The 454237-nt window shown below is 63.2% G+C and carries 404 protein-coding genes, 5 tRNA genes, 3 rRNA genes, 1 other RNA gene and 5 pseudogenes (1 of these 418 only partly in view); 177 read left to right on the forward strand and 241 right to left on the reverse strand.

Annotated elements, in window-relative coordinates:
* Positions 1-210, reverse strand: partial view of an argininosuccinate synthase gene (locus HU763_RS19065; RefSeq protein WP_013973956.1) — the 5' portion only. Its footprint begins 1008 nt before the window's first position; only the first 210 of its 1218 coding nucleotides appear in the window; it begins with the start codon at positions 208-210; its stop codon lies off the left edge, out of view.
* 264 nt (positions 211-474) lie between these two features.
* Positions 475-1425 carry a flagellar protein MotY gene (locus HU763_RS19070; protein ID WP_186685115.1) on the reverse strand — a complete coding sequence of 317 codons (951 nt, stop codon included), beginning with the start codon at positions 1423-1425 and terminating at the stop codon, positions 475-477.
* Between the two features lie 130 nt (positions 1426-1555).
* Here HU763_RS19070 and pyrC point away from each other — a divergent pair, with 130 nt between their 5' ends.
* Together pyrC and rnt are read left to right on the forward strand one after the other, a co-directional pair.
* Complete coding sequence (gene pyrC / locus HU763_RS19075) at positions 1556-2602, forward strand: dihydroorotase (protein ID WP_186685117.1); 1047 nt, start codon at positions 1556-1558, stop codon at positions 2600-2602.
* 59 nt (positions 2603-2661) lie between these two features.
* Positions 2662-3273 carry a ribonuclease T gene (gene rnt, locus HU763_RS19080; RefSeq protein ID WP_225932836.1) on the forward strand — a complete coding sequence of 204 codons (612 nt, stop codon included), beginning with the start codon at positions 2662-2664 and terminating at the stop codon, positions 3271-3273.
* Positions 3274-3498: 225 nt separating this feature from the next.
* Here the strand turns inward: rnt and HU763_RS19085 are convergent, their stop codons facing one another.
* Positions 3499-4101: a peroxiredoxin gene (locus HU763_RS19085; protein WP_003254945.1), complete on the reverse strand. Its 603-nt coding sequence runs from the start codon at positions 4099-4101 to the stop codon at positions 3499-3501.
* Positions 4102-4324: 223 nt separating this feature from the next.
* Between HU763_RS19085 and HU763_RS19090 the strand changes: the two genes are divergently transcribed.
* Positions 4325-4543 (forward strand): bacterioferritin-associated ferredoxin, encoded by a 219-nt coding sequence (locus HU763_RS19090; RefSeq protein WP_003254947.1) that lies wholly within the window; start codon positions 4325-4327, stop codon positions 4541-4543.
* Positions 4544-4743: 200 nt separating this feature from the next.
* Positions 4744-5217, forward strand: a complete 474-nt coding sequence (bfr, locus tag HU763_RS19095; protein WP_170031926.1) for a bacterioferritin — start codon at positions 4744-4746, stop codon at positions 5215-5217.
* A 57-nt stretch (positions 5218-5274) separates the two neighbouring features.
* On the opposite strand, the gene grxD is transcribed toward bfr, so the two are convergent.
* Positions 5275-5610, reverse strand: coding sequence for a Grx4 family monothiol glutaredoxin (grxD, locus tag HU763_RS19100; protein ID WP_003254949.1), 336 nt, complete (start codon positions 5608-5610; stop codon positions 5275-5277).
* A 91-nt stretch (positions 5611-5701) separates the two neighbouring features.
* Positions 5702-7810 carry a molybdopterin-dependent oxidoreductase gene (locus tag HU763_RS19105; RefSeq protein WP_186685119.1) on the reverse strand — a complete coding sequence of 703 codons (2109 nt, stop codon included), beginning with the start codon at positions 7808-7810 and terminating at the stop codon, positions 5702-5704.
* Between the two features lie 377 nt (positions 7811-8187).
* Between HU763_RS19105 and argF the strand changes: the two genes are divergently transcribed.
* Positions 8188-9108, forward strand: coding sequence for an ornithine carbamoyltransferase (argF, locus tag HU763_RS19110; protein WP_186685121.1), 921 nt, complete (start codon positions 8188-8190; stop codon positions 9106-9108).
* Positions 9105-10214: an ABC transporter ATP-binding protein gene (locus HU763_RS19115; RefSeq protein WP_170031935.1), complete on the forward strand. Its 1110-nt coding sequence runs from the start codon at positions 9105-9107 to the stop codon at positions 10212-10214. The genes argF and HU763_RS19115 overlap by 4 nt, the downstream gene beginning before the upstream one ends.
* Positions 10215-10282: 68 nt before the next feature.
* Here the strand turns inward: HU763_RS19115 and ybaK are convergent, their stop codons facing one another.
* Complete coding sequence (ybaK, locus tag HU763_RS19120; protein ID WP_170031938.1) at positions 10283-10753, reverse strand: Cys-tRNA(Pro) deacylase; 471 nt, start codon at positions 10751-10753, stop codon at positions 10283-10285.
* Between the two features lie 294 nt (positions 10754-11047).
* Between ybaK and HU763_RS19125 the strand changes: the two genes are divergently transcribed.
* The 4 genes from HU763_RS19125 (at position 11048) to glpD (ending at position 16277) form a co-directional block, all read left to right on the forward strand.
* Entirely contained in the window at positions 11048-11899 is an 852-nt protein-coding gene (locus HU763_RS19125) for an MIP/aquaporin family protein (protein WP_186685123.1), read from the forward strand.
* Positions 11900-11950: 51 nt separating this feature from the next.
* Positions 11951-13450 (forward strand): glycerol kinase GlpK, encoded by a 1500-nt coding sequence (gene glpK / locus HU763_RS19130; RefSeq protein WP_186685125.1) that lies wholly within the window; start codon positions 11951-11953, stop codon positions 13448-13450.
* Positions 13451-13732: 282 nt separating this feature from the next.
* Complete coding sequence (gene glpR / locus HU763_RS19135) at positions 13733-14488, forward strand: DNA-binding transcriptional repressor GlpR (protein ID WP_186685127.1); 756 nt, start codon at positions 13733-13735, stop codon at positions 14486-14488.
* A 250-nt stretch (positions 14489-14738) separates the two neighbouring features.
* Positions 14739-16277, forward strand: a complete 1539-nt coding sequence (gene glpD, locus HU763_RS19140; RefSeq protein ID WP_186685129.1) for a glycerol-3-phosphate dehydrogenase — start codon at positions 14739-14741, stop codon at positions 16275-16277.
* Positions 16278-16400: 123 nt separating this feature from the next.
* Here the strand turns inward: glpD and HU763_RS24805 are convergent, their stop codons facing one another.
* Together HU763_RS24805 and HU763_RS24905 are read right to left on the reverse strand one after the other, a co-directional pair.
* A complete protein-coding gene (locus HU763_RS24805; RefSeq protein WP_264081891.1) occupies positions 16401-17714 on the reverse strand; it encodes an NEL-type E3 ubiquitin ligase domain-containing protein in 1314 nt (437 codons plus the stop codon).
* An 86-nt stretch (positions 17715-17800) separates the two neighbouring features.
* Positions 17801-18796 (reverse strand): annotated as a pseudogene (locus tag HU763_RS24905) (dermonecrotic toxin domain-containing protein).
* 244 nt (positions 18797-19040) lie between these two features.
* Between HU763_RS24905 and HU763_RS19150 the strand changes: the two are divergent.
* From HU763_RS19150 to aauR, 6 genes are all read left to right on the forward strand, one after another.
* Positions 19041-19958: a glutamate/aspartate ABC transporter substrate-binding protein gene (locus HU763_RS19150; RefSeq protein ID WP_186685131.1), complete on the forward strand. Its 918-nt coding sequence runs from the start codon at positions 19041-19043 to the stop codon at positions 19956-19958.
* A 142-nt stretch (positions 19959-20100) separates the two neighbouring features.
* Complete coding sequence (locus tag HU763_RS19155) at positions 20101-20847, forward strand: amino acid ABC transporter permease (protein WP_170031956.1); 747 nt, start codon at positions 20101-20103, stop codon at positions 20845-20847.
* A complete protein-coding gene (locus HU763_RS19160) occupies positions 20848-21519 on the forward strand; it encodes an amino acid ABC transporter permease (RefSeq protein ID WP_186685133.1) in 672 nt (223 codons plus the stop codon).
* On the forward strand, positions 21516-22250 hold the full coding sequence (locus HU763_RS19165) for an amino acid ABC transporter ATP-binding protein (protein ID WP_170031962.1): 735 nt from the start codon (positions 21516-21518) through the stop codon (positions 22248-22250). Before HU763_RS19160 ends, HU763_RS19165 begins: the two co-directional genes overlap by 4 nt.
* A 72-nt stretch (positions 22251-22322) precedes the next feature.
* Positions 22323-24227: a two-component sensor histidine kinase AauS gene (aauS, locus tag HU763_RS19170; RefSeq protein WP_186685135.1), complete on the forward strand. Its 1905-nt coding sequence runs from the start codon at positions 22323-22325 to the stop codon at positions 24225-24227.
* Positions 24224-25552 (forward strand): two-component response regulator AauR, encoded by a 1329-nt coding sequence (gene aauR, locus HU763_RS19175; RefSeq protein ID WP_170031968.1) that lies wholly within the window; start codon positions 24224-24226, stop codon positions 25550-25552. The genes aauS and aauR overlap by 4 nt, the downstream gene beginning before the upstream one ends.
* Before the next feature lie 249 nt (positions 25553-25801).
* On the opposite strand, the gene HU763_RS19180 is transcribed toward aauR, so the two are convergent.
* The gene (locus tag HU763_RS19180; protein ID WP_186685137.1) at positions 25802-26797 is read right to left on the reverse strand and encodes an alpha/beta fold hydrolase; all 996 of its coding nucleotides are present in this window, start codon (positions 26795-26797) and stop codon (positions 25802-25804) included.
* A gap of 196 nt (positions 26798-26993) precedes the next feature.
* Here HU763_RS19180 and metR point away from each other — a divergent pair, with 196 nt between their 5' ends.
* Positions 26994-27911: a transcriptional regulator MetR gene (gene metR / locus HU763_RS19185; RefSeq protein WP_170031974.1), complete on the forward strand. Its 918-nt coding sequence runs from the start codon at positions 26994-26996 to the stop codon at positions 27909-27911.
* Here metR and HU763_RS19190 read toward each other — a convergent pair.
* Positions 27895-28308 carry an NUDIX hydrolase gene (locus HU763_RS19190; protein WP_186685139.1) on the reverse strand — a complete coding sequence of 138 codons (414 nt, stop codon included), beginning with the start codon at positions 28306-28308 and terminating at the stop codon, positions 27895-27897. The two genes, metR and HU763_RS19190, sit on opposite strands and share 17 nt — an antisense overlap.
* A 132-nt stretch (positions 28309-28440) precedes the next feature.
* Between HU763_RS19190 and HU763_RS19195 the strand changes: the two genes are divergently transcribed.
* Positions 28441-32715 (forward strand): DEAD/DEAH box helicase, encoded by a 4275-nt coding sequence (locus HU763_RS19195; protein WP_186685141.1) that lies wholly within the window; start codon positions 28441-28443, stop codon positions 32713-32715.
* Between the two features lie 193 nt (positions 32716-32908).
* Here the strand turns inward: HU763_RS19195 and HU763_RS19200 are convergent.
* The 3 genes and pseudogenes from HU763_RS19200 to HU763_RS19210 all read right to left on the reverse strand — a co-directional run bounded on the left by HU763_RS19200 (position 32909) and on the right by HU763_RS19210 (position 35825).
* Positions 32909-33867: pseudogene (locus HU763_RS19200) on the reverse strand (glycosyltransferase family 2 protein).
* Positions 33852-34220, reverse strand: coding sequence for a GtrA family protein (locus HU763_RS19205; protein WP_186685143.1), 369 nt, complete (start codon positions 34218-34220; stop codon positions 33852-33854). The pseudogene HU763_RS19200 and the gene HU763_RS19205 overlap by 16 nt, the downstream one beginning before the upstream one ends.
* A 189-nt stretch (positions 34221-34409) precedes the next feature.
* Positions 34410-35825 carry an amino acid permease gene (locus HU763_RS19210; RefSeq protein ID WP_186685145.1) on the reverse strand — a complete coding sequence of 472 codons (1416 nt, stop codon included), beginning with the start codon at positions 35823-35825 and terminating at the stop codon, positions 34410-34412.
* 391 nt (positions 35826-36216) lie between these two features.
* Between HU763_RS19210 and HU763_RS19215 the strand changes: the two genes are divergently transcribed.
* The 3 genes from HU763_RS19215 to HU763_RS19225 all read left to right on the forward strand — a co-directional run bounded on the left by HU763_RS19215 (position 36217) and on the right by HU763_RS19225 (position 40751).
* Positions 36217-39366 (forward strand): transglycosylase domain-containing protein, encoded by a 3150-nt coding sequence (locus HU763_RS19215; RefSeq protein WP_186685147.1) that lies wholly within the window; start codon positions 36217-36219, stop codon positions 39364-39366.
* Positions 39367-39454: 88 nt separating this feature from the next.
* Positions 39455-40000, forward strand: coding sequence for a PadR family transcriptional regulator (locus tag HU763_RS19220; protein ID WP_186685148.1), 546 nt, complete (start codon positions 39455-39457; stop codon positions 39998-40000).
* Positions 39993-40751: a siderophore-interacting protein gene (locus HU763_RS19225; RefSeq protein WP_186685149.1), complete on the forward strand. Its 759-nt coding sequence runs from the start codon at positions 39993-39995 to the stop codon at positions 40749-40751. The genes HU763_RS19220 and HU763_RS19225 overlap by 8 nt, the downstream gene beginning before the upstream one ends.
* A 56-nt stretch (positions 40752-40807) precedes the next feature.
* On the opposite strand, the gene HU763_RS19230 is transcribed toward HU763_RS19225, so the two are convergent.
* Together HU763_RS19230 and HU763_RS19235 are read right to left on the reverse strand one after the other, a co-directional pair.
* Positions 40808-41449, reverse strand: coding sequence for a Pr6Pr family membrane protein (locus tag HU763_RS19230; protein ID WP_186685150.1), 642 nt, complete (start codon positions 41447-41449; stop codon positions 40808-40810).
* 1 nt (position 41450) lies between these two features.
* Positions 41451-41672, reverse strand: coding sequence for a VF530 family protein (locus HU763_RS19235; protein WP_133332077.1), 222 nt, complete (start codon positions 41670-41672; stop codon positions 41451-41453).
* A gap of 165 nt (positions 41673-41837) precedes the next feature.
* Between HU763_RS19235 and HU763_RS19240 the strand changes: the two genes are divergently transcribed.
* The 5 genes from HU763_RS19240 (at position 41838) to HU763_RS19260 (ending at position 50945) form a co-directional block, all read left to right on the forward strand.
* Positions 41838-43886: a TonB-dependent receptor gene (locus HU763_RS19240; protein ID WP_186685151.1), complete on the forward strand. Its 2049-nt coding sequence runs from the start codon at positions 41838-41840 to the stop codon at positions 43884-43886.
* Between the two features lie 219 nt (positions 43887-44105).
* A complete protein-coding gene (locus HU763_RS19245; protein WP_186685152.1) occupies positions 44106-45440 on the forward strand; it encodes a carbohydrate porin in 1335 nt (444 codons plus the stop codon).
* A 30-nt stretch (positions 45441-45470) separates the two neighbouring features.
* On the forward strand, positions 45471-47882 hold the full coding sequence (locus HU763_RS19250) for a glucose/quinate/shikimate family membrane-bound PQQ-dependent dehydrogenase (protein ID WP_186685153.1): 2412 nt from the start codon (positions 45471-45473) through the stop codon (positions 47880-47882).
* A 141-nt stretch (positions 47883-48023) separates the two neighbouring features.
* Positions 48024-50444, forward strand: a complete 2421-nt coding sequence (gene lon / locus HU763_RS19255) for an endopeptidase La (protein WP_186685154.1) — start codon at positions 48024-48026, stop codon at positions 50442-50444.
* A 108-nt stretch (positions 50445-50552) separates the two neighbouring features.
* On the forward strand, positions 50553-50945 hold the full coding sequence (locus tag HU763_RS19260) for a protease inhibitor I42 family protein (RefSeq protein ID WP_186685156.1): 393 nt from the start codon (positions 50553-50555) through the stop codon (positions 50943-50945).
* Between the two features lie 4 nt (positions 50946-50949).
* Here the strand turns inward: HU763_RS19260 and HU763_RS19265 are convergent, their stop codons facing one another.
* Positions 50950-51885, reverse strand: coding sequence for an alpha-xenorhabdolysin family binary toxin subunit B (locus HU763_RS19265; RefSeq protein ID WP_186685158.1), 936 nt, complete (start codon positions 51883-51885; stop codon positions 50950-50952).
* Position 51886: 1 nt separating this feature from the next.
* Positions 51887-53077, reverse strand: a complete 1191-nt coding sequence (locus tag HU763_RS19270; RefSeq protein ID WP_186685160.1) for an alpha-xenorhabdolysin family binary toxin subunit A — start codon at positions 53075-53077, stop codon at positions 51887-51889.
* A gap of 213 nt (positions 53078-53290) precedes the next feature.
* Here HU763_RS19270 and cmoA point away from each other — a divergent pair, with 213 nt between their 5' ends.
* Together cmoA and cmoB are read left to right on the forward strand one after the other, a co-directional pair.
* On the forward strand, positions 53291-54034 hold the full coding sequence (cmoA, locus tag HU763_RS19275; protein WP_186685162.1) for a carboxy-S-adenosyl-L-methionine synthase CmoA: 744 nt from the start codon (positions 53291-53293) through the stop codon (positions 54032-54034).
* Positions 54031-54987 (forward strand): tRNA 5-methoxyuridine(34)/uridine 5-oxyacetic acid(34) synthase CmoB, encoded by a 957-nt coding sequence (cmoB, locus tag HU763_RS19280; protein WP_186685164.1) that lies wholly within the window; start codon positions 54031-54033, stop codon positions 54985-54987. Before cmoA ends, cmoB begins: the two co-directional genes overlap by 4 nt.
* A 69-nt stretch (positions 54988-55056) precedes the next feature.
* On the opposite strand, the gene HU763_RS19285 is transcribed toward cmoB, so the two are convergent.
* Complete coding sequence (locus HU763_RS19285; RefSeq protein WP_186685166.1) at positions 55057-55260, reverse strand: hypothetical protein; 204 nt, start codon at positions 55258-55260, stop codon at positions 55057-55059.
* Between the two features lie 314 nt (positions 55261-55574).
* Between HU763_RS19285 and HU763_RS19290 the strand changes: the two genes are divergently transcribed.
* Together HU763_RS19290 and HU763_RS19295 are read left to right on the forward strand one after the other, a co-directional pair.
* Positions 55575-56249 (forward strand): heavy metal response regulator transcription factor, encoded by a 675-nt coding sequence (locus tag HU763_RS19290; RefSeq protein WP_186685168.1) that lies wholly within the window; start codon positions 55575-55577, stop codon positions 56247-56249.
* Positions 56246-57628 carry a heavy metal sensor histidine kinase gene (locus tag HU763_RS19295; RefSeq protein WP_186685170.1) on the forward strand — a complete coding sequence of 461 codons (1383 nt, stop codon included), beginning with the start codon at positions 56246-56248 and terminating at the stop codon, positions 57626-57628. The genes HU763_RS19290 and HU763_RS19295 overlap by 4 nt, the downstream gene beginning before the upstream one ends.
* 66 nt (positions 57629-57694) lie before the next feature.
* On the opposite strand, the gene pdxJ is transcribed toward HU763_RS19295, so the two are convergent.
* From pdxJ to rpoE, 10 genes are all read right to left on the reverse strand, one after another.
* Positions 57695-58417 carry a pyridoxine 5'-phosphate synthase gene (gene pdxJ / locus HU763_RS19300; protein WP_189665722.1) on the reverse strand — a complete coding sequence of 241 codons (723 nt, stop codon included), beginning with the start codon at positions 58415-58417 and terminating at the stop codon, positions 57695-57697.
* A 61-nt stretch (positions 58418-58478) separates the two neighbouring features.
* Positions 58479-59162, reverse strand: coding sequence for a DNA repair protein RecO (gene recO / locus HU763_RS19305; protein WP_015271594.1), 684 nt, complete (start codon positions 59160-59162; stop codon positions 58479-58481).
* A 167-nt stretch (positions 59163-59329) separates the two neighbouring features.
* On the reverse strand, positions 59330-60232 hold the full coding sequence (gene era, locus HU763_RS19310) for a GTPase Era (protein WP_015271595.1): 903 nt from the start codon (positions 60230-60232) through the stop codon (positions 59330-59332).
* Positions 60225-60914, reverse strand: a complete 690-nt coding sequence (rnc, locus tag HU763_RS19315; protein ID WP_003258487.1) for a ribonuclease III — start codon at positions 60912-60914, stop codon at positions 60225-60227. Before rnc ends, era begins: the two co-directional genes overlap by 8 nt.
* A 161-nt stretch (positions 60915-61075) precedes the next feature.
* A complete protein-coding gene (gene lepB, locus HU763_RS19320; protein ID WP_003258486.1) occupies positions 61076-61930 on the reverse strand; it encodes a signal peptidase I in 855 nt (284 codons plus the stop codon).
* Between the two features lie 5 nt (positions 61931-61935).
* On the reverse strand, positions 61936-63735 hold the full coding sequence (gene lepA, locus HU763_RS19325; protein WP_186685174.1) for a translation elongation factor 4: 1800 nt from the start codon (positions 63733-63735) through the stop codon (positions 61936-61938).
* A gap of 182 nt (positions 63736-63917) precedes the next feature.
* Entirely contained in the window at positions 63918-65318 is a 1401-nt protein-coding gene (locus HU763_RS19330) for a DegQ family serine endoprotease (protein WP_420831060.1), read from the reverse strand.
* Positions 65319-65538: 220 nt separating this feature from the next.
* Positions 65539-66501, reverse strand: a complete 963-nt coding sequence (locus HU763_RS19335; RefSeq protein ID WP_186685178.1) for a MucB/RseB C-terminal domain-containing protein — start codon at positions 66499-66501, stop codon at positions 65539-65541.
* A 12-nt stretch (positions 66502-66513) separates the two neighbouring features.
* Positions 66514-67104, reverse strand: coding sequence for a sigma-E factor negative regulatory protein (locus HU763_RS19340; protein WP_186685180.1), 591 nt, complete (start codon positions 67102-67104; stop codon positions 66514-66516).
* A 31-nt stretch (positions 67105-67135) separates the two neighbouring features.
* Positions 67136-67717 carry an RNA polymerase sigma factor RpoE/AlgU gene (gene rpoE / locus HU763_RS19345; RefSeq protein WP_003252049.1) on the reverse strand — a complete coding sequence of 194 codons (582 nt, stop codon included), beginning with the start codon at positions 67715-67717 and terminating at the stop codon, positions 67136-67138.
* A 433-nt stretch (positions 67718-68150) separates the two neighbouring features.
* Here rpoE and nadB point away from each other — a divergent pair, with 433 nt between their 5' ends.
* Positions 68151-69755 carry an L-aspartate oxidase gene (gene nadB, locus HU763_RS19350; RefSeq protein WP_170032065.1) on the forward strand — a complete coding sequence of 535 codons (1605 nt, stop codon included), beginning with the start codon at positions 68151-68153 and terminating at the stop codon, positions 69753-69755.
* A gap of 117 nt (positions 69756-69872) precedes the next feature.
* On the opposite strand, the gene HU763_RS19355 is transcribed toward nadB, so the two are convergent.
* Both HU763_RS19355 and HU763_RS19360 read right to left on the reverse strand, forming a co-directional pair.
* A complete protein-coding gene (locus HU763_RS19355) occupies positions 69873-70331 on the reverse strand; it encodes a protein YgfX (RefSeq protein ID WP_186685182.1) in 459 nt (152 codons plus the stop codon).
* The gene (locus HU763_RS19360; RefSeq protein ID WP_170032071.1) at positions 70315-70569 is read right to left on the reverse strand and encodes an FAD assembly factor SdhE; all 255 of its coding nucleotides are present in this window, start codon (positions 70567-70569) and stop codon (positions 70315-70317) included. Before HU763_RS19360 ends, HU763_RS19355 begins: the two co-directional genes overlap by 17 nt.
* A gap of 134 nt (positions 70570-70703) precedes the next feature.
* Between HU763_RS19360 and ygfZ the strand changes: the two genes are divergently transcribed.
* Positions 70704-71645: a CAF17-like 4Fe-4S cluster assembly/insertion protein YgfZ gene (gene ygfZ, locus HU763_RS19365; RefSeq protein ID WP_186685184.1), complete on the forward strand. Its 942-nt coding sequence runs from the start codon at positions 70704-70706 to the stop codon at positions 71643-71645.
* A gap of 55 nt (positions 71646-71700) precedes the next feature.
* On the forward strand, positions 71701-72507 hold the full coding sequence (locus HU763_RS19370; RefSeq protein WP_170032077.1) for an HDOD domain-containing protein: 807 nt from the start codon (positions 71701-71703) through the stop codon (positions 72505-72507).
* 65 nt (positions 72508-72572) lie between these two features.
* Here HU763_RS19370 and HU763_RS19375 read toward each other — a convergent pair whose 3' ends face one another.
* Complete coding sequence (locus tag HU763_RS19375; RefSeq protein ID WP_186685186.1) at positions 72573-73952, reverse strand: sensor histidine kinase; 1380 nt, start codon at positions 73950-73952, stop codon at positions 72573-72575.
* Complete coding sequence (locus tag HU763_RS19380) at positions 73945-74616, reverse strand: response regulator (RefSeq protein WP_170032083.1); 672 nt, start codon at positions 74614-74616, stop codon at positions 73945-73947. Before HU763_RS19380 ends, HU763_RS19375 begins: the two co-directional genes overlap by 8 nt.
* 199 nt (positions 74617-74815) lie before the next feature.
* Here HU763_RS19380 and HU763_RS19385 point away from each other — a divergent pair, with 199 nt between their 5' ends.
* From HU763_RS19385 to HU763_RS19405, 5 genes are all read left to right on the forward strand, one after another.
* Positions 74816-76105: an OprD family porin gene (locus tag HU763_RS19385; RefSeq protein WP_186685187.1), complete on the forward strand. Its 1290-nt coding sequence runs from the start codon at positions 74816-74818 to the stop codon at positions 76103-76105.
* 60 nt (positions 76106-76165) lie between these two features.
* Positions 76166-77146, forward strand: a complete 981-nt coding sequence (locus tag HU763_RS19390; RefSeq protein WP_170032089.1) for a Bug family tripartite tricarboxylate transporter substrate binding protein — start codon at positions 76166-76168, stop codon at positions 77144-77146.
* Positions 77147-77321: 175 nt separating this feature from the next.
* A complete protein-coding gene (locus tag HU763_RS19395) occupies positions 77322-77780 on the forward strand; it encodes a tripartite tricarboxylate transporter TctB family protein (protein WP_170032092.1) in 459 nt (152 codons plus the stop codon).
* Positions 77781-77783: 3 nt separating this feature from the next.
* Positions 77784-79298 (forward strand): tripartite tricarboxylate transporter permease, encoded by a 1515-nt coding sequence (locus tag HU763_RS19400; protein WP_186685188.1) that lies wholly within the window; start codon positions 77784-77786, stop codon positions 79296-79298.
* Complete coding sequence (locus HU763_RS19405) at positions 79291-80322, forward strand: AbrB family transcriptional regulator (RefSeq protein ID WP_186685189.1); 1032 nt, start codon at positions 79291-79293, stop codon at positions 80320-80322. Before HU763_RS19400 ends, HU763_RS19405 begins: the two co-directional genes overlap by 8 nt.
* Positions 80323-80376: 54 nt before the next feature.
* Here HU763_RS19405 and ung read toward each other — a convergent pair whose 3' ends face one another.
* Positions 80377-81069 carry a uracil-DNA glycosylase gene (ung, locus tag HU763_RS19410; RefSeq protein WP_186685190.1) on the reverse strand — a complete coding sequence of 231 codons (693 nt, stop codon included), beginning with the start codon at positions 81067-81069 and terminating at the stop codon, positions 80377-80379.
* A 126-nt stretch (positions 81070-81195) separates the two neighbouring features.
* On the opposite strand from ung, the gene HU763_RS19415 reads away from it, so the two are divergent.
* Positions 81196-82302, forward strand: a complete 1107-nt coding sequence (locus HU763_RS19415; protein WP_170032104.1) for an enoyl-CoA hydratase/isomerase family protein — start codon at positions 81196-81198, stop codon at positions 82300-82302.
* 40 nt (positions 82303-82342) lie between these two features.
* Here HU763_RS19415 and HU763_RS19420 read toward each other — a convergent pair whose 3' ends face one another.
* Positions 82343-82786 carry a hypothetical protein gene (locus HU763_RS19420; protein ID WP_186685191.1) on the reverse strand — a complete coding sequence of 148 codons (444 nt, stop codon included), beginning with the start codon at positions 82784-82786 and terminating at the stop codon, positions 82343-82345.
* Between the two features lie 143 nt (positions 82787-82929).
* On the opposite strand from HU763_RS19420, the gene HU763_RS19425 reads away from it, so the two are divergent.
* From HU763_RS19425 to HU763_RS19450, 6 genes are all read left to right on the forward strand, one after another.
* Positions 82930-83142: a cysteine-rich CWC family protein gene (locus HU763_RS19425; protein WP_170032110.1), complete on the forward strand. Its 213-nt coding sequence runs from the start codon at positions 82930-82932 to the stop codon at positions 83140-83142.
* A gap of 9 nt (positions 83143-83151) precedes the next feature.
* On the forward strand, positions 83152-83844 hold the full coding sequence (locus HU763_RS19430) for a pseudouridine synthase (RefSeq protein WP_186685193.1): 693 nt from the start codon (positions 83152-83154) through the stop codon (positions 83842-83844).
* Positions 83845-84289: 445 nt separating this feature from the next.
* Entirely contained in the window at positions 84290-85177 is an 888-nt protein-coding gene (locus tag HU763_RS19435; RefSeq protein ID WP_186685195.1) for an alpha/beta fold hydrolase, read from the forward strand.
* 110 nt (positions 85178-85287) lie between these two features.
* Positions 85288-85361 (forward strand) — tRNA-Gly (locus tag HU763_RS19440).
* 162 nt (positions 85362-85523) lie between these two features.
* Positions 85524-87230, forward strand: a complete 1707-nt coding sequence (locus HU763_RS19445; protein ID WP_186685197.1) for a SulP family inorganic anion transporter — start codon at positions 85524-85526, stop codon at positions 87228-87230.
* Positions 87231-87356: 126 nt separating this feature from the next.
* A complete protein-coding gene (locus HU763_RS19450) occupies positions 87357-88364 on the forward strand; it encodes a DUF4917 family protein (protein ID WP_186685199.1) in 1008 nt (335 codons plus the stop codon).
* A gap of 12 nt (positions 88365-88376) precedes the next feature.
* On the opposite strand, the gene HU763_RS19455 is transcribed toward HU763_RS19450, so the two are convergent.
* The 16 genes from HU763_RS19455 to HU763_RS19530 all read right to left on the reverse strand — a co-directional run bounded on the left by HU763_RS19455 (position 88377) and on the right by HU763_RS19530 (position 101684).
* Positions 88377-89429, reverse strand: a complete 1053-nt coding sequence (locus HU763_RS19455) for a tetratricopeptide repeat protein (RefSeq protein ID WP_186685200.1) — start codon at positions 89427-89429, stop codon at positions 88377-88379.
* Position 89430: 1 nt separating this feature from the next.
* The gene (locus HU763_RS19460) at positions 89431-90399 is read right to left on the reverse strand and encodes a type II secretion system F family protein (protein WP_186685201.1); all 969 of its coding nucleotides are present in this window, start codon (positions 90397-90399) and stop codon (positions 89431-89433) included.
* A 27-nt stretch (positions 90400-90426) separates the two neighbouring features.
* Positions 90427-91413, reverse strand: coding sequence for a type II secretion system F family protein (locus HU763_RS19465; RefSeq protein WP_186685202.1), 987 nt, complete (start codon positions 91411-91413; stop codon positions 90427-90429).
* On the reverse strand, positions 91410-92852 hold the full coding sequence (locus HU763_RS19470) for a TadA family conjugal transfer-associated ATPase (protein ID WP_186685203.1): 1443 nt from the start codon (positions 92850-92852) through the stop codon (positions 91410-91412). Before HU763_RS19470 ends, HU763_RS19465 begins: the two co-directional genes overlap by 4 nt.
* A 3-nt stretch (positions 92853-92855) precedes the next feature.
* A complete protein-coding gene (locus HU763_RS19475) occupies positions 92856-94073 on the reverse strand; it encodes an AAA family ATPase (protein WP_186685204.1) in 1218 nt (405 codons plus the stop codon).
* On the reverse strand, positions 94067-94570 hold the full coding sequence (locus tag HU763_RS19480; protein WP_186685205.1) for a TadE/TadG family type IV pilus assembly protein: 504 nt from the start codon (positions 94568-94570) through the stop codon (positions 94067-94069). The genes HU763_RS19475 and HU763_RS19480 overlap by 7 nt, the downstream gene beginning before the upstream one ends.
* A complete protein-coding gene (locus HU763_RS19485; protein WP_186685207.1) occupies positions 94567-95037 on the reverse strand; it encodes a TadE/TadG family type IV pilus assembly protein in 471 nt (156 codons plus the stop codon). Before HU763_RS19485 ends, HU763_RS19480 begins: the two co-directional genes overlap by 4 nt.
* A gap of 9 nt (positions 95038-95046) precedes the next feature.
* On the reverse strand, positions 95047-96393 hold the full coding sequence (locus tag HU763_RS19490; RefSeq protein WP_186685511.1) for a TadE/TadG family type IV pilus assembly protein: 1347 nt from the start codon (positions 96391-96393) through the stop codon (positions 95047-95049).
* Positions 96394-96400: 7 nt separating this feature from the next.
* Positions 96401-96676, reverse strand: coding sequence for a hypothetical protein (locus HU763_RS19495; protein ID WP_186685210.1), 276 nt, complete (start codon positions 96674-96676; stop codon positions 96401-96403).
* A gap of 14 nt (positions 96677-96690) precedes the next feature.
* Entirely contained in the window at positions 96691-98202 is a 1512-nt protein-coding gene (locus tag HU763_RS19500; protein WP_225931899.1) for a type II and III secretion system protein family protein, read from the reverse strand.
* Between the two features lie 63 nt (positions 98203-98265).
* Positions 98266-99078, reverse strand: a complete 813-nt coding sequence (cpaB, locus tag HU763_RS19505) for a Flp pilus assembly protein CpaB (protein ID WP_186685212.1) — start codon at positions 99076-99078, stop codon at positions 98266-98268.
* 12 nt (positions 99079-99090) lie between these two features.
* Positions 99091-100425 (reverse strand): P-loop NTPase family protein, encoded by a 1335-nt coding sequence (locus HU763_RS19510; RefSeq protein ID WP_186685214.1) that lies wholly within the window; start codon positions 100423-100425, stop codon positions 99091-99093.
* Positions 100426-100440: 15 nt separating this feature from the next.
* A complete protein-coding gene (locus HU763_RS19515; protein ID WP_186677542.1) occupies positions 100441-100959 on the reverse strand; it encodes an A24 family peptidase in 519 nt (172 codons plus the stop codon).
* A 36-nt stretch (positions 100960-100995) separates the two neighbouring features.
* Complete coding sequence (locus HU763_RS19520) at positions 100996-101190, reverse strand: Flp family type IVb pilin (protein WP_186685216.1); 195 nt, start codon at positions 101188-101190, stop codon at positions 100996-100998.
* A 52-nt stretch (positions 101191-101242) separates the two neighbouring features.
* On the reverse strand, positions 101243-101437 hold the full coding sequence (locus HU763_RS19525; RefSeq protein ID WP_186685217.1) for a Flp family type IVb pilin: 195 nt from the start codon (positions 101435-101437) through the stop codon (positions 101243-101245).
* A 52-nt stretch (positions 101438-101489) separates the two neighbouring features.
* Positions 101490-101684, reverse strand: coding sequence for a Flp family type IVb pilin (locus tag HU763_RS19530; RefSeq protein ID WP_186685218.1), 195 nt, complete (start codon positions 101682-101684; stop codon positions 101490-101492).
* Between the two features lie 431 nt (positions 101685-102115).
* On the opposite strand from HU763_RS19530, the gene HU763_RS19535 reads away from it, so the two are divergent.
* The gene (locus HU763_RS19535; protein ID WP_186685219.1) at positions 102116-103000 is read left to right on the forward strand and encodes a response regulator transcription factor; all 885 of its coding nucleotides are present in this window, start codon (positions 102116-102118) and stop codon (positions 102998-103000) included.
* Positions 103001-103004: 4 nt separating this feature from the next.
* Here HU763_RS19535 and HU763_RS19540 read toward each other — a convergent pair whose 3' ends face one another.
* Together HU763_RS19540 and HU763_RS19545 are read right to left on the reverse strand one after the other, a co-directional pair.
* Positions 103005-104228 (reverse strand): class I SAM-dependent methyltransferase, encoded by a 1224-nt coding sequence (locus HU763_RS19540; RefSeq protein WP_186685220.1) that lies wholly within the window; start codon positions 104226-104228, stop codon positions 103005-103007.
* Between the two features lie 186 nt (positions 104229-104414).
* Positions 104415-105032: a TPM domain-containing protein gene (locus HU763_RS19545; RefSeq protein WP_186685221.1), complete on the reverse strand. Its 618-nt coding sequence runs from the start codon at positions 105030-105032 to the stop codon at positions 104415-104417.
* A 187-nt stretch (positions 105033-105219) separates the two neighbouring features.
* On the opposite strand from HU763_RS19545, the gene bglX reads away from it, so the two are divergent.
* From bglX to HU763_RS19565, 4 genes are all read left to right on the forward strand, one after another.
* The gene (bglX, locus tag HU763_RS19550; protein ID WP_186685222.1) at positions 105220-107511 is read left to right on the forward strand and encodes a beta-glucosidase BglX; all 2292 of its coding nucleotides are present in this window, start codon (positions 105220-105222) and stop codon (positions 107509-107511) included.
* A gap of 145 nt (positions 107512-107656) precedes the next feature.
* Positions 107657-109414, forward strand: coding sequence for an ATP-binding protein (locus HU763_RS19555; protein ID WP_186685223.1), 1758 nt, complete (start codon positions 107657-107659; stop codon positions 109412-109414).
* On the forward strand, positions 109408-110742 hold the full coding sequence (locus HU763_RS19560; protein ID WP_186685225.1) for a sigma-54-dependent transcriptional regulator: 1335 nt from the start codon (positions 109408-109410) through the stop codon (positions 110740-110742). Before HU763_RS19555 ends, HU763_RS19560 begins: the two co-directional genes overlap by 7 nt.
* Before the next feature lie 277 nt (positions 110743-111019).
* Entirely contained in the window at positions 111020-112339 is a 1320-nt protein-coding gene (locus HU763_RS19565) for an MFS transporter (RefSeq protein WP_170032166.1), read from the forward strand.
* A 93-nt stretch (positions 112340-112432) separates the two neighbouring features.
* Here HU763_RS19565 and HU763_RS19570 read toward each other — a convergent pair whose 3' ends face one another.
* Positions 112433-113185 carry a COG4705 family protein gene (locus HU763_RS19570; RefSeq protein WP_186685227.1) on the reverse strand — a complete coding sequence of 251 codons (753 nt, stop codon included), beginning with the start codon at positions 113183-113185 and terminating at the stop codon, positions 112433-112435.
* A 343-nt stretch (positions 113186-113528) separates the two neighbouring features.
* On the opposite strand from HU763_RS19570, the gene HU763_RS19575 reads away from it, so the two are divergent.
* Both HU763_RS19575 and HU763_RS19580 read left to right on the forward strand, forming a co-directional pair.
* On the forward strand, positions 113529-113933 hold the full coding sequence (locus HU763_RS19575) for a heme utilization protein (protein ID WP_186685229.1): 405 nt from the start codon (positions 113529-113531) through the stop codon (positions 113931-113933).
* 119 nt (positions 113934-114052) lie between these two features.
* Positions 114053-114658, forward strand: a complete 606-nt coding sequence (locus HU763_RS19580) for a flavin reductase family protein (RefSeq protein ID WP_186685231.1) — start codon at positions 114053-114055, stop codon at positions 114656-114658.
* Here the strand turns inward: HU763_RS19580 and HU763_RS19585 are convergent, their stop codons facing one another.
* On the reverse strand, positions 114659-114892 hold the full coding sequence (locus tag HU763_RS19585; protein WP_186685232.1) for a hypothetical protein: 234 nt from the start codon (positions 114890-114892) through the stop codon (positions 114659-114661).
* Between the two features lie 101 nt (positions 114893-114993).
* Positions 114994-115287 carry a putative quinol monooxygenase gene (locus HU763_RS19590; RefSeq protein ID WP_186685233.1) on the reverse strand — a complete coding sequence of 98 codons (294 nt, stop codon included), beginning with the start codon at positions 115285-115287 and terminating at the stop codon, positions 114994-114996.
* 202 nt (positions 115288-115489) lie between these two features.
* Between HU763_RS19590 and HU763_RS19595 the strand changes: the two genes are divergently transcribed.
* On the forward strand, positions 115490-116410 hold the full coding sequence (locus HU763_RS19595; protein WP_170032184.1) for an AraC family transcriptional regulator: 921 nt from the start codon (positions 115490-115492) through the stop codon (positions 116408-116410).
* Between the two features lie 45 nt (positions 116411-116455).
* Here HU763_RS19595 and HU763_RS19600 read toward each other — a convergent pair whose 3' ends face one another.
* Positions 116456-118093 (reverse strand): 5-guanidino-2-oxopentanoate decarboxylase, encoded by a 1638-nt coding sequence (locus HU763_RS19600; RefSeq protein ID WP_186685234.1) that lies wholly within the window; start codon positions 118091-118093, stop codon positions 116456-116458.
* A 114-nt stretch (positions 118094-118207) separates the two neighbouring features.
* On the opposite strand from HU763_RS19600, the gene HU763_RS19605 reads away from it, so the two are divergent.
* The gene (locus HU763_RS19605; protein ID WP_186685235.1) at positions 118208-119083 is read left to right on the forward strand and encodes a LysR substrate-binding domain-containing protein; all 876 of its coding nucleotides are present in this window, start codon (positions 118208-118210) and stop codon (positions 119081-119083) included.
* Between the two features lie 95 nt (positions 119084-119178).
* On the opposite strand, the gene HU763_RS19610 is transcribed toward HU763_RS19605, so the two are convergent.
* Positions 119179-119790 carry an NAD(P)-dependent oxidoreductase gene (locus HU763_RS19610; RefSeq protein ID WP_186685236.1) on the reverse strand — a complete coding sequence of 204 codons (612 nt, stop codon included), beginning with the start codon at positions 119788-119790 and terminating at the stop codon, positions 119179-119181.
* A 25-nt stretch (positions 119791-119815) separates the two neighbouring features.
* Positions 119816-120691 (reverse strand): MBL fold metallo-hydrolase, encoded by an 876-nt coding sequence (locus tag HU763_RS19615; protein WP_186685238.1) that lies wholly within the window; start codon positions 120689-120691, stop codon positions 119816-119818.
* Between the two features lie 103 nt (positions 120692-120794).
* Between HU763_RS19615 and HU763_RS19620 the strand changes: the two genes are divergently transcribed.
* Positions 120795-121700: a LysR family transcriptional regulator gene (locus HU763_RS19620; protein WP_186685240.1), complete on the forward strand. Its 906-nt coding sequence runs from the start codon at positions 120795-120797 to the stop codon at positions 121698-121700.
* A gap of 135 nt (positions 121701-121835) precedes the next feature.
* Here HU763_RS19620 and HU763_RS19625 read toward each other — a convergent pair whose 3' ends face one another.
* Positions 121836-122705, reverse strand: a complete 870-nt coding sequence (locus tag HU763_RS19625; protein ID WP_170032202.1) for an isocitrate lyase/PEP mutase family protein — start codon at positions 122703-122705, stop codon at positions 121836-121838.
* Positions 122706-123125: 420 nt separating this feature from the next.
* On the opposite strand from HU763_RS19625, the gene HU763_RS19630 reads away from it, so the two are divergent.
* Positions 123126-124577, forward strand: a complete 1452-nt coding sequence (locus HU763_RS19630; protein WP_186685242.1) for an MDR family MFS transporter — start codon at positions 123126-123128, stop codon at positions 124575-124577.
* A gap of 66 nt (positions 124578-124643) precedes the next feature.
* Here HU763_RS19630 and ttgR read toward each other — a convergent pair whose 3' ends face one another.
* Entirely contained in the window at positions 124644-125276 is a 633-nt protein-coding gene (gene ttgR / locus HU763_RS19635) for an efflux transport transcriptional regulator TtgR (protein WP_170032208.1), read from the reverse strand.
* Between the two features lie 257 nt (positions 125277-125533).
* Here ttgR and ttgA point away from each other — a divergent pair, with 257 nt between their 5' ends.
* From ttgA to HU763_RS19660, 5 genes are all read left to right on the forward strand, one after another.
* The gene (gene ttgA, locus HU763_RS19640; protein ID WP_186685244.1) at positions 125534-126688 is read left to right on the forward strand and encodes a toluene efflux RND transporter periplasmic adaptor subunit TtgA; all 1155 of its coding nucleotides are present in this window, start codon (positions 125534-125536) and stop codon (positions 126686-126688) included.
* A 3-nt stretch (positions 126689-126691) separates the two neighbouring features.
* Positions 126692-129844: a multidrug efflux RND transporter permease subunit TtgB gene (gene ttgB / locus HU763_RS19645; RefSeq protein WP_186685246.1), complete on the forward strand. Its 3153-nt coding sequence runs from the start codon at positions 126692-126694 to the stop codon at positions 129842-129844.
* On the forward strand, positions 129841-131295 hold the full coding sequence (locus tag HU763_RS19650) for an AdeC/AdeK/OprM family multidrug efflux complex outer membrane factor (protein WP_170032216.1): 1455 nt from the start codon (positions 129841-129843) through the stop codon (positions 131293-131295). The genes ttgB and HU763_RS19650 overlap by 4 nt, the downstream gene beginning before the upstream one ends.
* A gap of 358 nt (positions 131296-131653) precedes the next feature.
* Positions 131654-132907: an OprD family porin gene (locus tag HU763_RS19655; RefSeq protein WP_186685248.1), complete on the forward strand. Its 1254-nt coding sequence runs from the start codon at positions 131654-131656 to the stop codon at positions 132905-132907.
* Between the two features lie 200 nt (positions 132908-133107).
* On the forward strand, positions 133108-133620 hold the full coding sequence (locus HU763_RS19660; RefSeq protein ID WP_186685249.1) for an Mpo1 family 2-hydroxy fatty acid dioxygenase: 513 nt from the start codon (positions 133108-133110) through the stop codon (positions 133618-133620).
* Between the two features lie 60 nt (positions 133621-133680).
* On the opposite strand, the gene pcaC is transcribed toward HU763_RS19660, so the two are convergent.
* From pcaC to pcaR, 9 genes are all read right to left on the reverse strand, one after another.
* Positions 133681-134073, reverse strand: coding sequence for a 4-carboxymuconolactone decarboxylase (gene pcaC, locus HU763_RS19665; RefSeq protein ID WP_170032225.1), 393 nt, complete (start codon positions 134071-134073; stop codon positions 133681-133683).
* Between the two features lie 10 nt (positions 134074-134083).
* Positions 134084-134875 carry a 3-oxoadipate enol-lactonase gene (gene pcaD, locus HU763_RS19670; protein WP_186685250.1) on the reverse strand — a complete coding sequence of 264 codons (792 nt, stop codon included), beginning with the start codon at positions 134873-134875 and terminating at the stop codon, positions 134084-134086.
* Between the two features lie 11 nt (positions 134876-134886).
* Entirely contained in the window at positions 134887-136239 is a 1353-nt protein-coding gene (locus HU763_RS19675; protein ID WP_186685251.1) for a 3-carboxy-cis,cis-muconate cycloisomerase, read from the reverse strand.
* Between the two features lie 9 nt (positions 136240-136248).
* Complete coding sequence (locus tag HU763_RS19680; protein ID WP_186685252.1) at positions 136249-137538, reverse strand: MFS family transporter; 1290 nt, start codon at positions 137536-137538, stop codon at positions 136249-136251.
* 173 nt (positions 137539-137711) lie between these two features.
* Positions 137712-138917: a 3-oxoadipyl-CoA thiolase gene (gene pcaF / locus HU763_RS19685; protein ID WP_186685515.1), complete on the reverse strand. Its 1206-nt coding sequence runs from the start codon at positions 138915-138917 to the stop codon at positions 137712-137714.
* Positions 138914-139693 (reverse strand): CoA-transferase subunit beta, encoded by a 780-nt coding sequence (locus HU763_RS19690; RefSeq protein WP_186685253.1) that lies wholly within the window; start codon positions 139691-139693, stop codon positions 138914-138916. The genes pcaF and HU763_RS19690 overlap by 4 nt, the downstream gene beginning before the upstream one ends.
* Positions 139690-140550 (reverse strand): CoA transferase subunit A, encoded by an 861-nt coding sequence (locus tag HU763_RS19695; RefSeq protein ID WP_170032241.1) that lies wholly within the window; start codon positions 140548-140550, stop codon positions 139690-139692. The genes HU763_RS19690 and HU763_RS19695 overlap by 4 nt, the downstream gene beginning before the upstream one ends.
* A 228-nt stretch (positions 140551-140778) precedes the next feature.
* Positions 140779-142125, reverse strand: coding sequence for a 4-hydroxybenzoate transporter PcaK (gene pcaK, locus HU763_RS19700; RefSeq protein WP_186685255.1), 1347 nt, complete (start codon positions 142123-142125; stop codon positions 140779-140781).
* 420 nt (positions 142126-142545) lie between these two features.
* A complete protein-coding gene (pcaR, locus tag HU763_RS19705) occupies positions 142546-143436 on the reverse strand; it encodes a pca regulon transcriptional regulator PcaR (RefSeq protein ID WP_225931900.1) in 891 nt (296 codons plus the stop codon).
* A 485-nt stretch (positions 143437-143921) separates the two neighbouring features.
* Here pcaR and HU763_RS19710 point away from each other — a divergent pair, with 485 nt between their 5' ends.
* Both HU763_RS19710 and HU763_RS19715 read left to right on the forward strand, forming a co-directional pair.
* Complete coding sequence (locus tag HU763_RS19710; protein ID WP_063913241.1) at positions 143922-144122, forward strand: hypothetical protein; 201 nt, start codon at positions 143922-143924, stop codon at positions 144120-144122.
* A gap of 314 nt (positions 144123-144436) precedes the next feature.
* Positions 144437-145909, forward strand: coding sequence for an inorganic phosphate transporter (locus tag HU763_RS19715; protein ID WP_186685257.1), 1473 nt, complete (start codon positions 144437-144439; stop codon positions 145907-145909).
* 242 nt (positions 145910-146151) lie between these two features.
* Here HU763_RS19715 and HU763_RS19720 read toward each other — a convergent pair whose 3' ends face one another.
* Positions 146152-147627 carry a helicase HerA-like domain-containing protein gene (locus tag HU763_RS19720; RefSeq protein ID WP_186685259.1) on the reverse strand — a complete coding sequence of 492 codons (1476 nt, stop codon included), beginning with the start codon at positions 147625-147627 and terminating at the stop codon, positions 146152-146154.
* Between the two features lie 167 nt (positions 147628-147794).
* Here HU763_RS19720 and HU763_RS25145 point away from each other — a divergent pair.
* The 5 genes and pseudogenes from HU763_RS25145 to HU763_RS19740 all read left to right on the forward strand — a co-directional run.
* Positions 147795-148811 (forward strand): annotated as a pseudogene (locus HU763_RS25145) (HAMP domain-containing protein); the annotation flags it as partial.
* 93 nt (positions 148812-148904) lie between these two features.
* Entirely contained in the window at positions 148905-149669 is a 765-nt protein-coding gene (locus HU763_RS25150; protein ID WP_372241584.1) for a methyl-accepting chemotaxis protein, read from the forward strand.
* A gap of 175 nt (positions 149670-149844) precedes the next feature.
* A complete protein-coding gene (locus HU763_RS19730; RefSeq protein ID WP_170032256.1) occupies positions 149845-150966 on the forward strand; it encodes an N-acetylglucosaminyl phosphatidylglycerol synthase in 1122 nt (373 codons plus the stop codon).
* Complete coding sequence (locus HU763_RS19735) at positions 150959-151723, forward strand: N-acetylglucosaminyl phosphatidylglycerol deacetylase (protein WP_170032260.1); 765 nt, start codon at positions 150959-150961, stop codon at positions 151721-151723. Before HU763_RS19730 ends, HU763_RS19735 begins: the two co-directional genes overlap by 8 nt.
* On the forward strand, positions 151720-152715 hold the full coding sequence (locus tag HU763_RS19740; protein ID WP_186685261.1) for a glucosaminyl phosphatidylglycerol flippase: 996 nt from the start codon (positions 151720-151722) through the stop codon (positions 152713-152715). The genes HU763_RS19735 and HU763_RS19740 overlap by 4 nt, the downstream gene beginning before the upstream one ends.
* 307 nt (positions 152716-153022) lie before the next feature.
* Here the strand turns inward: HU763_RS19740 and purU are convergent, their stop codons facing one another.
* Positions 153023-153874, reverse strand: a complete 852-nt coding sequence (purU, locus tag HU763_RS19745) for a formyltetrahydrofolate deformylase (protein WP_023662871.1) — start codon at positions 153872-153874, stop codon at positions 153023-153025.
* 283 nt (positions 153875-154157) lie between these two features.
* Here purU and mvaT point away from each other — a divergent pair, with 283 nt between their 5' ends.
* Positions 154158-154535, forward strand: a complete 378-nt coding sequence (gene mvaT / locus HU763_RS19750; protein ID WP_170032265.1) for a histone-like nucleoid-structuring protein MvaT — start codon at positions 154158-154160, stop codon at positions 154533-154535.
* An 84-nt stretch (positions 154536-154619) separates the two neighbouring features.
* Here the strand turns inward: mvaT and sbcB are convergent, their stop codons facing one another.
* The 3 genes from sbcB to HU763_RS19765 form a co-directional block, all read right to left on the reverse strand.
* Positions 154620-156053, reverse strand: a complete 1434-nt coding sequence (sbcB, locus tag HU763_RS19755) for an exodeoxyribonuclease I (protein ID WP_186685263.1) — start codon at positions 156051-156053, stop codon at positions 154620-154622.
* Between the two features lie 41 nt (positions 156054-156094).
* Positions 156095-156454, reverse strand: coding sequence for a PilZ domain-containing protein (locus HU763_RS19760; RefSeq protein WP_186685267.1), 360 nt, complete (start codon positions 156452-156454; stop codon positions 156095-156097).
* Positions 156455-156577: 123 nt separating this feature from the next.
* Positions 156578-156961 (reverse strand): tetratricopeptide repeat protein, encoded by a 384-nt coding sequence (locus HU763_RS19765; protein ID WP_170032275.1) that lies wholly within the window; start codon positions 156959-156961, stop codon positions 156578-156580.
* Positions 156962-157176: 215 nt separating this feature from the next.
* Here HU763_RS19765 and pyk point away from each other — a divergent pair, with 215 nt between their 5' ends.
* A complete protein-coding gene (gene pyk, locus HU763_RS19770; protein WP_170032278.1) occupies positions 157177-158631 on the forward strand; it encodes a pyruvate kinase in 1455 nt (484 codons plus the stop codon).
* A gap of 138 nt (positions 158632-158769) precedes the next feature.
* On the opposite strand, the gene HU763_RS19775 is transcribed toward pyk, so the two are convergent.
* A complete protein-coding gene (locus tag HU763_RS19775; protein ID WP_186685268.1) occupies positions 158770-159690 on the reverse strand; it encodes an iron-sulfur-binding ferredoxin reductase in 921 nt (306 codons plus the stop codon).
* A 251-nt stretch (positions 159691-159941) separates the two neighbouring features.
* Here HU763_RS19775 and HU763_RS19780 point away from each other — a divergent pair, with 251 nt between their 5' ends.
* A complete protein-coding gene (locus tag HU763_RS19780; protein WP_186685269.1) occupies positions 159942-161465 on the forward strand; it encodes a fumarate hydratase in 1524 nt (507 codons plus the stop codon).
* Positions 161466-161586: 121 nt separating this feature from the next.
* Here HU763_RS19780 and HU763_RS19785 read toward each other — a convergent pair whose 3' ends face one another.
* The gene (locus HU763_RS19785) at positions 161587-162459 is read right to left on the reverse strand and encodes a carbon-nitrogen hydrolase family protein (protein ID WP_186685270.1); all 873 of its coding nucleotides are present in this window, start codon (positions 162457-162459) and stop codon (positions 161587-161589) included.
* Positions 162456-163046, reverse strand: coding sequence for a GNAT family N-acetyltransferase (locus tag HU763_RS19790; RefSeq protein ID WP_186685272.1), 591 nt, complete (start codon positions 163044-163046; stop codon positions 162456-162458). Before HU763_RS19790 ends, HU763_RS19785 begins: the two co-directional genes overlap by 4 nt.
* Before the next feature lie 115 nt (positions 163047-163161).
* Here HU763_RS19790 and HU763_RS19795 point away from each other — a divergent pair, with 115 nt between their 5' ends.
* Entirely contained in the window at positions 163162-163560 is a 399-nt protein-coding gene (locus tag HU763_RS19795) for a nuclear transport factor 2 family protein (protein ID WP_186685274.1), read from the forward strand.
* 191 nt (positions 163561-163751) lie between these two features.
* Here the strand turns inward: HU763_RS19795 and HU763_RS19800 are convergent, their stop codons facing one another.
* From HU763_RS19800 to HU763_RS19825, 6 genes are all read right to left on the reverse strand, one after another.
* Positions 163752-164330, reverse strand: coding sequence for a DJ-1/PfpI family protein (locus HU763_RS19800; protein WP_186685276.1), 579 nt, complete (start codon positions 164328-164330; stop codon positions 163752-163754).
* A gap of 52 nt (positions 164331-164382) precedes the next feature.
* Positions 164383-165540, reverse strand: a complete 1158-nt coding sequence (locus HU763_RS19805) for a phospholipase D-like domain-containing protein (RefSeq protein WP_186685278.1) — start codon at positions 165538-165540, stop codon at positions 164383-164385.
* A 1-nt stretch (position 165541) separates the two neighbouring features.
* Entirely contained in the window at positions 165542-166123 is a 582-nt protein-coding gene (locus HU763_RS19810) for a YceI family protein (protein WP_170032296.1), read from the reverse strand.
* Between the two features lie 44 nt (positions 166124-166167).
* Positions 166168-166464, reverse strand: coding sequence for an amidase (locus HU763_RS19815; RefSeq protein ID WP_186685280.1), 297 nt, complete (start codon positions 166462-166464; stop codon positions 166168-166170).
* Entirely contained in the window at positions 166461-167540 is a 1080-nt protein-coding gene (locus tag HU763_RS19820) for a serine hydrolase domain-containing protein (RefSeq protein ID WP_186685282.1), read from the reverse strand. Before HU763_RS19820 ends, HU763_RS19815 begins: the two co-directional genes overlap by 4 nt.
* 71 nt (positions 167541-167611) lie before the next feature.
* Positions 167612-168499 carry an acyl-CoA dehydrogenase middle domain-containing protein gene (locus HU763_RS19825; RefSeq protein ID WP_186685283.1) on the reverse strand — a complete coding sequence of 296 codons (888 nt, stop codon included), beginning with the start codon at positions 168497-168499 and terminating at the stop codon, positions 167612-167614.
* Between the two features lie 157 nt (positions 168500-168656).
* Here HU763_RS19825 and olsB point away from each other — a divergent pair, with 157 nt between their 5' ends.
* Both olsB and HU763_RS19835 read left to right on the forward strand, forming a co-directional pair.
* Complete coding sequence (olsB, locus tag HU763_RS19830; protein ID WP_170032306.1) at positions 168657-169412, forward strand: L-ornithine N(alpha)-acyltransferase; 756 nt, start codon at positions 168657-168659, stop codon at positions 169410-169412.
* On the forward strand, positions 169412-170200 hold the full coding sequence (locus HU763_RS19835) for a lysophospholipid acyltransferase family protein (protein ID WP_186685284.1): 789 nt from the start codon (positions 169412-169414) through the stop codon (positions 170198-170200). The genes olsB and HU763_RS19835 overlap by 1 nt, the downstream gene beginning before the upstream one ends.
* A 22-nt stretch (positions 170201-170222) precedes the next feature.
* Here HU763_RS19835 and HU763_RS19840 read toward each other — a convergent pair whose 3' ends face one another.
* Positions 170223-170807 (reverse strand): acyl carrier protein phosphodiesterase, encoded by a 585-nt coding sequence (locus HU763_RS19840; RefSeq protein WP_186685285.1) that lies wholly within the window; start codon positions 170805-170807, stop codon positions 170223-170225.
* A gap of 150 nt (positions 170808-170957) precedes the next feature.
* On the opposite strand from HU763_RS19840, the gene HU763_RS19845 reads away from it, so the two are divergent.
* Positions 170958-171260, forward strand: coding sequence for an ArsR/SmtB family transcription factor (locus HU763_RS19845; RefSeq protein ID WP_170032314.1), 303 nt, complete (start codon positions 170958-170960; stop codon positions 171258-171260).
* A gap of 17 nt (positions 171261-171277) precedes the next feature.
* The gene (locus HU763_RS19850) at positions 171278-172327 is read left to right on the forward strand and encodes an alkene reductase (RefSeq protein ID WP_186685286.1); all 1050 of its coding nucleotides are present in this window, start codon (positions 171278-171280) and stop codon (positions 172325-172327) included.
* A 101-nt stretch (positions 172328-172428) separates the two neighbouring features.
* On the opposite strand, the gene HU763_RS19855 is transcribed toward HU763_RS19850, so the two are convergent.
* The 3 genes from HU763_RS19855 to HU763_RS19865 all read right to left on the reverse strand — a co-directional run bounded on the left by HU763_RS19855 (position 172429) and on the right by HU763_RS19865 (position 175320).
* Positions 172429-173298, reverse strand: a complete 870-nt coding sequence (locus HU763_RS19855) for an ATPase (protein WP_186685287.1) — start codon at positions 173296-173298, stop codon at positions 172429-172431.
* Between the two features lie 86 nt (positions 173299-173384).
* The gene (locus HU763_RS19860) at positions 173385-174380 is read right to left on the reverse strand and encodes an NAD-dependent epimerase/dehydratase family protein (protein ID WP_186685289.1); all 996 of its coding nucleotides are present in this window, start codon (positions 174378-174380) and stop codon (positions 173385-173387) included.
* Positions 174381-174429: 49 nt separating this feature from the next.
* Positions 174430-175320, reverse strand: a complete 891-nt coding sequence (locus HU763_RS19865) for a LysR family transcriptional regulator ArgP (RefSeq protein WP_186685291.1) — start codon at positions 175318-175320, stop codon at positions 174430-174432.
* 100 nt (positions 175321-175420) lie between these two features.
* On the opposite strand from HU763_RS19865, the gene HU763_RS19870 reads away from it, so the two are divergent.
* Both HU763_RS19870 and HU763_RS19875 read left to right on the forward strand, forming a co-directional pair.
* Positions 175421-176020 carry a LysE/ArgO family amino acid transporter gene (locus HU763_RS19870; protein ID WP_186685293.1) on the forward strand — a complete coding sequence of 200 codons (600 nt, stop codon included), beginning with the start codon at positions 175421-175423 and terminating at the stop codon, positions 176018-176020.
* A gap of 469 nt (positions 176021-176489) precedes the next feature.
* Entirely contained in the window at positions 176490-177086 is a 597-nt protein-coding gene (locus HU763_RS19875) for a superoxide dismutase (RefSeq protein ID WP_186685295.1), read from the forward strand.
* A gap of 122 nt (positions 177087-177208) precedes the next feature.
* Here the strand turns inward: HU763_RS19875 and HU763_RS19880 are convergent, their stop codons facing one another.
* The gene (locus HU763_RS19880) at positions 177209-177958 is read right to left on the reverse strand and encodes a hydroxypyruvate isomerase family protein (protein ID WP_186685297.1); all 750 of its coding nucleotides are present in this window, start codon (positions 177956-177958) and stop codon (positions 177209-177211) included.
* A gap of 232 nt (positions 177959-178190) precedes the next feature.
* Between HU763_RS19880 and HU763_RS19885 the strand changes: the two genes are divergently transcribed.
* The 7 genes from HU763_RS19885 to HU763_RS19915 all read left to right on the forward strand — a co-directional run bounded on the left by HU763_RS19885 (position 178191) and on the right by HU763_RS19915 (position 190038).
* On the forward strand, positions 178191-180245 hold the full coding sequence (locus HU763_RS19885) for a putative bifunctional diguanylate cyclase/phosphodiesterase (protein WP_186685299.1): 2055 nt from the start codon (positions 178191-178193) through the stop codon (positions 180243-180245).
* A 159-nt stretch (positions 180246-180404) separates the two neighbouring features.
* Positions 180405-181742, forward strand: a complete 1338-nt coding sequence (locus HU763_RS19890) for an imelysin family protein (protein ID WP_186685301.1) — start codon at positions 180405-180407, stop codon at positions 181740-181742.
* Positions 181743-181986: 244 nt separating this feature from the next.
* Entirely contained in the window at positions 181987-183414 is a 1428-nt protein-coding gene (locus HU763_RS19895) for a di-heme oxidoreductase family protein (protein ID WP_186685303.1), read from the forward strand.
* Between the two features lie 20 nt (positions 183415-183434).
* A complete protein-coding gene (locus HU763_RS19900; RefSeq protein ID WP_186685305.1) occupies positions 183435-184499 on the forward strand; it encodes an imelysin family protein in 1065 nt (354 codons plus the stop codon).
* 2 nt (positions 184500-184501) lie between these two features.
* Positions 184502-185599, forward strand: coding sequence for a DUF1513 domain-containing protein (locus HU763_RS19905; protein WP_186685307.1), 1098 nt, complete (start codon positions 184502-184504; stop codon positions 185597-185599).
* A gap of 233 nt (positions 185600-185832) precedes the next feature.
* Entirely contained in the window at positions 185833-186981 is a 1149-nt protein-coding gene (locus HU763_RS19910; protein WP_186685309.1) for an efflux RND transporter periplasmic adaptor subunit, read from the forward strand.
* A 12-nt stretch (positions 186982-186993) separates the two neighbouring features.
* A complete protein-coding gene (locus HU763_RS19915; RefSeq protein WP_186685310.1) occupies positions 186994-190038 on the forward strand; it encodes a multidrug efflux RND transporter permease subunit in 3045 nt (1014 codons plus the stop codon).
* A gap of 68 nt (positions 190039-190106) precedes the next feature.
* Here the strand turns inward: HU763_RS19915 and HU763_RS19920 are convergent, their stop codons facing one another.
* The 5 genes from HU763_RS19920 to colR form a co-directional block, all read right to left on the reverse strand.
* Entirely contained in the window at positions 190107-190340 is a 234-nt protein-coding gene (locus HU763_RS19920) for a hypothetical protein (protein WP_170032362.1), read from the reverse strand.
* The gene (locus HU763_RS19925) at positions 190337-191038 is read right to left on the reverse strand and encodes a lipopolysaccharide kinase InaA family protein (RefSeq protein WP_186685311.1); all 702 of its coding nucleotides are present in this window, start codon (positions 191036-191038) and stop codon (positions 190337-190339) included. Before HU763_RS19925 ends, HU763_RS19920 begins: the two co-directional genes overlap by 4 nt.
* Before the next feature lie 6 nt (positions 191039-191044).
* Positions 191045-191728 carry a class I SAM-dependent methyltransferase gene (locus tag HU763_RS19930; RefSeq protein ID WP_186685312.1) on the reverse strand — a complete coding sequence of 228 codons (684 nt, stop codon included), beginning with the start codon at positions 191726-191728 and terminating at the stop codon, positions 191045-191047.
* Between the two features lie 107 nt (positions 191729-191835).
* The gene (locus tag HU763_RS19935; protein ID WP_186685313.1) at positions 191836-193140 is read right to left on the reverse strand and encodes a sensor histidine kinase; all 1305 of its coding nucleotides are present in this window, start codon (positions 193138-193140) and stop codon (positions 191836-191838) included.
* A complete protein-coding gene (gene colR / locus HU763_RS19940) occupies positions 193130-193813 on the reverse strand; it encodes a two-component system response regulator ColR (RefSeq protein ID WP_186675124.1) in 684 nt (227 codons plus the stop codon). The genes HU763_RS19935 and colR overlap by 11 nt, the downstream gene beginning before the upstream one ends.
* 181 nt (positions 193814-193994) lie before the next feature.
* Here colR and HU763_RS19945 point away from each other — a divergent pair, with 181 nt between their 5' ends.
* A complete protein-coding gene (locus HU763_RS19945) occupies positions 193995-194723 on the forward strand; it encodes a phosphatase PAP2 family protein (RefSeq protein WP_186685314.1) in 729 nt (242 codons plus the stop codon).
* A 242-nt stretch (positions 194724-194965) separates the two neighbouring features.
* On the opposite strand, the gene groL is transcribed toward HU763_RS19945, so the two are convergent.
* From groL to HU763_RS19970, 5 genes are all read right to left on the reverse strand, one after another.
* The gene (gene groL, locus HU763_RS19950; protein WP_186685315.1) at positions 194966-196606 is read right to left on the reverse strand and encodes a chaperonin GroEL; all 1641 of its coding nucleotides are present in this window, start codon (positions 196604-196606) and stop codon (positions 194966-194968) included.
* 49 nt (positions 196607-196655) lie between these two features.
* Entirely contained in the window at positions 196656-196949 is a 294-nt protein-coding gene (locus tag HU763_RS19955; protein WP_003260750.1) for a co-chaperone GroES, read from the reverse strand.
* 324 nt (positions 196950-197273) lie between these two features.
* The gene (locus HU763_RS19960; protein WP_170032379.1) at positions 197274-197735 is read right to left on the reverse strand and encodes an FxsA family protein; all 462 of its coding nucleotides are present in this window, start codon (positions 197733-197735) and stop codon (positions 197274-197276) included.
* A gap of 67 nt (positions 197736-197802) precedes the next feature.
* A complete protein-coding gene (locus tag HU763_RS19965) occupies positions 197803-198534 on the reverse strand; it encodes a HugZ family pyridoxamine 5'-phosphate oxidase (protein ID WP_170032382.1) in 732 nt (243 codons plus the stop codon).
* Positions 198535-198690: 156 nt separating this feature from the next.
* Entirely contained in the window at positions 198691-199701 is a 1011-nt protein-coding gene (locus HU763_RS19970) for a DUF481 domain-containing protein (protein ID WP_186685317.1), read from the reverse strand.
* 151 nt (positions 199702-199852) lie between these two features.
* On the opposite strand from HU763_RS19970, the gene HU763_RS19975 reads away from it, so the two are divergent.
* On the forward strand, positions 199853-200206 hold the full coding sequence (locus tag HU763_RS19975; RefSeq protein WP_186685319.1) for an MGMT family protein: 354 nt from the start codon (positions 199853-199855) through the stop codon (positions 200204-200206).
* Positions 200207-200249: 43 nt separating this feature from the next.
* Entirely contained in the window at positions 200250-201797 is a 1548-nt protein-coding gene (locus HU763_RS19980; RefSeq protein WP_170032388.1) for an AmpG family muropeptide MFS transporter, read from the forward strand.
* 70 nt (positions 201798-201867) lie between these two features.
* Here HU763_RS19980 and HU763_RS19985 read toward each other — a convergent pair whose 3' ends face one another.
* The 3 genes from HU763_RS19985 to HU763_RS19995 all read right to left on the reverse strand — a co-directional run bounded on the left by HU763_RS19985 (position 201868) and on the right by HU763_RS19995 (position 204769).
* Positions 201868-203112 carry an MFS transporter gene (locus HU763_RS19985; protein WP_186685321.1) on the reverse strand — a complete coding sequence of 415 codons (1245 nt, stop codon included), beginning with the start codon at positions 203110-203112 and terminating at the stop codon, positions 201868-201870.
* 215 nt (positions 203113-203327) lie between these two features.
* A complete protein-coding gene (locus HU763_RS19990; RefSeq protein ID WP_170032392.1) occupies positions 203328-204170 on the reverse strand; it encodes a mechanosensitive ion channel family protein in 843 nt (280 codons plus the stop codon).
* Positions 204171-204283: 113 nt separating this feature from the next.
* A complete protein-coding gene (locus tag HU763_RS19995) occupies positions 204284-204769 on the reverse strand; it encodes a YajQ family cyclic di-GMP-binding protein (protein WP_170032394.1) in 486 nt (161 codons plus the stop codon).
* Between the two features lie 100 nt (positions 204770-204869).
* On the opposite strand from HU763_RS19995, the gene HU763_RS20000 reads away from it, so the two are divergent.
* From HU763_RS20000 to HU763_RS20010, 3 genes are read left to right on the forward strand one after another with little or no spacing between them, the layout of a single operon-like run.
* Positions 204870-205787 carry a putative 2-dehydropantoate 2-reductase gene (locus HU763_RS20000; RefSeq protein WP_186685323.1) on the forward strand — a complete coding sequence of 306 codons (918 nt, stop codon included), beginning with the start codon at positions 204870-204872 and terminating at the stop codon, positions 205785-205787.
* Positions 205788-205825: 38 nt separating this feature from the next.
* Positions 205826-207856, forward strand: coding sequence for a sensor histidine kinase (locus HU763_RS20005; protein WP_186685325.1), 2031 nt, complete (start codon positions 205826-205828; stop codon positions 207854-207856).
* 1 nt (position 207857) lies between these two features.
* Positions 207858-208424 (forward strand): cob(I)yrinic acid a,c-diamide adenosyltransferase, encoded by a 567-nt coding sequence (locus tag HU763_RS20010; protein ID WP_186685327.1) that lies wholly within the window; start codon positions 207858-207860, stop codon positions 208422-208424.
* Between the two features lie 179 nt (positions 208425-208603).
* Here the strand turns inward: HU763_RS20010 and HU763_RS20015 are convergent, their stop codons facing one another.
* From HU763_RS20015 to secA, 4 genes are all read right to left on the reverse strand, one after another.
* Positions 208604-209548, reverse strand: a complete 945-nt coding sequence (locus tag HU763_RS20015) for a Nudix family hydrolase (protein WP_186685329.1) — start codon at positions 209546-209548, stop codon at positions 208604-208606.
* Positions 209545-210177, reverse strand: coding sequence for a glutathione S-transferase family protein (locus tag HU763_RS20020; protein WP_186685331.1), 633 nt, complete (start codon positions 210175-210177; stop codon positions 209545-209547). The genes HU763_RS20015 and HU763_RS20020 overlap by 4 nt, the downstream gene beginning before the upstream one ends.
* A 140-nt stretch (positions 210178-210317) precedes the next feature.
* Positions 210318-211535 carry a bifunctional glutamate N-acetyltransferase/amino-acid acetyltransferase ArgJ gene (gene argJ / locus HU763_RS20025; RefSeq protein ID WP_186685333.1) on the reverse strand — a complete coding sequence of 406 codons (1218 nt, stop codon included), beginning with the start codon at positions 211533-211535 and terminating at the stop codon, positions 210318-210320.
* Positions 211536-211712: 177 nt separating this feature from the next.
* Positions 211713-214448 (reverse strand): preprotein translocase subunit SecA, encoded by a 2736-nt coding sequence (gene secA / locus HU763_RS20030; protein WP_170032410.1) that lies wholly within the window; start codon positions 214446-214448, stop codon positions 211713-211715.
* Positions 214449-214836: 388 nt separating this feature from the next.
* Here secA and HU763_RS20035 point away from each other — a divergent pair, with 388 nt between their 5' ends.
* Complete coding sequence (locus tag HU763_RS20035; protein ID WP_186685335.1) at positions 214837-215292, forward strand: DUF721 domain-containing protein; 456 nt, start codon at positions 214837-214839, stop codon at positions 215290-215292.
* Positions 215293-215482: 190 nt separating this feature from the next.
* Here the strand turns inward: HU763_RS20035 and lpxC are convergent, their stop codons facing one another.
* The 18 genes from lpxC to rsmI all read right to left on the reverse strand — a co-directional run bounded on the left by lpxC (position 215483) and on the right by rsmI (position 234902).
* Positions 215483-216394, reverse strand: coding sequence for a UDP-3-O-acyl-N-acetylglucosamine deacetylase (gene lpxC, locus HU763_RS20040; RefSeq protein WP_003260771.1), 912 nt, complete (start codon positions 216392-216394; stop codon positions 215483-215485).
* Positions 216395-216506: 112 nt separating this feature from the next.
* Entirely contained in the window at positions 216507-217703 is a 1197-nt protein-coding gene (ftsZ, locus tag HU763_RS20045) for a cell division protein FtsZ (protein WP_003251871.1), read from the reverse strand.
* 55 nt (positions 217704-217758) lie between these two features.
* On the reverse strand, positions 217759-219015 hold the full coding sequence (gene ftsA / locus HU763_RS20050; protein ID WP_015271706.1) for a cell division protein FtsA: 1257 nt from the start codon (positions 219013-219015) through the stop codon (positions 217759-217761).
* A 14-nt stretch (positions 219016-219029) separates the two neighbouring features.
* Positions 219030-219899, reverse strand: a complete 870-nt coding sequence (locus tag HU763_RS20055) for a cell division protein FtsQ/DivIB (protein ID WP_186675142.1) — start codon at positions 219897-219899, stop codon at positions 219030-219032.
* Positions 219900-219904: 5 nt separating this feature from the next.
* Positions 219905-220861, reverse strand: coding sequence for a D-alanine--D-alanine ligase (locus tag HU763_RS20060; RefSeq protein WP_186685337.1), 957 nt, complete (start codon positions 220859-220861; stop codon positions 219905-219907).
* Entirely contained in the window at positions 220858-222306 is a 1449-nt protein-coding gene (gene murC, locus HU763_RS20065) for a UDP-N-acetylmuramate--L-alanine ligase (protein ID WP_186685340.1), read from the reverse strand. Before murC ends, HU763_RS20060 begins: the two co-directional genes overlap by 4 nt.
* Positions 222299-223378, reverse strand: a complete 1080-nt coding sequence (gene murG / locus HU763_RS20070; RefSeq protein WP_170032416.1) for an undecaprenyldiphospho-muramoylpentapeptide beta-N-acetylglucosaminyltransferase — start codon at positions 223376-223378, stop codon at positions 222299-222301. The genes murC and murG overlap by 8 nt, the downstream gene beginning before the upstream one ends.
* Positions 223368-224582 carry a putative lipid II flippase FtsW gene (ftsW, locus tag HU763_RS20075; protein ID WP_189665715.1) on the reverse strand — a complete coding sequence of 405 codons (1215 nt, stop codon included), beginning with the start codon at positions 224580-224582 and terminating at the stop codon, positions 223368-223370. The genes murG and ftsW overlap by 11 nt, the downstream gene beginning before the upstream one ends.
* Positions 224579-225925 (reverse strand): UDP-N-acetylmuramoyl-L-alanine--D-glutamate ligase, encoded by a 1347-nt coding sequence (gene murD / locus HU763_RS20080; RefSeq protein ID WP_186685517.1) that lies wholly within the window; start codon positions 225923-225925, stop codon positions 224579-224581. The genes ftsW and murD overlap by 4 nt, the downstream gene beginning before the upstream one ends.
* Positions 225926-225931: 6 nt before the next feature.
* Entirely contained in the window at positions 225932-227014 is a 1083-nt protein-coding gene (gene mraY / locus HU763_RS20085) for a phospho-N-acetylmuramoyl-pentapeptide-transferase (RefSeq protein WP_186685342.1), read from the reverse strand.
* Complete coding sequence (locus HU763_RS20090) at positions 227014-228381, reverse strand: UDP-N-acetylmuramoyl-tripeptide--D-alanyl-D-alanine ligase (protein ID WP_186685344.1); 1368 nt, start codon at positions 228379-228381, stop codon at positions 227014-227016. The genes mraY and HU763_RS20090 overlap by 1 nt, the downstream gene beginning before the upstream one ends.
* Complete coding sequence (locus HU763_RS20095; RefSeq protein ID WP_186685346.1) at positions 228374-229864, reverse strand: UDP-N-acetylmuramoyl-L-alanyl-D-glutamate--2,6-diaminopimelate ligase; 1491 nt, start codon at positions 229862-229864, stop codon at positions 228374-228376. Before HU763_RS20095 ends, HU763_RS20090 begins: the two co-directional genes overlap by 8 nt.
* A complete protein-coding gene (locus HU763_RS20100) occupies positions 229861-231603 on the reverse strand; it encodes a peptidoglycan D,D-transpeptidase FtsI family protein (RefSeq protein WP_186685518.1) in 1743 nt (580 codons plus the stop codon). The genes HU763_RS20095 and HU763_RS20100 overlap by 4 nt, the downstream gene beginning before the upstream one ends.
* Positions 231603-231896 carry a cell division protein FtsL gene (gene ftsL / locus HU763_RS20105; RefSeq protein ID WP_056801817.1) on the reverse strand — a complete coding sequence of 98 codons (294 nt, stop codon included), beginning with the start codon at positions 231894-231896 and terminating at the stop codon, positions 231603-231605. Before ftsL ends, HU763_RS20100 begins: the two co-directional genes overlap by 1 nt.
* Positions 231893-232840 (reverse strand): 16S rRNA (cytosine(1402)-N(4))-methyltransferase RsmH, encoded by a 948-nt coding sequence (rsmH, locus tag HU763_RS20110; protein WP_420831023.1) that lies wholly within the window; start codon positions 232838-232840, stop codon positions 231893-231895. Before rsmH ends, ftsL begins: the two co-directional genes overlap by 4 nt.
* Positions 232837-233292 carry a division/cell wall cluster transcriptional repressor MraZ gene (gene mraZ / locus HU763_RS20115; RefSeq protein WP_004575120.1) on the reverse strand — a complete coding sequence of 152 codons (456 nt, stop codon included), beginning with the start codon at positions 233290-233292 and terminating at the stop codon, positions 232837-232839. The genes rsmH and mraZ overlap by 4 nt, the downstream gene beginning before the upstream one ends.
* A 307-nt stretch (positions 233293-233599) precedes the next feature.
* Positions 233600-233959: RNase P RNA component class A (rnpB, locus tag HU763_RS20120), an RNA gene on the reverse strand.
* Between the two features lie 67 nt (positions 233960-234026).
* A complete protein-coding gene (gene rsmI / locus HU763_RS20125) occupies positions 234027-234902 on the reverse strand; it encodes a 16S rRNA (cytidine(1402)-2'-O)-methyltransferase (RefSeq protein WP_170032424.1) in 876 nt (291 codons plus the stop codon).
* A 186-nt stretch (positions 234903-235088) separates the two neighbouring features.
* Between rsmI and HU763_RS20130 the strand changes: the two genes are divergently transcribed.
* The 5 genes from HU763_RS20130 (at position 235089) to HU763_RS20150 (ending at position 238913) form a co-directional block, all read left to right on the forward strand.
* Entirely contained in the window at positions 235089-236906 is a 1818-nt protein-coding gene (locus HU763_RS20130; RefSeq protein WP_186685348.1) for a penicillin-binding protein activator, read from the forward strand.
* Positions 236906-237277, forward strand: a complete 372-nt coding sequence (locus HU763_RS20135) for a YraN family protein (RefSeq protein ID WP_186685350.1) — start codon at positions 236906-236908, stop codon at positions 237275-237277. Before HU763_RS20130 ends, HU763_RS20135 begins: the two co-directional genes overlap by 1 nt.
* Before the next feature lie 86 nt (positions 237278-237363).
* Complete coding sequence (locus HU763_RS20140; protein WP_170032430.1) at positions 237364-237957, forward strand: phosphoheptose isomerase; 594 nt, start codon at positions 237364-237366, stop codon at positions 237955-237957.
* Positions 237954-238532: a BON domain-containing protein gene (locus HU763_RS20145; RefSeq protein ID WP_170032432.1), complete on the forward strand. Its 579-nt coding sequence runs from the start codon at positions 237954-237956 to the stop codon at positions 238530-238532. The genes HU763_RS20140 and HU763_RS20145 overlap by 4 nt, the downstream gene beginning before the upstream one ends.
* A gap of 162 nt (positions 238533-238694) precedes the next feature.
* Positions 238695-238913: a YgdI/YgdR family lipoprotein gene (locus HU763_RS20150; protein WP_025340556.1), complete on the forward strand. Its 219-nt coding sequence runs from the start codon at positions 238695-238697 to the stop codon at positions 238911-238913.
* Positions 238914-238963: 50 nt separating this feature from the next.
* On the opposite strand, the gene HU763_RS20155 is transcribed toward HU763_RS20150, so the two are convergent.
* From HU763_RS20155 to rplM, 7 genes are all read right to left on the reverse strand, one after another.
* A complete protein-coding gene (locus tag HU763_RS20155) occupies positions 238964-239392 on the reverse strand; it encodes a ClpXP protease specificity-enhancing factor (protein ID WP_170032436.1) in 429 nt (142 codons plus the stop codon).
* Positions 239393-239402: 10 nt separating this feature from the next.
* Complete coding sequence (locus tag HU763_RS20160; RefSeq protein ID WP_170032438.1) at positions 239403-240026, reverse strand: glutathione S-transferase N-terminal domain-containing protein; 624 nt, start codon at positions 240024-240026, stop codon at positions 239403-239405.
* Positions 240027-240143: 117 nt separating this feature from the next.
* Positions 240144-240923 carry a cytochrome c1 gene (locus HU763_RS20165; RefSeq protein WP_170032440.1) on the reverse strand — a complete coding sequence of 260 codons (780 nt, stop codon included), beginning with the start codon at positions 240921-240923 and terminating at the stop codon, positions 240144-240146.
* Entirely contained in the window at positions 240923-242134 is a 1212-nt protein-coding gene (locus tag HU763_RS20170) for a cytochrome b (protein ID WP_170032442.1), read from the reverse strand. Before HU763_RS20170 ends, HU763_RS20165 begins: the two co-directional genes overlap by 1 nt.
* Positions 242134-242727, reverse strand: coding sequence for a ubiquinol-cytochrome c reductase iron-sulfur subunit (gene petA / locus HU763_RS20175; RefSeq protein WP_170032444.1), 594 nt, complete (start codon positions 242725-242727; stop codon positions 242134-242136). The genes HU763_RS20170 and petA overlap by 1 nt, the downstream gene beginning before the upstream one ends.
* A gap of 263 nt (positions 242728-242990) precedes the next feature.
* On the reverse strand, positions 242991-243383 hold the full coding sequence (rpsI, locus tag HU763_RS20180; RefSeq protein ID WP_003260797.1) for a 30S ribosomal protein S9: 393 nt from the start codon (positions 243381-243383) through the stop codon (positions 242991-242993).
* Between the two features lie 14 nt (positions 243384-243397).
* Positions 243398-243826: a 50S ribosomal protein L13 gene (rplM, locus tag HU763_RS20185; protein WP_003260798.1), complete on the reverse strand. Its 429-nt coding sequence runs from the start codon at positions 243824-243826 to the stop codon at positions 243398-243400.
* Between the two features lie 258 nt (positions 243827-244084).
* Here rplM and HU763_RS20190 point away from each other — a divergent pair, with 258 nt between their 5' ends.
* Both HU763_RS20190 and HU763_RS20195 read left to right on the forward strand, forming a co-directional pair.
* The gene (locus tag HU763_RS20190) at positions 244085-245125 is read left to right on the forward strand and encodes an NADP(H)-dependent aldo-keto reductase (protein ID WP_170032446.1); all 1041 of its coding nucleotides are present in this window, start codon (positions 244085-244087) and stop codon (positions 245123-245125) included.
* 188 nt (positions 245126-245313) lie between these two features.
* Positions 245314-246234, forward strand: coding sequence for a GlxA family transcriptional regulator (locus HU763_RS20195; protein ID WP_170034281.1), 921 nt, complete (start codon positions 245314-245316; stop codon positions 246232-246234).
* Between the two features lie 49 nt (positions 246235-246283).
* Here HU763_RS20195 and zapE read toward each other — a convergent pair whose 3' ends face one another.
* The 3 genes from zapE to HU763_RS20210 all read right to left on the reverse strand — a co-directional run bounded on the left by zapE (position 246284) and on the right by HU763_RS20210 (position 249544).
* Positions 246284-247378 carry a cell division protein ZapE gene (zapE, locus tag HU763_RS20200; protein ID WP_186685352.1) on the reverse strand — a complete coding sequence of 365 codons (1095 nt, stop codon included), beginning with the start codon at positions 247376-247378 and terminating at the stop codon, positions 246284-246286.
* 155 nt (positions 247379-247533) lie between these two features.
* Positions 247534-248883 (reverse strand): tryptophan--tRNA ligase, encoded by a 1350-nt coding sequence (locus tag HU763_RS20205; RefSeq protein ID WP_170032450.1) that lies wholly within the window; start codon positions 248881-248883, stop codon positions 247534-247536.
* Between the two features lie 25 nt (positions 248884-248908).
* Positions 248909-249544: an alpha/beta hydrolase gene (locus tag HU763_RS20210; RefSeq protein WP_186685354.1), complete on the reverse strand. Its 636-nt coding sequence runs from the start codon at positions 249542-249544 to the stop codon at positions 248909-248911.
* Positions 249545-249679: 135 nt separating this feature from the next.
* Between HU763_RS20210 and HU763_RS20215 the strand changes: the two genes are divergently transcribed.
* Entirely contained in the window at positions 249680-250114 is a 435-nt protein-coding gene (locus HU763_RS20215) for a Z-ring associated ZapG family protein (RefSeq protein ID WP_186685356.1), read from the forward strand.
* Positions 250115-250276: 162 nt separating this feature from the next.
* On the opposite strand, the gene HU763_RS20220 is transcribed toward HU763_RS20215, so the two are convergent.
* Complete coding sequence (locus tag HU763_RS20220; RefSeq protein WP_186685358.1) at positions 250277-251473, reverse strand: methionine gamma-lyase; 1197 nt, start codon at positions 251471-251473, stop codon at positions 250277-250279.
* 127 nt (positions 251474-251600) lie between these two features.
* On the opposite strand from HU763_RS20220, the gene HU763_RS20225 reads away from it, so the two are divergent.
* Positions 251601-252080: an Lrp/AsnC family transcriptional regulator gene (locus HU763_RS20225; protein WP_186685360.1), complete on the forward strand. Its 480-nt coding sequence runs from the start codon at positions 251601-251603 to the stop codon at positions 252078-252080.
* 1272 nt (positions 252081-253352) lie between these two features.
* Here the strand turns inward: HU763_RS20225 and cysN are convergent.
* The 3 genes from cysN to HU763_RS20240 all read right to left on the reverse strand — a co-directional run bounded on the left by cysN (position 253353) and on the right by HU763_RS20240 (position 257119).
* Entirely contained in the window at positions 253353-255254 is a 1902-nt protein-coding gene (gene cysN, locus HU763_RS20230; protein ID WP_170032458.1) for a sulfate adenylyltransferase subunit CysN, read from the reverse strand.
* A 15-nt stretch (positions 255255-255269) separates the two neighbouring features.
* The gene (gene cysD, locus HU763_RS20235; protein WP_186685362.1) at positions 255270-256187 is read right to left on the reverse strand and encodes a sulfate adenylyltransferase subunit CysD; all 918 of its coding nucleotides are present in this window, start codon (positions 256185-256187) and stop codon (positions 255270-255272) included.
* A gap of 173 nt (positions 256188-256360) precedes the next feature.
* Positions 256361-257119, reverse strand: coding sequence for a Nif3-like dinuclear metal center hexameric protein (locus tag HU763_RS20240; RefSeq protein ID WP_170032462.1), 759 nt, complete (start codon positions 257117-257119; stop codon positions 256361-256363).
* A 168-nt stretch (positions 257120-257287) separates the two neighbouring features.
* Here HU763_RS20240 and algW point away from each other — a divergent pair, with 168 nt between their 5' ends.
* A complete protein-coding gene (algW, locus tag HU763_RS20245) occupies positions 257288-258448 on the forward strand; it encodes a Do family serine endopeptidase AlgW (RefSeq protein WP_186685363.1) in 1161 nt (386 codons plus the stop codon).
* A 163-nt stretch (positions 258449-258611) separates the two neighbouring features.
* Here algW and HU763_RS20250 read toward each other — a convergent pair whose 3' ends face one another.
* From HU763_RS20250 to HU763_RS20265, 4 genes are all read right to left on the reverse strand, one after another.
* Positions 258612-259376 (reverse strand): amino acid ABC transporter ATP-binding protein, encoded by a 765-nt coding sequence (locus tag HU763_RS20250; RefSeq protein WP_170032466.1) that lies wholly within the window; start codon positions 259374-259376, stop codon positions 258612-258614.
* A gap of 10 nt (positions 259377-259386) precedes the next feature.
* A complete protein-coding gene (locus HU763_RS20255; RefSeq protein ID WP_170032468.1) occupies positions 259387-260484 on the reverse strand; it encodes an amino acid ABC transporter permease in 1098 nt (365 codons plus the stop codon).
* A gap of 10 nt (positions 260485-260494) precedes the next feature.
* Positions 260495-261673, reverse strand: coding sequence for an amino acid ABC transporter permease (locus HU763_RS20260; protein ID WP_186685364.1), 1179 nt, complete (start codon positions 261671-261673; stop codon positions 260495-260497).
* 67 nt (positions 261674-261740) lie between these two features.
* Positions 261741-262769: an amino acid ABC transporter substrate-binding protein gene (locus HU763_RS20265; protein ID WP_186685365.1), complete on the reverse strand. Its 1029-nt coding sequence runs from the start codon at positions 262767-262769 to the stop codon at positions 261741-261743.
* A gap of 332 nt (positions 262770-263101) precedes the next feature.
* Between HU763_RS20265 and HU763_RS20270 the strand changes: the two genes are divergently transcribed.
* Positions 263102-263758, forward strand: coding sequence for an alpha/beta hydrolase (locus HU763_RS20270; protein WP_170032474.1), 657 nt, complete (start codon positions 263102-263104; stop codon positions 263756-263758).
* A 100-nt stretch (positions 263759-263858) separates the two neighbouring features.
* Entirely contained in the window at positions 263859-265316 is a 1458-nt protein-coding gene (gene rhlB / locus HU763_RS20275; RefSeq protein WP_186685366.1) for an ATP-dependent RNA helicase RhlB, read from the forward strand.
* Between the two features lie 161 nt (positions 265317-265477).
* Here rhlB and moaE read toward each other — a convergent pair whose 3' ends face one another.
* The 5 genes from moaE to HU763_RS20300 all read right to left on the reverse strand — a co-directional run bounded on the left by moaE (position 265478) and on the right by HU763_RS20300 (position 269537).
* Positions 265478-265924, reverse strand: coding sequence for a molybdopterin synthase catalytic subunit MoaE (moaE, locus tag HU763_RS20280; RefSeq protein ID WP_186685367.1), 447 nt, complete (start codon positions 265922-265924; stop codon positions 265478-265480).
* A 2-nt stretch (positions 265925-265926) separates the two neighbouring features.
* Positions 265927-266172: a MoaD/ThiS family protein gene (locus HU763_RS20285; protein WP_186685520.1), complete on the reverse strand. Its 246-nt coding sequence runs from the start codon at positions 266170-266172 to the stop codon at positions 265927-265929.
* Positions 266172-266642, reverse strand: a complete 471-nt coding sequence (gene moaC / locus HU763_RS20290) for a cyclic pyranopterin monophosphate synthase MoaC (protein WP_186685369.1) — start codon at positions 266640-266642, stop codon at positions 266172-266174. The genes HU763_RS20285 and moaC overlap by 1 nt, the downstream gene beginning before the upstream one ends.
* A gap of 91 nt (positions 266643-266733) precedes the next feature.
* Positions 266734-268128, reverse strand: a complete 1395-nt coding sequence (locus HU763_RS20295) for a PhoH family protein (RefSeq protein ID WP_170032482.1) — start codon at positions 268126-268128, stop codon at positions 266734-266736.
* Positions 268129-268400: 272 nt separating this feature from the next.
* Positions 268401-269537 carry a polysaccharide deacetylase family protein gene (locus HU763_RS20300; protein ID WP_170032484.1) on the reverse strand — a complete coding sequence of 379 codons (1137 nt, stop codon included), beginning with the start codon at positions 269535-269537 and terminating at the stop codon, positions 268401-268403.
* A gap of 137 nt (positions 269538-269674) precedes the next feature.
* On the opposite strand from HU763_RS20300, the gene yaaA reads away from it, so the two are divergent.
* On the forward strand, positions 269675-270454 hold the full coding sequence (gene yaaA, locus HU763_RS20305; protein ID WP_170032486.1) for a peroxide stress protein YaaA: 780 nt from the start codon (positions 269675-269677) through the stop codon (positions 270452-270454).
* A 49-nt stretch (positions 270455-270503) separates the two neighbouring features.
* On the opposite strand, the pseudogene HU763_RS20310 reads toward yaaA, so the two are convergent.
* The 4 genes and pseudogenes from HU763_RS20310 to HU763_RS20325 form a co-directional block, all read right to left on the reverse strand.
* A pseudogene (locus HU763_RS20310) lies at positions 270504-270854 on the reverse strand (ATP-binding cassette domain-containing protein); the annotation flags it as partial.
* Positions 270835-271038, reverse strand: coding sequence for a hypothetical protein (locus HU763_RS20315; RefSeq protein ID WP_186685373.1), 204 nt, complete (start codon positions 271036-271038; stop codon positions 270835-270837). The pseudogene HU763_RS20310 and the gene HU763_RS20315, both read right to left, overlap by 20 nt.
* A gap of 149 nt (positions 271039-271187) precedes the next feature.
* A complete protein-coding gene (locus tag HU763_RS20320; protein WP_186685375.1) occupies positions 271188-271592 on the reverse strand; it encodes a hypothetical protein in 405 nt (134 codons plus the stop codon).
* A gap of 93 nt (positions 271593-271685) precedes the next feature.
* Positions 271686-272126: a hypothetical protein gene (locus HU763_RS20325; protein ID WP_186685377.1), complete on the reverse strand. Its 441-nt coding sequence runs from the start codon at positions 272124-272126 to the stop codon at positions 271686-271688.
* Positions 272127-273055: 929 nt separating this feature from the next.
* Between HU763_RS20325 and HU763_RS20330 the strand changes: the two genes are divergently transcribed.
* The 14 genes from HU763_RS20330 (at position 273056) to HU763_RS20395 (ending at position 290746) form a co-directional block, all read left to right on the forward strand.
* Positions 273056-274372, forward strand: coding sequence for a nucleotide sugar dehydrogenase (locus HU763_RS20330; RefSeq protein ID WP_170032492.1), 1317 nt, complete (start codon positions 273056-273058; stop codon positions 274370-274372).
* An 85-nt stretch (positions 274373-274457) separates the two neighbouring features.
* Complete coding sequence (locus HU763_RS20335; RefSeq protein ID WP_170032494.1) at positions 274458-275939, forward strand: glycosyltransferase family 2 protein; 1482 nt, start codon at positions 274458-274460, stop codon at positions 275937-275939.
* Between the two features lie 36 nt (positions 275940-275975).
* On the forward strand, positions 275976-277142 hold the full coding sequence (locus tag HU763_RS20340) for an alginate biosynthesis protein Alg44 (RefSeq protein WP_170032496.1): 1167 nt from the start codon (positions 275976-275978) through the stop codon (positions 277140-277142).
* 12 nt (positions 277143-277154) lie between these two features.
* Entirely contained in the window at positions 277155-278582 is a 1428-nt protein-coding gene (gene algK / locus HU763_RS20345; protein ID WP_186685379.1) for an alginate biosynthesis TPR repeat lipoprotein AlgK, read from the forward strand.
* Entirely contained in the window at positions 278579-280057 is a 1479-nt protein-coding gene (locus tag HU763_RS20350; protein WP_186685381.1) for an alginate export family protein, read from the forward strand. The genes algK and HU763_RS20350 overlap by 4 nt, the downstream gene beginning before the upstream one ends.
* A gap of 22 nt (positions 280058-280079) precedes the next feature.
* Positions 280080-281639 (forward strand): mannuronan 5-epimerase AlgG, encoded by a 1560-nt coding sequence (algG, locus tag HU763_RS20355; RefSeq protein ID WP_186685383.1) that lies wholly within the window; start codon positions 280080-280082, stop codon positions 281637-281639.
* A 13-nt stretch (positions 281640-281652) separates the two neighbouring features.
* Positions 281653-283095 (forward strand): alginate O-acetyltransferase, encoded by a 1443-nt coding sequence (locus tag HU763_RS20360; protein ID WP_170032503.1) that lies wholly within the window; start codon positions 281653-281655, stop codon positions 283093-283095.
* Positions 283096-283102: 7 nt separating this feature from the next.
* A complete protein-coding gene (locus HU763_RS20365) occupies positions 283103-284206 on the forward strand; it encodes a mannuronate-specific alginate lyase (protein ID WP_170032505.1) in 1104 nt (367 codons plus the stop codon).
* 182 nt (positions 284207-284388) lie between these two features.
* On the forward strand, positions 284389-285846 hold the full coding sequence (locus tag HU763_RS20370) for an MBOAT family O-acyltransferase (protein WP_186685385.1): 1458 nt from the start codon (positions 284389-284391) through the stop codon (positions 285844-285846).
* Between the two features lie 10 nt (positions 285847-285856).
* Entirely contained in the window at positions 285857-287014 is a 1158-nt protein-coding gene (locus HU763_RS20375; RefSeq protein ID WP_170032509.1) for an alginate O-acetyltransferase, read from the forward strand.
* Positions 287015-287031: 17 nt separating this feature from the next.
* Positions 287032-287679 (forward strand): alginate O-acetyltransferase AlgF, encoded by a 648-nt coding sequence (locus HU763_RS20380; protein ID WP_170032511.1) that lies wholly within the window; start codon positions 287032-287034, stop codon positions 287677-287679.
* A gap of 35 nt (positions 287680-287714) precedes the next feature.
* On the forward strand, positions 287715-289169 hold the full coding sequence (locus tag HU763_RS20385) for a mannose-1-phosphate guanylyltransferase/mannose-6-phosphate isomerase (protein ID WP_170034287.1): 1455 nt from the start codon (positions 287715-287717) through the stop codon (positions 289167-289169).
* 148 nt (positions 289170-289317) lie between these two features.
* Positions 289318-289782: a multidrug transporter gene (locus HU763_RS20390; protein ID WP_170032513.1), complete on the forward strand. Its 465-nt coding sequence runs from the start codon at positions 289318-289320 to the stop codon at positions 289780-289782.
* 151 nt (positions 289783-289933) lie between these two features.
* Complete coding sequence (locus HU763_RS20395; RefSeq protein WP_186685387.1) at positions 289934-290746, forward strand: SDR family oxidoreductase; 813 nt, start codon at positions 289934-289936, stop codon at positions 290744-290746.
* A 129-nt stretch (positions 290747-290875) separates the two neighbouring features.
* Here HU763_RS20395 and HU763_RS20400 read toward each other — a convergent pair whose 3' ends face one another.
* The 5 genes from HU763_RS20400 to HU763_RS20420 all read right to left on the reverse strand — a co-directional run bounded on the left by HU763_RS20400 (position 290876) and on the right by HU763_RS20420 (position 296950).
* Entirely contained in the window at positions 290876-291670 is a 795-nt protein-coding gene (locus HU763_RS20400) for an SDR family NAD(P)-dependent oxidoreductase (protein WP_186685389.1), read from the reverse strand.
* A gap of 139 nt (positions 291671-291809) precedes the next feature.
* Positions 291810-293261, reverse strand: coding sequence for an efflux transporter outer membrane subunit (locus HU763_RS20405; RefSeq protein ID WP_186685391.1), 1452 nt, complete (start codon positions 293259-293261; stop codon positions 291810-291812).
* Positions 293258-294319, reverse strand: coding sequence for an HlyD family secretion protein (locus HU763_RS20410; protein WP_170032521.1), 1062 nt, complete (start codon positions 294317-294319; stop codon positions 293258-293260). Before HU763_RS20410 ends, HU763_RS20405 begins: the two co-directional genes overlap by 4 nt.
* A 28-nt stretch (positions 294320-294347) precedes the next feature.
* Complete coding sequence (locus tag HU763_RS20415; protein WP_186685393.1) at positions 294348-295886, reverse strand: MFS transporter; 1539 nt, start codon at positions 295884-295886, stop codon at positions 294348-294350.
* A 155-nt stretch (positions 295887-296041) separates the two neighbouring features.
* A complete protein-coding gene (locus HU763_RS20420; RefSeq protein WP_186685395.1) occupies positions 296042-296950 on the reverse strand; it encodes a LysR family transcriptional regulator in 909 nt (302 codons plus the stop codon).
* Positions 296951-297109: 159 nt separating this feature from the next.
* Between HU763_RS20420 and HU763_RS20425 the strand changes: the two genes are divergently transcribed.
* Entirely contained in the window at positions 297110-297562 is a 453-nt protein-coding gene (locus tag HU763_RS20425) for a universal stress protein (protein ID WP_186685397.1), read from the forward strand.
* Between the two features lie 71 nt (positions 297563-297633).
* Here the strand turns inward: HU763_RS20425 and HU763_RS20430 are convergent, their stop codons facing one another.
* Genes HU763_RS20430 through HU763_RS20445 form a run of 4 tightly spaced genes read right to left on the reverse strand, consistent with a single transcriptional unit; the run spans position 297634 to position 302413 of the window.
* Positions 297634-298494, reverse strand: a complete 861-nt coding sequence (locus HU763_RS20430) for an efflux RND transporter periplasmic adaptor subunit (protein ID WP_186685399.1) — start codon at positions 298492-298494, stop codon at positions 297634-297636.
* Between the two features lie 10 nt (positions 298495-298504).
* Positions 298505-298705, reverse strand: a complete 201-nt coding sequence (locus HU763_RS20435) for a DUF1656 domain-containing protein (RefSeq protein ID WP_008097766.1) — start codon at positions 298703-298705, stop codon at positions 298505-298507.
* A 4-nt stretch (positions 298706-298709) separates the two neighbouring features.
* On the reverse strand, positions 298710-300887 hold the full coding sequence (locus HU763_RS20440; RefSeq protein WP_186685401.1) for an FUSC family protein: 2178 nt from the start codon (positions 300885-300887) through the stop codon (positions 298710-298712).
* Positions 300884-302413, reverse strand: a complete 1530-nt coding sequence (locus tag HU763_RS20445) for an efflux transporter outer membrane subunit (RefSeq protein ID WP_186685403.1) — start codon at positions 302411-302413, stop codon at positions 300884-300886. Before HU763_RS20445 ends, HU763_RS20440 begins: the two co-directional genes overlap by 4 nt.
* A 191-nt stretch (positions 302414-302604) precedes the next feature.
* Between HU763_RS20445 and HU763_RS20450 the strand changes: the two genes are divergently transcribed.
* Both HU763_RS20450 and HU763_RS20455 read left to right on the forward strand, forming a co-directional pair.
* Positions 302605-303552 carry a LysR family transcriptional regulator gene (locus tag HU763_RS20450; protein ID WP_170032535.1) on the forward strand — a complete coding sequence of 316 codons (948 nt, stop codon included), beginning with the start codon at positions 302605-302607 and terminating at the stop codon, positions 303550-303552.
* A 176-nt stretch (positions 303553-303728) separates the two neighbouring features.
* Positions 303729-304703: a 2-hydroxyacid dehydrogenase gene (locus HU763_RS20455; RefSeq protein WP_186685405.1), complete on the forward strand. Its 975-nt coding sequence runs from the start codon at positions 303729-303731 to the stop codon at positions 304701-304703.
* A 132-nt stretch (positions 304704-304835) separates the two neighbouring features.
* On the opposite strand, the gene HU763_RS20460 is transcribed toward HU763_RS20455, so the two are convergent.
* Positions 304836-305738, reverse strand: coding sequence for a DMT family transporter (locus tag HU763_RS20460; protein ID WP_186685407.1), 903 nt, complete (start codon positions 305736-305738; stop codon positions 304836-304838).
* 202 nt (positions 305739-305940) lie between these two features.
* On the opposite strand from HU763_RS20460, the gene HU763_RS20465 reads away from it, so the two are divergent.
* Positions 305941-306816: a helix-turn-helix transcriptional regulator gene (locus HU763_RS20465; RefSeq protein ID WP_186685409.1), complete on the forward strand. Its 876-nt coding sequence runs from the start codon at positions 305941-305943 to the stop codon at positions 306814-306816.
* Between the two features lie 89 nt (positions 306817-306905).
* On the opposite strand, the gene HU763_RS20470 is transcribed toward HU763_RS20465, so the two are convergent.
* From HU763_RS20470 to HU763_RS20495, 6 genes are all read right to left on the reverse strand, one after another.
* The gene (locus HU763_RS20470) at positions 306906-309296 is read right to left on the reverse strand and encodes a TonB-dependent siderophore receptor (protein WP_186685411.1); all 2391 of its coding nucleotides are present in this window, start codon (positions 309294-309296) and stop codon (positions 306906-306908) included.
* A gap of 119 nt (positions 309297-309415) precedes the next feature.
* Positions 309416-310399: a FecR family protein gene (locus tag HU763_RS20475; protein ID WP_186685413.1), complete on the reverse strand. Its 984-nt coding sequence runs from the start codon at positions 310397-310399 to the stop codon at positions 309416-309418.
* Positions 310396-310944, reverse strand: a complete 549-nt coding sequence (locus HU763_RS20480) for an RNA polymerase sigma factor (RefSeq protein WP_420831061.1) — start codon at positions 310942-310944, stop codon at positions 310396-310398. The genes HU763_RS20475 and HU763_RS20480 overlap by 4 nt, the downstream gene beginning before the upstream one ends.
* 22 nt (positions 310945-310966) lie before the next feature.
* A complete protein-coding gene (locus HU763_RS20485; RefSeq protein WP_186685417.1) occupies positions 310967-311293 on the reverse strand; it encodes a DUF3325 domain-containing protein in 327 nt (108 codons plus the stop codon).
* On the reverse strand, positions 311293-312870 hold the full coding sequence (locus HU763_RS20490) for a PepSY-associated TM helix domain-containing protein (protein ID WP_186685419.1): 1578 nt from the start codon (positions 312868-312870) through the stop codon (positions 311293-311295). The genes HU763_RS20485 and HU763_RS20490 overlap by 1 nt, the downstream gene beginning before the upstream one ends.
* A complete protein-coding gene (locus HU763_RS20495; protein ID WP_186685421.1) occupies positions 312867-313172 on the reverse strand; it encodes a DUF3649 domain-containing protein in 306 nt (101 codons plus the stop codon). The genes HU763_RS20490 and HU763_RS20495 overlap by 4 nt, the downstream gene beginning before the upstream one ends.
* A gap of 235 nt (positions 313173-313407) precedes the next feature.
* Here HU763_RS20495 and HU763_RS20500 point away from each other — a divergent pair, with 235 nt between their 5' ends.
* Positions 313408-313755: an HPF/RaiA family ribosome-associated protein gene (locus HU763_RS20500; RefSeq protein WP_170032556.1), complete on the forward strand. Its 348-nt coding sequence runs from the start codon at positions 313408-313410 to the stop codon at positions 313753-313755.
* A 123-nt stretch (positions 313756-313878) separates the two neighbouring features.
* The gene (locus HU763_RS20505; RefSeq protein ID WP_186685423.1) at positions 313879-314169 is read left to right on the forward strand and encodes a DUF3509 domain-containing protein; all 291 of its coding nucleotides are present in this window, start codon (positions 313879-313881) and stop codon (positions 314167-314169) included.
* Between the two features lie 3 nt (positions 314170-314172).
* Here the strand turns inward: HU763_RS20505 and HU763_RS20510 are convergent, their stop codons facing one another.
* Complete coding sequence (locus HU763_RS20510; protein WP_170032560.1) at positions 314173-314643, reverse strand: phosphate-starvation-inducible protein PsiE; 471 nt, start codon at positions 314641-314643, stop codon at positions 314173-314175.
* A 223-nt stretch (positions 314644-314866) separates the two neighbouring features.
* Between HU763_RS20510 and HU763_RS20515 the strand changes: the two genes are divergently transcribed.
* On the forward strand, positions 314867-315133 hold the full coding sequence (locus HU763_RS20515; protein WP_186685425.1) for a YebG family protein: 267 nt from the start codon (positions 314867-314869) through the stop codon (positions 315131-315133).
* A gap of 27 nt (positions 315134-315160) precedes the next feature.
* Here the strand turns inward: HU763_RS20515 and HU763_RS20520 are convergent, their stop codons facing one another.
* Positions 315161-316180, reverse strand: a complete 1020-nt coding sequence (locus tag HU763_RS20520) for a Leu/Phe/Val dehydrogenase (protein WP_186685427.1) — start codon at positions 316178-316180, stop codon at positions 315161-315163.
* 124 nt (positions 316181-316304) lie between these two features.
* Here HU763_RS20520 and HU763_RS20525 point away from each other — a divergent pair, with 124 nt between their 5' ends.
* On the forward strand, positions 316305-317111 hold the full coding sequence (locus HU763_RS20525) for a SirB1 family protein (protein WP_186685429.1): 807 nt from the start codon (positions 316305-316307) through the stop codon (positions 317109-317111).
* Here the strand turns inward: HU763_RS20525 and maiA are convergent.
* Genes maiA through hmgA form a run of 3 tightly spaced genes read right to left on the reverse strand, consistent with a single transcriptional unit; the run spans position 317105 to position 320346 of the window.
* Positions 317105-317737 carry a maleylacetoacetate isomerase gene (maiA, locus tag HU763_RS20530; RefSeq protein WP_186685431.1) on the reverse strand — a complete coding sequence of 211 codons (633 nt, stop codon included), beginning with the start codon at positions 317735-317737 and terminating at the stop codon, positions 317105-317107. The two genes, HU763_RS20525 and maiA, sit on opposite strands and share 7 nt — an antisense overlap.
* Before the next feature lie 11 nt (positions 317738-317748).
* Positions 317749-319041: a fumarylacetoacetase gene (fahA, locus tag HU763_RS20535; RefSeq protein ID WP_186685433.1), complete on the reverse strand. Its 1293-nt coding sequence runs from the start codon at positions 319039-319041 to the stop codon at positions 317749-317751.
* Positions 319042-319044: 3 nt separating this feature from the next.
* Complete coding sequence (gene hmgA / locus HU763_RS20540) at positions 319045-320346, reverse strand: homogentisate 1,2-dioxygenase (protein ID WP_186685435.1); 1302 nt, start codon at positions 320344-320346, stop codon at positions 319045-319047.
* 174 nt (positions 320347-320520) lie between these two features.
* Between hmgA and HU763_RS20545 the strand changes: the two genes are divergently transcribed.
* Complete coding sequence (locus HU763_RS20545; protein ID WP_186685437.1) at positions 320521-321318, forward strand: IclR family transcriptional regulator; 798 nt, start codon at positions 320521-320523, stop codon at positions 321316-321318.
* 242 nt (positions 321319-321560) lie between these two features.
* On the opposite strand, the gene HU763_RS20550 is transcribed toward HU763_RS20545, so the two are convergent.
* From HU763_RS20550 to HU763_RS20565, 4 genes are all read right to left on the reverse strand, one after another.
* Positions 321561-322475: an SDR family oxidoreductase gene (locus HU763_RS20550; RefSeq protein WP_186685439.1), complete on the reverse strand. Its 915-nt coding sequence runs from the start codon at positions 322473-322475 to the stop codon at positions 321561-321563.
* A 120-nt stretch (positions 322476-322595) separates the two neighbouring features.
* A complete protein-coding gene (locus tag HU763_RS20555) occupies positions 322596-323501 on the reverse strand; it encodes an alpha/beta fold hydrolase (RefSeq protein WP_186685441.1) in 906 nt (301 codons plus the stop codon).
* Positions 323502-323677: 176 nt separating this feature from the next.
* Positions 323678-324364: an LrgB family protein gene (locus HU763_RS20560; protein ID WP_186685443.1), complete on the reverse strand. Its 687-nt coding sequence runs from the start codon at positions 324362-324364 to the stop codon at positions 323678-323680.
* Positions 324354-324740 carry a CidA/LrgA family protein gene (locus HU763_RS20565; RefSeq protein ID WP_186685445.1) on the reverse strand — a complete coding sequence of 129 codons (387 nt, stop codon included), beginning with the start codon at positions 324738-324740 and terminating at the stop codon, positions 324354-324356. Before HU763_RS20565 ends, HU763_RS20560 begins: the two co-directional genes overlap by 11 nt.
* A gap of 97 nt (positions 324741-324837) precedes the next feature.
* On the opposite strand from HU763_RS20565, the gene HU763_RS20570 reads away from it, so the two are divergent.
* On the forward strand, positions 324838-325734 hold the full coding sequence (locus tag HU763_RS20570; protein WP_186685446.1) for a LysR family transcriptional regulator: 897 nt from the start codon (positions 324838-324840) through the stop codon (positions 325732-325734).
* Positions 325735-325860: 126 nt separating this feature from the next.
* On the opposite strand, the gene HU763_RS20575 is transcribed toward HU763_RS20570, so the two are convergent.
* Positions 325861-326316 (reverse strand): flavodoxin, encoded by a 456-nt coding sequence (locus tag HU763_RS20575; protein WP_170032586.1) that lies wholly within the window; start codon positions 326314-326316, stop codon positions 325861-325863.
* Between the two features lie 115 nt (positions 326317-326431).
* On the opposite strand from HU763_RS20575, the gene HU763_RS20580 reads away from it, so the two are divergent.
* Together HU763_RS20580 and HU763_RS20585 are read left to right on the forward strand one after the other, a co-directional pair.
* Positions 326432-326860, forward strand: coding sequence for a PAS domain S-box protein (locus tag HU763_RS20580; protein WP_186685447.1), 429 nt, complete (start codon positions 326432-326434; stop codon positions 326858-326860).
* Positions 326861-326919: 59 nt separating this feature from the next.
* Complete coding sequence (locus tag HU763_RS20585) at positions 326920-327537, forward strand: hypothetical protein (RefSeq protein ID WP_170032590.1); 618 nt, start codon at positions 326920-326922, stop codon at positions 327535-327537.
* Here the strand turns inward: HU763_RS20585 and HU763_RS20590 are convergent.
* Positions 327522-328457, reverse strand: coding sequence for a MerR family transcriptional regulator (locus HU763_RS20590; protein WP_186685448.1), 936 nt, complete (start codon positions 328455-328457; stop codon positions 327522-327524). The genes HU763_RS20585 and HU763_RS20590 overlap by 16 nt on opposite strands.
* A gap of 217 nt (positions 328458-328674) precedes the next feature.
* Here HU763_RS20590 and HU763_RS20595 point away from each other — a divergent pair, with 217 nt between their 5' ends.
* From HU763_RS20595 to HU763_RS20610, 4 genes are all read left to right on the forward strand, one after another.
* The gene (locus HU763_RS20595; protein ID WP_186685449.1) at positions 328675-329235 is read left to right on the forward strand and encodes a putative antibiotic biosynthesis monooxygenase; all 561 of its coding nucleotides are present in this window, start codon (positions 328675-328677) and stop codon (positions 329233-329235) included.
* Positions 329236-329311: 76 nt separating this feature from the next.
* On the forward strand, positions 329312-330004 hold the full coding sequence (gene folM / locus HU763_RS20600; RefSeq protein ID WP_170032596.1) for a dihydromonapterin reductase: 693 nt from the start codon (positions 329312-329314) through the stop codon (positions 330002-330004).
* A gap of 9 nt (positions 330005-330013) precedes the next feature.
* The gene (locus HU763_RS20605; RefSeq protein WP_170032598.1) at positions 330014-330310 is read left to right on the forward strand and encodes a DUF1244 domain-containing protein; all 297 of its coding nucleotides are present in this window, start codon (positions 330014-330016) and stop codon (positions 330308-330310) included.
* Positions 330303-330644 carry a HopJ type III effector protein gene (locus HU763_RS20610; RefSeq protein ID WP_186685450.1) on the forward strand — a complete coding sequence of 114 codons (342 nt, stop codon included), beginning with the start codon at positions 330303-330305 and terminating at the stop codon, positions 330642-330644. Before HU763_RS20605 ends, HU763_RS20610 begins: the two co-directional genes overlap by 8 nt.
* Positions 330645-330772: 128 nt before the next feature.
* On the opposite strand, the gene HU763_RS20615 is transcribed toward HU763_RS20610, so the two are convergent.
* Together HU763_RS20615 and fabV are read right to left on the reverse strand one after the other, a co-directional pair.
* Entirely contained in the window at positions 330773-331681 is a 909-nt protein-coding gene (locus HU763_RS20615) for an alpha/beta hydrolase family protein (RefSeq protein ID WP_186685451.1), read from the reverse strand.
* 159 nt (positions 331682-331840) lie between these two features.
* The gene (gene fabV / locus HU763_RS20620; RefSeq protein WP_200626876.1) at positions 331841-333052 is read right to left on the reverse strand and encodes an enoyl-ACP reductase FabV; all 1212 of its coding nucleotides are present in this window, start codon (positions 333050-333052) and stop codon (positions 331841-331843) included.
* A gap of 329 nt (positions 333053-333381) precedes the next feature.
* On the opposite strand from fabV, the gene HU763_RS20625 reads away from it, so the two are divergent.
* On the forward strand, positions 333382-334560 hold the full coding sequence (locus HU763_RS20625; protein WP_186685452.1) for an acetyl-CoA C-acetyltransferase: 1179 nt from the start codon (positions 333382-333384) through the stop codon (positions 334558-334560).
* Positions 334561-334869: 309 nt separating this feature from the next.
* On the opposite strand, the gene metE is transcribed toward HU763_RS20625, so the two are convergent.
* On the reverse strand, positions 334870-337161 hold the full coding sequence (metE, locus tag HU763_RS20630; protein WP_186685453.1) for a 5-methyltetrahydropteroyltriglutamate--homocysteine S-methyltransferase: 2292 nt from the start codon (positions 337159-337161) through the stop codon (positions 334870-334872).
* A 301-nt stretch (positions 337162-337462) separates the two neighbouring features.
* Here metE and HU763_RS20635 point away from each other — a divergent pair, with 301 nt between their 5' ends.
* Positions 337463-338950, forward strand: coding sequence for a methylenetetrahydrofolate reductase C-terminal domain-containing protein (locus HU763_RS20635; RefSeq protein WP_186685454.1), 1488 nt, complete (start codon positions 337463-337465; stop codon positions 338948-338950).
* Here the strand turns inward: HU763_RS20635 and yjiA are convergent.
* From yjiA to HU763_RS20650, 3 genes are all read right to left on the reverse strand, one after another.
* On the reverse strand, positions 338910-339887 hold the full coding sequence (yjiA, locus tag HU763_RS20640) for a GTPase (RefSeq protein WP_186685455.1): 978 nt from the start codon (positions 339885-339887) through the stop codon (positions 338910-338912). The genes HU763_RS20635 and yjiA overlap by 41 nt on opposite strands.
* Positions 339888-340024: 137 nt before the next feature.
* Positions 340025-340222 carry a YbdD/YjiX family protein gene (locus HU763_RS20645; RefSeq protein ID WP_029614786.1) on the reverse strand — a complete coding sequence of 66 codons (198 nt, stop codon included), beginning with the start codon at positions 340220-340222 and terminating at the stop codon, positions 340025-340027.
* 13 nt (positions 340223-340235) lie between these two features.
* Positions 340236-342302 (reverse strand): carbon starvation CstA family protein, encoded by a 2067-nt coding sequence (locus HU763_RS20650; protein ID WP_186685456.1) that lies wholly within the window; start codon positions 342300-342302, stop codon positions 340236-340238.
* A gap of 165 nt (positions 342303-342467) precedes the next feature.
* On the opposite strand from HU763_RS20650, the gene HU763_RS20655 reads away from it, so the two are divergent.
* Together HU763_RS20655 and HU763_RS20660 are read left to right on the forward strand one after the other, a co-directional pair.
* Positions 342468-342830, forward strand: coding sequence for a PilZ domain-containing protein (locus HU763_RS20655; RefSeq protein ID WP_170032616.1), 363 nt, complete (start codon positions 342468-342470; stop codon positions 342828-342830).
* A gap of 263 nt (positions 342831-343093) precedes the next feature.
* A complete protein-coding gene (locus HU763_RS20660; protein WP_186685457.1) occupies positions 343094-344611 on the forward strand; it encodes a nucleobase:cation symporter-2 family protein in 1518 nt (505 codons plus the stop codon).
* A 94-nt stretch (positions 344612-344705) separates the two neighbouring features.
* Here the strand turns inward: HU763_RS20660 and radA are convergent, their stop codons facing one another.
* Positions 344706-346076, reverse strand: coding sequence for a DNA repair protein RadA (gene radA, locus HU763_RS20665; protein ID WP_186675249.1), 1371 nt, complete (start codon positions 346074-346076; stop codon positions 344706-344708).
* Between the two features lie 176 nt (positions 346077-346252).
* On the opposite strand from radA, the gene mscL reads away from it, so the two are divergent.
* On the forward strand, positions 346253-346672 hold the full coding sequence (gene mscL, locus HU763_RS20670; RefSeq protein ID WP_186675251.1) for a large-conductance mechanosensitive channel protein MscL: 420 nt from the start codon (positions 346253-346255) through the stop codon (positions 346670-346672).
* Between the two features lie 34 nt (positions 346673-346706).
* On the opposite strand, the gene HU763_RS20675 is transcribed toward mscL, so the two are convergent.
* A complete protein-coding gene (locus HU763_RS20675; RefSeq protein WP_186675253.1) occupies positions 346707-347483 on the reverse strand; it encodes a ferredoxin--NADP reductase in 777 nt (258 codons plus the stop codon).
* A gap of 216 nt (positions 347484-347699) precedes the next feature.
* Here HU763_RS20675 and HU763_RS20680 point away from each other — a divergent pair, with 216 nt between their 5' ends.
* Positions 347700-348407 carry an autoinducer binding domain-containing protein gene (locus tag HU763_RS20680; protein ID WP_186685458.1) on the forward strand — a complete coding sequence of 236 codons (708 nt, stop codon included), beginning with the start codon at positions 347700-347702 and terminating at the stop codon, positions 348405-348407.
* A 95-nt stretch (positions 348408-348502) separates the two neighbouring features.
* Positions 348503-349627 carry a methyltransferase gene (locus tag HU763_RS20685; protein WP_186685459.1) on the forward strand — a complete coding sequence of 375 codons (1125 nt, stop codon included), beginning with the start codon at positions 348503-348505 and terminating at the stop codon, positions 349625-349627.
* Positions 349628-349748: 121 nt separating this feature from the next.
* Here the strand turns inward: HU763_RS20685 and HU763_RS20690 are convergent, their stop codons facing one another.
* Genes HU763_RS20690 through HU763_RS20700 form a run of 3 tightly spaced genes read right to left on the reverse strand, consistent with a single transcriptional unit; the run spans position 349749 to position 352361 of the window.
* Positions 349749-349904, reverse strand: coding sequence for a DUF2474 domain-containing protein (locus HU763_RS20690; RefSeq protein WP_186685460.1), 156 nt, complete (start codon positions 349902-349904; stop codon positions 349749-349751).
* 9 nt (positions 349905-349913) lie between these two features.
* Complete coding sequence (gene cydB / locus HU763_RS20695; protein ID WP_186685461.1) at positions 349914-350921, reverse strand: cytochrome d ubiquinol oxidase subunit II; 1008 nt, start codon at positions 350919-350921, stop codon at positions 349914-349916.
* Positions 350922-350924: 3 nt separating this feature from the next.
* The gene (locus tag HU763_RS20700) at positions 350925-352361 is read right to left on the reverse strand and encodes a cytochrome ubiquinol oxidase subunit I (protein WP_186685463.1); all 1437 of its coding nucleotides are present in this window, start codon (positions 352359-352361) and stop codon (positions 350925-350927) included.
* 357 nt (positions 352362-352718) lie between these two features.
* Here HU763_RS20700 and HU763_RS20705 point away from each other — a divergent pair, with 357 nt between their 5' ends.
* The 3 genes from HU763_RS20705 (at position 352719) to trmA (ending at position 356516) form a co-directional block, all read left to right on the forward strand.
* On the forward strand, positions 352719-353939 hold the full coding sequence (locus HU763_RS20705; protein ID WP_186685465.1) for an MFS transporter: 1221 nt from the start codon (positions 352719-352721) through the stop codon (positions 353937-353939).
* 199 nt (positions 353940-354138) lie between these two features.
* Complete coding sequence (locus HU763_RS20710; RefSeq protein ID WP_186685467.1) at positions 354139-355434, forward strand: NCS2 family permease; 1296 nt, start codon at positions 354139-354141, stop codon at positions 355432-355434.
* Positions 355431-356516, forward strand: coding sequence for a tRNA (uridine(54)-C5)-methyltransferase TrmA (gene trmA / locus HU763_RS20715; protein ID WP_186685469.1), 1086 nt, complete (start codon positions 355431-355433; stop codon positions 356514-356516). Before HU763_RS20710 ends, trmA begins: the two co-directional genes overlap by 4 nt.
* 126 nt (positions 356517-356642) lie before the next feature.
* On the opposite strand, the gene pcaG is transcribed toward trmA, so the two are convergent.
* A complete protein-coding gene (pcaG, locus tag HU763_RS20720) occupies positions 356643-357248 on the reverse strand; it encodes a protocatechuate 3,4-dioxygenase subunit alpha (protein ID WP_170032638.1) in 606 nt (201 codons plus the stop codon).
* Positions 357249-357258: 10 nt separating this feature from the next.
* Positions 357259-357978, reverse strand: a complete 720-nt coding sequence (gene pcaH / locus HU763_RS20725; RefSeq protein WP_186685470.1) for a protocatechuate 3,4-dioxygenase subunit beta — start codon at positions 357976-357978, stop codon at positions 357259-357261.
* A gap of 201 nt (positions 357979-358179) precedes the next feature.
* On the opposite strand from pcaH, the gene ypfJ reads away from it, so the two are divergent.
* The 3 genes and pseudogenes from ypfJ to HU763_RS25160 all read left to right on the forward strand — a co-directional run bounded on the left by ypfJ (position 358180) and on the right by HU763_RS25160 (position 361284).
* Positions 358180-359070: a KPN_02809 family neutral zinc metallopeptidase gene (ypfJ, locus tag HU763_RS20730; RefSeq protein WP_186685472.1), complete on the forward strand. Its 891-nt coding sequence runs from the start codon at positions 358180-358182 to the stop codon at positions 359068-359070.
* Between the two features lie 429 nt (positions 359071-359499).
* Positions 359500-360429: pseudogene (locus tag HU763_RS25155) on the forward strand (methyl-accepting chemotaxis protein); the annotation flags it as partial.
* On the forward strand, positions 360421-361284 hold the full coding sequence (locus HU763_RS25160) for a methyl-accepting chemotaxis protein (RefSeq protein ID WP_420831062.1): 864 nt from the start codon (positions 360421-360423) through the stop codon (positions 361282-361284). The pseudogene HU763_RS25155 and the gene HU763_RS25160, both read left to right, overlap by 9 nt.
* 120 nt (positions 361285-361404) lie before the next feature.
* On the opposite strand, the gene ggt is transcribed toward HU763_RS25160, so the two are convergent.
* The 3 genes from ggt to mdaB form a co-directional block, all read right to left on the reverse strand.
* Positions 361405-363072, reverse strand: coding sequence for a gamma-glutamyltransferase (gene ggt / locus HU763_RS20740; RefSeq protein ID WP_186685476.1), 1668 nt, complete (start codon positions 363070-363072; stop codon positions 361405-361407).
* 117 nt (positions 363073-363189) lie between these two features.
* Positions 363190-364086, reverse strand: coding sequence for a LysR family transcriptional regulator (locus tag HU763_RS20745; RefSeq protein WP_186685478.1), 897 nt, complete (start codon positions 364084-364086; stop codon positions 363190-363192).
* Between the two features lie 182 nt (positions 364087-364268).
* Positions 364269-364859, reverse strand: coding sequence for an NADPH:quinone oxidoreductase MdaB (mdaB, locus tag HU763_RS20750; RefSeq protein WP_186685480.1), 591 nt, complete (start codon positions 364857-364859; stop codon positions 364269-364271).
* A gap of 154 nt (positions 364860-365013) precedes the next feature.
* Here mdaB and HU763_RS20755 point away from each other — a divergent pair, with 154 nt between their 5' ends.
* Positions 365014-365328, forward strand: a complete 315-nt coding sequence (locus HU763_RS20755; protein WP_170032652.1) for a putative quinol monooxygenase — start codon at positions 365014-365016, stop codon at positions 365326-365328.
* On the opposite strand, the gene HU763_RS20760 is transcribed toward HU763_RS20755, so the two are convergent.
* Positions 365318-366082 (reverse strand): sulfite exporter TauE/SafE family protein, encoded by a 765-nt coding sequence (locus HU763_RS20760; protein WP_186685482.1) that lies wholly within the window; start codon positions 366080-366082, stop codon positions 365318-365320. The genes HU763_RS20755 and HU763_RS20760 overlap by 11 nt on opposite strands.
* Positions 366083-366159: 77 nt before the next feature.
* Here HU763_RS20760 and HU763_RS20765 point away from each other — a divergent pair, with 77 nt between their 5' ends.
* The 7 genes from HU763_RS20765 to HU763_RS20795 all read left to right on the forward strand — a co-directional run bounded on the left by HU763_RS20765 (position 366160) and on the right by HU763_RS20795 (position 373220).
* On the forward strand, positions 366160-367044 hold the full coding sequence (locus HU763_RS20765) for a LysR family transcriptional regulator (RefSeq protein WP_186685484.1): 885 nt from the start codon (positions 366160-366162) through the stop codon (positions 367042-367044).
* Between the two features lie 340 nt (positions 367045-367384).
* On the forward strand, positions 367385-367990 hold the full coding sequence (locus tag HU763_RS20770; protein ID WP_186685521.1) for a CDP-alcohol phosphatidyltransferase family protein: 606 nt from the start codon (positions 367385-367387) through the stop codon (positions 367988-367990).
* Positions 367991-368020: 30 nt separating this feature from the next.
* Positions 368021-369775, forward strand: coding sequence for a bifunctional alpha/beta hydrolase/class I SAM-dependent methyltransferase (locus HU763_RS20775; protein ID WP_186685486.1), 1755 nt, complete (start codon positions 368021-368023; stop codon positions 369773-369775).
* Positions 369776-371224: a phosphatase PAP2/dual specificity phosphatase family protein gene (locus HU763_RS20780; protein ID WP_186685488.1), complete on the forward strand. Its 1449-nt coding sequence runs from the start codon at positions 369776-369778 to the stop codon at positions 371222-371224. It abuts the gene before it with no gap.
* Complete coding sequence (locus HU763_RS20785) at positions 371221-371652, forward strand: hypothetical protein (RefSeq protein WP_186685490.1); 432 nt, start codon at positions 371221-371223, stop codon at positions 371650-371652. Before HU763_RS20780 ends, HU763_RS20785 begins: the two co-directional genes overlap by 4 nt.
* A 10-nt stretch (positions 371653-371662) precedes the next feature.
* Positions 371663-372286, forward strand: a complete 624-nt coding sequence (locus HU763_RS20790) for a lysophospholipid acyltransferase family protein (protein WP_170032661.1) — start codon at positions 371663-371665, stop codon at positions 372284-372286.
* Position 372287: 1 nt separating this feature from the next.
* Entirely contained in the window at positions 372288-373220 is a 933-nt protein-coding gene (locus HU763_RS20795) for a phosphatidate cytidylyltransferase (protein ID WP_170032663.1), read from the forward strand.
* Positions 373221-373387: 167 nt separating this feature from the next.
* Here HU763_RS20795 and HU763_RS20800 read toward each other — a convergent pair whose 3' ends face one another.
* Positions 373388-373663: a metal/formaldehyde-sensitive transcriptional repressor gene (locus tag HU763_RS20800; RefSeq protein ID WP_170032665.1), complete on the reverse strand. Its 276-nt coding sequence runs from the start codon at positions 373661-373663 to the stop codon at positions 373388-373390.
* A gap of 70 nt (positions 373664-373733) precedes the next feature.
* Here HU763_RS20800 and dmeF point away from each other — a divergent pair, with 70 nt between their 5' ends.
* Both dmeF and HU763_RS20810 read left to right on the forward strand, forming a co-directional pair.
* Positions 373734-374681: a CDF family Co(II)/Ni(II) efflux transporter DmeF gene (gene dmeF / locus HU763_RS20805; protein ID WP_186685496.1), complete on the forward strand. Its 948-nt coding sequence runs from the start codon at positions 373734-373736 to the stop codon at positions 374679-374681.
* Between the two features lie 96 nt (positions 374682-374777).
* Positions 374778-375122 carry a cupin domain-containing protein gene (locus HU763_RS20810; protein ID WP_003258412.1) on the forward strand — a complete coding sequence of 115 codons (345 nt, stop codon included), beginning with the start codon at positions 374778-374780 and terminating at the stop codon, positions 375120-375122.
* Between the two features lie 144 nt (positions 375123-375266).
* Here the strand turns inward: HU763_RS20810 and mmsB are convergent, their stop codons facing one another.
* A complete protein-coding gene (gene mmsB, locus HU763_RS20815) occupies positions 375267-376154 on the reverse strand; it encodes a 3-hydroxyisobutyrate dehydrogenase (protein ID WP_186685497.1) in 888 nt (295 codons plus the stop codon).
* A 10-nt stretch (positions 376155-376164) separates the two neighbouring features.
* A complete protein-coding gene (locus HU763_RS20820) occupies positions 376165-377691 on the reverse strand; it encodes a CoA-acylating methylmalonate-semialdehyde dehydrogenase (RefSeq protein ID WP_186685498.1) in 1527 nt (508 codons plus the stop codon).
* Between the two features lie 132 nt (positions 377692-377823).
* Here HU763_RS20820 and HU763_RS20825 point away from each other — a divergent pair, with 132 nt between their 5' ends.
* Complete coding sequence (locus HU763_RS20825; RefSeq protein ID WP_170032673.1) at positions 377824-378774, forward strand: LysR family transcriptional regulator; 951 nt, start codon at positions 377824-377826, stop codon at positions 378772-378774.
* A gap of 120 nt (positions 378775-378894) precedes the next feature.
* Here HU763_RS20825 and yfiB read toward each other — a convergent pair whose 3' ends face one another.
* The 20 genes from yfiB to mrcB all read right to left on the reverse strand — a co-directional run bounded on the left by yfiB (position 378895) and on the right by mrcB (position 406488).
* The gene (gene yfiB / locus HU763_RS20830) at positions 378895-379386 is read right to left on the reverse strand and encodes an outer membrane lipoprotein YfiB (RefSeq protein WP_186685499.1); all 492 of its coding nucleotides are present in this window, start codon (positions 379384-379386) and stop codon (positions 378895-378897) included.
* A 4-nt stretch (positions 379387-379390) separates the two neighbouring features.
* Positions 379391-380647 carry a diguanylate cyclase DgcN/YfiN gene (gene dgcN, locus HU763_RS20835; protein ID WP_186685503.1) on the reverse strand — a complete coding sequence of 419 codons (1257 nt, stop codon included), beginning with the start codon at positions 380645-380647 and terminating at the stop codon, positions 379391-379393.
* Positions 380644-381210, reverse strand: coding sequence for a regulatory sequestration protein YfiR (yfiR, locus tag HU763_RS20840; protein ID WP_186685504.1), 567 nt, complete (start codon positions 381208-381210; stop codon positions 380644-380646). Before yfiR ends, dgcN begins: the two co-directional genes overlap by 4 nt.
* A 194-nt stretch (positions 381211-381404) precedes the next feature.
* Positions 381405-383480, reverse strand: coding sequence for an exodeoxyribonuclease V subunit alpha (gene recD / locus HU763_RS20845; protein WP_186685505.1), 2076 nt, complete (start codon positions 383478-383480; stop codon positions 381405-381407).
* On the reverse strand, positions 383477-387154 hold the full coding sequence (recB, locus tag HU763_RS20850; RefSeq protein ID WP_186685507.1) for an exodeoxyribonuclease V subunit beta: 3678 nt from the start codon (positions 387152-387154) through the stop codon (positions 383477-383479). The genes recD and recB overlap by 4 nt, the downstream gene beginning before the upstream one ends.
* Positions 387151-390633 carry an exodeoxyribonuclease V subunit gamma gene (gene recC, locus HU763_RS20855; protein WP_186685509.1) on the reverse strand — a complete coding sequence of 1161 codons (3483 nt, stop codon included), beginning with the start codon at positions 390631-390633 and terminating at the stop codon, positions 387151-387153. Before recC ends, recB begins: the two co-directional genes overlap by 4 nt.
* A gap of 239 nt (positions 390634-390872) precedes the next feature.
* Positions 390873-390988, reverse strand: a 5S ribosomal RNA gene (rrf, locus tag HU763_RS20860).
* Positions 390989-391122: 134 nt separating this feature from the next.
* Positions 391123-394014: ribosomal RNA gene (locus tag HU763_RS20865) — 23S ribosomal RNA — on the reverse strand.
* Positions 394015-394263: 249 nt separating this feature from the next.
* A tRNA-Ala gene (locus tag HU763_RS20870) sits at positions 394264-394339 on the reverse strand.
* 6 nt (positions 394340-394345) lie between these two features.
* A tRNA-Ile gene (locus HU763_RS20875) sits at positions 394346-394422 on the reverse strand.
* Between the two features lie 77 nt (positions 394423-394499).
* Positions 394500-396036, reverse strand: a 16S ribosomal RNA gene (locus HU763_RS20880).
* Together the 16S, 23S and 5S rRNA genes with 2 tRNA genes alongside form the textbook arrangement of a ribosomal RNA operon.
* Before the next feature lie 578 nt (positions 396037-396614).
* Complete coding sequence (gene msrQ / locus HU763_RS20885; RefSeq protein ID WP_186686752.1) at positions 396615-397226, reverse strand: protein-methionine-sulfoxide reductase heme-binding subunit MsrQ; 612 nt, start codon at positions 397224-397226, stop codon at positions 396615-396617.
* Positions 397226-398239 (reverse strand): protein-methionine-sulfoxide reductase catalytic subunit MsrP, encoded by a 1014-nt coding sequence (gene msrP, locus HU763_RS20890; RefSeq protein ID WP_170032688.1) that lies wholly within the window; start codon positions 398237-398239, stop codon positions 397226-397228. The genes msrQ and msrP overlap by 1 nt, the downstream gene beginning before the upstream one ends.
* Positions 398240-398318: 79 nt before the next feature.
* Positions 398319-399170, reverse strand: coding sequence for a CDP-diacylglycerol--serine O-phosphatidyltransferase (gene pssA / locus HU763_RS20895; RefSeq protein WP_170032690.1), 852 nt, complete (start codon positions 399168-399170; stop codon positions 398319-398321).
* Positions 399171-399319: 149 nt separating this feature from the next.
* Positions 399320-400336 (reverse strand): ketol-acid reductoisomerase, encoded by a 1017-nt coding sequence (ilvC, locus tag HU763_RS20900; RefSeq protein WP_013974255.1) that lies wholly within the window; start codon positions 400334-400336, stop codon positions 399320-399322.
* Positions 400337-400392: 56 nt separating this feature from the next.
* Complete coding sequence (gene ilvN, locus HU763_RS20905) at positions 400393-400884, reverse strand: acetolactate synthase small subunit (RefSeq protein ID WP_003250040.1); 492 nt, start codon at positions 400882-400884, stop codon at positions 400393-400395.
* Between the two features lies 1 nt (position 400885).
* Positions 400886-402610, reverse strand: a complete 1725-nt coding sequence (locus tag HU763_RS20910) for an acetolactate synthase 3 large subunit (protein WP_170032692.1) — start codon at positions 402608-402610, stop codon at positions 400886-400888.
* Positions 402611-403018: 408 nt separating this feature from the next.
* Complete coding sequence (locus tag HU763_RS20915; protein WP_170032694.1) at positions 403019-403351, reverse strand: YqcC family protein; 333 nt, start codon at positions 403349-403351, stop codon at positions 403019-403021.
* Positions 403351-404151: a tetratricopeptide repeat protein gene (locus HU763_RS20920; protein WP_186686750.1), complete on the reverse strand. Its 801-nt coding sequence runs from the start codon at positions 404149-404151 to the stop codon at positions 403351-403353. Before HU763_RS20920 ends, HU763_RS20915 begins: the two co-directional genes overlap by 1 nt.
* Positions 404152-404166: 15 nt before the next feature.
* Complete coding sequence (mrcB, locus tag HU763_RS20925) at positions 404167-406488, reverse strand: penicillin-binding protein 1B (protein ID WP_186686747.1); 2322 nt, start codon at positions 406486-406488, stop codon at positions 404167-404169.
* A 114-nt stretch (positions 406489-406602) separates the two neighbouring features.
* Between mrcB and HU763_RS20930 the strand changes: the two genes are divergently transcribed.
* Positions 406603-408165 (forward strand): bifunctional aminoglycoside phosphotransferase/ATP-binding protein, encoded by a 1563-nt coding sequence (locus HU763_RS20930; RefSeq protein WP_186686745.1) that lies wholly within the window; start codon positions 406603-406605, stop codon positions 408163-408165.
* Between the two features lie 240 nt (positions 408166-408405).
* On the forward strand, positions 408406-408684 hold the full coding sequence (locus HU763_RS20935; protein WP_170032702.1) for a TfoX/Sxy family protein: 279 nt from the start codon (positions 408406-408408) through the stop codon (positions 408682-408684).
* A gap of 183 nt (positions 408685-408867) precedes the next feature.
* On the opposite strand, the gene HU763_RS20940 is transcribed toward HU763_RS20935, so the two are convergent.
* Positions 408868-409752 carry a ChaN family lipoprotein gene (locus HU763_RS20940; protein ID WP_186686743.1) on the reverse strand — a complete coding sequence of 295 codons (885 nt, stop codon included), beginning with the start codon at positions 409750-409752 and terminating at the stop codon, positions 408868-408870.
* A gap of 230 nt (positions 409753-409982) precedes the next feature.
* Here HU763_RS20940 and HU763_RS20945 point away from each other — a divergent pair, with 230 nt between their 5' ends.
* Positions 409983-410327 (forward strand): Rieske (2Fe-2S) protein, encoded by a 345-nt coding sequence (locus HU763_RS20945; RefSeq protein ID WP_186686738.1) that lies wholly within the window; start codon positions 409983-409985, stop codon positions 410325-410327.
* On the opposite strand, the gene sfsA is transcribed toward HU763_RS20945, so the two are convergent.
* Positions 410290-411003, reverse strand: coding sequence for a DNA/RNA nuclease SfsA (gene sfsA / locus HU763_RS20950; protein WP_186686735.1), 714 nt, complete (start codon positions 411001-411003; stop codon positions 410290-410292). The genes HU763_RS20945 and sfsA overlap by 38 nt on opposite strands.
* On the reverse strand, positions 411003-412175 hold the full coding sequence (locus HU763_RS20955; protein WP_170032711.1) for a pyridoxal phosphate-dependent aminotransferase: 1173 nt from the start codon (positions 412173-412175) through the stop codon (positions 411003-411005). The genes sfsA and HU763_RS20955 overlap by 1 nt, the downstream gene beginning before the upstream one ends.
* Before the next feature lie 210 nt (positions 412176-412385).
* On the opposite strand from HU763_RS20955, the gene dksA reads away from it, so the two are divergent.
* From dksA to HU763_RS21020, 13 genes are all read left to right on the forward strand, one after another.
* Positions 412386-412829: an RNA polymerase-binding protein DksA gene (gene dksA / locus HU763_RS20960; protein WP_046613112.1), complete on the forward strand. Its 444-nt coding sequence runs from the start codon at positions 412386-412388 to the stop codon at positions 412827-412829.
* A gap of 62 nt (positions 412830-412891) precedes the next feature.
* Complete coding sequence (gene gluQRS, locus HU763_RS20965; RefSeq protein WP_186686762.1) at positions 412892-413779, forward strand: tRNA glutamyl-Q(34) synthetase GluQRS; 888 nt, start codon at positions 412892-412894, stop codon at positions 413777-413779.
* 245 nt (positions 413780-414024) lie between these two features.
* A complete protein-coding gene (locus HU763_RS20970) occupies positions 414025-414201 on the forward strand; it encodes a hypothetical protein (RefSeq protein WP_003250005.1) in 177 nt (58 codons plus the stop codon).
* Positions 414185-417160 (forward strand): sensor histidine kinase, encoded by a 2976-nt coding sequence (locus HU763_RS20975; protein WP_186686733.1) that lies wholly within the window; start codon positions 414185-414187, stop codon positions 417158-417160. Before HU763_RS20970 ends, HU763_RS20975 begins: the two co-directional genes overlap by 17 nt.
* A gap of 4 nt (positions 417161-417164) precedes the next feature.
* Positions 417165-418604: a sigma-54-dependent transcriptional regulator gene (locus HU763_RS20980; protein WP_186686731.1), complete on the forward strand. Its 1440-nt coding sequence runs from the start codon at positions 417165-417167 to the stop codon at positions 418602-418604.
* A gap of 838 nt (positions 418605-419442) precedes the next feature.
* Positions 419443-420831, forward strand: coding sequence for a polynucleotide adenylyltransferase PcnB (locus HU763_RS20985; protein ID WP_186686729.1), 1389 nt, complete (start codon positions 419443-419445; stop codon positions 420829-420831).
* Positions 420828-421307, forward strand: coding sequence for a 2-amino-4-hydroxy-6-hydroxymethyldihydropteridine diphosphokinase (gene folK / locus HU763_RS20990; protein ID WP_186686727.1), 480 nt, complete (start codon positions 420828-420830; stop codon positions 421305-421307). Before HU763_RS20985 ends, folK begins: the two co-directional genes overlap by 4 nt.
* A 259-nt stretch (positions 421308-421566) precedes the next feature.
* Entirely contained in the window at positions 421567-422367 is an 801-nt protein-coding gene (panB, locus tag HU763_RS20995) for a 3-methyl-2-oxobutanoate hydroxymethyltransferase (RefSeq protein ID WP_170032721.1), read from the forward strand.
* Positions 422364-423227 (forward strand): pantoate--beta-alanine ligase, encoded by an 864-nt coding sequence (gene panC, locus HU763_RS21000; protein WP_170032723.1) that lies wholly within the window; start codon positions 422364-422366, stop codon positions 423225-423227. The genes panB and panC overlap by 4 nt, the downstream gene beginning before the upstream one ends.
* 184 nt (positions 423228-423411) lie before the next feature.
* Positions 423412-425076: a glucose-6-phosphate isomerase gene (gene pgi, locus HU763_RS21005; RefSeq protein WP_186686725.1), complete on the forward strand. Its 1665-nt coding sequence runs from the start codon at positions 423412-423414 to the stop codon at positions 425074-425076.
* Between the two features lie 228 nt (positions 425077-425304).
* Positions 425305-427239 carry an acetate--CoA ligase gene (gene acs, locus HU763_RS21010; RefSeq protein WP_186686723.1) on the forward strand — a complete coding sequence of 645 codons (1935 nt, stop codon included), beginning with the start codon at positions 425305-425307 and terminating at the stop codon, positions 427237-427239.
* Between the two features lie 42 nt (positions 427240-427281).
* Positions 427282-428151, forward strand: coding sequence for an oxygenase MpaB family protein (locus tag HU763_RS21015; RefSeq protein ID WP_170032728.1), 870 nt, complete (start codon positions 427282-427284; stop codon positions 428149-428151).
* A 78-nt stretch (positions 428152-428229) separates the two neighbouring features.
* Complete coding sequence (locus HU763_RS21020; protein WP_186686720.1) at positions 428230-431172, forward strand: DUF748 domain-containing protein; 2943 nt, start codon at positions 428230-428232, stop codon at positions 431170-431172.
* A 77-nt stretch (positions 431173-431249) separates the two neighbouring features.
* Here the strand turns inward: HU763_RS21020 and HU763_RS21025 are convergent, their stop codons facing one another.
* Complete coding sequence (locus HU763_RS21025) at positions 431250-431666, reverse strand: VOC family protein (protein ID WP_170032732.1); 417 nt, start codon at positions 431664-431666, stop codon at positions 431250-431252.
* A gap of 60 nt (positions 431667-431726) precedes the next feature.
* Between HU763_RS21025 and HU763_RS21030 the strand changes: the two genes are divergently transcribed.
* Positions 431727-432029: a heme-binding protein gene (locus HU763_RS21030; RefSeq protein WP_186686717.1), complete on the forward strand. Its 303-nt coding sequence runs from the start codon at positions 431727-431729 to the stop codon at positions 432027-432029.
* A 70-nt stretch (positions 432030-432099) separates the two neighbouring features.
* Here the strand turns inward: HU763_RS21030 and HU763_RS21035 are convergent, their stop codons facing one another.
* The 16 genes from HU763_RS21035 to rlmE all read right to left on the reverse strand — a co-directional run bounded on the left by HU763_RS21035 (position 432100) and on the right by rlmE (position 448080).
* On the reverse strand, positions 432100-432450 hold the full coding sequence (locus HU763_RS21035) for a BON domain-containing protein (RefSeq protein ID WP_170032736.1): 351 nt from the start codon (positions 432448-432450) through the stop codon (positions 432100-432102).
* A gap of 262 nt (positions 432451-432712) precedes the next feature.
* On the reverse strand, positions 432713-434818 hold the full coding sequence (pnp, locus tag HU763_RS21040; protein WP_170032738.1) for a polyribonucleotide nucleotidyltransferase: 2106 nt from the start codon (positions 434816-434818) through the stop codon (positions 432713-432715).
* Between the two features lie 250 nt (positions 434819-435068).
* Positions 435069-435338, reverse strand: coding sequence for a 30S ribosomal protein S15 (rpsO, locus tag HU763_RS21045; protein ID WP_003249971.1), 270 nt, complete (start codon positions 435336-435338; stop codon positions 435069-435071).
* Positions 435339-435485: 147 nt separating this feature from the next.
* The gene (gene truB / locus HU763_RS21050) at positions 435486-436403 is read right to left on the reverse strand and encodes a tRNA pseudouridine(55) synthase TruB (protein WP_170032740.1); all 918 of its coding nucleotides are present in this window, start codon (positions 436401-436403) and stop codon (positions 435486-435488) included.
* Between the two features lie 3 nt (positions 436404-436406).
* The gene (gene rbfA / locus HU763_RS21055) at positions 436407-436805 is read right to left on the reverse strand and encodes a 30S ribosome-binding factor RbfA (RefSeq protein WP_170032742.1); all 399 of its coding nucleotides are present in this window, start codon (positions 436803-436805) and stop codon (positions 436407-436409) included.
* Between the two features lie 116 nt (positions 436806-436921).
* Positions 436922-439462 carry a translation initiation factor IF-2 gene (infB, locus tag HU763_RS21060; protein WP_170032744.1) on the reverse strand — a complete coding sequence of 847 codons (2541 nt, stop codon included), beginning with the start codon at positions 439460-439462 and terminating at the stop codon, positions 436922-436924.
* Positions 439463-439489: 27 nt separating this feature from the next.
* The gene (nusA, locus tag HU763_RS21065) at positions 439490-440971 is read right to left on the reverse strand and encodes a transcription termination factor NusA (RefSeq protein WP_170032746.1); all 1482 of its coding nucleotides are present in this window, start codon (positions 440969-440971) and stop codon (positions 439490-439492) included.
* A gap of 59 nt (positions 440972-441030) precedes the next feature.
* Positions 441031-441489 (reverse strand): ribosome maturation factor RimP, encoded by a 459-nt coding sequence (gene rimP / locus HU763_RS21070; protein ID WP_003249960.1) that lies wholly within the window; start codon positions 441487-441489, stop codon positions 441031-441033.
* A gap of 130 nt (positions 441490-441619) precedes the next feature.
* Positions 441620-441696 (reverse strand) — tRNA-Met (locus tag HU763_RS21075).
* A 100-nt stretch (positions 441697-441796) separates the two neighbouring features.
* Positions 441797-441882: transfer RNA gene (locus HU763_RS21080), tRNA-Leu, on the reverse strand.
* A 21-nt stretch (positions 441883-441903) separates the two neighbouring features.
* The gene (gene secG / locus HU763_RS21085) at positions 441904-442302 is read right to left on the reverse strand and encodes a preprotein translocase subunit SecG (protein WP_170032748.1); all 399 of its coding nucleotides are present in this window, start codon (positions 442300-442302) and stop codon (positions 441904-441906) included.
* Between the two features lie 4 nt (positions 442303-442306).
* Complete coding sequence (gene tpiA, locus HU763_RS21090) at positions 442307-443062, reverse strand: triose-phosphate isomerase (RefSeq protein WP_186686714.1); 756 nt, start codon at positions 443060-443062, stop codon at positions 442307-442309.
* Between the two features lie 65 nt (positions 443063-443127).
* Positions 443128-444468, reverse strand: a complete 1341-nt coding sequence (glmM, locus tag HU763_RS21095) for a phosphoglucosamine mutase (protein WP_186686711.1) — start codon at positions 444466-444468, stop codon at positions 443128-443130.
* Between the two features lie 16 nt (positions 444469-444484).
* A complete protein-coding gene (folP, locus tag HU763_RS21100; protein WP_170032754.1) occupies positions 444485-445336 on the reverse strand; it encodes a dihydropteroate synthase in 852 nt (283 codons plus the stop codon).
* Positions 445337-445344: 8 nt separating this feature from the next.
* Positions 445345-447249: an ATP-dependent zinc metalloprotease FtsH gene (ftsH, locus tag HU763_RS21105; protein WP_170032756.1), complete on the reverse strand. Its 1905-nt coding sequence runs from the start codon at positions 447247-447249 to the stop codon at positions 445345-445347.
* A gap of 204 nt (positions 447250-447453) precedes the next feature.
* Positions 447454-448080, reverse strand: coding sequence for a 23S rRNA (uridine(2552)-2'-O)-methyltransferase RlmE (rlmE, locus tag HU763_RS21110; protein WP_015271862.1), 627 nt, complete (start codon positions 448078-448080; stop codon positions 447454-447456).
* A 102-nt stretch (positions 448081-448182) separates the two neighbouring features.
* On the opposite strand from rlmE, the gene yhbY reads away from it, so the two are divergent.
* The gene (yhbY, locus tag HU763_RS21115) at positions 448183-448491 is read left to right on the forward strand and encodes a ribosome assembly RNA-binding protein YhbY (RefSeq protein WP_186686708.1); all 309 of its coding nucleotides are present in this window, start codon (positions 448183-448185) and stop codon (positions 448489-448491) included.
* A gap of 165 nt (positions 448492-448656) precedes the next feature.
* Here yhbY and HU763_RS21120 read toward each other — a convergent pair whose 3' ends face one another.
* From HU763_RS21120 to carA, 4 genes are all read right to left on the reverse strand, one after another.
* The gene (locus HU763_RS21120; RefSeq protein ID WP_170032758.1) at positions 448657-449097 is read right to left on the reverse strand and encodes an MFS transporter; all 441 of its coding nucleotides are present in this window, start codon (positions 449095-449097) and stop codon (positions 448657-448659) included.
* On the reverse strand, positions 449075-449557 hold the full coding sequence (gene greA, locus HU763_RS21125; protein ID WP_046613135.1) for a transcription elongation factor GreA: 483 nt from the start codon (positions 449555-449557) through the stop codon (positions 449075-449077). Before greA ends, HU763_RS21120 begins: the two co-directional genes overlap by 23 nt.
* On the reverse strand, positions 449554-452775 hold the full coding sequence (carB, locus tag HU763_RS21130; RefSeq protein ID WP_015271865.1) for a carbamoyl-phosphate synthase large subunit: 3222 nt from the start codon (positions 452773-452775) through the stop codon (positions 449554-449556). The genes greA and carB overlap by 4 nt, the downstream gene beginning before the upstream one ends.
* A 105-nt stretch (positions 452776-452880) precedes the next feature.
* Positions 452881-454017: a glutamine-hydrolyzing carbamoyl-phosphate synthase small subunit gene (gene carA, locus HU763_RS21135; protein WP_013974294.1), complete on the reverse strand. Its 1137-nt coding sequence runs from the start codon at positions 454015-454017 to the stop codon at positions 452881-452883.
* Positions 454018-454237: the final 220 nt, after the last annotated feature.

The following is a 454237-nucleotide window of genomic DNA, read 5'->3' on the forward strand; positions in this document are numbered from 1 at the left end:
CACGAACTCTTCGCGCAGGTCGTCGATGTAGATCTCTTTAACGCCCATTGCCTGGGCCTTGGCGCGGGCCGGCTCGACCTCTTCGCCCTGCCCGAGGTCAGCGGTGAAGGTCACCACTTCGCAGTTGTAGGTATCCTGCAGCCACTTGAGAATCACCGAAGTATCAAGGCCGCCGGAATACGCCAGTACGACCTTTTTTACGTCCGCCATGCCATCACTCCACGGGGTTGTACGGAAAGGCGTCGATTCTAACGGCGTTGCAAATAAATTTACAGTGGGGCGACAGCTTCTGACGACAAAGCGACAGGAACTGTCGGAAGGGCGACGGCGATTGCCAAAGGGCACGCCCTGGCATCTTTGGTGCCTATGAGATCGAGCGCCGCCGGCGCGGCGCTCGATCTGACAGGCGCTGAAGGCGTTGTGACGAACAGCGGGTGGCCCTGACGCAATCCCCTGCCATGCGCCCCTCTGGATTCAGGGTGTTTTCGCCCCCGGCGCAGCAGCAGCCGGACCGGCTGGAGCGGGCGCAGGAGCAACAGCAGGCGCCGGCTGTTCAACCGCCTTCTCCACCACTGCTACCCGGTCCAGCTCGATATTCACCCGGCGATTCCGCGCCCGATTGGCAGCACTATTGTTCTTCGCCAGCGGGTAACGCTCGCCATGGAAGCGCACCACGATCTGCTCTTCCGGCACGCCATGAGCCTTCAGATAGTCAGCCACGGCCAGTGCGCGGCGGCGCGACATATCGCGGTTGGTCAGGCGGTTGCCGCTGTTGTCCGAGTGGCCGTTGAGTTCGACATGGTTCACTGTCGGGTCGGCCTTCATGTAGTCGAGGATGACATCCAGCCGCGCCTTGGCCGACTGATCCAGTTCGAAACCGCCGCCAGGGAAGCCTACCTGGGTCTGGCGCACCTGGTCATAGTTCATCGGCAGCAGCTTGCCGGCACAGGCCTGGTAGTCGCTGTAGGCCTTGGCAAAGCTGACCGGCAGCACCCGCACTTCCATCGGCCTGCCCGCCTCGCCGGCATAATTGCGCACTACGGTGCTGCGGCCGTCGAGCAGGCCATTGATCAGCCGGCTGGCCTGGCCCTGCGACGAGCTGAACAACACGCCAGTGCGGGCCATGCGCACGCTGCCCAGGTTGATGTCGCTGCGCCCGGGTTGCCACGGCGCAGCGGCGGCCAGCAAGGTCGCGGTGCCGGCACCCAGCGCGTTGCTGTCCGAACGCAGCTGGAACACCGGCTGTTCGCCCGCACGGCGCACGAACTCACCACTGCCAAAGCCGTCGATCGGCTGCACCAGCCGGCATTCGAACTGGTCACCCTCGACCTTCCAGGCAATGTTCTCCATGCGTGTCTGGAAGGTCAGCGCGCCGGCCGGCAGACTGGCGAACAGGGTCATTAGGGCTAGGTAACGCTGGCGCACGGGCGGCTCCACAAATTCTGACGGCTTACCTGCAGGCTATCGGACGTCAGGCGGAAAACTTGATAGCCGTGCTCGCCCCAGGGTTTTCCGGTAGCATTGGGGCTTGAGTTCGACCCGCCTGGAATCCCCAATGTCCGATCGCCTGACCCTCCTGCGTCCCGACGACTGGCACATCCATCTGCGCGATGGTGCCGTCCTGCCCCACACCGTTGGCGACGTGGCGCGTACCTTCGCCCGTGCCATCATCATGCCCAACCTGGTTCCACCGGTTCGCAATGCTGCCGAGGCCGGCGCCTACCGTGAGCGCATCCTCGCCGCCCGGCCGGCCGGCAGCCGCTTCGAGCCGCTGATGGTGCTGTACCTCACCGACCGCACCAGCCCCGAGGACATCCGCGCGGCCAAGGCCAGCGGCTTCGTGCATGCCGCCAAGCTGTACCCAGCCGGTGCTACCACCAACTCCGACTCGGGCGTGACCAGCATCGACAATATCTTCCCGGCCATCGAGGCGCTGGCAGAAGTCGGCATGCCACTGTTGGTGCACGGCGAAGTGACGCGCAGCGAGATCGACGTGTTCGACCGCGAGAAGCGTTTCATCGATGAGCACATGCGCCGTGTGGTCGAACGCTTCCCGACGCTGAAAGTGGTGTTCGAGCACATCACCACCAGCGATGCCGCCCAGTTCGTCAGCGAGGCCCCGGCCAACGTCGGCGCGACCATTACCGCCCAGCATTTGCTGTACAACCGCAACCACATGCTGGTGGGCGGCATTCGTCCGCACTTCTACTGCCTGCCGATCCTCAAGCGCAACACCCACCAGGTGGCACTGCTGGACGCCGCCACCAGCGGCAACCCGAAGTTCTTCCTGGGCACCGACTCGGCCCCGCACGCCCGCCACGCCAAGGAAGCTGCCTGCGGCTGCGCCGGGTGCTACACCGCCTACGCAGCCATCGAGATGTACGCCGAAGCGTTCGAGCAGCGTAACGCGCTGGACAAGCTGGAAGGCTTCGCCAGCCTGCACGGCCCGGCCTTCTATGGCCTGCCGGCGAACACCGACACCATTACCCTGGTTCGCGAAGAATGGACCGCCCCGGACAGCCTGCCGTTTGGCGAGCAGACCGTAGTCCCGCTGCGCGCCGGCGAAAAACTGCGCTGGCGCCTGCTGGAGGAAAACGCGTGAGCGAAGACCTCTACGAAGACGACCTCGACACCCAGGGCAGCAGCGGTTCGCGTCACCCGATGGCCGAACGCTTCCGTGGCTACCTGCCAGTTGTGGTGGACGTTGAAACCGGTGGCTTCAACAGCGCCACCGACGCCCTGCTGGAAATTGCCGCAGTTACCATCGGCATGGACGAAAAGGGTTTTCTATTCCCCGAGCACACCTACTTCCACCGGGTTGAGCCCTTCGAAGGCGCCAACATCGAGCCGGCCGCACTGGAGTTCACCGGCATCAAGCTGGATCACCCGCTGCGCATGGCGGTGAGTGAGGAAAGCGCGCTGACCGACATCTTCCGTGGCGTACGCAAGGCGCTCAAGGCCAATGGCTGCAAGCGGGCGATTCTGGTAGGCCACAACAGCAGTTTCGACCTTGGCTTCCTCAATGCAGCGGTGATGCGCAACGACCTCAAGCGCAACCCGTTCCACCCGTTCTCCAGCTTCGACACCGCTACCCTGGCGGGCCTGGCCTACGGCCAGACCGTACTGGCGCGGGCCTGCCAGAGCGCCGACATCGACTTTGACGGGCGGGAAGCGCACTCGGCCCGTTACGACACCGAGAAGACTGCCGAGCTGTTCTGCGGCATCGTCAACCGCTGGAAAGAGATGGGCGGCTGGCGCGATTTCAACGACTGATCTGACATCCGGGGCCGCTTTGCGGCCCATCGCGACACAAGGCCGCTCCTAAGGAGTTTGAGCTGCGCTCCAGATGCTGGATACCTGCCCACCACCTTGGGCGCAGCTCGGTTCGCATAAAACCTGCAGGAGCGGCCTTGTGTCGCGATAGGCGCGTAAAGCGCTCGCAGAAGCCAGACACAAAAAAACCGGCCGAAAGGGCCGGTTTTTTCATGCGCGCGGCAATTACAGCTTGCCAGCGTTCTCGCTCAGGTAGGCAGCAACGCCTTCTGGCGAAGCGTTCATGCCTTTGTCGCCTTTCTTCCAGTTGGCAGGGCAGACTTCGCCGTGCTCTTCGTGGAACTGCAGGGCGTCGACCAGGCGCAGCAGCTCGTCCATGTTACGGCCCAGTGGCAGGTCGTTGACGATCTGCGAACGAACCACACCGTTGGTGTCGATCAGGAAGGCACCACGGAAAGCCACGCCGCCTTCGGACTCGACGTCGTAGGCCTTGCAGATTTCGTGGGTCATGTCGGCAGCCAGGGTGTACTTGACCTGGCCGATACCGCCGTTGTTGACCGGGGTGTTACGCCAGGCGTTGTGGGTGAAGTGCGAGTCGATCGACACACCGATCACTTCAACGTTGCGGGCCTGGAAGTCAGGGATGCGGTTGTCCAGGGCGATCAGCTCGGACGGGCAGACGAAGGTGAAGTCCAGCGGGTAGAAGAACACCAGGCCGTACTTGCCCTTGATGGCCGAAGCCAGGTTGAAGCTGTCGACGATCTCGCCATTGCCCAGCACGGCTGGAACGGTGAAATCGGGGGCTTTCTTACCAACGAGTACGCTCATTGTAATCTCCTGATGAGGGTGAAGAACCGTTTGCCGGGCCAGACAGGCTGCCCGACATCCAACAAAGGCCAACCATCATACACGGCTTCTGGTGACAGGCCGACTCCAACGACGAAGCAACCGCCGGTCGCTCAAGCACGGCCCTTCCAGAAAGTCCTTTGACAAGCATTCTCATTAACATTAAGCTCCACCCCATCGAGCCTAGCAACGATGGTCAGCCTCTATGTATGTGTGTCTTTGTGTCGGCGTTACCGACGGACAGATCCGCGATGCGATCTATGAAGGATGCTGCAGTTACAAGGAAGTGCGCGCCGCGACCAACGTCGCCAGCCAGTGTGGCAAATGCGCCTGCGTGGCCAAGCAGGTGGTCCGCGAGACCCTGACCGAGCTTCAGGTCAGCCAGGCAGCCCTGCCCTACCCGGTAGAATTTACCGCCGCCTGAAAGCCAGAATTCCAAGAACCGGACCTTGCGTCCGGTTTTTTTATGCCCAGAATTCAATAAGTTAGCGTTCCAACGCGGTTCACAAACATTCTTATTCCTATTAATTTTCATTTATTATTCAATAACTTAGGTTTGACACACCTAGGTATCGGGCTCAAACTTCGGGGTATTGGCACACTTCTACAGGGCAGGAACCCGACATGAAAGGCGACGTAAGCGTCATCCAGCATCTCAACAAGATCCTCGGAAACGAGCTGGTCGCAATCAACCAGTACTTCCTGCACGCGCGCATGTACGAAGATTGGGGCCTGAACAAGCTCGGCAAGCACGAGTACAAGGAATCCATCGATGAGATGAAGCACGCTGACAAACTGATCAAGCGTATTCTGTTCCTCGAAGGCATCCCCAACGTCCAGGACCTGGGCAAGCTGCTGATCGGCGAGCACACCAAAGAAATGCTCGAATGCGACCTGAAGATCGAACAGAAAGGCCTGGTCGACCTCAAGGCAGCCATCGCCCACTGCGAGACCGCTGGCGACTTCGGCTCGCGCGACATCCTCGAAGACATCCTCGAAGCCGAGGAAGAACACATCGACTGGCTGGAAACCCAGCTGGGGCTCATCGACAAGGTCGGTATCGAAAACTACCTGCAGTCGCAGATGGGCGAAGAGTAAATATCCGGCGCATGAAAAAACCCGCTCTCAGCGGGTTTTTTCATGCTTGCCGGAAAATCAGGCTTCGGAAGCCTTGGCCTTGGCAGCCGCTTCCTTGATCAGGGTCTGCAGCTCACCCTTCTCGAACATTTCCAACATGATGTCGCTACCGCCAACCAGCTCACCGGCTACCCACAGCTGCGGGAAAGTCGGCCAGTTGGCATATTTTGGCAGGTTGGCGCGAATTTCCGGGTTCTGCAGGATGTCGACGTAGGCGAACTTCTCGCCACAACCCATCACGGCCTGCGATGCACGCGCAGAGAAGCCACACTGCGGGGCATTCGGCGAGCCTTTCATGTAAAGCAGAATGGTGTTGTTGGCAATCTGCTCTTTGATCGTTTCGATGATATCCATGTAGCACCTCGGCTGAACTTTCCGACGCGATCGTCGGCACGGTGAGGCATTGTAACGGAAAGCCGAGCAGCATGCTCGGCCTTACCGTTCCCTACACGGCCTCGATCTGCACGGGTACGCCATTGAGCACTGCATTGCCGGAAACAGGGTCACGCAGGCGCTCGTCGGTGAGGTCGTTGGCACTTACGCCTGGTTGCGCCCGGGCTACCTGCAGGCGTACCCCATGCCGCGCATGGCCAAAACCATGGGGCAGGCTGACTACACCCGGCATGATGTCATCACATGCCTGCACTTCGACCTCCAGCGTGCCGGTGCGCGAACGTATGCGCACGCGCTGGCCGTCCTGCAGTTGCCGCTGCTGCAGGTCTTGTGGATGCATCAGCAACTGATGGCGCGGCTTGCCCTTTACCAGGCGGTGGAAGTTGTGCATCCACGAGTTGTTGCTGCGCACGTGGCGGCGGCCGATGAGCAACAGTTCGCCCGCTGCTGGTGCAGGCTGTTGCGCCAGCCGACGCAGGTCATCCAGCAGCACTGGTGGCGCGGCCTCGACCGCCTTGCTGGCGGTCGCCAGGCGCGCGGCGAGGTTGGCACGCAACGGCCCGAGGTCAAGGCCATGCGGGTGCTGCTCAAGTGTTGCCAGCGAAAGCTGCCAGGGCGTCGCTTCGCCATAAGGCCCCTTGCGCAACGCCAGGTCAATCATCTGTGCCGGCGCCAGGGTCGGTTTCAATTCAAGCGCGGCGCGCCTGGCAAACGCCTGGGCCAGGCCGACGAAGATCTCCCAGTCGTGCAGCGCCCCCTCCGGTTTGGCCAGGATCGCCCGGTTGAAACGGGTCACGTTGCGCACTGCCAGCAGATTGAACGTGGTGTCGTAATGGTCGTTTTCCAGCGCCGAGGTGGAGGGCAGGATCAGGTCGGCATGGCGGGTTGTCTCATTGATGTACAAGTCGATGCAGAGCATGAATTCCAGCCCTTCAAGCGCGGCGTCCAGCTGGCGGCCGTTAGGCGTGGACAGCACCGGGTTGCCGGCTACCGTCACCAGTGCCCGTACCTGCCCGTCGCCGGGGGTCAGTATCTCTTCGGCCAGGGCCGCCACGGGCAGCTCGCCCCCATATTCGGGCAAGCCCGACACGCGGCTTTGCCAGGCATTGAAATGGCCACCGGAGGTGGTCGCCACCAGGTCGACGGCAGGTACGGTGCACAACGCGCCGCCTTCCCGATCGAGGTTGCCAGTCACCAGGTTGATCAGTTGCACCAGCCAATGGCAGAGGGTGCCGAACGCCTGGGTCGAGACGCCCATACGGCCGTAGCACACCGCTTTGTCGGCCGCCGCGAAATCCCGCGCCAGCTGGCGAATGTCTGCTGCGGCAATGCCACAGTGGGCACTCATCGCCTCGGCATTGAACGGCGCGATCGCTTCGCGCACCTGCTGCAGGCCTGCAACCGACAAGTGCGAGCCGCGCCCCAGGCCTTCTTCGAACAGGGTGTTGAGCAAGCCGCACAACAGCGCCGCATCTGTGCCAGGGCGGATGAACAAGTGGCTGTCGGCAATTGCCGCTGTTTCGCTGCGGCGCGGGTCCACCACCACCAGGCGCCCGCCCCGGGCTCGCAGCGCCTTCAGGCGCTTTTCCACGTCCGGCACCGTCATGATGCTGCCATTCGAGGCCAGCGGGTTGCCGCCGAGGATCAGCATGAAGCCGGTGTGGTCGATGTCCGGGATCGGCAACAGCAGGCCATGGCCATACAGCAGATGGCTGACCAGGTGTTGCAGCAACTGGTCAACCGAGGTGGCAGAAAAGCGGTTGCGGGTTTTCAGCAAGCCGAGGAAGTAGTTGCTGTGGGTCATCAAACCGTAGTTGTGCACGCTGGGGTTGCCCTGGTAGACCGCAACGGCATTGCGCCCATGGGCCTGCTGGATCGCCCACAGCCGGTCGGCGGCCAGGGCGAAGGCTTCGTCCCAACCAATGGCCTGCCAACGCTCACCTACCCGCTTGTGCGGCTGGCGCAGGCGATCGGGGTCGTTCTGGATATCCTGCAGGGCAACTGCCTTGGGGCAGACATGCCCGCGGCTGAACGGGTCCTGCGGGTCGCCCTTGATCGAATGGATCAGCGCCCGTCCGCCTTGTTCATGGCTGACTTCGATGTTCAGCCCGCAGATCGCCTCGCATAGGTGACAGGCACGGTGGTGCAGGGTCTTGGTCATGGCCGCCTCTGCCTCGTGGTAATGGACCAATGCGACTATGCGCCTGGGCGCAGCCCCTCGACCAGCGCACTTCGCGGCATGAATCCACCGACATCAGGCACACGATTTGCGACAGCCATTTGCCAACTTGCCAGCAAGCCGTGTACAACCCTCTGTAGCAAATAAAAAACAGCACTGCCGGTCGCTCGATACACCCCTTGCAACACCCTTTGGCACCGAGCTGCTGTTTCTCCTCTTGGCTTCAGGCGACATTTACTTATAGTATTGCGCCTTTCCTATTTCGTCCGCCTCCGTGCGGCTTACGCCGCAGGTCACTCCCGTTGTCAAAAAAAACCATACGGTCGACCTGCATACCGTTGCAGATAAGGTAGTCAATCATGAGCGCTAGGCACTTTCTCTCCCTGCTGGACTTCACCACCGACGAATTGCTCGGGGTGATCCGCCGCGGCATCGAGCTGAAGGACCTGCGCAAGCGAGGCGTGCTGTTCGAGCCCCTGAAGAACCGCGTACTGGGCATGATCTTCGAGAAATCCTCGACGCGTACCCGGGTGTCGTTCGAGGCCGGCATGATCCAGCTCGGCGGCCAGGCCATCTTCCTGTCACCACGTGACACCCAGCTGGGCCGGGGCGAGCCGATCGCCGACAGCGCCATCGTGCTGTCGAGCATGCTCGACGTGGTGATGATCCGTACCCATGCCCACAGCACCCTCACCGAATTCGCCGCCCATTCGCGCGTGCCGGTGATCAATGCGCTGTCCGACGAATCGCACCCGTGCCAACTGCTGGCCGACATGCAGACGTTCCTCGAACAGCGCGGGTCGATCCAGGGCAAGACCGTGGCCTGGATCGGCGACGGCTTCAACATGTGCAACTCGTATATCGAGGCAGCCAGGCAGTTCGACTTCCAGCTGCGTATCGCCTGCCCGCAAGGCTACGAACCGGACCCACGCTTCATGGCCATCGGCGGCGACCACGTGCAGATCGTCCGCGACCCGAAGGAAGCCGTGCGCGGCGCCCACCTGGTGACCACGGACGTCTGGACTTCGATGGGCCAGGAGGAGGAAACTGCACGGCGCCTGGCGCATTTCGCGCCTTACCAGGTCACCCGCGAACTGCTCGACCTGGCGGCACCCGACGCCCTGTTCATGCACTGCTTGCCAGCCCACCGTGGTGAGGAAATCAGCCATGACCTGCTCGACGACCCACGTTCGGTCGCCTGGGACCAGGCTGAAAACCGCCTGCATGCACAGAAGGCCCTTCTCGAATTCCTTGTCGAACCGGCTTACCACCACGCATGAGTCAACCCTTACTGCTCAACCTGCGCAACCTCGCCTGCGGCTATGGCGACCAGCGCATCGTCCAGAACCTCAACCTGCACCTCAACGCAGGCGACATCGGTTGCCTGCTGGGTTCCTCCGGTTGTGGCAAGACCACCACCCTGCGCGCGATCGCCGGCTTCGAGCCGGTGCACGAAGGCGAGATCCAGCTGGCCGGCGAGGTCATTTCCCGGGCCGGGTTCACCCTGGCCCCGGAAAAACGCCGCATCGGCATGGTGTTCCAGGACTACGCGCTGTTCCCGCACCTGACCGTGGCGCAGAACATTGCCTTCGGCATCGCCAAGCACCCGCGCCAGGCCGAAGTCATCGAAGAGATGCTCGAACTGGTCAAGCTGGGCGGCCTGGGCGGGCGCTATCCGCATGAACTGTCCGGGGGGCAACAGCAACGGGTCGCACTGGCCCGTGCACTGGCGCCCGAGCCACAGTTGCTACTGCTCGACGAGCCGTTCTCCAACCTCGATGTGGAATTGCGTCGGCGCCTGAGCCATGAAGTTCGCGACATCCTCAAGAGCCGTGGCACCAGCGCCATCCTGGTTACCCATGACCAGGAGGAAGCCTTTGCCGTCAGCGACCAGGTGGGCGTATTCAAGGAAGGCCGCCTGGAGCAATGGGATACCCCCTACAACCTTTACCACGAGCCGCAGACGCCGTTCGTCGCCAGTTTCATCGGCCAGGGGTATTTCATCCGTGGGCAGATGAGCAGCCACGAGGCGGTCAACACCGAACTGGGTGAACTGCGCGGCAACCGAGCCTACATCATGGCCCCAGGCAGCTCGGTGGATGTTCTGCTGCGCCCCGACGATATCGTGCATGCACCGGGCAGCCCGCTGCAGGCCAATATCGTCGGCAAGAGTTTCCTCGGGGCATCGACGCTCTACCGCCTGCAACTGCCCACCGGCAGCCAACTGGAAGCGATATTCCCCAGCCACAGTGACCATCAGGTCGGTGACGATGTGGGGATCGCAGTGAAAGCCGACCACCTGGTGCTGTTCCCGGTGCCGGGCAGTGTGGCGGCGCAGTTGCCGCAGCTGGAGAATGGTGTTCGTCGCTACAGTTCGGCGACCTGATACAGAGTGTGGGGCCGCCTTGCGGCCCATCGCGACGCAAGGCCGCTCCTACAGGCTATTGCGTCCGCTCAGCCCCGACCAATACCGGCAAACTTGCCCTGGGTATATTCGGCCAATACCGCCGCCGCCAACTCTACCTCCAATCCACGTCGTCCAGCACTGACATGAATGGTCGCGAACTGCTGCGCCGAGTCGTCGATAAAGGTGCGCAGGCGCTTCTTCTGCCCCAGCGGGCTGATGCCGCCCACCAGGTACCCGGTGGCACGCTGTGCCACCGCCGGGTCGGCCATCTCGCACTTCTTCACCCCGGCGGCATGGGCCAGGGCCTTGAGGTCCAGCGTGCCGACCACGGGCACCACCGCCACCAGCAACTCGCCCTTCTCGCTGCTCGCCAGCAAGGTCTTGAACACCTGCTGCGGGTCGAGCCCGAGCTTTTCCGCTGCCTCCAGGCCGTAGGACGCGGACTTGGGGTCATGTTCGTAACTGTGCACACGGTGTTCCGCGCGGTGTTTCTTCAACAGGTCTAGGGCGGGGGTCATGCAGGGGCTCCGGTCGAGACGGCTCTCGGCGGCTACTTTAGGGCAATTCCCGCATCGCAGCCAGCGCGCCGCTCTAGCGCGGCAGTCGCACCGCAAGCGAGCGCTCAAATCGTGACTGACCGTTCACTTTCGACCTTTGACATCAGCGTTTCTTGTCTATATTTTTTCGTTTCTGAATAAATGATGCCCTTTTAAGGTGCGTTTCCTACATCAGCCCGGGATCAATGGGGATCGATTCCAGGCTTTGCTGTCGAGCGCCAAGCGCCTCACAACAAAACAAAAACGAGGTCATACATGACGACTGCTCTACGCCAACCCACGCTGTCCAGCCAATGCCTGGCCGAATTTCTCGGCACCGCCCTGCTCATCTTCTTCGGTACCGGCTGCGTCGCCGCGCTCAAGGTCGCGGGTGCCAGCTTCGGCCTGTGGGAAATCAGTATCATCTGGGGCGTAGGCGTCAGCATGGCGATCTACCTCACCGCCGGTATTTCCGGCGCGCACCTGAACCCGGCAGTGAGCATCGCCCTCACCCTGTTCGCCGGTTTCGACAAGCGCAAGCTGCCCTTCTACATGCTGGCCCAGGTGTGCGGCGCATTCTGTGGCGCGACGCTGGTCTATAGCCTGTACAGCAACCTGTTCTTCGATTTCGAACAGGCCCACGCGATGTTGCGCGGCAGCGAAGCCAGCCTCGAACTGGCCGCAGTGTTCTCCACCTACCCGCACCCGTCGCTGTCCACCGGCCAGGCGTTCCTCGTCGAAGTGATCATCACCGCCATCCTGATGAGCGTGATCATGGCCCTGACCGACGACAACAACGGCCTGCCACGTGGCGCCATGGCCCCGCTGCTGATCGGCCTGCTGATCGCCGTGATCGGCAGTGCCATGGGCCCGCTGACCGGCTTTGCGATGAACCCGGCGCGCGATTTCGGGCCAAAACTCATGACCTTCCTGGCTGGCTGGGGCGAAATCGCCTTCACTGGCGGTCGGGACATGCCATATTTCCTGGTTCCGGTGTTCGCACCGATACTTGGCGCCTGCCTGGGTGCCGCGACCTACCGCGGCCTGATCGCCCGCAACCTGCCGGCGGCAGCCGCCGTGGAACCTGAGACAAACGACAATCGCCAGGGCGATACTCAAGTCAATTGATGGCGGCATCACGCCCCGCCCTGAACCCCTAATTGCGCAAGGCCTACGACCATGACAGACACCCAGGATAAGAACTACATCATCGCCCTGGACCAGGGTACCACCAGCTCGCGGGCCATCATTTTCGACCGCGATGCCAACGTGGTGGGTACCTCCCAACGCGAGTTCGCCCAGCACTACCCACAGGCAGGCTGGGTCGAACACGACCCGATGGAAATCTTCGCCACGCAGAGTGCGACCATGGTCGAGGCGCTGGCCCAGGCCGGCATCAGCCATGCCCAGGTGGCTGCGCTAGGCATCACCAACCAGCGCGAAACCACTGTCGTGTGGGACAAGGAAACCGGCCGCCCGGTGTACAACGCCATCGTCTGGCAGTGCCGCCGCAGCACCGAGATCTGCGCCCAGCTCAAGCGCGACGGCCATGAGGAGTACATCCGCCAAACCACAGGCCTGGTCACCGACCCGTATTTCTCCGGCACCAAGCTGAAGTGGATCCTCGATAATGTCGAGGGTGCCCGCGAACGCGCCGAGCGCGGCGAGCTGTTGTTCGGCACCGTCGATACCTGGCTGATCTGGAAGTTCTCGGGCGGCAAGGTGCATGTCACCGACTACACCAACGCCTCGCGTACGCTGATGTTCAACATCCACAGCCTGCAATGGGACGACCGCCTGCTGGAGATCCTCGGTATCCCGCGGCAGATGCTGCCCGAGGTACGCCCGTCTTCCGAAGTGTACGGCCACACCAAGAGCGGCATCGCGATTGCCGGTATCGCCGGCGACCAGCAATCGGCACTGTTTGGCCAGATGTGCGTGGAGCCGGGCCAGGCCAAGAATACCTATGGCACCGGCTGTTTCCTGCTGATGAATACCGGCAGCCAGGCAGTGAAGTCGTCCCATGGCTTGCTCACCACCATTGCCTGCGGCCCGCGCGGCGAAGTGGCCTATGCCCTTGAGGGCGCGGTGTTCAACGGTGGTTCCACGGTGCAGTGGCTGCGTGACGAGCTGAAAATCGTCAACGACGCACTGGATACCGAGTACTTCGCCAGCAAGGTCAAGGACAGCAATGGCGTGTACCTGGTGCCGGCCTTCACCGGCCTGGGTGCACCGTACTGGGACCCGTATGCCCGCGGCGCGCTGTTCGGCCTGACCCGTGGCGTGAAGGTGGACCACATCATCCGCGCCGCGCTGGAATCGATCGCCTACCAGACTCGCGACGTGCTTGATGCCATGCAGCAGGACTGCGGCCAGCGCCTTTCCGAGCTGCGCGTGGACGGTGGCGCGGTAGCCAACAACTTCCTCATGCAGTTCCAGGCGGACATCCTTGGTACTTGCGTGGAACGCCCGAAAATGCGCGAAACCACTGCGTTGGGCGCCGCCTACCTGGCGGGCCTGGCTTGTGGTTTCTGGAGCGGCCTGGACGAGTTGCGCGACAAGGCGATCATCGAACGCGAGTTCAGCCCGCAACTGGATGAAGTGCACAAAGAGAAGCTGTATGCCGGCTGGAAAAAGGCGGTCGAGCGCACTCGCGACTGGGAAGACCACGAGGCTTGATTACCCATCAAGATGGTGACGCGTTCGCGGACTGTGTAGGAGCGGCCTTGTGTCGCGACAGGGCCGCAAAGCGGCCCCTGCAGTATCGACGGCGAAGCTGAAAAGGACGGGGCCGCTTCGCGGCCTTGTCGCGACACAAGGCCGCTCCTACAAAAAAACCGCGCAGGCCAGAAGTCGATGCCAGGCGGCTGGGCTCGCCAGCAAGCCCGATAGGCCACTGGCCGTAGTTCGCGTCCTACGGCATCATTGCAGCATTTGTCCGGCAGCCCCAAAGGACCGCCCATGAATCTGCCCCCCCGCCAACAACAAATTCTCGAACTGGTGCGCGAGCGTGGTTACGTCAGTATCGAAGAAATGGCGCAGCTGTTCGTCGTCACTCCGCAGACTATCCGCCGTGATATCAATCAGCTTGCCGAGCTCAACCTGCTACGCCGTTACCATGGCGGCGCGGCCTATGATTCGAGCATCGAGAACACCGCCTACGCGATGCGTGCCGACCAGATGCGCGACGAGAAGCAACGCATCGCCGAAGCCGTGGCCCGGCAGATCCCCGACCATGCCTCGCTGTTCATCAACATCGGCACCACCACCGAATCCATCGCCCGGGCGCTGCTCAACCACAACCATCTGAAAGTCATCACCAACAACCTGCATGTCGCCGCCATCCTTGCCGCCAAGGATGATTTCGAAGTGCTGGTGGCCGGGGGCACGGTACGTCGCGACGGTGGCGTGGTCGGCCAGGCCAGTGTCGACTTCATCAACCAGTTCAAGGTCGATTTTGCCCTGGTGGGCATCAGCGGCATCGACGAAGATGGCAGCCTGCTCGACTTCGACTACCAGGAGGTGCGGGTCTCCCAGGCAATCATCGCCAATGCCCGCCAGGTGATCCTCGCCGCCGACTCCAGCAAGTTCGGGCGCAACGCCATGGTACGCCTGGGCTCGATCAGCCTGGTCGATTGCCTGGTGACCGACCAGGCACCGACGCCTGCCCTCACCCAACTGCTGAACCAGTACAAGATCCGCCTCGAGGTGGTGTGAGGGCCACTGGGCGCATGCCATGAGCCTTATGTCGCCTGTGACGAGCGCCGCGTGGGCGGCGCTCGATCTCACAGGCGCTACAAGCCCCAAACCGATCACCCAAAATATTCGTAAATGTTCACTTTATTCTCATCTGATCAGTTTTTTCTATAAAGACTGACTGGCGACCGGCTTTCCATTGCGCTAGTATTTTCGAAAACGAACATCAATGTTCATATTCGATGTGAACAGCGCCCAGGAGGCCTTGCCCGTGTCCCAGCCCGTTTCGTCTCAGCCCCCACTTGCCGACTGCTATGACCTCGCCGTGATCGGTGGCGGCATCAATGGCGTGGGCATCGCTGCCGACGCCGCCGGGCGCGGCCTCAAGGTATTCCTCTGCGAAAAGGACGACCTGGCCCGGCACACCTCCTCGGCCAGCAGTAAATTGATCCATGGCGGCCTGCGCTACCTGGAGCACTATGAATTCCGCTTGGTGCGTGAGGCGCTGGCCGAGCGCGAAGTGCTGCTGGCCAAAGCCCCGCACATCGTCAAGCCGATGCGCTTCGTGCTACCGCACCGCCCTCACCTGCGCCCAGCCTGGATGATCCGCGCCGGCCTGTTCCTCTACGACCACCTGGGCAAGCGCAAGCGCCTGGGTGCCTCGCGCAGCCTGCGCTTCGGCCCGGGCTATCCGCTCAAGCCGGCCATCACCCGCGGCTTCGAATATGCCGATTGCGCCGTCGACGACGCCCGCCTGGTAGTGCTCAACGCCATGGCTGCACGCGAACACGGCGCACATATCCACACCCGCACCCGCTGCCTGCGCGCCGAGCGTGTGGACGGCCTGTGGCAGGTGCACCTGCAACACGCCGACGGCAGCCTGCAGAGCATCCGCGCCCGTGCTCTGGTCAACGCCGCTGGCCCATGGGTGGCCAGCTTCATCAAGGACGACCTGAAGCTCGATGCCCCTTACGGCATCCGCCTGATTCAGGGCAGCCACATCATCGTGCCGCGCCTGTATGAAGGCGAACACGCCTATATCCTGCAGAACGAAGACCAGCGAATCGTGTTCTGCATTCCGTACCTGGAGCGCTTCACCCTGATTGGCACTACCGACCGCGAATACAGCGGCGACCCGGCCAAGGTAGTGATCACCGAACAGGAAACCGACTACCTGCTGAAAGTGGTCAACGAGCACTTCAATCATCAGCTCGGCCGCAGCGATATCGTGCACACCTACTCCGGGGTTCGCCCGCTGTGCAATGACGAATCGGACAACCCTTCGGCGGTGACCCGTGACTACACCCTGGCCTTGTCCGCCAGCGAAGGCCAGGCACCGCTACTGTCGGTGTTCGGCGGCAAGCTGACCACCTACCGCAAATTGGCCGAATCAGCCATGGCCGAACTCAAGCCACATTTCCCGCAGATGCGTGGCAGCTGGACGGCCAGTGCGCCGCTGCCGGGTGGGGAAAACATGACGACCGTCCAAGCGCTGGTGGATACGGTACTGGCGCGCTGCGGCTGGTTGCCGGTGGACATTGCCAAACGCTGGGCACTCACTTATGGCTATCGCGTATGGCAGTTGCTCGACGGCGTGCATGGGCCGGAAGACCTGGGCCAGCCACTCGGCGGCGGGCTGTTCGGCCGCGAGGTGGAATACCTGTGCGATCAGGAATGGGCGTGCGACGCCGACGATATCCTCTGGCGCCGCACCAAGCTGGGGCTGTTCACCAGCGCCAGTGAACAGCAATTGCTGAAGGATTACCTGCAACAGCGCGCGCAGAATCAGGCCCGCGTCCAGGCAGCCTGACCCTGCTGGCCTCGCCTCGTGCCGCTCAGGCGCGAGGCGGTCGGTCAATGGAAGCAGAACGCCTCCAGGCCTCGGTAGTCAAGATGCGCATCAACCTCCGCTCGTCAGCCTCATGCTCGAGCATCAATGCCCGGGCACGCCTGCCGTAGTCACTTTCCTGGCCTGCTGTTCAAGCGATTCCAAGCGTTCATGGAATGGCGCAGCCAGCGCTTCGAAGCGCTCTGGGTAGGCTTCACGCAGGTAATTTGGCCAGAAAGGGCGCCCAGCCAAGGTATCGAGGATGGCCACTGACGTGTTACCCGCCAGTACTTCCAGTTGCGCATGGCTCAGGTCGGCGTTGCTTACATGGGCAAACGAAGCGTAATGCATCTCGTCTGGTGTCACTGGCAGATCAAGGGCGCTTGCCAGGCGTGAGCGGTAGTACAGCCGCGTTTCGACTTCATCGACGTCGACCACTGCCTCCGCGCGCATTCTTTGCACATGCCGTGCAGCAATCTCATCCAGCAGGTCCAGACGGTGCAGCTGCCGGCCCAGGCGCAGAAGTCGGGCCTCCCGTATCGCAACGGGGACACCTTCGATACCTTGGTAGGCAAGGATGGCCACTTCCATCTGGTTAAGTATCAACAACAGGCGGTCTTCGCAGCTCCGGGGGGCATCAGCCTCGCGGAACAACTGCTCGCGCAACGCTTCTTTGTTTTCGCAGGCATCGAGGATGTGCCAGATACGGCGACGATAATGACGGGGATGGGTTTCGAAATCTTCGCTTTCGGCGAAATCCGCGAGGAAACGAAACAATCCTGCCGAGCCGGGCTCCTCCTGCAAACGGTCCCAGCTAGCTTCGCGACTGGCACGCAGCGATTCGTTTCGGCTGGCCACCCATTCGGCACGGGTTTCGGCGTTCACTGCCGCGTGGGAATAGGACGCCCCGCCCCTGGCCCGGGAGTCGCTGACGCCGCACGCCTCGTCATGCAACTGGACACTGGCTTCGTTCAGCGGGTTCTCATGCAAATTGAGCCTTCGCAGCCGCAGGCGCAGGCGCAGGCGCAGGCCGCGCATATCCCTTTGCAGCTCGCTGATCCGGTTGTCACGCAGGTCGATGTGCGCGCGCAACGCAAGCCGCTCGTGAACCAGACTCATATCAACCTGCCCGGTTGCACGCAGACGCACGTCACGCACATGCGGCAAGGCAGAGAGATCAGGCACACCGTTGAGCGGGTTGTAGCTGAGAATCAAGGTATCGAGCCGCTGCAAACCCGCCAGACGGCGGCTCCCAGGTTCATCCAGGGCTATCTGGTTATTGCCCAGATTGACCCGTCTCAGCTGGCTGAGGCGCTCGATCCCCTCGGGCACGCGGCTTAGCCGGTTGCCGCTGAGATCAAGATCGACCACATTCGGGAACAGCCTGAGAAACGAGGCATCGATGTCTTGTAGTTGCATGTTCCGCAACGTCAGCCTACGCACATGGCCATAGTCGACCCCTGGGGGCAGGACAGGCAGCGCACTGACATGCTCACCGTCGATCCTCAGTTCATATTGGTCGTTCCCGTCAACCAGTTTGCGCCGCCAGCTACGGCGCAACGTAGGCTTTTCTCGGGGTCGCCAGGGATCCAGACGATAATTTCATCAACTGCGGCCCCCGGTGCTGGCCGCCATTCCAGGGTGACAATGCCCACCATGCATTTGCCCAACAGGTACAATTGCCGCGGTGTCAGCGTACCGCCGGCGTATCCCGGCAGCGTTGGCCGCTCCAGTATTGGCAGCAAGCGACGCAGGTCGTACTCGTCCAGCGTCCCCTTGATCCTGCCTTCATACAGTTCTGCCTTCATCCGGGTACGCAAACTGTCCTGAAACAGTTACTCGATGGCATGCCGCGCCTGGTCGGCAGGCTGGCCCCGGCCTGCCTTTGGCTGTAGCACCGACTTCAACAGCGACTGATATCGGCCGCCGACATCCAACGTGCGGCACAGGCGGGCAAAATGCTCAAACTTCATCTCCAGCGCCTTGCCCTTTTCGTCGACCAGATACGCCTTGCGCAATAGCCAGGTTTCGGTCTCCGCTACATCGAAATTGTGCAGGGCGGCTGCGAGCAGGGATTGGCGGGTGGTGTAGGTGATCATCGGCTTGTGGATCTTCTCTGCAGCCGAAGGCAGTGGAAACTCCTCGCTGACCACCACGAGCGCACGGCGCGGGTCGACATGACCAAGCCCTGCCTGCGCCAAGGCTCTTTCCAGCAAAGGCGCTGCGAAGTCGTCAACCGCCGGGATGCGGCTCAGAAGATGCTGCAACTGGTCGGTAACCTGCTGCTGCGCGATCAAGGCCCGTCGATAGGGCTCGGCATGTCGCGTCTCGGCAGCGGCCAACCAAGGAGGGAGCTGGCGGGCGATCGACTGATCAACCGACCCGGACGGAAGAATATCGGCAGATGGCATGGTTGTTTCTCCTGGTCTGAAAAGACGCAGGACACCACACGCAATATTGATAAACGCGGTACTTATAGCAGGACTATGGCACTCGCCCATCTATTCGGATTTCCGAACAGGATAAATGCATTCGTTCGGAAATCCGGAAACTTCCAGTTACGCAGAAATCGTCAAGAAAGCTTCATACCCCGAGTTTTCGCGGGTTTATGATCGCTATCAGAGCTTGGCACGACTCATGCTCTACACTTGGTAGCCGAATGCACCCCGCTTCATGCTGTATTCGTTGAACGAAAGAGTCCGCCAACGGCTCCATAAAAAAAACAAACACGTCGAGGAAAATTTGATGCGCATCGTTCGTCAATTGCTGGGCGCCGCCATCGCGGCCGCTGTGATCGCTTCGCCGGCCATGGCCGAAGAGCTGACAGGCACCCTGAAGAAGATCAAGGACTCGGGCACCATCACCCTGGGCCACCGCGACTCCTCCATCCCGTTTTCCTACCTGGCCGGCAAGCCCGAGCCCGTCGGCTATTCGCATGACATCCAGTTGGCTGTCGTCGATGCCTTGAAGAAGCAGCTGGGCACGGACATCAAAGTCCGCTACAACCTCGTCACCTCCCAGACCCGCATCCCGCTGGTGCAGAACGGCACCGTCGACCTGGAGTGCGGCTCCACCACCAACAACGTCGAACGCCAGCAGCAGGTCGGCTTCACGGTCGGTATCTTCGAAGTCGGCACCCGCCTGCTGACCAAGGTCAAGGACGGTCAACCGGCCTACAAGGACTTCCCGGACCTGGCTGGCAAGAACGTGGTGACCACCGCCGGTACCACTTCCGAGCGCATCCTCAAGGCGATGAACGCCGACAAGCAGATGAAGATGAACGTGATTTCCGCCAAGGACCACGGTGAAGCCTTCAACATGCTCGAAAGCGGCCGCGCCGTGGCCTTCATGATGGACGACGCCCTGCTCGCCGGCGAAATGGCCAAGGCCCGCAAGCCGTCGGACTGGGTCATCACCGGTACCCCACAGTCGTACGAAATCTATGGCTGCATGGTGCGCAAGGATGACGCTGCCTTCAAGAAAGCGGTGGATGACGCCATCATCGCCTACTTCAAGTCGGGCGAAGTCAACAAGAGCTACGACAAGTGGTTCCAGCAGCCGATCCCGCCAAAGGGCCTGAACCTGCAGTTCCCGATGAGCGAGGAGCTGAAGAAACTGATCGCCGAGCCGACCGACAAGGCCGCCGACGAGAAGAAGTCCTGACCCCCAGCCCGTGGCCTGTTGCGCTGCAAAGCGCCAATTAAACCGGCAGGCCACCCGTTAGTGTCTAACCTTTCATCCGAGGGCCGTGTGCCCCCGGATGTTGGAAGGTGCCCGTGAAACAACCGTCTGAGGGGAAATCCCGATGAATTACAACTGGGACTGGGGCGTGTTCTTCAAGTCCACCGGCGTGGGCAGCGAGACCTATCTGGACTGGTATATCACCGGTCTGGGCTGGACCATCGCCATCGCCATCTCCGCCTGGATCATCGCCTTGCTGTTGGGGTCGGTCCTCGGCGTCATGCGTACCGTGCCGAACCGTCTGGTGTCCGGCATCGCCACCGTCTACGTGGAGCTATTCCGCAACGTGCCGCTGCTGGTGCAGCTGTTCATCTGGTACTTCCTGGTACCCGACCTGCTGCCCGAGGGCCTGCAGGAATGGTTCAAGCAGGACCTCAACCCGACCACCTCGGCGTTGATCAGCGTGGTCATCTGCCTGGGCCTGTTCACCGCCGCGCGTGTCTGCGAGCAGGTGCGTACCGGCATCCAGGCGCTGCCCCGCGGCCAGGAAGCCGCTGCCCGTGCCATGGGCTTCAGCCTGTCGCAGATCTACACCAACGTGCTGCTGCCGCAAGCCTACCGGATCATCATCCCGCCGCTGACCTCGGAATTCCTGAACGTGTTCAAGAACTCCTCGGTGGCGTCCCTGATCGGCCTGATGGAGCTGCTGGCGCAGACCAAGCAGACCGCCGAATTCTCGGCCAACCTGTTCGAGGCCTTCACCCTGGCCACGCTGATCTACTTCACCCTGAACATGGGCCTGATGCTGCTGATGCGCATGGTCGAGAAGAAAGTCTCGGTGCCCGGCCTGATTTCCGTAGGGGGCAAATAAATGGACATGGATTTCAGCGAAATCATCCCGGCCCTGCCAGCCCTGTGGGAAGGCATGGTCATGACCTTGCAGTTGATGATCATGGGCGTGGTTGGCGGCATCGTGCTGGGTACCATCCTGGCCCTGATGCGCCTGTCGTCGAGCAAGCTGCTGTCGAACCTGGCCGGTGCCTACGTCAACTACTTCCGCTCGATCCCGTTGCTGCTGGTGATCACCTGGTTCTACCTGGCGGTACCGTTCGTGCTGCGCTGGATCACCGGCGAGGACACCCCGGTCGGCGCGTTCACCTCGTGCGTGGTGGCGTTCATGATGTTCGAGGCCGCGTACTTCTGCGAAATCGTCCGCGCCGGCGTGCAGTCGATCTCCAAGGGCCAGATGGGCGCCGCCCAGGCCCTGGGCATGACCTACAGCCAGACCATGCGCCTGATCATCCTGCCCCAGGCCTTCCGCAAGATGACCCCGCTGCTGCTGCAGCAGAGCATCATCCTGTTCCAGGACACCTCGCTGGTATATACCGTGGGCCTGGTGGACTTCCTCAACTCGGCACGCTCCAACGGCGACATCATCGGGCGCTCCCATGAGTTCCTGATCTTCGCCGGTGTCGTGTATTTCCTCATCAGCTTCTCCGCTTCGTGGCTGGTCAAGCGCCTGCAAAAAAGGATCGCCGTATGATTTCCATCAAGAACGTCAACAAGTGGTACGGGGACTTCCAGGTACTGACCGATTGCAGCACCGAGGTCAAGAAGGGTGAAGTGGTGGTGGTCTGTGGCCCGTCGGGCTCGGGCAAATCTACCCTGATCAAATGCGTCAACGCCCTGGAGCCGTTCCAGAAAGGTGACATCGTGGTCGATGGCACTTCGATCGCCGACCCCAAGACCAACCTGCCCAAGCTGCGCTCGCGCGTTGGCATGGTGTTCCAGCACTTCGAGCTGTTCCCGCACCTGTCCATCACCGAGAACCTGACCATCGCCCAGCGCAAGGTGCTTGGCCGCAGCGAAGCGGAAGCGACCAAGAAAGGCCTGGCCCTGCTCGACCGCGTCGGCCTCGGTGCCCACGCCAAGAAGCACCCCGGCCAACTGTCCGGCGGCCAGCAGCAGCGCGTGGCGATCGCCCGCGCCCTGTCGATGGACCCGATCGTCATGCTGTTCGACGAGCCAACCTCGGCGCTGGACCCGGAAATGGTTAACGAAGTACTGGACGTGATGGTCGAGCTGGCCAATGAAGGCATGACCATGATGTGCGTGACCCACGAAATGGGCTTCGCCCGCAAAGTGGCCAACCGCGTGATCTTCATGGACAAGGGCCACATCATCGAGGACTGCCAGAAGGAAGACTTCTTCGGCAACCCGGGCGCCCGCCACGAGCGCACCCAGCACTTCCTCAGCAAGATCCTGCAACACTGATGTTGCCTCACTGAACCGGTCGGCGCTGCTGCCCTTTCGGGCCGCAGCGCTGGTCGTGACAAGGCCACTGTGATGAAATGCGATCCTTCGCTTCTTCTCCCTGCCAAGCCTGCCGTGAAATCCCGCCTGCTCCGCCAATTGCTGCTGCCACCCTTGATCATCCTGCTGATGGTCGGGCTCGGGCTGGCTGGCTATCTGGTCAGCGAAAGCAACGGCATCCGCATTCTCAGCGAAAACGGCGAACGCCAGCTGGAGCTGCACGCGCGCACGGTGGAAAGCGAAATCAGCAAGTACACCTACCTGCCGAGCCTGCTTGAGCTGGAAGACAGCGTCTCGCAGCTGCTCACCGACCCTGATGGCGGTTCGCGTCAGACCGTCAACGAATACCTCGAAGGCCTGAACCGGCGCAGCCGCAGCCGGGCCATTTTCGTGCTCGATACCAATGGTCGGGTGCAGGCCACCAGCAACTGGCGCGATGCCGACTCGTTCCTCGGCGAAGACCTGTCGTTCCGCGCCTACTTCCAGACTGCCGTGCGCGGCGAGCCCGGGCGCTTCTATGGCATCGGCAGTACCACCGGGGAGGCCGGCTACTACCTCGCCCATGGCCTTGAGGAGCACGGCAAGATCATTGGCGTGGCGGTGATCAAGGTGCGCCTGGACACCCTCGAGGAGCGCTGGCAAAGGGCCCGCCTGGAGGCGTTCGTCAGCGACGAGAATGGCATCATCATCCTTTCCAGCGACCCGGCACGACGCCTGAAGTCGGTGCGCCCGCTGACACCACAGATCAAGGAGCGCCTGGCGCGCAGCCTGCAATACTACTGGTGGCCACTGAACGAGCTGCAGCCGCTGGCCCGGGAAATCCTGGCCGACGGCGTGGAAAAACTGACCTTCCCGGCCAACAGCGAAACCGCCCAGGGCAAGCCCCGCGAAATGACCTACCTGGCGCAGACCCGGCGCCTGGCCGATACGCCCTGGCACTTCACCCTGCTGACCCCGCTGCAGGACCTGCGCCGCGAATCCATGGTGCAGGGTATCCTGGTGGGCGTGGCCTTCGCCTTGCTGGCGATCCTGGGCATCGCCTGGAACGAGCGGCGCAAGGTGATCGCCACGCGCCTGGCAGCCCGCGAGGCGCTGCAGGAAGCCAACAGCCAGCTGGAACGGCGGATTGCCGAGCGCACCGCCGACCTGCGTGCCAGCAACGAACGCCTGAAAGGCCAGATTCGGGAACGCCGGCATGCCGAGCAGACCCTGCGCCACGCCCAGGATGAGCTGGTGCAGGCCGGCAAGCTGGCCGCCATCGGGCAGATGTCCACCAGCATTGCCCATGAACTGAACCAGCCGCTGGCGGCGCTGCGCACCTTGTCCGGCAACACCGTGCGCTTCCTCGAACGCGGGGCGCTGGAAACCGCCAGCACCAACCTGCGCACCATGAACGACCTGATCGACCGCATGGGCCGCATCACCGCCAGCCTGCGCTCGTTCGCCCGGCGCGGCGACGACAGCGGCCAGGCCTCGCTGGCCAAGGCGGTCGAAGCCACCCTGCAGGTGCTGGCCAACCGCATCAGCGCCTGCCAGCTGCAGGTGCACAACCAGTTCGATGACCAGCAGCTGGCCATCGACCAGACCCGCCTGGAGCAGATCCTGGTCAACCTGATCGGTAACGCCCTGGATGCCATGGCGGCGCAGCCACTGCCGCAACTGTGGCTCGAAGGCGAACTGCAGGGTGACAAGTACCGTTTGCAGGTGCGCGACAATGGCCATGGCATCGACAGCGAGGCGCGCAAGCACCTGTTCGAACCCTTCTTCACCACCAAACCGGGCGAACACGGCCTGGGCCTGGGCCTGACCCTGTCGGCGAGCCTTGCCGCCGCCGCCAAGGGCAGCCTCAACGTCGAGCATCCCGCCAACGGCGGTACGGCCTTCATCCTGGCCCTGCCGCTGGTCTCCCCCCCTAGCGAATCGGCAGAGCATCCATGAACCAAGCGCCTCTTACCGTCCTGATCGTCGAAGACGACCCGCATGTGCTGCTCGGCTGCCAACAGGCACTTGCCCTGGAAGACATCGCCTGTGAAGGCGTGGGCAGCGCCGAGCAGGCGCTGGAACGCATCGGCGACGACTTCGCCGGCATCGTCGTCAGTGATATCCGCCTGCCAGGCATCGATGGCCTGGAGCTGCTCAACCGCCTCAAGGCCCGCGACCGCAGCCTGCCGGTAGTACTGATTACCGGCCATGGCGATATCGACATGGCGGTCGGCGCCATGCGCAATGGCGCCTACGACTTCATGGAGAAACCGTTCTCCCCCGAACGCCTGGTCGATGTGGTACGCCGCGCCCTGGAACAGCGTGGGTTATCGCGCGAAGTGGTCGCCCTGCGCCGCCAGCTGGCGGAGCAAAGCAGCCTGGAGGGTCGCATCATTGGCCGCTCGCCGGCGATGGAGCAGCTGCGTGAGCTGATTGCCAACGTGGCCGATACCTCGGCCAACGTCCTGATCGAAGGCGAGACCGGTACCGGCAAGGAGCTGGTTGCCCGTTGCCTGCACGACTTCAGTCGCCGCCACGGCCAGCCGTTCGTGGCCCTGAACTGTGGCGGCCTGCCGGAAAACCTGTTCGAAAGCGAGATTTTCGGCCACGAGGCCAATGCCTTCACCGGTGCTGGCAAACGCCGCATCGGCAAGATCGAACACGCCAACGGTGGCACGCTGTTCCTCGACGAAGTGGAAAGCATGCCGATCAACCTGCAGATCAAGCTGCTGCGCGTATTGCAGGAGCGCACCCTGGAACGGCTGGGCTCGAACCAGAGCATTCCGGTGGATTGCCGGGTAATCGCTGCAACCAAGTCCGACCTGGATGCCATGGGCCAGAGCGGCCAGTTCCGCAGCGACCTGTACTACCGGCTGAACGTGGTCACCCTGGAATTGCCGCCGTTGCGTGAGCGCCGCGAAGACATCCTGCAACTGTTCGAACACTTCCTGCAGCAGTCGGCCCTGCGCTTCGACCGTGAAACACCAACGCTGGACAGCCAGACCCTGTCGCGCTTGATGGCGCATGACTGGCCGGGCAACGTGCGCGAATTGCGCAACGTGGCCGAACGCTATGCCCTTGGCCTGCCAGCCTTCAAGAAAGGCCCCAGCGGTGGCGCCAGCCAGGGGCTGGGCTTTGCCGAGGCGGTGGAAGCGTTCGAGCGCAACCTGCTCAGCGATGCGCTGCAGCGAACTGGCGGCAACCTCAGCCAGGCCAGCCAGGAGCTGGGCATGGCCAAGACCACGCTGTTCGACAAGGTAAAGAAATACGGCCTCGGCTGACCTCGACCCGCAACTGGAAAGACAACGTGGATCTGCTCTTCAAAGCCGCCCTCGGTGCGGGTGTGGTAGTGCTGCGCACCGAGGCAGGACGGCTGACGCGGCCCTTGTAGGAGCGGCCCTGTGTCGCGATGGGGCGCGTAGCGGCCCCCGGTTTCAGCTTCGCCGCGAATGTTGCCGGGGCCGCTTTGCGGCCCTTTCGCGACACAAGGCCGCTCCTACTGGGATCGCACAGCCTTGAAGGATGGAAATTCACAGCCCGGCGATATGCGTGACATCCTGCCGGTGCGCCTCCAGGTACGGCAACACCGCCCCCAGCAGCGGCGCCTTGAACGGCTCCTGGAAGCGATGCGCCAAGCCCGGTATCAAGCGCAGCTGGCTGCCCTGGATATGCGCCGCCAGGTGCACGCCGTGCATCACCGGCAGCAACGGGTCGGCCGTGCCATGGACCACCAGGGCCGGCACCCGCAACTGGTCAAGCAGCTCGACCCGGCTCGGCTCGGCCAGTATCGCCATGATCTGGCGCTTGGCCCCGTCGGGGTTGAACGCGCGGTCGTAGGCCACCGCCGCCTGCTGCAGCAAGGCGGCACGGTCGTCCGGCACCTCGGGGCTGCCCAGCGCGGCCAGCAGGTCGGCCTGTTGCTCGATGGCCACTTCGCGGTTCGCTGCGCTGCGCCGGGCCAGCAGCTGCACCAGCGCCGGGGCCGGCGCCGGCAAACCCGCCGCCCCTGAACTGGACATGACCAGCGTCAGGCTGCGCACACGCCCTGGCGCCATGGCCGCCAGGTGCTGGGCGATCATGCCGCCCATGCTCACCCCCAGCACATGGAACTGGCGCACTCCCAGCGCGTCCATCAGGCGCAGGCCGTCGCCCGCCATGTCGGTCAGGGTATAGGGCGCAGCCACCGGCAGCCCCAACTTGTAGCGCAGCAGTTCGACCGTCAGGTTGGCCGACGGTGGCAGCTGGTTCCAGCGCGACAGGCCGACATCGCGGTTGTCGTAGCGAATCACCCGAAAGCCCTGGCGGCATAGCGCCTCGACCACGTCGTCCGGCCAATGGATAAGCTGCCCGCCCAGGCCCATGACCAGCAACAGCACAGGGTCGCGCGGCGCTCCGACGCTCTGGTAGACCAGGCTCACCGCACCCAGTTCGGCGCGCTGTACCGGCGCCTGGGCGTCACAGCGCTGCTCGGCGAAACTCCCAGGAGCGCTGAGTACCAAGAAAACAAATAGCCAAAATGCCCGCATGAAAGAAACACCAGAATGCAGATCCCCAGTAGAGCGCGATTCTGATGAATTCTGTTCGGGCGCGCTGCCACAGTCCGGTTACAGTTTGATGACGCCCGCCAGACGGTGTGACCAAACGCCCTGTCGACAGGCGCTGCAACATGAGGGAAACTCAACTCATTCGCTATTTTCCCAAATTGATCCCCCGGAGTCAGCTGTGCTGGAGATCCGCCACCTGAAAACCCTTCATGCCCTGCGCGAAGCCGACAGCCTGGTGGAAGCCGCTGAGCGCCTGCACCTGACCCAGTCGGCGCTGTCGCATCAGTTCAAGGAGCTGGAAGAGCGCCTGGGCATGCCGCTGTTCGTGCGCAAGACCAAGCCGATCCGCTTCACCAGCGCCGGGCTGCGCCTGCTGCAACTGGCCGATGCCACCCTGCCGCTGCTGCGTAGCGCCGAACGTGACATCGCCCGCCTGGCCGGTGGCACCGCCGGGCGCCTGCACATGGCCATCGAATGCCACAGCTGCTTCCAGTGGCTGATGCCGACCATCGACCAGTTCCGGGATGCCTGGCCGGAAGTGGAACTGGACCTCGCCTCCGGCTTTGCCTTTGCCCCGCTGCCAGCCCTGGCCCGTGGTGACCTCGACCTGGTGGTGACCTCCGACCCGGTGGACCTGGCGGGCATCACTTATGTACCGCTGTTCACCTACGAGGCGATGCTGGCCGTGGCCAACCAGCATCCACTGGCCAGCAAGCCCTATATCGTGCCGCAGGACCTGCTCGACCAGACGCTGATCACCTACCCGGTAGAACGTGATCGCCTGGATATCTTCACCCGTTTCCTGGAGCCCGCCGACATCGAGCCGGCCGCCGTGCGCACGTCGGAGCTGACGGTGATGATGATGCAACTGGTGGCCAGCGGCCGTGGTGTGTGCGGCATGCCGCACTGGGCGCTGCATGAATACAGCTCGCGCGGCTACGTCAAGGGCAAGCGCCTGGGTGAGAAAGGCCTGTTCGCCACGCTTTATGCCGCGGTGCGCACCGATATGCTGGATGCGCCGTACATGCGCGACTTCCTGTTGACGGCCAAGGACACCTCGTTCGCCACCCTCGATGGCGTCAGCGCGGTGCGCTGAGCGCCTGGTAGTACAACGGCAGGATCAGGTCGCGGGTCAAGGGTGCCAAGTGCATGGCGGGCGTCTGCTCGGCGCTCAGCCATACCACCTCTTCGATTTCCGCAGCCGGGGCCACGGCTGCAACGCAGTCGACACGGAACAGTTCGGCCTGCACCTGAAAGCCCGGCTCATTGGCGGCCGGGGCGCTGAATTGGCCTAGGTGCAGTGCCTGGGCCGGGTCGACACGCAGGCCGAGTTCCTCATGCAGCTCACGCACCAACGCCTCGACCGGCGACTCACCGGCATCGATCTTGCCACCGGGCTGCATGAACGCCTGGGTACCACGCTTGCGCACCAGCAAGGTACGGCCCTGGGCGTCGATCAGCAGGGCGGCGGCGATGCGGATGGTGTTGGGCATGGTCTCGGCTCACTTGAATCAATGGCCGGGGAGGATCCCATGGGGTCACTGCCCTGACAAGCCCAGTCCTTCCTGTGCCAGCCTGACGAACGGCCCCTTGCCAACCTGCCCCGCCCCCTCCATAACCATCACATGAACCTGCCCGCCAAACACCACCCGGTGCTCGAACTGTTCCACCCTGCCGTGCGCACCTGGTTCCGTCGCTGTTTCACCACGGTCACCGACGCTCAGGCCCGTGCCTGGCCGCTGATCCAAGCTGGCCAGTCGCTGCTGCTGGCGGCACCGACCGGCTCGGGCAAGACCCTCAGCGCCTTTCTGGCCGTGCTCGACGAACTGTTCCGCCAAGGCCTGGAGCAGCAGGGCGAGCTGCCTGCACAAACCCAGGTGGTCTATGTTTCGCCGCTCAAGGCGCTGTCCAACGATATCCGCCTGAACTTGCAGGCCCCGCTAGAAGGCATCAGCCAGGCCCTGGCCGAACAGGGCCTTGGCGCGCCGCGCATCACCACGGCCGTGCGCACCGGCGACACACCACAAAAGGAACGCGCCGCCATGCGCAAGCTGGCACCGCACATCCTGGTAACCACACCCGAATCGCTCTATGTGCTGATGGGTTCGGCTTCGGGCCGTGAAGGTCTGGCCAGTGTGCACACGGTGATCGTCGATGAAATCCATGCCCTGGCCAGCAACAAGCGCGGTGCTCACCTGGCATTGACCCTGGAACGCCTGCAGGCCCTGTGCAAGCAGCCACTGCGGCGTATCGGCCTGTCGGCCACACAGCGCCCGGTCGAGCGGGTGGCACAATTCCTGGTCGGCACCGGGCGCCCCTGCGCGATCGTCGATGTCGGCCATGCACGGCAGCGCGACCTGGCCATCGAAGTGCCTCCGGTTCCGCTTGGCGCAGTGATGGCCACCGATGTCTGGGGCCTGGTCTACGACCGCCTGGCCGAGTTGGCAAGGGAGCACCGTACCACCCTGGTGTTCGTCAATACCCGGCGCCTGGCCGAGCGCATCACTCGCCACCTCAGTGATCGGCTGGGCAAGGAGGCAGTGGCCGCGCACCATGGCAGCCTGGCCAAGGAACTGCGCCTGGACGCCGAACAACGCCTGAAAAACGGCCAGTTGCAGGTACTTGTGGCCACCGCGTCGCTGGAACTGGGCATCGACATCGGTGACATCGACCTGGTCTGCCAGATTGCCTCGCCAGGTTCTATCGCGGCCTTCCTGCAGCGGGTCGGCCGCGCCGGCCACCAGGTCGATGGCGTGCCCAAGGGGCGCCTGTTCCCGACCTCGCGCGACGACCTGATCGAATGCGTAGCCCTGCTCGACTGCGTCCGCCGCGGCGAGCTGGATGAACTGCACATTCCCCGGGCGCCACTGGACGTACTGGCCCAGCAGATCGTTGCCGAGGCCAGCAACCAGGCTTGGCACGAACTGGCCCTGTACGACTGCCTGCGCCAAGCCACGCCCTATGCCGAACTCGACCTGCAACACTACCAGGCCCTGTTGCGCATGCTCGCCGAAGGCTACAACGGCCGCCACGGCGTACGTAGTGCCTACCTGCACCGCGACGCGGTCAGCGGCACCCTGCGTGGCCGCCGGGGTAGCCAGCTGACCGCGCTGACCAGTGGCGGCACGATCCCCGACAACGCCGACTACGCCGTGTTGCTCGAGCCACAGGCGCTGAACATCGGCAGCGTCAACGAAGACTTTGCCGTGGAGAGCATCGCCGGCGATATCTTCCAGCTGGGTAATGCCTCCTATCGCATCCTGCGCGTGGAACCGGGCCGGGTGCGGGTGGAAGATGCACATGGCCTGCCGCCGACCATTCCGTTCTGGTTGGGCGAGGCACCAGGGCGCAGCGACGAACTATCTGCCGCAGTGGCGCGGCTACAGGCGCAGATCGATCAGCACCTGGCGCAGGCCGGCGGCAATCTGGCCGAGGTGCTGGCGTGGTTGCAGGAAACTTTCGAACTGGGCCAGGACAGCGCCAGCCAGTTGCTGGACTACCTGGCCCGCACCCGTGAAGTGCTCGGCGCCCTGCCCTCGCAGGAAACCTTGGTGATGGAGCGCTTCTTCGATGAGTCCGGCGGCACCCAGCTGATCATCCATTCCCCCTACGGCAGCCGCATCAACCGCGCCTGGGGCCTGGCCCTGCGCAAGCGCTTCTGCCGTACCTTCAATTTCGAGTTGCAGGCAGCGGCCAGCGAGGACGCCATCGTGCTGTCGCTGTCCACCAGCCACAGTTTCGAATTGGACGAGGTGTGGCGTTACCTGAACAGCCGCAGCGCCGAGCCGATCCTCGTCCAGGCTTTGCTCGATGCGCCGTTGTTCGGCGTGCGCTGGCGCTGGAACGCCAGCGTGGCCATGGCCTTGCCGCGCTTCATCGGCGGGCGCAAGGTGGCGCCACAGGTCCAGCGGATTAAAAGCGAAGACCTGGTGGCGGCCGTGTTCCCCGAGCAGATCGCCTGCCTGGAAAATATCGTCGGCGAGCGGCAGATTCCCGATCACCCACTGGTCGAGCAAACCTTGGACGACTGCCTGCACGAAGCGATGGACAGCGAAGGCTGGCTGGCGCTGCTGCGGCGTATGGAAAGCGGTACGGTACGCCTGCTGTGCCGCGACCTGCCGGCCCCTTCGCCATTGGCTTCGGCCATCCTCAATGCCCGCCCGTATGCCTTCCTGGATGACGCGCCACTGGAGGAACGGCGCACCCAGGCTGTGCTCAACCGACGCTGGAACGAAGTGCACAGCGGCGACGACCTGGGCGCGCTGGATGCCGATGCCATTGCCGCTGTCGCTGCTGAAGCCTGGCCAGAGCCAGGCAATGCCGACGAAATGCATGAAGCATTGATGGGACTGGGGGCCATCAGCCAGACGGAAGTAAAGGGCAATGCCAGCTGGGACATGCTGCTGCGCCAGTTGGCCGATGCCGGGCGGGCAATATGCCTGGTGGATGAAGGACTGTGGCTGGCGCGTGAACGCTTGAGCCTGTTACAGGTGCTGTATCCCGGCACCCGTCTGCACCCTGCGCTGCCGGTCCTGCCAGGCTTCGACCAGGCCTGCGAGCCGGATACTGCACTGGTCGAGCTGCTGCGCGCCCGACTCAGTGGCCATGGCCCGCTGACCCAGGCACAGATAGCCGCACCGCTGGGCAAGCCGCTAGCGGCGATCGAACAGGCTCTGGTACGCCTGGAAGCCGAAGGTTATGTACTGCGCGGGCATTTCAGCCCAGGAGCACGCGAACTGCAGTGGTGCGAGCGCCACTTGCTGGCGCGCATCCACCGCTACACGGTCAAACGCCTGCGCCGGGAAATCGAGCCGGTCAGCCTGCAGGACTTCATGCGCTTCCTGTTCGACTGGCAGCACCTGGCCGCTGAGCAACGCCTGCGCGGGCCGCAAGCCGTGGCCGAGGTACTGGGCCAGTTACAAGGCTTTCCGAGTGCTGCCGGCGCCTGGGAGGCCGAACTGCTGCCGGCACGCATCCAGGACTACAGCCCGCACTGGCTCGACGATGCCTGTCGCAGCGGGCAGTTCGCCTGGAGCCGCCTGGCCACCACGGTGTCGAGCAGTACCTTGTCCAGCACCCCGCTGGTGCTGCTACCGCGCGAGTACCTGAATGTGTGGCGCAGCCTTGCCCCGGTGCCCGCGCTCGACAGCCTTGGCCCGCGGGCGCAGCGCGTACACGAGGTGCTGCAGGCACAGGGCGCGCTGTTCTTCGACGAACTGGCCCACGACGCCCACCTGCTGCCCAGCGAACTGGAAACGGCCTTGCAAGAGCTGGTAGGCGCCGGCCTCGTGGGGGCCGACAGTTTCGCCGGCCTGCGCAGCCTGATCACCCCGGCGGCGAAACGTATCTCCCGCAACAGCCGCCGTGGCCACCCGCCGCTGCTCAGCAGCATGGCCCATGCCGGGCGCTGGGCCTTGTTGCGCCGGGGGGCGGTGGACGACAGCCAGCGCCTGGAACACATCGCCCGGGCCCTGCTGAGACGCTATGGCGTGGTGTGCTGGCGGCTGCTTGAGCGCGAAAGTGACGTGCTGCCGCCGTGGCGCGAACTGCTGCGCTGCTACCACCGGCTGGAGGCGCGCGGCGAGATTCGTGGCGGGCGCTTCATTGCCGGGCTGGCGGGTGAACAATTCGCCTTGCCGGAAGCGGTGGGCCTGCTGCGACAGGTACGGCGGCGTGAGCGAGACGGGGCGCTGGTGGCAGTGAGTGCCAGTGACCCATTGAACCTGATCGGGTCGTTGTTGCCGGGAGCGAAGGTACCGGCGGTCACTGGCAACCGCCTGTTGTATCGCGATGGGGTGCCGGTGGCGGTGCGGGTGGCCGGACGCTATTCGTTCCTGGTCGAGGCGCCGGCCCAGGAACAGCAAGGCTGGCGGCAGATATTGCTGCGAGACAAGTTGTGAGCGCCTTTTGCTGTACCGCCCTGGTAGCTTGCCAGCGATAGGCCACTGCAGCCAGCACATGGGCGAGAAAGCCCCTACGGTATTGCCTGGAGGAACAATGTGGCTCGAGCCTGTCCACCCCCGAGCTGTTCTTTCAGCGTCCAGGTGTCAGGTAAGCGCTGCACTAACCCTGAACCTGTGAAGCAATGGTATATCAATTCCCCTTGCAGACCGGCCGCTCCTGTTGCGTTCTACGGCGACCCGCCACGGCGCGGATGACGTAGCGCGGTCGATGCTTGGACTCCATGTAGATGCGCCCGATGTACTCACCCAACACGCCGATGCCGATCAGTTGTACGCCGCCGAGAAAAAGAATGGCAGTCATCGATGATGGGTATCCCGGCACCGGGCTGCCAAACAGCCATTTTTCCAGCACCTGGTATGCCGCCGAGGCCAGCGCAAGTAACGCAGCTAGCCCCCCGACATAAGTCCACAGTCGCAATGGCACGGTACTGAACGAGGTAATCCCGTCCAGCGCCAGATTCCACAGTTTCCAACCATTGAAACGGCTCTTTCCTTGCGTTCGCGAAGAACGTTCGTACTCGACCACTGCGGTGCTGAACCCTGGCCAGGACAACACGCCCTTCATGAACAGTTGCTGTTCGGGCATGGACCGGATCACGTCCACGACTTTACGGTCGAGCAAGCGAAAGTCACCGACATTTTCCTCGATGCGAATCTGCGATATGCGGTTCAGCAGGAAGTAGAAAATCGCTGCGGTAAAACGCTTCAAGTAGCACACGAGCGGTCACGGCGTTTGGCAAGTACCACATCGAAGCCTGCCCGCCATTGTTCGATCAGCTGTGGAATGACCTCGATCGGGTCCTGCAAGTCGACGTCGATTGGAATGACGGCATCGCCATTGGCTTGATCCAGCCCGGCGAACAGCGCGGCTTCCTTGCCGAAGTTGCGTGACAGGTCGATCAGTGAAACATCAGGGTCACCCGCGATCAGTTGGCGAATCTGCCGTTCGGTTCCATCCTGGCTGCCATCATTGATGAAAACCAGTTCGACCTGATCGGCCTCATTGGCCAGCGCCTGGCGAACGGCGTCATAGAACGGCCTGATCGTCTTTTCCTCATTGAATACCGGTACGATCAGCGAAATATCCATCCGCGCTTCTCCCTGAAGACCCACCGCGAGAACAGGAAGCCCAGCACCAGGCTGAGCAAAGAGAACAGCGTTACCGTAACCATTGGCTGCCAGCCGAGACGATCGCCGAGATAGCCCAGCGACACGCTGAGGCTGCCCATCCCTGCCACGAACCACAGGTAGCGCGACAGTGACAGGGGTACCCGGAAGGTGAACCTGGCATTGGCCAGAAACGAAAATGACAGCGCCACGGTGAAGGCGACCAGGTTGCTCACGGCCTGATCGCCGCCAAACGCCAGCATGCTGGTGAACACTGCTGCATGGGTGGCGGTGTTGCACACGCCCACAAGCAGGTACTTGAAAAACGCAGCCATGGCTCAGGCCTTCACGTTTGGGCTGAAGGCCAACTTAGATGAAGCCAGGACGGCGCACTACTGACAAAAATACCAGTTGACGCAGCGGGTCAACGCACGCTCAAACCGCCGGACAGACGGGTGATCAACAGGCCTGGCACGCGTGCAAACCCTCGTGCCAGGCGATGTTGCGTGAGCGGGACGTCGTTGTCAGGCCACAGTGGCTGCTGCTTGCTTGTCACGCGGAGCCAGGCGCAACGTGTAATACAGCACCGTCAGCAGTACCAGGAACGCCGGGCCGATATACAGCGCCACGCGGGTATCTTCGAAGTACGCCATCAGGCCGACCACCAGCACCAGGAAGGCCAGCGCCAGGTAGGAGCTCAGCGGCCACAGCCACATGCGGTACTTCAGTGCCTTGCGCTCGGCGCTGCTGAGGCCGGCGCGGAACTTCAGCTGCGCGAGGAGGATCATCACCCAGGTCCAGATCGCGCCGAAGGTGGCAATCGAAGTGACCCAGACAAAGACCTTCTCCGGCACCAGATAATTGGCCAGCACGCCCAGCAGCAGCGCGCCGATCGACAGCAGCAGCGCATTGCGCGGCACGCCGTTCTTCGAGGTACGGGCGAAGGCTGCCGGGGCCTGGCCGTTCTGCGCCAGGCTGTAGAGCATGCGCCCGGTGCTGAAGATGCCGCCGTTGCACGAGGACAGCGCGGCGGTAATCACCACGAAGTTGATGATGCCGGCGGCGGTCTTGATACCGAGGCGTTCGAAGGTCATGACGAACGGGCTGCCCTGGCTGCCGATTTCGTTCCACGGGTAGATCGACAGGATCACGAACAGCGCACCGACGTAGAACAGCAGGATGCGCCAGAATACCGAGCCGATAGCGTGCGGAATGGTCTTCTGCGGGTTGCGTGCTTCACCTGCGGTCAAGCCGATCATTTCCACGCCCAGGTAGGCGAACATCACCATCTGCAGCGACATCAGCACGCCAGTCACGCCATTAGGCATGAAACCGCCGTTGCTCCACAGGTTGGAGATGCCCACCGCTACACCGTCATTGCCCAGGCCGAAGGCAATGATGCCAATGCCGCCAAGGACCATGGCGATGATGGTGACGATCTTGATCAGGGCGAACCAGAACTCGAATTCGCCGAACGCCTTCACCGCCACCAGGTTGACCGCGCCCATGCTGCCCAGCGCCGCCAGGGCCCAGATCCAACGCGGTACGTCGGGGAACCAGATGCCCATGTAGATGGCTACCGCGGTAATTTCCGCAACGCAGGTCACCAGCCACAGGAACCAGTAGTTCCAGCCGGTAAGGAAACCCGCCAGCGGGCCTAGGTAGTCTTGGGCATACCGGCTGAACGAACCGGCAACAGGATTGTGCACGGCCATTTCGCCAAGGGCGCGCATGATCACCAGGATGGCCAGGCCACCGATGATGTAGGACAGCATGATGGCTGGGCCAGCCATTTCGATGGCCTTGGCCGAACCGAGGAAAAGACCGACACCGATACAGGCGCCCAGCGCCATCAGACGGATGTGCCGTTCGCCCAGTTCACGCTTGAGCGGGCCGCCTTCAATGGCCTGGCCGTGGGCAGGGTGGTTGCCGACTGGCATAGCAATACAACCTCGTTTTGTTATTGGATTTGACCTTCGTGCAGCACCGGCCAGGCCGATAGACGTGGCGTTGGCTTGCCAAACTGACCTTGTGGGCCGGTCCGGGTGCCGGAATAGAGCGTCCGGCTGGGCGAAGGGGCAAGCAGTATAGGAAGACCGTTGTAGGGATTGTCGCTGTATATAGCGGAATAATCAGCGAGTTTTCCGGGGGCACACAGTGGCTCTGCAAACCGCCCCGGCACCATAGCAACATCGCTCGACGAAGAAACCCACACCAAAGCCGCATAGCCCCATGGCACTTTTCTCCGCTTCTTACAAATTTTTCACCTGCCCCACTCAACGTCTAAGCTTCAGACAAGCAAGACGAAATTACCTGGCCGGATACAAGACTATGGGCGCACTGTGGCAATCGGAACCAACCAGAACGGAAGCACCCGACCTACCTCCGGCCGAGACGCCACACCCCAAGTCACCCCGTCAACGGCGGCTATGGTGGCGACTGATCATCCTCATCCTGCTGGTGGCGTTGGTGGCCATCGGTTTCGCTGCGTATGACGAGTTCCGCACCTCCAACCTGCAATCGCGGGAATTCAGCAAGCTGGCCACCACCCTCACCTACTCGCTGCAGCCAGGCCCAAGCGATGCCATCATCTACCCCGGTGAGGGTCCGTTCGATAAACGCCTGGGCTACAGCGCCCTGGGTGAATTCCTGCCGCGCCTGCTCAAGCGCGACTACCTGATAAGCGAGCAGGTGCGGTTTTCGCCGGCATTGATGAACTATGTCGAGCATGGACTGTTCGCCCCCTACATCGAAAAGATCCAGGCCGGGCTGTCGATCACCGACTGCCGCGGCGACATGCTGTATCAGTACAAGTACCCGCAACACCTGTACCCGGACTTCGCGTCGATCCCGCCAGTGATGGTCAACAGCCTGCTGTTCATCGAGAACCGCGACCTGCTCGACACCAAGGACCCACGCAACAACCCGGCCGTGGACTGGCCGCGCTTCGCCAAGGCGGCCTACAGCCAGGTGGCCAAGTACCTGGCCCTGCCCGGCCAGTCCGCGGGTGGCAGCACCCTGGCCACGCAGCTGGAAAAGTACCGGCACTCACCGGACGGCCTGACGGTGTCGGGCGCCGAAAAGATCCGCCAGATGGTTTCTGCCAGCGTGCGTGCTTACCAGGGCGGCCCGGACACCACCGAGGCACGCCAGCGTATCGTGCGTGACTACCTCAACAGTGTGCCGCTGTCGGCCGTGCCTGGGCATGGCGAGGTGCACGGCATGGCCGAAGGCCTGCGGGTGTGGTACGGCGCTGATTTCGACCAGGTCAACCAGGCCCTGACCTCCACCGCCAGCGACCCCGAAAGCATGGCCACGCGCGGCCTGGCCCTGCGCCAGGTGCTGTCACTGATGATTGCCCAGCGTCGCCCCTCGCACTACCTGTCCAAGGGGCGGGTCGAACTGGCGGAACTGACCGATGCGCACATTCGCGTGCTGGCCGCCAACCAGGTCATCGACCAGCCGCTGGCCAACGCCGCACTGGCCAGCAAGGCGGTATACCGCGACTGGGTGGCGCAACCGACCATCGTGCCGATCGTCACCAACAAGGGCATCAGCCTGGCGCGCAACCGCCTGGCAGCCATGCTCAACCGCCCGCTGTACGACCTCGACCGCCTCGATCTGTCAGCCACCAGCACCCTGCAGGCCGACCTGCAGGTGCAGGTCAGCCAGTACCTGAAAAACCTTGCCGACCCCGCCTTCGCCGCGCAGATGGGCCTGATCGGTGAGCGCCTGCTGACACCCAAGACCACCGACCAGGTGAGCTACAGCTTTACCTTGTTCGAGCGTACTGCTGACGGCTCGCGGGTGCGGGTGCAAACCGACAGCACCGACCAGCCTTTCGACATCAACGAAGGCAGCAAGCTGGAGCTGGGTTCCACCGCCAAGCTGCGCGTACTCACCACCTACCTGGAGATCATCGCCGAGCTGCACGACAAGTACGCCGGCAAACCTGCCGCCGAGCTGAAGAAAGTCGAAGTCGCCGAACTCGACCGCATCACCCAGTGGTCGCTGGAATGGCTCGCGCAGAACAGCAAGAACCAGAGCCTGGACGCCATGCTCGATGCCGCGCTGGAACGCAAGTACTCGGCCAACACCGGCGAAGCCTTCTTCACTGGCGGCGGCATGCATGTGTTCAACAACTTCCGCAAGGAAGACAACAGCCGCAACCCGACCCTCAAGGACGCGTTGCGCGAATCGATCAACCTGCCGTTCATCCGCCTGATGCGCGACCTGGTGCGCTACGTGACCTACCAGCAGCCGTACAACCGCCTGCCGTTGCTCAAGGACGACAGCGACCCGCGCCGCCAGGAATACCTGGCCCGTTTCGCCGACAAGGAAGGCACCAACTACCTGATGCGCTTCTGGAAGAAATACCAGCGCAAGACCTCGCAGCAACGCCTGGACACCTTCCTCGACAGCATGCGCGTCACCCCGCAACGGCTGGCTGCGGTGCATCGCTACCTGTTCCCCGAGGCCGGGCAGGAAACCTTCAACGCTTTTGTCCGCGCCCACCTCAAGGGTGACAAGGCCGCCCTGGGCAAACTGACCGACGCCCGCCTGTCGGAGATGTACGACGCCTATGGGCCGGGCAAGTATGACTTGCCTGACCAGGGCTACATTGCCAAGGTCCACCCCCTGGACCTGTGGCTGCTCGGCTACCTGCTGAAAAACCCCAGCTCGACCTTGACTGAAATGGTCAATGCCAGCCGCTTCGAACGCCAGGAGGTGTATGGCTGGCTGTTCAAGAGCCGCCACCAGGGCGCCCGCGACAGCCGAATTCGCACCATGGTGGAAATCGAAGCGTTCCTCGACATTCACCAGCGCTGGAAGCGCGTGGGCTATCCGTTCGACCACCTGGTGCCCTCGCTGGCCACTGCCATCGGTAGCTCGGGCGACCGCCCCGCCGCCCTCTCCGAACTGGTCGGCATCATTCAGAACGACGGCGTGCGCCTGCCGACCTTGCGCATCGACACCCTGCATTTCGCGGCCAACACGCCGTACGAGACCAAGCTGGTCAGCGACCCGGACCGCGGCGTGCGGATTCTGCCGGTCGAGGTGGCACGGGCACTCAAAGGCGCCATGTCGCAAGTGGTGGATGCGGGCACCGCACGGCGTATTTCCGGCAGCTTCAAGCTGCAGGACGGTACGCCGCTGGTCATGGGCGGCAAGACCGGTACCGGCGACAACCGCATCGAAAGCTTCGGCGCCGGTGGCCGACTGATCGGCTCACGCTCGCTGAACCGTACCGCCACCTTCGTGTTCTACCTGGGCGACAACCACTTCGGCACCTTGACCGCGTTCGTGCCGGGGCGCTCGGCGGAAGCCTTCACGTTCACCTCGGCGCTGCCAGTGCAGGTGCTCAAGGGCATGGCTCCTATCCTCATGCCTTACTTGCAGCCGGGCAATCCGAATGAGTGCAAACCGCCACAGATGGCGGCGCAGGCCGGCAAACCGGCAGAGGACGCATCAAAAAACTAGATGATAATCATCCGCAATTACGGGCTTGTCTTTAGATATATCTTGAGTAATATCTTACGATATATCGAAAACGACGGAGCCTTGCCCCATGCGCGAACATTCCCCTCATGACCCCTTCGAGCGGCGCGCCGGCCGTGGCGAACGCGGCCCACGCGTTTTCGCCCCAGGCGACCTCAAACTGTTGATGCTGGCTTTGCTTGCCGAGCAGCCCGGCCATGGCTACGACCTGATCCGCCAGATCGAAAACCTGTTCGATGGCAGCTACAGCCCAAGCCCAGGTGTTATCTACCCCACGCTGAATTTCCTCGAAGAGGCCGAACTGATCAGCGGCCAGGCGCAGGGCAGCAAACGCCTTTATGTCATCACCGATGCCGGCCGCACCGCCCTGGCCGAACAGGCCGTCGCCCTGGACGGCGTGCGCATGCGCATCGAGGTCAGCAAACGCGCCCTGCGCGGCCACGACCGCCCGCCAGAAATCCATGAAGCGGTGGGCAATCTGCGCCATGCACTGCACATGCACAGTGGCCGCTGGACGCCTGAAGAAATCGAGCGGGTCCGCGACCTGCTCAACCATGCCGCCAAAGCCATCGCCGCCGGGCCGACCGAGCCTGTCAGGGAGACACCCCATGAGTGACACCATCTACCGCGTCAACCACGAGATCCGCCAACGCCGCTTGCAGGTATTGCGGGTTACCGAACTGACCCCGCGCATGCGCCGTATCACCTTGGGCGGTGCCGAGCTGCAGGGCTTTACCAGCGTCGGCAGCGATGACCACATCAAACTGCTGTTCGCCGACACGCCCGAGCAACAGCGGGCCATCGAAGCCCGTGACCTGGGCAAGGACGGTGACGCACGGCCGACCATGCGCGAGTACACGCCCCGCCGTGTCGACCTGGTGGCCAACGAACTGGACATCGATTTCGTGTTGCACGGCGATGGCCCTGCCTCGACCTGGGCCGCTCAGGCCGCGCCCGGGCATACGCTGGACATCGCCGGGCCGCGGGCTTCGACGGTGGTGCCGGATATCTTCGACAGCTACCTGCTGATCGGCGATGAAACCGCCATTCCGGCGATTGGCCGCCGATTGGAGGAATTGCCCGCAGGTCGCCAGGTGCTGGCGGTCATCCAGATCGAGGACGAACAGGAACGCCAGCCACTGCCGAGCAAGGCACAGGTGGAGGTGATCTGGGTACGTCGGCACCAGGAAGACCTGCTGGCCCTGGTGAAGAACCTGAGCTTGCCGCCAGGCCGGTTGTACGGCTGGGTGGCGCTGGAAAAAACCCTGACCCGCCAGGCCAAGGCGCTGTTGCTGGAAAAGGGCGTACCTGAAAATGCACTGAAGGCCGCGGCTTACTGGCGTGCCGATGGAACTGCAGACCTGTAGCGGCCTTGTGTCGCGAAAGGGGCCGCTACGCGCCCCATCGCGACACGAGGCCGTTCTTACACTTGAGCGCTTAAACGTCTCGTACCCCACCTGTCCAGCCCCAGCAGCACCAGCCCGATCCCCCAGAATCCCGCCAGCATCCCCAGGGCATTGCACAACACTTGCGCATATCCCAGGCTTGCTACGTCGATGAACGGGTAGGCATACACGCCAATCTGGCTGCCGCGCCACAGCGCATAGGCGAAATACACCATCGGGTACAGCGCCCATGCCGCCAGGTGCCATAACCGCAGCATGCCCTTGGGCGTTTCGACCCACCAGTACAAGGCAAACAGCACCGGCATGACATCATGCAGCAGCTCGTCCGCCAGCCACTGCCAGCCCTGCGGTTGCCACAGATGGCGCAGTAACACACTGTAGGCCAGCGCCACCAGCACGATGCTGGTGGCTACCGCCGAACTCACTGAAGGCGAGAGAAAGAAGCGCTTGCCAGCCCCTTCCCGGCCAAACGCCGCATAACTCAGCACCGTCGCCACCAGGGTATTGGTCAGTACGGTGAAGTAGCTGAATACGTTGATCAGGCCACCCATCAGGCTGGCCTGTTCCTGCCAACGCGCCAGCAGCACCAGGTACACCTGCACGGTCAGGCCGAACCAGCCCAGCACGGCCATGCCGGTCAGCCAGGGACGGCGTGGCATGTCAGGCGTTGCGCTGCAGTTTCACGTACAGCTGCTCCACTTTTTCCCGCGCCCAGGGGGTCTTGCGCAGGAAGGTCAGGCTCGACTTGATGCTCGGGTTGCTCTTGAAACAACGCACATCGACACGCTCGGCCAGGCCCTGCCATTGGTAGTGCGCCACCAGTTCAGTGAGGATCTGCTCAAGGGTCTTGCCGTGCAGCGCGTTGTGTTGGGCCGTGCTCATGCCAGTGCTCCGTAGGAAAGATGCGCACCTTACACGAGTGTAGCGGTGGGTGGGATCAGCCGTATCAACAGAGAAACCGCTGGCCAGGCAGGCAAACTTTGTGCTGAAATGGATATGTTATGTTGTAACATTACATAAGCACCTGCCAAGGAACGCCCCATCCCCATGCTGTACACACCGCTGCGCCTCTCGCCCCTCGCCGTCGCACTCTGGCTGAGCGCCTCGCCCAGCCAGGCTATGGAACTCGAACCTCAGGTCATCACCGCCAATCCATTGGGCAACCGCCAGCTGGCGACTCCCACTACCGTGCTGGAAGGCGACGACCTGCTGCAACAGCAGCACGGCAGCCTCGGCGAAACCCTGAACAAACAGCCCGGTGTCGCCTCTACCTGGTTTGGCCCAGGCGCCAGCCGCCCGGTCATCCGTGGCCTGGATGGCGATCGCATCCGCCTCCTGCGCAATGGTGTCGGCGCTCTGGATGCCTCGTCGCTGTCCTACGACCACGCCGTACCGCTGGACCCGGTCACCGTCGACCGGGTCGAGATCGTTCGCGGTCCGGCCGCCCTGCTCTACGGGGGTAACGCGATCGGTGGCGTGGTCAACACGTTCGACAATCGCATTCCGGACGCTCCCGTCGACGGCATCCACGGTGCCGGTGAACTGCGCTACGGCGGCGCCGATACCACCCGCAGCAGCGCCGGCAAGCTGGAGGCTGGCAACGGTGCCTTCGCCCTGCACCTGGATGCCAACAGCCGCCAGTTCAATGACCTGCGAATCCCCGGTTATGCCCGCAGTGGTAAGGTCCGCGACGCTGACGAGCCGGGCAGCAAGCACCGCCTGGAAAACAGCGACGGCCGCCAGGAGGGTGGTGCGCTGGGAGGGGCCTACCATTGGGAACACGGATACACCGGCCTGTCGTACAGCCGCTACGACAGCAACTATGGCTCCGTGGCCGAGCCAGGCGTGCGCCTGGACATGAAGCAGGACCATTACGCCTTCGCTTCCGAATTGCGTGACCTGGACGGCCCGTTTACTTCGGTCAAGGTTGATGCCGGCTACACCGATTACGAGCACCGGGAAATTGAACAAGGCGAGGTACATACCACCTTCAGGAACAAGGGCTATGAGGCCCGCGTCGAAGCCCGCCACCAGCCGCTCGGGCCCGTGGAAGGCGTGGTCGGGGCGCAGCTCAGCCGCAACCAGTTCTCCGCCCTGGGCGAGGAAGCCTTCGTCCCGCACACCGACACCGACAGCCTGGCGCTGTTCATGTTGGAGCAGTGGCAAGCTACCGAGCGCCTGAACCTGAGCCTGGGTGCGCGCCTGGAACACACCCGCGTGGACCCGGACGGCAAGGGCAACGAAAACTTCGCCGAGGCAGACAGCGCCAGTAGCTTCAACGCGTTCAGCCTGTCTTCAGGGGCGGTGTACCAGCTCGACCCGGTCTGGTCGCTGGCTGCCAGCCTTGGCTACACCGAGCGTGCCCCGACCTTCTACGAGCTGTATGCCAATGGCGCCCACGTGGCCACCGGTGCCTTTGAAGTCGGTGATGCCGGCCTGAACAAGGAAAAGGCCATTTCCACGGACCTGGCACTGCGCTTCGACAACGGTACCCACAAGGGTAGCGTCGGGGTGTTCTACAGCCACTTCCGCAACTATATCGGCCTGATCGGCACCGGCAACATTCGCGAAGGCGGGCATGACCACGATCATGACGAGGATGAGCACGACCACGATCATGACCACGACGGTTTCCCGGAATACCAATACCAGGGCGTACGCGCACGCTTCTATGGCATCGAGGCCCAGGACCGCTGGCAGCTGGTGGAAAACCGTTACGGCAGCTTCACCCTGGAACTATCGGGCGACTACACGCGGGCGAAAAACCTCGACAGTGGCGAGCCGTTGCCACGCATCGCCCCGCTGCGCCTGAACAGCGGCCTGGTCTGGGAGCTGGACCGCTGGCAGGCGCGGGTCGATATACAGCATGCTGCAGCGCAGCACCGCAAGCCGGCCGACGAAACCAGCACTGATGGTTACACCACTCTGGGGGCGAGCGTCGGTTATCGCTTCGACATCGGCAACAGCCAGTGGCTGGCGTTCGTACGCGGCGAAAACCTGACCGACCAGACCGTGCGCTATGCCAGCTCGATCCTGCGCGATATCGCGCCAGCACCTGGACGTAGCGTGGAAGTCGGGCTGCGTACCAGCTTCTGAAATAGCGGGGCTGCTGTGCAGCCCCTCTTCAGCCAATTGTTACCGATAGGAAAACAATTCACTGCGACAATTTGTCTTTTTTTCTTGCAACTTCCCCTATATCCTCCGCGCCGCAAGCTGAAACGCTTCATTTAACCAATCCTGTCGCCATTTCCATCGAGGGCCCTGCCTTTCGATGCGCTTGCCGTTTATTCAATAATCAGAAGATAGCGCTATCTCATGTTCCAACTGCCCAAAACCTGTTACATCGGCCTTGCCCTCAGTGCCTTGGCGACCCCCGCCGGCGCCAGTGAAATGTTCGCCAGCGAGTCCCCATGGATGCTCGGCGACTGGGGAGGCACCCGCAGCGAACTGCTGGAAAAAGGCTACGCCTTCACCCTCGGCTACACAGGCGAGATGGGCAGCAACCTGCACGGTGGCTACGATCATGACCGCACCGCGCGCTACAGCGACCAGTTCACCTTCGGCAGCCACCTGGACCTGGAGAAGATCCTTGGCTGGCACGACAGCGAATTCCAGCTGACCATCACCGAGCGCCACGGCGACAACATCAGCAACGACCGCATCAACGACCCGCGCGTCGGCGGTTTCACCTCGGCCCAGGAGGTCTGGGGCCGTGGCGAAACCTGGCGGCTGACCCAGATGTGGATCAAGCAGAAGTACTTCGACGGCGCACTGGACGTGAAATTCGGCCGTTTCGGCGAAGGCGAGGACTTCAACAGCTTCCCCTGCGACTTCCAGAACCTGGCCTTCTGCGGCTCGCAGGTAGGCAACTGGGTCGGCGGCATCTGGTACAACTGGCCGGTCAGCCAGTGGGCGCTGCGCGTGCGCTACAACCTCAGCGACGCCCTTTATGCCCAGGTCGGGGTGTTCGAGCAGAACCCCTCCAACCTCGAGTCGAGCAACGGCTTCAAGCTCAGCGGCAGCGGTACCCAGGGTGCGGTGATGCCGATCGAACTGGTGTGGAGCCCACGGGTCAATGGCCTTAAAGGGGAATATCGCGTCGGCTACTACTACAGTAATGCCAAGGCACAGGATGTTCTCAAGGACAACAACGGCCAGCCGGCAGCGCTCAGCGACGCCACCTACCGCAGCAGCTCGAGCAAGCACGGCGTGTGGCTCGGTGCGCAGCAGCAGGTGACTTCGCTGGCGTCCGACCAGTCGCGTGGCCTGAGCCTGTTCGCCAATGCCACGGTTCACGACAAGAAGACCAATGCCATCGACAACTATGTGCAGGCTGGACTGGTATTCAAAGGGCCCTTCGACGCCCGCGCCAAGGACGACATCGGTTTCGCCCTCGCGCGCGTGCACGTCAACCCTGCCTACCGCAAGAACGCCCGCCTGGCCAACCAGGCCGCCGGCCTCGATGACTACGACAACCCCGGTTTCCTGCCGGTACAGGACACCGAGTACAGCGCCGAACTGTACTACGGCATCCATCTGGCCGACTGGCTCACGGTACGCCCCAACCTGCAGTACATCCGCCATCCGGGCGGGGTGTCGCAGGTCGATGACGCACTGGTCGGCGGCCTGAAGATCCAGAGCAGTTTCTAACCCCCTTTTTGACCTGACGGAGAACCTACGATGAGCACTGAAGGTGCCAACACTGGAAGCCGCTGGCTACCGCGCCTGATTGGTGCGTTGCTGTTGCTGATGGGCCTGGCCCTGCTGGCCGGCGGCATCAAGCTGAGCCAGCTGGGCGGCTCGCTGTACTACCTGATCGCCGGTATCGGCTTTGCCTTGGCGGGCATCCTGCTGCTGGCCCAACGCCGCATTGCCCTGGGCCTGTACGGCCTGGTACTGCTGGGCAGCACCGTGTGGGCCCTGCTCGAAGTGGGCCTGGACTGGTGGCAACTGGTGCCGCGCCTGGCCATCTGGTTTGCCATCGGCGTGGTGCTGCTGCTGCCGTGGGCACGACGCCCGCTGATCGGCCCGGCCAGCAAGGCCAACACCGCGCTGCTCAGCGTTGCGGTGGTCGCTTCCGGCGCTTGCGCGCTGGCCAGCCAGTTCACCCACCCGGGTGAGGTGTTCGGCGAACTGGGGCGCGACAGCAGCGAAATGGCCAGCGCCGCACCGGCCATGCCCGACGGCGAATGGCAGGCCTATGGCCGCACCGAACATGGCGACCGCTATTCGCCACTGCGCCAGATCACCCCGCAAAACGCCTACCGCCTGGAAGAGGCCTGGCGCATTCGCACCGGTGACCTGCCAACCGAAAACGACCCGGTGGAGCTGACCAACCAGAACACCCCGCTGAAGGTCAACGGCATGCTCTACGCCTGCACCGCGCACAGCCGCCTGCTGGCCCTGGACCCGGATACCGGCGCGGAAATCTGGCGCTACGACCCGCAGGTGAAGAGCCCGGTCGGCACCTTCAAGGGCTTTGCCCACATGACCTGCCGTGGCGTTTCGTACTACGACGAAAACCGCTATGTCAGCCGCGACGGCAGCCCTGCGCCGAAGATCTCCGACGCCGGCCAGGCCGTGGCCCAGGCCTGCCCACGCCGCCTGTACCTGCCCACCGCCGACGCCCGCCTGATCGCCATCAACGCCGACAACGGCAAGGTCTGCGAAGGCTTTGCCAACCAGGGCGTGATCGACCTGACCACCGGCATCGGCCCGTTTACCGCTGGCGGCTACTACTCCACTTCGCCGGCCGCAGTCACCCGCGACCTGGTGATCATCGGTGGCCACGTCACCGACAACGAGTCGACCAACGAGCCGTCCGGCGTGATCCGCGCCTACGACGTGCATGATGGCCACCTGGTGTGGAACTGGGACAGCAACAACCCGGACGACACCAAGCCACTGGCACCCGGCAAGATGTACAGCCGCAACTCGGCGAACATGTGGTCGATTGCCAGCGTCGACGAAGACCTCGGCATGATCTACCTGCCGCTGGGCAACCAGACCCCGGACCAGTGGGGCGCCAACCGTACCCCGGGCGCGGAGAAGTACAGCGCCGGCGTGGTCGCCCTGGACCTGGCCACCGGCAAGGCCCGCTGGAACTACCAGTTCACCCATCACGACCTGTGGGACATGGACGTCGGTAGCCAGCCGACCCTGGTTCACCTGAAGACCGATGACGGCGTGAAACCGGCGATCATCGTGCCGACCAAGCAAGGCAGCCTGTACGTGCTCGACCGTCGCGACGGTACGCCGATCGTGCCGATCCGCGAAATTCCTGCCCCGCAGGGCGCGGTGAAGGGCGACCACACCTCGCCGACCCAGGCCCGCTCCGACCTCAACCTGCTCGGCCCTGAGCTGACCGAACAGGCCATGTGGGGCGCCACGCCGTTCGACCAGATGCTCTGCCGCATCCAGTTCCGCGAGCTGCGTTACGAAGGCCAGTACACCCCGCCATCCGAGCAAGGGTCGCTGGTCTACCCAGGTAACGTCGGCGTGTTCAACTGGGGCAGCGTGTCGGTCGACCCGGTGCGTCAGCTGCTGTTCACCTCGCCCAACTACATGGCCTTCGTGTCGAAGATGGTCCCGCGTGAGCAAGTGGCCGCAGGCAGCAAGCGTGAAAGCGAGACCAGCGGCGTGCAGCCGAACACCGGCGCCCCTTACGCAGTGATCATGCACCCGTTCATGTCGCCGTTGGGCGTACCGTGCCAGGCCCCGGCGTGGGGTTATGTCGCTGCCATCGACCTGTTCACCAACAAGGTGGTGTGGAAGCACAAGAACGGCACCACCCGCGACAGCACCCCGGTACCGATCGGCCTTCCGGTGGGCGTGCCGAGCATGGGCGGCTCGATCGTCACCGCCGGTGGCGTCGGCTTCCTCAGTGGTACCCTCGACCAGTACCTGCGCGCCTATGACGTGAACAACGGCAAGGAATTGTGGAAAGCCCGCCTGCCAGCGGGTGGCCAGGCCACGCCGATGACCTACACCGGCAAGGATGGCAAGCAGTACGTGCTGGTGACCGCTGGCGGCCATGGCTCGCTGGGCACCCGCATGGGCGATTACATCATCGCTTACAAACTCGCCGACTAAGCTTCAAAGCAGCAAGCTACGAACGAAAGCGGGGCCTGCACGGTCCCGCTTTTTTGTTGCCCCTGCAAGCGCGACGCTGAAGCTTGAAACCCCTTCTTTCACGCCCCATCTAAGCACCATAGTCATTCACGCAGGTGCCCCATGAGCGACCAGCAGGATTTCCCGGAACATCCCGACGAACACAGCGAAGTCGAACACACCACTCGCCAGGCCGAAACCGGCCACGCCCTCGCCCTGCCCGGCCAGCAGCTGCCGGACAAGGTCTACGTGATCCCGATCCACAATCGCCCGTTCTTCCCGGCCCAGGTACTGCCGGTCATCGTCAATGAAGAGCCTTGGGCAGAAACCCTCGACCTGGTGGCCAAGTCGCCAGACCATTGCCTGGCCCTGTTCTTCATGGACACCCCGCCGGAAGACCACCGCCATTTCGACACTTCGGCCCTGCCGGAGTACGGCACGCTGGTGAAGGTGCACCATGCCAGCCGCGAGAACGGCAAACTGCAGTTCGTCGCCCAGGGCTTGAGCCGGGTACGCATCCGCACCTGGCTCAAGCACCACCGCCCGCCCTACCTGGTAGAGGTCGAATACCCGCGCCAACCCGCCGAGCCGACCGATGAGGTCAAGGCCTATGGCATGGCGCTGATCAACGCGATCAAGGAGCTGCTGCCGCTCAACCCGCTGTACAGCGAAGAGCTGAAGAACTACCTCAACCGCTTCAGCCCCAACGACCCGTCGCCACTCACCGACTTCGCCGCCGCGCTCACCTCGGCCACCGGTAGCCAGCTGCAGGAAGTGCTCGACTGCGTACCCATGCTCAAGCGCATGGAAAAGGTCTTGCCAATGCTGCGCAAGGAAGTCGAAGTCGCGCGCCTGCAGAACGAGATCTCGGCCGAGGTCAACCGGCAGATCGGCGAACACCAGCGCGAGTTCTTCCTCAAGGAGCAGCTGAAGGTCATCCAGCAGGAGCTGGGCCTGACCAAGGACGACCGCAGCGCCGACCTCGAGCAATTCGAACAGCGTCTGGAAGGCAAGACCCTGCCGGACCAGGCACGCCGGCGCATCGATGAAGAGATGGGCAAGCTGGCCATCCTCGAAACCGGCTCGCCCGAGTACGCCGTCACCCGCAACTACCTGGACTGGGCCACCGCCCTGCCCTGGGGCATCTATGGCAAGGACAAGCTCGACCTCAAGCACGCGCGCAAAGTCCTCGACCAGCACCACGCCGGCCTCGACGACATCAAGGAGCGCATCCTCGAGTTCCTCGCCGTGGGGGCCTGGAAAGGCGAGATCAGCGGCTCGATCGTACTGCTGGTGGGCCCGCCCGGGGTGGGCAAGACCAGTATCGGCAAGTCGATCGCCGAATCGCTGGGCCGGCCGTTCTACCGCTTCAGCGTCGGCGGCATGCGCGACGAAGCGGAGATCAAGGGCCACCGCCGCACCTACATCGGCGCCCAGCCCGGCAAGCTGGTGCAGGCGCTGAAGGACGTCGAAGTGATGAACCCGGTCATCATGCTCGACGAAATCGACAAGATGGGCCAGAGCTACCAGGGCGACCCGGCGTCGGCACTGCTGGAAACCCTCGACCCGGAGCAGAACGTCGACTTCCTCGACCACTACCTCGACCTGCGCCTGGACCTGTCCAAGGTGCTGTTCGTGTGCACCGCCAATACCCTAGACTCGATCCCGGGGCCGTTGCTCGACCGCATGGAAGTGATCCGCCTATCCGGCTATATCACCGAGGAGAAGCTGGCCATTGCCAAGCGCCACCTGTGGCCCAAGCAACTGGACAAGGCCGGTGTGGCCAAGACCAGCCTCGCCATCAGCGACAGCGCCCTGCGCACGGTCATCGAAGGCTATGCCCGCGAGGCCGGTGTACGCCAGCTGGAGAAGCAACTGGGCAAGCTGGTGCGCAAGGCGGTGGTCAAGCTGTTGGACGACCCCGAGGCCAAGCTGAAGATCGGCACCAAGGACCTGGAAGCCGCGCTCGGCATGCCGGTGTTCCGTAGCGAGCAGGTGCTGGCTGGCAAAGGCGTGATCACCGGCCTGGCCTGGACCAGCATGGGCGGCGCCACGCTGCCGATCGAAGCCACCCGCATCCACACCCTCAACCGCGGTTTCAAGCTCACCGGCAAACTGGGTGACGTGATGAAGGAGTCTGCCGAAATCGCCTACAGCTACATTAGTTCCAACCTCAAGCAGTTTGGCGGTGACCCGGGTTTCTTCAACGAAGCGTTCATCCACCTGCACGTGCCCGAAGGGGCTACCCCCAAGGATGGTCCGAGTGCCGGCATCACCATGGCCAGTGCCCTGCTGTCGCTGGCCCGTGACCAGGCACCGAAGAAAGGCGTGGCCATGACCGGTGAGCTGACCCTGACCGGGCAAGTACTGCCGATCGGGGGGGTGCGCGAAAAGGTGATTGCGGCGCGGCGGCAGAAGATCTTCGAGCTGATCCTGCCGGAGCCCAACCGGGGTGATTTCGAAGAGCTACCGGACTACTTGCGTGAGGGCCTGACGGTGCATTTCGCCAAGCGCTTCGCCGACGTGGCAAAAGTGCTGTTCTAAGCTGTTCCGGCCTCTTTGCGGGTAAAACCGCGAAGAGGTCGCTGCCGGCAACACAAATCTCCTCGATCATCGGTTATCCTCAGGCCATCGCCAGCCTCCGGAGCCAACATGACCGCCCCTCGTCTGCTCGTTCCCATGAGCTTCGCCCTGCTTTCCGCCTGTGCCCAACAACCCACGCAACCCATCGAACTGGGCGCCGAAAGCGAATGCCCGACACGCCTGCAGGTGGGCCAGACCCTGACCCTGACCCTGCCCAGCAACCCGTCCACCGGCTATCGCTGGCGCATCGAAAACCCTGCCGCCAACGTGCTGCGCAGCCTCGGCCCGGAAGTGTACAGCGCCCCTGAAGAAGAGGATGTGGTCGGCAGCGCCGGCGTCTCCACCTGGCGCTACCAGGCCAACCGTGCCGGAGAGGCCCAACTGGTATTGGTCTACCAGCAGCCATGGGCTGCAGATGTCGCCCCGGTACAAAGCTTCGATTGCAAGGTCATTGTCCGCTGAAGAATCAACTGCGATCGTAGGCCATGTGCACCGATTTCAAATACGCGTAGAGCTCTTGTAGCGCGACCGTGGCAACCTTCAGGTCCATGCTCGCGCTGAACTTCGAAGTTTGAGCATGGCATTCCTGCTCGACTTTGCGCAGTTCCGCCAGCCACTCATTGCGCCGCGGCTCGATAGCGCACAAAGCCGTCATGGCCTCCAGTTCCATCTGTGAAACCTGTTGCATGTGCAGCGCTTGCTGCTGATCCGCGAGCGCTACATCGATTTTTGCATCGAGCCTGATCCGGGCTGCACTCAGGTCGCTGAAGGTTTTTGCCCCCTGCAACGCATCGGCGTGTTTGCCAAGCTTCTGCGTTACCAGCTTTACCAGCCCGGCGTCGATCTTGGGGTCCGAAATCAAACCGAGGATCTGGTCGATTTCCTCTTCGCTCGGTATCTGGCCTTTCAGCACAGTGGCAAGGGAGGGTTTATCGAACACCTCGATCGCCTGCACGATGTCTGCCTTCTGTTGCCGGAGTTGCGTCAGCCGCTGGCTGAACATCATTGCCTGTTGCTGCTTGCTGGTGACTTGGCGTTGCAACTCTGGTAGCGCCTCCTCGAACGACGACAACGGGAACAGCTCCAGCCGCTGGTTTTGCCTGGTCAATTCCGCACAAAGCTGGGACAAGCGGCTCAGCACGCTGGAAAGCCTGTAATGGGTATCTGCGCCTTGCTGGCTCGGGATGAAGTCACGGTCTTCCAATAATACGATCGCGCCAATCAGGACTTCGTTGAAAGAGCGTTCGACGGCCAGCATCAATGTACGAAGCTGGCCAAGTTGTTCACGCGCACCTGCGAGCACTTTCATATCCCAGGTTTCTATTAGCTGGAATATTTCCTCCTGCACTTTCTGCATTTTTATAAAATCTGGGGTGAGTGCATCAGCATTGATAACATCCATGTCAGGCTTCCCCATACTCTTCAACCAGTTCATCGAACAGTTCCGACAACCTATGGCAAATATTTCCTATTTTGCCCCATGGCTTGATAACTTCGGCAAAATCATGAACAAACGTATCAAGCTGATGGATCGAACTCAGCTCTTTGGCTTCGTTCACCGAACTACTGGCATAGGACGCCAGGAACAGCCAGACGTCCGCCAAACGCCTGGTCGCGGACGACAGGTCCTTGCATCTGAATTGCAAATCCCTGACCAGCGTCGAGACACGCTCGTAGTCCTCCAGCGCAGGAACCATTTTGCCGATAAGGCATGCCAGCTCCTCGCGTTTTTCGATCAGTTGATTCTTTTCGGCACGGATTGTTTCCGCCTTGCTGCCAAACACGCCACCGGTGATGACCAGTCCGATCGGGCCTAGCACCAAGCCGGTGAATGCATAGCCTACATACGCGTCATATTCGCCTTGCAGCTGGTCGATCTGTTCATCCCACAGGTCGATCTGCTTGCGTTTTTCCAGCACGACGTCATCGGAAATCTTCTCCGAGAAGTGTTTCAACAGCCGCCCCATGCGCGGCTTGAGTTCGCGCTTGATTTCAGCGTTGAACCAGTGGGCACGCCTGTCGACATCTTCAATTCGGCGTTGAGTAGCTTCGATTTCCCTGACCAGGCCGCTGATGCCGGGCGTCAGGATAGTGGCGATCTGTGCTTGCTCGTCGTGGCTGAGTTCAAGCGCATAGGGATCCTCGCCCTGCTCGTCCTTGCGGTCCCGCAATGCCAAAAAGACTTCACTGCGTTCAAGACTCTCCAACAAGGCATGGCCACGCTCCACCAGGCTTTCGGCAAACAGCTCGATTTCAGGCCCTAGTTGCTTGATGCTGCGTTCCAGCTTGTCCCACTCATCCACATGCCTGTGCAACGCTTCGTAAAGGGCATGCACCAGTGAGGCATCCAGGCCCAGCGTCTCGTAATCCGCTTCCTCCCTGACCTGATCCAAGGTGCGCGGCAACAGGTTCACGGTATTGGCATATCGTTTTATGACCTTCAGGTTTTCCGCTGTCAGCAAGCTGCCGACTTGCTGGCCGGCACCCGCTCTGCTTTCAAGAAACTGGAAATAGCGCTCCGGCAACTTTTTTACTTTGGCAACCAGATCCATTTCATCTATGGAAGGTTGTTCCATCCGAGTTTCTATATTCATCAGACCCTCATTACGCTAGTTTAAGACTTGCAAGTTGAAATTACCCTGCCAGTGTCGGAGCTTATTGAAGCCAACTCATTAGCCGAGATAATCTGATGCTGTGGGAAAGTTCACTGACTTCGGCATAGCGGCGCTGCCGATGAAGCGCTGCCATAGCAAGAATCGCCGCCTTTGGCTAAAATGCGCCTCCGTTTCACCCGTATCGAGCCCGCCGTGAGCAAACAACCCGACCGCCTTTTCGCCCAGCGCCTGGAGCAAGTGCCTGACTTCGTCTTCAATGAGGACGTGGTGCGGGTTTTCCCGGACATGATCAAGCGCTCGGTGCCGGGCTACCCGACCATTGTCGAGAACCTCGGCGTGCTGGCCGCGCGCTTCGCCCAGCCGCACAGCGCCCTGTACGACCTGGGCGCATCGCTGGGTGCGGTCACCCAGTCATTGCGGCGCCATGTGCGCAGCGACGGCTGCCGGGTGATTGCCGTGGACAATTCCGCCGCCATGGTCGAACGCTGCCGCCAGTACCTCACCGCCCAGGACTCGATGTTCCAGGAGCTGCTGCCGGTGCAAGTGCTGGAAGCCGATATCCTGGCCCTGCCGTTCGAGCCCGCCTCGGTGGTGGCGATGAACTTCACCCTGCAGTTCATCGCCCCCGACCAGCGCCTGGAATTGCTGGGCCGTATCCGCCAGGCGCTGCTACCGGGCGGCGCGCTGATCCTCTCGGAGAAGCTGCGCTTCGCCGATGAGCAAGAACAGGACCTGCTGAATGAACTGCACCTGGACTTCAAACGGGCCAATGGCTACAGCGAACTGGAAATCGCCCAGAAGCGCAGCGCCATTGAAAACGTGATGCGCCCCGATACCCTCGAAGCCCATCAACAACGTCTGCGCGCCGCCGGCTTCTCGAAAGTCGTGCCGTGGTTCCAGTGCCTTAACTTCGCCTCGCTGATAGCCCTGCCATGATCGATCTGTCCCCCCTCGTCCGCCGCCTGGCGGGCACGCCCCTGGCTTCCTGGTCGCAAGGCCTGCAAGCACAACTGGAAGCCAAGCTGGAAAAGGGCCACGGTGACCTCGACCGCTGGCGCGGTGCACTCGATGCCTTGCCCACCTTGCAGCCAAGTGAAATCGACCTGGTCAATGGGCTGCGCCTGGACTGCGAGTGCGACGACGCGACCCGCGCGCAGATGCGCCAGGCGCTGATGGGCCTGTCGCCGTGGCGCAAGGGGCCGTTCGACCTGTTCGGCGTGCATGTGGATACCGAATGGCGTTCCGACTGGAAATGGTCCCGGGTCAGCCCACACCTGGACCTCAAGGGCAAGCGCGTGCTCGACGTAGGCTGCGGCAATGGCTACTACCAGTGGCGCATGCTCGGTGCCGGCGCCGACATGGTCATTGGCGTCGACCCCAACTGGCTGTTCTTCTGCCAGTTCCAGGCCGTGCAGCAATACCTGCCGGAGTTACCCGCCTGGCACCTGCCGTTCGCCCTGGAAGACCTGCCGGCCAACCTCGAAGGCTTCGACACAGTGTTCTCGATGGGTGTGTTCTACCATCGTCGTTCACCCATCGAACACTTGCTGGCGCTCAAGGACTGCCTGGTCAAGGGCGGTGAACTGGTGCTGGAAACCCTGGTGATCGAGGGCGACGAAAACCAGGTGCTGGTACCGGAAGACCGCTACGCGCAGATGCGCAACGTCTGGTTCCTGCCGTCGGTCCCCGCCCTGGAGCGCTGGCTGCGCCGCGCCGGTTTCAACGATGTCCGTTGCGTCGATGTCAGCGTGACCAGCATCGAGGAACAGCGCAGCACCGAGTGGATGCGCTATCAGTCCCTCAGCGACTTCCTCGACCCGAACGACCACGGCAAGACCATCGAAGGGCTGTCAGCCCCGCGCCGCGCCACCCTGTTGGCGCGTAAATAAAAAAGGCGCCTGGTTGGGCGCCTGAATATACCTGCGACGAGGAGCTTTCACGTCGCGGGTGCCTTTGCTTCAGTCCTTGGCCAGTTCGCGGGCCTTTTCCTGCGCCTTGCGCTCGCGCTCGGCAACAGCCTGCTGCTTGTCATCGTGCAGGCGTTGCTGGTCTTCGCGAAATGCTTGCCAGAGTTGCATGGAGCGCTCCGCACCACCTTCGGCGTAAACACTCGCACTGCCCAGGGCAAGAATGGCCACCAGCAGATATTTGGTCAGGTTCATCGTGTTTGCCTCGTGATAACCGATCAGACGCGCCCATCCTAGCGAGGGCTGGCTAACGGCAAGGTGAGGCTGAGATTACAGTCTTGCAATCTGGCCTTGCGACACCGCCTGTTCGCGGCTGACTCCCGCTTCAGGGGTGACACTGCAAGAGCGGGTATACGGCGAAAAGGCCGGAACAGACAGCCAGATAACAGCAGAATTACAAATCCGTCATCTGCGCCGCATGCCCTTGCTCATGCCGTAACATCCTGTCGCTTGACCCTGATGTCACTACAGGGTCGACAATCGCCCCCTTTATCCAACCGAGCCCGCTCATGCGCCTACTGATCATCGAGGACGAACTACGTACCGCCGACTATCTGCAACAAGGCCTGCGCGAGAACGGTTACATTGTCGACTGCGCCCACACCGGCACCGACGGCCTGCACCTGGCCCGCCAGCAGCCCTACGACCTGGTCATCCTCGACGTCAACCTGCCCGAACTCGATGGCTGGACCGTGTTGCAGCGGCTGCGTGCCGAATCGGCCACGCGCATCATGATGCTCACGGCTCATGGCCGCCTGGCAGACCGGGTCAAGGGCCTGGACCTGGGCGCTGACGACTACCTGCTCAAACCCTTCGAATTCCCTGAACTGCTGGCGCGCATTCGCAGCCTGCTACGGCGCAACGACCAGCAACTGCAGCCCAGCACCCTGCGCGTCGCCGACCTGGAGCTGGACCCCGGTCGCCACCGCGCCTACCGCGCCGGACAGCGTATCGACCTGACTGCCAAGGAATTCGCCCTGCTGCACCTGCTGATGCGCCAGACCGGCGAGGTGCTTTCGCGCACCCAGATTATCTCACTGGTATGGGACATGAACTTCGATTGCGACACCAACGTGGTCGAGGTTTCCATCCGCCGCCTGCGAGCGAAGATCGACGACCCGTTCGACAACAAGCTGATCCACACCCTGCGCGGTGTCGGCTACGTGCTCGAGGCACGCTTTTGAACAACGCCAGCCTGTCATTGCGCCTGGGCCTGGGCGTGACACTGATGGGCGCCGCGCTGGTGTTGCTGCTGGCCTGCCTGGCCGTGTTCGCGCTGGATCACGAGCTGGACAGCCGCGCACGCAAGGACCTGGCGCGCAAGATGCTGCAGGTCGAGCACAATTTGCGCGTCGACCTGCGCAGCGAAGACCTGGGTGCGCGCGCCCATCCGCTGCTCGACTTGGTGATGGGGCACGATAACCTCAGCCTCAACGTACTGGCCATCGAAGGGCGCCACCCGCACCTGCTGAGCCTCGGCCCGGCCCTGGAATCACGCATCGGCGAGCTGGGTACCGGCACCCGCCTGGCCTTCCACACCTGGCGCGACAGCAACGGCAACCAGCTGCTCACCGTGACTCGCCTGATGCGCCTGCGTGACGACACCCCGGTCAAGGTGATGATGACGCTCAACCGTGCCGACGATAACGCCCTGCTGCAAGCCTACCTGCAGTCCACCTTGTTCGCGTTGCCGCTGCTGTTGCTGCTGATCGGCGCGGGTGCCTGGTGGCTCATGCAGCGTGGCCTGAAGCCGTTGCGACACTTTCGGCGCATTGCCGGGCAAGTGTCGGCCCAGGACCTGCAACATCGCCTGCCTGCCAGCGGCCTGCCGCTGGAACTGGCGGAGCTGGCCGGCAGCATCAACGTGATGCTCGACCGTCTCGATCAGGGCGTGAGCCAGCTGTCGCAGTTTTCCGACGACCTGGCCCATGAACTGCGCACACCGATAGGCAATCTGATGGGCAAGGCGCAAGTGACCCTGGCGCGTGAACGGGACAACGCCAATTACCGCGAAGTGCTGGAAGACAGCATTGAAGAGCTGACCCGGCTCAACCGCATCATCAACGACATGCTGTTTCTCGCCCAGGTCAGCGAGCCCCAGGCCCAGGTTCCGCTCAAGCCCATGGCCCTGGCCGACGAAACAGTGCGGGTAGTCGAACTGTTCGCCTTCAGCGCCGAGTTGAAAGAGGTTGAATTGCGCGTCCAGGGCTGGGGCACGGCGATGGCGGATCGGCTGATGTTTCAACGGGCATTGTCGAACCTGTTGAGCAATGCCATTCGCCATTGCCCTGATGGCACGTCCGTGGAACTGCGCATCGAGCGGCTGGATAGTGAAGTTCGGCTGTCAGTGGAGAACCAGGGGCCTGGCATTACCGCAGAACACCTGCCGCGCCTGTTCGAGCGGTTCTACCGGGTGGGCTCGGGGCGCTCGCGGCTGGAAGGCGGAACAGGACTGGGGCTGGCGATCGTGAAGTCGATCATGCAGCTGCATGGCGGGCGGGTCGAGGTCAGCACCAGCCCCATGGGGCCTACCCGCTTTACCCTGGTGTTTCCTGCCGAATGATCGGCTGGCCGTGCTGGCCTCTTCGCCGGCTTGCCGACGAAGAGGCCGCTACAGCCTACCCGAGGATCAGCGCGAAGCCGCCACAATCAGCGCCTTCATCTCGGCGACCGCAGCCTTGAAACCGACGAACAGGGCGTGCGCTACCAGCGCATGGCCGATATTCAGTTCATTGATACCCTTGATCGCCGCTACTGCCTCGACATTGTGGTAATGCAGCCCGTGGCCGGCATTGACGATCAGCCCCTGGCCCAAGCCAAACGCCACGCCATCGACAATACGCTTGAGCTCTTCGGCCACTTCGGTCGGGGTCTGGGCGTCGGCGTAACGCCCGGTGTGCAGCTCGATGGCTGGCGCCCCCACTCGGCGCGAGGCCTCGATCTGCCGCTCGTCGGCATCGATGAACAGCGACACTTCGGCACCGGTACGCGCCAGGCGCTCTACCGCCGCCTTGATCCGCGCCTCCTGGCCCGCCACGTCCAGGCCACCTTCGGTGGTCAGCTCCTGGCGGGTTTCGGGTACCAGGCAGATATGTGCCGGGCGAATATTCTCGGCAAAGGCCATCATCTCTTCGGTGACGCCCATCTCGAAATTCATGCACGTCTGCAACACATCCTTGAGCAGCAGCACATCACGCTCCTGGATATGCCGGCGGTCTTCACGCAGGTGTACGGTGATGCCATCGGCGCCTGCTTCTTCGGCATCCAGCGCAGCCTTGACCGGATCAGGGTAACGCGTGCCCCGGGCCTGGCGCAGGGTCGCCACGTGGTCGATGTTAACGCCGAGAAGCATGCGGTTGCTGTGAGTCACGAAAGGCTCTCCTGAAGATTGAGCCCCACAGCATACGTCGTGATCAGCGCTTGCGAAACAGTTCGCGGCTGACCAGTGGTTTTGCCCCCAGGTGAACCGCCAGTGCCTGGCGCATCAGGCGCTTGGCGGCGAGCAAGGCACCTGGGGCATCCCAGTCGGCTTCGGCCAGGGCCAGCAGTTCGGTGCCGCGGAACAGCCCGGGTTGCACCAGCTCGACCCGCTCCAGGCCGGCGTCCACACGCAAGCGGTACAGGCCATCGACCGCGATCGCTTGGTCATTGACGTCGTGGTGCAACGAAAACGCGTAACCGAGCTCGTCCAGCAGCCGCCATTCGAAGGAGCGCAGCAGCGGCTCCAGCGGGCGACCGGCGGCCAAGGCTTGCAAGGTCAGGGTGTAGTGCTCGAACAGCGCCGGGAAAGGCGCTTCGGCGGGCAGCAGGCGCATGAGCAGTTCGTTGAGGTACAACCCGCTGAACAGGGCATCGCCATGCAGCCAGGCGGCGATGCCAGCGCTGTCCATGCGCCCGACATTCTTCAGCTCGCCACGCCCGCGCAGCTCCAGTTCCAGCGGCACGAACGGCCGCACCAGGCTGCCGCCCTTGCCGCGCGCCCGGCGCAACACAGCGCGCATGCGGCCCTGCGGGGTGAAGAAGTCCACCAGCGCACTGGTTTCCTTGTAGGCACGGCTGTGCAGTACGTAGGCTGGCTGGCCGACAGGTTGTTCCATGAATGATCACTCGCCCCGAGGGTTGCACTGGCCCATGTAGGAGCGGCCTTGCGTCGCGAAAGGGGCGCGCAGCGGCCCCCCAGATCCCGACTGTTGCATAGATTCTGGGGGCTGCCATGCAGCCCTCTCGCGACACAAGGCCGCTCCTACAGGGAACTATGCGCGGCCTACAGGTCGCCGTAGCCCAGCGAGCGCAGGGCGCGCTCGTCATCGGACCAGCCGCCTTTCACCTTGACCCACAGGTTGAGCATGACCTTGGAGTCGAACAGCACCTCCATGTCCTTGCGCGCCTCGGAGCCGATGCGCTTGATGCGCTCGCCCTTGTCGCCAATGATGATCTTCTTCTGGCCATCGCGCTCGACCAGGATCAGCGCGTGGATGTGCAGCACGTGGCCCTGCTGCTTGAATTCTTCAATTTCCACGGTGATCTGGTACGGCAATTCCGCACCCAGCTGGCGCATGATCTTTTCGCGCACCAGTTCGGCGGCCAGGAAGCGGCTGCTGCGGTCGGTGATCTGATCTTCGGGGAAGAAGTGCTCGTTCTCGGGCAGGTGCTTGGCGATCTGTGCTTCCAGCGCCTGCAGGTTGTGCCCCTGCTGCGCGGAGATAGGCATCACTTCGGCGTTCGGCAACTGCTCCTGGAGCCATTGCAGGTGCGGGATCAGTTCGGCCTTCTCTTCCATGCGGTCGGTCTTGTTGACCGCGATGATCAGTGGGCCAGTCACGTACTGCACGCGCTCCAGCACCAGTTGGTCCTCGTCGGTCCATTTGGTGCGGTCGACCACGAAGATCACCACGTCGACGTCCTTCAGGGCCGCCGAGGCATTGCGGTTCATGTAGCGGTTCAAGGCCTTGTCATTGGCCTTGTGCATACCGGGGGTATCGACGTAGATCGCCTGCACGTCACCCTCGGTCTTGATGCCGAGCATGTTGTGGCGGGTGGTCTGCGGCTTGCGCGAGGTGATCGCCAGCTTCTGGCCGAGGATGTGGTTGAGCAGGGTCGACTTGCCCACGTTCGGGCGGCCGACAATGGCCACGTAGCCGCAGCGGGTCGGGTTGCTATCAGTCATTGCCATTCTCCACGCCCAGGGCGATCAGTGCAGACGCGGCGGCGACTTGCTCGGCGATACGCCGGCTAACGCCCTGGCCACGGCTCTTGTTGTTCAGCAGCACCACTTCGCATTCGACGAAGAAGGTCCGGCAGTGCGGTTCGCCCTGGATATCCACCACTTCGTAACGCGGCAGCTCACAGCTGCGCGACTGCAGGAACTCCTGCAGGCGGGTTTTCGGGTCCTTGTTGGTATCGACCAGGGTCAGGCCTTCGAATTCATCGGCCAGCCAGGCCAGCACGCGCTCCCGGGCCGTTTCCATGTCGGCGTCCAGGTAGATGGCGCCAATCAGCGCCTCCAGGGCGTCGGCCAGGATCGACTCGCGGCGGAAACCACCGCTCTTGAGCTCACCCGAGCCCAGGCGCAGGTGATCGCCCAGGTCGAAACCACGGGCCAGGCGGGCCAGGGTCTCACCCTTGACCAGCCGCGCGCGCAGGCGCGACAGCTGGCCTTCGCGGGCCTGCGGAAAGCGCTCGAACAGCGCTTCGCCGGCGACGAAGTTGAGAATGGCGTCACCGAGAAACTCCAGGCGCTCATTGTTGCGCCCGGCGTAGCTGCGATGGGTCAGTGCCAGGAGCATCTGGTCCTGGTTCTTGAAGGTATAACCGAGCTTTCGCTCCAGACGGGCAAGGGGAGCACTCATGCAGCCACCCGTTCGTTGTTCAACGCGTTGTTCAAATCAACATCCTGAAAGACTGTTTGGCTGTGGCCCGCCGCGATGTGCGACGAATCTCCCGATCCCTGAGAACACAGCCTATGTCAGAAATGCATTCGGCGCTGCCTGCAGGCCAGCGCCGATGGGTATCAATGGATCAGACCGACCCGCGACAGGTTGGGCAGGTGGCTGAGCTTGGGCTCTGGCCAGCTCATCCACACCGCGAAGGCCTTGCCGACGATGTTCCGGTCGGGAACCATGCCGTGCAGTTCCTTCGGGATGTTCGGGTCATCCCAGTAACGGCTGTCGTTGGAGTTGTCGCGGTTGTCGCCCATCATGAAGTAATGGCCTGCCGGCACGGTCCATTGCTGGTCCGGCGGCATGCGATAACGGCTCATTTCCTTGCGAATCAGGTGTTCGGCCTCGCCGAGCTTTTCCTTGTACAACTCGGCGCTGCCCAAAGTGCCCGGCTCGGTGCCCACCAGTTGTTCGGCAATCGGCTGGCCGTTGACGAACAACCGCTTGTCGCTGGTGTAGCGCACCTGGTCGCCCGGCAGGCCGACCACACGCTTGATGTAGTTGACGTTCGGGTCGCTAGGGTAGCGGAACACCATCACATCACCGCGTTGCGGGTCACCCACCTCGATGACCTTCTTGTCGATCACCGGCAGGCGAATGCCGTACGAGAACTTGTTCACCAGGATGAAGTCGCCCACTTCCAGGGTCGGTTTCATCGACCCCGAAGGGATCTGGAACGGCTCGACCAGGAACGAACGCAGCACCAGCACGATGAACAGCACCGGGAAGAACGACTTGCCGTACTCGACCAGCAACGGCTCCTTGCCCAGGCGCTCGACCACCGCCATCTCGGGCTGGCTGACGCTGCCCTGGTAGTTGGCGATTGCCGCACGCCGGCGCGGGGCCAGGAACAGCAGGTCGATCAAGCCCAGCAGGCCGCAGACGAAGACGGCGATGACTAGCAACAGCGGGAAATTTAGCGACATAGGACCTAGCTATCCAACCTGAGCACGGCGAGGAAGGCTTCCTGTGGAATTTCCACGTTACCCACCTGTTTCATGCGTTTCTTACCGGCCTTCTGCTTCTCCAGCAGCTTCTTCTTACGGCTGACGTCGCCACCGTAGCACTTGGCCAGTACGTTCTTTCTGAGCGCCTTGACGGTTGTCCGCGCAATGATCTGGCCGCCGATAGCTGCCTGGATCGCCACGTCGAACATCTGCCGAGGGATCAGTTCCTTCATCTTTTCGGTCAACGCACGGCCCTTGTAGGCCGCGTTGTCGCGGTGCACGATCAAAGCCAAGGCATCGACCTTGTCGCCGTTGATCAGTACGTCCAGCTTGACCAGATTGGCCGACTGGTAGCGATCGAAATGATAGTCCAGCGAAGCATAGCCGCGGCTGGTGGACTTGAGGCGGTCGAAGAAGTCCAACACCACTTCGTTCATCGGCAGGTCGTAGCGCACCTGCACCTGGCTACCGAGGAACTGCATGTCGCGCTGCACGCCACGCTTCTCGATGCACAGGGTGATGACGTTGCCCAGGTGTTCCTGCGGCACCAGGATGGTGGCGGTGACGATCGGCTCGCGGAAATCGGCGACCGCCGAGACGTCCGGCAGCTTCGACGGGTTGTCGACGGTGATGGTCTCGCCGGTTTTCAGTTCCAGCTCATAGATCACGCTTGGCGCGGTGGTGATCAGGTCCAGGTCGTATTCGCGCTCGAGGCGCTCCTGGATGATCTCCATGTGCAGCATGCCGAGGAAGCCGCAACGGAAGCCGAAGCCCAGTGCATCGGAGCTTTCCGGCATGTATTGCAGCGAAGAGTCGTTCAGGGTCAGCTTCTGCAGGGCATCGCGGAAGTCTTCGAAGTCGTCGGAGCTGACCGGGAACAGGCCGGCGTAGACCTGCGGCTGGATTTTCTTGAAGCCTGGCAGCACTTCGACTTCAGGGGTCGAGGACAAGGTCAGGGTGTCACCAACCGGGGCACCGTGGATGTCCTTGATGCTGGCGATGATGAAGCCCACTTCGCCGGCCTTCAGGTCGGCGGTCTGGGTGTGCTTCGGGGTAAACACGCCCACGCTGTCGACCAGGTGCACCTTGCCGGTGGACTTGACCAGGATCTTGTCGCCTTTCTTGACGCGGCCATGGCGCACGCGCACCAGCGAGACCACGCCCAGGTAATTGTCGAACCAGGAGTCGATGATCAGCGCCTGCAGCGGCGCCTCGATATCGCCTTCCGGCGCGGGGATGGTCTGCACCAGGCGCTCGAGCACCTCGTCCACGCCCATGCCGCTCTTGGCACTGCAGGCCACGGCGTCGGTGGCGTCGATACCGATGATCTTCTCGATCTCCTCCTTGACGCGGTCCGGGTCAGCCTGGGGCAGGTCCATCTTGTTCAGCACCGGCATGACTTCCAGGCCCTGCTCGATGGCGGTGTAGCAGTTGGCCACGGACTGGGCCTCGACGCCCTGGCCGGCGTCAACCACCAGCAGCGCCCCCTCACAGGCCGCCAGCGAGCGCGAAACTTCGTAGGTGAAGTCGACGTGGCCGGGGGTATCGATGAAGTTCAGCTGGTAGACCTTGCCGTCCTGCGCCTTGTAGTTGAGCGTGACGCTGTGGGCCTTGATGGTAATACCGCGCTCGCGCTCCAGGTCCATGGAATCGAGCACCTGGGCTTCCATTTCGCGTGCCGACAGGCCACCGCACATCTGGATGAAACGGTCGGCCAGCGTCGACTTGCCATGGTCGATGTGGGCGATGATGGAGAAATTGCGGATATGACTCAAATCACTCACGGGTCAACACTCGAAAAGGCTGCGAGCCGGACGCCCGCCGAAAAATAGCCGGCAATTGTACCTTAAGCCGCTGGGATATGGGAGATTCCTCTGTCCGACTGTACACAGCATTTGCGCCCTGCACTTGTGAACACTCATGAAAAAGGGCAGCCAAAGCTGCCCTTTCGCCGTAGCCAGGCTGCTTATTCAGCCAGCTTGAAGGTAATGAAGCTCGCACGGCCCTGACGCAGCACACGCATCGACACCGAACGGTTCTTCGGCAGCTCCTTGGCAATTTCGGTGAATTCCTTGGCCGAGCCGATGGCCTGGTTGTTCAGGTGGCTGATGATGTCACCTGGACGCAGGCCGATCATTGCAGCCGGGCCATCCTGGACTTCCTTGATCACCACACCGCCTTTCAGCTCCAGGGATTTCTTCTGCTCGGCGGTCAGGTCGGCCACCGATACACCCAGGCGGTTGCTGCTGCGCTCGGCACTGCCTTCGACACCGGTAGCGATCTCAGCATCGTCGTCGGGCAACGCACCAACACTGATGTCAAGGGTCTGGCGCTTGCCGTTGCGGATGATCTCCAGCTTGGCCTTTTCGCCATCCTTGAGGCTGCCCACCAGGTGCGGCAGGTCTGCCGACATGATGATTGGCTGGCCGTTCATGCTCAGGATCACGTCACCGACCTGCAGGCCGCCCTTGGCCGCCGGGCCGTTTTCCAGCACCTGGGCTACCAGGGCGCCAGCCGGTTTGTCCAGGCCGAACGACTCAGCCAGGTCCTTGTTGACCTCCTGGATCACCACACCCAGCCAGCCACGACTGACCTTGCCGTCTTTCTTCAGCTGGTTGGAAACATCGATCGCCACATCGATCGGAATGGCGAACGACAGGCCCATGAACCCACCGGAACGGGTGAAGATCTGCGAGTTGATACCCACTACCTCGCCGTTCATGTTGAACAGCGGGCCACCGGAGTTGCCCGGGTTGATGGCCACGTCGGTCTGGATGAACGGCACATAGGTGTCGTTGGGCAGGGTACGGCCCTTGGCACTGACGATACCTTTGGTCACCGAGTGGTCGAAGCCGAACGGCGAACCGATGGCCAGCACCCACTCGCCCACTTTCAGCTTCTCGGAATCCCCCAGCTTCACGGTTGGCAGGTTCTTGCCCTCGACCTTGAGCAGGGCCACGTCGGTGCGTGGGTCGGTGCCGACCAGCTTGGCCTGCAGCTCGCTGCGGTCCGACAGGCGGACGATGATCTCGTCGGCATCGGCCACCACGTGGTTGTTGGTCAGCACGTAGCCATCGCTGGAAATGATGAAGCCCGAACCCAGCGATTGAGCCTCGCGCTGGCGGTCACCGCGCGGCGAGCGTGGCTGCTGCGGCATGTTGCGCTCGAAGAACTCGCGGAACATCGGCGGCAGGCCTTCCAGGTCAGGCATCTCACCGGCGGCCATGCGGCGGTCCGGCAGCTTCTGCTTGGTACTGATGTTGACCACGGCTGGCGAGGCCTGCTCGACCAGGGTGGTGAAGTCCGGCAGGGCTTCCTCGGCCTGGGCGGTGAGCACCTGGCCGAGCATCAGCACGGCGGCGAACATCGATAGGTAGGATTTCAAGCGTGGTATTGACATACGGCTCCCGTCACAACGAGCGGTAGTTTAGAAAGGCCCTGCCCAAAGCAGGAAAGGCCAGGCTCCAAGAAGCCTGACCTATAGAAAATTTGCCGAAGGATTGCAAATGACAATGCTTTAATTTCATTTCAGGCGCCTGTCCGCTCGCCTTGGCACAGCCGACATGCCTGCCCGGCAAGGCGCGCAATCACTGGCGCGCCTGGGCGTCCTGGGGGCGCATGGACAGCGCCACGCGCTCCGCGGTCCCCAGCGGAATTTCGCCGACCACGGTGACCATCACCTTGCCCTTGGGCGTGTTCAGCCGCCGCGATACCGCCGAGGTCGGGCCAAGCTGGGTGCGCATGTCGGTCCCACCGTCATCGCTTACCGGCTCCAGAAACACCGAGAAACGCGCCAGGCCATCGTCATACATCAGGCTGCTGACCACACCACCTTGCTTCGGATCACGGCGCACCGAACTGTTGACCAGCTCGAACCCTGGCGGCAACCAGTCCGAACGCCAGCCGGCAACCTTGTCATTGGCCACGGCAGCCACACGCTGCACGGGCTTGCAGGCAGCACTGGCGCGCAGGTCCTCATCGCTGGGCACGGCGGTATCGAGACGGGTCATCTGGAAGCGTTCGAGCAACTGCCCCTTGTCGTTGATCATCAACGAGCGCAGCGGCAGCCCGGTGGCGCGGTCCAGATGCATTTCGAAGGCATAGCGGTGCTGGTCACGCGGGTTGAGCGTCACGATCACGGCATCGCGCCCGGCGACACGCGACTTGCCCGCCACGCTCAAATCGTACCAACCCATCAGTTTCAGTGGATCAAGCACACGCTGGGCAGCGTCCGCAGGCGGCGTCACACCGTTGGCCAAAGCCCCGCTGACGCACTCTACCTTGCCATCCACGCGCACGATTTCCTGGGCCGCGCCATCGAGCTGCAGGAGCCGCTCGCTGACCTTGCCATTCTCAACCTTGTGCCAGATCTCGTGGGAGGAGAAGCTGCCGTTACGTTCGTAGACAAAAGAGCCTTGGTAGCTCTGCTTTTGCTCGGCCTGTGCCAGCTTGTTCAACCACTCGCCTGCTTCGGGCGATGAGTTGGCCGCCAATGCTGGCACCGTCATGCAGCTGCCAATCAGCAGCGACAGGAGAGGTAGCGCGCGCATGATCCTCCTTACTTAACGGTTTTCCAGGCTTGCGGCGCGGGCATACGGCAATGCGGTTTCAGTGCCCTTGAGCGCGGATTCCTGGGCATGCTGGCGCAGATAGCCCGGCAGACGCTGATCCCAGCCGGCCTGGTTCTGCAGCACGCCGTTGGCCATCGGCCCGGTCGGTTGCTCACTGCTCTCACTATAGCCTGCCAAAACGGCCGGGCCCTGTGCTTGTGGCACGGTCACGCCTTGCTGGGCAGGTTGCTGGGCTGCGAGCTCGGCGCCAGTGATCTCGTCCTGGTTGTACATGCGTACACCGGCCAGCACCGCGACGGTAACCGAGGCAGCCACCGCCAGGCGGCCAATGCTGCGCCATGGGCCCTTCTTGACCTTGGCCGGCACGGCTTCGTCAGCCAGTGCTGCAGAAACCGCCGCCGCAATATCCAGGTTCGGCAGCAGCAGCTCCTTGTGCATGGCTGCACGGGCGACCTGGTAGCGCGACCAGGTGGCACGGGTTTCAGTATCGTCGACGGCATTCAATACCCGACGCAGTTCAAGCTCGTCCGCTTCGTTATCCATTACCGCGGACAGCGATTCCTGCAAAGCTTCACGACTCATGGCGGTTCCTCTCTTGGCTGTCGCCGCTGTCTCAGGTTTCCTGCAGCAAAGGTTGCAGGGCTTTGTCTATGGCCTCCCGAGCGCGGAAGATTCGAGAGCGCACGGTACCCACCGGACATTGCATGACACTGGCAATGTCTTCGTAACTCAGTCCATCGAACTCGCGCAGCGTCAGGGCCGTGCGCAGGTCTTCCGGCAGTTGCTGGATGGTGCGATGGACAGTGCCTTCGATTTCATCCCGCAACAACGAGCGCTCTGGGGACTCGAGATCCTTGAGACCATGATCGCCGTCGTAAAACTCCGCATCCTCGGAGCTCACATCGCTGTCTGGTGGCCGTCTTCCACGGGACACCAGGTAGTTCTTCGCCGTGTTGATGGCGATGCGGTAAAGCCACGTATAGAACGCGCTGTCGCCGCGGAAATTGCCAAGCGCACGGTAGGCCTTGATGAAGGCTTCCTGTGCTACATCCTGGGCCTCGTGGGTATCGTGAACGAACCGCACGATCAACCCGAGAATCTTGTGCTGATACTTCAGCACCAACAGATCGAACGCTCGCCTGTCGCCGCGTTGAACACGCTCGACAAGCTGCTGATCCTCTTCCTGGGTTAGCATGAACACTCCTCAGTGAACTCGAAGGAGCGTTGCAGCAGCCATCGATCAGGCTTGCAACCATAGACTCGGGCTTTGCGCAAAAGTTCTCCCCTCCAAGCAAGTTTCCTGCAGCCCTTGGTCGGCTTGCACGAAAGACGCTGCACGGTCACGGCCGGCTACGTCGATAATCAGGTTTCGAGTACGCAGGGACAGCCTGGACAGGCCTGCCGCCCTGCGTCGCCGCGGTAAATTGTGGCGTACGGGCAGCCTTCATAGGATTTCCAGCGTTATCGGAAAGTTCCCACAAGGTTGTCGCCACCAGGCAAGTGGCATGGAAATTGGCCACCTTGGGCTGCTATAAAGGCAACCCGGCCAGCCTTAACGATAGTTTCACAATGCCATCGGCGCGTGACTATTGTGCCGCGCCCCTTCCGAAGAATACTAGTGTCCCGACATGAGCCAACAATTCCAACATGATGTCCTGGTGATCGGCAGCGGTGCCGCCGGTCTCAGCCTGGCACTGAACCTGCCCAGCCACCTGCGCGTCGCCGTGCTCAGCAAGGGCGACCTGGCCAACGGCTCGACCTTCTGGGCCCAGGGCGGTGTAGCAGCGGTGCTGGACAATAGCGATACCGTGCAGTCGCATGTCGAGGACACCCTCAACGCTGGCGGTGGCCTGTGCCATGAAGAGGCGGTGCGCTTTACCGTCGAGCACAGCCGGGAAGCCATCGAATGGCTTATTGAACAAGGCGTGCCGTTTACCCGCGATGAACACTACAGCGTCGACGATGGTGGCTTCGAATTCCACCTGACCCGCGAAGGCGGCCACAGCCACCGGCGCATCATCCATGCTGCCGACGCCACCGGTGCCGCCATCTTCACCACGCTGCTGGCCCAGGCCCGCCTGCGCCCGAATATCCAGTTGCTGGAGCAGCGCGTGGCGATCGACCTGATCACCGAACGGCGCCTGGGCCTGCCTGGCGAGCGCTGCCTGGGTGCCTACGTACTCGACCGCAACACCGGCGAAGTGGACACCTTCGGCGCGCGCTTCACCGTGCTGGCCACCGGCGGCGCAGCCAAGGTCTACCTGTATACCAGCAACCCCGATGGTGCCTGCGGCGACGGCATCGCCATGGCTTGGCGCGCCGGTTGCCGGGTGGCGAACCTGGAATTCAACCAGTTCCACCCGACCTGCCTGTACCACCCGCAAGCCAAGAGTTTCCTGATCACCGAAGCCCTGCGCGGTGAAGGCGCCCTGCTGCGCCTGCCCAACGGCGAGCGCTTCATGCCGCGCTTCGACCCACGCGAAGAGCTGGCCCCGCGTGACATCGTGGCCCGCGCCATCGACCATGAAATGAAGCGCCTGGGTGTGGATTGCGTCTACCTGGACATCACCCACAAGCCGGCCGAGTTCATCAAGAGCCACTTCCCCACCGTCTATGAGCGCTGCCTGGCGTTTGGCATCGACATCACCCGCCAGCCGATCCCGGTGGTACCGGCGGCGCACTATACCTGTGGCGGGGTGATGGTGGACGACCGCGGCCACACCGATGTGCCAGGGCTGTATGCCATCGGCGAAACCAGCTTTACCGGCCTGCATGGCGCCAACCGCATGGCCAGCAATTCGCTGCTGGAGTGCTTTGTCTATGGCCGCGCTGCCGCAGCCGACATCCAGGCCTGCCTGGATGAAGTGGTCATGCCCAAGGCCCTGCCCGGCTGGGACGCCAGCCAGGTCACCGACTCGGATGAAGACGTGATCATCGCGCACAACTGGGATGAACTGCGGCGCTTCATGTGGGACTACGTCGGCATCGTGCGCACCAGCAAGCGCCTGCAGCGGGCCCAGCACCGCATTCGTTTGCTGTTGGACGAAATCGATGAGTTCTACAGCAACTACAAGGTCAGCCGCGACCTTATTGAACTGCGCAATCTGGCGCAGGTGGCCGAGCTGATGATCCGCTCGGCCATGCAGCGCAAGGAAAGCCGCGGGCTGCATTACACGCTGGACTACCCGGGGATGCTCGCCGAGGCCAGGGACACCATCCTCAGCCCGATTTGAATCGGCGTCGCGGCCTTCGCGGGCACGCCCGCTCCCACAGAGATCCCGCTGCCTTGCAGCCTTGCGCAGTACCTGTGGGAGCGGGCAAGCCCGCGAAGAAGCCAACTCGGTATGGCTTTATGCCCGGCTCACCCCTGCCCACCTGCGCCGGCTGAACTTCAACCGCACCCGCAAGCGCCGGTGCTCATCGGCCCCCAGCGCATCCCGCGGCACACACTGGCTCTCCCCCACCCATCGCCCCGCCCGCTCGAAACGCAACACCACCAGCGCCGGCAACGCCACGCTGTCGCGGCACAAGCGCACCGGCTGCCAGCCGAGGGCACGGCTGAACACGTGCCAGCCGCGCGCATCACGGCGCAGGCCAGTCACGGCATGCTCATGGGTCAGCAGAATACGTCGGGGGATGGCCCAGCCAGCGTGGGCGATACAGGTGGCGGCAACGGCAAGGGCCTGCCAGCCGGACAGCGGGCTCGCCCCTATGGCGAGCCACGCCAGCACCTGGCACACCAGGTAGGCCGTCAGCAGCCGGCGCGAGCCGTGCCAGCGGCACTCGAAACACTCACTTGGGCTGGACACGGTCCAGGATGATGCGGACCATGCGCTGCAGCTCCGGGTCTTCGGACTCGGTGCGCTCCATGAACCAGCCGAACATGTCCTGATCTTCGCAGCTCAGCAGTCGCACGTAGAGTTCGCGGTCAGCCTGGTTGAGCGTGGGATAGACTTCCTGGGTGAAAGGTACCAGCAGGACGTCCAGTTCCAGCATGCCGCGGCGGCTGTGCCAGAAAAGCCGGTTGAGTTCAGTTTGTTCGACCATGGGGCCCTCCTCGAATGGCCCGCCAGTATACAGCCAGGCGAGCGAAGCGACACCGGGCGTTGGTCTAGTCACCTACCTATTTTGTTACCGGCGTTCTATGATGGCCGCCAGTCTTTAAGCCACCGCGATGACCCATGGCCGATTCCGCTTTCTTCTGCCCCCTGTCCCACGAGGGCATCCTCGCCGTCCGCGGCTCCGATGCAGGCAAGTTCCTGCAGGGCCAGCTGACCTGCAACATCAACTACCTCAGCCAGGAACACGCCAGCCTCGGCGCCCGCTGCATGGTCAAGGGGCGCATGCAGTCAAGCTTCCGCATCCTGCCCGAAGGCAACGGCTACCTGCTGGCCATGGCCAGCGATCTGCTCGACGCACAGCTGGCCGATCTGAAGAAATACGCCGTGTTCTCCAAGGCCACGCTGGCCGATGAAAGCGCCGCATGGGCACGTTTCGGTGTGCAGGCTGGCGCTACGGCCTTGCAGGCGCTGGGGCTCGACGTGCCCGCAGCCGCCGGCAGCACCGTCCGGCATGCAGGCCTGATCGCGATCGCTGTTTCGGCAGGCCGCGTGGAGTTGTGGGCGCCCGCCGATGACGCCGGCAGGGTACGCCAGGCCCTGGCCGCCGCCCTGCCGGAAGGCAGCCTCAACGACTGGCTGTTGGGCCAGGTGCGTGCCGGTATCGGCCAGGTCATGGGGCCGACCCGTGAGCTGTTCATTCCGCAGATGATCAACCTGCAGGCCGTCGACGGCGTAAGCTTCAAGAAGGGCTGCTACACCGGGCAGGAAATCGTCGCCCGCATGCAGTACCTGGGCAAGCTCAAGCGCCGCCAGTACCGCCTGGCCCTGGACCAACAGGCCATTCCGGCTCCGGGTGAGGAGATTTTCTCGCCTACCCATGGCTCGTCGGTCGGTGAAGTGGTCCTGGCTGCCAGCACCGGCAGCGGCTGCGAGCTGCTCGCGGTACTCAGTGCCGAAGCGGTGGCCGACGACAACCTGCACCTGGGCAGCCTCGGCGGCCCGCGCCTGCAGGTACTGAGCCTGCCCTATGAACTGGACCGCGACCGGGAAATCCAGCGCTGACCAGCCTGCCCCGCCCTTGTGGCGGGGCCGCACCACCACTGCGGTAGACACGCCCATGAACAAGCTGGCCGAGATGGTTCAAGCACAATTGCTCGAGGCCATCGAAAAGGATGACCTGGTCCTGCCGACCCTGCCCGAGGTTGCCCTGAGCATCCGCGAGGCAGCGGAAGACAGCGAAATCAGCGTAGCGGCCCTGAGCAAGGTGATCGGTCGCGATGCGGCGCTTTCGGCGCGCCTGATCAAGGTCGTCAACAGCCCGCTGCTACGCGCGGCGATCGAAGTCACCGACCTGCACACCGCCATCACGCGGCTGGGTATCAACTACAGCTGCAACCTGGCCATTGGCCTGGTCATCGAGCAGATCTTTCACGCCCGCGCGCCGGCGGTTGAACAGAAGCTACGCGATATCTGGGCCAACAGCCTGGATGTGGCAGGCATCAGCTACGAAATCTGCCGACGCTTTACCCAGCTCAAGCCCGACCAGGCCACCCTCGGCGGGCTGGTCCACCAGATTGGCGCGCTGCCGGTACTGATCTATGCCGAAGAGCACAATGAGCTGCTGTCCGACCCGGTGTGCCTGCATTACGTGATCGAACACATCCAGCCGGTGCTGGGCGACAAGATTCTCAAGGCGTGGGAGTTTCCGGAACAACTGGTCAACCTGCCAAGCCAGGTGCAAGACCTGGACCGGCAGACCGACAGCATCGACTATATCGACATCGTGCAAATCGCCCGCTGCATCAGCCAGCGCGGGCGCCATCGGCCATTGGCGGCGCTGCCCGCCTACCGCCATCTGGGCTTGCCGTTCGGCACCGAGCTGGAAGTGGATGAACTGATCGATGCGCGGAGCATGTTGCGCTGACCGGCGTCGGCCAGTGCCGGCTTCTTCACGGCCAAGCCCGCGAAAGGGCCGGCACAGGCACCTCATCAATCAGCGATGAAACTCACCCGCACCCGCAGGCCGCCCTTGGCGCCATCATGCAGGCTCACCTGGGCCAGGTGCGCCCGGCAGATTTCGCCCACAATGGCCAACCCGAGCCCGCTGCCCTGCGCACTGCGCCGATAGAAGCGCTCGAACACCCGCTCACGCTCGGCCTCGGGGATCCCCGGCCCGTCGTCCTCTACCTCCAGCACGGCGGGCGTCAGCACCCGCAAGATCACGTTGCCGCCCGCTGGCGTATGGGCCAGAGCGTTGTCCACCAGGTTGCTCAACAGCTCGTTGAGCAGCGTCGGTTCACCCTTGAGCCATACTGGTGCTTCGGCTTCCAGGGCCAGCGCCACCCCGCGTTTGTGTGCCAGCGGAGCCATGGCCATGCCCAGTTCGCGCGCCAACTGGCTCAGGTCAAGGCGCTGCGCGCCGCCTTCGGCAATCGCCCGCGCGCCATTCTCGACCCGCGCCAGTGACAACAACTGGTTGGCCAGGTGGGTCAGGCGATCGGTGCCCTGCGCGGCAGATTCCAAGGTCTGCCGCCATACCTGCGGCTCGGACGAGCGCAAGCCCAGCTCGACCCGGGCCTTGAGCGCAGCCAGCGGCGTACGCAACTCGTGGGCAGCGTCGGCAATGAATTGCGCCTGCCGCTCGAACTGGCCGCGCAAGCGTTCGGTGAAGTGGTTCAAGGCCCGTACCAGCGGGCCCAGCTCATGTTGCACCTGCACCACCGGCAAAGCCCGCAGGTCGTCCGGCTGGCGCTCCTCCACCGCCGTACGCAAGCGCTCCAGTGGCCGTAACGCGGCGCTCACGGCAAACCACACCAGTACCAGCGCACCCAGCGCCAGCATGCCCAGGCGTAGCAGGGTATCGGCCATCAAGCCACGGGCCATGCGCACCCGGGCTTCCTCGGTCTCGGCCACGCGGATTTCCGCCATGCCGTTCATGTTGGGTTCGCTCACCGGCTTCAACAGGCTCACCACACGCACGTCCTGGCCCAGGTAGCTGGCGTTGTAGAACCGCGCCAGTGCCGGGTAGTCATCGGTACGCGGCGTGCCCGGTGGCGGCGGCGGCAAATTCTCGTAGCCGGAGATCAGCCGCTGCTGGATGTCCAGTACCTGGTAATAGATGCGACCGGCGCTGTCGTAGGCGAAGGTGTCCAGGGCCACGTAAGGCACGTCGGCACTGAGCGAACCGTCGCGTTGGGACAGGCCTGCGGCAATGGTCCGCGCCGAGGCCAGCAAGGTGCGGTCATAAGCCGTGTCGGCAGCTTCGCGGCCATTCCAGTAGGCGCTCAGGCCGCTGGCCAGCATCAGCACCACCAGCAGCAAGGCCAGGTTGCCGAGCAAGCGCCCGCGCAGGCTGCCGTTGTCACGCATCGCGGTGCTCGAGCAAGTAGCCCAGGCCGCGGAAGGTGACGATGGCAACCGGGTGACCGTCGAGCTTCTTGCGCAGCCGGTGGATATAGATCTCGATGGCGTCAGGGCTGGCCTCTTCATCCAGGCCGAACACCTGGGCAGCCAGTTGCTCCTTGCTCATCACCCGGCCCGGGCGGGCGATCAACGCTTCCAGCACACTCTGTTCGCGCGAGGTCAGGGTGAGGTTGTCGTTACCCAGGGTAAAGCGTCGGGTGTCCAGGTCGTATACCAGCGGCCCACAGCGTTGCTGGCGCTCGCCACCGAGCACGCTGCGGCGCAACAAGGCCTTGACCCGGGCTTCCAGCTCGGTCAGTTCGAACGGCTTGGCGAGGTAGTCGTCTGCGCCAAGGTTCAGGCCGTGGACGCGGTCCTTGACGTCGCTGCGCGCAGTCAGCATCAGCACCGGCAAGGTCTTGCCACGCCCACGCAGGCGCGCCAGCACCTCGAAGCCGTCCATCCGCGGCAAGCCGACATCCAGCACGGCCACGGCGTATTCCTCGCTGGCCAGGGCCAGGTCGGCGGCCACGCCATCATGCAGCACGTCCACGGTCAGGCCATGGCTCTTCAAGGCCTGGGCCACGCTTTCGGCCAGTTGCAGGTGGTCTTCGACCAGCAGCACACGCATCGGATTCTCCCTGCTCGGGTGGGGCGGTGGCGCGGAGTGTACCGCTGTCGGCAGGCCTGTGAAGCCCCTGTCGACAAACCTTTCACGCTGAAAGGTTAGCGAAAGGTTGATTACCTAGCATCGCACCACGGTCGCCCTTCGCGCCGAAAAAGCACCAGCAAGGTGCAACGAATAAGAACAATAATCGGAGCCATCAGTGATGCTGTCATTGCAGCCGCAGGCGTTCACGCCTACCCGTTCCTTTGCCGCACGCCCTTCCGCCATCGCCAGCGCCCTTGCGCTTGCCGGTGTCGCCCCGATGAGCCAGGCCGCTTTCTTCGAAGACAGCACGGCCACCTTCGAAACCCGCAACATGTACTTCAACCGCGACTTCCGCGACGGCACCAGCGCACAGCAATCCAAGCGCGACGAATGGGCCCAGGGCTTCATCCTCAACTTCGAGTCCGGCTATACCGACGGCACCGTAGGCTTCGGCCTGGATGCGCTGGGCATGCTCGGCATCAAGCTCGACTCCAGCCCCGACCGCACCGATACCGGCCTGCTGCCCACCCATGATGACGGCAAGGCTGCCGACGAGTATTCCAAGCTGGGCCTGACCGGCAAGGTGAAGGTGTCACAGAGCGAACTCAAGATCGGTACCCTGATCCCGGAATTGCCGACCCTGCAGCCCAACGACGGGCGCATCCTGCCGCAAACCTTCGAAGGCGGCCTGCTCACCTCGAAGGAGATCAAGGGCCTGACCTTCACCGGCGGCCGCCTGGACAAGGCCAAGGACCGCAACGACACCAACTGGGAAGACTTGGCCCTGAACAACAAGAACGGGCGCTTCGGCGGCTCGTTCAGCGCCGACAACCTGGACCTGGCCGGCCTCGATTACCAGTTCACCGATCGCATCACCGGCAGCTACCACTTTGCCCAGCTGGACGACATCTATCGCCAGCACTTCATCGGCATGCTCGCCACCCAGCCGTGGGGCCCGGGCACCTTCGGCGCCGACCTGCGCCTGGCCGTGAGCGACGACGCCGGTGCTGCCAAGGCCGGCAACATCGACAACACCACCATCAACGGCATGCTCAGCTATGCCCTGGGCGGGCACAAGGTCAGTGCCGCCTGGCAGCAGCTGTCCGGTGACAGCGCCTTCCCTTACGTCGATGGCGCCGACCCGTACCTGGTCAACTTCGTCCAGATCAACGACTTTGCCAACGCCGACGAGCGTTCCTGGCAGGCGCGCTACGACTACAACTTCGCCGCGCTCGGCGTGCCCGGCCTGACCTTCATGACCCGCTACATCAGCGGCGACAATGTCAGCCGCGCCGCCGGTGGCGAGGGCAAGGAATGGGAACGCGATACCGAAATGAAGTACGTGGTGCAAAGCGGCCCGTTGAAAAACGTTGCCGTACGCCTGCGCAACGCCACCTTCCGCTCCAATTTTGCCCGTGATGCCGATGAAGTCAGGCTGCTGGTGAGCTACAGCGTGGCGCTGTGGTAATCCGATCGCACTAACCCAACAGCGGTAAACCGATAACAACAACGCTTACGGAGATGAACGATGACTTTTTCCCTGCGCCGCCTCGTCCTCGCTACCGGCTGCCTGCTGCTGGCCGGCAACGCCCTCGCTGGCGAACCGAAACGCCCTGAATGCATCGCCCCCGCCTCGCCCGGCGGCGGCTTCGACCTGACCTGTAAACTGGTGCAAAGCGCCCTGGTGCAGGAAAAGATCCTCAGCAAGCCGATGCGCGTCACCTACATGCCAGGCGGTGTCGGCGCGGTGGCCTACAACGCGGTGGTCGCCCAACGGCCGGCTGATGCCGGGACCCTGGTGGCCTGGTCCAGCGGCTCGTTGCTGAACCTGGCCCAAGGCAAGTTCGGCCGTTTTGACGAAAACGCGGTGAAATGGCTGGCCGCCGTCGGTACCAGCTACGGCGCCATCGCGGTGAAGAGCGACTCGCCCTACAAGACCCTCGACGACCTGGTCGCGGCGCTGAAGAAAGACCCGAGCAAGGTGGTGATCGGCTCGGGCGGTACCGTTGGCAGCCAGGACTGGATGCAGACCGCGTTGATCGCCAAGGCGGCGGGTATCAACCCGCGTGACCTGCGCTACGTGGCCCTGGAAGGTGGTGGCGAAATCGCCACGGCACTGCTGGGCGGGCACATTCAGGTGGGTTCGACCGACATCTCCGACTCCATGCCACACATCCAGAGCGGCAATATGCGCATCCTCGCGGTGTTCTCGGAAAACCGCCTGGACGAGCCCGAGATGAAAGACATTCCCACCGCCAGGGAACAGGGCTACGACATCGTCTGGCCAGTGGTACGCGGCTTCTACCTGGGGCCAAAGGTGAGCGACGAAGACTACGCCTGGTGGAAGCAGTCGTTCGACAAGATGCTGGCCTCGGAAGACTTCGCCAAGCTGCGTGACCAGCGCGAGCTGTTCCCGTTCGCCATGACCGGCGAAGAGCTGGACGGCTATGTGAAGAAGCAGGTGGCTGACTACAAGACCCTGGCCCGGGAATTCGGCCTGATCCAGTAAAGCCAACGCCGCTCGCTCTTTGTAGGAGCGGCCTTGTGTCGCGAAAGGGCTGCAAGGCAGCCCCAGCAATTTGCGCAGCGATGCTGAAATCCTGGGGCCGCTTTGCCGCCCTTCGCGACACAAGGCCGCGCCTGCAAAGGATCTGCGTCTTGCCGAAAAACGAGAGGATTCCCTGATGATCCTGCAACGCATCTTCGCCCTGGTCCTGCTGGCGGTGTGTGCCGCCCTGGCCGTGATGGCCTGGCCCTACCAGGCGGCGTTTTCCTATGAGCCGGTGGGCCCGCGCGCCTATCCGTTGCTGATGCTCGGCCTGATGGGCCTGGGCCTGCTGTACCTGGTGTTCCGCCCCACGCCCATCGTGCGCAAGGACGACGAGCCGGAACTGGACCGCGAGACCCTGATCAAGATCAGCGCCTGTGTCGGCCTGTTGATCGTGTTCGCCAGCACCTTCGAAGCCCTGGGCTTCATCCTCAGTGCCGTCCTGATCGGCGTGCCCATGGCCCGCCTGTATGGCGGTCGCTGGCTGCACAGCTTCATCGTGGTGGCAGGCATGAGCCTGTTCCTCTACTGGCTGTTCGACCGCGTGATGGACGTGCCCCTGCCCCTTGGCCTGCTGAGCGTACTGGAGAACTGACACATGGATACCTTGAGCTACCTGGGCCAGGGCTTCGGCGTCGCCCTGTCCCCCTACAACCTGGTCACCGCCCTTACCGGCACGCTGATCGGCACCGTGGTCGGCCTGCTGCCTGGCCTGGGCCCGATCAACGGCGTCGCCCTGCTGATCCCCATCGCCTTCGCCCTCGGCTTGCCGCCGGAATCGGCGCTGATCCTGCTGGCCGCGGTGTACCTGGGCTGCGAGTACGGCGGCCGCATCAGCTCGATCCTGTTGAACATCCCGGGCGAAGCCTCGACCGTGATGACCACCCTCGACGGCTACCCGATGGCCCGCAACGGCTTGGCTGGCGTGGCGCTGTCACTGTCGGCATGGAGTTCGTTCATCGGTGCCTTGATCGCCACCTGCGGCATGGTGCTGTTCGCCCCGCTGCTGGCGAAATGGGCGATTGCCTTCGGCCCGGCGGAATACTTCGTGTTGATGGTCTTCGCCATCGTCGCCCTTGGCGGCATGGCCGGTGACAAGCCGTTGAAAACCTTCATCGCCGCACTGATCGGCCTGTTCCTGTCGGCCGTTGGTATCGACGCCAACAGTGGCGTGTACCGGTTCACCGGGGACAGCGTGCACCTGGCCGACGGCATCCAGTTCGTGGTGCTGGTGCTGGGCTTGTTCTCCATCAGCGAAATCCTCCTGCTGCTGGAAAAGACCCACCATGGCCACCAGGCGGTCAAGGCCACCGGGCGCATGCTGTTCAACCTCAAGGAAGCCGCCTCGGTGTTCGTGGTGAACATCCGCTGCGGCCTGCTGGGCTTCGTCATGGGCGTGCTGCCAGGCGCCGGTGCAACCCTGGCCAGCGCCGTTGCCTACATGACCGAGAAACGCCTGGCGGGCGAAAAAGGCAATTTCGGCAAGGGTGATGCCCGCGGCCTGGCCGCCCCGGAAACCGCCATCGGCGCATCCTGCTGCGGTGCCCTGGTGCCGATGCTGACGCTGGGCGTACCCGGCTCGGGTACCACGGCGGTGATGATCGGGGCACTGACCCTGTACAACATCACCCCCGGCCCGCTGTTGTTCGAACAGCAGCCAGACATCGTCTGGGGCCTGATCGCCTCGTTGTTCGTCGCCAACATCATGCTGGTGATCCTCAACATTCCGATGATCCGCATCTTTACCCGCATCCTCGCCGTGCCGAACTGGGCACTGGTGCCGGTGATCGCCATCATCACTGCGATCGGTGTGTACGCGGTGCATGCCACCACCTTCGACCTGTTCCTGATGGTCGGCATCGGCATCATGGGCTACATCCTGCGCAAGCTGGACTTCCCGCTGTCGCCGATCCTGCTCGGTTTCATCCTTGGCGGGCTGATGGAGCAGAACCTGCGCCGGGCGCTGTCGATCTCCAACGGTGAGCTGGGCATCCTCTGGTCGAGCACGATCAGCATGTCGGTATGGGTGCTGACCCTTTGCATGCTGACCCTGCCGCTGCTGCGCAGCTGGCGTAAACGCAGCATGCAACGCCGGGCGATGGCCGATGCCTGACCGTGGGTTGCCGCTGTCTGTCGCGACCGGGCTGGTTGGCCTTGCTGGTGGTTTTGCCGCCAGCCAGGTCGGCTGGCCGTTGCCGTGGATGGTCGGCGCGCTGCTGGCGATCATCCTGGTCCGCTGCCTGACGCCCTGGCAACTGCCGGAAATCCCCAACGGGCGCAAATGCGGGCAATGCATCATCGGCATCGGTATCGGCCTGCACTTCACCCCGGCGGTGATCGAGCAAGTGGCCAGCCATTTCGCGCTGATCTTCTTCGGCGCGCTGTTCATCAGCCTGTCCAGCGTTATCAGCGTCTGGCTGCTACGGCGCAGCGGCGAAGACCGCGCAACGGCGTTCTTCGCCAGCATGCCCGGCGGCTCGGGGGAGATGGTCAACCTTGGCGCTCGCAATGGCGCGGTGCTCAGCCAGGTGGCGGCGGCGCAGAGCCTGCGTGTCCTCGCCGTGGTGCTGTGCGTACCGGCGCTGTTCAAGTTTCTGCTGGGTGATGGGGTGCCGATGAATCACACCGGCAGCGTGAGCTGGGGCTGGCTGGCGCTTATCGCTCCGCTGGGGGTGGCCGTTGCGTTGCTCTGGCAGCGCTTGCGCCAACCCAATCCATGGTTGTTCGGGCCATTGCTGGTGGCGGCCACGCTGAGCCTGGCGGGCAACCTGCAGATCGCCCTGCCCCACGGCGCCAGCCAGATTGGCCAGTGGCTGATCGGCAGCGGCCTGGCCTGTCACTTCAACCGGGCATTCTTCCGCCGCGCCCCTTCCTTCCTCCTGCGCACCCTGGTCGCCACTGCGCTGTGCATGGCGATCGCCGCCAGCGCAGCCTGGGTGCTGAGCGTGATGACCGCGCTGGACCTGCGCTCGCTGACCTTGGGCATGATGCCCGGGGGAATTGCCGAGATGAGCCTGACCGCCGAGACCTTGCAGCTGTCGGTACCGCTGGTGACGGCGCTGCAGGTGATGCGGCTGCTACTGGTGCTGTTTCTGGCAGAGCCACTGTTCCGGCTGTGGAGTGCCAGGCCGGAATGATCGTGTCGCTTTCTTCGCGGGCTTACCCGCGAAGAAAGCAACGCGGCCGGTCCATCACAGCGGCGGCAATGCCCAGTTGATCGGGGTCAGCCCGCGCTGTTCGAGGAAGCTGTTGGTGCGGCTGAAATGCCCACAGCCCAGGAACCCGCGGTAAGCCGACAGGGGCGATGGATGCACCGATTTCAGCACCAGGTGCTTGGTCCCGTCGATCAGCTTCTGCTTGCTTTGCGCATGCGAGCCCCACAGCAGGAACACCACGTTCGGGCATTGCTCGCTGACCACCTGGATGATCCGGTCGGTAAACAATTCCCAGCCCTTCTTGGCATGTGACGCTGCATTGGCACGCTCCACGGTCATGGTCGTGTTGAGCAGCAGCACGCCCTGCTCGGCCCAGCTCTGCAGGTAGCCATGGTCGGGAATCGGGATATTCAGGTCACGCTGCAATTCCTTGTAGATGTTGACCAGCGACGGTGGCGTGGCCACGCCCGGCTGCACCGAGAAACACAGGCCATGCGCCTGCCCCGGCCCGTGATAGGGGTCCTGGCCGAGAATCACCACCTTTACCTGGTCCAGCGGCGTCGAATTGAGCGCATTGAAGATCAGCGGCCCTGGCGGGTAGATCTCCTTGCCGGCGGCATATTCGCTACGCAGGAACTCGCGCAGCTGATGCATGTAGGGCTGGTCGAATTCGGCGCGCAACGCGGCCTTCCAGCCGGGTTCGAGTTTGATGCGATCGTCGTCAGTCATGGGGCCTTCCGTAAACAATGGCGCGACACTAGGTAAGCCTTGTGCGCTTGTCAAACGATCCGACCGACGACCGGCATGATCGGCCAGGCAAGCCATACTTGTGCGATGACTTGCGCGAGGTAGTCCATGGCCATTCATTGCGAGGTACTCACCGGCGCCGATGGCGCCCGCATCGGCATCGCCACCCTGGATGCGCCCAAGGCGCTCAACGCCCTGAACCTGCCGATGATCGAAGTATTGGGCGAGCAGTTGCACGCCTGGGCCCGAGACCCCAGGGTCGTCTGCGTGTTACTGCGCGGCAACGGCAGCAAGGCATTCTGCGCAGGGGGCGATGTACGCGCTCTGGCGCACGCCTGCCGCGACCACCCCGGCAGCGTACCACCGCTGGCCGCCACCTTTTTTGCCGCCGAATACCGCCTGGACTTCGCCCTGCACACCTACCCCAAGCCGCTGCTGTGCTGGGGCCACGGGCATGTGCTGGGCGGCGGCATGGGCCTGCTGCAAGGCGCCAATGTGCGTATCGTCACCCCCAGCAGTCGGCTGGCCATGCCGGAAATCAGCATCGGCCTGTACCCGGATGTGGGCGCCAGCTGGTTCCTTGCCCGTTTGCCAGGCAAGCTGGGCTTGTTCCTTGGCCTGACGGGGGCGCCGATCAATGCCCACGACGCCCTTGACCTGGGCCTGGCCGATCGCTTCCTGGGCGAATACCAGCAGGAAGCGCTGATCGAGGAATTGCTGCAATTGAACTGGCAGGAGCAGACCGCGCTGCAACTGAACAGCCTGCTCAAGGCCGAACAGCACCGGGCCTGCGCCGAACTGCCCGAAGCCCAGTGGCTGCCACGACGGCAGGTCATCGACCAGTTGCTCGACGTAGCCGATGCGGCCGCGGCCTGGCGTGCCCTGGAAGGGCTCAAGCACCACGACGATCCGCTGCTGGCCGAGGCCGGCCGACAATTGCATGCCGGTTGCCCGCTGACGGCACACCTGGTGTGGGAGCAGATTCGCCGGGCACGCCACTTGTCGTTGGCGCAGGTGTTCCAGATGGAATACGGCATGAGCCTGAACTGCTGCCGCCACCCGGAATTCAGCGAAGGGGTACGCGCGCGCCTGCTGGACAAGGACAACCAGCCGCGCTGGCACTGGCCGGATGTGGCGCAGGTACCGGCGGCGGTGGTCGAGGCGCATTTTGCCAAGGTGTGGGAAGGCCGCCACCCGCTGGCAGACCTGGATTAGCTTCGAGAGGGGGGCGCATGACGCCCCCGTCTCAATTCACCTACCGCTGCCAGTTCCCCCCTTGCCCACGCCGCCCATCCCAACGACGGTCACCGTCCCCCCGTCTGTCGGAATGCCAACGGTCGTTCTGGTAACGCTGGCTGCCGCCACGATAGTCATGCCGATCCCGGTCGCGCCCATAGTCGTAGCGCTGGCGGTTGCCATAGTCATAGCGTGGGTTGCCATGCCATTGCTTCATCACCGGCGGCGGCGGCGAGCGGTAATATGGCGCTGGCGCCGGGCGGTAGTAGTAGCGCGGTGCTGGCTGGTAGTAATAGCGCGGTTGTGGCGTCACGTAATAGTGGTCATAGCGGTAATACCCCGGCGACACGTAACGGTCGGCGTAGTAGTGATCCGAGCGATAGTAGCCCCCGGTCTCGTAGTACGGGACGCAGGCGGCAGTCATCAGCCCCAGCAGGGCGATCAACAGGATTCGATAGGACATGGCGGCCTCCTGGACCGCTGGAGTGCCCGAACAGCGGCGCTGGCGAGCGTCGACGCGAAATGCGATCATCGACATGTGATAAGACCGTGGCGCCAAGGTGCAGTGCCATTTCTGCAACAATTTGATACAGCTGAGCGGCAGCCATGCCTGACAACCGACACTGCCCCGCCTGTGGCGCGCCCAACCGGTGCAGCCTGGCCGACCCGGCCCGCGCTACCCAGGCCTGCTGGTGCTATAGCGTAACCATCGACCCGGCCGTGCTTCAGGCCCTGCCTGCCGAGCTGCGCGACCAAGCCTGCCTGTGCCCGCGCTGCGCTGCGGTTGAACAACAACTGCGCACCTCTGCCGCCGACTGACGGGCCCCAATGCGTCTCGACCGTTTCCTCGCCAACCTGCCCAGCCACAACCGCCAGCAAGCCCGCCTGATGTTGGCGCAACGCCGCGTGCGGGTGGACGGCCAGGTGGCCAGCGACCCTATGACCGAAGTACGCGAATTCAGCCGTGTCGAACTCGACGACCAGCTGCTGCAGACAGGCCGGCCGGCGCGCTACCTGATGCTTCACAAGCCCGCAGGCTGCGTCAGCGCCACCCGGGACCCGCAGCATCGCACCGTGCTCGACCTCCTGCCCGCTGCGCTGCGTGAGGACCTGCACATAGCCGGGCGCCTGGACCTCAACACAACTGGCCTGATGATCCTGACCAACGATGGCCAATGGTCACGGCGGCTTACCCAGCCCGCGACCAAGTTGCCCAAGCACTACCTGGTGGAAACCGAGGACGAGATTGGCGAGCACTACGTGGCCAAATTCCGCGAGGGCTTCTACTTCGCCTTCGAGGATCTGACCACGCAACCTGCCCAGCTGGATATCCTGGGCCCGCGCCAGGCGCGGCTGGCGATCGTCGAAGGGCGTTATCACCAGGTCAAGCGCATGTTCGGCCATTTCGACAACAAGGTGGTGGGGTTGCACCGCGAGCGCATGGGCGCCATCCACCTGGACCCGGAATTGGCGCCAGGGGCGTTTCGCGAGCTGACAGCGGATGAAATAGCCACGGTCTAGTCTGCCTGAGCGGGCCGCTTCGCGGGTGAAACCGCTGCAACAGGAGTAACCCAGGCTTCGGCCTTGCAGAAGACCTGTGGGAGCGGGTTCACCCGCGAAGACGCCGGCACAGCAATCCAGCAGCGCCATACGACCGCTCAGCGAGAAAAGTCACATTTTCCCCCGAACGGCACTTGCAGGATCCACGACCCGCTGCTTGAATCCAAATCGTCAGTCTGCATGTGACTACCAAGTCACATTTGCAGTCGAAGACACCTTTTGCCGGCCACCCAAAGCCTCGATGCCTTGGGGCACGGCAAATTGCCCGCCAAAAACAATACCCGTCGACACACGTGCCAAGGATCGACACAGGGCCCCGCTTTCTCTTCAGGCAAATGCCTACCTGTCATAAAGAACGTGCACCCTAGGTGACGCGAATACCCTTTTTGCGCCAGGAGTCGATGAGATGAGGCCAGAAATTGCTGTACTTGATATCCAAGGTCAGTATCGGGTTTACACGGAGTTCTATCGCGCGGAAGCAGCCGAAAAAACGATCATCCTGATCAACGGCTCGCTGGCCACCACCGCCTCGTTCGCCCAAACGGTACGTAACCTGCACCCGCAGTTCAACGTAGTACTGTTCGACCAGCCCTACGCGGGCAAATCCAAGCCACACAACCGTCATGAACGCCTGATCAGCAAAGAGACCGAAGCGCATATTCTTCTCGAGCTGATCGAGCACTTCCAGGCGGACCACGTGATGTCGTTCTCGTGGGGCGGCGCAAGTACCTTGCTGGCGCTGGCGCACCAGCCAAGGCAGGTCAAGAAAGCGGTGGTGAGTTCGTTCTCGCCGGTGATCAACGAACCGATGCGCGACTACCTGGAGCGCGGCTGCCAGTACCTGGCCGCCTGTGATCGCTACCAGGTCGGCAACCTGGTCAACGACACCATCGGCAAGTACCTGCCGTCGCTGTTCAAGCGTTTCAACTACCGGCACGTCAGCAGCCTGGACAGCCATGAGTACGCGCAGATGCATTTCCACATCAACGAAGTGCTGCAGCATGACCTGGAACGGGCCCTGAAGGGAGCGCGCAATATCGACATCCCGGTGCTGTTCATCAACGGCGAGCGCGACGAGTACACCACCGTCGAAGATGCCCGGCAGTTCAGCAAGCATGTGGGCAGGAGCCAGTTCAGCGTGATACGTGACGCAGGGCATTTCCTGGATATGGAACACAAGGCCGCCTGTGAAAGTACTCGCAGCGTCATGCTCAACTTCCTCAAGCCGACCCTGCGCGAACCGCGCCAACACTACCAGCCGGTACAACAGGGGCAGCATGCATTTGCCATTTGAGCGCCTCGGCGCCCTGTAGCCAATACCCGCAGCTATAGGGTGCCGACAAGCTTTTTTATAACTCGGGCTTCTAATTCGTGGAGGGTTCTGGTAAAAAGCTCAGCGCAGACGCGGGTATAGTTTAGTGGCAAAACGAAAGCTTCCCAAGCTTTAGTTGAGGGTTCGATTCCCTCTACCCGCTCCACATCGCACTTGTGCATGGCGTTCCAACAACGTCATCGCTGTCAAAAGGGGCCTCGGCTCCTTTTTTCGTTTCAGCTCTCCTTTGACTTGCACCATGGCCATTTGCCCGCTGATCCGCTTCAATGCGCAGATGGTTCCGTGAAACATTTCGAAAGGACGACGCATGTTTCTCTCCCGCTGGCTACCGGGCCTTGCCAATCTGCTGCACTATCGCCGCGAGTGGTTCCACGCCGACCTGCAGGCCGGCCTGTCGGTGGCGGCGATCCAGATCCCGATTGCCATCGCCTATGCGCAAATCGTCGGCCTGCCGCCGCAGTATGGCTTGTATGCCTGTGTGCTACCGATGATGGTCTATGCCCTGATCGGCAGCTCGCGCCAGTTGATGGTCGGCCCCGATGCCGCCACTTGCGCCATGATCGCCGGCGCGGTGGCGCCACTGGCCATGGGCGACCCACAGCGGATTGCCGAGCTTTCGGTAATCGTCACCCTGCTGGTCGGGGTGATGCTTATCGCCGCCGGCCTGGCCCGGGCGGGGTTCATCGCCAGCTTCTTCTCGCGACCGATCCTGATCGGCTACCTCAACGGCATCGGCCTTAGCCTGATCGCTGGGCAACTGTCCAAGGTGGTGGGGTTCAGGATCGAAGGCGACGGGTTCATTCTCAGCGTGATCGATTTCTTCCAGCGCCTGGGGGAAATCCACTGGGTGACGCTGTTCATCGGCCTGGGCGCACTGGGCCTGCTGATATGGCTGCCACGGCGCTACCCGCGCCTGCCCGCAGCACTTACGGTAGTGGCGCTGTTCATGCTGCTGGTCGGCCTGTTCGGCCTCGACCGCTTCGGTGTCGCCATCCTTGGCCCGGTACCCGCCGGCATTCCGCAACTGGCCTGGCCACACAGTAACCTGGCAGAAATGAAAAGCCTGCTGCGCGATGCCCTGGGTATCGCCACCGTCAGTTTCTGCAGCGCCATGCTCACCGCACGCAGCTTTGCCGCCCGGCACGGCTACGCCATCAATGCCAACCACGAATTCGTCGCCCTGGGCGTCAGCAACCTGGCCGCCGGGGTGTCCCAGGGTTTCGCCATCAGCGGCGCCGACTCGCGTACCGCCGTCAACGACATGGTCGGTGGCAAAAGCCAGCTGGTGGGTATTATCGCCGCGTTGGTCATCGCCCTGATCCTGCTGCTGTTCACCGCACCGATGGCGTGGATCCCGCAGGCCGCGCTGGGTGCTGTGCTGCTGATGGCCGGCTGGGGGCTGATCGACATCAAGTCGCTGGGGCAGATCCGCCGCCTGAGCCGCTTCGAATTCTGGCTGTGCCTGCTGACCACGGTCGGCGTGCTGGGCCTGGGCGTGCTGCCCGGCATCGTGTTTGCCGTGACCCTGGCGATCCTGCGCCTGCTGTACAGCATCTACCAGCCTACCGACGCAGTGCTGGGCTGGCTGCCGGGCACCGAAGGCCAGGTGGACATCCGCAAGCACAAGGACGCCCGCACCGTGCCCGGCCTGGTGGTGTACCGTTTCGACGACGCGATCCTGTTCTTCAACGCCGACTACTTCAAGATGCGCCTGCTTGAAGCCGTGCAGAGCCAGGCGCAGCCCAAGGCCGTGCTGTTCGATGCCGAAGCGGTCACCAGCATCGACGTCAGCGGCATCGCCGCCCTGCGCGAAGTGCGTGACACCCTGGCCGCCCAGGGCATCCTCTTCGCCATCGCCCGCGCCCGCGGCACCTTCCTGCGCATGCTGGTGCGCTCGGGGATGGCACGGCAGATGGAAGACAAGCTGCTGTTCGGTTCGGTGCGGGCGGGCATCCGCGCCTATCGGCTGTGGCGTAACCGTAATCGCCATGTGCAGGTGGCTGCGCAGGGTTGAAAACGCCGCGCTGGTGCTGCTGGCCCTATCGCCGGCACGCCGGCTAGCACAGCGATGGCAAAGCTACACAGCTTGCATGGCGTGCTAAAGTCGCCCCCGTTCCCGCTCCACCCAACGGACCCCAACATGCCCGCACTCGACGCCGCCCTCATTCCCTGGCCAGCACTCGCCGCCCGCCATCCCTGTGACGCCCTGCTGCTCGGCAATGGCCTCAGCCGGGCACTGTGGAAGCCGTTCGGCTACTTCTCGCTGTTCGAGGAAGCGCAGCGCGCCGGCCGCAAGAAAGGCCTGGCGGTCAGCGACCAGGCCCTGTTCAAGTCATTGGGCACGGAACTGTTCGAGCCCGTGCTCAGCACCCTCAACACGACCGTACGGGCCAACGCCGCGCTGGCCATCAATTCCACCGCGCCGCTGAACCGCTACTATTCGATCAAGGAAGCGCTGATCCACGCCGTTCGCACCGTGCACCTGCCATGGCCACGCATGCCGGTCGCCACCCTGGCAGCGCTCAACCAGGCCCTGCGCAGCTACCGCAGCGTCTATACCAGCAACTACGATCTGCTGCTGTCATGGGCCGTGCAACACGCACCACACGGCTTCGCCGAACTGTTCGACGAGCAAGGCTTCTTCGACGTGCGTCGCACCCACGCTGAAGGCACCCGGCTGCTGCACCTGCACGGCGGCCTGCACCTGCTCAAGCTGCCCGACGGCAGCACCCGCCAGCGCAGCGCCGACAGCGCCGAACTGCTCGATGGTTTTGCCGTGAACATCCCCGGCGAAGTACCGCTGTTCGTCAACGAAGACCGCAGCGACGAGAAACTGCGCGCCATCCGCAACTCGGACTACCTGAGCTGGTGCCTGGGGCAACTGGCAGGGGAAAGTCAGGGGCTATGCCTGTTCGGGCAGCATCTGGACAGCACTGACCAGCACCTGCTCGAAGCCATTCGGCAGGCTCGGCCGAAGCATCTGGCGGTGGCAATACGGCCGCTGAGCGAGGCTTCGGTGATCAACCAGAAGCAGCATTTCGTCGATCGGTTGGGGGATTTGCCAGAAACGGCATTGCATTTCTTCGATGCCAGTACCCATCCGCTCGGTAGCGCGGAATTGGCGACAGCATTGCCGCCAACCCGCTGACCACTCGCCCGATCAAGGCGCCGACGCGGTCGTCACCTGCACCACCGGGCCCGCTGGGCCCACCGCAACCGGCTCGGCCACCGGTGCATTGCCGCCCAACTGGCGAATCTGCCGTACCTGCTGGACCCTGTTCAGGTTTTCCCAGGCAACGGGATAGTGCCCGGGCGACTGTTCGATCGCACTGCGGAAAAACTGCTCGGCGATGTCCAGCTTGCCTTCTACCAGGCAGACATAGCCGACATCATTGCTGGCTTCGGCACGTTTTTCGACCTGCTCGAAGGCAGATACGGCCTCCTCATAACGTGCCATGCGTGCCAGCAGCAAGCCATAGTTGCGCCACAGCGGTTTGTAGGTGCCGTCGTAGCTCACCCCGCGTTTGTAGTGCTGTTCGGCTTCGCCCCACTGCCCGGCCATGTAGTAGGAATAGCCCAGGCTGTTCTGCACGAACGCGGAACGTGGCTCGATGAGCTCGGCCAGGCGGTAGTACATCTGCGCCTCGGCGAAGTTGTCGCCCAGGTCGGCAAGCACGCCCAGGCCGTTGTACGCCTTCAGCGGGGACTTGTTGTCGACCCTGAGCGCCGCCGTCCCAGTCTGGGTGTTGGCGGGGTCCTTGACGAAACGTTTCTGATCCACCGCCACGGCCTTGGACAACAGTGCCTTGGCTTGCTCATATTTACGCATGGACAGGTTCATCAGGCCCAGTTCGGTCAGCGCGTCGGGGTTGTCAGGTGCCTTGGCCAGCACTTCGTTGAAGGCCATCTCGGCAAGCTGGTTATTGCCGCGCTCACGGTGAATGCGCCCCACCCACACCAGCGCCTCATAGCGTTCCGGGGCCAGTTCGAGTACGCGCAGGTACTGGTACAGCGCCTGGTCAAGGTCCCCTGCCTGGTAGGCCATCGCCGCAACCTGCATCGCCTGGTCGGGCGAGTTGCTCTGCGTCTGCACCTGGTAAAGCACCGAGTTCCCAGCCGAATAGACCGAACGCACCCCGTTCAGCTCCGGCCCCATGCTCTGGCACCCCGACAGCACGGCTATCATGGTCAACAGCAAACCGATCCTGTTCATGTCATGGCTTCCCGAACGTTTTTATTATCCCGATGATCACCGGGCCGATGGCTACCAGAAAAAAGCTTGGCCACAGACAGAAAATTAGCGGAAAAACCAGCTTCGTTCCGATTTTCGCGCCCATTTCTTCAGCAGCCTGCATGCGCCGGTCGCGAAACTCCTCGGCGTAGATGCGCAAGGTCGCCGCGACACTGGTACCGAAGCGGATACTCTGCGCCAGCAGGCTGACCAGGCCTTGAATGTCTTCCAGGCCGGTGCGATCCGCCAGTTGCCTGAGTGCTTCGGTACTGGAGATACCCGCGCGGATCTGCGCATTGACCAAGGCCAGTTCCTCGGCCAGTTCGGCCTGGCTGACTGCCATTTCTTCGGCCACCCGCTCGATAGCCTGGGGCAATGCCAGGCCCGACTCCACGCACACCACCATCAAGTCCAGGGCATCGGGAAAGGCCGCCCGCAAGCGCCCCTGTCGCGCGGTGCGGCGTTTGTCCACATACATCGCCGGTAGCAACCAGCCGACGGCAGCGCCCATGACCACCACGCCCAGGCCGGTCATCGGGGAAAGGTTCGGCACCATGGGCAATATCAGCAGCGACACGCCCGACAGCGTCAGCGGCAACAGCAGACGCACGGCCCAGTACACTTGTAGCGATGACGCCGAGCCATAGCCGGCATGGGTCAACAGGGTTCGGGTTGCCGACACTTTGCCGGCTGCAGACGGCGTAATGCGCCGCCCTACCCGCTCCAGCAGCAGCTGCAGGTTGCCGGGTGCCTCCCGCCCGGTCGCAGCACTGGAATGATCACGTTTGATCAAGGCAAGGCGGCGCTGCAACGGGCTCTGCAAGCCCAGCACCAGCAGCGTCATGGTAATGACCGCAATGACTGTACTCACCCCGATCGCACCGACGATCAGCAGGCGTGCCAACGCCTCATTGTCCGTCACCCCACTCAACAAACCGAGCAAATAGTCCATGACTGACACTCCCCCTGCGAGAATGGCCTAGATCTGGATACGGATAATTCGGCGGATCCAGAAAATCCCCACCAACATGGAGCCGAAAGCTCCCATGACGAACATCTGCCCGGTAGGATCCTTGATCAGCAACGTCAGGTAGTCCGGGCTGGTGACAATGATCGCTGCCGCCAGCAGAAAGGGTATGGCCACCAATATCCAGGCCGACATCCGCCCTTCGGCCGACATGGTCTTGACCTTGCGCTGAAAGCGGAAACGCCCACGGATCAGGTTGCTCAGGCGCTCCAGCACTTCGGTCAGGTTGCCGCCGGTCTCACGATGAATCAGGATCGAGGTCACCAGCATCATCACCGTCATGCTGGGCATGCGCTCCAACAGGCCGAGCATGGCCCGGCGCACGTCATTGCCGTAGTTGATGTCGGCGAAGGTCAGGCCGAATTCCTGTGCCACCGGCCCCTTGTGCTCATCCGCTACCAGGCGCAGGGTTTCGTTGAATGGGTGCCCGGCACGCAAGGCCCGGCACATGGCCTCCAGGGCATCCGGCAAACCTTCCTCGAACTTGGCGAACCGCTTGCCACGGTCACGGATGATCTTCAGCAATGGCAACCACAACGCCACGAACGCAGCCGCCAGCGCCAGCCACCAGTAGGGTAGGAACAACCAGACCAGCATGCCGGTCGCCGCTGCCAGCACGAGCCCGGTCAACAGTACCCGATAGGCCCGATACTCATGCCCGGCCTGCTCGATAATCTGCGTCAGCGTGGCCATGAATGGCAGTTGTTCGAGCCGCGCCTCCAGCGGCGACAGGCGTGTCAGGTATTTCTGTCGCAATACGGTCTGCATGTTCGGCAGGTGGCTTGCCCGCTCCAGGATCACCAGGCGGCCGCGGATACGCTTGCGCACCTTGCCCGCCTCGCCGAACACGGGTACCACCAGCCCCTGGCTGAGCAGGAACACGGCGATGAACACCATGCCGAGAAACACCAGGATGTATTCGCCGGGTATCTGGTTCATGGCTGACGAGCCTCCATCCATTCAGGCCGGAACATCGACAGGGGCAATTCGATGCCGCGCTTGGCCAGGGCATCGCGAAACGCCGGCACCATGCCACTCGGGCGGAAATCGCCAAGGACCTGGCCCTGCTCGCCCACACCGTTGCGCACGAAAGAGAAGATCTCGGTCATGGTGATGATTTCGCCTTCCATGCCGTTGATTTCCTGCACACTGACCAGGCGCCGCTTGCCGTCTTCCTGCCGCTCCAGCTGGATCACCACATCGATCGCCGATGCGATCTGCTGGCGCATGGCCTTGATCGGGAACGTGGCGCCAGACATCAGCACCATGTTCTCGATCCGGCCCAAGGCGTCGCGCGCGGTGTTGGCGTGGATGGTGGTCAGCGAGCCATCGTGGCCGGTGTTCATCGCCGTCAGCATGTCCAGCGCCTCGGCGCCACGCACCTCGCCGATCACGATACGGTCGGGGCGCATCCGCAGGCTGTTGCGCACCAGCTCGCGCTGGCCGACCTCGCCGCGCCCCTCGATGTTCGCCGGCCGGGTTTCCAGGCGCACCACGTGCGGCTGCTGCAGCTGCAGCTCGGCGGAGTCCTCGATGGTGACAATCCGTTCGTTGTGCGGAATGAAACTGGACAGCACATTGAGCATGGTGGTCTTGCCGCAGCCGGTACCGCCGGAAATCAACACGTTCAACCGCCCCCGCACGATCGCCTTGAGCAGCAAGGCAATGGCAGGCGTCAGCGCGCCGGTCTGGATCAGGCTGTCGGTATTGAGCAGGTCCACGGCAAAGCGGCGGATCGAGATACTGGGCCCATCTATGGCCAGTGGCGGAATGATCGCATTGACCCGTGAGCCGTCCTTGAGCCGGGCATCGACCAACGGCGAAGACTCGTCGATGCGCCGGCCCAGGCTGGAGACGATGCGATCGATGATGTTGAGCAGGTGCTGGTCATCGCGAAAACGCACGTCGGTGCGCTGCAACTTGCCGAACCGTTCGACGTACACCGAGTCATGGCCATTCACCAGGATGTCGGACACCGTGTGGTCGGCCAGCAGCGGCTCCAAAGGGCCGAGGCCGAGCACTTCGTCGGTGATCTGCTTGATGATCAACTGGCGGCTGGCTGAGCTCACCGGCGCCGACTGTTCGTCGAGCAGGCGTTGGCAGATGTCGCGGATCTGGCGCACGGCCTCGGCCTGCCCGAGCGAGTCGAGCAAGGACAGGTCCATGACCTTCAGCAGCTGCTGATAGGTCTTCTCGCGCCATTCGGCTTCCACCTGGGTGACCTGGCTTCTGGTTTCGAAAAGCACATCCGGGGCTGATTGCTCCCAGGCCATCAGCGCCTCCGCCGCATCCTTGCTGCCGCCACTTGGCATGGGCGGCGAGGCTGCCTCCGGGGTGCCAGTCTGTTTGCGTAAACGGTTACGGAAATCGTTAAGCATGGTTCACCCCCGGAAGACACGCTTGAAGGCGCGCTTGAACAAACCGTTGTCAGCGGCCACCGCTTCGCCAGCCAGCGCCTCGGCCAGGCCACGCAGCGCCTGGGCGATCGCAGACCGAGGCGCTTGCAAAGCCAACGGCACACCGGTGTTCTGGCTCTGGTTGATGACGCTGAAGTCATTGGGCAGTTTCACGATATTGGTACAGCGCAGCGCCTCGCCGATGTCCTTGAGGCTGACCGGGGCCGCCTTGTCGTAGCGGTTGACCACCACCTCGAGCTGGTTGCCCCGTACGCCCAGGTCATCCCGCAGAATTCGCGCCAGGGCGCTGGCGTCACGCAGGTGATTGACACTCTGCTGCATGACGACGTAAACCCGGTCAGCCTGTTCCAGCACCGAAGCGGTGATGTGGTCGATCTGCCGTGGCAGGTCCGCCACCACCCAGTCATAGTTGGCGCGTGCCAGCTGCAACAGCTTGTCGAGCTGTTCGGCCTGGACATCCTGCGGCAGGCACAGCTCATTGGCGCGGCTGCCAAGCACATGCAGCGAGGGGCTGAAATGGCTGCAGAAGCCACGCAGGGCGACACCATCCATGTCTTTTATCTGCTGCAACACGTCCAGCTGGCTGTGCGACTGGGCAACATCCAGGTGATGCGACACGCTGCCGAACTGCAGGTCCAGGTCAAGCAACAGGGCGTTGCCCTTGAGGCTCAACTGATGCGCCAGGTTGCAGGCCAGTACCGTGCCGCCTGAGCCGCCCTTGGCATTCATCACCGCGACCAGCTTGCCGGTCGACTCGCTGCTGGTCTGGGTCTCCGTGACCATGCGGCCCAAGGCAGCGATAAGCTCCGTGGCCACGATCGGCTCCGGCAGAAAATCGCGCGCACCGGCCTGCATCGCCAGGCGCATGCCTTCCCGATCATCCAGCAGGCCACACAGCAACAGCGGCGGGCGTTCGTGGGCCGGGCGTTGCAACAGGGCTGCCAGCTCCTCGCGCCACAGCTGGCCGACGCGCAACAGCAGGAAGTCGGGCATCCGGTCCAGGCCGAACAGCGGGTCGTTATGGCCATTGCCCACCTGCCGAACATTGACCTCGAGTGCCGGAATGCGCTGGCAGATTTCTTGCAACTGGCGCAAGGCCAAGGCGTCCGAGCTGCTGATCAACAGACGCTTCCGGGACTTGCTGGAAGTAGCGGATACAGAGGGTTCACTGAGATTCAGCATGGTGTGATCTCCGGTGCGACGTCCGCCTTGGGATGACGGCCAAGGCTTTCGCGAGGCAGGGTCGCCTTGAATACGGGCAAGGTAATGGGTACCCCGAAACCTGGAATGAACAGGCTGAACTGGAAGTTCTGCAGGGTCAGCTGGACATAGCGCACAGCGGCGAACCCGCTGGCATTCACCAGGTCACCGGGGCTGGCCACCGGCGCGCCGTTCTGGTCCAGGTACCGCAGGGTCAGGTCACCGGTGTCCAGGTCGGCCAACAGGCTGCTGACGCCACTGTCACCGGCGCTGTTGAAGATCGCCCGGCGCAGCACGACTGGGTCGCTGATATTGCATACCGCTGCCAGGCGTGCGCCCCGCCGCACCGATTCGTTCAGCACATTCACGGTGTAATACAGCCGCCCCATTTCCAGCACCCCGAACAACAGGGTGAACAGCAATACGCTGATGAAGGCGAACTCCACCACATACACCCCCTGCATGCTGCGCTTCATCACAGTGCCCTCATCACGGTGGTGGCGACCAGCGGGAAGTTCAGCGCCACGCTGTTGCCGACAAAGGCCGGAATGCCGCTGGCAATCAGCGGGGAAAACACATAGCTGATGGTCACCTGCACATGGTCGCTGGTACCCGCCACCTTGGCCACCTGTACGGTGGTGTTGGCCGGCATCCCGGTCAGGCTGCAGGGCGGCGCAGAAGGGGCGCCGAACACCGCCACGTATTTGGTCATGCACTCGAGGTCGGGGCTTACCACGACCTGGCCAAGGGTCGCGTTCCAGGCCCGGCTGGCGACGTAACGTGCAGCATCACGGCTGCCCTGCAACAAGCTGTTGTACTGGTAGAGCATGCGGCCGAATTCGCCAAAGACCAGCAAGGTCAGCAACAGCAATGGCAGGGTCAGCGTGAACTCGACGATTGCCACCCCTTGCTGGCGCCGCGCGCGCTTGAGCCGGTGAAGTTCCATGACACGCTCCTAGGAGTCGATGCTCGGTGTGCCACTGCCATTGATGAAGGTCTTGTACAGCTGAATGATCTGCGGGCCTGCATCGTCCTGCGGCGTGGGCCCGGGAACATTGTCGCCATCGCACTGCTTGACGAACTGGCCGAAGATCTGCGAATCCCCACCTGCGCTCTGGGCTGGCTGGAGCACGTAGAAACAGCCGAAACCAAGCACCGGAATCGAGCTCGTCCCTGCATTCTTGCCTGAGCAGTCGCCCACCACGATGCGCAGTATCCTGCGCTCGAACACCCCGTTTGACTCGCACCCCGCTCCCCCACCCGCGACACACGCCGCAGCACGTGCGGCATAGTCGTTGTAGTCGAACAGCTGGGTGCCGCCGGCCGAGAGGTTGCCATTGCTCGAAGCAACAGGTTGGCCCTGGTATTCCACCCGAGCTGGCGAGACGGCGTCGTTGTACTTGATCAGGGGATTGCTGTAGGTGGTCACCAGGTCAGGCGGGTAGTCGCTGCTCCTGTATGTCCCCTTGTAGTCGCCAAAGCGCGTATTCAGGCCCTGGACGGAAGGACCGACGGTGTTGCCAGGCTTGGTATCGACGCTGTCACCGACGTTACGGCAAACCGAGCCGCCGCCGGCCATGAGTTCGCCCACCTCCTTACCGCCTGCGCCAAAGTCGAGCAGCTGGAAGTTGCCGGGGCCAATCGGGTCACTGTTCTTGGCGGCAGACTTCAATACCTCCAGGTCACCGAAGCGGTAGCCCCAGAACATGCCGGCATCCGGGTTGTATTTTGCCGGGTCGCCACACACCAGCAGCGGCGCAAGGTTGCAGGGGCTGGTCGGGCTCGGCCCGGCAGTGGCGATCGCGGTCAGGCTCTTGGCACCGACGGTGCCGGTACCGATCGACTGGGCGATGCTCCAGAAATAACCCGCCAGCGAGTAGTTCGCGACCTTGACCCGCACGTAGCTGGCGTTGGCTGGCCCGGGGAAGGAGAACGGCCCATAGACGTTGTCGGCCAGCTCCACCACGGCAAATGCCCCAAGGTTGCCGCCGATGGCCGTCAGCAGTTCCTGGTTGCCCGCGGCCTTGGCATTCTCGTTCAGGGTAAACAGCGCGGCATCCCGTGTGGCACTGGCGGCGTTGCCTGCACCCATTACCTGGCTCAGGGTTTTCGCGCCACTCAGGGCAGCTGCATCCACGGCGTTCTGCAGGCGGGTCTTGTTCAACAGCATATGGCCGCCGTCGAGCACCAACGCCGCCATCATCAGTATCGCGACCAGGGCGATCACGATAATGACAGTCACCGCTCCCCGCTGCTGGCCTGGCCAGGCGGTGAACGTACGTTGAGCTCGAGGAGTCATGATCACGCCCTCAATCGTTGCTGAACTTGATCTGGATCGGCTGGCCAATCTGCTGCGCTTCGCCGGTCGCACCGCGGTAGCCATTGACCACCTTCTCCAGCAACGGGCCATCGACGCCTGCGGCCGGCAGCTCGGTGCCCGGGTGGGCGGCAACCTCCTTGTCGGCAATCTGCTGGTAGTTGGTCTGGTAGACGCTGTAGCCCAGCGGGCCCACCCGGCCTGGGTCGTAGGTAATGCAACCGGACAGCCCCGATACAAGCGCGCAACACACGATCACGGTTCTCATGCTGGTTTCTCCGATCAGTTCAGATCATGGCCAAAGTTGCCACCGCTGACCCCAAGGCTGACGGGGACCGCGCGACCGGGCTCGCTGCCCTTGGTCTTGCCAAGCAGGTAGAAGTCCAGGTCACTGGGTTCGACGAATTTCTCGGTGGGCAGACGTACCGCCTTGGCATCCACGGGCTTGGCCAGGTGCGGTGTCACCAGGATCACCAGTTCGGTTTCGCCGTTGATGAACGACTGGCTGCGGAACAGGTGGCCGAGCACCGGCAAATCCCCCAGCCCCGGGAACCGGCTGACGAAGTCACGGGTGTTTTCGCTGATCAGGCCGGCGATGGCGATGGTCTGGCCATTGCCCAGTTCGACCGTGGACTCGGCGCTGCGCTTGGTCAGCGACGGAATCAACTGGGCCACACTGTCGCCCAGGATGCTGCCGAGGCCGGTGTCGAGCACCAGCGAGTTGGCGTTGGAAAGCTCGCTCACCGAGACATTCAGGTTGAGGTTGATGCGCCCGGAATCGAGCACCACCGGCATGAACTTCACCCCGACCCCGAATTCCTTGTACTCGATGGTAATGCCATCGTCCTCGGTGATCGGCACCGGGAATTCGCCACCGGAAATGAACTCTGCCTGCTGGCCGCTCAGGGTGGTGAGGGTGGGTTCGGCCAGCACCTTGGCAGAACCATTGTCCTTGGACGCCTCCAGTACCACGTTGAACAGGAAGTCGTCGGACAGGAACTGGGCGAACAGGCCCTTGCCACCCCCAATCAGCGAACCGGGCGAAAGGACCGTGCCGCCACTGGGTGACAGGCCCAGCCCCTGACCATTGTTGAAGCCGCCACCGCTCCAGTTGCCGCCAAAGCCAAGGGCATTGAAGCGCACGTTGAGGTTCTTGATCAGGCTGCGCTGCATCTCGGCCACCTTGACCTCCAGCATCACCTGCTGGCCACCACCGACGCTGAGCAGGTTGATCACCTCCAGCGACTGGGCCGGTGCCGCTGCGGCAGCCTCGCCCTTGCCTTGCACCACGCTCGCGGTTTGCGCGGCATAGGACTTGGCGACCTTCATCGCCGTGTCCATGGCCGCAGCGCTGCTCACCTGGCCGCGCAGCACCAGCGCGCCCTGGGCGCTGAACACCTCGATGTTCTCCGCGGGCAGCAGTTGATGCAGTTTGGTCTTGAGCCCGGTAAGGTCATGCACCACTTCCACATCGAAGGTCTCGATCAAGCGGTTGTTGGCGTCCCACAGCAGCACGTTGGTAGTGCCCAGCGAGCGCCCGAGCAGGTAGAGCTGGGTCGGGCTGGTAATGAGGATGTCGGCAATTTCCGGGTTGCCGACCGAGATCTTCCTGACCGCGGTACGGCTGCTGATCGTACGCGACTTGAAGATCGGTACCTGGACTGCATTGCCACTGGCCGCCGGCAGGGAGCTGAATTCAGACCCAGAGCCTTCCGCCTGGGTAGCGCCAGCGATCAGCAACTGCATACCCAGCCCGCACAACAGGTACAGCCCTACTCTCTGCCAAGTATTCATTCACGACTCCTTGCGAAGTGATCTTGTTCCCACCGAAGGTTAGCCACTGCACGCGCAACTGCTTCAAAACCTTGTTTTCGCTATTTCGACTTCTGTCCCGCGAATGATGGTGACCGCACCACCGCCATTGCCGCGGTTCACCACCGGTTTCGGTTGCGCTCTGATCACTGGCGGTGCAGCCTTGGGTGGCTCGGCGGCGGCAATGACCGGAGCTGGTTTCTGCGCGTCCAGCGGGTTACGCAGGGCCAGTTGCAGCTTCCCTTCGGATTGCGCCTTGACCAGCACCTCTGCCTCTTTGACCGACATTTCCAGGGTCACGGCACGCACCACCACCGGTTGCGTCTTGTCGGTCCCCGCCGTCTGGTCCACGGCCAGTACCCGCAGGTTCTGCAGAATGGTCGTGGACTCGGCCTGGTTACTGCTGCCATCGCTCTGCCTGGTCGCCAGTACGTCGACCCGGTTACCTGGCAGGAGGAACCCGCCCACCCCGACCACATCGTCGACACGCACCGAAATGGCCCGTTTTTCCGGGGCGATCAACGACGCCAGGGTACTGCCGCCCAGGTGCTCGGCGACGCGTGCGCTGCGCAGCACATCGCCGCGCAGCAGGGCGAAGGTGGCGATCTTGCCTTGCACCTTTTCGGTACTGTCGAAGGCATCGTCGGGCACGGTATCCTTGGGCATGCGCACCAAGGTGACCTGCTGGGCCTCGATCATCTGCCCGAACGGGATCTCCACCGTGGCGATCACCACGTTCTTCATGTTGTCATCCGGGGAGGCCTTGAGCCGCCCGTTCAGCCAGTTGTTGGCCATCAAGGCGGCGCCAAGCCCCAGGGTCAGGGAAACGGCAACCAGGATCAGCGTGCGGGCACTCATGTGTGCATCTCCTTATCCAAGGAAGTCGATCTGGACGAAGTAGTTTTGCCAGGCCCATTTCAGTTCCTGCGCCGACAACGGCCCCTCGCCGCCCAGGTAACGCTGGCGGTCGAGCGCCATGCTCAGCAGGTCGCGCGGGTGGCACGGCACCAGCGGCACGCCCTCGGCCTCGTAGAGGGCCTGCAGCGCGTAGCGCAACAGCGCCGGCTCATAAGCCAGGCCCAGGCGCTCGCACTCCTGACGCCAGATGCGCTCGTACTCATCGACCTTCAGGTAGCTGAACTGCAGCTTGTAGCCAATGCGCCGCAAAAAGGCCTCGTCGGCCAACTCCAGCGGATTGAGATTGGTGGAGAACACCAGCACCAGGTCGAACGGCAGTTCGCAATGGCGCCCGCCCCCCAGGTTGAGGAAGTCGCGCTTTTCTTCCATCGGCACGATCCAGCGATTGAGCAGCTCGGCCGGGGCCATGCGCTGACGGCCCATGTCGTCGATGATGAACAGGCCATTGCTGGCCTTGAGCTGCAAGGATGCCTGGTATTGGCGGCTCGCGGCGTCGAAGCGGATATCCAGTTGCTCCATGCCCAGTTCGCCGCCGGTGATGACGACCGGGCGCTTGCAGCGGACCAGCCGCCGATCGATACCTTCGTTGAGCAGCAGGCTGTTCTGTTGGCCCTCGTCCTCCAGCGGCTGATGCACCTGGGGGTCGAAGACCTCGATGACCGACTCGTTGATCTCGATGGCACGGGGGACCCAGATGGCTTCCCCGAACAGGCGAATCAGGCGGCTGCTGATGTAGGTCTTGCCAGTGCCAGCAGGGCCGTAAATCATGATGGCGCGCCCGGAGTTCAGCGCTACCCCCAGTTGATCGAGCATCCCCTCCGCAAGCACCACGCCCGCGAAGGCGGTTTGCATGTCCTGGGTAGTGATGCAGCCATGGTGGATGGTCTGCAGTTTGAGCAGGTCACGGTAGGCATTTACCGGAAAAGGCGCCGCACCGATGTAACCACTGCGCGCCAGTGCATCACGGGCAGTACTGCGGCCGCGCTCGGTCAGGCCGAAGCGCAGCGCCTGCCCACCCGATTGCACACCGACCTGGCCCAGCACCTCGACGCGGCCTTCCTTGCGCAGGAAGGCCAACACTTCTTCCACCACCGCGCCGGTCAGCGCCAGCCGCTCCACCAGGCGCGACAGGTCCAGGGTACCGGCGTCGTGCAGGTGCTTGCACAGCAAATCACCGAGAAAGCTTTCGGCCAGGCCAGTCTCGCGAACCGTACGTGGCTGAGGTGCCAGGCTTTGCACTGCTTCCTTGGCGAAGGCGCAGGCACCACTGTCTCTGAGTGCGTACATCGTTAGCCTCCCAGGCTATTGGCCAAGCGGTTGCCAGAAAAGGCTGACAAGGGTTCCGGACAGGATCGCGACTGAATAAGGAAAAGGTTTTCCGGCAACTTCATCGGCCGTCGGTGCAAAATAGGCCTGAGCCGTCAACACCAACCAATAGCGTTGCAAAGTCTGTTTCAACTGTCCGCGTATTAACACTATCGACATCCCCCATACGCCGCCGGCTATCAGGCTGAGAAGTGCAGCCGAAAGTGCGTCATGCGGTGTAAGGAAGGTACCGACCATGGCCATCAACTTAACGTCGCCGGCGGCCATGCCCCCCAGCGCGTACATCGGAATGAAAACGGTAAAACCTATCAACATGCCCAGCACGCCATTACCCAGCCCGGCAAATCCTGCTGCGTGAACCTGGCCTGCCAACCCCAACCCCAGCCCCAACAGGATCAACAGGTTGGGAATGCGGTGGCTGCGAAGGTCGCCAACCACCGCGATGCCCAACAATCCTAGCAGCACGACAATGGCGGACAGAGATTCTGCTGACATTGCTGCATCCCCCTTGGGGCCTAGTGGTGAATCGACTCAAGGAGCAGGGGTACCGCCGAGGGCAGTAATCAGCTCGTTGATCTTTCCCTTGACTGTGGTGCCCAAATTGGTGAAAGCGGTCACCAGCACGAGGGCAATCAACCCACCGGCTACCGCATATTCCACGACGGTCAGGCCGTCTTCGTCTTTGGCAAACTTCATTACCGAAGCCTCGATTCTTTGCAGTGACATTTCGCCCACCTCGCTAAGGACACTTACCTTTGTAGTTTGGTCATGAATCAAATCAAGGCGCAGCGGTGCCACCGAGGGCAGTAATAAGCCCGTTGATCTTCGTTTTGACCGCAAGGCCCAAGTTAGTGAAAGCGGTCACCAGCACGAGGGCAATCAACCCACCGGCTACCGCATATTCCACGACGGTCAGGCCGTCCTCGTCTTTGGCGAACTTCATTACCGAAGCCCTGACTGTTTGCAGTGACATTTCACCCACCTCGCTAAGGACACTTACCTTTGTAGTTTGGTCATGAATCAAATCAAGGCGCAGCGGTGCCACCGAGGGCAGTAATAAGCCCGTTGATCTTCGTTTTGACCGCAGTGCCCAAGTTAGTGAAAGCGGTCACCAGGACGAGGGCAATCAACCCACCGGCTACCGCATATTCCACGACGGTCAGCCCGTCCTCGTCTTTGGCAAACTTCATTACCGAAGCCTTGATTGTTTGCAGTGACATTTCGCTCACCTCGCTAAGGACAATGTTTTTCTTCCCAGGCAGTGGTGTTTATCACCACCTGTGGAGAATCCTAGTCAGGGGTCGGCTCCAGTCGTTAGGAGTTTTTTGCGAATCGCTAGGACTTTTTTGCGGCTTTTTGCCATCACCTGAACACTTGAAAACAAGTGGGGGCAACTCTACACGAGACGCGTTTTCACATGCAGTTGCTGCTGATTCCGGACATGCATCGGCAATCTTGTTCAATGCCGATAGGCGGTCACCCGGTTCAACCACCAGGTATCCAGCCGAGAGTGTCTGGAATCAGTGCTTTAGCGAAGACATAGAACTCAAATAAAAAAATTGAACTAGCCTGATAACCAATCATTCGGCAGGCCAATCGTCTATTGTCGATACTTCAGCACGTAGGGAAACCCGCCAGGAGCAGGTTAAGCATGATGTCTAACTTGGGCAGAAAGCCGCTGTTGCTGTGGTTCGATCTGACCCGCGATCGTTCCACCGAAGCATTGATGGCGCAATTCAGCCATGTCTGCGATTGCAAGCTGGCAAAATCGGTCACGGCTGCCGAGCGCCAGCAGGCAGACATGATCTGCATGCATTTCGATCGCCCCGACACGCTCAACCTCAACCTGCTGCTGGAAGTGAAGCGCAACTCCCCCTCCATCCCGATCACCATGTTCACCGTACAGCATTCCGAAGAGCTGGCGGTTTGGGCCATGCGCTCACGTGTCTGGGAGTACCTGGTCTTGCCGCTGACCAGCAGCGAGATGAGTCGTTACCTCGATGTACTGAAACAGCTTTGCGAGGTCCGTCGTGTCGCCAACCGTCAGGACAATGCGCAGCAGATCGACCATCTGCCGTCGCTGCCAGACAGCATTCGCCTGACCAATGAACACCACAAGCACAAGGCGCTTGGCAAGGTCATGCCCTACATCGACCAGCATTTTCGCGAATGCATCGACCAGAAGGACCTCGCCCAGCGCTGCGGCATGACCACGGCTCGCTTCAGTCGCCTGTTCAAGGAGGTCAACGGGCTTGGTTTTGTCGAATACATCCTGAGCAAGCGCATGAACCTGGCCATGGACCTGCTTGCCAACAGCCAGATGCCCATCACCAGCATCGGCTATGAGGCCGGCTTCAAGGACCCGTCCTACTTCGCCCGCGCCTTCAAGCAGTTCACCAACTGCACCCCCAGCGAGTATCGACAGGCCAGCCAGCTCGGCGGCGTGGCCAGCGAAGCCGATCCGTTGAAGAGCGCACTGGCGCGCGTGCTGGAAAATGCGTTGCCAACCAGTGCGGCGTTTCACAAGAACCGCTGATGGATCATGCCCCGGGCAGCAAACCGTCCGCCCGCAACAATGTCTCCAGGCAATGCTCCTGCACCCCATAGAACGCCTTGAGCTGCGCGATCTTTTCCAGCAATGCCGTGTTGTCTCCCACCTGCCGCCGTTTCACCGCAAGAATCATCTTGTTCTTGTTGGTGTGCTCCAGCGAGATGAACTCGAACACCTTGGTCTCGTAACCGCAGGCTTCCAGGTACAGCGCGCGCAGGCTGTCGGTGAGCATTTCGGCCTGCTGGCCCAGGTGCAGGCCGTATTGCAGCATCGGTTGCAACAACCCCGGGCTGTGCAGCTGCGGGCGGATCTGCTTGTGGCAGCACGGCGAGCACATGATGATCGCGGCGTTGCAGCGGATGCCGGTGTGGATGGCGTAGTCGGTGGCAATGTCGCAGGCATGCAGGGCGATCATCACTTCGATGGCCGCCGGCACCACGCTGCGTACATCGCCACACTGGAACACCAGGCCCGGGTGTGCCAGGCGCGAGGCCGCGGCGTTGCACAGGTCGACCATGTCCTGGCGCAGTTCGACGCCGGTAACCTCGGCATCGCGGCCCAGGCTGTTGCGCAGGTAATCGTGCATGGCGAAGGTCAGGTAGCCCTTGCCCGAACCGAAATCGGCCACCCGCAACGCCTGCTGCGCCGTTACCGGGGCGCCGGCCAGGGCGTGGTCGAACACCTCGATGAACTTGTTGATCTGCTTCCACTTGCGCGACATCGACGGGATCAGCGCGCCTTGCGCATCGGTCACGCCCAGATCGCGCAGGAACGGTCGCGACAGCTCCAGGTAGCGTTTTTTCTCACGATCATGGCCGCTGCTGTCGGCCGCCTCGCGCGGTGCCTGGGCGCCGTGGCGCTGCAGCATGGGCTTGCCCTTCTTGCTGAAGGTCAGCTGCACTTCGCCGTCGGCGTCGAACAAGTGGGCGTTGCGGAAGCTGCCCGGCAACAGTTCGGCAACCAGTGCCTGGGCCTGCTCCAGCGCCAGGTTACGGGTGATGTCGCGGGTCTGGTGGCGATAGACCAGCGACAGGCACGCCTGGCCCTTGACCTGCAGCGGCTTGGCAATGATCCGTTGCAAGGTCTGGTCGGCACCGACATGCCGCGCCAGCACCAGCTTGACCAAGGTATTGCCCTGCAGGGCGGTGTTCAGCAGGTCGAGAAACTGGGCGCGGGCATCCGGCGCGGCGGGGGCGGAAGAACGGGCGGACATAGGAAAGCGGTGCCTCGGATAGCGGGAAGCGCAGGGCGCAATCTGCGCATTCTACAGGGGGGCGCCGATCCTGTGGGAGCGGGCTTGCCCGCGAATAGCGGCAGAGCCGCTGCCATGCACCGCGTTGCCGGCTTCGCGGCGCGCCCGCCCCCACGGTGAAGACGCGGTCGGCCGGCAGACTGCCAATCAGTCGAGGATCACCAGGCGGTTGGGCAACTCGTTACGCGCATGGGTAGGCGGCACATGTTCGCTGAGCAGCTCGCCGCATGCCTCGATGCACTCGACAAAGCCCTGCAAGGTCCGACCCTGGCGCACCTGCTCGGCAAGCCGGGCGACGATGACCGCGCGGGCCCTGGCATCCAGGCAGTGCTCGATACCGCGGTCGACCAGGATCTCGACATGCCGCTCCGCCTCGCAGACGAAGATCAGCACCCCGGTGGCGCCAGCCGTACGCTGCAGGTTCTGTTCGCGAAACTGCTGCCGGGCCAGGCGCGACGCGCGCCAGCGGCGCAGCGCTCGCGGGATCAGCCAGGCGGCCAGGCGCGGCTGGCGCAGCAGCAGGCACAAGCCGACAAACAACAACACATTGGCCACCAGCAAGCCGCGCCCACCGGGCCAGCCCAGCAGCCAATGCAACAGGCCCGGCACCAGCAGTGCCAGCAGCGCAGCGCAGAACAACGGCCAGTAGGCGTAGTCGTCGGCACGCCGGGCCAGCACCGTGACCAGCTCGGCATCGGTGCGCCGTTCGGCGCGGGCAATGGCTTCGGCAACCTGGCGCTGGTGGTATTCGTCGAGGGGGGTCATGCCGTCGGTCTCTTTAGCGTTCTTATAGTTGTTTTCCCGGCATTCGGGGCTTCGTCCGCTGGCGACAGATTCAGGCATAATCCGCCGCAGGAAGAAAAGCCCGCAAATCGTACAACAATAGCCGCCTGAAAACTTCGGCCGCGCGCGTATCACCGTCGATACGGCAGAGGCCCCAAAAATGGAATTGATGATGAAACTGTCTTTGCTGGGCCTGGCCATGGGCCTGGCCAGCCAGGCGGCCCTCGCCGCCCCCTCCGCTCCGCCCCTGCAGGACAAGCAGGCGTTCATCGACCATCTGATCAGCCAGATGACCGAAGCCGAGAAAATCGGCCAGCTGCGCCTGATCAGCATCGGCCCGGAGATGCCCAAGGACAAGATCCGCGAGGAAATTGCCGCCGGCCGCATCGGTGGTACCTTCAACTCGCGCACCGCGCCCGAGAACCGCCCGATGCAGGACGCGGCGATGCGCAGCCGGCTGAAGATCCCGATGTTCTTCGCCTACGACACCGTGCATGGCGAACGCACGATTTTCCCGATCGGCCTGGGCATGGCCGCGACCTGGGACATGGACGCCGTGGCCAAGGTCGGTCGTACTGCCGCCATCGAAGCGGCGGCCGACGCCCTGGACATGACCTTCGCACCGATGGTCGACATCGCCCGCGACCCGCGCTGGGGCCGCACCAGTGAAGGCTTTGGCGAAGACACCTACCTGACCTCGAAGATCGGCCAGGTGATGGTCCGCTCGTTCCAGGGCAGCAGCCCGGCCAACCCCGACAGCATCATGGCCATCGTCAAGCACTTCGCCCTGTACGGCGCGGTGGAAGGCGGGCGCGACTACAACACGGTCGATATGAGCCTGCCGAAGATGTACAACGATTACCTGCCGCCCTACCGCGCCGCGCTGGACGCCGGTGCCGGCGGGGTGATGGTGGCGCTGAACTCGATCAACGGCGTGCCGGCCACCTCCAACACCTGGCTGATGAATGACCTGCTGCGCAAGGAGTGGGGCTTCAAGGGTGTCACCATCAGCGACCACGGCGCCATCCAGGAGCTGATCCGCCACGGCGTCGCCCGCGACGGTCGCGAAGCCGCCAAGCTGGCGATCAAGGCCGGCATCGACATGAGCATGAACGACACCCTGTACGGCGAAGAGCTGCCAGGCTTGCTGAAGACCGGCGAAGTGACCCAGCGCGAGCTGGATCAGGCAGTGCGCGAAGTGCTGGGCGCCAAGTACGACATGGGTCTGTTCAAGGACCCATACGTGCGCATCGGCAAGGCCGAAACCGACCTCAAGGACTATTACGGCAACGACCGCCTGCACCGCGAAGCCGCGCGTGACGTGGCGCGGCGCAGCCTGGTATTGCTGGAAAACCACAACCAGACCCTGCCGCTGAAAAAGGCCGGCACCATTGCCTTGGTCGGCCCATTGGCCGATGCGCCGATCGACATGATGGGCAGTTGGGCAGCCGACGGCAAACCGATGCACTCGGTGACCGTGCGCGAAGGCCTGCGCCGCGCCGTCGAGGGCAAGGCCAAGCTGGTTTACGCCAAGGGTTCCAACGTCACCGGCAACAAGGCGATGTTCGATTACCTGAACTTCCTCAACTTCGATGCCCCCGAGATCGTCGACGACCCGCGCCCGCCTGCGGTGCTGATCGACGAGGCGGTGAGGGCGGCGAAGCAGTCCGACGTGGTGGTGGCAGTGGTCGGCGAATCCCGCGGTATGTCCCACGAGTCGTCGAGCCGCACTACCCTGGAAATCCCGGCCAGCCAGCGTGAGCTGATCAAGGCCCTGAAAGCTACCGGCAAACCGCTGGTGCTGGTGCTGATGAACGGCCGCCCGCTGTCGATCAGCTGGGAGCGCGAGCAAGCCGATGCCATTCTCGAAACCTGGTTCGCCGGTACCGAAGGTGGCAATGCGATCGCCGACGTGCTGTTCGGCGACTACAACCCGTCCGGCAAGCTGGCCATCACCTTCCCGCGCTCGGTCGGGCAGATCCCGATGTACTACAACCACACCCGCATCGGTCGCCCCTTCACCCCGGGCAAACCAGGCAACTACACCTCGCAGTACTTCGAGGAACCCAACGGCCCGCTGTATCCGTTCGGTTACGGCCTGAGCTACAGCAGCTTCGAGCTGTCGGGCCTGAAGCTGTCGAGCAAGGACCTCAAGCGTGGCGACACGCTGCAGGCCCAGGTGACGGTGAAGAACACCGGCAAGGTGGCCGGCGAGACCGTGGTGCAGCTGTACCTGCAGGATGTGTCGGCGTCGATGAGCCGGCCGGTCAAGGAGCTGAAGAACTTCCAGAAACTCATGCTCAAGCCGGGTGAGTCGCGCACCTTGAGCTTCCGCATCAGCGAGGAAGACCTGAAGTTCTACAATGGCCAGCTGCAGCGGCTGGCCGAACCGGGCGAGTTCAATGTCCAGGTGGGCCTGGACTCCCAGGCGGTACAGCAGCAGAGTTTTGAACTGCTGTAACTGAAGGCTGCCTGTGCCGGCCTTCCAGCGGGTAAAACGCTCCCACGGGTTCACTGCAAACTGACAGGCTGTGCAGCTCCAGTGGGAGCGGCTTCACCCGCGAAGAAGCCGGCCCCGATGTCCCAATCAACCGGATCCGCCTCCCATGCCGTTTTCCTTTCGCGCCCTGCGTCTGGGGCTGATCACCCTGCTGATCGTGCTGGGCACCGCCCTCAGCGCCGGCTGGGCCATGCACCAGGCCAAGCGCCAGGCCATGGCAGACGATGCGCGGCGCGCCAGCCAGCAGCTGGGCTTGTACGCCAATACGCTGCACACCCTGATTGACCGTTACCGCGCCCTGCCCGCCGTGCTGGCGCTGGACCCGGAGCTGATCGCCGCCCTGCAGGGCCCGGTCAGCGAAGCGCTGCAAAATGCCCTGAACCGCAAGCTCGAGCGCATCAACGGCGCAGCCAATTCCTCGACCCTCGAGCTGCTCGACCGCAACGGCCTGGCCATTGCCGCCAGCAACTGGCGCCTGCCCAGCAGCTACGTGGGCTCCAACTATGGCTTCCGGCCCTATTTCAAGCAGGCGCGCAGCCAAGGCAGTGGCCGCTTCTATGCCGTCGGGGTAACCAGCGGGGTACCAGGCTATTTCCTCGCCAGTGCCGTGAACGACGAGCACGGCCAGTTTCTCGGCGCGATGGTGGTGAAACTGGAGTTTCCCGAACTGGAACGCGAGTGGCGCCAGGGCAGCGACATCCTGCTGGTCAGCGACGCCCGCGGCATCACCTTCATCGCCAACCAGGACGGCTGGCGCTACCGCGAGCTGCAACCGCTCAGTGGCGCCGACCGCGCCGAACTGGCGGAAACCCGTCAATACGACAAGCACCCGCTGGTGCCGCTACAGCACGAGGTGCTGACCCGCTTTGCCGAAAACAGCACGCTCAGCCGTGTGCACGGCCCGGCCGGCACTGGCGAATACCTGTGGGAAAGCCTGCCGCTGGGCAGTGAAGCCTGGACCTTGCACCTGCTGCGCAAGCCGCAGGTCGTGGCCGACGGCCGTAATGCGGCCCTGGCCGCCGCTGCCGTGTGGCTGAGCCTGGTGTTCGCCGCGCTGTTCCTCAGCCAGCGCCTGCGCCTGGCCCGCTTGCGCCAGCGCAGCCGCGAAGAGCTCAAGCGCCAGGTCGAAGAACGCACCCGCGAACTGCGCACGGCCCAGGAGGGCCTGGTACAGTCGGCCAAGCTGGCCGCGCTGGGGCAGATGTCGGCGGCCATGGCCCACGAGATCAACCAGCCGCTGACCACCCAGCGCATGCAACTGGAAACCCTGCGCCTGCTGCTTGATCAGGGCCGCTACGACGAAGCGCGCCAGGCCTTGGAGCCATTGGAGCAGATGCTCACGCGCATGGCCGCGCTCACCGGCCACCTGAAAACCTTCGCCCGCAACAGCCCGGTCGGCCTGCGCGAGCGCCTCGACCTGGCCACGGTGGTAGACCAGGCCCTGCACCTGCTGGAAGCGCGCATACGCAGCGAAGCGGTGGAAGTGGCGCTGTACCTGGCACGCCCGGCCTGGGTACGCGGTGATGCCATTCGCCTGGAGCAGGTGCTGATCAACCTGCTGCGCAATGCGCTCGACGCCATGGCCGACAAGCGCTACAAACGCCTGGAGATCCGCATCGAACCCGACGGCCAGCTATGGCGCCTGAGCGTGCTGGATTCGGGGGGCGGCATTGACCAGGCCAACCTGGCCAAGGTGTTCGACCCGTTCTTCACCACCAAGCCGGTCGGCGAAGGCCTGGGGCTGGGCCTGGCCATTTCCTATGGCATCGTGCATGAAGCCGGTGGCCAGCTGCAGGCCGAAAACCTGCCCGGCGGCGCACGCCTCAGCCTTACCCTGCCCCGTGACCTGGAGCCTGTATGTTGAATTCGGTGATCGTTGTCGATGATGAAGCCAGTATCCGTACTGCGGTCGAGCAATGGCTGAGCCTGTCCGGCTTCAGCGTGCAGCTGTTCGCCCGCGCCGAAGAATGCCTGGCACACCTGCCCCGGCATTTTCCCGGGGTAATCATCAGCGACGTGCGCATGCCTGGCATGGATGGCCTGCAACTGCTCGAACGTCTGCAAACGGACGACCCCGACCTGCCGGTGATCCTCCTGACCGGGCATGGCGACGTGCCTATGGCAGTGGAAGCCATGCGCAGCGGCGCCTACGATTTCCTGGAAAAACCCTTTACCCCGCAGCACCTGCTGGGCAGCCTGCGCCGGGCCCTGGAGAAGCGCCAACTGGTGCTGGAAAACCGCAAGCTGCACCAGCAGGCCGACCTCAAGTCTCGCCTGGAAGGTACGCTGCTTGGGATGTCCCAGGGCCTGCAACAGCTGCGTCGGCAAGTGCTGGACCTGGCCAGCCTGCCGGTGAATGTGCTGATCCGTGGCGAAACCGGCAGCGGCAAGGAACGTGTAGCCCGCTGCCTGCACGATTTTGGCCCGCGCGCGGGCAAACCGTTCGTCGCCCTCAACTGCGCGGCGATCCCCGAATCGCTGTTCGAGGCCGAGCTGTTCGGCCATGAGAGCGGCGCCTTCACCGGCGCCCAGGGCAAACGCATCGGCAAGCTGGAATATGCCAACGGTGGCACGGTGTTCCTCGACGAAATCGAGAGCATGCCACTGGCGCAGCAGGCCAAACTGTTGCGGGTGATCCAGGAGCAGAAGCTGGAGCGGCTGGGGGCCAACCAGAGCATTGCCGTCGACCTGCGCATCATTGCCGCGACCAAGCCCGACCTGCTCGAAGAAGCCCGCGCCGGGCGTTTTCGTGAAGACCTCGCCTATCGCTTGAACGTGGCCGAGCTGCGCCTGGCGCCGTTGCGTGAACGGCGTGAGGATATTCCGCTGCTGTTCGAGCACTTTGCCCGCGCGGCCGCAGAAAGGATCGGCCGTGCGGCACTGCCCCTGTCGGGAAGCCAACTGGCACAGCTGCTGGTGCATGATTGGCCGGGCAACGTGCGCGAACTGGCCAACGCGGCGGAACGCCACGCCCTGGGGCTGGGCTCGCCAGACCTCGAGGAGGCACCCGCCGGGCAGTCACTGAGCGGGCAGATGGAGGCGTTCGAGGCGCAATGCCTGCGGGCGGCGCTGCGCCAGCATGGGGGCGAAATCAAGGCGGTGATGGAAGCCTTGCAACTGCCTCGGCGCACGCTTAACGAGAAAATGCAGCGGCACGGGTTGGTCCGCGAGGACTTTGTCGGGCGGGAATGAGCGGAAATCCGCCTATCAGGCGCAGTGAGTAAGCAAAAAACCGCTCACCGGGAGGTTTCTGGGGGCTGTGTCGCAGCCCTTCGCGGGCACGCCCGCTTCCATAGAGAAAATACGCGCCCTCAAGCGTGACGCAGTCCCTGTGGGAGCGGGCGTGCCCGCGAAGGGCGCCAGGCGCCCCCATCTGGAACATGGCGCACCTGTTTGGCACACCTTCTGCAATTGCCTGTGCAAGCTGCGCCTCGGCGCGCTCCACAAAAACAACGAGAAGGTATCCCTGATGGATAACGCCACCACCCTGCCCGCCGGGGCGGCCACTGCGCCCGCCGCGGAAAAAACCACCGCCAGCCGCCTGAAGTCGATCTTCAGCGGGTCCATCGGCAACATGGTCGAATGGTACGACTGGTACGTCTACGCAGCATTCTCGCTGTACTTCGCCAAAGCCTTCTTCCCGGCCGGCGACTCCACCGCACAACTGCTCAACACCGCCGCGATCTTCGCCGTGGGCTTCCTCATGCGCCCGATCGGTGGCTGGCTGATGGGCCTGTACGCCGACCGCAAAGGCCGCAAGGCCGCGCTGATGGCCTCGGTGCTGCTGATGTGCGCCGGCTCCCTGGTCATCGCCCTGACCCCGGGCTACGAAACCATCGGCGTTGCCGCGCCGATCCTGCTGGTCATCGCCCGCCTGATGCAGGGCCTGTCGGTGGGCGGTGAATACGGCACCTCGGCCACCTACCTCAGCGAAATGGCCAGCAAGGACCGCCGTGGCTTCTTCTCCAGCTTCCAGTATGTGACGCTGATCTCCGGCCAGCTGATTGCCCTGGCGGTACTGATCGTCCTGCAACAGACCCTGACCACCGAGCAGCTGTATGCCTGGGGCTGGCGCGTACCCTTCGTGATTGGTGCGCTGTGCGCCGTGGTGGCCCTGTACCTGCGTCGCGGCATGGAAGAAACCGCCTCCTTCACCAAGAAGGAAAAGGCCAAGGAAAGCCTGATGCGCACCCTGCTGCGTCATCCCAAGGAACTGCTGACCGTGGTCGGCCTGACCATGGGCGGCACCCTGGCGTTCTACACCTACACCACCTACATGCAGAAGTACCTGGTCAACACCGTGGGCATGAGCATCAGCGACTCGACCACCATCTCGGCCGCCACGCTGTTCCTGTTCATGTGCCTGCAGCCGGTAATCGGTGGCCTGTCCGACAAGATCGGCCGTCGTCCGATCCTGATCGCCTTCGGGGTACTCGGTACCCTGTTCACCGTACCGATCCTCAGCACCCTGCACACCATCCAGACCTGGTGGGGCGCGTTCTTCCTGATCATGGCCGCGCTGATCATCGTCAGCGGCTACACCTCGATCAACGCCGTAGTCAAGGCCGAGCTGTTCCCCACCGAAATCCGCGCCCTGGGCGTGGGCCTGCCGTACGCCCTGACCGTGTCGATCTTCGGCGGCACTGCCGAGTACGTGGCCCTGTGGTTCAAGAGCATTGGCATGGAAAGCGGCTTCTACTGGTATGTCACCGCCTGCATCGCCTGCTCGCTGCTGGTATACGCAACCATGAAGGACACCAAGCAGCACTCGCGGATTACTACCGAGTAACCGTGTGAGGGTACCGAAATGAACAAGGGCGCACCGTTTTCGGGGCGCCCTTTTCATTGGGTCATTCAATACGCAGCTCTAGCCCCCAACCGGTCAGGACATCTCCAATGCCGGACGCGGTTCACGGCGCTGGTACCAGGTGGCCATCAGCACCAGTATCAGCAACACCCCGCCCAACACCGCCGAAGAACCGACTGTGCCGAAGCCGAGGCCGCCCTTTGCAGGCGATTTGGTGAGGAAATCACCGAGCGTTGCACCGAACGGACGAGTGAGCACGAACGCCACCCAGAACAGCAGCACACCGGGGATGCGCGTCCAGTAGCGGGCCACCACCACCAGGGCGATAGTGCAGCCAATCAGCAAAGCGCCGCCGGCAAAGCCTAACCCCGAGTCGTCTGCCAGGTAATCGCCCAAGGCAGTGCCCAGGGTGTTGGAAAACAGTATTGCCACCCAGTAGAACAGCTCGCCCGCACGGTTCTTGATGCGCGTGACATCCAGCGGGTTGCCACTCAGGCGCCAGGCCAGGAAGGTCAGTAGCAAAATGCCGATGAGCAGGGCCGAACCCGCGGCATAGCCCAGGCCCAGGGTGCGGTCCATGAAGTCGGACATGGTGGTACCGGCGGTACTGGTGGAGAGGATCACCAACCAGTACAGCATCGGGTGGTAGCGGCGCGAGTAAAGCTGGCCGAGCAAAGTCAGCATGAACACGCTGATCAGCAGCAGCGAGCTGAGTGCATAGCCGATGTTCAGCGTCATCGACAGCAAGTCACCCGCAGTTTCCCCAAGCGTGGTAGCGCAGATCTTCATGACCCAGAAGGCCAAGGTAATTTGCGGAAGTTTGTTCATTATTGTGCCGCTCCTTATGAAATGCGGCGATGGTGCTGAGCAGCGTCTGAAAAATAGGTTGGTGATAAATGAAAAATGCGTTCATCGGTCATTCATGACTTATTTTTCATTCTTAACACCCTATTAATTCCTCCCCTCCAAGCTGCAATGGCTGGTAATCGATTGCGTGTGTGAAACAGGGGATCTCGGGCAGCACCACGCCAGGGATCAGCGATAGACGCATACAAATACATCGAAAAAATAGATTCTTAAGCGCTATTTTTTGCGCTTTTTAATCTAATTAATCGGCGTAGTATCAAACACATAGAGACAAACAACCTTCAAACCCACTGGAGCAACGACCATGAAAAACAAACTGATCCTGACCCTGGCCCTCTCGGTTTTCGCTGCTGGTGCTTTCGCTGAAGATGGCTACAGCCGCACCAAGGCCAACACCTTCACAGCGGTACAGAGCCAAGCCGCTACCTACGCTGAAGATGGTTTCGACCGCACTGGCAGCCAACGCTTCGCCGAAGACGGCTACGACCGTACCGGTGGCCAGCGCTTCGCCGAAGATGGCTTCGACCGCACCGGTAGCCAGCGCTTCGCCGAAGATGGCTACGACCGCACCGGTGGCCAGCGCTTCGCCGAAGACGGCTTCGACCGCACCGGTGGCCAGCGCTTCGCTGAAGATGGTTTCGACCGCACCGGTGGCCAGCGCTTCGCTGAAGATGGTTTCGACCGCACCGACGCCCACCGCATCAGCTGATCTACTGATGCGCGCTACCAGCCCGGCTTTGGCCGGGCTTGATCATTTGCAGGCGGACACAGGCTTGGCACACTAGGCGTCTTGTCCACCAGGAGGTAGGGCCTGCAAGCCCAGCACCGATGTACTACTACGAACCTGCCAAAGGCCACGGCCTGCCCCACGACCCATTCAACGCCATCGTCGGCCCCCGCCCTATCGGCTGGATCTCTTCACAGGACCGCGAAGGCCGCCTGAACCTGGCGCCCTACAGCTTTTTCAACGCCTTCAACTACATTCCACCGATCATCGGTTTCTGCAGCGTCGGGCGCAAAGACAGCCTGAACAACATCGAGCAGACCGGCGAATTCGTCTGGAACCTGGCCACCCGCCCGTTGGCCGCGCAAATGAACCAGAGCTGTGCGCCGGTTGCCGCCGAGGTCAACGAATTCGAATTGAGCGGCCTCACCGCCACGCAGTCGCGCATCGTCAGCGTGCCTCGGGTCGGCGAAACGCCGGTGGCCTTCGAGTGCAAGGTCAGCCAGATCGTCCAGCTCAAGCGGGCCGACCAGGAACTGGTGCCCAGCTGGCTGATCCTCGGTGAAGTGGTGGCGGTGCACATTGCCGAGCACCTGTTGAACAACGGCATCTACGATACCGCTGCCGCCGAACCGATCCTGCGTGGCGGTGGCCCGGCGGACTATTTCGAACTGGGCAACCTGTTCAAGATGGCCCGGCCACCGGCCTGATCACCAGATCAGTTCGCCTTCATCGCTGACGCCCTGCAGGCGTTGCAGCTCGGCCGTGGCCGCTTCGTCGGCGGCCACGGCACCCTTGAACACCTGGCCGTCGAGCACCTTGTGAAAGCGCGGCGCGCCGCCTATGCCCAGGGCCTTGACGGCAATGGCAGCGTTGTAACCGCCGCCTTCCACCGGGACCATCGCCGAAACCGCTTCGAAATGCGGGAATTCTCTACGTGCCATGTTGCTATCCGACTGGTTTATCGAGGGCCGGCATTCTACCTTATTCGCTTGTACGGCCCCATCGCCGGCAAGCCGGCAATAGGGCCACTACAAGCGACACCTCATTCAAAGGTATGCAGGTCAAGGCTGCTGACTACCTGAGCCTGTACCAGCTCACCAAACACCTCCAGCGTCGGCGAAGCAAAGTACCCGCTCATTGCCTGCTGGTCCTGCCAGCTCCCACTGAGCAGCCACAGGTCGGTATCGGCCTGCGACCGCTGGACGGTGAAACTCAGGCAACCCGGTGCCCGCAGCGAGGGTTCGAGCAGGTCACGCAGGCGTGCGCCCAGTTCTGCCGAGCGCCCGCTGCTGGCACGGATGAAAGCAAGGTGGGTGACCGGTCGTGTCGGGGTCATTGCACAATCTCCTTGAAGCAGGCGGACGGAAAAGCCAGGCTGCCAAGGTTAGGCGCTGCCCCACGCGACGCGTTAGGCCAATACTGCCTGGCGATTGCCTGATCCTGCAGCGCGGCAGGATCAGGCAATCGGCGTGCAGCTTTCGACTAGCGCCGGCCATTGCCCAAACCTATGCTGCGTCGGTCAGCAGAGGAAAGCCATCATGACCATCGCCACGTCCATCGACCCCACCCTGGAACTGCAACGCCAGGAGCTGGCCGAGCTGATCAGCCGCCACGCCGGTGAGCCCTATGGCCCGGCCTCGGCCATCGATGACCTGTACCTGGTGCGCTATACCGAGAATGTCCGCTCGGTGCCGACCCTGGCGCAACCCGCCCTGTGCATCCTCGCCCAAGGCAGCAAGAGCCTGTTCCTCGGCGATGAACAGTACGCCTACGACCCGCTGCACTACATGGTGGTTTCAGTGACCTTGCCACTGAGCGGCGTGCGGCTCGATGCCAGCCCCGAGCACCCCAGCCTGGGCCTGCGCCTGGACCTGGACCCGGCCGAGATCAGCCAGCTGATTGCCGAAAGCGGGCCGATGCTGGTGCCCAACCGGCCCTCGGGGCGTGGCCTGTACGTGGAACGAACCGACGCTGCCTTGCTCGACGCCCTGCTGCGGCTGATTCGCCTGCTGGACACGCCGCGCGACATCGCCATGCTGGCGCCGCTGTTTCGCCGAGAGATTCTCTATCGCCTGTTGCGAGGCCCGCAGGGCTACCGGTTGTATGAAATCGCCCTGGCCAACAGCCAGACCCACCGGGTTTGCCAGGCCATCACCTGGCTCAACCAGAACTACCAGTTGCCGTTGCGCATCGAGGACCTGGCACGGGTGGTCAACCTCAGTACCTCGACCTTGCACCACCGATTCAAGGCCGTGACCTCGATGAGCCCGTTGCAGTACCAGAAGCAGCTGCGCTTGCAGGAGGCGCGGCGGTTGATGCTGAACGACGGGCTCGAGGCGGCGGTGGCAGCCTATCGGGTCGGCTACGAAAGCCCGTCGCAATTCAGCCGGGAATACAGCCGGCTGTATGGTGCGCCACCGATTCGCGATGTGGCGCGATTGCGAGCCACGGCCGGCTGAGTGCGGTGTTACCGCTAAGAGGCCGGTACAGGCAACAATGCTTGCTCAACCCAACACAGCCGCTTGCCACTGGTTCTGGTCGACCTGGATCAGGGTCGGCCCGTTGCGCTCCACCGCCAGCATCAGCGCCGCCTGCAGCTGTGCCACATCGGCCACATGTTCCGCCGCGGCCCCCAGTGCCCGCGCCACGCCAAGGAAATCCGGGGTATGGATATCCACCCCGACCGGCTCGATGGCACGGTTGACCATGTACTTCTTGATCTCCTCGTACCCCTGGTTATTCCACAGCAGCACGATCAGCGGCACCTGCGCCTCCACTGCACTGGCCAGCTCCGGCAAGGTGAACTGCAAACCACCATCCCCGATCAGGCACACCGCAGGCGCACGCTCGCCAAGCTGCTCGGCGCTGCCCAACCAGGCGCCCATGGCCGCCGGCAAGGCATAACCCAAGGTGCCGTAGCCGGTCGAAGCATTGAACCAGCGGCGTGGCTGGTCCATGTCCAGGGTCAGGTTGCCGGTGTAGACCGGTTGGGTCGAATCGCCCACCAGAACGGCATTCGGCAAACACTCGAGGATCGCTTGCAACAGACGCGTCTGGCTCAAGGTTGGCTGGTCCCAACCGGCCGCTAGCGCCTGGCGCAGGTTGGCCACGCGGGCAGCCCCCCAGGTGCTTTCGCGCACGGGCTGCGGTTGCGCCTGCAAGGCGCCGAGCAACGCCTCGGCCGCCAGTTCGGCATCAGCCACCAGCGCCAGCTCAGGCAGGTAGTTACGCACGGTCTGGTCCGGGTCGATGTCGATGCGCAGCAGGCTGCCCGGGATCGCGAAGCCACCCTTGAAGGTCACGTCATAATCGGTTTCGGCCAGCTCGGTGCCAATAGCCAACACCACGTCAGCCTCGGCCACCAGTGCCCGCGTGGCTGGCAGTGACTGGGTCGAGCCGATCTGCAGCGGGTGGCAGGACGGCAGCAAGCCCTTGGCATTGATGGTCAGTGCCACCGGGGCCTGCAAGTGTTCGGCCAGGCGCGCCAGCGCAGCACCCGCAGCCAGCGCGCCGCCCCCGGCGAGGATCAGTGGCCGCCGTGCATTGGCCAGGCGCTCGGCCATCTGTGCCACCGCCTGCGGCGCTGCCCCTGCCCGGCTGCCACGCACCGCACGCCCGGGCAGCAAGTGCTCGGCCGGCTCGACCAGCACATCGAGCGGGATCTCGATATGCACCGGCCGCGGCCGGGCCCCGTCGAACACGGCGAAGGCCCGCGCCAGCACCTGTGGCAGGTCGTCGGCACTCATCAAGGTGTGGGAAAACGCCGCTACCCCCGCCACCAGCGCCGCCTGGTTCGGCAGCTCGTGCAGCTTGCCGCGGCCACCGCCCAATTGGTTGCGGGACTGCACGCTGGAAATGACCAGCATCGGAATCGAGTCGGCATAGGCCTGGCCCATGGCGGTGGTGATGTTGGTCATGCCCGGGCCGGTGATGATGAAGCACACCCCGGGCTTGCCACGGGTGCGCGCATAGCCGTCAGCCATGAACCCGGCACCCTGTTCATGGCGCGGGGTGATATGGCGGATGGACGACCCCGCCAGGCCGCGGTACAGCTCCACGGTATGTACGCCAGGGATGCCGAAGACATGGTCCACGCCATAGCCTTCAAGGAGTTTGACCAAAACTTCGCCGCAGGTTGCCATTGGGGTCCACCGTCAATCTTGTTGAGTTATGGCGTTATTGGACCGAAGCCACGGCTACCCCCACAATGCAAAAAAACGCATACTAGCCATGTCCTGAGATCATGGCTGAGCACAATGAAACGCCTTCCGCCGCTGCCTGCGCTGCATACCTTTCTGGTCACCGCCCAGCACTGCAATTTCACCCGCGCCGGGCAGCACTTGCACATTACCCAAGGAGCCGTCAGCCGGCAGATTGCAGCTCTCGAGGAGCACCTGGGTTATGCCCTGTTCCAGCGCCAGGCGCGCGGGCTGAGCCTGACGCGCGAGGGCCAGGACTGGCTGCCACGGGTGCAACAGGTATTCGCGCTGATCGAACAAGGGGTGCGGGAGGTGGGTGGGCGCAGCGCCACCTTGCAGCTCAAGGCGCCAACCTGCGTGATGCGCTGGCTGCTACCGCGCCTGATGGAATGGCAGGCGCTACGCCCGGATGTGCCGGTAGAACTGACCACCACGGTACAGCATGGGGTGGACTTGCGCCGCGAGGGCTTCGATGCGGCGGTGGTCTATGGCGATGCACCGAACCATGGGCTGCGTGTGCGCAAGCTGTTCGACGAGCAGCTGACGCCGGTCTGTGCGCCCTCGCTGCGCCACGGGCCGCTGCCGCTGCAGCAGGTTGAAGACCTGGCCCGGCACATGCTGCTGCACCCGTCGCGGGATGAGCATGACTGGTGCCTGTGGTTGCAGGCGGCCGGGGTGACGCTGGCCAGTCAGGGGCCAAAACAGCATTTCGAGACCCTGGACATGGCGATGGCCATGGCCGCGCAGGGGACTGGTGTGGCCATCGGTGACTGGTCGCTGATCGGCGATGACTTGCGCGGGGGGCGGCTGTGCATGCCGTTTGCGCTCAAGGTGATGACCGGCAAGGGGTATTACCTGGTGAGCCAGGCCAAGAGCTTGCCACCGGGGTTGGTGGAGTTGCTGAATTGGCTGGAGGGCCAGGCCGGCCTGTGATGGCCCTTTAGCGGGTAAACCGCTCCTATGGGACTGGGCAGGTTTCAAGACCTGTGTGTACCTGTGAGGGCGGGTCTACCCGCGAACGGGGCCACTCAGTAGCCGACTGTGAACCGCTGTCGCGAATGTTGCGGCTTTTCCAGCTCGTCGAGCATGGCAATCGCGTAATCGGCAAAGCTGATCCAGCTCCTGCCGTCCGCGCCAATCAGCAGGTGGTCCTTGCCCTGCGTGTAATGCCCGCTGCGCTCACCCTCGACGAATTCCGCCGATGGCGACAGGAAGGTCCAGTCGAGGTTCGGCTCCCGTTGCAACACCTGCAGAAAATGCGCCCCGGCCGCCGCCTCGGCCTTGTACGCCTCGGGGAAGTCCGGGCTGTCGATCACCCGGTGCCCCGAGGGCAGCAACAGGCTGCCGGCCCCGCCCACCACCAGCAGGCGCCTGACCCCGGCCCGCTTGACTGGCTCGATGATGGCGTGCGGCTCGATGGTTGCGAAGTGCGCCGCGCTCAATACTGCATCCACACCAGCTACCGCCGCTTGCAAGGCAGCGCTGTCCTTGACGTCAAGCGCCTTGACGGTCACCCCGTCACGCCCCTGCAAGCGCGAAGGGTCACGGGCGATGGCCAGCACAGTGTGGCCACGGCGCAGGGCTTCTTCCAGCAACTGGCTGCCAGCACGGCCAGTGGCACCAATAATCGCGATCTTCATGGGATACTCTCCATCCAGTAAGGAACTACCACTTCATCTCACCCTTGGCGACCTTGGCCCCCAACACCAGCGAGCTCTCATCGGCCAGGCCTGGGTACCGTTGCTTCATCGCCTTGATCAACGCCCCGGCATCTTTCGCCTTGGCGGTCTCGGTATCGAAATCACGAATGTAGTTCGCCGTGAACTGCACGGCCTGCAGCGACCGGCTGCTGTCCCCCAGGTAGTGCCCGGGGATGACCGTGCGCGGCGCCAGCGCTTCGATATGCGCCAGGGTGGCGAGCCAGTCAGCCTGCGACTTGGCCGATGCGGTATCGGCCATCCATACATGGATGTGCTCGGACACCACCACGCCACCGACCACCGCCTTGATCGACGGGATCCATACGAAACTGCGATCGGGCTGCGGGCCGTCCAGGCCAACCACCTCGAGGGCCTGGCCCTCCAGCATCAGCCGGTTGCCGTCAAGCACCTGCGGCAGCACCAGCCGCACCGGCTTGTCCGCGCCCATCTGCGGCCCCCAGTAGGCCAGCTTGGCCGCCATGGTCTGGCGGATATGGGCAACCGTGGCGGCCGAAGCCAGTACCTTGGCGTCGGGGAAGGCCCGGGTCAGGGTATCCAGGCCAAAGTAGTAGTCCGGGTCACCATGGCTGATGTAGATGCTGGTCAGGTGCTTGCCGCCAGCCCGCAAACGCTGCACCAGCTGCTCGGCCTGGGCCTTGCCGAACTGGGCATCGACCAGCACGGCGTCATGTTCGCCGCTGATGATCACCGAACTGACCGGGAAGATCGCTGCATGGCCTGGGTTGTAGACATCCAGCTGCAAGGGCTCGGCAGCCAGCGCCGGGCCGGCCAGGGTAATGCAGGCCAGTAGCAGGCCACGCAAGGTGGTGGAAAGAGGCATTGGGAACGCTCGTCAGGTGAACAATGCCCAACAGCTTAGTTGCCCGATCCATGCCAAAAAATGCGATCCTCGCACATAGTTTGTTTCTGAAATCGGGCAGATCATGGACCGCCTCAACGCCATGCGTGTTTTCGTCACCGTCGTCGACCTCGGCAGCCAGTCAGCGGCGGCGGATCATCTGCAGCTTTCCCGGCCAGTGGTGTCGCGTTACCTGGCAGAGCTGGAAGACTGGGTTGGCGCGCGGTTGATGCAGCGCACCACGCGCAGGCTCAGCCTCACTGCCGCCGGCCAGGAAACCCTGCCCCGTTGCCGACAACTGCTGGAACTGGCTGGCGACCTGCAAGCCGCGGTGCAGCAACCGGATGACGCCCCCAGAGGCGCGCTGCGCATCAGCGTAAGCACCTCATTCGGCCAGGCCCAGCTGGTGGATGCGGTCGCTGCCTACGTTCGGCGCTACCCGGGAGTGAAGGTGGAGCTGCAAATGCTCGATCGCACGGTCAACCTGGTGGACGAACGCATCGACCTGGCGATCCGCACCAGCAACGACCTGGACCCCAACCTGATCGCCCGGCGCCTGAGCGTGTGCCGCTCGGCAGTCTGCGCGGCACCGGCCTACCTGCGCGAACACGGCACGCCAAAACGGGTCGAGGACCTGAGCCGGCATAACTGCCTCACTCATGCCTATTTCGGCCACAGCTTGTGGCATTTCGAGGTGGCAGGGCAGCAGGTCGGCGTGCCCGTGGCGGGGAATATCAGCGCCAACGAGGCGATGACCCTGCAAAAGGCGGCGCTGGCCGGCGCCGGCATCGCCATGCTGCCGACCTATCAGGCCGCCGAGGCCCTGCGCCGAGGCGAGCTGGTGCGCCTGCTGCCCGAGGCAAAGCCGCGCGAGCTGAACCTGAATGCGGTGTACACTTCGCGCAAGCACATGCCGGCGACCTTGCGCAGCATGCTGGACTTCCTGGTGCAGCGGTTCAGCGACGAACCGGAGTGGGACAGGGACCTGTGACGCCGGTGTAGGAGCGGCCTTGTGTCGCGAAAGGACCGCAAAGCGGTCCCAGGATCCTGTTCAAAATCAAAAAAAATGCCGGGGCTGCTGTACAGCCTTTCGCGACCCAGGGCCGCCCCTACAGAGGTCGCGCTGTCACTCCTCGACGCTCATGTATTCCTTGGCCCAGCGGATGTAGTCCTCAGGCTGGGTGTAGGTGTGCGACAGCTCGGTGGCGCTGAGGTTTTCCGACTTGTTCTGCTGGCCGCGCTGCAGCCGCAGGCAGTCGTAGGTAGCCTTGATCGCGGCGAAGTAGGCGGCGTGGCCATCGACCACGATGCGTACCCCAAGGCGCGCCAGGCGCTCGTCGTCGCGCAGGTTCGGGTTGCCATAGGTGACCAGCATCAACGGTACAGTCAGGTGCTCGGCAATCTGCTCGAGCTGCTCGAAGTCCTTCACGCCGACCATGCAGATACCGTCGGCACCGGCCTTCTGGTAGCTCTGGGTACGCACGATGATCTCTTCGGTGGGCAGCACGCCAGCGTTGGTCCGGGCAATGATCGACAGCGAGGAATCGACCCGCGCCTCCAGCGCCGCGCGGATCTTGCCGACGCCCTCTTCGACCGGGATCAGGTCGGTGGACTTGCGCCCGAATTGTGCTGGCAGCAGGGTGTCCTCGATGGTCAGTGCGGCCACGCCGGCACGCTCCAGTTCGATGACCGTACGCATGACATTCAGCGCGTTACCGTAGCCGTGGTCAGCGTCAGCCAGCACCGGCAGTTGCGCCACCCGGCCGATACGGGTGGCCTGCTCGACGAACTCGCTGAGGGTGATCAGGGCGAAGTCCGGCGCGGCCAGTACCTGCAACGAAGCGACGGAGCCGCCGAGAATGCCGACCTCGAAGCCCAGGTCTGCGGCAATGCGTGCCGACATCGGGTCGAACACCGATGCGGTGTGGTAACAGGCACCTGAAGCGAGCAGCTCGCGGAAGGCAAAACGCAGATCTTGATGGGAAGCCTTGGGCATGATCACTCCGCAAAATGAGTTGAAATTCGAACGGTAACTACCGACCCCTGTAATCGGGTCTACCTGACCTGTTCCAACCGTCGCCATCTGGGCGGTCATGCTCGACATGCAGGCAGAGGAATAAAAGGTGTGGGAGACAAAGGCGCAAAACAGCTGCGGCAAAATGTTGCACCAAGCTGGTGCAAACCGCGGTTTTCAGCCTTTGTGGCATACCAACGATATCACGCAGCCATGCAGCACTGGATGAATGCGCCAATGCCGATCTTGCATAGGGGATGCAGATAGTACATAGGAAGCTACCTAACTCAGGTTACAATCCGAGGGCTTTTTCGCGTATGGAGCCGCGCCCACAAGTACGGCGCTGGCCTCAGGCCCAACGATATCCGCGAACAGGCCGCCATACACAGACAAGGTATTCCCGTGACCGCCGCCCTACCACCCACCACCCTGCGCAACGTGCTCACCGCCCTGATGCTGGCGATCTTTCTCGGCGCACTGGACCAGAGCATCGTCGCCGTCTCGCTGCCTGCGATCTCGGCACAGTTCAACGATGTCGGCCTGCTGGCCTGGGTCATCTCCGGGTATATGGTGGCGATGACCGTGGCCGTGCCGATCTACGGCAAACTGGGCGACCTGTATGGGCGACGACGGATGATCCTTACCGGCATCAGCCTGTTCACCCTGGCCTCGATCGCCTGCGCCCTGGCCCAGGACATGCCGCAACTGGTGCTGGCCCGGGTACTGCAGGGCATCGGCGCGGGCGGCATGGTTTCGGTGAGCCAGGCGATCATCGGTGACTTCGTACCACCGCGCGAGCGCGGCCGTTACCAAGGCTATTTCAGCAGCATGTACGCGGTGGCGAGCGTCGCCGGGCCGGTGCTGGGTGGCTGGCTGACTGCGTATTTGTCGTGGCGCTGGGTGTTCTGGATCAACCTGCCCCTGGGACTGCTCGCGCTGTGGGCGATCCGCCGCGCGCTCGGCGGCATGCCGGCGCAACGCCGCGAGGCGCAGGTGGACTATCTCGGCGCGGTCCTATTGATCCTCGGCCTGGGCAGCCTGTTGCTGGGCATCACCTTGGTCGGCCAAGGCCACGCCTGGGCCGACCCGGCCGTACTGGCCCTGTTTGCCTGTGCCGGGCTGGGCCTGCTGCTGTTCATTGCCCACGAGCGCCGCTGCCCGGAGCCGCTGCTACCGCTCAGCCTGTTCGGCAACCGTGTGGCAGTGCTGTGCTGGGGCATCATTTTCTTCGCCAGCTTCCAGTCGATCTCGCTGACCATGCTGATGCCGTTGCGCTTCCAGGGCATCACCGGCGCCGGTGCCGACAGCGCTGCCCTGCATCTGCTACCGCTGGTGATGGGCTTGCCCGTGGGTGCCTTTTCTGGCGGCCGCCTGACCAGCCGGACCGGGCGCTACAAGCCACAGATCCTGGCCGGTGCGCTGCTGATGCCAGTGGCCATTTTGGCCATGGCCCTGACCCCGCCACAGGCGGGCGGGCTCAGCGCGCTGTTCATGCTGCTGACCGGTATTGCCTGCGGGCTGCAGTTTCCGACCTCGCTGGTGGGCACGCAAAGCGCGGTGGCCAGCCAGGACATCGGTGTCGCCACCAGCACCACCAACCTGTTCCGCTCGCTGGGCGGGGCCATGGGCGTGGCATGCATGTCCAGCCTGCTGCTGGCCCTGCTGCAGCAAGGCGGGTTCGAGTCGCTGGGCAATCCCTTGCTGGGCAGCCTCAAGGCCGGTGAGGTGGACGTGGTGACGCAGGCGCGCTTGCTGGAAACGTTCCGGCAGCTGTTGATGGGGAGTGCCGGGGTGGCGGTGCTGGGGCTGTTTGCCGCATTGGCATTGCCAGACCGGCAGTTGCGCGGCCGCTGAAGGCCGCCGCATTAATCCTCTCTTAATACAAAGAGGAAACACTCCCTAACAATCCTTAACAAAGTGTCATTTGCGCAGCGCCGGGCTCAAGCGCAGCATATCCAGCCCGGTGTCGACCCATTTTTCGACATCTTGCAACAGGTCGAAACTGTCAGGCAGCAACAGCCAGCGCCCGATCAGGCCATCGGCATAGGCAAACATGGCCACCGCCGCGCGCTCGACATCCAGCTCGCCTGGCAACTGCCCGCGGCGCACGGCATTGGCCAACGCCAGGGTGATGCCCTGGTGGCAATCCAGCACCGCAGCCTGGCGCTGCTGGCGAATTTCACACATGTCATCGGTGAACTCGCACTTGTGATGCAGGATTTCATTGATACGCCGGGTTCGGGCATCGAGCACCAGCTCGTTGAACACTTGCAGCAACAGCTTGCGCATGCAGCCAAGCGGGTCCACTTCGTCCTCGCTTTCGCTCGCTCGCGCCAGGTGGTCATGGGTTTCGTGCACGCTGTCGAGCAAGGCCTGCACCAGCTCGGCCTTGTTATTGAAGTGCCAGTAGATGGCCCCGCGCGTCACACCCGCCTGTTCGGCGATATCGGCCAGGGTGGTTCGCGCAACCCCGCGCTTGTAGAAGGCCCTTTCCGCCGCCTCGATGATCTGGGCGCGGGTTTCCTGGGCTTCTTCTTTGGTTCGACGGACCATGGCAGTACCAACCTCGTCTGGCCCGAACGCTCGGCGCGTACGGGAAATGCTCCGGAGCACCTCTGCAGGGCGCCTCGCGGATGAGCTAATCAAGGGCTGTGGCAGTACCCAAGTACAACCCAGCGGTATTTACAAACAACCATGAATGTAAGTATATTCCTTAGCAAGCTATTTATCCACTGGATAGCAATTTTTCCAGATCAAGATTCTTCCATTACTCTTGAGCGTCTCCCTGCTCCAGCGACCCGAGGATCCTCATGCAATTCAAGCCAGCCGTTACCGCTCTGGTTTCCGCCGTCGCCCTGGCATCCCTGCTCAGTGGCTGCAAGAAAGAAGAAGCAGCGCCTGTGGCGCAGGCTCCTCTGGTCGGCGTCGTGACCATCCAGCCGCAAGCTTTCACCCTGACCTCGGAACTGCCGGGGCGCACCAGTGCCTACCGCGTCGCCGAAGTGCGCCCGCAGGTCAATGGCATCATTCTCAAGCGCCTGTTCAAGGAAGGCAGCGAAGTCAAGGAAGGCCAGCAGCTGTACCAGATCGACCCTTCCGTGTACGAAGCCAACCTGGCCAATGCCCAGGCCAACCTGCAGGCCACCCGCTCGCTGGCCGAACGCTACAAGCAGCTGATCGACGAACAGGCGGTGTCCAAACAGGAATACGACGACGCCAATGCCAAACGATTGCAGGCCGAGGCTTCGCTGAAGAGTGCGCAGATCGACCTGCGCTACACCAAGGTGCTGGCACCGATCAGCGGCCGTATCGGCCGCTCCGCGGTCACCGAAGGTGCGCTGGTGAGCAATGGCCAGGCCAACGCCATGGCGACCATCCAGCAACTCGACCCGATCTACGTCGACGTCACCCAGTCCACCGCCGAGCTGCTCAAGCTGCGCCGTGACCTGGAAAGCGGCCAGCTGCAGAAGGCTGGTGACAACGCCGCCTCGGTGCAACTGGTGCTGGAAGACGGCAGCCTGTTCAAGCAGGAAGGCCGCCTGGAGTTCTCCGAAGTGGCGGTCGACGAGACCACCGGCTCGGTCACCCTGCGTGCGCTGTTCCCCAACCCCGATCACACCCTGCTGCCTGGCATGTTCGTGCATGCGCGGCTCAAGGCCGGGGTCAACGCCAACGCCATCCTGGCGCCGCAACAGGGCGTGACCCGCGACCTGAAAGGCGCGCCGACCGCGCTGGTGGTCAACCAGCAGAACAAGGTCGAACTGCGCCAGCTCAAGGCCAACCGTACCCTGGGCAGCGACTGGCTGATCGAGGAAGGCCTGAACCCCGGTGACCGCCTGATCACCGAAGGGCTGCAGTACGTGCGCCCGGGCGTCGAGGTCAAGGTCAGCGAAGCCACCAACGTCAAGAAACCCGCAGGCCCCGATCAGGCCAACGCGGCGAAAGCAGACGCCAAAGCGGAGTAAACCATGTCGAAGTTCTTTATCGATCGCCCGATCTTCGCCTGGGTGATCGCCTTGGTGATCATGCTGGTCGGCGCCTTGTCGATCCTGAAGCTGCCGATCAACCAGTACCCCAGCATCGCGCCGCCGGCCATTGCCATCGCCGTGACCTACCCGGGCGCCTCGGCGCAAACCGTGCAGGACACCGTGGTACAGGTGATCGAGCAGCAGCTCAACGGTATCGACCACCTGCGTTATGTGTCGTCGGAAAGCAACTCCGACGGCAGCATGACCATTACCGCTACCTTCGAGCAGGGCACCAACCCCGACACCGCGCAGGTGCAGGTACAGAACAAGCTGAACCTGGCCACCCCGCTGCTGCCGCAGGAAGTGCAGCAGCAAGGTATCCGCGTCACCAAGGCAGTGAAGAACTTCCTGCTGGTGATCGGCCTGGTGTCCGAAGACGGCAGCATGTCCAAGGACGACCTGGCCAACTACATCGTCTCCAACATGCAGGACCCGATTTCGCGTACTGCGGGTGTAGGTGACTTCCAGGTGTTCGGTGCCCAGTACGCCATGCGTATCTGGCTCGATCCGGCCAAGCTGAACAAGTTCCAGCTGACCCCGGTCGACGTCAAGACCGCAGTGGCCGCGCAGAACGTGCAGGTGTCCTCCGGCCAGCTCGGCGGCCTGCCTGCCATGCCGGGTACCCAGCTGAACGCCACCATCATCGGCAAGACCCGCCTGCAGACTGCCGAGCAGTTCGAGAAGATCCTGCTCAAGGTCAACAGCGACGGCTCGCAGGTACGCCTGGGTGACGTCGCCCAGGTTGGCCTGGGCGGCGAGAACTATGCAGTCAGCGCCCAGTTCAACGGCAAGCCGGCCTCCGGTCTTGCGGTAAAGCTGGCCACCGGTGCCAACGCCCTGGACACTGCCAAGGCCCTGCGCAAGACCATCGCCGACCTGGAACCGTTCTTCCCGCCTGGGGTGAAAGCGGTATTCCCGTATGACACCACCCCGGTGGTCACCGAGTCGATCAGCGGCGTGATCCACACCCTGATCGAAGCCGTGGTCCTGGTGTTCCTGGTGATGTACCTGTTCCTGCAGAACTTCCGCGCCACCATCATCACCACCATGACCGTCCCGGTGGTATTGCTGGGTACCTTCGGCATCCTCGCCGCAGCAGGCTTCAGCATCAACACGCTGACCATGTTCGCCATGGTGCTGGCCATCGGCTTGCTGGTCGACGATGCCATCGTCGTGGTGGAAAACGTCGAGCGGGTGATGTCCGAGGAAGGCTTGCCGCCCAAGGAAGCGACCAAGCGCTCGATGGAGCAGATCCAGGGTGCCCTGGTGGGTATCGCCCTGGTGCTGTCGGCGGTACTGCTGCCCATGGCGTTCTTCGGCGGCTCCACCGGCGTGATCTACCGGCAGTTCTCGATCACCATCGTCTCGGCCATGGGCCTGTCGGTGCTGGTGGCGCTGATCTTCACCCCGGCCCTGTGCGCCACCATGCTCAAGCCGCTGAAGAAGGGCGAGCACCATGTGGCCAAGCGCGGCTTCTTTGGCTGGTTCAACCGCAACTTCGACCGCAGCGTTACCGGCTACGAGCGCAGCGTGGGTGCCATCCTGCGCAACAAGGCGCCGTTCCTGCTGGCCTATGCACTGATCGTGGTCGGCATGATCTGGCTGTTCGCCCGCATCCCGACCGCGTTCCTGCCGGAAGAAGACCAAGGCGTGCTGTTCGCCCAGGTACAGACCCCGGCCGGCTCCAGTGCCGAGCGCACCCAGGTGGTGGTCGACCAGATGCGCGAGTACCTGCTGAAGGACGAAGCCGACACCGTGGCGTCGGTGTTCACCGTCAACGGCTTCAACTTCGCTGGCCGCGGCCAGAGCTCGGGCATGGCATTCATCATGCTCAAGCCGTGGGATGAACGCTCCAAGGAAAACAGCGTGTTCGCCCTGGCCCAACGTGCCCAGCAGCATTTCTTCACCTTCCGCGATGCGATGGTGTTCGCCTTCGCCCCGCCTGCGGTGCTGGAACTGGGTAACGCCACCGGTTTCGACGTGTTCCTGCAGGACCGTGGTGGTGTCGGCCATGCCAAGCTGATGGAAGCACGCAACCAGTTCCTGGCCAAGGCCGCGCAGAGCAAGATCCTCAGCGCTGTGCGCCCGAACGGCCTGAACGACGAGCCGCAGTACCAGCTGACCATCGATGACGAGCGTGCCAGCGCCCTGGGCGTGACCATCGCCGACATCAACAACACCCTGTCGATTGCCCTGGGTGCCAGCTACGTCAACGACTTCATCGACCGTGGCCGGGTCAAGAAGGTGTACATCCAGGGCGAACCGAACGCGCGGATGAGCCCGGAAGACCTGCAGAAGTGGTACGTGCGCAATGGCGCCGGCGAAATGGTGCCGTTCTCCTCCTTCGCCAAGGGCGAATGGACCTACGGCTCGCCCAAGCTGTCGCGTTACAACGGCGTCGAAGCGATGGAAATCCTGGGTGCACCGGCACCTGGCTACAGTACCGGTGAAGCCATGGCCGAAGTCGAGCGCATCGCCGGCGAACTGCCTAGCGGTATCGGCTACTCGTGGACCGGCATGTCCTATGAGGAAAAGCTCTCCGGCTCGCAGATGCCGGCGCTGTTCGCCCTGTCGGTACTGTTCGTGTTCCTGTGCCTGGCAGCCCTGTATGAAAGCTGGTCGATCCCGATCGCCGTGGTACTGGTCGTGCCGTTGGGCATCATCGGTGCACTGATCGCCACCAGCCTGCGCGGGTTGTCCAACGACGTGTACTTCCTGGTCGGCCTGTTGACCACCATCGGCCTGGCAGCGAAAAACGCCATTCTGATCGTCGAGTTCGCCAAGGAATTGCACGAACAAGGCCGCAGCCTGTACGACGCAGCGATCGAGGCATGCCGCATGCGTCTGCGCCCGATCATCATGACCTCGCTGGCGTTCATCCTCGGCGTGGTACCGTTGACCATCGCCAGTGGCGCCGGCGCCGGCAGCCAGCACGCCATCGGCACCGGTGTGATCGGCGGCATGATCAGTGCGACCGTACTGGCAATCTTCTGGGTACCGCTGTTCTTCGTCGCAGTGTCGTCGCTGTTCGGCAGCAAACAGCCGGAACAGGACGCCACCCCTGAAACTCCACGTTATGAGGCTGGGCAATGACCAAGTCTTTGTTGTCCCTGGCGGTAACCGCTTTCATTCTCGGCGGCTGCTCGCTGATCCCTGACTACCAAACCCCGGAATCGCCGGTGGCCGCGCAGTGGCCGCAAGGCCCTGCCTACTCGCCGACCCAGTCGGCGGACGTTGCCGCTGCCGAACAAGGCTGGCGCCAGTTCTTCCACGATCCGGCGCTGCAACAGCTGATCCAGACCGCGCTGGTGAACAACCGCGACCTGCGTGTGGCGGCGCTGAACATCGATGCCTATCGCGCACAGTACCGCATCCAGCGGGCCGACCTGTTCCCGGCGGTTTCCGCCAACGGCAGCGGCAGCCGCCAACGGGTGCCGGCGAACATGTCGCAAACCGGTGAAGCCGGCATCAGCAGCCAGTACTCGGCCACCCTCGGCGTGAGTGCCTACGAGCTGGACCTGTTCGGCCGCGTACGCAGCCTGACCGAGCAGGCCCTGGAAACCTACCTGTCCAGCGAACAGGCGCGGCGCTCCACGCAGATCAGCCTGGTGGCCAGCGTGGCCAACGCCTACTACACCTGGCAGGCCGACCAGGCGCTGTTCAAGCTGACCGAAGAAACGCTGAAGACCTACGAGGAAAGCTACAACCTCACCCGTCGCAGCAATGAAGTCGGCGTCGCCTCGGCACTCGATGTCAGCCAGGCGCGCACCGCCGTGGAAGGCGCCCGGGTCAAGTACTCGCAGTACCAGCGCCTGGTCGCCCAGGACGTCAACAGCCTGACCGTGCTGCTGGGCACCGGCATCCCCGCCGACCTGCCCAAACCACTGGAGCTCAATGCCGACCAGCTGGCCGAAGTACCGGCCGGCCTGCCGTCGGACATCCTCCAGCGGCGCCCGGACATCCAGGAGGCCGAACACCTGCTCAAGGCCGCCAACGCCAACATCGGCGCGGCCCGTGCAGCGTTCTTCCCGAGCATCAGCCTGACCGCCAATGCCGGCAGCCTGAGCCCGGACATGGGTCACCTGTTCTCGGGTGGCCAAGGTACCTGGCTGTTCCAGCCGCAGATCAACCTGCCGATCTTCAACGCCGGCAGCCTGAAGGCCAGCCTGGACTACTCGAAGATCCAGAAGGACATCAACGTCGCCAAGTACGAGAAAACCATCCAGACGGCCTTCCAGGAAGTCTCCGATGGCCTGGCGGCGCGCAAGACCTTCGAAGAGCAGCTGCAGGCGCAACGCGACCTGGTGCAGGCGAACCAGGACTACTACCGCCTGGCCGAACGCCGCTACCGCATCGGTATCGACAGCAACCTGACCTTCCTCGATGCTCAGCGCAACCTGTTCAGCGCCCAGCAAGCCCTGATCGGCGACCGCCTTTCGCAGCTGACCAGCGAGGTCAACCTGTACAAGGCGCTTGGCGGTGGCTGGTACGAGCAGACCGGGCAGGCCAACCAGCAGGCCTCGGTGGAAGCACCGCAAGGCTGATCGAGACAGCAACAGCATCAAGCCCACCCTCGCGGTGGGCTTTTTGTTTTCTGTTGCCTGCTCTGGCCTCTTCGCGGGCTCGCCCGCTGCCACAGAATCACCACCGTTTCACAGGCTGTGGTAATCCTGTGGCAGCGGGCGAGCCCGCGAAGAGGCCTGCACAGGAAAACAATTAACCAACCGGAACATTCCGTTCGATTATCGCCCGTTTCCGTTTGTGGCGAATTGCCTCAGCCCCGCCCCACCCCGCACCATCCTCGCCACGCAACGTTGCCCCGGTTCATCCCACAGACCCGCACCTGCAGGCCGCATCCTGCAGCACACCGGCTCGCCCATAAAAACAAGAGATCGACGACAGATGAGCACTTTGCAACCCGCACGCCAGCTGCTGCCAGGCCTGTTGGCCATGTCCTGCGCCTTCCCGCTGTTCGCCGCCGAGGGTGGCTTCATGGAAGACGCCAAGGCCACCCTCAACCTGCGCAACTTCTATATCAACCGCAACTTCGTCGACCCGGCCCACCCGCAGGCCAAGGCCGAGGAATGGACGCAAAGCTTCATCCTCGACGCCCGCTCCGGTTTCACCCAGGGTACCGTCGGTTTCGGCATGGACGTATTGGGCCTGTACTCGGTCAAGCTCGACGGCGGCAAAGGCACCACCAACACCCACCTGTTGCCGGTGCACGACGATGGCCGCCCTGCCGATGACTTCGGCCGCCTGGGCGTAGCGCTGAAAGCCAAGCTGTCCGAAACCGAGCTGAAGGTCGGCGAATGGATGCCGGTACTGCCGATCCTGCGCTCGGACGACGGCCGCTCGTTGCCGCAGACCTTCCGCGGTGGCCAGCTGACCTCGAAGGAAATCGCCGGCCTGACCCTGTATGCCGGCCAGTTCCGCGGCAACAGCCCGCGCAACGACGCCAGCATGGAAGACATGTCGCTGAACGGCAAGGCGGCGTTCACCTCCGACCGCTTCAACTTTGCCGGTGGTGAGTACACCTTCAACGACAAGCGCACCATGATTGGCCTGTGGGATGCGCAGCTCAAGGACATCTACCGTCAGCAGTACCTCAACCTGGTGCACAGCCAGCCGCTGGGCGATTGGACCCTGGGCGCCAACCTGGGCTACTTCACCGGCAAGGAAGACGGTGCCGAACGCGCCGGCGAACTGGACAACCGCACCGCCTCGGCGCTGCTTTCGGCACGCTACCAAGGCCACACCTTCTATGTCGGCCTGCAGAAGGTCAGCGGCGACAACGCCTGGATGCGGGTCAACGGCACCAGCGGCGGCACCTTGGCCAACGACAGCTACAACTCCAGCTTCGACAATGCCAAGGAGCGATCCTGGCAGGTACGCTACGACTTCAACTTCGCCACCGTCGGCGTGCCCGGCCTGACCCTGATGAACCGCTACATCAAGGGTGACAACGTCACCGCAGGCGGGGTAGACGACGGCAAGGAATGGGCGCGGGAAACCGAACTGGCCTATGTGGTGCAATCGGGCAGTTTCAAGGACCTGTCGCTGAAATGGCGCAACTCCACCATGCGCCGGGACTTCAGCACCAACGCGTTCGATGAGAACCGGTTGATTGTAAGTTACCCGCTGAACCTGCTTTGAACAGGCTGGATACGGCAGTGCGGGCCACTGCCATTCGCCTGGCTGATGATGGTGGTGGCAGCGGTCTATCCTGAGCTATATCGGTTGCTGCACCGGCCGCTTCGCGGCTAACCCCGCTGCCACGAGGTTTCCAGCGAACCCTGTGAGAACAGGCCGGTGCCGGCAATTCACCCCGATCCGGCAAACCAGGGAGGCACAACATGAAGAACCTCGTCGACCACCTGAGCCAATACGCCAGCTACCACCGCGACCCACGCAACATCGCCACCCACTTCGTGGGCATTCCCTTGATCGTACTGGCAGTCACCATCCTGCTGTCACGCCCTGGCTGGGACGTGGCCGGCATGTGGCTGTCTCCGGCGATGCTGGCAGCGGCAGCCGCGGTATGGTTCTACCTGCGCCTGGACCTGCGCTTCGGGCTGGTGATGGGCGTGCTGCTGGGGCTTTGCCTGTGGGTCGGCCAGGTGCTGGCAGTACAGTCCACGGCGCTGTGGCTCGGCAGCGGGCTGGCAGCGTTCGTGCTGGGCTGGATCATCCAGTTCGTCGGCCATTACTACGAAGGCCGCAAACCGGCGTTTGTCGACGACATCAGCGGCTTGATCATCGGGCCGCTGTTCGTGGTGGCGGAAGCGGCGTTCATGCTGGGCCTGTGCCCGGCCCTGAAGCAGGCCGTGGAGCGCAACGCAGGCCCGGTTGTGGCGCGCTCGTTGTAGGAGCGCCCTTGATGATGGACAGGTACCCAACATCCGGGGCGCAGCTCAACCGCGCAGGGGTCAGCTACGTGATTCCACCCCCAGCTCATCCCACACCGACTCGGCCAGGTGGAAGGTGGCGTTGGCCGCCGGAATGCCGCAATAGATCGCGCTCTGCATCAGTACTTCCTTGATTTCGTCGCGGGTCACGCCGTTGTTGGCTGCTGCACGCAGGTGCAGCTTCAGCTCGTCGTTGCGGTTCATGCCGATCAGCATGGCGATGGTGATCAGGCTGCGCGTGTGGCGCGGCAGGCCCGGGCGGGTCCAGATGTCACCCCAGGCGTGGCGGGTGATCATTTCCTGGAACTCGCCATTGAAATCGTTGAGCTTGTCCAGGCTGCGGTCCACATGGGCATCGCCAAGCACTGCCCGGCGTACCTGCATGCCGGCGTCGTAACGTTGTTTCTCGTCCATGCCGATATCCTCAATGAGCCAGCAGGAAGTCGAGCACGCGGCGGCTGAACGGCTCGCCGACCTCGACGTTGGACAGGTGCGCAGCCGGGAAGTCGACGTATTCGGCAGCTTCGATCGCAGCCTGCATGAAGCGGCCGTGTTCAGGCGTGGTCACCACGTCTTCGCTACCGGCCACGATCAGCGTTGGTACCTGGATACGGCTCAGTTGCTCGCGGTAGTCGGCATCGCGCACCGCCGCGCAGTTGCTGGCATACCCTTGCGGGCTGGTCTGCGCGAGCATCTGGCAGATGCGCTGGGCCTGGGCTGGCTGGGCCTGGGCAAACCCCGGGGTGAACCAGCGGGCGATGGAGGCGTCGCGCAGGTCGATCATGGCCTGCTGGCCACCCTTGAGCACGGTGTCGATCCGGCTGTTCCACACCTCGTCGTTGGCAATCTTGGCGGCGGTGTTGCACAGCGTCAGGCTGTGCAGGCGCTGGCCGGCATTGATGCCCAGCCACTGGCCGATCAGGCCGCCCATCGACAGGCCGACGAAGTGCGCCTTGGCGATGTCCAGGCCGTCGAGCAGGGCCAATACGTCTCGGCCCAGCTGTTCGATGGTGTAGGGGCCTTGCGTGACCAGCGATGCGCCGTGGCCACGGGTGTCGTAGCGCAGCACCCGCAGGTGCTGGCTCCACAGCGGGACCTGCGTGTCCCACATGCCCAGGTCGGTGCCCAACGAGTTGGACAGGACCAGCACCGGGGCGTTTTCCGGGCCATCGAGCTGGTAGTTCAAAACGCCATCGGCCAATTGCAAGTGCGCCACAGCGGTCTCCTTCAGGCAGTAAAACGTTGATGTTCAGATACGGCGCGGGCCACCCAGACGCGGGCCTGGCCCAGGTAATGGGCAGGATCGAGCAGGCGATCGAGTTCTTCCCCAGACAGTTCGGCACTGACCTGCGGTTCGTCGCCCAGCACCGCACGCAAGTGACGCCGCTCGGCCACGGCGCGCTGGCAGCATTGCTCCAGCAGGTGGTGGGCGCGGTCGCGGCCCACCCGCTGGGCGAGGACGATGCTCACTGCCTCGGCCAGTACCAGCCCCTGGGTCAGGTCGAGGTTGGCGCGCATGCGTGCGGCATCCACTTGCATGCCCTCGGCAATCACCTGGGCCTGGCGCAACGCACCGGAGACCAGGCAGCAGATATCCGGCAGGGTTTCCCACTCGGCATGCCACAGGCCCAGGCTGCGCTCGTGCTCCTGGGGCATGGCGGCAAACAGCGTCGAGACCAGGCCCGGCACGCGCGTCGCCGCCCCGATCAGCACAGCGGCACCCACCGGGTTGCGCTTGTGCGGCATGGTCGAGGAGCCGCCCTTGCCTGGCGCGGAAGGCTCGAACAGCTCCCCCGCCTCGGTCTGCATCAGCAGGCTGACATCGCGGCCAAACTTGCCCAGGCTGCCGGCGACCAGGCCCAGCACCGAGGCGAACTCAACCAGGCGGTCGCGCTGGGTATGCCAGGGTTGCTCGGGCAAAGTCAGCTTGAGCTGAGCGGCCAAGGCTTCGGCCACCGGCATTGCCTTGCTGCCGAGGGCCGCCAGGCTACCCGAGGCGCCACCGAACTGCAGCACCAGCAAGCGTGGGCGCAGTTCCTGCAGGCGTTGTCGGTGGCGGGTCAAGGCGCCCAGCACACCCGCCAGTTTCATACCCAGGGTCACCGGGGTGGCGTGCTGCAGCCAGGTGCGCCCCACCAGCGGCGTATCGGCGTGCTGCAAGGCCTGGTGCGACAGGGTATCGGCGAGCCTGGCCAGGTCAGCCTCGATCAGGTCGAGGGCCGCGCGCAGCTGCAGGACCAGGCCGGTATCCATCGCATCCTGGCTGGTGGCGCCGAGGTGTACGTAGCGCTCGGCCTCGGGCACGCCACTGGCAATCACCTTGCCCAACGCCTTCACCAGCGGGATTGCCGAGTTGCCAGCGCTGGCAATCGCGTCAGCCAGTGCGCGCACGTCGTAGCGCTCGGCGTGGCAGGCCGCCTCGATGGCCGCGACGGCGCTGTGCGGGACCAGCCCGGCTGCAGCTTCGGCACGGGCCAGTGCCGCTTCGAAATCGAGCATGCCTTGCAGCCGGCCGCGGTCGGAAAATATCTCGCGCATGGCCGGCGCGGTGAAGTAGGCGTCGAACAGTTGGTTGGTCATGCCACGTCCTTAATCATCGTGGTGCAAGTACGCCGCCTGCCTCGGCAGGCGCAGGCTGAACAGGAAGGCTATCGCCATCATCGCCGTCACGTACCAGTAGAAAGTGTTTTCCATGCCCAGGGTCTTCAAGCCCAGGGCCACGTATTCGGCCGAACCGCCGAACGCCGCGTTGGCCACCGCATAGGCCAGGCCCACACCCAACGCACGCACCTGCGGCGGGAACATCTCGGCCTTCACCAGGCCGCTGATCGAGGTGTAGAAACTGACGATACACAGCGCCAGGGTAATCAGCACGAAGGCCATGAACGGGCTGGTCACGGTTTTCAACGCCATCAGCAGCGGCACCGTGAACAATGTGCCCAGGGCGCCGAACAGCAGCATCGAATTGCGCCGGCCGATGCGGTCGGAGAGCATGCCGAAGAACGGCTGCAGCACCATGAACAGGAACAACGCACCGGTCATCACGTAGCTGGCGTTCTTCGCTGTCATGCCGGCGGTGTTCACCAGGTATTTCTGCATGTAGGTGGTGAAGGTGTAAAAGATCAGCGAGCCGCCGGCGGTATAGCCGAGCACGGTGATGAAGGCCGCCGCGTGGTTGCTGAACAGGCCCTTGATGGTGCCGGCTTCCTTGCTTTGACGGACTTCGGCGCTGCTGGTCTCGTGCAGTGAGCGGCGCAGCATCAGCGAGATCAGCGCGGCGATGGCGCCGACCACGAACGGAATGCGCCAGCCCCAGGCGCGCAGCTCGTCCTCGGTGAGCACCTGCTGCAGGATCACTACCACCAGCACCGCCAGCAACTGGCCGCCGATCAGGGTGACGTACTGGAACGATGCGAAGAAACCGCGCTGGCCGCGCAGGGCCACTTCGCTCATGTAGGTGGCGGTGGTGCCGTACTCGCCGCCTACCGACAGGCCCTGGATCAGGCGGGCCAGCAACAGCAATGCCGGGGCCCAGGTGCCGATGCTGGCATAGGTGGGCAGGCAGGCGATCATCAGCGAGCCGAAGCACATCATCAGCACCGAGATCATCAGGGAATTCTTGCGACCATGGCGGTCAGCGAGGCGGCCGAAGATCCAGCCACCAATGGGGCGCATCAGAAAGCCTGCGGCAAACACGCCCGCCGTGTTCAGCAACTGCACGGTAGGGTCGTCGGAGGGAAAGAAAGCCGGGGCAAAGTAGATGGCGCAGAAGGCGTAGACGTAGAAGTCGAACCATTCCACCAGGTTGCCTGAAGAGGCACCAACGATGGCGAAGATGCGTTTGCTGCGTTCTTCGCCGGTGTAATAGGTTGAAGTCATGGTGAGTTCACTCCTGGAGGGTCGCAGGTAATTCTAGACACACCTGGTAACACGCTCGTTCCGCCTTGGCCTCGTGTCTAAGGTTCGGCCTCTTCGCCGGCATGCCCACACCCACAGCAGGAGGCGTGGTTCCCCTGTGACAGCAGGCATGGCCGCGAAGAAGCCGGTACAGGTCAAACCCGTTCGATGGCCAACGCCAACCCTTGCCCAACGCCCACACACATGGTCGCCAAGCCTTTACGCCCGCCGCTCTTCTCCAACTGGTGCAGCGCCGTCAGCACCAGGCGCGCACCGCTCATGCCCAGCGGGTGGCCCAGGGCGATCGCGCCACCGTTGGGGTTCACTTGTGGCGCATCGTCGGCCACGCCCAGTTCACGCAGCACTGCCAGACCTTGGCTGGCAAAGGCTTCATTAAGCTCGATCACATCGAAATCCGGCACTGCCAGCCCCAGGCGCTCGGTCAGCTTGCGCACCGCCGGCACCGGGCCGATGCCCATCACCCGCGGCGCGACCCCGGCGCTGGCCATGCCCAGGACCCTGGCACGTGGGGTCAGGCCGTGCTTCTGCACCGCCTCGGCCGATGCCAGGATCAGCGCCGCAGCGCCATCATTCACACCCGAAGCGTTGCCAGCGGTGACGGTCTTGTCCGGGCCATTGACCGGTTTGAGCCGGGCCAGGGCTTCCAGGGTCGTCTCCGGGCGCAGGTGTTCGTCGTGCTCGACAACGGTTTCGCCCTTCTTGTGGGCGATGCGCACCGGCACGATCTCTTCGGCAAAGAACCCGGCGGCCTGGGCAGCGGCGGCCTTGTGCTGGCTGCGCAGGGCGAAGGCGTCCTGGTCGGCGCGCGAAACCTGGTAATCGTCAGCCACGTTGTCGGCGGTTTCCGGCATCGAATCCACACCGTACTGGCTCTTCATCATCGGGTTGACGAAACGCCAGCCAATGGTGGTGTCTTCGAGCTTCATGTTGCGCGAGTAGCCGCTCTCGGCCTTGCCCATGACGAACGGGGCGCGCGACATCGACTCGACGCCGCCGGCAATCGCCAACTCCATTTCACCGCTGGCGATGGCGCGGAAGGCGGTACCGATGGCATCCATGCCCGAGGCGCACAGGCGGTTCAGGGTGACGCCGGGGATGCTCTGCGGCAGGCCGGCCAGCAACAGTGCCATGCGCGCCACGTTGCGGTTGTCTTCACCGGCCTGGTTGGCGCAGCCGAAGAACACCTCGTCGAGCTGTTCCCATTGCACGCTCGGGTTGCGCTCGATCAGCGCCTTCAGCGGCACGGCGGCCAGGTCATCGGCGCGCACGCCAGCCAGTGCGCCACCGAAGCGGCCGATCGGGGTACGAATGGCATCACAGATGAATACGTCGCGCATCAGGCTTCTCCTGCCGCCTGGCCATGCGCCGCGGCGGTACGGGCTTCGAGGTCGCGCAGGGCGGACAGCTCGACTTCGGTGGGTTCGGCGGTGGTCTGCACATCGTCGGCAAAGCGGATCGCCCAGCCAGTGGCAGCGATGATCTGCTCACGGCTCACACCTGGGTGGATGGCGGTGACGACGAACTCGTTGGTGCCGGCTTCCGGCTCCATGATGCACAGGTCCGTGATGATGCCGACCGGGCCGTCGCCTGGCAGGCCCAGACGCTTGCGCGAGTCGCCGCCTTCCCCGTGGCCGACCGAGGTGATGAAATCCAGCTTGTCGACGAAGGCACGCGGAGACTGCTTGAGGATGATCAGCACCTGCTTGGCCGAACCGGCGATCTCCGGTGCGCCGCCGGCACCCGGCAGGCGGGTTTTCGGGGCGTGGTAGTCACCGACTACGGTGGTATTGATGTTGCCGAAGCGGTCGACCTGCGCGGCACCAAGGAAACCGACATCGATGCGCCCACCTTGCAGCCAGTAGCGGAAGATCTCGCCAGTTGGCACCACGGTGTCGGCAGTCTCGGCCAGCTCGCCATCGCCGATCGACAGCGGCAGCACGCTTGGCTTGGCGCCGATCGGGCCGGATTCGTAGATCAATACCACGTCAGGCGACGAGGTCAGGCGCGCCAGGTTGGCGGCCTTGGACGGCAAGCCGATGCCGACGAAGCACACTGCACCATTGCGCAGGCGCCGGGCTGCGGCGACGGTCATCATTTCGGAAGTGGAGTAGCTCATTGTGCGGCCTCCGCAGTGCTGGCCAGCCTGGCCTTGAATTCGTTGAAATCGGCAGTGCCGCGGATGTAGGTGTCGATCCAGGCGGTGAACGATTCGCGGCTACGGGCGATCGGGTCCCACGCCTGGTAGAAGCGGTTGTCACGCTCGTAGTAGCCGTGAGCGTAGGACGGGTGTGCCCCACCCGGCACCAGGCACACTGCGCTCAGGGCCCAGGTCGGTAACACGCAGGCGTTCATCGGTGCCTGCAGGTCGTCGACAATTTCCTCGACGGTGACGATGCAACGCTTGGCGGCCAGGGCAGCCTCCTTCTGCACACCGAGAATCCCCCACAGCAGCACGTTGCCCTTGCGGTCCGCCTTCTGCGCGTGGATCACGGTCACGTCCGGGCGCACCGACGGCACCGCAGCCAGCACTTCACCGGTGAACGGGCAGGTCACGCTCTTGATCAGCGGGTTGACCTTCGGCAGATCGGAACCGGCGTAGGCACGCAGCACCGCGAAGGGCAGGCCGGAGGCACCGGCAACATACGCGTTGGCCAGGTCGGCGTGGCTGTGTTCTTCAATCTCGATGGCATGTGGCCATTGCTTTTCGACGGCATCCCGCAGGCGGTGCAGCGAACCGACACCCGGGTTGCCGCCCCAGGAGAAAATCAGCTTGCTGGCGCAACCGGCACCGATCAGCTGGTCGTAGATCAGGTCGGGGGTCATGCGCACCAGGGTCAGGTCGCGCTTGCCCTGGCGGATGATTTCGTGGCCAGCGGCGGTCGGGATCAGGTGGGTGAAACCTTCCAGGGCGACGGTATCGCCATCCTGGATGAACTGCTTCACGGCCTCGTGAAGCGAGAGAATTGCGGCCATTTGGAGACTCCTGGTCAGGATGCTTCGGTAAGCTCAGATTAAGGAGGCTCGCGGGGGGCTGACAATCCGATAATCGACTATTTGTGCGATTATCGAACAAATTATTGCATCCCTACCTATCTCCTTTCGTTACCGGTAGCGGCCCCTTCGCCGGCAAGCCAGCTGCCACAGGTACGGCGGTCGGCGCACTCGTGTGGGAGCCGGTTTGCCGGCGATCAGGCCGTCACATCAGGTCGCGTCAGCGTGGCTCACCAAACCTTTCACGATCACACCAATGGTCGCCAACCCTGCCGGTACCAGCAGTGCCGTCAGTACCTGCTCGAAACTCCAGCCCAGGCCCAGCAGCGTCGCGCCACTCCAGGCCCCGAGAATCGCCCCGAAACGGCCGATGCCCAGCATCCACGAAACCCCCGTGGCCCGGCCCTGCGTGGGGTAGAAGCGCGCCGCCAGCGACGGCATGGCCGACTGCGCCCCGTTCACACACATGCCGGCAACCAGCACCAGGGTAGCCAATAGGGTGATGCTGCCCAGGCTCTGCCCCACGGCGTAGGCAAACACCCCTGCCAGCAGATAGAAAATGCCGATCACCTTGTGCGGGTTGAAGCGGTCCATGGCCCAACCCACACCGACCGCACTCAGCACGCCACCGAACTGGAACAGCGCGCCGATGAAAGCAGCCTGCTCCATGCTCGCGCCGCTGTCGCGCATCAGCGTCGGCAACCAGCTGGTCAGCAGATAGACGATGACCAGGCCCATGAAGTAGGTCAGCCACAACAGCACGGTGCCCAGGCCATAGGTGCCGGAGAAGATCACCGCAAACACGTTGCGTGCGGCCACCGCCTTTTGTTCCGGCACGCTGAAGCTGCCCGCCTCGGCCACCACCTGCGGGGCGATCGGCGACAAGGTCTTGCGCACCTTGTCGGTGCCGCGGTTGCGCACCACCAGGAACCGCGCCGACTCCGGCAGCCAGGCCATGAGCACCAGCGCCAGCAGCAACGGCAGCACACCACCGATCACCAGCAGGCTATGCCAACCGTAGGCCGGGATCATCTTGGCGGAAATGAAGCCACCACCGGCCATGCCGAGGTTGAAGCCGCAGAACATGCTGGTTACCAGCAGCGACTTGAGACGCTCGGGCGTGTATTCGGAAAGCAGCGTGGTGGCGTTGGGCATGCCCGCGCCAAGGCCCAGGCCGGTCAGGAAACGCAGCACCAGCAACTGGTCGACGTTGGTGGCGTAGGCGGATGCCAGGCTGAAGCCGCCAAACACCAGCACCGCCCCGACCAGTACGCCCTTGCGGCCAAACCGATCGGCCAGCGGGCCGGAGCCCAGGGCGCCGAACACCATGCCGATCAATGCGGCACTCATGACCGGGCCGAGGCTGGCCCGGTCGATCCCCCATTCCTGCGACAGGGCCGGGGCGATGAAGCCCATGGCCGCGGTGTCCAGGCCATCGAGGAAGACGATCAGGAAGCACAGCAGCACCACCCGCCATTGATAGCGGGACAGCGGCTGCTGGTTGATGAACGACTGGACGTCGAGGCTTTTGCCGACGTTGGATTGCACTTGGTTCATTATTGTTATCCAGAATGAGGGCACAGCCACGCCACTGCACACGGTAAACCGGCACAGAAGGCAATCATTGCGAGAAAGCGGCTTGCGTCAGCCTGGATACAACGGGACTGCGCGCGGGTGCGGCCGCGCCAGCGAAGGGACAGTATTCATTGCTAAGTGCCTCTTGGATTTTTCTTGTTCGGTCAGCACGGCCGACCGCTGCGAGAGACATTAATCAGCGGGCGGAGGTGAAGCAATTCGTCGCGAACGACACTGTGCGTTTATCGCACAGGAAAGGGTTTTGCCTGTTCTAAATTTGAAAGCGGCCGTTTTGCGGCGCAATCGCGCGGCTCCCACAGGTTGTCGGGAAATATCGGGCTGGCGCTGACCTGTCGGAGCCAGGCTTGCCGGCAGGCCGGGCGCAAAGCGCCCGCAGCGGGCTTAACCAAACAACTGGTGGCAAAGGTCGCGGCTGGCCGCCAGCAGAATCGGCAGGAAGCGCTGCTCCAGCTCGCTGCGCGTCACCCGCCCCACATGCGTGCTCACGTTCAACGCCGCCAACACTTGCCCCGAAGCGTCATACACCGGTACCGCTATCGAACGCAGCCCCTGCTCCAGCTCCTGGTCGACCACGCACCAGCCCTGGGCGCGTACCTGCTGGATACAAGCGAACAGCGACTCGGGGTCGTGCAAGGTACGGCTGGTGCGCGCCTTCAGGTCGGCGCGCTCGAGGTACTCGCGCAGGCTGGTATCGTCCATCGCCGCCAGCAGGATGCGCCCCATCGAGGTGCAGTAGGCCGGCAAGCGCCCACCCACCGACAGATCGACCGAAATCAGCCGCTCCACCGTGGCTGAGCGGGCTATATAAAGAATATCGTCACCTTCGAGGGTAGCCATGTTGGCCGCCTCGTGCAACTGGTCGCTGATGCGATCCAGATAAGGCTGGGCAGAAATCGCCAGCGGCGTCGATGACAGGTATGCATGCCCCAGCGTCAACACCTTGGGCAACAGCGAATAGGTACGCCCGTCGGTGGTGGCATAACCCAGCTTGATCAGCGTATGCAGGCAACGGCGCACCGCAGCCCGGGGAATTTCGGTGCGGTGGCTGATCTGGGCGATGGTCAGGTGGCGCTTGCGCTCCTGGAAAGCCTGGATCACGGCCAGGCCACGGGCCAGGGAGGTCATGAAGTCCGGGTCACCGGTAAAGGCCTGGATGCGCTTGGCCGGGGAAGCCACGATCGGTGGAGCCAGGGCTGTCGAGACAGATCGTGCCTGCTCTGGAGTGGCCGACTCTGGATTGACGGAATCGTTGGCCAGGGTTTCGTCGCTCATTGCATACCTCAAAAAAATCGCCAGCTCGTGCGATTATCGAACAAACGGCCGATAATCGCAATTGACCGCTGACACTTTTGCTTATACCTTTCTCAGGCCACTTGTGGCTTCTTTGGAGAGACTGGTCAGGTACCCACCGTAGAAGTCCCAGGCAACGGCCTCGCCTTTCAGGCGAGGCCGTTTTTCATTGCATGCCCGCCCCCTCGCACGCCTGTACTGGAACGAACTTTTATCCGCCTTGCCTTTCGAACTTGTACGAAGAGTGCAGGCTATTGTTGGGTAGCGTTCATTAGTTAATGTCAGATATGTCACGGTTGGGTAAATAACGATGTCCGGCGAAATGGCGATTGCTATAATCGCTTGCGCAGGCCATGGCGCTGCCGCGGCAATGAACCTTCCGCTGTCACGCAAGCGTGGCCAGCACGCATGCGCACACTGCACTGCGCATGACAAACAGTCATCAAACTTAATATCAGGTACTGCATGTGACGAAAGATGAACTGCGCGCAGAACTCGAGCGCCAGGCTGAACGTTACAAGGACGTCTACGGTGGTGAAGTCACGACTTACGCCGCACAACCGGATCCGGAACGCAAACCCTGGCGCAAGCGTGCCAGCGTGCGTGACCAGGCCTTCAGCCAGGAACTGGAACGCATGGAAAAGGAACTGCGCAGCGATAATCCCTGAGCACGGCCTCGCCAGCAGCGGGTCGTCGCCCGGCCGGCCCGGGCACGCTCGATCTTTACCGCCAAGCCGATGAGTGAAATGGAATTACACAAATTTCATACAGCCGTTTGAATGATCCAAAAGCGGCATTTTCCTCATGCTTTTGCCATTTTCTTCCCTGTTTCAAGCGTTTTGGCCGACATTTCCCTGGGCACTCGGCTCCCCGCGCAGATTCAGTTCACCGCCGGAAGGCTGCCATCGGTCTGTAGCAGATGCATCGATTGCCGCGGTTTTCTGGCATAATCCCGCCCCCCTATGACCGCCAGACAACCTTCATGATCGAATTATTCAGCGGACTGGATGCCTGGGTACTGGTGAGCTTGCTGCTCGCCCTGACCTTCGTACTCGCCTTCGAGTTCATCAATGGCTTTCATGACACCGCCAACGCGGTAGCCACCGTCATCTATACCAAAGCCATGCCGCCGCACCTCGCCGTGTTCTTCTCCGGCGTGTTCAACTTCCTTGGCGTTCTGCTCGGCGGTGTCGGGGTGGCCTATGCCATCGTCCACCTGCTGCCGGTAGAGCTGCTGATCAACGTGAACACCGGACACGGCCTGGCCATGGTTTTCTCGTTGCTGGCTGCGGCCATCACCTGGAACCTGGGCACCTGGTACTTCGGCATCCCGGCCTCCAGTTCGCACACGCTGATCGGCTCCATCCTTGGTGTCGGCCTGGCCAACGCGCTGATCAACGACATCCCGCTTGGTGATGGCGTCAACTGGCAAAAGGCGATCGACATCGCCATGTCGCTGGTGGTCTCGCCGATGGCCGGCTTCGCCGTCGCAGCCCTGGTGCTGATCGGCCTGAAGTGGTGGCGCCCGCTGTCGAAGATGCACAAGACCCCCGAACAGCGCCGCAAGCTCGACGACAAGAAGCACCCGCCGTTCTGGAACCGCCTGGTACTGGTGGTTTCGGCCATGGGCGTGAGCTTCGTGCACGGCTCCAACGATGGCCAGAAAGGCATCGGCCTGATCATGCTGGTACTGATCGGTATCGTCCCGGCCAAGTTCGTCCTCGACCTGAACAGCACCACCTACCAGATCGAGCGTACCCGCGACGCCACCCTGCACATGAGCCAGTTCTACCAGCGCAATGCCGCCACCCTGGGCGAGTTCCTGGCGTTGGGCAAGGCCAATGCCAGCGACCTGCCGGAGCAGTTCAGCTGCAACCCGCAACAGACCGAGCCGACCATCGCCGCGCTGCAGTCTTCGCTGCAGGGCGTGACCGACTACCACAGCCTGAATGCTGAAAAACGCGTTGAAGTGCGCCGCTACCTGCTGTGCCTGGACGACACCGCGAAAAAGGTCGGCAAGCTGCCAGGCCTGGAGGCCCGTGAAAAGGCCGACCTGGAAAAACTGCGCAAGGACCTGACCGCCACCACCGAATACGCACCGTTCTGGGTGATCGTGGCAGTCGCCCTGGCACTGGGCCTGGGCACCATGGTTGGCTGGAAGCGCGTGGTGCTGACCGTTGGCGAGAAGATCGGCAAGCAGGGCATGACCTATGCCCAGGGCATGTCGGCGCAGATTACTGCGGCCTGCGCCATCGGCATGGCCAACGTGTTCGCCCTGCCGGTATCGACCACTCACGTGCTGTCGTCCGGCGTGGCTGGCACCATGGTCGCCAACAAGAGCGGCCTGCAAGGCGGCACCGTGAAAACCATCCTGCTGGCCTGGGTCCTGACCCTGCCGGCGTCGATGGGCCTGGCGGCTGGCCTGTTCTGGCTGGCGTCCAAAGCCATTGGCTGAGTGACAACCGCAATGAAAAAGGCGCCTGAGGGCGCCTTTTTCATATCCGCAAACATGCACGCCTGTTGTAGGAGCGGCCTTGTGTCGCGAAAGGGCTGCGCAGCAGCCCCAGGATGGTGAGCGGGAAACGTCTGGTTCAACCGATTGGTTTGCAATCGATGGGGCTGCTGCGCAGCCCTTTCGCGACACAAGGCCGCTCCTACAGGTACAGCGCAGGCCGCGAAGGCCCCAGTACAGGCAACCTACCTTTTCTTCCCCCCCAGCAACGACCCCATCAGCCCCCGCACCAGCTGCCGCCCCAACTGGTTGGCCGCTTGACGCACCGCCGACTTGATCGCCTGCCCGGCCGCACTCTGCAGAAACTCGCCGGCCTTGTCGGCAAAACTTTCCTCGTCCGCCTGGGGCTGTGGTGCCGGCTCTACCGGCTCGCCCTTGCGCTGGCTGAGCATTTCATAAGCCGATTCACGGTCCACCGGCTTGTCATAACGCCCGGCCAATGGGGAAGCCGCAATCAGCGCACAACGCTCAACGGCGCTCAGCGGCCCGATACGCGACTGCGGCGGTGCCACCAACACGCGCTGCACCATCGCCGGCGTGCCCTTTTCTTCCAGCGTCCCTACCAACGCCTCGCCAATGCCCAGCTCGGTCAGCACCGCCAAGGTGTCGAACGCCGGATTGGGGCGGAAGCCATCTGCCACCGCTCGCAGCGATTTCTGCTCCTTGGCGGTGAATGCCCGCAAGCCATGCTGGATGCGCAAGCCCAACTGCGCCAGCACTGCATCCGGCAAGTCGCCTGGCGACTGGGTAACGAAGTACACCCCAACCCCCTTGGAGCGGATCAGCCGCACCACCTGCTCCAGGCGGTCCTGCAAGGCCTTGGGCGTATCGTTGAACAGCAGGTGCGCTTCATCGAAGAATAGCGCCAGTATCGGCTTGTCGGCATCGCCGCGCTCCGGCAACTGCTCGAACAGCTCGGCCAGCAGCCACAACAGGAAGGTTGCATACACCTTGGGTGCCTCGTGCACCAGGCGGCTGGCGTCCAGCAAGTGGATGCGCCCACGGCCATCCGGGTCTGCTCGCAGCAGGTCCTCGAGCTGCAATGCCGGCTCACCGAACAGCGCCTCGGCCCCCTGCTGTTCCAGGGTAGCCAGCCTGCGCAACAGGGCCTGGGTGGAAGCCGTGGTCATCAGTGCACTGTCTTCGCCGAGCAGTTGCGGGTTGTCCTTCAGGTGCGCCAGCAGCGCTTTCAGGTCCTTGAGGTCCAGCAGCAACAGGCCTTCACGGTCGGCCACCTTGAACGCGGCATACAGCGCCGCCTGCTGGCTGTCGGTCAGCTCCAGCAAATTGCCCAGCAGCAGCGGCCCCATCTCGCTGAGGGTGGTGCGTAGCGGGTGCCCGGACTGCCCGGCGATGTCCCACAGGCTTACCGGGTAGGCCTGCGCCCGGTGCCCCAGCCAAGGCATACCGGCGATGCGTTCGGCCACCTTGCCCTGCGGCGCGCCAGCAGCGCCGAGGCCGCACAGGTCGCCTTTGACATCGGCGGCGAACACCGCCACCCCCGCATCACTGAACGCTTCCGCCAGGTGCTGCAGGGTGACAGTCTTGCCAGTACCTGTAGCACCCGCTACCAGGCCATGGCGATTGGCCAGCTTCATCGCCTGCCCGACTGGTTGGCCATCCGGGCCAGCACCTACAACGATGGTCGAAATTTCCGACATCTCTTTAATCCTCTTCTCAAGCTTTGCCTTAGTTCGGCCGATACCAGTGGGTGATATTCGCCTTAATAGAGAGGGACAACCGAAAAGGGACTTTTCGGGATCTTGCACGGCTGCGACGCCACGCGTGCAAACGCCTGATACAACACCTTAGCGGAACCGATTACGCCATGAACAAAAGCCTTCGTTTCAGCCACAAGATCCTTTTGGCCGCATCACTGATCGTGATCCTCGCCTTCAGCCTTTTCACGCTCTACAACGATTACCTCCAGCGTAATGCGATCCGCGCAGACCTGGAAAACTATCTGGCTGAAATGGGCGATTCCACTTCGACCAATATCCGCAACCTGTTCGACGGCCGTATCAAGCTGGTGGAAAACCTGGCACAGAACATCGCCCAGGAGCCGGCCAGCTCCGACACCCTGCTGGGCCAGAACGCCCTTATTTCCAGCTTCCTCACGGTCTACGCGGGCAAGGTCGATGGCGGCTTCAGCGTGCGCCCCGATACGAAGATGCCGGACGGTTACGACCCGCGCACCCGCCCCTGGTACAAAGACGGCATGAATGCCACCGGCACCATCCTGACCGAGCCGTATATCGACATGGCCACCAACAAGATGGTCATCGGCATCATCAGCAAGATCGCCGGCAATGTCGGGGTAGTCGGTGGCGACCTGGCCCTCGACGGCCTGGTGCAGATCATCAACTCGCTGAACTTCGGCGGCATGGGCTACGCCTTCCTGGTCAACGACCAGGGCAAGATCCTGGTGCACCCGGACAAAGACCTGGTGATGAAGTCGCTGTCGGACCTGTTCCCGCAGCACACGCCGAAACTGACCGGTGAGCTGACCGAAGTGCAGAGCGATGGCCAGACCCGCCTGCTGACCTTCACCCCGATCACCGGGCTGCCGTCGGCCAACTGGTACATCGGCCTGTCGGTGGACAAGGACAAGGCCTTCTCGATGCTCAGCACCTTCCGCACCTCGGCCGTGATCGCCACGCTGGTGGCGGTGGTGATCATCATCGGCCTGCTCGGCCTGCTGATCCGTGTGCTGATGCAGCCGCTGCACACCATGACCCGCGCCATGGAGGACATCGCCGAAGGTGAAGGCGACCTGACCAAGCGCCTGCGTATCCACAACCACGACGAATTCGGCATCCTGGGCAGCGCCTTCAACCGTTTCGTCGAGCGTATCCACAGTTCGATCCGCGAAGTGTCGTCGGCCACCGAGCAGGTCAACGAAGTGGCCCTGCGAGTGATCAGCGCCTCCAACTCGTCCATGACCAATTCCGACGAGCAGGCCAACCGCACCAACAGCGTGGCCGCGGCCATCAACGAACTGGGCGCCGCGGCCCAGGAAATTGCCGGCAACGCCGCCCAGGCCTCGCAGCACGCCAGCTCGGCGCGGCTGCTGGCCGAAGAAGGGCAACAGGTGGTCGAGCGCAACATTGCGGCGATGAACCGCCTGTCCGACCTGATCGTCACCTCCAGCGCGCACATCGAGACGCTGAACAGCAAGACCGTCAACATCGGCCAGATCCTCGAAGTGATCACCAGCATTTCCCAGCAGACCAACCTGCTGGCCCTCAACGCGGCCATCGAAGCGGCCCGTGCCGGTGAGGCCGGGCGCGGGTTTGCCGTGGTCGCCGACGAGGTGCGCAACCTGGCCCACCGCACCCAGGAATCGGCGCAGCAGGTGCAGACCATGATCGAAGAGCTGCAAGTCGGCGCCCGCGAGTCGGTCGAGACCATGGACCAGAGCCAACGCCACAGCCAGGACAGCATGCAGATCGCCAACCAGGCCGGCGAACGCCTGGACAGCGTTACCGTGCGCATCGGCGAAATCGACGGGATGAACCAGTCGGTGGCCACCGCCACCGAAGAGCAGACCGCCGTGGTCGAAGCGATCAACATGGACATCAACGAAATCAACATGCTCAACCAGGAGGGCGTGGAGAACCTGCAGGCCACCCTGCGCGCCTGTTCCGACCTGGAGCAACAGGCCAGCCGCCTGAAGCACCTGGTGGGCAGCTTCCGTATCTGACCCAGGACCGCGTCGGCTTCTTCGCGGGCACGCCCGTGAATGAGCCGACACCGCTCCCCGCCTTATCCCGCCCAACCCCGATCGAACAAACTATCCTTCTGATAGGTCAACTTTAAGGCGCGTCATCGCCGGCCCTTTACCGCCGGATGACAGACCCGAAGACGATCCCGGAGGGATGCTGATCGTGCACATCGCCGACATCACCATGTTCTACGCCCCCGCCAGCGGCGGCGTACGTACCTATCTTGATGCCAAACACCACCGCCTCGACGCCATCCACGGCGTGCGCCACAGCCTGCTGATACCCGGCGCCAGCGCGCAACATGCCGATGGCATCTACCAGGTGCCCGCACCGCCGCTGCCATTCGGCAACGGCTACCGCTTCCCGGTACGCCTGGCCCCTTGGTGCAACGTACTGCGCAAGCTCAAGCCTGACCTGATCGAAGTCGGCGACCCCTACCTCACTGCCTGGGCTGCGCTGGAAGCAAGGCGCCAGTTGAATGTGCCGGTGATCGGTTTCTACCATTCCGACCTGCCACTGCTGGTCAGCAACCGCATGGGCAACTGGTTCACGCCCAATGTCGAAGCTTACGTCAGCAAGTTGTATGGCAATTTCGACCGGGTCCTGGCGCCCAGCCAGGTCATGGCCGACAAACTGCGCCGGCTGGGCGTGCGGGACGTGCACGTGCAGCGCCTGGGCGTCGACCTGGGCACCTTCCACCCCAGCCGACGGGACCCGCAGCTGCGTGCCGAACTGGGCATTGCCGACACCAGCCGGTTGCTGATCTATGCCGGCCGTGGCTCGCGGGAAAAGAACCTGCCGGTACTGCTCGACTGCATGCAGCACCTTGGCCGCCCTTACCACCTTTTGCTGGTGGGCTCGAACATGCCGGCCAACGTGCCGCAGAACGTCAGCGTGATCGACCACTTCTGCCCTGCCCCGGAAGTCGCCAGGCTGATGGCCAGCGCTGACCTGCTGGTGCATGCCGGCGACCAGGAAACCTTCGGCCTGGTCATTCTCGAAGCCATGGCCAGCGCCACCCCGGTGGTGGCCGTGCGCGCCGGTGCATTCGGCGAGATCGTCAACGAACACTGCGGGCGCCTGTGCCGGCCGAACGATGGCCAGGCCATGGCGGACGCCGTGCGCGAGGCGTTCGAGGCCGGCGTACGCAAACTGGGGGCACAGGCCCGCCGCCATGTCGAACAGCATTACTCCTGGGACAACGTGGTGGCCGGCCTGCTGCAGCACTACCAGGCCGTGCTCGGCCACCAGCCGCAGGCTCGCGCCCATGCTTGAGCCATTGCCAGGTGCGCGCAGCCTGATGCTGGTGCTGCACGATGTGGCCCCCGAGACCTGGCCGGACTACCAACCCTTCGTCCAGGCAGTCGACGCCATCGGCGGCGTGCCCATGACCTGGCTGGTGGTACCGGACTTTCACCAGCGCAACCCCCTGCTGCGCTCGCCCGCCTTCTGCCGTCTGCTCGAACGGCGCCTGGCACAAGGCGACGAGTTGGCGCTGCACGGCTATTACCATGCCGATGACGGCCCGCCGCCGCGTACGCCCGGCGAGTACTTCATGCGCCGCATCTATACCCATGAAGGCGAGTTCTACGCACTCGACCAGCAACAGGCACTGCAACGCCTGCAGCACGGCCTGGCCGTGTTCGGCCAGCAGGGTTGGCCAGTGGCCGGCTTTGTCGCACCCGCCTGGCTGATGAGCGAAGGTACCCGCCAGGCCTTGCGTCAACTGCCGCTGCGCTACACCAGCACGCCGCAGCACCTGTATCGCTTGCCGGAGTTCACCGCGGTCGAGGCCCCAGGCCTGGTCTGGAGTGCCCGCAGCGCCTGGCGCCGCGGCCTGTCACGGTGGGTCTGCGACTGGCAATGCCGGCGTTGGCGCGAGGCCGAAACCCTGCGCCTGGGCCTGCACCCGGTGGACATGCGCCATCGCAGCTCCCGCGACTACTGGTTGAACACCTTGCGCAACCTCCTGGCCCAGGGCCGCGAACCTCTGACCAAGTCGGCCTGGCTGGACCGCAAGGTCGGCGCATGAACCGCCTGGCATGGCTGGGCCTGGCCCTGCTCGGCGCGGTGCTGGTGCCGGCCTTGCTCGGTGGCAGCGGGCTGCTGCCAAGGCTGCAACGCTTCGATCCGAGCTTGCTGCTGACCCTGTTTGGCATGATCCTGCTGTGCTGGGTGATCAATACCCTTCGCCTGCGCCTGCTGCTCGGCCAGCAAGGTGCAAGGCTCGGGCGCCTGCGCAGCCTGGGTGTGGTGATGGCCACCGAGTTCGCCATCTGCACTACGCCCGGCGGCAGCGGTGGCCCGTTGGCGCTGATGGCCCTGCTGGCCCGCGACCGTATCGGCCCGGCGCGCAGCGGCGCGGTTTTCGCCATGGACCAGTTGAACGACCTGGTGTTCTTCTTCTGCGCCATGCTGGCGATTGCCGGCTACGCCTTGTTCCACAGCCTGGGGCGTAGCCAGCAAGGCATGCTACTGGGCAGCGCGTTGCTCCTGTGCACGGCCCTGGCCGGGGTGCTTGGGCTGTTGCGCTACCGGCGCACGGTGATGCGCCTGAATGGCCGCCTGTTGCGCCGCCTGGGCATGAGCCCGCAGCGCAAACGCCGCTGGGCGCGCAAACTGCTGCACTTCATCGATGCCCTGGCGCAAACCTGGCGCCTGCCGAAACGCACGCTGATCCTGGTTTTCACCCTCACCTGCGTGCACTGGGGGCTGCGCTACAGCGTGTTGTACCTGGTGTTGCAGGGGCTGGGGGTGAACCTGGCGTGGATACCCAGCTTTCTGGTGCAGATGCTGTCGCTCAGCGCTGGCCAGTTCAGCCTGCTGCCGGGCGGTGCCGGTGCCGCCGAGCTGACCTCGGCGAGCCTGCTGACACCCTTGGTGGGCAGCTCGACCGCGGCGGCGGCGATCGTGATATGGCGGGCGGTTACCTACTACTTCTACCTGTTGGCGGGTGGGCCGGTATTCGTGTTTCTGCTGGCGCGGCCGTTGCTGGAGCGCTGGCGGCGGCGTCAGCTTGGTTGAGCTGCTGCCAGAGTTCGGCGGCGCCGGGGAACTCGGTGCCGTCGGTATCGGCCAGGGCTGCGGGGTCGTAGCGGGCCAGGCAGCCTTCGCCGAGGGTCGGTGGGGCGGCGGCGGTGGGTTGGTTGCGCTGCTTGGTCATTGATGTTCCCTCCAGGATTAGCGGGGGCGCGTTGCGCCCCATCGCGACACAAGGCCGCTCCTGCAAGAAATCGCGTTCCGCCATTGCGTCGCGCATCTCTTGCAGGAGCGGCCTTGTGTGGCGATGGGCTGCAAAGCAGCCCCAGGGTATCCCGACAACCCAGTTGTCTCAGTCGAATACCACGGTCTTGTTGCCATGCACCAGCACGCGGTCTTCCAGGTGATAGCGCAGGCCACGGGCCAACACCATCTTTTCCACGTCACGGCCAAAGCGAACCATGTCATCGATGCTGTCGGCATGGCTGACGCGCACCACGTCCTGTTCGATGATCGGGCCAGCATCGAGCTCCTCGGTGACGTAGTGGCAGGTCGCGCCGATCAGCTTGACGCCGCGCAGCGCAGCCTGGTGGTAAGGCTTGGCGCCGACGAACGACGGCAGGAAGCTGTGGTGGATGTTGATCACCTTCTCGGCATAGTCCTGGCACAGTTGCGGCGGCAGGATCTGCATGTAGCGAGCCAGCACCACCACATCGGCAGCGTGCTCCTGCACCAGGCGCGACACTTCGGCGAATGCCGGGGCCTTGTCCTTGGGGTCGACCGGTACATGGAAGAACGGAATGCCATGCCATTCGACCATGCTGCGCAGGTCGTTATGGTTGGAGATTACACAGGGGATCTCGCAGTCCAGTTCATCGGTGTGCCAGCGGTGCAGCAGGTCGGCCAGGCAGTGCGATTCGCGGCTGGCCATCAGCACCACGCGCTTTTTCTGCGCCGAGTCGGTAATCCGCCAGGTCATGGAGAATTCTTCGGCGATCGGCGCAAACGCTTCGCGGAAGGCCTCGATACCGAACGGCAGCGATTCGGCGCGAATTTCATGACGCATGAAGAACCAGCCACTCTGCTCATCGGAGTGATGGCTGGCTTCGTTGATCCAGCCATTGTACAAGGCCAGGAAATTACTGACTTTCGCCACGATGCCAACACGGTCGGGGCAGGCGATCACCAGACGATAGGTGCGCATGAATGAGACTCCAGAACTTCGCAAAGGCGCCCATTCTAGCGGCCCGCCAGCAAAAACGCAGTATTGATCGCAGCCGCCCGGGATTGTGAGCCTTGCCCTGCGCGCTGTGCACAGCATCTGACAGACAGGACAAATGCAGGGGTTAAATGTAAATTTTTGTTCACCTAGAGAAATGTTGTCACAGCTTAATTAACAGTTAACCGCCCAATAATATATTTACTTGAGCGGATCGCCTGTCTATTATTGGCCCACACATTTCTGAACACGCATTAAGGAACACTCCATGTCCCTGATCAACGAATACCGCGCCACCGAAGAAGCCATCAAGGAACTTCAAGCTCGCCTGGCCAATCTGTCGCAGGATGACAAGCTGAAGAAAGAACTGGAGTTCGAAGGCAAACTGCGCAACCTGATGGGCGAATACTCCAAGTCGCTGCGCGACGTGATTGCCCTGCTCGACCCCGATTCGAAACTGAGCAAAGCGCCTCGCGGTGCCGTCAAGACTACCGCCACCAAGCGTGCGCGCAAGGTCAAGCAATACAAGAACCCACACAACAATGAAGTGATTGAAACCAAAGGCGGCAACCACAAGACCCTGAAAGAGTGGAAAGCCAAATGGGGTGGCGATGTGGTTGAAAGCTGGGCGACCCTGCTGGACTGATTGTCCATCTACGCTTATTGCTTATCGCAGCAACAACGCCGGCACCCTGCCGGCGTTTTTGTTTGCCTGTGTTTTCCCTGGTACTCAGCCAATGGCAAACCTGGCCTGCAACTGCCGGGCGTGCTCATGCCAGGCCTCCAGCACACGCCGCCCCGCCTCGTCAGCGCCCGCCCAGGCCTGCTGGCGCGCCTGCTCGAAGTCGCCCAGGGTATTCGGCGCGCCCCATTTCGGGTCGCTCAGGCGCTGCTGGCAGAAGCTGAACCAGCGTTGCCGCTCTTCGCTGCTCAAGGTGTCGGGGAAGTTGCGCGCCCGGTAGCGGAACAACAATTCCGGCAAGCGCGGGTCGTCGAACATCCAGTGCCCACGGCCCAATTGCGCAGGCTCCAGCGCACGAACTTGCTCGCATAAGCGGCGGTCACGGTCGCCGAAAAATCCTTCATACAACTGTTGTTCCGGGTCATCGTTCGGGGCGAAGTCTTCCTGGCCGTAGATGTGTTCCAGTTTGTCTTGCCATTGCAACTGTTGCCTGGCCAGTTCTTCGCCGCGCAATTGCAACGAGGCCAAGTCCAGGCCCAGCCGTTGTTGATCGGCCGGGCGCAGTACCGACAGTGGTGCCAGTACCGGGCAGCGGTTGATCTGCACCAGTTTCAACGGCACGGGTAGTTCACCCTCGGCCAGTTGTTCATGGCGGGTATACAAGCGCTGGCGTAGAACTTCAGCACTTTCCCGTATTAAAGGTAGGGTTTCCTGATGCAAGTCGCAGACAACCAGCGCATTGCGATTACGCGGGTGCCACGCCAGTGGCAAAACGACACCCAGGTAGTTGCGGGCCGCTGAAAAGCGCCCGGATATATGTACCAGCGGTTGCAGCAAACGGACCTGTTCCATGACTTTATGCTTGCTGCGCAACTGGAACAGCCATTCATACAACTTCGGCTGTTTCTGGCGTATCAGACGGGCCAGGGCGATGGTTGCCCGCACGTCGGAAAGTGCTTCGTGGGCATGACCGTGGTCGATGCCATTGGCCTTGCTCAGCAGTTCCAGGCGCAGGCTGACACGCCCGTCCTGCTGCGGCCATTCGATACCGTCAGGGCGCAGGGCATACGCCGTGCGCACGATGTCGATGAGGTCCCAGCGGCTGTTGCCGCCCTGCCATTCACGGCCATAGGGGTCGAAGAAGTTGCGGTACAGGCTGTAGCGGGTCACTTCGTCGTCGAAGCGCAGGGTGTTGTAGCCAGCACCACAGGTGCCTGGCTGGGCCAGTTGCTCATGCACCCGGGTCATGAATTCGGCTTCGCATAGCCCTTGCTCAGCCAGCTGCTGCGGGGTGATGCCGGTTACCAGGCAGGCAGCCGGGTGCGGCAGGATGTCGTCGGAGGGCCGGCAATAAAGGCTGATCGGCTCGTCGATTTCATTGAGGTCGAAGTCGGTGCGCACACCGGCCACCTGCAACGGCCGGTCGCAGCGCGGGTTGATGCCGGTGGTTTCGTAGTCGTGCCAGAAAATGCTGGAGGTCACGGGGTCGTCCTGTATCGAGGTCGACCGATTCTAACGCAGCCTCAGACCGAAGCGTCGGCGGGAAGAAAACTGAAATAGTCGCGCAACGAAGCGACGAATTCATCGTACTCGCGGGGCGTTTGCAGCAGCATGAAACCGGAATCGTAATGGCCGGGCGTCTGGTCTTCGCGGCACCACAGGCAACTGGCAGTCAGGTTGACGAACTGATGCCCGCCGCCGAGCAACGGCAAGCGCAATTGCAATTCGTAGTCGGGCCCTACCAGCACCGGCAGTTGGCTGATCAGCATCAGCCCGTCCTCGGAGGCGTTACCCAACTGGCCGATGAGCTGGCCGGTAAAGCGATTGAACACCTTGAGAACACAGGGCAGCTGGTGTCGTTCTATGTAGCGCTTGTTGAACATGATCGCAGTGCAGTCCGTACCCAGGGGCCAGGAATACGATGAACTGGCGGTTGTTGTAACAGCTGATTTACAGATTAGCGCAGCGCACGCAGCAAATCCCGTGAAATAAATCACACCTTGGTGTTAACGCCAAGGTGCGCTCTGCACCGGGCTGGCCACAGCTGCTTCGCCGCGCAGGTGGCCCAGTTTTTCCAGGGTCTGCAGGCGCGCCTGGGCGCGATAGGCATACTCGTTGCCCGGATACTGCTGGATCAGGTACTGGTAGGTCTGCGCAGCATCCACGTACAGCGCCTGGCGCTCCAGGCACTGGCCACGCAGCAGCGACACCTCGGGGTGGATGAACGGCCGCGCACGGCTGGTGCGGTCGACTTGCGACAACTCGAGCATGACCCGCTGGCAGTCGCCGCGGTCATAGGCGCGGTAGGCGTTGTTCAGGTGATGGTCCATCGACCAGCGGGTGCAGCCGACGGCGCTGGCAGCCAGGGCAAAAACGATCAGGGCGCGCATGGGGATCTCCTTTGATGGCCAGTATATCGGCCGCGGCCGGGTTTTCTTCAGCGCCAGCAAAATCAGCACGCATTGGGCCCATGCCTCAACTTGTAACCTGTTGCTGTCAGCTTGCAGCTGCCCTACCCAGGAAGTCGCAGGTAGTGCAACGGAACAATGACTACAGCGAGATTCAGGAGTAGCCTTTCGCTGCGCTTCACTATAGGAGTCTGTGCATGACCATCCGCCGTACCAAAATCGTCGCCACCCTTGGCCCCGCCAGCAATTCGCCGGAAGTGATCGAACAGCTGATCCTCGCCGGCCTGGACGTGGCACGCCTGAACTTCTCCCACGGCACCCCGGACGAGCACAAGGCCCGCGCCCGCCTGATCCGTGACATCGCCGCCAAGAACGGCCGCCATGTCGCGCTGCTGGGTGACCTGCAGGGTCCGAAGATCCGCATTGCCAAGTTCGCCAACAAGCGCATCGAATTGAAGATCGGTGACAAGTTCACCTTCTCCACCGCCCACCCGCTGACCGAAGGCAACCAGGACATCGTCGGTATCGACTACCCCGACCTGGTCAAGGACTGCGGCGTCGGCGACGAACTGCTGCTCGATGATGGCCGCGTGGTCATGCGCGTCGAAACCGCCACCGCAGACGCCCTGCACTGCGTGGTGATCATCGGCGGCCCGCTGTCGGACCACAAGGGTATCAACCGTAAAGGTGGCGGCCTGACCGCACCGGCCCTGACCGAAAAAGACAAGGCCGACATCAAGCTGGCCGCGGAAATGGACCTGGACTACCTGGCCGTGTCGTTCCCGCGTGATGCCAGCGACATGGAATATGCGCGCAAGCTGCGTGACGAGGCCGGCGGCAGCGCCTGGCTGGTAGCCAAGATCGAACGCGCCGAAGCCGTTGCCGACGACGACACCCTCGACAAGCTGATCGCCGCCTCCGACGCCGTGATGGTCGCCCGTGGTGACCTGGGCGTGGAAATCGGCGACGCCGAGCTGATCGCCATCCAGAAAAAGATCATCCAGCACGCCCGCCGCAACAACAAGGCGGTGATCGTGGCGACCCAGATGATGGAGTCGATGATCCAGAACCCGATGCCGACCCGTGCCGAAGTGTCCGACGTGGCCAACGCCGTGCTGGACAACACCGACGCGGTCATGCTGTCGGCAGAAAGTGCCGCCGGTGCCTACCCGATCGAAGCCGTCCAGGCCATGGCCCGCATCTGCCTGGGTGCCGAAAAGCACCCGACCAGCCAGAAGTCCAGCCACCGCCTGCACACCACCTTCGAGCGCTGCGACGAAAGCATCGCCCTGGCGGCCATGTACACCGCCAACCACTTCCCGGGCGTGAAGGCGATCATCGCCCTGACCGAGAGTGGCTACACCCCGCTGATCATGTCGCGCCTGCGTTCGCACGTGCCGATCTTCGCCCTGTCGCCGCACCGCGCCACCCAGGCTCGCGCCTCGATGTTCCGCGGCGTGTACCCGATCGCCTTCGACCCGGCTTCGCTGCCGGCCGACAAGGTGAGCCAGGCGGCGGTCGACGAACTGCTCAAGCGTGGCCTGGTGGAACAAGGTGACTGGGTGATCCTGACCAAGGGTGACAGCTACCACACCATCGGTGGCACCAACGGCATGAAGATCCTGCACGTGGGTGATCCGCTGGTCGGTTGATCCGTTCCAAGGGGCCGCTTTGCAGCCCTTTCGCGGGCACGCCCGCTCGCACAGGATGCGCGCCAAGCTTGAGGCTAGCGCTGTACCTGTGGGAGCGGGCGTGCCCGCAAAAGGGCCGGCACAATCCACAAAAATGCCTCAGGCATGTTCGACGAACACATCGGCAAACACCTGCCCCCGCGGCACCCCGGCAATGAACAGCCGCCGGGCAAACCGCTCGACGCTCGCCGGCGCCCCGCACAGCAGCGCCAGCGTCTGCCGCGATGACGGCCGCAAGCCGGCCAGAACGTCCTCCAGCTGCTCCGCCAGCACCAGCTCGACCTCAACCCCTGGCAACTTCAGCAGCGGCTCCGCCAAATAGTGACCTGACCGCTCCCGCGCCACATGCAGCAGCCGGATCTCGCCCCGATGCCCCTGCCGCAACGCTTCGCGCAGGATGCCCCACAACGGCGCCAGCCCGGTGCCCGCCGCCAGCAACCACAGCGGCCGGTCCTGCCAGTCCGGGTCGTAGTGCAAGGCGCCGCCCCGGAATTCCCCCAGGCGCAACACATCACCCAGTTGCAAGCCGCGCGCCTGGTCACAAAAGGCGCCAGGGCGCCGGCAGTCGATATGGAACTCGAGGAAATCGTCCTCACCCGGCAGGCTGGCCAGCGAATAGGGCCGCGCGACCGCAGCATGCCATAGCACTACATGCTGCCCGGCCTGGTAACGCAACGCCCGCTCGGGCCGCAAGCGCAAGCGCAACACATCGCCGTACCAATCCAGCGCACAGACCTCGGCCGCTACGCCATCCTGCTGCGGGTCGAACAGCGCCACACGCAGGTCCTCGACCACCTGGCACTGGCACGCCAGGCGCCAACCCTGGGCATGCTTGTCCGGCGCCAGGGCCTCGGGCCGGGCATCCAGCGGTTGCCCGGCCAGGCAATGCACCAGGCAGGCATGGCAGCTGCCCGCGCGGCAACTGTAGGGCACATCGAGCCCGGCCTCATTCAGGGCATCGAGCAGGTTGCTGCCGGTCGGCACCGTCCAGCGGCGCTCGCCCACGCAAAGTTCAGGCATGGTCGGTCTTTCTCCATCGGTCATCAGGCCACTGTATGCCAAGCGGGCAATGGCAGCAAAAAGGATGCCCGGGCCCTGCCGACCATGGTCCAGACCACACGCAGGTGTTTCACACCGAGAGGCACGCTATACTGCCGCGCCTTTTTGCGTCGGCCATGCCGCCGGCGCGCCTTTGCAAGGCGTTTCGACATGCTGGTCGGCACCGTCGAGCGTCTCTATGAATGTTCCCGTCTTTAAGAGGAGCGCGCTGCATGACCGTGATCAAGCAAGACGACCTGATTCAGAGCGTCGCCGATGCCCTGCAATTCATTTCGTACTACCACCCCGTCGATTTCATCCAGGCCATGCACGAGGCCTATCTGCGTGAAGAATCGCCTGCCGCGCGCGATTCCATCGCCCAGATCCTGATCAACTCGCGCATGTGCGCCACCGGCCACCGCCCGATCTGCCAGGACACCGGTATCGTCACCGTGTTCATCCGCGTGGGCATGGACGTGCGCTGGGACGGCGCCACCATGAGCGTCGACGACATGATCAACGAAGGTGTGCGTCGCGCCTACAACCTGCCTGAAAACGTGCTGCGCGCGTCGATCCTGGCCGACCCGGCCGGTGCTCGCAAGAACACCAAGGACAACACCCCGGCCGTGATCCACTACTCCATCGTCCCCGGCGACAAGGTCGAGGTCGATGTCGCAGCCAAGGGCGGCGGCTCGGAGAACAAGTCGAAGATGGCCATGCTCAACCCGTCCGACTCGATCGTCGACTGGGTGCTGAAGACCGTGCCGACCATGGGCGCTGGCTGGTGCCCGCCTGGCATGCTCGGCATCGGCATCGGCGGTACCGCCGAGAAGGCTGCGGTGATGGCCAAGGAAGTGTTGATGGAGTCCATCGACATCCACGAACTGAAAGCCCGTGGCCCGCAAAACCGTCTGGAAGAAATCCGCCTGGAGCTGTTCGACAAGGTCAACCAGCTGGGCATCGGCGCCCAGGGCCTGGGCGGCCTGACCACCGTGCTCGACGTCAAGATCATGGATTACCCGACCCACGCCGCTTCGCTGCCGGTGTGCATGATCCCCAACTGCGCCGCTACCCGCCACGCCCACTTCGTGCTCGATGGGTCCGGCCCGGCCGAGCTGGAAGCGCCGTCGCTGGACGCCTACCCGGAAATCGTCTGGGAAGCCGGCCCGAGCGCCCGTCGTGTCAACCTCGACGCCATCACCCCGGAAGAAGTCGCCAGCTGGAAGCCGGGCGAGACCATCCTGCTCAACGGCAAGATGCTCACCGGCCGCGATGCCGCGCACAAGCGCATGGTCGAGATGCTCAACCGTGGCGAAGAGCTGCCGGTGGATCTGAAAGGCCGCTTCATCTACTACGTCGGCCCGGTCGACCCGGTAGGTGACGAAGTGGTAGGCCCAGCCGGCCCGACCACCGCGACCCGCATGGACAAGTTCACCCGCCAGATCCTCGAGCAGACTGGCCTGCTGGGCATGATCGGCAAGTCCGAGCGCGGCCCTGCCGCCATCGAAGCGATCAAGGACAACAAGGCCGTGTACCTGATGGCCGTTGGCGGCGCCGCCTACCTGGTGGCCCAGGCCATCCGCAAGTCGAAGGTCCTGGCCTTCGCCGAGCTGGGCATGGAAGCGATCTACGAGTTCGAGGTCAAGGACATGCCGGTGACCGTCGCCGTGGACAGCAACGGTGAGTCGGTGCACATCACTGGCCCTGCCTTGTGGCAGAGCAAGATTGCCCAGAGCCTGGCAGTCGAAGTGAAGTAAGCCTGATGTAACTGCGGCGGCTTCTTCGCGGGCTTGCCCGCTCCCACAGGTAAGGCGTAGCCCTCAGGCTTGCGCTGTACCTGTGGGAGCGGGCAAGCCGGCGAAGAGGCCGCCACTGTTTTCACAGGATTCTGTCAAACTGCTCCGGCCAGTCCCTGCGGGTAAACACCTGCCCTTCCCGCCTCACCCGCCGCACTTCCTCCAGGTCCACCTCGCACAGCAGCCACTGGCTATGCACCGGGCTCAGTTGCTCACTCAACGCCATCACGCCGTCCCCTGGCATGCCATGATCCGGTGGCACGAACAAGCCTGCCCGCCCGATATTCTCGTCCAGCGCCGGCGACCAGGCGGCCAGCCCGACCGTGGGGCTCTGCAATACCGCAATCTGGTTCTCCAGTGCCCGCGCCTGCGCGCCAATGCGCACCCGGTGGTAGCCCGCCTCGGTGTCGGTACAGCTCGGCGCCAGGATCAGGTCGGCGCCTTGCTCGGCCAGGTGCCGGGCCAGCATCGGGAATTCATTGTCGTAGCAGATCAGGATCCCCAGGCGCCCCAGTTCGGTGTCGAACACCTGCAGCCCCTGGCCTGCGGTGATGTTCCATTGCTCACGCTCGAAACGGGTCATCATCAGCTTGTCCTGGTAACCCAGCACGCCTTCGGGGCCGAACAGCCAGGCACGGTTGCGGTACTGCCCATCGGCATCCTGCACCGGCAGGCTGCCAGGCTGCAGATAGATCTGCCAATGCCGGGCAATGCCCTCGCACAGCGCCAGCCACGGCTCGAACAGCGGCTGAATACCGGCAATCGAGGCCTTCAGGTCGCCACGCTGCTCGGCCGGCAACTGCCCGCTGAGCACCAGCCCGGCGTACTCCGGCAACAGCAGCAGGCGCGCCCCCGCCGCCGCAGCCTCGGCGCACAGGCCTTGCAGGTGCGCGGCGTAGGCGTCCCAGGTTTCATGCAGCTCGATCGCATACTGGCAGGCCGCCAGGCGGATCATATCGGCAGTTCCTTGAGCCAGAACGACATCAGTTTGTCGGAGCTTTCCGTTTCGTCCAGGTCACGCCAGGCATAGCGGGTGCGTAGCGACGGGTCGTGCAGAAAACCGCGATTGCGCCAGAAACCATGCAACGGTTTGTAATCTGCAGGCCGCCGCGGGTGCACGCCGGGCCGCTCCACCGCGCAGAACGCGCAGTAATCGAACTCAGCCAGTTTGTGCGCGTAGGATTCGCGTTCGATGAAAAAGCGCACTCCCAGGCCTTGGCCACGGTACTCTGGCAGTACCACCGATTCACCGAAGTAGTAGACGCTGGCCGGGTCACGCCCCTGGGCCAGGAATGGCTGCTGGAATTCGGCGCCGACATCCACCAGCGGCAGGCCGGTGGAGGCGCCCACCACCTTGCCGTCGTCCAGCGCCAGCACCACCAGGCTGCGCCCGGACCGGGCATAGGTGGCCAGGTAGTCGGCCTCGTACTCCGGGGTGCCGTCGTAAAGGTAGGGAAACTCGCGAAACACGGTCAGGCGCAGGCGAGCGAGGTCATCGATGTAAGGCGCGATAGCGGCGCCGTGCAACAGGCGTATTTCCATGCTTGGCGGTCGTTTTGTCGATGTGGATGACGCGCTCGGCTAAGCCGGGCTTGAGGGGAAACCCTATCATCCGAAGCCACGACCCGCCTTTTCCCTCAACGACAGGTATTGTTCCATGACCGCTACCGAACTGGTAAATGCGTACTACGCGGCTTTCAACGCCGGCGATATGCCAGCCTTTCTCGCCCTGCTCAGCGAGGACGTGATCCACGACATCAACCAGGGTGAGCGGCAGATGGGCAAGGCACGGTTTGCCGCATTCATGGACAAGATGAACCGCTGCTACCGCGAACGCCTGGCCGATATCGTGGTGATGCAAAACGCCGATGGCAGCCGGGCGGCGGCGGAGTTCACCGTGCATGGCGAATACCTGGCCGATGACGAAGGCTTGCCGCCGGCCAACGGGCAGACCTACGTACTGCCGGCGGGGGCGTTCTTCTATATCCACTGCGGCAAGATTGCCCGGGTGACCAACTACTACAACCTCAATGACTGGATTGAGCAGGTCGGTTGAGGGGCAAGGAGCCAACAGCAATGGCCCTGAGAGCGGTGTGTTTGTAGGAGCGGCCTTGCGTCGCGATGGGCTGCGCAGCAGCCCCAGATGCTCGGCCGTAATGCAGGATTACCAGGGGCTGCTGCGCAGCCCATCGCGACACAAGGCCGCTCCTACCAGAGCAATGTCTGGTGCCAGGAAGCCGGGCCCGGTCAGGCGATGCGGGTACCGAGCACCTTGAGGAACGCCGCCAGCCACGCCGGGTGCGCCGGCCAGGCGGGTGCGGTCACCAGGTTGCGGTCGACATGCGCCTGGTCCACCGCGATATCGATGAATGTGCCGCCGGCCAGCCGCACCTCCGGCGCACACGCCGGATAAGCGCTGCATTCGCGCCCTTCCAGCACGCCGGCCGCCGCCAGCAGCTGGGCCCCGTGGCACACCGCCGCAATCGGTTTGCCGGCCTGGTCGAACGACCGCACCAGCTCCAGCACCCGCTCATCCAGGCGCAGGTACTCCGGCGCACGCCCACCGGGAATCAGCAGCGCGTCATAACCCTCGGCCCGTACCCGCACGAAATCGTAGTTCAGGGCAAAGTTGTGCCCAGGCTTTTCGCTGTAGGTCTGGTCACCCTCGAAATCATGGATGGCCGTGCGCACGGTCTGCCCCGCGACCTTTTCCGGGCAAACTGCATGCACCGTATGCCCAACCATGCTCAAGGCCTGGAATGGCACCATGACCTCGTAATCTTCAACGAAATCGCCGACCAACATGAGAATCTTCTTCGCCGTCATCGTACCCACTCCCTTCGATTGCCTAGAGACAGTCACTGCACGATAGCCGGTCTCAGTCGCGGCGGTCGAGCAAGTTGACCACCAGGCGGTCCAACCAGCCCCACAGCCGTTGCTTGACCCGGCGCCATAGCGGTCGGGCATGCCAGTGGCCCAGGTCGACCACCTCGCTCAAGGCGAAATCACGCTCGAAGCTGGCTTGCACGGCAGCCGTCAACGGTGGGTCGAGGGCCTCGATATTGGCCTCGAGGTTGAAGCGCAGGTTCCAGTGGTCGAAGTTGCACGAACCGATACTGACCCAATCGTCGATCAGCACCATTTTCAGGTGCAGGAAACACGGCTGGTATTCGTAGATGCGCACCCCGGCGCGCAGCAGCCGGGGATAATAGCGGTGCCCTGCATAACGCACCGAAGGGTGGTCGGTACGCGGGCCGGTCAGCAGCAAGCGCACATCGACGCCCTTGCCGGCAGCCCGGCGCAGCGAGCGGCGCACGCTCCAGGTCGGCAGGAAGTAAGGTGTGGCCAGCCACACCCGGCGCTGGCCGCTGTTGATGGCGCGTACCAGCGAATGGAGGATGTCCTGGTGCTGACGGGCGTCAGCATAAGCCACGCGCCCCATGCCCTGGCCCTGTGCAGGTACCTTGGGCAGGCGCGGCAGGCCAAAGCCCTCGGCAGGGCGCCAGGCGGTGCGGCGATTGTTGGCGTGCCACTGGCGGTCGAACAGCAACTGCCAGTCGTTCACCACCGGGCCCTGCATCTGCACCATCACCTCGTGCCACTCACTGGTCGCCTCGCCCGGCGTCCAGAATTCGTCGGTGACACCGGTGCCGCCCACCACTGCCCAGCGCTGGTCCACCAGCAGCAGCTTGCGATGATCGCGGTAGAGGTTGCGCAGGCCGCGCTTCCAGCGCAAGCGGTTGTACCAGCGCAGGTACACGCCAGCATCCAGCAGGCGCTGGCGCAACTTGCTGCTGAAAGCCAATGAGCCATAGTCGTCGAACAGGCAGCGTACCCGCACACCGCGAAGCGCCGCCCGCTCAAGCGCTTCGACCACCGCATCGGCGCAGTCGCCGGCCTCGACCAGGTACAGTTCCAGGTCGATCTGGAACTCGGCGCGCATGATCGCCAGGAGCATGCGCGGAAAGAACTCGGGCCCGTCGATCAGCAGTTCGAAGTGGTTGCCATCCCGCCAGGGGAAGACTGGCCCGGCCATGTCAGCGGGCGGTGAAGATCAGCACCGCACTCACCGGTACCGACGGGTTGATGGACTTGAGCCCAGCGAACTTGCGCAGGCGTTGCAGCCCTGGCAACAGGCCAAAATCCTCGGCGCGCAGGACCAGCGGCTCGAGGGTCACCACCTGGAAGCGTCGCTCGTCCAGGCGGGTCGCCAGCAGCAGGGCGTTATAGCTGTGGGACTGGCCGTGCAAGGTCACGGTCAACGGCAGGCGCAGCTCGACCTGGGCACCATTGGCCAGGTCGTTTATCGGCCGCAGGTCCAGTTGAGCCTGCACCTTGGCTTCGGCGAAACGCTCGACCTCGAACAGGTCCTCACGCATGCGTTCGTCACGTTGGGGAATGCCGCTGCTTACCGAATCCATCTCGATGCTGAGCCCAGCCGCGCCCTTGCGGTCGACGGTGCCATGCAGCACCAGAAAACGGTGCACTTCGGCGGTGTCACCGTTCTTGCCGGTTATGAACGACAGGCGCGACGACTCGCCATCGAGGTGCCAGTTGGCGTGGGCAGGTAGGCACAAAGCCAGCAGCAAGGCGGGTAGCAGACGGGGCAGCTTGAACATGACGGATCTCGTGAAACCAGGCCGCCAACCTTACCCGCCCGCCTTCACGGCAGCAAGCGGCAGCCCTCGCGCGGGCCTTGCCAGGCGGCCTGGTGGCGCTGCCCCAGGCCTTCGGCGGTCACCAGCCGCTGCTGGCGGTCTTCCTCCAGCAGGCTCAGCGCCAGCCATTGTTTCACGTAACCTTGGCAGTACTCCGGCTCGAATCCCATGACGAAGCGGCACGAGCAGTACTCCTTGGCCGAGTACGCCGCAAGGATGTCGGGGAAGTCAGTCAGGGCCTGGCGCTCGTGCCAGGCCCAGTACGACAGGCCCAGCAATACCAGCAGCACTGCCCGCTTCATGCGCCCTCCCCGGCCAGCACCGCCAGCACCCGCCGAAGCAGTTCATCGTGCCGGTAGCTGCCGTCGCGATCGTCGGCATACCGCACGATCACCAGCTTTTGCCTGGGCAGCACGTACAGCGCCTGGCCCCAGTGACCAAGGGCGGCATAGGTGTCTGCGGGCGCATGCGGCCAGGGCCGTGCCGCCCCGGCCAACGGCTGGTTGAGCCACCAGTGGCCGCCGGGGTTGGCCTCGCCGGCCATGGTGTCGGCATGGGCAAACGGCGTGCGGTTGAACGCCACCCAGGCCTCTGGCAGCAGTTGCCGCCCTTGCCAGCGCCCGTCGCGCTGCAGCAACAGGCCGATGCGTGCCAGGTCGCGCGCGGTGAGGTACAGGTAGGAAGAGCCGACATAGGTGCCGGCCCGGTCACGTTCCCATACTGCGCTGGTGATGCCCAGCGGGGTGAACAGCGCGTGCCAGGGGTAATCCGGGTACCGGTCGGCGCCGAGCATGCCGCGCAGCGCGGCGGCCAGCAGGTTGCTGTCGCCACTGGAATAGAGAAAGCGCCGGCCTGGTTCGGCTGCCGTGCCCCGCGCCGCCGTGTACGCCGCCATGTCCCCATGGCCGCGGGTATAGAGCATGGCCACCACCGAAGATTTCAGCGGGGCGTATTCGTAGTCTTCCTGCCAGTCCAGGCCGCTGGCCCAGTGCAGCAGGTCGACCATGCGTACGCCAGGGTGGCTGCGCATGGGTGGATAAAACCGGCTGACCGGGTCTTGCAGCTGGAAGCGCCCCTGGCCCTGGGCCACGCCCAGTACCGTGGCCAGCACGCTTTTGCTGATCGACCAGGTCAGGTGGGCAGTGGTTGCACGGGTGGGTGCCGTGTAGCGCTCGTGAAGGATACGGCCGTCGCGGATGATCAGCAGGGCGTCGGTGCGAATGCCAGCGCGTTCCGCGGTGGTGCGGGCAGGGAAGGCATAGGCGTCGACAGCCTGCCAGTCGAGGCTGGCGTCATTGATCGGCCAGTCGGGTTGGGGCCAGTCCTCGGCCCAGGCACACCCCGTAACCAGCGCCAGAATGACGAACAATGCCTTCATCGGGATTGCCTTTTTGCGGGAGCCACTGTGCGGCCCCAGGATTCATGCAATCACACAAGCCTAACCGGCATTCATGACAATCCCGCGGCCGCCCACGCCTTGTTCAGCCGCTTCTCCCGCGCCGCAGCCGCCAGTGCCATCACCCCCTGGTCGCGCTGCCAGATTTCTGCCCAATGCGCCGGCCCAGCTGCCAACGCCGCATCAATTTCCCCCCGTAGCGCCTGGAACTGGGCGAACAACCCACCCAGCAACAAATGGCAACCGACCGTATCGGCGCACTGCCGGCTGCCCTCGGCACACCCGGCCAGCAGCCCGAGCAACTGCAGGCGCAGGGCCTGCGGCCAGGCACACGCCTGACCGACGCCATACAGCCAGGCGGTCAGGGCCGTGAGCACATACAAGTCCTCCAGCGAGCGGAACGGTTTTACATAGGCATCCCAGCCATCCCCTGCCAGCAGTTCACACGCCGCGTGCTCCAGCACCAGTCGTCCATGGCCCACCTCCGGCATCAGCGGCAGGGTCGGCAGCGCTTCCAGCGTCACCCCTGGCTCGCCGGGGTAGACCACCGCCAGGTTCAACTGCGGTGGCGCGCCTGTCGCCTCACTGCGTGCCGCCACCAGCAACCACTCCGCCTCCAGGCCGGCAGTGACGAAATCCTTGCTGCCGGTCAAGCGCAAGCCGTCCAGGCGCGTGCGCATTTCCGTCGGCCGCACGCTACGCCGTTCGCTGGCACACAGGGCACCGAGGCTGAGCGGAGCACTGGGCCACAGCACGCGCAAGGCGGCCTGGTAGCCGACCAGGAACGCCAGCCCCGGCGTGGCCATCGCCCGGCCGCCAAGTACCGCCAGTTCGAACGGGGCAACCGGGCCAAGGCGCTCGAGCAGCGCGGCATAGGTTTCGCCAAGGGTGCTCGCCAGCGCTTGGCGAAGCGGGTCATTGAGTCGTTGCAACCAGGCCATGGGAATGACTCCTTGCTGGGGCTTTCGGGTAAGGCCGTGGATGTCACGCAAGCATCACCAAAGCTTCACAGGGGTGACACCGCGTCTACCTAGGCTGACTTTGCACAACAAAGCCGACCGGCCGCAACCTTTCATGGCTGGCTCATGGAGACTCGTAATGACTCGGATCGCTCACGCTGGCGACAACAGCACCGAACGCCGTCTGCAAGCCGAACGCCTGGTTGGCGCCGCGGCCCTGCAAGAGGCCCAGGCCCTGCGCTACAAGGTGTTCAGCGCCGAATTCCAGGCCCGCCTCAAAGGTGCCGAGTACGGCCTGGACATGGATGACTACGACGTGCACTGCCGGCACATTGGCGTACGTGACCTGAGTACCGGCGAACTGGTTGCCACCACGCGCCTGCTCGACCACCAGGCCGCCAGCAGCCTGGGCCGCTTCTACAGCGAAGAAGAATTCAGCCTGCATGGCCTGTTGCAGTTGCAGGGCCCGATCCTGGAGCTGGGGCGCACCTGCGTGGCTCCCGACTACCGCAATGGCGGCACCATCGCCGTACTCTGGAGCGAACTGGCGGAAATCCTCAATGAAGGCCGCTACAGCTACCTGATGGGCTGCGCCAGCATCCCCATGCAGGATGGCGGAATACAGGCCCATGCGGTGATGCAACGCCTGCGCGACCGCTACCTGTGCACCGAGCACCTGCGCGCCGAACCGAAAAACCCGCTGCCCAAGCTGGCCTTGCCGAACAACGTCATTGCCGAAATGCCGCCCCTGCTCAAGGCCTACATGCGCCTGGGCGCGAAGATTTGCGGCGAGCCGTGCTGGGACGAAGACTTCCAGGTGGCCGACGTGTTCATCCTGCTCAAGCGCGACGAGCTGTGCCCGCGCTATGCCCGCCACTTCAAGGCAGCGGTCTGATGCCGAAGCTGCGGGTAATGGCCCGCCTGACACGACTGCTGCTGGTACTGCTGCTGGGCATGCTGCTGGCCAGTGCGATCACCCTGGGCGAACGCCTGGGCTTCAAGCCATCGATAGCGCGCCGCCAGCGCTGGACCTGCCTGTTCATGAAACGCCTGGTCGCGGCGCTGCCGTTCGACGTGCGGGTGATCGGCGAGCTGCCGCAGCGGCCAATGCTGTGGGTCAGCAACCACGTGTCCTGGACTGACATTCCCTTGCTCGGCATGCTGCTGCCGCTGTCGTTCCTGTCCAAGGCCGAAGTGCGCCACTGGCCGGTGGCCGGCTGGCTGGCGGAAAAGGCCGGTACACTGTTCATCCGCCGAGGTGGTGGCGACAGCCAGCGCCTGCGCGAACAGATCGCCGGGCAACTGGCCCTGGCCCGTCCGCTGCTGATCTTCCCCGAAGGCACCACCACCAGCGGGCGTACCCTGCGCACCTTCCATGGCCGCCTGCTGGCAGGTGCCATCGACCGTGGTGTGGCAGTACAACCGGTGGCCATCCAGTACTTGCGCAATGGCCAGATCGACCCGCTTGCGCCCTTCATCGGTGAGGATGACCTGGTGTCGCATCTGCTGCGCCTGTTCGCCCTGCCACGAAGTGAAGTGTGCATCCACCTGTTGCAGCCGATCGGCAGCGTAGGCAAGGAGCGGGCGGTGCTGGCGTTGCAGGCGCAACAGTCCATTCAGCTGGCGTTGTTCGGGGCTGCAGAAGTTGAAGTGGTGACTGGGCGGCAGGCGCGGGCCGCCTGAGCTCCTGCTTTTCAGGACTGGCCTAATTGCCTGCTGTCCGCCCCGCCGCCGCGAACGCCTGCAACTGTGGATAGAACTCGCGGAAGTCCGCCATCAGCGGCTCATACAGCCGCTCCAGCTCATCCATCACCCCGACCATCCCCTGTGGCCGCGACAGCCTTCGGGCAATGCCGTTGAACACCTGTTCCAGCGTGGCGAAATCACCGTATGCGCCCAGCCAGTCATCGGCCGCCATGAACGGCGCGATGCGCGCCAGGCGCCCGGGAAGCTCAGGCTCCGCCAGCAGCACCCGATAGAATTCCCCAGTGAACTGCTCCAGCGGCTGCTCGGCATAATCCTGCCAATGCCGTGCCAGGCAATGATCGAAGAACACATCCACAACGATGCCGGCAAAGCGCCGCCGCTCGCGTGGAAAGCGTGCCAGTGCCGCCAGCACCAACGGATGCTGGTCGGTGTAGCTGTCGATACGCCGATGCAAGCGGATGGCTGCCTCCAGCGCTGGCGGAAAGCGCCCTTCCAACGAGCCTTTGACGAAATCGCCATACAGGCTGCCGAGCAGTTGCTGCGGCGCCGGGCCGCCCAGGTGCAGGTGTGCGAGGTAGTTCATGGGCGCAGTCTAGCACCGTCTGCCGCTATATCGTTATAACGCGATATAGCGATTCGCGCCCGGCTCAGAACCTCTTGGTATTTGTATATCGGTATTTCACGATTTACATTTCGTCCTATCGCGATATACCGCTACCACGAGCCTCCACCCATGCCTCTCGATCTCGACGAAATCATAAAAGCGCTGGCCCACCCGGTCAGGCGAGAAATCCTCGGTTGGCTGAAAGACCCGGCAACGCAGTTCCCGGACCAGTACCACAGCACCGAGAACGGGGTCTGCGCCGGGCAGATCGACCAACGCTGCGGCCTGTCGCAATCGACCGTCTCCGCCCACCTGGCCACGCTGCAACGCGCCGGGTTGGTCAGTAGCCAGAAGATCGGCCAGTGGCACTTCTTCAAACGCAACGAAACCACCATCCAGGCGTTTCTCGAACAATTGCGCCAAGCACTCTGAACAGGCAGGTAACCGTCATGACCACGCTTTTCGATCCGATCACCCTGGGCGACCTGCAGTTGCCCAACCGCATCATCATGGCCCCGCTCACCCGCTGCCGTGCCGATGAAGGCCGCGTGCCCAATGCACTGATGGCCGAATACTACGTACAGCGCGCCAGTGCCGGACTGATCCTCAGCGAGGCGACCTCGGTCAGCCCCATGGGCGTCGGCTACCCGGATACCCCCGGCATCTGGAACGACGAGCAGGTCCGTGGCTGGAACAATGTGACCAAGGCCGTGCATGCTGCGGGCGGGCGCATCTTCCTGCAACTGTGGCACGTTGGCCGCATCTCCCACCCCAGCTATCTGAATGGCGAACTGCCGGTAGCCCCCAGCGCAATCCAGCCCAAGGGCCATGTAAGCCTGGTACGCCCGTTGAGTGACTACCCCACCCCACGCGCGCTGGAAACCGAAGAAATCGCCGATATCGTCGAGGCCTACCGCAGCGGCGCCGAGAATGCCAAGGCCGCCGGCTTCGATGGTGTGGAGATCCATGGCGCCAACGGTTACCTGCTCGACCAGTTCCTGCAAAGCAGCACCAACCAGCGCACCGACCGCTACGGCGGCTCGCTGGAAAACCGTGCGCGGCTGCTGCTGGAGGTAACCGATGCGGCCATCGAGGTGTGGGGGGCGAGCCGTGTTGGCGTGCACCTGGCGCCACGTGCCGATGCCCATGACATGGGCGATGCCGACCGCGCCGAAACCTTTACCTACGTGGCCCGGGAGCTGGGCAAGCGAGGCATTGCCTTTATCTGCTCACGGGAACGGGAAGCCGATGACAGCATCGGCCCGTTGATCAAGCAAGCGTTCGGCGGCCCGTACATCGTCAACGAGCGGTTCGACAAGGCCAGTGCCAATGCGGCCCTGGCCAGTGGCAAGGCGGATGCGGTGGCGTTTGGCGTACCGTTCATCGCCAACCCCGACCTGCCGGCGCGGCTGGCGGCGGATGCACCGCTGAACGAGGCGCGGCCGGAGACCTTCTATGGCAAGGGGCCGGTGGGATACATCGACTATCCACGGTTGTGATTGAGGGCTATTCGTGGGCACGCCCACTCCCACAGGTACGGCGACAAGCTTGAAGATTGTGCTGATCCTGTGGGAGCGGGCGAGCCCGCGAAGAAGACTTTTCAGGGCCGGGCGTTGATCTGCTGCTGCAGGTTCTGCACCTGGCTCTGCAAGGTATTCAGGTTGCGGGTCGTCTGCGCCCGGAAGGCATCGAACTCCTGCACCGACGCCCCAGTGGAGGCCGCCGCAGCCGGGCGATTGTCGATCTGGCTCTTGAGCACCAGGATGTCCTGCTCCAGGTCCTGGATAGCCGCACTCGGGTTACCTTGCTTCTTCAGCGCCGCCACCTCGCTGCTCAGGCTCTTGAGCTGGCCATCAAGCTTGCCGCCGTCGGCCTGCGCGGCCTTCAGCGCCGCAACCTGTTCGTTCAGGCCCTTGAGCTGGGCATCCAGCTTGCCACCATCGACCTGGCCCGAACGCAATGCGGCCAGCTCGCCGTTCACCTGCTTCAATTGCGCCTGCAGCTGGCCTTGCAACTCGGTCACCGCCTTTTGCTGTTCACGGGTATCCGCCAGTACCTGCTCCAGGCGCTTGCCCAGGTCACCGGTCTGCCCGGCCATGCCCTGCTGCAACTGACGCAGCTGCAGCTTCAGCGCCTCGCTATTGGTCATGGCTCCCGACTCGCTGGCCGCCACCTTGCCGCTGATGGCCTGCAGGCGCCCGGCCGCTTCTTCGCTGATGCGGGCAAAGCTCTCCTGGGTCGCCACCAGCTGCTGCTCCATCAGGGAAATCTGCTGGAAGCTCCACCAGCCGAGGCCCGCCAAGGCGATGAACGAGGCCCCGAGCAATGCCCACAGCGGCGCCGTACTGGCTCCGCGGGCAGCTTTCTGACGGCTGCGCACCACGTGCGCCGGCATCAGTTCGTCATCGTCATGGGTGCCGGCGCGCAAGCTAGGCACGTCATCGTAGTCATCGTGAGCATGGTTACGCATGGATACATTCAACCGCGGTAGTCGCAAGAGGCACGAGTATAAACCGCCTGCGCGGCGCGTTGATCATCGTCATCGGCCCAGCGGCTTCATCGCCCTGGCGGCTGGTGCTGCCACCAGGCACAGAATTCGTCCAGCGCCGTCCACAGGCTGACCTTGGGCTGGAAGTCCAGGTACTGCCGGGCGCGGCTGATATCCAGGGTGAAATCGCAGCTCATCACCTGCATCCCCAGGCGCGACAGGGTCGGTTGCGGGCGCCCCGGCCAGAGCAGGCAGGCCGCCTCGTTCAGAGCGGCCAGGCTGTAGGCCAAGCCGTAGGACCGGTAGCGAGTGACCTGTGGCAATTGCATCTTGCGCATCACATAGTTGACCACGTCCCACAGCGGCAATGGCTGGCCGTTGCTGATGTTGTAGGCCTGGCCCAGCGCCCGGTGGTCAGCGAACAGGGCGCTGAGCAGCGCCTCGTTGAGGTTGTGCACGCTGGTGAAGTCCACTTTGTTCAGGCCGTTGCCGATGATCGCCAGGCGGCCCTTGCGCTGCATCTGCAGCAACCGCGGGAAGATACTGGCGTCGCCAGCCCCGGTGACGAAACGAGGACGCAATGCCAACACCTCGAGGCCGAACTCCTGGGCGCCGAACACTTTCTGCTCGGCCAGGTACTTGGTCTGCCCGTAATGGTCGTGGAAGCGACGCGGCACCTGGTCTTCACGGATATCCAGGCACGAGCGGCCAGTGAAATAGATAGATGGCGACGACAAGTGCACCAGGCGTCGCACATGTTCCTTCAAGCAGCCCTCGACGACGTTCTCGGTGACCACCACGTTGCCTTGATAGAAGTCCTGGTAGCGCCCCCAGCTGCCCACCGCGCCGGCACAGTGCACCACGGCCTCGACGCCCTGGCACAGGCGGCGGGCCAACTCGGCATCGCCGAGGTCGCCGGGAATGAACTGGGCGCCGCGCTTGACCAGGTGCTCGACCCCCTCTGCGCGGCGGCCGCTGACCCGCACGTCCAGGCCCTGCTCAAGGGCAAAGCGCGCAAAGCGCCCGCCAATGAAGCCGCTCGCGCCGGTGACCAGAATTCGCATGTAACACTCCGTCTTGCCAGATTTCAGATGCAACTGACGCCAGCCGTGCCTACAAGGGCACCAGCCAGTGCCTTGCGCAGTGGCGCAGGTGTTCGGTCAGTTGCGTCAGCAGTTGCCCGCCGTTGCGCCAATGATGCCAGTACAACGGCACATCGATGGGCGTATCGCGACAGATTTCCACCAACCGGCCGCTGGCCAGTTGTTCACGGGCCTGCAGTTCGGGCACCAGGCCCCAACCCAGGCCGGCTTCGGTCATGCGCAGGAAGCCTTCCGAGGACGGGCACAGGTGGTGCAGGAAACCGTCCTCGATACCCAGCGAGGCCAGGTAGCGATGCTGCAGGAAGTCGTCCGGGCCATAGACGATCGCCGGGGTACGGGCCAGCCGGCTGGCAGCAAAACCCTGCGGGAAATGCTGCGCCATGAACCCGGGGCTGGCCAGCGCCCGATAACGCATGGCCCCCAGCGGCAGGCTACGCGCGCCGGCCACCGGCCGCTCGCTACTGCACAGGCAGGCCGCCACCTCACCAGCGCGCATGCGTTTGAGGCCGACTTCCTGGTCCTCCACGACGAGCTCGGTCAGCAGCTTGTGCTGCGCACAAAAGTTGCCCACCGCTGCGGCCCACCAGGTGGCCAGGCTGTCGGCGTTGAGGGCGATGCGCAGGCGCTCCGGCATGCCCTCCTCGTCCAGCGCCGGCACCTGGCGTTGCAGGTCGCGCTCGAGCAGGCGCACCTGTTGCACATGGTTGAGCAACTGGCGGCCGACCTCGGTCGGGCTCGGCGGCGTGGCCCGCACCAGCACCGGTTGCCCGACCCGTGCCTCGAGCAGCTTGATGCGCTGCGATATGGCCGACTGCGACAAGCCCAGCACCTGCGCTGCGCGCTCGAAACCACCCTGTTCGATCACCGCCGCGAGGGCGGCCAGCAGTTTGTAGTCGAACATCGATTTTCCTAATGACGGATCAGCGCTATTTGTTTTTCTTATACAACCCGTTTCCCCACAATAGCCAGCATCTTTTCTCGACATTCATGGAGAGCGGGCCATGTGGCAAAGCTATCTCAACGGCATGCTGGTGGCCTTCGGCCTGATCATGGCCATCGGCGCCCAGAACGCCTTCGTCCTCGCCCAGAGCCTGCGCCGCGAGCATCACCTGCCGGTGGCGGCGCTGTGCATCCTGTGTGATGCGATCCTGGTGGCGGCCGGGGTGTTCGGCCTGGCCACCGTGCTGGCGCACAACCCGACCTTGCTGGCGGTCGCCCGCTGGGGCGGCGCGGTATTCCTGGTCTGGTATGGCGCCAAGGCGTTACGCAGCGCCTGTTCCAGGCAGAGCCTGCAGCACCAGCAAGGCCAGGGCGCGCGGTCACGCCGTGCAGTGCTGCTCAGCGCCTTGGCGGTGACCCTGCTGAACCCGCACGTGTATCTCGACACGGTGTTGCTGATCGGCTCGCTGGGGGCCCAGCAGACTGCGCCTGGGGCCTATGTGGCCGGGGCTGCCAGCGCCTCGCTGGTGTGGTTCTCGACCCTGGCGATCGGCGCGGCCTGGCTGGCGCCGTGGCTGGCACGGCCAGCGACCTGGCGCATGCTCGACCTGATGGTCGCCGTCATGATGTTCGCGGTGGCGGCGCAGTTGGTCTTCAACTGAGTCTGTGCCTGGCATTTTCATCGCTGGCAGAATCGCGCGCCGCCCGCGCGGCGCATCGCGAGCTGCGCTCGCTCCTACGTTTGTTTCTAGCCAGTAACGCCTGTGGCAGGCGCGCGACCGCCTGGTTGGTCCGACGTGATATCACGCCATGCGCCAACGCGTCCGCGCGCAAATCCCACAGGAACAATTGGCCCGAAACAAACGTGGGAGCAAGCGCAGCTCGCGATGCGCCGCGCGGGCGGCGCTCGATTTCACAGGCGACGGACAGGTTGCGGCGAGCACCACTGGTCAACACAGCCCAACCGCTCTGGAACCTCTATTCCCTATCTTTGTTGCGTGGTTATGCGCCGGGCCCGGTGCTATGATCCAGCCCTTGCGTCGCAAAGAGTACAATCTCGCTGACGCTGATCGGGCCGCCCGTGATCGGCCTTGCGCAAACCGCAAACAGACCTGAATCAGGAGATCCACCATGGCTTTTGAATTGCCGCCGCTGCCGTACGCCCACGATGCCCTGCAGCCGCACATCTCCAAGGAAACCCTGGAGTATCACCACGACAAGCACCACAACACCTATGTCGTGAACCTGAACAACCTGGTCCCAGGCACCGAATTCGAAGGCAAGACCCTGGAAGAGATCGTCAAGAGCTCTTCGGGCGGCATCTTCAACAACGCCGCTCAAGTCTGGAACCACACCTTCTACTGGAACTGCCTGTCGCCAAACGCCGGTGGCCAGCCGACCGGTGCCCTGGCTGACGCCATCAACGCCGCTTTCGGTTCCTTCGACAAGTTCAAGGAAGAGTTCACCAAGACTTCGGTTGGCACCTTCGGTTCCGGCTGGGGCTGGCTGGTGAAGAAGGCCGACGGTTCCCTGGCCCTGGCCAGCACCATCGGCGCTGGCTGCCCGCTGACCAGCGGCGACACCCCGCTGCTGACCTGCGACGTCTGGGAACACGCCTACTACATCGACTACCGCAACCTGCGTCCGAAGTACGTCGAGGCGTTCTGGAACCTGGTCAACTGGGCTTTCGTTGCCGAACAGTTCGAAGGCAAGACCTTCAAGGCCTGAGTCATCCGGCCTTGAGCAGGAAGCCCGGCATCTGCGCCGGGCCTCTTGCCACAAACCGATGCCAGTCTCCCTGGCATCGGTTTTTTTTCAGGGCGTTGGCAGGGGCTCGGCGCGCAGGGCTGTCATGACACGTACTGATCAAGCCAGCCAAGGCTATCCGCAGTAGCCCCCGCAGGCCGGTATTCACACCCGACCCACCCCGCATAGCCGCGCTGGTCCAGCATCGTGAACAACCCGGCAATGTCCATCTGCCCTGTCCCCGGCTGATGCCGCCCCGGACAATCGGCTACCTGCACATGCACCGTCCGCGCAAAGAACTGCTCCAGCATATCGGCAGCATTCCCGGTCAGCACCTGCGCATGGTAAAGATCAAAGATCAGCCCGACACTCGCATGCGCCTCCAGCACCTGCTGTGCCTTGCTGAAGTCGGCCATGTAGTATCCGGGCATTTCCTGCGCGCAGATCACCTCGATCAACGGCCGCAGCCCCTGGTCCTCGAAGTACTTCACGGCATAGTCAAGGTTGCTCGCGTACACTTTGCCGGCGCCCTCATCATGGGTTATGCCGGACATCAGGTGTACATCCGCACACGCCAATGTGCGGGCATAGCTGACCGCCTGCCGCAACCCGTCACGGAACTCGGCTTCCTTGCCCGCCACCGCAGCGAGGCCCTTGGCAACGCCAGCCGGTGCAGCAAACTGGACCAATGGCAAGGCATGCTGCGCCAGTTGATCAGCCAGCTGGCTCGCATCGAACTCGTAGGGCGAGGGAAATTCTACCGCGCGAAATCCAGCAGCAGCGGCGGCTTCGATACGCTGCAGAAAAGGCAGTTCGTTGAACTGGAAGCCAAGGTGAGCATTGAATTTGAGCATGCGTACACATCCATCCTGGAAAAAACGTTCGTTAATTCAAAGGCTGAGTCGCGCCCCCCGCAAAACGCTTGCTCAGCCCGCATACCACGCTAACATCAAACCTTTGGAAGATTGATACAGCGCATTCAAGTTGCGGGGTCAGGCAACCGATACACTGCTCATGATCGGCCGGTAGTGTATCGTCATCGATGATGGCAAAATGATGCCATGCGCATGGATTAAGGAAACCCCATTGAAGCTGGAATTGCGGAACAGCTTGTCGGTCAAGTTGCTCAGGGTCGTGTTGCTGTCGGCGCTGGCGGTCGGCGTCGTGCTCAGCTGTGCGCAAATCATCTATGACACCTACAAGACCCGCCAGGCCGTGAACAACGATGCCCAGCGCATCCTCGACATGTTCCGCGACCCTTCGACCCAGGCGGTGTACAGCCTCGACCGCGAAATGGGCATGCAGGTTATGGAAGGCCTGTTCCAGGATGAATCGGTGCGCATGGCCTCCATCGGCCACCCCAACGAAACCATGCTGGCCGAAAAGTCCCGTCCGCTGCAGGACATGGCCATGCGCTGGCTGACCGACCTGATCCTCGGCCAAGAACGCACCTATACCACGCAACTGGTCGGCCGCGGCCCCTTCAGCGAATATTATGGCGACCTCAGCATCACCCTCGACACCTCGGCCTACGGCAAGGATTTCCTGATCAACGCGGTGATCATCTTCATTTCCGGCGTGCTGCGGGCCCTGGCCATGGGCCTGGTGCTGTATCTGGTCTACCACTGGCTGCTGACCAAGCCACTGTCGAAGATCATCGAGCATCTCACCCAGATCAACCCCGACCGCCCCAGCCAGCACCAGTTGCCGCTGCTCAAGGGCCATGAAAAGAATGAGCTGGGCCTGTGGGTGAATACCGCCAACCAGTTGCTGGCCTCGATCGAGCGCAACACCCACTTGCGCCACGAGGCGGAAAACAGCCTGCAACGCATGGCCCAGTACGATTTCCTCACTGGCTTGCCCAACCGCCAGCAGTTGCAGCAGCAATTGGACAAGATCCTCGTCGACGGCGGCCGTCTGCAACACCGCGTGGCCGTGCTGTGCGTGGGCCTGGACGACTTCAAGGGTATCAACGAGCAGTTCAGCTACCAGGTCGGCGACCAGCTGCTGCTGGCCCTGGCCGACCGCCTGCGCGCCCACAGTGGCCGCCTGGGCGCCCTGGCACGGCTGGGCGGCGACCAGTTCGCCCTGGTCCAGGCGAATATCGAGCAACCCTACGAGGCGGCGGAACTTGCGCAAAGCATCCTCGATGACCTGGAAGTACCGTTCGACCTCGACCACCATCAGCAGATCCGCCTGCGCGCCACCATCGGCATCACCCTGTTCCCCGAAGACGGCGACAGCACCGAAAAGCTGCTGCAGAAAGCCGAACAGACCATGACCCTGGCCAAGGCCCGTTCGCGTAACCGCTACCAGTTCTACATCGCCAGCGTCGACAGCGAGATGCGCCGACGCCGCGAGCTGGAAAAGGACCTTCGCGAAGCGCTGCCGCGCAACCAGCTATATCTGGTGTACCAACCACAGATCAGCTACCGCGACCACCGGGTGGTCGGTGTCGAGGCACTGCTGCGCTGGCAGCACCCGGAGCTGGGCATGGTGCCACCAGACCAGTTCATTCCCCTGGCCGAACAGAATGGCAGCATCATCGGCATTGGCGAATGGGTGCTCGACCAGGCCTGCCGGCAATTGCGCGAATGGCATGACATGGGCTTCAGCGACCTGCGCATGGCGGTCAACCTGTCCACCGTGCAACTGCACCACAACGAGCTGCCGCGGGTGGTCAACAACCTGCTGCAGGCCTACCGCCTGCCCCCGCGCAGCCTGGAGCTGGAGGTGACCGAAACCGGCCTGATGGAAGACATCAGTACCGCCGCCCAGCACCTGCTGAGCCTGCGCCGCTCCGGGGCGCTGATTGCCATCGACGACTTCGGCACCGGCTACTCGTCGCTCAGCTACCTGAAATCGCTGCCACTGGACAAGATCAAGATCGACAAGAGCTTCGTCCAGGACCTGCTGGACGACGATGACGACGCCACCATCGTTCGTGCAATCATCCAGCTGGGCAAAAGCCTGGGCATGCAGGTGATTGCCGAAGGCGTGGAAACCGCCGAGCAGGAAACCTATATCGTTGCCCAGGGTTGCCATGAGGGCCAGGGCTATCACTACAGCAAACCGCTGTCGGCCCGAGAGCTGACCAACTTCCTCAAACAGGCGCAGCGCAACCAGGTCTCGATGTCCTGAAGTTACCCCCGGGCATCCGCGGGCCGTGAGTGATATTCGCGCAATTTACATACCCGCCCCTTTACAGCAAATGCAAATCTTTCGCATGATGTTGTAGTTTCGCGTGCCACGGCGCACGGTCTCCCCCTTGGTCCAACCACACGACGCAGGAAACCAACAATGATTCGAATGCCTCTGGCCTCCGCCAGTCTGCTGGCCATCGCCATCGCTCTCGCCGGTTGCGGTGAAGGCAAGGACGACAAGGCCGCCGCGCCGCAAGCCCAGGCACCGGCTGCCGCCAGCACCACTGCTGCAGCGCCCGGGGCTGTCGACGAAGCCGCCGGCAAGGCCGTAGTCAAGCATTACGCCGAGCTGGTGTATGCCGTGTACAGCGACTCCCTGAGCACCGCCAAGACCCTGCAGGCCGCTGTCGACGCGTTCCTGGCCAAGCCCAACGACGAAACCCTGAAGGCCGCCCGGGAAGCCTGGGTCGCCTCGCGCGTACCGTACCTGCAGAGCGAAGCCTTCCGCTTCGGCAACACCATCATCGATGACTGGGAAGGCCAGGTGAACGCCTGGCCGCTGGACGAAGGCCTGATCGACTACGTCGACAAGAGCTACGAGCACGCCCTGGGCAACCCGGCAGCCAGCGCCAACATCATCGCCAACAGCGAGATCCAGGTAGGCGAAGAGAAGATCGACGTCAAGCAGATCACCCCCGAGAAGCTGGCCAGCCTCAACGAGCTGGGCGGTTCCGAAGCCAACGTCGCGACCGGCTACCACGCCATCGAGTTCCTGCTCTGGGGCCAGGACCTGAACGGCACCGGTCCGGGTGCGGGCAACCGTCCGGCATCGGACTACCTGGAAGGCAAGGGCGCCACCGGCGGGCACAACGACCGTCGTCGCGCCTACCTGAAAGCGGTTACCGACCTGCTGGTCAAGGACCTCGAAGAAATGGTCGGCAACTGGGCACCGAACGTCGCCGACAACTACCGCGCCAAGCTGGAAGCCGAGCCGGTCAACGACGGCCTGCGCAAGATGCTGTTCGGCATGGGCAGCCTGTCGCTGGGTGAATTGGCCGGCGAGCGCATGAAGGTTTCCCTGGAAGCCAATTCGCCGGAAGACGAGCACGACTGCTTCAGCGACAACACCCACTACTCGCACTTCTACGACGCCAAGGGCATCCGTAATGTCTACCTGGGCGAGTACACCCGCCCGGACGGCAGCAAGGTGACCGGCCCAAGCCTGTCGTCGCTGGTGGCCAAGGTCGACCCGGCCACCGACGCCACCCTCAAGGCCGACCTGGAAGCCACCGAAGCCAAGATCCAGGTAATCGTCGACCACGCCCTCAAGGGCGAACACTACGACCAGCTGATCGCCGCCGACAACGCCGCCGGCAACCAGATCGTGCGTGACGCCATCGCCGCTTTGGTCAAGCAGACCGGTGCGATCGAACAGGCCGCCGGCAAGCTGGGCATTGCCAACCTGAACCCGGATACCGCAGATCACCAGTTCTGATCTGCCAACCGCGCTTCACCCGGACGCCCGGCCTTGTGCCGGGCGTTTTCGTTTGCCTGGCAATCGCAATGGTGGCAACGACAACCTGATCGTCAGCCCGGTCAACCGACAATTCGAGCTGGACATGGCCTGACCTGTTTTATGCGGCGACGATTTCATCAAGCAAACGCAAATTGCTCTTATTCAAAGATCCTGGGCCTGCTAAGCTTGCACGCCGGTTTTTCGCTCACGCCCAGGATCCTCGATGTCCTCGTCGCTGTTTCGACTCTCTCCCCTGCTGCTGGCCTTTGCCCTCGCCGCCTGTGACGACGCCCCGCGTTTCACCCAGGCCGAGCCCGGCGAAGCATTGTCGGCTGGCCAGGCGACCGTGCAGCGCAATGACCGCAACGCTTATTCCCTGCCCTCGGCCAACCTCTCGCCCGAACGGCGCCTGGACTTCGCCGTGGGCAACAGTTTCTTCCGCAACCCCTGGGTCATCGCGCCGTCCACCACCACTGCACGTGACGGCCTGGGCCCCCTGTTCAACACCAATGCCTGCCAGAACTGCCACGTGCGCGACGGCCGCGGCCACCCGCCAGAGCCGGGCGACAGCAACGCAGTGTCGATGCTGGTGCGCCTGTCGATCCCCGACCAGCCGTACCTGGCCAAGGTGGTCGAGCGCCTCGGCGTGGTGCCGGAGCCGGTCTATGGCACCCAGTTGCAGGACATGGCCATCCCCGGCGTGCCCCCGGAAGGCAAGGTCCGGGTCAGCTATACCCAGGAAACGCTGGCGTTCAAGGATGGCTACCAGGTCGAACTGCGCAAGCCGGCCCTGCAGATCACCCAGCTTGGCTATGGCGTGATGCACCCCGACACGCGCTTTTCGGCACGCGTGGCACCGCCGATGATCGGCCTTGGCCTGCTCGAAGCCATCCCCGAAGCCGACCTGCTGGCCAATGAAGACCCGGACGACCGCAACCACGACGGTATCCGCGGGCGCGCCAACCGGGTATGGGACGACGCCCTGGGCAAGACCGTGGTCGGCCGCTTCGGCTGGAAGGCCGGGCAGCCCAACGTCAACCAGCAGAACGTGCATGCCTTTGCCGGCGACATGGGCCTGACCACCACGCTGCAGCCCAACGACGATTGCACCCCGGCCCAGGCCGCCTGCCTGGCCGCAGCCAACGGCGATGGCGCCGGCGGCGAGAAGGAAGTCAGCGACAACATTCTGCGCCTGGTCACCTTCTACACCCGCAACCTGGCCGTGCCGGCGCGCCGCGATGTGGGCTCGCCAGAGGTACTGGCAGGCAAGAACCTGTTCTACCAGGCCGGCTGCCAGGGCTGCCACACACCGCAGTTCACCACTGCCGCCAATGCCGCCGAGCCGGAGCTGGCCAACCAGCTGATCCGCCCCTACAGCGACCTGCTGCTGCATGACATGGGCCCGGGCCTGGCCGACGAACGTACCGAATTCGCCGCCAACGGCCAGGACTGGCGCACCCCGCCATTGTGGGGTATCGGCCTGAGCGAAACGGTCAGTGGCCACAGCCAGTTCCTGCATGACGGCCGCGCCCGCAACCTGCTCGAAGCCGTGCTCTGGCACGGTGGCGAGGCCGAGGCTGCGCGCAATTTCGTCCTCACTTTCAATGCCGGGCAGCGCGCCGCGTTGCTGGCGTTCCTGAACTCACTTTAAAAAGCGCAAAGGAGCCGGGCATGTTCCGACCCAAACTGTTGTTCACCAGCCTCGCCGCACTCGCCCTCGGCGCCTGCTCACCGCAGGATCCGCAAGCCGTGACCTCCGCTGCCATCGCCAAGCAGGTGATCCTGCCCACCTATAGCCGCTGGGTCGAAGCCGACCGCATGCTGGCCGCCAGCGCCCTGGCCTACTGCGAAGGCAAGGAAACCCTGGACAAGGCCCGTGCCGACTTCCTCAACGCGCAAAAGGCCTGGGCCGAGCTGCAACCGCTGCTGGTCGGCCCGCTGGCCGAAGGCAACCGCGCCTGGCAGGTACAGTTCTGGCCCGACAAGAAGAACCTGGTCGGTCGCCAGGTCGAGCAACTGGTCAACGCCGAGACACCGGTCGATGCCGCAGCGCTGGGCAAGGCCAGCGTCGTGGTGCGTGGCCTCTCGGCCTACGAGTACATCCTGTTCGACAGCAAGCCGGACATCGCCACGGCCGAGCAGAAGGCCCGCTACTGCCCGCTGTTGGTGGCCATCGGCGAGCACCAGAAGGCGCTGGCCGAAGACATCCTCAAGAGCTGGAACAGCACCGACGGCATGCTGTCGCAGATGACCAAGTTCCCCAACCAGCGCTACGCCGACTCCCATGAGGCGATTGCCGACCTGCTGCGTGCCCAGGTGACCGCGCTGGACAGCCTGAAGAAGAAGCTCGGCGCGCCGATGGGCCGCCAGAGCAAAGGCATCCCGCAGCCGCTGCAGGCCGAAGCCTGGCGCAGCCACAACTCGCTGAACAGCCTGCAGGCCAGCCTCAAGGCCGCCGAAGCGGTGTGGGTCGGGGTCGACAACCAGGGCCTGCGCGGCCTGCTGCCCAGCGACCAGAAAGCGCTGGCGGACAAGATCGACGATGCCTACGCGAGCGCGCTCAAACTGCTGGCCGACAACCACAAGACCCTGGGCGAACTGCTGGCCGACGACGCCGGCCAGCAGACCCTCAACCAGATCTACGACAGCCTCAACGTCGTCCACCGCCTGCACGAAGGCGACCTGGCCAAGGCGTTGAACATCCAGCTGGGCTTCAATGCCAACGACGGTGACTGATCATGCTGCGACGCCAGGCGCTCAAACTCGGTAGCGTATTGCTCAGCGCCCTCACCCTGGGCGGCTGGAGCCTGTTCCGCAACAAAGGCAGCGAACCGCTGCTGCTGTCGGCGCGTGACGACGGCGATGGCAAGCACTATGCGGTCGGGTTCCGCCTGGACGGCACCCAGGTGTTCAGCACCCAGGTCGCCCAGCGTTGCCATGCCATCATCCATCACCCGCAGTTGCCGATCGCCCTGTTCGTCGCCCGCCGCCCCGGTACCGAAAGCTACCTGGTCGACCTGCGCGACGGGCGCCTGTTGCAGACTGTCCACGCGCAACCGAACCGGCACTTCTACGGCCATGCGGTGGTGCACAAGAGTGGCGAATGGCTGTACGCCACCGAGAACGACACCACCGACCCGGGGCGTGGCGTCCTCGGCGTATACCGCTTCGAAGGCGAACGCCTGGTGCACAGCGGCGAGCTTCCGACCCACGGCATCGGCCCGCACGAGCTGGCCTGGCTGCCGGACGGCGAGACGCTGGTGGTGGCCAACGGTGGTATCCGCACCGAAGCCGAAAGCCGGGTGGAGATGAACCTCGACGCCATGGAGCCGAGCCTGGTGCTGATGCAGCGCGACGGCACCCTGCTGAGCAAGGAAACCTTGGCCCAGCAGATGAACAGCGTGCGCCACCTGGCGGTGGGTAGCGACGGCACAATCGCCGCATGCCAGCAATTCATGGGCGCTGCCGACGAAACCGCCGAGCTGCTGGCGATCAAGCGCCCAGGCGAGCCGCTCCGGGCCTTCCCGGTAGCGGAGCGGCAGTTGCAGGCCATGGCCCAGTACACCGCCAGTGTCGCCATCCACAGCGAATTGCGGCTGGTCGCACTGACCGCGCCACGGGCCAACCGCCTGTTCGTCTGGGACCTGGACAGCGGCGCGGTGCGGCTGGACGCACCGATGCCCGATTGCGCCGGGGTCGGCGCGGTACAGGACGGTTTCGTGGTCACCTCCGGGCAGGGCCGTTGCCGCTTCTATGATTGCCGCAAGGCCGAACTGGTCGGGCAACCACTGAACCTGCCGTCCGGTTTCTGGGACAACCACCTGCATCTGGTCTGATTTTGGTGCTGCCTGCACCGGCCTCTTCGCGGGCACGCCCGCTCCCACAGGGGCCGCGCAATCAGCGGGTTACGCGGTCTCTGTGGGAGCGGGCGTGCCCGCGAAGAGGCCGGCACAGGCATCGCACTCCCCTTCCTGCAGAAAACAGTCGATAATCCCCCCCATCCACACGTGGGCAGGAACGCCCGTTGTCGTGTCCAAACGAATAACAACTGCATCCAAGGAAACGGACTATGCTGCGCCGCCGCATGCTCATCATGTTGGCCGTGGTTCTGCTGATCGTGTTGGCCCTGGGGGGCTACAAAGCCTTCTCGATCTACCAGCAGATCCAGATGTTCACTGCCCCACGGCCCCCCATCACCGTGGCAGCCGCCTTGGCCGAACAGCGCCCGTGGCAAGAGCGCCTGCCCGCCGTTGGCAGCCTCAAGGCGCTCCAGGGTGTGGAGCTGAGCCTGGAAGTGGAAGGCATCGTCAAGGCCCTGCACTTCGACTCTGGCCAGCAGGTCAAGGCCGGGCAACTGTTGCTGCAGCTCAATGACGACCAGGAAACCGCCCTGCTCGGTACCGCTCAGGCCGATCTCGGCCTGGCCAAGGTCGATTTCGGCCGCGGCAGCCAGCTGGTCGGTGACGCGGCCATCTCCCGCGGCGAGTTCGACCGCCTCACCGCGCAGTACCGGCGCAACCAGGCACTGGTCGAGCAACTCAAGGCATCGAAGAGCAAGAAGAGCATCAACGCCCCGTTCAGCGGCACCATCGGCATCCGCCAGGTGGATGTCGGCGACTACCTGGCTGCCGGCACCGTGATCGCCACCCTGCAGGACCTGTCCAGCCTCTACGTCGACTTCAACGTGCCGGAGCAGGCCCTGCCGCGCCTGAGCGTGGGCCAGCAGGTGCTGGTGCAAGTGGCCGCGTACCCGGGCCAGACCTTCCCTGCCAGCCTGAGCGCGATCAACCCCAAGGTCGATGAAGCCACGCGCAACCTGCTGGTGCGCGCGACCATGGCCAACCCGGACGGCAAGCTGCTGCCAGGCATGTTCGCCAGCCTGCTGATCTTGCTGCCCAACCCACAACCACGCGTGGTGGTGCCGGAGAGCGCCATCACCTACACGCTGTATGGCAACTCGGTGTATGTCGCCACGCCGAAAAAGGACAAGGACGGCAAGCCGGTAAACGACGACAAGGGCCAGCCGCAGCTTACCGCCGAGCAACGCACGGTGCAGACCGGCGAGCGCCGTGACGGTGTGGTGGTGGTCAGCCAGGGCCTGCAGGCGGGGGAACAGGTGGTCACCGCCGGGCAACTGAAACTGACGCCGGGGGCCGCGATCCGCATCGGCGAGGACAAAGCCCTCAAGCCCGAAGCGGGCGCGCCGGGCAAGGACTGACAGGAGGCTGGCATGGCATTCACCGACCCGTTCATCCGCCGCCCAGTGCTGGCCAGCGTGGTCAGCCTGCTGATCCTGTTGCTGGGCTTCCAGGCCTGGAACAAGCTGCAGATCCGCCAGTATCCACAAATGGAAAACGCCCTGATCACGGTCACCACCGCCTATCCCGGTGCCAATGCCGAAACCATCCAGGGCTATATCACCCAGCCGCTGCAGCAAAGCCTGGCCAGCGCCGAAGGCATCGACTACATGACTTCGGTGAGCCGGCAGAATTTCTCGGTCATCTCCATCTACGCGCGCATCGGCGCCGACAGCGACCGGTTGTTCACCGAGCTGCTGGCCAAGGCCAACGAGGTGCGCAACAAGCTGCCCCAGGACGCCGAGGATCCGGTCCTGAGCAAGGAAGCCGCCGATGCTTCGGCGCTGATGTATATCAGCTTCTACAGCAAGGAAATGAGCAACCCGCAGATTACCGACTACCTGTCGCGGGTCATCCAGCCCAAGCTGGCCACCCTGCCGGGCATGGCCGAGGCGGAAATCCTCGGCAACCAGGTGTTCGCCATGCGTATCTGGCTCGACCCGGTGAAACTGGCAGGCTACGGCCTGTCGGCCAGCGACGTGACCACTGCCGTACGCCGCTACAACTTCCTTTCCGCCGCCGGCGAGGTGAAGGGCGAATATGTCGTCACCAGCATCAACGCCAGCACCGAGCTGAAGTCGGCCGAGGCCTTCGCGGCCCTGCCGGTCAAGACCAACGGTGACAGCCGCGTGCTGCTGGGCGATGTGGCGCGGGTCGAGATGGGTGCGGAAAACTACGACACGGTCAGCTCGTTCGACGGCACCCCGTCGGTGTACATCGGCATCAAGGCCACCCCGGCGGCCAACCCGCTGGACGTGATCAAGGAAGTACGGCGCATCATGCCCGAGCTGGAAAGCCAGCTGCCCTCGGCGCTGAAGGTATCGATCGCCTACGACGCCACGTTGTTCATCCAGGCTTCCATCGACGAAGTGATCAAGACCCTCGGCGAAGCGGTGCTGATCGTCATCGTCGTGGTGTTCCTGTTCCTCGGCGCCCTGCGTTCAGTGCTGATCCCGGTGGTGACCATCCCGTTGTCGATGATCGGCGTGCTGTTTTTCATGCAGATGATGGGCTACTCGCTCAACCTGCTGACCTTGCTGGCCATGGTGTTGGCCATCGGCCTGGTGGTAGATGATGCCATTGTCGTGGTGGAGAACATCCACCGGCACATGGAAGAGGGCAAGTCGCCGTTCGATGCGGCCCTGGAGGGTGCCCGCGAAATCGCCATGCCGGTGGTGTCGATGACCATCACCCTGGCGGCGGTCTATGCACCGATCGGCTTCCTCACCGGCCTCACCGGCGCGCTGTTCAAGGAGTTCGCCCTGACCCTGGCCGGGGCGGTGATCATCTCTGGCATCGTTGCCCTCACCCTGTCGCCGATGATGTGCGCCTTGCTGCTGCGCCAGGAGCACAACCCCAGCGGCCTGGCGCACCGCCTCGACTTGCTGTTCGAACGCCTCAAGGTGCGCTATCAGCGCCTGCTGCACGCTACCCTCGACAGCCGGCCGGTTGTGCTGGTGTTTGCCGTGATCATCCTGTGCCTGATCCCGGTGTTGCTGAAGTTCACCCAGAACGAACTGGCGCCCAACGAGGACCAGGGGGTGATCTTCATGATGAGCAGCTCGCCGCAAACCGCCAACCTGGATTACCTGAACGCCTATACCGACACGTTCACCCCGCTGTTCAAGACCTTCCCCGAGTACTACTCGTCGTTCCAGATCAACGGTTTCAATGGCGTGCAGACCGGTATCGGTGGCTTCCTGCTGAAACCGTGGAACGAGCGCGAGCGCACGCAAATGGAATTGCTGCCGCTGGTGCAGGCCAAGCTCGAGGAAATCGGCGGCCTGCAGATTTTCGGCTTCAACCTGCCATCGCTGCCCGGCACTGGCGAAGGCCTGCCGTTCCAGTTCGTGATCAACAGCGCCGGTGACTACCCCGCTCTGCTGGAGGTTGCCCAGCGCATCAAGTCCCGCGCCCAGGAGTCGGGCAAGTTCGCCTTCCTCGACATCGACCTGGCGTTCGACAAACCGGAGGTGGTGGTGGATATCGACCGCGCCAAGGCGGCGCAGATGGGGGTGTCGATGGACACCCTGGGCGGCACCCTGGCGACCTTGCTGGGCGAGGGGGAAATCAACCGCTTCACCCTCGAAGGCCGCAGCTACAAGGTGATTGCCCAGGTCGAACGGCCCTACCGCGACAACCCCGGCTGGCTGAACAACTACTACGTGAAGAACGACCAGGGCCAACTGCTGCCGTTGTCGACGCTGATCACCCTCAGCGACCGCGCCCGCCCTCGCCAGCTCAACCAGTTCCAGCAACTGAACTCGGCGATCATCCAGGGTGTGCCGATGGTCAGCCTTGGTGAGGCACTGCAGACCGTGCAGGGCATCGCCCGCGAGGAGGCCCCGGAAGGCTTCGCCTTCGACTATGCCGGGGTGGCGCGCCAGTACGTGCAGGAAGGCAGTGCGTTGTGGGTGACCTTCGGCTTGGCACTGGCGATCATCTTCCTGGTGCTGGCGGCGCAGTTCGAAAGCTTCCGCGACCCGCTGGTAATCCTGGTGACGGTACCGTTGTCGATCTGCGGCGCGTTGCTGCCGCTGTTCCTCGGCGTATCGAGCATGAACATCTACACCCAGGTCGGGCTGGTGACGTTGATCGGCCTGATCAGCAAGCATGGCATCCTGATCGTCGAGTTCGCCAACCAGTTGCGTGAAGAACTGGGCCTGAGCGTACGTGAGGCGATCGAGGAAGCTGCGGCCATTCGCCTGCGGCCGGTGCTGATGACCACGGCGGCGATGGTATTTGGCATGGTGCCGCTGATCCTGGCGACCGGGGCCGGGGCGGTCAGCCGTTTTGACATCGGTACGGTGATTGCCACCGGCATGTCGATCGGCACGCTGTTCACCCTGTTCGTGTTGCCTTGCATCTACACCTTGTTGGCGCACAAGGACGTTGCCAGGGGAACAGCGGTGGCCTGAACCGGCCGCTGCAAAATGCCAGAGGCCCCGCAATCGCGAGGCCTCTGGCATTTCCATCTAGCGCCGGTTCAACCAAACGGCCGCAACCCCTGGCGCATCCCGAACAGGAACAGCAGCAGGTCCTGATCCGGCGCAACCTTGGCCTGCTGCTGCGGTTTCACGTCCCGCGGCAACGCGCACTGGTCGGCCATCTCGGCCTTGCTGAACACGGTCGGCCTCGGCTCTTCCCATGCAGCCACCGCCACGGTGGTCACCGCCAGGCCAGCTACCAGAAACAAAGCTCGAGTAATTTCTAGTTTCATTGCTCTAACCCTTTGACAGCGCTGCCAAACGCCATCTGGTAAAAATAGAGCAAGGTTTGCCACTCCGCGTCGTTCAACGACGAATGGCGGCGCAGCTGGCGCAGGTCATTGCCCGCCGCACGTTGGCAGCTGATGCGCCGTCGGCACTTTTCCAGGTCCAGCAGCGCCACCTCGACCCGGGCCTGCTCGCCTTCGCCAATTACCTTGACGAAGACATGCTTGCCATACAGGCAGCCGTGCTGCCAGTGGCCCAGGTGCATGCGCGCCAGGTTGTCCGCCAGGTCCTTGAGCATGCGCTCATGCACCACCTGCGGATAACGCTCACGGGCACCTTCGGCATGCCAGGTGTCGAGTTCGACGAAGCCGTCGAGTGCTTCACTGACCAGCAGCGCACGCCATTGATGACCGGCATCGCGCTCGGCCCCACAGAAGACGATGCGCGGCACGCGCACCCCCAGCCGCTCGAAGCTGTGCAACGCATCGAGTTCGCGCAATACGGTCGGCCGGCCGAAAGGGTGCAGCAGGCTGCGGTAGATGTGCCCGACCTGGCGTTTGGCATACAGCAGCTTGCCATCGGCATCGTTGAGGCGTTGCACGCCACTCTCGCCACCCCGCCGCTGGTTTGGCTCCTCGACCCACTCGCCCTGCTGGCGCCAGTAAAAATCGAACCGCGACTCCCCTTTCTGGGCTACAGCCATCAAACACTACCCCTTACGCAATACATAGACTCGCCACATGGCATAGAACGGCAGGAAGTCGAGGCGTTCCTGGATTCTGAAACCGGCGGCCTTGAATTCTTCTTCAACCGTGTCGGCCGGTAACACGAAACGGTTCTGGTAATTGTCCTGCTCGGCTTTGCGGGCACTGCGGCGCTGCTCCAGCTTTTTCCGGCGCCAGGCCTTGAAGTTGCCGTCCACCCACAACGACAGGATCACACTATCACGGCTAACCCGTTGAAATTCCGAAAGAATCGTCTTTCTGTGGGCCGCTTCGCCAATGTGGTGGAACAGCCGCATGCAGAAGATGCTGTCCACCGAATTGTCCGGCAAGTCGATGGCAAACGCCGAAGTCTGCAAGGGCCGTACCCGGGCCACCACCTCTGGCGGTTGCGCGGCACAGGCTGTCTCGATCATCGCCTCGGAGTTGTCGGCACCAATGATCACCCGGTTGGGCTTTTCCGCCAGCAATGGCCAGAAACGGCCGGCACCGCATGGCAGGTCGAGGACCAGGCCAGGCTCACCTGCCAGTGCCAGGGCGCGACGCGCCAGTTGTTCATCTCGCTTGTGGGAAAGACGTCGCGCCAAGCCATCCTGATGCTTGAGAAAGTATTCACGGGCGTGTTGTTTGTCGTACTTCTCGGAAAATTCAAGCTTGATGGGACTGCGCATTGGGCATCTCCTGACTCCATTCCGCCCACATTAGGCAAGCGAGCGTAGGAATCAGGTCATACCCATGTGAAAAAAACGTCATACGCCGAGGGCGCTGTTACAAAGCTTTACTCCGCCTCAGGGTCGCCCTTGGTCGCGGTATTGCTCAGGTCGACGTGGAACCGGCAACCATGCGGCAAGGTTGACGTCAGCGTGACCTGCCAACCCTGGTCGTCGCAGATTCGCTGTACCAGCGACAGGCCCAGGCCGAGGCCCTCGCCACGCCGTTCATCACCGCGCACGAACGGCCGGAACATGGCTTCGCGCTGCTCTTCGGGAATGCCCACGCCACTGTCCTCGACACTGAAACCGTTGGCTTCGAGGCTCAGGCGGATGTAGCCGCTGTCGGTATAGTGCGCGGCATTGCGCAACAGGTTGCCCATCACCGATTGCAGGAAAGTGGCGTTGTACAGCACCGAGCTGGCACTGACTCGCCCGTCGAAATACAAGGCCAGGCCCTTCTGCTCGATGGTGTCACGCCACACCCCGACCAGTTCGTCGGCCACTTCGCGCAAGGTCGCGCGCGATGCCACAGCGCCCTCGTCGCGCTGCGCCCGGGCCAGCATCAGGAAGGTCTTGACCAGCTCGCGCATCTCCTCGGTAGCCCGCGCCACACGTTCCACCTGGCTGCGTGAGCGGGTGTCGAGGTTGGGGTTTTCCATCAGCAGTTCGCAAGAAGTGGCCAGCACCATCAAGGGCGTGCGCAGTTCGTGGCTGACGTCGCTGGTGAACAGCCGTTCGCGGGTCAACGCGTCTCGCAGGCGGCCCAGGGTATCGTCGAACGCCACCGCCAGCTGGCCGACTTCGTCCGCCGCATAGTCTGGCGCCAGCGGCGGGGCCAGGCCGAGCAACTGATCACGGTGGCGCACCTGGCGCGCCAGGCGGATCACCGGCGCCATCACCCGGCGCGCCACCAGCCAGCCGAGGATCACTGCCAGCACCAGGCTGAGCACGAAGCCCACCACCACCACTGCGAACAGCAGGCGCTCGCGTTCTTCGAAGTCGCTTTGGTCCTGCAGCAGGACATAGCGGCGGCCGTCGACGATCTCGACCATGGCGTGGTACGACAGCTGGTCACGGAACACCTCGTGGAAGCCGCGGTCGAGGTGGCGCAGGTCTTTGGGCAATTCGAAATCGTCACGCCCGCCGCTGAAGTAGAACAGCTGATCGGGGCGTGGCCGGTGGCTCCAGTCACTGACACTGTCCATGCGCAGCAGGCGCTGCAGGTCACCGCCCAGTACCGAGGAGATCAGCCGCTCCTCGACCAGGTGCACGGTACCGACGATGCCGAAGGCGAAGGCCCCGGCCACCAGTGCGCTCATCAGGGCAAAGGCGATGATGATGCGCTGGGCAAGGCTTTGCTTAAACTCCATCGCGGCCCTCGGCGAGGCGGTAGCCGACGCCATGGACGGTGTGCAGCAGCGGTTTTTCGAACGGTTTGTCGATCACCTGGCGCAGCTGGTGCACGTGGCTGCGCAGGCTGTCACTGTCGGGGCAGTCGTCGCCCCACAGGGCCTCCTCCAGCACTTCGCGGCGCAACACGTGCGGGCTCTTCTGCATCAATACGGCAAGCAGCTTGAGGCCGACCGGGTTGAGCTTGAGCAGGCGGCCCTGGCGGGTGACTTCAAGGGTGTCGAGGTCGTAGCTGAGGTCAGCCACCTGCAGGGTGCGGCGGCCACCGCCCTGGGCTCGGCGCAGCACCGCTTCGATGCGTGCGGCCAGTTCCGACAGGGCGAACGGCTTGAGCAGGTAATCGTCAGCACCGGAGCGGAAGCCCTGCAAGCGATCATCCAGCTGGTCGCGGGCAGTGAGCATGATCACCGGCGTGTCACGACGGGCGTCTTCGCGCAGGCGTTTGCACAGGGTATAGCCGTCGATGCCGGGCAGCATGATGTCGAGCACGATCAGGTCGTAGTGTTCGGTGGCGGCCAGGTGCAGGCCGGACAGGCCATCCTGGGCGCAGTCTACGGTGTAGCCTTTCATGCTCAGGTAATCGGCCAGGTTGGCCAGGATATCGCGGTTGTCTTCAACCAAAAGAATGCGCATCGGTTTCTCCTGTGCGGCGCTTCTCGCTGTGGCGCGGCAGGCGCAGCTTAAGGCCTATGCCTGCAGGGTGCCAGCCCTGCGAAGAATTCACCGACCTTGACGGTTTTTTCACTGATCCTTCACGGACACAGGATAGCGGGCAGCCGACAATGCCCGATCTTTTTCGCGTCCTGGAGCCGCCATGCAGCATCGAAGCCGTCCTCGCCCCATCAACTTCTGGCTATACCTGGGCCTGCCCCTGGCAACCGCGCTGAGCTTGATCCTGCTGGAACTGACCTCGGTCGACATGGACATCGCCAACCTGTTCTTCGACCCCGTTGCCGGGCAGTTCATCGGTCGCCACAGCTACTTGCTGGAAAACATCCTGCATGACCGGGTCAAGCAGGGGGTGATCCTGCTTGGGGTGTTGTCGTTGCTCACCTTTGCCGCAAGCTTCTTCTGGAAGCACCTGTTCGGCTGGCGTCGCGAGCTGGGCTGCCTGGTGCTGGCGCTGGGCCTGTCCACGGCGTTCGTCACGCCACTGAAAAAAGTGACCCAGGTGCAATGCCCATGGAGCCTGACCCAGTTTGGCGGCAGCGAAACCTACAGCAAGCTGCTGGAACCACGGCCGGCTACCGACAAGCCCGGGCTGTGCTGGCCGGGTGGGCATGCCGCGACCGGGTTCTGCCTGTTCGGCCTGTTCTTCATGCTGCGTGACCGCAAACCGCGCTTGGCACGGGCAGCATTGGCGCTGGCGTTCGTGGCCGGGTCGGTACTGTCGCTGGGGCGGATGATGCAGGGGGCGCACTTCCTGTCACATAACGTGTGGACGGCGGTGTTCTGCTGGTTGATCGGGTTGGGGTCGTATTATCTGGTTCTGTATCGGCGGGGAATGGTTGAGGTACCTGCCGCTGAGCGTAGCGTCGCCTGACCCAGGGGCCGCCTTGCGGCCCGATCGCGACACAAGGCCGCTCCTACAGGGCGAAGTACGCCCCTGAGGTTGGATTTTTTGTCCAACGTCAGGGGCGCAGTTCAGGTTACGCAATCCCTTGTAGGAGCGGCCTTGCGTCGCGATGGGCTGCGCAGCAGCCCCAATGGCCCCAACAGGAAAACAAAAAAAGCCCCGGTTCTAGCGAACCGGGGCTTTTTGATGGTGCAGGGGGTAAGGCTGGCTTACATCATGCCACCCATGCCACCCATGCCGCCCATGTCAGGCATGCTAGCAGCTGGCTTGTCTTCCGGCAGGTCGGCAACCATGGCTTCGGTGGTGATCATCAGACCGCCGATCGAAGCAGCCGCTTGCAGCGCCGAACGGGTGACCTTGGCTGGGTCCAGGATACCCATCTCGATCATGTCGCCGTATTCGCCGGTAGCAGCGTTGTAACCGAAGTTACCCGAACCTTGCTTGACCTTGTCAGCGACAACGCTTGGCTCGTCGCCGGCGTTGGCAGTGATCTGGCGCAGCGGCGCTTCGACAGCGCGACGCAGCAGGGCGATACCGACGTTCTGGTCTTCGTTGTCGCCTTTGAGGTTGGCAATGGCCGCCAGCGAGCGTACCAGGGCCACACCACCGCCAGGCACCACGCCTTCTTCAACGGCTGCACGGGTAGCGTGCAGGGCGTCTTCTACGCGGGCTTTCTTCTCTTTCATTTCAACTTCGGTGCCGGCACCCACCTTGATCACGGCAACACCGCCAGCCAGCTTGGCCAGACGCTCTTGCAGCTTCTCACGGTCGTAGTCCGAGGAAGTTTCTTCGATCTGGGCACGGATCTGCTTGACGCGTGCTTCGATCTCGCCGTCGGCGCCAGCGCCGTCGATGATGGTGGTGTTTTCCTTGGACAGGATGACGCGCTTGGCGTTACCCAGGTGCTCCAGGGTAGCGGTTTCCAGGGACAGGCCGATTTCTTCGGAGATGACCTGGCCGCCAGTCAGCACGGCGATGTCCTGCAGCATGGCCTTGCGGCGGTCGCCGAAGCCCGGAGCCTTGACCGCAGCAACCTTGACGATGCCGCGCATGTTGTTGACCACCAGGGTAGCCAGCGCTTCGCCTTCGACGTCTTCGGCAACGATCAGCAGTGGGCGGCCGGCCTTGGCAACGGCTTCCAGCACTGGCAGCAGCTCACGGATGTTGGAGATCTTCTTGTCGACCAGCAGCAGCAGCGGGCCTTCCAGCTCGGCAACCATGGTGTCCGGCTTGTTCACGAAGTACGGCGACAGGTAGCCACGGTCGAACTGCATGCCTTCCACGACGGACAGTTCGTTTTCCAGGCCCGAGCCTTCTTCAACGGTGATCACGCCTTCTTTACCGACCTTTTCCATGGCTTCGGCGATGATTTCACCGATGGAGCTGTCGGAGTTGGCGGAGATGGTACCTACCTGGGCGATGGCCTTGGAGTCGGCGCATGGCTTGGACAGGTTCTTCAGCTCGGCGACGACGGCAGCAGTGGCCTTGTCGATACCGCGCTTCAGGTCCATCGGGTTCATGCCGGCAGCGACGGCCTTCAGGCCTTCGTTGACGATGGCCTGAGCCAGAACGGTAGCGGTGGTGGTGCCGTCACCGGCAGCGTCGTTGGCCTTGGAAGCAACTTCCTTGACCAGCTGGGCGCCCATGTTCTCAAAGGCGTCCTTCAGCTCGATTTCCTTGGCGACGGAAACGCCGTCCTTGGTGATGGTCGGCGCGCCGAAGCTCTTGGCCAGAACCACGTTGCGGCCTTTCGGGCCCAGGGTGGCTTTTACGGCGTCAGCCAGAACGTTGACACCAACGAGCATTTTCTTACGGGCGGAATCACCAAATTTTACGTCTTTAGCAGCCATGATCGTTTAATCCTTTGGAATTCTTTGGAGTAACGGGAAGTCGGGGAAATCAGCCTTCGATGACGGCGAGGATTTCGTTCTCGGCCATGACCAGCAGGTCTTCGCCATCGACTTTCACGGTGTTGCTGCCCGAGTAAGGGCCGAAAACCACTTTGTCACCCACTTTCACGGCCAACGCGCGAACTTCGCCGTTGTCCAGGATGCGACCGGTGCCGACGGCGACTACTTCGCCGCGGTTTGGCTTTTCAGCGGCCGAACCCGGCAGGACGATACCGCCAGCGGTTTTCGATTCTTCTTCGCTGCGACGGATAACGACGCGGTCATGCAGAGGACGAAGCTTCATTGTCGATCTCTCCCAAATTGTGGTTTTCATCGGCCGGTGTCGACACCGGCGGGTTGATGCTGTCCGGCGTAGCCGGAAGGCAGCTCGCGCAGGGCGAACCGCCTGAGTCATGTCTGGTGTTGCCACCAGAAACCTTGCGGTGACCACATACATGAGGCCGCCATATTCAATTACAAGGCTTGCTTCAGAAAATTTTTCATCAGCCTGAAAAGCTTGGGGCCGCTTCGCAGCCCTATCGCGACACAAGGCCGCTCCTACAGGGGCTTGCGAACTCTGTAGGAGCGGCCTTGTGTCGCGATAGGGGCGCGAAGCGGCCCCCGGCTATTACTTGTCGCGGCGCTCGTACTCGCCTTCGATCACGTTCGGGCGGTGGCCGCCATCGCGCGGCTGCGCCTGGAACGGGTCGTCCTGAAACGCCCGCTGGCGCAGGGCCTGGGCCTCGGCGCGCTCACGCATCTTGCGGGCGGCCAGGTGACGGGTGAATGGCAGCAGGCACAGCAGGCCCAGCACGTCGCTGATGAAGCCTGGCAGCAACAGCAGGCCACCACCGATGGCCAGCATCAAGCCCTGGAACATGTCCTCGGCGGGCAGTTCGCCACGCTGCAGGCTTTCCCGGGCGCGCAGCGCGGTAGCCAGCCCGGCCACCCGCATCACCAACACACCCAGCGCGGAACCGGCGATGATCAACAGCAGCGCCGGGAAGAAACCGATGGCGGCGCTGACCTTCACGAAGACGAACAGCTCCAGCACGGGAAACAGGAGAAACAACAATAGAAAAGCACGCATCAAAGCATTCCTCGTCGGAAGAGAACCTTCCTGTAAGACCAACAGATGGATGCGTGCGCTCGGCTTTTCAAGCCTCGGCGTCCATCGCAACCGGCCACCGGTCGGCGCGCGCCAGCAAAACCAGGGCTTCGCGGACTTGTGTCGGGGTGTTGCAGGTACCCGGGAAAGGCAACCAGTACACCGCCTGGCCAATCCGCAGGTGCATGCCCTCGCTGTCCACGCCGACCAGTTGCGCGGGCGCATGGCGGGGCAAGTGGGTCAGTTCCACGTAATGGGCGATGGCGTTGGCATGGTCACGGTTCATATGTTCGACCATGCTCGCCTCGGCCTTGCCGGCGAACGGGTTGGCCAGGGTCACCTGGTCAAGCCAGTGGATCGCGCCGAAGCCGCCGATGTAGCGGTGACGCACAGGCTGCAGTACCCAGAAGTCGAAGTCGTGGGCCTTGTGGTAGTCGGCAGCGTCCGGGAAGTAGCGGTAGTAGCGTTCGGCGGCGGCCTCGATGGCGGCCTCGTCAACCAGCTTGTGCGCTTCGGCCATGACCGTCAGGCGCCCCACGGCTTGCACGTCCTCGGCTTCCCGCTCACCGACCAGCAGCGAGCACTTGGGGTCTTTCTGCAGGTTGTGGGTGTGCTGGGCGATGCGGCTGATCAGGATCAGCGGGTTGCCCTGGGCGTCCAGGCAGTACGGCACGACCGAGCCGAACGGGTAGCCCGGCATCGACCGGGAATGGGTCGAGAGCACGCCGCGGTATTCCTTGAGCAGCAGTTCCCGGGCGGGGCGGATGGCGGTGGTACTCACTGGGCGGGCTCCTGGCGGCAGACTGGGTGGCCACACGATAGCATTTTCAGGTCCGGTGCCAATGGGGCTGCTTTGCAGCCCATCGCGACGCAAGGCCGCTCCTACAAGGATCGCGTACATCCTGTGTCGCGATGTGCCCAATGCGGCGCCAAAGATTTACCAGGTAACGCCAAACCCAGCGGTATAGCGGGTCTTGTCGAGGTCACTCTCACGCGTTCCGGTGATGATGTCTTTCTCTGCCTTGAGGTTGAGCGAGGCCCACTCGGTCACCTTGTAGCGCAGGCCGACCTCGGCATCCAGCGCGTAGTCGGCCACCCCACCCAGCGGCTTGGCGAACTCGCCGTTGGTGAACAGCTGCACGTTCTTGCCGATCAGGTAACGGGTGTAGTCCCACTTCAGCGCCGCCGAATAGAAGTTGTCCTTGGCCCCGTCCTGGTATTCGAAGTCGGTGCGGTTGATCAGTGAACCCAGCGAGAACGCGCCCAGTTCATCATCCCAGAACTGGTAACCCGGGCCGGTACCCACGGTACGCTGGCGGGCCAGGTCTTCGACGTGGTCGCGCTTGTATTCCATGCGCCCTTGCCAGAACCATTTCTCGGTAAGGAAGCGGTCCAGGGCGTACTCGGCGCTCCAATTGTCGGTGGTGGTGACGTCGTCCTTGGTCTCGCGGTTGTATTCGCCTTCGGCGTTGTGCCGCCAGCGACCGTGGCGGGCGCTGGTCTTGAAGCCGACGTCATAGTCGTCGGTATCGTTCTCGGCACGTTTGTAGTCCAGCGCCACGTCGACGTTGCCCTTCCACACGAAGTCCTCGACCAGCGGCTTGGGCTTCATGATCTGCTCGATGCTGGCCAGCTCCACGGTCTTCGGCGCCTCGCCGTTGGCCAGGGTCACCTTGCCGGGCTCGGCGGCCTTCAGCGACTTGGCCCGCTCACCGCTATAGGCGTCCTGCTTGACCAGCAGCTCCTGGTCGCTCTCCAGGGTCTGGACCTGTTTCCAGTCCAGGGCGATGGAACCGCCATAGGGGGTTTCCAGCAGCAGCTTGCCACCATCGAAGACTTTGATCTTGCCGCTGAGCCGGTCACCGTTCTTCATCCACACGGTGTCGGCGAACACCGGCGAGGCGCACAGGGAAACAGCAAGCAGGCACAACAAGGATCTAGAATACATAAACGCACTACGGGTTCGATTTGACAAAAAAGCCGGGCATTATCCAGATACCGACGACCACAGCAAGGACAGACCGGGAGCCTGCCGTTGAGTTCAACTCTCATTTGCCGCACCGTCGGTCCGGTTTCATCTACAGCCCAGGGGGGGCCTGATGTCCGTTGCATATGAGCACGCCCTCGACGACGCCGAGGGCCGACGAACGGCGCTGTATTCGGTTTTGGGCCAGGTGCCGGCCGGCAAGGTGGTCAGCTATGGTCAACTGGCCGAGCTGGCCGGGCTTGGCCGTGCGGCACGCTGGGTCGGGCGCACCCTCGGGCAACTGCCGCCGGACACTCGCCTGCCCTGGCACCGGGTGCTCGGTGCGGGCGGCAGGCTGAGCCTGGCACTGGGTACCCCGTCGGGGGATGAACAACGGGCGCGGCTGCGCGCGGAGGGCGTGAATGTAACCAACAATCGTGTGGATATGACGCGCCATGGCTGGCGCCCGATGGAGCACAGCGGTTAGAGTGCGCGCTTTGTTTTCGCAAACTTGAGGCAGATGTTGGCCCATGCCCCGTAAAACCTGGCGCGCTGCGCTTGCTGCCTATGCCAGCCCGTCAACCTTGGTACTTTTGCTGCTCGGCTTCGCCGCCGGTCTGCCCTACATGCTGGTGTTCTCCACCCTCTCGGTGTGGCTGCGCGAAGCGGGCGTGGCCCGCGAGACCATTGGTTACGCCAGCCTGATCGGCCTGGCCTACGCCTTCAAGTGGGTGTGGTCGCCGCTGCTCGATCAATGGCGCCTGCCCCTGCTCGGCAGCCTGGGGCGCCGCCGGTCCTGGCTGCTGCTGTCGCAATCGCTGGTGGTGATCGGGCTGGTCGGCATGAGCCTGTGCGACCCACAGCAGCACCTGTCCTGGCTGATTGCCCTGGCGGTACTGGTGGCCTTCGCCTCGGCGACCCAGGACATCGCCGTCGACGCCTACCGCCTGGAAATCGCCGATGACCAGCGCCAGGCTGCGCTCGCTGCCAGCTACATGGCCGGCTACCGGGTAGCGGCGCTGCTGGCGACGGCCGGCGCGCTGTTCTTCGCCGAGTGGTTCGGCTCCACCGGCTTCAGCTACCTGCACAAGGCCTGGGCCGGCACCTACGTGATGTTCGCGGTGATGATGCTGCCCGCGGTGTTCACCACCCTGATCATGCGCGAACCGCCCGTCCCCATGCGCACCCAGCTGTCGGCAGCGCGCTATGGGCTGGTACACCAGCTGGCCTCGGTGTTCGTGCTGATCATCCTGCTGGTGTCGGTCCCCGCCAGCTTCACCCAGATGTTCAACACCGGCTGGGCCAGCGTCATCTCCGGTGATGCCACCCCCCTCGACCTGCTGCTCGAAGACCGTGCCTTCCTGCGCCTGATCCTTTATGTGCTGCTGACCTGGGCATGCCTGTCGAGCCTGGGCCGTCGCGGCCTGGCCCCGGTGTTGACACCGGTCAACGACTTCATCGCCCGCTACCGCTGGCAGGCGTTGCTGTTGCTCGGCCTGATCGCCACGTATCGCATGTCGGACACGGTGATGGGCGTGATGGCCAACGTGTTCTATATCGACATGGGCTTCACCAAGGACCAGATCGCCAGTGTCAGCAAGATCTTCGGCCTGATCATGACCCTGGTCGGCGCCGGGATTGGCGGCCTGCTGATCGTGCGCTTCGGCATCATGCCGATCCTGTTCATCGGTGGCGCAGCTTCGGCGGCTACCAACATCCTGTTCCTGATGCTGGCCGACATGGGCCCGAACCTGCAGATGCTGGTGGTGACCATCTCGCTGGACAACTTCAGCTCCGGCCTGGCCACCTCGGCCTTCGTCGCCTACCTGTCGAGCCTGACCAACTTGAAGTTCTCGGCGACCCAGTACGCGTTGCTCAGCTCGATCATGCTGCTGTTGCCGCGCCTGATCGGCGGTTATTCGGGGGTCATGGTGGAGAAGTTCGGTTACCACGACTTCTTCCTGATCACCGCCTTGCTGGGCGTGCCGACGCTGATCCTGATTGCGCTGCAGTGGCGCCAGGAGGCAGGGCCGGGCAAACCGGTGGCAGCGGAGAACTCGGCAGCCGAGCGGCCCTGAGGGATAATTCCAGCCTGAACCGGCCGCTTCGCGAGCAAACCCGCGAAGCGGCCGGTTCAGGCCCAAAAGATCATTCGGTAACAGCCCCTTCCCCAGGCCGCTGCCCCACCACCAACCACAACGGCCACAGCGCCAGCGCCCCCGCCACACCTGCCGCCTGGGCAAAATGCAGCAAACTGGCCCCGGCGCCAATCATCGCCAGCAGTGCGCCGCCCAGCCCCAGCAGGGCAATGGTGATCATCCCCAGCATGGCCGAGACCAGGCCCTTGCTCTGTTCGCTGGCGAACAGCGTCATGCGGTACAGCACCGCATTGGCCACGCCCAGCCCCAGCGCATACAGCGACATGCCTGCCACCACGCTGGTCACGCTCGGCCAGTACCAGGTCGCCAACAGCATCAGGCCCAGCCCGGCCAGGTACGGCCACAGCGCGCCACGCACCAACGACGGCAACGGGTAGCGCTCGGCAATCCGGTTGATGATCAGGTTGCCCAGGATCAACCCGCCAAATACCGGCAATTGCCACAAGGCGTACTCCAGCGTGCTCAACCCCTCATCGTGGATCAGCAGCACCGGCGACAAGCCGATCCAGGCAATCAACGGCAGGCCGACCAGGCCCAGCGCCGCGCTGCCAGCGACAAAACGGCGGTTGACCAGCAACTGGCCGTAGCCGGCCAGCAGCGGCAACAGTTGAATCGGCGTGAATGCCAGGCGCGAACCGTCCCGGCGTTCCACCCCCAGTGTTTCCGGCATCAGCCGGTACAGCAACAGCCAGGCCATGACCGCACCCACGGCAAAGGCCACGAACAGCCAGCGCCAATCCAGCCACTGCAGCATCAAGGTACCCACCAGCGGCCCGAGCAGGGGCGAGAGCAATGCGATATTGGCCAGCAGCGCCATCATGCGCACGGCGTCTGCCTCGCTGAAGGCTTCGTTCAAGGCCGGGTAGCTGACCGTGACCACAAAGCCCAGGCCAATGCCCTGCAGCAGGCGCAACAGGTTGAACAGGCCAATATCGTCGACCCAGAAGGTTGCCAGGCAGGCCAGGCCGAAGCAGGCACAGCCGATCAGCAGCAACGGACGCCGGCCATAGCGGTCGGCCAGCGGGCCGATCAGCCATTGCAATACCACCCCACCCAGCAGGTACAGGTTGAGCGCGTGGGGAATGTATTCGGGGCTGGCGTTCAGGTCGCCGACCACCACCGGCATGGCCGGCATGACCGCGTCGCTGGCCAGGTAGGTGAGCAGCTCGAACAGGGCCAGGGTAAGGCCGAACAGCAAGGCGCGCAGGGGCGTGATGTACAGCAGTGGTTTCATGATGGCGTATCGGGTGTGGCAGGAGGGGTCAGGCTATATGCCAGAAATGGCCTGGTGTTGCTGTGAACAAGTGTAATCAGGGGTAGAAAGGCCGGGGCCGCTTCGCGCCCCATCGCGACACAAGGCCGCTCCTACAAGGGTTACGCGATCCCCTGTAGGAGCGACCTTGTGTCGCGATGGGGCACGAAGCGGCCCCGGTCGATGACAACGCGGTGCTACTGCGCTGCAGTCTCCTGCACCACGCGAATCACCCGCTGCGGGAACGGAATGTCGATCCCTTCGGCCTTCAGCCGGTCGCGCGCATGCTCGTTGAGCATGAACATCACGTCCCAGTAATCGGCGGTCTTGGTCCACAGGCGCAACGACACGGTAATGGCGCTGTCGCCCAGGGTGGCGACCACCGCTTGCGGCGCAGGGTCTTGCAGCACGCGCGGGTCCTGCGCCAGCTCCAGCAACACGTTGCGTGCCTTCTGCAGGTCGGCCTCGTAGTCCACGCCGACATCGAACACCACCTTGCGCGTCGGCTGGCGGTTGGTGTTGGTGATGATGCCGTTGGACAGGCTGCCGTTAGGCATGATCACGGTCTTGTTGTCACCGGTGCGCAGCACGGTGTGGAAGATCTGGATGCTGTCGACGGTGCCGGCCACGCCCTGCGCCTCGATCCAGTCCCCGATGCGGAACGGGCGGAACATCAGAATCAGCACGCCACCGGCGAAGTTCGCCAGGCTGCCTTGCAAGGCCAGGCCGATGGCCAGGCCGGCGGCACCGATGGCGGCGACGAACGAGGTGGTCTCGATACCGATCATCGACGCCACGCTGACCAGCAGCAGCACCTTCAGCACGATGTTCGACAGGGTGCTGATGAAGCCCTGCAGCGCCTGGTCGGCGTTGCGCAGGCCGACCAGCTTGCCCAGGCGGGCGCTGACCTTGTTGATGATCCACCAGCCGACCGCCAGGGTCAGCAATGCCAGCAGCACACGGCTGCCGTATTCCATGATCAAGGGAATCCAGGTCTGCGATTGGCGGACCAGCTGATCGACTTCAGCGTTCAAATCCATATTCATCTCCTGATGCCGAGCGGCAAGTACACGGTAGAACAGGCCGCGCGTGTTTGCGCAGCCCGGGCCCCATGGACATCATTTCGCCATCCGGGTTCCGGGTGGCACTTGCATCAGTCGCGGAAGTTGTTGAACTGCAGCGGCATGTCGAATTCCTTGGTCCGCAGCAGGGCGATGGCTTCCTGCAGGTCGTCACGCTTCTTGCCGGTAACACGCACCTGCTCGCCCTGGATGGCGGCCTGCACCTTCAGCTTGGCGTCCTTGATGGTGGCGACGATCTTCTTCGCCAGGTCCTTGTCGATGCCTTCGCGGAACTTGGCTTCCTGTTTCTTTTCCTTGCCCGAGGCGTACGGGTCCTTGGTTTCCAGGCACTTCACGTCGATCTTGCGCTTGACCAGCGCCAGGCGCAGGATTTCCAGCATCGCTTCGAGCTGGAACTCCTCCTCGGCGGTGAGCATCACGGTCTGCTCCTTGTCCTTGAACTCGAAGCTGCCCTTGCCCTTGAGGTCGTAGCGGCGGTCCAGGTCCTTGATGGCGTTGTCGACCGCGTTCTGCACTTCGTGCTTGTCCAGTTCCGATACCACGTCGAACGAAGGCATGGTTGTTCTCCCAAAATAAAAGCGCGCTCAGGCTGAAGATGGAGCGCGCTGGGTTTGACGGTTAAAATGCGGGCTCATTATAACGGGTTGCGAAACGCATATGAGCAGCACCTGGCATATTCTCGGCGCCGGTAGCCTGGGCAGCCTGTGGGCTTGCCGCCTGGCGCGCGCGGGCAAGGCAGTGCGCCTGATCCTGCGCGACGGGCAACGCTTGCAGGCCTACCAGCAGGCTGGCGGCCTGACCCTGGTGGAACAGGACCAGCCGCGCCACTACGCCATCCCGGCCGAAACCGCGCAGGCCCATGGCCCGATCCACCACCTGCTGGTGGCCTGCAAGGCCTACGACGCCGCCGCGGCGATTGCCGGCGTGGCCGCACGGCTGGCCGACGACGCCGAGGTACTGCTGCTGCAGAATGGCCTGGGCAGCCAGGACGAGGTCGCCGACCTGGTCCCGCGCGCACGCTGCATCTTCGCCTCCAGCACCGAAGGTGCGTTTCGCGAGGGCGACTGGCAGGTACGGTTTGCCGGCCACGGTTTCAACTGGCTGGGCGACCCGCGCAACCCCGCGGTCCCGGCCTGGTTCGATGACCTGCACGAAGCCGCCATCCCTGGCGACTGGACGGTGGACATCCTCACCCGCCTATGGCGCAAACTGGCGCTCAATTGCGCGATCAACCCGCTGACCGTGCTGCACGACTGCCAGAACGGCGGGCTGCTGGGGCACCTGGACGAAGTGGACGCACTGTGCGCCGAGCTGGCCCAGCTGCTGCGCCGCTGCGGTCAGCCGCAGGCAGCGGCGGAACTGAACGAGGAAGTCCAGCGGGTGATCGTCGCCACCGCAGCCAACTACTCTTCCATGTACCAGGACGTTCGCGCCGGCCGCCGCACCGAGGTGCATTACCTGCTCGGCCATGCCTGCCGCGCCGCCGGCCGGCATGGCCTGCAGCTGCCAGCGCTGGAACGCCTGCAGCAGCGCCTGGTCGATAACCTGCGCCTGCGTGGTTTGCCCTGCGACTGACGCGGCCCTTTCAACCGGATAAGGACATTGCCTCGCCCATGACCCTGCGCCAACGCCTGGAAAACCTCCCGGTCGGGCAGAAGCTGCTGGCGGCCCTGCTGGTACTGCTGGTGACCATCCTGCTGGTGGCCAACCTCACCTTCATCAGCGCCGCCTACTGGATCACCCAGGAGAGCATGGCACCACAGGCACTGCACACCATCGGCCGGCTGGTGGCCAACCCGCAGCTGGCCGCTCGCGCCGGCGACAACCCGGACGCCGCCAGCGCCCTGCTCAAGGAGCTGGACAGCTACACGCCGCTGCGCGCCGCCGCAGTCTACGGTGGCGACGGCCGCATGCTGGCGCAGCTGCAGCATGGCGAGCCGCTGACCCTGCCCAAGCGTTTTCGCAACATCGATGGCTGGCGCCTGATGGAGTTTCGCAGCACCCAGCTGATCCGCATGCCACGCGAGGCCAACCCGCCGGCCCACCTGCTGCTGGTGGCCAGCAGCGAACTGCCTACTGCCTTCTACACTGGCACGCTAAGCGCCAGCCTGGCCATCCTGGTGTTCAGCATCCTGCTGTGGATCTTCATTGCCCGGCAGATCAAACGCCTGATCACCCAGCCGATCAACCAGCTCGAGGAACTCAGCCGCCAGGTCACCCGCGAAGAAAGCTACGCCCTGCGCGCCCAGCGCGGCAATGACGACGAAATCGGCAGCCTGGCCGAAGCGTTCAACACCATGCTTTCACGCATCGAAGCCCGCGAACAACAGCTCAAGCGCACCCGCGACGAGTTCCAGGAAGCCTATGACCAGGCCCAGGGCCTGGCCGAGGAAACCCGCCACACCAACCGCAAGCTGGAGCTGGAAGTACAGGTGCGCAGCAAGATCGAGAAGAAGCTCACCGGTTTCCAGAACTACCTCAACAGCATCATCGACTCGATGCCCTCGGCGCTCATCGCCCTCGACGAACAGCTCTACGTGACGCAGTGGAACCACGAAGCCACGGTACTTTCCGGCACGCCGCTGGATGAGGCGCTGAACCAGCCGATCTTCATTGCCTTCGAACCGCTCAAGCCGTTCCTGCCGCAACTGAAGGAAACCGTGGAAAAGCACCGGGTGGCGAAGATCGAGCGGGTCACCTGGCCCAAGGGCGAGGACCTGCGCCACTACGCCCTGACCTTCTACCCGCTGACCGGCGGTGGTGGCCGTGGCGTGGTCATCCGCATCGACGACATCACCCAGCGCCTGTCGCTGGAAGAAATGATGGTGCAATCGGAGAAAATGCTTTCGGTCGGCGGCCTGGCTGCCGGCATGGCCCACGAGATCAACAACCCGCTGGGCGCGATCCTGCATAACGTGCAGAACATCCGCCGACGCCTGTCGCCAGAGCTGCCACGCAACATCGAGCAGGCCGAAGAGCTGGGCATCGACCTGGCTACGGTCAACCGCTATCTGGAAAGCCGCGATGTACCGCAATTGCTCGACGGCATCCAGCAGGCCGGTGCCAGGGCGGCGAAGATCGTTACCCACATGCTCAGCTTCAGCCGCCGCAGCAACCGCCAGCTGGCCCCGTGCGACCTGCCGGCGCTGATCGACCAGGCGCTGGAGATTGCCGGCAACGATTTCGACCTGGCCATTGGCTTCGACTTCAAGGGCACGGCCATCGTGCGCCAGTTCGACCCCGAACTGGGCCCGGTGCCTTGCACCGCCAACGAACTGGAGCAAGTGCTGCTCAACCTGCTGAAGAACGCCGCCCAGGCTATCCACCAACGGCCGCAGCCCAGCGAGCCCGGGCGCATCACCCTGCGCACCCGGCTGAACCCGCCGTGGGCGGAAATCCAGGTCGAGGACAACGGCATCGGCATGCCCGAGGGGGTGCGCAAGCGTACCTTCGAACCGTTCTTCACCACCAAGGAAATCGGCCAGGGTACCGGGCTGGGCCTGTCGGTCTCGTATTTCATCATCACCAACAACCACAAGGGGCAGATGGAAGTGCAGTCCACGCCCGGCCAGGGCACCTGCTTCACCCTGCGCCTGCCCCTTGCCCAGCCGGCCGCGACGGCGCCGGCGAAAACGGAGGCATGACATGGGCTATCGCCTGTCGAAGATCTACACGCGCACTGGCGACAAGGGCGAAACCGGGCTGGGCGACGGTCGCCGGGTACCCAAGGACCACCCGCGGATCGAGGCGATCGGCGAGGTGGACAGCCTGAACAGCCAGCTGGGTTTGCTGCTGGCAGGGCTGGCCGAACAAGGGCTGGACGAAGTGAGCCAGGTGCTCGCGCCTTGCCAGCACCGCCTGTTCGACCTGGGCGGTGAGCTGGCCATGCCCAGCTACCAGGCGCTGGACCTGTCAGAGGTGGAGCGCCTGGAGGCGGCTATCGATGTGTGGAATGAAGAGCTGGGGCCGCTGAAGAACTTCATCTTGCCCAGTGGCTCGGCGCTGGTGGCACAGGCGCATGTATGCCGCAGCCTGGCGCGCAGTGCCGAGCGGCGCTGCCAGCATCTGAATGCCGTGGAGCCATTGGCAGGGGTTGGCTTGGCGTATATCAACCGGCTATCCGATCTGCTGTTCGTGGCGGCGCGGATCATCGGGCGACGGCAGGGGGTTGCCGAGGTGTTGTGGCAGCCTGCTGCCAAGTCTGAAGGCTGAGATATTGGGGCTGCCTTGCAGCCCATCGCGACACAAGGCCGCTCCTACAGAGGAACCGCACCAATCGCGTATCCCTGTAGCCCATCGCGACACCGCTGCATCCTCGACCGATCGCGTATCCCCTGTAGGAGCGGCCTTGTGTCGCGATGGGCCGCACAGCGGCCCCAGTTACCGGCGACTCAAATCTCCGGCCAGAACGCCCGGATCCCGGCCACACCCTGCGCCCCAGCAGCCCAGGCCTGCTCCCGCTCACCTGGCCCGACCCCGCCCAGCAGGTAGACCGGCTTGTTGAACCCGGCAACCATCCGCTGCGCTTCATCCCACCCCAGCGGCACGGCGTCAGGGTGAGTCTGGGTTGCCTGTACTGGCGACAAGGTCACGAAGTCGACACCCATCTGTTCCGCCAGCGCCAACTCTTCAGCGCTATGGCAGGAAGCAGCCAGCCAACGCTCACGGGGGAACGGCCGGCCATTGGCCGCATACTTGCGCAATTGCGCCGCGGTCAGGTGCCAACCCGCCGCAGGGAAGTCGCCCAACCATTCCAGCGGCCCCTTGAGCATCAGCTGTGCCTTGCCCGCACACAGCCCGACCGCGTCTACCGCCACGTCGCGGTACTTGGGGTCGTACATGTCCGGGGCACGCAACTGGATCAGGCGCATGCCGCCGGCCACCGCCTTCTGGATACCCTTGAGCAGTTGCGGCACTTCCAGGCCATCCGGGGTGATCAGGTACTGGTCCGGCAGGCGTGCAGCCGCAACGATCGGCTTGTTGGCCTCGGGGAATTCGTATTGCGGCAGATCGCGCGGGGCAACCCACTCCAGCGGCTGGCCCTCGGCACCATGAGGCTCGCCGGTAAATGCCTCGACCTCACGAACGTCCAGCAGCACCTGTTTGTCCGGGTAATCGTGGCTGACCTTGATCAGCGCGCGCGAACGCCTCACCTCGATGCCTAGCTCCTCGCGCAGCTCGCGGGCCAGCGCCGCTTCGACGCCTTCGCCCTGCTCCACCTTGCCGCCGGGGAACTCCCACAGGCCGCCCTGGTGCTGGGTATCGGCACGGCGAGCGATCAGGATGCGGCCATCGCTACCACGAATGACGGCTGCTACAACATGAATCCGTTTCACCCTTCACGCTCCGCCAGGCCAGCCCGCTGCCAGGCCTGGAAGGCCGGCCATTGATAAATGGTCTCGATATAGGCCGCCGCCTCGGCGGGCACTTCCACGCGGTAGGTGCGCAGGCGCACGGCCACCGGGGCGAAGAAGGCATCGGCCAGGCTCGGCTTGCCGAACAGGAACGGGCCGCTGTCCTTGGCCACCAGGCGGCATTCGGACCACAGCGCAACGATACGGTCGATATCGATTTGCACCTCCAGCGGCACGCTGTCCAGCGCCTGGTCGCGCGACAGATCGAACGGCATGGCACTGCGCAGGGCGAGGAAACCGCTGTGCATCTGCGCGCAGGCCGAGCGGGCCTGGGCTCGAGCTGCCACGTCGGCCGGCCACAGCTGGGCCTCGGGGTGGCGTTCGTTGAGGTATTCGGCGATGGCCAGCGAGTCGGCGATCACACCGTGCTCGGTCTTGAGCAGCGGCACCTTGCCAGTGGCGGAAAACGCCAGGATGCGCTGACGGGTGTCAGGCTGGTTGAGTTTGATCAGGGTTTCTTCGTAGGGCACGCCAGCCAGTTCGAGGGCCAGCGCGCCGCGCAGCGACCAGGAGGAATACAGCTTGTCGCCGATGATCAGGTAATAGCTCATGGTTCGGCTCCATTCGGTTTGGGATTTTTTCGGGCTGCGTTGCAGCCCATCGCGACGCAAGGCCGCTCCTACAGGAGATCGCCAGCGCTTGTAGGAGCGGCCTTGTGTCGCGAAAGGGCCGCACAGCGGCCCCATTTACATCAGGTACGGTATTCGGCGTTGATCTTCACGTATTCGTGGGACAGGTCGGTAGTCCAGATGGTTTCGCTGCACTGGCCACGGCCAAGCTCGATACGGATGGTGATCTCTTCCTGGGCCATCACTGCCGAACCCTGTGCTTCGGTGTAGCTCGGGCTGCGCCCGCCTTTGCTGGCGATGCAGACGTTGTCCAGGTACACGTCGATCAGGTTCACATCCAGCTCCGGCACGCCGGCACGGCCGACAGCGGCAAGGATGCGCCCCCAGTTCGGGTCGGAGGCGAACAGCGCGGTCTTGATCAGCGGCGAGTGGGCCACGGCGTAACCGACATCCAGGCATTCCTGGTGGTTGCCGCCGCCGTTGACCTGCACGGTCACGAACTTGGTGGCACCTTCGCCGTCACGGACGATGGCCTGGGCCACTTCCATGCACACTTCGAACACGGCCTTCTTCAGCGCTTCGAACAGTGCGCCGCTGGCTTCGGTGACTTCCGGCAGGTTGGCCTTGCCGGTGGCAATCAGCATGCAGCAGTCGTTGGTCGAGGTGTCGCCATCGATGGTGATGCGGTTGAACGACTTGTTGGCGCCGTCGAGAATCAGGTCCTTGAGCACCGCCGGGGCAACCTTGGCGTCAGTGGCAATGTAGCCGAGCATGGTGGCCATGTTCGGGCGGATCATGCCGGCACCCTTGCTGATGCCGGTCACTGTTACTGTCACGCCATCGTGCTGGAACTGGCGGCTGGCGCCCTTGGGCAGGGTGTCGGTGGTCATGATGCCGGTGGCGGCTTCGGCCCAGTGGTTTTCCGACAGGTTGTCGAGGGCGGCCTGCAGCGCGCCTTCGATCTTCTCGACCGGCAGCGGTTCGCCGATCACGCCGGTGGAGAACGGCAGTACCGACTCGGCCGGTACACCGGCCAGCTCGGCCAGCTTGGCGCAGGTGCGCTCGGCAGCAGCCAGGCCTGGCGCGCCGGTACCGGCGTTGGCGTTGCCGGTGTTGGTCAGCAGGTAGCGCACGGTGCCCTGTACACGCTGCTTGGAGAGGATCACTGGCGCTGCGCAGAAGGCATTGAGGGTGAACACACCCGCCACGCTGGAACCTTCGGCACAGCGCATGACCACCACATCCTTGCGCCCAGGGCGCTTGATGCCGGCAGAAGCAATGCCGAGTTCAAAACCCGGTACCGGGTGCAGGGTGGGCAAAGGACCAAGACCAACAGCCATTAGAGCGCTCCTAGAAAATACGGTGAACAGGTGATGGAAGAGCGGGGCCGCTTCGCGCCCCATCGCGACACAAGGCCGCTCCTACAGGGGTTACGCATTTCCTGTAGGAGCGGCCTTGTGTCGCGATGGGCCGCAAAGCGGCCCCCGGATGTTTCAGGTTACAACAGCCTGGTCAGATCACTCGATCTGCCCGTGGCAATGCTTGAACTTCTTGCCCGAACCACACCAGCACGGCTCGTTGCGGCCCAGCTTCTGGTCGTTGCGTACCGGCGCCGAGGCAACCGCCACTTCGGCACCCTCTTCGCTCAGTTGCTCGCTTTCCAGGCCTGGCGCAGCGGCGTGCTGGAACTGCATGCGGCTGGCCAGTTCCTCGGCCTCGCGGCGCAGGCGGGCTTCCTCTTCGGCCGGGTCTTCGCGGCGCACCTGAACGTGCGACAGCACGCGGATGGTGTCGCGCTTGATCGACTCGAGCAGCTCCTGGAACAGGCTGAAGGACTCGCGCTTGTACTCCTGCTTCGGGTTCTTCTGCGCATAACCACGCAGGTGGATACCGTGACGCAGGTGGTCCATGGTCGACAGGTGGTCTTTCCACAGGTCGTCCAGCACGCGCAGCAGGATCTGCTTCTCGAAGGTACGCAGGGCTTCGATACCGGCCTGGTCTTCCTTCTCGGTGTAGGCGCTGGTGATTTCGTTCAGCAGCTTCTCGCGCAGGGTTTCCTCGTAGAGGTGATCGTCCTCGTCGAGCCACTGCTGGATCGGCAGCTTGATGGCGAAATCGCTGGCCAGCGACGCTTCCAGGCCGGCCACGTCCCACTGCTCGGGCAGCGACTGCGGCGGAATGTGCTGGCTGATGGTAGCGTCCAGCACTTCCTTGCGGAATTCGACGATGGTGTCGCCGATGTTCTCGGCGGCCAGCAGGCTGTTGCGCATGTGGTAGATCACCTTGCGCTGCTCGTTGGCCACGTCGTCGTATTCGAGCAATTGCTTGCGGATGTCGAAGTTGCGGCCTTCGACCTTGCGCTGGGCCTTCTCGATGGCGTTGGTGACCATGCGGTGTTCGATCGCTTCGCCCGACTGCATGCCCAGCGCCTTCATGAAGTTCTTCACCCGGTCAGAGGCGAAGATACGCATCAGGCTGTCTTCCAGCGACAGGTAGAAGCGGCTGGAACCCGGGTCACCCTGACGGCCGGAACGGCCACGCAGCTGGTTGTCGATACGGCGCGACTCGTGGCGCTCGGAGGCAATCACATGCAGGCCACCCGACTCGATCACCTGCTGGTGGCGCTTCTGCCAGTCGGCCTTGATCTGGGCGATCTGCTCGGCGGTGGGGTTTTCCAGGGCGGCCACTTCGGCCTCCCAGTTACCGCCCAGCAGGATGTCGGTACCACGGCCGGCCATGTTGGTGGCGATGGTCAGCGCACCTGGCGCACCCGCCTGGGCGATGATCTCGGCTTCCTTCTCGTGGTACTTGGCGTTGAGCACCTTGTGCTCGATACCTTCCTTTTTCAGGAGGTTGGACATGTGCTCCGACGTTTCGATGGTCGCCGTACCGACCAGCACCGGGCGGCCCTGCTTCATGCTTTCCTTGATGTCGGCGATGATTGCGGCGTATTTCTCGTCGGCAGTCAGGTACACCAGGTCGTTGAAGTCCTTGCGCGCCAATGGCTTGTTCGGCGGAATGACCATCACGTTGAGGCCGTAGATCGACTGGAACTCGAACGCTTCGGTGTCGGCGGTACCGGTCATGCCGGACAGCTTGGTGTACAGGCGGAAGTAGTTCTGGAAGGTGGTCGAAGCCAGGGTCTGGCTCTCGGCCTGGATGTTCAGGTTCTCTTTGGCTTCGATGGCCTGGTGCAGGCCTTCGGACAGACGACGGCCCGGCATGGTACGGCCGGTGTGCTCGTCGATCAGCAGGACCTGGCCGTCCTGGACGATGTATTCGATGTTGCGGTGGAACAGCTTGTGCGCGCGCAGGCCGGCATAGACGTGGGTCAGCAGGCTCAGGTTGTGCGCCGAGTACAGGCTCTCGCCCTCGGCCAGCAGGCCGGCCTGGGTGAGCATCTCTTCGATGAACTGGTGACCGGCTTCGTTCAGCTCGACCTGGCGGCTCTTCTCGTCGATGGTGAAGTGGCCTTCCTGGGTGACCTGGCCTTCCACTTCCTCGATATGCTGCTTCAGGCGCGGAATCAGGCGGTTGATCTCGATGTACAGCTTGGAGCTGTCCTCGGCCTGGCCGGAGATGATCAGCGGGGTACGCGCTTCGTCGATGAGGATGGAGTCCACTTCGTCGATCACGGCGAAGTTCAGTTCACGCTGGAACTTCTCTTCCTGGCTGAACGCCATGTTGTCGCGCAGGTAGTCGAAGCCGAATTCGTTGTTGGTGCCGTAGGTGATGTCGGCCGCGTAGGCCGCGCGCTTTTCTTCCGGTGGCTGGAAGGCCGAAACGATGCCCACGGACAGGCCGAGGAACTCGTACAGCGGACGCATCCAGTTGGCGTCACGGCGGGCCAGGTAGTCGTTGACGGTAACCACGTGCACGCCCTTGCCGGACAGCGCGTTGAGGTACACGGCCAGGGTACCGACCAAGGTCTTGCCTTCACCGGTGCGCATTTCTGCGATCATGCCTTCGTGCAAGGTCATGCCGCCGATCAGCTGCACGTCGAAGTGGCGCATGCCCATGACGCGCTTGCCGGCCTCGCGGGCCACGGCGAAGGCTTCCGGCAGCAACTGGTCCAGTGTCTCGCCTTTGGCCAGGCGCTCCTTGAACTCTGCGGTCTTGCCCCGCAGCTGCTCGTCGGAGAGGGCCACCATCTTCTCTTCGAGAGCATTGACGATGTTCACCGTCTTGAGCATGCGTTTGACTTCACGCTCGTTCTTGCTTCCAAAAAGTTTCTTTAACAAAGGCGCAAACATATCGGCAGGATCTTCCACACGTAGGGATGGAGGGCGGCCCCATGAGTCGCCCGTGCAGCCCTGAGGCCGCATGCGAACGAGCATTCTACCCGGAAACGATGGTGAGGAAAGTGGTGGATTGCCACGATGCTTGTACAGCGTTTTGGCGGGGGCTGGTTTTAGATAGGGGCATTTTCCCTGAGTTCAAGGCTGGGCAACATGAAAGGTATCGAGAATGAGTCGTATCTTATACCTGTGCCGGGCCTCTTCGCGGCTAAAGCCGCTCCCACAGGGTAACCTACACATCAAGGGCAGTGCCGTACCTGTGGGAGCGGGTTCACCCGCGAAGAAGCCGGCACTGGCGACAGAAATGTTAAACTGCTGACCTTGTAACCTCATGCGTACCCCCATGGCCTACAAACCCTCCCCCGCCCAACCGCCCTCGGCCCTGCTGCGCCAGGTCCGTCCGTTGCGCCTGCTGCTGAACCAGGCCGAACGCCTGGAACACCTGCAACGCCTGCTGGAAAGCCAGCTGCAACCGGCCGCCCGCGAGCACTGCCATGTAGCCTCATGGCGTGATGGCACGTTGTTGCTGGTGGTCACCGACGGCCACTGGGCAACCCGCCTGCGCTATCAGCAAAAACGCCTGATGTCGGCATTACAGGCCATGGAGGCATTCGCCAACCTCAGGCGCATCCTGTACAAGGTCCAGCCCCCGCTGGTGCCAGCCAAGCGTGGTGGCCATGGTGTGGAACTGTCCAATAACGCAGCCGAAAGCCTGCGCGATACCGCCGAGGGCATCACTGACCCCAAGCTGCGCGCAGCGCTGGAAAGGCTGGCAGCTCACGCCCAGGACAAGCGCTGACACCTTCGGGACTGCTGCGCAGTCCATTCGCGGGCACGCCCGCTCCCACAAGTCCTGCGCCGCTCCAGAGGCGGTGAGCACCCTGTGGGAGCGGGCGTGCCCGCGAATGGCCGGACCTGCCGGGCAAAATGCGTCAGCCATAAAAAAGGCCACCCGAAGGTGGCCTTAATGAACTAGAGAGTGTTCGAACTTACACGGCCGCAACAGGGCGCATGTACGAGATCGGTGCCGTGCTGGCATCTTCGAAAGTGACCACTTCCCAGGCATCGGTTTCGGCAATCAGCTTGCGCAACAGCTGGTTGTTCAGCGCGTGGCCGGACTTGTAGCCCTTGAACTCGCCAATCAGGCTGTTGCCCAGCAGATAAAGGTCGCCAATGGCGTCGAGGATCTTGTGCTTGACGAATTCGTCATCGGAACGAAGGCCGTCTTCGTTGAGCACACCGGTCTCGTCGACCACGATGGCGTTCTCGACACTGCCACCCAACGCAAGGTTGTGCTTGCGCAGGTACTCGATGTCACGCATGAAGCCGAAGGTACGGGCGCGGCTGACTTCCTTCACGAACGAGGTGCTGGAGAAGTCGACGACCGCACTCTGGGTCTGGCCCTTGAGGACCGGGTGATCGAAGTCGATCTCGAAGCTCACCTTGAAACCGTCGAAAGGCAGGAAAGTGGCGCGCTTGTCGCCCTCTTCCACGGTAACCTCCCGCAGGATGCGGATGAACTTCTTGGCTGCGTCCTGTTCTTCCAAGCCGGCAGACTGAATCAGGAATACAAAGGGTCCGGCGCTGCCATCCATGATCGGCACTTCCGAGGCGGAGAGCTCGACGTAGGCGTTATCGATGCCCAGGCCCGCCATGGCGGAGAGCAGGTGCTCGACCGTATCGACCTTGACGTCACCGTTGACCAGCGTCGTCGACATGGTTGTCTCGCCGACGTTGGCCGCGCGCGCCGGGATTTCGACCACAGGGTCGAGGTCGGCGCGGCGGAAGACGATGCCGGTGTCAACAGGTGCAGGCTTGAGGGTCAGGTAAACCTTCTCCCCGGAGTGCAGACCGACACCTGTGGCACGGATGGTATTCTTCAGGGTGCGTTGTTTAATCATGGCATTGGCCGCTTCAGCGCAAATTGCGAACAGGTATCAACAAAGGCTGGGGATGATAACAGACCCAACCTTTGATGAATACCAATCACCTTTATACCCCTGATAAATTCCATTAATCAGCCTGGCGACGCAGGAATGCCGGGATATCGAGGTAGTCCAGGTCATCCTGCGGGTTGAGTTTAGCCGCTGCAGCAGCGCCTGCATGGGCCTGGTTGCGCATCACGGTCGGGCGCTCCAGGTCACGGTAGTTGACTGCAGGCTGCTCCTGGCGAACCGGCGCCGGGTTGGACGCTTCATACGCCTGCTGGGCAGTCTGCAGGGTATTGTCGACCACTTTCACAGGTTTCTCGATGCGCGCGCCCAGGCCAGTGGCCACCACGGTCACGTGCAGTTCGTCACGCATGTCCGGATCGATCACGGTGCCGACCTTGACCATGGCGTGGTCGGAGGCGAAGGCCTCGATGATGCTACCCACGTCGGAGTACTCACCCAGCGACAGGTCCGGGCCGGCGGTGATGTTCACCAGGATGCCGCGGGCGCCCTGCAGGTTGACGTCTTCCAGCAGCGGGTTGCGGATGGCCGCCTCGGTCGCTTCACGCGCACGGTTCGGGCCGCTGGCGCAGCCGGTACCCATCATGGCCATGCCCATTTCACCCATCACGGTGCGCACGTCGGCGAAGTCGACGTTGATCATGCCCGGGCGCTTGATGATGTCGGAAATACCGCGCACCGCACCGGCGAGGACGTCGTCAGCCTTGGCGAAGGCGGACAGCAGGCTGGCATCCTTGCCCAGGATGGTCAGCAGCTTCTCGTTCGGGATGGTGATCAGCGAGTCGACGCTTTCGGCCAGCATGCGGATGCCTTCATCGGCGATCTGCATGCGCTTGCGGCCCTCGAACGGGAACGGACGGGTCACCACGGCAACGGTGAGAATGCCCATTTCCTTGGCCACTTCGGCGATGATCGGCGCAGCACCGGTACCGGTACCGCCGCCCATGCCAGTGGTGATGAACACCATGTTGGTGCCCTGCAGCACTTCAGCGATGCGCTCACGGTCTTCCAGCGCGGCCTGACGGCCGACTTCCGGGTTGGCACCGGCACCCAGGCCCTTGGTCACGCCAGTGCCCAATTGCAGGATGGTGCGCGCGCCGATGTTTTTCAGCGCCTGGGCATCGGTGTTGGCGCAGATGAATTCCACGCCTTCGATGCTGCTCTTGACCATGTGGTTGACGGCGTTGCCGCCACCACCGCCAACGCCGATCACCTTGATGACCGGACTTTGCGGGACGTTGTCTACGAGCTCGAACATTTTCCCTCTCCTTACAGTTCTCTAGTTGTCGCGCCTACCACTACTGCTTTGAAACTTAGAAGTTGCCCTGGACCCAGCGCTTGAAGCGTTCAAGCACCGGGGCCTTCGGTTCATCGCCATAGCTGTTGTTGCTGCTGTTACCGGTCAGGGGCAGGTCTTCGGTCTGCTTCTGCAGGCCGTAGGTGAGCAAGCCCACGCCGGTGGAATAGATCGGGTTGCGCACCACGTCGCTCAGCCCCCGAACGCTGTGCGGTACACCCAGGCGTACCGGCATGTGGAAGATTTCCTCGGCCAGTTCCACGGCGCCTTCCATCTTCGCGGTGCCACCGGTAAGGACGATGCCGGCCGGCACCAGGTCCTCGTAGCCGCTGCGGCGCAGCTCGGCCTGGATCAGGGTGAAGAGCTCGTCGTAACGCGGCTCCACCACTTCGGCCAGGGCCTGGCGCGACAGTTCGCGCGGTGGGCGGTCGCCCACGCTCGGCACCTTGATGGTCTCGCCGGCACCGGCCAGCTTGGCCAGCGCGCAGGCGTAGCGGATCTTGATTTCTTCGGCGTACTGGGTCGGCGTACGCAGGGCCATGGCGATGTCGTTGGTCACCTGGTCGCCGGCGATCGGGATCACCGCGGTGTGACGGATCGCGCCCTCGGTGAAGATGGCGATATCGGTGGTGCCGCCGCCGATGTCCACCAGGCACACGCCCAGTTCTTTCTCATCGTCGGTCAGTACCGAGTAGGCCGAGGCCAGTTGCTCGAGGATGATGTCGTCGATCTCCAGGCCGCAGCGGCGTACGCACTTCTCGATGTTCTGTGCCGCATTGACCGCGCAGGTAACCACGTGGACCTTGGCTTCCAGGCGTACGCCAGACATGCCCAGCGGCTCGCGCACGCCTTCCTGGTTGTCGATCACGTAGTCCTGCGGCAGGGTATGCAGCACCCGCTGGTCGGCCGGGATGGCCACGGCCTGGGCGGCATCGAGCACGCGCTCCAGGTCGGCCAGGCTGACTTCGCGGTCGCGGATGGCGACGATGCCGTGGGAGTTCAGGCTGCGGATGTGGTTGCCGGCCACGCCGACGAACGCCGAGTGGATGCGGCAGCCGGCCATCAGCTGCGCTTCTTCGACAGCGCGCTGGATCGACTGCACGGTGGACTCGATGTTCACCACCACGCCTTTCTTCAGGCCGCGGGACGGATGGGTACCGATCCCGACGATTTCCAGGGTGCCGTCCTCGCCCACTTCACCCACCAGCGCCACCACCTTGGAGGTGCCGATGTCCAGCCCGACGATCATTTTGCCGCTATGCGCGTTTGCCATGGTCCTGCCTCTCTCTAATTCTTCGCAACGGCGGGTTGGGCCGTCGTCGGTGCAATCGGTTCCCGCCATCCAACGGCAAGTCCGTTGGCGTATCGCAGATCGATGCGGGCGATGTTGGTGATCTGCTCTTTAAGCGTCTTGTCGTAAATGGCAATGAAACGGCGCATCTTCTCCACCAGATGGTCGCGCCCCAGCAGCAGCTCGATACCCGGCCCGGCGCTGCTCGCACCGGTAGTCAGGAACCAGCTGCCTCGCTCGCGCAGCTCCAGGCGAGCGATGGAAAAGCCCAAGGGGCGCAGCATCTGGCTCAATACCTGATACTGCTGCATGACTTGTTGCTGCGCACGCTGCGGCCCGGCCAGCTGCGGCAGGTGCTCGTAGTTGGCCAGTTCGCGCGGGGTGAAGGCCTGGCCCTGGTTGTTGAGCAGGGCCTCGTCACCCCAGCGAGCTACCGGCAACTGTTCTTCCAGGTGGATCACCACCTCGTCGGGCCACACCCGGCGCACTTCGGCATGGGCGATCCACGGCATCTGCTCGAGCTCGGCACGCATCGCCGGCAGGTCGACACTGAAGAAGCTCGCCGCGACGTACGGCGCAATGCGTTGCTGCACCGACTGCTGGCTGATGTAGCTGAGGTCGCCCTGCACGTCGATCTTGGTGATCGGCCGGTCAGCGTACGGCATCAGCCGAATGGCGCCTTCATAGGCACCAAAACCGGCCGCCACCAGCACCACCGGCCACAGCAGGCGCTTGAGGCCGCCCAGGCTGGGCCGCGGCAGGCGCGCCGATACGGGCTCGTCGGCCACCAGCCGGCTGGCACCACGCGGCACCGGCTTGCTACGGCCGGTAACGGGTTGCTGCTGACGTATCATCGCGCCTTGCATGGTTGTTAACCTCGCGTCGCCACGCTTTCGGCCAGGATCGCCAGCACCAGTTGCTGGAAGTCCAGGCCGGCCGCGCGGGCCGCCATGGGCACCAGGCTATGGTCGGTCATGCCGGGTGCGGTGTTGACTTCGAGCAGCCAGAACCGGCCTTGCTCGTCCTGCATCACGTCCAGCCGCCCCCAGCCTTCGATGCCGATGGCATCGCAGGCGCGTGCGGTCAGGTCGATCAGTTCCTGTTCCTTGACACTGTCCAGGCCGCACGGAATGCGGTACTGGGTATCGTTGGCGATGTACTTGGCGTCGTAGTCGTAGAACACGTGCGGCGTACCCAGGGCGATCGGCGGCAACACCTGGCCGCGCAATACCGCGACGGTGAACTCCGGGCCGTGGATCCATTGCTCGACCAAGACTTGCGAATCGTACTTGGCGGCATCTTTCCAGGCGGCGACCAGCTCTTCCACGCTGTTCACCTTGGCCATGCCGATACTCGAACCTTCATGGGCCGGTTTGACGATCAAGGGGAAGCCCAGTTCAGTACCGGCGGCAACGCAATCGTGTTCGCTGCCCAGCACCGCGTGGCGCGGGGTCGGAATGCCCAGGCTCTGCCACACCTGCTTGGTGCGCAGCTTGTCCATGGCCAGCGCCGAGGCAAGGATGCCGCTGCCGGTATAAGGGATGCCCAGGCACTCGAGCAGGCCTTGCATGCTGCCGTCTTCACCGCCACGGCCGTGGAGGATGATGAAGGCGCGGTCGATCTTCTCGCTTTGCAGGCGCTCGAGCAGGTCGTCACCCACGTCGATGGCGACCACGTCGACACCGGCGGTGGTCAGCGCGTCGATCACCGCAGCGCCAGACTTCAGCGACACTTCCCGTTCGGCACTCTTGCCGCCGTACAGCACCGCGACGCGGCCGAACGCCTTGACGTCCAGGGTCGAATGCAGTTTTTCGTAGGCGCTGGTCATTTCGACTTCTCCTGCTTGGCGCCTGCGAACAGCGGGCTTTTCATCAATTGCGGGGCCAGCCCGCCGACATCACCGGCACCCTGGCAGATCAGGATGTCGCCAGCGCGCAGCAGTGGCTTGACCAGTGGCGCCAGCTCGACGCCACGTTCGATGTAGATCGGGTCCAGCTTGCCGCGCTGGCGGATGCTGTGGCACAGCTGGCGGCTGTCGGCGCCGGGAATCGGCTCTTCACCCGCTGGGTAGACTTCCATCAGCAGCAACACGTTGGCATCGCCCAGCACCTGGACGAAATCGTCGTACAAGTCGCGGGTGCGACTGTAGCGGTGCGGCTGGTAGACGATCACCAGGCGGCGGCTTGGCCAGCCACCGCGCACGGCCTTGATCACTGCCGCCACTTCGGTCGGGTGGTGGCCGTAGTCGTCGACCAGCATCACGCTGCCGCCTTCGACCGGCAGTTCGCCGTACACCTGGAAGCGCCGACCGACGCCCTGGAAGCCGGACAGGCCCTGGACGATGGCCTCGTCGCTGATGCCTTCGTCAGTGGCGATGGCGATGGTGGCCAAGGCATTGAGCACGTTGTGGTTGCCGGGCATGTTCACCGACACCTCCAGCGGCTCGCGGTCACGGCGCAACACGGTGAAATGGGTCTGCATGCCCTGCTGGCGCACGTTGATGGCGCGCACGTCGGCTTCTTCGCTGAAGCCGTAGGTCACCGTCGGGCGCTTGACCTGCGGCAGGATCTCACGCACCACCGGGTCGTCCAGGCACATCACGGCCAGGCCATAGAACGGCAGGTTGTGCAGGAACTCGACGAAGGTTTTCTTCAGCTTGTTGAAGTCGCCTTCGTAGGTCGCCATGTGATCGGCGTCGATGTTGGTGACCACGGCCACCATCGGCTGCAGGTGCAGGAAGCTGGCATCGCTTTCGTCTGCTTCGGCGATCAGGTAGCGGCTGGTGCCCAGCTGGGCGTTGGTCCCGGCAGCCGTCAGGCGGCCACCGATGACGAAGGTCGGGTCCAGGCCGCCGGCGGCGAATACCGAAGCCAGCAGGCTGGTGGTGGTGGTCTTGCCGTGGGTGCCGGCAACGGCCACGCCATGGCGGTAACGCATCAGCTCGGCGAGCATTTCGGCACGCGGCACCACCGGAATGCGCCGTTCCAGCGCAGTGGCGACTTCCGGGTTGGCCGGGTTGATCGCACTGGACACCACCAGTACATCGGCGCTGGCGGCGTTCTCGGCGCGGTGGCCTACGAAGATCTCGGCGCCGAACGATTCCAGGCGCTCGGTCACCGGCGAGGCTTTCAGGTCGGAACCGGACACTTCATAGCCCAGGTTCAGCAACACTTCGGCGATGCCACACATGCCCACGCCGCCGATACCGACGAAGTGAATACGGCGGATACGGCCCATTTTCGGCTGGGGCATGGCTTTCTGGCTCTCAACCATGGGCCACCTCCAGGCAGATATCGACCACGGTGCTGGTTGCAGCAGGTTTGGCCAGGCGCCGCGCGGTGCCTGCCATGACGTTGAGTTTCTCGGGTTGCATCAGCACCTCGTTCAGGCGTTCAGCGAGCTGCGCTGCGCCAGTTGTCGCTTGTGGCATGAGGAAGGCAGCACCTTCCCGGGCCAGATATTGGGCGTTGTGGGTCTGGTGGTCGTCGATGGCGTGGGGCAACGGCACCAGCATCGAAGGCAGGCCCGCTGCCGCCAGCTCGCTGACGGTCAGGGCACCGGCCCGGCACACCACCATGTCGGCCCAGCCATAGGCTTGGGCCATGTCCTTGATGAAGGGCTCTACCTGAGCCTCGACACCGGCCTCGCGGTAACGCTCGGCGGTAATCGGCGCATGTTGCTTGCCGGCCTGGTGGAACACCTCTGGCCGCAGCGCGGCGGGCACTTCGGACAGGGCCTTAGGCAACAATTTGTTCAATGGTTCCGCACCCAGGCTGCCACCGAGCACCAACAGGCGGGCACGGCGTTCGGCCAGGGGCGCGCGTTGCGCGTCCATGAACAGCTCCGGGCGCACCGGGTTGCCGGTGGTGCGGCGTTTGTCGCTGGCCTCGAAGGTGTTCGGGAAAGCTTCGCAGACCCGCGCCGAGAGTGGCACCAGCAACCGATTGGCGGTACCGGCACGGGCGTTCTGCTCGTGGATCACCAGCGGCACGCCGCACAGCCGCGCGGCCACGCCACCAGGGCCGGTCACGTAGCCACCAAAGCCCAACACGCACACCGGCTTGAGCTGGCGGATGATGCGCCGGGCCTGGAGCACGGCCTTGACCAGGGTGAACGGTGCCTTGAGCAATGACAGCTTGCCCTTGCCGCGCAGGCCGCTGACCTGGATCAGGTGCAACGGCAGGCCCGCCTGGGGCACCAGCTCGTTCTCGATGCCACGCGGGGTACCCAGCCAGTGCACGCTGTAACCGCGGGCCTGGAACTCACGGGCGCAGGCCAGCGCCGGGAACACGTGGCCACCGGTGCCGCCGGCCATGATCAGTACGTTCTTGCCGTCAGCGGCCATGACTGGTCTCCTCGGCAAAATCGCTTTCGCTGAATTCGTGTTCCTCGCTGCCCAGGTGCGTGCGGCTTTCCCACTCGATGCGCAGCAACAGGCCGACGCAGGCACAGCAGATCACCAGCGAGCTACCGCCATAACTAAGGAATGGCAGAGTCAGGCCCTTGGTCGGCAGCAGGCCGACGTTCACGCCGATGTTGATCAGGAACTGGCCGATCCACAGGAACGCCAGCCCGAATGCGACATAGGCGGCAAAGAACTGCTTGGCTTTCTCGGCCCACAGGCCGATATACAAGGCCCGCACGGTGACGAACACGAACAGCGCGATGGTCAGCAGCGAGCCGACCACGCCGAGCTCCTCGGCCAGCACCGAAAACACGAAGTCGGTGTGCGCTTCCGGCAGGTAGAACTGCTTCTGCACGCTGTTGCCCAGGCCAACGCCCAGCCATTCGCCACGGCCAAAGGCAATCAGCGCCTGGGTCAGCTGGTAGCCCGAGCCGAACTGATCGGACCACGGGTCGGTAAAGGTGATCAGGCGCGCCATGCGGTAAGGCTGGGCCTGTACCAGGACGAACACTGCCACCACCGCCAGCACCACCATCAGGCTGAAGCGGAACAGCCCGACACCGCCAAGGAACAACATGGCCGCCGCCGCGCCCATCATCACCACGGTGGCGCCGAAGTCCGGCTCCATCAGCAACAGGGCAGCCATGGGCAGCAGCACGATGAACGGCTTGAAGAAGCCCATCCAGGTTTCGCGCACCTCGGTCTGCCGGCGTACCAGGTAACCGGCCAGGTAGATGACCACGAACACCTTGGCAATTTCCGAGGGCTGCACGTTGAAGAAGCTGAAGCCGATCCAGCGCATGGAACCGTTCACTTCACGGCCGATACCCGGTACCAGCACCAGCACCAGCAAGCCGAAGGCGCCCAGCAGCATCATGAAGCCCATGCGCTGCCAGGTGGCGATCGGCACCATCATGGTCGCGCCACAGGCCACCAGGCCGAGGAACACGTACACCAGGTGGCGGAACATGTGATAAAGCGGGTTGCCCGACTGCACCGCCGCCACTTCCGAGGAGGCCGAGGTGATCATCACCAGGCCCAGGCCCAGCAGTGCCAGGCAGCCGGCCAGCATCGGGAAGTCCAGGTCGATGCCCCGGCCGCTGATCAATGGCGACGGGTACGGCTTGAGAATGCCGAAGATCATGCAAGACCTCCTGCCGCCTGGGCGAACAGGCGCCCGCGTTCTTCGAAGTTGCGGAACATGTCGAGGCTGGCGCACGCCGGCGACAGCAGCACGGCATCACCGGCCTGGGCCAGGTCGGCGCATTGCTGCACGGCGTCGTCGAGGGTCTTGACCCGCACCAGCGGCACGCCATCGCCGAGGGCTTGGGCCAGGCGCTCGGCGTCACGGCCAAGCAGGACCACGGCGCGGCAGAAGCGTTGGACCGGCGCGCGCAGCGCGGCGAAATCGGCGCCCTTGCCATCACCACCGGCAATCAGCACCAGCTTGCCTCGGATATCGGCGCCCAGGCCTTCGATGGCAGCCAGGGCGGCGCCGACGTTGGTGGCCTTGGAATCGTCGTACCAGTTCACCCCGTTGCGCTCGCGTACCCACTGGCAACGGTGGGCCAGGCCGGTGAACTCGCGCAAGGCTTCGAGCATGGGCTCGAACGGCAGGCCGGCAGCGTGCCCCAGGGCCAGGGCGGCCAGCGCGTTGCTCTGGTTGTGGGCGCCACGAATCTTCAGCTCGCGCACCGGCATCAGCAGCTGGAACTCGAACGCCAGGTATTTCTCGCCGTCGACTTCACGCAGGCCGAAGGCCTTGAAGTCCGGCTGGTTGAGGCCGAAAGTCCAGCACGGGCGGCCTTCCACCGGCAGCGGTCGGCTCAGCGCATCCTGGCGATTGACCACGACCTGGCGTGCCCCACGGAAGATCCGGTGCTTGGCCAGGTGGTAGGCCGGCAGGCCGCTGTAGCGGTCCATGTGGTCTTCGCTGATGTTCAGCACGGTCGCCACTTCAGCGTTGAGCTGGTCGGTGGTTTCCAGCTGGAAGCTGGACAGCTCGAGCACGTACAGCTCGACCTCGTCGCCCAGCAGGTCCAGCGCCGGGGTACCGAGGTTGCCACCGACCGCGACACGCTTGCCGGCCTTGGCCGCCATGTCGCCGACCAGGGTGGTCACGGTGCTCTTGGCATTGGAGCCACTGATGGCAATGATCGGCGCCTTGGCATGGCGGGCGAACAACTCGATATCGCCGGACAGCTTCACGCCACGCGCTGCCGCCTGCTGCAGGGCCGGGGTGGCCAGGGCCAGGCCGGGGCTCACGTACAGCTCGCTGGCACGGCACAGGAAGTCCACGTCCAGTTCACCACAGCGCACTTCCACCTGCGGGTAATCACGGCGCAGGGTGTCCAGTTCCGGCGGTTGCTCGCGGGTGTCAGCGACCGCAAAGGCAATGCCCCGGCTCGCCAGGAAGCGAACCAGGGACATGCCGCTCTTGCCGAGGCCGACAACGATGCGGAATTGGTCGGAAGCGATCAAAGACACGCTCATCTACCTCAGTTTCAGGGTTGCCAGGCCGATCAGCACCAGGATCACGGTGATGATCCAGAAGCGGACGATCACCCGTGGCTCTGGCCAGCCCTTGAGTTCAAAGTGGTGGTGGATCGGGGCCATGCGGAACACGCGTTTGCCGGTCAACTTGAAGGAGGCGACCTGGATCACCACCGACAGGGTTTCCATGACGAACACGCCACCCATGATGAACAGCACGATTTCCTGGCGCACGATCACCGCGATGGTGCCCAGCGCAGCGCCCAGCGCCAGTGCGCCGACATCGCCCATGAACACCTGCGCCGGGTAGGTGTTGAACCACAGGAAGCCCAGGCCGGCACCGATCAGGGCGCCGCAGAACACGATGAGTTCGCCGGACCCTGGCACGTAGGGGATCAGCAGGTATTCGGCGAACTTCACGTTACCCGACAGGTAGCAGAAGATGCCCAGGGCACCACCGACCATCACCGTCGGCATGATCGCCAGGCCGTCGAGGCCATCGGTGAGGTTGACCGCGTTGCTCGAGCCGACGATGACGAAGTAGGTCAGCACGACGAAACCGATGCCCAGCGGGATGGTGACATCCTTGACGAACGGCAGGATCAGCGTGGTCTCGACGCTGGTCGGCGCGGTCTGGTACAGGAACACCGCTGCAGCCAGGCCAAACACCGACTGCCAGAAGTACTTCCAGCGGCTCGGCAGGCCCCGCGAGTTCTTCTCGATGACCTTGCGGTAGTCGTCGACCCAGCCGATGGCACCGAATGCCAGGGTCACGATCAGCACCACCCACACGTAACGGTTGGTCAGGTCGGCCCACAGCAGCGTGCTGACGGCAATGGCGGACAGGATCAGCGCGCCACCCATGGTCGGGGTGCCGGACTTGGACAGGTGCGATTGCGGGCCGTCGTTACGTACGGCCTGGCCGATCTGGCGGATTTGCAGGGTACGGATCATCCACGGCCCCAGCCACAGCGCCAGCGACAACGCGGTCAGTACACCGAGGATCCCGCGCAGGGACAGGTACTGGAAGACCGCGAAGCCTTTGTGGAACTGTTGCAGATACTCGGCCAACAGCAGCAGCATTAATGTTTCTCCCCGCTGGCACCGCACAAAGCCGCCACGACGTTTTCCATCGCAGCGCTGCGCGAGCCCTTGATCAAGATAGTGGTGTCGCTGGCGTTTTCGGCGCGAACCGCGTCGATCAGCTCAGCTTGTGTAGCGAAATGGCGACCATTGGCGCCGAATGCCCGTACCGCGTGCGCCATGTTGGCGCCTACGGCATACAGGGCGTCGACCTTGCCACATGCGTAGGCGCCCACCTGACGGTGGCCTTCTTCCGCCCATTGCCCCAGTTCGCCGATATCCCCAAGCACCAGGACGGTGCGCCCGGAAAAGCCGGCGAGTATATCAATGGCCGCGCACATGGAGGTGGGATTTGCGTTGTAACTGTCATCGATCACGCGCACGCCATTCGCCGCGAGCTGCGCCACGGTGCGGCCCTTGACCGGCTGCACCGCGGCCAGGCCGGCGGCGATGCCGTCCAGGCTCAGACCGACGGCATGGGCGGCAGCGGCGGCGGCCAGGGCGTTGCTGACGTTATGGGTACCCAACAGGTTCAGCTGTACCGGCACGCTGCCGCCCGGCCCGTGCAAGGTGAACGAAGGGCAGCCACGGGCATCACGCCCGATGTCACTGGCGTGGAAGTCGGCCTGCGGATTGTCCAGGGCAAAGCTGACAATGCGGTGATTACCGGCGCGCTTGCGCCAGGTCTCGAACGCCTTGTCGGCCAGGTTGAGGATGGCCGTGCCACCTTCGCCCAGGCCTTCGAGAATCTCGCCCTTGGCCTCGACGATCTTCTCCGGGCCACCGAACTCGCCAACGTGGGCGGTACCGGCGTTGTTGATAATGACCACCTGCGGTCGGGTCAGGCCGACGGTGTAGCGGATCTCGCCAATGCGCGAGGCGCCCAGTTCGATCACGGCGGCGCTGTGCTCCGGGGCGATTTCCAACAAGGTCAGCGGTGCGCCGAGGTCGTTGTTCAGGTTGCCGCGGGTGGCGTGCACCAGGCCACGGGTACGCAGGATGCTGGCCAGCATCTCCTTGACCGTGGTCTTGCCGCTGGAGCCGGTAATGGCCACCACCGGCTTGTCGAAAGCTGCACGGTTCAGCGCGCCAAGCTGGCCGAGGGCCAGGCGGCAGTCGGCCACCCGCAGCTGGGGCAGATCGACGTCGGGCACTTCGCGCTCGACCAGCGCCGCGACAGCGCCCTTGGCCTTCACATCGGCCAGGTAGTCATGCCCATCGAAACGCGGGCCGGCCAGGGCGACGAACAGTTGCCCGGCAGTAACACTACGGCTGTCGATGCTGACCCCGGTGAACGTGGCGTCTGCGCCCAATTGCTGGCCACCCAGTGCCGTGGTCAGCTGGCTGAGTGACATCGGCTTAAGCATGTGGCGCCTCCCAGGCTGCAAGTGCCTTCTCGGCTTCGATCAGGTCGGAGAAGTCATGGCGCTGGCCATTGATCTCCTGGTAATCCTCGTGCCCCTTGCCTGCCAGGACGACCACGTCGTCGGCAGCGGCGCTGGCGATCAGGTGCGCAATGGCATTGCCGCGACCGGCGACGAACTCGACCTTGGCAGGCTTGGCGAAACCGGGGCGGATGTCGTCGAAGATGCGCAGCGGGTCTTCGCTACGCGGGTTGTCGTCGGTGACCAGCACGCGGTCGGCCAGGCGCTCGGCCACCTCGGCCATCAGCGGGCGCTTGCCACGATCACGATCACCGCCGCAGCCGAACAGGCACAGCAGCTTGCCGTGCGCGTGCGGGCGCAGGGCTTCGAGCACCTTCTCCAGGGCGTCCGGGGTGTGCGCGTAATCCACCACTACCAGCGGCTTGTCGCCGCCCCCCAGGCGCTGCATGCGGCCCACCGGCCCCTGCAGTTGCGGGGTGACTTCGAGAATCTCGTCCAGCGCATAGTCCAGCGCCAGCAACGTGGCCACGGCGGCGAGCATGTTGCTGAGGTTGAAGCGGCCCAGCAGCTGGCTGCGCAGGGTACGCTCACCCTGGGCAGTGACCAGCGTGGCCCGCACGCCATCATCGTTGAACAGCGCTTCCCGGCAGAACAGCGAGGCGTCCGGGTTTTCCAGGCTGTAGCTGAGCAGCCGGGTCTCGACATGGTCGAAGCTCGGGCGGCGGGCGAAGTCGTCGGCCAGGCGACGGCCGAAGGCATCGTCCAGGTTGACCACCTGGCAGCGCAGGCTTGGCCAGGCGAACAACTTGGCCTTGGCGGCCTCGTAGGCCTCCATGCTGCCGTGATAGTCCAGGTGGTCGCGAGACAGGTTGGTCATGACCGCGATGTCGAACTCCAGCGCGGCGACGCGGCCCTGTTCCAGGGCGTGGGAGGAAACCTCCATGGCCACGGCCTTGGCTCCGGCCTTTTTCAGGTCGTTGAGCGTCGACTGCACGGCGATCGGGTCCGGCGTGGTCAGGCGACCGCTCTGCAGCTCACCGTAGAAGCCGGTACCCAGGGTACCAATCAGGCCGCAGCGCTGGCCGAGCGCGTCCAGGGCCTGGGCCACCAGCTGGGTGACGCTGGTCTTGCCGTTGGTGCCGGTGACGCCGACCAGGTCGAGCTGGCGGCTCGGTTCGCCGTAGAATCGGCCGGCGATATCCGACAACTGGGCGACCAGGCCTTTGACCGGGATCAGCGGCACCTCGGTCAACGGCAGCACGTTGGCCCCCTGTTCTTCATAGGCCACCGCGGCAGCGCCCCGGGCCAGGGCATCGGCAATATGCTCGCGGCCATCGACCTTGGCGCCCGGCACGGCCAGGAACAGGTCACCCGGGCGCACGTTGCGGCTGTCCAGGCTCAGCTCACGGATCAGCGGGTCACGGCTGGCGTGGGCGAAAAGCTTGCTCAATGGCATTGTCATCATCCACGCCCTCCCTTGGCGGCTGCTGCGGCATTGACTTGCGATTGTTCGACGGGGGCCGGTGGCGGCAGGTTGTCCGGCGGCACGTTCATCAGGCGCAGGGTGCCGGACATGACCTTGCTGAACACCGGTGCCGAAACCAGGCCACCGAAGTAGCCGCCCTTGCCCGGTTCGTCGATGACCACGACGATGGCGTAGCGCGGGTCGCTCATCGGCCCGAAGCCGGCGAACAGCGAGCGGTAGGCGTTCTCGGTGTAGCCCTTGGAACCCACGGTGGCCTTGCGCGCGGTACCAGACTTGCCGGCCACGTGATAGAACGGCACCTGCGCGCGGAATACGCCGCGTGGCGCTTCGATCACCTGCTGCAGCATGCCCTGGATGGTTTCGGCGGTTTCCTTCGGTATGGCCTGCACCGCTTCCGGTGCCTTGTCGACCTTGAGGATCGACAGCGGCACCATCTTGCCGTCGTTGGCCAGCGCCGCGTAGGCGTGCACCAACTGCAGGGCGGTGACCGACACGCCATAGCCATAGGACAAGGTCGCAGTCTCGGCCTTGCGCCATTCGCGGTGGTTGGGCAGGTTGCCGACCCGTTCACCCGGGAAGCCAAGGCCGGTGTACTGGCCCAGGCCGACCTGGGACATGACCCGGTAGATGGCCTCGCCGCCGATATCGAAGGCGATCTTGCTCATGCCGACGTTACTGGAGTTGATCAGGATGCCGGTCAGGTCGAGGATCGGCCCCTCGCTCTTGGACACGTCCTTGATGGTGTAGCGACCGATCTGCAGGCTACCCGGGTACACCTCGACCTTGTCGGTCGGTTTCCAGCGGCCACTCTCCAGCGCCGCGCTCATGGAAATCGGCTTGACCGTGGAGCCCGGCTCGAACACGTCGATGATCGCCCGGTTACGCATGGCAGCGGGGAACATGCTGCGGCGGTTGTTGGGGTTGTAGGTCGGCTGGTTGACCATGGCCAGGACCTCACCGGTCTTGACGTCCATGATCACCAGGCTGCCGGCCTTGGCGTCCTGTTCGGCAATGGCGTTGCGCAATTCACGGGTGGCCAGGTACTGCAGGCGCAGGTCTATCGACAACGCCAAGGTCTTGCCGGCCTTGGCGTTCTTGGTGACCTGAATGTCCTTGATCAGCCGGCCGCGCCGGTCCTTGATCACCTGCCGTTTGCCGGGCACGCCGGCCAGCCACTCGTCATAGGCCAGCTCCACCCCTTCGCGACCGTGGTCGTCGAGGTCGGTGAAGCCGACCATGTGCGCGGTGACATCACCGGCCGGGTAGAAACGGCGGAATTCTTCCAGGCCATATACACCCGGGACTTTCAGGTCGAGCACGTGCTGGCCCTGCTCCGGGGTCAGGCCACGGACCAGGTAGATGAACTCTTTGTTCGCCTGCTGGGTCAGGCGCTCGATCAGCTGCTGCGGGTTCTGCCCCAGCGCTGCGGCCAGCTGCGGCCAGCGGTCCTTGGACGCCTGCATTTCCTTGGGGTTGGCCCACAGGGTAGTGACCGGGGTACTGACCGCCAGCGGTTCGCCATTGCGGTCAGTGATCAGGCCGCGGTGTGCCGGGATAGGGATGTGCCGCAGGCTGCGCGCATCGCCCTGCCCCTTGAGGAAGTCACGGTCGACCACCTGCAGGTCGATGATGCGCCAGCAGATGGCGCCGACCATGATCGCCAGCAAGGCGATCACCACGCGGAAACGCCAGGGGTACAGTGCGCCTTCGAGCTTCATCATGGCGCCACCATCCGTACTTCGTCAGCGGAGGGCACACGCATTTTCAGCTGCTCGGAAGCCAGGCTTTCGATACGGCTGGCAGCCGTCCAGGTGCTTTGCTCAAGGATCAGCCGGCCCCACTCGGCCTGGGCCTTGTCGCGCTCGTTCAGTTCGCCATACAGGGTATTGAGCAACTGGCGGTTCCAGTGCGCGCTGTAGGACACGGCGATCGCCGAAACCAGCACGGCAACGAACAGCAGAAGCATCAGGAAGCTTCCGCCTGGCAAGGGTTTGGCAAACAACCTGCTCACCGCAGCTTCTCCGCGACCCGCATCACGGCGCTACGCGCCCGCGGGTTGGCCTTGAGCTCGGCATCGGAGGCGAACTGGGCCTTGCCGACAAGCTTGATTTTCGGCTCGAAGGCCTTGTGCTGCACCGGCAGGTTGCGCGGCAGGTTGTCTGCCTCGCCCTTGGCCAGCTTGCGCATGAACAGTTTGACGATACGGTCTTCCAGCGAGTGGAAACTGATCACCGCCAGGCGGCCGCCCACTTCCAGCGCGTCGATCGCGGCCTCCAGGCCCGTCTCGAGGTCACCGAGTTCGTTATTGACGTGAATGCGCAAGCCCTGGAAGGCACGGGTCGCCGGGTTCTTGCCCTTCTCCCAGGCCGGGTTGGCCACCTTCAGCACTTCGGCAAGGTCGCCGGTGCGGGTGAACGGCTGCTGTTCGCGGCGCAGCACCACGGCGCGAGCCATGCGCTTGGCGAAACGCTCTTCGCCGTATTCCTTGAATACCCGGGCGATTTCTTCTTCGGGCGCGGTGGCGATGAATTCGGCGGCGCTGATGCCCTGGTCCGGGTTCATGCGCATGTCCAGCGGGCCATCATTGAGGAAGCTGAAGCCCCGCTCGGGGTCATCCAGCTGCGGCGAGGACACACCCAGGTCCAGCAACACGCCGCTGACCTTGCCATGCAGGCCGCGCTCGGCCACTTCCGCGCCCAGCTCGGCAAAGCTGCGCTGCACAATGACAAAGCGGCCGTCTTCGGCCGCCAGCGCTTGCCCGGTGGCAATCGCCTGTGGATCCTTGTCGAACCCCAGCAGCCGCCCTTGCGGCCCGAGCTTGCTGAGAATCAGCCGGCTGTGTCCGCCACGGCCGAAGGTGCCGTCCAGATAGCAACCGTCGGCGCGCAGGGCCAATGCCTCGACAGCCTCGTCGAGCAGGACGGTAATGTGGTTGAAGCCGCTATCTATGGTCACAGGATCAGGTCACGCAATTCGTCGGGCATGGCACCCGGTTGTTGAATAGCTGCGAGGTCGGCTGCCGAAACCGCGTTCCAGGCATCCTCATCCCACAGCTGGAATTTGTTCAGTTGCCCCACCAGCATCGCCTTCTTGTCGAGCTTGGCGTACTCACGCAAACGGGGCGGCACCAGGAAACGCCCGCTGCCATCGAGCTCCAGGTCAACCGCATTACCGATCAGCAAGCGCTGCAGACGGCGGTTTTCCTCACGCAACGATGGCAAGGCACGCAACTTGGCTTCTATCTGTTCCCACTCATCGAGGGGATAAACACACAAGCAGGGGTCAACGGCGTCGATGGTCACGATCAGCTGACCATTGCAACGCGAATCGAGCTCGTCACGGTACCGGCTCGGCATGGCGAGACGTCCCTTGGCATCGAGGCTGACGGCGTTGGCTCCGCGGAACACGGCTGCGATTCCCCACAATGTTATCTTTTTTGTGCCAGAAAACCCACTTCATCCCACTTTCTGCCACTTGCGCACACTATAGGAATCCGCCCGCAGCACCGTCAAGGCACGTTCGGAAGGAAAAGCCTTACAGGACCGAGATTTAGCGCATTAAAGGAAGGGGGACGGACTGCCGAGGAGAAAAAAACACAAGAAAAATCAAACCCACACAAGCCAGTGGAGTTCGAAGTTAAAGTGATTTATGAAGAGTAAGATCTTTTCGGTATTACCAGAGAGCATCTGCTATCGAATCAAGCAGGGAAGGAAGGTGGAGAGTCGATCTGTAAGCCGGGTTTTGTCGAGGACAGTCATTCCTCTACGACGGCCATCACTGGACGCCTCTAGCAACCTACCCGGTTCCGACGCGGGCCACGCCTGATGGAACCCTATTTGGTCTTGCTCCGAGTGGGGTTTACCTAGCCACGCACTGTTACCAGCCGTGCGGTGCGCTCTTACCGCACCTTTTCACCCTTACCGGCACCGAAGTGCTTAGGCGGTTATTTTCTGTGGCACTTTCCGTAGGCTCGCGCCTCCCAGGCGTTACCTGGCACTCTGCCCTATGGAGCCCGGACTTTCCTCCCCCTGTCCTTGTGGAACAAAAACAGGCAGCGACTGTCCGATCGACTCTCCGCCGTCAAGATTAACGGCAGGCGCGCCCAAGAACAAGCAATACCGGCATTTATATCAATGTGCCACTACTCGGCCTTCTGCTTTTCCAGGGCAAATTGATACAGCAGGTTCTTGCGCACCCCGGTGATTTCCGCAGCCAGCGCCGCCGCCCGCTTGAGCGGCAACTCGGCCAGCAGCAGCCCGAGCACCCGCTGCGCCTCGGCACTGATCGCCTGCTCGCCCTCGGGCGCACTCCAGCCACCGACCAACACCACGCATTCGCCGCGCTGCTGGTTGCTGTCGCCGGCCACGAAGGCGCGCAGCTCAGCCAGGGGCAAGCCCTTGAGCGTCTCGAAGGTCTTGGTCAGCTCGCGCGCCAACAACGCCGGGCGCTCGCCGCCGAATACCGCCTCCATGTCCTCGAGGCATTCCAGGATGCGGTGCGGTGCCTCATAGAAGATCAACGTGCGCGGCTCTTCCTTTACCTGCTCCAGGCGCGCCCGCCGCCCCGCCGCCTTGGCCGGCAGAAAGCCTTCGAAGATGAAGCGGTCCGACGGCAGGCCGGCCGCCGACAAGGCGGCGATCAGGGCGCAGGCACCCGGCACCGGCACCACGTTGACCCCCGCCGCGCGCGCCTGGCGCACCAGGTGATAGCCCGGATCGGAAATCAGCGGCGTACCCGCGTCGGACACCAGCGCCACATCCTCGCCGGCCAGCAGCTTGGCAAGGAAACGCCCGCCCTCGTCACGCTCGTTGTGTTCATGACAGGCCGCCAGCGGCGTGTCGATGCCAAAGTGCTGCAGCAGGCGGACCGAATGACGGGTATCTTCGGCCGCGATCAGGGCCACGTCCGCCAGCACTTTCAGCGCCCGGGCGCTCATGTCGTCGAGGTTGCCGATCGGGGTGGCGACCACATACAGCGTCCCCACGGTGGATTTCGAAGCCCCTGGCACATCAGTCACTGCGTACACCTGTCGTCCGGATCAAAGCCGCCATTGTAGCCCGAGCGCCTGCAACAGGTCGCAAAGAACTTCGCCGGCGACCAGTGGCAGGCCACCTATAGTGAAGGATCGACACGGCAACATCGCGCCCCGGCCAGCGCTTGGGTACAATTGCCGGCCACCTTGATCGAGTAACAGGACCTTTACATGATCGCTTGCCTGCGGCTGTTCACAGCCCTCTGCCTGGCTGCCCTGCTGGCAGCCTGCGCCAGCTCGCCCTCATCCAGCCTGGGCGAACTGCCACGCACCCCGGACGCCAGCATCGAGCAACTGCTCGAAAAGGCCGCATCCAGCAAGTCTGCAGAAGACGCGGCCCTGCTGCGCCTGAGCGCGGCCGACCTGGCCTACAAGCAGAAGGACTTCCCGCGCGCCGCACGCATTCTCGAGCAGGTGCCGCTGGACCCACTGAAACCGGCCCAGCAGGTGTTCGCCAGCACCCTCGGTGCCGAACTGGCGATGAGCCGCAACCAGCCCAAGGCGGCCCTGACAGCCCTGGCCCACCCCAGCCTGCAGCGCGTCGGCGAACTGCCGGAAGAACAGCAGGTGCGTACCTACAGTGTGCACGCCGCCGCCCTCGAAGCCGATGGCCAGGCCCTGGCCGCCGCGCAGCAGCGTGTGCTGCTGGCCCCGCTGCTCAGCGGCCCGGCCGCCAGCGCCAACCATGACGCCATCTGGGCCCTGGTCGCCTCGCTGCCGGCAGAGCAACTGCAGCAGCCTGTCAACGACCAGGCCCTGGCCGGCTGGACCAGCCTGGCCTTCGCCGTGAAAAGCGCCGGCACCCTGGAGCAGCAACAGGCCGCTATCGACGCCTGGGTCAAGCAGCACCCGGGCCACCCTGCGGCACAGCAACTGCCGCTGGCGCTGACCAAGCTCAAGGAACTGGCCAGCCAGCCGCTGACCAAGATCGCCCTGCTGCTACCCCAGGACGGCCCGCTGGCCGGCGTCGCCCGCGCCCTGCGTGACGGCTTCATGGCCGCGCACTTCCAGGCCCAGCAAGCCGGCCAGCCAGCACCCGCGGTGCAGGTGTTCGACAGCTCGCGCATCGGCTCGCTCGACGACTTCTATCGCCAGGCCCAGGCCGCTGGCGTGCAACTGGTCATCGGCCCGCTGGAAAAACCGCTGGTTAAGCAGCTGGCCAGCAAACCGCAACTGCCAATCACCACCCTGGCGCTGAACTACGCCGATGCCGGGCAAAAGGCGCCGCCGCAGCTGTTCCAGTTCGGCCTGGCTGCCGAAGACGAAGCCCGCGAAGTGGCACGCCGTGCCCGCGCCGATGGCATGATGCGCGCCGTGGCGCTGGTACCGAGCGGCGAATGGGGTGACCGCGTGCTGGCCGCCTTCCGCCAGGAGTGGGAAGGCAATGGTGGCACCCTGCTCGCCGCCGAGCGCATCGCCCAGCCGGTCGCCCTGGCCCAGCAGATTGCCGACCTGTTCCAGCTGCGCCAGAGCGAAGGCCGCGCCAAGAGCCTGCAGAGCACGGTCGGTGGCAGCATTGCCGCACAGCCGTCGCGCCGCCAGGACATCGACTTCATCTTCCTCGCCTCGACCCCGCAACAGGCGCAGCAGATCAAGCCGACACTGAACTTCCAGTACGCCGGTGACGTGCCGGTCTACGCCACCTCGAACCTGTACAGCGCCAGCGGCGACGTCAACCAGTACAACGACATGAACGGCATCCGCTTCTGCGAAACGCCGTGGCTGCTGGACACCAGCAACAGCCTGCGCCAGCAGGTGGTGCAGCAATGGCCACAGGCTGCCGGCAGCCTGGGCCGCCTGTATGCCATGGGCGTCGATGCCTATAGCCTGGCGCCGCGCCTGGGCCAGCTGAAAGCGCTGCCGGACAACCGGGTAATGGGCCTTTCGGGTAGCCTGAGCATGAACGCCAGCCAGCGTGTCGAGCGCCAGCTGCCCTGGGCCGAGTTCGCCGGTGGCCAGGTCAAGCGCCTGCCCGACACCCCTCGCTGATGGCCGCGGCGTCGCCCACCAGCGCCGGCCAGGCGGCAGAAACCCAGGCCCTTGAGTACCTTCAAGGGCAGGGTCTGCAGTTGCTGGCGCGCAACTGGCGATGCAAAGGCGGTGAGCTTGATCTGGTCATGCTCGACGCCGATACAGTAGTATTCGTCGAAGTCCGCTACCGGTTGCACGCGGGCTTCGGTGGCGCCCTCGGCAGTATCGACGGGCGCAAGCAGAAACGGTTGGTGCTCGCCGCCAGCCTGTTCCTGCAGCAGCAGGCCCACTGGGGCAACCACCCCTGCCGCTTCGACGTAGTCGCCCTGCAGGGCAGCCACCACGCAGGCAGGCCGCTGCAATGGCTGAAAAACGCCTTCGAATGCTGAACCCACTTCGATTTTTTTGCTCTATGTTTCGCGGGCTGGTCCTTGTTGCGCGTCGCGCCGGCCACCGCCCTACTTAAGGTCACCAGATGGACATGCAATCCCGAATTCGCCGGCTGTTCCAGGCCAGCATCGATACCAAGCAACAGGCAATGGACATCCTGGCACCGCACATCGAGCAGGCCAGCCTGGTCATGGTCAACGCGCTGCTCAACGAGGGCAAGATGCTCGCTTGCGGGAACGGCGGCTCGGCCGGTGATGCCCAGCACTTTTCCTCGGAACTGCTCAACCGCTTCGAGCGCGAGCGCCCGAGCCTGCCGGCCATCGCGCTGACCACCGACAGCTCGACCCTGACCTCCATCGCCAACGACTACAGCTACAACGAGGTCTTTTCCAAGCAGATCCGTGCCCTGGGCCAGCCCGGCGACGTTCTGCTGGCAATCTCCACCAGCGGCAACTCGGCCAACGTGATCCAGGCGATCCAGGCCGCACATGACCGCGAAATGATTGTCGTAGCATTGACTGGCCGCGACGGCGGCGGAATGGCTTCGCTGTTGCTGCCCGAAGACGTGGAAATCCGCGTACCTTCGATGGTTACCGCGCGTATCCAGGAAGTCCACCTGCTGGCGATCCACTGCCTCTGCGACCTGATCGACAGCCAACTGTTCGGGAGTGAAGAATGACCCCTATGCGCCTCGGCCTGATGGCCCTGACCCTGTGCCTGAGTATCACCGGTTGCAGCTCGGTACTGACCTCCACCCGCAATTCGCCGATCGAAGATGACCGCGGCACGCGCACCATCGGCAGCAAGATCGACGACTCCTTGATCGAAACCAAGGCGGCAGTCAACATCGCCAAGGCCAGCCCTGACCTGGACAAGGGCTCGCACATCGTGGTCACCAGCTACAACGGTATCGTCCTGCTGGCCGGCCAGACTCCACGCGCCGACCTCAAGAGCCTCGCCGAGCAAACCGCCAGCCAGGTACAGCGGGTCAAGAAAGTGCACAACGAGCTGCAGGTCATGCAGCCCTCCTCCATCCTGGCGCGCAACAATGACGCCTGGCTGACCACCAAGATCAAAGCCCAGATGCTGACCGACAATGCCGTGCCCAGCTCGCGCATCAAGGTCATTACCGAAAACGGTATCGTCTACCTGCTCGGCCTGGTAACCCAGCAGGAGGCCAACTCGGCTACTGCCGTGGTGCAGGGCGTGTCGGGCGTGCAGAAGATCGTCAAGCTGTTCGAGTACATCGACTGATTCACTGATCGCCTGCACCGAACATTCGCGGGTAAACCCGCTCCCACAGGGATCTCACAGCTTTCGAGGCTTGTTGTATTCCTGTGGGAGCGGGTTTACCCGCGAAAGGCCAGCACAGGCGGCATCACTGCCACACCTTTCAGAAAACCCAGGAAACACCGCATGAAGAAGCTTCTGCTGCCTGCCCTGCTGTTCGGCACTTTCGCCACCCTAGCCGGCTGCTCCACACCAAGCCTGATCACTCTCAACGATGGTCGTGAAATCCAGGCCGTCGACGTACCGGAGTTCGACCGCGACGCCGGCTTCTACGAGTTCCAGCAACTCGACGGCAAGCGCACCCGCATCAACAAGGACCAGGTTCGCACCATCAGCGACCTGTAATCCGATATTGGCGGCAAAAAAAAGGCGACCTGAACAGGTCGCCTTTTTCATTACTTGACCACTTTGAGGCTTGGTCGGCCGCTCGGGCGCGGTGGCTGCCCGCCACCTTCCGGTGGGCCGTCATCATCCGGCTGCACTTCGTCCTCGTCGTCGAGCATGTCATCCTGCGACGGCTCCAGCTCGAAGACCATACCCTGGCCATTTTCCCGGGCATATATGCCCAGGATCGCGCCAGACGGCACGAACAACGAATGAGCCACGCCACTGAAACGACCTTCGAAGCTGACCGCATCGTTATCCATGTGCAGATTGCGCACGGCGTTTGGCGAGATATTCAAGACAATCTGGCCATCGCTGGCGAAACCGTCCGGCACCTGGACCTTTGGGTATTCGGCGTTGACCAGCATATGGGGGGTGCAATCGTTGTCGACGATCCACTCGTACAGTGCTCGAACCAGATAGGGGCGACTGGAGTTCATCAACGGCTCCTTAAAGCTTGCGCATTTCACGTTCTACGGAGGACAGGCTCGCCTGGAAAGGCTCGCGGGCGAACTGCCGCTCCATGTAATCCAGCAGCGGCTTGGCTTGCCGCGGCAACTCGATACCCAATACCGGCAAACGCCAGAGTATGGGCAGTAGACAACAATCGACCAGGCTTTGCTCATCGCTCATGAAGCAGGCGAACTCGCCGAACAACGGCGAGACCCCGGTCAGGCTTTCGCGCAGGGCCTTGCGCGCCTCGCTCCGGGCCGCCTCGCTGCTGCGTGGATCGAGCACGGTATCGGCCAGGGCGCACCAGTCGCGCTGGATGCGGTGCATCAGCAAACGGCTGTTACCGCGCGCCACCGGGTATACCGGCATCAGCGGCGGATGCGGATAACGCTCCTCGAGGTATTCCATCACCACGGTGGATTCATACAACGCCAGGTCACGATCGACCAGGGTCGGCACGCTCCCGTAAGGGTTCACCTCTACCAGCTTGGGCGGCAGGCGACCGGGCTCGACATCGATGACCTGCACGCTGATACCCTTCTCGGCCAGCACCAGGCGTACCCGGTGAGAATAGTGATCAGCGGGGTCGGAATAGCAGGCTAACCTGTTGGTTGCGCCCATGTAGCGCCTCCTCGCACGGGATGCTTGTGAAACTGTAAATGAAAACGCGCCCGTGGAGGCCAGGCAGTTCTGCCTGGCCTCCACGGGCGCGTTCAACAACCAGAAACTACTGCGTGATCAGTGCACGTCCTTCCAGTATTCACGCTTGAGCAAATAGGCGAATACGAAGAAGAAAGCCAGGTACAGCAACACGTAGGTACCGATGCGCTGGCTTTCCAGTTTGACCGGGTTGGCCGAATAGGCCAGGAAGGTCACCAGGTTCTTGACCTTCTCGTCGAACTGCTCGGTCGTCAGGGTACCGGAATTCGGCGTAATGGTCAGCTGGTCACAGGCTTCATGGGTGATCGGGCTGCCGGTCAACGGGTCGAACTGCTTCTTGCCATCGGTCACGGTCTGCACCTGCTTGCAACCGATCACCTGGTTGCCCTGCAGGCCAACCAGCACGTTGGGCATGCCCACGTTCGGGAACACCTTGTTGTTCACCCCGTATGGCCGCGCCGGGTCTTCGTAGAAGCTGCGCAGGTAGGTGTACAGCCAGTCGGTGCCGCGCACCCGGGCCACCAGGGTGAGATCGGGCGGTGCGGCACCGAACCAGGTCTTGGCGTCACTGGGCTTCATGCCGATCTGCATATGGTCACCGATCTTGGCACCGGTGAACACCAGCTTTTCGAGCATCAGTTCGTGAGGGATGCCCAGGTCATCGGCCACCCGCTCGTAACGCTGGAACTTGGCACTGTGGCAACCCATGCAATAGTTGGCAAAGGTGCGCGCTCCGTCCTGCATGGCGGCCTTGTCGCTCAGGTCGATGTCGACCTTGTCCAGCTCCACACCGGTTTCAGCCGCGAAGGAAAAGGCAGGCATCACTGCCAGCAAAAATACTGCAATCAACTTTTTCATCAGCCAGTCACCCTTTCCGGAACCGGTTTGGTCTTCTCGAGCCTTGTATAGAACGGCATCAGCAGGAAGTAGGCGAAGTACAACACCGTGCACACCTGCGACAGCAAGGTACGCCCAGGTGTCGGCGCCAGTACGCCCAGCACGCCGAGGATGACGAAGGCAATGCAGAACACCAGCAGGAAGAGCTTGCTGATCCAGCCCTTGTAGCGCATGGAGCGCACCGGGCTGCGGTCGAGCCAGGGCAGCACGAACAACACGGCAATGGCTGCCCCCATGGCGATCACACCCATCAGCTTGTCAGGCACGGCACGCAAGATCGCGTAGAACGGCGTGAAGTACCACACAGGCGCGATGTGCTCAGGGGTCTTGAAGGCGTTGGCCTGCTCGAAGTTCGGTTTTTCCAGGAAATAACCGCCCATTTCCGGGAAGAAGAACACCACGGCGCAGAACACGAAGAGGAACACCACCACCCCGACAATATCCTTGACGGTGTAGTACGGGTGGAACGGAATACCGTCCAGCGGGATGCCGTTTTCGTCCTTTTTCTTCTTGATGTCGACGCCATCAGGGTTGTTCGAACCCACTTCGTGCAAGGCAAGAATGTGCAACACCACCAGGCCGAGGATCACGATCGGCAGGGCAACGACGTGCAGGGCGAAGAAGCGGTTAAGGGTAATACCCGAGATCAGGTAGTCACCGCGAATCCACTGGGTGAGGTCGCCCCCGATCACCGGGATGGCACCGAACAGCGAGATGATCACCTGGGCACCCCAGTAGGACATCTGCCCCCACGGCAGCAAGTAGCCCATGAACGCTTCGGCCATCAACGCCAGGTAGATCAGCATGCCGAACAACCATACCAGCTCGCGCGGTTTCTGATAGGAGCCGTAGAGCAGGCCGCGGAACATGTGCAGGTAGACCACGATGAAGAACGCCGACGCACCGGTAGAGTGCAGGTAGCGCAGGATCCAGCCGTACTCCACGTCACGCATGATGTACTCGACCGAGGCGAACGCCTCTTCCGCCGAGGGGGTGAAGCTCATGGTCAACCACACACCGGTGACGATCTGGTTGACCAGCACCAGCAACGCGAGGGAGCCGAAGAAGTACAGGAAGTTGAAGTTCTTGGGTGCGTAATACTTGCTCAGGTGGTCTTCCCACATCTTGGTGGCGGGGAAGCGAGCATCAATCCAGTCCATGAACTTGCTCATCATGCGTTCTCCTGGTCAACGCCGATGACGACGATCTCGTCCGACTCGTAAGAGTGCGGTGGCACGGGCAGGTTGAGAGGTGCAGGCTGCGACTTGTAGACACGACCTGCCAGGTCATAGTGGGAGCCGTGGCAAGGGCAGAAGTAACCACCAACCCATTTCGGGCCGAGGTCGGCAGGCGCGACTTCCGGGCGGAAGGTGGGTGAGCAGCCGAGGTGCGTGCACAACCCGACGAGGATAAGGATTTCCGGCTTGATCGAACGAACCTGCGGGTCAACGTAGGTTGGCTGTACCGACGCCTTGGACTCGGGGTCGGCCAAATCACCAGCGACTTTCTTCAGGTTGCCAAGGATTTCATCCGTTCGCCGCACGATGAACACAGGCTGGCCCCGCCACTCGGCCACCATCTGCTGCCCGGCCTCGACCTTGGCAATATTGACCTTCACCGGTGCACCTGCGGCTTTCGCCTTGGCACTGGGAAACCATGACCCCACGAACGGTACCGCAGCCCCCACTGCCCCCGCTGCCCCGACTACGGATGTCGCGGCTACGAGGAAGCGGCGCCGGCCTGCGTTGACGCCGTCATTGCTCATTCAGTCCTCTCCCATCAGCTTGCTTGGCCTGTTGAACCAGACCTGTACTTAGGTTGTGTCAGTGGCACTAAAAATTGGCCGCCATGGTAAGAAACAAATCCACACACTGACAAGGTGATTACCCCGACCAAGGGCGCCTACCCACGCTTTGCTTGATCTGCGTCTATGCGACAAGTGGTCACTGACATGCTGACAGGTTAGTTCAAGACATAAAAAAAGCCCGGTTCCAAGGAACCGGGCTTTTTTCGACTGCCGAAGCGGTATTAACGCTTGGAGTACTGAGGACGCTTACGCGCTTTACGCAGACCCACTTTCTTACGCTCGACTTCACGAGCGTCGCGGGTGACGTAGCCAGCACGACGCAGAGCGCCACGCAGGGTTTCGTCGTATTCCATCAGAGCGCGGGTGATACCGTGACGGATCGCACCGGCCTGACCGCTGACACCACCACCGGAAACGGTGACGTAGATGTCGAACTTCTCGACGGTTTCGGTCAGCTCGAGCGGCTGACGAACAACCATGCGAGCGGTTTCACGACCGAAGAACACGTCCAGAGAACGGTTGTTGATGGAAATGTTACCAGTACCCGGACGCAGGAATACGCGAGCGGTTGCGGTCTTGCGACGGCCAGTGCCGTAGTTTTGAGTCGCCGACATAATGAACTATCCCGTTAGATCTTCAGTTCTTGAGGCTGCTGAGCAGTGTGTGGGTGAGCAGCACCCGCGTACACTTTCAGCTTGCGGTACATGTCGCGACCCAGCGGGTTCTTCGGCAGCATGCCTTTGACCGCAGTTTCGATAACACGCTCAGGGGCCTTGGCGATCAACTTCTCGAAGTTGATTTCCTTGATACCGCCCGGGAAACCGGAGTGGGAGTAGTACATCTTGTCGGAAGACTTGGCACCAGTCACACGAACCTGCTCGGCGTTGATAACGACGATGTAGTCGCCGGTGTCAACGTGAGGGGTGTATTCTGGCTTGTGTTTGCCACGCAGACGGCTAGCGATTTCGGTAGCCAGACGACCCAGGGTCTGGCCAGCGGCGTCGACTACGAACCACTCGCGCTTTACTGTTTCCGGTTTAGCAGTAAAAGTTTTCATTCTCTAAAGCCTCAGAGGCCGCCCAGCGAAAAATAGACGGCGAATCTTACTGGATAGTGCACAGCTTGCCAAGGGCAAGCGCGCAGCCGAACACTGACGCTTTTGGGGGCTCGGGTCAGGCACGCCAACGTTCGACGGGGTTCTTCCTGCATGGTGGTGCATCACTTCCGCCACACGGAGAGGGGCCGAATTATCCAGATTGCGCGAAATTTTTCAACCTGCTTTGATGAGCTTTCATTGCCAAGGAGTGTCTACCCGATGGAATACCGCCAGCTCGGCCGTACCGACCTCAACGTCAGCGCCCTGTGCCTGGGCACCATGACCTGGGGCGAACAGAACGACCAGGCCGAGGCCTTCGAGCAGATTGCCCGGGCCAAAGCCGCCGGGGTCAACTTCATCGACACCGCCGAAATGTACCCGGTGCCGCCCCGCCCCGAAACCTACGCCGCCACCGAGCGCATCATCGGCAACTGGTTCCGCGCCAGGGGTGATCGCGACGACTGGCTGCTGGCCAGCAAGGTCGCCGGCCCGGGCAACGGCATCAGCCACATTCGCGACGGCCAGCTCAAGCACAACCGCCAGCACATCGTTGCGGCGCTGGACGAGAGCCTCAAGCGCCTGCACACCGACCGCATCGACCTGTACCAGTTGCACTGGCCGGAGCGCAGCACCAACTTCTTCGGCAAGCTGGGCTACCAGCACCTGCCACAGGACCACTTCACCCCGCTGGAAGAAACCCTCGAAGTGCTCGACGAGCAGGTGCGTGCCGGCAAGATCCGCCACATCGGCCTGTCCAACGAAACACCGTGGGGCACCATGAAGTTCCTGCAGTTGGCCGAGAGCCGTGGCTGGCCGCGGGCGGTGTCGATCCAGAACCCGTACAACCTGCTCAACCGCAGCTTCGAAGTGGGCCTGGCGGAAGTGGCCATCCGCGAGCAGTGCGGCCTGCTGGCCTACTCGCCGCTGGCCTTCGGCATGCTCTCGGGCAAGTACGAGAACGGCGCGCGGCCAGCCAATGCGCGCCTGACCCTGTTCAGCCGTTTTGCCCGCTATTCCAACCCGCAGACCGTGGCCGCCTGCAGCCGTTATGTGCAGTTGGCCCACGAGCACGGCCTGGACCCGGCGCAGATGGCCCTGGCATTCGTCACCCGGCAGCCGTTCGTGACCAGCAACATCATTGGCGCGACCAGCCTCGCGCAGCTGGACAGCAACCTGGCCAGCCTGGAGCTGAAGCTGAGCGATGAGCTGCTGGCGGCGATCGAGGCAATTCACCAGCAGCAGCCGAACCCGGCGCCTTGAGCCGAAAGGGGTCGCGCAGCGGCCCCCAATTGCACAGGCTGGACAGCATCGCCAAAAAATAAGACGATCCAGCCGGTGATTGACCACTCTACCCTATAAGAACAATGACAATGATGTTTACCCAACCCTCCGCGTCGCTGCGGCGCGTCAGCATCCTGGCCATTGACAAGGTGTTCGCTTCGACCCTGATGCAGGCCAAGGACTTCTTCCACCTCGCCAGCCTGCGCTACGGCAAGCAGCTTGGCCTGGGCCTGCAGCCCATGTTCGAGATTCGCCTGGTGAGCCCGGACGGCCAGCCCGTGGACAGCTTCAGCAATGTGCAGCTGCCGGTCGACGGTGGCCTGGACGATGCCGACGTGATCATCCTGCCGGCCTTCTGGGACGATTTCGACAACTTGCTGCAGCGTTATCCACAGGTGCTGCCATGGTTGCGCGAGCAGCATGCACGTGGCGCGGTGCTGTGCGCCGAGGCCAGCGGTGTATTCTGGCTGGCCGAGTCCGGCCTGCTCGACGGCAAGGAGGCGACCACCTACTGGCGCTTCTTCAACAGCTTTGCCGAGCGTTTCCCGAAGATCCGGCTGAACCAGGACAAGCACCTGACCGACGCCGACAACCTGTATTGCGCCGGCGGCACCACCTCGGCCTGCGACCTGTACATCTACCTGATCGAACGTTTCTGCGGCGCCAACGTGGCCCGCGCCGTGTCGCGTGACATCCTCTACGAAGTGCAGCGCAACTACACCCCGGGGCGCATGGGCTTTGGCGGCCAGAAGCTGCATCAGGACCTGATCATCCTGCAGATCCAGCACTGGCTGGAGGAACACTTCGCCGACAAGTTCCGCTTCGAGGACGTGGCCCGCAACCACGGCATGAGCATCCGCAACTTCATGCGCCGCTTCCAGGGAGCGACCGGCGACAAGCCGCTACATTACCTGCAACGGCTGCGGATCGAGACGGCCAAGGGCTTGCTGTCGAGTACGCGCAAGAGCATCAAGACCATCAGCTACGAGGTCGGCTATGACGATGCCAGTTTCTTCGCGCGGCTGTTCCGTCAGCACACGGAGTTGTCGCCGAACCAGTATCGGCAGCAGTTCATGCAGGAGGCCTGAAGGCCATAGGGCCGAGGGCCAGGGGGCCGCTTTGCGGCCCCAAGCATGTTTACGGCTTGTGCGCGCGCGCCAGGAATTCGTGCGACTGCATCTCCAGCAACCGGCTCAGGGTACGCTGGAACTCGAAGGCCAGGCGCCCGCCGGTATACAGGTCCTTCAGCTCCACCTCGGCCGAGATGATCAGCTTGACGTTGCGGTCGTAGAACTCGTCCACCATGTTGATGAAGCGCCGGGCGATGTCGTCGGTGGTGACGCCCATCTGCTCGACGTTGCTCAGCAGCACGGCATGGAAGATCTTGCCCAGCTCGATGTAGTCGTTCTGGCTACGCGGGCCATCGCACAGGGCGCGGAAGTCGAACCAGGCCACGTCGTCACAGGTCAGCAGGGCCTGGATCGGGCGATTCTCGATCATCAGCACGTCGTTCTCGACCGCCTGGGTGCACTCAGGGGTCAATGCCTTGAAGCTGGCGCGCAGGCTTTGGTGCGCCGCCTCATCGAGCGGGTAGTGGTACAGTTCGGCCTGTTCCAGGTGACGCAGGCGATAGTCGACCCCGCTGTCGACGTTCACCACCTCGGTGTACTGCTTGATCATGGCAATCGCCGGCAGGAAGCGCGCGCGCTGCAAGCCGTCCTTGTACAGGCCGTCCGGCACGATGTTGGAGGTCGCCACCAGCGATACGCCGTTCTTGAACAGCTCTTCCATCAAGGTGCCGAGGATCATCGCGTCGGTAATGTCCGAGACGAAGAATTCGTCGAAGCAGATTACCTTGGCTTCTTCGCTGAAGCGTTTGGCGATGATGGTCAGCGGGTTCTTCTCGCCCTTGAGGGTTTTCATTTCCTCGTGCACACGCTTCATGAAGCGGTGGAAGTGCGTACGCATCTTCTGCTTGAACGGCAGCGCCTCGAAGAAAGTATCGACCAGGTAGGTCTTGCCGCGCCCTACCCCACCCCAGAAGTACAGGCCCTTGACCGGGGCCTGCTCCTTCCTGCCGAACAGCTTGCCGAACATGCCCGGCTTGTTGTTCTGCGCATGCACCAGGTCGTCGTACAGGCGCTGCAGGTGACGTACCGCAGTTTCCTGCGCCGCATCATGAAAGAAGTCGGGACGTTTCAGATCTGCTTGATATCGTTCTAGGGGCGTCATGATTTCGTTAGCGGGGCAACAAAAAACGGGCCGTCACTGTAGCGACAGGCCCGCTTAATGGCAATCAGTCTGTGGGAGCGGGCGTGCCCGCGAACACCGGCAAAGCCGGTGCCATGCACCGCGGCGCCTGTTTCGCGGGCACGCCCGCTCCCACATCAGTCTGGTTGTGGCGCCAAGGCTACACGCAGGCTTTCGATGGCCGCATCACGCGCCTCGGCGTTGTCGAACTGCGGCCCGTCGGCGACCTGTTCGCCGTTCAGCCACAGACCGAAGCCCAGGCCCTCGACGCGCACATCTGCCTCGCCACCTTGTTGCAGCTGTTTGCTCACGGCACCGGCGCTCTTGCCGTCGGCGAAGCTGCGCGACAGCAGCAACTGTTCACCGTCGGCGCCCAGCAGGCGGAAGCGGAAGCTGCCGTCTTCATCACGGAAGCTGACGAACCGCGCGCTCTTGGCGGCCTTTTTCTTCACTTCGGTGCTGGCTTGCAGATTGGTGCGGAACGAACGCAGGCCAACCGCCTCGCGCAGTTGTTCGAGGAACGGCGTGGCGATCTTGCGCGCCTTGGCGGCACCGGCCAGCAGAATGTCTTCCAGGTCTGCCGGGCGGGCAATCAGCTGGTGGTAGTACTCGCGCTTCTCCGCCAGCTGGCCGTCCAGCAGCTGGAACAGGCGCTGCTTGGCCTCGCCCCAGCCCAGGCCCTGCAGCAGTTCCTCGCGGAACTCGGCGCATTGTGCCGGCGTCGAGAAGGCCTGGAACAGGGTGAACAGATGGGCGTTGTCGGGGTCTTTCGCTTCGCCGGGGGCGCGCGAGTCGGTGACGATGCGCGAAATGGCGTCCTTCATTTCCTTGGCGCTGGCGAACAGCGGGATGGTGTTGTCGTAGCTCTTGGACATCTTGCGCCCGTCCAGGCCCGGCAGGGTCGCCACGCTTTCCTCGATCACCGCCTCAGGCAAGGCGAAGAAGTCCTTGCCCTGGCCGAACAGGTGGTTGAAGCGCTGGCCGATGTCACGGGCCATTTCCACGTGCTGGATCTGGTCACGCCCGACCGGCACCTTGTTGGCGTTGAACATCAGGATGTCGGCAGCCATCAGCACCGGGTAGCTGTACAGGCCCATGGTCACCCCGGCATCCGGGTCTTCGCCGTTTTCCAGGTTCTTGTCCACCGAGGCCTTGTAGGCGTGCGCGCGGTTGAGCAGGCCTTTGGCGCTGACGCAGGTCAGCAGCCAGGTCAGTTCGGGGATTTCCGGGATGTCGGACTGGCGGTAGAAGGTCACCTTGTCCGGGTCGAGGCCGCCGGCCAGCCAGGTGGCGGCGATTTCCAGGCGCGAGCGCTGGATGCGCAGCGGGTCGTCGCACTTGATCAGCGCGTGGTAGTCCGCCAGGAAATAGAACGAGTCGACGCCGGGCTGCTGGCTGGCAAGGATGGCCGGGCGGATGGCGCCGGCATAGTTGCCCAGGTGCGGAGTGCCGGTGGTGGTGATACCGGTAAGAATGCGCGTGGTCATGGGTGTTCGCTTATTCAGGCTTGGCTCAGTTCGAAAGGCGCGGCAGCAGCAGATCCTTCAGATCGGTCAGCTTGCCATGGAAGAAGTGTCCGCATTCTGCCACTTTCAGCAGCTCATGGGGGCGCGACAGGCTGTCGGACCATTCGTAAACCAGCTGCGGCGCAACGACTTCATCGGTGTCAGGCTGCACCACGATGATCGGGCACTGCTGCGGCAGCGCAAATTCCGGCGTCAGGCGCATCACCGCCGGGGCGATCATGAACAGCTGCTGCAGGGTTACCCCGGCGGCTTCCAGGCGGCCGGCCAGGCTAATGGCGACAAAGCCACCGAACGAGAAGCCCATCAGCACCAGCGGCAGCCCGGGGTGCTTTTCGCGCAGCCAGGCCGCGGCAGCCTCGGCATCGGCCACTTCGCCAGCGCCCATGTCATGGCTGCCGGCGCTCTGGCCGACGCCACGGTAGTTGAAACGCAGGGTCACATAGCCAGCATCACGGGCAGTGCGTTGCAGGGTCGAGACCACCTTGTTGAGCATGGTGCCGCCCTGGACCGGGTTGGGGTGGCAGATCAGCACCACGCCACGGGCATCGGCCACGTCCAGATACAAGGCTTCCAGCTGGCCGCTGGGGCCATCGATGAACAAGGGGGTTTCGCGGACAAGCAAGGCACTACTCCGTGACCTCGGAAGGGGTCGATTCGTCTAGGTGAGGAATTCTGTTCTGATTTGCGATCGCTCGCGGTATACAGCGCAGGTCTGAGCCGTTAACGTAAAGCAAAGCCGTTTATAGAGGAAGGACTCGTGGAACTCTCGCTCCTTGTTTGGTTGTTGCCGACCCTGGCCCTGGTCATCGGCGTGGTGGTCGGTTTCGTCGTCGCTCGCCTGCTGCCCAATGCAGCACCGAGCAGCACCCAACGTCAACTGGATGATATCCAGAAGCGCTTCGACAGCTATCAGAACGAAGTGGTAACTCATTTCAACAGCACTGCCGTACTGGTCAAGAAGCTGACCCAGAGCTATCAGGACGTGCAAGATCACCTGGCCGAAGGCGCCAACAGCCTGGCCCTCGACGACGTCACTCGCCAACGCCTGCTGGCGGCCCTGCACTCCGAGGCAGCGCAAGGCCCGCGCGACCGCCTGACCCCGCCGAAGGACGCCGAAGCGCCGCGCGACTACGCACCGAAGGCGCCGAACTCGCCGGGCATGCTCGACGAGAGCTACGGCCTCAAGCGCTGAACTGCCGAACATGACAAAGGCCTCGCAAGAGGCCTTTTTTGTGGGCTGGATTCACTGGCCTCTTCGCGGGCACGCCCGCTCCCACAGGTACACCACAGCATTTGAAATCCGTGTGATACCTGTGGGAGCGGGCGTGCCCGCGAAGAGGCCGGCCCAGGCAACCTAGCTGCAAGCCTGCAATGCCTGCTCGACATCCGCCAGCAGGTCTTCCACATCCTCCAGCCCCACCGACAACCGCACCAGTCCCTCCGAAATCCCGTGGTGCGCCCGCTCCTGCGCCGTATAGCTGGAATGGGTCATGCTCGCCGGATGCTGCGCCAGTGACTCCGCATCGCCAAGGCTCACCGCGCGGGCGAACAGCTGTAGCGCGTTCATGAAACGCCGGCCCGCCTCGATACCGCCCTTGAGTTCGAACGCGATCATCCCGCCCGGCAGACGCATCTGCCGCTGCGCCAGTTCGTACTGGGCAAACGATGGCAACCCCGGATAGTGAATCAACTCCACCTGCGGCTGCCGCGCGAGAAACCGCGCGATCTGCATGGCATTGGCACAATGGCGGTCCATGCGCAGCGCCAAGGTCTTGATGCCGCGCATCAACAGCGCGGCGTCGTGCGGCGACAGTACCGCCCCGGTCATGTCCTTCAAGCCTTCCAGGCGGATGCGGTCGACCAGCGCCTTGCGCCCCACCACCAGGCCGGCGGTGATATCGCCGTGGCCGCTGAGGTACTTGGTGGCCGAATGCACCACCAGATCAGCCCCCAGCTCCAGCGGCCGCTGCAGGTACGGCGTGCAGTAGGTATTGTCGACCACCACATGTACATCGTGCCCGCGCACGGCCTCGGCAACCGCCGCGATATCCACCAGTTGCATGTTGGGGTTGGCAGGGGTTTCGAAGTAGATCATCCGCGTTTTGCTGTTGATCGCCGCTTTCAGTGCCTTGACGTCATTCAGGTCGACATGGCGGACCTTCACCCCGAATTCGCCGATGCCATGGTGCAGGAAGGCGAAAGTGCAGCCGTACAAGGTGCGCCCGACGATCAACTCGTCGCCGGGCCGCAGCAGGGTCCAGATCGTCGAGGTAATGGCGCCCATGCCCGACGCCAGGGCCAGCCCCGCCTCGCCCCCTTCAAGCGAGGCCATGCGCTGTTCTAGCAGGGCCAGGGTGGGGTTGGAAATGCGGCTGTAGAAGTGCCCCGGTTGTTCGCCGGCAAAGCACGCAACGCCGTACTCGACGTTGGGGAAGGCGTAGGTAGCGGTCTGGTACACCGGCGGCACCAGGGCGCCACCGTGGGAAAGCGGGTCGTAGCCATGATGAATGGCCCGTGTGGAAAAACCGGTGTTGTTATCGGAGCCGCGCATCGCAACAGCCTCTTGTGGTTTGTTATAAGCTTATGCCACCGAGCTGCCCGATTTTTTCCAAAATGACCCACGCAATCGCGTGCTTGTTGGAACAAAAACAATAATTACCGGATCAGGAGGGCAAAAAATGCCTTCAAGCCTCGACCGCACCGACCGCGCCCTGCTCGCAGCCCTGCAGGACAATGCCCGCCTGACCATTGCCGAACTGGCCGACCAGGTGGCACTGACCACCTCGCCCTGCTGGCGGCGGGTAAAGCTGCTGGAAGACAACGGTTACATCACCGGCTACCAGGCGATCCTTTCGCCTAAATCGCTGGGCTTCGGTGTTACCGCGTTCGTCAGCATCATGATGGACTCGCACACCAAGGACATGGCACTGGCGTTCGAACAGCGGCTAATGGAAATTCCCGAGATAGTCGCCTGTCATAATATTTCCGGGCGTTATGACTTTCTGCTGGAAATATTGGCGCGGGACCTGGAGTCGTTTGGTGAGTTTGCGCGAGAGGTTTTGCAGCGATTGCCAGGCGTAAAGGAGATCTATTCGAGCTTTTCCTACAAAGAGGTGAAAAGCAAGCGAGTTATTCCGGTAACAGAACGACATATTTGATCGATGAATTTGGCTCGTTTGTCTAGTGCAGGCCTCGAAGCTGTGAGATATCTCCAGCTTCTAAGCCTACCCCAGTCACAAAATATGCTGATCACTATGGAAAATCATGAGGAATCTTAATCAACGGTGGAGGAATTGGCGGATATATTTCCGGGTAAACTTTTGGTTTATTTGATATCCGTCCCGGCACAAAACCGAATCGCCCCCATCGAATTTCTGCATTGCGCCCATCAAAAATCAAGATATTACCAGTATCGGTTACTTTGAGATAATTATTCTCCCAATAGGATCTATCAAGTGTCTCCGTACTCGCTGCGGCCCATAGTCGCTCGCGAGCAGGGTCATGCAGTAACCCTGAGTTGCTAACGACGAACTGCAACGGCTCTCGCTTTCTAGTACGAAGCGTATAACTATATGGCTGCCTTTCGTCTGCGACCCAGATAACGGCGCCACCATCTTCCAGGACCAGGTTTCCATCGTGCCGGAGACGAAGCAGGAACCTACCGCTGCTGGATTTGATAAATTGGCCCGGCCGCATGGCCTAATTTGGAGGAAGCAATTCGCCTCCAGAATTATGAAACGGTTTGTATTGAATCTTCCGATACTTACTCTTTCCCATAGCAGCCCCCTTATTCCGAAAAATTTAACAAGCCCTCTAGCGAAGGTTGCACACCCATTTTCTCCGGGACCTCCCATTATAAATAACCAGAAATACACCCCTGGAAAAAACAGTAAAAAATCTTACAGCTTAAAAAGATCAAGACCACTTACATCTACCCAAATTCAACTTGCAGAATGCGAGACAATATCTGCGCAGAACAGCACAAATTCGATCAAAAGCAGGCTTCAGTCATTGCTAGGAGATCATATCCATGAAACATCTGACACTAATTGGTATTTTTCTATTATCGGGGTGCAGCGGTGAGAGGCTCCTGATACTTCCTGACCGCGAGCATGAAAATTTCAGCTGTGACATGGACCCATACAAACAAGGGTGTGAACGAATGAAAGACTACCAAGAGCATTTCCGATTGACGGAAGAGCCAGTGAAATGATGCTGCGCAAGCCACCTCGACCGTTCAAAACGAGACGGACCTGCCTGCGGCTGTACGCTTTGCGCTGTTACCCTCGTATGAAATGTCTGTGCGGATTATGGCTACGCTGGGGCTGCTGTGCAGCCCAGCGCGACACAAGGCCGCTCACAAGGGCCCCGCAAGCATATCGACAAACAAAAAACCCCGCCGAGGCGGGGTTTTTCTTGCTGGCTAGCGCTTAGATCGCGCCACGCTGACGCAGTACGTCCAGCACCTGTTTCACGCCCTCGTCCACGCTGGTGGTCTGGGTGTCGATCACCAGGTCGGCATCCAGCGGTACATCGTACGGGAAGCTTTCGCCCGGGATGTTGTCGCCAGCAGCTGCGTACAGGCCTTGCGGGTCACGCTCACGGCAGGCCAATGGCGAAGCCTGGACATAAACGGTCACCAGGCGCTCCTTGCCGATCAATGCCTTGGCCTGTTCGCGGCCTTCGGCATCCGGGGCCACGAACGCGGCCAGGGTCAGCAGGCCGGCTTCGTTGAACTGGCGCGCCACATGGGCGGCGCGGCGCCAGTTCTCGGTGCGGCCGGCACGGTCCTGCGGCAGGCCCTTGTTCAGATCATGGCGCAGGTTCTGGCCATCGAGCACGTACACCGCACGGCCCATGTCGAACAGCTTGCGCTCCACGGCATAGGCCAGGGTGCTCTTGCCAGCGCCGGACAAGCCGCTGAACAGCACAGTGGCCGGCTGCTGGCCGAAGCGCAGGGCGCGCTCTTCGGTGGACACGTGGGCCTGCTTGCCGTGATGGCCGGTGCTGCCGTGCGGCAGCACTGGCGGGGCGATGATCATGCCGGCGCCGACGGTGCCGTTGGTCAGGCGATCGATGACGATGAACGCACCGGTGGTGCGGTTGCTGTCATAGCCGTCCAGGGCGATCGGGGCATCCAGGGATACCTTGACGCGGCCGATCTCGTTCAGTTGCAGCGCGCTGGCAGCACCCTGCTCCAGGGTATTCACGTCGACCTTGTGGGTGATGCTGGCAATCGAGCCCGGCACGTAGCTGGTGGCGCGCTTGATGTCGTACTTCTTGCCCGGCAGCATCGGCTCCTCGGCCATCCACACCAGCATGGCGTCGAACTGGTCGGTGACCGGTGGAACGTTGTCGGCATGCACCAGCAGGTCGCCACGGGAGATATCGATCTCGTCTTCCATGGTCAGGGTCACGGCCTGGCCGGGGCCGGCGTTTTCCAGCTCACCCTCGTAGGTGACGATGGACTTGACCCGGCTGCTCTTGCCCGATGGCAGCACGACGATTTCATCGCCCTTGTGCACCACGCCGCTGGCGATGGTGCCGGCGAAGCCGCGGAAGTTCAGGTTCGGGCGGTTGACGTACTGCACCGGGAAGCGCAGGTCGGTGAAGTTGCGGTCGGCCGAAACCTCGACGGTTTCGAGGATTTCCATCAGCGTCGGGCCGGCGTACCACGGCGAGCGCTCGCTGTGGTTGACCACGTTGTCGCCCTTGAGCGCCGACATCGGCACGAAGTGCAGGCTGCTCGGCACCAGGTTGATGGCTTCGGCGAACTTCAGGTAGTCGGCCTTGATCGACTCGAACACGCCCTGGTCGAAGCCCTTGAGGTCCATCTTGTTGACCGCGACCACGATGTGCTTGATGCCCAGCAGCGAGGCAATGTAGCTGTGGCGGCGGGTCTGGGTCTGCACGCCGTAGCGGGCATCGACCAGGATGATCGCCAGGTCGCAGGTGGACGCGCCGGTGGCCATGTTGCGGGTGTACTGCTCGTGGCCCGGGGTGTCGGCAATGATGAACTTGCGCTTGGCGGTGGAGAAGTAGCGGTAGGCGACATCGATGGTGATGCCCTGCTCGCGCTCGGCCTGCAGGCCGTCGACCAGCAGCGCCAGGTCGACTTCTTCGCCGGTGGTGCCAACCTTCTTCGAATCACGGGTGATGGCCTCGAGGTGGTCCTCGTAGATCATCTTCGAGTCGTGCAGCAGGCGCCCGATCAGGGTGCTCTTGCCGTCGTCGACGTTGCCGCAGGTCAGGAAACGCAGCAGTTCCTTGCGCTCGTGCTGGGCCAGGTAGGCGAGGATGTCCTCGCTGATCAGATCAGATTGGTGCGACATGGAGTAACCCTGAAATTAGAAGTAGCCTTGGCGTTTCTTGTCTTCCATGGAGCCGGCGCCATCGTGGTCGATGACACGGCCCTGGCGTTCGGACGTACGGGTCAGGAGCATTTCCTGGATGATGTCCGTCAGGGTCTCGGCTTGCGACTCGACAGCACCCGTCAACGGGTAGCAGCCAAGGGTACGGAAACGCACCTTCTTCTTGACGATGCGGGCTTTCTCTTCATCGGTGAGATGTTCGAGGATGCGCTCGTCGTCGATCATGATCAGGGTGCCGTTCTTCTCGATGACCTCACGCTCGGCAGCGAAGTACAGCGGCACGATCGGGATGCCTTCGAGGTAGATGTACTGCCAGATGTCCAGCTCGGTCCAGTTCGACAGCGGGAAGACCCGGATCGACTCGCCCTTGTTGACCTTGCCGTTGTACACGTTCCACAGCTCGGGGCGCTGGTTCTTCGGGTCCCAGCGGTGCTTGCTGTCACGGAACGAGTACACGCGCTCCTTGGCCCGCGACTTCTCTTCGTCGCGGCGCGCGCCACCGAAGGCGGCATCGAAGCCATATTTGTCCAGCGCCTGCTTCAGGCCCTGGGTCTTCATGATGTCGGTGTGCTTGGAGCTGCCATGGGTGAACGGGTTGATACCCTGCGCCACGCCCTCGGGGTTGACGTGGGTGATCAGCTCCAGGCCCATTTCCTCGACCATCTTGTCGCGGAAGCGGTACATCTCCTGGAACTTCCACTGGGTGTCGACGTGCATCACCGGGAACGGCAGCTTGCCCGGGAAGAAGGCCTTGCGCGCTAGGTGCAGCATCACGGCGGAATCCTTGCCGATCGAGTACAGCATCACCGGGTTGTCGAACTCGGCGGCCACCTCGCGGATGATGTGGATGCTCTCCGCCTCCAGCTGTTTCAAGTGCGTCAGTTTGTCGACCATGGCTACTCACGAAAAACGATCTTATGGACGGCCTGCGGGCCGTGTTCGAGCGAGCCACTTTATCACAGCGGGTGCTTCTATTTAGGCGGCCGGCTAGATCGAAAAAATCTAACCATATGACTGAAGTTTTGGGCCTCTTCGCGGGCCTGCCCGCGAAGAAAGCCACGCCGTAGTCAGATCGGGTTCGGGCAATCGATGAACAGGTGCTCGACGGCAAACCGCCGCGCCAGGTAATCGCCCAGCGCCTGTACCCCATAGCGCTCGGTGGCATGGTGCCCGGCGGCAATGAAGCTGATGCCGTTCTCGCGCGCGCTGTGGTAGGTCTGCTCGGAGGCTTCCCCGGTCAGGTACAGGTCGACCCCGGCGGCAATCGCGGTGTCGATGTAGCCCTGGCCACCGCCGGTGCACCAGCCAACCCGGCGGATCATCTGCTCACCCTCGACCAGCAACGGCTCGCGTCCCAGCACTTCCTGCACACGACGGGCAAAGTCGCGTGCGGTCAGCGGCTCGGCCAGCGAACCGACCAGCCCGACCACCTTGGGGTTTTCCGGGTCCAGCGGGCCTTCGACGGTGATCTCCAGCTGCCGCGCCAGCTGCACGTTGTTGCCCACGTCCGGGTGCACATCCAGCGGCAGGTGGAACGCCAGCAGGCTGATGTCGTTGTTCAGCAAGGTCTTCAAGCGGCGCTGGCGAATGCCGGTGACGCACGGGTTTTCCCCCTTCCAGAAATAACCATGGTGCACCAGCACCAGGTCGGCCTCGGCCTCGACCGCTGCATCCAGCAGCGCCTGGCTGGCGGTGACCCCGCTGACGATGCGGCTGACCTGCGGCCGGCCCTCGACCTGCAGGCCATTGGGGCAGTAATCCTGGATCTTCGCGCTGCCCAGGTAACGCTCGGCTTCCTCGACCAGGGTGTTCAGAGCGACGGCCATGAAAATCTCCTCGAAATCTGCATTTTTATCGGGCACAACGCCCATGCAACGCCCGTATAATGCCGGCCATTATGGGCCGTCGCCGGCACTGGGGGAACCGGTGTATGATCGCGCGCGCTCATGCCCCACCGCGCGCCCTCCGGCCTTTGCTCTTTCCAGGATTCGTTCATGTTCAAGGCTTTGCGTTACTTTGGCTGGCCCCTGCTTACCGGCATACTGGTCGCCATGCTGATCATCCAGCGCTTTCCGCAATGGGTCGGCCTGCCCAGCCAGGACGTCAACCTGCAGCAAGCACCGCAGACTTCACGGATCATGCAGGGCCCGGTGTCCTATGCCGAGGCCGTGACCCTGGCCGCCCCGGCAGTGGTCAACCTGTACACCACCAAGGTGGTGAACAAGAGCTCGCACCCGCTGTTCGAAGACCCGCAGTTCCGCCGCTTCTTCGGTGACAACCTGCCCAAGCAGCGCCGCTGGGAGTCGAGCCTGGGTTCGGCGGTGATCATGAGCCCCGAAGGCTACCTGCTGACCAACAACCACGTGACCAGCGGCGCCGACCAGATCGTCGTGGCCCTGAAGGATGGCCGCGAGACCTTGGCCCGGGTTATCGGCAGCGACCCGGAAACCGACCTGGCAGTGCTGAAGATCGACCTGAAGAACCTGCCGGCGATCACCATCGGCCGCTCCGACACCATTCACATCGGCGACGTGTCGCTGGCCATCGGCAACCCGTTCGGGGTCGGCCAGACCGTGACCATGGGCATCATCAGCGCCACTGGGCGCAACCAGCTGGGGCTGAACAACTACGAAGATTTCATCCAGACCGACGCGGCGATCAACCCGGGCAACTCCGGTGGTGCGCTGGTGGACGCCAACGGCAACCTGATCGGTATCAACACGGCGATCTTCTCCAAGTCGGGCGGTTCGCAGGGCATCGGCTTCGCGATCCCGGTGAAACTGGCGCTGGAGGTGATGAAGTCGATCGTCGAGCACGGCCAGGTGATCCGGGGCTGGCTGGGCATCGAAGTGCAGCCGCTGAGCCAGGAGCTGGCCGAATCGTTCGGCATGAAAGGCCGCCCGGGCATCGTGGTAGCAGGTATCTTCCGCGAGGGGCCGGCGGCGAAGGCCGGGTTGCAGCTGGGTGACGTGATCCTGAGTATCAACGGCGAGCCGGCCGGTGACGGGCGCAAGTCGATGAACCAGGTGGCGCGGATCAAGCCGAACGAGAAAATCACCATCGAAGTGATGCGCAACGGGCAGCAGCTGAAGCTGATTGCCGAGGTCGGCCTGCGGCCGCCGCCAGCGCCGGCGGTGGCCAACGAAGAGAAGTAACGCTCCGGTCTGGCAACCCGTGTAGGAGCGGCCTTGCGTCGCGATGGGGCGCGCAGCGGCCCCGGGATTTCAGCTTCACCGCTGATATCGCCGGGGCCGCTTTGCGGCCCGATCGCGACACAAGGCCGCTCCTACAGGGACCGCGTGTGCAGCCGCTACGGCATCAATGCAAGATCTGGCTCAGGAACAACTTGGTCCGGTCACTGCGCGGCCGGTCGAAGAAGTCATCCGGCGACGCCTGCTCGACGATCTCGCCCTTGTCCATGAAGATCACCCGGTTCGCCACGGTCCGGGCAAAGCCCATCTCGTGGGTCACGCAGAGCATCGTCATGCCATCCTCGGCCAGGCCCACCATGGTATCGAGCACCTCCTTGACCATTTCCGGGTCCAGCGCCGAGGTCGGTTCGTCGAACAGCATGATCTTCGGCTTCATGCACAATGCACGGGCAATCGCCACACGCTGCTGCTGGCCACCGGACAGCTGCCCCGGGTACTTGTGCGCCTGCTCCGGAATACGCACGCGCTCCAGGTAGTGCATGGCAATTTCTTCAGCCTTACGCCGCGGCATCTTGCGCACCCACATTGGTGCCAGGGTGCAGTTTTCCAGGATGCTCAGGTGCGGGAACAGGTTGAAGTGCTGGAAAACCATGCCCACCTCGCGGCGGATGGCCTCGATCTGCTTGAGGTCATTGGTCAGCTCCACGCCGTCGACCACGATGCGCCCCTGCTGGTGCTCCTCCAGGCGGTTGAGGCACCGGATGGTGGTGGACTTGCCCGAGCCGGACGGCCCGCACAGCACGATACGCTCGCCCTGGCGCACGTTCAGGTTGATGTCCTTGAGCACATGGAACTGGCCGTACCACTTGTTCACGCCCTGCATCTGGATGATGCCTTCGGGGCCGGCAGGCTGCTTGATCGCTTCACTCATTTCGAAACTCCTAACGCTTGTGGCCAGTGTCCAGCTTGCGCTCCAGGTGCATGGAGTAGCGGGACATACCGAAACAGAAAATCCAGAACACCAGGGCAGCGAACACGTAGCCCTCGGTGGCCATACCCAGCCAGGCCGGGTCGGCGGCGGCTTGCTTGACACTGTTCAGCAGGTCGAACAGGCCGATGATGATCACCAGGCTGGTGTCCTTGAACAGGGCAATGAAGGTGTTGACGATGCCAGGGATCACCAGCTTGAGCGCCTGCGGCAGGATCACCAGGCCCATCGCCCGCCAGTAGCCCAGGCCCATGGCCGCGGCCGCTTCGTACTGGCCCTTGGGGATGGCCTGCAGGCCGCCACGCACCACTTCGGCGATGTACGCCGACTGGAACAGGATCACCCCGATCATCGCCCGCAGCAGCTTGTCGAAGCTCATGCCTTCGGGCAGGAACAACGGCAGCATCACCGATGACATGAACAGCACGGTGATCAGCGGCACGCCACGCCAGAACTCGATGAAGGTGACGCACACCACCTTCACCGCCGGCATCTTCGAACGCCGCCCGAGGGCCAGCAGGATGCCCAGCGGCAAGGCGCCGACGATCCCCACGGTGGCGATCACCAGGGTCAGCATCAGCCCGCCCCACTGGCTGGTCGGTACATTCTCCAGGCCGAGCACGCCGCCGTGCAGCAGCGTGTAGGCCAGGATCGGGTACAGCACCAGGAAGCCCAGGCCGTAGAAAGCCTTGCGCGGGAAACGCTTGATGAACAATGGCGCGGCGCCCAGCACCGCAAGCCACACGGTCAGGTCCACGCGCCAGCGCAGTTCGGTCGGGTAGTAGCCGTACATGAACTGGCCGAAGCGCTGCTGCACGAACACCCAGCAGGCGCCCTCCTTGGTGCAGTCGGCACGGGTGGTGCCGACCCAGTTGGCGTCGATCAACGCCCACTGCAGCAGTGGCGGCACGATCAGCCACACCAGGTAGATGGCGAACAGGGTCAGCAGCGTGTTGAGCCAGCTGGAAAACAGGTTGGCACGCATCCATGCGAGCACGCCGACGGTTTTCACCGGTGGCGGCATGTCGGGTTTGAAAACATGGGCATTCACAGGCGTATCCTCACCGCTCGATCAACGCAATGCGCTTGTTGTACCAGTTCATCAGCAGCGAAATGCTGATGCTGATGGCGAGATAGACACTCATGGTGATGGCTATCACCTCGATGGCCTGGCCGGTCTGGTTGAGCACGGTACCGGCGAACAGCGAGACCATCTCCGGGTAGCCGATACCGGCCGCCAGCGACGAGTTCTTCGCCAGGTTCAGGTACTGGCTGGTCAGCGGCGGAATGATCACCCGCAGTGCCTGGGGGATGATCACCTTGCGCAGGGTCGGCCCCTCGCGCAGGCCCAGCGAGCGCGCGGCCTCGGTCTGGCCATGGCTGACCGAACGGATACCGGAACGCACGATCTCGGCGATGAACGCGGCGGTATAGATGGTCAACGCCAGGGTCAGCGCCAGCAGCTCGGGAATCAGTACCCAGCCACCGACGAAGTTGAATCCTTTCAATTGCGGCACTTCCCAGTGCACCGGGCTACCGAACAGCAGTACGCAGGCACCCGGAATGGCGATGAACAGCGCCAGCCCCACCCAGAACTTGTGGAATGGCTCGCCGGTTTCGTCGAAGCGCTTGTTGGCGTAGCGCACCATCGCGACGATGGCCAGCACGGTCACGCCCAGGGCAATGACGAACGGCCAGAAGCCGTCGGCCATGGTCGCACCAGGCATGTTCAGGCCACGGTTGCTGATGAAGAAGGTGTCCTGGAGGTTGATGCTGCCGCGCGGCCCCGGCAGGGTCAGGAACACGGCGAAATACCAGAACAGAATCTGCAGCAACGGCGGGATGTTGCGGAAGGTTTCCACGTACACCGTCGCCAGCTTGTTGATCATCCAGTTCGACGACAGCCGTGCCACACCGATGATGAAGCCGAGGATGGTCGCCAGTATCACGCCGATGAAGGTCACCAGCAGGGTATTGAGCAGGCCGATGACGAACACCCGCGCATAGCTGTCGGATTCCACGTAGGGGATCAGGTGCTGGGCGATGCCGAAGCCGGCACTGCGGTCGAGGAAGTCGAAGCCCGAGGTGATACCTCGGTGTTGCAGGTTGGTCTGGGTATTGTGGAACAGGTACCAGCCCAGACCGACCACGAAGGCTATCGTGAGGATCTGGAACAGCCACGCACGCACACGTGGATCGCTCAGGGATAACCCCTTTTGTGCGCCAATTCGATTTTGCATGAAGTGCCCCGGAAAGTAGGGTTCCGAACAACCTGCGGCGGCCGAATGCCGCCGCAGGGTGCAGCCATCAGCGCACAGGTGGCGCGTACTGGATGCCGCCGTTGTTCCACAGGGCGTTCATGCCACGGTCGATCTTCAGAGCGGTGCCCTGGCCCAGGTTCTTCTCGAACACTTCGCCATAGTTGCCGACTTGCTTGACGATCTGCACTACCCAGTCCTTGGGCAGCTTGAGGTCCTTGCCGTACTCGCCATCCGCGCCCAGCAAGCGGGCGACGTCCGGGTTCTTGGTATTTTTGGCTTCGGCCTCGACATTCTTCGAGGTGATGCCCGCCTCTTCGGCGTTGAGCATGGCGAACAGGGTCCACTTGACGATGCTGAACCACTCTTCGTCGCCTTTGCGCACCACCGGGCCGAGGGGCTCCTTGGAGATGGTTTCCGGCAGCACCACGTACTCGGCCGGGGCGGCCAGCTTGGAGCGCTGGGCGAACAGCTGCGACTTGTCCGAGGTCAGCACGTCGCAACGGCCGGACTCCAGCGACTTGGCGCTTTCATCGGAGGTGTCGAAGGTGATCGGGGTGTACTTCAGGCCATTGGCGCGGAAGTAGTCCGACACGTTCAGCTCGGTGGTGGTACCGGCCTGGATGCAGATGGTCGCGCCATCGAGTTCCTTGGCACTGGATACCCCCAGCTTCTTGTTGGCCAGGAAGCCGACACCGTCGTAGTAGGTAACACCGGCGAACACCAGGCCCATGCCGGCATCGCGCGAGCTGGTCCAGGTGGTGTTGCGCGACAGCACGTCGACTTCGCCCGACTGCAGCGCGGTGAAGCGTTCCTTGGCGTTGAGCTGGCTGAACTTGACCTTGGTCGCGTCGCCGAACACGGCGGCGGCCACGGCACGGCACACATCGGCGTCGATACCGACGATCTTGCCCTGCGCGTCAGGTACCGAGAAGCCTGGAAGACCGTCGCTCACGCCACACTGGACGAAGCCCTTCTTCTTTACCGCATCGAGGGTGGCGCCGGCCTGGGCGTTGCTCACGGCGCCCAGCGCAGCGGCAGCGGTCAGGACTGCCAGGGTGGTTTTCAACATCTTCATTCACAACCTCCAAATCGCTCTTGTTGTATCGAGCCGGAATTGCACCGCACCCTTTTGAGGCGTATCCGACCCGTATTGGCTTGTTATTGGGTCAATTGGCGCAATGGGCTGTTCTGTGACAGCCTTCGCGTGCAAAGGGTGTTACCGTCACGGCCCGCCCTTTGCATCGAAGGTTGAATTGCAAAGCCCGTACCAGATTGTTTGGCTGTAGCGTTTAAGCGCTCGTCAAGTAGGTAAAGTTGTATCGTTGCGACATTCTTTTTCAGACAATCATTTCCAGCGCCTTATTTTCAGGCACGCCTTAACGAGACCCGCACACTTTCGGAGCAGTCATGACCAACCCGCTGATTCTCGAACCGCAAAAAACCGCCGACGCTTGTGTGATCTGGTTGCACGGTCTGGGTGCCGACCGTTACGACTTCCTACCGGTTGCCGAATTCATGCAGGAGCGTCTGCTCACTACCCGCTTCATCATGCCCCAGGCACCGACCCGCCCAGTGACCATCAATGGCGGCTATGCCATGCCCAGCTGGTATGACATCAAGGCCATGACCCCGGCCCGCGCCATCGACGAAGCGCAACTGGAGGAATCGGCCGAGCAGGTGATTGGCCTGATCAAGGCCGAGCAAGCCAAAGGCATCAGCCTGTCGCGAATCTTCCTGGCCGGCTTTTCCCAAGGCGGCGCAGTGGTGCTGCACACTGCCTATATAAAGTGGCAGGAAGCCCTGGGCGGCGTGATCGCCCTGTCCACCTACGCCCCCACCTTCAACGACCAGCATCAGCTGAGCGCCTGCCAGCAACGCACCCCGGCCCTGTGCCTGCATGGCGTGCACGACCCGGTGGTGATTCCGTCCATGGGCCGCACCGCGTTCGAGTACCTGGACACCTGGGGCGTCGCCGCGCGCTGGCACGAATACCCGATGGAGCACGAAGTGGTGGTGGAAGAGCTGAACGACATCCACGACTGGCTGGCCAGGCAGCTGCAATAAGCAGAAGCCACCTGTAGTTGTCAGCCCAAGCCACTACGCCGCGCCTGAATCTTGCATTACACTGCCGGCGTACATTCCTTAACCAGTTGATGAGACGATCGTGCTCAAGGCACTCAAGAAAATATTCGGCAAGGGAGACGCCGCGCCACAGGCCGTCGCTCCTGCTGCCAGCGTGACGGCGCCTGCGCCCGCCACCGACGCCCGGCCAGCGGCAAAACCGACCGCCCCGCGCGCCACCCCTGCACCCAAGGCTGAACAACCTGCTGTGGTTGCACCGGCCGCCGACAAGCCGGCCAAGGACAAACCGCGCCGTGAGCGCAAGCCCAAGCCGCAGGCCAGCCTGTGGAAACCGGAAGACTTCGTGGTCGAACCACAGGAAGGCAAGACCCGCTTCCACGACTTCAAGCTGTCCAACGAGCTGATGCACGCCATCCATGACCTGGGCTTCCCCTACTGCACGCCGATCCAGGCGCAGGTGCTGGGTTACACCCTGCGTGGCCAGGACGCCATCGGCCGGGCCCAGACCGGTACCGGCAAGACTGCAGCGTTCCTGATCTCGATCATTTCCCAGTTGCAGCAGACACCGCCGCCCAAGGAACGCTACATGGGCGAGCCGCGCGCGCTGATCATCGCCCCTACCCGCGAACTGGTGGTGCAGATCGCCAAGGACGCCATCGCCCTGACCAAGTACACCGGCCTCAACGTCATGAGCTTCGTCGGCGGCATGGACTTCGACAAACAGCTCAAGGCCCTGGAAGCGCGCCATTGCGACATCCTGGTCGCCACCCCCGGCCGTCTGCTGGACTTCAACCAGCGTGGCGAGGTGCACCTGGACATGGTCGAGGTGATGGTCCTGGACGAAGCCGACCGCATGCTCGACATGGGCTTCATCCCCCAGGTCCGGCAGATCATTCGCCAGACCCCACCGAAAAGCGAGCGCCAGACCTTGCTGTTCTCCGCCACCTTCACCGACGACGTGATGAACCTGGCCAAGCAGTGGACCACCAACCCGGCCATCGTCGAGATCGAGCCGGAGAACGTGGCCAGCGAAACGGTGGAACAGCACGTGTATGCCGTTGCCGGCAGCGACAAATATAAACTGCTGTACAACCTGGTGACCCAGAACAAGTGGGAACGGGTGATGGTATTCGCCAACCGCAAGGACGAAGTGCGGCGCATCGAGGAAAAACTGGTGCGCGACGGCATCAATGCCGCCCAGTTGTCGGGCGACGTGCCACAGCACAAGCGTATCCGCACCCTGGAGAGCTTCCGCGAAGGGCACATCACCGTGCTGGTGGCTACCGACGTGGCCGGGCGCGGCATCCACATCGACGGCATCAGCCACGTGATCAACTTCACCTTGCCGGAAGACCCGGACGACTACGTGCACCGCATAGGCCGTACCGGGCGTGCCGGTACCAGCGGGGTGTCGATCAGCTTTGCCGGTGAGGATGATTCCTACCAGTTGCCGGCGATCGAAGAGCTGCTGGGGCGCAAGATCAAGTGCGAAATGCCAGCGGATGAGCTGTTGAAACCGGTGCCGCGCAAGCACCACTGACGATCCGAATGCTGGCACCGTCCCTGTAGGAGCGGCCTTGCGTCGCGAAAGGGCTGCGAAGCAGCCCCGGCAATCCATGCATCAAGGTTGAAATCCAGGGGCTGCTTCGCAGCCCTTTCGCGACGCAAGGCCGCTCCTACAAGGAATCGGCGCAGCCTTGGCTACCAGCGCCCGGCAGCATCCTGGTCACTCTGCTTCCCTTCGACCCAGCGCGGCCCTTGCTGGGTATTTTCCTTCTTCCAGAACGGCGCCCGGGTCTTCAGGTAGTCCATGATGAAGGTGCAGGCATCGAACGCCGCCTGCCGGTGGGCACTGGCCACGCCAACGAAGACGATCGGTTCACCCGGCTCCAGCGCACCGATGCGGTGCAGCACCTCGACCTTGAGCAACGGCCAGCGCTGCTCAGCCTCGACCACGATCTTGGCCAGGGCCTTCTCGGTCATGCCCGGATAGTGCTCGAGGAACATCCCCGCCACTTCCCGTCCATCGTTGAAGTCCCGGACATAGCCGACAAAGGCGACCACCGCGCCCACGCCGACATTGGCCGCATGCATGGCATTGGTCTCGGCACCCGGGTCGAACGCACCTGCCTGAACTCGCACTGCCATGTTCAGCCTCCGGTCACCGGTGGGAAGAACGCCACTTCATCGCCCTCTTCCAGCGCTTCATCGAGCTTGCACAGCTCTTCGTTGCGCGCACACATCAAGTTCTGCTCGGCCAGCACCTGGTACGGCCCGCCCTTGGCGACCAAGGCCTGGCGCACATCGTCCAGCACCTTGAAAGCACCCTCCACCCGCTCGGCATCGACACCCAGCAGTTCGCGGTAACGGGCGAAATACATCACCTTGACCTTCATCACGCATCCACCTTGTAGTGGCCGCTCTTGCCGCCAAGTTTTTCCAACAGGCGCACCTGCTCGATGACCATGCCCTTGTCCACGGCCTTGCACATGTCGTAGATCGTCAGCGCGGCTACGCTGGCTGCGGTCAGCGCCTCCATCTCCACACCAGTCTGGCCAGCCAGCTTGCAGCGGGCAACGATGCGCACGGCATCCTCGCCCTCGGCACCGAGCTCGACCTTGACACTGGTCAGCATCAGCGGGTGGCACAGCGGGATCAGGTCGCTGGTCTTTTTCGCCGCCTGGATCCCGGCGATGCGCGCCACGGCGAACACGTCGCCCTTGGGGTGGTCGCCGTCGACGATCATCTGCAAGGTCTGCGGCAACATGCGCACCCGCGCCTCGGCGGTGGCCTCGCGCTCGGTCACGGCCTTTTCAGTGACGTCGACCATGTTGGCCCGCCCCTGGGAATCAAGATGTGTCAGCACTGCTCTGCTCCTGTGAAGGGAACTGGCAGTGTAAACCTGTGGGTCAGGTTTGAGCAGGGGGCCGGGCAGTGAACTGCCCGGCTGCAGGGTTTTACAAGTGCGATTCGGCGTACTCGGCCAGCACCGAGCGGGGCACGCCCTGCAGGGTGATGTGCACGCCATGGGGGAAGTCCTTGAAGCGCTCGGTCAGGTAGGTCAGGCCCGAGCTGGTCGCGGACAGGTAGGGGGTGTCGATCTGCGCCAGGTTGCCCAGGCAGACCACCTTGGACCCGGAGCCGGCACGGGTGATGATGGTTTTCATCTGGTGCGGCGTCAGGTTCTGGCACTCGTCGATCAGGATCAGGCTTTGCTGGAAGCTGCGACCACGGATGTAGTTCAGCGACTTGAACTGCAACGGCACACGTTCAAGGATGTACTCGACGCTGCCATGGGTGCTTTCGTCATCCATGTGCAAGGCTTCGAGGTTATCGGTGATGGCGCCCAGCCAGGGCTCCATCTTCTCCGCCTCGGTGCCTGGCAGGAAGCCGATCTCCTGGTCCAGCCCCTGCACGCTGCGGGTGGCGATGATGCGCCGGTAGCGCTTGCTGACCATGGTCTGCTCGATGGCCGCGGCCAGGGCCAGGATGGTCTTGCCGGAACCGGCGGCGCCGGTCAGGTTGACCAGGTGGATATCCGGGTCGAGCAGCGCGAACAGCGCCAGGCTCTGGTGGATATCGCGAGGCTTGAGGCCCCAGGCCTCCTGGTGCAGCAGCGGCTCCTGGTGCAGGTCGAGCAACAGCAGCTCATCGTTGCGGATGCCCTTGATCCAGCCGACGAAGCCCTGTTCATCGATGATGAACTCATTGACATGCACCGCCGGCAGGTTGTCGATCAGTTGCACCCGGTGCCAGGTGCGGCCACGCTCCTGGCGGGTATCGACCTTGCTTACCCGGTCCCAGAACGAACCGCTGACCGAATGGTAGCCCTTGGACAGCAAGGACACGTCATCGACCAACTGGTCGGTGCTGTAGTCCTCGGCGGCGATGCCGCAGGCCCGCGCCTTCAGGCGCATGTTGATGTCCTTGGTAACCAGCACCACGTCCAGGTCGGTGCGCCGGGCCCTCACTTCGAGCAGCTGGTTGATGATGATGTTGTCGTTGAGGTTTTCCGGCAGCAGCTTGTTGGGCTCGTTGCGCGGGGTCATCAGGATCGACAGGAAGCCCTTGGGCCCGCTCTTGCCACGCTGGATCGGCACGCCCTGCTCGACATCGTTGGGCGAGGCGTCACCGAGGGTCTGGTCGATCAGGCGAATGGCCTGGCGGCATTCGGCTGCGATGCTCTGCTTGCCGGTCTTGAGCTTGTCGAGTTCCTCCAGCACCGTCATCGGGATGGCGACATGGTGCTCCTCGAAGTTGAGTAACGCGTTGGGGTCGTGAATCAGGACGTTGGTATCGAGCACATACAGGATTGGCTTGCTGGAGGAAGGGTTGCGTCCTTGGTCATCCATACTCGGTCACCTTATGTCGAAGCCACACGGCGTGGTCTGTTACGCCGCAGAGTGACTGCCGTTCTCCCCGTATCCGCGTTGTTACGGGCGGGAAGCGAACCTGGCTAGGTGGGCCTGGATGACGCCACCTGTGCTGCAGGAATCGGCTGTCTGGTTTCTTCATACCGCAAAAGCCATGACCGGAAAAAGCATTTTTACGCGTTTTTGAAGTTTATTTTGCCGAATGACGAAGGGGCCTTGGCGGCAGCGCCAGAGGGGACTACAGTCAGAAGTCACACCCCTGGTTCGCGGTACCCATACTCGCGGCAGCCTTCCCAGCCGATACCGCTCTGCGCGGTGTTGCGCAGCAACCAGTCCAGTGCCGGCTGCGCCTTGGGCAAGCTGTCATGAAACTGGATTACCCCCTTGCGCCACAGCAGCATCAAGGTCAGCACCCGCTGCGCCGAGGCTTGCGCCGTCAGTGCACCATCATCCTGAGCATCGATATCCCACAACGATACCCGCAGTTGCTGGCTGGCCATGAACGTCTCGCCGTCGGCGCGGCGTTGCCCATAAGGTGGCCGGAACAACGGCACATACTGTTGCGGCAGGTCGGCCTGCACCCGCGCCTGGCTGCGCCGCAGCGAGTCCTGCCAGCCCGTCCACTGTGCATGGGAGCGATATTCCCAGCCCTGGATGCCCACGCACTGGCCGCCATAGAGCTGGCGCAAGGCGCTTGCCGCGCCGGCGTCGCGGCGTTGCTGCAGGCGGTTGCCGAGCACGAAGAACGTACCGGCAAGCTTCTGCCGACGCAGGTAATCGGTGAGCTGGTCGGTCGTGCCACCCTGCGGCCCGGGCCCACCGACGAAGGTCAGCAGGAACATGCGGTCATTCAGTTCATCACCATTGCGCTCGCGCGCCGACAGCCGCTCCACCTCGCTACTGGTTTGCGGCAGCAATGCGGCCTTGCGCAGTTGCTCGTCGAGGTAGTGCACATGGAACTGGTGGCTGGGTTCGATCCAGCCCGTGTAGAACGTGCCGACATCGGCAGCGAAGGTTGCCGCCTGGGTACGCAACTCTGCCATCGAGGTCACCGGATAACAGAACGACGCATCCTGTTCGCAACTGCGCTGTGCCTGTTGATAGCCTTGCCACAACCGCTGCCACATGCGCGCCCGCAGCAGGCGTACCTTCTGCAGGTTGATCTGGCGCAAGCCCAAGCGGGTTGCCAGCGTCGCCTCGTCCAGCAGCTCGCTTTCGTGCAGCACCTGGGCGAACGAGAGAATTTCCGCCCGCGAGGCCACATCGAACAACGCGGGGCTGTCCAGCTGTTCGGGCCACAGGCTGCGGTCCAAGCTTACCTGGGGTGAGGGGGCGGCTTGCACGGCCAGGCTCAGCAGGCCGGCCAGCAAAGCAGAAGCAATGCGCACGGTTGAAGGCTCCGCAACGGCGAAACGCGCACTATAGCGCCTGTACCGGCCATGGTCTGTGACTATCGTCGCCATAGTTTGGACTTGTACCGCCCAGCCCGTAGAATCCCCGGCCAACGATGCCAGGAGCCGACCCGATGCTGACGGTGATTTCCCCCGCCAAGACCCTCGACTACGACACCCCGCCGGTGACCGAGCGTTACACCCTGCCGCAATACCTGGACGACTCCCAGGAACTGATTCGGCAACTGCGCGAGCTGTCGCCAGCGCAGATCAGCGAACTGATGCATTTGTCCGACAAGCTCGCTGGCCTGAATGCCGCGCGCTTTGGCAGCTGGACCCCGGACTTCACCCCGGCCAATGCCAAGCAGGCACTGCTGGCGTTCAAGGGTGACGTGTACACCGGCCTCGATGCCGAGAGCCTGGGCGAGGACGATTTCAGCTACGCGCAGGAGCACCTGCGCATGCTCTCGGGCCTGTACGGCCTGCTGCGCCCGCTGGACCTGATGCAGCCTTATCGCCTGGAAATGGGCACCAAGCTGGCCAATGCCCGCGGCAAGGACCTGTACGCGTTCTGGGGCACGCGCATCAGCGAATGGTTGAACCAGGCCCTGGCCGAGCAGGGCGATGAGGTGCTGCTCAACCTTGCCAGCAACGAATACTTCAGCGCGGTGAAACGCAGCGCCTTGAAGGCGCGGGTGATCAACGTCGATTTCAAGGACTTGAAGAACGGCCAGTACAAGATCATCAGTTTCTACGCCAAGAAGGCACGAGGGATGATGAGTCGCTTCGTGATCCAGCGGCGCATCAACGACCCGGAACAGCTCAAGCAGTTCGATGTGCAGGGCTACTACTACAGTGCCGAACAGTCGAAACCGGACCACCTGGTGTTCCTGCGCGATCATCCTGCCGAGTGATCCGGTAACGGCCGCCTCGAGGTTGAACCCGCCCCCACCGGTACTCCCGCCGTGCCGAGGCCAGGCCAATGCCGCGGTAACTCAGCGGCAACGCGACATTGTCGAGAATGGACAGGCGGGGCAGCAGATTGAAGCTCTGGAACACGAAACCCAGCAGGCGGTTTCGGGTAATGGCGCGTTGATCGGCAGTGGCATGCGTCATGTCGCAACCGTCCAGTACCAGCCGCCCCCGGCACGGCTGGTCGAGCAGGCCGATCAGGTTGAGCAAGGTGCTTTTGCCTGAACCGGAGGGGCCGGTGATGGCGCAGGACTGACTTTCAGCAAATGACATTGATACATTATCGAGAATCACCTGACCGCCAATCGAGCGTTGCACTGATTCAAGGCGAAGATGGTTCATTATCCATCTCCAGATTAGTTGCAATACGCTCTTGCTCAGGCCACTTGTTGGCAACCATGTCGACCAGTGAACCGTTGAACTCAGGCCAATCGATCTCCGTTGCATTCAACTGCATCATTATCGCGACCTCATAGTTGCCAAACTGCGCTTCTTCGATTGCCGGCAGACCGCGATAATAAGACAATATTTCCTGAAGACCTTCCGCCTATTACCATTACTCTGTCGCTCCGCATCCATTTTCCTGCAAATATATACGGACCATTCACAATAACGTCTACTCGTTTCCATCGCTGCAGCTTTGCGCTCATTGACCGTGAACGTTCCGCCCTCATCCTAAGCGATAAGACTCAGTTGTTCCTGACTTAACATCGCAAACGGATTACTTGATTTTCCATTAACGAAATCAGTAGCTTGCGCGGCCCTGGCAATCCATTCAGGGTCGTCTGTATCGGGGATCTCATCATCATGGGCGAGCTTACCGAATTCATAACCCAAGCCAAAAATTCGCTCGCTTAATTTGGCCGCCAAGGCGGCCAGATCGCTTCTTGACATCTGGCTATCTCGTAATGCTGCACGCTCTGCGGCGGCACTTAGCGCCTTGGCCAGTGAAGAAATATCTGCGCCATTCACCTCAGCAAGAGTCTCCACATCCGCCATTTGCCCGATAGCCTTCGGGCTCTCCTGCGCCGTCAAAGCGTGCGCACTACGCACCGGCACACCTGTATATTTAATTTCCATATCCCCACCCAGGGTTAAGCAAACTCCACAAATAGACTGACACCGCTTCGCTGCAGACTGGCGACGAAGCGGCTACCCTTTCTGTCGAGATGCTTATTTCATAGTGAATTCCACTCGCCATGAGTGATCAGCGGCAGTACCGGTAATATTGGCGGTGCAGGTCGCGCCACCACTTGGAGTGGCGGTCTTCGTCCATTCGGGTTTCATGATCCCGCCCGGCATGAGGCGCATCTGAAAGGTGGTCCCGAAAGCGCAAGTCTTGAGTCCCATCGTGTAACGCACCATCGCCGCGTTGACATCGGGACTGACGACACGCTGCACGCCGAAAGCGTCGACAGCGCCAAGGACTATCTGCTGAGCTGGCCGAGGATTAGCAATTTGATAGGTGCTGGTTTCGTTGGAGGTGACCAGCTTGAGGACCCTGGTACCGGTCCCCTGATTTTTTACGGTTACATCTACCTTTGGCCCCGCCTGCACCATGCCAGCCAGCAACAAGGAACCGCTGGCGATCAGGATTTGCGATGTCTTCTTCATTTGGCGTTCTCTCGTCTCTTCCATGTGATGAATGGATGAGACGCCCTCGGTGGCCAGCGGCCCGAGGCCGCCCAAGACGCTCCTTCGTTCATGAACAGCTCCGCAGAGCGTCCACAGGGAGTAACGGCCAGCGCGGCAAAAGCCTTAGCATTCATGTGGCCATCATGTGTTTCCGCATCTGTTAACGCGCTGCCTCGGTCCAGAGCCGGCATCACATTGCCAGCATGTCATTTGTTCGACGCCAAAAAACCATCACTCCTAGCGTTATTGCCAAACGCCATAAGACCGTTCGTACCTTTTTTGACGAATTTTGAAAAAATTTTTTGGATGCTGGCAAAAAAATATCTCGCAACAGTTTCGCCCTTTATATATCGGGGCGAAACACCTGCGTGCTATCAGATTGAAATCTGTCCGCCACTGAAAAAATATTTAGAAATCTTTCATCCGGGCCGAACCGACCCGGAACTTCTGCTACGCCGAATCGCTCATAGTGCCGTAACGATTTTCCTGCCCCCGGGCTGTACGAGATGACTTACAGATGACAACGGCAGGTATCCACTACCCGCCCTAATAACTTCGACAGGTATAACGGGCACACCCCGAGCCCCTGTCCATGCAGGAGAGACGCGTCCCTTACAATTCGTCCTAGTGGTTGATTTCAAAGGGTTTTTCCAGTTGAAAGAACAAGCACAGCAACGCGCCAAGTAGCGCTTTGCAATAAAGACGGCTGCATTCCAGGGCACGTTTTTTAATTGATGGCCTTTTACTGCCAAGTTTGAGTGCATAACTTTTGCGCTCCGGATTTATTTTGCCTGCGCTCGGCGAAGTGTGCATTCGCCATGGATCCGTGCGCCCGAAAACTGTTGTTAATCCACCCAGTCCGGCTCTCTGCGGAGGCGCCGACGTGATAAACACATGAGGTGATAGCGATGCGTATCAGCATCTTTGGTTTGGGTTATGTGGGTGCAGTCTGTGCAGGCTGCCTGACGGCGCGAGGCCATGAAGTGATCGGTGTGGACGTGTCCAGCACCAAGATCGACCTGATCAATCAGGGCAAGTCGCCCATCGTCGAACCTGGCCTGGAAGCACTGCTGCAACAGGGCATCGCCAATGGCCGCCTGCGCGGTACCACCGACTTCGCCGAAGCCATTCGTGCCAGCGACGTGTCGATGATCTGCGTGGGTACCCCGAGCAAGAAGAACGGCGACCTGGGCCTTGAGTACATCGAGTCGGTGTGCCGCGAAATCGGCTACGTACTGCGCGACAGCGATCGCCGCCACACCATCGTGGTGCGCAGCACCGTGCTGCCGGGCACGGTGAAGAACGTGGTGATCCCGATCCTCGAAGACTGCTCGGGCAAAAAGGCCGGCGTCGATTTCGGCGTTGCGGTGAACCCGGAGTTCCTGCGTGAAAGCACCGCGATCAAGGACTACGACCACCCGCCAATGACCGTCATCGGTGAACTGGACAGCGCCAGCGGCGACATTCTGCAAGCGCTGTACGAAGAACTCGACGCCCCGATCATCCGCAAGCCGATCGAAGTGGCCGAGATGATCAAGTACACCTGCAACGTGTGGCATGCCACCAAAGTCACCTTCGCCAACGAGATCGGCAACATCGCCAAGGCGGTGGGCGTGGATGGCCGTGAGGTGATGGACGTGGTGTGCCAGGACAAGGTGCTGAACCTGTCCCAGTACTACATGCGCCCTGGCTTCGCCTTCGGCGGCTCGTGCCTGCCCAAGGATGTGCGCGCCCTCACCTACCGCGCCGCCAGCCTCGATGTCCGCGCACCGTTGCTCGACTCGCTGATGCGCAGCAATGAGTCGCAGGTACAGAACGCCTTCGAGCTGATCGAAGCCCACGACAAGCGCAAGGTCGCCCTGCTCGGCCTGAGCTTCAAGGCCGGTACCGACGACCTGCGCGAAAGCCCACTGGTGGAACTGGCCGAACGCCTGATCGGCAAGGGCTACCAGCTGGACATCTACGACGAGAACGTCCAGTACGCCCGTGTCCACGGCGCCAACAAGGACTACATCGAGTCGAAGATCCCGCACGTCTCGTCGCTGCTCAACGCCGATTTCCAGAAGGTCATCGACAACGCCGACATCATCGTCCTGGGCAACCGTGACGAGCAGTTCCGCGCACTTGCCGAGCAAGCGCCAGCTGGCAAGCACGTGATCGACCTGGTCGGCTTCATGAGCAAACCGACCTGCGCTACCAGCCGTACCGAAGGCATCTGCTGGTAACAGCAGGCGCCGGCGGCGCAGGTGTTGCCCACCAGGTGATACCTGCGTCGCCCACCCTTTCCCGAATTCTCGACGGATGCTGAACATGCAAAGGCTCCAGACAGTGCTGTTGCAGTGCGCCGGGTGGCTGCTCTACATGAGCCTGCTCATGCTGATCGCCCTGGCCCTGCCAGCCGATATCTTCGACTCGCAGTCGAAGCACTTCATCTTCCTGGTCGGCGCAGTCGGCATCTGGCGCTATTCCATGGGCGCCACCCATTTCATCCGCGGCATGATCTTCCTCTACGGCGTGTACCCGTACCTGCGCCGCAAGGTGCAGAAAATGGGCAATGCCGCCGACCCGTCGCACGTGTACCTGATGGTGACCAGCTTCCGTATCGAAGCCCTGACCACCGCCCAGGTGTACAGCTCGGTGATCCGCGAAGCGATCAACTGTGGCTTCCCCACCACCGTGGTCTGCTCACTGGTGGAGATGTCGGACGAACTGCTGGTGAAAAGCCTGTGGGCCAAGTACAACCCGCCAGCTCACGTCAAGCTGGACATCGTGCGCATCGCCGGTACCGGCAAGCGTGACGGCCTGGCCTATGGCTTCCGTGCCATCTCGCGCATGCTGCCGGACGACAACGCCGTGGTGGCGGTGATCGACGGTGACACCGTGCTCGGCGACGGCGTGGTCCGCAAGACCGTGCCGTGGTTCAAGCTGTTCCCCAACGTCGGTGGCCTGACCACCAACGAGTTCTGCGAAGTGCGTGGCGGCTACATCATGAGCGAGTGGCACAAGCTGCGCTTTGCCCAGCGCCATATCAACATGTGCTCGATGGCCCTGTCCAAGCGCGTACTGACCATGACCGGGCGCATGTCGATGTTTCGCGCCAGCGTGGTGACCAACCCGGAATTCATCGCCGACGTCGAAAGCGACTCGCTGATGCACTGGCGTCTGGGCCGCTTCAAGTTCCTCACCGGTGACGACAAGTCCAGCTGGTTCAGCCTGATGCGCCTGGGCTACGACACCTTCTACGTGCCGGATGCCGCCATCAACACGGTCGAGCACCCGCCGGAAAAGAGCTTCCTCAAGGCCAGCCGCAAGCTGATGTACCGCTGGTATGGCAACAACCTGCGGCAGAACTCCCGTGCGCTGGGCCTGGGCCTGCGCCGCCTGGGGCTGTTCACCAGCATCGTGCTGTTCGACCAGCGCGTGTCGATGTGGACCAGCCTGCTGGGCCTGACCGTGGCGGTGATCGCCAGCCTCAAGTTCGGCATGGGCTACCTGCTGGTGTACCTGCTGTGGATCGGCATCACCCGCCTGATCCTCACCATCATGCTGCTGTGCTCCGGCCACAACGTCGGCCCGGCCTACCCGCTGATTCTCTATTACAACCAGATCATCGGCGCGCTGATGAAGATCTATGTGTTCTTCCGCCTCGACAAACAGTCCTGGACGCGTCAGCCCACTGCCCTCAAGCGTGACCTCGCCAGTTTTCAACAATGGTTCAACACCTGGTCCTCGCGGACCATGACCTTCTCGGCTGCCAGCATCTTCGTCGCTGTGCTGTTCATGGTCGTGTGAGCCCAACCCGGATCGGAACTAACAGGAACAAACCACATGAATACCGCCGTGAACGTCAACGTCGTGCATGAGTCCGAAGCCCAGCGCCAGCATGCCCGGGTACGCATCCCCGCCAAGCTGCGGTTCCTCGACCCTCAGCGCCAGGCCCACGATGTGAAGGTCGACGACCTCTCCGCCGGTGGCCTGAGCTTCCACACCAAGCAACCCCTGTCGGTTGGCGATGTGCTGCGCGGACGGCTGCAGTTCACGGTCGACAACCTCGGCCTGTCGATGGACATCGAGTTCCAGGTGCGCTCCTACCACCCGGACAGCGGCCGTACCGGCGCGCAGTTCCAGAACCTCGAGCCACGCGACATCGCCACCCTGCGCCACATCATCACCACCCACCTGTCGGGTGAGCTGATCAGTGTCGGCGACGTACTCAGCACCCTGCAGCGCGACAACTTCACCAAGGCACGCAAGCAGAAGGACGGCGGCAGTGGCCTGAGCGCATTCGGCCGCCTCAAGGCGGTCACCGTCACCCTTGGCGTGTTCGTGGTTGGTGTCGCCGCCTTCGGCTTCGTCGCCAAATCGCTGTACGGCATGTACTTCGTCAGCCACGCCGAAGCCGGCGTGGTGGCAGTGCCGACCACCACCATCACCATGCCGCGCGACGGCACCGTGAGCAGCCTGGTCGACAGCGGCGGGATGATCGGCAAAGGTGCGCCACTGGCCACCTTCACCACCAGCATGCTGGACATGCTCAAGGGCAACCTGGAAGACGCACAGCTGGAGCCGGCCAAGATCGAGGAACTGTTCGGCAAGCAGCTGTCCGGCACCCTTACCAGCCCCTGTGATTGCGTGGTCGCCCGCCAGCTGGTGGACAACGGCCAGTACGCGGCCAAGGGCCAGCCGATCTTCCAGCTGATCCCGCGCACCACCAACCCGATGGTCGAGGCGCGTTTCAGCTATCGCCAGTTCGACGAGGTCAAGCCAGGTACCCGGGTCAACTTCCAGGTCGCCGGCGAAGATGAAGTGCGCACCGGCCAGATCGTCAGCAGCGCCAGCCTCAACAGCGATGACCTGGCCTCCGACATCCGCGTGCAGATCAAGCCCGACGGCGCCATGCCTGCCGAACTGGCCGGGCGCCCGGCGTCGGTCAACAGCGACCGTGGCCCTTCGTTGAACTGGCTGATCGACAAAGCCATGGCCCGTGGGCTGTAAGAGGATCGCCGTATGATTCCCCACAAGAAAAGCGCCAGCCTGGGCCTGTGTGCCCTGGCTGCAGCCATCACCCTGGCCGGCTGTGCCGGCCTGCCCGACCAGCGTCTGGCCAACGAAGCCATGAAGCGCGGTGACACGGCACTGGCCGAGCGCAACTACAAGGCCCTGGCCGACCTGGGCTACAGCGAAGCGCAAGTGGGCCTGGCCGACATCAAGGTCGCCACCCGCGACCCGGCGAAAATCAAGGAAGCCGAGGCCACCTACCGCGCCGCGGCTGGCACCTCGCCGCGCGCCCAGGCGCGCCTTGGCCGCCTGCTGGTGGCCAAGCCCGACAGCACCCAGGCCGAACGCGAAGAAGCCGAGAAGCTGCTCAAGCAAGCCGCCGCACAGGGCGAAGGCAACACCCTGATCCCGCTGGCGATGCTCTACCTGAGCTACCCGCAGAGCTTCCCCAAGGTCAATGCACAGCAGCAGATCGACCAGTGGCGTGCCGCCGGTAACCCGGAAGCGGGCCTGGCCCAGATTCTGCTGTACCGCACCCAGGGCACCTATGACCAGCACCTGGGCGATGTGGAAAAAATCTGCAAGGCCGCGCTCGCGGCCACCGATATCTGTTACGTCGAGCTGGCCACCGTGTACCAGAAGCGTGGCCAGGCTGACCAGCAGGCTGCCCTGCTCGGCCAGCTCAAGGCGGCCTATGCCCGCGGCGCGGTACCGGCCACCCGGGTCGACAGCGTCGCCCGTGTCCTGGCCGACCGCAGCCTCGGCCAGACCGACGAAAAAACCGCCAAGGACCTGCTCGAGCAGGTGGCGCCGGCCAACCCGGCGTCCTGGGTCAGCCTGGCGCAGCTGGTCTACGACTTCCCCGAACTGGGCGATACCGACCAGCTGATGGCCTACATCGACAAAGGCCGCGAAGCCGAACAGCCACGCGCCGAACTGTTGCTCGGCCGCCTGTACTACGAAGGCAAGACCCTGCCTGCGGATGCGGTAAAAGCCGAGCAACACCTGCAGGCTGCCGCCGATGCTGGCGAAGTCAGCGCCCATTACTACCTGGGGCAGCTGTACCGCCGTGGCTACCTGGGCAACGTCGAGCCACAGAAAGCCGTCGACCACCTGCTGGCCGCCGCCCGTGGCGGACAGAACAGCGCCGACTATGCCCTGGCCCAGCTGTTCAGCGAAGGCCATGGCATTCGCCCGCAACCGGGTAATGCCTGGGTATTCGCCCAGCTGGCCCAGGTCAACCCGACGCCGCAGTCCACTGAACTGCTGCAGCAACTCGACCAGCAACTCACGCCTGACCAGCGCAGCCAGGCACAGACCCTGCTGGCGCAAGAGAAGCAGGCACGCGGCAGCATGAGCCAGGGCGCCAACAGCACCCTGGCCATCGAAGCCCTGCAAGACGACGAAAAAGAAGTAACCGGTGAGGACTCGCTATGACGCTCAATCCCTTCGTGAAAGCCGGCATCGGCCTGAGCTTCGCCCTGCTTTGGTCCTGCCCGACCCTGGCGGAAATGACCGCTGAAAAGAACTTCGGCCTGGATGTGAAAATCACCGGCCAGTCGGAAGACGACCGTGACCTCGGTACCCGCTCCGGCGGCGATGTCAACGGCCTGGGCCTCGACCTGCGCCCTTGGGTATATGGCGAGCGCGGCAACTGGAGCGCCTATGCCATGGGCCAGGCCGTCACTGCTACCGACACCATCGAAACCGACACCCTGCGCCAGAACGACGACGGCACCACCACCGACACCGCCGCCGACGGCCGCGAGCAGGACAAGAGCTACCTGGCCATGCGCGAATTCTGGGTCGGCTACAGCGGCCTCACCGCCTACCCCGGCGAGCAGCTGCGTTTCGGTCGCCAGCGCCTGCGCAGCGACGATGGCATGTGGCGTGACACCAACATCGAGGCGCTGAACTGGACCTTCGACACCACCCTGCTCAAGGCCGACCTGGGCGTAGCCCAGCGCTTCAGCGAATACCGCACCGACCTCACCGAGCTGGCTCCGGAAGACAAGGACCGCACGCACGTCTACGGCAACGTCGCCACGCAGTGGACTCCTGGCCACTGGGTCGGCGTACGCGCCCACCACACCCATGACGGCGGCAGCCTGAAGAACCCGGGCGAAACCGTCGACGCACTGGACAAGACCCGCACCGGCGACCTGACCTGGCTGGGCCTGGAAGCCAACAGCGATGCCTATAACTGGCGCAACGACCACACCGTCAACTACTGGGGCAGTGTCACCTGGCTGACCGGTGACCGCGACACCCTCAGCAGCCAGGTAGTGGGCGACCAGACCGTAGCCACCGGCAAGCAGAGCGGCGACGTCAACGCCTGGGCCACCGACCTCGGCATTCGCGTGCGCCTCGACCCGCAATGGCAGGTCGGTGCGGCCTACGCCCGTGGCAGCGGCGGTGGCGGCGACGACGGTTCGAGCAACTACGAGCAAACCGGCCTTGAGAGCAACCGCTCCAACTACACCGGTACCCGTTCGCGCGTGCACCGCTTCGGTGAAGCCTTCCGCGGCGAGCTGGGCAACCTGCAGGCGGCAACCCTGTTCGCTTCCTGGCAGCTGCGCGACGACTACGACGCCAGCTTCATCTACCACAAGTTCTGGCGTGTCGACGGCAACCAGAACATCGGCTCCAGCGGCATCAACGCGGTGGTCAACGACAACGGCGTGAACCGCCCGCTGGTCGATGGCGAGAAAGACCTTGGCCAGGAAATGGACGTGGTCGTGACCAAGTACTTCAAGCAAGGCCTGCTGCCGGCTTCGATGAGCCAGGCCATCGACGAGCCATCCGCCCTGGTGCGCCTGCGTGCCGGCGTGTTCAAGCCGGGCGACGCCTACGGCAAGGAAGCGGACTCGTACATGCACCGTGCCTTCGTCGACGTGATCTGGCGCTTCTGAGGCCGGTAGGGGACTTACCGTTATGAACCTTCACCCGCACCTACGTCACAGCCTGCTGGCCAGCGCCTTGCTGCTGGCCGCAGGCCTGGCCGCCGCCGCAGAGCCCACCACCACGGCCAAGGGCTTGCAGCAGGCCAAGACCTACACGGTCTCCAGTGCCCCGGTCGAACCACTGCACATGGACCCGCCAAAGCTGCCCGACCTGACCGGCTACACCGCCGAGGCGGTACAGAAGAAGATCGACCGCCGTCACAAGGGCAAGGTCAGCCTGCGCCGCATGTTCCAGGAAGACACCCTCAAGGAGTTCGTCGGTGGCGACAACAAGGCGGCCGAGTGGGTCCAGCGCCAGCATGGCATTCCGCAGGCGATCTTCGTCGATGACGGGCATGTCGACCTGGTCGAGCTGAGCAAGAAGGTACCCAGGCAGTACCTCAGCGAAGTCGAGCCGGGCGTGTACCTGGCGCGCCTGCCGATCGTGGTCGGGCAGAAGGGCATCCTCGAGATCGACGGCAAGGTCAAGCAGCTGCGCCTGTCCCAGGAGGGCGGTTCGTTCCTGGTCAACGACGGCAAGCTGTTCGTCACCGATACCCAGGTGACCGGCTGGCGCGAAAAGGACAACGGCCCGGCGACCTTCCGTTCGCCCAAGGAATTCCGCCCGTTCCTGCTGTCGTGGGGCGGCACCGAGACCTACATCGTCAACAGCAAGATGGCCAGCTTCGGCTATGCCAAGTCCAAGTCGTACGGCGTGAGCATCTCGCAGTACACGCCGAACATGGCCAAGCGCATGGGCCGCCCGGAACCCACCGGCTGGATCATCGGCTCGGAATTCAGCGACATGTGGTACGGCTTCTACTGCTACGAGACCCAGGACTTCGTGGTCAAGGACAGCACCTACCGCGACAACATCGTCTACGGCATCGACCCGCACGACCGCTCGCACCGCCTGATCATCGCCGGCAACACCGTGTACGGCACCAAGAAGAAGCACGGCATCATCATTTCGCGTGAGGTCAACGACAGCTGGATCATCAACAACAAGAGCTACGACAACAAGCTCTCCGGGGTGGTGATCGACCGTAACAGCGTCAACAACCTGATTGCCTACAACGAGATCTACCGCAACCACACCGACGGCATCACCTTGTACGAAAGCGGCGACAACCTGATCTGGGGCAACAAGCTGATCAACAACCGCCGCCACGGCATCCGTGTGCGTAACAGCGTGAACATCCGCCTGTACGAGAACGTCGCCATGGCCAACGGCCTGGTGGGCGTGTACGGCCACATCAAGGACCTGTCCGACACCGACCGCGACATCGCCCTCGACCCGTTCGACACCAAGGTGTCGCTGATCCTGGTCGGTGGCGAACTCGCCGCCAACGGCTCCGGCCCGCTGTCGATCGACTCGCCGCTGTCGGTCGAGCTGTACAAGGTGTCCATGCTCGCCCCGCGCAAGGCCAGCGGCATCAGCCTCAACGGCATCCTGGGTGAACGCCAGGACGAAATCCTCGACCTGCTGGTCCGCCAGAAAAAGGCTGTGCTGATCGACCCGGTCGAACGCCAGACCGAAATGATCGAATAAGGAAGCCCAGACCATGACTCCACACCTGATGAAACTGCTGGGCCTGTCCACTGCCCTCCTGGCCATCAGCCAGGGCGTGAGCGCCGACGAAGTGAAGGCCCCGACCTTCACCGCCGAGCCTTGCTGCCAGCTGTGCCCGGAAGCGCACGACCCCAGCCGCTACACCACCCGTTACCAGCAGAACTTCACCACGCTGGTGCAGGCCCAGGGTGACTGGCTGTTCCGTACCCGCGAAGACCTGCGCACCGAGTTCACCACCACCCCGGCCGGCTACAAGCGCCTGCAGCAGGTGCACGACGCGTTCAAGAAGCGCGGCGTGGAACTGGTAGTGGTGTACCAGCCGACCCGTGGCCTGGTGAACCGCAACATGCTCAACCCGGCAGAAAAAGCTGCCTTCGACTACCAGAAGGCATTGGGCAACTACCAGGCGATGCTCAAGCGCTTCGCCAGCATGGGCTACAACGTGCCCGACCTGTCGCCGCTGACCAACGAACAGCTGGCTGCCGCCGACCAGGGCAAGGACTTCTACTTCCGTGGCGACCAGCACTGGACGCCTTACGGCGCCGAGCGCGCGGCGAAGATCGTGGCCGAAACCGTGCACAAGATGCCGGCTTTCGAAGGCATCCCGCGCAAGGAATTCGAGACGAAGAAGTCTGGCCGCATGGGCAAGACCGGCACCCTGCACAACGTTGCCGGCCAGCTTTGCGGCACCAGCTATGCCGTCCAGTACATGGACCAGTTCACCACCGAGCCGAAGGGCTCCGACGGTGGCGGTGACGACCTGTTCGGTGACGCCGGCAACGCCCAGATCACCCTGGTCGGCACCAGCCACAGCGGCAAGAACTACAACTTCGCCGGCTTCCTGCAACAGTACATCGGTGCCGACGTGCTCAACGTCGCCTTCCCCGGTGGCGGCCTGGAAGGCTCGATGATCCAGTACCTGGGCAGCGAGGAATTCAAGAAGAACCCGCCGAAGATCCTGATCTGGGAATTCTCCCCGCTGTACCGCCTGGACCAGGAAACCATCTGGCGGCAGATCCTTGGCCTGCTCGATGACGGCTGCGATAACCGCCCGGCGCTGATGAGCGCCAGCACCACCCTCAAGCCGGGCAAGAACGAGTTGATGGTGAACGGCAAGGGCGGCGTGATCAAAGACCTGGTCAACCGCAACATCCAGATGGACGTGAAGTTCGAGGACCCGTCGGTGAAAGTCCTGCAGGCCACCCTGTGGTACCTCAACGGCCGCCACGAGGACATCAAGCTGGAAAAACCGGAAACCGCCGATACCGATGGCCGTTTCGTCTTCCAGATGCGCGAAGACGAGGACTGGGCCAGCCAGAGCCTGCTGGCCTTCGAGGTACAGGGCCCGGAAAGCGGCACCCAGAAAGTCGAGGCCAAGCTCTGCAAACGCAACAACTTCGCCGTGCCCGCGCAGACCGCGCAGGCCGGCCAGTGAGGCGACCATGACTGCGTTCAAGCGAATTTTCCGCCCTGCCCTGCTCGCCCTGGCCTTGTTCGGTGGTGCCGCGCATGCCGCGCTGGTACCGCCACAGGGGTACTACGAAGGGATCGAGAAGCTCAAGACCAACGACGGTAACTTCCGCTGCGAAGCCGTGCCCAAGCCGTACACCGGCGCCTTGCAGTTCCGCAGCAAGTACGAAGGTTCGGACAAGGCGCGGGCCACCCTCAACGTCAATTCGGAAAAGGCCTTTCGCAAGTCCACCGAAGACATCACCACCCTTGAAAAAGGCGTGAGCAAGATGATCGGCCAGTACATGCGTGACGGCCGCCCGGCGCAGCTCGAATGCGCCCTGGCCTGGCTGGGCAGCTGGGCACGTGCCGATGCGTTGATGTCCACCGACTACAACCACACCGGCAAGTCGATGCGCAAATGGGCGCTGGGCAGCATGAGCGGTTCGTGGCTGCGCCTGAAGTTCTCCAACTCGCAGCCGCTGGCCGCGCACCAGGCCGAGGCCGAGCTGATCGAGAAATGGTTCGCCCGCCTCGCCGAGCAGACCGTGCGCGACTGGAGCGACCTGCCCCTGGAGAAGATCAACAACCACAGCTACTGGGCAGCCTGGGCGGTGATGGCCACCGCCGTGGCCACCGACCGTCGCGACCTGTTCGACTGGGCCGTGAAGGAATACCGGATCGGTGCCAACCAGGTCGATGCGCAGGGCTTCCTGCCCAACGAGCTGAAGCGCAAGCAACGCGCCCTGGCCTACCACAACTACGCCCTGCCGCCGCTGGCGATGATCGCCAGTTTTGCCCAGGTCAACGGCGTGGATGTGCGCAGCGAGAACGACAACGCCCTGCAGCGCCTGGCGCAGCGGGTGCTGGCCGGCGTGAAGGACCCCAGCGTGTTCAAAGCCCGCAATGGCGAGAAGCAGGACATGCAAGACCTGAAGATCGACAGCAAGTACTCGTGGATGGAGCCCTACTGCAGCCTGTATGCGTGCAACGGCGACACCCTGCAACGCAAGCGCGGCATGCAGCCGTTCAACAGCTTCCGGCTGGGCGGCGACCTGACCCGGGTCTACGACCCGAGCGCGGAATCGAAAAAGTAACGCAAAACCCCTGTGGGAGCGGGTTTACCCGCGAAAAGGCCAGACCTGCCATGTGCGGTGCCTGTGCCGGCCTCTTCGCGGATAAACCCGCTCCCACAGGAATCTAGGTAGCCCGCCACGAACATGTGGGGGGTTTGGGGGGCGCTTTGCCCCGGATGCTGTGAACAAAAAGGAGAACCGGGATGGTCTTCTCGTCCAACGTGTTCCTGTTCCTGTTCTTGCCGATCTTCCTCGGCTTGTACTACTTGAGCGGGCAACGTTATCGCAACCTGTTGCTGCTGGTCGCCAGCTACATCTTCTACGCCTGGTGGCGAGTGGACTTCCTGGCGTTGTTCGCCGGGGTCACCCTGTGGAACTACTGGATCGGCCTGAAAGTCGGCGCCGCCGGGGTCCGCACCAAGCCCGCCCAGCGCTGGCTGCTGCTCGGCGTGGGTGTCGACCTGGCGATCCTCGGCTACTTCAAGTACGCCAATTTCGGCGTCGACAGCCTGAACGCGATCATCACCTCGTTCGGCCTGGAGCCGTTCATCCTCACCCACGTGCTGCTGCCGATCGGTATCTCGTTCTACATCTTCGAGTCGATCAGCTACATCATCGACGTGTATCGCGGCGACACCCCGGCCACCCGCAACCTGATCGACTTTGCCGCGTTCGTGGCGATCTTCCCGCACCTGATCGCCGGCCCTGTGCTGCGCTTCAAGGACCTGGTCGACCAGTTCAACAACCGCACCCACACCCTGGACAAGTTCTCCGAAGGCTGCACCCGCTTCATGCAGGGCTTCATCAAGAAAGTGTTCATCGCCGACACCCTGGCAGTGGTGGCCGACCACTGCTTCGCCCTGCAACACCCGACCACCGGCGATGCCTGGCTCGGTGCCCTGGCCTATACCGCGCAGCTGTACTTCGACTTCAGCGGCTACAGCGACATGGCCATCGGCCTGGGCTTGATGATGGGCTTCCGCTTCATGGAGAACTTCAAGCAGCCGTACATCAGCCAGTCGATCACCGAGTTCTGGCGGCGCTGGCACATCAGCCTGTCGACCTGGCTGCGCGACTACCTGTACATCACCCTGGGCGGTAACCGCAAAGGCACCTTCAACACCTACCGCAACCTGTTCCTGACCATGCTGCTGGGCGGCCTGTGGCACGGCGCCAACTTCACCTACATCATCTGGGGCGCGTGGCATGGCATGTGGCTGGCCATCGAGCGCGCACTGGGCATCGACACCAACCCGCAGCGCTTCAACCCGGTGAAGTGGGCCTTCACCTTCCTGCTGGTGGTGGTCGGCTGGGTGATCTTCCGCGCCGAAAACCTGGAAGTGGCCGGCCGCATGTACGGCGCCATGTTCAGCTTCGGCGACTGGCAGCTGTCGGAACTCAACCGCGCCCAGCTCACCGGCCTGCAGGTCGCCACCCTGGTGGTTGCCTACATCACCCTGGCGTTCTTCGGCCTGCGTGACTTCTATCGCAATGCCAAGCCGACGCCCAAGGCCACCCCGGTGGCGGTCAACGCCGACGGTTCGATCGGCCTGGACTGGACCCGGGTGATGACCCGCGCCCTGGTGCTGCTGCTGTTCGTGGCCTCGATCCTCAAGCTTTCGGCGCAGAGCTACTCGCCGTTCCTCTACTTCCAGTTCTGAGGTGGATGACATGACCCGCACCTTACGCATCACCTATTCACTGTCGTTCCTCGGCCTGCTGGTAGGCATGGGCGTGTGGTCGACCGGTGGCCTGCAAAGCTTCCAGCGCACCGAGCAGATGACCCTGCTCAACGGCAAGCTGGCCAAGGCCGCCGAGACCCACTACGACGAGCACTTCCCGATCAAGCGGTTGGGCACCAACCTGTGGGCGGCGATGGATTTCAAGCTGTTCAATGAAGGCCGCCCCGGCGTGGTACTGGGCCGCGACCAGTGGCTGTTCAGCGACGAAGAATTCAAGCCAACCGCCGGGGCTGAGCAACTGATGGCGGAGAACCTGGCGCTGATCCGTGGTGTACGCGACACCCTGCAGCAGCACGGCAGCCAGCTGGTGCTGGCGATCGTGCCGGCCAAGGCGCGGGTGTACGCCGAATACCTGGGCAAGGAACTGCCGACCAGCCTGCATGACGACCTGTACAACCAGTTCCATGCCCAGGCACGCCAGGCCAACGTGTTCGCCCCGGACCTGATGGCACCGCTGGAGCAGGCCAAGGCCCGCGGCCAGGTGTTCCTGCGCACCGATACCCACTGGACACCGATGGGCGCCGAGGTGGCGGCCCAGGCACTGGCCGAAGCCGTCGGCCGGCAAAGCCTGCTCAACGGTGAGCCACAAGCGTTCATCACCGAAGCCGGCAGCACCGCACCGTACAAGGGCGACCTGACCAATTTCCTGCCACTGGACCCGCTGTTCAGCAACCTGCTGCCAGCCCCGGACAACCTGCAGAAACGCACCACCCGCCCGGTCGAGGCCGAGGGTGAAGGCGGTGATGCACTGTTCGCCGACAAGCAGATCCCGGTAGCCCTGGTAGGCACCAGCTACAGCGCCAACCCGCACTGGAACTTCCTCGGTGCGCTGCAGCAGGCGCTGCGCAGCGACGTGGCCAACTACGCCGAAGACGGCCACGGCCCGCTGCTGCCAATGCTCAAGTACCTGCAAAGCGATGCCTTCAAGAACGCCGCACCGCAAGTGGTGGTGTGGGAATTCCCCGAACGTTATCTGCCAATGAAGAACGACCTCAGCAGCTTCGACCCACAGTGGATCGCGCAGCTGAAGAACTCCCGTAAATCCGAAGAAAACCTGGCCTTGTCGTCCACCCGGACGAACCACTGATAGAGAGGAACACGCCAATGACTACCAAGACTTCCATTGCCAAAGCCCTCACCCTCGCGGCCGGCCTGTCCCTGGCCTCGATGCAGGCATTCGCCGGTGCCGACGCCGCGCTGTACGGCCCGACTGCACCAAAAGGTTCGACCTTCGTGCGCCTGTACAACGCTTCCAGCACCCCGACCGCTGCCTCGGTCGGCAATACCCAGATCAAGCAGGTTGGCGCCCAGGCCAGCAGCGACTTCAGCTTCCTGCCAGGCGGTGACTACACCGCCCAGGTCGGCGGCAAGAGCGTGCCGGTCAAGCTGGCCTCGGACAAGTACTACACCCTGGTCAACAGCGCCAACGGCAGCCCGAAGCTGATCGAAGAGCCGCCGTTCAAGAACAAGCAGAAAGCCCTGGTTCGCGTGCAGAACCTGAGCGACCAGCAACTGACCCTGAAGACTGCCGACGGCAAGACCGAAGTGGTCAAGCCAGTGGCCGCCAACGGCCGCGGCGAGCGTGAGATCAACCCGGTCAAGGTCAACCTGGCGCTGTACCAAGGAGACAAGAAAGTGGGTGACGTCAAACCCGTCGCCCTGGAGCGCGGCGAAGCCGCAGTGCTGTATGTAACGGGTTCCGGCAACGCCTTGTCGCCGGTGTGGGTAACTCGCCCCGTGGCTAACAACTGATTTCCCTGCCTCTAAACGACTATTGGAGAAACATGATGATCCCGGTAATTCTTTCTGGTGGTAGCGGTTCCCGTCTGTGGCCTCTGTCGCGCAAGCAGTTCCCCAAGCAGTTCCTGGCCCTGACCGGTGAGCACACCCTGTTCCAGCAAACCCTGGAACGCCTGGTGTTCGAAGGCATGGATACCCCGATCGTGGTCTGCAACAAGGACCACAAGTTCATCGTCCAGGAGCAACTGGCCGCGTTGAAGCTGGAGACCCAAGGCATCCTGATGGAGCCGTTCGGCCGCAACACTGCCCCGGCGGTGGCCATGGCGGCGATGAAACTGGTCAACGAAGGCCGCGATGAGCTGATGCTGGTGCTGCCCGCCGACCATGTGATCGATGACCAGAAGGCCCTGCAACGTGCCCTGGCCCTGGCCACCGTGGCCGCCGAGCGTGGCGAGATGGTGCTGTTCGGCGTACCGGCGACCAAGCCGGAAACCGGCTATGGCTACATCCGCTCCAGCCAGGATGCCCTGCTGCCCGAAGGCGTGGCCCGCGTTGCCCAGTTCGTCGAGAAGCCCGACGAGAAACGCGCTGCCGAATTCGTCCAGGCCGGTGGCTACTTCTGGAACAGCGGCATGTTCCTGTTCCGTGCCAGCCGCTTCCTCGAAGAGCTGAAGAAGCACGACGGCGACATCTACGACACCTGCGTGCTGGCCCTGGAACGCAGCCGTGAAGACGGCGATGTGCTGACCATCGACGAAGCCACCTTCGCCTGCTGCCCGGACAACTCCATCGACTACGCGGTGATGGAAAAGACCCAGCGCGCCTGCGTGGTGCCGATGTCGGCCGGCTGGAGCGACGTGGGCTGCTGGTCGTCGCTGTGGGAAGTACACGAGAAGGACGACAACGGCAACGTCACCAAGGGCGACGTGGTGGTACAGGACAGCCACAACTGCATGATCCACGGCAACGGCAAGCTGGTATCGGTGATCGGCCTGGAAAACATCGTGGTGGTAGAGACCAAGGACGCCATGATGATTGCCCACAAGGACAAGGTCCAGGGCGTCAAGCAGATGGTCAAGACCCTCGACGAGCAGGGCCGCAGCGAAACCCAGAACCACCTGGAAGTGTACCGCCCGTGGGGCTCGTACGACTCGGTGGACATGGGCGGCCGCTTCCAGGTCAAGCACATTACCGTCAAGCCGGGCGCCAGCCTGTCGCTGCAGATGCACCACCACCGCGCCGAGCACTGGATCGTGGTGTCCGGCACTGCCGAGGTAACCTGTGACGAGAACGTGTTCCTGCTGACCGAGAACCAGTCGACCTACATCCCGATCGCCTCGGTGCACCGCCTGCGCAACCCGGGCAAGATCCCGCTGGAGATCATCGAGGTACAATCCGGCAGCTACCTGGGCGAGGACGACATCGAGCGCTTCGAAGACGTGTATGGGCGCACTTCCACGCCGATCGAGCGTGGCGTTTCGGTGAAGACCATCGCGCAGTAAAACTGCAAGCTGCAAGAAAAAAGCGGGACGGAGGTGAATCTGCGAGCGCGGGTTCACCACCGCCCCGCTTTTTTCTTGTGGCTTGCAGCTTGCCGCTTGGCGCTTGGCGCTCCAAGATGTCTGAGTCCCCGGTCGGAATCAGCCCATCATGATCATCGGTGCCTTCCTCATTCTTACCTGGCTGGTGCTGCTGTTGCGCTATCCGGCCAAGGCCCTGCCGATCTCGCTGGCGGCCGTGTGCGGCCTGGGCCTGGTTGCCCTGTTCGTCGTCTGGCAGGATGCCCGCGAAACCTCGCGGTTGGCCCGCCTGGACCTGCGCCTGACCTACGCCCCCGAACACTGCCCCGCCGACCGTGCCCTGCAGGTACACATGAAGAATGGCAACGACGTCCCGTTGACCGAACTGCGCTGGCGGGTGGCGGCCTATGCGCCGGGCGATACCGTGAACCTGGCCGAGAACACCTACAACGCCCCGCGCTACCGTGGGCCGGGCGAGCTGCAACCGGGGGCAGAATGGAAAGACTGCCTGCCGCTGCCACCCCTGCGTTCCGGGTACCGGCCGCAGACTCTGGAGTTCCGGGCAGAGCACCTGCAAGGTACGTTTGCCAACTAATGTATCGCCTGTGCGGGCCTCTTCGCGGGTAAACCCGCTCCCACAGGGACTACACAGGTCTCAAATTCTGTGGTGTACCTGTGGGAGCGGGTTTACCCGCGAAGAGGCCCGCACAGGAAAAACCAATCCTCCCTGACAACAGGCCCCAACCATGCCCACCGTCCTGATCACCGGTTGTTCCAGCGGCATCGGCCGCGCCCTGGCCGACGCCTTCCGCGACGCCGGCCACCAAGTCTGGGCCACCGCCCGCAAACCAGAGGATGTCGCACAGCTGAGTGCCGCTGGTTACACCGCCCGGCAACTTGATGTAAACGACAGCGAGGCGCTGGCCCGCCTGGCCGAGGAACTGGAAAACCTCGATATCCTGATCAACAACGCCGGCTACGGCGCCATGGGCCCGCTGCTCGATGGCGGTGTGGATGCCCTGCGCCAGCAGTTCGAAACAAACGTCTTCGCCGTGGTTGGCGTTACCCGCGCATTGTTCCCACAGCTACGCCGCTCACGGGGCCTGGTGGTGAACATCGGCAGCGTATCAGGCGTGCTGGTCACCCCGTTCGCCGGCGCCTACTGCGCCTCGAAAGCAGCCGTGCACGCCCTGAGCGATGCCTTGCGCCTGGAACTGGCGCCGTTTGGTGTGCAGGTCATGGAAGTGCAGCCAGGAGCGATTGCCTCGCAGTTCGCCAGCAATGCCCAGCGCCAGGCCGAACAGGTGCTGGCGGCGGATTCGGCGTGGTGGCCGTTGCGCGAGCAGGTGCAGGCTCGGGCGGGGGCTTCGCAGGACAAACCTACTTCAGCGGCGGTGTTTGCCCAGGGCGTGCTGGCGGCGGTCGGGAAGTCGCCGGTGCCGGCGCTGGTGCGGTTGGGCAATGGCAGCACAGCGTTGCCACTGATGGCCCGGCTGCTGCCGCGGCGGTTGCTGGATTGGGCGCTGCGCAAGCGCTTTGGCTTACTGCGCCCGCTCTGATTGATGGGTTGCCTGTGCTGGCCTCTTCGCCGGTAAACCCACTCCCACAGGTACAGTGCAATCTTCGGAATCACACTCTCCCTGTGGGAGCGGGTTTACCCGCGAAGAGGCCGGTACAGGCAAAACAGATCAGGCAATGGAACGCAGCACCCCGCCATCCACCCGCAAGGCAGCCCCGTTAGTAGCACTGGCCTGCATCGATGCCAGGTACACCACCATGTTCGCCACCTCCTCCACCGTCGCCAGCCGCTTGATCAGCGAGGTCGGTCGGTGTTCGGCGAGGAAGTTCGCCTCCAGCGTTTCAGTCGACACCCCTTGCTCCGCGGCCAGCTTGGCGAAGAAGTCCCCCACTCCCTCCGAACGCGTGGGCCCTGGCAACACCGAATTCACCGTCACGCCAGTCCCGGCCAGGGTCTCGGCCAACCCACGCGACACCGCCAGCAACGCGGTCTTGGTCATACCGTAGTGGATCATCTCGGTCGGGATCTGCAGTGCCGATTCACTGGACAGGAAGATCACCCGCCCCCACTTGCGCTCCGCCATGCCCTGGGCGTAATGGCGCGACAGGCGCACGGCGCTGAGCACGTTGACGTCGAAGAAGCGCTGCCAGTCGGCATCGTCAATCTCGAAGAACGGCTTGGGCTCGAAGATGCCGAGATTGTTGACCAGGATATCGGTGTGCGGCACCTGGTCGAACAATGTCTGCGCACCGGCCTGGGTGCCGAGGTCGGCGGCGATGCCGATGATGCGGGCTTGTGGCAGGCGCTCGCGCACGCCTCTCAGGGCTTCGTCGACCCGGGCCTGGGTGCGACCGTTGAGGACCACTTCGGCGCCCGCCTCGGCCAGGCCGATGGCGATGGCCAGGCCAATGCCGGCGGTGGAGCCGCTGACGATGGCGCGCTTGCCGTTCAGGGTAATGTGCATTTGTGCCTCCTCGGTAATCAGGACAATTGCCGGGGCTGCCTTGCAGCCCATCGCGACGCAAGGCAGCTCCTACAGGGATTCGTGTCCGCCGGTAGGAGCTGCCTTGCGTCGCGATGGGCCGCCAAGCGGCCCCCGAAACTCACACCTTGTTGGCCAGCGGCTGATCGAATGCCTGCCAGCCTCCACCCAAAGCCTTGTACAGCCCCACCAGCGCCTGTGACACCGCCGCCGAGCTGTCGATCCACTGCTCCTCACTGGCCAGCAATGCGCCCTGCACCGTCAGCACATTGAGAAAGTCCACCGCCCCTTCCACATACTGGCGCTGGGCAGTTTCCAGGGCGATGCGGTTCTGCCGCACCGCCTCTGCCAGGTGGTCACGGCGCAACTGGCTGGCGTTGTACAGGCGTAGCACATCGTCGATTTCATGCCAGGCGCCGAGCACCACCTTGCGATAGTTCAGCGCCGCTTCCTGCTGCTGTGCCTCGCGCAGTTCCAAGGTGCCCTTGAGCCGGCCACCCTCGAAGATCGGCAACGACAGTTGAGGGCCGAAGGCGAAGCGTCGTGAGTCCCAGCCACCCAGATCGGACAGCTGCATGGCCTGCAAACCGACGCTGCCCGACAGCCGGATACTCGGGTAGAAATCGGCCTTGGCCACGCCAATGCTGGCAGTCGCAGCATGCAGGCGAGCCTCGGCCTGGCGAATGTCCGGACGGCGCTCGGCCAGTTCGGACGGCAGGCCGATGGCAAAGTTCTGCTGCGGCATAGGCAGTTCGCCGCCCTTGAGCAGTTCAGCCTGCAAGCTGCGCGGCGGTTCGGCGGCGAGCAGGCTGAGGGCGTTGACCAGGTCGTCGCGGCGGGCCTCGAGGCTTGGCAGGCGCGATTCGATCGAAGCCACCTGGGCACTGGCCTGGGCCACGTCAAGCCGGGTGGCGACGCCTTCGGCCTGGCGGGCCTCGGAGAGCTTCAGGCTGTGCCGGGCGACCTTGAGGTTGTCCTGGGTGACATCGATGGTGTGCTGCACGGCGCGCAGCTGGATGTAGTTGCCGGCGGTTTCCGCAAGCAGTGCCAGGAGCACGCCGCGACGGTCGTTTTCGGCCACTTCGACAGTAGCATCGGCTGCTTCGACCTGGCGCCGCACGCGGCCCCACAGGTCCAGCTCCCAGCCGGCCAGCAGGTCGCCCTGCCAGAGGTTGAAGGCTGCCTTGCCCGCCTTGCCGGACGGGTCGCTCAGGCCATCGGCACTGTTGCGCGCGCGGCTATAGCCGGCGTTCACCTCCACCGACGGTACCTCATCGGCAGCGACACTGCTGCGCAGGGTCCGGCTTTGCAGCAGCCGGGCGCTGGCCATCTGCAGGTCCAGGTTGCGCTCGGCAACGCGCTGGATCAAGGCACTCAGGCGGGAGTCATGAAAGCTCTCCCACCAGCGCAGTTCCAGCGGTTCGGCCTGCGCCTGGCTGGCCGCCGCCTCGCCTTGCAGCGGCGCCCACTGTTGCGGTGCCTGGCTGTCGGGGCGCTGGAAATCCGGGCCCAAGGTGCAGCCGGCCAGCCACACGGCCAGCAGCAACGGGCTCAAGCGTAATGCCGGTTTCATCGCGTGCTCACCTCTTTGCCATGCAGCGTGTCGCCACGGGTATCGATGGTCGCTTCCACCGACATGCCCACGCGCAGGCGGGTTAACAGCGGCTGACCGTCATCGAAGACGATCTTCACCGGAATGCGCTGCACCACCTTGGTGAAGTTGCCAGTGGCGTTGTCCGGCTTGACCGCGGCGAAGGTCACCCCGGTGGCCGGGGCGATGCTTTCCACATGGCCGTGCAGCCGCTCGCCAGCGAAGGTGTCGACACTGATGCTCACCGCCTGGCCAGGCTGCACATGGGTCAGCTGGGTTTCCTGGAAGTTGCCGACCACGTAGGCCTGCTGCAACGGCACCACCGACAGCAGGCGGGCGCCCGGGTTGACGTAGGCGCCGACGCGCAGGGCGCGCTCACCGACCATGCCGTCCACCGGCGCCGTGATGCGGGTGTAGGACAAGTCGAGCTGGGCCTTTTCCAGCCCCGCCTCGGCACGCTTGAGCTGGCCATCGGCACTGGCCACCTGGGCACCGAGGATATCCACCTGTTTGCGCGCTGCCAGCAACGCCGCCTGGGCATTGGCCAGGCGTGCACGCGCCTGGTCGACCCTGCTGCGCGCCTGCTGGGCATTCTGCACGGTACCGGCGCCCTGCTCGGCCAGGCGGCTGTAGCGGTTCACTTCATGGTCGGCGAATGCGGCTTCGGCCTGGGCGGCTTTAACCTCGGCCTCGGCCTGGGCAATCAGTGCGGCCTGGCGCTCCAAAGTGGCCCTGGCGTCGGCGCTCTGCGCCTTGGCCACCAACAGCTGCGCCTGCGCGGCATCCAGCGCAGCCTGGTAGTCGCGGGCATCGATGGTCGCCAGTAGCTGGCCGGCCTTGACCTGCTGGTTGTCCTCCACCAGCACCTCCTTGATGAAGCCGGCGACCTTCGGCGCGACCACGGTGTAGTCGGCGACCACATAGGCATCATTGGTGCTCTGGCGGTGGTCGCTGCCGAACAGCCAGGGGCCGACGATGCCGGCCAGGACGGCCACGGCAAGCACCGAGCCGATGATCAGGGTCTTACGGTTGTTGGTCATTTCAGCAGTTCTCGAATTCACCCCAGGTTCAAGCCACCGCGCGCGGTGGGTAGACCCGGGTAGGCACGAAAGGAATCAGGCAGATCAAGGCCGTGGCAATGCCGGCCATGATCAGGTAGAGGTCGGCCGACGTCAGCACCAACGCCTGTTCGTGGATACGCTTGGCCAGGCCCACGGCGTTGTCGTCGACCAACGGGGCGTTGCCCAGGCTGTCCACCAGGTGGTTGGAATGAAAGTGCCGGCGTACGGTGCCCAGGGCGTCCAGCAGGCCACCGGCAACCACCGCTGCCAGGCCCTTCACGGTGTTGAACCAGCTGGAAGCGAAGGGGCCTTCCTGCGGGGACATGCCATTGGTGGACAGCATCAGCAGCGGCAGCACGGCCATCGGTTGGCCAAACACCTGCAGCAGGTAGAACGGATAGAAGTCGCCACGGATCCACTCGGCGGTCAGCAGGCTGCTGCCAAGGCAGGACACCGCCAGCAACGCCAGGCCGACGCCCAGCACCCAGCGGCAGTCCACTGCGCGGATGTTGCACAGCGCCGCCGTCAGTGGCAGGGCTACCAGTTGCGGCATCGCCACCAGCAGCATCAACGGGCTGGTCTGCGCCGGGCGATAGCCCTGCAGCTGCGCGAGGTAGGCCGAAGGGATGCTGCCCACACCGGAGAGCACGATCAGCACCCCGGCCAGGGTGACCAGGGCGAAACTCAGGTTGCGCCGCGACAGCATGCGCAACTGGAAGAACGGCAGCGGCTCGGACCACTCGTTGTACATGAACAGCACCAGCAACAGCAGGCCACCGCCGAGCAGCCAGCAGATCAGCGGCGAATCGAACCAGCCCCAGCGGTCGCCCAACGACAAGCCCAGCACGATGCAACTGATGGCAGGCAGGCCGAGCAGCACACCACGCCAGTCGAACTGCTTGAAGCGCTCCAGGCGAAGCGGGTCCTGCGGCAGGCCCCAGCCGACACAGGCCATCGCCAGTGCCGAGGGCAGGATGATCTGCCAGAACGCCCATCGCCAGCCGACGTATTCGGTCCACAGCCCCGCCAGCGGCGTGCCGAGGTTGGGCCCAAAGGTGGCGGTGAGCGCGTAGCAGGCCAGGCCATAGACCTTGATGCCCGGCGGCAGGAAGCGCAGGGCCACGCTCATCAGCATTGGCGGCAGCGCGCCCGAGGCGAAGCCCTGGAGCACACGCAGCAGCATCAGGCTGTGCAGGTTGGGGGCGAACGGTTGCAGCAGGCCGAGCAACGCGAACAAGCCAATGGCGCACAGGGTGAAACGCCGTAACGAGAAGGTGGTGGCCAGCCAGGGCGCGAAGGCCATGGCCGACACCGAGGCAGCGCTGTACACCGCCAGCAGCCAGGCGCCTTCGTCGGCACCGATACCCATGGCGCCGCGGATATCGGCCAGGGAGATCTTGGTCACCGATTCGTTGAGCCCTGCGCACAACACGGCCAGCAATACCCCGAACAGCCCGACCACTACCTGCAGGCCGAACGTGGCCTGCGCAGGGGCTGCCGGCGCAGGCGCGGCGAGCGCGGCAGATGGGGCGGACAGGGAACTCATGGGCAGACATCTCCGGCAACAAATTTGCGACTGGAGCAAGTCTAAGAAGGTCGAATGCTGACGAAAACTGACTTCTCGGTAGGTTTAAGTTGCGTCAGGCGCAATCCACATCAGCACTGCTTCCCGGGTATGCCGGCGAAGCAGCCAACCCGCGATCAAGGGTCGACACTGCAGCAAGCCTTCAAGATCTGCCGCAACCAGCGATGCGCCGGGTCATTGTGGAAGCGGGGATGCCATGCCTGCAGCACGGTCACCCGCTCCAACGGCACCGGGATCTCGAATGAACGCAGCGGTAGCCCAAGCTTGTGCACGCTGTTGAGAATATTCGCCGGCATCGGCAGGATCAGGTCGGAATCCGGTAGGGAAAACAGCGCCGAGTGAAAGCTCGGGGTAATCAACGCCACCCGCCGCTGCACCTTGCAGTTGGCCAGCTCGACATCGATCGGGCCGTTGGCACGACCACGGCGAGACACGCTGATCTGTGGATAACTGGCGAAACTGGTGGGCGTGATCGGCTGCTGGAAAATCGGGTGATCGCGCCTGGCCAGGCCCACATAGTAAGTCTGGAACAGGCTCTGCACCTTGATCTCCGGGCCCAGCTCCATGGTCGAACTGATGATCAGGTCGGTACGCCCGTCGCGCAGCACGCTGTCATCATCACCGCCGGGGCTTTCCGGCACGAAGCGCAGCACCGTGCGCGGCGCCTGTTCGTGCATGCGCCGTAGCAGCTGGGCGCCGTACAGGGCAATGAACAGGTCGTTGGTGCGGATGTTGAAGGCCCGGTCGAGCCTGGGCAGGTCGACTTCGTCGGCACTGCGGAACACCTCGCCGGCCTGCTCCACCAGGGTTGCCACCTGCTCACGCAGGGCCAGTGCCCGCGGCGTCGGCACCAGGCCACGGCCGGCACGCACCAGGATCGGGTCGCCCAGGGCATCACGGATACGCCCGAGGGTTCGGCTCATCGCCGCCGGGCTCAGGTTCATGCGCTGCGCCGCGCCGACCACGCTGCCTTCATCGAGCAGGGCATCGAGGGCGACGAGCAGGTTCATGTCCGGGAGTTGCATGGCCGTTTTCCGTGACAGCTGTGGGAATGGCGATGGTAGCAGGTTGGCGGATTGCACCAGACGCAATGCGCTCGTGCGTGGCGGGGCATTTATTAGCTGGCTGTGTTTGGCCATAAATGAGGCATTGGCACATCAGCCAGCCTCAGCCAAGGATCCCGCATGCCCAGCCCCGTCCTGATCGCCATCGACGCCTCCCCCGCTTCCACCGTCCTGCTCACCCTCGCCCGCCGCTATTGCCACCCAGGCGATCATGAATTGCACGTGCTGCTGGCCATCGACTCGACTTTCGCCGTGCACGACCAACCCGCGCCTTACACCACCGAGGAACTGGAGGAATACCCCGCCGCCTGCGAGGAACAACGCCTGGGTGACCGCGCCGTGGCCGAAGCGGTGGCGCTATTGCAACAGGCCGGCTTCGACAGCCAGGGCTGCGTGGTTGCCGGGCAGCCGGTCGAGGCAATTGTCAGCAAGGCACAGAAACTGAACTGCGAGCTGATCATCATGGGCCACCGCCACCTGTCGCGGCTGGGGCGGTTGCTGGACCCGTCGATCAGCGCGAAGGTGATCGACCGGGTTGAGGTGCCGGTGTTGGTGGGGGCTGCGGGTGGATGACTTGAGAGGTTTATCGCCTGTGAGATCGAGCGCCGCCCGCGCGGCGCTCGATCTCACAGGCGCCACACCACTCAAGGCGAACCCGGCTTCACCACCACCGTACAGGTCGTGCCCGCCGCCAGCAGGAACCCTTCCGGCACCTCATCGATGTGAATACGCACCGGCACCCGCTGCGCCAGGCGCACCCAGTTGAAGGTCGGGTTAACATCGGCAATCAGCTCGCGGCTTTGCGGGTTGTCGCGGTCGTAGATGCCACGGGCGATGCTCTCCACATGGCCCTTGATGCGCTCGCCGCTCATCATCTGCAGCTCGGCCTGGTCACCCACCTGCACATGCGGCAGCTTGGTCTCTTCGAAGAACCCATACACCCAGAACGAGTGCTCGTCGACCACCGCCATCACCGCTTCGCCGGTGCGCGCATAGTCACCCTTGTGGATATTCAGGTTGGTCACATAGCCGTCCACCGTGGCCACGATCTGCGTGCGCTTCAGGTTCAGCTCGGCTGCTGCCAGCTCGGCAAGGGCTTGCTGGTAATCGGCCTGGGCCGCGTTGGCGATGTTGCTGGCGTCGTCGCGGTTTTCCTTGGAGATCACCAGGTTGTCCATGTCGGCGCGGCGCTTGGCGTTGACCTTGCGCATTTCCCAGGTGGCCTTGCGCGAAGCGACCAGGGCCTTGGCCTGGTCGACTGCCAGCTGGTAGTGCTCGGGGTCGATCTGGATCAGCAGGTCGCCCTTCTTCACCCGCTGGTTGTCCTTGACCGGCACGTCCACCACATAGCCGGGCACGTCGGCGGCGACGTTGATGATGTCGGCGCGCACGCGGCCGTCACGGGTCCATGGAGTGGTCATGTAATGCAGCCACAACTGGCGACCGATCACCACGGCAGCGGTCAGCACCAGCAGGGTGGCGATCAGGCTGAAGAACTTTTTCATCGAAGGTTTCTCACCAGTAGAGCGACAGCGCCAGGGCGCCGAACAGACAGACGAACAGACTCAGGCGCAGCAGCGCCGGGTGCCAGAAGAAGCGGTAGCCATCATGGCTGGCGATGAACCGGTCCAGGCCCCAGGCCAGGCCCAGGGCGAACAGGAACATCAAGGTCATGGTGGGCATGTACACGCCATGGAAGGCGATTTCACGGGGCATGATTTCACGGAGCACGGTGCAGTCCTTTCGCCGGTGCCAGTGGCGACTGTGGGTCGAGCAGGGATGAACGGATGAAGTGCAGGTAGCTTTGCGCGCGACGCAGTACCGAGGTGTCGAAGTGCCGGGCGAACGGCTCGTCGGTGGCCTGTACGCGGGCAATGGCATGGTCCACCGCCACCAGGGCGCGTTCGTGGTTGCTGGCGCTGGGCTGCAGGAACAACCGTGCCAGCGCGCGGCCCATGACCCGGATGGCCTGGCGCCAGGGTTGCGACTCGGCGTAGGCCGGGTGCACCGGCGCGCGGGCCTGCTCCTTGCGCAGTTCGATGACTGCGTGGCCGATTTCCAGCACGGTGAACATCCAGCCCATCAGCTGGCTTTGTACCTGCGGCTTGCCGGCAGCCAGGCCATACGCCTGGTGCAGCAGGTCGCGGGTGCGGCTTTCGAAGGCCGAGCCCAGGCCGCGCAGGCGACCGCTGATGGCGAACAGCACCTGCTCGCGCAGTTCCTGCTCCAGGCGGCTCCACAGCCAGCGGCTGTTGGGCGGCAGGATGATCGCCCCGGCCGCAGCGCAGACGAACATGCCGATGACCATGCCGATGTAGTCGTTGATGAAGCTGTACGGGTCATACACGGTCAGGTTGTTCGGCACCGAGCCGATGGCGAAGAACACCAGCAGGCCGATGCCATAGCCGGCGTAGGCCGGGCGTGACGAGAGGAAGGCGCCGAACACGAATACCGGCGCCAGCACCATGCACAACAGCGGGAAACCGTCGATCCAGGGGAACACGAAGAAGGTTTCGAAGAAGCCGACGAAGGCGCCGATGGCGGTACCGCAGGCCATCTGGAACGACATGCGCTTGGGGTTGGGCGAAGCTGCCGACAGGCCGACGGTGACCGTGGCGATCAGGGTCATCATCGCCCCGCTGGGCCAGTCGCTGAGCAGCCAGTAACTGCCCAGCAGCAACAGCACCGCCGAGGCGCGCAGGCCGGCGGCCAGCGACACCAGCCAGCTGGTCTGCGCCACATAGGGCTCGTCCCATTGTTCGCGCTCGTGCCGGTGCGCGGCCAGCGAGGCGTGCGTCTCGGCATAGCTGTACATCTCGTCGACGAAGCGGTAGAGCAACTCGAAGGCCGTGTGGAAATCCAGCAGGTCGGCCTCGCTCGGCTCGGTCGTCAGGTACTCGGCGCGCAGGCTGCGCACCTGCGCCTGCAGGCCTTCCTTGTAAGCCGCCAGCTCCAGGGTCAGGCGCAACGCGTCGGCATCGGTCAGCGCCCGGCCGACGTAAGGTTGCAGCAACTCCACCAAGGTGTTCAGGCCTGGCTCGATGGCGCTGACGATCTGCAGCGGGCCACGCGCACGCAGGCGCTCCAGCAACCGGTGCAGGGCATTGAAGCGGGTGGTGATGGCCATGAACTCGCTGTTCATGCGCACCAGCCGGCCAGAGCGTCGGCGCATGTGCGGGTCTTCGAATGCGGTGACGTTGCGCAGGCTCTCAAGGCCCACTGCCTCGGCGACGAAACGCACGTTGCTGCTCTCGAAGCGGTCGCGCTGGCTGTCGCCGCGCAAGGCCTCGACCACTACTCCGGCGAATACGCCAAAGCGCTGGTACAGGGCGTTGCGCATGGCGGCACTGGCCGACTGCGGCAGGATCGCCGCGCTGACGAAGGTCGACACCAGGATGCCCAGGGCGATTTCCAGCACCCGCCATACCGCTGCCATGAATGCCTGGTCAGGGTGTTGCAGCACCGGCAGGCCGATCATCGCTGCGGTGTAGCCGGCCAGCACGAAACCATAGGCGCGGAAGGTGCGATAGCGCATCGCACCGGCCGAGCACAGGCCTACCCACAGGGCCAGACTGGGCAGGAACAGCTCGGTGTTCTGCGGAAAGATGGCGATCAGCGCCACCATCATCGCCGAACCGGCCAAAGTGCCCAGCACCCGGTAGAAGCTCTTGGCGAATACATGCCCGCTTTGCGGCTGCATCACGATGAACACGGTGATCATCGCCGTGCGCGGTTGCGGCAGTTCCAGGCGCATGGCCAGCCACAAGGTAATGAACGCAGCGGTCAGCACCTTGAAGATGTACACCCAGGTCACACCGTCGGTGCGCGCCCAGGCAAAGAAGCCCCGGCGCCATTCCAGGCTCTGCAGCCAGCGCACGGGCAAACTCGAAGTGCTCATTCGGCGTTATCCGGCTGCTGCTCGAAAATGGCCAGGGTGGCCGGGGTTTTCGGTGCCGCCTGGCGCTCTTCCTGCGGCACGTCCTGGCCAGCCTGCAAGCCACCACCCAGGGCGGTGACCAGTTCGGCATGGGCGATCAGGCGGGCAGCCTGCACCTGCTGCTGCACCTGCTGCTGGCGGAACAGCAAGGTCTGTGCGTTGAGCACGTTGAGGTAGTCGGTGAGCCCGCGCTGGAAGGCGATCATGGCGATGTCGTAGGTTTTTTGCGCGGCAGCGACCGACTCGGCGGCGAAGTGCGACTGCTCCTGCATCGACTCGCGTCTAATCAGCTGGTCGGAGATGTTCCTCAGCGCACCCACCACGGTCTGGTTGTAGCGCGCCACGGCCACGTCATAGCCTGCCGAGGCCACGCCCAACTGCGAGCGCAGGCGGCCACCGTCGAAGATCGGCAGGCTGATGGCCGGGCCGACGTTGTAGTTGAACTTGCGCCCGGTGAGGAACTCCAGCGGGCCACCGCCAGTGGCCATGAAGCCCAGGCTGCCGACCAGGTCGACGTTGGGGAAGAAGCCGGCGTGGGCGACATCGATGCCACGCGCCTGGGCAGCCACCTGCCAGCGGCTGGCGACCACGTCGGGGCGCTGACCGACCAGCTCGGCCGGCAGGTTCGACGGCAGTTTCAGCGGCGCGGCCAAGGCCAGGGTCGGGCGCTGCAATTGCGCACCCTCCCCCGGCCCCTTGCCGGCCAAGGCGGCCAGCTGGTTACGGGTCAGGGCAATTTCTTCATTGAGGCTATCCAGCTGGCGGTGGGTTTCCGGCAGCGGCGCTTCGGCCTGGCTGACTTCGAAGTGAGTGCCGATGCCGGCATCCAGGCGGCGCTTGGCCAGGGCCAGGATCTGCTCCTGCTGCTGCAGTTCGGCCTTGACGATATCGCGTTGGGCGAAGTGCAGGCTCAGCTGGATATAGGCGCGCACCACGTTGTTCTGCAGCTCCAGCTGCGCCTGGCGGGCTTCGGCCACACTCATGTGCGCCTGGTCCACGGCCTGCTCGCTGGCATTGCGTTCGCGGCCCCAGAGGTCGAGGGCATAGCTGAAACCGATGGCAGCGTTGTTGTCCCAGGTATTGGCCCCGGAAAGTGCACCAGGGCCGTAGAACTGGTCCTCAGGCCAGTTGTGGCGCTTGAGCGTGGCCTGGCCGTTGGCCTGGAGCTTCTCTGCCGACTCGACCACACCAGCCATGGCCTTGGCTTCGCGCACCCGCGCCGCCGCCATGGCCAGGCTCGGGCTGCCGGCCACGGCCAGGGCAACCCAGCGGTCCAGCTGGGGGTCGCCGTAGGCATGCCACCACTGCTGGTCAGGCCAGTGGGCGTCGCTGGCGGCTTCGCGTATGGCCGCGTCGGTGGTCAGGGTATTGGCTTGCAGCGTCTTGCTTTGCGGGGCTATGCCCCAGGTTCCGATACAGCCGCTCAAGGTGAGGGCAAGGGCACAGGCACTGAACGCATTGAGCGTTCTGATGATGCGACGCGGCACAGCTGCGATTTCCCGAGGAAGAGGTGATAGGGCCGGGCAATTCTAGGGGGCGCCAGCACTGGCGATAAGCGTGGATTCCTGCGAATCTTTGTTACCAAAACAGCGATAATCCGCCTTTGGTCGAAGGCAACTTTTCATCTTTTTTTCGTTACTTCGTGACACAATTTTGTCCTCTACATCGAGAGTGACCCATGGACACCCTGCAAAACATGCGTGCTTTCAGTTGCGTAGCCCAACTGGGCAGCTTTACCGCTGCCGCCGGGCAGCTGGATACGACCACCGCGAACGTGTCGCGGGCAGTCTCCAACCTGGAAGCCCATCTGCAAACAAGGCTGCTCAACCGCACCACTCGGCGCATTGCGCTGACCGAAGCCGGCAAGCGCTACCTGATGCGTTGCGAACAGATTCTTACCTATGTGGAAGAAGCCGAGGCCGAGGCCAGCGACGCCCATGCGCGCCCCGCCGGGCAATTGAAGGTGCACTCGATGACCGGGGTCGGCCAGCACTTCGTGGTCGATGCCATTGCCCGCTACCGCGAGTCGCACCCGGACGTGACCTTCGACCTGACCATGGCCAATCGCGTGCCCGACCTGCTCGACGAGGGCTATGACGTGTCCATCGTGCTGGCCACCGAACTGCCCGACTCGGGGTTCGTGTCGCAGCGCCTGGGCATCACCTACAGCATCGTCTGCGCCTCGCCCGCCTACATTGCCCGCCACGGCGTGCCGCACAAGCCCGCCGACCTGCTCAAGCATGCCTGCCTGCGCATGGTCAGCCCGGTGATCCCGCTGGAAAAATGGCTGTTCGACGGCCCGGAAGGCCAGGAAATGGTCAACATCACCAGCTCGCCGTTCATGGTGAATACCGCCGATGCCATGAAGACCGCGATTCGCAGCGGCATGGGGGTGGGCGTGCTGCCGATCTATTCGGCCATCGACGGCCTGCGTGACGGCAGCCTGGTGCGGGTGCTGCCCGAGTACCGCCTGCAGGAGTTGAACCTGTATGCGATCTACCCGTCGCGGCAGTACCTGGACGCCAAGATCAAGACCTGGGTCGAGTACCTGCGCAATTCGCTGCCAGAAATCCTCGCGGCGCACGAGGCCGACCTGAAAACCCATCAGGTGCTGATCGCCAATTAAAAAGCTGCTGCATTGCGGGGGCGGACAATGGTAGGTTGCTAACCAATGTCGGCCCTTTCGCGGGCACGCCCGTTCCTGCAGGAAATGCACAGGTCTGCAATCTGTGCGGGACCTGTGGCAGCGGGCCTGCTCGCGAATGCGCCCCACCGCCCCTCGCCTTGCAGAGAAGTAGCCCGATGAAAAAGACCGTCCTGGCCTTCAGCCGCATTACCCCGGCCATGGCCGAGCGCCTGCAGCAAGATTTCAACGTGATCCTGCCCAACCCCAAGCTGGGCGACATCAATGCCCAGTTCAACGAAGCCCTGCCCGAGGCCCACGGCCTGATCGGCGTCGGCCGCAAGCTGGGCCGGGCACAGCTCGAAGGCGCGGCCAGGCTGGAAGTGGTGTCCAGCGTTTCGGTCGGCTACGACAACTACGACCTGGACTACCTCAATGAACGTGGCATCGCCCTGACCAACACCCCGGATGTACTGACCGAAAGCACCGCCGACCTGGGCTTCTCGCTGATCATGGGCTGCGCCCGCCGCACCGCCGAACTGGATGCCTGGACCAAGGCCGGCAACTGGCAGGCCACCGTGGGCCCGGCCCACTTCGGCAGTGACGTGCATGGCAAGACCCTGGGCATCGTTGGCCTGGGCAACATCGGCGCAGCCGTGGCGCGCCGGGGCCACTTCGGTTTCAACATGCCGATCCTGTACAGCGGCAACAGCCGCAAGGCCGCGCTGGAGCAAGAACTGGGCGCACAATTCCGCAGCCTGGAGCAACTGCTGGCCGAGGCAGACTTCGTGTGCATCGTGGTGCCGCTGTCCGATGCCACGCGCAAGCTGATCAGCACCCGCGAGCTGCAACTGATGAAGCCGAGCGCGTTCCTGATCAACATCGCCCGCGGGCCGGTGGTGGACGAGGCAGCGCTGGTCGAGGCGCTGCAGAACAGCACCATTCGCGGTGCGGGCCTGGACGTGTACGAGAAAGAGCCGCTGGGTGATTCGCCGTTGTTCAGGCTGCCCAACGCGCTGACCTTGCCGCACATCGGTTCGGCCACTGCCGAAACCCGCGAGGCCATGGCCAACCGGGCAATCGACAACCTGCGCGCGGCGCTGCTGGGTGAGCGGCCGCGAGACCTGGTGAACCCGCAGGCGTGGAAGGGCTGATGCTTGCCTGACCCGGCGCGGCTCCTGTAGGAGCGGCCTTGTGTCGCGATGGGCCGCAAGGCGGCCCCGGCAATATCAGCGAAGAAGCTGAATCGGGGCCGCTACGCGCCCCATCGCGACACAAGGCCGCTCCTACACAGGTCGCGACAGCCCGGTTGCCAACTTGGGCTTGGGCTTGCGAAACACCAGCACATTCCCCGCCATCACCGCCACCAGCCCCAACAAGGCCGGCGCCGTCCATTGATAGCCCTCGGCCACCGCCGACACGTTCAACGCCACCAACGGGAACAGCACCGTGCAGTACGCGGCCCGCTCCGGCCCCATGCGCCCGACCAGGGTCAGGTAGGCAGTGAAGGCGATCACCGACCCCGGGATGACCAGGTACAGTAACGAGCCGATATAGCGCGCATTCCACTCCATGCTGAACGGCACGCCGCTGATCACACAGAACAGCGCCAGCATCGCTGCCCCGTAGACCATGCCCCAGGCATTGGTGGTCATGGGCTTGAGCCCGGCCTTCTGCTGCATGCTCGAGAGCATGTTGCCCGCCGAGAAACACAAGGTGCCGAGCAAAGCCAGGCCAAGGCCATACAGGGTCTCGCGGCTGGCCGTGTGGTGCGACAGCTCCGGCCAGAACAACAGGCCCAGGCCGAGCAAGCCCAGGGCGCCACCGCCGAGCACATTGCCGGCAATCTTCTGGCCAAAGAAGATCCGAGCGTTTAGCGCGTTCCACAAGGTGGCAGTGGAAAACACCACGGCAATCAGGCCGCTGGCGATCCACTGGCTGGCGCTGAGGAAGCAGATGAAGTTGACGCAGAACAGGCACAGGCCCTGGGCCAGGCAGATCTGGTGACCACGGCGGTTCATCGGCTGCAGGCGGCGGGTGAACAGCAGGAAGGCGAACAGGATCAGACCGGCCAGGGCGAAGCGGTAGACGATCGAGACCGGAATGGCGACCACGCCCAGCTGCAGTTTGAGGGCGATCCAGGTAGTACCCCAGATCAGCACGGTAAGTAGATAGAGTGACAAGTTCATGGTGGCGGTTCCTTGGGCCTTTCAAGATCGGTGCCCGGCGCTTCGCGGCTTTAGCCGCGAATCGAGGGCACAGCCCTCGCCGAGGCATCCCAGTGTTCTCCGCTCGGACAACCGCGCGCTTGCACAAACTTGCGCATTTGTCCCGTGGGTAGCTGTAAGCCTGCGCAAGGCGCAGTAGGATGGCAGGCAAGAGGAACCGCCCATGACGCCATTCAGCCAACTGCAAGTGTTCAATGCCATGCATGCCTCGCCCCACGCCCGGTTGGAGCTGAGCGCGCACTTGGGCGACGGGCTGGCGGCGGCGTTGTGGAACAACCGCGACGATGCCCGTGACTACCAGGCACCCAGCCACCACACCCTGTCGTGCTATATCGCCGACGGCACCGGCACCTTCCGCCGCCAGCGCCCGGCCGACAAGGGTGCACCGAACAAGCTGTGCGTGATGCCGGCCGGGCAGGAATCGAACTGGGTGATCAATGGCGCGATCCGCCTGGCGCACCTGTACATAAGCGAGGCGCAGTTCGCCCTGGGCTGCGTGCGCCTGCTCGACCGCGAACCGCGTGAGCTGCAACTGCAGGAAGCGACCTTTCTCGACGACCCGCAGCAGGCCGCGCGCTTTCGCCAGCTGATCACCCTGGACTGGGACGAACCCGGCGAGCGCTTGCTGGCCAGCAGCCTGGCGCACGAAATCGTCGACCATGCATTGCTCAACCAGGTCGGCCTGCGCCAGGGCCTGCGTCTGAAAGGCGGGCTGGCACCGAACCTGCGCCGGCAAATGGTCGAATACATCGAAGCACACCTTGACCAACCCATCACCCTGGGTGAACTGGCCTTGCGCTGCAACCTGTCCGAATACCATTTCGCGCGCATGTTCCGCGCCAGCTTCGGCCTACCGCCGCACCAGTACCTGCTAGCCCGGCGCCTGCACCGGGCCTGCCAGTTGCTGCGGCTGGGGGGAATGCCGCTGGGGGAGATTGCCCTGCACTGCGGGTTTGCCAGCGCCAGCCATTTCAGCAACCGCTTCCGCCAGGCGATCGGTGCGACACCGGGCGAATACCGTTCGGCCATTGGCGGCTAAAGCCGTTCCACAGGGACCGCATTACCCTAAAGGGCTGCGCAGTACCTGTGGGAGCGGCTTCAGCCGCGAAGAGGCCGGCACAGGCTGGCCTAGAACTCGAAGGTGCTGGACAAGCTCACTTGCCGCGGATCGCCGATAGCCACGAAATACTGATTCACCGCCGAGCTGTAATAGACCTTGTCGAACAAGTTCTTGACGTTCAGCTGCAACAGCACCTTGTGCTCGTCGAGCCGGGTTTCATAGCTGGCGAAGGCATCGGCCACGGTATAGGAAGGCAGGTCGAAGCTGTTGCTCGAGTCACCCGCCCGCTCGCCCACGTACCGCGCCCCGGCCCCCATGCGCAAGCGGTCGCCGCCAAACAGGCTGCCGTAATCGTACACCGCCGACAGCGAACCGCTGTGCCGGGCCACGTTCTGCAGGCGGTTGCCCTTGAGTTCCGGGTCCTTGGTCACTTCAGCATCGGTGAACGCGTAGCTGCCGATCAGGCTCCAGCGCTCGCTCAGCTGCCCGGTCAGGTCCAGTTCGACACCCCGCGAACCGACTTCACCGGCATTGCTGTACAGCGTCTCGCCCGTGCGCTGGTCGAGGCTGGAAACCAGCACGTTGCGCTTGGTGATGTCGAACAGCGCCAGGGTACCGGTGAGGCGCCCCGGCATATCGAGCTTGGCCCCCAGTTCCCACGACTTGCCCTCCTCCGGCGCCACCGAACCGTCCAGCACCACGTTGCCGACCAGCGGCGCAATGGTCGAGTTGGGCTTGAACGATTCGCTGTAGCTGGCATAGAACGACAGCTGCTCATCGAGCTTGTACACCACGCCCGCATGCGGTACCCAGGTCTGGCCGTTGCTGTCGGTGTTGACCTGGAACGGGCGCCCGCGGCCAGCGTACTGGTCGTATTGCTGGAAGCGCGCACCGGCCACCAGGATCCAGTGCTCATCCAGGTGCAGCGCGTCCTGTGCGAACAGCGCATCGGTGCGCAGCTTGTCGGTCTGGTCGCTTTCCTTGGCACCGACCGTGGTGCCTTCCACTTCCTGACCATAGACCGGGTTGACATAGCTGAAGGTCGATCGGGCTTTCTGCCGGATCAGGTCACCGCGGAAGATCTTGCGGTCCTCATGGTCGACGCCGAACAGCAGGTCGTTCTGCAGCCCGGCCAGTTGCACAGTGCCGGCCAGGCTCAGGGTGGCGAACTGGTCCCGGCTCATGGCGTCGTGCGTGCCGTCGATGCTGCGCGACAGCGTGCCGCTTTTCTCAATGACCTTGGTCACCCGCACCTGGCTGGCATCGTAGGTTTCACGGTTGAAGCTGTAGCCAAAGTGCAGCTTCCAGTCATCGGCCAGCTGGTGATCGAGTTCCAGGCGGTACAGGTCGGAACGTCCTTCCATGTCGTTGAATGGCTCATCCAGGCGCCGCGTGGCCGGGATGTCCAGCGGGTGGCCATTGTTGCCGAACGCCGTGCCCCGATCGAACGGCGAGAGAAACTCGCGATGCTCATAGGCCAGTACCACCTGGGTGTCCTCACCCAGCCAGGCCAGCGACGGCGCCACCAGCGATTCGCGGCGCACACCGTAGTTGCGCCAGTAGTCCTCGTCCTCGTGGTCGACGATCAAACGGTAGGCGAAATTGCTGTCGCCCAGCGCGCCGGTGCTGTCAAAGCCGCCGCCGCTGCCATTCTTGCCACTGCCGTAGGTCGAGCCGCGCACGTTCAGGGCGTTGTACTGCTGCAGCTGCGGCCGCTTGCTGACCACATTGATCACCCCGCCCGGGTCCTGGATGCCATATAGCAGCGACGCCGGGCCCTTGAGCACTTCGACCCGCTCGGTGCTGGCATTGAGGTTGCGGCCCTGTACCACCGGCATGCCGTCGCGCATGATCGAACCATCGCGGTTATCACCGAAACCACGCTTCATCACCGTGTCGGCGGTGCCGCCGAAGTTGTTGCCTTGGGTGATGCCGCTGACGTTGGCCAGGGCGTCGTCGAGGTTGCGCGGGGCCTGGTCGCGAATGACCTGGGCCGGCACCACGTTGATCGCCTGGGGAATGTCCTGGCTCGGGCCTTGCCCGCGCATGATCGAGGCGCTGGCGGGGGGCTGGTAGCTGTAGTCGTCCAGTTCCGAGCTTATCGTGGTCGCCTGCAGGTTGAGGGCGCCGGAAGTGTCCAGCGCTTCCAGGGTGAAGGTGCGTGCGTCGACGCGACGCCAGGCCAACCCGCTGCTGCCCAGCAGTTGCTGCAGGGCCTGCTCGGCGCTGTACCGGCCGTTCAGCGCCGGGGCCTGCACGCCTGCCAGCTCCTGGGTGTAGACCACGCCCTGGCCAGTGGTGCGACTGAAGGCGTTGAGCGCCTGGGCCAGCGGTTGCGCCGGCTGGGCGAAGGCGTACGCTTGCTGTTGTTCGACGGCGCCAGCCAGTGGAGCGAAAACGAGGGCCGGCAGCGCGGACAGGCCGAGCAAGAGAGGGACGCAACGCGGGGTGAACTTCATGGACGCTGACCTGTGAGAGGGTTATGACTGCGAATGAATCGCACTTCCACTCATTACACGGATGTCACGTCCTGTTACCTCACCCGCTAGCTGAAAATATTTTTTTCCTATGCCGGCGACTATCGGATGACCGTCAACCGCCCTAGTACGGTCTGCTGCGAAAAGCCCATCACCTTGCCCAGCGAATCCAGCGCCAGCAACGGCTCTGCCACAGGGAAACTGCCACTGACCTTGCGCTGCCCCAGTTGCTCGTCGAGCAACAGGATGCGCCCCGGGTAATAGCGCCCCAGGTCTTCAAGTACCTGCGCCAGCGGGACCTGGTAGTAGTTCAGCCAACCCTGGCGCCAGGCCAGGCGGTTGTCGCTGTCCACCGTCCCAAGGTCGCCCAGCCGGCCTGCAACGTAGGCCACCTGCTGGTTGGCCGTCAGTTCGCGCCTTGCAGCGCCTGGTGCCGGGCTTACTGCTACCCGCCCGCTACGCACCGTGACCTGGGCGCCTTCGCCCTGCTCACGTACTTCGAACTGCGTGCCGAGCACCCGCACCTCGCCACCTGCTGCTTCGACCAGGAACGGTTCGCCGGTATGCGTGACCTGGAAGAACGCCGCGCCATGCAGTAACCGCACGCGGCGCTCGCCTCGGACAAAATCGACTGCAATCGCGCTCTGCACATCCAGCGTCACTTGCGTCTGGTCGGCCAGAATCACCTGGCGCACCTGCCCGGCGCTGCTGTAGTCGGCCTGCAGGTCCTGCAACCACAGGCCGGGTTGCCACCCCCCGGCGATGCCCACGGCCAGTACCAGGCAGGCCGCCAGCGCCAGTGCCGCGAACCGCTGCCGCCACGGGGACCGGGCCGCTGGCTGGGCCATGGCGTCAAGATAACGCTGCAAGCCTTGCTGTTCTTCGCCAGCCAGGCGCGCTGCAGCGCTGCCGCTGGCCTGCCACAGCGCCTGCGCCTGGGCGTAGGCTGCGCGGTGCGCGGGGTCGCTCAGCAGCCAGCGCTTGAACGCGGCGCCCTCGGCTTGCGCGGGCTGCTCGTTGATGCGGCTGAGCCATTGCAGTGCAGCCTGGGACTGCGCCTCGGTAATCTGCGGTAGACGGCTCATCGGCGGGCACTCCCTGGCCGGCGTGGAATGGACGCGGGCTCGGCCACACTCGCCTTGCACGCCTCGAGGGCGCGCATCATATGCTTTTCCACAGCACTCCGGGACAGTTGCATGGCCGTGGCGATCTCGCCGTACTTGCAGCCGTGAATGCGATTGAGCAGGAAGATCTGCCGGGTACGCTCGGGCAAGGCGCGCAGGGCAGCTTCGATGCGCTGCAGGTCGTGGTCGACCTGCACGGCGTGCTCCGGCGCCTGGGCTTCATCTGCCGACAACGCCGCTTCGACCACACGTTCGCGGCTGCCTTCACTGCGCAAGTGGTCGATCGCCAGGTTGCCAGCGCAGCGCAGCAGGTAGGTATCCAACGCCTCGACCTTGACCTCGGGGCGGCGCCAGAAACGCAGGAACAGCTCCTGGACCAGGTCCGATGCCGTGGCCCGGCAACCGACCCGACGGCTGACCAATGCCTCCATGCGCGCCCGCTGGGCCTGGAACACTTCGACAAAACGCGCACGCCCGCCGCCGTTGTCGGTGTCCGGCTCGAACATGTTGCCCTGTTCGCTCATCGGGTCACCCGGCGTACACCACAAGCAACGGCCCCAGCACCACGCTGGCGGCGGCCAGGCCCAGCAGCAGCCGGGGCAGGTATGGCAGGCCGAATACCCACACGGTCGCCCCGGCCATCAGTACCGCGCCCCATTGCACCAGGCCATGAGCCCAGCCAAGCAGGTGCACGCTGAGTACAAGCGAAGCCAGCAGCAGCAACCAGCCGGTGCTACGCAACAGACGCAGCTGGCCTGGGCGCGGCTTGCGCTCGAGCAAGTCGGTGAAGTGTTTCTGCATGGCCAGACACAAGGCAACCAAGCCTGCGAATGTGATCAGTGCGATACCCGCCATCAGCTTGCCCCCGCCGTTTCGACAGGTGGCATTCTGGTTGCTCGCCGGGCGTTTCTGGCAGCCGCCCTGGGCTTACGCGACAGCTTGCCGGCAAGCCAGGCGAGGAACAGGCCGGTCGCCAGCGCCGTCAGGTCGAAGCCGGCCATAGCCCAGTCCCCTGCTGGCAACGAATGGTTCAACCCCTGGCCGGTGGTCAGGGCATTGAGCAGCGGCAGCAGGGCAAAGGCCAGCGTGCCCAAGGCCAGTTGCTCGGCCCATGCCCGGCGCCCTCTGCGCAGCATGGCGTGCACCAGTGCCAGCCCCCAGGCGATGAAGAATACGTTGACCTCCCAGTCGGCCCGGCCTTGCACCCCTAGCGGGATCAGACGGTTGGCCCAGAAGAAACCGGCAACGGCCAGCAGCAGTCCGCTCATGCTGGCGATGTTGAGTACCTCGACCAGGCGCAGCTCGCCCGGCAGGCGTTCGTTCCCAGCATGCTTGAGCTGACGCTTGCCCAGCCACATCACCAGCCCGGTGCCGATCACCGCGGTACCCGCCATGCCAAAGAAGAAATACAGCCAGCGCAGCCAGGGCCCAGCGAAATTGCCCATGTGCAGGCCGGCAAAGCTGAACGCGGTCATCATCACCCCACTCTCCGGCTTGCCCTGGCTCAGCAGCGCACCCGTGGCGCCATCGAATGTCCAGTTGGCGCTGCGCCGATAGGCGACGTGGTCGGCCGACGATTGGGTGAAGGTTACGCGGGCATTGCGGTCGCCCGGGCTTTGCACCTGGATATCGCCAATATGCGCGCCCGGTTGCAGCTCCTGTACCCTGGCGTACAGGCCTGCCAACGGCACCAGCGGCGCGGCGACATGGGCTGCCGGAGGCGCATCGTTGCGGCCGAACAGGTCGTTGAAGTACTTGCCGCTGTCCTTGCCGTAGCTGGCCATGATGCCCGCCGGCATGACCATGTACATGAACAGCACCAGGCTGCTGTAGCTGATCATCAGGTGGAACGGCAGCACCAACACGCCGATGGCGTTGTGCCCATCCAGCCAGGAGCGCTGGCCCTTGCCGGGGCGGAAGGTAAAGAATTCCTTGAAGAATTTCTTGTGGGTGATGATGCCGGTCACCAGCCCCAGCAACATGATGAATGCACAGAACGTCGACAGCCAGCGGCCATAGGGATGCGGCATCTGCAGCTGGAAATGGAAGCGGTAGAAGAATTCGCCACCGCGGCTGTCGCGTGCCTGCAGCGGCTCGCCGGTCTGGGTATCGAGGGTCTGGCTGACAAAGCCACGTGGCCCGCCATTGGTGTCGCGATAGCCCACATTCAAGCCCGCCTCACGTGCGTTGGGCATGCGGATGAACCAGGTTCCCGAATGACCTGCGTTGTCCAGCAGGTAACGCTGGGCCACCTCCAGAGCATGGGTCGGGTCCAGTGCCTGACTTCGCACTTCCGGCCTGGACCAGTGGGTGATCTCTTCCTTGAAGTACGACAGCGTGCCGGTGAGGAAGATGGCGAACAACAGCCAGCCGAAGATCAGGCCGGTCCAGGTGTGCAGCCAGGCCATGGCCTGACGAAAGCCTTCTTTCATGCGCTTGTCATCCAGTAAGCCAAGCCGCTGATCACGCCCAGCAGCACAGTGGGCGCCAGCACACCCAACCAGGCACGCAGAGCACTGCGGCAGGCGAAGCACCAGATGAACGCCAACAGGTAGAAGACGAATGACAGCAACAGGCCTGTGAGTGTGGCATCGACCTGCGGCAATGGCACTACCAGAGCAATGCAGACACTGGCCATTGACGCCAGCAGGTAGCCGCCCAGCAAGGCGGCCAGGCTGCGTGAAGTCACGGCCAGGCGATAGCTGAGCGGGAGGCTGGCGATTTTACGCGTCATGGCGAACGGTCGGGCGTTATCGGGCATTCAATAATAATGATTTCAATTCTCATAAGCAAAGGCTGAGCACCGTGTGGTCAGCTGTGGCCCTGTATGCAACAAAAAATTTATTTTCAAAAAGGGCTTGAATTCGTTTCGCCGTTGCCTGACCTTAGAGTCAAGAGGCGCAGAAATTCCAAGGGTCTCAAGGGCCTAGGCGCGTCTCCATGCGAGCAAGCTGAATAAGGATTGAATCATGCAAATCCAGGTCAACAGCAGCAACCATTTCGAAGGCAACGCCCGGCTCGATCAGTGGGTCCGCAGCACTCTGCAGAACTCGCTGGAACGTTACGAAGACGACCTCACCCGCATCGAGGTCCACCTGCGCGACGAGAACGGCGCCAAGCCCGGTCCGCATGACAAACGCTGCCAGATGGAGGCTCGCCCCAAAGGCCATCAACCGATTTCCGTGACCCACACTGCCACTTCGCTGGACCAGGCAGTCGATGGTGCCGCCACCAAACTGAACCACGCGCTGGAACACTTCTACGGCAAGCTGCGCAGCAAGCGCGGCGCCCTGGAACTGAATGACCCGGACGCCTGATCGGTAATGCAAGCTACGCCCGGCCTCGTGCCGGGCGTTTTCATTGGTGTCGATCAATGGCACTGAACCAACTGCCGAAGGCGTCGGTCAACCCCTGCAGTCATTCATTGCAGAAGCACGACCATGAACAACCCATTCGAACGAATCAGTGCTGCATTCGCCCACGAATACCGGGTCAACCTGAGCATCGCCAACCTTGACGGCAGCATCATGCTGACCCTGTCCGACGACAGCGGCGTGGTCGCCAAGCGCCTCATCACCCAGGCCCAGCGCAATGACCCGGTGCGCCTGCAACGGGTGATCGACAGTATCCGCCTGGGCTTGGCCATCGAACACCAGCAGAACCCCTTGCAGGTGCTGGCCGCGCTGACCCGTGACGCTCAGCGGGAGCCGCGGCATTTCATGGCCAACTGAGGGCTACTTGCCCTCCTCCACTTCCTTGCCATTGGCGTCCAGCGCCTTGGTCGAGGGGTAGCGGTACGAGGCATAGCGCACCACCAGGATCGAGAACGCCAGCAACAGGATGCCACCGCACAGGTACAGCAGCCCTGCGTCCGGCGCCTTGTGGTGCGAGACATCGCCGATCAGCAGGCGAGTCAGCGCAGTGATGGCTACGTACAGCAGGAAGCGGATCGGCATGTGGTTGGTCTTGAAGTAGATCCCGACCATCGCCCCCAGCTCCAGGTAGATGAACAGCAGCAGGATGTCATCGACGCTGACCCCGCCCTTGCCGAGCATGTCCAGGAACGTCATCACCGCCGCATAGGCGGTAATCGCGCCAATGCCGAACAGCGCCAGGTAATGGAATGCCTCGACGCACAGGTTGCCCAGCGAGTCGGCCGAGCCGTGCAGGCCCTTGCGCAGCTTTTCTGCCCATTTGATGTTCACGATGTTCCATTCCCCGATACGTCTTGAAGGATGATGCGCCACCGGTGTGACGCTTGTGCCATGCAGTTAAAGGGCCAGGCCCTTGCCTTGGAAGGCGACCGATTGCCGCAAGGCACGCGCGCACGGGCAGAAGAATCGGCTTGCACGGTAGTGGCAAATGCCATTACTGTATATGGATACAGTAGATCGTAACGTAACCAGCAAAAAGGCACAGAGGTGATGAATGGCCGTCGAAGTGGTATACCGCAGCAGCCGCGACCCGGAGCGCTTGTTCATGGATAAGGCCGAAGCAGACCGTCACGACAAGATGCTCGAACTGGCCGAGCGCCTGGCCGAAGTGCTGCACAAGGCCGTGCCCTCGCTGACCGAGCAGCAGGTCGAGGAAGCCGGCATCTACATGGCCAGAAACCGCGATGTGTTCGCCCGGGCGTTCAAGAGCCAGCCGGATGCGTTGGCCGAATTGCTCGAGGCGCCAGCAGCCGAGCAATAGCTGCGCTGGCCTTTGTAGGAGCGGCCGTCAGCCGTAGAGCAGCCGTTCCGCCAGCATCTGCGCCACCCGCGCCGGCGAGCGTTTCTCCGCCTGCGCATGGCCAAACACTTCGGTCAGCCGCGTGGGGATGCGCGCCAGGTGCGCGGTGATGGTACCCAGGTTCTCGCCACGATGGGTAAGCGCCACATAGATCAACCCACCGGCGTTGATCACATAGTCAGGCGCATACAAAATCCCGCGCGATTCCAGCTGGTCGGCCACCTGCAAGGTGGTCAACTGGTTGTTCGCCGCCCCCGCCACCGCCGCGCAACGCAGTTGCATCACGCTCTGTCCGTTCAGCACCGGCCCCACGCCGCAGGGCGCGAAGATGTCGCAAGGGGTGCTGATCAATGCGTCGTTGGTGACCGGCTTGGCATCGAATTGCTCGACCGCCAGCCGCACCCGCCCTGGGTCCAGGTCGCTCACCAGCAAGTCGGCCCCCGCCGCATGCAGTTGCTCGGCCAGCGCATAACCGACATTGCCCAACCCTTGCACCGCAACCCGTAACCCTTGCAGGTCATCACTGCCAAGCCGAAACGACGTGGTCGCCCGAATACCAGCGAACACCCCCATCGCCGCATGCGGGGATGGATCGCCGCAGGCCGTGGTGCTGGTCACATGGGGAGTACTCTGGGCAATGCAGTCCATGTCCAGGGTCGAGGTGCCGCTGTCCACGGCAATGATGAAGCGCCCTTGCAACGTATCGACGAAGCGGCCAAAGGCCTCGAACAGTGCCGCGCGGTTTTCCACATGCGGGTTGCGCATGATCACCGCCTTGCCGCCGCCCAGCGGCAGGCCGGCCAGCGCAGCCTTGTAACTCATGCCCTGGGCCAGGCGAATGGCGTCGGTCATGGCGCTTTCGTCGTCGGCATACGGCAGGTAGCGGCAGCCGCCCATGGCCGGCCCCAATTGTTCACTGTGGATCGCCACCACGGCCTTGAGGCCGGTGGGCGGGTCGGTGAACAGGTGCAGCGACTGGGTACGGGTGCTTTGCATCAGTGCGAACATCGACTGGCTCCCCTGAGAGGTGCTCATTCCAGTATAGGCTTGGCCCTTGAGCCGACGCCGCCGCCGGACCACTGGACGAAACCACCCGCCGCGGCTAATACTCAAGCGTGTGTGGAGAAGCCCCATGAAGCCACGTCAAGCCTGCCTGGCCTGCCTGGAACGCGAGCCCGTCGCCCTGCTGGAAGCCGCATTGTGGATTGCCGCCGAGCATGACCGCAGCGTCGAGCCTGCGGCCAGCCTTGCCTTACTGCATGACTTGCAACGCGCGATCAGTGCCAACCTGCCGATGCTGCCGCTGTGCGAGCTGGCCCAGCCACTCCTGCGCCAGCTCAATGCCCTGGGCTTCCAGCAAGATGAGTATCACCCCCTGCGCCCACATGCCGCGCTGATGGACAAGGTGCTGCAGCGCCGTCGCGGCCAACCACTGGCCCTGGCCATCCTCGCCCTGGAACTGGCCCGGCGCCTGTCCATCCCGCTTGAGGGCGTGGGCTTCCCCGGCCACTTCCTGCTGCGCGTGCCGGGAGCCGACCACCTCCTCGATCCCTGCGGCGGCCGACGCCTCTACCCCAACGATTGCCGCGAACTGCTGGCACGTCAGTTCGGCGCGCAGGTAGCACTGACTGCCGAGCACATGCGCAGTGCCAGCCCCGCGCAGATATTGCAGCGCCTGTCACGCAACCTGCGCCAGTTGCATATCAGCAATGACGACCACCTGGCGGCACTGATCGATGCCGAACGGGTCATGCAACTGGGGCCGGCGCAAGTCGGCGACTATGTGACTCGTGCCTCGCTCTACCAGCATCTGGATTGCCCGCAGGCCGAGCGCTTCGACCTGGAACATGCCTTGCTACTGACGGAAGACCCGGTCCAGCGCCTGAAGCTGTCCGAACGTATCGGCAAGCTTCCGGCGGCGAACCGGTCCATTCACTGAGCCGGGCAGTCCGGCTGCCGGGAAGGGTGTGCCTTGGCGAACGCCGGGTGGCCGGCGGCCAGGGCGGCAACCCGCAGGATGCGCGGGAAGCCGTCGAGCTCGATGTTGAACCGTTCGGCCGCATACAACTGCGGGATCAGGTAGACATCCGCCAGGCCTGGCTCATCGCCGAAACAGAAGCCGTGGTCGCCGATCAGTTGTTCCACCGCTGCCAGCCCTTGGCTGATCCAGTGGCCAATCCACTGGTTGACCTGGGTCTCGTCGTGCCCGGCCTGGCGCAGCCGGTTGAGCACGCTGACATTGTGCAACGGATGGATGTCGCAGCCGATGATCGCTGCCACACCACGCACCTTGGCGCGCGCCTGCGGCGTGGCAGGCAGCAGCGCGGGCTGTGGATAAACCTCTTCCAGGTACTCGATGATCGCCGGTGACTGCACCAGCAGCTCACCGCCGTCAGTGCGCAAGGCTGGCACACGGCCCTGCGGGTTGACGGCGACATAGGCAGCACCGCGTTGCTCACCCTGCAGCAGGTTGACCGGCAGGGACTGGTAGGCCAGCCCCTTCAACGCCAGGGCAATGCGTACCCGATAGGACGAGGTGGAACGGTAATAGGTGTACAGCTCCATGCCCTGCCTCCTCAGTTGGCCGCGACGACCGTGCCGCGGCACTCGCCGAAGCCGATGCTGGCCACGCCATCACGCACGCAACGGCCACGCAGGATGATTTCGTCGCCGTCCTCGAGGAACTTGCGTACCTCGCCACTGGCCAGTTCCACCGGATGTTTGCCGCCTTCGGTGATCTCCAGCAGGCTGCCGAACGAACCGGGCGTGGCGCCCGACAGCGTGCCCGAACCGAACAGGTCGCCCGGCTGCAGCTGGCAGCCATTGACGCTGTGGTGCGCCACCAGCTGCGCCACGGTCCAGTACATGCTGCGGGTATTGCTCAGGGTCAGGCGATGCGGGGCCATGCCCTGCTCGCGCATGCGCTCGGTCAGCAGCAGCACTTCGAGTTCGATATCGAATGCACCGGCGGCCTGGTCGCGCTTGTCCAGCAGGTACGACAGTGGCTGCGGGTCGCCTTGTGGGCGTGGCGGCTGGGCGCAACGGAAGGGTTCCAGCGCTTCGGCAGTGACTACCCACGGTGAGATGCTGGTAACGAAACTTTTCGACAGGAACGGGCCCAGCGGCTGGTATTCCCAGGCCTGGATATCCCGCGCCGACCAGTCGTTGAGCAGGCACAGGCCGGCCACGTGCTCGGCGGCATCGCCAATCGGGATCGCCTGGCCCATGTCATTGCCCTGGCCGATCCAGATGCCCAGTTCCAGCTCGTAGTCCAGGCGCGCACAGGGGCCGAAGCTCGGTTCGCTGTGCCCGGCCGGCAGGGTCTGGCCCTTGGGGCGGCGCACGTCGGTGCCGGACGGGCGAATGGTCGAGGCGCGGCCGTGATAACCGATCGGCACGTACTTGTAGTTGGGCAGCAGCGGATTGTCGGGGCGGAACAGCTTGCCGACGTTCTTGGCGTGTTCGATGCCCACGTAGAAGTCGGTGTAGTCACCGATCTGCGCCGGGACATGCAATTGGCAGGCGCCGGCCGGATACAACGCAGGCTGCAGCGCCGCCTGGTGCTCGCTGTGCTCGCCCAGCAGCACCAGCAGGCGCTCGCGCAGGGCCACGCGCGCGCCGCGGCCGAGGGCGAAGAATGCGTTCAGAGCGCCACCGCGGGTGGCCTCGACAGCGGCCTTGGCGGCGCCGTCGAACAGGCCGGCAGCCAGCACCGCCTCAAGGTCGAGGATCGCATCGCCAATGGCCACGCCACAGCGCCTGGCTTCACCGGGCCGGCTGAAAATGCCCAACGGCAGGTTCTGCAGCGGGAAGTCGCTGTGCCCGTTGGCGTGCTCCACCCAGCTACGGGCAATGGCGGTCTGGTTCATCGGTTATCTCCGGTTCGGGTTGAAGGTGCTCGGCAGGGTGGCCCAGCAACTATCGTAGTCGGCCTGCAATTGCGGGCATTCGAGGGCCTGCACGCTCGGGCGCAGCACTTGGCTGGTCTCGAACATGAAGGCCATGGTGTTGTCGATCTTGTGCGGCGCCAGGTCGGCGGCAATGGCCTTTTCACAGGTTTCGGCATCGGGACCGTGGGCGCTCATCACCCCGTGCAGCGAGGCACCGCCCGGCAGGAAACCTTCGGCCTTGGCGTCGTAGGCACCGTTGATCAAGCCCATGAACTCGTTCATCAGGTTGCGGTGGAACCATGGTGGACGGAAGGTGTTCTCGGCCACCATCCAGCGTGGCGGGAAGATCACGAAGTCCATGTTGGCCATGCCGTGCACGCTGGTCGGCGAAGTCAACACAGTGAAGATCGACGGGTCCGGGTGGTCGAAGCTGACCGTGCCGATGGTGTTGAAGCGCCGCAGGTCGTACTTGTATGGCACGTTGCTGCCGTGCCAGGCGACCACGTCCAGCGGCGAGTGCTGCAGTTCGCAGGCCCAGTGCTCGCCCAGGAACTTCTGCACCAGCTGCACCGGGCCTGCGGCCTCTTCGTAATGCGCCACCGGGGTGAGGAAGTCGCGCGGGTTGGCCAGGCCGTTGCTGCCGATCGGGCCCAGGTCCGGAATACGCAGCGGTGCGCCGTGGTTTTCGGCAATGTAGCCACGCGCCTGGGCGTCGAGCAGCTCGACGCGGAACTTCATGCCGCGCGGGATCACCGCGATTTCCAGCGGTTCGACCTGCATGACCCCCAGTTCGGTGGCGATGCGCAGGCGGCCCTGTTCCGGCACCAGCAGCAGCTCACCGTCGGCGTTGAAGAACACCCGTTCCATCGAGCGGTTGGCGCGGTAGATGTAGATGCTGACGCCGGCCGGCTTGTCTGCTGCCGAGTTGGCCACCATGGGTAGCCAGCCGTCGATGAAGTCGGTCGGTTCGCTGGGGATCGACTGGGGGTTCCAGCGCAGGCGGTTAGGGGTGATGGCCCCCAGCGGGCCGCTCAGCGGCTGGCGCGCCAGGCGCTCGAAACGCGGATGTAGCGCAGACGGGCGAATGCGGTATAGCCAGGTGCGGCGCAGCTCGCTGCGGGCCATGGTGAACGCCGTGCCCGAGAGCAGCTCGGCATACAGCCCGTAAGGGGCCTTTTGCGGCGAGTTCTGCCCGACCGGCAGGGCACCTGGCAGGGCTTCGCTGGCAAACTCGTTGCCAAAGCCGCTGAGGTAGTGAAGGTCGGGTAACGTATCGCGATTCATCGATGCCTCCGGGCTCTGGCCGAGCCGTTGCTGGCAGCTGGCCGCCGGTCCCGATCGGGTTGGCAGCACGTCTGCATTGTTTTTATCGTAATCAGATTACGAATAACGTAATTTGCTACGAACAAGTCGTCAAGCTATAAAGGCGCGACGCGAAGAATCCGGAAACAGATGTCCATGGCCAAAGCCAGTTCCCCCGCCGACAACGGCAAGCAGAAAGTCCGCTCGGCAGAGGTTGGTACCGACATTCTCAAGGCCCTTGCGGAACTCTCCCCCTCCACCTCGCTGTCGCGCCTGGCAGAGCATGTGCAGATGCCGGCGAGCAAGGTGCACCGTTACCTGCAGGCCCTGATTGCCAGCGGCTTTGCCGAGCAGGATGCAGCCACCAACCATTACGCCTTGGGGCGCGAGGCCCTGCGGGTGGGGCTGGCGGCGCTGGGCAGCATTGATGTGCTCAAGGTTGCCGCGTTGCCGCTGTCGCAACTGCGCGATGAACTGAACGAGAGCTGCTTCATTGCTGTATGGGGCAACCAGGGCGCGACCGTGGTTAGCATCGAGCCGGCAGTACGCGCGGTTACCGTGGTCACCCAGATCGGTTCGGTATTGCCGCTGCTCACCTCATCCACCGGGTTGGTGTTCGCCGCCTACCTGCCCGAGCGCGAAACCGTGGAATTGCGGGACCAGGAACTGGCTGCGCTGCAGCACAGTGCCGCCGATTACCAGGCAGTCCTGGCCGGCATCCGCGAACGTGGCCTGCATCATGTGCACGGGCTGCTGATGCCGGGCGTGGATGCGCTGTCGGCCCCGGTGTTCAATGCCATGGGGCAGATCGCGGCGGTGATGACCGTGGTCGGGCCAACCTCGATCTTCCATGCCGACGAGCACGGCCCGGCGGCGCAAAGGCTGCTGGCGGCAGCACGGGAAACCAGCTGGCGCATGGGCTATACGCCTGCGGCACTATTGCCCGATGCGTAAAGGTGAATGTCATAAGCCGCTATTTTTCCCACAGGATCAAGCGCTTATTCTTAACTCACTGGCCGGCATGAAGGGCTCTCCCCCCCCGCCTTTCAGGCCTGCGAGGTTCACCGACGTAGATTTTGAAGCTCCTTGATCTGACGTCTCGATTGGCCGCTGCAGCTTGCAGCGGCCTTTTTTATCTGCCCTGAGAATAATCTTCACCTGTGCCCGCGAAGAGGCCGGCACAGCCAGCGAAGGTTTCAGCCCAACGGGTATTTCTGCAGGTTGGCCATCATCTGCTGCAAGGCCTGCAAGCTGTCCTGCGGGTGCACCGCCCCTTCGAAGTCGCCGATGCGTGCCCAGTTCTCCGCCACCTGCTCCGGGGTAAAGCCTTCACGCGGATCGAAACCCACGCCCAGGCTACGCTCCCACCGCACCTTGCCCACCCAGCCGCCGCCCACTTCGAACAGGTCCCCGCTGCCCTGGCACTGCTCGCTGCCCAGGTACACCACCAGCGGGCTGACCAGTTCGGGCTTGAGCCGCTCGAACACCTGGGGCGGGACCAGCCCCTCGGTCATGCGCGTGCCACCGGTAGGTGCGATGGCGTTGACCAGGATGCCGTGCTTGCGCCCCTCGATCGCCAGGGTGCGGGTCAATCCGTACAGGCCCAGCTTGGCCATGCCATAGTTGGCCTGGCCAAAGTTGCCGTAGATACCGGACGTGGACGCGGTGAAGATCACTCGCCCCCAGTTCTGCTCGCGCAGGTGCGGCCAGGCGGCGCGGGTGACCTTGTAGGCCCCTTCGACATGCACCTGGTAGACCTGCTCCCAGTCGCTGTCTTCCATCTTGTGAAAGGTCTTGTCACGCAGGATACCTGCGTTGTTCACCAGCACATCGACCCTGCCGAAGCTGTCCAGGGCCTGCTCGACGATACGTGCGCCATCGCTGACCGAGTCATGGCTGGCAATGGCGCTACCGCCAGCGGCGCGGATCTCCTCGACAACCCGGTCAGCGGCGCAGGCGCTGGCACCTTCACCATGGGTGGAACCACCAAGGTCGTTGACTACCACCCGGGCGCCACGCGCAGCGAACAGCAACGCATGGGCACGGCCCAGGCCGCCGCCGGCTCCGGTGACGATCACCACGCGATCTTGCAGACGGACAGGCTCGCTCATGCTCATGGCTCCAGGCAGGTTCAGGTCCGCCGAGTGTCCGCCGCCGAAGGCGAACGGACAATCAAGCGCCTGCCGGCTGAATGCCTGACAATAACGCAACGCGATGGTCGAAAGGCCTGGTCAGGACCAGGCCATCTTCTGCGGGTAATTGCGCAGCGGTCGTTCGCGAAACACGAGGTAATGGCGTAGCACCTGGACCGGCGCCTCGGTATGCGGATAGTGGCCGATGCCTTGCAACTGAACGGTGTCCGGCGCTGGTACCAGTTGCCGATAGCGCTCGACCATATGCGCGCCGGACAGCGGGTCGACCATGCCAGTGATCAAGCGCAGCGGCACGCCTTCGCGTTGCATCGCGCCAACCCAGCGGTCGCGGTACAACCTGCGCTCCGGCATGTAACCAACCAGTTTGTGCAGCACGCGCGTGCCATGGTTGGCGGTGATCAGGCTCCAGAAATCATCCAGTACACTTTCACTGGGATGGGTGCAAGGGCCATAGACCTGGATAAGGTTGCGCACCAGGTCGTCGCGCCCGAACGAGCGCCCTACCAGCCAGCCCACACGGCTGAGCAGCAGTTTCTGGATCAGCAGCATGCGGCAACTTTCCGGAAACAGCCCGCTGTTGAGGAACACGCAGCTGGCGATGCGGGCGCGCTGTTCGTAATGCCGCGCCAGCAGTTCCTGGGCCACGCTGCCACCGTAGTCGTGGGCCAGCAGGTGCACCGGCTGGTCGACCTGCAGTTCGGCGAGCAAGGCCTGCTGCAGGTCGGCCTGCTCCATCAGGCTGTAGACATGATCGACCGGTTTGGCCGAATCGCCAAAGCCGAGCATGTCGCAGGCGATTACCCGGAAGCGTTGGGCCAAAGGCCCCCACAAGTAATGCCAATCCCAGCTGGCGGTGGGGAAACCGTGCAACAGCAGCAGGGGCTCTCCTTGCCCTGCGGTCCAGTAGCGGATGCTCTGGCCCCGGAAGGTGAAACCCTGTCCCCGGGTACGCCAGACGCACAATGGAATTTCGGCCATGGGCATCAGAAAGGTCCCGGTGAAGTGGTGTTGGCTGAACAAGGCAAGGCTGTGCTCATAGCATGTCACCTCGGCACTTACATGTGCTCTCTGAGTCGAGGCTGAGTCTAGCCAGCAGCCCAGGGCCTTGAACTTGCATTGCCAGCCAGCTTGATGACTGAGCGAGTCAGTGGCACGAACGGTCAGAGCAGCATGGCCAGCAGCGGCGCCGCGAACAGGTTCAGCAGGCCGGTCAGGACCATTACCAGGCCCGCCACCGAACCCTCCTCGCGACCCACCTCGTGCGCACGGCTGACCCCTGCACCATGAGCACCGACACCAAACAGCGCCCCACGTGCCAGCGGCGTACGCAACGGCAACCAGCGCAGCAGAACGCCGCCGAACATGGCCCCGAGCACGCCGGTGAACATCACGAATACCGCAGTCAGCTCCGGTACGCCACCGAGGTCATGCGCCAGCGGCATGGCAAAAGGCGTGGTGATCGAGCGCGGCACCAACGACAGGCTGGTCGCACTGTCCAGCGCGAGCAGATGAGCCAGCCCCCAGGAACTGGCGATCGAGGCACTGCTGCCGGCAACCATGCCCACCATCAGTGCCGGCCAGTGGCGCGCGAGCATGGCCCGCTGCTGCCAGATCGGCACCGCGAAGGCCACGGTCACCGGGCCGAGCACACTCATCAGCCAATGGGTATTGCGGGCATATTCGGCATAGGCGGTGTGCAGCGGCACCGCCACCGCCAGCAGCAGGACCGGCACCAGGATCAGCGGCGACAGCAGGTAGCGGCCACTGCGCCGGTACAACCAGCGGCTGCCCAGATAGGCCAGCAGGGTCAGGGCGAGCCAGAACAGCGGCATGGGTTCAAGGCTCATGGCGCAACCTCCAGCGGCACACCAGCTCCACGGTCAATGCGGTCACCACCATCACCATCAAAGTGCTCACGGCAATCACCAACAAGATGCGCCAGCCTTCGTCACGGATCAGGGCGCCGTAATCGAGCAGGCTCATCAACGCCGGAATGAAAAACAGCAGCATTTCGGCCATCAGCCAGCCTGCTCCCAATTGCAGCATGGCCGGCTTGAGCACACCTGAAGCGAACAGCAACAGCAGCAATGCCAGGCCCATCACACCGCCCGGTATCGGCCAGCCCAGCCAGGCGGCAAGCTGGCCGCCGAACAGGAACAGGGAACAAAGGATCGCCAGCTCGATTAGCAGGCGCAGGGCTTTTTTCAATAACGCGGGTTTCATGGGGGGAGTCCTCGACAGGCCCTCATTTTAAGATTCGGCTGCCTAGGCCAGAAGCGAATTGTTAGACTACAAGCCATTCCAGAATGGAATTGCGACCATGGAATTCAAACAGCTGCGCAGCTTTATCGAAGTCGTCCATCGCGGTGGTTTCACCCAGGCGGCGCAAACCCTGCACATCAGCCAGTCGGCCGTGAGCAAGCAAGTTGCCCAGCTGGAGCAAGATCTGGGCCAGCCATTACTGGAGCGCCAGGCTTCACAACTGCACCTGACGGCGGCCGGGCGCATCGTGCTCGAGCGTGGCGAAGCCTTGCTGCGCCAACGCCAGGCATTGCTGGGCGAACTGGACGACCTCAGCCAGATGGGCCGCGGCGAACTGCGCCTGGGCTTGCCGATGCTGGGCAGCGACGCGCTGTTTGCCGGGTTGTTCGCCGAGTATCGGCGTCGTCACCCGAACATCGCCATCCAACTGCTCGAGGGCGGTAGCCGCAGTGTCGAGCAGGCAGTCAGAAGTGGCGAGCTGGAGCTGGGCGGCAGCCTGACACCTGCTGACGAGGCGTTCGACTACCAGCCTTTCTGCAATGAGCCACTGGATGCCCTGCTGCCGGCCGGCCACGCACTGGCGGGCCAGGACGGAGTAGACCTGCAGCAGTTGGCCGACACGCCGTTTCTGCTTTACCAGCGCAGCTTCGTGCTCAATGACCGGTTGCTGAAGGCGTGCCAGCAACAAGGCTTCACCCCCAAGGAAGGCGGTCGCAGTGGCCAGGCAGACTTCCTTGCCGCGCTGGTGGCGGCGGGCCAGGGTGTGGTCCTGCTGCCCCGTGTGGTGGCAAAAGCGCTGCAACGCCCTGGGGTAGTGCGTTTGCCGCTACGCTCGCCGCAGGATCTGCGCTGGGACATCGCCTTCATCTGGCGCCGCGGGGCGTACCTGTCACGGGCAGCGCAGGCGTGGTTGGCATTGGTGAACGAGCGGTCAGCGCTCGACCGCCAGCAATGAGTGGCCCTTGCTGGCCGCTTCGCGAGTAAAACCACCCTCACAGCCACCGCACGGTTTTCACCGGCTGTGACGGTTCTGCGGGAGCGGGTTCACCCGCGAAAAGGCCGGTACAGGCGACAGCAAGCGTCAGGCTTGCAGTGCAGCAGCCAACTCGGCCAGCCACGGCTCGGCATCCGCTTCCGGGGTCACCGTCTCACTGGCGTCCAGGCGCAGCATCGGCTGTACTTCCCGCACGCCCAGCTCGGCGAACAGCTCGCGCATTTGCTCACCGCCACCGCAATAGGTATCGCCATAGCTGGAGTCGCCCAGCGCGATCACCGCACCCGGCAGGCCGCGCCAGGCCGCTGGCAGCGTATCGCGGATGCTGGAGTACAACGGCATGAGGCTGTCCGGCAGTTCGCCCATGCCGGTGGTCGAGGTGACAGCCAACAGGGCATCGGGGGCGAAACCTTCGAGGTCCTGCAAGGTGGCGCGCGCCGCATGCCAGGCCTCCAGGCCCGCGGCCTTGAGCAGTGCTTCTGCGTGACGGGCGACTTCTTCGGCGGTGCCGTAGACCGATCCGGAAATAATGGCGACTTTCATCAAGTAGAGGATTCCGAAACTGAGTGAAAACGTAGGATACTAGCATTCAGTGCTGGCAAAAGGCTGCCTCTACTCTAGTCGCCATCTTCAGCCCTTCTTCGCCAATGGCCCGAACATGATCAACGCGCAACTACTGCAATCCATGGTCGATGCATCCAATGACGGGATTGTGGTCGCCGAACAGGAAGGCGACGACACCATCCTGATCTACGTGAATGCCGCCTTCGAACGCCTGACCGGCTATAGCCGTGACGAGATCCTTTATCAGGACTGTCGCTTCCTGCAAGCCGATGACCGCGACCAGCTTGGCCGCGCCCGCATTCGCAAGGCGCTGGCCGAAGGCCGCCCGTGCCGCGAAGTGCTGCGCAACTACCGCAAGGATGGCAGCGCCTTCTGGAATGAACTGTCGATCACCCCGGTCAGGCACGACGCCGAACAGCGCACCTACTTCATCGGTATCCAGAAAGAAGTCAGCCGCCAGGTCGAACTGGAACGCGAGCTGGCCGAAATGCGCGCTCGTCCGAAACCCGACGAACGCAGCTGAACCAAGCGCGACGCTCGCGGTCAATCCCGTTGAAGAAATTGTCACCCTCGAGTTCGATCATGCAAGCAGAAGCGCTCCTGACTCAGGACGAGCTGGACTTCATACAGAGCATGCAGCATTCGCCGCAACTGAACCTGGCCGACCCCATGTCGAGCCTGCTGGTCAATGGCGACCGCCGAATCCAGAGTTTGCTCACCCGTCTGGTAGCCAACGAACAAGTCACCTTGCAGGCCCAGTTCAACAACCAGCAGATCAGCTTCCCGCTGCAACTGGTGGAGGACGAGTTCCACGCCCTGCACCTGCAACTGGGCTCGCCGGAAATCTACGAAGACGGCCCCAGCTTGCGCCCGTGGCGCCTGTCGATGGAGCAGCCGAGCGCGTTGCTCGATGCCCAAGGCCAGGACAGCGGCCTGTGGGTTCGTGACATCTCGTTCAAAGGTACGCTGCTGGAAATCCGTGGCCTGCCTGCCGCGCCCGCCCGTTTCGAACTACGCTTCGCCCCCGAAGGTATCAACCCCATCGAACTGCTGGGTGTGTTGAGCCGGCGCATCGGCCCGGACCTGGCTGCCTACGACCTCAGCCAAAGCTCGGCAGAAGAGATCGAACGCCTGCGCGACTACATTCTGCAAGCCCACCGCCGGGCTCACCCCGAGCTGCACACTCAAGTATCGAGCTGACCGGCCAGAAATTGCCGCAATCGCTGGCGCATCACACTGCCCTGCGCACCCAGGCAGGCTATCGGGCTGCCTGCCAGGCTGTCCTGAGCCAGCTCCGCCGCTTCACCAGCCAGTAGCAACGGGCACTCCAGCCCAGCCACCAGGCGCGCCAGGCGGCGACCGAGTTCTGTGGTAAGCGACTGGTGGGAGAACAACACCAGGGCATCCGGTTTCAGGCGCTCGCAGACCAGCGCCAGCTCCGCCAGCGGTTGGCCGCTGGGCAACAGGGTAACTCCCACTTCGTCGCTGCCCAGCATCAGGCTGGTCACCAGCAATTCCAGCTCGTGACATTGCCCCGGAAGCGGCGCCAGCAGCACCGTGCGCCGGCGCGGTGCCTGGGCAAGCTGCAAGCGGGCGAACACCCGCCCACGCAGGAACTGGTCAAGGAACAGCCACTCGCTGGCCTGCCCGTAACTGCCCTGCCCGACCGCAAGGTCATGCCACACCGGCATGAACACTTCGCTGAATACCTGGTCCAGGGTAGTTGCCGCGAAGACCTCGTTGAACAAGCGGTCCAGGCCCGCCGCGTCAAACCGTTGCAGCGCCTGGCGAATCTGCTGTTGCCAACGCGCCCAGGCGTCCGTCACCCCGCCTGTCGGCCCGGCCAGGGCATGGTCGCGCGCGAGAATGCTGGCGACCTTGCTCACCGCCACGCCGCGCTCCAGCCAGCCAAGGATGCGCCGCACGTCATCGATGTCGGCCTGCGAATACAGGCGATGGCCACTGTCGGTGCGGGTTGGCTGGATCAGGCCATAGCGGCGTTCCCAGGCGCGCAAGGTTACGGCATTGACGCCGGTCAGGCGGGAAACCTCACGGATCGGAAACAGGTCCTGCTGCATCAGGCCCGCATCAATCATTGGATTACGTCCCTGTTCGTTCATCTTCACGGAGTACCCTGTGGGCGGAAGTCGAGCAGTAGTCTACTACGACGTCGACGGCCACAGGGATCGACCGTTTGCCGGCTGACAGTTGCCGATGCACGCCGATACGCGATAATCCGCGCCCGATTCTTGCATGCACGCCTGTGTCGCCCACCACCCCGGGCGCTTCAGCCAGAAGGGCCAGCTACCCGCCAGCCCTGTTGCCAGGAGATACACGATGTCTACCCCACCCGTCACCCTGATGGTGTCGCGCCGCGCCGCCCATGGCCGCTACCAGGACCTGCTGGCCTGGCTGCATGAAGGCGAGCAGTTGGCTACCGACTTCCCCGGCTACCTCGGCTCCGGCATCCTTGCCCCACCCAGCGATGGCGATGAGTTCCAGATCATCTTCCGCTTCAGTGACGAACCCACACTGCATGCCTGGGAGCACTCCGCTTCGCGCCGGGCCTGGTTGCAACGTGGCAACGGCCTGTTTGAACGCCCCAGAGAAGCGCGCGTAAGCGGCATTGATGACTGGTTTTGCACCAGCATGGTGCAAAAACCACCGCGCTGGAAGCAGGCCGTGGCCATCTGGCTGGCGTTTTTCCCGGTGTCGCTGGTATTCAACCTGGTGTTCGGCCACTGGCTGGCAGCGCTGGACCTGGTGCCTCGGGTACTGCTCAGCACCCTGGCCCTGACGCCTGTGATGGTCTACCTGTTCATCCCGCTGTCCACCCGCCTGCTGGCCGGCTGGCTACAGGCCGCGCCGCGCAGTGGAGCAGTACTGCGCAGCCGCTGAGCGCAGCGGTACAAGAGGAAATTTCTTGAGGTATGCTGGGCGGCAACGACAGACCAGACAAGTTGACCGCCCGAACATGAACAGCCCAATTCTCGTAACCGGAGCCAGCCAGCGTGTCGGGCTGGCCCTGGCCCTTGAACTGGCCCAGGCCGGCCACACGGTGGTCAGTGCCAGCCGTAGCGCCCAGCCAGGGGCGACCCACCCGAACATCGTGCAGTTCCAGGCCGACCTGTGCCAGGCGGCCGACCGCCAGGCCCTGATCGACTACCTGCACAGCCATTACGACGGCCTGCGCGCAATCATCCATAACGCCTCGCTGTGGCTGGACGATGGCCTCGACAACCTCGAAACCATGTTCCGCCTGCATGTCGAAGCACCCTACCACCTCAACCTGGCACTGGGCGACCTGCTGGCCAGGGAGGAAAAGGCCGACATCATCCACATTTGCGACGAAACCTCTTCGCGCGGCAGCAAAAGCCATATCGGTTATGCCGCAACCAAGGCGGCGTTGCAGAACATGGTGCTGTCGTTCGCCGAAAAATATGCGCCCAAGGTGCGTGTGAACGGTATTCTTCCCGGGCTGCTGATCCTCAAGGAAGGAGGTGACGAAGCCTACCGCCAGCAAACCCTGAAGAAGGCCTTGCTGGAGTTCGAACCAGGCGCCGGTCCGCTGATCGAGACGGTCAAGTACCTGCTCGCCAGCCAGTACAGCACCGGCAGCCAGGTGGTCATCAACGGTGGCCGCCACCTGAAGAACCGCATGACCTGAGAGAAGCCCATGACCCCACAGCAACAGCTCGAACTCGAGGCCGCCGCGTTCCGGCGCCTGGTCGAACACCTGCAAAAGCGCAGCGACGTGCAGAACATCGACCTGATGAACCTGTCCGGCTTTTGCCGCAACTGCCTGTCCAAGTGGTACAAGGCGGCGGCTGACGAGCGCCAGCTCGAGGTGAGCCTGGATGATGCCCGCGAAGCGGTGTACGGCATGCCTTATGCCGAGTGGAAAGCCCAATACCAGAAAGAAGCCAGCGCCGAGCAGCAAGCGGCGTTCGAAAAAGGAAAACCTCGTGACTGACCTCGACACCCTGCGCGCCAGCCTGGCCAGCGGCAAACACCTCTTTGCCGACACCCTGGCGTTCATTGCCGACCATTACAGCTACCAGCCACAAGCCTTCGACAACGGCGGCGTGGCGAATGCCGCCGGGCAGAACGAAGGCTCGTGCAAGACCCTGGGCCTGGCGCTGCTGGAAGGGCTGAGCGACCAGGAAGCGCTGCTGGCCTTTGGCGAGCACTACCGTGACGTGCTGGCCACGCCCGAGGGCAGCGACCATGGCAACATCCGCGCGCTGATCAAGCATGGCCTGGCCGGTGTGAAGTTTGCCGGGCAGCCGCTTTCGCGCAAGGCTTGAGATAGCCGGGGCTGCTTTGCAGCCCGTCGCGACACAAGGCCGCTCCTACAGAAGACCGCGTTCGCTTGTAGGAGCGGCCTTGTGTCGCGATAGGGCCGCAGAGCGGCCCCAAAATCTCGAAACCAACCTCAGTGGATGATGGTTCCCGGCACCTCACCCGGCAACCCACCCTGCTGCAACCACTGCAAGGCCACCGGCCACAAACTTTCGCAAAAGCGGTCATGAAAGAACGCGAAGTGGCCAATTTCATCGACCGAGATATCCACAGGCGCAATGCGCAGGTGCTGGCGCTTGGCGCCCTGCAGATAACCCAGCAAACGCTCGGTCGCCGCCACGGTACCAAAGGGGTCATCGGTCAGGCTGATGGCCAACGTCGCCGCCCGCACCTGGGCGAACGGTAGTGCCTCCAGTGCACGCCCGCTGGGTCGGTGCTCATAGCGTGGGGTACGGGTGGTCCAGTCGTGCACCACGCCGGATGGCGTGTCCTCCAGCCAACCCAGGCGCTTGCCGGGAAAGTAACCGAACACCCGGGTGAGCAGCGGCATTACCACATGCCACTTGCCGAACAGTTGCCAACGCTGGTCAGCCGCGTAATCGCGCCAATAGGCGAATTGCGCACCAACCATCACCACCCGGCGAACCTTGCTCGCCGAAGGTGCCAGCCCCACTGCACAGCCGCCAAAACTGTGCCCCACCACGTCCACCGGCTGGCCGGGGAAATGTTCTGCGGCATGCACCAGCATGGCTTCGAAATCCAACCGGCCCCAATCGCTCCAGGAGGCCTGGAAGCCGCGCAGCGATGGTGGGCGGGATTCGCCGATACCACGGTAGTCGTAGGTCAGCACATCGCAGCCCTGGGCGAACAGGTAGTCGGCAAAGCGCGAGTAATAGCGGCAGCGTACCGAAGTGGCAGCATTGATGATCACCAGCGGCCGCTGGCTGTCAGGTTGGGCGTGGCGCCAGCGGAAGCCGCCGAGGCTGTAGCCGTCGGCTGCGGTATGGCAAAAGGCGGTGGCAGGTTGGGCAAGGCTGCTCATGGCACATTCCCTGTTCTGGTGCGCCAAAGCTAGCAAAAAATCGTCAGCCTGTGCTGGCCTTATCGCCGGCAAGCCGGCTCCCACAACTATTGCACAAGCCCAAAGGCCTGGGGACACTCGGTGGGAGCTGGCCGGCGATGAGGCCAGCGCAGTTTCAGCTTACAGCTCGACGCAGTCGAACTTCACATCGGTAGCCACGTCTTCGTCGTAGTTGACGTCAGCACGCTCGAAGCCGAACAGGTTGAGGAACTGCTTCTTGTAACCGGCATAGTCGGTCAGCTCGAACAGGTTCTCGGTGGTCACCTGTGGCCACATGGCCTTGCAGGCATCCTGCACGTCGTCACGCAGTTCCCAGTCGTCCAGGCGCAGGCGGCCCTTTTCGTCGACCTCGGCCGGCGCACCGTCGGCGCGGTACATGCGGTCGCGGAACATGCGGTCCAGCTGGTCCTGGGTACCTTCGTGAACACCCTTTTCCTGCATGATCTTGAACACCATCGACAGGTACAGCGGCATCACCGGGATGGCCGAACTGGCCTGGGTAACCACCGACTTCAGCACCGCCACGTTGGCACCGCCGTTGATGTCAGCGGCCAGTTTCTGGTCCAGGCGCAGGGCGGTTTCGTCCAGGTCCTGCTTGGCCTGGCCCAGCGCACCGTGCCAGTAGATCGGCCAGGTGATTTCGGTGCCGATGTAGCTGAAGGCCACGGTGCGGGCGCCTTCGGCCAGCACGTTGGCGCCCGCCAGGGCATCGATCCACAGCTGCCAGTCCTGGCCGCCCATGACGGTAACGGTGTCTTGGATTTCCTGCTCGGTGGCCGGCTCGATGCTGGCCTCGATGATGGTGTCCTTGTTGGTGTCGATGGCGGTCGACTTGTATGGCTGGCCGATCGGTTTCAGCGCCGAACGCACCACTTCACCCGTCTGCGGCAGCTTGCGCACCGGCGAGGCCAGCGAGTAGATGACCAGGTCGACCTTGCCACCCATTTCGTTCTTGATCAGCTCGATGACCTTGGCGCGCGCTTCGTCGGAGAAGGCATCACCGTTGATCGACTTGCTGTACAGGCCTTCGGCCTTGGCAAACTTGTCGAAGGCGGCAGCGTTGTACCAGCCAGCGGTGCCGGCCTTGGTCTCGGTGCCTGGTTTTTCGAAGAACACACCCAGGGTGTCGGCCTTGAAGCCGAACGCCGCGGTGATACGGGCTGCCAGGCCGTAGCCGCTGGAAGCGCCGATGACCAGGACCTTCTTCGGGCCATCCTCGCGCACGCCCAGCTTGCGGGTGGCTTCGATCTGGTCACGGACGTTGAGCTCGCAGCCCTTCGGGTGAGTCGTGGTGCAGATGAAACCGCGAACCTTAGGATGAATGATGGCCAATGTCTGTACCTCGTCAGGTTTATGCCGGGGAAGCGCCACCATCGGGCGTTTCCGAATGAATTGATCAGAGGGTGAGACTACCCTCGCTGGTTATCCGACACATATTACGGGCTGATCAGGGGGATGCAAAACGGAGCTTCGCCGGTACCGGCCCTTTCGCAACGGTTCGGCGCGCAACAGCCGGTGCACTTGGTCGCGGGGCCGATGCGCGTCGGCTGTGCGCCTATTCATTGGTTTTCCACATCAATCGCAAAGAAAAACAAACTTAACAAATGAGCCCAAGCCACCGATGCTTGAAGCACTACGCCCATCGCACGGAGAACAACAACATGAACGACGTGGTTATCGTCGCTGCAACCCGTACCGCCATCGGCAGTTTCCAGGGCGCCCTCGCCACAGTGCCTGCGGTAGACCTCGGTGCCGCCGTGATCAAGCGCCTGCTGGAGCAGACCGGGCTGGAGCCGGCGCAGGTCGATGAAGTGATCCTCGGCCAGGTGCTTACCGCCGGTGCCGGGCAGAACCCCGCACGCCAGGCTGCGATCAAGGCCGGCCTGCCCTACAGCGTACCGGCGCTGACCCTGAACAAGGTCTGCGGTTCGGGCCTGAAGGCCCTACACCTGGCAGCCCAGGCCATCCGTTGCGGTGATGCCGAGGTGGTCATCGCCGGGGGCCAGGAGAACATGAGCCTCGCCCCCTATGTGATGCCCTCGGCCCGTACCGGCCAGCGCATGGGCCACGGCCAGCTGGTCGACAGCATGATCAGCGACGGCCTGTGGGATGCTTTCAACGACTACCACATGGGTATCACGGCGGAAAACCTGGTGGACAAGTACGGCCTCAGCCGTGAACAGCAGGACGCGTTTGCCGCCGAGTCGCAGCGCAAGGCGGTGGCGGCGATCGAGGCGGGCCGCTTCGATGCCGAGATCACTCCGATCGTGCTGCCGCAGAAGAAGGGCGAGCCCAAGGTCTTCGCGCGAGACGAACAACCACGCCAGGACACCACCGTCGAATCCCTGGGCAAACTGCGCCCGGCGTTCAAGAAGGATGGCAGCGTCACCGCCGGCAATGCTTCCAGCCTGAACGATGGCGCCGCCGCCGTGATGTTGATGAGCGCCGCCAAGGCCAAGGCCCTGGGCTTGCCGGTGCTGGCCAGGATCGCAGCCTATGCCAGCGCTGGCGTAGACCCGGCGATCATGGGTATCGGCCCGGTTTCGGCGACCCAGCGTTGCCTGGATAAAGCCGGTTGGCAGCTGGCCGAACTGGACCTGATCGAAGCCAACGAGGCCTTCGCCGCGCAGGCGTTGGCAGTGGGCAAGGCGCTGGAGTGGGATGCTGCGCGGGTCAACGTGAATGGCGGGGCAATTGCCCTCGGCCATCCGATCGGGGCGTCCGGGTGCCGGGTGCTGGTGACCCTGCTGCACGAAATGATCAAGCGCGATGCAAAAAAAGGCCTGGCTACCCTGTGCATCGGTGGTGGGCAAGGCGTGGCGTTGGCGATCGAGCGCTGATTACGCCGCCGTATCTGCAGCGCCTGTGAGACCGAGCGCCGCCCGCGCGGCGCATCGCGAGCTGCGCTCGCTCCTACGTCTGTTTCGGGCCAGTAACGCCTATGACAGTCGCGCGCGACCGCCTGGTTCATATGACGCGATCATTCCGTCATGCGCCAAAACGTTCGCGCGCAAATGCCCCAGAAATAATTGGCCCGAAACAGACGTAGGAGCGAGCGCAGCTCGCGATGCGCCGCGCGGGCGGCGCTCGGTCTCACAGGCGCTGCAGTTATCACGGCAAACACCTCGCTGCCCGCTCAAATCACCTACCTAGGCCAAGGTACGCAGCTCGCGGGCAGCGGCAACCATATTGATCAACGCTGCCTCGGTCTCCGGCCAGCCACGGGTCTTCAGCCCGCAATCCGGGTTGACCCACAGGCGCTCGGCGGGAATACGCCGGGCAGCCTTGCGCAACAGCTTGACCATTTCCTCGCGGCTCGGCACCCGCGGCGAGTGAATGTCATACACCCCCGGGCCGATCTCGTTGGGGTAGGCAAACCGCTCGAATGCCGCCAGCAATTCCATGTCCGAACGCGAAGTCTCGATGGTGATCACGTCGGCATCCATTGCCGCGATCGACTCGATCACGTCATTGAACTCGCTATAGCACATGTGAGTGTGAATCTGGGTTTCGTCACGCACGCCCGAAGCACACAGGCGGAACGCCTCGGTAGCCCACTCCAGGTAATGGGCCCAGGCGCCGTGGCGCAGCGGCAAGCCTTCGCGGAAGGCTGCTTCGTCGATCTGTACGATCCGGATCCCCGCCGCTTCCAGGTCGAGTACTTCGTCGCGGATCGCCAGTGCCAGCTGACGCGCCTGCACCTCGCGGCTGACATCCTCGCGTGGGAACGACCACATCAGCATGGTCACCGGGCCGGTCAGCATGCCCTTCATCACCTTACCGGTCAGGCCCTGGGCATACGTGATCCATTCCACGGTCATGGCCTTCGGCCGGCTCAGGTCGCCAACGATCACCGCCGGCTTCACGCAGCGCGAGCCATAGCTCTGTACCCAGCCGAAGCGGGTAAAGGCATAGCCATCGAGCTGCTCGGCGAAGTACTCGACCATGTCGTTGCGCTCGGCCTCGCCGTGTACCAGCACATCCAGGCCCAGGTCTTCCTGGATTTTCACCGCGTGGCGGATCTCGCTGTGCATGGCCTCGACATAATCGGCCTCGCTCAGCTTGCCTTGCCGGTAGGCCTGGCGTGCCAGGCGAATCGCCGACGTCTGCGGGAACGAACCAATGGTTGTGGTCGGGAACGCGGGCAGGCCGAGCCGCGCACGCTGCTTGCCGATACGCTGGGCAAACGCCGACTGGCGCTGGCTGTCGGCGGGCTTGATGGCGGCCAGGCGGGCTTGCACGGCGGGTTTGTGAATGCGCGGTGAAGCCGCGCGGCTGGCCTGTACGGCCTGGCTCTGCGCCAGGGCAGCGGTAACCTCCGCGGCCTGCGGGTCATCGATGGCCTTGGCCAGTAGCGCCACCTCCTGGCACTTCTGCACGGCAAAGGCCAGCCAGCTTTGCAGCTCGGCATCCAGCTGGTCTTCACGGTCCAGATCCACCGGGCTGTGCAGCAGCGAGCAGGACGGTGCTACCCACAGCCGGTCGCCGAGGCGTTCATGGGCATGGCGCAGTACCTCCAGCGCCTGCTCCAGGTCGCAGCGCCAGACATTGCGGCCGTTGACCAGGCCCAGCGACAGCACCTTGTAGGCCGGCAGGCGGTCGAGGATGGTCGGGTACTGCTCGGGTGCCCGCACCAGGTCGATGTGCAGGCCATCGACCGGCAGGTTGGCAGCCAGGCCAAGGTTGTCCTCCAGGCCGCCGAAGTAGGTGGCGATCAGCTTCTTCAGCGGCGCACGCTGGATGATGTTGTAGACGCGCTCGTAGGCGTTCTTCCAGTCCTGGGGCAGGTCCAGGGCCAGGATCGGCTCGTCCAGCTGCACCCACTCCACGCCTTGGGCAGCCAGGCGGTTGAGGATCTGGTCATACAACGGCAACAGACGGTCGAGCAGCTCCAGCTTGTCGAAATCGCCGCCCTTGGCCTTGCCCAGCCACAAATAGGTCAGCGGGCCGATCACCACTGGCTTGACCGTATGGCCCAGGGCCTGGGCTTCGTCCACTTCTTCGAACAGCTGTTCCCAGCTGAGGACGAACTGTTGGTCGGCGGTGAATTCGGGGACCAGATAGTGGTAGTTGGTGTCGAACCACTTGGTCATTTCCTGGGCGTGGGCGCCGCCACAGCAGCTGTCTCCGACGGCACCACGGGCCATGGCGAACAGGGTTTGCAGGGTTGGCCTGGCGCCGTCACGGCTGCGAAAGCGCTGCGGGATCACGCCGAAGGTCAGCGAGTGGGTCAGCACCTGGTCGTACCAGGCGAAATCGCCGACCGGCAGCAGTTCGATTCCGGCGTCTTTCTGCACTTGCCAGTGGCGGGCACGCAGCTCGCGGCCGACGGCGCGCAGGCCGGCTTCGTCGAGTTCACCCTTCCAGTAGGCTTCCTGGGCCTTTTTCAGCTCGCGGTCGCGGCCGATACGTGGAAAGCCCAGGTTGTGTGCCAGTGCCATGTCTTGTCCCTCAGCATGCAGAAATGAATGAGGGGATTTTCCGGGTGCTGGCATCTTGAGACAAACTCATTAAATTTGAGATGAACTCAAGATTTTCTCATGATCGAGAATTTGTGCTGTCTGTACTGGCCCCATCGCGGGCATGCCCGCTCCCACATGCGTCCAGGTTCATGCAACACCTGTGGGAGCGGGCGCGCCCGCGAAGAGGCCGGCACAGGCACACACATGTCTCATTCAGAGCATGACCCCACCCGCCTTCTGCCGCACAATGCCACCCTGACCACACCAGGTGCCCGGCCCCATGAGCCTGCTGAAAACCGCGCTGCGCGAAAACACCTTCGTCTGCGTCATGGAATTCGTCCCCAAGCCCTCGGCAGAACGTTTCGCTGCCATGGAGGAAATCCTGGCGCGCGCGCACCTGTGCGGCTGGCCAATGACCGTGGCCATCGGCGACCGCGTCGGCAGCCCGCTGGACATGTCACCGCTGGATGCTCTCGCCTCGTTCAGCAACCCGGTACCGGCCCTGCCGCACTTCTCCGGCAAGGACCGCGAACGCCATCACCTGCTCGCCCAACTGCAACGCATGGATGCGGCCGGTCTCGACCAGTTGCTGCTGCTCACCGGCGACCGCCTGCCCGGCCACCAGCCAGGCCAACGCCCGGTGCGCTACCTGGAGTCGGTCGCCGCCCTGCAGATTGCCCGCCAGGCCTGCCCGCACTGGCTGCTCGGCGCGGCCCTCAACCCGTTCAAGTACTGCGAGGAAGAAGGCGGCGCCCAGTACTTCAAGGCCGAGAAGAAACTGGCGGCCGGCGCCGACTTTTTCACCCTGCAACTGGGCTTCGATGCCGGCAAACACCAGGAAGCCATGCACTGGATGCGCCGCCAGGCCACGCCCAGGCCGATGCTGGCCTGCCTCATGAGCCTTACCCATGGGCGGGCGGCGATGCTCGACCATGTCGCCGGGGTGACCGTCACGCCGTCCATGCGCGACCTGCTCGAAGCTGAAGCGGCCCAGTCCAAGGCCTTTGCCCAGGCACGCAGCGTCGACCGCCTGGCCTTGCAGATCATCGGCGTCAAGCTGATAGGCTATGCCGGTGTGCACCTGTCAGGTATTCACGAACTCAAGCAGCTGTTCGCGCTGGAAGCACGCATCGAGCACTGGCAAGCGCAGATCCAAACGCTGGAACAATGGGCACCTGCCTGGCAAGCCAGTTGGCAGATGCCTGGCCTGCCGGCGGTCAGTTTCCACCCGCCACAGGCGAGCTGGCGCCAGGGCGAGTCACGGGTCGATGCGTCGTTCAAAGAAAAAGCGCGCTATCACTTGATGCATGGCATGCATGCGCTGCTGTTCAGCCGCCGCAATAGCCTGAGCAAGGCATTTGGCTGGGCCGTGCGCCAGCAGTTGTGGAAGACGCGCCTTGGCGCGCAGGTGCTGCACAAGGTGGAACGTGCGGTGAAGCGACCGCTGGTAGGCTGCGACACCTGCGGCCGTTGCCGCCTGGAAGACACCCTGTACATCTGCCCGGAAACCTGCCCCAAGGGTCTGGCCAACGGCCCTTGCGGCGGAACCGCGCTGAACCGCTGCGAGTTCGGCGATCGCGAGTGCATTCACAGCGTCAAGTACCGCACGGCCAAGGCGGTACGGCAGACGACGGTGCTGAGCGAGCGTCTGATCCCGTGCATCGAGGTCGAGACACGCCACCGCAGCTCATGGCCGCAATGGTTTCAGGCGCAGACACCGCGCCAGCTCAGTCCGCAGCCAGCGCCTCGAACCCAGCCCGAATCGTAGCTTCGGGCAGTTCGTCGGCGATGAACACCATCACGCTTTCGCGGGTTTCACCCTCGGCCCATTCGACATCCCAATCGAAGCCGTAGAGCTTGAGCACGCCCTGGAACACCAGCTTGCGCGCCTCACCGGCAATGTTCAGCACCCCCTTGTAGCGCAACAGTTGCGTGCCGTGGGTTTCCAGCAAAGCGTTCATGAAGTCGCTGAGGCGGTCGATGTCCAAAGCGGTTTGCGTGCGCAGCACCAAGGTGGAGATGCGGTCCGGGGTAGCGGGCTTGAGCAGCGGGCGTAGCGCTGGCTTCAGGTTCGCGCCCAGATCGGGGTTGAGGTTGAAGCCACGCACATCCAGCAGTTCCGCCAGGTCGATGCGGCCATGCTCGACCACGCGGATCTCGGCCCGGCCATTGATACGTGCCAGGCGTTCGCCCAGCGCCTCGACCACAGCCGGCTCGACCAGGTCGGTCTTGCTCAGCAGCAGGCGATCGGCAAAGCCGACCTGGGCCTGGGCGATGGCCTGGGTCAGGTGCAGCTCGGCATGCGCGGCATCGACCAGGGTGATGATGCCGTCGAGGATATAGCGCTCACGCAGCTCTTCATCGATGAAGAAGGTTTGCGCCACCGGCGCCGGGTCGGCCAGGCCGGTGCATTCGATCACCAGGCGGTCGAAGGCGATCTCGCCTGCATCCAGGCGTTCCAGCAGCAGGTACAGGGCACGGGTCAGGTCGCCATGGATGCTGCAGCACACGCAGCCGTTGGCCAGCGTCATCACCTGCACCGGCTCGTCGCCGAGCAGCTGGCTGTCGATGCCAGCCTCGCTGAATTCGTTCTCGATCACGGCGATCTTCAGGCCATGCTCGGCCTTGAGCATGTACTTGAGCAGGGTGGTCTTGCCAGCGCCGAGGAAGCCGGTGAGTACGGTTACGGGAATAGGCGTCTGCACGCAGAACATCTCCTGTGCAGTGGAATGGACGGGGGGAGCGCGAGCCCTGCAGGAGCGGTCTTGTGTCGCGATCGGGCCGCAACGCGGCCCGATCGCGGCACTAGGCCGCTCCTACGCAGTACTGCGCTAGCCTGGACTTAGCAGCACTTGGGCCCGGACTTGCCACCATAACGCGCTTCCTGGCGTTCACGGAAGAACGCCTCGTAGCTCATCACCGGCTGGTCCGGGTGCGTCTTCTGCATGTGCTCGACATAGTTGTCATAGTCGGGCATGCCGACCATCAGGCGGGCTGCCTGCCCCAGGTATTTACCCAGTCGACCCAGGTCGTTGAACATCGCAGCAGTCCTCTCAAGCGTCAGGCAGGGCCTGGAACGGGGTTTCCTTGTCGGTACGCTCCTTGCGGCCGAGGGCGGCGAAACCGACCTTGACGGCAAAGAACAGCACACTGAACACCACCGCCAGGAACAGCACGGTCAGGCCGGCGTTGGTGTAGGCGTTGAAGATCACGTGCTGCATCTGCCCGATATCCTTGGCCGGGGCCAATACCTGGCCGGCTTCCAGCGCGGTGCTGTACTTCTTGGCCAGGGCCAGGAAGCCCACCGCCGGGTTCGGGTCGAACAGCTTGATCAGGCCTGCGGTGGTGGTGCAGATCAGCAGCCACACGGCCGGCAGCAGCGTGACCCAGACATAGCGCTGGCGCTTCATCTTGATCAGCACCACGGTGCCGAGCATCAGGGCGATACCGGCCAGCATCTGGTTGGAGATACCAAACAGCGGCCACAGCGTGTTGATGCCACCCAGCGGGTCGATCACCCCCTGGTACAGCAGGTAGCCCCACAGCGCCACGCAGCCGGCGGTGCCGATCAGGTTGGCAGTCCACGACTCGGTGCGCTTGAGCGCCGGCACGAAGCTACCCAGCAGGTCCTGCAGCATGAAGCGCCCGGCACGGGTACCGGCGTCGACCGCGGTAAGGATGAACAGCGCCTCGAACAGGATCGCGAAGTGGTACCAGAAGGCCATGGTGTTCTCACCCGGCAGCACCTGGTGAAGGATCTGCGCGATCCCCACCGCCAGGGTCGGTGCACCACCGGCACGCGCCAGGACGGTATGCTCGCCGATGTCGCGGGCCGTGGCCTCGAGCTGTTCCGGGGTAATCAGGAAGCCCCAGCTGCTGACCGTTTGCGCCACCGATGCCACGTCGGCACCGACCACGGCGGCCGGGCTGTTCATGGCGAAGTACACGCCAGGCTCGATCACCGAGGCGGCGACCATGGCCATGATAGCGACGAACGATTCCATCAGCATGCCGCCGTAGCCGATGTAGCGGGCGTTGGTTTCGTTGTCGAGCAGCTTGGGCGTGGTCCCCGAAGAGATCAGCGCGTGGAAGCCGGACACCGCACCACAGGCAATGGTGATGAACAGGAACGGGAACAGGGTGCCCTTCCACACCGGCCCGGTACCGTCGGTGAACTGGGTCAGCGCCGGCATTTTCAGCTCGGGCGCGATGATCAGGATACCGATGGCCAGGCCGACGATGGTGCCGATCTTGAGGAAGGTCGACAGGTAGTCACGCGGCGCCAGCACCAGCCATACCGGCAGCACGGCGGCGACGAAGCCGTAGCCCACCAGCATCCAGGTGATCTGCACGCCAGTGAAGGTGAACGCCGGGCCCCACACCGGATCTGCGGCAATCTGGCCCCCAAGCCAGATCGAGGCCAGCAGCAGGACCACGCCGACCACCGAGATCTCGCCGATGCGGCCCGGGCGGATGTAGCGCATGTAGACGCCCATGAACATCGCGATCGGGATGGTCGCCATCACCGTGAACATGCCCCACGGGCTTTCGGCCAGGGCCTTGACCACGATCAGCGCCAGCACCGCGAGGATGATGATCATGATCAGGAAACAGCCGAACAGGGCGATGGTGCCGGGGATGCGGCCCATCTCCTCGCGCACCATGTCGCCCAGCGAGCGGCCGTTGCGGCGGGTGGACAGGAACAGGACCATGAAGTCCTGCACCGCACCGGCCAGCACCACGCCGGCGATCAGCCACAGCGTGCCGGGCAGGTAGCCCATCTGCGCGGCGAGTACCGGGCCAACCAATGGGCCTGCACCGGCGATGGCGGCGAAGTGGTGACCGAAAAGAATGTGTTTGTTGGTCGGAACGTAGTCCAGGCCGTCGTTGTTGAGCACCGCCGGGGTGGCACGGCGCGGGTCGAGTTGCATCACCTTGGTGGCGATGAACAGGCTGTAGTAACGATAGGCGACCAGGTAGATGGCCACTGCCGCGACCACGATCCACAAGGCATTGATCGCCTCGCCGCGACGCAGGGCGACCACACCCAGCGCGCAGGCTCCTATGACTGCCAGCGCCAGCCACGGAATGTGGCGTAGCAGGCTATTATTGTTGTTCATGGTTTGCTTCCAGCTGGTGGATTGGAAAAGACCGCCCATCGAGTCTAGGGCGTGTCATCGCGCATTGCCACACTTGCTTTGGCCTAGAGCCTCTGCGGCCAGATTGCGGTACCTGATGCACAGATCAAACTCACTATAGTCAGGATGTCATCCGAGGGCCTTCCCATGAGCGATCACGACGAGCGTCGGCGCTTCCGCCGCATCGACTTCGATGCCCCCACCGAACTGCGCCAGGGCGACCGCCGCTGGCCGGTAAAACTGCTGGATGTGTCGCTGAAGGGCCTGCTGGTCAAGCGCCCCGAGCCGTGGGATGCCGACCTTACCCAGGACTTCGATGCGGTCATCCACCTGGACCGCGATGTGCGCGTGCAGATGCAGGTGGAACTGCGCCATGAGGAGCCCACCCGCCTGGGCTTCATCTGCCTGTACATCGATGTCGAGTCGATGTCCCACTTGCACCGTCTTGTGGAACTGAACCTCGCCGACAGCACCGAAATGATGCGCGAACTGCGTGAACTGATCGAATAATGGGATCTCTTAGCTAGCTAAGAAAATCCGCATCTTGTGTTTCCTGTCTACCCAGACAGCTTTAAGCCTGGGTCGCGACGTATTGTACACACCTCTCTAATCCAGCCTTTTCCAACATGGTACGCCTCCTGCATTGGGTTCTGGTGCCCAGCGCCAGCGCCCATGTGCGCGCTCGGATCAAAAAATTGTATACAATTTTTGTGGCATTCATTTGTCGGAAATGTCTACAGTAGCGACACAACAATAAACAGAGAGCCTGCTCCATGACTACGTCCCCTAGCACGTCTCCCGCCAAGCGCCCCGAGGACGAAAACCTCGGCCTTGGGGCCAACCTGGCCTATGGTCTGCAGCATGTGCTGACCATGTATGGGGGGATCGTCGCGGTACCCCTGATCCTGGGGCAGGCCGCGGGCCTGAACGGCGCCGAAATCGGCATGCTGATCGCCGCTTCGCTGTTTGCCGGTGGCCTGGCCACCCTGCTGCAGACACTGGGCCTGCCATTCTTCGGTTGCCAGCTACCGCTGGTGCAGGGCGTGTCGTTCGCTGGCGTGGCGACCATGGGGGCGATCCTCAGCAGCGAAGGCGGCGGTGGCCTGCCAGGCGTACTGGGCGCAGTCATGGCCGCGTCGCTGATCGGCTTTCTCATTACCCCGGTGTTCTCGCGCATTACCAAGTTCTTTCCGCCGCTGGTAACCGGTATCGTCATCACCACCATCGGCCTGACCCTGATGCCGGTGGCCGCCCGCTGGGTGATGGGCGGCAATAGCGCCTCGCCAGAGTTCGGCAGCGTGGCCAACATCGGCCTGGCGGCGCTGACCTTCGCCATCGTGCTGCTGCTGAGCAAGCTCGGCAGTGCGACCATCTCGCGCCTGTCGATCCTGCTGGCGATGGTGGTCGGCACCCTGATCGCCTGGGCGCTGGGCATGACCGACTTCAGCAAGGTCACCGAAGGCCCGATATTCGCCTTCCCCGCGCCGTTCCACTTCGGCATGCCGGAGTTCCACATCGCCGCGATCCTGTCGATGTGCATCGTGATCATGGTGACCCTGGTGGAAACCTCGGCCGACATCCTCGCCGTGGGTGAGATCATCGACACCAAAGTCGACTCCAAGCGCCTGGGCAACGGCCTGCGCGCCGACATGGCGTCGAGCATCCTGGCGCCGATCTTCGGCTCGTTCACCCAGAGCGCGTTCGCCCAGAACGTGGGCCTAGTGGCGGTGACCGGGGTCAAGAGCCGCTACGTGGTGGCCACCGGTGGCGTAATCCTGGTGGTACTCGGCCTGCTGCCGATCATGGGCCGGGTGATTGCTGCCGTGCCGACGCCGGTACTGGGGGGCGCCGGCATCGTGCTGTTCGGCACCGTGGCAGCCAGCGGTATCCGCACCCTGTCCAAGGTCAACTACAAGAACAACGTCAACCTGATCATCGTCGCCGCCTCGCTGGGCTTTGGCATGATCCCGATTGCCGCGCCGACCTTCTACCATCACTTCCCGAACTGGTTCGAGACCATCTTCCACTCGGGCATCAGCTCGGCGGCAATCATGGCCATCCTGCTGAACCTGATCTTCAACCACTTCACCGCTGGCAACTCGGAAAACCAGTCGGTGTTCGCTGCAGCCTACGAGCGCACCATCCAGTACTCGGACATTTCAGCGCTGCGTGATGGCGATTACTTCAAGGATGGCAAGCTGTTCGATGCCGAAGGTAATGAAGTGCCGATGCTGGAGCTGGATGAACATGGCAATGAGACGGTCAGGCGCACGCCGGTCGCCGAACATTGACCACTGACTGAGCGGTGAGGTGGGGGGCCGATGCGCATCGTCGGCCCCTTTTTTGTTTGTCTGAACCGGCGATAAGGCCGGTCCAGGCTACGAGTTACTCGAACAGTGCATCCAGTGCCTGCTCCAGCCGGGTAACGGCAATCACCTGCAGCCCCGCCGGGGCCTCTTTCGGCGCGTTGCCCTTGGGCACGATGGCCCGCTTGAAGCCATGCTTGGCCGCTTCCTTCAAGCGCTCCTGGCCACTGGGCACCGGCCGTACCTCGCCCGACAGGCCGATCTCGCCAAACACCAGCAAGCCATGGGCCAGTGGCCGGTTGCGCAGGCTCGACATCACCGCCGCCAGCAACGCCAGGTCGGATGCGGTTTCCAGTACCTTCACCCCGCCTACCACGTTGAGGAACACGTCCTGGTCATGGGTTGGAATGCCACCATGCCGGTGCAACACCGCCAGCAGCATGGCCAGGCGGTTCTGGTCCAGGCCCAGGGTCACCCGGCGCGGGTTGGCCAGGTGGCTGTCGTCGACCAGTGCCTGCACCTCCACCAGCATCGGCCGGGTGCCCTCCCAAGTCGCCATCACCACGCTACCAGGTACTTCTTCCTGAGCGCGGTTGAGGAAAATCGCCGACGGGTTGGATACTTCCTTCAGGCCGCGGTCGGTCATGCCGAACACGCCCAGTTCGTTGACAGCACCGAAGCGGTTCTTCACAGCCCGCAACAGGCGCAGGCGGCCATCGGATTCGCCTTCGAAATACAGCACGGTGTCGACCATGTGCTCGAGAACGCGTGGGCCGGCCAGCGAGCCTTCCTTGGTCACGTGGCCCACCAGGAAGATCGCCGTGCCGCTCTGCTTGGCATAACGCACCAGCAACGCAGTACTCTCGCGCACCTGGGCCACGCCGCCAGGTGCCGATTGCAGCTGCTCGGTGAAAATGGTCTGGATCGAGTCGATCACCATCACCCGCGGCTTTTCCTGGCGCGCCGTGGCGATGATGGTTTCGATACAGGTTTCGGTCATCACCTTGAGCTGGTCCTGCGGCAGGCCCAGGCGTCGCGAGCGCATGGCTACCTGCTGCTGCGATTCCTCACCGGTAACGTAGAGTGCCGGCATGCCGACGGCAATGTTGCACAAGGTCTGCAGCAGGATGGTCGACTTGCCGATACCGGGGTCACCACCGATCAGCACCACCGAGCCATCCACCAGGCCCCCGCCCAGCACGCGGTCCAGTTCAGTGCTGCTGGTGGTGAAACGCGGGATTTCCTCGACGCTGACTTCGGCCAGGGTCTTGATCTGCGCCTGCTGCCCGGCCCAGCCGGTGCGGCCGTTGCCGGGCGCGGCGGCAGCGCCGCTTTCGATCATGGTTTCGACCAGGGTGTTCCAGGCCCCGCATTCGCCACACTGGCCGGCCCATTTGGGAAAGGTGGCACCGCATTCGGTGCAGCCATACAAGCGCTTGGCCTTGGCCATGGCTGGGGTCTCCTGGGAAAAACCGCCATGATAGCCGAGCTGGACGTGTCTCGAACGCCTCGAGGTGCGACAAAACTATTCGTTCTAACCGCAGTCGGAAGCCCTGAACATAACGCATGAAGCGTTTAAGTGGCTTACACTGCGTAAACCTTACCTTTTGTTACAAGGAACCAAACATGGGCATGATCAGTGAGTTCAAGGCCTTCGCGGTCAAAGGCAATGTCGTCGACATGGCGGTCGGTATCATCATCGGCGCAGCCTTCGGCAAGATCGTCTCGTCCTTCGTTGGTGACGTGGTCATGCCGCCACTGGGCCTGTTGATCGGTGGTGTCGACTTCAGCGACCTGGCCGTTACCCTGAAGGCCGCCGAAGGTGATGCACCGGCTGTGGTACTGGCCTATGGCAAGTTCATCCAGACCGTGATCGACTTCCTGATTGTGGCGTTTGCCATCTTCATGGGGGTGAAGGCAATCAACCGGCTCAAGCGTGAAGAGGCCGTGGCGCCGACTGCACCACCCGTGCCGAGTGCCGAAGAGACCCTGTTGACCGAAATTCGCGATTTGCTCAAGGCGCAGAACCAGAACCGCCTGCCTTGAGAGCACCAGGGGCTGCCTTGCAGCCCCAATCGCCTTACCAGTAGGCTTCCACCGCCACCTGCCCCGGCCGCTTGCTCAGGCTCAGCTGCAAGTCCCGCGCCTTGAGTACCTTGCGTGTCTCGTCGACCATTTCCGGGTTACCACACAGCATCACCCGCGAATGTTCCGGTGACAGCTCCAGCCCCGCAGCCTTCTCCAACTCGCCATTCTCGATCAGCGTGGTAATGCGCGCACTCAAGGCCCCGGCATGCTGCTCGCGGGTGACCACCGGAATGAACTGCAACTTGCCGGCAAATTCGGCCAGGTAATCGCGCTGCTCCAACCCGGCGATTTCATCCACATAAGCCAGCTCTTTCGCTTCACGCACCGAGTACACCAGCTTGATATTGTCGAAACGCTCCCAGGCCTCGAAGTCCTGCAGAATCGACATGAACGGCGCAATGCCGGTACCGGTTGCGAGCAACCATAAATCGCGGCCACCGACGAAGCGGTCCAGGGTCAGGAAGCCGAAGGCCTGGCGGTCGATCAGCAAGGTATCGCCCACCTCCAGCCGGCTCAGCTCGCTGGTGAATTCGCCCCCTGGTACCACGATGGAGAAGAAATCGAGATGCTCGTCATGGGGGGCGCTGACCATCGAATAGGCGCGCCATACCACACTGCCATCAGCCTTGGTCACGCCCAGGCGGGCGAACTGGCCGGAACGGAAGCGAAACCCCGCATCGCGCGTGACCCGCAGACTGAAGAGGTTCGGCGTCAGCGGCTGAACATCGAGCAGGGACTGGCGGGTGAACTTTTCGGCGCTAGCGGTCATATCGGGCTCCAGGTTTGGCATGCGCACAGTGTCGCGCAAAGTGGCGCGGATAAAAACCACTGCTTTGTAGGGCCTCACCAACGGTGAACCTGCCTAGGTCGCGGATAATCCTGCTCGCTGTAACAAAAAAATCCCAACGCCTTGGTAGGTCTTTTCCTACAATCAATCGGGTCCCCAAACGGATTGGACTGCTACTGCGTCAGCAAGGAGTGTCAGATGCGTCACTGGAAACCCGAATATCTTCATGCGTTCGTCAGTGAGCGTAGACCCCAAAGACTGTTTGATATCGCAGTGCACCTGGCCCAGAACCTGGACATGGTTTACCTGGGACTGAACGTTCGCATCCAGATCGCGACGCAAACGCCACGGTTGTACCTCTACAGCAATTACCCGAAAGAATGGATCGAGCGTTACCAGCGCGATGAGTTCTACAAGCAGGACGCCGCCGCCAATGCGAGCCACAGCTCGACCATGCCCGTGCTCTGGAATGACGACCTGTATCGTGAAGCCCCGAAGTTTCGTCAAGCAGCCTGCCAGTATGGCCTGTGCCATGGCTGGACACAGTCATTGCACGACTTGCAGCACAATGAAAGCCAGATCAGCGTGGCCAGGCCCACCGGCACCATCGGCATTACCGAACTCTACGACAAGGCTGGCAGTGTGCAGTGGCTGTGCCATACCCTGCATGCGGTGCTTGGTGAATACCACCTGAATGCACTGTGCCCCCCGCAGCCCAAGATGAGCAAACGGGAACTGGAAGTATTGAAATGGTCAGCCGCCGGCAAGACCGCTGCCGACGTGGCCTGCATCCTGTCACTGTCGCAAAGCACGGTGAATTTCCATATCCGCAGCGTTATCACCAAGACCAGCGCTGCCAACAAGGCCGGCGCCGTCGCCATTGCCGCCCTGCGCGGCTGGATCTGACCAGCAAACCTGCGACCCCGGGCAAAGCCCTGTAGAATCGCCCGGCAAAGCCCGGGGCGAACCGCAACGGGCAGATCGTTCCCGAGCCAGACGCCATGCCCCTGTTGACCACTCCCTACGCCGAACTCGACCTGATCCGCCAGCCGGATCAGGCCAACGACCCCTTGCAGGCTTTCGATGCAGCCGACGAATACCTGCTTGCGCAGATGCACGCACAGGCCCCGGCGGCCGATTGCCGGGTGCTGGTGCTCAATGACAGCTTCGGCGCCCTGGCTGCCAGCCTGGCGGGCAAGCTGCACGTGGTCAGTAGTGGCGATTCGCACCTGGCGCACCTGGCCCTGGAAAAAAACCTGTCGCGAAATGGCCTGCCGTTCGACAGCGTGCCCTTCGTCCCGGCCAGCGAAACCTGGCAAGGCTCGTTCGATCGAGTGCTGCTGCGGGTGCCCAAGACCCTGGCCTTGCTCGAAGAGCAACTGATCCGCCTGCAAGGCCACCTGGCGCCGGGTGCACAGGTGATTGCCGGGGCGATGATCAAGCACCTGCCCCGGGCTGCCGGTGACCTGATGGGGAAATACATCGGCCCGGTGCAGGCCTCGCTGGCGCAGAAAAAGGCCCGCTTGCTGACGGCGACGCTGGCCACGCGGCCGCTCGCCCGGTCGCCCTACCCCAGCCGCTATCGCCTCGACGCGCCGGCCGTGGAGCTGGTCAACCACGCCAACGTGTTCTGCCGTGAAGGCCTGGACATCGGCACCCGCGCCTTTCTGCCGCACCTGCCACGCGACCTGGGCCGTGCCCGGGTGGCGGACTTGGGTTGCGGCAACGGTGTGCTGGCGATTGCCAGCGCCCTGGCCAACCCGGATGCGCATTACACCTTGGTCGATGAGTCGTACATGGCGGTGCAATCGGCGCGGGAAAACTGGCAGGCCGCACTGGGCGAGCGCCCGGCGGTGTTCGAGGCAGCCGATGGGTTGGCCGGGGTAGAAAAACAGTCGCTGGAGGTGGTGCTGTGCAACCCGCCGTTCCACCAGCAGCAGGTGGTGGGCGATTTCCTTGCCTGGCGCATGTTCCAGCAGGCGCGTGAGGCATTGGTGGTGGGCGGGGCGCTGTATATCGTGGGTAACCGGCACCTGGGTTATCACAGCAAGCTGACGCGGTTGTTCCGTGGCGTGGAGCAGGTGGCGGCTACGCCCAAGTTCGTCATCCTGAAGGCTCGTAAATAGGCCGTTGGGGCTGCTTTGCAGCCCATCGCGACACAAGGCCGCTCCTACAGGGAGACGCGACTGACTGAATGATCGCGATCCGGCCTTGTGTTGCAAAAGGGGCGCAAAGCGCCCCCTTGGTTCAATGGGTGGTCAACCCCGCTGCCCCCATGAACAGGCGCATCACCCAGGCCGCAACACCCAGCGCTGCCACGCTCATCGCCCAGATCAGCAGCAGCCAGCCCAGCCGCTGCCACAGGGGCTTTTTCTCCTCCAAGCCATGCTTGCCAGCCATCATGCGGCCTCCCTAGTGATAGCCGTCTTCGTGGGTAACCTTGCCGCGGAACACGTAGTAGCTCCAGAAGGTGTACATCAGGATGAACGGCAGGATGAACAGCGTACCGACCAGCATGAAACCCTGGCTCTGCGGTGGCGCCGCGGCATCCCAGATCGAGATCGACGGTGGGATGATGTTCGGCCACAGGCTGATGCCCAGGCCGCTGTAACCAAGGAAGATCAGCACCAGGGTGAGCAGGAACGGCGTGTAGTGCGCATTGCGCGCCACCGCCTTGAGCAAGCCGTAGAAGGTCACCAGCACCAGGATCGGCACCGGCATGAACCAGACCAGGTTAGGCATGCTGAACCAGCGGTCGGCGATCTGCGGGTAGGCGATTGGTGTCCACAGGCTGACAATGCCGATCACCGCCAACAACACCAGCGCCAGAGGGCGGGCAATGTCGTGCATCTTCTGCTGCAGCGCCCCTTCGGTCTTCATGATCAGCCAGGTGCAGCCCAACAGGGTATAGGCAACGATCAGCCCCAGGCCGCAGAACAGGCTGAACGGGGTGAGCCAATCGAGCGTACCACCGGCGAAATGCCGGTCGACTACCTTGAAGCCCTCCAGGAACGCGCCCAGGGCCACGCCCTGGAAGAAGGTGGCCACCAGCGAGCCCCAGATGAACGCCTTGTCCCAGATATGGCGCTTGTCGTCCTTGGCCTTGAAGCGGAACTCGAAGGCCACGCCGCGGAAGATCAGGCCGATCAGCATCAGGATCAACGGCAGGTACAGCGCCTCCAGCACCACCGAGTAGGCCATCGGGAACGCGCCGAACAGCCCGGCACCTCCCAGTACCAGCCAGGTTTCGTTACCGTCCCAGACGGGGGCGACGGTGTTCATCATCACATCGCGGTTACGCTCGCCCTTGACGAACGGGAAGAGCATGCCGATTCCGAGGTCGAAACCATCCATCACCACGTACATCATCACGCCGAAGATGATGATCACGGCCCAGATCAGCGAAAGGTCGATACCCATGGCTCAGTTTTCCTTGCTCAGGCTGGCGGAGTTGGCCTCACGGCCATCATCGGCGGCGGACAGCGGCCGCGCCGGCGTGCGTTTGGTGCCGGGGCCACCGCTGCTGTGCTCGTCGCCTTCGCCGGTCTGCGGGCCTTTGCGCACCAGGCGCATCATGTAGCCGAGGCCGGTACCGAACAGGGCGAAATACACCACCACGAAGGCCACCAGGGTGAAGCCGAGCTGGGCGTAGCTGTGGTTGGACACACCGTCCGCCGTCCGCATCAGGCCGTACACCACCCACGGCTGGCGGCCAATTTCGGTGGTGAACCAGCCGGCCAGCAAGGCGATCAACCCGGACGGCCCCATCCACAAGGCCAGGTGCAGGAACGGGCGCGAGGTATAGAGCGTGCCGCGCTTGCGCAGCCAGAGGCTCCACAGGCCGACAAAGATCATCAACAGGCCCAACCCGACCATGATCCGGAACGACCAGAAGACGATGGTCGAGTTGGGCCGGTCCTCCGGCGGGAACTCCTTCATCGCCGGCACCTGCTTGTCCAGGCTGTGAGTCAGGATCAGGCTGCCGAGCGCCGGGATTTCAAGCTTGAAGCGGGTGGTCTCGGCCTGCATGTCAGGAATGCCGAACAGGATCAGCGGGGTCGGCTCGCCGGGCACGTTTTCCCAGTGGCCTTCGATCGCGGCGATCTTCACCGGCTGGTGCTTGAGCGTGTTGAGGCCGTGGAAATCACCGATCACCGCCTGGATCGGCGCCACGATCAGGGCCATCCACATGGCCATCGACAGCATCTTGCGCACCGCCGGGTTATCGCGCCCGCGCAGCAGGTGCCAGGCCGCCGAGGCACCGACGAAGAACGCCGTGGCAACGAACGCGGCGGTGGCCATGTGCATCAGGCGGTAGGGGAACGAAGGGTTGAACACCACCGCCAGCCAGTCCACCGGCACCACCCGCCCATCGATGATCTCGTGGCCTTGCGGGGTTTGCATCCAGCTGTTGGAGGCGAGGATCCAGAAGGTCGAGACCAGCGTGCCGAGCGCTACCATCACCGTGGAGAAGAAATGCAGGCCGCGGCCGACGCGGTTCCAGCCGAACAGCATGACGCCGAGGAAGCCTGCTTCGAGGAAGAACGCGGTCAGCACCTCGTAGGTGAGCAAGGGGCCGGTGATGGCGCCGGCAAAGTCGGAGAAGCGGCTCCAGTTGGTGCCGAACTGGTAGGCCATGACCAGGCCGGAGACCACGCCCATGCCGAAGTTGACGGCAAAGATCTTCGACCAGAAATGATAAAGGTCACGGTAGACCTGGTTGTCGGTCCGCAACCAGAGGCCTTCGAGGACGGCCAGGTAGCTGGCCAGGCCAATGGTGATGGCCGGGAACAGGATGTGGAACGAAACGGTAAAGGCAAACTGCATTCGGGCGAGCTCTAGTGCCTCTATTCCGAACATGGTGCTTCCTCTTCAGATAATCCGGCGTCCGGGCTGCTGGCCCCGTCGCCCACTGCCCCCACGGTTATCGAGTGCGGCGTGTTGGAATTGTTCTGTTCGATCGCAGGGATTCCGGCCCGTAGGGCCACATCGTCGGCCAGCCGTTGCAAAAGCAACGATTGATCCAGATCAACGAATGCTAGGAAGCATAGTCCTGAATGGCGCGCCGGGCCGTGCGGTTGATTGCCGCGTGACCGGTTGCCCCACCCTCTTCAAAAAGGCCCGGAAAAGTGCCGCTCCGGGCAAACAGCAACCATTTGTTACAAACAGATGATACGCTGCGAGCCCCTCTACCGCGCCGAGGCCCCCAGGTTTCCGATGCCCGATTCCGCTCCGCAGTTACTGCGTCACCACCGACCTTTCCTGGCCTTCTGGCTGGCCCGCGTGTTCACCGCCAGCGGTTTCCAGATGCTCACCGTGGCCATTGGCTGGCACCTCTACCAGTTGACTGGCAACGTACTGGACCTGGGCCTGGTCGGCCTGGTCGAGTTCGCCCCGCGTGTGCTGTTCATGTTGCACACCGGGCATGTCGCCGATCGCTACGACCGGCGCAAGGTCGCCGCCCTGTGCCAGAGCCTGCAGGGCCTGATCGCCCTGGCACTGGCAGTGGGCAGCGCCACCGACAACGTCACCCGCGAACTGATCTTCGCCCTGGCCTTCCTGCTCGGCGCCACGCGCTCCTTCGAGATGCCGGCGACCCAGGCGTTGCTGCCCAATGTGGTGCCAGCCGGGCTGTTTCCACGCGCGGTGGCGGCATCGGCATCGGCTACCCAGTCGGCCACCATCGTGGCGCCCGCCCTGGGTGGTTTCCTGTATGCATTCGGCAGCCTCTGGGTGTACGGCCCGACCGTGGCCCTGTATGCCATCGCCTGCATATTGACCCTGAGCCTGGAGGCACGCGGCCAGGTAGCCCAGCGAGGGCGTGCCAGCATCGAATCGCTGCTGGCCGGCATCCGCTTCATCCGCAGCCGGCCGGACATCCTCGGCGCCATCTCGCTCGACCTGTTTGCCGTATTGCTCGGTGGGGCCACCGCGCTGCTGCCGGTGTTCGCCAAGGACATCCTGCTGACCGGGCCACTGGGCCTGGGCCTGCTGCGCTCGGCGCCGGCGGTGGGGGCGTTGCTGATGTCGCTGTGGCTGGCGCGTTTCCCGTTCGAGCGCAACGTGGGGCGAACGATGTTCACGGCAGTGGGTGTATTCGGCGTGGCGACCATTGCCTTTGGCCTGTCGACCTCGTTCTGGTTCTCGCTCGCGGTACTGGTGGTGCTGGGTGCAGCGGACATGATCAGCATGGTCATCCGCGGCGCCTTCGTGCAGCTGGAAACACCGGATGAAATGCGCGGCCGGGTCAGCGCGGTGAATGGCCTGTTCATTGGTGCCTCGAACCAGCTCGGCGAGTTCGAATCGGGGGTGACGGCGCACTGGTTTGGCACAGTGCCGGCGGTGGTGATGGGTGGTATTGGCACCCTGGTGGTGACCGGGGTGTGGATAAGACTGTTCCCGACACTGGCCAAGCGGGATCGGTTGCATAACGGTTGAGACACAGCCTGTGCCCGCGAAGGCGCCGGTACAGGCTATACAGCACCCATTCCCCAACAGCCATAGGCCCCCGCCGAGCATGCTGGTATGATGCGCGGCTTTTTTCCGCCCCGCACAAAACCACGGCAACCGGTACGGTCTGTGCTTTGCTGTTGGGGTCGATAGATTGATGGCGCCTGGGGCGCCTCGGGGAGCGGGCATGCTGGAAAGGCTGTTTCAACTAAGAGCACACAACACCAATGTGCGCACCGAGATTCTCGCGGGCGTCACCACCTTCCTGGCCATGGCCTACATCCTGTTCGTCAACCCGAGCATCCTCGGCGAGACCGGCATGGACAAGGGCGCGGTCTTCGTCGCCACCTGCCTGGCCGCGGCCATCGGTTCGGTGACCATGGGCCTGATCGCCAACTACCCGATCGCCCTGGCACCGGGCATGGGCCTGAACGCATTCTTCACCTACACCGTGGTGCTGCACATGGGCCACACTTGGCAGGTGGCACTGGGCGCGGTGTTCCTGTCGGCGGTGATGTTCTTCCTGTTGTCGATCTTCCGCATCCGCGAATGGATCGTGAACAGCATCCCGCTGCCACTGCGTTCGGCCATCGCCGCGGGTATCGGCCTGTTCCTGGCGCTGATCGCCCTGCATAACGCCGGCATCGTCGTCGATAACCCGGCCACCTTGGTGGGCCTGGGCGACCTCAAGCAGCCGGCACCGATCCTCGCTACCCTGGGCTTCTTCCTGATTGTCGGCCTGGAGTCACTGAAAGTGCGCGGCGCGGTGCTGATCGGCATTCTTGCCGTGACCATCACCTCGATCGGGATGGGCGTGACCCCCTTCGGCGGCATCGTCTCCATGCCACCGTCGCTGGCCCCGACCTTCCTGCAGTTGGACATCGCCGGGGCGCTGGACGTCGGCCTGGTCAGCGTGATCTTCGCCTTCCTGTTCGTCGACCTGTTCGACAACTCCGGCACCCTGATCGGCGTGGCCAAGCGCGCCGGGCTGATGGGCAAGGATGGGCACATGCCGAAGATGGGCCGTGCGCTGATTGCCGACAGTACCGCAGCCATGGCCGGTTCGTTGCTGGGCACCTCGACCACCACCAGCTACATCGAATCCGCCGCCGGCGTGAGCGCCGGTGGCCGCACCGGCCTGACCGCCATCGTGGTCGCCGTGCTGTTCCTGCTGGCGCTGTTCTTCGCTCCGCTGGCCGGTAGCGTGCCGGCTTTCGCCACCGCCCCGGCGCTGCTGTTCGTCGCGGTGCTGATGGCTTCGGGCCTGGCGGAAATAAACTGGGACGACGTCACCGAGGCCGCACCGGTGGTGGTGACCGCCCTGGCAATGCCGCTGACCTACTCCATCGCCAACGGCATCGCCTTCGGCTTCATCGCCTGGACCGCCGTCAAGCTGATTTCCGGTCGCCACCGCGACCTGAACCCGGCCCTGGTGATCCTTTCCATCCTGTTCGTCATCAAGCTGGGCTGGTTCAACGCATGAGTGCTGTTTTCGACCCCTCCTCCTATGCCACCCAGCTGGACGCCAAGGTGGCCCGGCTGCGCGAGCTGCTGGCGCCGTTCGCTGCGCCGGAGCCGGCTGTCTTCGACTCGCCGCGCGAGCACTACCGCCTGCGCGCCGAATTCCGCCTGTGGCGTGAAGATGGCCAGCGTCACTACGCCATGTTCGCCCCGGGCGAGAAGCACAAGGCGATCCTGATCGACGACTTCCCCATCGCCAGCCAGCGTATCAACGCCCTGATGCCGCGCTTGAAGGCGGCCTGGCAGGCCAGCGAAGAACTCGGCAACCGGCTGTTCCAGATAGAGTTCCTCACTACCCTGGCGGGCGATGCCATGGTCACGATGTGCTATCACCGCCCGCTGGACGAGGCCTGGGAGGTGGCTGCACGGCAGCTGGCGGGCGAACTGGGCGTCAGCGTGATCGGCCGTTCCAAGGGCAAACGCCTGGTGATCGGCCGCGACTACGCGGTGGAAAAACTCGACGTGGCAGGCCGCGTGTTCAGCTATCGCCAGCCGGAAGGCGCATTCACCCAACCGAACGGCGCGGTGAACCAGAAAATGCTGAGCTGGGCCTTCGAGGCGCTCGGCGAGCGCGAAGACGACCTGCTGGAACTGTATTGCGGCAACGGCAACTTCACCCTGCCGCTGGCCACCCGCGTGCGCCAGGTGCTGGCCACCGAGATCAGCAAGACTTCGGTCAATGCCGCGCTGAGCAATCTCGATGAGAACGGCGTGGACAACGTGCGGCTGGTGCGCCTGTCGGCGGAAGAACTGACCCAGGCACTGAATGACGTGCGGCCGTTCCGCCGGCTGGAAGGCATCGACCTGAAGAGCTATGACTTCGGCACGGTGTTCGTCGACCCGCCGCGCGCGGGGATGGACCCGGACACCTGCGAGCTGACCCGGCGTTTCGAGCGGATCCTGTACATCTCCTGCAACCCGGAGACGCTGGCGGCGAACATTGCCCAGTTGCACGACACCCACCGCATCGAGCGTTGTGCGTTGTTTGATCAGTTCCCGTATACCCACCACATGGAGAGTGGGGTTCTGCTGGTTCGGCGCTGACCTGCAGATAGCCGGGGCTGCTTTGCAGCCCATCGCGACGCAAGGCCGCTCCTACCGGCGCAGCTCAAATTCCCTGTAGGAGCGGCCTTGCGTCGCGATGGGCCGCAAAGCGGCCCCAGGCCTCACTCAGAAGTCGAAGAACACCGTCTCCCCTTCCCCCTGAATGCGGATATCGAAGCGATACGCCGTTTTCCCGTCCACCTCGCAGCGCTTGGCCACCAGGGTCTCGCGCCGCTGCGGCTGCTCGATCAGGTTGAGCACCGGGCACTTGGCATTGGCCTGCGCTTCATCATCGAAATACAGGCGCGTGTGCAGGTGGATGTTGATCCCCCGGGCAAACAGGCTGATGTTGATGTGCGGTGCCATTGGCACACCGGCAGCGTTTTTCACCACGCCTGGCTTCACCGTATGTGCCGTCCACTCGCCAGCGTCGAAGGTGGTAGCCGTGCGGCCAAAGCTGTTGAAGGCGTTTTCCAGGTTGTAGGCATCCTGGTATTCACCATTGGCATCGGCTTGCCACAGTTCCAGGAACGAGTCCCGCACCAGGTGGCCATTGCCGTCATACACATGGCCGAGCAGCAGGATATGCTCGCCAGGCGCATCAGGCTTGGCCAGGCGGTTCCAGATCTCCTGGTCGCGGGTCGGGTTGCCGGCCGCTTCCAGGGCCAGGCCGATGTGCACGTAGGGGCCGGCAGTCTGCGAAGGGGTTTCCGGCAGCAGTTCGATTGGCATGGCGGGGTCCTCAGCAGTTTTCGAAGTGGGTCTTGCGCTGGCCGCGCAGCACGATGTCGAAGCGGTAGGCCAGGCAATCCATCGGGTTGGCGTTGCTCATGTCGAGCTTGGCGATCAGTTGCTGCACCGCTTGCGGGTTGGCGATCGACTTGACGATCGGGCACATCGGAATCAGCGGATCACCCTCGAAATACAACTGGGTGATCAGCTTGGTGGCGATCGAAGGGCCGCTGATGGCGAAGTGGATGTGCGCCGGACGCCAGTCGTTCGGCCCGTTGCGCCAAGGGTACGGGCCCGGCTTGATGGTGCGGAAGCTGTAGTAGCCGTCACGGTCGGTCAGGCAGCGACCGACACCCCCGAAGTTCGGGTCCAGCGGTGCCAGGTAACGGTCGTTCTTGTGCCGGTAGCGGCCGCCGGCATTGGCCTGCCACATTTCCACCAGGGTATTCGGCACAGGCTTGCCGTACTGGTCGACGACGCGCCCGGCGACGATGATGCGCTCACCGATCGGCAGGCCACCGTTGTTGAAATTCAGCAGCAGGTCATGGTCGTGGGCACCGAAGCCCAGGTGGGAAAAGTCCGGGCCGGTGGTTTCGCTGATCGACTGCGGAATGCTGACCAGTGCCTGGCGCGGCGAACGGGCAATGGACGTCTTGTAGTCAGGCGTAAGGGCTTTCGGGTGCCAGTTGCGATCACGGATCACGAAGCGGCTGGTGTCCTGGGCGGGCATGCCGGTTTCCTCTCTTGGAATTATGTGAACGCCTGGGCGTGGCAGGCGGACTTGCAGTTTCGGACAAGCTGCGCACGGTGAATATTGAAATCAGCCGCCTGAGACATAACCAGATGGTTATGAGTGAACACGTTGGCCTGACACCGGCCGCAGTGGTGAACTAATCTTTGTCTTCTTGTTTCACGCTCCGGAGAGCATTTCATGGAATGGCGAAAAGGCCGACGCAGCGACAATGTGGTCGATGCCCGAGGCGAAGGTGGCGGTGGCGGCGGCATGCGGTTCGGCGGCGGCAAGGGGCTGGGGCTTGGCGCGGTACTGCTGATTGTCGGTATCGGCTGGCTCACCGGGCAGGACCCATTGCAGATTCTTGGCCAGCTCACTGGCCAGATGGAGCAGCAGCAACGGCAGGCGCCCAGCAGCGTGGGCGGCAAGGCGCCGCCGGCCAACGACCAGCAGGCCGAGTTCGTCGCCTCGATCCTGGGTGACACCGAAGACACCTGGAAAGCCCTGTTCGCCGAGGCTGGCAAGCAATACCGCGACCCCAAGCTGGTGCTGTTCAGCGGCCAGGTCAATTCGGCCTGTGGCTTTGCTTCTGCGGCAGTAGGGCCGTTCTACTGCCCCGCCGACCAGCGGGTGTACCTGGACATGTCGTTCTTCCGCGAGATGGAAACCCGCTTCGCGGCCGCCGGCGACTTTGCCCAGGCCTACGTGATCGCTCATGAAATCGGCCACCACGTGCAAACCCTGTTGGGTGTGTCGGCCAAGGTCGACGCCGCACGCCGCAGCGGCCAACGCCTGGAAGGTGACAACGGCTTGCTGGTGCGCCAGGAGCTGCAGGCCGACTGCCTGGCCGGGGTGTGGGCCTACCAGGCGCAAAAGCGCCTGAACTGGCTGGAGCCGGGTGACGTCGAGGAAGCTCTGAACGCCGCCAATGCGATTGGCGATGACCGCTTGCAGCAGCAGGGCCGCGGGCGGGTAGTGCCGGACTCGTTCACCCACGGCACTTCGGCACAGCGGGTACGCTGGTTCAAGGCCGGGTTCGCCGAGGGTGAAGTGAACAGTTGCGATACCTTCAGCGCCCGTAACCTCTGACACCTCTCGCCAGGCCGGCGCAAACGCTGTAGGAGCGGCCTTGTGTCGCGAAAGGGCCGCAAAGCGGCCCCAGGATTTCAGCGTTGACGCGACTATTGCAGGGGCCGTTTTGCGGCCCTTTCGCGACACAAGGCCGCTCCTACCCCAAAAGCGCTTGTACATCTTTTTGCTGAAAAAGCGTTTCAGCTTCCCTCATCACGGCCGATAACCCCTGCACGAATCAGCAGGCATCCAGAACAACAACGCCTGGCGATCGAAGACAAATCGAGCGAAAACAACTTCTGGAGAGCGTGCATGAACAGCTGGTTCGCCAACATCAGCGTCAACCTCAAACTGGGCCTGGGCTTCGGTCTGGTACTGATTCTCACCGGCCTGCTGGCCCTGACTGGCTGGACCAGCCTGGGCAGCCTGATCGACCGCAGCAACTGGATGGGTGATATCGGCCAGTTGAACAAGGACCTGACCGACCTGCGCATTGCCCGCCTGCAGTACATGATCGCCAACGGTGATGATGCCGCCGCCGCCAACACCCAGGCCAAGCTGGACGCCTTCAGCAAGCAGCAGGCGTACCTGGCCAGCACGTTCAAGAGCCCCGAGAACGTCAAGTTGCTGAATGAGCTGGGCGAAACCATCAGTGCCTACAAGGTCTCGCTGAACAAGATGCGCCAGGGCTACGACGCCACCCGCACCGCGCGCGCGGCCATGGAAAGCTCGGCCAGCAAGGCCGACCAGGCCATGGACGCACTCAGCCAGGAAGTCACCGCCCGCGCTGAAGCCGACAGCGTGCGCCTGGCCCAGTACCAGTTGATCAGCAAGGCGCGTCAGCAACTGCTGCAGGTACGCATCGACGTCCGCGGCTACATCGCCGACAACAGCGCTACCAACGAACAGGCCGCCCTGCGCCAGCTGGATGCTGCCCTGGCCGGCATCGACAGCCTCAAGCGCCAGTTGCCCGGCGAAGACTCGCGCCTGCAACAGTTCGAAGGCTCGGTGCTGGCCTACCGTGACGCTGTGCGCCAGTTCCGCGACGCCGTCGCCAACATCACCACTGCACGCGCCGAAATGACCGTGCAAGGTGCCGACATCGTCAAGCGCAGCGACGCGCTGTACCAGATCCAGCTGGAACGCCGCGACATCGAGAGCAGCCAGGCCCGTAGCCTGCAGGCTATCGCCACCCTGCTGGCGCTGCTGGTCGGCGTGCTGGCGGCAGTGCTGATCACGCGGCAGATCACCCGCCCATTGCGTGACACCCTGACAGCGGTGGAAAAAATCGCCAGCGGCGACCTCACCCAGCAACTGCGGGTTACTCGCCGCGACGAACTGGGCGTACTGCAGCAGGGCATCGCGCGCATGGGCAGCACCCTGCGTGAGCTGATCAGCGGCATCCGCGACGGTGTCACCCAGATCGCCAGCGCCGCCGAGGAGCTGTCGGCGGTGACCGAACAGACCAGCGCCGGCGCCAACAGCCAGAAGGTCGAGACCGACCAGGTGGCCACCGCCATGCACGAAATGGCAGCCACCGTTCAGGAAGTGGCGCGCAACGCCGAACAGGCATCGCATGCCGCCACGGGTGCCGATGACGAAGCCCGTGCCGGCGACCGCGTGGTAGGCGAGGCGATTGGCCAGATCGAGCGCCTGGCCGAAGACATGCACCGCTCCACCGAGGCCATGAACCTGCTGCAGCAGGAAAGCCAGAAGATCGGCAGCGTGATGGACGTGATCAAGTCGGTGGCCGAACAGACCAACCTGCTGGCGCTGAACGCTGCGATCGAAGCAGCGCGTGCCGGCGAGGCCGGGCGTGGCTTTGCCGTGGTTGCCGACGAAGTGCGCGGGCTGGCCCAGCGCACGCAGAAATCCACCGAAGAGATCGAGGAACTGATCGCCAGCCTGCAGCACGGTACCCAGCAAGTGGCCGCGGCCATGCACGGTAGCCGTACCCTGACCGACAGCAGCGTCGAGCTGGCACGCAAGGCCGGGGCCTCGCTGGAAAGCATCACCAGCACGGTGTCGAGCATCCAGTCGATGAACCAGCAGATTGCCGCGGCAGCGGAGCAGCAGAGTGCGGTGGCGGAGGAGATCAGCCGCAGCATCCTCAATGTGCGCGATGTGTCCGAGCAGACGGCGGCGGCCAGTGACGAGACGGCAGCGTCCAGCGTGGAGCTGGCGCGGTTGGGCGGGCAATTGCAGACGTTGGTCAGCCAGTTCCGCGTCTGACCCTGGAATTCGGGGCCGCTTTGCGGCCCGTCGCGACACAAGGCCGCTCCTGCAATCTCCTGTAAGGAACGGCCTTGTGTCGCGATGGAGGGCAAAGCCCTCCCGGCGATGGAACAGGTATTACTCGACGATCATCCCGACCCCACGCCCACGTGGGTCCGAAGCAGTCTCCAGCTTCGCACCGTTCACCCGGATCGCCTGGATGTCGCCCATCTCCCAGCCCTGATCCTCCAGCACATAACCCATCTTCTTCAGCTCGTCAGCCACCGGCCCGGTCAACGGCGCGTAGCTGTCAAAGTAGATGGTGTCCTTGGGCAGCAACTGATGGTGCACACGCTGCGCCGCCACCGCCTTGTCCAGCGGCATGCCATAGTCGTACAGGTTGTTCATGACCTGGAAGATCGAGGTGAAGATCCGCGAGCCGCCTGGCGTACCAATGACCAGCTCGACCTTGCCATCGCGGGTCATCAGGCTGGGGCTCATCGACGACAGCATGCGCTTGCCCGGTGCGATGGCATTGGCATCCCCGCCTACCACGCCGAACGCGTTGGCCGCCCCCGGCTTGGCACTGAAGTCATCCATTTCGTCGTTCAACAGGAAGCCGGCACCTTTCACCACCACGCCACTGCCGTAATCAAGGTTCAGGGTGTAGGTATTGCTGACCGCATTGCCCTGCTTGTCGACGATCGAGAAGTGCGTGGTCTGGTGCGGTTCCAGGCCCGGCTTGACCTTGTCGGTCGCGGAAATGGCCTTCGGGTTGACCTGCGCGGCACGCTTGGCCAGGTAGTCCTTGGCCACCAGCTGCGCCACTGGCACCTGGGTGAAGGCTGGGTCGCCGAGGTAGTCGGCGCGGTCGGCGAACACCCGCTTTTCGATCTCGGCCAGCAGGTGGATATACTGCGCCGAGTTGTGCGCCACGCCCTTGAAGTCCGCGGCGCGGTCTTCCTTGATGCCCAGCAGCTGGGCCAGGGCGACGCCGCCGGAGCTTGGCGGAGGCGCGGTATAGACCACATTGCCACGCCAGCTGACAGCCATCGGTTCACGCCATACCGCCTTGTAGTCCTGCAAGTCCTGCTTGGTGATCAGGCCCTTGTCGGCCTGCATCTGCGCCACCAGCAGGTCGGCGGTCTCGCCCTGGTAGAACTCGCTCACGCCCTTGTCGGCGATGCGTTCCAGGGTCTGCGCCATCTCTGGCTGCTTGAACAGCTGACCGACTTTCATGTTGCCGAAGTAGTCGTTGAAATTGGTCGCGGTCTTGAACATGCCCTGGGCATCGTTGCGGTACTGGTACTGCTTTTCTGCCACCTTGAAACCGTTTTTCGCATAACCGATGGCCGGAGTCAGCAGCTCGCTCCAGGGCAGCTTGCCGAATTTCTGGTGCGCCTCCCACAAGCCCATTACCGTGCCGGGTACGCCAGCTGCGCGGGCCCCGACCAGGCTGAGGTTCTCGATGACCTCGCCCTTGTCGTTCAGGTACATGTTGCGCGTAGCGGCCTTGGGCGCGACTTCACGGTAGTCGAGGAAATAGGGTTTGCCGTCGACGAACAGGGTCATGAACCCGCCGCCGCCAATGTTGCCCGCCTCGGGGTAAGTCACCGCCAGGGTGAACGCCGTGGCCACTGCCGCATCCACCGCGTTGCCGCCCTTCTTGAGGATATCGGCGGCCACCTGTGCACCATATTGATCGGGCGCGGCCACTGCGCCGCCCTCCAGGGTGGCAGCATGAACCGAGGAACAGCTCAGGATCGCGGCTGCAACAGCCAGGTACTGGAACGGAACCATACGCATGACACTTCCTTGGTGTTGTTTTTGTTGAGCAGTCAGTAAGGCCGAAGCGTTTCCACTGCGCAAACAATCGTAGGAAGTTTCGCCGCCTGTAGACAGAATATGTCGCGTCCAGGCAACTCAGCAGGCGTACATCGCCAGCTTGCGCTGGATGAAATCAAGGAAGCACTGGATACGCAGCGCCAGCTGGGTATTGCGGTAGTACACCGCATGGATCGGCTGGCGATAGCCGTTGTTGGCTTCGCTGAGCAACACTTGCAGGCGCCCGCTGCGGATGTCTTCGTGGGTCATGAAGTGCGACAGGCTGACGATGCCCTCGCCCGCCAGCGCCAGCTGGCGCAAGGTCTCGCCGCTGGAGGCGATCAGCGCCGGGCGGATGCTCCAGCGATCCCCCTGGGCATGGCGCAGTGGCCAATGGTTGAGCGACTCGGGCTGGCTGAAGCCGAGCAGGCAGTGGTTGGCCAGGTCCTCGACCCGCAGCGGCGTGCCATGCTGTTCTAGGTACGCCGGGCTGGCCAGCACCTGCACCGGGCTGCAGCCCAGGCTGCGCGCGTGCAGGCTGGAGTCGGCCAGTTCGCCGATGCGGATGGCCACGTCGGTACTCTGCTCGAGCAGGTCGATGATCAGGTCATCGGTGTTGAGTTCCAGTTCAATGCCGGGGTATTGGCGGCGGAACTCGCCGATCCACGGCAGGATGGCATGCAGCATGAACGGCGCAGCGGCGTTGATGCGCAGACGCCCGGTAGGGGTCTGGCGGTTCATCGACAGGCGCTCTTCCATCTCGTCCATCTGCTCCAGGATCAGGCGAGAGCGTTCGAGGAAAAAGCGGCCCTCTTCAGTCAGGTCCATGCGCCGGGTGGTGCGGTTGACCAAGGTGGTGCCCAGTTTGCCTTCCAGGCGTGACAGGGTGCGGCTGACGGCGGACGGAGTCTGGCCCATCTGCTCGGCAGCAGCGGAAATCGAGCCGCAGTCGATGACGGTGACGAATACCTGGAGCTCTTCGGATCGGGTTTTCACATCGGGGCCTGTGGTTGTTCTCTGCAGGGACTAGATAGCCGCTTGTCGCGGCCAAGTCCAGCGCTGCCTGTACCGGCCCTTTCGCGGGCTCGCCCGCTCCCACAGGGATCAGACAGGCCTGAAAGCTTGTGGAGTACCTGTGGGAGCGGGCAAGCCCGCGAAGAGGCAGGCAGGTCGAACACTTATTGCGCCTTGCCAAACACCTTGTCCAGGTGTGCCGTATAGGCCGCCAGCGCCGTCGGCACATCCGGGCGCTTCATTACATCCACCGCCAGGAAGGTCGGCAAGCCAGTCATGCCGAGGAACTGGTTGGCCTTGTGGAACGGGAAATACACCGCATCCACACCCTTGCCCTCGAAGAAATCGCTGGGGTCGTCGAATGCCTGCTGCGGTGCATTCCAGGTCAACGACAGCATGTACTGCTTGCCGTGTACCAGGCCACCACTGCCGTACTTCTGCGAGTGGTCCGAACGGGTACGGCCATCGTTGGCATACAGGCTGCCATGGCCTGCGGTGAACACCTCGTCGATGTATTTCTTCACGGTCCATGGCGCGCCCATCCACCAGCCTGGCATCTGGTAGATCACTACATCGGCCCAGAGGAATTTCTGCACTTCTTCCTGAATGTCATAACCGCCATCGATGAAGGTCTGACGCACATCGAAACCGGCGCGGTCCAGGTGAGCCACGGCCGCTTCGTGCAGGGTGGTGTTGAGACGGCCATCGGAGTGAGCGAACTGCTTGCCGCCGTTGAGCAAAAGGATCTTTTTCATGTGAGCCTCGCGAAAAATTCAGGTCGGCAGGTTAGGGGCTCGCGGGTAGGGGATACAGTGGCGCAGGGGCAAAATACAATTGACCACAAGTCACGAATGGCTGGCACATTATTGCCGTAGAATCGCCTCATCTCCCGTCAACGAGTAGCGACCCATGACTGAGCAGTACGCCTTCATCCTCAAAGCCAAGACCCGTCCGGAAATGGCCGAGGCATTCGAAACCCTGTTCCGCGCCTACGTCGAGCCAAGCCGCCAGGAACCGGGCTGCATCGAGTACCACATGCTGCGCGACAAGCAGGACCCGAGCCTGTTCGTGTTCTTCGAGGTCTGGGCCGACAAGGCCGCGCTGGATGTGCACTCGGCGCTGCCGCACATGACCGCGTTCTTCGACAAGCGCATGGACTACCTGGAGCGCGATTTCGACATCCAGATGATCGACATGCTCAGCGCCTCGTCCGCTAGCCGCTGATGAGCAAATGGCCGCCAAGTGCGGCCAGGCCGAAGAAGAAGCAGCGCTTGAACAGCAGCGCGCTGATGCGCTGGCGCAGCCATTGCCCGGCCAGCATGCCGAGCAAGGCCGGCGCCAGCATCAGCAACGAGGCCCCCAGGGCCTGGCCACCCAGGGCATCCTGCCCGGCCAGGCCGACGGCCAGGGCCAGGGTGGACACCGTGAACGACAGGCCCAGGGCCTGGACCATCTGCTCACGGTTCAAGGCCAGGCTCTGCAGGTAGGGTACGGCCGGTATCACGAATACCCCTGTCGCTGCGGTTACCACGCCGGTTACCAGGCCGCAGGCCGGCCCCAGCCAACGCTCGCGGCTTGGCGCCAGGCACAGGCCCGCCCCGACCAACCCGTACAGCGCATAGGCCAGCAGGGCCGCGCCCAGTGCATGTTTGGCCCACGGGCCGCTGTTGATCCCCAACCAGGCGCTGCCCAGCAAGGTACCGATGAAGAGCATTGCCAGCATCGGCCCCAGACGTACCAGCAACGCCCGCAGATGCCCGCCACTCGCCAGCTGCCAAAGGTTGGTGAAGGTCGAAGGCACAATCAGCAACGCGGCAGCCTGCGCCGGAGGCATAGCCAGGCCCAACAGGCCCATGGCGATGGTCGGCAAGCCGAGGCCAATCACCCCTTTCACCGTGCCGGCCAGCAGAAAGGTCATCACCACCAGCGATGCGAGGGCTGGGCCAAGGTTCTGATAGAACGCGAGCAAGGTTTCCATCAGCCGATGATGGCGCGCGCCGGCCTGGCTGAAAATCTGTCATATACTCAGGCAGACTCTTGCCAGGACATAGCCAGATGCATTTCGACCTGATCGACCTCAGGCTGTTCCAGCACACCCTGGAGTGCGGCAACATCACCGCCGGCGCCAGCCGCAGCCACCTGTCGCTGCCAGCAGCCAGTGCGCGCATCCGCGCCATGGAGGCATCGTTGGGCATCCCCTTGCTGGAGCGCAATCGCCGTGGCGTACAGCCGACACCGGCCGGCCAGGCCCTGCTGCGGCATGCCCGGCTGATAGCGCAGCAGGTCGAACGCCTGCAGTTCGACCTCGGCCAGTATGCGCAAGGGCAACAAGGCCAGGTGCGCCTGCTGTGCAACACGGCGGCGCTCACCGAATACCTGCCGGAACTGCTGGCCAGCTACCTGGCTGAAAACCCCGGTATCAGCGTCGATGTGCAGGAACTGCCGAGCCTGCGCATCGTACAGGCAATTACCCAGGGCATGGCCGACCTGGGCATCGTTTCGACCGCAGCCCCTTGCGAACACCTGCAAACCCGCCCCTTTCGCGACGACCCGCTGGTGCTGGTGATGCCGCCGGGCCACCCGCTGGCCAGTGCGCTCGCGCCCAGCTTCAGCGATAGCCTGGCGCACGGCTATGTCGGCCTTGGGGCCGGCAGTGCGTTGGCCTTGTACCTTGAAGAGCAAGCCCTGCGCGAGGGGCGGCGGATGCAGGTACGCGTGCGGGCCGAGGGGTTCGACGGGGTAATTCGCATGGTCGCCGGCGGTGCCGGGGTGGGGGTGGTGCCGCTGGCAGCGGTGCGGCGCTGGCAGGGTATGTTGCCCTTGCACTGGGTGGCGCTGGCGGAGCCATGGGCCAACCGGAGGTTGCTGGTGTGCGCGCGGGATTTTGCGGCATTGCCGGGGTATGCGGCGGGCTTGCTCGCTGCCATTGCAGGGTATTAAGCCTTACACAAAACTTCCCCAGATCCGCCAGCCATTGTCCTGATTTAGCTCCTGCCAGCCCACCCGCTCGCGCGGCCAGAATCGCGCAGAGCGGCGCCACCAAGCCGGCAGAGCCTGCCTGCCCCCTCCCCCAGGACGGACGCTCATCCTGGAGCGCCTGGCCCGATGGCGAGGGCTGAAAACCTGCCACCCGGGGAAAAGCTATAGATGCCGAAAGCCCTGAATCAGTGGCTTCCCACATTTTCATCAGAGCAATACCGGACTACCAGGCTTCCGGCTTTACCCGCAATGCAGACTCACACAAAATAGCGCCCCAATGCCCAACGAAAAGGACTTCACGGTGGCCTCGATCTACCAGCTCAAGCCGCGCTTCCAGGCCCTGCTCCGCCCCACGGTGCAGCGCCTTCACGAGCGGGGTGTCACCGCCAACCAGGTCACGCTCGCAGCTGCCCTGGTATCAGTGCTGCTGGGCCTGCTGCTGGTTACCCGGCATCATTCCGCCTGGCTGTTCATCCTCCTACCGGTATGGATGCTGCTGCGCATGGCCCTGAACGCCATCGACGGCATGCTTGCCCGGGAGTTCGGCCAGCAATCCACCCTCGGCGCCTACCTCAACGAACTCTGCGACGTGATCGCCGACGCCGCCCTGTACCTGCCCTTCGCCCTGCTGCCAGGGGTATCGCCAGCCTTGGTCGTGCTCGTGGTGCTCGGCGCCACCTTCAGTGAGTACGCCGGGGTCATGGGCCCGCTGGCCGGTGCCTCGCGGCGCTACGACGGGCCCATGGGCAAGAGCGACCGGGCCTTTGCCTTCGGCGTACTGGGCACCGGCGTGGCCTTCGGCCTGTTGGCCGGGGCCTGGATCAACGGCTTGTTGCTGGTGATCCTCGCACTCTCGCTCTATACCCTCTACAACCGGGTCCGCCAGGGGCTGGCCGAAACCCGTTGAGCCTCCTGCCGTCGTAAAAGGATGTTGACCATGCGCCAAGCGCAAGCACTGCACTTCAGTACCCATGACGGCGTCGAGCTGCATTACCGTCACTGGCCCGCCACCCGTAACGAACACCAGCCTCGCCGGGCTGTGGTGATGTTCCACCGCGGCCATGAGCATGGCGGGCGCATGGCCCACCTGGCCGATGAGCTGGACATGCCGGGCTATGACTTCTTCGCCTGGGATGCCCGTGGCCACGGCGAGTCCCCGGGAGCACGCGGCGACAGCCCGGGGTTCGCCACCAGCGTGCGCGATGTGCAGACCTTCATCGAGCATATCCAGGCCCGCCACGGTATCGCCGAGCCGGACCTGGTGGTGCTGGCGCAGAGTGTCGGTGCCGTGCTGGTCGCCACCTGGGCCCACGACTATGCCCCCAAGGTGCGCTGCCTGGTGCTGGCGTCGCCGGCGTTCAAGGTCAAGCTGTATGTACCGTTCGCCCGCCCCGGCCTGAAACTGCTGAAGGCCTTGCGCGGCAACTTCTTCGTCAACAGCTACGTCAAGCCACGCCTGCTCACCCACGACCCCGAACGGGTCATGTCGTACGTGGCCGACCCGCTGATCAGCCGGCCGATTTCGGTGACCATGCTGCTAGGCCTGTACGAAGCCGCCGACCGCGTGGTGGCGGATGCCCAAGCCATCCAGGTGCCGACCCAGCTGCTGGTATCCGGTGCCGACTTCGTGGTCGAGCGTCAGCCGCAGCAACGCTTCTTCGAGCGCCTGGGCAGTGCGCGCAAGGAAATGCACATCCTGCCGGGGTTCTTCCACGACACCCTGGGCGAGCGTGACCGGGCCCATGCCCTGCGGCGCATCGAGCGGTTCGTCGAGCACTGCTTCGCCAGCCCTGCGCCGCTGCCGTCGCTGCTCGATGCCGACAAGGTCGGCGCCAGTTGCGCCGAGGCCGAAAGCCTGGCCGCGCCATTACCGCACAACTCGCCCCGCGACCTCTACTGGCGCGCCACCCGCGCCGGGCTGCGCCTGGGCAAGGGGCTTTCGGAAGGCGTGAGGCTAGGGTTCGACACCGGTTTCGACTCGGGCAGTACCCTTGACTACGTGTACCGCAACCAGCCGACCGGCAAGGGCAAGCTGGGCCGTCTGGTCGATCGCAACTATCTCGATGCCATCGGCTGGCGTGGCATCCGCCAACGCAAGCTGCACGTCGAAGAGTTGCTGCGCCTGGCCATCGCCCGCCTGCGCGAACAGCAACGGCCGGTGCACATCGTCGATATCGCTGCCGGCCATGGCCGCTACATCCTCGAAGCCCTGCAGGAGCTGGAGCAACTGCCGGACTCGATCCTGCTACGCGATTACAGCGAGCTGAACGTGCAGCAAGGCAGCGCGCTGATCGCGGAAAAAGGCCTGGCTGACATCGCCCGCTTCGTCCAGGGCGATGCCTTCGACCGCCAGAGCCTGGCGACGCTGGAACAGCCGCCGACCTTGGCCGTGGTCTCCGGCCTGTACGAACTGTTCACCAGCAACCAGCTGGTGGGCAATTCGCTGGCCGGCCTGGCCGACGCGGTGGAGGATGGCGGCTACCTGGTCTACACCGGCCAACCGTGGCACCCGCAACTGGAGATGATCGCCCGCGCCCTCACCAGCCACCGCGGCGGCGAGGCCTGGGTGATGCGCCGGCGCAGCCAGGCCGAAATGGACCAGTTGGTCGAGGCAGCGGGCTTCCGCAAGCTGGCCCAGCGCATCGATGAATGGGGTATTTTCAGTGTCAGCCTGGCCCAACGGGTGCGCTGAATGAAGCCATCGCGCGAGCCCGGGCTGGTCCGCCGGGGCGTATTCTGGCTATTGCTGCTGGGGCCGCTGTTTTTCCTCAGCTATGGGCTGGCCAACAGCCACACGGTTGGGCGCAATGATGTCGGCAGCCTGGTGTTCGGCTGGGAAAGCCGCATGCCGTTGTGGCCGTGGACGATCATCCCGTACTGGTCGATCGACCTGCTCTACGGGCTGTCCTTCCTGCTGCCGCGCACGCGCCAGGAAATGGACCGGCATGCCCTGGCCCTGCTGACAGCACAGGTGATCAGCGTCAGCTGCTTCCTGCTCTGGCCGCTGCGCTTCACCTTCGCGCGGCCGGAACTGGATGGCGTGTACGGCTGGATGTTCGATGTGCTGATGGGGTTCGACAAGCCGTTCAACCAGGCGCCATCGCTGCATATCGCCCTGCTGGTGATCATCTGGACCATGTTTGCCCGGCATGTGCAGCGCCAGCCCTGGCGTTGGCTGATGCATGGCTGGATGACGCTGATCGGGGTATCGGTGCTGACCACCTGGCAGCACCACTTCATCGACGTACCGACCGGGGCGCTGGCGGGGTTCTTGTGTGTCTGGCTGTGGCCACACCAGGGCCGGCTGCCCTGGCAGCAGGCCCACCTTGCGCAGGATGCCAAGCGCTGGCGGTTGGCCTTGAGCTATGCCGCGGGTGCGCTGTTGTGCGCCGTGTTTGCCATGAATTTGGGGGGCGCCTGGCTGTGGCTGGCCTGGCCGGCCGTGTCGTTGGCGCTGGTGGCGTTGAATTACGGCCTGTTCGGTGCTGGCGGGTTTCAGAAAGGTGCCGATGGGCGCTTGTCGAATGCTACCCGCTGGCTGCTGGCGCCTTATCTGCTGGGGGCCTGGGCCAATTCGCGGCTGTGGACCTGGCGGCATCCGCAGGCGGATGAAGTGTGTGATGGGGTTTATCTGGGGCGGATTCCCGGGCGTGGCGCGCAGTTCGCTGCGGTGGTCGATTTATGCGCGGAGCTACCGTGTCATGTTCAGGACAGCGCGGCCTCTTGCAGGAGCGGCCTTGTGTCGCGAAAGGGCTGCGAAGCGGCCCCGGCAATATCTGCTGCGAAGCTGAAAACCTGGGGCCGCTTCGCGGCCCTTTCGCGACACAAGGCCGCTCCTACAAAGGTCGCGTCCGCCGTTGACTACGTCTGTTTTCCTACCCTGGACCTGATCGCCCCGCAAAGCCCATTGCTGCACCAGGCCGCCGTCGCCATCGAACGCCTGCGCGCCCAAGGCCCGGTGCTGGTCTGTTGTGCCCTGGGCTACTCGCGCAGCGCCAGCGCCGTAGCCGCCTGGCTGGTGGTCAGCGGCCGCTGCAGCGACGCTCGGCAGGCCGAAGCGCTGATCGGCAAAGCTCGCCCAGGGATAGTCTTGCGTCGCGCACACCACCAGGCCCTGCAACAACTGGGAGCACAATCATGATCCTGCTGCTGGTGGCCAGCCTGCTGGGCCGTGGCAAACAGCTGGAGCGGCTGTCCGACGGCCTCACCTTGCTGGCGCTCGCCTACGGCTTGGCGCCATTGCTGAATGCGCCGTTGCCACCACTGGCCAGCCTGCTGTGCAGCGTGCTGTTGGTACTGGGCGTACTTCACAAGTACTGGGCCATCCGCGTGGCGGTAGATGCCGACCTGTTTGCCCACCTTGTCAAGAGCTCCGACCTGCCGGCAGACACCCAGGCCCTGGACCGCGCCTTGTTCGAACTGAAACTCAAACCGCACGCCGCCGACTCGCGCGCCTGGCCTGCCCGCAGCCAGGCTGCACTGGCCCTGCTGCGCCGCCAGGCCGTATGCCTGGGCCTGCAGTTGGCACTGGCCTTGACTACCCTGCTGACACTGCCTTTGAAGGGATAACGACAACCCCATGCTCGCCAGCCTGACCGCCTACCTCATTACCTCCGCCGCCCGCCTGATCACTGGCGCCCGCGCCCTGTGGCTGGGCTGCACACCGCTGCCGGTGCAGCGCCTGTATTTCGCCAACCACAGCAGCCATGGCGATTTCGTGTTGCTGTGGGCCTCATTGCCAGCACCGCTACGCAAGCACACCCGCCCGGTGGCCGGCGCCGACTACTGGGCCAGGCCAGGTATCCGCGACTTCCTCATTCGCAAGGTGTTCAATGGCGTGCTGATCAACCGGCAACGCAGTGAAGGCCAGGGCAGCCCACTGCAGCCGATTCTCGAAGCCGTGGCCCAGGGCGACTCGCTGATCTTCTTCCCGGAGGGCACGCGCAACCTTGGCGATGAGCCGCTGATGCCGTTCAGGAGTGGGCTGTACCATCTGGCTGCGGCGAATCCCGACGTCGAGCTGGTACCGGTATGGATCGCCAACCTCAACCGGGTGATGCCCAAGGGCCGCGCCTTGCCTCTGCCGTTGCTGTGCACGCTGAGCTTTGGCGAACCGCTGCACCTGGAGGCTGATGAAAGCAAACAGGCGTTCCTCGAACGGGCCAGCAAGGCCCTGCTGAACCTGGCCCCCAAGGATGCCTGACATGGACCACAACACCCTTTCGCTGTTCGCCGGCATCGGCGCCCTGCTGCTGCTCGCCAGTGTGATCGGCCGCCTGCTGAAATGGCGCGCCGGCCCGGCACCACACGCGGTGATCGACAACCTCAACGCCCGCATCAATGCCTGGTGGGTCATGGTGCTGGTGATCGGCATCGCCTTCCTGTTCGGCAAGTACGGGGTGATCGTGCTGTTCTATGGCGTGTCGTTCTATGCCCTGCGTGAGTTCATGACCCTCACCCCGACCCGGCGCAGCGACTACCCGGCGCTGGTGGCGGCGTTCTACGTGGCGCTGCCGGTGCAGTACGTGCTGATCGCCATGGACTGGTACGGGCTGTTCAGTATCTTCATCCCGGTGTACCTGTTCCTGTTGTTGCCGATCCTGGCCAGCTTCGGTGGCGACACCACACGCTTTCTCGAGCGTGCCTCGAAGGTGCAGTGGGGGCTGATGATCGCGGTCTACTGCGTGTCGTCGGTGCCGGCACTGATGACCCTCGACATCCCCGGCTACGAAGGCCGCAACCTGCTGCTGATCGCCTGGCTGATCCTGGTGGTGCAAATCAGCGACGTGCTGCAGTACGTGTGCGGCAAGCTGTTCGGCAAGCACAAGGTGGCGCCCAACCTGTCGCCGTCGAAAACTGTCGAGGGCCTGGCCGGTGGCGTGGCGCTGGCCACCCTGACCGGCGCCCTGCTGTGCTGGATCACGCCGTTCACTTTCTGGCAGGCCGCGCTGATGGCGCTGGCAGTGAACGCCATGGGCTTCTTCGGCGGGCTGGTGATGTCGGCGATCAAGCGTGATCGCGGGGTGAAGGACTGGGGGCACATGATCGAAGGCCACGGCGGCATGCTCGACCGCATGGACTCGGTGTGCTTTGCCGCGCCGGTGTTCTTCCACTTTGTGCGCTATTGGTGGGCATGACCATACCCCCCAGGGGTATACGCATTCTTGTAGGAGCGGCCTTGTGTCGCGAAAGGGCTGCAAAGCGGCCCCGGTAATATTCGCGGCGAAGCTGAAACCGGGGGCCGCTACGCGCCCCATCGCGACACAAGGCCGCTCCTACAAAGGGTCGTGCCACGCCGGCGTAGTCACTTCAGGTACGAACGCAGCAACGCCGCCACCTTGTCGGCCTCGTCCTGCCGCGCCTCGGTGCTCAGCCCGTCCGCCACCAGGTGTTCGCGGATATGCCCTTCCATCACTTCGGCCATCAGCCCGTTCACCGCACCGCGCACGGCGGCGATCTGCTGCAGGATCGCCAGGCAGTCCTTGTCCTGCTCCAGCGCCGTCTCCAGGGCGGCGGCCTGGCCTTTGATCTTGCGCACCCGGGTCAGCAGTTGCTTCTTGCTCTTCAGGGTATGTGCCATAGGGTTTCACACCATGCTAGGTATACTGGGGTATAGTATATTTCTCGACATTCCGGAAGCATGATAAACCATGGCGACACAAACCTCAGACCGTTGGCAGCACAGCCACCAGTTCCATACCAGTAACCTCGGTGCCGAGCGCAAGACCCGCCTGGCGGTGTGGCTGACCGCCGTGATGATGGTGGCGGAAATTGCCGGCGGCTGGTTCTTCAACTCCATGGCGCTGCTGGCCGACGGTTGGCACATGAGTTCCCACGCGCTGGCCCTGGGCTTGTCACTGCTGGCCTACGCCGCTGCCCGGCGCTATGCCGGCGATCGGCGCTTTGCCTTCGGCACCTGGAAAATCGAGATTCTCGGCGGCTACTCCAGTGCCCTGCTGCTGCTCGGGGTGGCGGGGCTGATGGCCTTCCAGTCGGTCGAGCGCCTGCTGGCACCGGGGCCGATCCACTATGACCAGGCGATCTTCATCGCGGCCGTGGGCCTGGCGGTCAACCTGATCTGCGCCTGGCTGCTGCGGGACGATCACGATCACCACCATCATCATGATCATCACCATGGCCACGATCATCAGCACGACCACGGTCATCATCACCACGACCTGAACCTGCGCTCGGCCTACCTGCATGTGGTCGCCGATGCCGCCACCTCGGTGCTGGCCATCGTCGCCCTGCTGGCCGGCAAGTTCTGGGGCGCCGGCTGGCTCGACCCGGTCATGGGCCTGGTGGGGGCGTTGCTGGTGGCGCTGTGGGCCCGGGGGTTGCTGCGCGACACCAGCCGGGTACTGCTGGACGCGGAGATGGACGCACCGGTGGTGGCGGAAATACGCGAAGTGGTGGCACAGCTGCCGGTGCCGGCCAGCATTACCGACCTGCACGTGTGGCGGGTCGGCAAGGACCAGTACGCCTGCATCCTCGGCCTCGCCGCAGCTTGCGAACTCAGCGCCGACAGCGTGCGCCAGGCCTTGGGCGTGCACGAGGAACTGGCGCATGTCACCGTCGAGGTCAACCGCCTGGCATAGCGCGACCAGACAGCTGGACGTCGAGCCCAGGCAACTGCGGCTCGGCCGATGGCCCTATGGTGACGAGTCATTCAGCCAGTCACCAGGAGTTGTGCCATGTCCGATTTCATCACCGTCCTGCGCGAAACCTGCCCGACACCGGTCGTGGACGCCACCAAGTGGAAGCGCATCGGCGGCGATCCGCACACCGTCAACCTCAACGCCTACCTGTCGGCCGACGGCAGCAAGATCATGGGTACCTGGATCTGCACCCCGGGCAAGTTCGAGGTCAACTACGAGAAGTGGGAGTTCTGCCACTTCCTCGACGGCTACTGCATCATCACCCCGGAAGGCGAAGAGCCGAAGCACCTCAAGGCAGGTGACGTGTTCGTGATCGAACCGGGGATGAAAGGCACCTGGGAAGTGGTCGAAACCGTGCGCAAGTATTTCGTCTTCGCCTGATTGGTAAACTGTCCCGGCCCAACCGCCGCAAGCCGGCGATTGGGCCGGGACAGGCAAAAAAAATCGCGGATCAGGCGCCCTTCCCTCTGGTGCGCAGTTACAGAGGGAAGGCCACCTGGCCCGCGATGAAGTCCACCTCGCTGGTCAATCTTTCTTGCGGTAACTCTCGACGATGGCCGAGAAATCCTTGCCGCCTTCGCCGCGCAGGCTCATGGCCTGGTACAACTGCTGGGCCACGGCCCCGAGGATCACTGGTTGGTGCGCCTGGCGCGCCGCTTCGGTGGCCAGCCCCAGGTCCTTGAGCATCAGCTCGGCGCCAAAGCCACCGGTATAGCCCCGCGACGCCGGTGCGGTTTCGATGATGCCGGGCCATGGGTTGTAAGTGTCCGAACTCCAGCAACGCCCGGTCGAACTGTTGATGATGCCGGCCAGCACCTTGGTATCGATGCCCAGTGCATTGCCCAGGGCCATGGCCTCAGATACACCGACCATCGAGATACCCAGCAGCAGGTTGTTGCAGATCTTGGCGATCTGCCCGGTGCCGACTTCACCGCAATGCACGATGTTGCGGCCCATCTGTTCCAGTACCGGCTTGAGGGTGGCGAACAGCTCGGCGCTGGCACCAACCATGAAGGTCAGGGTACCTGCCGCCGCACCACCGGTGCCGCCGGAAACCGGCGCATCCCCCATGTCCACGCCCTTGGCTGCGGCCGCCTTGGAGACATCGCGCGCGGTTTGCGGGTCGATGGTGCTGCAGTCCACGGTTGGCGTGCCAGGACGAATACCGGCCAGCACGCCGTCTTCGTTCAGGTACACGCTGCGTACATGGGCAGCGGCCGGTAGCATGGTGATCACCAGCTCGCTATTGGCCGCCGCGTCCTTGGGCGAAGGGCTGATCTGCCCGCCCAGTTCGGCGAGCTCGGCCAGCACGGCCTTGTTCAGGTCGAACAGGTTCAGTTGGTGGCCAGCCTTGATCAGGTTGCGGGCCATGGGTGCGCCCATGTTGCCGAGGCCGATGAATGCGATACGCATGACGCTCTCCTTAACGCAGGCTGATGGTGGTGTTCACACCGTCGTTGACGCTGTCGTCATCGAACCAGCGGGCGGTGACGGTCTTGGTCTGAGTGTAGAACTGCACCACTTGCTTGCCGTACGGGCCGAGGTCGCCGAGCTTGGAGCCACGGGAGCCGGTGAAGCTGAAGAACGGCACCGGTACCGGGATCGGAATGTTGATACCTACCTGGCCGATGTCGATTTCGCTCTGGAACTTGCGCGCTGCCGCGCCGCTCTGGGTGAACAGGCCAGTGCCGTTGCCGAATGGGTTGGCGTTGACCAGGGCGATGGCCTCGTCAAGGGTGTCGACTTCCAGGGTCACCAGTACCGGGCCGAAGATTTCCTGGGTGTAGATCTGCATGTCGGTCTTCACGCCCGAGAACAGGGTCGGGCCGACGAAGTTGCCTTGCTCATATCCCGGCACCTTGACGTCACGGCCATCGAGTTCCAGCTTGGCGCCTTCCTTGATGCCGCTTTCGATCAGGCCCAGCACACGCTCCTTGGCACGTTTGGAAACCACCGGGCCGACATCGGTGCCTGGCTCGCAACCGGCATTGACCTTGAGCTTGCTGGCCGCTTCCTTGATGTCCGGCAGCCATTCGCGCGCCTTGCCTACCAGGACCGCCACCGAGGTGGCCATGCAGCGCTGGCCCGCCGCGCCGAAGGCGGCACCGACCAGGGCGTTGATGGTTTGGGTGCGGTTGGCATCGGGCAGCACCACCGCGTGGTTCTTGGCGCCCATCATCGACTGCACACGCTTGCCGTGCTGGCTGCCCAGGTTGTACACGTGGGTGCCCACTTCGGTGGAGCCGACGAAGGAAATCGCCTTGATGTCCGGGTGGGTGCAGATGGCATCCACCACTTGCTTGCCACCGTGCACCACGTTGAGCACGCCAGCCGGTACGCCGGCTTCCAGCGCCAGCTCGACCAGCAGCATGGTCGACAGCGGGTCCTGCTCGGACGGCTTGAGCACAAAGGTGTTGCCGCAGACGATGGCCATCGGGAACATCCACAGCGGGATCATGGCCGGGAAGTTGAACGGGGTGATACCGGCGCATACACCGATGGGCTGGCGCAAGGTATAGGTATCGACGCCAGCGGCGACGTTTTCGGCGAACTCGCCCATCTGCAGGGTACCGATCGAGGCGGCATGCTCGACCACTTCCAGGCCGCGGAAGATATCGCCTTCGGCATCGGCCAGGGTCTTGCCTTGTTCGGCACTGAGCACCTGGGCGATACGCTTGGTGTGTTCGCGGATCAGCGCCTGCAGCTTGAGCATGATGCGCATGCGTGCGCCAATCGGGGTATCGCGCCAGGTCTTGAAGGCACGCTGGGCAGCAGCCACGGCGGCGTCCACTTCCTCGGCGGTGGCGAACGGTACGCGCGCCAACACTTCCTGGGTGGCCGGGTTGACGATATCGCGCCATTCAGAGGTCTTGGACTCGACCCACTGGCCGTCGATCAGCAGCTTGACCCGGTCGATTTTGGTCTGGTTAGGGGATTGCGGTGCGTTCATCTGCGTTCTCCTTGGAATTATTGTCGGGACGAGATCGCCAGCGCCGAGCAAACGCGAGGTGGCGTCCTGAGGCTTGTTTCGAGTATAGATGTGCAAACATCCAACAAGAACGCACAAAAAAACCGGATCATCATGCAAAAAGACCTCACATCCCTGAGCGCGCTCAACTGGGACGACCTGAAGTTCTTCCTCGAAGTGGCCCGTACCCGCAAGGCCAGTAGCGCCGCCAAGCGCCTGAGCGTCGACTACACCACGGTGTCGCGGCGCATCAGCTCGCTGGAGGGGGCACTCGGCACCCTGCTGTTCGAGAAGTCGCGGACCAACGGCTTTGTCCTCACCGCCGAAGGCCAGCGCCTGCTGGGCTATGCCGAGTCGATCGAGAGCACGCTGCACATGGCCTGCGAACAGGTATCCGGGTCGGGCGTGGCGTTGTCCGGGCATGTGCGCATGGGCTGCACCGAAGGTTTCGGCAGTTTCTTCGTCACCCCGCAGCTGAGCCACTTCGTCGATGCCTACCCGGCAATCTCGGTGGACATACTGCCGCTGCCGCACTTCATCAGCCTGTCCAAGCGCGAGGCGGACATCGTCATCGCCCTGGAGCGACCGGAGCATGGGCCGTACGTGTGCTGCAAGCTGTGCGACTACCGCTTGCGCCTGTACGCCACCCGGGAATACCTCGATAACCACGCCCCCATCCGCCAGATCGCGGACCTGGCCAGGCACCCGTTCATCAGCTACGTGGACGACCTGGCGTTCAGTTCGGAGCTGCTGTACCTGGCCAACCTGATCCCCAGCGCCAGCGCGCATTTGCGCAGTACCAGCGTGATTGCCCAGTACACGGCGGCGCTGCAAGGGCGAGGGCTGGCGATATTGCCCTGCTTCCTGGCCGCGCAGGATCCACGACTGGTGACGGTACTGCCGGAAGAAATCGAGGTGACACGGCAATTCTGGATGTACTGCCGGGAGGATTTGCGCAAGTTGAAGCGGATTACCCTGCTGTGGGATTACATCCGCGGGGTGACCGAGGCGAATGCGCCGTTGTTGATGGGCGAGACGCGCGAGATGCGCTTTGCTCAGGAGTGAGCATGCTTGGGCGCATCATCGATAGTGTGGGAGCGGGCTTGCCCGCAAACACCGGCGGAGCCGGTGCCAGGCACCCTGTAGCCCGCTCTCGCAAGTAGGTCTGTAACCGTAGGGCGGGAATCAGTAGGAAGCCACGACGATAGACACCCGCCGGTTCTCGGTACGCCCGGCGCTGGTGCGGTTGTCCGCCACCGGCTGGCTGCTGCCCAGGCCGCGACTGTGGATATTCTGCGCCGGCATGCCTACCGCGACCAACGCTTGGGCCACGCTTTGCGCACGCCGCTCGGACAACTGCTGGTTGTATGCCGCCTTGCCCGACGCGTCGGCATGCCCGTCCACCCGCACGCCCTGGATGCCAACGCCGAGCAATGCCTTGCCGATACGTTCGACAATCGCCTGGCTCTGGCTGTTGAGGCTGTCCAGGTCGCTGCCGAACAGCACCTTGCCCGACAAGTCATAGGCCCACCCTTCATCGGTCGGGGTGAAGCCTTCGCGCTTGAGCACGGCGACCTGTTCGGCGCTCAGGCCTTTGGGCGGCGCGCTCTGGCAGCCAGCCAAGGCCAGCAGCGCCAGCAACAAGGCCCATAGGGGGAAACGCAAAGCCTGCTTCACGGGTTCAACTCCTGTTGTTGATTTCCATCTGTGCTACCTGCCAGTGCCCGCGGCGATTGCGCTTGGCCTGGTACATCGCCGCGTCAGCGGCATTCAGAAGGCTGGCGGGATCGCTGCCGTCATCTGGGTAATAGGCGATACCGACACTCAACGAGGTGGCGATACTGCGGCCACTGTCCAGTTGCACCGGCAGTTTCATGCTGGCAACGATCTTCTCGGCAACGCGCTCGGCATCCTGGCGCGAATGCAAAGGCGTCAGCAGCACGGCGAACTCGTCGCCGCCCAGGCGTGCCACCAGGTCGTGCTCACGCAGCTGGGCGCGCACACGGTCGGCCACGCTGATCAGCACTTCATCGCCCACGGCATGGCCGAGGGTATCGTTGATCTGCTTGAAGTGATCACTGTCGAGAAACAGCAGCGCCAGGTGCTCCTGCTGCCGCTCGGCATTGCGCAGGCTGCGGGTCAGGCGCCCCTCGAAAAAGGCGCGGTTGGGCAGGCCGGTCAAGCTGTCATGGCTGGCCTGGTGGGCCAGCGTCTGGTTTTCGTTCTGCAGGTGGCTGTGCCACACCTCCAGTTCGTCGAGCAGGGCGTTGAAGTCATTGCCCAGTTCATTGAGCTCGGCAATCGCTGCCTCCGGTACACGCCGATCGAAGCTGCGCTCCCGGCGGGCGGCATGGGCGACACTGGCCAGGCCGCGCAGCGGGCGGACGATATCACCGAGCAAACGCCGCGACAGGTGTTGCGCAGCCAAGGCGCTGAGCAGCGTACAGAACAGGATGCCGGCCAACCCACTGAGCAGGAACAGCAACAGGCTACGCCCCTGGCCGACCAGTTCGATGCGCCCTACCTGCCGCTGCTGGTGGGTGATCGGCAGGTTGACCGGTTCATCCAGCAAGGCGCTGGCAACCTGCCCTTCCAACCGCGCAAGCAGGCCACTGTCACTGCGCTGCCAATGCGCCAGTTGCTGGCCTTCGTTGTCGAATACCCTGGCTTCGGCCACTTCCTCGGCGCTGGCGATCAGCGCCAGCGCTTCGTTGGCCGCAGCGCTGTCATCGAACACCACGGCCGCTTCCACGGTGTAGCTGATCGAACGGGCGATCAGGTGCAGGTTATGGTTGGCGTAAACACGCAGGGCAAGCACGCCCAGCAGGGTCAGCGAAACACCAGCCAGGCCGACGGCGAGCAAAGCGACGCTCAGGTGGCCACGGCCGAGCACCGAGCGCAGGGTCGGGCGGGCGCCGCGCTTGTGCGCCGGCTTCATGGCTGCACCGCCCGGCGCTGCGACAACTGCAGCACGCTGGGGTGAATGCGCACGCCGGAGCGTGCCACCGAGTCGAGGTTGACCTCGAAGGCGACTTGTCGGTCGCTGACCCGCAGGCAGAACAGGCTGCCGACCGTGCACGGATCGTCCGCTTCGCTGATGCTCAGTACCGGGTGGCCACTGACGCGCTCGAACAGCCGGTCACGCTGGCCCTGGTCGAGCTTGCCGATATAGATGGCATCGCAGGCCTGGGCAACCTGGCTGTCCGTCGCCAGCAGGCGCCGTACCTGCAGCGGCTGACCGGACTCCTGGACGTGGCCTTTGATCAGGTCATCGGCGTACTCGGTCGGGCCGACCAGGCATAGCCGCAAGGGTGACGGCTCCACGGGCCAGCGGGCATAGCTGAAGATACCCAGTACGACCTGGGTGACGGCTTTGGCGCGTTGCTGCGCCTGGGCGACGGTTGTGGCGGTGTCCGCCTGGGCAGGACCTGCTGCAAGGAACAGGGCGGCCAGCAATAGCGAAAGCACACAGCTTGTCACTCGCCTTGCGGCCAGCTTCATGCGGGAAATCTCTCAAGATCCTATCGGATTACGGCGCAACGATAGCATATGGCCGCATCCTGTGTAGGAGCGGCCTTGTGTCGCGAAAGGGCGGCAAGCCGCCCCCGCGATAGCTGTGGCGCTGCCGAAAGCGGGGGCCGCTTTGCGGCCCTTTCGCGACACGAGGCCGCTCCTACAGGGGAACGCGTACGGTTTCAGACCTGTTCCAGCATCAACCCGGAAATACGCCGTACCTTGCGCGCCACCGCTTCTTCGAAAATGCCCTGGCGGGGTTCGATCAGGCTGAAGCAGTGCTTGGCACGGGTGATACCGGTGTATACCAGTTCCTTGGTCAGCACCGGGTTCAGCGCATCCGGCAGCACCAGGGCGGTATGACCGAACTCCGAGCCCTGCGACTTGTGCACGGTCATGGCGAATACCGTTTCCACCTCGTTCAACCGGCTGGGCAGGACGAAGCGCACCCCGCCACTGCCGTCGTTACGCGGGAAGGCCACGCGCAGCAGGGGCTCGCCGCGCTCGTCGGGCAGGCGCAGCGCAATACCGATGTCACCGTTCATCAGGCCCAGGCCGTAATCGTTGCGCGTCACCAGCACCGGGCGCCCTTCGTACCAGGGCTGCTGGCTGTCGATCAACCCGGCATTGTGCAGCACCCGCGCCACCCGCTCGTTGAGGCCTTCGACACCCCAGGCCCCGCGGCGTACCGCGCACAGTAGCTGGAAGTCCTCGAAGCTGTGCAGCACTCGGCCTGCCCATTGCTCCCATGCTGGGTCATCGAAGGCGGTATCCAGCGCCGGACGGTAGCGCCCGAGGGTGCGCAGGTAGCTGCGGTAACCTTGCGGGCCATCGCTGCCACGGTCGAGGCCGTCGAGCAGCAGGCGATCGAAGGCGCGGTCGTGCTCTTGTTTCAGGGCCAGGCTGTGCACGTCGGGTGGCGGCATGGCCAGCAGGTTACGCGCCGCGTACGCCTCCTGGCGGTTTACCAGCCGCGCCAGCTGGCCAATGCCGCTGCCCTCGCCGAAACGCCGCGAGAAGCGCAACATCACCACCTGCTGGGCCAGCGGATGGCGCTGCTCGTCACCGCTCTTGAGGCCGCTGCCGGCCAGCGACTCGCCACCGACCTGCTCCAGCCATGCCTGGGTCGCCGGCGAGTAACAGCCGTCTTCGGCGTCACGGCACAGGTCGCCGAGTACCGCGCCGGCCTCGACCGAGGCCAGTTGGTCCTTGTCACCCAGCAGCACCAGGCGCGCCCGTGGCGGCAGGGCATCGAGCAGGTTGGCCATCATTTCCAGGTCGATCATCGAGGCTTCGTCGACCACCAGCACGTCCAACGGCAACGGGTTGCCGGCATGGTGACGGAAGTGTCGCGAGCCTGGTCGGCTGCCGAGCAGGCGGTGCACGGTGCTGACCTCGGTAGGGATTTGCCCGCGCACCTCGGCGCTGACCTGCAGGCGCTCGACTTGCTGGCCGATGGATTCGGTCAGGCGCGCGGCCGCCTTGCCGGTCGGCGCGGCCAGGCGAATGCGCAGTGGCCTGCCCTGCTCAACCGCTGGCGCCTGCAGCAAGGCCAACAGGCGTACCACGGTGGTCGTCTTGCCGGTACCGGGGCCGCCGGTGATGATGCTGAAGCCGGCGCGGGTGGCCAGGGCGCAGGCGAGTTTCTGCCAGTCGACCTGGCCTGCCGGCGCGCCCCCATCGAACAGTTGCGCCAGGCGGCCGGGCAGGTCGGCCGGTGCTGCTTCAGCCTGAGACAGGCGCTGGCGCAGGATATGGTCGATGCGCCGCTCGTAATTCCAGTAGCGGCGCAGGTACAGGCGCTCGCCGCTGAGCACCAGCGGTCGCGCTTGCTGCCCTGGGGTATCGCCGGCAGCCACCAGCGCGCTGGCGGCAATCCGTTGGCGCCAGGCGTGCAGGTCGAGGTTGGCCAACAATTGCGAGGGCAGCAGCAAGGGGCCGGTCAAGGCATCGCCTTCGGGCGGTAACGACAGCGCAAAGTCAGGCTCTGCCAGGGTTTGCTGCAGGTCGAGGCAGACATGGCCATGGCCCAGCTGGTGGCTGGCCAGGGCGGCAGCCAGCAACAGCAAGGGATCGCTGCCGGGGGCGCGTTCTTCCAGGAACGACACGAACGCGCGGTCCAGGGCCCGCAACCAGCCGCGCTCCACCCAACGGTCGAGCAGTTGCAGCAGGTCAGCGCTGTCGTCTCGTGGCTTCAGGGCCAGCAAATGCTCAGCCTGCAGCGGGGTTGGCAACAGGTCGACGAGGCTGCGGCTCATATCATGGCTCCGGCAAACAGGTCCTGCTGCATGGGCGGGTGCTCGCCGCGGAACAGCGCATCGAGGCTTTCGATCAGCTCACGCGGCGGCTTGGCGTGATACACGCCGTGGCCGCTGCTGCTGGCACCGCGCAGGAAGATGAACAGGGCGCCGCCGACATGGCGGTCGTAGTCATAATCGGGCAGGCGAGCGCGCAGCTGGCGATGCAGGGCCAGCACATACAACACGTACTGCAGGTCGTAACGGTGTTCGAGAATGGCTTTTTCCATGGCCAGGCCATCGTAGGCCTGGATGTCCGGGCCCAGCCAGTTGGACTTGTAATCGGCCACGTAGTAGCGCCCGTCCTGCTCGAACGCCAGGTCAATGAAGCCTTTGAACATGCCGTTGAGCAAGGTTGGTTGCGCCGCCGGACGCGCCAGGCCGGGGTGGGTATGGCGAGCCACCAGGCGGTCGAGCTGTTCGGCATCGACCTGACGGCTGGCGAACCAGAACTCCATTTCGACCTGATAGTGGCGCAACTGCCCAAGGGTCACGCTCAAGCCCTTGCCTGCCAACGGCAACGCCTCGCCCAGCAGGCGTTGCAGCCATTGGCTTAGGGTGGTGATCCAGCCGGTCCAGTCACGCCGGTTGCAGCGCTGGCCGACGGTTTCCTGGATCAGCTGCGGGTTGCCACTCACCTGGCTGAAGCCCTCACGGCCCGCCCACTCCAGCAAGCCGTGGAGGAACGTGCCAGGGTTGGGCCCACGCGGGAAGCGGTGGATATCGCCACTGTCGGCCGGTACCTCGCGCAACATCTGCGCATCGGCCCTTTCGTCGTCGAACAATTGCTGTGCCTGCGAGCTGTCGGCGCCGAGCGCTTGCTCGCCAATGCGCAGGGCGCTGTACGAGGCGATCCACCAGTGCTCGGCCGCCGCGCGGCGCGGCTTGCGGGCCGGCAGCAGCTCTCGCGCGGCATGTGGCATGCGGTACAGCTGCTGATCCGCCTGCGGCAGGCCTGGGCAGCTGATGTGCGGGCTGGTTGCCGCCAGGGCCTGCAACCAGCTCCCCAGTTGCTCCGAGCTCGGCAAGGCGAGGCCGCCACCAAGCAGGTAGCCGAACGCCGAACGGTGCAACTGCGAGCTTCTCTGGTTACCGCGCTTGAGGTCGGCAACGCCCAGCCAGCAGGCATGCTGGGCCCGGGTCAGGGCCACGTAGAGCAGGCGCAGGTCCTCGGCCAGGCGCTCGTCATCGGCGCGCGCGATCTGTTCCGGGTCGGGCGTGAGGGTGAGATGAGCGTTACCCAGGCTGTCATGCCAGGCCAGCGGCAGACGGCTGCCATCGACCGGTTTGCTGGTACAGATGAACGGCAGGTAGACCAACGGGTATTCCAGGCCCTTGGACTTGTGAATGGTCACCACCTTGACCAGTTGCTCGTCGCTCTCCAGGCGCAGGATCTGCTCCTCGCCGGCCTGCCCGGAACTGGCCAGGTGCTCGGCCAGATGCCGAATCAGCGCTTGTTCGCCGTCCAGTTCGCCAGCGGCCTGCTGCAACAGCTCGGCCAGATGCAGCAGGTTGGTCAGCACCCGCTCGCCATCACTGCGGCGGATCAGCGTGCGCGGCAGCTGGAAGTCATGCAGCAGATGCCGCAGCATTGGCAGCACGCCCTGGCGCTGCCAGATATCGCGGTAACGGCGAAAACGCATGACCCAGTCTTCCCAGACGCGCTCGTCCTGGTTCAGCCGGTCCAGCGCCGCCAGCGACAGATTGAGGGTCAGGCTGGCCAGGGCGGCCTTGAGCAGGCGCTCCGAGTCGGGTTCGGCACAGGCCTTCAGCCAGGCCAGCAGGTCGTGCGCTTCCTGGGCGGCGAATACCGAGTCCTTGTCGGACAGGTAGACGCTGCGCACTTCGCGCGCGGCCAGCTCGGCACGAACCATTTGCGCCTCGTGCCCATCACGCACCAGGATGGCGATGTCAGAGGGCAGGCACGGGCGCAGTTCGCCCTCGGCAGTGCGGAAACCTGCACTGCCCTGCTGGCCACCATTGAGCAAGGCAACGATATGGCTGGCGCAACTGGCGGCCAGTTGCTGGCGGTAGACGCTGCCGGAAACGGGCTCCTCGCTTTCCAGCTGCCAGCATTGCAGGGCGGCACAGGGTTCACCGTCGATCAGCAATTGCTCGTCCCGGCCTTTGGCACGAACCTCGATGAACGGCAGCGGGTTGTCATCGGCCTCGCGGAACAGGAACGCCCCGCGCCCGGCTTCACGCGCCTCGGCCTGCAGGAACAGCTGGTTCACCGCTGCGACCATGGCCTTGCTGGAGCGGTAGTTGGTATCCAGGCTGTGCAGGCGGCCGCTGGTGGCGCGGCGCGCAGCAAGGTAGGTGTAGATGTCGGCGCCACGGAAGGCGTAGATCGCCTGCTTGGGGTCGCCGATCATGAACAGCCCGGTCTGCGCGCGGTTCTCGCTGATCCGGTAGATACGCTCGAAGATGCCGTACTGCACCGGGTCGGTGTCCTGGAATTCGTCGATCAGGGCGACCGGAAACTGTTCGCGGATCAGCCCGGCCAGGCGTTCGCCGGCCTCGCTGGCCAGGGCGTGTTGCAGGCGAAGGAGCATATCGTCGAAGCCCATTTCCGCACGCCGCCGTTTTTCCACTTCGAAACGTGCCGATACCCAGCTGGCGGCGTGCTCGAGCAAGGGCGCCTCCGGGCTGTCCAGGGCTTGCAACTGCTGCTGCAGGGCCTGCATGGCATCGAGGGCCGGGTGGACGGGTGGCTCACCGGACTTCCACGCGTCAAGCATGCCCGCCGGCGTCAGGCGGCTGAAGCCGCTGCCCAGCTCCAGCTCGACCAGCTGCTCGTCAGCAGCCCAGGCGCACAGCTTGTCGCACCAGGAATCAAAATACTGTGCGCGCATCTTGCGGCCATCGACCTGCTTGGCGGCCACCGCAGCATGGCAGATCTGCCGCAGCTCCTCCGCCCATTGCGCCCATGGCGCCTTGAGCCGGGCCAATTGCTCGCCACGCTGTTGCAGCGACGCCTGGATCAGCGCCGCCGGTTCCAGCCCTTCCTGCTGGGCGCGCACCCGGCCGAACAGCGGGCGGATGCGCGGCAGCAAGGCGTCGGGGCTGCCCCAGTGGTTGCGCACCCAGGCCAGCGCATCGCCCTGCATGCCATAGCAGAAGCGCCGCCAGTAATCGCGCACCACTTGCGCCAACAAGTCGCTGTGGTCGGTTTCCAGGGTCTGGGTGAACAGGCTGCCGCTGTCGAAGGCGTGCTCGCGCAGCATGCGTTGGCACCAGCCGTGGATGGTCGACACGGCGGCCTCGTCCATCCATTGCACGGCGATTTCCAGGCGCCCGGCACAGCGCGGCCAGGCCTCTTCCGGGTAGTCACCACGCAGTTGATGCAACAGCGGATCAGCGGCTTGCAGTTCACCGCGGAAGAACCGCGCGGCTTCCGCCAGGCGGGCGCGGATGCGCTCGCGCAGCTCTTTGGTCGCGGCGTCAGTGAAGGTCACCACCAGGATTTGCGGTGGCAGCAGCTCGCGATCGAAGCCCTGCTCGCCGCCATGGCCGAGGATCAGGCGCAAGTACAGCGCAGAAATGGTAAAAGTCTTGCCCGTGCCGGCACTGGCCTCGATCAGCTGGCTGCCATGCAGGGGGAAACTCAGTGCCAGGGGACGGTCCTGGGTCATGCGCCTTTCTCCGGGTTGCCCAGGGTCTGCCAAGGGGCGTCGAACAGCGGGCGGTACAACGTTTCGCACCAGCCTTCGAAGGTTTCATCGGCGGTGAGCGCGGCAAAGTCACGGAACTGGCGGGCCAGGGCGACGCTTTCACTGCGCTCGCCGAAGCTGGTGCGCCCGTCGCCTTCGTAGGCGCGGGTTGCGGCGGCCAGGGCTTTGTCGCTGTCGTCCTGGGCCAGCCAGGCGAACGCGGTCTTGGCCGCGACCGGCAACGGCGCGTTCATCGCCGCCTGACGGGCCACCAGCAAGTCACCCAGCAGTTGCGCCGCCTGCACCTGCGGCAATGGCGCAAGCAGCAGGGTCAGGTCACTGGCCACCAGTGCGCTGTGATAGGGATAGCCCGCCGCGCACGCTGCCAGGTGGGTGACCCAGGGCACGATCAGGCGGTGCCACTTGAGGGCATTGCGCCCCGCACTGATGGTGTTGGGCACGGTCGAGATGCTCAGCAGGCTCTGGTCATCGGCCTGGAACACCCGGCCCAGCCAGCCTTCGAGGCGATGCTGGCCATGTTCGAAATGCACCGGTAACGCGCCCTCGACCAGGTGTGGCCAGCGTTGCAACAACTGGCGGTGGCGTTGCAGCAAGTCTGGCAGCGGCTCGATCAGCTCGCGCTGCAGCAACTCGCCGAACCCCGCCAGTGGCAGCAGGCCACAGGCCTGCAGGCGCCGGGCCTGCGCCTGCAGGGCCTGTTCGGAATTGTCCGGCTCGGCCAGCGCGGCACCGAGCAGGCTTTCGCTGGCACCGTAGCGTTGCAGGGCATCGAGAACGAAGGGCTCTTCGTCCGGGGTCGGTGCCTCCAAGGCTTCGAAGTACACTTTCAGGCGCTGGCTGAAGAAGTGCCGCACCGGGTGGCGCAGAAAGTCACCCAACAGGCTCAGGCTCAGGGCTTCGTCATCCTGATAGGGCGGCAGGCCAGGGTCACCTTGCTCGTCATCCAGCCCCTGCTGGTGCAGCACCTGCCACTCATGGGCAAAGCTGAACAGCGGGCTGCCTTGCTGGAAGTAGCGCGGGCTGAACGGCTGCAACGGGTGCTCCTGGGTAAGCGCATGCAGCAGCTGTTCGCCGGGTTCGGCAGGCTGCCCTGGCTGTGCATTTGCCAGTAGCCAGCCGGCCGCAAGGTGGTCACGCAGCTGGCCGATCAGTACCGAGGCCGGGCGTTCGCTGTTGTCGCGGATGCTACGCCCGACCCAGCTGACATAAAGCTGGTCGCGTGCCGACAGTAACGCCTCCAGGAGCAGGTAGCGGTCATCCTCGCGGCGCGAACGGTCACCCGGGCGGTAGTCACTGGCCATCAGGTCGAAGTCCAGCGGTTGCTGGGCGCGGGGGTAGTCGCCATCGTTCATGCCCAACAGGCAGACCACCCGGAACGGGATGGCGCGCATCGGCATCAGGGTGCAGAAGTTCACCGAGCCGGCGAGGAAGCGCTGGGACAACTTGCCCTGGTCAAGGCCCGACAGCCAGGCTTCGCGTACGACGGTCAACGGCAGCGGGTCTTGCAGGCCAACGGCCTCGCATACCTCAAGCCAGCCGTCGCGCAGATCCTGCAATTGCATCAGCAGAAACTCGTCACGCTCACCCTCGGCCAGGAAGAATACCTGCAACAAGGCATGCAGGCGCTCCCCCCACTGACTGACCGTGGCAGGTTCGGACAAGGCCTGGCAGGCCACGTCGAGGGCCTCGAGCAAGGCGGCCAGCGGGCCTATCAGTGCTGCATCCAGCCCACCGATTTCATCGTAGGGTTCGATGTCGTCGCAGGCTGCTCCCACACCCACGGCATAACCCAACAACATCCGCCGCAGGCCGAACCGCCAGCTGTTCTGTTCCAGGCCTGCTGGCAAACCCAGGCTGGCCCGCTGCGCGGCATCGAGGCCCCAGCGGATGCCGGCGCCCTCGATCCAGCGGTGCAGCGTGGGCAGGTCGCTTTCGCGGATACCGAAACGGGCGCGGACTGCCGGCACGTCCAGCAGGTCGAGTACTTCACTGACCGCGAAGCGGCTGTCCGGCAGCTTGAGCAGGTGTTCGAGGGCAATCAGCAAGGGCTCGCGGCCGCGCTGGCCCTGGTCGGTCAGGGTGAACGGGATGTAGCGCGGGTCGTTGCGCTGCAACTGGCCGAAAACGGCGCGGATATGCGGTGCATAGGTATCGATGGCCGGCAGCATGACGATGACGTCACGAGGGCGCAGGGTGGGGTCGGCACTGAAGCGGGCCAGCAACTGGTCATGGAGTATCTCCACTTCACGCTGCGGGCTGTGGGCAATGTGGAAGCGGATCGAGCGATCCTGCGTCGGGTCAACTGCCGGCCACAACTCGCGGGTTTCGGCGAGCGGACGCAGTTCGAGGATGTCGTCCTGCAACTGGTTGAGCAACGTGGCAGGCGAGCCGTCGCTGAACAGGTCGATGCGGCCATCGCTGAACACGCCTTGGTAACTGGCAGGGTCATCGTAACTGTCGAGCAGGTTGATGTAGTCGCGGCCTTGTTTGCCCCAGGCGGCCAGCAGCGGGTGGGCATGTTGATGCAGCGACTGGTCGTCCAGTTGCAGGGGCATGCCTTGCTTGCGCTGCTGGCGCTTGTACTGATGCCGCAGCAGGTCCTTGTCGGCAACGATATCGGCCCAGTGGTGGCGACATGGGTTATGCACGCACAGCAACACTTGGCTGAAGCGTGCCAGGCCGGCGAGTGCTTCCAGGGCCTGGGCTGGCAACGAGGAAATGCCGAACACGATGACCCGGGGCGGTAGCCCAGGCGGTGCCTGTTCCAGGCTGTTGATGCGTTCGATGAAACGCTGATGGACGCCGGCACGGCTCTGCGCCATGCCCTGCTCGCCGACCTCTTCCAGCAATGCCCGCCATAACTCGGCTTGCCAGCGGTTCCCCGGGGGCAGTGGTTTGCGCTCGCCACGGGCGGTGTTGAGGATGTGCTCACCGGCAGCCCAGTCCTTGAGCCAGTCAGCGCGGTACACCTGGTATTGGTCGAACAGGTCGGCCAGGCGCTCGGCGAGCTGATAGCGCTTGCGCAGGTCACTGTCGTCGGTAAGGAAGCGCCGCAACGGCTCGAAATGCGGGCGTTCGATCAACGCCGGGAGCAGGCGCATCAGGCGCCAGGTCAATGGTGCCTTGTCGAGCAGGGAAACCTGGGGAATTTCGTCGCGCCCGAGCACGCTCCGGTACAGCTGCCACATGAAGCTGCCTGGTAGTTGCACGTCGATGGCAGCAGCGATGCCGCAGCCGCCAAGGTCGTCTTCCAGTGGGTCTTCAGCCAGGGCCAGTTTGAGCCATTGGGCGATGCCATTGCTTTGTACCAGGGCGATTTCGTTTTCCAGCGGCGCCAGGGGATAACGACGCATCCAACCCACCACCAGGCTGCGCAGGTCGTCGAGGCGGTTGCCATGGACGATCATGAAGCCGGGGTGAAGGTGGGTGGTGCTGGGCATCGACAGGTCTCTGCAAGGCGCTGGTGGCTGAGGGGGGAACGATATCACGCGAACAGTGTAAGAGCGGCTTTAGCCGCGAAACCGGCGACGCGGTTTGCCAGGTCGATCGGGGGTGCAGGGTGGCGGCCGCTGTGCGGCCGATCGCGACGCAAGGCCGCTCCTACAAGGTCGCGCTGGTTTTGCCGGCGCAAAGACAAAACCCCTACCTGCATGTGCAGATAGGGGTTTTGCGAAATGAATCTTGACGATGACCTACTCTCACATGGGGAAGCCCCACACTACCATCGGCGATGCATCGTTTCACTGCTGAGTTCGGGATGGGATCAGGTGGTTCCAATGCTCTATGGTCGTCAAGAAATTCTGTTGCCAGAAGGTCTTGGTAGACACTCCAGCGAATTCGGATATGTGATGTTCGTGGTTCGTTGCGAACTTTCGGTTCGTGTCATCTTCACCACCGCAATCTGCGTCAGCAAATTGCTTGGGTGTTATATGGTCAAGCCTCACGGGCAATTAGTATTGGTTAGCTCAACGCCTCACAGCGCTTACACACCCAACCTATCAACGTCGTAGTCTTCGACGGCCCTTCAGGGAACTCAAGGTTCCAGTGAGATCTCATCTTGAGGCAAGTTTCCCGCTTAGATGCTTTCAGCGGTTATCTCTTCCGAACATAGCTACCCGGCAATGCCACTGGCGTGACAACCGGAACACCAGAGGTTCGTCCACTCCGGTCCTCTCGTACTAGGAGCAGCCCCTCTCAAATCTCAAACGTCCACGGCAGATAGGGACCGAACTGTCTCACGACGTTCTAAACCCAGCTCGCGTACCACTTTAAATGGCGAACAGCCATACCCTTGGGACCGGCTTCAGCCCCAGGATGTGATGAGCCGACATCGAGGTGCCAAACACCGCCGTCGATATGAACTCTTGGGCGGTATCAGCCTGTTATCCCCGGAGTACCTTTTATCCGTTGAGCGATGGCCCTTCCATACAGAACCACCGGATCACTAAGACCTACTTTCGTACCTGCTCGACGTGTTTGTCTCGCAGTCAAGCGCGCTTTTGCCTTTATACTCTACGACCGATTTCCGACCGGTCTGAGCGCACCTTCGTACTCCTCCGTTACTCTTTGGGAGGAGACCGCCCCAGTCAAACTACCCACCATACACTGTCCTCGATCCGGATAACGGACCTGAGTTAGAACCTCAAAGTTGCCAGGGTGGTATTTCAAGGATGGCTCCATGAGAACTGGCGTCCCCACTTCAAAGCCTCCCACCTATCCTACACAAGCAAATTCAAAGTCCAGTGCAAAGCTATAGTAAAGGTTCACGGGGTCTTTCCGTCTAGCCGCGGATACACTGCATCTTCACAGCGATTTCAATTTCACTGAGTCTCGGGTGGAGACAGCGCCGCCATCGTTACGCCATTCGTGCAGGTCGGAACTTACCCGACAAGGAATTTCGCTACCTTAGGACCGTTATAGTTACGGCCGCCGTTTACCGGGGCTTCGATCAAGAGCTTCGCTTGCGCTAACCCCATCAATTAACCTTCCGGCACCGGGCAGGCGTCACACCCTATACGTCCACTTTCGTGTTTGCAGAGTGCTGTGTTTTTAATAAACAGTCGCAGCGGCCTGGTATCTTCGACCGGCATGGGCTTACGGAGCAAGTCCTTCACCCTCGCCGGCGCACCTTCTCCCGAAGTTACGGTGCCATTTTGCCTAGTTCCTTCACCCGAGTTCTCTCAAGCGCCTTGGTATTCTCTACCTAACCACCTGTGTCGGTTTGGGGTACGGTTCCCAGTTATCTGAAGCTTAGGAGCTTTTCTTGGAAGCATGGTATCAACCACTTCGTCGCCTAAAGGCAACTCGTCATCAGCTCTCGGCCTTGAAATCCCGGATTTGCCTAAGATTTCAGCCTACCACCTTAAACCTGGACAACCAACGCCAGGCTGGCCTAACCTTCTCCGTCCCTCCATCGCAATAACTGGAAGTACAGGAATATTAACCTGTTTTCCATCGACTACGCTTTTCAGCCTCGCCTTAGGGACCGACTAACCCTGCGTCGATTAACGTTGCGCAGGAAACCTTGGTCTTTCGGCGTGCGAGTTTTTCACTCGCATTGTCGTTACTCATGTCAGCATTCGCACTTCTGATACCTCCAGCAAGCTTCTCAACTCACCTTCACAGGCTTACAGAACGCTCCTCTACCGCGTCATCAAAGATGACACCCGTAGCTTCGGTGCATGGTTTGAGCCCCGTTACATCTTCCGCGCAGGCCGACTCGACTAGTGAGCTATTACGCTTTCTTTAAAGGGTGGCTGCTTCTAAGCCAACCTCCTAGCTGTCTAAGCCTTCCCACATCGTTTCCCACTTAACCATGACTTTGGGACCTTAGCTGACGGTCTGGGTTGTTTCCCTTTTCACGACGGACGTTAGCACCCGCCGTGTGTCTCCCATGCTCGGCACTTCCAGGTATTCGGAGTTTGCATCGGTTTGGTAAGTCGGGATGACCCCCTAGCCGAAACAGTGCTCTACCCCCTGGAGTGATACATGAGGCGCTACCTAAATAGCTTTCGAGGAGAACCAGCTATCTCCGAGCTTGATTAGCCTTTCACTCCGATCCACAGGTCATCCGCTAACTTTTCAACGGTAGTCGGTTCGGTCCTCCAGTCAGTGTTACCTAACCTTCAACCTGCCCATGGATAGATCGCCCGGTTTCGGGTCTATACCCAGCGACTAAACGCCCTATTAAGACTCGCTTTCGCTACGCCTCCCCTATTCGGTTAAGCTCGCCACTGAATATAAGTCGCTGACCCATTATACAAAAGGTACGCAGTCACCTAACAAAGTAGGCTCCCACTGCTTGTACGCATACGGTTTCAGGTTCTATTTCACTCCCCTCTCCGGGGTTCTTTTCGCCTTTCCCTCACGGTACTGGTTCACTATCGGTCAGTCAGTAGTATTTAGCCTTGGAGGATGGTCCCCCCATGTTCAGACAAAGTTTCTCGTGCTCCGTCCTACTCGATTTCATTGACAAGAGATTTTCGTGTACGGGGCTATCACCCACTATGGCCGCACTTTCCAGAGCGTTCCACTAATCTCAAATCAACTTAAGGGCTGGTCCCCGTTCGCTCGCCACTACTAAGGGAATCTCGGTTGATTTCTTTTCCTCAGGGTACTTAGATGTTTCAGTTCCCCTGGTTCGCCTCTTGCACCTATGTATTCAGTACAAGATACTCAGCTTGTGCTGAGTGGGTTCCCCCATTCAGAGATCTCTGGATCACAGTCTGTTTGCCGACTCCCCAAAGCTTATCGCAGGCTACCACGTCTTTCATCGCCTCTGACTGCCAAGGCATCCACCGTATGCGCTTCTTCACTTGACCATATAACCCCAAGCAATCTGGTTATACTGTGAAGACGACATTCGCCGAAAATTCGCATGTTGCTCTTTCGAGCAGAACTCACAAATTTTACCTTAGCCTGATTAACCAGCAGTGAAACTGGTCATCAGTCTATATCTATCACATATCCGAATTTTTAAAGAACGATCTGACAAAAGCCAGAAATCAACATTCGAGGCGAATGCTCATTTCTGAGTTTGATCAAGTGCAACACTTCACAACAGCAGAAAGTGGTGGAGCCAAGCGGGATCGAACCGCTGACCTCCTGCGTGCAAGGCAGGCGCTCTCCCAGCTGAGCTATGGCCCCGCATATTGGTAGGTCTGGGCAGATTTGAACTGCCGACCTCACCCTTATCAGGGGTGCGCTCTAACCAACTGAGCTACAGACCTATATAGGGTCTTGATCGTCTTCAACCATGAATCAAGCAATTCGTGTGGGAGCTCATCAGCAGGCTGATGTCGTCGATTAAGGAGGTGATCCAGCCGCAGGTTCCCCTACGGCTACCTTGTTACGACTTCACCCCAGTCATGAATCACACCGTGGTAACCGTCCTCCCGAAGGTTAGACTAGCTACTTCTGGTGCAACCCACTCCCATGGTGTGACGGGCGGTGTGTACAAGGCCCGGGAACGTATTCACCGCGACATTCTGATTCGCGATTACTAGCGATTCCGACTTCACGCAGTCGAGTTGCAGACTGCGATCCGGACTACGATCGGTTTTGTGAGATTAGCTCCACCTCGCGGCTTGGCAACCCTCTGTACCGACCATTGTAGCACGTGTGTAGCCCAGGCCGTAAGGGCCATGATGACTTGACGTCATCCCCACCTTCCTCCGGTTTGTCACCGGCAGTCTCCTTAGAGTGCCCACCATAACGTGCTGGTAACTAAGGACAAGGGTTGCGCTCGTTACGGGACTTAACCCAACATCTCACGACACGAGCTGACGACAGCCATGCAGCACCTGTGTCAGAGTTCCCGAAGGCACCAATCCATCTCTGGAAAGTTCTCTGCATGTCAAGGCCTGGTAAGGTTCTTCGCGTTGCTTCGAATTAAACCACATGCTCCACCGCTTGTGCGGGCCCCCGTCAATTCATTTGAGTTTTAACCTTGCGGCCGTACTCCCCAGGCGGTCAACTTAATGCGTTAGCTGCGCCACTAAAATCTCAAGGATTCCAACGGCTAGTTGACATCGTTTACGGCGTGGACTACCAGGGTATCTAATCCTGTTTGCTCCCCACGCTTTCGCACCTCAGTGTCAGTATCAGTCCAGGTGGTCGCCTTCGCCACTGGTGTTCCTTCCTATATCTACGCATTTCACCGCTACACAGGAAATTCCACCACCCTCTACCGTACTCTAGCTCGCCAGTTTTGGATGCAGTTCCCAGGTTGAGCCCGGGGCTTTCACATCCAACTTAACGAACCACCTACGCGCGCTTTACGCCCAGTAATTCCGATTAACGCTTGCACCCTCTGTATTACCGCGGCTGCTGGCACAGAGTTAGCCGGTGCTTATTCTGTCGGTAACGTCAAAACAGCAAGGTATTAACTTACTGCCCTTCCTCCCAACTTAAAGTGCTTTACAATCCGAAGACCTTCTTCACACACGCGGCATGGCTGGATCAGGCTTTCGCCCATTGTCCAATATTCCCCACTGCTGCCTCCCGTAGGAGTCTGGACCGTGTCTCAGTTCCAGTGTGACTGATCATCCTCTCAGACCAGTTACGGATCGTCGCCTTGGTGAGCCATTACCTCACCAACTAGCTAATCCGACCTAGGCTCATCTGATAGCGTGAGGTCCGAAGATCCCCCACTTTCTCCCGTAGGACGTATGCGGTATTAGCGTTCCTTTCGAAACGTTGTCCCCCACTACCAGGCAGATTCCTAGGCATTACTCACCCGTCCGCCGCTGAATCAAGGAGCAAGCTCCCGTCATCCGCTCGACTTGCATGTGTTAGGCCTGCCGCCAGCGTTCAATCTGAGCCATGATCAAACTCTTCAGTTCAATACTGCTTGGGTTTTTAAGAAACCCTAAACTTGGCTCAGCAATCTCAAATGACTATGTGATTTCTCGCATGGCCACTTGTGATGCTGATAATCTTTGTGACTATCAGTCCGTACTCACAAGCACCCACACGAATTGCTTGATTCGATTTGTTAAAGAGCGTTTGGCTAAGAGCTTTTCGTCTCAACCGAGGCGCGCATTCTACGCTTTCCTCATTTGCTGTCAAGCGTTTATTTTGAAGTTTTTTTGCGAGAAACTCGTTTAGCTTCAAACACTTGACTCGCTGCGATCTCTCGTAGCGGGAGGCGAATCATACAGCGCTTTGAAACGCTGTCAACCTTCATCTCGACCGCCGCCGATCATTCGATCGTAGCTCTTTCAGCTTCTTCATCACTACTTAACTCATTGATGAACAAGGAGTTTTTCGTTCCGATGTCGCTGGAAGTGGGGCGCATTATAAGGGCATTCGAAACCGCGTCAACCTTTAATTTCATTAATCTGAAGTATTCCAGGCGAAGACCCTAGCAAAGCCACCAGGTGCTCACCACAACATCTTCAGCGCCTGCAAGCCACGACCCTCAGACTGCCCTCCCCTGCCGCCTGGCAATCTTCGGAAGCACCCGTGAAACAGGCGGAATCCGCAACACCATCAACAAGCCGCCGATGAACGCATAGATCGCCCACTCCCGCAGATCGGAGCGCACGATCCACAAGAAATGCAGCAACCCCAACCCAAGCACGCCATACACCAACCTGTGCAGCTTCTTCCATCGTGCCCCCATTCGCCGCTGGCTATACCTGTTCGAAGTAACCGCCAAGGCCAGCAACCCAAGGAAACCCAGCGCACCCACAATAATGTAAGGCCGCTTGCGCAACTCCACCGCCAACTGCCCCCAATCCAGCCCGAGGATAAAGAACAGATACGCCAGGATATGCAGCACGATATAGGCAAACACCCACAACCCCAGCTGCCGGCGCACCACGACCCAACCCGGCCAACCCGTCAGCTTCTGCAGCGGCGTCATGCCCAAGGTGACCAGGAGGAAGGTCAGCGCCCCAAGCCCGAGGCGGTCCATCAGGATCTTGCCAGGGTCCGGCCCCAGCAGATTCAGCGCAGCCTCATACAGCCACCACGCCGGGAACAGGCACCCCACGATGAAGATGCCCAGACGAAACCAGGGGTAACGCATCAATAGTTCTTCCGCAGGTCGAGCCCGGTATACAGCGATGCCACTTCATCGGCATAGCCATTGAACATCTGGGTTTCCCGCACATTGGGGCTGAACAGCCCGCTGGGCAGCCGCCGCTCACGAGCCTGGCTCCAACGTGGATGGTCGACCGTCGGGTTCACATTGGCATAAAAGCCGTACTCGTCCGGCGCCAGGCCTTGCCAGGTAGTACCAGGCTGCTCGGCCACCAGGCTGATACGCACGATCGACTTGATACTCTTGAAACCGTACTTCCACGGTACTACCAGGCGCAACGGCGCACCATTCTGGTTGGGCAGTTCGCGGCCATACATGCCCACCGCCAGGATCGCCAAGGGGTGCATCGCCTCATCCAGGCGCAAGCCTTCCCTGTAGGGCCAGTCGATCAAGGCGAAACCCGAACGCTGCCCGGGCATGTGCTCCGGATCCTTCAAGGTCTCGAAGCGAACATAGCGAGCCCTGGAAGTCGGCTCGACCTGCTTGAGTACCTGCGCCAACGGAAAGCCCAGCCATGGAATGACCATCGACCATGCCTCTACGCAACGCAGCCGGTAGATGCGCTCCTCAAGCTGGTACGGTTTGACGAAGTCTTCCAGCGCATAGCGCCCGGGCTTACCCACTTCGCCATCGACCACAACGCTCCACGGTTCGGTTTTCAGGCTGTCGCCATTGGCCGCCGGGTCGCCCTTGTCTGGCCCGAACTCATAGAAGTTGTTGTAATGGGTCGCATCCTTGAACGGCGTGATCGCCTCGTTCTTGACCGTTACCGCCTGCCACTGCGTGGCCGCAAGCTTGTCGGCAAACCAGGCCGGCGCACGCCCGGCCTGTACGTCGGCATAACGCGAAACCTCAGCCGCGCCCACCCGGCCCGGCAGTGCCCCCAGGGCCAGAGCCGCCAGGGAACCGCCCATCAGGGCGCGCCGGGAAAGATAGAGGCTTTCTGCGGTGATCTCCGATGCCTTGCATTCGGAAGACCTGGATAGCTTGATGAGCATGGGCGGCTCCATAGCACTGGATAGCGGATGTACCAGTAAGACTATGGAGCCGGAGGGTTATTCCAACATTAACGGGCTGTCAGGCTTTACGCCGACGCCCCTTCAGCAGGAACTGGATCGGCCCCGAAGCCGCATAGGCAAGGAAGATCAGCAGCAGGATGCGCGGCGGGTCGCTGAACACCACGGCAAATACCAGCACCACGGCCAGGATCGCTACAAACGGCACGCGGCCCTTGAGGTCCAGCTCCTTGAAGCTGTTGTACTTGATGTTGCTGACCATCAGCATGCCGGCAGCAGCCACCAGCAGCGCCACCAGGAACGACAGCTTGGAACCCTGGATGCCGTAGTCGCTGAACGCCCATACGGTACCCGCCACCACGCCCGCAGCGGCCGGGCTGGCCAGGCCGATGAAATAGCGCTTGTCGGCTGTACCGACCTGGGTATTGAAACGTGCCAGGCGCAACGCCGCACCGGCCACATAGATGAAGGCGACCATCCAGCCGACCTTGCCCATGTCGCCCAGCGCCCAGCCGAAGGCCAGCAAGGCCGGGGCCACACCAAAGGCGACCATGTCCGACAGCGAATCGTACTCGGCACCGAAGGCGCTCTGGGTATTGGTCATGCGCGCGACACGGCCATCAAGGCCATCGAGCACCATGGCCACGAAGATGGCGATGGCAGCGAAGGCGAAGTACTTGCTCGCCTCGCGCGGGTCACCGGCACTCAGGGCGCTCTGCGCGCTCATCGAGCTGATGATGGAATAGAAACCGGCAAACAGGTTGGCGGTGGTAAACAGGTTGGGCAGCAGATAGATGCCACGGTGGCGCACCTTGCGCCCTTCGGCATCATGCCCTTCTTCAACGTGCTCATCGACAGGTAGCAGGCTTTCGGCGTCGGAGGGCTTGTTCGGCTCTTCGGGACGTTCGCTCATGGAGGGTACCTTGCAACAGGATGGAAAATGTTCGACACGGGCCCGCAAGACAGGTTCTAACAGCAAGCCACTGGTCTGCTTTATACCAGAAGCCGGCTGCCAGAACGAAAAAACGCGGCCGAAGCCGCGTTTTTCATCTTTCGACAGACTTAGTTCTTGGTCTTGTCGACGATTTTGTTGGCCGAGATCCACGGCATCATCGAACGCAGCTGCTCGCCGATGATCTCGATGCCGTGAGCGGCGTTGTTGCGGCGCTTGGCGGTCATCGATGGGTAGTTGGTAGCACCTTCGGAGATGAACATCTTCGCGTACTCGCCGTCCTGGATGCGCTTCAGGGCGTTGCGCATGGCCTTGCGGGATTCTTCGTTGATGACTTCCGGACCAGTAACGTACTCACCGTACTCGGCGTTGTTAGAGATCGAGTAGTTCATGTTGGCGATGCCGCCTTCGTACATGAGGTCAACGATCAGCTTCAGCTCGTGCAGGCACTCGAAGTAGGCCATTTCCGGCGCGTAGCCAGCTTCGACCAGGGTTTCGAAACCGGCTTTGACCAGCTCGACGGTGCCACCGCACAGAACAGCCTGCTCGCCGAACAGGTCGGTTTCGGTCTCGTCCTTGAAGGTGGTTTCGATGATGCCGGTACGGCCGCCACCCACGCCCGAGGCGTAGGACAGGGCGACGTTCTTGGCGTTGCCCGAAGCGTCCTGGTAGATAGCGATCAGGTCAGGGATGCCACCGCCTTTGACGAACTCGGAGCGAACGGTGTGGCCAGGGGCTTTCGGCGCGATCATGATCACGTCGAGGTCGGCACGCGGAACCACCTGGTTGTAGTGGATCGAGAAGCCGTGGGAGAAGGCCAGGGTAGCGCCCTTCTTGATGTTCGGCTCGATTTCCTGCTTGTACAGCTGGCCCTGGAATTCGTCCGGGGTCAGGATCATGACCAGGTCGGCAGCAGCGACGGCGGAGGCAACGTCGGTCACTTTCAGGCCGTGGGCTTCTGCCTTGGCAACGGTGGCCGAACCTTTACGCAGACCGATGGTTACATCTACACCGGAGTCCTTCAGGTTGCACGCCTGAGCGTGGCCCTGGGAACCGTAACCGATGATGGCGACTTTCTTACCCTGGATGATGGAAAGGTCGCAGTCTTTATCGTAGAAAACTTTCATGAAAATACCCCTGGTTATATCTCGGCCCCTGCGGAGCCATCGCTAATTTGTGGAATTCAGATGCTGAGCACTTTGTCGCCACGGGCAATGCCGGTAACGCCGCTGCGCACGGTTTCGAGAATCGATGCAGTGCCGATCGCCTGGATGAAGCTGTCCAGTTTGTCGCTGGTGCCGCTCAGCTGCACGGTGTACACGCTGGCGGTGACGTCGACGATCTGGCCACGGAAGATGTCCGTGGTGCGCTTGATCTCGGCGCGCTGGGCACCGGTAGCCTTGACCTTGACCAGCATCAGTTCACGCTCGATGTGAGCGCTTTCCGACAGGTCGACAAGCTTGACCACTTCGACCAGCTTGTTCAGGTTCTTGGTGATCTGCTCGATCACTTCGTCATGGCCAACGGTAGTCAGCGTCAGACGCGACAGGGTCGGGTCTTCGGTCGGCGCCACGGTCAGGCTTTCAATGTTGTAGTTACGCTGGGAGAACAGGCCGACCACACGGGACAACGCACCTGGTTCGTTTTCCAGCAGCAGGGAAATGATGTGCCGCATATCAGGTACGCTCCGTCTTGCTCAGCCACATGTCACGCATCGAGCCATCCTTGATCTGCATCGGATAGACGTGCTCGCTGCGGTCAACCGCGATGTCGATGAATACCAGGCGGTCTTTCATCGCAAACGCTTCTTCCAGCTTCGGCTTGAGGTCCTTCAGGCTGGTGATGCGGATACCCACATGGCCATAGGCCTCGGCCAGCTTGATGAAGTCAGGCAGCGACTCGACATACGAATGCGAGTGACGACCGTTGTAGGACATGTCCTGCCACTGGCGGACCATGCCCAGCACACCGTTGTTCAGGTTGACGATCTTCACCGGCAGGCCGTACTGCATGCAGGTGGACAGCTCCTGGATGTTCATCTGGATGCTGCCTTCGCCAGTCACGCAGGCCACGTCCTGGTCGGGGAAGTTGAGCTTGACTCCCATCGCCGCCGGGAAGCCGAAGCCCATCGTGCCCAGGCCACCGGAGTTGATCCAGCGGTTCGGCTTGTTGAAACGGTAGTACTGCGCCGCGAACATCTGGTGCTGGCCAACGTCGGAAGTGACGAAGGCGTCGCCATGGGTCACTTCGCACAGGGTCTCGATGACCTTCTGCGGCTTGATCACGTTGCCGTCGCCCTTGTCGTAGGGGAACAGCTCGCCATTGCCACGCCATTCATCGATCTGCTTCCACCAGGCATCCAGCGCCGCCTTGTCAGGCTGCTCGCCGATTTCCTTGAGGATGCCGAGCATCTCGCTGAGGACGCTGTCGACCGGGCCGACGATCGGCACGTCGGCCTTGATCATCTTGGAGATCGACGCCGGGTCGATGTCGATGTGAATGATCTTGGCGTTCGGGCAGAACTTGGCCGGGCCGTTCACCACACGGTCGTCGAAGCGGGCGCCGACGGCAAAGATGACGTCGGCATGGTGCATGGCCATGTTGGCAGTGAAGCTGCCGTGCATGCCGAGCATGCCGAGGAACTGGCGATCAGTACCCGGGAAGCCACCGAGGCCCATCAGGGTATTGGTGACCGGCAGGTTCAGCGACTTGGCGATTTCGGTCAGGGCCTCGGAGCCACCGCCGAGAATCACGCCGCCACCGGAGTACACCACCGGGCGCTTGGCCGCCAGCAGCATCTCCGCAGCCTTGCGGATCTGCCCGGAATGGCCACGAACGGCCGGGCTGTAGGAACGCAGCTTGACCTTTTTCGGGTAGACGTATTCGAACTTCTCGGCCGGGTTGGTCATGTCTTTTGGAATGTCGACCACGACCGGACCTGGGCGCCCGGATTGCGCCAGGTAGAATGCTTTTTTCAGAACTTCCGGGATTTCGCTGGCATGTTTGATCATGAAGCTGTGCTTCACGATCGGCCGCGAAATACCGATCATGTCGGTTTCCTGGAAGGCATCGGTACCGACCATGGTGCTAGGCACCTGGCCAGACAGGATGACCATCGGGATCGAGTCCATGTAGGCAGTGGCAATACCGGTAATGGCATTGGTCGCACCAGGCCCGGAAGTTACCAGTACCACGCCGGCCTTGCCGGTGGCACGGGCGTAGCCGTCCGCCATATGGGTAGCCGCCTGCTCATGACGAACCAGGATGTGCTCGACTTCCGGTTCCTTGAACAGCGCGTCGTAAACATGCAGGAGAGCACCACCAGGGTACCCGTAGATGTGCTTAACGCCTTCGTCACGCAAGAAGCGGACGACCATCTCAGCGCCAGATAAAAGCTCCACGTTGTTCACCTCTAAAACGCCAGAATACCGCCCTCACTGGACGGGTCTTAATAGGTTTACTGCCAAGCAGAGCATGAGCGAACGTCAGCACTGACTGAGCAAGTATTGGGAGCGCCCCAGAGTGTTGCGGGGTTTTCCCACCCAGCGCGAGGTAACGCGTTGCGGGGTGTAACAGGTCGGCGCGGGTGTGCGCCTCATGATCTGCTTAGCGGGTCTGCTTCTGGCAGTCCCTCTACAGCGGAGATTGGATTCTTCTGATTCGGCGCCAACAAGTCAAGAAAAATTATTGCCAATTTTTCGCCAAGATGAATTCCTGCCACCACTAAAAATCGCTTCAGCAGCAGAATTGATAAGATTTCCATAAAAAAAGGCCACAATCTGCGGCCCTTGAAGGAAAAACTGAAGAAATCAGGCGGAAGGAGCAATCAATTGATCGAAAGCTGCCAACAGGCGGCGAAGCTCGCGGCTTTGTTCCGGGCGGTCGGTAAATACGGTTTCGGCCATGACCAGGATGCCCGAGGCACTGGGCAGCGGGTGGCCCAGTTCGATGATGATCTTCATGCGCGGCAGGAAGATCCATTGCAGCCATTGCTCGAAGCTGAGGGTATCGACGGCGAACGGCACGGTGCTGGCCAGTGCCTCGTCGCTTGGCGCCTCGGCATCCCACCAGCCCTGTACCTGCAACTCACGCTCGATCAGCATCAGGTGGTCGGCAATATCCAGAATGCGTTGCTCGATCATCACAAGTTGACCCGAGCCTTTTGCCGGGCCAGCGCAGCACCAGCGCTATCACCCTGCTTTTCGCGGGCCTGGGCGATGGTGTTCCACAGCTCCGCCTGCAGGCTCGGGCGGCCATTGGCATAGGTAAGGGCGCGACGCGCCAGCTGCTCGGCCTGCGGCGCATCACCTTGCGACAGGCGCACCTGGGCCAGACGGTACAGCACCTGCGGCTCGCGCGGGGCAATGCGCTGGGCACGCTCCAGGCTGGAAGCAGCGCCGTTGAAGTCACCACTGCCCTGTTGCGACTGCGCAGTGGTCAGCAACGCCAGTACCGGACCGTCCAGCTGCTCATCTGCCGACAGCCCGCCTGCAGCGGCACCGCTACGCGGGATACCGGTTGGGGCACTGGTGCTTTGCGAAGCGCTGTTCATCGCAGCGATATCGAACGGTTCGTCAGCGATCGGGTTTGGATTGGTGGTCATCGGTGCCGAACTGACCGGGCCGGTTGTGATCGGCCCCGGCGTGATCGGCGAGGTGCTGATCGGTGCCGAGCCGTTGGCCGGGAATGTCTGGATGCCGGAGGCACCCGCACCCTGCGGGATCATCACGGTGACGCCGGAGTCCTCGGGCAGCGTTTGCGCCTGTGCAGTGCCCGCGTTGTAGCCAGCCGTCGTGCGCTTGGCCGTCATGCGCTCGCTATTGGACACACGGGTGCTCGAGTCGACCACCGGAATATTGCCGCGCGGCACACTGGCACACCCCTGGAGCACAGCCAGCGCCGTCACGGCAGGAAACAGCCACTTGTTCACGTCACACCTCATCAATGCAGCCTGTGCTTAATTCATCCAGCCTTTGACCCAGTCCATGACCGATTCAACTGGATCCTGCTCGCCGCCACAGGTCGCACCGGCGGGCGGCTCACTCCCGCGAATATACGGCATCTGCACCGCTCCCGGACAGCTGCCATCAGACCCATGGCCACTGTAGGGGTCAATCCACGCCTGTACCACGTTATCCGGTTGCGGCATGTCCAACGGCAGCGGGTCGGCCTTCTTCATGAAGCTGGTCCACACCTGCAGGGCACCGGTCGCGCCAGTGAACGGCGTCTTGCCGTTGTCGTCGCGGCCCATCCACACCACGGCCAGCAGGTCCTGGCTGAAACCGGAGAACCAGCTGTCACGCGAGTCGTTGCTGGTACCGGTCTTGCCCGCCAGGGTCAGCGTGCGCGGCAAGGTGTTGTATACCGAGCGACCGGTACCTTCGCGCATTACCCGCTGCATGGCGTTCTGCACCAGGTAGATGGCACCCGGGTCGAAGGTTTGCTGGATCTGGAACGGGTAGCGCTTGAGCGGCTCGCCCTCGGCGGTGAGCACGCTGCGGATACCGCGCATCGGCGTATTGAAGCCGCCGTTGGCGATGGTCTGGTACATGGTCGCCACCTGCATCGGCGACATGCCGCCGGCGCCCAGCAGCATGGCTGGGAAGGCCGGCCAGTCGACGTTCACGCCCAGCCGGCCAATGGTCTTGATCACGTTGGGCACGCCGACTTCCAGGCCGATCTTGGCGGTCGACAGGTTGTAGGAGTTGGCCAGCCCCTGGTACAGGTAGATGGTGCCGTGCGGGCGGCGGTCGTAGTTCTGCGGCCGCCAGACCTGGCCGTCGGCGCCTTTGACCGAGAACGGCTCGTCCTGCACCCAGCTGGTCAGTGTGTACTTGGTCGGTTGTTCCAGCGCGGTCAGGTATACCGCCGGCTTGACCAGCGAGCCGATCGGGCGCACCGCATCGATGGCGCGGTTGAAGCCAGCGAAACCGGCCTGACGGCTGCCGATCAGCGCCTGCACTTCACCGGTTTCCGGGTTGGTCACGACCATCGCCGACTCGACATCGTCAGCCCCCTTGCGGCCCGCCAGGCGCTTGAAGGTCTCGCTCATCGAGGCTTCGGCCTTCATCTGCAGGATCGGGTCGAAACTGGTGAAGATGCGCAGGCCTTCTTCGGTCAAGTCTTCATCGCGGTAGTCCTGGCGCAGCTGACGCTTGACCAGGTCGAGGAATGCCGGGAACGAACTGTCTGCCAGGCTGCCGCGCTTGGTCACACCCAGCGGCATCTGCTTCGCCGCATCCACTTCGGCCTGGCTGGCCACACCCTGTTCGGCCACCAGGTCGAGCACCAGGTTGCGGCGCGCGAGGGCGCGCTCGGGGTAGCGTCGCGGGTTGTAGTAGGACGGGCCTTTGACCATGCCCACCAGCAAGGCGATCTGGTGCAGTTTCAGCTCCGACAGTGGCTGGCTGAAGAAGAACTGGCTGGCCAGGCCGAAGCCGTGCACCGCACGCTGGCCGTCCTGGCCGACGAACACTTCGTTGAGGTAGGCCTCGAGGATTTCGCGCTTGTCGTAGTGCAGCTCCAGCAGCACGGCCATCATGGCCTCGGTCAGCTTGCGGCTGAGGCTGCGCTCGCTGGTGAGGTAGAAGTTCTTCACCAACTGCTGGGTCAGGGTACTGCCGCCCTGACGCATCGAGCCGGCCGAGGTGTTGACCCACACGGCGCGGGCGATGGACTTGGGCGATACGCCGAAGTGGCTGTAGAAATCACGGTCTTCGGTAGCCACCAGGGTTTCGAGCAGGTACTTGGGCACCTGGTCGATCTTGATCAGGATGCGGTCTTCGAGGTTTTTCGGGTAGATGCCGCCGATCATCAGCGGCTCCAGACGCACCACATCGAGCGCCTTGCCGTTGGCCCCGGAAAGGCCCGCCACGTAGTCGCCCGAGAAGCGCACCCGCACGAACTGTGCCGGCTCCATGCCCTCGTAGAACTGGAAGCCACGGGTGTTGAGGTCGACCGTATTGCCATTGACCGATGCCGCACCGGGGCCGTTGACTGCGCTTTCACGCCGATAGCCGAGCGCATCCAGCTCGGTGAGGAAGTCGTCCTTGCTCAGCTTCTGCCCGGTGAATAGCTCCAGCGGCCGGGCATACACCTTGGCCGGGATGGTCCAGCGCTTGCCAGAGAACTTTTCCTGGACAACTGCATCGAGGTAAACCGCGAAGCCGGCAACGATCACCAGGCCGACCAGGCTGAGCTTCAAGGCCCAGCCCAGCCAGGCGCGAGAACGGCCGGTCGGGCGTTTCTGAGGGGTACGGGGATTTCGGGTTCGAGTCATGGCGGCGGATTATACGCACTTTATAAAGGCTGGGCAGACGGCCCGGCGGTAGGCAGGGGCGGCACCATTGACCATAATGGCGCATTCGAATTCCCTGCCCCGGAAGGATTTCCCGTGAGCCAAGCCCTTATCACCGCGCTGCAGAACCCTGCCCTGTACCCTCACCCCGTGGAGGGGTTCCAGCTGATCGAGACGCATATTTCCTGGGTGCTGCTCACCGGCGAGTATGCCTATAAGATCAAGAAACCGATGAACTTCGGCTTCCTCGATTTCACCAGCCTGGACCAGCGCCGGCATTTCTGTAACGAAGAATTGCGCCTGAACCAGCGCCTGACCGACGGCCTGTACCTGGAAGTGTTGCCAATTACCGGCAGCATCGAGGCGCCGCAGATCGGTGGAGAAGGCGAAGCCATCGAGTACGTGCTGAAGATGCGCCAGTTCCCCCAGGGGCAGATGCTCAACACCTTGCAGGCCAATGGCGAACTGAACGCCGCACACATCGACCAGATGGCCCGGCAGATCGCCGAGTTCCACCTGCAGGCTCCCCGCGTGCTGGTAGAGCACCCCCTGGGCACGCCGGACAGCGTGATGGCGCCGGTGGAACAGAACTTCGAGCAGATCCGCCCGTTCCTCAGCGACAAGGCCGACCTGCAACAGCTCGACGCCCTCGAGGCTTGGGCAAGCAGCAGCTTCGAGCGCCTGCATGGCCTGCTGGAACAGCGCAAGGCCAACGGTTTCATCCGCGAATGCCACGGTGACATCCACCTCGGCAATGCCACCCTGATCGATGGCCAGGTAGTGATCTTCGACTGCATCGAGTTCAACGAACCGTTCCGCCTGACCGACGTCTACGCCGACACCGCTTTCCTGGCCATGGACCTGGAAGACCGCGGCCTGAAATGCCTGGCCCGGCGCTTCATCAGCCAGTACCTGGAACTGACCGGTGACTACCAAGGCCTCGAGTTGCTCAACTTCTACAAGGCCTACCGCGCGCTGGTACGGGCCAAAGTGGCATTGTTCAGCATGCCGGCCAACGCCGATGGCGTGCAGCGTGCAACCACCCTGCGCACCTACCGCAACTACGCCAACCTGGCAGAAAGCTACAGTGCCATCCCGTCGCGCCTGCTGGCCATTACCCATGGCGTTTCGGCGGTGGGCAAAAGCCACGTGGCCATGCGCATGGTCGAGGCCCTGGGCGCCGTCCGCGTGCGTTCGGACGTCGAGCGCAAGCGCTTGTTTGGCGAGCAGCAGCAGGCCGACGCGGGCCAGCTGAGCAGTGGCATCTATGCCCAGGACGCCAGCACCGCGACTTACCAGCGACTGCACGAAGTCGCAGCAACCGTGCTGCGTGCCGGCTTCCCGGTAGTGCTGGATGCCACCTACCTCAAGCGTGAGCAGCGCCAGGCGGCAGCCGATGTGGCCAGCCAGACCGGTGTGCCGTTCCTGATCCTCGACTGCCATGCACCGGACGCGGTCATCGCCAGCTGGCTGGCGCAGCGCCAGGCCGAAAGCAACGATCCATCGGATGCCACGCTGGACGTGATCAAGGCCCAGCAGGCCAACCGGGAGCCACTGGATGCCCAGGAACTGGCCCAGAGCAAACGCGTCGATACCCAGGACGCCGCCAGCATGGACCAGGTGATCGAACAGGTTCGTCAGCGCTTGCCTGGGCTGTAAGTTCAGCGCTTTCCCGTGGGGGCCTCTTCGCGGGCTTGCCCGCTCCCACAGGTACAGCACAGGCCTTGCAAGCTGTGCCGCACCTGTGGGAGCGGGCAAGCCCGCGAAGAGGCCCCCACGGGTCATCTCGTCGCACCCAATGGCAAAAGGCCGCGCATTTCCCAACCCCCGCTACACTCCTCTCTGACCTGCTCGCGATTTATCTCCCCATGACCCGTTCAGCCATCGCAAGGAGGCTCGATGAACGATGAATTGCAGCATCTGAAGAACCTTGGCAAGACCTCTGCGCAGTGGCTGCATGCAGCGGGCATCCACAGTGCATCGGATCTGCGACGACTGGGCGCGGTGGGTGCGTACCAGGCCGTGAAGACGCGAGGGTTCCGCGCATCGAAGGTGCTGCTGTATGCCATTGAAGGCGCGCTTCTGGACATGCACTGGAACGATTTGCCGCTAGAACGCAAAGAAGCGCTCAATCAGCAGCTGGACGCAAAATGCCCGCCGCAAAAAAATCCGAAATAATCGTGGTAAAGGGATTGACCTCGAAATGAGAATCGTTATGATTATCACAACTGGTCGCGAGACTGGTTGGATAAACTAAGAGCCCCTGGTTCGGACTCTCAGATTATCTCCTCATCAGGCTAATCACGGTTATTGACCCGGCAGTTTGCCGGGTCTTTTTTTGGCCAGTGTTTTCTACCTGAGCTAGCGCCGCATCTGCGCGCAATAGTCCTGCTCCGGCGTCGCCGCCGTATACCACGCATAGTCGGCCTCGGTCGCCTCAACCCAGTCGCCCACCTCCGCCAACACCAGCACCGTGCTTTCTCCTTGCGCACCCAGGTCAGCCAGGTGCAACGGCACGCCCAAATCCTTGCGCACGTGATAGGCCCCTGCAAACAGCAGCACCGGCTGCGGCGCCGCCAGCAAGCGCTCGGCCATACGCCGGTCACGCTGCTGTTGCACCGCCAGCATCGCCGGCAACTGGCTTTCCGGCAGCATCCCGCAATGCCCGGCACGCACATGCTCCAGCAGGGCAGCCTGGACCGCTGGCGCGTTGGAACGCTCACCGAGCAACGAAGCCGGCTGCCGATAAGCCTGGCGCATCTCGGCGGTTGAAAGGTTGGCTGCCAGCAAAGGCACGTGTTGTCGCAGGGCTTCGGTGATGATCGGCCCATACAACTGCCAATCCCAACCGTCCTGCCAGGCCAGGGCCTGGGGCAGGTCTGCCGGCACCGGTTGCCCGGCAAGCTTGTCCACCAACGGTTGTTGCTCGGGCTGCAGCATTTCCAGCAACAGGCTGCCTTGCGCCCGCTGGCCTTGCAGGGCGCGCAACAGCCACAGTTGCAGCGCATGGTGGTCGGGGTTGTCGTGCTTTTCACCGACCAGCACCCGTGGGGCGGCAGACAAACGCTGCAGCAATTGCTCTGGGCTGATCAACTGGCCGCTGGCAAGCTCGACGATATGCCCCAGTTCGGCATGGCTGCGCCCTTCACTGCTCTGCCAGGCCGGCAACGGCGGCAGGCTGGCCTGGCAGCCCCCCAGCGCCAGTGCCAGGCACAGCGAGAAACCGGAGAGCAGCGGATGACGCATGGGTGTACCTCTTGTTCATTGGCATGTACATGCACTTGCCTGCAGCGCTGTGGCTGCACAACCGTCGCGGGCAAACCCGCTCAGCTTTCCTTCCCCTGGCTGGCCGCGCGCCTTGTAGCGGACGGCGGAACTGCGCACCATAGGCAACCAGGCGCAACCCATGCGGGCGATTGAACAATCACTCGCCTTGGTGCGTCAGGCTACCATTGCTTTCACGGGCCATCCCTGCCATGCATTTCCTTTGTACCTCCCAAGGCCTGGCCGAAGGCCAGAGCCGCGCCTTCAGCGTAGACGGCATCGAACTGTTCGGCGTGCGTCGCCAGGGCCAGGTGCATCTGTACCGCAACCTGTGCCCGCACCGCGGCATACCGCTGAACTGGGCCGAGGATGAATTTCTCGACGACAGCGCCAGCCTGATCCACTGCGCCCATCATGGCGCGCTGTTCCTGATCGAAAGCGGCGAATGCGTGGCCGGGCCCTGCGAGGGCAAGCAGTTGCAGGCCCTGAGCTGCCATGAAGACAGCCAGGGTATCTGGCTCAAGGGCCAAGCAGCACCGGCAGACGGCGATCGATGACGATACCCGCGGCGTCCAGGCGCGTGCCATAGGCCAGCACTTCCACGCCGTCGGCCACTGCGCTATGCAGGGCCTGGCTATAGGCTGCATCGATTTCCGCGGCTGGGCGCACGGCGTCGATGCCAGTCAGGTTCACACAATACAACTGCACGGCGCGTACCCCCTGCCGGGCCAGCTTGGCCAGCTCGCGCAGGTGCTTGGCACCGCGTTGGGTTACCGCATCAGGGAACGCCGCAACCAGGCTGTCGGGGTAGCCGAGGGTCACGCTCTTGACTTCGACATAGGCCGGGGCGCCGTCGAAATCCAGGCGAAAGTCGATGCGGCTGCCTTCCTCGCCATAGGCCACTTCACGCTTGAGCGCGGTGAAACCGGCCAGTTCGGCGATGACGCCGGCACGCAGGGCTTCTTCGACCAGCCCGTTGGCCCGCCCGGTATTCACGCAGGCCAGCCGCCCCTGTGGGGTTTCACTGATTTCCCAGGTGCCCGGCAGCTTGCGCTTGGGGTCGCTGGAGCGGCTGAACCACACCTGCCCGCCTTCGCGCATGCAGTTGAGCATGGAGCCAGTATTCGGGCAGTGGATGGTCAGCTGTTCGCCGCTGGCCAGTTCGATGTCTGCCAGAAAACGCTTGTAGCGGCGCAGCAGGCGACCCTGTTCGAGTGGAGGAAAGAACAGCATCAGCCCTGCCAGCTCCGCAGCCCGCGGGCAATCCGCTGCACCGCCTGCTCCAGGCGCGGCAGGCTCTGGGTATAGGCGAAACGCACATGATGGCCGGCCAGGTGCCGGCCGAAATCCAGGCCCGGGGTAAAGGCCAGGTGCTCGGTTTCCAGGAAATGCCGGCAAAAGGCGAACGCATCACCACCAAAGGCACTGATGTCGGCATACAGATAGAAGGCCCCCTGCGGTTCGACGGCAATGCGGAAGCCAAGCTCGCGCAGGGCGGGCAACAGATAGTCGCGACGGCGGGCGAACTCGGCGCGGCGCTCTTCGAAAATGGCCAGGGTCTCGGGCTGGAAGCACGCCAGCGCGGCATGCTGGGCCATGCTTGGCGCGCTGATGTACAGGTTTTGTGCCAGTTTTTCCAGGTCTGCCACGGCGCCGGGCGGCGCTACCAGCCAGCCGAGGCGCCAACCGGTCATGCCGAAATACTTGGAAAAACTATTCAGCACAAACGCCGAGTCATCCACTTCCAGCACACTGGGCGCGTCCATGCCGTAGGTCAGGCCATGGTAGATCTCGTCCACCACCAGGTGGCCGTGGCGCTCCCGGGTGGCAGTGGACAGGCTGGCCAGCTCGTCCCGACCCAGCACGGTGCCGGTGGGGTTGGCTGGCGAGGCAACCAGGGCACCAACGGTGTCCTTGTCCCAATGGCGCTGCACCAGGTCGGCGGTCAGCTGGTAGTTGACCTCCGGGCCGACCGGCACCAGTTGCGCGCCGCCTTCGACCAGGCGCAGGAAGTGGCGGTTGCACGGGTAACCCGGGTCGGCCAGCAGCCAGTGCTTGCCGGGGTCGACCAGCAAGCTGCTGGCCAGCAGCAGTGCCCCGGAGCCACCCGGGGTAATCAGGATGCGTTCAGGATCGACAGTCAGGCCATAGCGCTGGCCGTAGAAACCGGCAATCGCTTCGCGCAACGCCGGCAGGCCGCGAGCGGCGGTATACCGGGTGTGCCCGGCGGCGAGTGCCGCCTGGCCAGCGGCGACGATCGGCGCAGCGGTGGTGAAGTCCGGCTCGCCGATTTCCAGGTGGATCACGTCGTGCCCGGCCGCCTGCAGCTCGTTGGCCCGGGCCAGCAGCGCCATGACATGGAAGGGTTCGATGGCGCGGCTGCGCGCGCTGTAAGGGTGGGCCATGACCTTCTCTCAATAGGGTCTAAACTGGAGATTCTACCTCTGCGAGCGATCGAACGTACCGCTCAGGCCGGTGTCAATCAGCAAGATCGGGCGGGGTAGCGCACCCCCGATCTATCTGGTAAGTTCGGCGGCTCGCAGTCGCAGGGCCGGCGGGTGCCGGAGATGGAGCAGCCTGCGCATTGGATCAGATGAGTGAGAGGCGGTCTATTCATGTCCACCGTAGAAAAGCAAAAAGCCCAGACCATGTACGGTGTCGAGCCCTACGTAGAAACCAAGGGTGAAGAGTACATGGGCGAGCCCATGAAACAGCACTTCACCAAGCTTCTCGGCGCCTGGAAGCGAGACTTGATGGAAAGTGTCGACCGCACTGTGGACCATATGAAGGACGAGGCAGCCAACTTCCCCGACCCGGCCGACCGCGCCAGCCAGGAAGAAGAATTCGCCCTGGAGCTGCGCAATCGCGATCGCGAGCGCAAGCTGATCAAGAAGATCGACAAGACCCTCGAAAAGATCAAGGCCGACGAGTACGGCTGGTGCGAATCGTGCGGCATCGAGATCGGCCTGCGTCGCCTGGAAGCCCGTCCTACTGCGGACCTGTGCTTCGACTGCAAGGAAATTGCCGAGAAAAAGGAAAAGACGGTCGGCAAAGGCTGATCCTTCTTCCATCCGGACGGGGCGCATCATGCGCCCCGTTTCATTTCATGCCCAGCCTGACCATGACCGATACCCGTTACATCGGGCGTTTCGCCCCCACTCCCAGCGGCTTCCTGCACTTCGGCTCGCTGGTCGCCGCCCTCGCCTCCTGGCTCGATGCCCGCGCCGTCAACGGCCGCTGGCTGCTGCGCATGGAGGATACCGACCCGCCGCGGGAAATGCCCGGTGCCCGCGATGCCATCCTGCAAACGCTGGAGCGCTATGGCCTGGAATGGGATGGCGAAGTGGTGTTCCAGAGCCAGCGGCACGACGCCTACGGCGCAGTGGTCGATCGCCTGTTCAACATGGGCCTGGCTTATGCCTGTACCTGCTCGCGCAAGCAGCTGGAGGGTTACAACGGCATCTACCCCGGTTTTTGTCGCAACGCCGGGCATGCGCGTGAAGGCGCGGCGATCCGCTTGCGGGTACCGGAACTGATCTATCGCTTTACCGACCGGGTGCAGGGCGAGTTCCAGCAACACCTGGGGCGTGAGGTAGGGGATTTCGTCATCCAGCGCCGCGACGGGCTGTATGCCTACCAGCTGGCGGTGGTACTGGATGATGCCTGGCAGGGTGTTACCGACATCGTGCGCGGCGCCGACCTGCTCGACAACACCCCGCGCCAGCTGTACCTGCAAGAGTTGCTGGGCTTTTCGCAACCGCGCTACCTGCATATACCGCTGATCGTCCAGCCGGATGGACACAAACTGGGCAAATCGTACCGTTCGCCGCCGCTGCAGGCGGAGCATGCCACGCCGCTGTTGCTGCGGGCATTGCGGGCGCTGGGCCAGGAGACCGACCCCGAGCTGTTGCTGGCGACACCGGCCGAAGTGCTGGCAGTGGCCCGCAAGCAGTGGAAACCCGAGGCGATTGCACAGCGCACCACGGTGCCAGAGGCTGATTTGCGCTGAGGCATTACCAGCCTCTTCGCGGGCACGCCCGCTCCCACAGGAACTACACCACCTTCAAGATTTGTGGTTTACCTGTGGGAGCGGGCGCGCCCGCGAAGAGGCCGGCACGGGCAACCCACCCCGCAAAAACAAAAGCCCAATAAATTCAACCCCTTGGCGAACCCCATGGATTCCCGCTAGCATCCCCCCAGCCATTTGCGCCAATAATAAGTCCAAGCCCGCAGCGCCCAACCATCGAGGCCAGCATGTACATCTATCGTTTGGTCCTGCTTCTGGTCGTGGGGATCTACCTGTTCTCCCCGGCCATCATGGACTGGTGGATCGAACCGACCGGAGCCTGGTACCGCCCTTACCTGCTCTGGCTGATCCTGATCGTCGTCACCTTCATCCTGCAGAGCCAACGAGATGCCGATGAGCTTTAGCCTGACCCAGATGATCCTGATCAGCGCCGCGTACCTGATGGTGCTGTTCGGCGTGGCCTGGATCAGCGAACGGGGCCTGATCCCACGTTCGATCATTCGCCATCCGCTGACCTACACCCTTTCGCTGGGTGTATACGCCAGTGCCTGGGCCTTCTATGGCTCGGTCGGCCTGGCCTACCAGTACGGCTACGGCTTCCTCGCCTGTTACCTGGGCGTGTCCGGCGCGTTCCTGCTGGCACCGGTACTGCTCTATCCGATCCTCAAGATCACCCGCACCTACCAGCTGTCATCGCTGGCCGACCTGCTGGCGTTCCGCTTCCGCAGTACCTGGGCCGGGGCGCTGACCACGATTTTCATGCTGATCGGCGTGCTGCCCTTGCTGGCCCTGCAGATCCAGGCAGTGGCCGATTCGATCAGCATCCTCACCGGCGAACCAGTCAAGGCCCGGGTGGCCTTCGCCTTCTGTACCCTGATCATCCTGTTCACCATCTTCTTCGGTTCGCGGCACATCGCCACCCGCGAGAAACACGAAGGGCTGGTCTTCGCCATCGCCTTCGAGTCGGTGATCAAGCTGCTGGCGCTGGGCGGCATCGGCCTGTATGCCCTGTATGGCGTGTTCGGCGGCCCGCACCAGCTGGAGGTATGGCTGCTGCAGAACCAGACTGCCCTGGCGGCCTTGCATACCCCGCTGCAGGAAGGGCCATGGCGCACCTTGCTGCTGGTGTTCTTCGCTTCGGCGATCGTCATGCCGCACATGTACCACATGGCCTTCACCGAAAACCTCAACCCGCGCTCGCTGGTCAGTGCCAGCTGGGGCCTGCCGCTGTTCCTGCTGCTGATGAGCCTGGCCGTACCGCTGGTGCTGTGGGCCGGTCTGCGCCTGGGCGCCAGCACCAATCCCGAGTATTTCACCCTGGGCCTGGGGATTGCCGCCAACAACCAGGCATTGGCACTGCTGGCCTATATCGGCGGCCTGTCGGCTGCCAGCGGGCTGATCATCGTCACCACCCTGGCGCTGTCCGGCATGGCCCTCAACCACCTGGTGCTGCCGCTGTACCAGCCGCCGGCCGAAGGCAATATCTACCGCTGGCTGAAGTGGACCCGCCGCGCGCTGATCGTCGCCATCATCACCGCCGGCTTCATGTTCTACCTGACCCAGAGCAACCACCAGAGCCTGGCCAACCTGGGCATCGTCGCCTTCGTCGCCACCTTGCAGTTCCTGCCCGGCGTGCTGTCGGTGCTGTACTGGCCCACCGCCAACCGCCGCGGCTTCATCGCCGGCCTGCTGGCCGGTACCCTGGTGTGGATGGTGACCATGCTGCTGCCGCTGCTGGGCAACCTGCAGGGCTTCTACATCCCGCTGCTGGACATGATCTACGTACTGGACGACACCAGCTGGCACATGGCGGCGATCGCCTCGCTGGCGGCCAACGTGCTGCTGTTCACCCTGATCTCGCTGTTCACCAATGCCAGTACCGAAGAAGTCAGCGCAGCCGAGGCCTGCGCGGTGGACAACGTGCGCCGCCCGCAACGCCGCGAGCTGCACGCCGCCTCGCCGCAGGAGTTCGCCACTCAGCTGGCCAAGCCACTGGGCGCCAAGGCCGCACAAAAGGAAGTGGAACAGGCCCTGCGCGACCTCTATCTACCGTTCGATGAGCGCCGCCCCTATGCCTTGCGCCGCCTGCGCGACCGTATCGAGGCCAACCTGTCCGGCCTGATGGGGCCGAGTGTGGCGCAGGACATGGTCGAGACCTTCTTGCCGTACAAGTCCGGTAACGAAAACTACGTGACCGAGGACATCCACTTCATCGAAAGCCGCCTGGAAGACTACCACTCGCGCCTGACCGGCCTGGCCGCCGAACTCGACGCCCTGCGCCGCTACCACCGCCAGACCCTGCAAGAACTGCCAATGGGCGTCTGCTCGTTGGCCAAGGACCAGGAAATCCTGATGTGGAACAAGGCCATGGAGGAGCTCACCGGCATCGCCGCCAAGCACGTGGTCGGCTCGCGCCTGGTCACCATCGACGAGCCCTGGCGCGGCCTGCTGCAAGGGTTCATCAACGTGCCCGACGAACACCTGCACAAGCAGCGCCTGGCGCTGGATGGCCAGCCGCGCTGGCTGAACCTGCACAAGGCGGCGATCGACGAGCCGCTGGCACCAGGCAACAGCGGCCTGGTGCTGCTGGTGGAGGACCTCACCGAAACCCAGGCGCTGGAGGACAAGCTGGTACACTCCGAACGCCTGGCCAGCATCGGCCGCCTGGCGGCTGGCGTGGCCCACGAGATCGGCAACCCGATCACCGGCATCGCCTGCCTGGCACAGAACCTGCGCGAGGAACGCGAGGACGACGGTGAAATCATCGAGCTGTCCAGCCAGATTCTGGAACAGACCAAGCGGGTTTCGCGCATCGTCCAGTCGCTTATGAGCTTCGCTCATGCCGGCGGCAGCCACCAGAACAGCGAAGAGCCGGTGTGCCTGGCCGAAGTGGCGCAGGACGCCATTGGTCTGCTGGCGTTGAACCGGCGCAATTTCGAAGTACAGTTCTTCAACCTCTGCGACCCGGACCACTGGGTCGAAGGGGACCCGCAGCGCCTGGCCCAGGTGCTGATCAACCTGCTCTCCAACGCCCGCGACGCCTCGCCGCCCGGCAGTGCCGTGCGCGTGCGCAGCGAGGTCAACGAGCACACCGTCGACCTGATCGTCGAGGACGAAGGCAGCGGGATCCCGAAGAACATCATGGACCGCCTGTTCGAACCCTTCTTCACCACCAAGGACCCGGGCGAAGGAACCGGACTGGGGCTCGCTCTGGTCTATTCCATCGTGGAAGAGCATTATGGGCAAATCACCATCGACAGCCCTGCCGATATCGAACGGCAACGTGGCACCCGGATCCGCGTGACCCTGCCCCGGCATGTCGTAGCGACGTCCCCTGAAATTCGAGACCGTCGAGAGAATTGAATCAATGCCGCACATTCTGATCGTCGAAGACGAAACCATCATCCGCTCGGCCTTGCGTCGCCTGCTCGAACGGAACCAGTACCAGGTCAGCGAAGCCGGCTCGGTGCAGGAAGCCCAGGAACGCTTCAGCATTGCCACCTTCGACCTGATCGTCAGCGACCTGCGCCTGCCAGGCGCACCCGGCACCGAACTGATCAAGCTCGGCCAAGGTACCCCGGTACTGATCATGACCAGCTATGCCAGCCTGCGCTCGGCGGTCGACTCGATGAAAATGGGCGCGGTGGACTATATCGCCAAGCCCTTCGACCATGACGAGATGCTCCAGGCCGTGGCGCGCATCCTGCGCGACCGGCAGAACGCCCCGGCCAGCGCACCGGTTGCCGAGCCGCGCGCCAGCAATGGCAAGGCGGCCCCCGCCGACAAGGGCAGCGCCCCGGCCAATGGCGAAATCGGCATCATCGGTTCCTGCCCACCGATGCAGGATATGTACAGCAAGATCCGCAAGGTCGCGCCCACCGACTCCAACGTGCTGATCCAGGGCGAGTCGGGTACCGGCAAGGAGCTGGTGGCCCGCGCCCTGCACAACCTGTCACGCCGGGCCAAGGCACCGATGATCTCGGTGAACTGTGCAGCCATCCCGGAAACGCTGATCGAGTCCGAGCTGTTCGGCCACGAAAAAGGCGCGTTCACCGGCGCCAGTGCCGGGCGGGCGGGCCTGGTGGAAGCCGCCGACGGCGGTACCCTGTTCCTCGACGAAATCGGCGAACTGCCGCTGGAAGCCCAGGCCCGCCTGTTGCGTGTACTGCAGGAAGGCGAAATTCGCCGGGTCGGTTCGGTGCAGTCGCAGAAGGTCGATGTGCGCCTGATCGCCGCAACCCACCGCGACCTGAAGAACCTGGCCAAGGCCGGCCAGTTCCGTGAAGACCTGTATTACCGCCTGCACGTGATCGCCCTGAAGCTGCCGGCCCTGCGCGAGCGCGGCAGTGACGTCAACGAAATTGCCAGCGCCTTCCTGGCCCGCCAGAGCGCGCGTATCGGCCGTGACGACCTGCACTTCTCGGCCGAAGCCGAGCAGGCCATTCGTCACTACAGCTGGCCGGGTAACGTGCGGGAGCTGGAAAACGCCGTCGAGCGCGCGGTAATCCTCAGCGAGAGTGCAGAAATTTCCGCCGACCTGCTGGGCATCGATATCGAGCTGAGCGACCTGGAGGAGGACGAGATCCTCGACAGCGCCCTGGCTGTGTCGAGTGCGGCCAACGCCAGCCACGAACCGACCGAGGACCTGTCGCTGGAAGACTACTTCCAGCACTTCGTGCTCGAGCACCAGGACCACATGACCGAAACCGAGCTGGCCCGCAAGCTCGGGGTCAGCCGCAAGTGCCTGTGGGAACGCCGCCAGCGCCTGGGCATACCGCGGCGCAAGAGCAACGCTACCAGCGAGTAACCGATCTACCGGGGCGGGAGGTTCCTCCTGCCCCTGGCTACAACCTCTCCGGCCTCTTCGCGGGCACGCCCGCTCCCACAGGAATTTCCCTGCCCTAGAGGGTGGCAACTCCTGTGGGAGCGGGCGTGCCCGCGAAAGGGCCGGCAAAACCAGCGCACCCACCCCAGGTAACACATCAGCCCCCACGGAAATCTGTTACCCGGCCTTGACCGCCGTAACAGTTGCCGAGGCATACGGTAACGAAATTTCGACATTTTCAGCCTGCGAAATTTCCCACGAACGCCTCAATCCCTTGATTTTGCTGGGTTTTCAAAAGTTGGCACGGCACCTGCTATATGTCTGGTACAAGAACAATAACAAGCACTGCAACTCAGAATAAGAACAAGACGAAACGGCTCACGCACAATAAAAACAAGACGGCGGAGGCGCAGCTAACTGATTCTTTTGGAGAGGATGCGTGTTTGGGGCTTGCCCCACAACCAGGCAGAGAACAACAAAAACTGCACTCAAAGCAGCGCCTGAACTGGTTGGATCAACCGATCAACGTGACATCAGCGGCCAAAGCAATCCGTTTGCTCTTAACCCCTGGCTTGGGGGTCGTCCACAAGCTTCGAGATTTGTGGACAGGGCGCTCAACAAAAACAAGAAGCCCAGCAAAAAAACAATAAGAGCACGCAACGACTTCTTGGGGAGCTTAGGCTCCCCTTGTCGTTTCTACCGTTCCGGCAGGCATCCTGCTACCCGCCTACACCATTCCTTGAGTAAATGCTAGAATCCCCGCCCATCATGCGGCCATTCTCCTATTCTTGGCCGAACATTCCTTCAAACAGTGCATCCCATGCTGAAGAAGCTGTTCCAGTCGTTCCGCCCGCCCGTACCGGGCCCGCATCACAGGCGTACCACACCTGAGGTGATCAACAAGAGCCAGCATTCGCTGCAGCGCCACCAGTTCAGCCGCCATGCGGTGAACATCGTGGAACGCCTGCAGAGCGCCGGCTACCAGGCTTACCTGGTCGGTGGCTGTGTCCGCGACCTGATGCTTGGCATCACCCCCAAGGACTTCGATGTCGCCACCAGCGCTACCCCCGAACAGGTCCGTGCCGAATTCCGCAACGCGCGCATCATCGGTCGCCGCTTCAAGCTGGTCCACGTGCATTTCGGCCGTGAGATCATCGAAGTCGCCACCTTCCGCGCCCACCACTCGGAAGACGACCAGGGCGACAGCCACCGCTCGTCGCACAATGCCAGCGGCCGTATCCTGCGTGACAACGTGTACGGCACCCTGGAAGAGGACGCGCAACGCCGCGACTTCACCATCAATGCCCTGTACTACGACCCAGTCAGCGAGCGCATCCTCGACTATGCCAATGGCGTGCACGATATCCGTAACCGCCTGCTGCGCCTGATCGGTGACCCGACCCATCGCTACCAGGAAGACCCGGTGCGCATGCTGCGCGCGGTGCGCTTTGCCGCCAAGCTCGACTTCGGTATCGAAAAGCACACTGTCCAGCCGGTGCGCGAACTGGCACCGCTGCTGCGCGAGATTCCGCCGGCGCGCCTGTTCGAGGAGAGCCTCAAGCTGTTCCTCTCCGGCCAGGGCGCCATCGCCTTCGAAATGCTGGTCGACCTGCAGCTGTTCGAACCGCTGTTCCCGGCCAGTGCACATGCCCTGGACGAGCGCCCGACCTACACCCATACCCTGATCAGCCAGGCGCTGCACAACACCGACCTGCGCGTGAAGCAAGGCAAACCGGTAACCCCGGCGTTCCTCTTCGCCGCGCTGCTGTGGCCAGCCCTGCCGGCCCGCGTGCTGCACCTGCAAGCCCAGGGCGTGCCGCCCATCCCGGCCATGAACGGTGCAGCCCACGACCTGATCGCCGAGCAATGCGCACGCATCGCCATCCCCAAGCGCTTCACCCTGCCGATCCGCGAGATCTGGGACATGCAGGAACGTCTGCCACGGCGCAGCGGCAAGCGCGCCGATGTCTTGCTGGACAACCCGCGCTTCCGCGCCGGTTACGACTTCCTGCTGCTGCGCGAAAGCGCCGGGGAAGAAACCGACGAACTCGGCCAGTGGTGGACCGACTACCAGGATGCCAACGACAGCCAGCGCCGCGAGATGATCCGCGAGCTGGGCAGCCGTGATGAAGGCACCGGCGCCGGCCCACGTAAACGCAAGCGCAGCGGCGGCAAGCGCAAGCGCGGCGGCGACGAGGCATTCGAGTGACCACCCGCGCCTATATCGGCCTGGGCAGCAACCTGGACGCACCTGCCGAGCAGCTGCGCAATGCCCTGCAGGCACTGGACCAGGTAGAAAGCACGCGCCTGGTGGCGGCCTCGGCCCTCTACACCAGTGACTCGCTGCTGCCAGGGCAACCGCGCTACACCAATGCCGTCGCCGCCGTGGACACCGCCTTGCCGCCCTTGGCCCTGCTCGATGCGCTGCAAGCCATCGAAAATGACCAGGGCCGTGTGCGCTTGGAGCGCTGGGGCCCGCGCACACTGGACCTGGACATTCTGCTGTTCGGCGACCAGGTGCTGGATGAACCGCGCCTGAAGGTGCCGCATTACCACATGCATGCCCGGCCTTTCGTGCTGTATCCGCTGGCCGAACTGGTACCGGGCGATTTCCGTCTGGCCGACGGCCGCGCCCTGGCGCAATTGCTCGAAGAGTGCCCGTTCGTCGGCCTCGAACGCCTGTAGACCGGGCGTTTCAGCCGTGTACAGCGGCGCGGTAACGCCAGTAACACCCTGAACGTAACAATGCGGTAACAGGGTGATTGACTTCCCCCACCTCGCTCACGACTATAGGCGTCCCGTGTGGCACCGAAGTGCCGCTACCCGTATTTAGGCCCGGACGGACCTGTGCCCGAACATCACGCGCGATGATGTGCCGCTCCGGAAGATGACTACGCGTTGAATGCAGTCGTTTTTTACAGCGCCTGAACGAGGAATTTCCTACATGCCTGAAGTAACCCTGACCACCCTCAATGGCCTCAAGGCCAAGGGTGAAAAAATCACCATGCTGACCTGCTACGACGCGACCTTCGCCAAGGCCGCCAGCCAGGCCGGTGTCGAAGTGTTGCTGGTGGGTGACTCGCTGGGGATGGTCCTGCAAGGCCACGACAGCACCCTACCGGTAACGACCGCGGACATGGCCTACCACACCGCCAGCGTCAAACGCGGCAATGACGGCGCGCTGATCCTCACCGACCTGCCGTTCATGGCGCATGCCACCCCGGAACAGGCCTTTGCCAACAGTGCCACGCTGATGCAGGCCGGCGCCCACATGGTCAAGATCGAAGGGGCTGCCTGGCTGGCCGAGACCATCCGCCTGCTGGCCGAGCGTGGCGTGCCGGTATGCGCGCACATGGGCTTGACCCCGCAAACCGTCAACGTCCTGGGCGGCTACAAGGTCCAGGGCCGCCAGGAAGCCCAGGCCCGGCAGATGCGTGCCGACGCCATCGCCCTGGAGCAGGCTGGTGCGGCCATGCTGCTGCTCGAATGCGTGCCCAGCGAACTGGCGGCGGAAATCACCAGTGCCGTCGGTATTCCGGTAATCGGTATTGGTGCCGGCAGCGGCACCGATGGCCAGGTGCTGGTCCTGCACGACATGCTCGGCCTGTCGCTGAGCGGTCGCGTACCGAAGTTCGTGAAGAACTTCATGCAAGGCCAGCCGGATATCCACAGCGCCCTCGTCGCCTACGTCGAGGCAGTCAAGCAGGTCAGCTTCCCTGGCAGCGAACACGGGTTCAGTGCATGAATACAGTCAAGACCGTCCGCGAATTGCGTGCCGCCGTTGCCCGCGCCCGGAGTGAAGGCAAGCGCATCGGCTTCGTGCCGACCATGGGCAACCTGCACAGCGGCCACGCGGCCCTGGTAACCAAGGCCGCGCAGCGGGCCGATTTCGTGGTCGCCAGCATCTTCGTCAACCCGCTGCAGTTCGGCGCCAACGAAGACCTCGACAAATACCCGCGCACCCTGGCCGCCGACCAGGAGCGCCTGTTGCAGGCCGGCTGCAACCTGTTGTTCGCGCCCACCGTCGACGAAATGTACCCCGACGGCATGAGCGTGCAAACCCGCGTCAGCGTTCCCCAGCTTTCCGAAGGCCTGTGCGGCGCCAGCCGGCCCGGGCATTTCGAAGGCGTGGCTACCGTGGTCACCAAGCTGTTCAACATGGTCCAGCCCGACCTTGCCGTGTTCGGCGAAAAGGACTTCCAGCAGCTGGCGGTGATACGCGCCATGGTGCGCGACCTGAACATGCCGATCCAGGTCATCGGCGAGCCTACCGTGCGTGCCGAAGATGGCCTGGCGCTGTCGTCGCGCAACGGTTACCTGACACCTGAGCAGCGGGCTGCGGCACCGGCGTTATACCGCACCTTGCAGCATATCGCTGCGGCCATTGGCCGGGGCCAGCGTGATTTCGCGGCGCTGGTTGCCGAAGGTCAGGCGCAACTGACTGCCGCGGGGTTCCGCCCGGACTACCTGGAAGTGCGCCATGCCGTGAGCCTGCGTCCGGCAATGATCGATGACCGCGACCTGGTGGTGATCGCGGCGGCTTACCTGGGCAACACGCGGTTGATCGACAACCTGTACTTGCATGTGGAAGAGAAGACCGCGTAACTGCATGGGCTGCCTTGCAGCCCATTCACAGGCAAGCCAGCTCCTGCAGGGGCGCAAAACGCCCCAAATTACCTCTGCCATAGCCATTCCCTGCCAGTGGCCTTTGCCTATAATGATGCCAGCCTGAACCCGGCAATGACTGCCGTGTCCAAGGCATCACCACGCACCAAGGGAACCCCGCGCAATGGCGTATTACCGTACACCCCACGATGTGACGGCCCTGCCCGCCTGGCAGGCGCTCCAGCAACACCGCGACGCCATGCAAGGCTTCAGCATGCGCGAAGCCTTCGCCGCCGATGCCAAACGTTTCGACCAGTTCTCCCTGAGTTCCTGTGGCCTGTTCCTCGACTACTCGAAGAACCTGATCACCGAACAGACCCGTGACCTGCTGGTGAACCTGGCCGACCAGGTCGGCCTGCAAGATGCCATCAAGTCGATGTTCAGCGGCGAAATCATCAACGCCTCCGAAGGCCGCCCGGTGCTGCACACTGCCCTGCGCCGCCCGGTGGGCGACAAGCTCAGCGTCAACGGCGTGAACGTCATGCCGGAAGTGCACAAGGTACTCAACCAGATCACCGAACTGGTCGGTCGCATCCATGACGGCCTATGGCGCGGCTACAGCGAGAAGCCGATCACCGACGTGGTCAACATCGGCATCGGTGGTTCGTTCCTCGGCCCCGAACTGGTCTCCGAAGCGCTGCTGCCCTATGCCCAACGCGGCGTGCGCTGCCACTACCTGGCGAACATCGACGGCAGCGAATTCCACGAGCTGTCGGCCAACCTGCGTGCTGAAACCACCCTGTTCATCGTCTCGTCGAAGTCGTTCAACACCCTCGAGACCCTGAAGAACGCCATGGCTGCACGCACCTGGTACCTGGCCCAGGGCGGCTCGGAAGCCGAGCTGTACCGCCACTTCATCGCCGTTTCCAGCAACAAGGCCGCCGCCGTGGCCTTCGGCATCCGCGAAGAGAACATCTTCCCGATGTGGGATTGGGTAGGCGGGCGCTACTCGCTGTGGTCGGCTATCGGCCTGCCGATTGCACTGGCCATCGGCATGGCCAACTTCAAGGAACTGCTGTCTGGTGCCTACACCATGGACCAGCACTTCCAGACCGCACCGTTCGAAAAGAACATGCCAGTGCTGCTGGCCCTGCTGGGCGTCTGGTATGGCAACTTCTGGGGCGCGAACAGCCACGCGATCCTGCCGTACGACCATTACCTGCGCAACATCACCAAGCACCTGCAACAGCTGGACATGGAGTCCAACGGCAAGAGCGTGCTGCAGGATGGCACCCCGGTGAAGACCGATACCGGCCCGGTGATCTGGGGCGGCGTCGGCTGCAACGGCCAGCACGCCTACCACCAGCTGCTGCACCAGGGCACCCAGCTGATTCCGGCCGACTTCATCGTGCCGGTGGTGAGCTTCAACCCGGTCGCCGACCATCATCAGTGGCTGTACGCCAACTGCCTGTCGCAGAGCCAGGCGCTGATGCTGGGCAAGACCCGCGAGGAAGCCGAGGCCGAGCTGCGCGCCAAGGGCCTGAATGAAACGGACATCGAGAAGCTGGCACCGCACAAGGTGATCCCGGGCAACCGCCCGAGCAACACCCTGGTGGTGGAGCGCATCAGCCCACGCCGTCTGGGCGCCCTGGTGGCGATGTACGAACACAAGGTGTTCGTGCAGAGCGTGATCTGGGGTATCAACGCCTTCGACCAGTGGGGCGTGGAACTGGGCAAGGAGCTGGGCAAGGGCGTTTACCAGCGCTTGGTCGGCAGCCTGGAAGACAGCGCCGAGGACGGCTCCACCCAGGGCCTGATCAACTACTTCCGCGGCCGTCACCGCGGTTGATCCCAACGCCACTCGGTCGCTCCGTGCAGGAGCGGCCTTGTGTCGCGATGGGGCGCGAAGCGGCCCCGGGATTTCAGCCCTGGTGCGCCAATTGTCGGGGCCGCTTCGCGACACAAGGCCGCTCCTACAGGGACCAGGCCCATCCTCAGGAACACCACCTGTAGCTACACTGTCCTATCGAATAGCCGTTGCAGTCCATCGCCCCTTACAAGAGCAGGACCACCCGCCATGTTCGATATCCGCAACTACCCGCAGGCCCTGGCTGTCAGCCAGTCCGCCGCACTTTCCCCCGACGACTACCGCCGCCTCTACCGCCAGTCGGTCGACGACCCCGACGCCTTCTGGGCCGAACAAGCCCGGCGCCTGGACTGGATCAAGCCCTGGTCGAGTGTGCAGCAATGCAACCTGAAGACCGGCCAGGCGCGCTGGTTCGACGGCGGCCAGCTGAATGTCAGCTACAACTGCATCGACCGCCACCTGGCCCGGCGCGGCGACCAGACCGCGTTGCTGTGGGAAGGTGACGACCCCAAGGATGCCAAGGCCATCACCTACCGCGAATTGCACCGTCAGGTCTGCCGCCTGGCCAATGCCCTCAAGGCGCGAGGGGTGAAGAAAGGCGACCGGGTATGTATCTACATGCCGATGATCCCCGAGGCCGCCTTCGCCATGCTCGCCTGCACCCGCATCGGCGCCATCCACTCGGTGGTGTTCGGGGGCTTCTCGCCCGATGCCCTGCGCGACCGCATTCTCGATGCCGACTGCCGCACCGTGATCACCGCTGATGAAGGCGTGCGCGGCGGCAAGCGCATCCCGCTGAAACACAATGTCGACAAGGCCCTGGCCAGTTGCCCCGCAGTCGGCAGCGTGTTCGTGGTACGCCGCACTGGCGCTGATGTCGCCTGGGCCGAAGGCCGCGATCTCTGGTACCACGAGGCGACGGAAAAGGCCGGCGACGATTGCCCTGTCGAGCCGATGGAGGCCGAAGACCCACTGTTCATCCTGTATACCTCCGGCAGCACCGGCAAACCCAAGGGCGTGCTGCATACCACTGGCGGCTACCTGCTGCAGGCCACCCTTACCTTCAAGGTGGTGTTCGACTACCGTGATGGCGAGGTGTTCTGGTGCACTGCCGACGTCGGCTGGGTCACCGGCCACAGCTACATCGTCTATGGCCCGCTGGCCAATGGCGCGATCTCGCTGATGTTCGAAGGGGTGCCCAACTACCCCGACACCTCGCGCTTCTGGCAGGTGGTGGACAAGCACAAGGTGAACATCTTCTACACCGCCCCAACCGCCTTGCGCGCCCTGATGCGCGAAGGCGACGGGCCGCTGCAGGGCACCTCACGCCAAAGCCTGCGCCTGCTCGGCAGCGTCGGCGAGCCGATCAACCCGGAAGCCTGGGAATGGTATTTCGAAGCCGTTGGCCAGAAGCGCTGCCCCATCGTCGATACCTGGTGGCAAACCGAAACCGGCGGCATCATGATTACCCCGCTGCCCGGCTCGCAGGTACTCAAGCCCGGCTGCGCCAGCCAGCCCATGTTCGGCGTGCAACCGCTGCTGCTGGATGACAAGGGCAAGCTGATCGAAGGCCCGGGTGCCGGCTTGCTGGTCATCAAGGCCAGCTGGCCAGGGCAGATCCGCAGTGTCTATGGCGACCACCAGCGCATGGTCGACACCTACTTCAAGCCCATGCCCGGCTACTACTTCACCGGCGATGGCGCTCGCCGCGATGCCGCTGGCGACTACTGGATCACCGGGCGCATCGACGACGTGATCAATGTTTCCGGGCACCGCATCGGTACCGCCGAGGTGGAAAGCGCATTGGTGCTGCATGACAGCGTTGCCGAAGCGGCCGTGGTTGGTTACCCCCACGACCTCAAGGGCCAGGGGGTGTACGCCTTCGTCACGACGATGAACGGGGTAACACCGGACGAGGCGCTCAAGGCCGAGCTACTGGCTTTGGTCAGCAAGGAAATCGGCAGTTTCGCCAAACCCGAGCTGATCCAGTGGGCTCCGGCACTGCCCAAGACACGCTCAGGCAAGATCATGCGGCGTATACTGCGCAAGATCGCCTGCAACGAGCTGGACAACCTGGGCGATACCTCGACCCTGGCCGACCCCAGCGTGGTGCAGGGCCTGATCGACAAACGCCTCAACCAGTAACCGGCGGCCGCTGTGCGTGGCCGCCCTGCCTCGCAGGTCGCCATGGAAGCCCTTCGCCGCCGCATCGAAACCCAGGTCATGAGCCTTACCGGGCTGGCCCTCGGCCAGCTCGACCTGGAATCCCCCAAGGGCGACCCTGGCCTGTTCGGCCCGCACAGCATCAGCTGGCGGGTACATGGCGACTTCCCGAGCATGCTGGTCGGTGGCATCAGCGCCCTCATGCTGCAGCTCCTGCACCCGCTGGCCCTGGCCGGGGTGTGGGACCACTCCAATTTCCGTGAAGACCTGCTAGGGCGCCTGCGCCGTACCAGCCAGTTCATTTCCGGCACCACCTTCGGCGCCACCGGCGATGCCGAATGGCTGATCGACAAGGTCCGCACCATCCACCTGCAGGTAACCGGTACCGCGCCGGACGGCCGCCCTTATGCGGCCAGCGACCCGGACTTGCTGACCTGGGTGCATGTGGCCGAAGTCAGCAGCTTCCTGAGTGCCCACCTGCGTTACTGCAACCCGCACCTTGCAGATGCCGAACAGGACGCCTATTACGCTGAGATCGCGCTGATTGCCGAGCGCCTGGGTGCGCGCAACGTGCCGCGCTCGCGCCAGCAGGTCGAGGATTACCTGCTGCGTATGCGCCCGCAGTTGCTTTGCGATGCCCGCAGCCTCCAGGTGCTCGATATCCTGCTCGACGCCCCCGCCCCCAGCCGCCTGGCACAGCCGGTGGGCAAGCTGATGCTGCACGCTGGCCTCGACCTGCTACCTGCTTGGGCCCAGGCCATGCTCGGCCTGCAGCACGGCCCGCTGCAGCGGCGCATGATCCGCCTAGGCCTGCGACGCACCGCGCCGCTGCTGCGCTGGGCAATGCGTAACGGCTCGGCGCAGCGGGCGAAACGGCGCATGGGCATCGAATAAGGACAAATGGTCGCCTCAGCGGAACTGATTTAACGTGCCATACTCCAAGCTCTCCTGCTTAGACAGACGAAGCGACACATGTACAAAGGATTGACTCGCGCCGCAGGCGCACTGCTGGCCCTGGTAGCCCTCTACAGCCTTCTTGGCTTTCTCGTCCTTCCCGGTGTCGCGCTGCGCATCGCCAACCAGCAGTTGGCTCAGTACGCGACCGTGCCTGCCCACCTCGAACGAATCGAGCTCAACCCCTTCAGCCTCGAACTGACTGTCTGGGGCCTGCAGATCGGCGAGCCTGGCAAGGAGCAGGTCGGCTTCGACCGGCTGTATGCCAACCTCTCGCTCGACAGCCTGTGGAGCGGCGCACTGCATCTGGAAGCAGTGGAACTGGTCAAGCCACGCAACGAAGTGCTGTTCGCCAAGGACGGTACGCTCAACCTGACTCGCCTGTTCAAGCTACCCGCCAGCCAGGCCAAGCCCGACGAGCCGCCCAGCGACCCGTTCCCGCTGCGCATCGCCAGCATCAAGCTCAGCGAAGGCTACCTGCACTTCGAAGACCTGCGCCCGAGCGAGCCGATCGAATTCCTCTACGACAACATGAACCTGGAGCTGAAAAACCTCAGCACCTTGCCCAACGACAATGCCGACATGACCCTGGTGGCGAATGGCCCCAATGGCGGGCGCATCGACTGGAAAGGCACACTGAGCCTGGCGCCGATCGCCTCCGAGGGCACGCTGAAAATCACCGAAGGCAAGATGAAGGCGTTCTGGCCCTATGTACGCGATGCCGTGCCACTGGTACTGGAAGAGGGTGTGGTCAGCCTCGATACCCATTACAAGCTCAACCTCGCCAAGCAGACCGAACTGCTGCTGGACAACGCGTCGCTACGTATCGCACCGTTCGCCATCAAGGCTCCGGATGGCCGCCCGCTGGCCCGCCTTGCCAGCCTGGAGGTGAGCGAAACCTCAGTCGACCTGGTCAAGCAGCTGGTCACCGTGGGCAAGATCCGCAGCGAAAAACTCGAGACCTGGGCCGCGCTGGAAAAAGACGGCCAGCTCGACTGGCAGAAGCTGTTCGCCAGCCAGCCGGCCAAGGCCACGCCGAAGGAAAAGACCGAACCGGCCGCCGCCGAGCCCACCCCAAAGGAGCAGGCGGCGAAAGAGCCGAGCAAGCCCTGGCAGGTACTGCTCAAGGACGTACAGCTGCGTAACTACTTGGTGCACCTGGCAGATCGTACACAAAAGGAGCCGGTGGCTCTCGACGTGGGCCCGCTAAACGCCGACCTGCAAGGTTTCGACAGCCTCAACCAGTCACCCTTCAGCCTCAAGCTCGACACTGGCGTGGGAAGACAAGGCAAGCTGCAGGCAACCGGCCAGGTCAACCTGGCGCCGATCTGGGCCAAGCTGGACGTCAGCACCCGCGACATCGACCTGCGCGTGGCCCAGGCCTATATCAGCCCGTTCATCCTGCTGGAACTGCGCAGCGGCATGCTTTCCAGCGACCTCAATGTCGACCTGAAGAACACCGCACCGCTGACCTTCAGCGTCACCGGCAAGGCACAGGTGAGCCAGCTGCATACCCTCGATACCATCAAGAGCCGCGATTTCGTCAAATGGCAGCAGGTGAATGTCGACGGTCTGTCCTATGTCCATGGCGACGCGCTGTCGATCGACAAGGTCACCCTGCTGCAGCCCTATGCGCGCTTCATCATCAACGAAGACCGCACCACCAACATCAACGACTTGCTGATCCCGCAGCCAGCCGGCGCCCCGAGTTCAGCACCGGCCTCGGCCAAGCCGGCCACTGCCAGCGGCGACAAGCCGTTGGGCATCCACATCGGCCAGATCGACATCAACGACGGTTCGGCCAACTTCGCCGACCTGTCCCTCACACCCAACTTCGCCACCGCCATCCAGCAGCTCAACGGCCGGATCGGCACCATCGACAACCGCAAGCCGGTACCGGCCAAGGTCGATGTGAAGGGTAAGGTCGATCGCTACGCACCGGTCACCATCAAAGGCGCACTCAACCCGTTCAACCCGCTGGCCAGCCTGGACATCGCCACCAGTTTCAGGCGCGTCGAGCTGACCACCCTGACGCCGTATTCTGGCAAGTTCGCCGGTTTCCGCATCCGCAAGGGCCGGCTCAACCTCGACTTGCACTACCTGATCACCAATGGCCAGCTCAAGGCCGAGAACAAGGTGGTGGTAGAACAGCTGCAGTTGGGCGAGAAGGTCGACAGCCCGGATGCAGTGGACCTGCCGATCCGTCTGGCGGTGGCGCTGCTGAAGGATACCGAGGGCAAGATCTCGATCGAGCTGCCGGTGTCCGGCGACCTCAACAACCCGCAGTTCAGCATAATGCCGATCGTCTGGCAGACCCTGCGCAACCTGGTGCTGCGCGCAGCACAGGCGCCATTCAAGTTCATTGGCGGGCTGGTGAGCGGCGGTGGCTCTGAGGACCTGGGCAGCGTGGCCTTCGCCCCGGGTTCCAGCGAGCTAGGCCAGGACGCCCAGGCCTCGCTGGACAAGCTGGCTTCGGCGCTGAAGGAACGCCCGGAGCTGCGCCTGGAAATCGAAGGCACCAGCGCCCAGGCCAGCGACGGCCCGCTGATCGCCCAGCAACGGCTGGAACGCGAATACCAGGCTACCTGGTACAAGATCCTGCAACGCCGGGGTGACAAGGTGCCGGCCAATGCGTCCATGCTGGTGGTCGATGAGAGTGACAAACCGGCGATGCTCGAAGGTATCTACCGCAACCGCCTGAAGCAGCAACCACCTGCCGAATGGGAGCAACTGGGCCGCGAAGAGCGCACTGCCAAGTTGCGCGAGGCCGTGATCAAGTCGTGGGCCGAGAGCACTGCGCTGCTACGCACGCTGGGCCAGGAACGGGCCAGCAGCATCAAGGATTACCTGGTCGACAAAGGCCAGCTGGAAGATGACCGGGTGTATTTCATCGATACCAACCTGGGGCAACCTGAGAGCGATGGGCGGGTGGTAACGCCGATGCACCTGGATGCTGAGTAGATAGCAGCCTGGCCGCGGATCTGTAGGAGTGGCCCTTTCGCGACGCAAGGCCGCTCCTACAATGCCCGCGTAATAACCTATTGGACCAACCGCTGCCCTGACACCGCCGGGTGATACAGCGGCTGCACCTTGTTCCCGGCCGGGTCCAACAGGTGGAAGCTGCGCGCGCCGTCACCGTGGTTGAACGGCTTGTCGAGCAAGGTCACGCCACGCGCCTTGAAGTACTGGTACCAAGCCTCCAGCTCCTCCACGCTGTCGACGATGAACCCATAGTGGTCGAGGGTCTGCAAGCCATTGGCCGCCCCTGCCCCACGCCCCAGCGACAGGTTGTCGTTACCACAGGTCAGGTACACCAGGTCCTCGTTGGCGCGATTCAGCACTTCCATGCCCAGCACATCGACGTAGAAGCGCTCGCACTCCTCCAGGTTGGGTACCAGCAAGGCAATGTGGCGCAGGCCGTTCAAGCGACCAGGACGGGCAGGCAATTCGGACATTGGCAGGGCTCCTTTTTTGTATACAATTCGAAAACGAATTTAAAACAAAAGGAACGCCTTGTGTATAGCCTGTTCATCAAGACCCGCGTGAAACGCGGTTTCGTGGAGGACTTCCTGGCCGCGATCAAAGCCAATGCCGAGGCTTCCGTTGCTACCGAGCCCGGTTGTCTGGTCTTCGATGTGGCACAGGACCGGGTCGACCCGGAGGTGATCTACCTGTACGAGATCTACCGTGACGACGCTGCCTATGAAGCGCATACCCGCACGGCGCATTTTCGCGATAGCCGCCCGTTGGTGGAGCCATTGATCATCGAGCAGGAATGCTTCGAAAGCGATGTGCTGTCACGCAACCCGATGCTGTAATTGAAAAGGGGCCGCACAGCGGCCCCTTCCGGAAGAGGTGGCCAAATCCCTTTGGCCGACGGGACATTCCTTATTCGGCTTTCAGACCATCAGCCGAAACAGCCTGTACGCCTTTGATTTTCTTGGCGATGGAAATCGCCATCTCTTTCTGTGCAGAGGTCACCGGCGTGTCAGAGGACAGCGACACGACGCCTTTGTTGGTTTCGACCTTGATATCGCTTCCAGGCACACCTTTCTCGGTCATCAGGTCAGCTTTCACCTTGGTGGTGATCCAGGTATCGGAGGCCGCTTCCTTGGTTTTGGTCACCTCACCGGCCGCCAGCGTCATCGGGGCTTGGGTGGATTGCTGGGCGAATGCCGCGTTAGCCATGGTCAGGGTCAGAGCGGTAGCAGTAGCGGCAGCAATGGCGAACTTCTTCATGTGGGTCACTCCTGTTTTTCGAAAGGTCTGCGCCGTATGTCCTGGCGACAGGTACAAGAGTAGTTGCATGCGCTATGCCAGCTTTACCGTTTCGCTTGTTCCCTTATAAATCAATGAGTTACAAACATCAGAAAGCGCCCGGGGTCGTGCATTTTGCAATCTGCACGGTAAACCTGCATGCAAGATGCAAGTCCGCAAAAGGTTCCCTTGCGGCCATGAAAAAAGGGCCCCGAAGGGCCCTTTTCCATTGCTTGGCAGTCGCTTAGACGCCCGAGGCCTTGGCCGCGGCAACGTCCTTGATCGACAGCTTGATACGGCCGCGGTTATCCACGTCCAGTACCAGTACTTCGACTTCCTGGCCTTCCTTGAGCACGTCGGTGACTTTCTCGACGCGAGCATCGCTCAGCATGGAGATGTGCACCAGGCCGTCCTTGCCCGGCAGGATGTTGACGAAGGCGCCGAAGTCGACGATGCGCTCGACCTTGCCGACGTAGATCTTGCCGATCTCGGCCTCGGCGGTGATGCCCAGGATGCGCTGCTTGGCAGCATCTGCCGCTTCCTTGGTTTCGCCGAAGATCTTGATCGAGCCGTCGTCTTCGATATCGATCGAAGCCTTGGTCTCTTCGCAGATGGCGCGGATGGTGGCGCCGCCCTTGCCGATGACGTCACGAATCTTGTCGGTGTCGATCTTCATCGCGATCATGGTCGGGGCGTTGGCCGACAGCTCGCTGCGCGACTGGGCAATGATCTGGTTCATCTGGCCGAGGATGTTCAGGCGCGCTTCCAGGGCCTGGCCCAGGGCGATTTCCATGATCTCTTCGGTGATGCCGTTGATCTTGATGTCCATCTGCAGCGCGGTGACGCCTTTGGCGGTACCGGCTACCTTGAAGTCCATGTCGCCCAGGTGGTCTTCGTCACCCAGGATGTCGGTCAGGACGGCGAACTTGTCACCTTCCTTGACCAGGCCCATGGCGATACCGGCAACCGGCGCCTTCATCGGCACGCCGGCGTCCATCAGGGCCAGGGAAGCACCACACACCGAAGCCATGGAGCTGGAACCGTTGGATTCGGTGATTTCCGAAACCACGCGGATGGTGTACGGGAACTCGCTGTCGCTCGGCAGCATGGCCTGCACGCCACGACGGGCCAGGCGACCGTGGCCGATTTCACGACGGCCAGCGCCGCCCATGCGGCCGCACTCACCTACCGAGAACGGTGGGAAGTTGTAGTGCAGCATGAAGGCGTCCTTCTTCTCGCCTTCCAGAGTGTCCAGCAGCTGGGCGTCACGGGCAGTACCCAGGGTCGCGACGACCAGGGCCTGGGTCTCGCCACGGGTGAACAGTGCCGAACCGTGGGTTTTCGGCAGAACGCCGACTTCGATGTTCAGCGGGCGCACGGTGCGAGTGTCACGGCCGTCGATACGCGGCTTGCCGTTGACGATGTTCTCGCGGACGGTGCGGTATTCCAGCTCGCCGAAGATCTCTTTGATGGCACCGGCGGACGGGCCGGTCTCTTCGTTGCTCAGACGGGCAACGGCCTCGTCGCGCAGCTGGCCCAGGCGGTTGTAGCGGTCGGCCTTCTGGGTGATGGTGTAGGCCTGCGAAACGGCTTCGCCGAACTCGGCACGCACCAGGTTCATCAGCTCGGTGTTGGCCGGGGCTGGCTGCCAGTCCCAGGTTGGCTTGCCGGCTTCGGCAGCCAGTTCCTTGACGGCCTGGATCACGGCCTGGAATTCGTCGTGGGCGAACAGCACGGCGCCCAGCATCTGGTCTTCGGTCAGCTCCTTGGCTTCCGATTCAACCATCAGTACAGCCGACTCGGTACCGGCAACGACCATGTCCAGGCTCGAGGCAGCCAGCTGCTCGTAGGTCGGGTTCAGCAGGTAGCCGGTGCTTTCGTGGAAGGCAACGCGGGCGGCGCCGATCGGGCCTTCGAACGGAATGCCGGAAATGGCCAGGGCAGCCGAGGTACCGATCATCGCGGCGATGTCCGGGTCGGTCTTCTTGCTGGTGGAAACCACGGTGCAGACGACCTGCACTTCGTTCATGAAGCCTTCTGGGAACAGCGGGCGGATCGGACGGTCGATCAGGCGCGAGGTCAGCGTCTCTTTCTCGGAAGGACGGCCTTCACGCTTGAAGAAGCCACCCGGGATCTTGCCGGCGGCGTAGGTCTTTTCCTGGTAGTGGACCGACAGTGGGAAGAAGCCCTTGCCTGGATCGGCCTGTTTGGCACCGACCACGGTCACCAGCACGGTGACGTCGTTGTCGACGGTAACCAGCACGGCGCCGGTTGCCTGACGGGCAATACGGCCCGTTTCGAGAGTAACGGTCGATTGACCGAACTGGAATTTCTTGATTACCGGGTTCACGGTTTCCTACCTTTTTTCAGTGGCTCTGGGGGAACTGGTTTCTTGCGAATTCTTGGGCAGAACGGGGAATCGGCCCCATTGACCGTCCAGATACAACACGAGGCTGGGAGCCTGGCACCAAACGGAAGATCCGCTCAGCATTGCCAGGCTGCCAACCTCGGAGATACGCGTGGCGTGTCCAACGGCAGCACTGCAAAACAGCCCTGCCGAAGCCTGCGACACGCCATGCACACCACTGGTCAGGCCGCTATTAGCGACGCAGACCCAGGCGACCGATCAGGGCGCTGTAACGAGTGGTGTCTTTGCCCTTCAGGTAATCCAGCAGCTTACGACGCTGGTTGACCATACGGATCAGACCACGACGGGAGTGGTGGTCTTTGTCGTTGGCCTTGAAGTGGCCTTGCAGCTTGTTGATGTTGGCGGTCAGCAGAGCAACCTGCACTTCCGGGCTACCGGTATCGCCGGCGGCTTGCTGGTATTCGGCAACGATCTGAGCTTTTTCTTCAACGCTGAGGGCCATGTGGCTTCTCCTGATAACGGATCCCGCACGCGGGGTCCAATAGGCCAGGGACAAATCCCTGTATTAATAAAAAAGGTGTGACCGTGCCTACTGACAGCCACCCTTGTTGCCGTGGGGTTTGGCGGTTGCCTGGCCCTACGGTTTCGGTCATTCCGACCGAATCAGCCGACGCGGCGCAATGCGCCCGTCTTCGCTCACTTCACCGATACCGATGAAGCGTGCATTGTGATCCTGTACCCGGACCATGCCAAATTGGGGTGCGTCCGGCGCGCGTACCGCCTGGCCATGCAGCCAGTAGAAGGCACTGTGCTCGGACAGGCACACCAGTGGCCAGTCCTGCAGGCCGCTGTCCGAAGGCATCAGGAAGCGGTCGAGCGCTTCGTTACCACCTTCGGCGTGGGCCTGTTCGAGTTCCTCGAGGGTGACCGTCTGTGCCAACACGAAGGGCCCGGCCTGGGTCCTGCGCAGCTCGGCGACATAGGCGCCGCAGCCAAGGGCTTCGCCGATATCCTCCACCAGGGTGCGGATATAGGTGCCTTTGCTGCATCCTACGCTCAGCCGTGCACGGGTGCCTTCGCACTCGAGCAACTCCAAGCGGCCAATAGTAACAGAACGCGCCTCGCGCTCCACTACCTCTCCTGCACGTGCCAGCTTGTACAGTGGCTGGCCGTCACGCTTGAGCGCCGAGTACATCGGCGGTATCTGGCTGATCTGGCCGCGAAAACGCGGCAGCAGTGCCTCGATGTCGGCACGACCAACGGTCACTTCGCGGGTCTGCAGCACTTCACCTTCGGCATCGCCGGTGTTGGTCGTCTGCCCCATCTGCATGACCGTTTCGTAGCCCTTGTCCGAATCGAGCAGGTACTGCGAAAACTTGGTCGCCTCGCCAAAGCACAGCGGCAGCACGCCGGTGGCCAACGGGTCGAGGCTGCCGGTGTGGCCGGCCTTCTCCGCATTGAGCAGCCAGCGCACCTTTTGCAGCGCAGCGTTGGAAGTGAAGCCCAGCGGCTTGTCGAGCAGGATGATGCCGCTGACGTTGCGGCGGATACGTTTGACCTGGGCCACCGCTTACTCCTCGGTGTCCGGCTGGTCGGCATCCTTGTGCTGACGGTCTTCGGCGACCGCGCGCTCGATCAGTGCCGACAGGTGGGCACCACGGCTGACGCTTTCGTCGAAGTGGAAATGCAGTTGCGGCACGCTGCGCAGTTGCATTACCCGGCCCAGGTGCAGGCGCAGGAAGCTTGCGGCGCTGGTCAGGGCCTTGAGGGTCTGCGGTACGGCGTCGCTGCCGTCCGCGCCCATCACGGTGATGAACACCTTGGCGTGGCCAAGGTCGCGGCTGACGTCGACGGCCGTGATGGTCACCAGGCCGACGCGTGGGTCTTTGACTTCACGGCGGATCAGCTCCGACAGCTCGCGCTGCATCTGGTCGCCGATGCGTTGGGTACGGCTATATTCTTTTGCCATTCTTGCTACCTGTAACTTAAAGCGGCAAACGCCCGGTCAGGCTGAAGCCTGACCGGGCGCTACCTTCAGAGGTGCTGCCAGCCGCCCTGGGGCGGGGCCCGCACCACGCTCGCCCCTTACAGGGTACGAGCCACCTGGACTTTCTCGAAGACTTCGATCTTGTCGCCGACCTTGACGTCGTTGTAGCTCTTCACGCCAATACCGCACTCCATGCCCGAACGGACTTCGGAGGCGTCATCCTTGAAGCGACGCAGCGATTCCAGCTCGCCTTCGAAGATCACAACGTCTTCGCGCAGTACGCGGATCGGACGGTTGCGGTACACGGTACCCTCGATGACCATACAGCCAGCGATGGCGCCGAACTTCGGCGAACGGAACACGTCACGCACTTCGGCGACACCCAGGATGTTCTCGCGAACATCGCTGCCGAGCATGCCGGTCAGGGCCTTCTTGACGTCTTCGATGATGTCGTAGATCACGTTGTAGTAACGCATATCCAGACCTTCCTGCTCGACGATCTTGCGCGCGCCGGCATCGGCACGCACGTTGAAGCCGAACAGTACTGCATTCGAAGCCAGCGCCAGGTTGGCATCGCTTTCGGTGATACCACCGACGCCGCCACCGATCACGCGTACCTGAACTTCGTCGTTGCCCAGGCCCGACAGCGAGCCCTGCAGTGCTTCCAGGGAACCACGCACATCGGTCTTGAGGACGATGTTGAGGGTCTTCTTCTCTTCCTGACCCATGGTCTCGAAGATGTTTTCCAGCTTGCCGGCGTGAGCACGGGCCAGCTTGACCTCGCGGTACTTGCCTTGACGGAACAGGGCCACTTCACGGGCCTTCTTCTCGTCGGCCACCACGGACAGCTCGTCACCGGCTTCCGGGGTACCGTCCAGGCCGAGAATCTCGACCGGGATCGATGGGCCGGCTTCCTTCACAGGCTTGCCGTTCTCGTCGAGCATGGCACGCACGCGGCCATAGTTGGAGCCGCACAGGACCATGTCGCCCTGACGCAGGGTACCGTCCTGAACCAGGATGGTCGCCACCGGGCCACGGCCCTTGTCCAGGCGCGATTCGACGACCACGCCACGACCTGGAGCGGTCGGGGTAGCGGTCAGCTCGAGGATCTCGGCCTGCAGCAGGACGGCTTCGAGCAGTTCGTCAACGCCGGTACCCATCTTCGCCGAAACCTTGACGAACGGCGTGTCACCACCCCAGTCCTCGGAGGTCACGCCTTCGACGGCCAGCTCGTTGCGGATGCGATCGATGTCGGCACCCGGCTTGTCGATCTTGTTCACCGCGACCACCAGCGGAACGCCAGCTGCCTTGGCATGCTGAACGGCTTCGCGCGTTTGCGGCATCACGCCGTCGTCCGCTGCCACCACCAGGATGACGATGTCGGTGGCCTTGGCACCACGGGCACGCATTGCGGTGAACGCAGCGTGGCCCGGGGTGTCGAGGAAGGTGACCATGCCGCGGTCGGTTTCCACGTGGTAGGCACCGATGTGCTGGGTAATACCACCGGCTTCGCCTGCGGCAACCTTGGCACGACGGATATAGTCGAGCAGCGAGGTCTTACCGTGGTCAACGTGACCCATGACGGTAACGACCGGTGCACGCGATTCGACTTCGCCTTCGAACTTCAGCGATTCGGCCAGGGAGTCTTCCAGGGCGGTATCGCTGACCAGGGTCACCTTGTGGCCCAGTTCTTCGGCGACCAGCTGAGCGGTTTCCTGGTCGAGCACCTGGTTGATGGTGACCGGGGTACCCAGCTTGAACATGAACTTGACCACTTCAGCGGCCTTGACCGACATCTGCTGGGCCAGTTCCGAGACGGTGATGGTCTCGCCGATGGTCACGTCACGAATGACCGGACCGGTCGGGTTCTGGAAGCCGTGCTGGTTGCGTTTCTTCAGCTTGCTCTTGCCACCGCGGCCACGGCGTACGCCATCGCTCTCTTCATCGGTGGTGCGCGGCGCGGCACGAGGCGTCGGAGCCTTTTCCTTCTCCTTGACCTTGACCTTGATCGACACGCGCGGGGCCTCGCCACGACGCTCGCCACCACGACGGTCTTCGTCACGGGTGCGACCTTCGTTACGACGGGCTTCGTCCTTCTTGCGCTCGGCAGCACGGGCTGCGGCGTCTTCGGAGGCCGGGGCGTCGGCAACTACCGGGGCCGGGGCAGCGGCAGGTGCCGGCTCTGGCTTGGCAGCAGGTGCAGGTGCGGCAGCAGCGGTTTCGGCAGCCTGACGGCGAGCCTGCTCTTCGTTGCGCTGGCGAACTTCGGCCTCGACCTTCTCGCGAGCGGCGTTTTCGGCCGCGCGACGCTCTTCCAGCTCACGCTTCTGCTCAGCCTGGATTTCTTCCGGGCTGCGCTGCACGAATACTTTCTTCTTGCGTACTTCTACGCTGATGCTCTTGCTACCGGCGACACGCAGGGTGCTGGTGGTTTTGCGCTGCAAGGTAATCTTGCGCGGCTCTTCCGCCTTGCTCTTGTGGCTGCTCTTCAAATGAGTCAGCAGGGTCTGCTTCTCATTGTCGGTCACTACCTGACCGGCGTCGGTGTGCGGCAGACCTGCCTCACGCATCTGCTGCAGCAGGCGCTCTACCGGTGCCTCGACCTCTTGGGCCAGTTCTTTCACCGTGACTTGCGTCATGCACTTCTCTCCTCAGGCCGCGCCTAATTACTCGAACCAGTGGGCTCGGGCGGCCATGATCAACTTGCCGGCACGCTCTTCGTCGATGCCGTCGATGTCGAGCAGATCGTCAATCGACTGCTCGGCCAGGTCTTCGCGGTTAACCACGCCGCGCACCGCCAGTTCCGCCGCCAGGTCCTTGTCCATGCCCTCGAGGGAGAGCAGGTCTTCGGCTGGGTGGGCATCTGCCAGTTTTTCTTCGGTAGCGATGGCCTTGGTCAACAAACGGTCCTTGGCTCGAGCGCGGAGCTCGTTGACGATCTCTTCGTCAAAGCCATCGATGTTGAGCATTTCTTCCAACGGTACGTAGGCAATTTCTTCGAGGCTGGTGAAGCCTTCGTCGACCAGCACTTGGGCCAGCTCCTCGTCGACTTCCAGTTCATCGATGAAATTGCGCAGGATGTCCCCGGTTTCGGCCTGCTGCTTGGCCTGGATGTCCTTCTCGGTCATCACGTTCAGGGTCCAGCCGGTCAGCTGACTGGCCAGGCGAACGTTCTGACCGCCACGGCCAATGGCCTGGGCCAGGTTGTCCTCGGCGACGGCGATGTCCATGGCATGGGCATCTTCATCAACGATGATCGCCGCGACTTCAGCCGGCGACATGGCGTTGATGACGAACTGCGCCGGGTTATCGTCCCACAGGACGATATCCACACGCTCACCACCCAGCTCCCCGGATACGGCCTGGACGCGCGAACCACGCATGCCGATACAGGCACCTTGCGGGTCGATGCGCTTGTCCTTGGAGCGGACGGCGATCTTGGCTCGCGAACCCGGATCACGGGAGGCAGCCATGACTTCGATCAGGCCCTCGGCAATTTCCGGCACTTCAATGCGGAAAAGCTCGATCAGCATCTGCGGCGCGGTGCGCGACAGGATCAGCTGTGGGCCACGGTTTTCGGTGCGAATTTCCTTGAGCAGCGCACGCAGGCGCACGCCAACACGGAAGGTCTCGCGCGGAATGATGTCTTCGCGGGCCAGCAGGGCCTCGGCGTTGTTGCCCAGGTCAACGATGACGTTGTCGCGGGTAACCTTCTTGACGGTGCCGGAGATGATCTCGCCAACGCGTTCGCGGTAGGCATCGACCACCTGGGCACGCTCGGCCTCGCGGACCTTCTGCACGATGACCTGCTTGGCGGTCTGGGCGGCGATACGGCCGAACTCGATCGACTCGATCTTCTCTTCGATCACGTCACCGACCTTGGCTTCAGGGTGGGTGTCCTTGATCTTGTCCAGCCAGGTCTCGATCGCCGGATCATCAAGATCGGCTTCGTCGACCACGGTCCAGCGACGGAAGGTCTCGTAGCTACCGGTGTGGCGGTTGATTTCCACACGCAGGTCGACTTCGTCCTCAAAACGTTTTTTGGTTGCAGTGGCCAGGGCCACTTCCAGCGCTTCGAAAATGACGCCGGGCGGTACACCTTTTTCGTTGGATACCGATTCAACAACCAGCAGTACTTCTTTGCTCATCGTACGCCTCGCCTTGCGCAAGCCATTGGGCCCGGATAATCCGCCGGGCCCGGCACGTCTCAGTCAAAACTGGGAATAATATTGGCCTTGTCGATCGAGTCGATCGGCAACAGGAATTCCTGATTGTCCACCTGGACCACCACATCCTGCTCCTCCACACCACGGAGAAGGCCCTGGAAGTTACGACGACCCTCGAAGGGTGAGCGCAGCTTGATCTTCACTTGTTCGCCGGCATGCGAGGCAAACTGTTCCAGAGTGAACAGTGGGCGATCCATGCCTGGAGAAGACACCTCGAGGGTGTACTCACTGCTGATCGGATCTTCTACGTCGAGGATTGCGCTGGCCTGACGGCTGACCGCTTCGCAGTCGTCCACCAGGATACCGCCTTCCTTGTCGATGTAGATGCGCAGTACCGAATGCTTACCCTGGGAAACGTATTCGATCCCCCAGCATTGATAGCCCAGACCCTCGACAACCGGGGCCAACAAGGCCTGCAACTGTTCTAGCTTGCTCGACACCTGAACCCCCTCGTGCATGCTGTGCAAATAAAAAATGGGCAAAGCGCCCATCCCTGAAAGCGCCGTTGGACAACGACGCCGAAAACTGTTCGGTTAGCAAAAAGCCCCTGAAAAGGGGCTCCGCTGAAGCTGGTTGCGGGGGCTGGATTTGAACCAACGACCTTCGGGTTATGAGCCCGACGAGCTACCAAGCTGCTCCACCCCGCGACAAAGCTGGGGCAAAAGTATAAGACCGAACCCTCTCGAGGGTCAAATCCGAACCTTCACCTGCAAGAAAGCCCGCTAAAGCGGGCTCTCAAGCTTTAATTGGTACCGAGAAGGGGACTCGAACCCCTACACCCTATGGGCACAACCACCTCAAGGTTGCGTGTCTACCAATTCCACCACCTCGGCAATACTACTACTTGAAACCCGTTACTTCTGCTCTTGTGCCGGAGGAGGTACATCACCAGTGTTAGTGGTGGTTTCGCTCTTCTGCTGCTGGAGCACCGGTACATCATCATTAACTGCCGGTTTCTGCGGCTCTTTCACTTCTAGCACTGCTGGATCTGGAAGACCTGCTTGGCTAAGCTGGTGAGCTTGTTGCTTCGCGAAGTATCCTAACCCAAGTGCTGTCAAAAAGAAAGTGGCAGCGAGTACAGCAGTTAATTTACTCAGGAACGTTGCAGAACCCTGGCTCCCGAACACGGTATTTGAAGCACCCGCGCCGAAAGATGCACCTGCTTCCGCACCCTTACCCTGTTGCAACAGAACCAGCACTACAAGCGACAGCGCTGCCAACAGATGAAAAACAACGATGACTGTTTCCAGCATTTGTTCAGTTTCCTGCGGCGCGACAAATTGCACCGAATTCGTCTGCGTTCAGGGAAGCCCCACCAATGAGCCCCCCATCGATATCCGGCATGCCGAACAGTTCGGCCGCATTGGCCGCCTTCACGCTGCCGCCGTAGAGCAGCTGCACCTTCGCAGCCACTTCAGCATCTTCTGCCGCCAGCTGGCTGCGGATGGCTGCGTGCACATCCTGAGCCTGCTGTGGCGTGGCCGTAAGGCCGGTGCCAATGGCCCATACAGGCTCATAGGCAATTACTGCATTGGCAAAAGCCTTAACACCGAATGTTTCGATGATACTGCTTAGTTGACGCCCGACAACTTCGAGCGTCTTGCCGGCCTCGCGCTCTTCCAGGGTTTCCCCGATGCAAAGCACTGGCTTCAAACCTTTGGCCTGGGCAGCTGCAAACTTGCGATTGAGCACTTCGTCGGTCTCACCAATAATCTGGCGACGCTCCGAATGACCAATCAAGACCAACTTGCAACCTGCTTCAACCAGCTGTTCCGGAGCAACTTCCCCGGTCAGCGCACCCTGTTCGGGCTGTATTGCAGAATTCTGTGCGCCGACGATGATTCCCTTGTCTGCCAGACCATCGATCACTTGATTGATGAACAAGGCCGGTGGGAACACCGCGACTTCCACTCCGCTCGGCAAGGCCAGATTTCTCAAGCCTTCGGTCAGCTCAGCGACGCTAGCGCGGGTACCGTGCATCTTCCAGTTACCAGCTACCATGGGGCGACGCATGCTTTACCTCGTCGGTCAAAGTGGGCGCAGATAGTACCCAACCCTATCTGCGCTGGCAAGCGCCTTCAGACACAAACTTCGCCGACCAACTTGGCCAGCGCTTCGGCATGGGCACGCACCTGGCTTTCGTCCTCACCCTCGACCATGACCCGCACCAAAGGCTCGGTACCGGATTTGCGCAGCAGCACCCGACCACGACCGGCCAACGCTTCGGTCACCTTGGCACTGGCTTCCTTGACCGACGGATGCTGCAGCGGGTCGACCTTGCTGGCGCCATAGCGCACATTGATCAACACCTGCGGGCATTTACGCAGGGCCTGACGAGCCTGGGACAGGGTTTCGCCACGACGCTTGAGCGCCATCAGCACTTGCAGCGCAGCGATGATCGCGTCACCAGTGGTGGTGTGGTTGCAGCACACGACGTGCCCGGAGTTTTCGCCACCGACCAGCCACTCACGCTCCAACAACTCTGCCATGACGTAACGATCACCGACCTTGGCCCGTACGAACGGGATATCCAGGTCCTTCAGCGCCAGCTCCAGGCCCAGATTGCTCATCAGCGTACCCACCACTCCGCCCTGCAGCTTGCCACGCTCCTGCAGGTCGCGAGCGATGATGAACAGTAGTTCGTCACCATCGACGATGGCACCGGTGTGGTCGACCATCAGCACGCGATCGCCATCACCGTCAAAGGCGATGCCCAGGTCGGCATGACCGACCAGCACGGCAGCCTGCAGCGATTCGATGTGAGTCGAGCCACAGCCTTCATTGATGTTCAGGCCGTCCGGCTGGGCATGCAGCACGGTCACCTCGGCACCCAGCTCGCGGAATACGCTTGGTGCAACCTTGTAGGTAGCGCCATGGGCGCAGTCGACCACCAGCTTGAGGCCATCGAAGCTGGTGCTGCTGGGCACGCTGCTCTTGCAGAACTCGATGTAGCGACCGGCAGCATCGTTGATGCGCGAAACCTTGCCCAGCTTGCTCGACTCGACAACGGTCATGGGCTGGTCGAGCAGCTCTTCGATCATCAGCTCGACTTCATCCGGCAGCTTGGTGCCCTGGCCCGAGAAGAACTTGATGCCGTTGTCATCGTGCGGGTTGTGCGAGGCGCTGATGACAATACCGGCTTCGGCGTGGAAGGTACGCGTGAGATAGGCGATGGCCGGCGTCGGCATCGGCCCGAGCAGCATCACGTCGGCACCCGCCGCAGACAGGCCGGCCTCGAGTGCGGACTCGAACATGTAGCCGGAGATACGCGTGTCCTTGCCCACCAGCACCCGGCAGTGGCCCTGCTTGCGGAAAGCCATGCCGGCTGCCCAGCCGAGCTTCAGCATGAAGTCAGGCGTGATCGGGTATTCGCCGACACGGCCACGGATGCCGTCGGTACCAAAGTATTTTCTGCTCATAGGGACTCCAATGTTCTTATTCGGCGTTCTGCACCGCAGCGATCATGCGCACCACATCAACGGTTTCGGCCACGTCGTGGACACGCAGGATGCTCGCCCCCTTGGTCATGGCCAATGCCGCCAGCGCCAGGCTGCCGTACAACCGCTCGCCGACCGGACGTTCCAGCGTCAGGCCGATCATGCTCTTGCGTGAAACACCCACCAGCAGCGGGCGCCCAAGGCGATAGAGCGCTTCCATGTGCTTGAACAGGCTCAGGTTGTGCGCCAGTGTCTTGGCGAAACCAAAGCCCGGGTCAAGGATGATTCTGTCAGCGTCGATACCCGCCGCAGCGCAGGCGGCCATCCGCTGTTCAAGATAACGCGCAACGTCGGCGGTCACATCCTGGTACTGGGGGTTGTCCTGCATGTTCCCCGGCTCGCCACGCATGTGCATGAGGCACACCGGCAGGCCAGTATCTGCAGCAGCGTCCAGGGCGCCATCGCGCTCCAGGGCCCGTACGTCGTTGATCAGCCCGGCACCGAGGCGCGCCGCTTCGCGCATGACCGCTGGCGTGGAGGTATCGACCGAGATGACCACGTCGAGGCGGCTGTTGATGGCCTCGACCATGGGCGCCACCCGTTCCAGTTCCTCGGTCACCGATACCGCGCGCGCGCCTGGCCGCGTGGACTCTCCGCCGATGTCGATCAGCGTGGCACCAGCGGCAACCATCGCTTCGGCATGGCGCAACGCTTCGTCGCGCTGGTTGAAGCGGCCACCGTCGGAGAAGGAATCGGGGGTGACGTTGAGAATACCCATGACATGGGTACGCGACAAATCAAGAACCCGGTTGCCGCAAGGCAACCGGGTCGGGTACTGCACTGAGCTCATAGACGCCCTTAGTGTTGAGCCGCCGGACCGCCGATCGGCGATTCCGGGCGATCGCCCTGGGTAGCAGGCTTGCCCGAAGCAGAGTCATCATCCCAATCGCGCGGTTCGCGAGGGGTACGGCCGGCCATGATATCGTCAATCTGCTCGGCGTCGATGGTCTCGTACTTCATCAGCGCTTCGGCCATGGCGTCGAGCTTGTCGCGGTTGTCGGTGAGCAACTGCTTGGCCGTGGCATAGCACTGGTCGATGATGCTGCGAACTTCCGAGTCGATCAGCTTGGCGGTTTCGCCGGAAACGCTGGCGTGCTGGCTGGCAGCACTGCGGCCCAGGAACACCTCGCCTTCTTCCTCGGCGTACATCAGCGGGCCGAGTTTTTCGGACAGGCCCCACTTGGTCACCATGTTTCGGGCGATCTGGCTGGCACGCATGATGTCGTTGGACGCGCCGGTGGTGACACCGTCGAAGCCCAGGGTCATTTCCTCGGCAATACGACCGCCGTAAAGCGAGCAGATCTGGCTGATCAGTGCGCGCTTGGACAGGCTGTAGCGGTCTTCTTCCGGCAGGAACATGGTCACGCCCAAGGCACGACCACGCGGAATGATCGAAACCTTGTAGACCGGATCGTGTTCAGGCACCAGGCGACCGACGATGGCATGGCCAGCTTCGTGGTAGGCGGTGTTCTGCTTCTCTTTCTCGGACATGACCATGGTCTTGCGCTCGGCGCCCATCATGATCTTGTCCTTGGCCAGCTCGAACTCTTTCATTTCGACCAGGCGCTTGTTGGCACGCGCGGCAAACAGCGAGGCCTCGTTGACCAGGTTGGCCAGGTCGGCGCCGGAGAAGCCAGGGGTACCACGGGCAATGACCGCCGGGTTGACGTTCTCGCCGACCGGCACCTTGCGCATGTGCACCTTGAGGATCTGTTCGCGGCCGCGGATGTCCGGCAGGCCGACCACCACCTGGCGGTCGAAACGGCCCGGGCGCAGCAGCGCCGGGTCGAGCACGTCCGGACGGTTGGTGGCGGCAATGACGATGATGCCATCGTTCATTTCGAAGCCGTCCATCTCCACCAGCAGTTGGTTGAGGGTTTGCTCACGCTCGTCGTGACCACCGCCCATGCCGGCGCCACGGTGGCGACCAACGGCGTCGATCTCGTCGATGAAGATGATGCACGGGGCGTGCTTCTTGGCCTGCTCGAACATGTCGCGCACACGGCTGGCACCGACACCCACGAACATTTCCACGAAGTCGGAGCCGGAAATGGTGAAGAACGGCACCTTCGCCTCGCCGGCGATGGCCTTGGCCAGCAGGGTCTTACCGGTACCGGGTGGGCCGACCATCAGCACACCACGGGGGATACGGCCACCCAGGCGCTGGAACTTGCCCGGGTCGCGCAGGAATTCGACCAGCTCGCCCACCTCTTCCTTGGCTTCGTCACACCCTGCAACGTCTGCCAAGGTGGTCTTGACCTGGTCTTCGGACAGCAGGCGCGCCTTGCTCTTGCCGAAGCTCATCGGCCCGCCCTTGCCGCCCGCACCGCCTTGCATCTGGCGCATGAAGAACATGAACACGGCGATGATCACCAGGATCGGGAAGCTGGCCACCAGCAGCTGGGTCCAGATGCTCTGCTGCTCGGGCTGCTTGCCTTCGATGATGACGTGGTTGTCCACCAGGTCACCGATCAGGCCGTTGTCGGTAATGGCCGGGCGCACGGTCTTGAAGTTGTCGCCGTCGGCGCGCTTGCCGGTAATGATGTAGCCGTCGACGGTCACGCGCTCAACCTTGCCATCCTTGACCTGCTGGATGAAGTCGGAGTAGTTGAGGGTCTGCGGCTCGTTAGGGCTGGAGAAGTTGTTCATCACTGTCACCAGGACAGCTGCGATGATCAACCACAGGATCAGATTCTTTGCCATGTCGTTCAATTCGCTACCCTCTGAGGTCGGCGCACGACGCAGCCGTTCCTCGCATGATATTCATCGCCCTAACTTACTACATTACCTACGCAGACGCAGGCACCGTCTGTAACCCTTTGTGAAAGCTAGACTACACGAAGTTCGGGCGATCCTGACGCGAAGGGCCGATTGGAAATAACTATCGGCGACCCCGCTGGAGACCTTTCATGCCCCTTTGAAACCCCTGCCCAGCAGGTACTGCTCGCGGGAACGGTCCCGCGACGACGACGGCTTGCGCATCTGCACCTTGTCGAACTTGCTGCGCACGTCCTTGAGGTATACGTCAAAGCCTTCGCCCTGGAAGATCTTGATCAGGAAATCGCCGCCGGGCTTCAGCACGCGGGTTGCCAGATCGAGGGCCAGCTCGCAGAGGAACATGGCACGCGGCATGTCCACCGCGGGCGTACCACTCATATTGGGGGCCATGTCGGAAATCACAAGGTCCACGTGCGAATCGCCGACCGCCTCGAGGATGCGCTGCAGCACTTCGTCCTGGGTGAAATCGCCCTGGATGAAGGTCACGTCGGGGATCGAGTCCATCTCCAGGATGTCGGAAGCGATCAGTCGCCCCTGGCCACCAATCAGACGACTGGTCACCTGCGACCAGCCGCCGGGGGCGGCGCCGAGGTCGATCACGCTCATGCCTGGGCGGATCAGCCGGTCCTTTTCCTGGATCTCCAGAAGTTTGTAGCTCGCACGCGAGCGGTAGCCGTCCTTTTGCGCCTGTTTCACAAAAGGATCGTTGAAGTGTTCTCGCAGCCAGTTGGCGCTGCTTTTGGAACGTTGTACCACGGGGCACCTCGATGATATGCGTCGTGATTGACTGGGCGGAGCCGGTGGCCCTCGGGTAAAATGCCGGTCAATTTTACAGAATCAGACGGAAAGGGTCAGATTATGCCGCTCAATAACGAGCAGAAGAAGCAATACAAGTCCATTGGTCACGACCTGAAGCCGGTCCTGATCGTTGCTGGCAAAGGTTTGAATGAAGGCGTCATTGCCGAACTGGAGCGCGCCCTGGTCGACCACGAGCTGATCAAGGTCGAGATTCGTTCGGAAGACCGCGAAGAACGCGCCGAGACCATTGCCGAGCTGTGCAAGGCCGGCCGCGCCGAGCTGGTGCAGACCATCGGCAAGAAAGCCCTGATCTACCGCAAGAACCCGCAGCCGAACAAGCAGCTGTCCAACATCCACCGTTACAAATAACGGCTTGGCGCCCGGATCGGCGGGCTACCTGTAGGAGCGGCCTTGTGTCGCGATGGGCTGCGAAGCAGCCCCCTGCAGTATCTGCGGCGAAGCTGATATCCAGGGGGCTGCTTCGCAGCCCATCGCGACACAAGGCCGCTCCTACAACGCCCGTGACAGCCTGGGCTAGCGGCGCACTTTGACCGGAACCGGCTGGGCCACCAGCACAATCCCTGAAAAGCCCAGCACCAGGAAGCAGAACATCTGCCAGCGCTCGCCCACGGAAATGCCGTAGCGCAAGGTGTAATACCCCACGCAGGCGCCAAGGCCGAGCAACAGCATCTGGCCCCGGAACTGCCGCCACCAGGCCGCCAGGCCGTCCACTCTGGCCAGCACGGCCAACTGGATCAGCAAGCCAAGCATCGCCACACCGATCAACCAGCGGTCGATCTGCCCGGCGATGTCCTGCACCAGCAGCGGCGCCAGGCCACTGACCTTGAGCGCAGGCACCAACCCGACGTGGAACACCCACAGGCCCCCGACCCAGAAAACCTGGGCCAGTTGCCAGAGGATCCCCTCGAGGGATGGCGCCCGCAGGCGCCGGTCAGATGTGCTTGACTTCGACAATCTCGTACTCGACCGTACCGTTCGGCGTCTTCACGACAACGGTATCCCCTTCTTCCTTGCCGATGATGGCACGGGCGATCGGGGCGCTGTTCGACAGCTTGCCTTTCTTCACGTCGGCTTCATCTTCGCCAACGATCTGGTAGGTCACTTCATCATCGGTTTCGGTGTTGGCCAACACCACGGTAGTGCCGAAAATCACCTTGCCGGTGTGAGCAATGGTGGTCACGTCGATCACCACCGAGTTCTGCAGGCGACCTTCGATATCGCGGATACGCGCCTCGACCATGCCCTGCTCTTCACGAGCGGCGTGGTATTCGGCGTTTTCCTTGAGGTCACCCAGCTCGCGCGCTTCGCCAATGGCCTGGCTCAGGCGCGGGCGCTCGGTCTTGCTCAGGAACAGCAGTTCCTCTTCCAGGGCGCGAGCGCCCTGGACGGTCATTGGGTACTTGGTAATGCTCATGCTTTCAATCCTGCGTGCAGATCCTGCAGGCGACGAACGGTCTTTTCCGGACCGAATTTCAGCGCCTCGCAGATGGCTTCACCGGCCGCAATGGTGGTGGTGCAGTAAATCTTGTGCTGCAGCGCATTGCGACGAATCGAGTAGGAATCGGCGATCGACTGGCGGCCTTCGGTGGTGTTGATGATCAGCGACACCTCGTCGTTCTTGATCATGTCGACCACGTGCGGACGGCCTTCGGTCACCTTGTTCACACGGCGCACTTTCAGGCCAGCCGCCTCGATAACCTTGGCGGTGCCGGCAGTAGCGACCACTTCGAAGCCAAGGGCGATCAGGTCGCGGGCGACGCCAGCCACTTGCGGCTTGTCGTCGTCGCGCACGCTGATGAATGCGGTACCGCCGGTCGGCAGCACTTCGCTGGCACCCATCTGGGCCTTGGCGAAGGCTTCACCGAAGCTGTCACCGACCCCCATGACTTCACCGGTCGATTTCATCTCAGGGCCGAGGATCGGGTCAACCCCTGGGAACTTGGCGAACGGGAAGACGGCTTCCTTGACGCTGTAGAAGTTGGGGATGATTTCCTGGGTGAAGCCCAGCTCTTTCAGGGTTTTGCCGGCCATGACGCGGGCTGCGATCATCGCCAGGGAGGTGCCGATGCACTTGGACACGAACGGCACGGTACGCGAGGCGCGCGGGTTGACTTCGATCACGTAGATCTTGTCGCCCTGCAGGGCCAGCTGCACGTTCATCAGGCCGACCACGCCCAGCTCCAGGGCCATTTTCTTGACCTGTACGCGGACTTCGTCCTGCACTTCCTTGCTCAGCGAGTAAGGTGGCAGCGAGCATGCCGAGTCACCGGAGTGCACGCCGGCCTGCTCGATGTGCTGCATGATGGCGCCGATCACCACGTCGGTACCGTCGCACACCGCATCCACGTCCATCTCGATGGCGCAGTTGAGGAAGTGGTCGAGCAGTACCGGGCTGTCGTTCGACACCTGTACGGCTTCACGCAGGTAGCGCTTGAGCTCGTCCAGTTCGTAGACGATTTCCATGGCGCGGCCACCCAGCACGTAGGACGGGCGCACCACCAGCGGGTAGCCGATGCCGCCAGCAGCGCTGATGGCTTCTTCTTCGCTGCGCACGGTAGCGTTTGGCGGCTGCAGCAGGTTCAGGCGCTGCACCATCTGCTGGAAGCGCTCACGGTCTTCGGCACGGTCGATGGCATCCGGGCTGGTGCCGATGATCGGTACGCCGGCTTCTTCCAGGGCGCGGGCCAGTTTCAGCGGGGTCTGGCCGCCGTAGTGGACGATCACGCCTTTCGGCTTCTCGACGCGGCACACTTCCAGCACGTCCTCGAGGGTCAGCGGCTCGAAGTACAGGCGGTCGGAGGTGTCGTAGTCGGTGGAGACGGTTTCCGGGTTGCAGTTGACCATGATGGTCTCGTAACCATCTTCACGCAGCGCCAGCGCGGCGTGTACGCAGCAGTAGTCGAACTCGATACCCTGGCCGATACGGTTGGGGCCACCACCCAGGATCATGATCTTGTCGCGGGTCGACGGGTTGGCCTCGCACTCTTCCTCGTAGGTGGAGTACAGGTAGGCGGTGTCGGTGGCGAACTCGGCAGCGCAGGTGTCGACGCGCTTGTACACCGGGAACACTTCCAGCTTGTGGCGGTGACGGCGCAGGTTCTTGTCGGTGATACCCAACAGCTTGGCCAGGCGCTGGTCAGAGAAGCCCTTGCGCTTGAGGCGCAGCATGTAGTCCTTGTCGATCGACGACAGGGCCAGGGTCTTGACCTTCTCTTCTTCCTTGATCAGGTCTTCCATCTGCACCAGGAACCACATGTCGATGCCGGTCAGGTCGAAGATCTGCTCGCAGGTCATGCCGGCGCGCATGGCATCGGCCACATACCAGATACGCTCGGCGCCCGGTACGGTCAGCTCGCGCTTGAGGATGCTGGAGGCTTCCGGGTTGGCCAGGTCGACTTTCGGGTCGAGGCCGCAGGCGCCGACTTCCAGGCCGCGCAGGGCTTTCTGCAGGGACTCCTGGAAGGTACGGCCGATGGCCATGACTTCACCCACGGATTTCATCTGGGTGGTCAGGCGGGCGTCGGCTTTCGGGAACTTCTCGAAGGCGAAGCGTGGCAGCTTGGTGACGACGTAGTCGATCGACGGCTCGAACGATGCCGGAGTGCGGCCGCCGGTGATGTCGTTCTGCAGCTCGTCGAGGGTGTAGCCGACCGCCAGCTTGGCAGCGATCTTGGCGATCGGGAAGCCGGTGGCCTTGGAGGCCAGTGCCGAGGAACGCGACACACGCGGGTTCATCTCGATCACGACCATGCGGCCGGTGTTCGGGCAGATACCGAACTGCACGTTGGAACCGCCGGTTTCCACACCGATCTCACGCAGCACCGCCAGCGAGGCGTTGCGCATGATCTGGTATTCCTTGTCGGTCAGGGTCTGTGCCGGGGCAACGGTGATCGAGTCGCCGGTGTGCACGCCCATCGGGTCGAAGTTCTCGATCGAGCAGACGATGATGCAGTTGTCCTTCTTGTCGCGGACCACCTCCATCTCGTATTCCTTCCAGCCGATCAGCGATTCGTCGATCAGCAGTTCCTTGGTCGGCGACAGGTCCAGACCACGGGCGCAGATTTCTTCGAACTCTTCACGGTTGTAGGCGATGCCGCCACCGGTGCCGCCCATGGTGAACGACGGACGGATGATGCACGGGAAGCCCAGGCGCTCGAGCACCGCGTTGGCTTCTTCCATGCTGTGGGCGATACCGGAGCGCGGGCACTCCAGGCCGATGTCCTTCATCGCCTTGTCGAAGCGCGAGCGGTCTTCGGCCTTGTCGATGGTATCGGCGTTGGCACCGATCATTTCCACGCCGAACTTTTCCAGAACGCCGTGGCGCTCCAGGTCCAGGGCGCAGTTCAGGGCAGTCTGGCCACCCATGGTCGGCAGCAGCGCGTCAGGGCGCTCTTTCTCGATGATCTTGGCCACCGACTGCCACTTGATCGGCTCGATGTAGGTGGCGTCGGCCATGGCCGGGTCGGTCATGATGGTGGCCGGGTTGGAGTTCACCAGGATGACGCGGAAACCTTCCTCGCGCAGGGCTTTACAGGCCTGGGCGCCGGAGTAGTCGAACTCGCAGGCCTGGCCGATCACGATCGGGCCGGCGCCGAGAATCAGGATGCTTTTGATGTCTGTACGTTTTGGCATGGTTGTCACTCAAATCCGGGGTCAGTCGGCAAGCCGCCTTGAACAATCTGGGTCAGGCGCTTCCGGGCGCGGCGCTAGCCGGCCCGGGGCCTTGAAGCAGGATGCTCAGCGGCGCTTGGCCATGGCATCGATGAAACGATCGAACAGAGGCGCGACATCGGTCGGGCCAGGGCTCGCTTCAGGGTGACCCTGGAAGCTGAACGCGCTCTTGTCGGTGCGCTCGATACCCTGCAGGGTGCCGTCGAACAGCGACTTGTGGATGGCGCGGACGTTGCCCGGCAGGGTGGCCTCGTCAACGGCAAAGCCGTGGTTCTGGCTGGTGATCATGACCACGCCGGTATCCAGGTCCTGCACCGGGTGGTTGGCGCCGTGGTGGCCGTGGCCCATCTTCACGGTCTTGGCGCCGGAGGCCAGGGCCAGCAGCTGGTGGCCGAGGCAGATGCCAAACACCGGGATCTCGGTCTCGAGGATTTCCTTGATCGCCTGGATGGCGTAGTCGCACGGTTCGGGGTCGCCAGGGCCGTTGGACAGGAACACGCCGTCCGGGTTGAGTGCCAGCACTTCGCTGGCCGGGGTCTGGGCCGGCACCACGGTCACGCGGCAGCCACGGGCGACCAGCATGCGCAGGATGTTCAGCTTGACGCCGTAGTCGAAGGCGACCACGTGGTACGGCAGGTCGGCGGCTTCGATGGTCGGGTGGCTGTCGGTCTTCAGCTCCCACACGCTGGAGCGCCACTCGTAGCGTTCCTTGGTGGAAACGACCTTGGCCAGGTCCATGCCCTTAAGGCCCGGGAAGGCACGGGCGGCGGCGATGGCGGCTTCTTCGCTGATGTTGTCACCGGCGAGGATGCAACCGTTCTGAGCGCCCTTTTCACGCAGGATTCGGGTCAGGCGACGGGTGTCGATGCCGGCGATGGCGACGACATTGTTGGCCTTGAGGTACTCCGGCAGCGACTGGGTGTTACGCCAGTTGCTGGCCAGCAGCGGCAGGTCACGGATGACCAGGCCAGCGGACCAGACACGGTTGGACTCGGCGTCTTCCGGGGTAGTGCCGGTGTTGCCGATGTGCGGGTAGGTCAGGGTAACGATTTGCTGCGCATAGGAAGGGTCTGTAAGGATTTCCTGGTAGCCGGTCATAGCGGTGTTGAAGACCACCTCACCAACGGTCTGACCGTCGGCACCGATGGCTTCACCGCGGAAAATACTGCCGTCGGCAAGGGCGAGTATGGCTGGCTTTGTCAAGAAGACCTCCCGTTAATCAAGCATGAAAGGGCGATCGCAGGTTGCAAAAAAGCGGAGTGACGTATGGACACGTCACCCCGCTTTCATGTGCTGAATTCAATTCGCTGCGCGCTTTTAGTGGACACACTAAAGCTGTAGCTTACAGAAAAGTGCGTTTTCGGTCTACCGCAGATGTGTCTCTAAAACCTATCAATGCGACAGGCTGACATCGGCGCTGGCT

The organism is Pseudomonas anuradhapurensis (assembly GCF_014269225.2).
Lineage (GTDB): Bacteria > Pseudomonadota > Gammaproteobacteria > Pseudomonadales > Pseudomonadaceae > Aquipseudomonas > Aquipseudomonas anuradhapurensis.

What these genes read in the sequence shown, in the direction of transcription:
- pyrC (WP_186685117.1), top strand. Translation starts at nt 1,556, where the DNA reads ATGTCCGATCGCCTGACCCTCCTGCGTCCCGACGACTGGCACATCCAT.
- rnt (WP_225932836.1), top strand. Translation starts at nt 2,662, where the DNA reads ATGGCCGAACGCTTCCGTGGCTACCTGCCAGTTGTGGTGGACGTTGAA.
- HU763_RS19085 (WP_003254945.1), bottom strand. Translation starts at nt 4,101, where the DNA reads ATGAGCGTACTCGTTGGTAAGAAAGCCCCCGATTTCACCGTTCCAGCC.
- HU763_RS19090 (WP_003254947.1), top strand. Translation starts at nt 4,325, where the DNA reads ATGTATGTGTGTCTTTGTGTCGGCGTTACCGACGGACAGATCCGCGAT.
- bfr (WP_170031926.1), top strand. Translation starts at nt 4,744, where the DNA reads ATGAAAGGCGACGTAAGCGTCATCCAGCATCTCAACAAGATCCTCGGA.
- grxD (WP_003254949.1), bottom strand. Translation starts at nt 5,610, where the DNA reads ATGGATATCATCGAAACGATCAAAGAGCAGATTGCCAACAACACCATT.
- HU763_RS19105 (WP_186685119.1), bottom strand. Translation starts at nt 7,810, where the DNA reads ATGACCAAGACCCTGCACCACCGTGCCTGTCACCTATGCGAGGCGATC.
- argF (WP_186685121.1), top strand. Translation starts at nt 8,188, where the DNA reads ATGAGCGCTAGGCACTTTCTCTCCCTGCTGGACTTCACCACCGACGAA.
- HU763_RS19115 (WP_170031935.1), top strand. Translation starts at nt 9,105, where the DNA reads ATGAGTCAACCCTTACTGCTCAACCTGCGCAACCTCGCCTGCGGCTAT.
- ybaK (WP_170031938.1), bottom strand. Translation starts at nt 10,753, where the DNA reads ATGACCCCCGCCCTAGACCTGTTGAAGAAACACCGCGCGGAACACCGT.
- HU763_RS19125 (WP_186685123.1), top strand. Translation starts at nt 11,048, where the DNA reads ATGACGACTGCTCTACGCCAACCCACGCTGTCCAGCCAATGCCTGGCC.
- glpK (WP_186685125.1), top strand. Translation starts at nt 11,951, where the DNA reads ATGACAGACACCCAGGATAAGAACTACATCATCGCCCTGGACCAGGGT.
- glpR (WP_186685127.1), top strand. Translation starts at nt 13,733, where the DNA reads ATGAATCTGCCCCCCCGCCAACAACAAATTCTCGAACTGGTGCGCGAG.
- HU763_RS24805 (WP_264081891.1), bottom strand. Translation starts at nt 17,714, where the DNA reads ATGCAACTACAAGACATCGATGCCTCGTTTCTCAGGCTGTTCCCGAAT.
- HU763_RS19150 (WP_186685131.1), top strand. Translation starts at nt 19,041, where the DNA reads ATGCGCATCGTTCGTCAATTGCTGGGCGCCGCCATCGCGGCCGCTGTG.
- HU763_RS19155 (WP_170031956.1), top strand. Translation starts at nt 20,101, where the DNA reads ATGAATTACAACTGGGACTGGGGCGTGTTCTTCAAGTCCACCGGCGTG.
- HU763_RS19160 (WP_186685133.1), top strand. Translation starts at nt 20,848, where the DNA reads ATGGACATGGATTTCAGCGAAATCATCCCGGCCCTGCCAGCCCTGTGG.
- HU763_RS19165 (WP_170031962.1), top strand. Translation starts at nt 21,516, where the DNA reads ATGATTTCCATCAAGAACGTCAACAAGTGGTACGGGGACTTCCAGGTA.
- aauS (WP_186685135.1), top strand. Translation starts at nt 22,323, where the DNA reads ATGAAATGCGATCCTTCGCTTCTTCTCCCTGCCAAGCCTGCCGTGAAA.
- aauR (WP_170031968.1), top strand. Translation starts at nt 24,224, where the DNA reads ATGAACCAAGCGCCTCTTACCGTCCTGATCGTCGAAGACGACCCGCAT.
- HU763_RS19180 (WP_186685137.1), bottom strand. Translation starts at nt 26,797, where the DNA reads ATGCGGGCATTTTGGCTATTTGTTTTCTTGGTACTCAGCGCTCCTGGG.
- HU763_RS19190 (WP_186685139.1), bottom strand. Translation starts at nt 28,308, where the DNA reads ATGCCCAACACCATCCGCATCGCCGCCGCCCTGCTGATCGACGCCCAG.
- HU763_RS19195 (WP_186685141.1), top strand. Translation starts at nt 28,441, where the DNA reads ATGAACCTGCCCGCCAAACACCACCCGGTGCTCGAACTGTTCCACCCT.
- HU763_RS19205 (WP_186685143.1), bottom strand. Translation starts at nt 34,220, where the DNA reads ATGGCTGCGTTTTTCAAGTACCTGCTTGTGGGCGTGTGCAACACCGCC.
- HU763_RS19210 (WP_186685145.1), bottom strand. Translation starts at nt 35,825, where the DNA reads ATGCCAGTCGGCAACCACCCTGCCCACGGCCAGGCCATTGAAGGCGGC.
- HU763_RS19215 (WP_186685147.1), top strand. Translation starts at nt 36,217, where the DNA reads ATGGGCGCACTGTGGCAATCGGAACCAACCAGAACGGAAGCACCCGAC.
- HU763_RS19220 (WP_186685148.1), top strand. Translation starts at nt 39,455, where the DNA reads ATGCGCGAACATTCCCCTCATGACCCCTTCGAGCGGCGCGCCGGCCGT.
- HU763_RS19225 (WP_186685149.1), top strand. Translation starts at nt 39,993, where the DNA reads ATGAGTGACACCATCTACCGCGTCAACCACGAGATCCGCCAACGCCGC.
- HU763_RS19230 (WP_186685150.1), bottom strand. Translation starts at nt 41,449, where the DNA reads ATGCCACGCCGTCCCTGGCTGACCGGCATGGCCGTGCTGGGCTGGTTC.
- HU763_RS19235 (WP_133332077.1), bottom strand. Translation starts at nt 41,672, where the DNA reads ATGAGCACGGCCCAACACAACGCGCTGCACGGCAAGACCCTTGAGCAG.
- HU763_RS19240 (WP_186685151.1), top strand. Translation starts at nt 41,838, where the DNA reads ATGCTGTACACACCGCTGCGCCTCTCGCCCCTCGCCGTCGCACTCTGG.
- HU763_RS19245 (WP_186685152.1), top strand. Translation starts at nt 44,106, where the DNA reads ATGTTCCAACTGCCCAAAACCTGTTACATCGGCCTTGCCCTCAGTGCC.
- HU763_RS19250 (WP_186685153.1), top strand. Translation starts at nt 45,471, where the DNA reads ATGAGCACTGAAGGTGCCAACACTGGAAGCCGCTGGCTACCGCGCCTG.
- lon (WP_186685154.1), top strand. Translation starts at nt 48,024, where the DNA reads ATGAGCGACCAGCAGGATTTCCCGGAACATCCCGACGAACACAGCGAA.
- HU763_RS19260 (WP_186685156.1), top strand. Translation starts at nt 50,553, where the DNA reads ATGACCGCCCCTCGTCTGCTCGTTCCCATGAGCTTCGCCCTGCTTTCC.
- HU763_RS19265 (WP_186685158.1), bottom strand. Translation starts at nt 51,885, where the DNA reads ATGGATGTTATCAATGCTGATGCACTCACCCCAGATTTTATAAAAATG.
- HU763_RS19270 (WP_186685160.1), bottom strand. Translation starts at nt 53,077, where the DNA reads ATGAATATAGAAACTCGGATGGAACAACCTTCCATAGATGAAATGGAT.
- cmoB (WP_186685164.1), top strand. Translation starts at nt 54,031, where the DNA reads ATGATCGATCTGTCCCCCCTCGTCCGCCGCCTGGCGGGCACGCCCCTG.
- HU763_RS19285 (WP_186685166.1), bottom strand. Translation starts at nt 55,260, where the DNA reads ATGAACCTGACCAAATATCTGCTGGTGGCCATTCTTGCCCTGGGCAGT.
- HU763_RS19290 (WP_186685168.1), top strand. Translation starts at nt 55,575, where the DNA reads ATGCGCCTACTGATCATCGAGGACGAACTACGTACCGCCGACTATCTG.
- pdxJ (WP_189665722.1), bottom strand. Translation starts at nt 58,417, where the DNA reads ATGCTTCTCGGCGTTAACATCGACCACGTGGCGACCCTGCGCCAGGCC.
- recO (WP_015271594.1), bottom strand. Translation starts at nt 59,162, where the DNA reads ATGGAACAACCTGTCGGCCAGCCAGCCTACGTACTGCACAGCCGTGCC.
- era (WP_015271595.1), bottom strand. Translation starts at nt 60,232, where the DNA reads ATGACTGATAGCAACCCGACCCGCTGCGGCTACGTGGCCATTGTCGGC.
- rnc (WP_003258487.1), bottom strand. Translation starts at nt 60,914, where the DNA reads ATGAGTGCTCCCCTTGCCCGTCTGGAGCGAAAGCTCGGTTATACCTTC.
- lepB (WP_003258486.1), bottom strand. Translation starts at nt 61,930, where the DNA reads ATGTCGCTAAATTTCCCGCTGTTGCTAGTCATCGCCGTCTTCGTCTGC.
- HU763_RS19330 (WP_420831060.1), bottom strand. Translation starts at nt 65,318, where the DNA reads ATGTTCGCCGCCGTGCTGATGCTCGGCCAGGTGCTCACCGCCCAGGCC.
- HU763_RS19335 (WP_186685178.1), bottom strand. Translation starts at nt 66,501, where the DNA reads ATGCGCGCGCTACCTCTCCTGTCGCTGCTGATTGGCAGCTGCATGACG.
- HU763_RS19340 (WP_186685180.1), bottom strand. Translation starts at nt 67,104, where the DNA reads ATGAGTCGTGAAGCTTTGCAGGAATCGCTGTCCGCGGTAATGGATAAC.
- rpoE (WP_003252049.1), bottom strand. Translation starts at nt 67,717, where the DNA reads ATGCTAACCCAGGAAGAGGATCAGCAGCTTGTCGAGCGTGTTCAACGC.
- nadB (WP_170032065.1), top strand. Translation starts at nt 68,151, where the DNA reads ATGAGCCAACAATTCCAACATGATGTCCTGGTGATCGGCAGCGGTGCC.
- HU763_RS19360 (WP_170032071.1), bottom strand. Translation starts at nt 70,569, where the DNA reads ATGGTCGAACAAACTGAACTCAACCGGCTTTTCTGGCACAGCCGCCGC.
- ygfZ (WP_186685184.1), top strand. Translation starts at nt 70,704, where the DNA reads ATGGCCGATTCCGCTTTCTTCTGCCCCCTGTCCCACGAGGGCATCCTC.
- HU763_RS19370 (WP_170032077.1), top strand. Translation starts at nt 71,701, where the DNA reads ATGAACAAGCTGGCCGAGATGGTTCAAGCACAATTGCTCGAGGCCATC.
- HU763_RS19375 (WP_186685186.1), bottom strand. Translation starts at nt 73,952, where the DNA reads ATGCGTGACAACGGCAGCCTGCGCGGGCGCTTGCTCGGCAACCTGGCC.
- HU763_RS19380 (WP_170032083.1), bottom strand. Translation starts at nt 74,616, where the DNA reads ATGCGTGTGCTGCTGGTCGAAGACCACCTGCAACTGGCCGAAAGCGTG.
- HU763_RS19385 (WP_186685187.1), top strand. Translation starts at nt 74,816, where the DNA reads ATGCTGTCATTGCAGCCGCAGGCGTTCACGCCTACCCGTTCCTTTGCC.
- HU763_RS19390 (WP_170032089.1), top strand. Translation starts at nt 76,166, where the DNA reads ATGACTTTTTCCCTGCGCCGCCTCGTCCTCGCTACCGGCTGCCTGCTG.
- HU763_RS19395 (WP_170032092.1), top strand. Translation starts at nt 77,322, where the DNA reads ATGATCCTGCAACGCATCTTCGCCCTGGTCCTGCTGGCGGTGTGTGCC.
- HU763_RS19400 (WP_186685188.1), top strand. Translation starts at nt 77,784, where the DNA reads ATGGATACCTTGAGCTACCTGGGCCAGGGCTTCGGCGTCGCCCTGTCC.
- HU763_RS19405 (WP_186685189.1), top strand. Translation starts at nt 79,291, where the DNA reads ATGCCTGACCGTGGGTTGCCGCTGTCTGTCGCGACCGGGCTGGTTGGC.
- ung (WP_186685190.1), bottom strand. Translation starts at nt 81,069, where the DNA reads ATGACTGACGACGATCGCATCAAACTCGAACCCGGCTGGAAGGCCGCG.
- HU763_RS19415 (WP_170032104.1), top strand. Translation starts at nt 81,196, where the DNA reads ATGGCCATTCATTGCGAGGTACTCACCGGCGCCGATGGCGCCCGCATC.
- HU763_RS19420 (WP_186685191.1), bottom strand. Translation starts at nt 82,786, where the DNA reads ATGTCCTATCGAATCCTGTTGATCGCCCTGCTGGGGCTGATGACTGCC.
- HU763_RS19425 (WP_170032110.1), top strand. Translation starts at nt 82,930, where the DNA reads ATGCCTGACAACCGACACTGCCCCGCCTGTGGCGCGCCCAACCGGTGC.
- HU763_RS19430 (WP_186685193.1), top strand. Translation starts at nt 83,152, where the DNA reads ATGCGTCTCGACCGTTTCCTCGCCAACCTGCCCAGCCACAACCGCCAG.
- HU763_RS19435 (WP_186685195.1), top strand. Translation starts at nt 84,290, where the DNA reads ATGAGGCCAGAAATTGCTGTACTTGATATCCAAGGTCAGTATCGGGTT.
- HU763_RS19445 (WP_186685197.1), top strand. Translation starts at nt 85,524, where the DNA reads ATGTTTCTCTCCCGCTGGCTACCGGGCCTTGCCAATCTGCTGCACTAT.
- HU763_RS19450 (WP_186685199.1), top strand. Translation starts at nt 87,357, where the DNA reads ATGCCCGCACTCGACGCCGCCCTCATTCCCTGGCCAGCACTCGCCGCC.
- HU763_RS19455 (WP_186685200.1), bottom strand. Translation starts at nt 89,429, where the DNA reads ATGAACAGGATCGGTTTGCTGTTGACCATGATAGCCGTGCTGTCGGGG.
- HU763_RS19460 (WP_186685201.1), bottom strand. Translation starts at nt 90,399, where the DNA reads ATGGACTATTTGCTCGGTTTGTTGAGTGGGGTGACGGACAATGAGGCG.
- HU763_RS19465 (WP_186685202.1), bottom strand. Translation starts at nt 91,413, where the DNA reads ATGAACCAGATACCCGGCGAATACATCCTGGTGTTTCTCGGCATGGTG.
- HU763_RS19470 (WP_186685203.1), bottom strand. Translation starts at nt 92,852, where the DNA reads ATGCTTAACGATTTCCGTAACCGTTTACGCAAACAGACTGGCACCCCG.
- HU763_RS19475 (WP_186685204.1), bottom strand. Translation starts at nt 94,073, where the DNA reads ATGCTGAATCTCAGTGAACCCTCTGTATCCGCTACTTCCAGCAAGTCC.
- HU763_RS19485 (WP_186685207.1), bottom strand. Translation starts at nt 95,037, where the DNA reads ATGGAACTTCACCGGCTCAAGCGCGCGCGGCGCCAGCAAGGGGTGGCA.
- HU763_RS19495 (WP_186685210.1), bottom strand. Translation starts at nt 96,676, where the DNA reads ATGAGAACCGTGATCGTGTGTTGCGCGCTTGTATCGGGGCTGTCCGGT.
- HU763_RS19500 (WP_225931899.1), bottom strand. Translation starts at nt 98,202, where the DNA reads ATGAATACTTGGCAGAGAGTAGGGCTGTACCTGTTGTGCGGGCTGGGT.
- cpaB (WP_186685212.1), bottom strand. Translation starts at nt 99,078, where the DNA reads ATGAGTGCCCGCACGCTGATCCTGGTTGCCGTTTCCCTGACCCTGGGG.
- HU763_RS19510 (WP_186685214.1), bottom strand. Translation starts at nt 100,425, where the DNA reads ATGTACGCACTCAGAGACAGTGGTGCCTGCGCCTTCGCCAAGGAAGCA.
- HU763_RS19515 (WP_186677542.1), bottom strand. Translation starts at nt 100,959, where the DNA reads ATGTCAGCAGAATCTCTGTCCGCCATTGTCGTGCTGCTAGGATTGTTG.
- HU763_RS19520 (WP_186685216.1), bottom strand. Translation starts at nt 101,190, where the DNA reads ATGTCACTGCAAAGAATCGAGGCTTCGGTAATGAAGTTTGCCAAAGAC.
- HU763_RS19525 (WP_186685217.1), bottom strand. Translation starts at nt 101,437, where the DNA reads ATGTCACTGCAAACAGTCAGGGCTTCGGTAATGAAGTTCGCCAAAGAC.
- HU763_RS19530 (WP_186685218.1), bottom strand. Translation starts at nt 101,684, where the DNA reads ATGTCACTGCAAACAATCAAGGCTTCGGTAATGAAGTTTGCCAAAGAC.
- HU763_RS19535 (WP_186685219.1), top strand. Translation starts at nt 102,116, where the DNA reads ATGATGTCTAACTTGGGCAGAAAGCCGCTGTTGCTGTGGTTCGATCTG.
- HU763_RS19540 (WP_186685220.1), bottom strand. Translation starts at nt 104,228, where the DNA reads ATGTCCGCCCGTTCTTCCGCCCCCGCCGCGCCGGATGCCCGCGCCCAG.
- HU763_RS19545 (WP_186685221.1), bottom strand. Translation starts at nt 105,032, where the DNA reads ATGACCCCCCTCGACGAATACCACCAGCGCCAGGTTGCCGAAGCCATT.
- bglX (WP_186685222.1), top strand. Translation starts at nt 105,220, where the DNA reads ATGATGAAACTGTCTTTGCTGGGCCTGGCCATGGGCCTGGCCAGCCAG.
- HU763_RS19555 (WP_186685223.1), top strand. Translation starts at nt 107,657, where the DNA reads ATGCCGTTTTCCTTTCGCGCCCTGCGTCTGGGGCTGATCACCCTGCTG.
- HU763_RS19560 (WP_186685225.1), top strand. Translation starts at nt 109,408, where the DNA reads ATGTTGAATTCGGTGATCGTTGTCGATGATGAAGCCAGTATCCGTACT.
- HU763_RS19565 (WP_170032166.1), top strand. Translation starts at nt 111,020, where the DNA reads ATGGATAACGCCACCACCCTGCCCGCCGGGGCGGCCACTGCGCCCGCC.
- HU763_RS19570 (WP_186685227.1), bottom strand. Translation starts at nt 113,185, where the DNA reads ATGAACAAACTTCCGCAAATTACCTTGGCCTTCTGGGTCATGAAGATC.
- HU763_RS19575 (WP_186685229.1), top strand. Translation starts at nt 113,529, where the DNA reads ATGAAAAACAAACTGATCCTGACCCTGGCCCTCTCGGTTTTCGCTGCT.
- HU763_RS19580 (WP_186685231.1), top strand. Translation starts at nt 114,053, where the DNA reads ATGTACTACTACGAACCTGCCAAAGGCCACGGCCTGCCCCACGACCCA.
- HU763_RS19585 (WP_186685232.1), bottom strand. Translation starts at nt 114,892, where the DNA reads ATGGCACGTAGAGAATTCCCGCATTTCGAAGCGGTTTCGGCGATGGTC.
- HU763_RS19590 (WP_186685233.1), bottom strand. Translation starts at nt 115,287, where the DNA reads ATGACCCCGACACGACCGGTCACCCACCTTGCTTTCATCCGTGCCAGC.
- HU763_RS19595 (WP_170032184.1), top strand. Translation starts at nt 115,490, where the DNA reads ATGACCATCGCCACGTCCATCGACCCCACCCTGGAACTGCAACGCCAG.
- HU763_RS19600 (WP_186685234.1), bottom strand. Translation starts at nt 118,093, where the DNA reads ATGGCAACCTGCGGCGAAGTTTTGGTCAAACTCCTTGAAGGCTATGGC.
- HU763_RS19605 (WP_186685235.1), top strand. Translation starts at nt 118,208, where the DNA reads ATGAAACGCCTTCCGCCGCTGCCTGCGCTGCATACCTTTCTGGTCACC.
- HU763_RS19610 (WP_186685236.1), bottom strand. Translation starts at nt 119,790, where the DNA reads ATGAAGATCGCGATTATTGGTGCCACTGGCCGTGCTGGCAGCCAGTTG.
- HU763_RS19615 (WP_186685238.1), bottom strand. Translation starts at nt 120,691, where the DNA reads ATGCCTCTTTCCACCACCTTGCGTGGCCTGCTACTGGCCTGCATTACC.
- HU763_RS19620 (WP_186685240.1), top strand. Translation starts at nt 120,795, where the DNA reads ATGGACCGCCTCAACGCCATGCGTGTTTTCGTCACCGTCGTCGACCTC.
- HU763_RS19625 (WP_170032202.1), bottom strand. Translation starts at nt 122,705, where the DNA reads ATGCCCAAGGCTTCCCATCAAGATCTGCGTTTTGCCTTCCGCGAGCTG.
- ttgR (WP_170032208.1), bottom strand. Translation starts at nt 125,276, where the DNA reads ATGGTCCGTCGAACCAAAGAAGAAGCCCAGGAAACCCGCGCCCAGATC.
- ttgA (WP_186685244.1), top strand. Translation starts at nt 125,534, where the DNA reads ATGCAATTCAAGCCAGCCGTTACCGCTCTGGTTTCCGCCGTCGCCCTG.
- ttgB (WP_186685246.1), top strand. Translation starts at nt 126,692, where the DNA reads ATGTCGAAGTTCTTTATCGATCGCCCGATCTTCGCCTGGGTGATCGCC.
- HU763_RS19650 (WP_170032216.1), top strand. Translation starts at nt 129,841, where the DNA reads ATGACCAAGTCTTTGTTGTCCCTGGCGGTAACCGCTTTCATTCTCGGC.
- HU763_RS19655 (WP_186685248.1), top strand. Translation starts at nt 131,654, where the DNA reads ATGAGCACTTTGCAACCCGCACGCCAGCTGCTGCCAGGCCTGTTGGCC.
- HU763_RS19660 (WP_186685249.1), top strand. Translation starts at nt 133,108, where the DNA reads ATGAAGAACCTCGTCGACCACCTGAGCCAATACGCCAGCTACCACCGC.
- pcaC (WP_170032225.1), bottom strand. Translation starts at nt 134,073, where the DNA reads ATGGACGAGAAACAACGTTACGACGCCGGCATGCAGGTACGCCGGGCA.
- HU763_RS19675 (WP_186685251.1), bottom strand. Translation starts at nt 136,239, where the DNA reads ATGACCAACCAACTGTTCGACGCCTACTTCACCGCGCCGGCCATGCGC.
- HU763_RS19680 (WP_186685252.1), bottom strand. Translation starts at nt 137,538, where the DNA reads ATGACTTCAACCTATTACACCGGCGAAGAACGCAGCAAACGCATCTTC.
- HU763_RS19690 (WP_186685253.1), bottom strand. Translation starts at nt 139,693, where the DNA reads ATGAGCTACTCCACTTCCGAAATGATGACCGTCGCCGCAGCCCGGCGC.
- HU763_RS19695 (WP_170032241.1), bottom strand. Translation starts at nt 140,550, where the DNA reads ATGGCCGCAATTCTCTCGCTTCACGAGGCCGTGAAGCAGTTCATCCAG.
- pcaK (WP_186685255.1), bottom strand. Translation starts at nt 142,125, where the DNA reads ATGAACCAAGTGCAATCCAACGTCGGCAAAAGCCTCGACGTCCAGTCG.
- pcaR (WP_225931900.1), bottom strand. Translation starts at nt 143,436, where the DNA reads ATGAGCGACGAAACCCTGGCCAACGATTCCGTCAATCCAGAGTCGGCC.
- HU763_RS19715 (WP_186685257.1), top strand. Translation starts at nt 144,437, where the DNA reads ATGATCGAATTATTCAGCGGACTGGATGCCTGGGTACTGGTGAGCTTG.
- HU763_RS19720 (WP_186685259.1), bottom strand. Translation starts at nt 147,627, where the DNA reads ATGTCGGAAATTTCGACCATCGTTGTAGGTGCTGGCCCGGATGGCCAA.
- HU763_RS25150 (WP_372241584.1), top strand. Translation starts at nt 148,905, where the DNA reads ATGACCAATTCCGACGAGCAGGCCAACCGCACCAACAGCGTGGCCGCG.
- HU763_RS19730 (WP_170032256.1), top strand. Translation starts at nt 149,845, where the DNA reads ATGCTGATCGTGCACATCGCCGACATCACCATGTTCTACGCCCCCGCC.
- HU763_RS19735 (WP_170032260.1), top strand. Translation starts at nt 150,959, where the DNA reads ATGCTTGAGCCATTGCCAGGTGCGCGCAGCCTGATGCTGGTGCTGCAC.
- HU763_RS19740 (WP_186685261.1), top strand. Translation starts at nt 151,720, where the DNA reads ATGAACCGCCTGGCATGGCTGGGCCTGGCCCTGCTCGGCGCGGTGCTG.
- purU (WP_023662871.1), bottom strand. Translation starts at nt 153,874, where the DNA reads ATGCGCACCTATCGTCTGGTGATCGCCTGCCCCGACCGTGTTGGCATC.
- mvaT (WP_170032265.1), top strand. Translation starts at nt 154,158, where the DNA reads ATGTCCCTGATCAACGAATACCGCGCCACCGAAGAAGCCATCAAGGAA.
- HU763_RS19760 (WP_186685267.1), bottom strand. Translation starts at nt 156,454, where the DNA reads ATGTTCAACAAGCGCTACATAGAACGACACCAGCTGCCCTGTGTTCTC.
- HU763_RS19765 (WP_170032275.1), bottom strand. Translation starts at nt 156,961, where the DNA reads ATGCGCGCCCTGATCGTTTTTGCCCTGGCTGCCAGCGCCGTCGGCTGC.
- pyk (WP_170032278.1), top strand. Translation starts at nt 157,177, where the DNA reads ATGACCATCCGCCGTACCAAAATCGTCGCCACCCTTGGCCCCGCCAGC.
- HU763_RS19775 (WP_186685268.1), bottom strand. Translation starts at nt 159,690, where the DNA reads ATGCCTGAACTTTGCGTGGGCGAGCGCCGCTGGACGGTGCCGACCGGC.
- HU763_RS19780 (WP_186685269.1), top strand. Translation starts at nt 159,942, where the DNA reads ATGACCGTGATCAAGCAAGACGACCTGATTCAGAGCGTCGCCGATGCC.
- HU763_RS19785 (WP_186685270.1), bottom strand. Translation starts at nt 162,459, where the DNA reads ATGATCCGCCTGGCGGCCTGCCAGTATGCGATCGAGCTGCATGAAACC.
- HU763_RS19790 (WP_186685272.1), bottom strand. Translation starts at nt 163,046, where the DNA reads ATGGAAATACGCCTGTTGCACGGCGCCGCTATCGCGCCTTACATCGAT.
- HU763_RS19795 (WP_186685274.1), top strand. Translation starts at nt 163,162, where the DNA reads ATGACCGCTACCGAACTGGTAAATGCGTACTACGCGGCTTTCAACGCC.
- HU763_RS19800 (WP_186685276.1), bottom strand. Translation starts at nt 164,330, where the DNA reads ATGACGGCGAAGAAGATTCTCATGTTGGTCGGCGATTTCGTTGAAGAT.
- HU763_RS19805 (WP_186685278.1), bottom strand. Translation starts at nt 165,540, where the DNA reads ATGGCCGGGCCAGTCTTCCCCTGGCGGGATGGCAACCACTTCGAACTG.
- HU763_RS19810 (WP_170032296.1), bottom strand. Translation starts at nt 166,123, where the DNA reads ATGTTCAAGCTGCCCCGTCTGCTACCCGCCTTGCTGCTGGCTTTGTGC.
- HU763_RS19815 (WP_186685280.1), bottom strand. Translation starts at nt 166,464, where the DNA reads ATGAAGCGGGCAGTGCTGCTGGTATTGCTGGGCCTGTCGTACTGGGCC.
- HU763_RS19820 (WP_186685282.1), bottom strand. Translation starts at nt 167,540, where the DNA reads ATGAAGGCATTGTTCGTCATTCTGGCGCTGGTTACGGGGTGTGCCTGG.
- HU763_RS19825 (WP_186685283.1), bottom strand. Translation starts at nt 168,499, where the DNA reads ATGGCCTGGTTGCAACGACTCAATGACCCGCTTCGCCAAGCGCTGGCG.
- olsB (WP_170032306.1), top strand. Translation starts at nt 168,657, where the DNA reads ATGACTCGGATCGCTCACGCTGGCGACAACAGCACCGAACGCCGTCTG.
- HU763_RS19835 (WP_186685284.1), top strand. Translation starts at nt 169,412, where the DNA reads ATGCCGAAGCTGCGGGTAATGGCCCGCCTGACACGACTGCTGCTGGTA.
- HU763_RS19840 (WP_186685285.1), bottom strand. Translation starts at nt 170,807, where the DNA reads ATGAACTACCTCGCACACCTGCACCTGGGCGGCCCGGCGCCGCAGCAA.
- HU763_RS19845 (WP_170032314.1), top strand. Translation starts at nt 170,958, where the DNA reads ATGCCTCTCGATCTCGACGAAATCATAAAAGCGCTGGCCCACCCGGTC.
- HU763_RS19850 (WP_186685286.1), top strand. Translation starts at nt 171,278, where the DNA reads ATGACCACGCTTTTCGATCCGATCACCCTGGGCGACCTGCAGTTGCCC.
- HU763_RS19855 (WP_186685287.1), bottom strand. Translation starts at nt 173,298, where the DNA reads ATGCGTAACCATGCTCACGATGACTACGATGACGTGCCTAGCTTGCGC.
- HU763_RS19860 (WP_186685289.1), bottom strand. Translation starts at nt 174,380, where the DNA reads ATGCGAATTCTGGTCACCGGCGCGAGCGGCTTCATTGGCGGGCGCTTT.
- HU763_RS19865 (WP_186685291.1), bottom strand. Translation starts at nt 175,320, where the DNA reads ATGTTCGACTACAAACTGCTGGCCGCCCTCGCGGCGGTGATCGAACAG.
- HU763_RS19870 (WP_186685293.1), top strand. Translation starts at nt 175,421, where the DNA reads ATGTGGCAAAGCTATCTCAACGGCATGCTGGTGGCCTTCGGCCTGATC.
- HU763_RS19875 (WP_186685295.1), top strand. Translation starts at nt 176,490, where the DNA reads ATGGCTTTTGAATTGCCGCCGCTGCCGTACGCCCACGATGCCCTGCAG.
- HU763_RS19880 (WP_186685297.1), bottom strand. Translation starts at nt 177,958, where the DNA reads ATGCTCAAATTCAATGCTCACCTTGGCTTCCAGTTCAACGAACTGCCT.
- HU763_RS19890 (WP_186685301.1), top strand. Translation starts at nt 180,405, where the DNA reads ATGATTCGAATGCCTCTGGCCTCCGCCAGTCTGCTGGCCATCGCCATC.
- HU763_RS19895 (WP_186685303.1), top strand. Translation starts at nt 181,987, where the DNA reads ATGTCCTCGTCGCTGTTTCGACTCTCTCCCCTGCTGCTGGCCTTTGCC.
- HU763_RS19900 (WP_186685305.1), top strand. Translation starts at nt 183,435, where the DNA reads ATGTTCCGACCCAAACTGTTGTTCACCAGCCTCGCCGCACTCGCCCTC.
- HU763_RS19905 (WP_186685307.1), top strand. Translation starts at nt 184,502, where the DNA reads ATGCTGCGACGCCAGGCGCTCAAACTCGGTAGCGTATTGCTCAGCGCC.
- HU763_RS19910 (WP_186685309.1), top strand. Translation starts at nt 185,833, where the DNA reads ATGCTGCGCCGCCGCATGCTCATCATGTTGGCCGTGGTTCTGCTGATC.
- HU763_RS19915 (WP_186685310.1), top strand. Translation starts at nt 186,994, where the DNA reads ATGGCATTCACCGACCCGTTCATCCGCCGCCCAGTGCTGGCCAGCGTG.
- HU763_RS19920 (WP_170032362.1), bottom strand. Translation starts at nt 190,340, where the DNA reads ATGAAACTAGAAATTACTCGAGCTTTGTTTCTGGTAGCTGGCCTGGCG.
- HU763_RS19925 (WP_186685311.1), bottom strand. Translation starts at nt 191,038, where the DNA reads ATGGCTGTAGCCCAGAAAGGGGAGTCGCGGTTCGATTTTTACTGGCGC.
- HU763_RS19930 (WP_186685312.1), bottom strand. Translation starts at nt 191,728, where the DNA reads ATGCGCAGTCCCATCAAGCTTGAATTTTCCGAGAAGTACGACAAACAA.
- HU763_RS19935 (WP_186685313.1), bottom strand. Translation starts at nt 193,140, where the DNA reads ATGGAGTTTAAGCAAAGCCTTGCCCAGCGCATCATCATCGCCTTTGCC.
- colR (WP_186675124.1), bottom strand. Translation starts at nt 193,813, where the DNA reads ATGCGCATTCTTTTGGTTGAAGACAACCGCGATATCCTGGCCAACCTG.
- HU763_RS19945 (WP_186685314.1), top strand. Translation starts at nt 193,995, where the DNA reads ATGCAGCATCGAAGCCGTCCTCGCCCCATCAACTTCTGGCTATACCTG.
- groL (WP_186685315.1), bottom strand. Translation starts at nt 196,606, where the DNA reads ATGGCTGCTAAAGACGTAAAATTTGGTGATTCCGCCCGTAAGAAAATG.
- HU763_RS19955 (WP_003260750.1), bottom strand. Translation starts at nt 196,949, where the DNA reads ATGAAGCTTCGTCCTCTGCATGACCGCGTCGTTATCCGTCGCAGCGAA.
- HU763_RS19960 (WP_170032379.1), bottom strand. Translation starts at nt 197,735, where the DNA reads ATGCGTGCTTTTCTATTGTTGTTTCTCCTGTTTCCCGTGCTGGAGCTG.
- HU763_RS19970 (WP_186685317.1), bottom strand. Translation starts at nt 199,701, where the DNA reads ATGTATTCTAGATCCTTGTTGTGCCTGCTTGCTGTTTCCCTGTGCGCC.
- HU763_RS19975 (WP_186685319.1), top strand. Translation starts at nt 199,853, where the DNA reads ATGTCCGTTGCATATGAGCACGCCCTCGACGACGCCGAGGGCCGACGA.
- HU763_RS19980 (WP_170032388.1), top strand. Translation starts at nt 200,250, where the DNA reads ATGCCCCGTAAAACCTGGCGCGCTGCGCTTGCTGCCTATGCCAGCCCG.
- HU763_RS19985 (WP_186685321.1), bottom strand. Translation starts at nt 203,112, where the DNA reads ATGAAACCACTGCTGTACATCACGCCCCTGCGCGCCTTGCTGTTCGGC.
- HU763_RS19990 (WP_170032392.1), bottom strand. Translation starts at nt 204,170, where the DNA reads ATGGATTTGAACGCTGAAGTCGATCAGCTGGTCCGCCAATCGCAGACC.
- HU763_RS19995 (WP_170032394.1), bottom strand. Translation starts at nt 204,769, where the DNA reads ATGCCTTCGTTCGACGTGGTATCGGAACTGGACAAGCACGAAGTGCAG.
- HU763_RS20000 (WP_186685323.1), top strand. Translation starts at nt 204,870, where the DNA reads ATGAGCAGCACCTGGCATATTCTCGGCGCCGGTAGCCTGGGCAGCCTG.
- HU763_RS20005 (WP_186685325.1), top strand. Translation starts at nt 205,826, where the DNA reads ATGACCCTGCGCCAACGCCTGGAAAACCTCCCGGTCGGGCAGAAGCTG.
- HU763_RS20010 (WP_186685327.1), top strand. Translation starts at nt 207,858, where the DNA reads ATGGGCTATCGCCTGTCGAAGATCTACACGCGCACTGGCGACAAGGGC.
- HU763_RS20020 (WP_186685331.1), bottom strand. Translation starts at nt 210,177, where the DNA reads ATGAGCTATTACCTGATCATCGGCGACAAGCTGTATTCCTCCTGGTCG.
- argJ (WP_186685333.1), bottom strand. Translation starts at nt 211,535, where the DNA reads ATGGCTGTTGGTCTTGGTCCTTTGCCCACCCTGCACCCGGTACCGGGT.
- secA (WP_170032410.1), bottom strand. Translation starts at nt 214,448, where the DNA reads ATGTTTGCGCCTTTGTTAAAGAAACTTTTTGGAAGCAAGAACGAGCGT.
- HU763_RS20035 (WP_186685335.1), top strand. Translation starts at nt 214,837, where the DNA reads ATGGCCTACAAACCCTCCCCCGCCCAACCGCCCTCGGCCCTGCTGCGC.
- lpxC (WP_003260771.1), bottom strand. Translation starts at nt 216,394, where the DNA reads ATGATTAAACAACGCACCCTGAAGAATACCATCCGTGCCACAGGTGTC.
- ftsZ (WP_003251871.1), bottom strand. Translation starts at nt 217,703, where the DNA reads ATGTTCGAGCTCGTAGACAACGTCCCGCAAAGTCCGGTCATCAAGGTG.
- ftsA (WP_015271706.1), bottom strand. Translation starts at nt 219,015, where the DNA reads ATGGCAAACGCGCATAGCGGCAAAATGATCGTCGGGCTGGACATCGGC.
- HU763_RS20055 (WP_186675142.1), bottom strand. Translation starts at nt 219,899, where the DNA reads ATGCAAGGCGCGATGATACGTCAGCAGCAACCCGTTACCGGCCGTAGC.
- HU763_RS20060 (WP_186685337.1), bottom strand. Translation starts at nt 220,861, where the DNA reads ATGACCAGCGCCTACGAAAAACTGCATTCGACCCTGGACGTCAAGGCG.
- murC (WP_186685340.1), bottom strand. Translation starts at nt 222,306, where the DNA reads ATGGTTGAGAGCCAGAAAGCCATGCCCCAGCCGAAAATGGGCCGTATC.
- murG (WP_170032416.1), bottom strand. Translation starts at nt 223,378, where the DNA reads ATGGCCGCTGACGGCAAGAACGTACTGATCATGGCCGGCGGCACCGGT.
- ftsW (WP_189665715.1), bottom strand. Translation starts at nt 224,582, where the DNA reads ATGATCTTCGGCATTCTCAAGCCGTACCCGTCGCCATTGATCAGCGGC.
- mraY (WP_186685342.1), bottom strand. Translation starts at nt 227,014, where the DNA reads ATGCTGCTGCTGTTGGCCGAGTATCTGCAACAGTTCCACAAAGGCTTC.
- HU763_RS20090 (WP_186685344.1), bottom strand. Translation starts at nt 228,381, where the DNA reads ATGCTTAAGCCGATGTCACTCAGCCAGCTGACCACGGCACTGGGTGGC.
- HU763_RS20095 (WP_186685346.1), bottom strand. Translation starts at nt 229,864, where the DNA reads ATGATGACAATGCCATTGAGCAAGCTTTTCGCCCACGCCAGCCGTGAC.
- HU763_RS20100 (WP_186685518.1), bottom strand. Translation starts at nt 231,603, where the DNA reads ATGAAGCTCGAAGGCGCACTGTACCCCTGGCGTTTCCGCGTGGTGATC.
- HU763_RS20130 (WP_186685348.1), top strand. Translation starts at nt 235,089, where the DNA reads ATGATCGCTTGCCTGCGGCTGTTCACAGCCCTCTGCCTGGCTGCCCTG.
- HU763_RS20135 (WP_186685350.1), top strand. Translation starts at nt 236,906, where the DNA reads ATGGCCGCGGCGTCGCCCACCAGCGCCGGCCAGGCGGCAGAAACCCAG.
- HU763_RS20140 (WP_170032430.1), top strand. Translation starts at nt 237,364, where the DNA reads ATGGACATGCAATCCCGAATTCGCCGGCTGTTCCAGGCCAGCATCGAT.
- HU763_RS20145 (WP_170032432.1), top strand. Translation starts at nt 237,954, where the DNA reads ATGACCCCTATGCGCCTCGGCCTGATGGCCCTGACCCTGTGCCTGAGT.
- HU763_RS20150 (WP_025340556.1), top strand. Translation starts at nt 238,695, where the DNA reads ATGAAGAAGCTTCTGCTGCCTGCCCTGCTGTTCGGCACTTTCGCCACC.
- HU763_RS20155 (WP_170032436.1), bottom strand. Translation starts at nt 239,392, where the DNA reads ATGAACTCCAGTCGCCCCTATCTGGTTCGAGCACTGTACGAGTGGATC.
- HU763_RS20160 (WP_170032438.1), bottom strand. Translation starts at nt 240,026, where the DNA reads ATGGGCGCAACCAACAGGTTAGCCTGCTATTCCGACCCCGCTGATCAC.
- HU763_RS20165 (WP_170032440.1), bottom strand. Translation starts at nt 240,923, where the DNA reads ATGAAAAAGTTGATTGCAGTATTTTTGCTGGCAGTGATGCCTGCCTTT.
- HU763_RS20170 (WP_170032442.1), bottom strand. Translation starts at nt 242,134, where the DNA reads ATGAGCAAGTTCATGGACTGGATTGATGCTCGCTTCCCCGCCACCAAG.
- petA (WP_170032444.1), bottom strand. Translation starts at nt 242,727, where the DNA reads ATGAGCAATGACGGCGTCAACGCAGGCCGGCGCCGCTTCCTCGTAGCC.
- rpsI (WP_003260797.1), bottom strand. Translation starts at nt 243,383, where the DNA reads ATGTCGGCGACTCAAAACTACGGCACTGGCCGTCGCAAGACCGCAACC.
- rplM (WP_003260798.1), bottom strand. Translation starts at nt 243,826, where the DNA reads ATGAAAACTTTTACTGCTAAACCGGAAACAGTAAAGCGCGAGTGGTTC.
- HU763_RS20190 (WP_170032446.1), top strand. Translation starts at nt 244,085, where the DNA reads ATGGAATACCGCCAGCTCGGCCGTACCGACCTCAACGTCAGCGCCCTG.
- HU763_RS20195 (WP_170034281.1), top strand. Translation starts at nt 245,314, where the DNA reads ATGCAGGCCAAGGACTTCTTCCACCTCGCCAGCCTGCGCTACGGCAAG.
- zapE (WP_186685352.1), bottom strand. Translation starts at nt 247,378, where the DNA reads ATGACGCCCCTAGAACGATATCAAGCAGATCTGAAACGTCCCGACTTC.
- HU763_RS20205 (WP_170032450.1), bottom strand. Translation starts at nt 248,883, where the DNA reads ATGACCACGCGCATTCTTACCGGTATCACCACCACCGGCACTCCGCAC.
- HU763_RS20220 (WP_186685358.1), bottom strand. Translation starts at nt 251,473, where the DNA reads ATGCGCGGCTCCGATAACAACACCGGTTTTTCCACACGGGCCATTCAT.
- HU763_RS20225 (WP_186685360.1), top strand. Translation starts at nt 251,601, where the DNA reads ATGCCTTCAAGCCTCGACCGCACCGACCGCGCCCTGCTCGCAGCCCTG.
- cysN (WP_170032458.1), bottom strand. Translation starts at nt 255,254, where the DNA reads ATGTCGCACCAATCTGATCTGATCAGCGAGGACATCCTCGCCTACCTG.
- cysD (WP_186685362.1), bottom strand. Translation starts at nt 256,187, where the DNA reads ATGGTCGACAAACTGACGCACTTGAAACAGCTGGAGGCGGAGAGCATC.
- HU763_RS20240 (WP_170032462.1), bottom strand. Translation starts at nt 257,119, where the DNA reads ATGGCCGTCGCTCTGAACACCCTGGTCGAGGAAGCCGAGCGTTACCTG.
- algW (WP_186685363.1), top strand. Translation starts at nt 257,288, where the DNA reads ATGTTCAAGGCTTTGCGTTACTTTGGCTGGCCCCTGCTTACCGGCATA.
- HU763_RS20250 (WP_170032466.1), bottom strand. Translation starts at nt 259,376, where the DNA reads ATGAGTGAAGCGATCAAGCAGCCTGCCGGCCCCGAAGGCATCATCCAG.
- HU763_RS20260 (WP_186685364.1), bottom strand. Translation starts at nt 261,673, where the DNA reads ATGCAAAATCGAATTGGCGCACAAAAGGGGTTATCCCTGAGCGATCCA.
- HU763_RS20265 (WP_186685365.1), bottom strand. Translation starts at nt 262,769, where the DNA reads ATGAAGATGTTGAAAACCACCCTGGCAGTCCTGACCGCTGCCGCTGCG.
- HU763_RS20270 (WP_170032474.1), top strand. Translation starts at nt 263,102, where the DNA reads ATGACCAACCCGCTGATTCTCGAACCGCAAAAAACCGCCGACGCTTGT.
- moaE (WP_186685367.1), bottom strand. Translation starts at nt 265,924, where the DNA reads ATGGCAGTGCGAGTTCAGGCAGGTGCGTTCGACCCGGGTGCCGAGACC.
- HU763_RS20285 (WP_186685520.1), bottom strand. Translation starts at nt 266,172, where the DNA reads ATGAAGGTCAAGGTGATGTATTTCGCCCGTTACCGCGAACTGCTGGGT.
- HU763_RS20295 (WP_170032482.1), bottom strand. Translation starts at nt 268,128, where the DNA reads ATGGATGACCAAGGACGCAACCCTTCCTCCAGCAAGCCAATCCTGTAT.
- yaaA (WP_170032486.1), top strand. Translation starts at nt 269,675, where the DNA reads ATGCTGACGGTGATTTCCCCCGCCAAGACCCTCGACTACGACACCCCG.
- HU763_RS20320 (WP_186685375.1), bottom strand. Translation starts at nt 271,592, where the DNA reads ATGGAAATTAAATATACAGGTGTGCCGGTGCGTAGTGCGCACGCTTTG.
- HU763_RS20325 (WP_186685377.1), bottom strand. Translation starts at nt 272,126, where the DNA reads ATGAAGAAGACATCGCAAATCCTGATCGCCAGCGGTTCCTTGTTGCTG.
- HU763_RS20330 (WP_170032492.1), top strand. Translation starts at nt 273,056, where the DNA reads ATGCGTATCAGCATCTTTGGTTTGGGTTATGTGGGTGCAGTCTGTGCA.
- HU763_RS20335 (WP_170032494.1), top strand. Translation starts at nt 274,458, where the DNA reads ATGCAAAGGCTCCAGACAGTGCTGTTGCAGTGCGCCGGGTGGCTGCTC.
- HU763_RS20340 (WP_170032496.1), top strand. Translation starts at nt 275,976, where the DNA reads ATGAATACCGCCGTGAACGTCAACGTCGTGCATGAGTCCGAAGCCCAG.
- algK (WP_186685379.1), top strand. Translation starts at nt 277,155, where the DNA reads ATGATTCCCCACAAGAAAAGCGCCAGCCTGGGCCTGTGTGCCCTGGCT.
- HU763_RS20350 (WP_186685381.1), top strand. Translation starts at nt 278,579, where the DNA reads ATGACGCTCAATCCCTTCGTGAAAGCCGGCATCGGCCTGAGCTTCGCC.
- algG (WP_186685383.1), top strand. Translation starts at nt 280,080, where the DNA reads ATGAACCTTCACCCGCACCTACGTCACAGCCTGCTGGCCAGCGCCTTG.
- HU763_RS20360 (WP_170032503.1), top strand. Translation starts at nt 281,653, where the DNA reads ATGACTCCACACCTGATGAAACTGCTGGGCCTGTCCACTGCCCTCCTG.
- HU763_RS20365 (WP_170032505.1), top strand. Translation starts at nt 283,103, where the DNA reads ATGACTGCGTTCAAGCGAATTTTCCGCCCTGCCCTGCTCGCCCTGGCC.
- HU763_RS20370 (WP_186685385.1), top strand. Translation starts at nt 284,389, where the DNA reads ATGGTCTTCTCGTCCAACGTGTTCCTGTTCCTGTTCTTGCCGATCTTC.
- HU763_RS20375 (WP_170032509.1), top strand. Translation starts at nt 285,857, where the DNA reads ATGACCCGCACCTTACGCATCACCTATTCACTGTCGTTCCTCGGCCTG.
- HU763_RS20380 (WP_170032511.1), top strand. Translation starts at nt 287,032, where the DNA reads ATGACTACCAAGACTTCCATTGCCAAAGCCCTCACCCTCGCGGCCGGC.
- HU763_RS20385 (WP_170034287.1), top strand. Translation starts at nt 287,715, where the DNA reads ATGATCCCGGTAATTCTTTCTGGTGGTAGCGGTTCCCGTCTGTGGCCT.
- HU763_RS20390 (WP_170032513.1), top strand. Translation starts at nt 289,318, where the DNA reads ATGATCATCGGTGCCTTCCTCATTCTTACCTGGCTGGTGCTGCTGTTG.
- HU763_RS20395 (WP_186685387.1), top strand. Translation starts at nt 289,934, where the DNA reads ATGCCCACCGTCCTGATCACCGGTTGTTCCAGCGGCATCGGCCGCGCC.
- HU763_RS20400 (WP_186685389.1), bottom strand. Translation starts at nt 291,670, where the DNA reads ATGCACATTACCCTGAACGGCAAGCGCGCCATCGTCAGCGGCTCCACC.
- HU763_RS20405 (WP_186685391.1), bottom strand. Translation starts at nt 293,261, where the DNA reads ATGAAACCGGCATTACGCTTGAGCCCGTTGCTGCTGGCCGTGTGGCTG.
- HU763_RS20410 (WP_170032521.1), bottom strand. Translation starts at nt 294,319, where the DNA reads ATGACCAACAACCGTAAGACCCTGATCATCGGCTCGGTGCTTGCCGTG.
- HU763_RS20415 (WP_186685393.1), bottom strand. Translation starts at nt 295,886, where the DNA reads ATGAGTTCCCTGTCCGCCCCATCTGCCGCGCTCGCCGCGCCTGCGCCG.
- HU763_RS20420 (WP_186685395.1), bottom strand. Translation starts at nt 296,950, where the DNA reads ATGCAACTCCCGGACATGAACCTGCTCGTCGCCCTCGATGCCCTGCTC.
- HU763_RS20425 (WP_186685397.1), top strand. Translation starts at nt 297,110, where the DNA reads ATGCCCAGCCCCGTCCTGATCGCCATCGACGCCTCCCCCGCTTCCACC.
- HU763_RS20430 (WP_186685399.1), bottom strand. Translation starts at nt 298,494, where the DNA reads ATGAAAAAGTTCTTCAGCCTGATCGCCACCCTGCTGGTGCTGACCGCT.
- HU763_RS20435 (WP_008097766.1), bottom strand. Translation starts at nt 298,705, where the DNA reads ATGCCCCGTGAAATCGCCTTCCATGGCGTGTACATGCCCACCATGACC.
- HU763_RS20440 (WP_186685401.1), bottom strand. Translation starts at nt 300,887, where the DNA reads ATGAGCACTTCGAGTTTGCCCGTGCGCTGGCTGCAGAGCCTGGAATGG.
- HU763_RS20450 (WP_170032535.1), top strand. Translation starts at nt 302,605, where the DNA reads ATGGACACCCTGCAAAACATGCGTGCTTTCAGTTGCGTAGCCCAACTG.
- HU763_RS20455 (WP_186685405.1), top strand. Translation starts at nt 303,729, where the DNA reads ATGAAAAAGACCGTCCTGGCCTTCAGCCGCATTACCCCGGCCATGGCC.
- HU763_RS20460 (WP_186685407.1), bottom strand. Translation starts at nt 305,738, where the DNA reads ATGAACTTGTCACTCTATCTACTTACCGTGCTGATCTGGGGTACTACC.
- HU763_RS20465 (WP_186685409.1), top strand. Translation starts at nt 305,941, where the DNA reads ATGACGCCATTCAGCCAACTGCAAGTGTTCAATGCCATGCATGCCTCG.
- HU763_RS20470 (WP_186685411.1), bottom strand. Translation starts at nt 309,296, where the DNA reads ATGAAGTTCACCCCGCGTTGCGTCCCTCTCTTGCTCGGCCTGTCCGCG.
- HU763_RS20475 (WP_186685413.1), bottom strand. Translation starts at nt 310,399, where the DNA reads ATGAGCCGTCTACCGCAGATTACCGAGGCGCAGTCCCAGGCTGCACTG.
- HU763_RS20480 (WP_420831061.1), bottom strand. Translation starts at nt 310,944, where the DNA reads ATGTTCGAGCCGGACACCGACAACGGCGGCGGGCGTGCGCGTTTTGTC.
- HU763_RS20485 (WP_186685417.1), bottom strand. Translation starts at nt 311,293, where the DNA reads ATGGCGGGTATCGCACTGATCACATTCGCAGGCTTGGTTGCCTTGTGT.
- HU763_RS20490 (WP_186685419.1), bottom strand. Translation starts at nt 312,870, where the DNA reads ATGAAAGAAGGCTTTCGTCAGGCCATGGCCTGGCTGCACACCTGGACC.
- HU763_RS20495 (WP_186685421.1), bottom strand. Translation starts at nt 313,172, where the DNA reads ATGACGCGTAAAATCGCCAGCCTCCCGCTCAGCTATCGCCTGGCCGTG.
- HU763_RS20500 (WP_170032556.1), top strand. Translation starts at nt 313,408, where the DNA reads ATGCAAATCCAGGTCAACAGCAGCAACCATTTCGAAGGCAACGCCCGG.
- HU763_RS20505 (WP_186685423.1), top strand. Translation starts at nt 313,879, where the DNA reads ATGAACAACCCATTCGAACGAATCAGTGCTGCATTCGCCCACGAATAC.
- HU763_RS20515 (WP_186685425.1), top strand. Translation starts at nt 314,867, where the DNA reads ATGGCCGTCGAAGTGGTATACCGCAGCAGCCGCGACCCGGAGCGCTTG.
- HU763_RS20520 (WP_186685427.1), bottom strand. Translation starts at nt 316,180, where the DNA reads ATGTTCGCACTGATGCAAAGCACCCGTACCCAGTCGCTGCACCTGTTC.
- HU763_RS20525 (WP_186685429.1), top strand. Translation starts at nt 316,305, where the DNA reads ATGAAGCCACGTCAAGCCTGCCTGGCCTGCCTGGAACGCGAGCCCGTC.
- maiA (WP_186685431.1), bottom strand. Translation starts at nt 317,737, where the DNA reads ATGGAGCTGTACACCTATTACCGTTCCACCTCGTCCTATCGGGTACGC.
- fahA (WP_186685433.1), bottom strand. Translation starts at nt 319,041, where the DNA reads ATGAACCAGACCGCCATTGCCCGTAGCTGGGTGGAGCACGCCAACGGG.
- hmgA (WP_186685435.1), bottom strand. Translation starts at nt 320,346, where the DNA reads ATGAATCGCGATACGTTACCCGACCTTCACTACCTCAGCGGCTTTGGC.
- HU763_RS20545 (WP_186685437.1), top strand. Translation starts at nt 320,521, where the DNA reads ATGGCCAAAGCCAGTTCCCCCGCCGACAACGGCAAGCAGAAAGTCCGC.
- HU763_RS20550 (WP_186685439.1), bottom strand. Translation starts at nt 322,475, where the DNA reads ATGAGCGAGCCTGTCCGTCTGCAAGATCGCGTGGTGATCGTCACCGGA.
- HU763_RS20555 (WP_186685441.1), bottom strand. Translation starts at nt 323,501, where the DNA reads ATGCCCATGGCCGAAATTCCATTGTGCGTCTGGCGTACCCGGGGACAG.
- HU763_RS20560 (WP_186685443.1), bottom strand. Translation starts at nt 324,364, where the DNA reads ATGAGCCTTGAACCCATGCCGCTGTTCTGGCTCGCCCTGACCCTGCTG.
- HU763_RS20565 (WP_186685445.1), bottom strand. Translation starts at nt 324,740, where the DNA reads ATGAAACCCGCGTTATTGAAAAAAGCCCTGCGCCTGCTAATCGAGCTG.
- HU763_RS20570 (WP_186685446.1), top strand. Translation starts at nt 324,838, where the DNA reads ATGGAATTCAAACAGCTGCGCAGCTTTATCGAAGTCGTCCATCGCGGT.
- HU763_RS20575 (WP_170032586.1), bottom strand. Translation starts at nt 326,316, where the DNA reads ATGAAAGTCGCCATTATTTCCGGATCGGTCTACGGCACCGCCGAAGAA.
- HU763_RS20580 (WP_186685447.1), top strand. Translation starts at nt 326,432, where the DNA reads ATGATCAACGCGCAACTACTGCAATCCATGGTCGATGCATCCAATGAC.
- HU763_RS20585 (WP_170032590.1), top strand. Translation starts at nt 326,920, where the DNA reads ATGCAAGCAGAAGCGCTCCTGACTCAGGACGAGCTGGACTTCATACAG.
- HU763_RS20590 (WP_186685448.1), bottom strand. Translation starts at nt 328,457, where the DNA reads ATGAACGAACAGGGACGTAATCCAATGATTGATGCGGGCCTGATGCAG.
- HU763_RS20595 (WP_186685449.1), top strand. Translation starts at nt 328,675, where the DNA reads ATGTCTACCCCACCCGTCACCCTGATGGTGTCGCGCCGCGCCGCCCAT.
- folM (WP_170032596.1), top strand. Translation starts at nt 329,312, where the DNA reads ATGAACAGCCCAATTCTCGTAACCGGAGCCAGCCAGCGTGTCGGGCTG.
- HU763_RS20605 (WP_170032598.1), top strand. Translation starts at nt 330,014, where the DNA reads ATGACCCCACAGCAACAGCTCGAACTCGAGGCCGCCGCGTTCCGGCGC.
- HU763_RS20615 (WP_186685451.1), bottom strand. Translation starts at nt 331,681, where the DNA reads ATGAGCAGCCTTGCCCAACCTGCCACCGCCTTTTGCCATACCGCAGCC.
- HU763_RS20625 (WP_186685452.1), top strand. Translation starts at nt 333,382, where the DNA reads ATGAACGACGTGGTTATCGTCGCTGCAACCCGTACCGCCATCGGCAGT.
- metE (WP_186685453.1), bottom strand. Translation starts at nt 337,161, where the DNA reads ATGGCACTGGCACACAACCTGGGCTTTCCACGTATCGGCCGCGACCGC.
- HU763_RS20635 (WP_186685454.1), top strand. Translation starts at nt 337,463, where the DNA reads ATGAGCCTGCTGAAAACCGCGCTGCGCGAAAACACCTTCGTCTGCGTC.
- HU763_RS20645 (WP_029614786.1), bottom strand. Translation starts at nt 340,222, where the DNA reads ATGTTCAACGACCTGGGTCGACTGGGTAAATACCTGGGGCAGGCAGCC.
- HU763_RS20650 (WP_186685456.1), bottom strand. Translation starts at nt 342,302, where the DNA reads ATGAACAACAATAATAGCCTGCTACGCCACATTCCGTGGCTGGCGCTG.
- HU763_RS20655 (WP_170032616.1), top strand. Translation starts at nt 342,468, where the DNA reads ATGAGCGATCACGACGAGCGTCGGCGCTTCCGCCGCATCGACTTCGAT.
- HU763_RS20660 (WP_186685457.1), top strand. Translation starts at nt 343,094, where the DNA reads ATGACTACGTCCCCTAGCACGTCTCCCGCCAAGCGCCCCGAGGACGAA.
- radA (WP_186675249.1), bottom strand. Translation starts at nt 346,076, where the DNA reads ATGGCCAAGGCCAAGCGCTTGTATGGCTGCACCGAATGCGGTGCCACC.
- mscL (WP_186675251.1), top strand. Translation starts at nt 346,253, where the DNA reads ATGGGCATGATCAGTGAGTTCAAGGCCTTCGCGGTCAAAGGCAATGTC.
- HU763_RS20675 (WP_186675253.1), bottom strand. Translation starts at nt 347,483, where the DNA reads ATGACCGCTAGCGCCGAAAAGTTCACCCGCCAGTCCCTGCTCGATGTT.
- HU763_RS20680 (WP_186685458.1), top strand. Translation starts at nt 347,700, where the DNA reads ATGCGTCACTGGAAACCCGAATATCTTCATGCGTTCGTCAGTGAGCGT.
- HU763_RS20685 (WP_186685459.1), top strand. Translation starts at nt 348,503, where the DNA reads ATGCCCCTGTTGACCACTCCCTACGCCGAACTCGACCTGATCCGCCAG.
- HU763_RS20690 (WP_186685460.1), bottom strand. Translation starts at nt 349,904, where the DNA reads ATGATGGCTGGCAAGCATGGCTTGGAGGAGAAAAAGCCCCTGTGGCAG.
- cydB (WP_186685461.1), bottom strand. Translation starts at nt 350,921, where the DNA reads ATGGGTATCGACCTTTCGCTGATCTGGGCCGTGATCATCATCTTCGGC.
- HU763_RS20700 (WP_186685463.1), bottom strand. Translation starts at nt 352,361, where the DNA reads ATGTTCGGAATAGAGGCACTAGAGCTCGCCCGAATGCAGTTTGCCTTT.
- HU763_RS20705 (WP_186685465.1), top strand. Translation starts at nt 352,719, where the DNA reads ATGCCCGATTCCGCTCCGCAGTTACTGCGTCACCACCGACCTTTCCTG.
- HU763_RS20710 (WP_186685467.1), top strand. Translation starts at nt 354,139, where the DNA reads ATGCTGGAAAGGCTGTTTCAACTAAGAGCACACAACACCAATGTGCGC.
- trmA (WP_186685469.1), top strand. Translation starts at nt 355,431, where the DNA reads ATGAGTGCTGTTTTCGACCCCTCCTCCTATGCCACCCAGCTGGACGCC.
- pcaG (WP_170032638.1), bottom strand. Translation starts at nt 357,248, where the DNA reads ATGCCAATCGAACTGCTGCCGGAAACCCCTTCGCAGACTGCCGGCCCC.
- pcaH (WP_186685470.1), bottom strand. Translation starts at nt 357,978, where the DNA reads ATGCCCGCCCAGGACACCAGCCGCTTCGTGATCCGTGATCGCAACTGG.
- ypfJ (WP_186685472.1), top strand. Translation starts at nt 358,180, where the DNA reads ATGGAATGGCGAAAAGGCCGACGCAGCGACAATGTGGTCGATGCCCGA.
- HU763_RS25160 (WP_420831062.1), top strand. Translation starts at nt 360,421, where the DNA reads ATGGGCAGCACCCTGCGTGAGCTGATCAGCGGCATCCGCGACGGTGTC.
- ggt (WP_186685476.1), bottom strand. Translation starts at nt 363,072, where the DNA reads ATGCGTATGGTTCCGTTCCAGTACCTGGCTGTTGCAGCCGCGATCCTG.
- mdaB (WP_186685480.1), bottom strand. Translation starts at nt 364,859, where the DNA reads ATGAAAAAGATCCTTTTGCTCAACGGCGGCAAGCAGTTCGCTCACTCC.
- HU763_RS20755 (WP_170032652.1), top strand. Translation starts at nt 365,014, where the DNA reads ATGACTGAGCAGTACGCCTTCATCCTCAAAGCCAAGACCCGTCCGGAA.
- HU763_RS20760 (WP_186685482.1), bottom strand. Translation starts at nt 366,082, where the DNA reads ATGGAAACCTTGCTCGCGTTCTATCAGAACCTTGGCCCAGCCCTCGCA.
- HU763_RS20765 (WP_186685484.1), top strand. Translation starts at nt 366,160, where the DNA reads ATGCATTTCGACCTGATCGACCTCAGGCTGTTCCAGCACACCCTGGAG.
- HU763_RS20775 (WP_186685486.1), top strand. Translation starts at nt 368,021, where the DNA reads ATGCGCCAAGCGCAAGCACTGCACTTCAGTACCCATGACGGCGTCGAG.
- HU763_RS20780 (WP_186685488.1), top strand. Translation starts at nt 369,776, where the DNA reads ATGAAGCCATCGCGCGAGCCCGGGCTGGTCCGCCGGGGCGTATTCTGG.
- HU763_RS20785 (WP_186685490.1), top strand. Translation starts at nt 371,221, where the DNA reads ATGATCCTGCTGCTGGTGGCCAGCCTGCTGGGCCGTGGCAAACAGCTG.
- HU763_RS20790 (WP_170032661.1), top strand. Translation starts at nt 371,663, where the DNA reads ATGCTCGCCAGCCTGACCGCCTACCTCATTACCTCCGCCGCCCGCCTG.
- HU763_RS20795 (WP_170032663.1), top strand. Translation starts at nt 372,288, where the DNA reads ATGGACCACAACACCCTTTCGCTGTTCGCCGGCATCGGCGCCCTGCTG.
- HU763_RS20800 (WP_170032665.1), bottom strand. Translation starts at nt 373,663, where the DNA reads ATGGCACATACCCTGAAGAGCAAGAAGCAACTGCTGACCCGGGTGCGC.
- dmeF (WP_186685496.1), top strand. Translation starts at nt 373,734, where the DNA reads ATGGCGACACAAACCTCAGACCGTTGGCAGCACAGCCACCAGTTCCAT.
- HU763_RS20810 (WP_003258412.1), top strand. Translation starts at nt 374,778, where the DNA reads ATGTCCGATTTCATCACCGTCCTGCGCGAAACCTGCCCGACACCGGTC.
- mmsB (WP_186685497.1), bottom strand. Translation starts at nt 376,154, where the DNA reads ATGCGTATCGCATTCATCGGCCTCGGCAACATGGGCGCACCCATGGCC.
- HU763_RS20820 (WP_186685498.1), bottom strand. Translation starts at nt 377,691, where the DNA reads ATGAACGCACCGCAATCCCCTAACCAGACCAAAATCGACCGGGTCAAG.
- HU763_RS20825 (WP_170032673.1), top strand. Translation starts at nt 377,824, where the DNA reads ATGCAAAAAGACCTCACATCCCTGAGCGCGCTCAACTGGGACGACCTG.
- dgcN (WP_186685503.1), bottom strand. Translation starts at nt 380,647, where the DNA reads ATGAAGCCGGCGCACAAGCGCGGCGCCCGCCCGACCCTGCGCTCGGTG.
- yfiR (WP_186685504.1), bottom strand. Translation starts at nt 381,210, where the DNA reads ATGAAGCTGGCCGCAAGGCGAGTGACAAGCTGTGTGCTTTCGCTATTG.
- recD (WP_186685505.1), bottom strand. Translation starts at nt 383,480, where the DNA reads ATGAGCCGCAGCCTCGTCGACCTGTTGCCAACCCCGCTGCAGGCTGAG.
- recB (WP_186685507.1), bottom strand. Translation starts at nt 387,154, where the DNA reads ATGACCCAGGACCGTCCCCTGGCACTGAGTTTCCCCCTGCATGGCAGC.
- recC (WP_186685509.1), bottom strand. Translation starts at nt 390,633, where the DNA reads ATGCCCAGCACCACCCACCTTCACCCCGGCTTCATGATCGTCCATGGC.
- msrQ (WP_186686752.1), bottom strand. Translation starts at nt 397,226, where the DNA reads ATGCGTTACCCCTGGTTTCGTCTGGGCATCTTCATCGTGGGGTGCCTG.
- msrP (WP_170032688.1), bottom strand. Translation starts at nt 398,239, where the DNA reads ATGCTCATCAAGCTATCCAGGTCTTCCGAATGCAAGGCATCGGAGATC.
- pssA (WP_170032690.1), bottom strand. Translation starts at nt 399,170, where the DNA reads ATGAGCGAACGTCCCGAAGAGCCGAACAAGCCCTCCGACGCCGAAAGC.
- ilvC (WP_013974255.1), bottom strand. Translation starts at nt 400,336, where the DNA reads ATGAAAGTTTTCTACGATAAAGACTGCGACCTTTCCATCATCCAGGGT.
- ilvN (WP_003250040.1), bottom strand. Translation starts at nt 400,884, where the DNA reads ATGCGGCACATCATTTCCCTGCTGCTGGAAAACGAACCAGGTGCGTTG.
- HU763_RS20915 (WP_170032694.1), bottom strand. Translation starts at nt 403,351, where the DNA reads ATGATCGAGCAACGCATTCTGGATATTGCCGACCACCTGATGCTGATC.
- HU763_RS20920 (WP_186686750.1), bottom strand. Translation starts at nt 404,151, where the DNA reads ATGAGGTGTGACGTGAACAAGTGGCTGTTTCCTGCCGTGACGGCGCTG.
- mrcB (WP_186686747.1), bottom strand. Translation starts at nt 406,488, where the DNA reads ATGACTCGAACCCGAAATCCCCGTACCCCTCAGAAACGCCCGACCGGC.
- HU763_RS20935 (WP_170032702.1), top strand. Translation starts at nt 408,406, where the DNA reads ATGAACGATGAATTGCAGCATCTGAAGAACCTTGGCAAGACCTCTGCG.
- HU763_RS20940 (WP_186686743.1), bottom strand. Translation starts at nt 409,752, where the DNA reads ATGCGTCATCCGCTGCTCTCCGGTTTCTCGCTGTGCCTGGCACTGGCG.
- HU763_RS20945 (WP_186686738.1), top strand. Translation starts at nt 409,983, where the DNA reads ATGCATTTCCTTTGTACCTCCCAAGGCCTGGCCGAAGGCCAGAGCCGC.
- sfsA (WP_186686735.1), bottom strand. Translation starts at nt 411,003, where the DNA reads ATGCTGTTCTTTCCTCCACTCGAACAGGGTCGCCTGCTGCGCCGCTAC.
- HU763_RS20955 (WP_170032711.1), bottom strand. Translation starts at nt 412,175, where the DNA reads ATGGCCCACCCTTACAGCGCGCGCAGCCGCGCCATCGAACCCTTCCAT.
- dksA (WP_046613112.1), top strand. Translation starts at nt 412,386, where the DNA reads ATGTCCACCGTAGAAAAGCAAAAAGCCCAGACCATGTACGGTGTCGAG.
- gluQRS (WP_186686762.1), top strand. Translation starts at nt 412,892, where the DNA reads ATGACCGATACCCGTTACATCGGGCGTTTCGCCCCCACTCCCAGCGGC.
- HU763_RS20970 (WP_003250005.1), top strand. Translation starts at nt 414,025, where the DNA reads ATGTACATCTATCGTTTGGTCCTGCTTCTGGTCGTGGGGATCTACCTG.
- HU763_RS20975 (WP_186686733.1), top strand. Translation starts at nt 414,185, where the DNA reads ATGCCGATGAGCTTTAGCCTGACCCAGATGATCCTGATCAGCGCCGCG.
- HU763_RS20980 (WP_186686731.1), top strand. Translation starts at nt 417,165, where the DNA reads ATGCCGCACATTCTGATCGTCGAAGACGAAACCATCATCCGCTCGGCC.
- HU763_RS20985 (WP_186686729.1), top strand. Translation starts at nt 419,443, where the DNA reads ATGCTGAAGAAGCTGTTCCAGTCGTTCCGCCCGCCCGTACCGGGCCCG.
- panB (WP_170032721.1), top strand. Translation starts at nt 421,567, where the DNA reads ATGCCTGAAGTAACCCTGACCACCCTCAATGGCCTCAAGGCCAAGGGT.
- panC (WP_170032723.1), top strand. Translation starts at nt 422,364, where the DNA reads ATGAATACAGTCAAGACCGTCCGCGAATTGCGTGCCGCCGTTGCCCGC.
- pgi (WP_186686725.1), top strand. Translation starts at nt 423,412, where the DNA reads ATGGCGTATTACCGTACACCCCACGATGTGACGGCCCTGCCCGCCTGG.
- acs (WP_186686723.1), top strand. Translation starts at nt 425,305, where the DNA reads ATGTTCGATATCCGCAACTACCCGCAGGCCCTGGCTGTCAGCCAGTCC.
- HU763_RS21015 (WP_170032728.1), top strand. Translation starts at nt 427,282, where the DNA reads ATGGAAGCCCTTCGCCGCCGCATCGAAACCCAGGTCATGAGCCTTACC.
- HU763_RS21020 (WP_186686720.1), top strand. Translation starts at nt 428,230, where the DNA reads ATGTACAAAGGATTGACTCGCGCCGCAGGCGCACTGCTGGCCCTGGTA.
- HU763_RS21025 (WP_170032732.1), bottom strand. Translation starts at nt 431,666, where the DNA reads ATGTCCGAATTGCCTGCCCGTCCTGGTCGCTTGAACGGCCTGCGCCAC.
- HU763_RS21035 (WP_170032736.1), bottom strand. Translation starts at nt 432,450, where the DNA reads ATGAAGAAGTTCGCCATTGCTGCCGCTACTGCTACCGCTCTGACCCTG.
- rpsO (WP_003249971.1), bottom strand. Translation starts at nt 435,338, where the DNA reads ATGGCCCTCAGCGTTGAAGAAAAAGCTCAGATCGTTGCCGAATACCAG.
- rbfA (WP_170032742.1), bottom strand. Translation starts at nt 436,805, where the DNA reads ATGGCAAAAGAATATAGCCGTACCCAACGCATCGGCGACCAGATGCAG.
- infB (WP_170032744.1), bottom strand. Translation starts at nt 439,462, where the DNA reads ATGACGCAAGTCACGGTGAAAGAACTGGCCCAAGAGGTCGAGGCACCG.
- nusA (WP_170032746.1), bottom strand. Translation starts at nt 440,971, where the DNA reads ATGAGCAAAGAAGTACTGCTGGTTGTTGAATCGGTATCCAACGAAAAA.
- secG (WP_170032748.1), bottom strand. Translation starts at nt 442,302, where the DNA reads ATGCTGGAAACAGTCATCGTTGTTTTTCATCTGTTGGCAGCGCTGTCG.
- tpiA (WP_186686714.1), bottom strand. Translation starts at nt 443,062, where the DNA reads ATGCGTCGCCCCATGGTAGCTGGTAACTGGAAGATGCACGGTACCCGC.
- glmM (WP_186686711.1), bottom strand. Translation starts at nt 444,468, where the DNA reads ATGAGCAGAAAATACTTTGGTACCGACGGCATCCGTGGCCGTGTCGGC.
- folP (WP_170032754.1), bottom strand. Translation starts at nt 445,336, where the DNA reads ATGAGCTCAGTGCAGTACCCGACCCGGTTGCCTTGCGGCAACCGGGTT.
- ftsH (WP_170032756.1), bottom strand. Translation starts at nt 447,249, where the DNA reads ATGGCAAAGAATCTGATCCTGTGGTTGATCATCGCAGCTGTCCTGGTG.
- yhbY (WP_186686708.1), top strand. Translation starts at nt 448,183, where the DNA reads ATGCCGCTCAATAACGAGCAGAAGAAGCAATACAAGTCCATTGGTCAC.
- greA (WP_046613135.1), bottom strand. Translation starts at nt 449,557, where the DNA reads ATGAGCATTACCAAGTACCCAATGACCGTCCAGGGCGCTCGCGCCCTG.
- carB (WP_015271865.1), bottom strand. Translation starts at nt 452,775, where the DNA reads ATGCCAAAACGTACAGACATCAAAAGCATCCTGATTCTCGGCGCCGGC.